Source organism: Pseudoxanthomonas suwonensis, assembly GCF_000972865.1.
Classification (GTDB): domain Bacteria; phylum Pseudomonadota; class Gammaproteobacteria; order Xanthomonadales; family Xanthomonadaceae; genus Pseudoxanthomonas; species Pseudoxanthomonas suwonensis_B.
The window spans coordinates 2,737,324-3,198,696 of sequence record NZ_CP011144.1 but is presented as its reverse complement, the minus strand read 5'-3'; the positions used below and the strand labels follow the sequence as shown (position 1 = coordinate 3,198,696).

Sequence of the window (461,373 nt, the reverse complement as noted above, 5' to 3'; positions counted from 1 at the left end):
CCCGGGCCAGTAGCATTGTCGCGAAGCAAGGGGTTGGCTTCAGTACGGGACACCGCTAGGCCTCGAGCGAAAGCGCCAGAGCAAGAGCGTCGGGGCAAAGGCGCCGAGCAAAAGCACTGAAGCGAAAGCGCTCGCGCTTCGGCCGGGGGCCGCCGTCCTCGGGCAACGTTGCGGTCGTAGCTTCGATCAGAAGAGCAACGACAAAGGCGAAAGCCACCCTCCCCAACCCTCCCCTTCACCTGCGGCGAAAGGGGGGCAAGGCCTGCGACGGCGCTGCCTTCTGTAGGAGCACAGCTTGCTGGCGACGTGGGCGTCGGAACCACAAGGGCGTCGCTTGTGCCGAAGGCGTCGGGTCGCCGGCTGAACCCGGCTCCTACAACAGCCACGGCGCGGCCGCTCTTGTGTAGGAGCTGACTTCAGTCGGCGACACGGGCGTCGGGATCACGAGGGTGTCGCCTGTGCCGACGGCGCCGGGTCGCGGGCAAGCCCGGCTCCTGCAGAACAGCGCGGCGGCGGCTGTTGCTTCTGGACGCCGGAACGGAGCCACGCCCCCGACGTTCCCGAAGACGTGGCAGTGCGGGTGTGTTGCGGCAGCGGCCAGGGATGGCCGCGTCGGCGAGTCGGCACACGGATGTGCCGTCGAGACGACCGCAACATACCCGCACTGCCGCGGCTCAGCCCGAAGCCGGCCAACCCCGGCGCTCTTGCCGCTGCCATCGCGCAACACGGCGACGACCTTCTGTGCAGGCGCGATGGCGATCGCATCCGGATGCGCGGTGGAACCCGTCAGGGCTCTCCCATCCATTTCGCCGGCTGTAAAAAAACCCCCTGACGGGGGTTTTTCGCAACTGGCGGAGTGAGAGGGATTCGAACCCTCGATAGAGCTTTTGACCCTATACTCCCTTAGCAGGGGAGCCCCTTCGGCCTCTCGGGCATCACTCCGTTGGACCCACGCGTCGCCTGGGCGCTCGCGGGCCGCGAAAGGATACCGTCTGGGCCGTTTCGCGGCAAACGTTTTCCCCGCTATTCGGCCGGATCGGCCTCGCCACCGCCGGTTCCGGGCGCCTCGCCGCGCTGGATCCGCTGGTAGATCTCCTCGCGATGCACGGCCACATCCTTGGGTGCGGTGATGCCGATGCGCACCTGGTTGCCCTTGACCCCGAGGACGGTGACGGTGATCGAATCGCCGATCATCAGGGTTTCGCCTACGCGGCGGGTCAGAATCAGCATTGTCTTTCTCCATGGCGCCGGCGCGCCTTCGCCGGCTGCGCAGGCCTGGTGAAGGCCTTGCGCTCCCACCCAGCAGCGTACGGTGTGAACTGAAGGATCGTACTGCCCCCGCCAGCAGGCGGGCAAGGGCCGTTGGGACAAGGGTTCCGGGGCCGTGGTTATGGTGGCCTGGTCACTGCAGCCGCTGGCTGACCCAGGCGGGGACCTCGTCGAGGGCAAGGGCAAGGGCGGGCCCGTCCTCGCCACCACCCTGGGCGAGGTCCGGGCGACCGCCGCCCTTGCCTCCGATACGACTGGCCACGTGGGCCAGAAGTTCGCCCGCCTTGATCCGTCCCGTTGCGCTGCCGTTCACGCCTGCAACCAGGGCGGCCTTGCCATCCTGGGCACCGGCCAGGACGATCACCGCGTCGCCCAGCTGCTGCTTGAGCCGGTCCACCGCCTCGCGCAGGCCCTTGGCGTCCACCCCTACCAGGCGCGCGGCCAGCACGCGGATGCCCTCGATCTCGACCGCCGCGGCGGCCAGGTCGGCGGCGGCGCTGCTGGCGGCCTTGGCCTTGAACGACTCGACCTCGCGCTCCAGGCGGCGGATGCGCTCGGCCAGCGCGCGCGCCTTGTCGGCGACGTCGCCACGGTTGCCGCCGAGCGCCGATGCGGCCTCGTCCAGGCTGCGTTCCTCGGCGGCGATGTAGTCCAGCGCGCCCTGCCCGGTCAGCGCCTCGATCCGGCGCACACCGGCCGAGACGCCGCCCTCGGCGGTGATCTTGAACACGCCGATGTCGCCGGTGCGGCCGACGTGGGTGCCGCCGCACAGCTCGGTGGAGGAATCGCCCATGCGCAGCACGCGCACGCGCTCGCCGTACTTCTCGCCGAACAGCGCCATCGCGCCGAAGTCCAGCGCTTCCTGCATGCCCATCTGGTGCACTTCGGCTTCGTGGTTGGCGCGCACCTCGGCGTTGACCCGGCGCTCGATCTCGGCCAGTTCGGTCGCGCTCATCGGCTGGAAGTGCGAGAAGTCGAAGCGCAGGCGGTCCGGCGCGACCAGCGAGCCCTTCTGCTGCACGTGGGTGCCCAGCACCTCGCGCAGCGCGGCGTGTAGCAGATGGGTGGCCGAATGGTTGAGCACGGTGGCGGCACGGCGCTGGCCGTCGACCAACGCCGACAGGCGGTCGCCCACCGCGATCCGGCCCTGCCCGACGCGGCCGACGTGGCCGTGGAACTGGCCGGCGAACTTCTGCGTGTCGGCCACGGCGAAGCGCGTCTCGGCCTCGGCCAGCACGCCGGTGTCGCCGACCTGGCCACCGGATTCGGCGTAGAACGGGGTGCGGTCGAGGAACACGATGCCCTCTTCGCCCGCTTCCAGCGCGCCGGCCGGGCGGCCCTCGCGCAGGATCGCCACCACCTGCAGGCCGTCGGCCTCCAGGCGGTCGTAGCCGAGGAAGCCGGTCGGCACCAGTTGCGCGACCAGCTCAGCCGGCAGCGAGGTGCCGCCGCCGAACTTGCCGGCCGCGCGCGCGGTCTCGCGCTGCTGCTCCATCGCCGCCTCGAAGCCCTGCATATCCACCGACATGCCGCGCTCGCGCGCCATGTCCGCGGTCAGGTCGACCGGGAAACCATAGGTGTCGTACAGGCGGAACACGTCCGCTCCCGGAATCAGGCCACCGGTGGCGCGCGCGGCGACGTCGTTGAAGATGCGCATGCCCGAATCGAGCGTTTCAGCGAAGCGCTCCTCCTCGGCCTTGAGCGCGCGCTCGACCAGGTCGCGCGCGGCCGGCAGCTCGGGATAGGCCTCGCCCATCAGCCCAGTCAGCGTGCCGACCAGCTGGTGGAAGAACGGCTGGCGCACGCCCAGCATCCAGCCGTGGCGCAGGGCGCGGCGGATGATCCGGCGCAGCACGTAGCCGCGGCCCTCATTGGACGGCAGCACGCCGTCGACGATCAGGAAGGAACTGGCGCGGATGTGGTCGGCAATCACGCGCAGCGACTTGTTCTCCAGGTCGGCGGTGCCGGTCAGTTCGGCCGCGTGGCGGATCAGCGCCTGGAACAGGTCGATCTCGTAGTTGCTGTGCACGTGCTGCAGGATCGCGGCCAGCCGCTCCAGGCCCATGCCGGTGTCCACGCACGGGGCCGGCAGCGGCACCAGGGTGCCGTCGGGCTGCCGGTCGAACTGCATGAACACCAGGTTCCAGATCTCGATGAAGCGGTCGCCGTCCTCGTCCGGCGAGCCGGGCGGGCCACCGGCGATGTGCGCGCCGTGGTCGAAGAAGATCTCGGTGCACGGGCCGCAGGGGCCGGTGTCGGCCATCTGCCAGAAGTTGTCCGAGGCGAACGGCGCGCCCTTGTTGTCGCCGATGCGGATGATGCGCTCTTCCGGCACGCCGACCATGTCGCGCCACAACGCATAGGCTTCGTCGTCGGTGTGGTAGACGGTGACCAGCAGGCGCTCGGCCGGCAGCTTCCACACGCCGGTCAGCAGTTCCCAGGCCCAGGCGATCGCGTCCTTCTTGAAGTAGTCGCCGAACGACCAGTTGCCCAGCATCTCGAAGAAGGTGTGGTGGCGGGCGGTATAGCCGACCGAATCGAGGTCGTTGTGCTTGCCGCCGGCGCGCAGGCAGCGCTGGACGTCGGCCGCGCGCACGTAGCTGCGCTTCTCCGCGCCCAGGAACACGTCCTTGAACTGGACCATGCCCGAGTTGGTGAACAGCAGGGTCGGATCGTTGCCCGGCACCAGCGGGGCCGAGGGGACGATGGTGTGGCCCTTGCCCTGGAAGAATTCGAGGAAGTCGCTGCGGATGCGGGCGGTGGAGTACGGAGTGGAGGTCATCTGGCTTCGGCTGGCGGACAGGGTCCGGGCCGGGAACACGCCAACGCGGCCCGGCGGGACGGGGAATCTCGAGCGCCAAAGGGTAGCAGAGGCCGGGGGTCCGACGCCCGGCGGGGGCTGCCGCCCAGGCCTTTGGCCCGTCTCGAATTGCCGGACTGTTCAGTCGTCCAGGTCCCAGCGGGTCGCGGCGCGGATGCTGTCGCCGTCGAAACCGCGCCGGGCCAGCAGGTCGGCGGCCTTGCGCCGCTGCGCCAGGTCGGTGGGTCCGGCCGGACCGAAGCGGCGGCGGACCAGGTCGCGGGCGATTCCGGTCCAGTCGCCCTCGAAGCCTTCCAGTGCGGCGGCGACGGCTTCGCCGCCCAGGCCATGGGTGCCCAGTTCGGCGCGGATGTAGAGCGGACCATAGCCGGCGCCGGCGCGGCTGCGGACCAGCGATTCGGCGAAGCGGGTGTCGTCCTGCCAGCCTTCGCCGGCCAGGCGTTCGACCGCGGCGGCGGCCTCGCCGGCTTCGACCCCGCGCGCGGCCAGCTTGCGGGTCAACTCCCTGCGCGAATGCTCGCGCCTTACCAGCAGGCCGAGGGCGCGCTGCACGGGAGTGGGTTGTGGACGCCGGCGGCGTCCTGGACCGGGTGGGTCGTCCGTGCCGGAAGCGGCGGCCGCCCCGTCCGGGCGGGCCGGATCGTCCTGGCCGGGGTCGCGGCCGGGAAGGGAGTCTTGGTCGCGGGAATCCTGGGTCATCGGTCCACCGGAAGATGTGCGCCGTCCCTGGCGCCTGCCCTCCTGGCCTTCAAGAACCGCTTCCCGCCGTCACGCCACTGACAGCGCTCCGGCGGGAAGCGGATACCGGTACCGCTTATTCGTCGTCGCCTTCCGCCTCGTTGCGCGAGGCTTCGGCCGGCTGGAACTTCTCGCGCAGCTCGGCTTCGAGCTTGGCCGCCACGGCCGGGTTCTCGCGCAGGTACTGGCGGGCGTTGTCCTTGCCCTGGCCGATGCGATCGCTGCCGTAGCCGTACCAGGCGCCGGACTTCTCGACCAGCTTGGCCTCCACGCCCATGTCGATCAGCTCGCCCTCGCGGCTGATGCCCTCGCCGTACAGGATCTCGGTGATGACCTGCTTGAACGGGGGCGCCAGCTTGTTCTTGACCACCTTGATCTTGGTCTGGTTGCCGATGATCTCGTCGCCCTTCTTGATCGCGCCGATGCGGCGGATGTCCAGGCGCACCGAGGCATAGAACTTCAGGGCGTTGCCGCCGGTGGTGGTCTCCGGGCTCTGGCCCGGCATCATCACGCCGATCTTCATGCGCAGCTGGTTGATGAAGATGACGGTGGTGTTGGACCGCTTGATGTTGCCGGTCAGCTTGCGCAGGGCCTGGCTCATCAGGCGCGCCTGCAGGCCCGGCAGCTGGTCGCCCATCTCGCCCTCGATCTCGGCCTTCGGGGTCAGCGCGGCGACCGAGTCGATCACGACGATGTCGACCGAGCCCGAGCGCACCAGCATATCGGCGATCTCCAGCGCCTGCTCGCCGGTATCCGGCTGCGACAGCAGCAGGTCGTCGACGTTGACGCCCAGCTTGGCCGCGTAGATCGGATCCAGCGCATGCTCGGCGTCGATGAAGGCCGCGGTACCGCCCTGCTTCTGGGACTGGGCGATGGCCTGCAGGGTCAGCGTGGTCTTGCCGGAGGACTCGGGCCCGTAGATTTCGACCACCCGGCCGCGCGGCAGGCCGCCGATGCCCAGCGCGATGTCCAGCATCAGCGAACCGGTCGGGATGATCTCCACCGGCTCGATCACGCGATCGCCCATGCGCATCACCGAGCCCTTGCCGAACTGCTTGTCGATCTGGCTCAGGGCCGCTGCAAGTGCGCGCTTCTTGTTCTCGTCCATCGGGGTGTCCTCGGGGTGTCAGTGGTGTGGTGCGAAGTCTGGGGTGGCCGGGTCGCACAGGCTGCGACCGCGGGCGATGGAATCGAAACTACTCGCGGCGATGCCGGCGGCCCATCGCCGCGCCGCGCGGCTGGCTGTCGGAAAACGCCGCGTTGCCGGCAAGAACACGGGCAGGAAAGCGGTCATCAGCGGTTGGGCCGGACCAGGCCGCAGTACAGGCCCTCGATGGCGAAGTCCTGGTCCGGCAGCACCTCGATCGGCGCGTAGTCCGGGTTGCGCGGCAGCAGGCGGATGCGGTCCTTGCCGATCTTCAGCAGCTTGACCGTGATCTCCTCGTCCACCCGCGCCACCACGATCTGGCCCGAGCGCGCCTCGCGGGTGCGGTGCACGCCGATCAGGTCGCCGTCGAAGATGCCCTCGTCGCGCATGGAGTCGCCCTGCACCTTGAGCAGGTAGTCCGGCGAGGGCGAGAACAGCACCCGGTCCAGCACCACGAAGCTCTCGGCCAGGTCGGCCGGCGCATCGGCGCCGATCGGCGACCCGGCGGCGACCCGGCCCAGCACCGGCAGGCGCAACGCGTCGTCGTTCACGGCCGGCGGCAGGGCCAGCTCGGCCTGCGGCGGCACCGGCGCCACCTTCACCCGGATGCCGCGGGCCCGGCCCGGCAGGCGTTCGATCGCCCCGGCCGCCTCCAGCGCCTCCAGGTGGTACTGCGCGCCGCGCACGCCCTTGAAACCGAAGGCCCGGGCGATCTCGGTCTGGGAGGGGGGCATGCCCTCGGCTTCGATCCGCTCGGCGATCAGGGCCAGGATGGCTTGCTGGGTATCGGTCAGGTCCATGGTTAGTAGTAATACTACTAACAGACGGTCAGCCGCAACCCCCTTCTCAGCGCCGCCCGCTGCGCCAGATCGACACCAGGATCCACAGCCCGGTCAGCGCCGCACCGACGAAGCCGAGCACGCCCAGCGCCAGCAGCCAGCGGCTGGGCACGCCGCCGCCGGCACTGTTCATCACGATCGACGAGCCGATCACCAGCGCGGCGGTGACCACGCCCATGGTCAGCCGGTTGGCGGCGCGGTCGACCTGGTCGCCGAAGGCCTTGAGCGAGGTCACCTCGATCTGCATGTTCAGGCGCCCGCGCCGGGCCGCGCGCAGCAGGCGGCGCAGCTCGCGCGGCAGGTCGCCGGCCAGTTCCAGCGCGTCGATCGCGCCGCGCCGGCCCCGGCGCAGCAGCGCGCGCGGCGACCAGCGGTCCAGCAGCACCTGTTCGAGGAACGGCCGCGCGGCGCTGGCCATGTCGAAATCCGGGTCGAGCTGGCGGCCGAAGCCCTCCAGGGTGAGGAAGGCCTTGATCATCAGCGCCAGGTCCGGCGGCAGGCTCAGGCCGTGCTCGCGCAGGATCGTGGTCACGTCGGTGAGCATCGTGCCCATCCGCAGGTCCTTCAGCGGCACGCCGCGGTACTGGTCGACGAAGGCGCCGATGTCGGCCTGCAACCGCGACTCGTCGGCCTCGCCACCGCCCTCGCCCCACTCCAGCAGCACGTCGGTCACCGCCTCGGCGTCGCGCTCGACCAGGCCGTGCAGCAGTTGCACGATCTGGAAGCGGCGCTGTTCGGATACGCGCCCGACCATGCCGAAGTCGATCACGCCGATGCGCTCGCCCGGCAGGTAGAAGATGTTCCCCGGGTGCGGGTCGGCGTGGAAGAAGCCGTCCTCCAGCACCATCTTCAGCACGATGCCGGCGCCGACCGCGGCCAACCGCTTGCGGTCCATGCCGGCGGCGTCCACCGCGGCCAGGTCCGGCCCCGGGATGCCGACCACGAAGTCCTGCACGTTGAGCCGTTCGCTGGTCCACTGCCAATGCACGCGCGGCACCAGGATCTCGTCGTGGCCGGCGAAGTTGCCGGCGATGCGTTCGGCATTGCGGCACTCGGCGGCGAAGTCCAGTTCGCGCCGCAGCGACAGCGCGAACTGCTGCACCACTTCGCGCGGGCGGTAGCGCTGCAGGTCCGGCGCCTGCGCCTCGACGATCTCGGCCAGCCGCGCCAGCAGGCGCAGGTCGGCCTCGACCGTGTCGCGGATGCCGGGGCGGCGGATCTTCAGCACCACCGCGATGCCGTCGGCCAGCCAGGCGCGGTGGGCCTGGGCCAGCGAGGCGGCGGCCAGCGGCACCGGATCCAGCTGCGCGAACACGGTTTCCGGCTCGGCGCCCAGGTCCTCCACTAGTTGCGGGCGCACGCGCTCGAACGGCAGCGCCGGCACCGCGTTCTGCAGCTTGCCCAGTTCGGCGATCCACTCCGGCGGGAACAGATCCACGCGCGTGGCCAGCACCTGGCCGAGCTTGACGAAGGTCGGGCCCAGGTCTTCCAGCGCGCGGCGCACCCGCTCGGGCGGGGCCATGTTCGCCATCGCCTGCGGGTCCTGCCAGTGCAGCAGGCGCCCGGCGCGCTCCAGCGCGCCGGCCAGGCCGATCCTGCGGACCATGTCGCCGAAGCCGTAGCGGATCAGGACCGAGGCGATCTCCTGCAGCCGGCCGAGGTCGCGGACGGTGCCCAGCGTCTCCCACATCACGCTGCCCTCCGCGGCCGGCGCGCGCCGCCCACGCTCATGCCAGCAGCTCCGCGATCCCGGCCAGCGCCTGGCCGACCGTCTGCCGGCGCACCGCCTCGCGGTCGCCGTCGAAATGGAACGCCTGCGCGCGGGCGTAGCCGCCGCGCCGCTTCCACGCGATCCAGACCGTGCCCACCGGCTTGTCCGCGCTGCCGCCGCCCGGGCCGGCGATGCCGGTCACCGCCACCGCCACGCTGGCACCGGAGTGGACCAGCGCGCCGGAGACCATCTCGATCGCGGTCTCGCGGCTGACCGCGCCGTGCTCCTCCAGGGTCTGCGGATGCACGCCGAGCAGGCCCTGCTTGGCCTCGTAGCTGTAGACCACCAGGCCGCAGTCGAACCAGTCCGAGGAGCCGGCGATGTCGGTCAGGCACTTGGCGATCCAGCCACCTGTGCAGCTCTCGGCGGTGACCAGGTGGTCGCGCGCGGCGCGCAGGCGCCCGCCCAGAGCCTGGGCCTGCTCGTGCAGCTGCGCATCGGTGGGAATGGGCATCGTCCGGGATCGCGTGCGGGGTCGCTGCCCGTTTTAGCCCAAACGCCGGCGCCTGTCTGCCCGCCAAAGGTGCTTGGTCTGGTGGAGGGGAGCGCAACGGCAAAGGCAACGGCAAAGGCAAAGGCAACGGCAACGGCAACGGCAAAGGCAACCGCAAGAGCGCCTGGGGTGGTGGGCTTCGGGCTGAGCCGCGGCAGTGCGGGTGTGTTGCGGTCGGCTCGACGGCACATCCCTGTGCCGACTCGCCGACGCGGCCATCCATGGCCGCTGCCGCAACACACCCGCACTGCCACGTCTTCGGGAACGTGGGGGGCGTGGCTCCGTTCCGGCGTCCAGAAGCAACAGCCGTCGTTGCGTCGCCCGCGCCGTTCTGTAGGAGCCGGGTTTGACCGCGACGCGATGCCGCCGGCACAGGCGACGCCCTCATGGTTCCGACGCCCGTGTCGCCGACTGAAGTCAGCTCCTACACAAGAGCGGCCGCGCCGTGGCGGTTGTAGGAGCCGGGTTCAGCCGGCGACACGACGACCTCGGCACAGGCGACGCCCTCATGGTCCCGACGCCCGGGTCGCCAGCAAGCTGGACTCCTACAGGAAGCCTGGAACCGTCAGATCGCGGTGTTTTTCGCCAAGCCATAGAAGCCACGACCGCAATGCCGCTCGAGGACGTCGTCCTGCCGGGGTATGGCGCAAGTGGCACAGGGAGGTGCCACGGCCCCGAGTTGAGGGCAGGATGCCCGACCGAGGGGTAAGCCATACCCCGGCAGGACGGCGGCCCCCGGCCGAAGCCAGCGCTTCTGCTCCAAGCGGCCGTAGCGATGGCGGCCCATCGAACCGACGCCTTTGGCTTTGCGACCCTGTCACTGACCCAGCATCCGAGCGACCCTCCCCGGAATTGGGAAAGAACCGGAAAAAAACAGGGGGCCGCCGAAGCGACCCCCTGCACCCATCCGTCACTGCCGCGCTCAGTAACGCACGCGGAAGGTCACCCCGTACATCCGCGGCGCGCCGAGGAAGGCGTTGTAGGTGTTGTTCGGATCGTTCGGGATCGAAGTGGGCGCCTGCAACGGCCCGTCGAAGCCCACCTGCACATACTCGGTATCGAACAGGTTGCTGCTCCACAGCTCCACCATCCAGCGCTGGTCACGCGCGCCGAAACCGATCCGGGCGTTGGCCACGGTGAAGGCGTCCTGCATCTTCTCCGGGTCCAGGTCCGAACCGGTGTTGTACTCGGACATGTACTTGGCGCCGATGTTGAAGCGGCCGACCAGGTCGCTGCCGAAGTCCCATTCGTAGGTCGCCGAGATCGAGCCGGACCACTTCGGCGCGAAGCTCATCTGCGCGCCCGGCAGCTTGTACAGCGCGCAGCAGCCCGTCGGTCCCGGCGGCGGCGTGAAGTCGCCGCCCGGGATGTCGTCGCCATACCGGGTGTCGGCGTACATCAGGCCGCCCTGCAGCATCAGCCCGTCCACCGCCTTGGGCTGCCACAGGATTTCGGTGTCCACGCCCTGGGACACGACTTCCGGGATCGAACGGACCACGAAGCTGGTGCCGAGGAAGCTGTTGAGCTGGAAGTCGGTGTACTTCTGGTAGAACAACGCCGCGTTCAGCAGCAGGTTGCCGTCGGCCCAGGTGGTCTTGGTGCCCAGCTCGTAGCTGTCGACGAACTCGCCCGGGAACGAGGTGTCGTCCGCCGGGAGGATGCCCGGCGCGCCGATCGAGGTGCCATCGGCCGACTGCACGCGGTCCAGGTTGAAGCCGCCGCCCTTGTAGCCGCGGGCGGCCGAGGCGTAGCCCATCACGCTGTCGTTCCAGCGGTAGGCCGCCTTGACCGTGCCGGACCACTCCTTCTCGTCCATCTCCTGGCGGGTGTTGCGGCCGTTGTGCAGCGCATTGGTCCAGGGCAGGCACATGCGGCCGACGATCGCCGGCACCGCCACCGGCAGCAGCTGGGCCAGGATCGCCTGCTGCGTGGGCGCCGGCAGCGAGGCGAAGCCGTTGATGCGCTGGGCGAGGGCACCGCCCACGCGGGCGGTGGGATTGGCCAGCGTGGCACCGCAGCCGATGCTGCCGTTGGGATTGGTGTAGGCCGAATCCAGCGTCTTCTTCTCGCGGGTGTAGCGCAGGCCCAGGGTCAGGTCGAGCGCGTCGGTGGCGTGCCAGGTGTTGTTGGTGAACAGCGCGCTGCTCTTGGCGTTCTGGCGGTGGCGATCGAGCGCGCCGAGGCCGGCGAAGTTGGTGCCGAACGGCTGGCCGGACACCTGCGAGAACAGCAGCGCCGGGTTGGCGGTGTTGACCGTCAGGCCCAGCGGCGCCAGCTGCGCCGCCATCTGCGCCAGCAGCTGCGAGCCGACCAGGGTCGACAGGAACGGCTCGTAGCCGGCGCCGACGCGGTAGGTCTCGGTGCGGTTGAGGTCCTCGTCGGAATAGAAGATGCCGACCATCCAGTCGACCCTGTCGGTCGCACCGGTCAGGCGCAACTCCTGGCTGAAGGTCTCGAAGCCGGTGAACGACTCGTCCGCGTTCGGGTTGCGGTAGATCAAATCGGCGGTGGTGAAGTCGTAGTCCAGGCCGTTGATCGCCTGCCAGTCGCGCGAAGCGGTGATCGAGGTCAGGGTGGCGCCGCCCAGCGCCTCCATGTCCCAGTTGATCTCCATCGACACGCCCTTGTCCTTGATGTCCTGGCTGGTCGAACGGTTGCTGTAGGCGACGCGGTCGAACGGATCGTCGCCCGGGGCGGCGATCGCCTTGCCGCCGCCGGCCACGCCGTTGATGATCGCCGAGGTGGCGCCGACGGTGGTCTGCACGGCGGTGCAGCAGTTCTCCTCGCGGCTGGTGTAGTCGGCGGTGAAGATGACCTCGACCGTGTCGCTGGGCTCGACCAGCAGCTTGCCGCGCAGGGTGTGGAAGTTCTGGTCGTAGTCGTCGGTCTCGCGGCGTGGGCCGTTGCCGGTGCGCACGTCCATCCAGCCGTCGCGCGTGCGCTTGGCGGCGTAGACGTTGAGCGCGGCGTTCTCCCCGAGCGCGTCGTTGTAGCTGCCGGCTACACCCCACGCGCCGTAGTTGCCCACGGTGATCTCGCCTTCGGCGCTCTGGGTGAAGCTGGGACGGCGGGTGACCACGTTGATCACGCCGGCGGAGGTGTTCTTGCCGAACACCGTGCCCTGCGGCCCCTTGAGCACCTCGATGCGCTCGAGCTGGCCGAGGTCGACGAAGCCGACGCTGTTGCGCGGCCGGTAGACGCCGTCGATGACGATGCCGACCGAGGACTCCAGGCCGACGTTGTCGCCGACGGTGCCGATGCCGCGGATGCGCGCGGTGGTGATCGCCTCGCTCTGGGTGCTGGTCACGGTCATGCCGGGGACCAGGACCTGCAGGTCCTTGATGTCGCGCACGCCGGTGTCCTGCAGCAGCTGTTCCGACAGGGCGGTCACCGAGATCGGCACGTCCTGCAGGGCTTCCTCGCGCTTCTGCGCGGTGACGGTCATGGTCGCCAGGGTCACCGGCTCTTCGGTCCTCTCCTCCTGTGCGTGCGCCGCCGGCGCGGCGGCCATGCAGGTCAGCGCCGCGACAACGGCGATCGCAAGTCCGGTGTGTTGCAGGGTTGCACGAGCCATGTTCCCTCCCCAAGAGTGTGTGATGGCGGTAATTCGTTATTTTTCTGCTTGCGCCCCGTGCCTCGCGGGGCGGCGGGTGACGGGTCCATTCGAACCCGTATCCACACCCGAACGTTAAACCCACTTCACATTTACCGCATTTTGCGCTGCGGCGATACGCAGGCCCGCGTTTCAGGATGGTGGGCGCGGCGCCCTACCCGGCCGGCCGGCAGCCGCCGCCGGCACAGTGTTCCTCGCCCGCGGCCTCCATCTGCAGGGTGACGTGGGCGATGCCGTGCCGCTGGCCGAGCACCCGGACCAGCTCGCGGCGGACGGCCGAGGGATCGGCGGCGGCGGCCACCACCACGTGGGCGGTCATCGCCGGCGTGCGCGACGCCAGCGCCCAGACGTGCAGGTCGTGGACGTCCTCCACCTGCGGATGCCCGTTCAGGTCCGCACGCACGGCCGCCAGGTCCACCCCGCGCGGCACGCCCTCCATCAGCACGTTCAGCGCCTCGCGCACCAGCACCCAGGTCCGCGGCAGCACCCACAGGCCGATCAGGACCGCCAGCAGCGGATCGACCCAGCGCCAGCCGGTCCCGTGGATCACCAGGGCGGCCACCACCACCGCCAGCGAACCAAGCATGTCGCTCCACACCTCCAGGTAGGCGCCCTTGAGGTTCAGGCTCTGCCCGCTGCCGGCGTGCAGCAGCCGCATCGCCACCAGGTTGCAGGCCAGGCCGACCAGGGCCACGCCGAGCATGCCCAGGCTGGCCACCGCCAGCGGTTCGCGGAAACGGTGCCAGGCCTCCCACAGGATGTAGCCGGCCAGCACGAACAGCAGCATGCCATTGGCCAGCGCGCCGAGCGCCTCGAAGCGGGCGTAGCCGTAGGTCCGGTGCGCGTCCGGGGGGCGGCGCGCCAGCCGCACCGCGACCAGGGCGATGGCCAGGGCCAGGGTATCGGTGGCCATGTGCGCCGCGTCGGACAGCAGCGCCAGGCTGTTGGTCCACCAGGCACCAACCGCCTCGAACACCAGCACCGTGGCGGTCAGCCCCAGCGCCCACCACAGCGGCCGCTCGAAGCGGATCTCGGACGGCACGTGGCTGTGGCCGCCCGGGCCGTGATGATGGCCGTGGCCGTGCGGGTGGTCGCGGTCGTGGTTGTGGTCGTGCCCATGGCCGTGGTCGCCATGGTCCCGATGGGAGTGCTGCCCGTCGTGGGCGCCGTGGTCGCGCGTCATGCCGGCACTATCCGGTCCGCTCCGGCCGGAGACTATTACATCCCTGCCCCATACAATCAGCGCCCCAGCCCCACCGCAGCACCAATGGCCAAGCCCGCCGAGCCGTCCGAACACACGCCGCTGATGAAGCAGTTCTTCGCGGCCAAGTCCGAATACCCGGACCTGCTGCTGTTCTTCCGCATGGGCGACTTCTACGAGCTGTTCTACGACGACGCGCGCAAGGCGGCGCGGCTGCTGGACATCACCCTGACCCAGCGCGGCAGCTCCGGCGGCGCGCCGATCCCGATGGCCGGGGTGCCGGTGCACGCCTACGAAGGCTATTTGGCGCGGCTGGTGGCGCTGGGCGAGTCGGTGGCGATCTGCGAGCAGATCGGTGATCCGGCGCTGGCCAAGGGCCTGGTCGAGCGCAAGGTGGTGCGCATCGTCACCCCGGGCACGGTGACCGACGAGGCGCTGCTGGACGAACGCCGCGACACCCTGCTGATGGCGGTGGCTCGCGGCAAGAGCGGCTACGGCCTGGCCTGGGCCGACCTGGCCGGCGGCCGCTTCCTGGTCAACCAGGTCGACAACGAGGACCAGCTGTTGGCCGAGCTGGCGCGGCTGGAGCCGGCCGAGCTGCTGGTACCCGACGAGGAAGGCTGGCCGGCGCTGGTCGCCGGCGCGCTGCGCCGGCGCGCGCCGTGGCTGTTCGATCCGGACAGCGGCCGCCGCCAGCTGCTGCGCTTCTTCGGCCTGCACGACCTCACCGGCTTCGGCATCGAGGACAAGCCGCTGGCGGTGGCCGCCGCCGGCGCCCTGCTCGGCTATGTCGAGGAGACCCAGAAGCAGCGCCTGCCGCACCTGACCTCCATCGCGGTCGAAACGGCCGGCGAGGCGATCGCGATGAACGCGGCCACCCGCCGCCACCTCGAACTCGACACGCGGGTGGACGGCGACACCCGCCACACCCTGCTCGGCGTGCTCGACTCCACCATCACTCCGATGGGCGGGCGCCTGCTGCGGCGCTGGCTGCACCGGCCGCTGCGCGACCGCCAGGTGCTGGGCCGGCGCCATCACGCGGTGGCCACGCTGGTCGACCAGGGCGCCGATGCCACCCTGCGCGAGCGCTTCCGCGGCCTAGGCGACATCGAACGCATCCTCACCCGCGTGGCCCTACGCTCGGCGCGGCCGCGCGACCTGTCGACCCTGCGCGACGGCCTGGCGATGCTGCCGGGGCTGCGCGAGGTGCTGACGCCGCTGGACTCGCCGCGGCTGGCGGCGTTGGCCGCCGAACTCGGCGGCGAACTCGACAGGATGGCCGAGACCGCCTACCTGCTCGCCTCCGCGGTGGCCCCGCAGCCGCCACTGAAGCTGGCCGACGGCGGCGTGATCGCCGAAGGCTACGACGCCGAGCTGGACGAGCTGCGCCGGCTGTCGACCCACGCCGACCAGTTCCTGGTCGACCTGGAGGCGCGCGAGCGCGAGAGCACCGGCATCGCCACGCTCAAGGTCGGCTACAACCGCGTCCACGGCTACTACATCGAGATCAGCAAGGGCCAGGCCGACAAGGCGCCGGTGCACTACACCCGCCGCCAGACCCTCACCGGCGCCGAGCGCTACATCACCGAGGAACTGAAGGCGTTCGAGGACAAGGTGCTGTCGGCGCGCGAGCGGGCGCTGGCGCGCGAGAAGTTCCTGTACGAGGCGCTGCTGGATTCGCTCAACGCGGTGCTCGAGCCGCTCAAGCGCTGCGCCGCCGCGCTGAGCGAGCTGGACGTGCTGGCCGGCTTCGCCGAACGCGCGCAGGCGCTGGACTGGTCGCGCCCGGAACTGGTCGACGCGCCGTGCCTGCGGATCGAGCGCGGCCGCCATCCGGTGGTCGAGGCGGTGCGCGAGGAGCCGTTCGAGCCCAACGACCTGGACCTGCACGCCGACACCGACGCCGCCGCACGGCGGATGCTGGTGGTCACCGGCCCGAACATGGGCGGCAAGAGCACCTACATGCGCCAGAACGCGCTGATCGTGCTGCTGGCCCACATCGGCAGCTTCGTGCCGGCCGCGCGCGCGCAGATCGGCCCGATCGACCGGATCCTCACCCGCATCGGCGCCGGCGACGACCTGGCCCGCGGCCAGTCGACCTTCATGGTCGAGATGGCCGAGACCAGCTACATCCTCCACCACGCCACCGCGCAGTCGCTGGTGCTGATGGACGAGATCGGCCGCGGCACTTCCACCTACGACGGCCTGGCGCTGGCCGACGCGGTCGCCCGCCACCTGGCCACGGTCAACCGCTGCTGGACCCTGTTTGCCACCCACTACTTCGAGCTGACCGCACTGGCCACGCCCGACAGCGGCATCGCCAACGTGCACCTGGACGCGGTCGAGCATGGTGAGGCGCTGGTGTTCATGCATGCGGTCAAGGACGGCGCTGCCGACCGCAGCTTCGGCCTGCAGGTGGCGGCGCTGGCCGGCCTGCCGAAGGCGACGCTGCAGCAGGCGCGGCGGCGCCTGGCCGAGCTCGAACAGCGCGGCCGCGAGACCCACGCCTCGCAGATGGCACCGCAGGCGCTGGATTCGCCGCAGCAGTTCGGCCTGTTCGCCGCCGCGCCGTCGGCAGCGCAGGAAGCACTCGCTGCGCTGGATCCGGACGAACTGACCCCGAAGCAGGCGCTGGAGGCGCTGTACCGGCTGAAGTCGCTGCTGTAGCCGGCGGCTGGGGCGGCGACAAGCCGCTGGCCGCGAGAGTGCTGCCCCGCCACGCGCCGCCCCCGAAGCAACGCGCCGCCTGCGCATATCGACCGCGCTCGCCGCCATGGCCATCCGGCCGGCCGGCGGCGGGCGCTTGATCGCGATCAATGCCTGCCATGCCGGCGCGCGGGATAACTGGCTTGTCCCTAGCCAGCCGCGAGGCCCGACATGAAGCTCCGCACGTCCGTCCTGGCCTGCGCCGTCGCGCTGGCCACTTCCGCCTCGCTCGCCCAGGCGCCCACCGCCGCCGCGCCCGATGCGGCCGAACTGCGCGGCGTGGCCCAGGCGCTGTTCGCGCCGGTGCCCACCGCGGTGGCCGAGGTACGCGGCGAGGCGATCACCGCCGAGCAGGTCGAACTGGGCAAGTGGCTATTCTTCGATCCGCGCCTGTCGCGCAGCCACGTGATCAGCTGCAACACCTGCCACAACGTCGCCACCGGCGGCGCCGACAACGTGCCGACCTCGATCGGCCACGGCTGGCAGAAGGGCCCGCGCAACTCACCGACCGTGCTCAACGCGGTGTTCAACATCGCCCAGTTCTGGGACGGCCGCGCCGCCGACCTGAAAGAACAGGCCAAGGGGCCGGTGCAGGCCAGCGTGGAGATGAACAACACGCCCGACCGGGTCGAGGCGACGCTGCGCAGCATGCCCGCCTACGTCGCTGCGTTCGGCCGCGCGTTCCCGCGCGAGCGCGACCCGGTGAACTTCGAGAACATGGCCCGCGCACTGGAGGCGTTCGAGACCACCCTGACCACGCCGGACTCGCGCTTCGACCGCTTCCTGGCCGGCGCCGACAGCCTGGACGCCGAGGAGCTGCGCGGCCTGTCGCTGTTCGTGGAGAAGGGCTGCATCGCCTGCCACGCCGGGGTCAATCTGGGCGGCCAGGCCTACTACCCGTTCGGCGTGGTCGAGCGCCCCGGCGCCGACGTGCTGCCGCCGGGCGACAAGGGTCGCTTCGCGGTCACCCAGACCGCCAGCGACGAATACGTGTTCCGCGCAGCGCCGCTGCGCAACGTGGCCCTGACCGCGCCCTACTTCCACAGTGGCCAGGTATGGGACCTGCGCCAGGCGGTGGCGATCATGGGCAGCGCCCAGCTCGGCCATGAGTTGAACGCGGCCGAGGTCGAATCGATCACGCGCTTCCTGCATACCCTGACGGGCAACCAGCCGCGGGTGGCCAACCCGGTACTGCCGGCGAGCACGGCGGCGACGCCGCGACCGGAATGATGAAAGACGCTGGGTCCCGGCGTTCGCCGGGACGACGGTGGAATGGCGTAGCGGGCGCGAAGCAGATCCATGCATCCCTGCAGGACATCAATCGTGCCGTGACCGCGGGACTTGGTGCTGTCGCACGCCAGGCGTAGGCTGCGGACATCCCCGGCGCGTGCTGCCGCACCGCAGCATTCATAGCCCCTCGCTATCGAAGTTTTTGCAATAAACGATTTTTATTGATCGCTGCTGCCACCTACGCTGTCTTCGACCCGCCGTCACCGGCCCACAGGAGGAGCCCGCCATGAGCAAGCCGTCCGATCCCCGGCACAGGATGCCGCCGTCCGCCGATTCCGGCGCCGCGGCCACGAACGACAACCGCGGCACGCCACCGGCACGCCGCCGCACCGTTCCTTGACACCGGACGCCCGGCACCACGCCGGCCCTTCCGTTCCGCAGCCACAGACCTTCCCTTCCATCGCCATTCGCCCCGGCTGGACCGGGCGTCGAGTGCGCGCGACCCGAGGCAGACGATCCATGTCGAACGAAAAGAAGTGCCCGATCAACCACGCCGCCGCCGGTGGCGGCACCGGCAACCGCGACTGGTGGCCCAACCAGCTGCGCCTGGACCTGCTCAACCAGCATTCCTCACGCTCCAACCCGCTGGGCGAGGACTTCGACTACGCCGAGGCATTCAAGAAGCTCGACTACCACGAGCTGAAGAAGGACCTGCGCGCGCTGATGACCGATTCGCAGGACTGGTGGCCGGCCGACTTCGGCCACTACGGCGGCCTGATGATCCGCATGGCCTGGCACAGCGCCGGCACCTACCGCATCGGCGACGGCCGCGGCGGCGGCGGCCGCGGCCAGCAGCGCTTCGCCCCGCTCAACAGCTGGCCGGACAACGTCAGCCTGGACAAGGCGCGGCGCCTGCTGTGGCCGGTCAAGCAGAAGTACGGCCAGCAGATCTCCTGGGCCGACCTGATGATCCTGGCCGGCAACGTCGCCCTGGAGACGATGGGCTTCCGCACCTTCGGCTTCGCCGGCGGCCGCGAGGACGTCTGGGAACCGGACCTGGACGTGTACTGGGGCCGCGAGACCACCTGGCTGGGCGGCGACGTGCGCTATGCGCACGGCTCGGAAGGCGTGGAGAAGCCGGCCGACGAGGGCGTGCTCGTCTCCGACGACGATGCCGACGGCAAGGTGCATTCGCGCAACCTGGAGAACCCGCTGGCCGCGGTGCAGATGGGCCTGATCTACGTGAACCCGGAAGGCCCGGACGGCAATCCCGACCCGCTGCTGGCCGCCAAGGACATCCGCGACACCTTCGGCCGCATGGCCATGGACGACGAGGAAACCGTCGCCCTGATCGCCGGCGGCCACAGCTTCGGCAAGACCCACGGCGCCGGCCCGGCCGACAACGTCGGCGTCGAGCCGGAAGCGGACGAACTCGAAGCGCAGGGCTTCGGCTGGCACAACAAGTTCGGCAGCGGCAAGGGCGGCGACACCATTACCTCGGGCATCGAGGTCACCTGGACCCAGACCCCGGCGCTGTGGAGCAACAAATTCTTCGAGAACCTGTTCGGCTTCGAATGGGAACTGGAGAAGTCGCCGGCCGGCGCGCACCAGTGGGTGGCCAAGAACGCCCCCGAAGACATCCCCGACGCCCACGATCCATCGAAGAAGCATCGCCCGAAGATGCTCACCACCGACCTGTCGCTGCGCTTCGACCCGATCTACGGGCCGATCTCCAAGCGCTTCCTGGAAAACCCGCAGGCCTTCGCCGACGCCTTCGCCCGCGCCTGGTTCAAGCTGACCCACCGCGACATGGGCCCGCGCGCGCGCTACCTCGGCCCGGAAGTGCCGAAGGAAGAGCTGATCTGGCAGGACCCGTTGCCTGCCGTCGACCATCCGCTGGTCGATGCGGCCGACATCGACGCACTGAAGAAGAAGATCGCCGACTCGGGCCTGTCGGTGGCCGAACTGGTGTCGACCGCCTGGGCCTCGGCCTCGACCTTCCGCGGCGGCGACAAGCGCGGCGGCGCCAACGGTGCACGCATCAGCCTGGCCCCGCAGAAGGACTGGGCGGTCAACCAGCCCGAGCAGTTGGCGAAGACGCTCAAGGCGCTGGAGCGCATCCAGCTGGAGTTCAACCTGGACGCGCCCGGCGGCAGGAAGATCTCGCTGGCCGACCTGATCGTGCTGGCCGGCGGCGTGGGCGTGGAGCAGGCGGCCAAGGCCGCGGGCGTCGAGCTCGTCGTGCCGTTCTCGCCGGGCCGCACCGATGCGCGCCAAGACCAGACCGACGTGGAGTCGTTCGCGGTGCTGGAGCCGTTCGCCGACGGTTTCCGCAACTACCTCAAGGCCGACTCGGCGGTGCCGGCCGAGCACCTGCTGGTGGACCGCGCGCAGCTGCTGACCCTGACCGCGCCGGAGACGACGGTACTGGTCGGCGGCCTGCGCGTGCTCGGCGCCAACCACGGCGGCAGCCAGCAGGGCGTGTTCACCGACCGGCCCGGCACGCTCAGCAACGACTTCTTCCGCAACCTGCTGGACATGGGCACGGAGTGGAAAGCGACCGGCCGCAACAGCTACGAGGGCAGCGACCGCAGGACCGGGCAGCTGAAGTGGACCGCCAGCCGCGTCGACCTGGCGTTCGGCTCCAACTCGGTGCTGCGCGCGCTGGCCGAGGTCTACGCCAGCGAGGACGGCAAGGAGAAGTTCGTGAAGGACTTCGCCGCGGCCTGGCACAAGGTGATGGAGCTGGACCGCTTCGACCTGCGCTGAACCGCATCCCCGCGGCGATGCGTCATCCGGCCTGGTGCGGCGTTCCGCACCAGGCCGTTCTTTTGATCCGTCCCGCGTCTTTCGCACCGGGGCCATTCTTGGCTTCGTCCGTGCGCCGAATTTCGCTGCCCGACGATGCCGTCGTTCGGCTTGATGAGGGCAAGGATTCGAGCCCTGCACACCGAGGCCGGCAGGCCTCCACTTATGCGTTGCCGGCCAGCCCGTCCCGCACGCCGCAGCGGTCGCGCCGGTCCGCTGCAACAGGCGTATCGTTGGCCTTCCCGGACGGGGAAAGGACACCGCCATGAACCAGCCCCTGCTGACCCAGGAACTGTTCGCCCAGCTGCAGGGCGCCCCATTGCAGCAGCTGTCCCGCCAGCTCGGCACCGATCCGGCGCAGACCGGACAGGCAGTCGCCGCCGCGCTGCCGTTGCTGCTCGGCGCGCTCGGACGCAATGCCGCGCAACCGCAAGGCGCCGAAGCGCTGTTCGGCGCATTGCGGCGCGACCACGGCGGCGGCATGGACATCGGCAGCGTGCTCGGCGCGGTGCTCGGCGGCAGCGCCTCGCGGCAGACCGACGGCGCGGCCATCCTCGGCCACATCCTCGGCGGCGGCCAGCCGCGCGCGGCGCAGGGCCTGGGCCAGGCCACCGGGCTGGGCAGCGGCCAGTCCGCGCAGCTGCTGGCCCTGCTCGCACCGATCGTGCTGTCGTTCCTCGCCAACCGCAGCGCGCGCCAGGGCCTGGATGCCGGCGGCCTCGGCCAGCTGCTCGGCCAGGAACGCGCGCAAGTCAGGCAGCAGGCCGGCGGCGGCGTGCTCGATGCCCTGCTCGACCAGGACGGCGACGGCGATGTGGACGCCAGCGACCTGCTGAGCCTGGGCGCAGGGCTGTTCGGCGGTCGCCGCTAAGAGCGAATCGCGCTGGGAACGCAGGTAGGCCGGCGCTTCAGCGCGCCGACCCACGAAGGTGTTTGCACACCGTCGACCATCCAGCCACCGTCGTCCCGGCGCAAGCCGGTACCCAGTGACTTTGGCTCTGCTTCAGGTAGCCGACGTGGCTAAAGTCGCTGGGTCCCGGCTTACGCCGGGACGACGGGGAGAAGGTTGCGCTGGATGCCGCCCCGCTCGCGGATACGGCCCATCAGGGCCAAGCCGATCCGGCCTAGAGCGCGTCGATATCCCCCAGCGCCCGGATCAAGCGCCGCGCGCGCTTGTCCGGCTTGTGCTCCGGCGCCCGGTAGCCGTCGCGCATGGCCGCGCGCTGCAGCCGCTGCTGCTCGCGGCGCGCCTTCGACGCCTCGCTTTCCTCGTACAGCGCCTGCGCCACCGGCGCCGGGCCGCGGACCTCGCTCAGCCCGCGCACGACCAGCTCGAAGGTCTCCTCGCCGCGGACCACCTGCAGCGCGTCGCCCACCCGGATGGCGCGCGAAGCCTTCGCGCGCTGGCCGGCGACGTCGACCTTGCCCGTCTCCACCGCCTGCTTGGCCAGGCTGCGGGTCCTGAAGAAGCGTGCGGCCCAGAGCCAGACGTCGAGTCGCACGTCTTCCGGCGGCGGGGCGGAATGCATCGGTTCGGATCGCGTCATGGTCGAGGCAACATGGGGCGTCATGGCTGAAGGTTCAACCGCAACACGTACATGGCGCATGCAGCGGGAGCGCCTGCATCGGCCGGCATTGCACCGGGCTCGGCCACGGCGCACAGGCATGGCTCGGTTGCACGGCCACGCCCCCAGCCATCGACCATACCCGTCAAGCCGAACACGTCGTCCCCGCGCAGGCGGGGACGACCGCGGATGAATCCACGATGCCTCACCCCCGGAAACGCAAACGGCCGCCCGAGGGCGGCCGTCGCGGATGCACCAGGAAGCGGCGATCAGCCGGCGGCCTTCTCGGCCTTGGCCTTGGCCACGGCGGCCAGGTCTTCCTTGATGCGGGCGGCCTTGCCTTCCAGGCCACGCAGGTAGTACAGCTTGCCGGCGCGGACCTTGCCGCGGCGCTTCACGTCGACCGAGTCGATGGTGGCGCTGTGGGTCTGGAACACGCGCTCGACGCCGTAGCCGTGCGAGATCTTGCGCACGGTGAACGAGGAGTTCAGGCCGGCGTTCTTGATCGCGATGACCACGCCCTCGTAGGCCTGCACGCGCTCGCGGTTGCCTTCCTTGACCTTGACGTTCACCACGACGGTGTCGCCCTGGCTGAACTTCGGCAGTTCGCGGGTGATCTGGGCGGACTCGAATTCCGCGACGATGGACTTGTTCAGCTTGCTCATGGTGACCGACTCAATGGGTTCGGATGGGCGTGTCGTGGTCGACAACTCGGGCCGATGCAGTCGCAGGATTGCGCCGCACGTGATTGTTATGGGGTCCAGTCCGGGCGGAGCCGCCCGCAGGAACCCGGCATTGTAGCCGCTTTCCCGGGCGCGTGGCTAGCTGCGCCCTACGGGCTGTTGTAGGAGCCGGGTTCAGCCGGCGACACGGGCGTCGGAATCATGAGGGCATCGCCTGTGCCGAGGTGGCGTGTCGCCGGCTGAACCCGGCTCCTACACGGCGTCCCCGGGCGCATCCCGACCCTGCTCCCGGCGCCATTCGTCCAGCAGGGCCTGGTCGGCCTTGGACAGGACCCGCCCGGCCAGCAGGTCCGGGCGCCGCTGCCAGGTCCGGCCCAGCGCCTGCTGCCGGCGCCAGCGGGCGATGGCGGCGTGGTTGCCCGAGCGCAGCACCTCCGGGACGGTGCCGTAGGCGTGCTCGACCGGGTGGCTGTAGTGCGGGCAGTCCAGCAGGCCGTCCTCGAAGCTGTCCTGGCTGGCCGAGCCGGCGTCGTTCAGGGCGCCCTCCTGCAACCTGGCCACCGCGTCCACGACCACCGCCGCGGCCAGCTCGCCGCCGGACAGTACGTAGTCGCCGATCGAGATTTCCTCGTCGACCTCGGCCTGGACCAGCCGCTCATCCACGCCCTCGTAGCGCCCGCACAGCAGCGCCAGCCGCGGCAGCGCGGCCAGCTCGCGGACCCTGGCCTGGTCCAGCGGCCGGCCCTGCGGGCTGAGGTAGACCACCCGCGGCGGCAGCGGGTCGGCCTGGCGCAGCGCCGCCAGGCAGCGGCGCAGCGGCTCGACCAGCATGACCATGCCCGGGCCGCCACCGAAGGTGCGATCGTCGACCTTGCGGTAGTTGCCCTCGGCCCAGTCGCGCGGGTTCCAGCCGTGCAGGTCGAGCAGGCCGCGCTCGCGGGCGCGACCGGTCACGCCGAAGCCGGCGCACTGCTCGACGAACTCGGGGAACAGGCTGACGATGTCGATGCGCATGGGGCGCCTAGAACTCGGGGTCCCAGTCGACCGTGATCGTGCCGGCCTCGAAGTCCACCGCCTTGACGTAGTCGGGCTGGACGAACGGCAGCATGCGCTCGCGCTCGCCGCGCACGACCATCACGTCGTTGGCGCCGGTGGACAGCAGGTGCGAGACCGTGCCGAGTTCCACGCCCTCGACGGTGAGCACGCGCAGGCCCTCCAGGTCGATCCAGTAGTACTCGCCCGGCGCCGGCGGCGGCAGCGCCTCGCGCGGCACCAGGATCTCGGTGCCGCGCAGGGCTTCGGCCGCGTCGCGGTCGTCCGTGCCCGGCAAGGTCGCGACCAGGTGCTTGCCGGTGTCGCGGCCGCGGGCGCCGCGCAGCTCACGCTCGCCGCCGTCGGCGGAACGCACGATCCACGGCTGGTAGCGGAAGATCTGCGCGCGCGGCTCGGTCCAGGACTCGATCTTGACGTCGCCGCGCACGCCGAACGCGCCCGTCACCCGGCCCAGCAGAATCAGCTTCTGCGGTGGAGTGGGACGCCCTGCGTCGTTCATGTCGCGGAGGTGGCCGCCGGAGGGCCGGCGGCCGGGCCGGATCAGGCGGCGGCCGCCTGGGCCTTGGTCGCTTCCTTGTACAGGCTGCGGACCTTCTCGGTCAGCTGCGCGCCGTGGCCGACCCAGTGGTCGACGCGGGCGATGTCCAGCACGATGCGCTGATCGTTGCCGGAGGCGACCGGGTTGTAGTAGCCGACGCGCTCGATGTTGCGGCCGTCGCGGGCGCTGCGCGAGTCGGTGACGATGATGTGGTAGAACGGACGCTTCTTCGCGCCGCCGCGGGTAAGACGGATCTTGACCATGGTGGTTTCTTCGGTGTTGCCCAGTCGCCAGGATGGCGAGGTAAGCCGCGCATTGTAAGTCGTTGAACCGGCGCGGACAACCCGGCCACCCCGGGCCCGGTCCCGGCTGTGGACCCTGCCCGGCGCTACCCGCGGCCACCGCCCGCGCCGTCCTCCCCGGACACTGCCGCCCCGGCAGCGGCGTCCCGCAGGGCGTTTGGCCGACCGACCATGACCAAAGTCATGTCCGTCCGCAGCGCGGTTCCCGTAGCATCGTGAAGGTACCGTGATATCCGCCCACGCACGCCGCTCCCGGTCCCGGGGCGCCGGCTGCGCAGACCCGCGGACGCGGCATCCCACGGCGCCGGCGGCGCCACTCCTCCTCCCCTCCGCGACGGGCCCGCGCCCGCCGACACATCCGGTCAGTCGATGAAAAAGCCCTTGCCGCGCCCGCTGAAGATCCTGCTCACCCTGGGGCTGCTGCTGGCCCTGGTCCTGCTGTGGCGGTCCTGCGGCGGGGACGGGGAAGCGCAGCAAGGCCCCGGCGGCGGCCGCTGGGGCAATGGCGAACGCCCGCCCACGCCGGTGCGCGTGGTCGCCGCCGAGCGCGGCCCGCTGGACGTGGAACTGAAGGCACTGGGCACGGTCACGCCGCTGCGCACGGTGACAGTTCGCTCGCGGGTGGAAGGCGAGCTGCAGCGGGTGGCCTTCGAGGAAGGCCAGCAAGTCCGCGCCGGCCAGCTGCTGGCGGAGATCGACCCGGCCCGGTTCCGGGTACAGGCGGCCCAGGCCGCGGGCCGGCAGAAGCAGAACCTGGCCGAGCTGGAGAACACCCGGATCCAGCTGCAGCGCTACCGCGACCTGGCCGGCGGCAAGTACGTCTCCGCGCAGGACGTGGCCAACCTGGAGGCTCAGGTGCGCCAGTTCGAGGGCCGGCGCGAGATCGACCAGGCCGCGGTCGACGAGGCCACGCTGCAACTGGATTACACCCGCATCACCGCGCCGATCGACGGCAGGGTCGGCCTGCGCAGCGTCGACGTCGGCAACCTGGTGCGCACCGGCGACGAGGGCGGCATCGCCACCCTGACCCAGACCCGCCCGATCAGCGTGGTGTTCGCGCTGCCCGAGACCGCGCTGGCCGCGGTCAACGCCGCCGTGCGCGGCGGCGACGCGCTGGCGGTGCAGGCCTGGGACCGCAACGAGCGCCAGCCGCTGGCCACCGGCACCCTGTCCAGCCTGGACAACCGCATCGACACCCAGACCGGCACCGTGCGCCTGCGCGCGCTGTTCGACAACGACGACGAATCGCTGTTCCCGAACCAGTCGGTCAACGTGCGCCTGCGCCTGGGCAGCGAGGACGTGGTCTCCATCCCCGATGCGGCGGTGCAGTTCGGCAGCCAGGGCACCTACGTGTACGTGGTGACCGACGAGGACACCGCGAGCGTGCGCCAGGTCCGGCTGGGCCCCGGCCACGAGGGCCGGGTGGCGGTGCTCGACGGTCTGGCCGCTGGCGAGCGCGTGGTCCTGGAGGGCCTGGACCGGCTGCGCGAGGGTGGCAAGGTCGAGGTGATCGAGGACGATACGCCGGCCGCTGCCGCGGCCGAAGCGGCCGCCGATACGGCGCAGGCCCGATGAACCTCTCGCGCCCGTTCATCCTGCGCCCGGTAGCGACTTCGCTGCTGATGCTGGCGCTGCTGCTGTCGGGCGTGTTCGCCTACCGCCTGCTGCCAGTGGCGGCGCTGCCGCAGGTCGACTACCCGATCATCCAGGTGCTGACGCTGTATCCCGGCGCCAGCCCGTCGGTGACCACCAGCGCGGTGACCGCGCCGCTGGAGCGGCGCCTGGGCCAGATCCCCGGCCTCAACCAGATGTCCTCGACCAGCTCCGGCGGGGCCTCGGTCATCACCCTGCAGTTCTCGCTGGGCGTGGACCTGGGCGTGGCCGAGCAGGAGGTGCAGGCGGCGATCAACTCGGCGTCCAACTTCCTGCCCAACGACCTGCCGATGCCGCCGGTGTACCGCAAGGTCAACCCGGCCGACACCCCGATCCTGACCCTGGCGGTGACCTCGCCGACCATGGCCCTGCCCGAGGTCTACGACCTGGTCGACACGCGCATGGCCCAGCGCCTGTCGCAGCTGCCGGGCGTGGGCCTGGTCAGCCTGGCCGGCGGGCAGCGCCCGGCGGTGCGGATCCAGGTCAACCCCAACGCGCTGGCCGCCGCCGGGCTGGGCATGGACGACATCCGCCGCGCGATCGCCTCGGCCAACGTCAACCTGCCCAAGGGCAGCTTCGACGGCCCGACCCGGGCGACCATGCTCGACGCCAACGACCAGATGCGCTCGGCGCAGGAATACCGCGACCTGGTCCTGGCCTGGAACGACGGCGCGCCGTTGCGCCTGGGCGACGTGGCCTCGGTCGAGCAGGGCCCGGAGAACCGCCACCTGGCCGCCTGGTCGGGCGACACCCCCGCGATCCTGGTCAACATCCAGCGCCAGCCCGGCGCCAACGTGATCGAGGTGGTGGACCGGATCCACGAACTGCTGCCGCAGCTGCGCGCCTCGATGCCGGCCTCGGTCGACGTGGCCGTGCTCAGCGACCGCACCGAATCGATCCGCGCCTCTATCGAGGGCGTGCAGCACGAGCTGCTGCTGGCGATCGGCCTGGTGGTGCTGGTGACCTTCGCGTTCCTGCGCACGATCCCGGCGACCATCATCCCGTCGATCGCCGTGCCGCTGTCGCTGGTAGCGACCTTCGGGGTGATGCTGCTGGCCGGCTACTCGCTCAACAACCTGACCCTGATGGCGCTGACCATCGCCACCGGCTTCGTGGTCGACGACGCGATCGTGATGCTGGAGAACATCGCCCGCCACCTGGAGGAAGGCGAGACGCCGATGCAGGCCGCGCTCAAGGGCGCGCGCCAGATCGGCTTCACCCTGGTCTCGCTGACCCTGTCGCTGATCGCGGTGCTGATCCCGCTGCTGTTCATGGGCGACGTGGTCGGCAAGCTGTTCCACGAGTTCGCGATCACCCTGGCGGTGGCGATCGGCATCTCGCTGGTGGTCTCGCTCACGCTCACGCCGATGCTGTGCGCGCGCTTCCTCAAGGCCGGCCACGGCCACGGCGAAGGCGACGACGGCGGCAAGCGCGGCGACATCTTCGACCGGGTCATCGCCTGGTACGACCGCGGCCTGCATTGGGTGCTGGAGCGGCAGCCGCTGATGCTCGGCCTGACCGTGGCCACCCTGGCGCTGACCGCGGTGCTGTACCTGCTGGTGCCCAAGGGCTTCTTCCCGGTGCAGGACGCCGGCCTGATCCAGGGCATCAGCGAGGCACCGCAGTCGGTCTCGTTCGAGGCGATGGCGCGGCGCCAGCAGGCGCTGGCCGCGGCGATCCTAGAGGACCCGGACGTGGCCACCCTGTCCTCGTTCATCGGCGTGGACGGCAGCAACGCCACCCTCAACAGCGGCCGCTTCCTGATCGAGCTCAAGCCGCATGCCGAGCGCGACGCCGGCGCGCCGGAGATCATCGAGCGGCTCAAGCGCCGCGCCGCGCAGGTCCCCGGCATCGACCTGTACCTGCAGCCGGTGCAGGAACTGAGCATCGAGGACCGGGTCAGCCGCACCCAGTACCAGTTCGCGCTGACCACGCCGGACCTGGCCGAGCTGGGCGAATGGACCGCCAAGCTGTTGCAGGAACTACGCCGCCAGCCATCGCTGGCCGACGTGGCCAGCGACCTGCAGGACCAGGGCCTGCAGGCCTGGGTGGACATCGACCGCGACGCGGCCGCGCGCCTGGGCGTGCCGGTGTCGGCGGTGGCCGACGCGCTGTACGACGCCTTCGGCCAGCGCCAGGTCTCGACCATCTTCACCCACGCCAACCAGTACCGGGTGGTGCTGGAGGCCGACCCGCGCTTCCAGCTCGGGCCCGACGCCATCGGCCGCATCCACGTGGCCACCGCAGATGGCGGGCAGACGCCGCTGTCGGGGATTGCCACTGTCGGCACCCGGCCGACCGCGCTGCAGATCAGCCACCTGGGCCAGTTCCCGGCGGTCACCTTCTCCTTCAACCTGGCCCCGGGCGCGTCGCTGGGCGAGGCGGTGGCGGCGATCGAACAGGCGCGCGAGACCATCGGCATGCCGCCTGGCGTCGAGCTGCGCCTGCAGGGCGCGGCGCAGGCGTTCCGCAACTCGCTGTCCAGCACGCTGTGGCTGATCCTGGCCGCGGTGCTGGTGATGTACATCGTGCTGGGCGTGCTCTACGAGAGCTTCATCCACCCGATCACCATCCTTTCCACCCTGCCCTCGGCCACGGTCGGCGCGCTGGCCGCGCTGCTGGTCACCGGCCGCGGCCTGGACCTGATCGCGGTGATCGGCATCATCCTGCTGATCGGCCTGGTCAAGAAGAACGCGATCATGATGATCGACTTCGCGCTGGAGGCCGAGCGCGAGCGCGGCCTGGACCCGCGCCGGGCGATCCACCAGGCCGCGCTGCTGCGCTTCCGGCCGATCCTGATGACCACCCTGGCAGCGCTGTTCGCGGCGATCCCGATGATGCTGGCCAGCGGCTCGGGCGCCGAGCTGCGCCAGCCGCTGGGCCTGGTGATGGTCGGCGGCCTGCTGGTGAGCCAGGTGCTGACCCTGTTCACCACGCCGGTGATCTACCTGTTCTTCGACCGCTTCGTGCGCCGCGGGCGCGCGCACGCGGCAGAGCAAGGCGATCAAGGCGATGCAGCGGCAGCCTGACATGTCCCCGCGCGCGGACGCCGACCGGGTCAACCTGTCGCGGGTGTTCATCGAACGCCCGGTGGCCACCGTGCTGCTGGCGATCGCCGTCGTGCTGTGCGGCCTGCTGGCGCTGCGGCAGCTGCCGGTGGCGCCGCTGCCGCAGGTCGACTACCCGGCGATCCAGGTCAACGCCAGCCTGCCCGGCGCCAGCCCCGAATCGATGGCCGCCACCGTGGCCACGCCGCTGGAGCGCGCGCTGGGCAGCATCCCGGGGATCACCCGGCTGACCTCGGCCAGCAACCAGGGCAACACCCGCATCGACCTGCAGTTCTCGCTGGACCGCAACGTGGACGAGGCCGCCCGCGAAGTGCAGGCGGCGATCAACGCCGCGCGCGCGCAGCTGCCCGCGGGCATGCCGGGCATGCCGTGGTACCGCAAGATCAATCCCTCGCAGGCGCCGATCATGGCCCTGGCGCTGAGCTCGGACACGTTCACCCCGGGCCAGGTGTTCGACGTGGCCTCCACCGTGATCGCGCAGAAGATCGCGCAGGTGCCGGGCGTGGGCCAGGTCGAGGCCGGCGGCAGTTCGCTGCCGGCGGTGCGGGTGTCGCTGAACCCGCACGCGCTCAACCAGTACGGCATCGCCCTGGACGACGTGGCCGGCTCGATCCGCAACGCGAACGCGCTGCGCCCGCTGGGCCAGGTCGCGCGCGACGACCGCCAGTGGCAGGTCGAGGCCGGACTGCAGCTGCGCACCGCCGAGGAGTACCGCGACCTGGTGGTGGCCTGGCGCGACGGGCGCCCGGTGCACCTGCGCGACGTGGCCCAGGTCGGCGAAGGCACCGAGAACCGCTACGCCACCGGCTTCCACAACGAGCGCAACGCGGTGCTGCTGATCGTCAGCCGCCAGCCCGGCGCCAACATCATCCAGACCGTGGACGCGATCCACGCGCAGATGGACACGCTGCAGGCGCTGCTGCCGGCAGGCGTGGACATGAAGGTGGTGATGGACCGCTCGCCGGTGATCCGCGCCACCCTGCGCGAGGCACAGACCACCCTGGTGCTGGCGGTGACGCTGGTGGTGCTGGTGGTGTTCGCCTTCCTCGGCAGCTGGCGCGCGGCGCTGGTGCCGACCCTGGCGATCCCGGTGTCGCTGTTCGGTGCGCTGGCGATCATCTGGCTGGCCGGGTTCTCGCTCAACACGCTGTCGCTGATGGCGCTGATCGTGGCCGCGGTGCTGGTGGTGGACGACGCGATCGTGGTGCTGGAGAACATCTCGCGCCACCTCGACGCCGGCCTGTCGCCGAAGCAGGCGGCGCTGCGCGGCGCCGGCGAGGTCGGCGCGACCCTGCTGTCGATGAACATCGCCCTGGCGGTGGTGTTCGTTTCGATCCTGTTCCTCGACGACTTCGTCGAGAAACTCTTCCGCGAATTCTCGCTGACCCTGGTCGCGGCGATGTCGGTGTCGCTGCTGGTGTCGCTGAGCCTGACCCCGGCGCTGTGCTCGCGCCTGCTCAGGCCGGTCGATCCCGGGCGCGTGGTGCCGCCCTGGGAACGGCTGGGCGAACTGCTGTTCGGCGGCCTGCGCCGCGCCTACCTGCGCAGCCTGGACCGCACCCTGGCCCACCTGCCGATCGCGCTGTGCGTGCTGCTGGCGACCATCGCGCTCAACGTGTTCCTGTTCGCCAAGGTGCCCAAGGGCACGGTGCCGCAGCAGGACACCGGCCAGCTGCGCGGCTTCGCCCGCGGCGACGACGGCCTGTCCTTCCAGGTGATGCAGCCGAAGATCCAGGCCTACCGCCAGTACCTGCTGGCCGACCCGGCGATCGCCGACATCGCTGGCTTCATCGGCGGCGGCACCGGCGTCAACAACGGCTTCATCATGATCCAGATGAAGCCGCTGGCCGAGCGCGGCGTGTCCAGCCGCGAGGTGATCGACCGCCTGCGCAAGGACCTGCCCCGGGTGCCCGGCGGCAACCTGTGGCTGTGGGTCGACCAGGACATCCGCATCGGCGGCGGCAACAACGACGGCAACCTCGACCTGCAGCTGCTGGCCGGCGACAGCGCCCCGCTGCGCGAATGGACGCCGAAGGTGCAGGAAGCGCTGGCGGCGCTGCCGCAGCTGGTGGACGTGGATTCCAGCGGCGACGAAGGCATGCGCCAGGTGCAGCTGGAGATCGACCGCGAGGCGGCGACCCGGCTGGGCGTGGACATGCGCCTGGTCGCCACCGTGCTCAACAACTCCTTCAGCCAGCGCCAGGTCGCCACCCTGTACGACAGCCTCAACCAGTACCGGGTGGTGATGGAACTGGAGCCGCGCTACACCCAGTCGCCGACCACGCTGGACCAGGTGTACGCGATCGGCCGCGGCGGCCAGCGCGTGCCGCTGTCCGCGTTCGCGCGCTGGGAATACGGGATGGCGCCGGACCGGATCCTGCACCGCGAGCAGTTCGTCTCCACCCGGGTCAGCTTCGCGCTGGCACCCGGGGTGACCCTGGGCGAGGCCACCGCCGCGATCGAGGAGGCGATGGCCCGGATCATGCTGCCGACCGAGGTACGGGCCAAGCTCGGCGAAGAAGCCGGCAGCCTGCAGGAACTGCGCGACCGCCAGCTGTGGCTGATCCTGGGCGCGGTGCTGGCGGTGTACCTGGTGCTGGGCGTGCTGTACGAGAGCTACGTGCAGCCGCTGGCGATCCTGTCGATCCTGCCTTCGGCCGGGATCGGTGCGCTGCTGGCGCTGCTGGCCTTCGACGGCGAGCTGAACCTGATCTCGCTGCTGGGGCTGTTCCTGCTGGTCGGGGTGGTGATGAAGAACACCATCCTGATGGTCGATTTCGCCCTGGCGGCGCAGCGCGAGCAGGCGCTGCCGGCGCGCGCGGCGATCCTGGAGGCGGCGCGGCTGCGCTTCCGCCCGATCCTGATGACCAGCGTGGCCGCGCTGCTGGGCATGCTGCCGCTGATGCTGGCCACCGGCGAGGGCTGGGAGATGCGTCGCCCGCTCGGCATCGCCATCGTCGGCGGCCTGCTGGTGAGCCAGCTGCTGACCCTGTACACCACCCCGGCGGTGTTCCTGGGGCTGGACCGGCTGCGCGCGCGGGTGCGGGGCAAGGCCCTGGCCAAGGTGGCGCGCCAATCCACGTGATGCGCCGTTCCGGTGCAGTGGAGCAGTGTCCGCGCTTTCCCTTGCAGGAGCCGGGCTTGCCCGCGACACGACGCCGTGGGCACAGGCGACGTTCTCGCAGTCCCGACGCCCGTGTCGCCCACTGAAGTGGGCTCCTACAGAAAGCGGCCGCGCCGCAGCTGTTGCAGGAGCCGGGTTCAGCCGGCGACACAACGCCGTCGGCACAGGCGACGCCCTCACGCTCCCGACGCCCGTGTCGCCCACTGAAGTGGGCTCCTGCAGAAAGCGGCCACGCCGCAGCTGTTGTAGGAGCCGGGTTCAGCCGGCGACACGACGCCGTCGGCACAGGCGACGCCCTCACGCTCCCGACGCCCGTGTCGCCCACTGAAGTGGGCTCCTACAGAAGGCGGCCACGCCGCAGCTGTTGTAGGAGCCGGGTTCAGCCGGCGACACGACGCCGTCGGCACAGGCGACGCCCTACGCTCCCGACGCCCGTGTCGCCCACTGAAGTGGGCTCCTACAGAAGGCGGCCGCGCCGCAGCTGTTGCAGGAGCCGGGTTCAGCCGGCGACACGACGCCGTCGGCACAGGCGACGCCCTCACGCTCCCGACGCCCGTGTCGCCCACTGAAGTGGGCTCCTACAAGGGATCCCAAGGCGCGTGCGCAGCCGCTGCAGCAAGCAGCCGCATCAGCTCCGGCGCATCGGCGTACTCGACGCTATCGATCGCGGCGATCGGCTGCACGCCGTTCGCATTGGTCGCGAACGCTGCCCGGAACCGCGGCAGTTCGGCCAGCGTCACCGGCCGCACCTGCTGCGCCAAGCCCTGCGCCTTGAGCCCATCCTGCAGCAGCCGCTCGGTGGTGCCGCGCAGCGCCGGCGCTTCCGGCCAGACGACGCCGGCGCCGTCCCAGAATCCAATGTTCCAGACCGAGCCCTCGGCGATGCGCGCATCCGCGCCCTCTCCGTCGACGAACAGGGCGTCGTCGTAGCCGGCCTTCAGCGCCTGGCGGCGATGGTGGAACAGCGGGAAGGTGCCGACGTGCTTGATCTGTGGCAGCGGGCGCAGGAACCGGCAGGTGCGCACGCGCAACGCGCGCGTCGACGGTGCGGCCGGCGCAGCGGCCGACACCAGCACGTCCAGGGCAACCTCGCGCAGCGGCTGGCGGTAGTCGAAGTGGCGCGAGAACACCGTCACCCGCATCGCGCAGTCGCCGCCGGCCGCGTCGGCCGCCTGGCGCATCCAGCCGCGCGCCGCGGCCTCGTCCAGCGCCGCGTCGAACAGTTCGGCATTGCCCTGGCGCAGGCGGGCGAAGTGCAGCTCCAGTCCCTGCGCCGCGCCGTCGCGCACCCGCAACGCGGTGAAGTGGCCGTAGTTGGTCTGGGCCAGCGCGCGCAGCGCGCCGGGCTCGGCGTCGGCCGGTGCGCCGTTGAGCAATGCGACCGGCGCGGCCGCGCTCATGCCGCGGCGCATCCCGGCGCCACGTGCCACCACGGGCGTGGACGGCGTCGCCGGGAAGAAATGGACACGGGCATGCGCAGGCGACCGTCCATCCGCTTTCCCGTCGCCGGTCTCAGCGGAACGGCAGGCCGCCGCGGCCGCCCATGCCGCCGCCCATCATGCCCTGCAGGCCGCGCATCATCCCCTTCATGCCGCCGCGGCCCAGCTTGCCCATCATCTTTTCCATCTGCTGGTACTGCTTGAGCAGCTTGTTGACGTCGGCGGGCGTGGTACCGGAGCCGCGGGCGATGCGCGCGCGGCGCGAGCCGTTGAGCAGGTCGGGGTTGCGCCGTTCCTTCGGCGTCATCGAGCCGATGATCGCCATCATCCGCGGCACCTCGCGGCTCTGCGACACCTGCGCCTTGAGGTGCTCGGGCACCTGGCCCAGGCCGGGCAGCTTGTCCATCAGGCCGGCGATGCCGCCCATGTTCTGCATCTGCTCGAGCTGGTCGCGCATGTCGTTGAGGTCGAACTTCTTGCCCTTGGCGACCTTGGCGGCGAGCTTGGCCGCCTTCTCCTGGTCCACGGTCTGCTCGACCTGCTCGACCAGCGACAGCACGTCGCCCATGTCGAGGATGCGTGCGGCCACGCGGTCGGGGTGGAACACGTCCAGGCCGTCGAGCTTCTCGCCGGTACCGGTGAACTTGACCGGCTTGCCGGTGATGTAGCGCACCGACAGCGCGGCGCCGCCGCGGGCGTCGCCGTCGGTCTTGGTCAGGACCACGCCGGTCAGCGGCAGCGCCTCGGCGAAGGCCTTGGCGGTGTTGGCCGCGTCCTGGCCGGTCATGGCGTCGACCACGAACAGGGTCTCGGTCGGGTTGACCGCGGCGTGCAGGACCTTGATCTCGGCCATCATCGCCTCGTCGATGGCGAGGCGGCCGGCGGTGTCGACGATCAGCACGTCGGCGAAGGACTTCTTCGCATCGGCAATCGCGGCACGGACGATGTCTTCGGGCTTCTGCCCGGCGTCGGACGGGAAGAACAGCACCCCGACCTGCTCGGCCAGGGTCTTCAGCTGCTCGATCGCGGCCGGACGGTAGACATCGGCGCTGACCACCATCACCTTCTTCTTGCGCTTCTCCTTCAGGTGCTTGGCAAGCTTGCCGACGGTGGTGGTCTTGCCGGCGCCCTGCAGGCCGGCCATCAGGATCACCGCCGGCGCGGGCACGTTCAGGTTCAGGTCGTTGGCGGTCGAGCCCATGACCGCGGCCAGCTCGTCGCGCACGATCTTGATCAGGGCCTGGCCCGGGGTCAGCGACTTGAGCACTTCCTGGCCGACCGCGCGCACCTTGATCCGCTGGACCAGGGCCTGCACCACCGGCAGGGCGACGTCGGCCTCGAGCAGGGCGATGCGCACCTCGCGCACGGCCTCGCTGATGTTGGATTCGGTCAGGCGGCCGCGGCCACGCAGGCGCTCGAGGGTGCCGGACAGGCGCTGGGTCAGGGATTCGAACATGCGGTCGGACCGAAGAGGCGGAAAAGCGGTTGGCGATTATAGCCCGCGGGGACTGCCGGCCCTGCGCAGTGGCGGGCGTTCCTGCTTTGCTGCCTCCTTTTCGCCGCAGGCGAAGGGGGGCTGGGGAGGGGTGCTCTTCGCGGGCGGGAAGCAAGAGGCAGGAGCCCCCTCCCGGCCTCCCCTGCGCTGCGCGCAAGGGGAGGAGACAAGCAGGACCCACCCTCCTCTCAACCCATTGTTGACGTCCGGCGCCGATGCCACACCACTCCTCCGCCTCCGGCGCCTGTGCGACACTCCGTCGATGACAATCGTTCTCATCGCCGTCGTCGCCTACCTGGCCGCCGCCCTGCTGCTGTTCCGCGCGGTCTCCGGCGACCGGGCCGTGCCGTCGCGCGCCTGGCTGGCGCCGGCGCTGGCGGGCGTGCTGCTGCACGGCGGCTACCACCTGGGCGTGGCCTGGCGCACCGCCGGCGGCCCGGACATGCATTTCTTCTCGGCGCTGTCGCTGGTCAGCCTGGGCATGGCCGCGATGACCACCGCGGTCGGCGCGCGCGGGCGGATGGCGGCGCTGGGCGTGTTCGCCTTCCCGCTCGCCGCCGCGCTGCTGGCGCTCTACCACTGGCGCGGCCACGCGCCGTCGCCGACGCTGGACTGGCGCCTGCAGTTGCATGCCTGGCTGGCGCTGCTGGCCTACGCCACCCTGGCCATCGCCGCCCTGCTGGCGGTGATGCTGTGGGTGCAGGAACGCGCCCTGCGCCGGCGCGAGTTCCATGCCTGGCTGCGGGCGCTGCCGCCGCTGACCGAGCTGGAGACGCTGCTGTTCCGCACGATCGCCGTGGGCTTCGCCCTGCTCACCCTGACCTTGCTGACCGGCGTGCTGTTCGTCGAGGACTTCCTGTCCCAGCACCTGGTCCACAAGAGCGTGCTCAGCGTGCTGTCCTGGCTGGTGTTCGGCGGCCTGCTGCTGGGCCGCTGGCGCTACGGCTGGCGCGGCATCCGTGCCGTGCACTGGACCCTGACCGCGATGGCGCTGCTGCTGCTGGCGTTCTTCGGCAGCAAGTTCGTGCTGGAACTGGTGCTGGGACACGCCTAGGCCGGCGGACGCACAGGAACCATCCATCCCCTGAACGATGGCGTTATGGCGACCAGAGAACGCCGCCCGGCCGGGTTGCCGGCGCCAGGTGGCGCAGGAACAATCGCGCTTTGCCTGCGGCCCGGTGGCCGATGACCTGCCCACGAACGGCGGGCGGCAACGTTCCGGACGGCAGACCGATCCACAGATGACTGGCCCGCAGCAGCGACGTTCCCTGCGCAAGGGGGTGCCTGTCCGCCTTCTGCGCGGGCTGGTCACCGGCGCGCTCGCCTGGGCCGGCGCCGCGTCGGCGCAGAGTCCGCCCGATGCCGGCCAGCTGCAGCGCCAGTCCGAACAGGCACTGGACCATGCCCCGCCTGCTCCCCCCCCGGCCACGGCCCTTCCGGCGCCGGCCGAGCCTGCGGCCGGTCCGGCGTTCACCGTCCGCCGCTTCTTGGTCCGTGGCGCCACGCTGGTCCCGGCCGGGGAACTGGAGCGCCAACTCGACGCCTGGCGCGACCGCCCGGTGCATCTGGCGGACCTGGAAGACGCATTGCGGACCTTGGTGGCCCACTACCGGGGGCTCGGCTGGTTCGCCCGCGCGCAGTTGCCCGAACAGGACATCACCGACGGCACCGTGGTCGTACAGGTGGTCGAAGGGCGCTTCGGGCAACTGCATGTCGAACATGGCGGCGGGCGCGCCCGCAGTGGTTTCGTCGCCGGCGTCGTCGCCCGGCAGCTGCAGCCCGGCGCGCCGTACTCGCTCGCGCAGCTCGAGCGCGGCCTGCTGCTGGCCAACGACCTGCCCGGCATCATGGCCGACGGCGTGCTGCGGGCAGGCGAAGCACCCGGCACCAGCGACCTGGTCCTGCAGGTGCAGGACCGGCCGCTGCTCAGCGGCAGCGCGTCGCTGGGCAACGACGGCAGCCGCTACACCGGGCGCGCACAGGCCATCGCCCGGCTCAACCTCGACGACCCAAGCGGCTGGGGTGACCAGATCGGCGCCACGCTCATGCGCGGCGTCGACCTGGAGTACCTGGGCGCGAGCTACGGCGTGCCGCTGGGCACCGGTGGCTGGCGCGGCAATGTCGGCTATGCCTCGCTCAGCTACCGGCTGGGCAAGGAGTTCGCCGCGCTGGATGCGTTCGGCAAGTCGCGCATCCGCCAGGCCAGCGTCGCCTACCCGTTGCGGCGCAGCGATGCGCTGAACGTGGAAGTGGAACTGGCCTGGACCGGCCGCCACCAATGGGACGAAAGCCTCGGCCTGGCCCTGCGCCGCCGCCACATCGGCAACCTGACCCTGGGCGTCTACGGCGACGCGCGCGACGAGTGGTTGCGCGGCGGCTGGACGGCGTGGATCGTCGACCTGGCCCACGGCCGCGCGCGCCTGGACCTGCCCGACGATCGGGCCCTCGACGCCTTCGGCGCGGGCATCCATGGCCCCTTCACCCTGGCCAGCCTCGAACTGCGCACGGACCGCTGGCTGTCGCCGGACTGGTACGCGCGATCGCGCATCACCGGTCAATGGACCGACGGCAACCTCGATTCTTCGTTGCAGTTCGTGCTCGGCGGCCCCTCCGGCGTGCGCGGCTATCCGGTCAACGAAGGCAGCGGGGACAGCGGCGCGGTCGTGCAGCTGGAGCTGCACCGCCTGCTGCCCGGGCCGCTCGGCAGCGAACTGGACGGTTTCGCCTTCGTCGACCATGGCGTCATCCGCCAGCGCCAGGACCCTTGGGACGACTGGCGCCTGCCCGGCGACGCGGACAACCAGTACGCGCTGTCGGCAGCCGGCATCGGCCTGGGCTGGACCCATCCGCGCGGCCTGCGGACGATACTGAGCCTGGCCTCGCCGCTGGGAACGAATCCCGGCGGCCTGGAAGACCGCAACCAGGACGGCACCCGGCGCGCGACCCAGTTCTGGTTCAACCTGCGGCAGCGCTTCTAGACCATGATCGAGCACCCGCCGCACCCCGACGAGGACACTTCCATGCGCAACGCCCACGCCGATGCCGCCACGCCGGTCCGCCTCCGGCACCGGACCGGCCTGCTGCTGCTCGCGCTGCTGCCGTTCGGCGCGGCGGCCGGGCAGGACCCACGCGCACTGCCGGAGGACGGGCGCGTGGTCGCAGGCAATGCCACCCTGTCCGCCTCCGGGCACACGCTCACGGTCGCCCAGCGGTCGAACCGCGCGATCCTGGAATGGCGGAGCTTCAACATCGGCCACGACGCGACCGTGCAGTTCGAGCAGCCTTCGGCTTCGGCCATCGCGCTGAACCGGGTGGTGGGCGGCGATGCGTCGCACATCGCCGGGCAACTGCTCGGCAACGGCCACGTGTACCTGGTGAACGCCGCCGGCGTGCTGTTCGGCCGCGACGCGCGCATCGATGTCGGCCACCTGGTGACCTCGACCCTGGACATCGGTAACCACGATTTCCTCGCCGGACGCAACGGATCCGCGAGCACGGCCGGCGCCGCGCTGTCCGCCACCGACCGTCCTGCATCGGCACCGGCTCAAGACCCACGCTCCGAGCCGCCATTCCGTCTCCCCGCACCGGCCGGCACCGCCAGCGCCACGGCGGACGCCGCTGGCGAGGAACCGCAGCCAGCGCCATCGCGCCTGCTGACGATGGATGCCGGCGCCGACGGACACCTGCGCCTCGGAGTGCAGCCCACCGAGGTACAGGCGTTGCTCGACAGCGGCAGCCTGCGGGAGGACGAAGACGGCCTGGTCCTGACCTCCAGCGGGGTCAATGCGCTGCGCGCGGCGGTGGTCGCGCACGAAGGCGCGCCGCAGGCGCGCGTCGCGGCCGTGCGCGAAGGTCGCCTGCTGCTGCTGGCCGACGGCGCTTCCGAGGCACGATCCGGCGAGGATGCGGGACAGGGCATCGTCGACTGACGCGACGGCGGCAAAGGACTACACGACCGACGGGCCGTCGGCAGGCGCGGCGGATCCGGCCGCCACGCGGCCGCCCTTGTCGCGCATCGCCAACACACCTGCTGGTTGACCACCCTGGCCAGCACCTCAGGCCAGCAGCAGGCCCCCGCCGACGAGCGCGCCGAGCAGCGCGCCGCCCAACACCTCCGGCAGCGTGTGCCGCGCCAGGCGCAGCCGCGACCAGGCCAATGACGGCGCCGCCAGCAGCAGCACCATCGCGCCCGGTGCCCACAGGCCGAGCAGCGCCGTTCCCGCGAACAGCAGGCTGGCCATGTGCAGCGACAGCTTGATCCAGCGGTTGGCCAGCCCGGCCACGCACAGCATCGCCACCGCCGCTGCCGCCCCGCTCGACAGCGGCGAAGCCCGCCCGCCCATCCACCACCACCAGCCGCCGGCCAGCAGCAGCGCCAGGCCGTAGAGCAGCGGCCGCTCGCGCGGGCGCGACGCGTCCACCGTGCTCCAGCGACCGCTGCGCCATCGCTGCAGAACGAAGGCCCAGACGATGGCGACCACCACCGCCATGCCGAGCAGCGCCTTCGGCAGCGCGGCCGGGTCCAGTTGCCAGGCGGCGACCAGCACCAGCGCGGTGAACACCGCGAACGGGTGCAGCAGCAGCGACAGCACGCGGGCCGCGCCCAGGCCCGGACTGGCGGCTGGCTCCGGCAGGCTCCGCTGCGGTTCGCTCACGCGTATTCCAGCGCGTCGGCCAGGCGCTCGACCGCGATCACTTCCAGGTCCTTGTGGCGCACCGCGCGCGGCACGTTCGCCTTGGGCACGATCGCACGCCTGAAGCCGTGGGTGGCGGCCTCGCGCAGCCGCTCCTCGCCGTTGGGCACCGGCCGGATCTCGCCGGACAGGCCGACCTCGCCGAAAGCCACGGTCTTGTCGGCCAGCGGCCGGTCGCGCAGCGAGGACAGCACCGCCAACAGCACCGGCAGATCGGCCGCGGTCTCCTGCACGCGGATGCCGCCCACGACATTCACGAACACGTCCTGGTCGCCGACCACCACCCCGCCATGCCGGTGCAATACGGCCAGCAGCATCGCCAGCCGGTTCTGCTCCAGGCCGACCGCGACCCGGCGCGGGTTGGACAGCGGCGAGGAATCCACCAGCGCCTGCACCTCGACCAGCAGCGGCCGGGTGCCCTCGCGGGTCACCATCACGCAGCTGCCCGGCTGCTGCGAGCTGCCGGACAGGAAGATCGCCGACGGGTTGGGCACTTCCTTCAGGCCCTTGTCGCCCATCGCGAACACGCCCAGCTCGTTGACCGCGCCGAAGCGGTTCTTGAACGCGCGCAGCACCCGGAAGCGGCTGCCGCTCTCGCCCTCGAAGTACAGCACCGCGTCGACCATGTGCTCGAGCACGCGCGGACCGGCGATGCCGCCCTCCTTGGTGACGTGGCCGACCAGGAACACCGCGGTGCCGGTCTCCTTGGCGTAGCGCACCAGCCGGGCGGCGCTCTCGCGCACCTGACTGACCGAGCCTGGCGCGGCGGTCAGCGATTCGGTCCACAGGGTCTGCACCGAGTCGGCCACGATCAGCTTCGGACGCGCCTGCGAGGCGTGCTGCAGGATCGACTCGACCCCGGTCTCGGCCAGCGCCTGCAGGTTGTCCAATGGCAGGTCCAGGCGCACCGCGCGCCCGGCGACCTGGGCCAGCGATTCCTCGCCGGTCACGTACAGCGCCGGCAACTGCGCGGCCATGCTGGCCAGCGCCTGCAGCAGCAGGGTCGACTTGCCGATGCCCGGGTCGCCGCCGACCAGCACCACCGCACCCTCGACCAGGCCGCCGCCGAGCACCCGGTCCAGCTCGCCGATACCGGTGGACACCCGCACCTCCGCGGTCTGGCTGACGTCCTTGAGCGCGGTGACCTTGGGCGGATCGACCTTGCCGGCCCAGCCGGAACGCCGCGACGCGCCGGGGCCGGCAGGGGCGCCGGCCGGCTCGAGCACCACCTGCGAGAGAGTGTTCCAGGCGCCGCATTCGCCGCACTGGCCCTGCCACTTGCTGTATTCGGCGCCGCATTCGCCGCAGACGTAGGCGGTGCGCGCGCTGGACTTGGTGGAGAGCTTGGCCACGGATGCGGGAGTGTTCCGGAACGGGAGGCCACTGTAGCCGCGGCCGGTCTCCGCTGGCGAGACGGCGGCCTCCGGAAACGACGAGGCCCCGCCGGAGCGGGGCCTGTCACGATCTGGTGCCGGAAACAGGAGTCGAACCTGCGACCTACGCATTACGAATGCGCCGCTCTACCAACTGAGCTATTCCGGCAATGGCCAGCCGCGCGGGCGCGTCCGGGGGCGGAATTCTAACGGTTCGGGGGCGGGCAGACCAGCGGCGGCGGTATGCCCTGCCTTCACCGGGCGCAGACGGAGCCGCGCGGCGACGGTGATAACTTAGCCCCCTGCCCAGAGCCCGCGTACCGCATGCGCCATCGCCTCCCGTTCCCGCGCTCCGTCCTCCTGGTCCTGTTCCTGGCCCTGCTGCCGGCATGGCCGGCGGCGGCGCAGGCACCGGCGCTGGAGCAGGCGCGCCAGCAGCTGGAAGAGATCGGCACAGCGCTCGACGGGCAGACGGACGATGCCGCGCTGCAGGCGTCGCGCGACGCGGTGCTGAAGATCCAGGCCGGCGCCGACCAGATCATCGCCGAGCGCACCCCGCAGCTGCAGAGCCTGGACGCGCGCCTGGCCGAACTGGGCGACGCTCCGGCCGGCGAGGACCAGGAAGCGGCCGAGGTCACCCGCGAGCGGCGCAGCCTGCAGCAGCAACGCAGCGAGGTGGACGCGGAGCTGCGCCAGGCCAAGCTGGCGTCGGTGGAAAGCGGCCAGCTGCTCGAACGGATCGCCGCCGAACGCCAGGCGACCTTCCGCCGGACCCTGTCCGAGCGCACCACCGCACCCTGGAGCCCGCGCTTCTGGCGCGAGCTGGGCGACAACCGCCAGCGCGATGACGCACGCCTGGCAGGCCTATGGCGGGACGCGCGCGATGCGGTGGTCGAACGCTGGCAATCCGGGCCGCTGCGCTCGTCGATGTACCTGCTGCTCGCGCTGCTGGTGGCGGTGGTGGTCGGCTGGTTCGGCGCGCGCAGCGTGCCGCGGCTGGTCGGCAAGCACATTCCCGCCGGTCCGCTGCGCCGCTCCGCGCCCGCGCTGGCGCGGGTGCTGCTGTCGACGCTGGCGGCGTGGTGGATCGTCGGGCTGCTCAACGCGGCGCTGCTGCCGGCGAGCCCGCCGCTTGCCGTCGGCCGGCTCGCCAACCTGGCCGGCAACCTGCTGGTGTTCGCCACCTTCGTGACCACGCTGGGGGCGGTGCTGCTCTCGGTTCGCCGCCCCTCCTGGCGCCTGCCTGCGATCTCCGACGAGGGCGCGGCCGCGCTGCGCCCGCTGCCCCTGGCCGCGGCGCTGGCGATCGTGCTCGCCACCTTCCCGCAGCGGCTGGGCGCGCTGGTCAATGCCAGCCTGCCGCTGGCGGTGGCGCTGACCGCGCTGGCCGCGCTGGTCTCCACCTCGGTGGTGCTGCTGGCGCTGCTGCGCGTGCACCGGTTGCAGGCCCGGACCGTCGAGGCCGCCGACGGGACCTGCAAGCCGCATTTCCGGCCCTGGATCAACGTCGCCACCGGCATCGGCTGGGTCGGCGCGGCGGTCTGCCTGCTGGGCCTGCTGACCGGGTACGTGGCCCTGTCCGGTTTCATCGCCCTGCAGCTGCTGTGGACGGCGGTGATGCTGGCCACGCTGTACCTGGGCATGCGCTTCATCGACGACTTGGTCTGTGCGGTGCTGGGCGCCAATGGCCTGGCCGGGCGCCGGATCAACAACCGCTTCGGCCTGGACCCGCGCCACGTCGAGCGGCTGGCGGTGGTGCTCTCGGCCGTGCTGCGCACCCTGCTGGCGCTGCTGGGCCTGATCGCGCTGGCGATGCCCTACGGCGCCAGCGGCGACGACCTGATCGACCGCGCCCTGGGCCTGGCCCGCGGCATCACCATCGGCGAACTGGTGCTGAGCCCGGCCAGCGTGGTCCGTGCGATGGCGGTGTTCCTGCTGGCCACCGGCGCGTTCCACCTGATCAAGCGCTGGCTGGCGCGGCGCTACCTGCCGACCACGCGCATGGACGAGGGCATGCGCGCCTCGGTGGTCGCCCTGTTCGGCTACGCCGGCATCGTGGCGGCGGTGGCGATGGCACTGGCCGCGATCGGCGTCGGCCTGGAGCGGATCGCCTGGATCGCCAGCGCGCTGTCGGTCGGTATCGGCTTCGGCCTGCAGGCGATCGTGCAGAACTTCATCTCCGGCCTGATCCTGCTGGCCGAGCGGCCGGTGAAGGTCGGCGACTGGGTGGTGGTCGGCGACGCCGAGGGCGACATCCGCCGGATCAACGTGCGCGCCACCGAGATCCAGACCGGCGACCGCACCACGGTGCTGGTGCCCAATTCGGAGCTGATCACCAAGACGGTGCGCAACCGCACCTATTCCAACGCCGAGGGGCTGGTGAAGATCGTGCTGCCGATGCCGTTGGCCACCGATGCCGACCTGGTCCGCGACCTGTTGCTGGAGACGTTCCGCCAACATCCGGGAATCCTCGACGCGCCGGCGCCGAACGTGCTGATCGACGGCATCAACGACAAGGGCCAGGTGCTGTTCAGCGCGACCGGCTTCGTCGCCACGCCGCGGCAGGCCTCGTCCACGCGCAGCGCGCTGCTGTTCGAGATCCTGCGCAAGTTGCGCCAGCTCAATATCCGGATGCTGTAGGAGCGGACTTCAGTCCGCGACACGGGCGTCGGGATCATGGGGACGTCGCCTGTGCCGACGGCGTCGTGTCGCGGTCATGCCCGCTCCTACGAGAGCCAAGGCCCCCAACCGGTCGGCCCTCAGGCACAGCCTTCGGGCGTTCATCGGGCTGCACGCCGGTGGCGCGCAAGCAGCCCTCTTCCTCCCTGGCCTGCGGCGAAAGGGATGGGGCGATTGCAGCAGACTCACCCGACCAGGCGCAGCCGCAGTTCCTTGGGCAGCGCGAAGACCATGTCCTCAGGTTCGCCGTCCAGTTCGCCGACGCCTTCGGCGCCCAGCTCGCGCAGGCGGGCGATGACCCCATCGACCAGCACCTGCGGCGCCGAGGCGCCGGCGGTGAGGCCGATGTGGCGCTTGCCCGCGACCCAGGCCGGGTCGATCTCGTGCGCGCCGTCGATCAGGTAGGACTCCACGCCCTCGCGCCGGGCCAGCTCGGCCAGGCGGTTGGAGTTGGAGCTGTTCGGCGAACCCACCACCAGTACCAGGTCGCAGCGGCCGGCCAGCTCGCGCACCGCGTCCTGGCGGTTCTGGGTGGCGTAGCAGATGTCGTCGTGGCGCGGGCCCTGGATCGCGGGGAAGCGCACCTTCAGCGCCTCGATGATCCCGCGGGTGTCGTCTACCGACAGCGTGGTCTGGGTGGTGTAAGCCAGGTTGTCCGGCTGGCCGACCTGCAGGGTGGCGACGCCGTCGATGTCCTCGACCAGATGTATCGAGCCCACCCCGCTCTCCCGGTTCCACTGCCCCATCGTGCCCTCGACCTCGGGATGCCCGGCGTGGCCGATCAGGACCACGTCGCGGCCGGCACGGCAGTGGCGGGCCACCTCGAAGTGGACCTTGGTCACCAGTGGGCAGGTCGCGTCGAACACCTTGAGCCCACGCCGCTCGGCCTCCTCGCGCACCGCGCGCGACACGCCGTGGGCGCTGAAGATCACCGTGGCGTTGTCCGGCACCTCGTCCAGCTCCTCGACGAACACCGCGCCGCGCGCCTTGAGGTCGTCGACCACGAAGCGGTTGTGCACGACCTCGTGGCGCACGTAGATCGGCGCGCCCAGGGTCTCGATCGCGCGCTTGACGATCTCGATGGCGCGGTCGACGCCGGCGCAGAAGCCGCGGGGATTGGCGAGGGTGACGTCCATAGGATTCAGTCTTGCGAAACGGGGGTGGACGGGCAACAGCCTGGCACGGACATCATGAACCCGTCTTCGCCTTCCTGCCATCGAATACCCCGAACACCGCGATGCCGATCGCCCCGCCGACGATGGCCGCATCCGCCAGGTTGAACGCCGGCCAGTAGTGCCCGCGCCAGTACCACTGGATGAAGTCCACCACGTGGCCGTGGACCAGGCGGTCGATCACGTTGCCCAGCGCGCCGCCGATCACCAGCGCGTACGGCAGCGCCTGGCGCCAGTCGCCGCGTGGCGTGCGCCACAGCCACCAGCCCAGCAGGCCGCAGATGGCGAAGGCCAGCACGGTGAAGAAGGTGGCCTGCCAGCCGCCGGCATCGGCCAGGAAGCTGAACGCCGCGCCGGTGTTGTAGGTGCGGTACCAGTTCCAGAAGCCGTCGATCACCGGCACGGCGGTGTACTCGGGCAGGCTGGACAGCACCCAGGCCTTGCTCCACTGGTCGAGGACGATGACCGCCGCCGACAGCAGCAGCCAGGGCATCGCGTTGGGCTTGGGACCGGACTTGCTCATGCTCAGAACCACCGCCGCTCCTCGCCGGGCCCGTCGACATTGCTGGCGCAGCGGCCGCACAGCTGCGGATGCGCCGGATCGGCGCCGACGTCGGCGCGGTGGTGCCAGCAGCGCACGCACTTGGCCTTGGCCGTCGGTTGCGCGCTGACGAAGATGTCGTCGGTCTGCGCGGCCACCACCGAGACGTCGCCGCTGATGAACAGGAAGCGCAGCTCCTCGGCCAGCGGCTGCAGGTGGGCGGCGGTGTCGGTGCCGGCGGTCACGGTGATTTCAGCCTCCAGGGCGGCGCCGATCTGGCCGTTGGCGCGCATCGGCTCGAGCACCTTGGCGACCTGCTCGCGCAGGGCCAGCAGGCGTTCGAAGTCGGCCGCGCCCAGCTCGGCGCCGGCCGGCAGCGGCGCCAGGCCGTCGTACCAGGTGGCGAACAGCACGTTGCCGGCGCGCTGCCCGCTTTCCGTGGACGCGGGGAGATAGCCCCACAGCTCGTCGGCGGTAAAGCTCAGCACCGGCGCGATCCAGCGCACGAACGCCTCGGCGATGCGGTACATCGCGCTCTGCGCGCTGCGCCGGCCGCGCGAGTCCTCGCGCATGGTGTACAGGCGGTCCTTGGTCACGTCCAGGTACAGCGAGCCCAGGTCCACGCTGCAGAAGTTCAGCAGCGCCTGCACGATCTCGGCGAAGTCGTAGCGCTCGTAGGCCGCCTTGATCTTCTCCTGCACCTCGAAGGCGCGGTGCACGATCCAGCGGTCCAGCGCGACCATGTCCTCCAGCGGACGCAGGTCGCGGCCCGGGTCGAACCCGTGCAGGTTGGCCAGCAGGAAGCGCGCGGTGTTGCGCAGGCGGCGGTAGGCGTCGGCGTTGCGCTTGAGGATCTCCTGCGACAGCGACATCTCGTTGCTGTAGTCGGCCGAGGCGATCCACAGGCGCAGGATGTCCGCGCCCAGCGTCTTCATGATGTCCTGCGGCTCGATGCCGTTGCCGAGCGACTTGGACATCTTGCGGCCGTGCTCGTCCACGGTGAAGCCGTGGGTCAGGCACTGCCGGTACGGCGCGGCCTTGTCGATCGCCACGCCGGTCAGCAGCGAGGACTGGAACCAGCCGCGGTGCTGGTCCGAGCCTTCCAGGTACAGGTCGGCCGGCTTGCCCAGGCCGCGCTCCAGCAGCACGCCCTCGTGGGTCACACCGGAGTCGAACCAGACGTCGAGGATGTCGGTGATCCGGTCGTAGTCGGCCGCCTCGGCGCCGAGCAGTTCGGCCGCGTCCAGCGTGTACCAGACGTCGACGCCGCCCTGCTCCACCCGCTCGGCGACCTGGCGCATCAGCTCGCTGCTGCGCGGATGCGGCTCGCCGGTCTCGCGGTGCACGAACAGCGCGATCGGCACGCCCCAGGTGCGCTGGCGCGAGATGGTCCAGTCCGGCCGGCCCTCGACCATGCCGGTGATGCGGGCCTTGCCCCACTCCGGGTACCACCTCACCGTGTCGATGGCGGCCAGCGCATCGGCGCGCAGGTTCGCCTGGTCCATCGAGATGAACCACTGCGGCGTGGCGCGGAACGCGATCGGGGTCTTGTGCCGCCAGCAGTGTGGATAGCTGTGTTCGAGCCGGGTCGCCGCCAGCAGCGCGCCGCTGGCGCGCAGCACTTCGACGATGGCGTCGTTGGCCTTCCAGATGTGCTGGCCGGCCAGTTCCACGCCATGCGCGGCCGGTGTCGACGGCAGGTACACGCCGCGGCCGTCGACCGGGTTGAGCTGGGCGGCGGTGTACTTGTCGATCAGGCCGTAGGCCTTGCCGACCACGTAGTCGTCCTGGCCATGGCCGGGCGCGGTGTGCACCGCGCCGGTGCCGTCCTCGGCCGAGACGTGGTCGCCGAGGATCGCCGGGATGTCGCGCTCGTCGTAGAACGGGTGCGCGAACAGCAGGTGTTCCAGCGCCGCACCCTTGGCCCGGCCGTGCACGGTCACGCCGGCCACGCCATAGCGCTGCAGCGAGCGCTCGGCCAGCGCGTCGGCCAGCACCAGCCAGCGGCGGCGGCCGTCGCGCGCAGGCCCTTCGACCAGCGCGTATTCCAGCTCCGGGCCGAGCGACACCGCCAGCGAGGCCGGCAGCGTCCACGGCGTGGTGGTCCAGATCGGCAGCGCGACCTCGACCTCGGCCGGGACGTCCACGCCGAACGCCAAGCCCACCGCCTGCGCGTCGCGCGCGGCGTAGGCCACGTCGATGGCCGGCGACGCCTTGTCCTGGTACTCGATCTCCGCCTCGGCCAGCGCCGAGCCGCAATCGAAGCACCAGTGCACCGGCTTGACCCCACGGGTCAGGTGGCCGTTGTCGACGATCTTGGCCAGCGCGCGGATCTCGTTGGCCTCGAAACGGAAGTCCAGGGTCTTGTACGGGTTGTCCCAGTCGCCGATCACGCCCAGGCGCTTGAAGTCCTTGCGCTGGATCTCGATCTGCGACTCGGCGTACTCGCGGCACTTCCGCCGGAACTCGGTGGCGTCGAGCTTGGTCCCGACCTTGCCGTACTTCTTCTCGATCGCGATCTCGATCGGCAGGCCGTGGCAGTCCCAGCCCGGCACGTACGGCGCGTCGAAGCCGGCCAGGTACCTGGACTTGACGATGACGTCCTTGAGGATCTTGTTGACCGCATGGCCCAGGTGGATCGCGCCGTTGGCGTACGGCGGGCCGTCATGCAGCACGAACAGCGGCCGGCCGGCGGCATTGGCGCGCAGCTGCGCGTACAGGCCGTCGGCTTCCCAGCGCGCCAGGGTGTCCGGCTCGCGCTTGGGCAGGTCGCCGCGCATCGGGAAATCCGTGGCCGGCAGGTGGAGGGTGGCTTTGTAGTCGTGGGTCACGGCATCTACCGTTGCGCGGCGGCTTGGTGATAGGCGGGATGCGGCTGGGGATCCGCATTTTTTTCATTGTCCGCACATGGATGTGCGGGCTGTTGCGAGGGATTCGCACCATCGCGTGCGGGCTCTTGCGACGGACCCGCACTGTCGAACTCTTGTGGAGGATTCGCACTGAGGATCGCGCGCGCCTGCCCGGCGTCGCGGTGCATCTGCGCGGTCAGCGCCGGCAGGTCGGGGAACTTCTCCTCGTCGCGCAGCTTGGCGACGAACTCGACCTCGAGATGACGCCCGTACAGGTCGCCCTCGAAGTCGAACAGGTGCGCCTCCAGCAGCGGCTCCACCCCGTCCACGGTCGGCCGGGTGCCGAAGCTGGCCACCGACGGCCACGGCTGCGGTCCCACGCCGTGCACACGGGTCGCATAGATGCCCGACAGTGCCGGCGTCTTCGGGAAACGCAGGTTCGCGGTGGGGTAGCCCAGCGTGCGTCCTAGCTGGCGGCCACGCACCACGCGCCCGCCGATCGCATAGGGACGACCCAGCAGCGCCGCCGCATGGGCGAAGTCGCCGCCACGCAACGCCTCGCGGATCCGCGTGCTCGACACCCGTTCGCCGTGGACGTGGACCGGATCGATTTCGCCGGCGGCAAACCCCAGTTCCTCGCCCATCGCCCGCAACAGCGCCAGGTCGCCGCCGCGGCGGTGGCCGAAGCGGAAGTCCGGGCCGATCCAGACCTCGCGCGCGCCCAATCGCCCGGCCAGCACGCGGCGCACGAAGTCCTGCGCCGGCATCGCCGCCAGCGCGGCGTTGAAGCGCAGCAGGCCCAGCTTCTCCACGCCCAGGGCGAGCAGGCCCTCGATCCGGTCGCGCGGCAGGGTCAGCCGCGGCGGCGGCGCATCCTTGGCGAAGAACTCGCGCGGCAACGGCTCGAAGCTCAGGGCGACGGCGGGCAGGCCGAACGCCTGCGCACGCGCCACCGCGTGGCGCACCAGCGCCCGGTGGCCCAGGTGGAGGCCGTCGAAGGCGCCGATGCAGACCACGCTGCCGCGCGGGCACAGGGACCCGCCATCGACGTCACGGAACAGCCTGCTCATCTATCTCGCTTGACCGGTTGCATCGCCCGTCGGCGCCGGCCGGCGCCGGCCCGGGGCCGAACGCCGAAGTATAGCGGGCGCGGCCGGGCCAGCGTCCCCGGCACACACCGCGCCGGACTTGGTTGGGTCAGTGCCGCAGGTGCCGGGGCCGCAGGCCGAGGGCGAACAGCATCAGCGCGTACGTGGCCGCGCCCGCGGAGATGGCCAGCAGCAGCCACCCGACCCGGGCCATGGGCCCGCCGAGCGCGGTCCATTCCCCCACCCAGGCGCGCGCGGCCAGGACCACGGCCGCCATCGCCACGCAGGCCGTGGCCAGGCGCAGGAGGAACCGCCCCCACCCCGGCTGCGGCAGGTACAGCCCGGAACTGCGCAACACCCGCCACAGCAGCCAGGCGTTGACCATGCCGGCCAGCGCCGTGGCCAGGGCGATCCCGGCATGGCTGCCTTCCACCCCGCCCCGCCAGAGCGGGGTGACGATGGCGACCGTCAGCACCACGTTGGCCACGACGGTCCAGATCGCGGCACGCATCGGCGTCCTGGTGTCCTGGCGCGAGAAGAACGCCGGGGCGAGCACCTTGCTGAGCATGAACGCCGGCACACCCAGGCTCATCGCGCCCAGGCTGACCGCCGCCATCCGGGTATCGAACGCGGTGAAGTGGCCGTAGTTGTAGACCGTGGCGGTGATCGGCTCGGCCAGCAGCAGCAGGCCCAGGCCGGCAGGCAGGCCGGCCAGCAGCGCCATGCGCAGGCCCCAGTCGAGCGAAGCGTTGTAGCCCTCGGCGTCGGCGGCGGCGTGCCGGCGCGACAGGTGCGGCAGGATCACCGTGCCCAGGGCGACCCCGAACAATCCCAGCGGGAACTCGATCAGGCGGTCGGAGTAGTACAGCCAGTCCACGCTGCCGGCCGCCAGCAGCGAGGCGAACGCGGTACCGACAATCAGGTTCACCTGCGCCACCGAGGACGCGAACAGGGTCGGCAGCATCAGCCGCGCGACCTTGCGCACCTCCGCATGCCGGAAATCCAGGCGCAGCCGCGGCCGCATGCCCAGCCGTCCGAGCACCGACCACAGCAAGGCCAGCTGCAGCACGCCGGCCACCAGCACGCCCCACGCCAGGCCCTGCGGCGGCACCTGGAAGCGAGGCGCCAGCCAGAACATCGCCGCGATCATGGTCAGGTTGTGCAGCACCGGGGTGAACGCCGGCAGCCCGAACCGGCCCATGCTGTTGAGGATCGACGCGGCCAGCGACATCATCGAGATGAACAGCAGGTACGGGAAGGTGATCCGCAGCATCTGCGCGGTCTGCGCCAGCAGCTCCGGCTGGTCGGCCCAGCCCGGGGCGAACAGGCGCGCGATCAGCGGAGCGGCCAGCATGCCGGCCGCGCAGACCACCATCACCACCGCGCACAGCGCGCCGGCCATGTGGTCGATGAACGATTTCAGCGCCGCCTTGTCGCCACGCTCCTTGATCTCGTTGAGCACCGGCACGAAGGCCATCGCCATCGAGCCTTCGGCGAACACCCGGCGCAGGAAGTTGGGGATCCGGTAGGCCACGATGAACGCACTCATCGCCCCGCCGGTCCCGAACAGGGTCGCCTGCAGCATGTCGCGGCCGAAGCCGGCGATCCGCGACAGCAGGGTCATGCCGCTGAAGACCGCGGTCGAACGCAGCAGACGGGGACCGCTCATCGGCCCGCCCCCCCCCGCCCGGCCCCGGCGTGGCCGGGGCAGTTGACCCAAGTCTTTGAATCCGCCATAATTTCGCGTTCGCTGTATCCCACCACACCGTTTTCGCAACAGTTTTTCAGGAATCCACCGCCGTGGCCAACATCAAGTCCGCCAAGAAGCGCGCCAAGCAGACGGTCGTGCGCAACGCGCGCAACACCGCCCAGCGTTCGCAGCTCCGCACCGCCGTCAAGAAGGTCCTCAAGGCCCTGGACGCCAACGACGCCGCCGGCGCCGAGGCCGCCTACGCCGTCGCCCAGCCGCTGCTGGACCGCTTCAGCTCGCGCGGCCTGATCCACAAGAACAAGGCCGCCCGCCACAAGAGCCGCCTGACCGCCCGCATCAAGGCGATCAAGGCCGCCTGACCCCGGCTTCGCGGCCGCCCGGCCGCGGACCAGGCGCGCAACGAAAAACCCGGCTCCGGCCGGGTTTTTCGTCGTCTGGCGCCCTGCCATCCGGGGCATCGCCTCAGGCCGCGCCATTGCGCGCTTCGGCCTCGGCCGCGCGCTGCCGGTCCAGGAACGCCATCACCTCGAGCATGATCGGCCAGGTGCCCTCGCGGCCCAGCGCCGAGACCAGGAACCAGGGCTGCTGCCAGCCCAGTTCGGCCACCACTTGCGCGGCGCGCTCGGCGGCCTCGTCCTCGAACATCAGGTCGGCCTTGTTGAGCACCAGCCAGCGCGGCTTGGCCAGCAGCTCCGGATCGTGCTTGCCCAGCTCGTGCTCGATCGCGCGTACCTGCTCGGTCGGCGACACGCCTTCGACGCCGCCCTCCATCGGCGCGATGTCGACCAGGTGCAGCAGCAGCCGGGTGCGCTGCAGGTGGCGCAGGAACTGCGCGCCCAGCCCGGCGCCCTCGGCCGCGCCCTCGATCAGGCCGGGAATGTCGGCGATCACGAAGCTGCGGTGCGCCTCGACGCTGACCACGCCCAGGTTCGGGTAGAGGGTGGTGAACGGGTAGTCGGCCACCTTCGGCGTGGCCGCCGAGACGGCACGGATGAAGGTGCTCTTGCCGGCGTTGGGGAAGCCCAGCAGGCCGACGTCGGCCAGCAGCTTCAGCTCCAGCTTCAGCAGGCGCTGCTCGCCCGGCTCGCCCGGCGTGGCCTGGCGCGGCGAGCGGTTGATCGAGCTCTTGAAGTGCATGTTGCCCAGCCCGCCCTTGCCGCCGCGGGCGACCAGCAGGCGGTCGCCGTGGCGGGTCAGGTCGCCGATCACCTCGTCGGTGTCGACGTTGGTGATCACGGTGCCGACCGGGACGGTGACGACCTTGTCCTCGCCGCCCTTGCCGTACATCTGCCGGCCCATGCCGTTCTCGCCGCGCTGCGCCTTGAAGGTGCGCTCGTGGCGGAAGTCGACCAGGGTGTTGAGGTTCTCGTCGGCCACCAGCCAGACGCTGCCGCCGCCGCCGCCGTCGCCGCCGTCCGGCCCGCCCAGCGGGATGAACTTCTCGCGGCGGAAGCCGACGCAACCGTTGCCGCCGTTGCCGGCGATGACTTCGATTTCAGCTTCGTCGACGAGTTTCATGGGAAAGGCAGGGATCAGGGAATGGGGAACGGGGAATGAGACGGTGCGGCGGGTGCAAGTCTAGCGGGCCACGGATACGGAGCAGGAAGGGAAACGGCAGCGTAGCCTCACTCCCCGTTCCCGCTGTCGCTCCACCAAACGAAAAGCCCCGCACACGGCGGGGCCCTTCGCTCGTCGTTGCGCTGGAAGCTTACGCTTCGGCGACGACGCTGACGGTGCGACGCTTGGCCGCGCCCTTGGTGCCGAACTCGACCTTGCCGTCGACCAGCGCGAACAGCGTGTGGTCGCGGCCCAGGCCGACGCCGGCGCCCGGATGGAACTGGGTGCCGCGCTGGCGGACGATGATGTTGCCCGCCTCGACGGCCTGGCCGCCGAAGATCTTGACGCCCAGGTACTTCGGGTTGGAATCGCGGCCGTTGCGCGAGGAGCCTACGCCCTTTTTATGTGCCATGACGGATTCTCCTTGCAGTTAGCCGGCGATGCCGGTGATTTCGATTTCGGTGTAGTGCTGGCGATGGCCCTGCCGCTTCATGTGGTGCTTGCGGCGGCGGAACTTGATGATCCGGATCTTGTCGGCGCGGCCGTGGCCGACGACCTTGGCGGTCACGCTGGCGCCCTTGAGCGCGTCGCCGACCTTGATCCCGTCGCTGTCGCCGAGCAGCAGGACGTTGTCGAACTTGATCTCGCTGCCGGCCTCGGCCTCGAGCTTCTCGACGCGGAGCGTTTCGCCCTGCGCCACGCGGTATTGCTTACCGCCGGTTACCAGTACTGCGTACATGACCAGGCATTCCTCTGTAGTTATTGTGGTCGCTCTGCCGTCATCGAGGACGGACAGGAGCGGGATTATAGGGAATTCAGTCGGTTACGCGCAACCAGCCGCCCCGACCGTTCAGCCGCTGCCGGGGGACGGCGGCGGGGCCACCGGCGGGGAACCCGGCCCTGGGTACCCTCGCGGGGCATCACGCGGCACTGGGCCCCACCGGCCACTTCGGAATCCCCTGACCAGTTTCCATTGCCCGTCGCTCCCGCGCAGGCGGGAGCCCAGCTCCTTTGCTGTCAGTGACTTAGAGTCAATGGCGACCGTCCGCGGCGGCTGTGAAGCCCGGCCTTGCGGGAATGTGCCCCGCATGAGCGCATGGTGCCGCGGGAACGGACGGCAGCCGGACCGGGAACACCACTCCTGGCCCCGCCCCTCCGTGTCTGGATCGGGGATTGGCGATCCGGTCCGTAGCGGCCAGTCCTCGGGTTCGGGCCGGCCCCCGGCAGAACCGATGCCGATGCCCCGCCCCCAGCGCCTGGCATCAATGCCTCCCTGGCACCGCCGCCCACCGAGCTGACCGCCCGCCAACGGCGAGCCGCACCGCTCCCGGCGGCGTCTGGCAATACGTCCGATTGCCCCCAAATCCGGAGGCCGGTAGGCTGATCGATTGGTCGTCCTACGGCCTCCCCCAGCCCTCCAACGGACCCCCTGCCCGATGGCGATGGACACGATCCGCATCCGCGGCGCCCGTACCCACAACCTCAAGAACATCGACCTCGACCTGCCGCGCGACAAGCTGATCGTGATCACCGGCCTGTCCGGCTCCGGCAAGTCGTCGCTGGCCTTCGACACGATCTACGCCGAGGGCCAGCGTCGCTATGTCGAGTCGTTGTCGGCCTATGCCCGGCAGTTCCTCAGCGTGATGGAGAAGCCGGACGTCGACCACATCGAGGGGTTGTCCCCGGCGATCTCGATCGAGCAGAAGTCGACCTCGCACAACCCACGGTCCACGGTCGGCACCATCACCGAGATCTACGACTACCTGCGCCTGCTCTACGCGCGGGTGGGCATGCCGCGCTGCCCGGACCACGGCTACCCGCTGGAGGCTCAGACCGTCGGCCAGATGGTCGACCAGGTGCTGGCGCTGGACCCCGAGCAGCGCTGGATGCTGCTGGCGCCGGTGGTGCGCGACCGCAAGGGCGAGCACGCCCAGGTGTTCGAGCAGCTGCGCGCGCAGGGCTACGTCCGCGTGCGGGTCAACGGCGAACTGCACGAGATCGACGCGGTACCGGCGCTGGCGCTGCGCCAGAAACACACCATCGAGGCGGTGATCGACCGCTTCCGCCCGCGCGAGGACATCAAGCAGCGGTTGGCCGAGTCGTTCGAGACCGCGCTCAAGCTCGGCGACGGCATGGCCATGGTGATGTCGCTGGACAACCCGGAGACGCCGCCACAGCTGTTCTCGTCCAAGTACTCGTGCCCGGTGTGCGACTACTCGCTGCCCGAGCTGGAACCGCGCCTGTTCTCGTTCAACGCGCCGATGGGTGCCTGCCCGTCCTGCGACGGCCTGGGCGTGGCCCAGTTCTTCGACCCGGCGCGGGTGGTCGCGCACCCGGAACTGTCGCTGGCCGCCGGCGCGGTCCGCGGCTGGGACCGGCGCAACGCCTACTACTTCCAGCTGGTCAACTCGCTGGCCCGGCACTATCGCTTCGAGGTCGACGTGCCGTGGCAGACCCTGCCGGAAACCGCGCGCCAGGCGGTGCTGTACGGCAGCGGCGATGAAACCATCACCTTCACCTACCTCACCGAAAGCGGCGGCCGCACCCAGCGCAAGCACCGCTTCGAGGGCATCGTCAACAACCTCGAGCGCCGCTACCGCGAGACCGAATCGCCGGCGGTGCGCGAGGAACTGGCCAAGTACATCAGCGAGCGCCCGTGCCCGGACTGCGGCGGCGCGCGCCTGAACCGCGCAGCGCGCAACGTCTTCGTCGCCGACAAGCCGCTGCCGGCGCTGGTGGTGCTGCCGGTGGACGAGGCGCTGGCCTTCTTCCAGGGGCTGAAGCTGGCGGGCTGGCGCGGCGAGATCGCGGCCAAGATCGTCAAGGAGATCAACGAGCGGCTCGGCTTCCTGGTGGACGTCGGCCTCGACTACCTCACCCTCGAGCGCAAGGCCGACACCCTGTCCGGCGGCGAGGCCCAGCGCATCCGCCTGGCCAGCCAGATCGGCGCCGGCCTGGTCGGGGTGATGTACGTGCTCGACGAGCCGTCGATCGGCCTGCACCAGCGCGACAACGAGCGCCTGCTCGGCACCCTCACCCGGCTGCGCGACCTGGGCAACACCGTGATCGTGGTCGAGCACGACGAGGACGCGATCCGCGCCGCGGACTACATCCTGGACATCGGCCCCGGCGCCGGCGTGCACGGCGGCGAGATCGTCGGCGAGGGCCAGCTGGCCGACATCCTCAAGGCGCCGCGCTCGATCACCGGCCAGTACCTGTCGGGCAAGCGCGAGATCGAGGTGCCGGCCAAGCGCCACAAGCCGAACCCGAAGATGACCCTGCACCTGCGCGGCGCCTCGGGCAACAACCTCAAGAACGTCGACCTGGAGATCGCCGCGGGGCTGATGACCTGCATCACCGGCGTGTCCGGCTCGGGCAAGTCCACGCTGATCAACGACACCCTGTACGCGCTGGCGGCCAACGAGATCAACGGCGCCTCGCACAAGCCGGCGCCGTACCGCGAGGTCGACGGCCTGGACCTGTTCGACAAGGTCGTGGACATCGACCAGTCGCCGATCGGGCGCACCCCGCGCTCCAACCCGGCTACCTACACCGGCCTGTTCACCCCGCTGCGCGAGCTGTACGCACAGGTGCCGGAGGCGCGCGCGCGCGGCTACTCGCCGGGCCGCTTCAGCTTCAACGTGCGCGGCGGCCGCTGCGAGGCCTGCCAGGGCGACGGCCTGATCAAGGTCGAGATGCACTTCCTGCCGGACGTGTACGTGCCCTGCGACGTCTGCCACGGCAAGCGCTACAACCGCGAGACGCTGGACATCCTGTACAAGGGCCACAGCGTCCACGACGTGCTGGAGATGACGGTCGAGGACGCGCTGAAGCTGTTCGAGCCGGTGCCGGCGATCGCGCGGAAACTCGAAACGCTGGTCGACGTCGGCCTGAGCTACGTCAAGCTCGGGCAGAGCGCGACTACCCTGTCCGGCGGCGAGGCGCAGCGGGTCAAGCTGTCCAAGGAGCTGTCGCGGCGCGACACCGGCCGCACCCTGTACATCCTCGACGAGCCGACCACCGGCCTGCACTTCCACGACATCGAGCACCTGCTCGGCGTGCTGCACCGGCTGCGCGACGAGGGCAACACGGTGGTGGTGATCGAGCACAACCTGGACGTGATCAAGACCGCCGACTGGGTCGTGGACCTCGGCCCGGAGGGCGGCCACCGCGGCGGCCAGATCATCGCCACCGGCACCCCGGAAGAGATCGCCGCCACCGCGGCCTCGCACACCGGCCGCTTCCTGGCCAAGCTGCTGCCGCAGTCGAAGGCGGCCAAGGGCAGCAAGCCGGCGGCCGTCGCCCGGCCCGAGGTGCTGCCGCCGCGCAAGTCCGCCAGCAAGAACACCCGCAAGAAGGCAACCCGATGAGCGAGACCCCGGCCGCGACAGCCCCGAAACAGCTGGCCCGCGTCCCGATGAGCGTGCGCTGGCGCGACATGGACGCGATGGGCCACGTCAACAACGCCAAGTACGTGTCCTACCTGGAGGAGGCGCGCGTGCGCTGGCTGCTGGGCGTGCCCGGCGTGTCGATGAGCGACCGCATCGCCCCGGTGGTCGCGGCGACCAACGTCAACTACCGCGCGCCGATCGTGTGGCCGAACGACATCGTGGTCGAACTGTTCGTCGAGCGGCTCGGCAACAGCAGCGTCACCATCGGCCACCGCATCGTCGACCAGCAGGACGAGCGCGTGCTGTACTCGGACGGCAACGTGGTCGTGGTCTGGATCGACACCCAGACCGGCCGCAGCGCACCCCTGCCCGAGCCCATCCGCAACGCCTCCCTGTAGGAGCCGGGTTCAGCCAGCGACACGGGCGTCGAAACCACGAGGGAGTCGCCTGCGCCGACGGCGTCGGGTCGCGGTCATGCCCGCTCCTACAACTGCAGGACACGCCGACTCTTCCTTGCAGGAGCGGACTTCAGTCCGCGACACGGCGTCGGAACCACGAGTGCGTCGCCTGCGCCGACATGGCGTGCAGCCGCGGCCCGGCGCCACGGGCAAACTCTCTCAGTCAGCACCCGCCCGCGGATCGCGCACCACCAGCGTATCCACCGGCGCAGCCTCCAGCAGGCGCCGGGCCACGCTGCCCAGGACGATGTCGTACAGCGCACTGCGGCCATGGGTACCGACCACCGCCAGGTCGACCGGGAACTGGCAGGCGTAGAGCGGCAACAGCACCGCCGGATCGCCGCGTTCCACCACCAGGCTGACGCTGCCGGCACCGCCGGGCAACCGCGCATCCTCCACGAACGCGCGCCCCTCGGCCAGCGCCTGCTCGCCCAGGCGCGCCACGGTCTCGTCGCGCGCGGTGTCGAGCAGCCCGGCCATCGGCACCTCGTAACCGTGCAGCACGCTCACCGCGGCCTCCGGGAACAGCCCCGCCGCGGCCTGCAGTGCGTAGCGCGCAGAGCCGGACCAGTCGCTGGCCACCACCATGCGCCGGTACGGCGCGTGCACGCGCCGCCGCACCGCCAGCACCGGCACCGTGGACCGCCGCGCCAGCCGGTCCACGGTCGAGCCGAGCACCATGCGGCCCAGGGCCTCGTAGCGCGCCACGCCGGTGACGACCAGGCCGCAGCCCTCCTCGTGCGCCACCGCCAGCAGGCTCTCGACCACGTCACCGCGCTTCACCCGCACTTTCACCCGCAGGTCGCGCGCCGACAGGTCCTCGAGCAGCTGCTTTTGCGCCAGGTCCGCGGGATCCTCCTCGCGATACCAGCCCGGAGGATCGCGCAGGGTCATCGCCCGCGCTTCCATCGCGTGTTCGTCCACCACCGTGGCCACCACCAGCCGCGCGTTCCACTGCCGCGCGAGCTGCACCGCGCGGTCCAGCGCGCGGTCGCTGCGCGCACCCAGGTCGGTCGCCAGCAGGATGCTGTCCGGTGCCGCGCTGTTCCAGTCCGGTCCGTTCATGCCCGTGTTCCCTCGTATGCCCGCGCGCCGCCGAGGGCCAGTTCCTCGAACCAGCCCAAGCGCCGCAGCAGGGCCTTCTCCAACTCCAGCACCACCATCAATACCACGCCGATGAGGACCACCACGACGCCATCCAGCAACGCGACCGGCCGGCTGTCGAACAGCCGTTGCATGAACGGCGCATAGGTGAACGCCAGCTGCGCCACCACCACGCCAGCGATCGCCCACAGCACCGCCGGCGTGCCGCGCGCGCCTCGCCAGGTGAACGAGGTCATGTGCAGGTAGCGCACGTTGAACAGGTAGAAGATCTCCATCACGCACAGCGTGTTCACCACCAGGGTGCGCGCGGTCGGCACGTCCAGGCCGCGGCCGATCGCCCAGATGAAGACACCGAGCGCGCCGGCGGTGAACAGCAGCGACACCAGCACGATGCGCCAGAGCATGAACGGCGACACCAGCGCCGCGGACGACGGCCGCGGCGGCCGCCGCATCACCCCCGGCTCGGCCGGCTCGAACGCCAGCACCAGGCCCAGGGTGACGGTCAGGACCATGTTGATCCACAGGATCTGCGCCGGCGTCATCGGCAGGGTCATGCCGAGCAGCAGCGCGATCACGATCGCCAGTATCTCGCCGCCGTTGGTCGGCAGGGTCCAGGCGACCACCTTGCGGATGTTGTCGTAGACGGTGCGCCCCTCGTGCACCGCGGCCACGATCGAGGCGAAGTTGTCGTCCGACAGCACCATCTCCGCGGCCTCCTTGGCCGCCTCGGTGCCCTTGCGGCCCATCGCGATGCCGACGTCGGCCTGCTTGAGCGAGGGCGCGTCGTTGACCCCGTCGCCGGTCATCGCCACCACCGCGCCGCGCGACTGCAGCGCGCGCACCACGCGCAGCTTGTGCTCGGGGCTGGCGCGGGCGAACACGTCCGCCCCGGCGGCCAGCGCCGGCAACTCGGCGTCGGCGACGCCGTCCAGCGACCGCCCTTCCACCACCACCGGCGCCTCGGCCAGGCCCAGCTGGCGGGCGATCGCCGCGGCAGTGGCGGCGTGGTCGCCGGTGATCATCTTCACCGCGATGCCGGCGCTGCGGCAGTCGGCCACCGCGGCCATCGCCTCCGCGCGCGGCGGGTCGATGAACCCGACCACGCCCAGGAACAGCAGCCCGGCGACCTGCTCCTGCTCCAGCCGCTCCGGCGCGTGCTCCAGGGTGCGCATCGCGAAGCCCAGCACGCGCTCGCCGCGCGATGCCGCTTCGGCGATCGCCGACTCCCAGAACGCCGCGCGCAACGGTTGCGGCTCGCCGTCGCCGTCGAGCTGCCGGGTCGACAGCGCCAGCAGCTGTTCGGGCGCGCCCTTGACGTAGAGCTCGGCGGTTTCGCCCGCCCCGCGGTGCAGGGTGGCCATGTAGCGATAGCTGGCGTCGAACGGGATCGCGTCCAGGCGCGGCCGGTCGGCCAGCGCCATGTCCGGCTCGAAGCCGGCCTTCAGCGCCAGCGCCAGCAGCGCGCCCTCCATCGGGTCGCCGTCCACCTGCCAGTGGCCGTCGCGCTGGCGCAGCTCGGCGTCGTTGCACAGCAGGCCGCACAGCACCAGCCGGCGCATGCCCGCGTCGGCCTCGCCGCCGCGCTCCAGCGCCAGCGCGCCTTCCGGCGAGTAGCCGCCGCCGCTGGCCACGGCGGTGCCGCCGGCGGTGACCAGGTGCCGCGCGGTCATCTCGTTGCGGGTCAGGGTGCCGGTCTTGTCCGAGCAGATCACCGAGGTCGCGCCCAGCGTCTCCACTGCCGGCAGCCGGCGCACGATGGCGTGGCGCGTCGCCATCCGCCGCACGCCGATCGCCAGGGTGATGGTGATCACCGCCGGCAGGCCCTCGGGGACCACGCCCACCGCCAGCGCCACCACCACCATCAGCGCATCCAGCCAGGCGTAATCCCGCGCGAACACCGCGAACACGAACAGCAGCGCCGCGGCGGCGATCGCCACCGCGGTGAAGCGACGCCCGAAGCGGTTGATCTGGCGCAGCAACGGCGTGGCCAGCACGTCGACCGAACCGATCAGGGTATTGATCCGGCCGATCTCGGTGGCGCTGGCGGTGGCCACGACCACGCCGCGGCCCTGGCCGGCGGCGACCAGCGTGCCCGAATAGGCCATGCCGGTGCGGTCGCCGAGCGACGCGTCCTCCGCCACCGGCACTTCGGTCTTTTCCGCCGCGACCGACTCGCCGGTGAGCGCGGCCTCGTCCACCAGCAGCCCGCGCGCGTGCAGCAGGCGCACGTCCGCCGGGACCCGGTCGCCGGCCTCCAGCAGCACGGTGTCGCCGGGCACCAGCCCGGCGACGTCGATCTCGCGGCGCACGCCGTCGCGCAGCACGCGCGCGGTCGGAGCCAGCATCGCCTGCAGCGCGGCCAGCGCCTGCTCGGCGCGTCCCTCCTGGACGAAGCCGACCACCGCGTTGACCAGCACCACCGCCACGATCACCGCCGCGTCGATCCTGTGCCCGAGCAGGCCGGCGAGCACCGCCGCCGAGAGCAGGAACAGGATCAGGGCGTTGTTGAACTGCTCCAGGAACCGGCGCAGCGGCGAGCGCGTCGGCGGCGCCGGCAACACGTTGCGGCCATGGATGACGAGCCGGTCGGCCGCCTCCTCGTCGGACAGTCCGCCGCTGCCGGCATGCAGCCGGCGCAGGACTTCGTCGGCATCGAGCGCGTGCCACGCCGCGGGCGGCTGCGGCGTCGACGGGTCGACGGACATGGGCAGGGGCTCCTGACGTCGTCGGGACGCCCCAACCTTAACCCGCAAACGCCGGCGATGGCATTGCGCCTGATCAATGCACGCCGGCGCACGATGCGCTCCGCCTAGCGACCGTGGCCGGGCGGCTCCTTGGCAACCACCAGTTCGACCGGCACTTCGGTGCCGTCGGCCAGCACCAGCACCAGCGGCACGCGCTCGCCCTCGGCCGGCGCGCGGTCGGGACGCATCAGCATCAGGTGCAACCCGCTGGGCCGCAGCAGCGCCTCGCCGCCGGCGGCGACCGGCAGACGCTCGACCTCACGCATGCGGCTGACGCCGTCGACCATGCGCGTCTCGTGCAGCGACACCTCACCGAAGCGCGGACTGCGCGCGCCCACTACGACCTGTTCGCCGGCACAGCCGTTGGCGATGCGGCCGAAGCCGGCCAGCATCGGCCGCGGCGCGGGCGGCTGGCGGATCCAGCCGTCCTGCATCGCCAGGCAACCCAGCGAGTCGATGGCGGGCCCGGCCGCCGGGGCGATGTCCGCGGCCAGCAGCAACGGGAGGGCGAGAAGGATCGGTCGCATGTGCATGCGCCTATGATAGCGGCCACGCTTCCGCCGGGACTGGACCAACCATGACTGCGCACGTGCAGACCTTCGACCACGGCCGCATCCGCGAGCTGCGCCTGGCGCGGCCGCCGGTCAACGCGCTCGACCCGGCGCTGTGCCGTGCGCTGATCGCCGCGCTCGACCACGCGGTGGCCGGCGATGCCGATGCGGTGGTGCTGTCCGGCGCGCCCGGCATCTTTTCCGCCGGGCTGGACGTGCCGCACCTGATGGCGCTGGGCGAGGACCGGCACGCGCTGCGCGCGGCCTGGGGCGCGTTCTTCGGCGCCGCGCGGGCGCTGGCGGAACTGCGCATCCCGGTGGTCGCCGCGATCACCGGGCACGCCCCGGCCGGCGGCTGCGTGCTGTCGCTGTGCTGCGACTACCGGGTGATGGCGCGTTCGCCGGATCCGGCCAAGCCCTTCGCGATCGGCATGAACGAGACCCAGGTCGGCCTGGCCGTGCCCGACGGCGCGCAACAGCTGATGCGGCGCGTGATCGGCCAGCACCGCGCCGAGCGGCTGCTGGTCGCCGGCCACATGGTGCCCGCGGAGGAAGCGCTGAAGATCGGCCTGGTCGACGAACTGGCCGAGGCCGACCACGTGCTGCCGCGCGCGGTCGCCTGGCTGGAGAACCTGCTGCGCCTGCCGCGCGCGCCGATGCTGCAGACCCGCGCGCTGGCCCGCGCCGACCTGGTCCAGGCGCTGGACCCGGACCGCCTGCACCTGGACCGCTTCGTCGAGGGCTGGTACGAGCCCGACACCCAGGCCGGCCTGCGCGCGCTGCTGGCGCGGCTGGGCAAGTAGGCCGCGTCGCGGCCGGCACAACGGGAGCACGCACATGCAACCGGAATTCACCATCAGCGGCCGGATCGCCAGGCCAGTCGAAGAAGTGTTCGAAGCCGTGGTCGACCCCGACCGGCTGTCGCAGTACTTCACCACCGGCGGCGCACGCGGGCGCCTGCAGCCAGGCACTGTCGTGACCTGGGATTTCCACGACTTCCCCGGCGCCTTCCCGGTCCACGTGACCGAGGTGGAACAGGACCGGCGCATCGTCCTGCGCTGGGACGCGGCCGACGGCTCGGTCGAGCCGGACGCGCAGGGCGAGCGCAGGACCACGGTGGTCATGGACTTCGAACCGCTGGAAGACGGGCGCACGCTGGTGCGCATCTCCGAACACGGCTGGTCGCAGACCGACGCGGGGTTGAAGGCTTCCTACGGCAACTGCGAAGGCTGGACCGGCATGCTGTGCGCGATGAAGGCCTGGCTCGAGCACGGGATCAACCTGCGGCAGGGCTACTACCGCTGATCCCGCGGCGGCGGACGGCTCCGCCTAGGCCGCGCCCGTGGCCACCGGCCGCGACGGATCGGCGATCCAGCCGCTCCACGAACCGGCGTAGACCCGCGCGCCCGGCAGGCCGGCGTGCTCCATCGCCAGCAGCAGGTGGCAGGCGGTGACGCCGGAGCCGCACATCAGCACCGTGTCCGACGGCGCGCGGCCGTGCAGCAGCGGCTCCAGTTCGGCGCGCAGCTCCGCAGCCGGACGGAAGCGGCCGTCGCGCAGGTTCTGTGCGAACGGGCGGTTGAGCGCGCCGGGCACATGCCCGGCCACCGGGTCGATCGGCTCGACCTCGCCGCGGAAGCGCTCGCCGCCGCGGGCATCCAGCAGCCAGCCCGGCGCCTCGCCCAACCGCGACAGCAGGTCGCCGGCGTCGGCGATGCGCGCGCGGTCGAAGCCGGTCGCCGGGTACGACGACAGCGGCGCTGGCGCGTCCGCCGCCGCGGTTTCTGCCAGGCCGGCCGCGCGCCAGGCGGCCAGGCCGCCGTCGAGCACCGCCACGCGGCGATGCCCGAGCAGCTTCAGCAGCCACCAGAAACGCGCGGCGGCCATGCTGCCGTCGCCGGCGTCGTAGACCACCACCGCGTGCTGCGGGCCGATGCCCCACTCGCCCAGGCGGCGCGCGAATGCGTCCGCGGACGGCAGCGGATGCCGGCCCTGCCCGGCCAGCGCATGCTCGGACAGGTCGCGGTCCAGGTCGGCGTGCACCGCGCCGGGCAGGTGCGACGCCACCCATGCCGCGCGGCCGGCGGCCGGATCGGTGAGCACCGCGCGCGCATCGACCAGGCGCAGCGACGGATCGCCCAGCGCCGCGGCCAGCGTGTCGACGGACACCAGCGTGTCCAGGTGGCCGATGCTCATGCGCCCTCCTCCAGCCTTCGCCGCAGGTTGTACAGAATCGCCGCGGTCGCGCCCCAGATGCGCTGGCCAGGCCAGTCGTATTCGAGCACGCTGCGGCGGCGGCCGCGGAACTCCATCTCGACCTGGTGCAGGTGCCCGGCCGACATCAGGAAGTCGAACGGCACCTCGAACACCTCGGCCACCTCGTCAGGATGCGGCCGCGGCACGTAGTCCGGGTCGATCGCCGCGACCACCGGCGTGACCCGGAAGCCGCTGATGGTCAGGAACGGATCGAGGTAGCCCAGCGGCGCGACCTGCGCGGCGGCCAACGCGATCTCCTCCTGGCTCTCGCGCAACGCCGCGCCGAGCACGCCGGCATCGTCGCGCTCGACCCGCCCGCCGGGGAAGCTGACCTGGCCGCCGTGGTGGCGCAGCGCGTCGGTGCGGCGGGTCAGCAGCACCTGGGTGCCCGCATCGCGCGGCACCAGGCCGACCAGCACCGCGGCCTCGGCCAGCGACGCCTCGCGCGGCAACAGGTCGTCAAGCTCGGAACGGTTCCAGCCATCGCCGCCGGGCGGATCGCGCAGCGGATGCAGCACGCCGCTGACCCGGTCGTGCTCACGCAGCTGCTCGAGGAAACGGAAACGTTCGCGCGCGCGGTCGGCCAATACGGTCTCCATCAGGCGCCGCCGCTCGCCTTCGTCCAGCCGCGACCACCGCGCGATCTCGTCGCCGGTGCGCAGGCAGCCGCGGCACAGGCCGTCGGCATCGATCCGGCACACCCGGATGCACGGGCTCGACGGCGAAGAGGTGGCGCTGGCAGGCGGGAAGAAGAGCGACAGCACGGGCGGGCGGACATCCGGAGCAAGCGTAGCGCGGTTCGCGCCCCGCAGAAACGACTGCGCCGGCATCAGCCGGCGCAGAAGGGAATGACTGGATGCGGACTTACTTGACCGCGACCAGCTTGATCTCGAACACCACCGCCACGTTCGGCGGGAACGGCGTGCGCGGATCGGCGCCGTAGGCCTTGTCCGGCGGCAGCGCCACTTCCCACTTGGAACCGGCCGGCATCTGCACCAGGACCTCGCGCATGGCGGCCATCTCCACGTCGCTGACCTTGATGCTCGGGATCTGCTGCGCCGGGCGCGCCTGCTCCGGACGCTGGCCGAACGGGAACGGACCGGCCACTTCCAGCTGCACGTTGCTGGCCTGGGTCGGCTTGGCGCCGTTGCCGACCTCGAGGATGCGGTACTGCACGCCGCTGGGCAGGGTCTGCACGCCGGCCTTGGCCCGGTTCTGGGCCAGGAACTGGTCGGACTGGGTCTTGTTGTCGGCGGCGGCCTTGTCGTACTGCGCCTTGGCCTGCTGGGCGCGGGCCTGCTCGCGCTTCTGGAAGGCCTCGAGCGCCGGCTGCAGCTGCTCGGCGGTGATCGCCGGCTGCTTCTTGCCCAGGGCATCCTGCACGCCCTTGACCACCGAATTCACGTCGATCGGCTCGCCGCGCTCGGCCAGCTCGGCCAGGTTGTTGCCGTAGTCGTAGCCGAAGTAGTAGCTCAGCTTGCCCTTCTCGGACGTGGTGTCCTGGGCGAAGGCACTGCCGGCCAGGGCCAGGGCCGCAATGGCGACAGCGATCGGACGCAACTTCATCTGGATCTTTCTCCGGAGAGGGGTGGTGCCGGGTGGGTCCCGGCAGTAGCGGACGCGCTAGGATAGCCGCCGCACTGGCGGCCCGCCAGCGCGGGTCGGGGCTTCGGACCGCCCTCGTGGCGGGAAGTTCCGGCCGCCGCCTTCACATTCCCGACCCAGGAGTCCACCCCATGACGGCCAGCCCCGTCCTCAGCCGCGACACCGACGGCGTCCGCGTCCTTACCGTCGACCGCCCGGACAAGCTGAATGCCCTGAACCGGCAGACCCTGGAGGCGCTGGATGCCGCGTTCGCCGCGGCCGCGGAGGATGCCGGCATACGCGCGCTGGTGTTGACCGGAAGCGGTTCCAAGGCGTTCGTCGCCGGCGCCGACATCGCCGAGATGAACGGCCTGACCGCGATCGAGGGACGCGAGTTCTCCCTGGTGGGGCAACGGCTGATGCGCCGGATCGAGCGCCTGCCCAAGCCGGTCGTCGCAATGGTGAACGGATACGCACTGGGCGGGGGCCTGGAACTGGCGATGGCCTGCCACCTGCGCGTGGCCGCCGACAGCGCCCGCCTGGGCCAGCCGGAGGTGGGCCTGGGCCTGATCCCGGGGTTCGGCGGCACCCAGCGCCTGCTGCGCCTGGCCGGCCGCGCCGCCGCGCTGGAGCTGTGCCTGCTCGGTGCCCCGGTCGACGCCGCACGCGCGCTGCAGCTGGGCCTGGTCAACCGGGTGGTGCCGGCAGCCGAACTGGAGGCCGAGACCATGAAGCTGGCCGCGCAGCTGGCCGCCGCCGCGCCGCTGGCGCTGCGCGGCGTGCTCGACGCGGTGGTGCTCGGCGGCGAATGCGGGATCGAGGAAGGGCTGCAGTTCGAGACCGCGCAGTTCGCCCTGCTGTTCGCCAGCGAAGACATGCGCGAGGGCACCGCCGCGTTCCTGGAAAAGCGCAAGCCGCAGTTCCGCAACCGCTGACCATGGCCCGTCCCACCGATCCCGCGCAGGAAACCCGCCAGCGGCTGCTGTCGCTGCTGCGCGCCGGCGACCTGGACGGCGCGCTGCAGGCCGGGCTGATGGACCACGCCGCCAGCGGCGATCCGGAAGACGCTCCGCTGCTGGCCGCGCAGCGGCAGCTGCGCACCGCCTGGGACGCACGCGAACGCCACCGCGCCCGCGCGGCGCGGCTGGCGCGACGGGCGGCCGAACGCGCCGCACGGCGCGCGTCCGCCGCGGCGGTCACGGAACCGCCGGTGGCCGCGGCCGGCGCTCCCGCAGCTTCCGCACCTGCACTTCCGCCGGCAGCGGCGGCCGCGCTGGCGCGCGCCCGGGCCAAGGCCGCCGGGCGGATATCCGGATGAGCCCGCCCGCCAGGCGCCGCCCGGCGGCCGCCCCGGCCGCTGCCGGAGCATCGGCCACCAAGCGCACCGGCGCGGGCAAGCCTGCGGCGCGTCGCAGCACCCTGATGACCCGCGACGAAGTGCAGGAGATGTTCACCCGCCTGCGCGAACTGGATCCGCACCCGACCACCGAACTGGAATACACGACCCCGTTCGAATTGCTGGTCGCGGTGATCCTCTCCGCGCAGGCCACCGACGTCGGCGTGAACAAGGCCACCCGCCGTCTGTACCCGGTGGCGAACACCCCGCAGGCGATCCTCGAGCTGGGCGAGGAAGGCCTGAAGAAATACATCTCCACCATCGGCCTGTTCAACGCCAAGGCCAGGAACGTCATCGCCGCCTGCCGGATCCTGGTCGAAGAGCACGGCGGCCAGGTGCCGCGCGAGCGCGCCGCGCTGGAGGCGCTGCCCGGGGTGGGCCGCAAGACCGCCAACGTGGTCCTCAACACCGCCTTCGGCGAGCCGACCATGGCGGTGGACACCCACATCTTCCGCGTCGCCAACCGCACCGGCCTGGCCCCGGGCAAGGACGTGCGCGCGGTCGAGGACGCGCTGCTGCGGCGCGTGCCCGCGGAGTTCCTGCAGGACGCGCACCACTGGCTGATCCTGCATGGCCGCTACGTGTGCAAGGCACGCAGGCCCGAGTGCCCGCGCTGCGTGGTCCGCGACCTGTGCCACTACCCCGACAAGACCCCCGGCGACCCGGCGTTGTAGGAGCCCAGCTTGCTGGCGACACGGGCGTCGGGATCACGAGGGCGTCGCCTGCGCCGGCGGCGTCGCGTCGCCGGCTGAACCCGGCTCCTACAACAGCACCGGCGCGGCCGCTCTCCTGTAGGAGCCGACTTCAGTCGGCGACACGGGCGTCGGGACCATGAGGGCGTCGCCTGGGCCGACGGCGTCGCGTCGCCGGCTGAACCCGGCTCCTACAACAGCATCGGCGCGGCCGCTCTCCTGTAGGAGCTGACTTCAGTCGGCGACACGGGCGTCGGGATCACGAGGGCGTCGCCTGGGCCGACGGCGTCGCGTCGCCGGCTGAACCCGGCTCCTACAACAGCACCGGCGCGGCCGCTCTCCTGTAGGAGCTGACTTCAGTCGGCGACACGGGCGTCGGAAACACGAGGGCGTCACCTGTGCCGACGGCGTCGCGTCGCCGGCTGAACCCGGCTCCTACAAGAGGACATCGCATCGTCGCGCGCAGCGGCGAGGCCCATCAGGTCGCGTCGCCCCCCCTAAAAAAGAACGCCCCGCACATGCGGGGCGCTCCTGCAACAACAACCGCCATCTCTTACCAGCTGAACTGCGTACGCAGCGCGTACTGCCCGGTTTCGTCGCCGTTGACCTGGTTGTCGCCCTGCGTGTAGTTGAACATGAAGCGCAGGTTGGCGTTGACGTAGTAGTTGACGCCCAGGATCACGCTGGTCGCCTCGCGGTCGGCGATGTCCTTGTTCTCGATGGTGTCGTAGCGCGCGGTCAACTCCCACAGGCCCTTGCTGTCGACCTTGGGCGAACCGAAGATGCCGGTGGCGGGCTTGTAGCCCTTGTGGCCGCCGTTGAGCAGCCAGCTGCCCTGCAGGTACCACGTGGTCACGTCCTGGTCGCGGCCCAGCGGCTGGCCGAACGTCGCGTTGACGTACTCGCCCTGGAAGAACAGCGGACCGAACGAGCCGGCCGCTTCCAGGCCGTAGGCCGTCACCTGGTTGCGGCTGGCGCCGGTGGTGGTGGCGATCGTCTGCGCCGGGCCGCGGCGGCCGGCGTAGTTGGCCACCGCCGACAGGTCGGCCGAGCCCTGGTTGTTGTTCTCCAGGCTGGCCCAGCCGCCGAAGTGCAGGGTCTCGTTGTCGTTGTTGATCGGCGCGAAGGTCACGCGGCCGGAGGCGCCCACGCCCTCGTTGCGCACGCCGGAAGCCCCGCGCAGGTTGAACACGGTGAAGCCGGCGGTGTAGTTCTCGCCGCCACGCTGGTAACCCACGCCCTGCTGGAACTGGCGGCCGCTGAACAGGCCGGTGGCCGATGCGAACGGACGCTCCATCATCAGGATCTCGTTGGAGCTGGTCAGTTCCTCCATCGAGCGGTACGGCTTGAAGTGGCCGATGGTGGCCTTGCCGCCCCACAGGCTGGTGGCGATGAAGGCGTCGCGCAGGCCGTCCAGGTTGGTGCCGGCGGCGAAGTCCTGCTCGACCTTGTAGTCCCAGCCCAGCGCCTTGCCCGCCAGGGTCAGGCGCGCGCGCCGGAATTCGGTGGTGCCGGTGGTCGCGGCGATGTCGCGGTCGAAGGCGTAGGCGTCGAAGTGGATGCGGCCACCGAGCGAGGCCTCGAACTTCTTGTCCGGCGAGGTGACCTTGATGCCGCCCTTGGTCTCGAGCTTGGGCGTGGTCGCGGCGATGCTCTCGATGCTCTGCTGGGTGCCGACGTTGATGTCCGACTGCGCGTCGGTGCGCGTCTCCAGTTCGGCGACGCGGGCCTGCAGGGCGCTCAGCTGGGCCTTCAGTTCGGCCAGCTCGGCGCTGTCGGCGGCGGTGGCGTCGAAGGTCGCGGTGCCCAGGGCCGCGGCGAGCGCGACGGCGAGGAAGGAATAACGCATGGGACTCTCCGGGTGGGTGGTGGTTTGCGTACGCGGATGCCGTCCTGCAGGAGGACGTGAAGCACCCGTTAAACGCCGCGCAGCTTGCGACCGGAATCTGACAGCCGCGCGTACCCACGATGACAAATGGATGACGGCGGGCCAGCGCTGCCGCGCGACCGCACCCGGTGCCGGATCGCAGCGGTTGTCACATGGCGGTCATCGGAACTACGCGCTGCTGTCATCGGCCGGTTATGCAATGGCCGGGATGGATGCAGCCCGCATCCCGCCACCACCCGATCCGCCCCTAGCCAGGAGCTTCCCCGTGAACGTCACGTTCAAGTCCCGCGTCGCCGCCGCGTTCATCGCGGCCGCCTCGTCCGTTTCCCTCGCCCACGCCAACGACGTGACCGGCGCCGGCGCGTCCTTCATCTATCCGGTCATGACCAAGTGGTCGGCCGATTACAAGGGCGCGACCAGCAAGCAGGTCAACTACCAGTCGATCGGCTCCGGCGGCGGCATCGCCCAGATCAAGGCCGGCACCGTCGACTTCGGCTCCACCGACGCCCCGCTCAAGCCCGAAGAACTGGCCAAGTACGGCCTGGCCCAGTTCCCGTCGGTGATCGGCGGCGTGGTGCCGATCCTCAACGTGGCCGGCATCGCCCCGGGCGCGCTCAAGCTCGACGGCGCCACCCTGGCCGACATCTTCCTCGGCAAGATCAGCAAGTGGAACGATCCGGCCATCGCCGCGCTCAACCCAGGCCTGGCCCTGCCCGACCAGAAGATCACCGTCGTGCACCGCTCCGACGGCTCGGGCACCACCTTCAACTTCGTCAATTACCTGTCCAAGGTCAGCCCGGAGTGGAAGACCAAGGTCGGCGAAGGCACGTCGGTGCAGTGGCCGGCCGGCATCGGCGGCAAGGGCAACGAGGGTGTGTCCGCCTACGTCAAGCAGATCAAGGGCGGCATCGGCTACGTCGAACTGTCCTACGCCCAGCAGAACAAGCTCTCGCACGCCTCGCTGAAGAACGCCGCCGGCAGGTTCGTGCAGCCGAGCGAGGAATCCTTCGCCGCGGCCGCCGCCAGCGCCGACTGGGCCAAGAGCAAGGACTTCTTCCTGGTGATGACCAACGCGCCGGGCGACAACTCCTGGCCGATCACCGCCACCAACTTCATCCTGGTGTACAAGCAGCCCAAGAACGTCGCCGGCGCCAAGAACACCAAGGACTTCTTCACCTGGGTCTACGCCAACGGCGACGACCAGGCCCGCCAGCTGGACTACGTGCCGCTGCCGGACGCCCTGGTCAACCAGATCAAGGCCTATTGGGCGCAGAACCTGAAGTACTGAGCGGCAAGCCTCTCTCCCCTTGCCGTTCACCCGGAGCGCGGGCCACTGGTCCGCGCTCTTTCTTTTTTAAATCAATGACTTGTGCGCGCCATCCTGCCGTCCGTCGGGGATCCGGGCACGGCGTCATACGGCTGTCACAAAAACATCATTTCATGTGTCCCATCCGCCGGCCTGTCCGGCCAGACCCGTAGCGAGCCCATGAAGCCCTCCCCGGTCCGACTCCTCGTCCTGTCCCTGGCCGCCAGCGTGGCCCTGGCCGCGTGCAAGCCCGGCGGCGATGCCAACACCGCTGCCGGTGCCGACGCCCCGCCCGCGGCCGGTGCGCCCGCCGCGGGCGACCAGGTCGCCGCGCAGATCTCCGGCGCGGGCGCCTCGTTCATCTATCCACTGGTGTCGAAGTGGTCGGCCGACTACAACGTGGCCACCGGCCACAAGGTCAACTACCAGTCGATCGGCTCCGGTGGCGGCATCGCCCAGATCAAGGCCGGCACCGTCGACTTCGGTTCGACCGACAAGCCGCTGCCCAGCGACGAGCTGGCCGCCGCGGGCCTGGGCCAGTTCCCGTCCGCGATCGGCGGCGTGGTCCCGGTGTTCAACCTGCAGGGCGTGGAGCCGGGCCAGCTGCGCCTGACCGGCCCGCTGCTGGCCGACATCTTCCTCGGCAAGATCGCGACCTGGAACGACCCGGCCATCGCCGCGGTCAACCCCGGCCTGGCGCTGCCGGCGGAGAAGATCACCATCGTCCACCGCTCCGACGGCTCGGGCACCACCTTCAACTTCAGCAACTACCTGGCCAAGGTCAGTCCGGAGTGGAAGCAGAAGGTCGGCGAAGGCACTTCGCTGCAGTGGCCGGTCGGCGTGGGCGGCAAGGGCAACGAGGGCGTGGCCGCCTACGTCAAGCAGATCAAGGGTGGCGTCGGCTACGTCGAACTGGCCTATGCGCTGCAGAACGGCATGCCGTACGCGTCGGTGCGCAACGCCGCCGGCCAGTGGGTGCAGCCGAACGCCGACAGCTTCGCCGCGGCCGCCGCCAGCGCCGACTGGGCCGGCGCACAGGACTTCAACCTGGTGATCACCGACGCGCCCGGCGAGCAGGCCTGGCCGATCACCGCCACCAACTTCATGCTGGTGCCCAAGCAGGCCAAGAACGCGGCGCGCAGCCAGGCCACCCTGGACTTCTTCAAGTGGGCCTTCGAGCAGGGCCAGCCGCAGGCGCAGGAGCTGCACTACGTGCCGCTGCCGCCGGAACTGGTGCAGCAGATCGAAGCGTACTGGGCGGCGGAGTTCAAGTGACGCAATGGCGCGGTCGTGCTCGCACGACCGCCTTTGCCATTGCGTCATCCCCGCGGAGGCGGGGATCCAGTGACTTGCGCTGTTGATGCTGCTGTTAACCGGTAAAGCGAAAGTCACTGGGTTCCCGCCTACGCGGGAATGACGGAATTTCAGCGCCCTCCGTAACGGACACGGAACTGCTGTTCACCGGGTTCCGGTTTAACCAGCCATCCGGCTGTTGAAAAGCACTTCGACCTCCGCCGGAACGACGGAATCACATGACCGCCACCACCCTCCCCTCAGCCCTTCCCTCCCACGACCTGCGCGACGCGCGCAACGACCGGCTGTTCCGCTACGCGCTGGTCGCCTGCGTGGTGTTCGTGCTGGTCGCGCTGGCCGGCGCGGCGCTGTCGATGCTGTGGGGCGGCCGCCATGCGCTGGAGGCGCAGGGCCTGAGCTTCTTCTATTCGTCCGAATGGAATCCGGTCGAGTACAAGTTCGGCGCGCTGGCGCCGATCTACGGCACCCTGGTCACCTCGCTGATCGCGATGCTGATCGCGGTGCCGGTCAGCTTCGGCATCGCCTTCTTCCTCACCGAGGTCGCGCCGCGCTGGCTGCGCGGGCCGGTCGGCACCGCGATCGAGCTGCTCGCCGGCATCCCCTCGATCATCTACGGCATGTGGGGCCTGTTCGTGCTGGTGCCGGTGATGACCGAATACGGCACCCCCTGGCTCAACGACCACCTCGGCACCCTGCCGCTGATCGGACCGCTGTTCCAGGGCCCGCCGCTGGGCATCGGCATGCTCACCGCCGGCTTCGTGCTGGCGATCATGGTCATCCCGTTCATCTCCTCGGTGATGCGCGAGGTGTTCCTGACCGTGCCGACGCGGCTGAAGGAATCGGCCTACGCGCTGGGCTCCACCCGCTGGGAAGTGAGCTGGGACATCGTCCTGCCCTACACCCGCTCGGCGGTGATCGGCGGCATCTTCCTCGGCCTGGGCCGTGCCCTGGGCGAGACCATGGCGGTGGCCTTCGTGATCGGCAACTCGGTGCGGCTGACGCCCTCGCTGCTGGAGCCGGGCACCACCATCGCCGCGCTGATCGCCAACGACTTCGGCGAGGCCACCGAAACCTACCGCTCGGCGCTGCTGCTGCTGGGCTTCGTCCTGTTCATCGTCACCTTCATCGTGCTGGCGATCGCCCGCTTCATGCTGATGCAGCTGTCGCGCAGGGAGGGCAACTGATGGCCGCCATTTCCGCTTCCAACCGGCTCTACGCCAAGCGCCGCATCGTCAACGCGATCGCCCTGCTGCTGGCCTGCGTCACCGCGGTGTTCGGCCTGTTCTTCCTCGGCTGGATCCTGTGGACGCTGGTCGTCAAGGGCATCGCCGGGATCAACTGGCAGCTGTTCACCCAGATGACCCCGCCGCCGATGCAGGAAGGCGGCCTGGCCAACGCCTTCTTCGGCAGCGCGGTGATGTGCGCGCTGGCGATCGCGATCGGCACCCCGCTGGGAGTCGCGGCCGGCACCTGGCTGGCCGAGTACGGCAACGCGCGCAAGGCCGGCATCGTGGTGCGCTTTGTCAACGACATCCTGCTGTCGGCGCCCTCGATCGTGCTGGGCCTGTTCGTCTACACCCTGTTCGTGATGCAGACCGGCGGCAACTTCTCCGCCTTCGCCGGCGCGCTGGCGCTGGCCTTCATCGTGCTGCCGGTGGTGGTGCGCACCACCGACGAGATGCTGCGCCTGGTGCCGGTGCAGATGCGCGAGGCCGCGCTGTCGCTGGGCATCCCGCAGTGGAAGGTGATCGTGCAGGTGCTGTACCGCAGCGCCCTGGCCGGCATCCTCACCGGCATCCTGCTGGCCCTGGCCCGCATCTCCGGCGAGACCGCGCCGCTGCTGTTCACCGCCTTCGGCAACCAGTACTGGAACACCAACGTCTTCCAGCCGATGGCCTCGGTGCCGGTGGTGATGAACCAGTTCGCCGCCAGCCCCTACGAATCCTGGCAGGTGCTGGCCTGGGCCGGCGCCCTGGTGCTGACCGTGTTCGTGCTGCTGGTCAGCCTGGCCGCGCGCGCCCTGCTCCTGCGCAACAAGATCGTCCACGACTGACTTTTCCCGGAACCCGGCCATGAATGACCTCCAATCCGCCGCCCACCCGCCCGAGATGCAGCGCATCGCGGTGGCGTCCCATGCCGATACCGGCGTCGCCTCGCCGATCAAGCTGGCCGCGCGCGGCCTGGACTTCTACTACGACAAGTTCCATGCGCTGAAGGACATCAACCTGGAGATACCGGAGAAGCGCGTGACCGCGCTGATCGGGCCCTCCGGCTGCGGCAAGTCGACCCTGCTGCGCATCTTCAATCGCATCTACGCGCTGTACCCCAAGCTCGAAGCGCGCGGCGAGGTGCTGCTGGACGGCGAGAACATCCTCTCGCCCAAGTACCCGATGAACCGGCTGCGCAGCAAGGTCGGCATGGTGTTCCAGAAGCCGGTGCCGTTCCCGATGACCATCTTCGAGAACGTGGCCTACGGCATCCGCCACCACGAGAGCCTGTCCAAGTCGAAGATGGCCGAGCGCGTCGAGCACGCGCTGCACCAGGCCGCGCTGTGGGACGAGGTCAAGGACAAGCTCGGCCAGAGCGCGCTGGGCCTGTCCGGCGGCCAGCAGCAGCGCCTGTGCATCGCCCGCGCCGTGGCCCTGCGCCCGGACGTGCTGCTGCTGGACGAGCCGACCTCGGCGCTGGACCCGATCTCGACCAGCCGGATCGAGCAGCTGGTCGCGGACCTCAAGCGCGACTACACCATCGTCATCGTCACCCACAACATGCAGCAGGCCGCGCGCGTGTCCGACTTCACCGCCTTCATGTACCTGGGCGACCTGATCGAGCACGACCGCACCCAGGTCATCTTCTCCAGCCCCTCGAAGCAGCAGACCGAGGACTACATCACCGGGAGGTTCGGCTGATGAGCACCACCCAGCCCCACGAACACATCGTCAAGAGCTACGACGAGGAGCAGCGCCACCTGGTCGAGGAGATCGTGCGCATGGGCCTGACCGCGGTGGCCCAGCTGGAGGCGGCGCTGGACGTGGTCGAGCGCCGCGACGACAGCGCCGCGCGCCGGATCGTGGCCAACGACGAATCCATCGACGAGGCCGAGCGCCGGATCAGCCATGACGTGATGCTGCTGGCCCTGCGCGGGCCGATGGCGCGCGACCTGCGCGAGATCCTCGCCGGCCTGCGCATCCCGGCCGACATCGAGCGCATAGGCGACTACGCGGCCAACGTGGCCAAGCGCTCGATCGCGCTCAACGCCGCCCCGCCGATGCCGCACACCACCGGCCTGCGCGCACTCGGCCTGCTGGCCGCCGGCCAGGTGCGGCAGGCACTGCGCGCCTACCGCGAGAACGACGGCGAGCTTGCGCTGCAGGTGCGCGAGAACGACGCGCGGCTGGACCAGCAGTACACCGCGCTGTTCCGCGAGCTGCTGACCTACATGATGGAAGATCCGCGCAACATCACCCCATGCACGCACCTGCTGTTCATGGCCAAGAACCTGGAGCGGATCGGCGACCACGCCACCAACATCGCCGAGAACGTCTGGTTCCTGATCCACGGCGAGCAGCCGCTGCCGCCCCGCGACAAGCGCGACGACACCAGCACCACCACCGGCGCGGTCTGACCGCGCCCACACCGGGATAACGGTCCGGGGGTAGACTTGGCCTCCCCCCGGCGGCCGGGCGCGCCGCGTCCCGCGCCTATCCACAGCATCCCGGAGCACATGCCATGTCCAAGCAGAAACCCGCCGCCCTCGCGCTCGGCACCGCCCTCGCCGGCCTGACCCTGACCGGCGCCGCCTTCGCCATGCAGCCGCTGGCGCAGGGCTACATGCTCGCGGCCGGCGACGCGGCCAAGGCCCAAGAGGGCAAGTGCGGCGAAGGCAAGTGCGGCATCGAGAAGGTCGACACCGACAAGGACGGCCGCGTCTCCCAGGCCGAGTTCGTCGCCGCCCATCCGGACAAGGCCGACCAGTTCGCGAAGATCGACGCCAACCAGGACGGCTTCATCGACGAGGCCGAGCGCAAGGCCCACCACGCCGCCAAGGGCACCGAGGGCAAGTGCGGCGAGCAGGCCGGCGACAAGAAGGCCGGCGAGGGCAAGTGCGGGGAAGGCAAGTGTGGCGAGGGCAAGTGCGGCGGGATGGCGTGAGGGTTTAGCGCGAATCCCTCGCAACAGCCCTCTTTGATGCGAATCCCTCGCAAAAGCCCGCACAGCGATGATGCGAATCCCTCGCAACAGCACCGCACATCCATGTGCGGGTAATCAAAGGATCGGATCCTGCAGGTGCGAAGAGATCCAGGCCGGCCACCGATGACACTGCCTGGCGCCAGCGCCGGTTTGGGACTGCGGCGCGCGATGCTCGACGAGCTGCGCGCCGCGCCCGCCGGCGCGTTCGATTTCCTCGAATGCGCGCCGGACAACTGGATCGGCGTGGGCGGGCGGCTGGGCGAGGCGCTGGACGAGCTGTCCGCGCGCCACCCGCTGACCTGCCATGGCCTGTCGCTGTCGCTGGGCGGCACCGAACCGCTGGACGAGACCTTCCTGCGCAAGACCCGCCGCTTCCTCGACCGCCACCGGGTGGCCCTGTACAGCGAACACCTGAGCAGCTGCACCGACGACGGCCATCTCTACGACCTGATGCCGGTCCCGTTCACCGACGAGGCCGTGCGCCACGTCGGCGCACGGATCCGGCGCGTGCAGGACCTGCTCGGCCGGCGCATCGCGGTGGAGAACGTCTCCTACTACGCCGCCCATCCGCCGCTGCAGGGCGCCCCGCCGCTGGACGAGGCCGGGTTCGTCGCCGCCGTGCTCGAGGAGGCCGACTGCGACCTGCTGCTCGACGTGAACAACGTCTACGTCAACGCCATCAACCACGGCTACGACGCGCACGCCTTCCTCGCGCGGATGCCCGGCGACCGCATCGCTTCCTATCACGTGGCCGGCCACTTCGACGAAGCCGAGGACCTGAAGGTCGACACCCACGGCGCGCCGGTGAAGGGCGACGTCTGGGACCTGCTGGCCGAGGCCTACCGCCTGCACGGCGTGCGCCCAACCCTGCTCGAGCGCGACTTCAACCTGCCGCCGCTGGCCGAACTGCTGGACGAGATCGCGCACGTCCGCCGATTGCAGGCGGTTGCGGCGCCCGCAGCCTCCGCCGGTGCCGCCCGTGCCTGACCTGCGCCAGCAGCAGGCGGCCTTCGCCGCGCACCTGCGCGACCCGGAGGCCAATCCGCCACCGCCCGGGATCGAGGCGCGGCGCATGGCGATCTACCGCGACCTGTTCTTCAACAACATCGCCGGCCTGCTCGGCGGCAACTTCCCGGTGATCCGCCGCACTCTCGGCGACCAGGCCTGGACCGCGCTGGTGCGGCGCTTCTACGCCGAGCACCGCAGCCGCACCCCGCTGTTCCCGGAACTGGCGCGCGAATTCATCCGCTACCTGGAGGACCGCACCGGCCAGCACGGCGGCGAGGCCGGCGACCCGCCCTGGCTGGTCGAACTGGCGCACTACGAATGGATCGAGCTGGCGGTGCAGATCGACGACAGCCCACTGCCGCCGCACGATCCGGCGGGCGACCTGCTGGACGGCATTCCGGTTGTCTCGCCCTACGTGCGCGCGCTGGCTTACCAATGGCCGGTGCACACGATCGGGCCGGAGCACCACCCCGCCGCGCCGCCGCAAGCGCCGACGCTGCTGCTGGTGCGCCGCGACACCCAGGGCCAGGCGCGTTTCGCCGCGATCTCGCCACTGGTCTACCGGCTGCTGGAACTGCTGGGTGAAGGTGGCCGCAGCGGCCGCGGCTCCCTGCAGGCGCTGGCGGCCGAGGCCGGCGTCGATGCCGACGCGGACTTCCTCGTCCAGGGCGCGACGATGCTGGAACGGATGCGCGCCGAGGGCACGCTGCTCGGCACCACGCCATGAACCGCCCCGGGCCCACGATTCGATAAGCGCTGCGCAGGCGAACGATCCACGCTTCGTCGCTTCTTGTAGGAGCTGACTTCAGTCGGCGACACGGGCGTCGGGAGCACGAGGGCGTCGCCTGTACCGACGGCGTCGGGTCGCCGGCTGAACCCGGCTCCTACAACAGCGGCTCCGGCTCCCCTGCTGCAGGCGAACACACGTGCCGTGTTCGATGCGGACCGCGTCCGCGCCGACGCAACACAACGCCAGCAAGACCACCCCCGCACACGCCGCGGGGCGGGCGCACATGACGCTCTGCTACCCTGTGCGCATGAGCGAAAGCGATCTTGATATCCCGTCCGACAACGAAGCCCCGGCCGCGCCGCCCGGCGCGATGGCGCGCCGTTTCCGCGGCTTCCTGCCGGTGGTGGTGGACGTGGAGACCGGCGGCTTCGACTGGAACCGGCACGCGCTGCTGGAGATGGCCGCGGTGCCGATCGAACTGGACGCGCAGGGCCTGTTCGTGCCGGGCCAGACCGCCAGCGCGCACTTCGTGCCCGCGCCGGGCACCGAGATCGACCCCAAGTCGCTTGAAATCACCGGCATCGACCTGGACCACCCGTTCCGCCTGGCCAAGCCCGAGCGCGACGCGCTGGGCCACGTGTTCAACCATGTCCGCACCGCGGTGCGCCGCCACGGCTGCCAGCGCGCGATCCTGGTCGGGCACAACGCCCACTTCGACCTGAACTTTCTCAACGCCGCGGTCGCGCGCAGCGGGCACAAGCGTAACCCGTTCCATCCGTTCAGCGTGTTCGACACGGTGACCCTGGCCGGGATCGCCTACGGCCAGACCGTGTTGGCCCGGGCGATGCAGGCGGCCGGGTTCGACTGGAACGCCGAGGACGCGCATTCGGCGGTGTACGACGCCGAGCAGACCGCGCGGCTGTTCTGCCGCATCGCCAACGCCTGGCCGTCGCCGCTGCCGGGCTGACGGCTTTCAGCCCAGCTCAAGCCGGTCGCGCCCCTCGTGCTTGGCCCGGTACAGGGCCGCATCGACGCGCTCGACCAGCGAGGCCGGCGTGTCGGTCGGCCGGCATGCGACCAGGCCCAGGCTGAAGGTCACCCGCAGCCCGTCGATCCCGGCCCAGCCCTCGCGCGCGCGGAAGTGCGCGTGCAGCCGCTCGCACACCCGCCGCGCCTCCTCCGGCATCGTGTCCGGCATCAGCAGTCCGAACTCCTCGCCACCCAGGCGCGCCAGCAGGTCGCAGGCGCGGACCTCGGCGGCCAGCACCTGCGCGGCCTCGCGCAGCACCTGGTCACCGACACCGTGCGACCAGCTGTCGTTGATCCGCTTGAAGTGGTCGATGTCCAGCATCGCCAGGCACAGCGGGTGGCCGCCGCGGCGGACCAGGGCCAGGTCGCGCGCCAGCACCTCGTCGAAATGGCGGCGGTTGGGCAGGCCGGTGAGCGCGTCCTCGCGCGCCTGGCGGCCGTAGGCCTCGGCCTGCTCGCGCAGGCGTTCCAGCAGTTCGGTGCGTTCGCGGTCGGCGGCGACCAGGCGCTCGGCCTGCGCCTGCAGGTCGGCGGTGCGCTCGCGCACCCGCCGTTCCAGCCTGCGGTTGCGGGCGTGGTAGCGGCGCAGGCGCCAGCGGTACGCCGTGAACAGTGCCAGGAGCACCGCCAGCGTCGCCACCAGCCGCACGTCGACGCGCTGCCACCACAGCGGCCGCACGCTGAAGCGCCAGCGTGCCGGCTGCGCGCTCCAGTCGCCGCCCGGATGCGCCGCGGCCACCTCGAGCGTGTACTCGCCCGGCGGCAGGCCGACGAACTCGACGTTGCGCTGGGTGCCGCGCTCGACCCAGTCGCCGTCCAGGCCGAGCAGGCGGGTGCGGTAGCGGATCCGTTCCGGCAGCAGATAGCTCAGGCCGGCGTAGGCGACGGTGATGCGGCCACCGCCGGCCAGCGCATGCTGCGCGGTCCAGTCCACCGCCTGCCCGTCGCGCTGCACCGACTCGATCACCGCCGGCGGCGGCGGGCGCTCCAGGTAGCGCGGCAGGCGCGCCGGATCGGCGCTGGCCACGCCGGCGGCGGTGGCCAGCCACAGCGTGCCGTCGCCGCGCAGGATCGCCGGCGGCGCGGAGCTGCCGTTGCCCTGCGCGCTCGGCAGGCCGTCGATCTCGGTATGCCGCCGCACCTGCGCCAGGCGCGAGGAGCGGCCGTCGGCCACCGCCCGCAGCGCCTCCAGCGCTACCCGCACCACGCCGCGGTTGCTGATGATCCAGGCTTCGCCCTGGCGGTCGGGCACCAGCTGGAATACCGCGTCCACCGGCAGGCCCTGCTCCAGGCCGACGCGCGAGACGCGCCCGTCGCGGTAGCGGTACAGGCCGCGGTCGGTGGCGATCCACACCGCGTCGCCCACCGGCTGGAAGCCGAACACGGTGCGCGCGCCGCCACCGGCCGCGTCCAGGTCGAGCCGTTCGACCCGGTCGCCGCGCAGCACGCTGGCGCCCTCGACCGAACCGATCCACAGGTCGTCGCCGATCCCGGCCAGCGCGGTGACCAGCCCCTGCGGCAGGCCCGGCACCGGCGGCGGCGGCTGCACGCCGTCGGCGACGATGCGGACCACGCCGCGCCGGCTGCTGATCCAGACCGTGCCGTCGGCGGTCACCCCGATCGCACGCACGTGTCCGCTCGGCACCCCGTCGGCCTGCGCGTAGTGCCGGCGCAGCACGCCGTCGCGCAGCCGGTACACACCGTCGGCGAAGGTGCCGACCCACAGGTCGCCGTCCGCGTCCTGGGCGATGCTGAGCACCGACGGCGCCTCGGCGCCCGCACCCGGCAACGGCACCGGCCGGAAGCGGCCATCGGCCTCGCGCCGGTCCAGGCCGCCGCCGTTGCCGACCCACAGCACGCCGTCGCGGTCCTCGAACACCGCGCGCACGTAGTCGCTGGCCAGGCCGTCGCGCCGGGTGTAGCCGGTGAACAGCGTCTCGCGCAGGCGGAACAGGCCACCGTTGGCACCAACCCACAGGCTGCCCTCGGCGTCCTCGAGCAGGCTGGCGATGCGCCCGCGCGGCAGCACCTCGCCCGGCGGCAGCCATTCGACGCCGCGTGGGCCGATGCGCGCGACGCCGCGGTTCTCGGTGCCGACCCAGAGCGCACCGCGGCGGTCGGCCAGCAGGGTGGTGATGTGGCCCGAGCCGGCCAGTGCGTGCGCCGCGACGATGCGTTCGCCGTCGACGCGGAACAGCTGCCCGTCGGCGGCCAGCCACACCGTGCCGTCGGGTGCCAGGTAGGGCCAGACCAGGCCCGGCGGCAGCGCCGACTCGGCGCCGAAGCGGTGCCAGGCGCCCTCCGCATCACGCATGACCAGGCCGTCGAGGGTGCCGATCCAGACCCGGTCGCGCGCATCCACGGCCATGTGCGGGAAGCTGGCCCGCAGCGGGATCCCGGCCGGCGGGTCGAAATATTCGAAGTGCCCGTCGGGGTGGACGCGACCCAGGCCGTGACCCTCGAACAGCAGCCACATCCGGCCCTGCCCATCCATCGCCATGTCGTGGACCAGCGCCTGCGGCCACTGCGGCGTGCGCTCGACGAACGCCCAGCGGCCGTCGGCCTCCAGCCGGCCGAGGTTGCCGCGCGAATCGCTCAGCCACAGCCGGCCGCGCGGGTCCACGTACAGCGCGCCGACGCCGTTGTCGCGCAGGCCCGGCTCGCTGCCGCGGTCGAACACGGTGAAGGCCACGCCGTTGTAGCGGACCACGCCCTCCCAGGTGGCGAACCACAGGTAGCCGTCGGGCGTCTGCGCGATATCGCGCAGCGAGTTGTGCGGCAGGCCGTTGCGCGTGGTCCAGGCGTCGATGGCGTAGTCGCGCAGCGGCGGCGCCTGCCCGGGGCCGTCGGCCGGCGGGCGGCCCTGCGTGCCCAGGGCCTGCGGCGCCTGCGCAACGGCCGGCGCGGCGCCCGCCGCCAGCGCCAGGACCAGCAGCAGGCCGGCCAGCGGCGCGCGGCCAGGATGCCGCCACGCATCCCGCCACCCCCGCCTGCGCGGTTCCGGTTCCGACATCGTCACGCCCCCTGCGTGTCCTGCATGCGCCGCGGCCTCAGGCCCGCTGGCGCACGGCCTCGAACAGGCATACGCCGGCGGCCACCGAGACGTTCAGGCTCTCGATGTCGCCCGGCATCGGGATCTGCACCAGCGCGTCGCAGTGCTCGCGGGTGAGCCGGCGCAGCCCCTCGGCCTCACCGCCGAGGACCAATGCAACATTCCCCTTCAGGTCCAGCGAGTACAGCGACGGATCGACCTCGCCGGCCAGGCCGTAGATCCACACGCCCAGCTTCTGCAGCTCGCGCAGGGTGCGCGAGAGGTTGGTCACCGACACCACCGGCAGCCGGTCGGCCGCGCCGGCCGAAGTCTTGCGCACCGTCGCGTTCACCGGCGCCGACTTGTCCTTGGGGATCACCACCGCGGTGGCGCCGGCAGCCGCGGCGCTGCGCAGGCAGGCGCCAAGGTTGTGCGGGTCCTGCACACCGTCGAGCACCAGCAGCAGCGCCTTGCCTTCGGCGGCCTCGACCAGCCCGGCCAGCTCGTGCTCGTCCCAGGTGCGCGCGGCGGCGTAGCGCGCGGCCACGCCCTGGTGGCGCACGCTGCCGCCGATGCCGTCCAGCGCCTGGGTGGCGACCTTGCGCACCTCGATCCCGCGCCGCCGCGCCTGCTCCTCGATCTCGACCAGGCGCGGATTGCGCGCACCGGACTCGACCAGCACCTCGCGCACGTGCTCGGCATCGTTCTCGACGGCCGAGGCCACCGCGTTGACGCCGACGATCCACTGGTTCTGCTTGCTGCTCATGCTGCGCGACTGCCGGAAGAAGGCCGGCATTATCGCATCGTGGGGCTGGGGGAGGCGGGGGCGTCGCCCGAGCCGGACTCCCCCTTCGTCCCGGCGAACGCCGGGACCCAGTGACTCTGGCTTTGCGACGGTGCAGCACCACCAGCGAAAGACGCTGGGTCCCGGCGTTCGCCGGGACGACGGTGACTGGGGAGACGACTCAGCCTTCCGGCGGCCAGCCGGTGGTGTCGCGGTCCGGATGCTGGAAGGAAACGATCCGGGCCAGGAACCCCGCGGCCGCCTCGTCCTCCTCGGTCCGCCGCGCCGGCAGGGCCGCCAGGCCGTCCACCCAGGGCAGCTTCCCCTCCACGCCGTACTGGATCCACGGCGCCAGCGCGGCCGGGTCGTCGAACGCACCGGCCGCCAGCGCCACCCCGTCCGGCGCCTCGTAGGTCAGCGGCGTACCGCAATCGGCGCAGAAGCCGCGCCGGACCAGGTTGGAGGACTGGAAGCGCTTCGGTTCGCCGCGGATCCATTCCAGGACCGCGCCGCGGGTGGAGACCAGCGGCGCGTAGTAGGCGCCGAACGCCTTCTGGCACATCCGGCAATGGCAGATCGAGGCGTCCTTCAGTTCGCCGGCGACGCGGAAGCGCACCGCGCCGCACTGGCAGCCGCCGGTATGCACCGGCACGGCCATCAGTAGGGCTGCTTCTTGCGCTTGGCCGGCTGGCCGCGCGGCGGCGGTGGCGGCGGCCCTCCGGCGCCGCCCTTGTCATCGACCAGGCGGAAATCGATCTTGCGGTCCTCCAGGCTGGCCTTGAGCACCACGATCCGGACCCGATCACCGAGCCGGAACTGCATGCCGCGCCGCTCGCCCGCCAGCGTCTTGCGCAGCGGATCGAAGTGGTAGTAATCGTGCGGCAGCTGGGTCACGTGGACCAGGCCGTTGACCTTGGACCCGTCCAGCTCGACGAACAGGCCGAAGCTGGTCACGCCGCTGATGACGCCGTCGAACTGGCCGCCTACGTGCTGTTCCATCCACGCCGCGCGGTAGCGCTCGTCGACCTCGCGCTCGGCCTCGTCGGCGCGGCGCTCGCGCTCGGAGCACTGCAGGGCCAGCGCCGCCATGTCGCGCGGCGCGTAGCGGAAGGCCTCCGGCTTCTGCTTCGACAGCCCGTGCTTGATCGCCCGGTGCACCAGCAGGTCCGGGTAGCGCCGGATCGGCGAGGTGAAGTGCGCGTAGGCGTCCAGCGCCAGGCCGAAGTGGCCGGCGTTGTCCGGCGAATACACCGCCAGGCTCTGGCTGCGCAGCAGCACCGACTCCAGCAGCGCCGCGTCGGGACGTTCGCGCACCTTCTTCAGCAGGCGGGTGTAGTCGCCAGGCTGGACCTTGTTCCAGGCCGGCATGCTCAGCTTGAACTCCTTGAGGAATTCCAGCAGGTCGGCGTACTTGGCCTCCGGCGGCTTCTCGTGGATGCGGTACGGCGCGGGGATGTGCGCCTTGAGCAGATACCGGGCCGCTTCCACGTTCGCCGCGATCATGCACTCCTCGATCAGCTTGTGCGCATCGTTGCGCACCAGCATCCCGGCCTGGGTGACCTCGCCGCGGTTGTCGAGCACGAAGCGGACCTCGGAGGTCTCGAACTCGATCGCGCCGCGCCGTGCGCGGGCCTTGGCCAGCACCTGGTACAGCTGGTGCAGGCGCTGCACATGCGGCAGCACCGGCCCGAGCAGCGCCCTGGCATCGGCATCGTCCTCGCCCACCGCCTGCCACACCTGGGTGTAGGTCAGGCGCGCGTGCGAATTCATCACCGCCTCGTAGAACTTCGAGCGGGTCACCTCGCCCTCGTGGTCCACCTGCATGTCGCAGACGAAGCACATGCGGTCGACCTTCGGGTTCAGCGAGCAGATGCCGTTGGACAGCGTCTCCGGCAGCATCGGCACCACGTAGCCGGGGAAATAGACCGAGGTGGCGCGCTTCTGCGCCTCCTCGTCCAGCGGCGTGCCCGGGCGCACGTAGTGCGACACGTCGGCGATGGCCACCACCAGACGGAAGCCATTGCGGTTGGCCTCGCAGTAGACCGCGTCGTCGAAGTCCTTGGCGTCCTCGCCGTCGATGGTCACCAGCGGCGTGGCGCGCAGATCGACGCGCTCGCCGATCATCGACGGCTCCACCGTCAGCGGCACCGCCGTGGCCTCGTCCAGCACCGCCGGCGGGAATTCGTGCGGCAGGTCGTGGCCATGGATCGCGGCCTCGACCACCAGCGACGGGGTCAGGCTGTCGCCCAGCACCGCGATCACCTTGCCGATCGGCGGGCGCCGAGCGTCCGGCGCCTGGACCAGCTCGCAGACCACCAGCTGGCCGTCGCGCGCCCCGCCGGTGCCGTCCGGCGGCACCTGCACGTTGCGCTGCAGGCGCTTGTCGTCCGGGACCACGAAGCTGATCCCGGCCTCGCTGCCGAAGCGGCCGATCAGCCGGTTCACCCTGCGCTCGAGCACGCGGGCGATGCTGCCCTCGCGACGGCCGCTGCGGTCGATGCCGGTGACGTTGGCCAGCACGCGGTCGCCGTGCATGGCCTTACGCATCTCGTACGGCGGCAGGAACAGGTCGTCGCCGCCGCCCGCGTCGGGACGCAGGAAGCCGAAACCGTTGGGATTGGCGATGACCGTGCCGGCGATCAGGTCGGTCGCCTCCACCGGGGCGAAGCCGCCGCGGCGGTTCTGCACCAGCTGGCCGTCGCGGACCATCGCGCCCAGGCGCTTGCCCAGCGCATCGAAGCGTTCCGGCTCGGTCAGACCCAGGATCCGCGCCAGATCCTCCGCATTCTGCGGCCCCTCGGCCGCCTCCAGCGCCGCCAGGATCGCCTCGCGGCTGGCGATGGGATTGGCGTAGCGGTCGGCCTCGCGCGCGGCGTGCGGATCGTGGAATCCGCCGCGCGGGCCGGCGGGACGCGAAGCCCGCGGCGGCGGCGATTTCGCTGCGCGGCCGGCGGCCGGTGGCGGCTCCGGCATCCAGGGCGGCAGCTTCGGCGCCGCCTGGCGCTGGCCTCCTGCCTTGCCGCTCCGCGCCGTGCCCGGCTTGCCGCCGGACCGTGCCTCGCCTTGACCCGGCTTGCCGCCGGGGGCGCCCTTGCGGCTGTCGCCGCCCGCGGCCTTCCCGCCGCGATTGCCTGGTTTTTTCATGCGCGGATGGTACACCCCACCCGCATCAGCACCGCGTGGAGCCGGCGGGCGTTGACAAGGTTTGGGCGAGCCCGCAAAATGCGCGGCCTCACCTGCCCAGGTGGCGGAATTGGTAGACGCACTAGTTTCAGGTACTAGCGGGTAAAACCGTGGAGGTTCGAGTCCTCTCCTGGGCACCACGACACGATTCCGAGGAGTTCCGACGAGCTCCGAGGAAACCGGAAAACCCCGCAGATCGCGGGGTTTTTTGTTGCCCGACTGGCCGCCGGCATCCGTCCGGAATCGCGTGCAGCCGGCCCGGATGCGAGTACGTCCGTGAGTAGATGCCCAAAGCCGAACCGGGCTCCTGCTCCCATGGCAGCTTGGCCCCTGCATGCCGGCCTGCCGATGATCTGCCCCGGAGCGTCGACCGGCCCTAGACCAGCAGCCGGTTCCAGTCGCCGTAGCGCTGGCGGATGGGGCCGCGCGGCAGGCTCAGCACGATCAGGGCCGCTCCGCAGACCAGGCTGGACCACAGCGAGGGCGCCGGCGCGTCGTAGACGAACGGCACGATCAGCAGCGCCACGCCGAAGCCGATGTTGAGCAGCCGCACCGGCCGCGCCACCTCGGCCAGCGCGATCACCGCCACCGTGATCACCAGCGAACCGATGAGGTGGTCGGCGTTCGCCATCGCGCCCTCCGCGCCGACGCTCAGCCGCGTCAGCATCAGCCACAGGCCGATCGCGATGCAGGCCAGCAGGGTCCACGGGGCGTTGACGTTGCCGCCTACCGTGTCGCGCAGCACCTGCACGGGACCGCGCTCGAACTCGTCGCGACCGCGGTCGGGCGCGCCCGCGTCCTCGTCGGTGTCGCCGGCGAAGAACACGTGCAGCAGGCTCTTGCCCGCGCGCTTGCGCCGGCGCAGGAACTGTCCGGTGGCGAGCAGTTCGTCCAGCGAATAGGGGATCTGCAGCAGCATCGCCGCCGCGCCGATCAGGCACAGCGTGCACCAGGTGCCGATGACGATCGGCTGGATCACGATGAAGGTGATCGACACCACGCCCAGCGGCACGATCATGAAGCCGAACGCCACCACCACCCACGGCATGGTGCGCCAGCGGTTCCTGGAGCCGACCAGGCCGGTGATGATCTCCAGCAGGTAGACCAGCGCGCCCAACCCGGCGTCGGGGACCGGCCAGGCCTCCGACACCTCCGATGTGATGATGGTCTCGGTGCCGTTCTTGCCGCCGGTCCCGGCGAAGAACGGCTCCCAGACCGAATCGACGTGCCCGAGCTGGTAGGCAGCCATGTAGCGCGCCATGATCAGGCCGACCACGGCCAGCACGATGATCGGCAGGCGCTGGCTCCAGTCCGAGGGCGAATAGTCCCAGCCGGGCGGCACCGTCGGTCCTGCGCGCGCGGCGACCGGGGAAATTCCGGGCGCCGGCGGCAGCGCCACCGCCAGTACCGTCACCAGGGCGCCGACCAGGGTCGCGTTGAGATAGACGGCGGCGTTCCCGGTCCAGAACACCAGTGGCGCGAACATCACCCAGATGCCGACCAGCGCGGTGAACCAGCGCAGCGGCGCCAGCCGCCACGACAGCGACAGCAATCCCAGCGCGAGCAGCGCGACGCCGGAAGCCACGTCGCTGGCGGCCATCGCCGCCTCCACCTCGCCGAAGGTCGGCGGCGAGGCGATCAGCCAGGCGCCCAGCCCCGCGATGGCGAACGGGCCCCACAGGTAACGCTGGTGGTCGCGGCGGAACTCCGCCTCGGCGCACCGGCGCAGGATCTCCACCCGCCCGCCTTCCTCCTCCGCAGTCTCCAGCCATGGCGGCGGCGTGACGCCGTTGGCCTCGTACCAGCCGGCGGGATCGCGCTTGAGCGCCTCCACCAGTCGCGGCAGCGTGTCCGCGATCCTGTGCTGCGGCGCCCAGCCCAGGAGGTCGCGCGCGCGGGCGATGTCCAGCGCGTAGTGATCGCTGGATATCTCGATCATGAAGGGACGGATGAACGGCTTCTTGCCGCGGTCGATCGCGTCGGGCACCACCGGCTCGGCCGCGCCCTGCAGCCACGCGCCGGCCTTGGCCAGCGGTCCGGGCACCCGCCGTGTGGCCCACTCCTCGCCGTGGATCAGCCCGCCCAACGCGTCCTGCAGCGCCTCGTAGCTCATCGCCTCGGGTTCGCCGACCAGGATCGTCGAGGCCTCCGGCAGTTCCGCGCGCCGGTCGATGCTGCGGCGGAAGGCGTCGATCATGTCCTCGCGATGGATCATCGACTGTCCGGCGCGCGGATCGCCGGCGTACAGATGGGCCTGGATGTTGCGCTCGTAGATGCGCGCGATCTGCTGCGCCAGCGTCGGCACCGCGGTGCGGTCGTCGTACAGGCCGGCCAGGTGCAGCAGCACATAGGGAATGCCCCCGTGCTCCTCGGCGACCACCTGTTCGGCCGCGGCCTTGGACTGCGGATAGGCCCAGCGCGGCCGGATCGGTGCGGCCTCGTCGATGCGCCCGCCGGGCTCGGTGGCCTCGTGCACCAGCATGGTCCCGGAATAGACGAACTGCTCCACCTCCAGTCCACGCAGCGCGCGCAGCAGCCGGCGCGTGCCCTCGATATTGACCTGGTCGTACAGCGGCTTGTATTCGCCGCTGAAATCGAAGTACGCCGCCAGGTGGACCACCGAGGCGATGCGATTGCCGTAGCGCTCGCGGAACTCGCGCATCGCCCGCTCGACCGATGCGTCCGAGGTCAGATCGATCTCGATCCCGTCCGCGCCGTCCTCCGGTTCGGACACGTCCATCCCGACCACCCGATAGGCCGGCCGCAGCGCCGCCGCCAGCGAGGTGCCGACGCTGCCCGCAGCCCCGGTGATCAGCACCACGGGTTGGCCATGCTCGCCGGATTGTGCGCGGGTGTCGGTCACGATGCGGACCTTCGGAACGGTTTGGGTGGCGACGGCGACGGGCGCCACGGTCGCTGTGCGCCGGTCCAGGCACGGCCGGCATGCGTGTTCGCCACCTTCGCGCAGGTGCGGTCAAACACCCGTGAATCCGGGCGCTCTACACCTGGCGTGCGAGGAACGCTGTCGCGCTTGAATTCGTCTCCCGCGCTGCGCTTGCTGGTAGCAGGGCGTCGTGGCGCTACGCGTAGAGACGGCTACCAGTAAGTCACGCCTCCAGGCGCGGGAAGCTTGTCTTGCGGGCATTCCAGGACCTACTCCGGCAAGGACCCGGCAGCAAAGGGCGGCTCCACAGCGGCGCCCGGCCTTCTCGCGGCGAAATGAGGCCGGAGCAGTGCGAGGCGGGATGCTCCCTTCCCGTTTGCTAGATAAATTAACGACTTCCGTTGGTGCCCGGGTTAGACCGAAGACCCAGGCCGAAGGCCGACTAGACCGCACCCCGTCATGGCGGGGTTCTTTCGTTGCGGGCTCCCGAAGTCAGTTCCGCTCCGGAATGGCCGGCGCAGCACCCTGCTCCGATACCCAACCCCTTGCGATCGATCCGGGATCGTCGGCGAACAACGCATCCACGCCAGCGGCGGCCAACGCCTCGGCCTCGATGGCGGCGCCTCGCAGGCAACGAACGCTGTCGCCCCCGTCGCAACGCAATGCTGGCGGCAGGAAAAGGTTCTCCGGCCGCAAGGTCCAGACGTGCACCGCCAGCCCGGCCGCGTGCGCAGCCTCCACGAACCCGGTGCCGGTCGTGGAGAGGTCCCCCTCGGCGGTCAGCGGCAACACGTAGCGCAGATGCGGCGCCACCACGTCGGCATACGTCGCGATTTGCGCCAGCCCCTGCGGCGATGCCATCTGCAGGTAAGTCATCGGTTCACCGGCGGTCGCCAGGTCGTAAGGCGATTCGTCCGGTGCGCCCAACAGTTGCACCAGGAACACGTTGTCCATCCTCGCGGCGTCCAGCAGCGTGCGCAGCCGCTCGAGATTGCCGACTTCGAACGACTGGATGCCCACCGGAGCCCGCCGCGTGTACTCGTGCGCGCGCAACGCGTCCAGCAGTGCGGCCTCCGGATCGTACCCAAAGGCATGGAAATGGCTGGAATGCTTGATTTCCGGAACCAGCCCGACGACCCGCCCGTGCCGCGCGGACGACTCCGCGGCGAAGCGGACGATCTCCTCGAACGTGGGCACGGCGTAGCGGCCGTCGAATGCGTCGCCGCGCAATGCGGGAAGGCGTTCGATCGCCCGCAACCGGCGCAGTTCGTCCAGGGTGAAGTCCTCGATGAACCAGCCCTCCACCGCGACACCGTCCACCTTCCGGGTGGTGCGATGGCCGGCGAACTCCGCATACCGTGCCACATCGGTGGTCGAGCCGATCTCGTTCTCATGGCGCGCCACCAGTACGCCGTCGCGCGTCATCACCAGGTCCGGCTCGATGAAGTCCGCTCCGTCCTCAATCGCCTTCGCATAGGCCTCCAGCGTGTGCTCAGGGCGCAGCGCGCTGGCACCACGGTGGCCGATGATGATCGGCCCGCCCGCGTCCGCGCGGATCGCGGCACGCGTGGCGGCGTCCAGCCGATCTGCCGCCGCCGCGGGCGTTAGCATTCCCATCAACAACCAGCCCATACACGTCTTCCGCATCGTCGGCAGCCTACACGCCATGCCCAGTCGAACCCGTAGGCGAAGCGCACACCATACAGGCGCGGCCCACCAGGGACGAACACCAAGGCGATTGCGCACGCAGATGCAATCCATCGCTACCGGGCTTCCCGATCCTGCAGGCATCCGGCCGACAGCTGGCAGTTCTTCCTCCACGCGCAGCCGAGGCGACCACCCATCCACCTACGACCCGCGACACGGGGGAGCAGCGATGCAGACCTTCCGCAGCAGAACCGCGTTCGTGACCTGTGCCAGCATCATCGCACCACCCCCTTTCGGCGCCAACGCGCCACGCTGCGGCCTGGAAGGAGCGGGGAATATCCTCGAATCCATTGGCATGCTCGGTCCTGCCGGCGCAGCCTCCAAAGCCGGAGTGTGGCAATGACCGCCTTGCCCTCGCAGAAACCGTCTCCTCAAGGCGCCGTCTGGAACCATGACGAGGTCGCCGTGCTGCTGATCGACTATCAGCAAGAGATGTTCGACAACATCCGGTCAGAGATCGGCCCGGAGTTGGTCGACCTGAACATCCGGTACCTGATCCGGATCGCGAAGGCCGTGGGCATTCCGGTGATCCTGAGCACGGTGGGCGTGGAGATGGGCGTGAACGGCCCGACCCGGGCCTCCATCACCGCGGAGCTCCCCGCCACGAAAATCATCGACCGCAGCACCATGAATGCGTGGGAGGACGCCCCGTTTCGCGCCGCAGTGCTGGCAACGGGGCGACGACGCCTGATCTTCGGTGCGCTTTATACGGAGATCTGTCTTGCCTATCCCGTCGTTGATGCGCTCAAGGAAGGCTTTGAAGCCATGTTCGTTGCCGATGCCGTGGGCGGTCAATCCCAGGTCGCGCATGCCGTGGCTCTGGATCGCATGATTCAGGCAGGGGCGATACCGAATACGGTGCTTGCCCTCAGCACGGAACTTTTTCGGGACTGGAAGACGACGGAGGCCGAGAAGCTGCGCCCGATCATTGTCTGGTACCTGGGTGAACTCACGAAGAGGGGACTGCGGTGAAGGCCGTGTGCCCCCAGTACGAGACTTCCGAACGGTTGGTGGAGTCGATCCACCGCAACTTCGGGGGTTTCTACCCCGGCTGTCGTGGCGTGCATGCGAATGGACGCTATTACGCGGCCACCTTCGTCGGTTCGCCGGCAGCTCCCCGGATAAGCCGGGCGCTCCACCTGCAGGGAGATGCCACTCCGGCTACGGTCCGGTTCTCGAACAGCCCTTCCGGAAATCCGATGGGACCCGCGCGATCGGTCTCGATGGCGACAAAGTTCTTCCTGCCCGATGGGACGGTGACCGATCTGGTCGCGCTGCCGCTTGCCGTCTTCATCACGCGCACGCCGGAAGAGACGCTCGCCTTCCTCGAAGTTGCCGGACCTGACCCTGGCACAGGGATTCGCGATGAGGTTCGTATCCAGGCCTTCGTCGCGGCACGTCCCTGGATCGGCCATGCGTTGCAACTGCTGCAGGCCGCTCCGGCGGCACTGAGCTTCGCCCGGACGCGGTTCAACGCGCTGCACGCCTTCCGCTTCGTCAACGCGGACGGAAACGCCTGCCATGCCCGCTATTCGTGGGAGCCGGAGGCTGGCGAGGCGGGACAGACATTGGAGGCCCTGCATCAGCACCCGCCAAGCCACTTGTACGAAGAGCTGGAGGCGCGGCTTCGGGATGGACCCGTCGGCTACCGACTCGCGCTGCAGATCGCCGGGCCCGAAGATCCTACCCACGACCCCACTGCCGCCTGGCCGGCCGACCGGCAGCGCGTCATCATCGGACGGCTTGAGCTCACCCGGCCGACGAGCCCCGAAGAAATCGGCGACCCGGTGATGCTGCACGACCCGACGCGCCTGACGGACGGCATCGAGATGTCGGACGATCCCATCCTTGCCGCCCGGCGCGGAATCTACGAGCTGTCCGCCGCGCACAGGACTGGCGGCTGGAAGGGCCGTTCGGCCGCGCTGGCAAGGGCGGGTGGGATGGGCTGTCCGTTCACCGCCCTGGCTTCGACATGAAGGACTTCGAAGGCAAGGTCGCGTTCGTCACTGGCGGGGCCAGTGGCATCGGCCTGGCGCTCGGCGAAGCGTTCGGACGCCTCGGGATGAAGGTGATGCTGGCCGATGTCGAGGCCGGCGCGCTCGATAAAGCAGTCGCTCGCCTCAAGGCGCAGGGCGTGGCCGCCGCGGGCGTGATCTGCGACGTCTCCAGACGTGACGCCGTGCAGGCGGCCGCCGACGCGACGCTTGCGGCCTTTGGAAAGATTCACATCGTTTGCAACAACGCCGGCGTCAGCGTCACCGGCAGGATCGGCGAGTTGCGTCCGCGCGACTGGGACTGGATCCTCGACATCAACCTGAAGGGCGTGATCCACGGCACCGAAGTCTTCACGCCGCTGATCGAACGGCACGGCGAAGGTGGCCATTTCGTCAACACCGCCTCCATGGGCGGGATGATCTCTGCGCCGACCCACGAGCCCTACACCGCGACGAAGTTCGCAGTGATAGGCATGAGCGAAGGCTGGGCCGGGCAGCTTTCCGCGCGAGGCATCGGGGTCACCGTGCTCTGCCCCGCGTTCGTGCGCACGCGGATCGCCGAGAGCCGGCGCAACCAGCCCGGCGCAGGCGCCGGGGAGCCCGTGAATGCAGCCGCGAAGGCTGCCGTCGAGGCCGGCATGGCACCGGAAGTCGTGGCCGGAATGGCAATAGAGGCAATCCGCGCCACGGAGCTCTACGTGTTCACGCACCCGGAGTTCGAAACCGTGGTCCGTGAGCGATTCGACCGAATTCTCGCGGCATTCGAGCGCGCCAGGCTCAGCCCCTTCCTGTCAGGTCCCGGGTCCGTCACATAGGCGCCGACGGAGGAGACGGGATCAGGGCGCCGCCGCGCGGTAGAATCGCGGTCTGTCCCCCGATGTGCCGCGCATGACCGACCCGACCGTCCGCCCGACCTTCCACGGCTTCGAACAGATCCCGCTGCGCGAGTACGCCGAGCGCGCCTACCTGGACTATTCGATGTACGTGGTGCTGGACCGCGCCCTGCCGTTCCTCGGCGACGGGCTGAAGCCGGTGCAGCGGCGCATCGTCTATTCGATGAGCGAGCTGGGCCTGGGCGCCGCCGCCAAGCCCAAGAAATCCGCGCGCACCGTCGGCGACGTGATCGGCAAGTACCACCCGCACGGCGATTCGGCCTGCTACGAGGCGCTGGTGCTGATGGCCCAGCCGTTCTCCTACCGCTATCCGCTGATCGAGGGCCAGGGCAACTTCGGCTCCACCGACGACCCCAAATCGTTCGCGGCCATGCGCTACACCGAGTCCAAGCTCACCCCGATCGCCGAGGTCCTGCTGGGCGAGCTGGGCCAGGGCACGGTCGACTGGGTGCCGAACTTCGACGGCACCCTGGAGGAACCGAGCTGGATGCCGGCGCGGCTGCCGCACCTGCTGCTCAACGGCACCACCGGCATTGCCGTCGGCATGGCCACCGACGTGCCGCCGCACAACCTCAACGAGATCGTCAGCGCCTGCGTGCGCCTGCTCGACGACCCGGAGGCGACCGTCGCCGACCTGTGCGAGCACGTGCGCGGCCCGGACTACCCGACCAGCGCCGAGATCATCACCGGCGCGGCCGAACTGCGCACGATGTACGAGACCGGCAATGGCAGCATCCGCGCCCGCGCCACCTGGCAGAAGGAAGGCACCGGCAACTTCGTGGTCACCGCCCTGCCCTACCAGGTCTCGCCGTCCAAGGTGATCGAGCAGATCGCCGCGCAGATGCGGGCCAAGAAGCTGCCGTGGCTGGAGGACATCCGCGACGAGTCCGACCACGCCAACCCGGTGCGGGTGGTGCTGGTGCCGCGCTCCAACCGCGTGGATGGCGAGCAACTGATGGGCCACCTGTTCGCCACCACCGACCTGGAGAGGAGCTACCGGGTCAACCTCAACGTCATCGGCCTGGACGGCAAGCCGGCGGTGAAGAACCTGCGCACGCTGCTGGAGGAGTGGCTGACCTTCCGCACCGACACCGTGGCCCGGCGCCTGAAGCACCGCCAGGAGAAGGTCGAGCGCCGATTGCACCTGCTGGAAGGCCTGCTGGTCGCCTTCCTCAACCTGGACGAGGTGATCCGCATCATCCGCACCGAGGACGAGCCCAAGGCCGCGCTGATCGCGCGCTTCGGCCTGTCCGAGGAACAGGCCGAGTACATCCTGGAGACCAAGCTCAAGCAGCTGGCGCGCCTGGAGGAGATGAAGATCCGCGGCGAGCAGGACGAGCTGGCCAAGGAACTGGAGCGCATCGTCGCCATCCTCGGCAGCCGCGCCAGGCTGAAGAAGCTGGTCAAGGACGAGTTGCTGGCCGACGCCAAGAAGTTCGGCGACGCGCGCCGCTCACCGCTGGTCCAGCGCGGCGCGGCGCAGGCCATCGACGAGATCGAGCTGGTGCCGAGCGAGCCGATGACCGTGGTGCTGTCGGAGAAGGGCTGGATCCGCGCGGCCAAGGGCCATGACGTGGACGCGGCCGGCCTGTCCTACCGCGACGGCGACGGCCTGCTGGCGGCGGTACGCAGCCGCAGCACCCAGCAGGTGGCGTTCCTGGACTCGCAGGGACGCAGTTATTCGACCGTGGTGCATACGCTGCCCTCGGCGCGCGGCAACGGCGAACCGCTGACCGGCCGCTTCTCGCCTGCGCAGGGCGCGTCGTTCCAGGCGCTGGCCAGCGGCGACAACGACACCCGCTTCGTGCTGGCGTCCTCGCACGGCTACGGCTTCGTCACCCGCTTCGAGAACCTGACCGGCCGCAACAAGGCCGGCAAGGCCATGCTTAACCTGACCCCGAATGCGCGGGTGCTGCAGCCGGCGGCGGTGGCCAACGTCGAGGCCGACCGGATCGTGGCGGTCACCAGCGCCGGCCACCTGCTGGCGATCCCCGCCACCGAACTGCCCGAACTGGACAAGGGCAAGGGCAACAAGCTGATCGACATCCCCAAGGCCAAGCTCGGCACCGAGCGCGTGGTCGCGGTGGCCGCGGTCGCGCCAAGCCAGACCCTGCAGGTGCGCAGCGGCCAGCGCACGATGTCGCTGTCGTTCCGCGAGCTGGAGGAGTACCTGGGGGCGCGGGCGACGCGCGGGGGGCTGCTGCCGCGGGGGTGGCAGAAGGTGGATGGCCTGAATGTCGAGTAGTCGATCATTGCCGCAGCGCGCGGCGGCGCGCCGGGCACTGTCGCAAGCCTGTCGCGCAGGGGCGCGGCAGAAGGTGGATGGCCAGCCGATCATTGCCGCAGCGCGCGGCGGCGCGCCGAGCACTGTCGCAAGCCTGTCGCGCAGGGGCGCGGCGGTGGAGTGAGTGTCTGGCGATGGAAGCGGATTTCTGGCTGCAGCGTTGGCATGAAGGCCGCATCGGCTTCCATCGCGGCGAGGTGATGCCGCTGCTGGAGAAGCACTGGCCGGCGCTGGATGTCCCCGCCGGCGGACGGGTGTTCGTGCCGCTGGCCGGCAAGACCCTGGACATGCACTGGCTGGCGGCACAGGGCCACGGGGTGCTGGGCGCCGAGCTTTCGCCGCTAGCGGTGGAGGCGTTCTTCGCCGAGGCCGGACTGGTACCGCGGGTGTCCCACGACGCCGACGGCATCCACCACCGCACCGGCCCGATCGACCTGGTCCAGGGCGACGTGTTCGCGCTGGCGGACGCCACGCTCGGCGCGATGTACGCCGTGTACGACCGCGCCGCCCTGATCGCGCTGCCACCGGCGATGCGCCGTCGCTACGTCGACGAGATCTACGGCAGGCTGCCCGCCGGCTGCCGCGGCCTGCTGATCACGCTGGAGTATCCGCAGACGGAAATGGACGGGCCACCGTTCCCGGTGGAAGAGGCCGAGGTACGCGTGTTGTTCGCGCCGGACTGGGACGTCGAACTGCTGGAGCGGCGCGACGTCCTCGCCCAGGAACCGCGCTTCCGCGAAGACGGCGTCACCGCGCTGTCGACCGCCGTCTACCGCCTGCGGAAGCGCTGAACGACCCGCGCCAGCCCGTTCTTGTAGGAGCCGGGTTCAGCCGGCGACACGACGCCGTCGGCACAGGCGACGTCCCCACGATTCCGACGCCCGTGTCGCCAGCAAGCTGGGCTCCTGCAGAAAGATGGCCACGCGTCCTGCCGTTGTAGGAGCCGGGCTTGCCCGCGACGCGACACCGTTGGCACAGGCGACGCCCTCGTCATCCCGACGCCCGTGTCGCCGTCATGCCGGCTCCTACAGAAGAGCGCCGAAGCCGGATGCTGTTGTAGGAGCCGGGTTCAGCCGGCGACGCGACGCCGCCGGCACAGGCGCCGTCCTCGTGGTTCCCGCGCCTGGCCGCCGCAGCAAACGCCCCGATCAACCGTGCGCAGGACCGCCGTCGCCGTCGATCTTCGACAGTTGGTAGTTCTCCAGGCCGATGCGCTTGATCAGCCCCAGCTGCTGCTCCAGCCACCAGGCGTGGTCTTCCTCGGTGTCCTTCAGCTGCGCCAGCAACATGTCGCGGCTGACATAGTCCTGCTTCTGCTCGCACAGCGTCATCGCCGCAGCGAGGTTGGCGCGCACCTTGTACTCGACCGCCAGGTCCGCCTCGAGCATCTCGACCACGGTCGTGCCGGGCGTGAACGCGTGCGGACGCATGTCCGGATCGCCCTCCAGGAACAGGATCCGGCGCAGGATCGCGTCCGCATGCTCGGTCTCCTCCTGCATCTCGTGGCTGATGCGCTCGTACAGCGCCTTCAGACCCTGGTCCTCGTAGCGGCGCGAATGCAGGAAATACTGGTCGCGCGCGGCCAGTTCGCCGCGCAGCAGTTCCTTCAGGCAGTCGATGACTTCGGGATGGCCTTTCATGGTCGGTGGCTCCGGCAACGCTTCGGGGCGCAGTGTGCCGCAAGCGCGGCGGCGATGTTCCAATCGGAATCACTCGCAATTGCGGCGCTACCCTTCACTTCGCCCGGCCACCGGAAGCCGCACGCGCGGGCCGTGGAATAATCCGTCCCAGCGGACCTGCCCGGACCGCCACTACCCAGGGGAAACGCATGCTCCGATGGATCCGACGCCTCGCGGTGCTGCTACTGCTGCTCGCCACCTGCGCGGCGCTGCTGGCCTGGTGGCTGCTGCGCGGCAGCCTGGCGACGCTCGACGGGGAGCTGTCCCCGGCCCTGTCGGGCCTGTCGGCACCGGTCACGGTGCAACGCGATGCCCTGGGCGTGGTGACCATCGAGGCAGCCAGCGAGGCGGACGCGATGCGCGCGCTGGGCTTCGTCCATGCGCAGGAGCGCTATTTCGAGATGGACCTGATGCGGCGCAATGCGGCTGGCGAGCTGTCGGAGCTGTTCGGCCCGGTGGCGCTCGACGTCGACCGCAAGCAGCGCGCGCACCGGATGCGCGCACGCGTGAACAGCCATCTGGACGTCTTCGCCGGCGACCGCATGCCGCAGCTGCAGGCCTACGCCGACGGCGTCAACGCCGGGCTCGATGCGCTGCGGGTGCGACCCTGGCCGTACCTGCTGTTGCGGCAGGCGCCGCGCCGCTGGGAGGTGGCCGATTCGGCGCTGACCGGCTACGCGATGTACTTCGACCTGCAGGACGCGGACAACGCGCGCGAACTGCGCCTGTGGAAGATCCGCCAGCATGTTCCGCCGGCGCTGTACGGGCTGCTCGCCCACGACGGCACCGAATGGGACGCGCCGCTGTTCGGCGACGCGCGCGGCAACGCGCCCCTGCCTACGGCCGACCAGGTCGACCTGCGCACGCTGCCGATGCCCGATACCGACCGGCCGAGCCGGCTGGCCGACAAGGGCACGCCGGGCAGCAACAACTGGGTGGTGGCCGGCGCGCTCACCGCCGATGGCCGCGCCATCGTCGCCGACGACATGCACCTGGGCCTGCGCGCGCCCAACATCTGGTTCCGCGTGCGCCTGCGCTACCCGGACAGCCACGCGCCCGGCGGCCGGGTGGACGTGGCCGGCTTCAGCCTGCCCGGCCTGCCGGCGGTGATCGTCGGCAGCAACGGGCATGTGGCCTGGGGCTTCACCAACAGCTATGCCGACACCGCGGACTGGTATCCGGTCCGCCCGTGCCTTCCCGACGATCCAAGTCCCGGCGATTGCAGCGGAGGCGAACGGTACGTGGAAACCATCCACGTCGCCGGTGGCGACCCGGTCTCCCTGGAGGTGCTGGAAACCGTACAGGGCCCGATCCTGCACGAGGCGCGCGGCGATGCGCCCGCGCTCGCATTGCGCTGGGTGGCGCATCTGCCCGGCGCGCTCGACGTGGGCCTGGCCGATATGGCACGGGCCGGCGACCTCCAGACCGCGCTGTCCATCGCCGGCAAGGCGAGGATGCCGGCGCAGAACCTGGTCGTAGGCGACAGCGCGGGACGGATCGCATGGCGCATCATCGGCCCGTTGCCCGGCCGCGGCCGCGGCTGCACGGGCGAGCTGCCCTGGCCTACCCGCCTGTCGCGCCCGTTCCGGCCAGTTCCGGGGCCGCCGCCGGATGCACAGGACGATGTCGATGCCGCATCCGGGCACTGCTATCCCTGGTTGATCTTCTCGGGTTACACGCCTGCCCTGGCTGACCCGGCCAACCATCGCTTGTGGACCGCCAACGCCCGCGTGCTCGACGGCGAAGCGCTGGCCCTGGCAGGCGACGGCGGCTACGCGCTCGGCGCGCGCGCGCGGCAGATCCGCGACGGCCTGCTGGCGAAGGACCGCTTCGACGAAGCCGACCTGCTGGCGATCCAGCTCGACGACCGTGCCCTGTTCCTGCAGCGCTGGTGGCAGCTGCTGCAGGACGAGGCGAAGGCCCGGCCGGCGGACTCGGCGCTGGCCGCCCTGGCCGGCGCCGGCGCGACCTGGGAAGGCCACGCCACGGTCGACTCGGTCAGCTACCGGCTGGTGCGCGCCTGGCGCCTGGCGGTGCACGCGCGCATCGCCGACGGCCTGACCGCGCCGGCGCAGGCCGCGCTCGGCGACGGTTTCGCCATGCCCGACCTGCCGCAACTGGAAGGCGTCGCCTGGCCGCTGCTGGAGCAGCGCCCGGCGCACCTGCTGTCGCGCCGCTACGACAGCTGGGACGCGCTGCTCGAGGACGCCGCGCGCGAGGTGCGCGACGACCTGACCGGGAAGGGGCCGCTGTCGGAACGCCGCTGGGGCGAGCGCAACACCGCGCGGATCTGCCATCCGCTGGCCAACGCCCTGCCCGGCTTCATCCGTCCGCGGCTGTGCATGCCGGCCGAACCGCTGCCGGGCGACGGTTCCATGCCGCGGGTGCAGGGACCGGCGTTCGGCGCGTCCCAGCGCATGGTCGTCGCGCCTGGCCACGAGGCCGACGGCATCGTGCACATGCCCGGCGGCCAGAGCGGCCATCCGCTCTCGCCGTTCTGGGGCGCCGGCCACGACGACTGGGTGCGGGGCCGGCCGACGCCATTCCTGCCCGGGCCGACGCGGCACAGCCTGACCCTGGCGCCGGCCGCGCAGTGAACCCGGCGCGGCAACGCCGCCGGGTTTGTCGCACAATCGCCCCGGGTCCATGGAGAACCGCCGCGATGCAACCGCACTCCGCCGTCCTGTCCCTCACTATATTCGCCGCCACGGTACAGCTGGCCGCGTGCAGTTCGGTCCAGCCCGATCCGGGCGCACCCGGCCGCAACGGCACCGCGGCCGGCGCCTGCAATGCCGAACCGGTGGCCTGGGCCGTCGGCCAGCAGGCCGAGCAGGAGGTGATGGGCCGGGTCTGGCGCGAAAGCGGCGCCGGCCTGATCCGCCCGATCGGCCCGGGCACGGCGGTGACCCGCGATTTCCGCCCCGACCGGGTCAACGTCGAGATCGACGGCAACAACACCATCACCCGGGTCACCTGCGGCTGAGGCGAAGCAACCGCTGCGCCTTCTTGCAGGAGCCCACTCCAGTGGGCGACATGGGCGTCGGAACCCGGAGGGCGCCGCCTGTGCCGCCGGCGTCGTGTCGCCGGCTGAAGCCAGCTCCTACAACAGCAGCGGCGCGGCTGTCCTTACTGTAGGAGCTGGCTTCAGTCGGCGACACGGGCGTCGGGATCATGAGGGCGTCGCCTGTGCCAATAGCGTCGCGTCGCCGGCTGAATCCGGCTCCTACAAAGCGTGCGCGGACTCGTGCACGCCTGCGACGGCGCGCCCGGACGGATCGGCCATCGTCGCGAAACTCGCGTCCCAGGCGATCGCCGCCGGCGAGGAGCAGGCGATCGACTTGCCACCCGGCACGGTCTCGGCCGCAGCCGGAGTCGGATAGAAGCGCTCGAAGATCGACCGGTAGAAGTACGCCTCCTTGGTCTGCGGCGGGTTCACCGGAAAACGCTTGTCGGCCGCGGCCAGCTCGCGGTCGCTCACCTGCGCCTCGGCCTGCGCCTTGAGCCCGTCGATCCAGCCGTAGCCGACGCCGTCGCTGAACTGCTCCTTCTGCCGCCACAGGATCTGCTGGGGCAGGTAGCCGTCGAAGGCCTGGCGCAGCACGCCCTTCTCCATCCGCTGCGGGCCGTCGCCGCCCTTGCGCACCATCTTGTGGCTGGCATCCATGCGCATGGCCACGTCGAGGAACTCGCGGTCCAGGAACGGCACCCGCGGCTCCACGCCCCAGGCCATCATCGACTTGTTGGCGCGCAGGCAGTCGTAGTTGTTGAGCGCGTCGAGCTTGCGGATCAGCTCCTCGTGGAACTCGCGCGCGTTCGGCGCCTTGTGGAAGTACAGGTAGCCGCCGAACACCTCGTCGCTGCCCTCGCCCGACAGCACCATCTTCACCCCCATCGCCTTGATCCGCCGCGCCAGCAGGAACATCGGCGTGGAGGCGCGGATGGTGGTGACGTCGTAGGTCTCGATGTGGCGGATCACCTCCGGCAGCGCGTCCAGGCCCTCCTCGAAGGTGTATTCGAAGCCGTGGTGCACGGTGCCCAGCGCCTCGGCGGCGACCTTGGCCGCGGCCAGGTCGGGGGAGCCCTTCAGGCCGATGGCGAAGGAATGCAGCCGCGGCCACCAGGCCTCGGTCCTGTCGCCGTCCTCGATGCGGTGGCGGGCGTAGCGCGCCGCGACCGCGGCCACCAGGGAGGAATCCAGGCCGCCGGACAGCAGCACGCCGTAGGGCACGTCGGTCATCAGCTGGCGGTGTACGGCCGCCTCGAAGGCCTCGCGCAGCTCCTGCGCAGATACGTCCACGCCTTCCACCGCGGCGTAGTCGCGCCAGGGACGCTCGTAGTACCTGGTCAGCGTGCCGGTGGCCGTGTCGTACCAGTGGCCGGGCGGGAACTGGGCCACGTCGGCGCACTCGTCCACCAGCGACTTCATCTCCGAGGCTACGCGCAGGCGGCCCTCGCGGTCATGGCCCCAGTACAGCGGGCAGACCCCGATCGGATCGCGGGCGATGATCGCCCGGCCCTGCGCCTTGTCCCACAGGGCGAAGGCGAATATGCCGTTGAGCCGGTTGAGGAACGAGGCCGGTTCATCGCCGAGCCCGTCTCCTTCGAGGTACAGCGCATTGATCACCTCGCAGTCCGAGGCGGTCTGGAACGCGTAGGGCTGCGCGAGCTCGCCCTTGAGCGCCCGGTGGTTGTAGATCTCGCCGTTGACCGCCAGCGCCAGCCGCCCGTCCTCCGACAGCAGCGGCTGCGAGCCGCCGGCCGGATCGACGATGGCCAGGCGCTCGTGCACCAGGATCGCCCCGTCGTCCAGGTACACCCCGCTCCAGTCCGGGCCGCGGTGGCGCTGCCGCTGCGACAGGTCCAGCGACTGCCGGCGCAGCGCCTGCAGGTCGTCGCCCGGTTGCAGCCCGAAGATGCCGAAGATCGAACACATGCGAAGACTCCTGGGTGTGGGTGGTGATACGTATCCGTGCATCGATCGCGGCCACGCGGCGCCTGCTCCGGGCACAAAAAAACCCGCATCGGCCGATGCGGGTTTCGTGGTGACCGGGCTGTCGCTGCTCTAGCCCCGCTCACGCTCCCGCATCGGCCGCGCACGGTTATTGACCGCATTGTTGTTGCGGTTGCGATTGACCGGATTGGCGCGGCGGGTGGAGAGCATGGGCCGACACTAACCCGGCCCGCGGCGGCCCCGCAACCGTTGCAGGGGCAACTGACAAGGCGCTCACATCCGCCGTCCAATACTCCCGACGACTGCATGCCGCCCACCGGGCGGGGACCTGTACAGGGAAAGCGCCGTGCCCGATACCACCCACCGCCTCGCCCGCACCGCCCAGGTCGTCGCCCGCCTGGCCCGGCACCGGCGGGTGCTGACCGGCCTGGACTGGAGCCACGCACCGCCGGTCGAGCCGACCATCGCCGACGCGTCGGGCATCGCCGAGGCGCAGGCCTTCGCCGCCGACCTGGAATCGCTGGGCCCGGCCTTCATCAAGCTCGGCCAGTCGCTGTCCACCCGCCCGGACCTGGTGCCGCCGGCCTACATCGACGCACTGGACCGGATCCAGGACGAGGTCGCGCCGGTGGACACCGCGGTGGTCGAGAAGATCGTCGAGGACGAGCTGGGCGCCAAGCTCAACCGGCTGTTCCTGTCCTTCGACCCGGTGCCGCTGGCCGCCGCCTCGCTGGCGCAGGTGCACCGCGCCACCCTGCGCGACGGCCGCGAGGTCGCGGTGAAGGTGCAGCGCCCGGGCATGGACGCGGCCATCCGCCTGGACCTGGAGGTGCTGTCAGGGTTGGCCGGCACCGCCGACGCGCTGACCGAGACTGGCCGGCGCATGCACTTCGCCGGCTGGATCGCCGAGTTCCGCAAGATCCTGCTGCTGGAGCTGGACTACCGGCGCGAGGCAGAGAACCTGGATCGCTTCCGCGAGCACCTGGCCGCCTACCCGAACCTGTACGTGCCGGCGCCGCTCTGGGGCCTGTGCACCTCGCGCGTGCTGACCATGGAACTGGTCCATGGCGTCAAGGTCACCACCATCTCCGGCCTGCGCCGCACCGAGCTGGACCTGGCCACGCCGGCGGCCGAACTGATGCATGCCTACCTGGACCAGGTGTTCGTGAACGGCGACATCCATGCCGACCCGCACCCGGGCAACGTGCTGCTGTGCGAGGACGGGCGCCTGGCGCTGATCGACCTGGGCATGGTCGCGCAGGTGCCGCCGCGCATGCGCGAGCGCCTGCTCAAGCTGCTGTTCGCGGCGGTGGACGCGCGCGGCGAGGACGTGGCGCGCGAGCTGGTCGCGATCGGCACGCGGCTGGAGCAGTTCGACGATGTCGCCTTCAACCGCGACACCGGCCAGCTGGTCGCGCGCTACGCCACCGGCGGCAAGCGCACCTCCGAGGGCCGGCTGCTGCTGGAGCTGGTCGGCTGCGCCGCCGAGCACGGCCTGCGCGTGCCGGCCGAGATCAGCCTGCTGGGCAAAACCCTGCTCAATCTGGAACGGGTCGCCGACGCGCTGAACCCGCAGATGGACGTGCGCACGCTGGTCGAGTCGCACCTGCAGTCGATCATGCGTGCGCAACTGCGCCGCTCCTTCACCAGCGCCAACCTGGCCAGCGAGGCGCTCGAGGTGCAGGGCCTGCTGCGCGACGCACCGCGCAAGATCTCCGACGTGCTGTCGCTGCTGGCCGAGAACCGGCTGCAGGTACGCCTCGAGGGCCTGGAGCACTCGCGGCTGATGGAGAACATGCAGAAGATCGCCAACCGCATCGCCGCCGCGGTGGTCACCGCCGCGCTGCTGATCTCGTCGGCGATGCTGATGCGGGTGGAGACCAAGGCGCAGCTGTTCGGCTATCCGGCGCTGGCGGTGGTGCTGTTCCTGATCGCGGCGGTACTGGGACTGACGATCGCCCTCAGCGCCCTGCTGCGCGACCGCAAGGCCAGGCCGAACGAGCAGCACGGGCCGCACTAGGCGCCTCGCCCAACCTGCTGTTGTAGGAGCCGGGTTCAGCCGGCGACACGACGCCGTCGGCACAGGCGACGCCCTCGCGATTCCGACGCCCGTGTCGCCGTCATGCCGGCTCCTACAACAACAGCAGGCGTTCGACCAGGCGGCCGTAGAGGGCGGGCAGCGCCTCCAGATCGGCGACTGATACGTGCTCGTCGACCTGGTGGATGCTGGCGTTGACCGGGCCGATCTCGATGCACTGCGCACCCAGCGGCGCGATGAAGCGGGCGTCGGAGGTTCCGCCGCCGGTGCTCTCCTCCGGCGGCTCGCCGGCAAACTGGCCCAGCACTTCGCGCGCGACCGCGCGCAGCCGGCCCTCGGGCGTGTAGAACGGCTCGCCGCTGCGGTGCCAGCGCAGTTCGTACTCCAGGCCGTGCCGGTCCAGCAGCGCGGCGATCTCCGCCTCCAGTGCCGGCGCATTCCAGTGCGGGTTGTAGCGCAGGTTGAACAGCACCTGCAGTTCGCCGGGGATGACGTTGTTGGCGCCGGTGCCGGCGTGGATATTGCTGATCTGCAGCGAGGTCGGCGGGAAGCTCTCATAGCCTCCATCCCAGACCTGCCCGACGAGTTCGGCCAGCGCCGGCGCGGCCTGGTGGATCGGGTTGCGCGCCTTGTGCGGATAGGCGACGTGGCCCTGCACACCCTTCACCGTCAGCGTGCCCGACAGGCTGCCACGGCGGCCCACGCGCAGCAGGTCGCCGAGCCTGGCGGTCGAGGACGGTTCGCCGGTAATGCACCAGTCGATGCGCTGGCCGCGCTCGCGGAACAGGTCGGCGACCCGTCGCACGCCGTCGATGGCGTCGCCTTCCTCGTCCGAGGTGAGCAGGATGGCCAGCGTGCCGGGATGCTCCGGATGCGCCGCCACGAACCGCTCGGCGGCGACCGCGAACGCGGCCACGCTGCCCTTCATGTCCGCCGCGCCACGGCCGTACAGCACGCCGTTGCGGATTTCCGGCGCGAACGGATCGCTGCTCCAGGCTTCGCGCGGGCCGGGCGGCACCACGTCGGTATGGCCGAGCAGGACCAGCACCGGCGCGCCGCTGCCGTGCGTGGCCCAGAGGTTGTCGACCTCGCCGAAGCGCAAGTGCTCGCAGGCGAAGCCGGCGCGCTGCAGGCGCGCGGCGAGCAGCGCCTGGCAGCCGGCGTCGTCGGGGGTGACGGAAGGACGCGCGATCAATTCGCGCGCCAGTTCAAGCACATCGCTCATCGGCGCTCGCCGGGTGGAAGGGCTGCGGCATTGTAGGCGAGGCCGGCCCGGCCGGCTCTTGCGGGAGCACCAGCCGCCGCAGCTTCTTGTAGGAGCCGGCATGACGGCGATACGGGCGTCGGGATGACGAGGGCGTCGCCTGTGCCGACGGTGTCGGGTCGCCGATGAATCGGCTCCTACAACAGTGGGAAACGGTAGCGGGATGGTTATCCGAACAACTTCTTGAAACCGTTGTCGGAGAAACCCTGGCTGAAGGCGCCATCGTCCTTGACCACCACCGGCCGCCGGACCAGCTGCGGATGCTCGCGCAGCAGCAGCTTCCATTCGGCCTCGCTGCCGGGCGACTTGCGGTTGTCCGGCAGCTGCCGCCAGGTGGTGGAGGACTTGTTGACCAGCGCGTCGAAGCCGCCGGCCCTGCCCGCCCATTCCACCAGCGTCTCCGGCGAGGGCTTGCTGTCGCGGTAGTCGACGAAGGTGTACGCCACGCCGAAGCGGTCCAGCCACTTGGTGGCCTTCTTGCAGGTGTCGCAGTTCTTCAGGCCGTAGATCGTGGTCATCGGGATTCCGGATTCTTGCTGTCAAAAGCCCCTCTCCCTCTGGGGCGAAGGGGACCGTTTGCGAACCGCAGGTTCGCGGTCCACTGAGCGCCCTCGCGTCCACGCGAGGGCCGGGGCGCGGAGCGGGGGTTGGGGTGAGGGTCGGGCGCCTGCGAACCGGAACCGGTGCTGGGAAACCGTACCCTCATCCGCCCCTTCGGGGCACCTTCTCCCGGAGGGAGAAGAAAAATGCCGGTCCGCCTTTCGGGCAATCCAAGGTATGTAAGGACAGGTTTTATCTTGGAGGGATAAGAAAAGAGCGATCAGCCGCGCAGCAGTTCGTTGATGCTGGTCTTGGCCCGCGTCTTGGCGTCGACCTGCTTGACGATCACCGCGCAGTACAGCGAGTGGCTGCCGTCGGCGGCCGGCAGCGAACCAGACACCACCACGCTGCCCGGCGGCACGTAGCCGTAGGAGATCTCGCCGGTGGCGCGGTTGTAGATGCGGGTCGACTGGCCGATGAACACGCCCATGCCGATCACGCTGTGGTGGCCGACCACCACGCCCTCGACCACTTCCGAGCGCGCGCCGATGAAGCAGTGGTCCTCGACGATGGTCGGGCTGGCCTGCAGCGGCTCGAGCACGCCGCCGATGCCGGCGCCGCCGGAGATGTGGCAGTGCTTGCCGACCTGGGCACAGGAGCCGACCGTGGCCCAGGTGTCGACCATGGTGCCCTCGCCCACGTGCGCGCCAATGTTGATGAAGCTGGGCATCAGCACCACGTCCTTGCCCAGGTGCGCGCCACGCCGGGCGATGGTGCCCGGCACCACGCGCACGCCGAGCTTGCGGAACTCGGCCTCGCCGTAGTTGCCGAAGCGCGCCGGCACCTTGTCCCAGAACGGCGCGGGCTGGCCTTCCATCACCACCATGTCATTGACCCGGAAGTACAGCAGCACCGCCTTCTTCAGCCATTCGTTGACCTGCCAGCCGCCCTTGCCGTCCGGCTCGGCGACGCGGAACTCGCTCGACTCCAGGCCGCCGATCACCCGCTCCACCAGCGGCCGGGTCGAACCGTCGATCTCGTCCAGGGTCAGCGCCGCGCGGCGCGCGAACGCGCTCTCGATGGAGAACTTCAGTTCTTCCAGGCCCGGGCCGGCGGGCACGGCGGGGCGCTTGCGCGCGGTCTTGCGGGCGGGGGACTTCTTCGGCGTCTGCGCGGCCATCAGCGGGGGGCTCCGGTCGTTGGGCTGTCGGGGTCCAGCCGCGCGCGCAGCTCGGCGCGCAGGGCATCCTGCGCGGCAGCGTCCAGCGGCTGGTCGTGTTCGTCGGTGATCTGGAACAGGTCCTCCACGCGCTCGCCGAAGGTGGCGATGCGCGCGTCGTGCACGCGCAGCCGGCGGGCGCGCAGTGCCTGGGCGACGTCGGCGAGCAGCCCGGGGCGATCCGGGCAGACCAGGCCGAACAGGCTGCGGCGGCCGTCGGTAGTGGTGCTGAACTCCACCTTCGGCGCGAAGCGGAAGTGGCGCAGCTGCCGCGGCGCGGCCCGGCGCGGCGCGCGCACGTTCTCCAGCGCGCCGGACAGGGCCTGACGCAGCGCCCGTTCCAGCTGCAGCGGATCGCCGCTGGCGAAGCTGTCGGCCGGCAACACCTCGAAGGTGTCGAACACGGTGCCGTGCGGGCCCATCAGGATCCGCGCCTGGTGCACGCCGTAGCCGTGGCGGTCGAGGGTGGCGACGATCGCGGCGAACAGGCCGTCGCGGTCGGGCGAATGCACGAACACCTCCAGCGCCCCACCCTGTGCGCCGGCCTGGCCACCGACGGGACGCACCGCCACCTGGGTATCGCCCATCCGCACATCGACCAGCGCGGCGGCCTGCCAGGCCAGCTGCTCGGGGCGGAAACGCAGGAAGCTCTCGTCGGGCATCTCGGCGAACTGGCGGCCAATGGTGCCGTCGTCGTAGCCCTGATCGCACATCAGTTCGCGGGTGGCCTCGCGCGCCTCGACCGCGCGCGCCTCGGCGGCCACCGGCATCTCCAGGCCCTCGCGCAGCGCCCGGCGGGTGGCCAGGTACAGGTCGGCCAGCAGCCGGTCCTTCCACGCGTTCCACAGCTTGGGGCTGGTGCCGGCGATGTCGGCGCAGGTCAGCAGGTACAGGTAGTCCAGCCGCTCGCGGTCGCCGACCAGGGTGGCGAAGGCACGGACCACGTCCGGATCGGAGATGTCCTGCTTCTGCGAGGTCATCGACATGCGCAGGTGCTGCTCGACCAGCCACACCACCAGGCCGGTGTCGGCCTCGCTGAGCCCGTGCGCGGCGCAGAACTCGCGCGCGTCGACCGCACCCAGTTCGGAGTGGTCGCCGCCGCGACCCTTGGCGATGTCGTGGAACAGGCCGGCCAGCAGCAGCAGTTCGGGCTTGCGCAGCCGCGGCCAGACCTCGTGCGCGATCGAGAAGCGCTCGTCCGCCATGCCACTGGCGAAACCGGCGATGTTCTTCAGCACCATCAGCGTGTGCTGGTCGACGGTGTAGACGTGGAACAGGTCGAACTGCATGCGCCCGGAGACCTGCGCAAACGCCGGCAGGTACTGGCCGAGCACGCCCAGCCGCGCCATCCGGGTCAGTGTCTCCACCGGTCGCGGCCCGCGCAGCAGGGCCATGAAGCGCGCGCGCGCGGCCGGGCCGGCCTCGTCGTAGGCCGGCAGCCGCTTCAGCGACTCGGCCAGTGCGCGCGCGGTCTGCGAGTGCAGGCCGCGCACTTCCGGGTGCGCGGCCCAGGTCGAGAACAGCGCCAGCACCTCGCGCAGGTCCGCTTCCGGCCAGTACGACGCGGCGGCGGCCAGGTAGCCGCGGCGCAGCACGAAGTCCGGGTTCAGCGACTCCGGCACGGCCTCGCCGTCGAAGGTCTCCTCGAAGCGCTGCAGCAGCCGGTCGCTGATCCGGCGCACGATCGCCGCGCTGCGGTAGAAGCCCTGCATCATCTTCTCGACGCCGAGGCTGTGCTCGTCGTCCTGGTAGCCCAGGCGCTCGGCCAGCGCCTTCTGGTAGTCGAAGCGCAGGCGCTCCTCCGGCCGCCCGGCGACCAGGTGCAGGCCGAAGCGCAGCCGCCCCAGTGAACGCCGCTCGCGCACCAGCGCCGCGGCCTCGTCCGGGCCGAGCTGGCCCAGGCTGACCAGCGCCTCCAGGTCGCGCACGCCGAACGCGCGCTGCGCCATCCAGCCCAGCGTGTGCAGGTCGCGCAGGCCGCCCGGGCCGTCCTTGATGTTCGGCTCGAGGTTGTCGGAGGTGTCACCGTAGCGGCGGTGGCGGGCCTGCAGCTCTTCGCGCTTGGCCAGGAAGAACTCGCGCGGCGGCCAGATCCGCTGCGGCGCGATCGCCTCGGCCAGCGCCGCCATGGCCTCCGGCCCGGCCGCCACCGGGCGCGCCTCGAGCAGCGCGGTCATCACCGTCTGGTCGGCGGCCGCGGCGGTGCATTCGGCAGCCGAGCGCACCGCGTGGCCGACCGGCAGGCCGGTGTCCCACAGCAGCGCGAAGAAGCGCGACAGCGCCGCCTGGTGCGCCTGCTGCGCCTCCGGTTCGGCCAGCACCAGCAGGTCGATGTCCGAGCGCGGGAACAGCTCGCCGCGGCCGTAGCCGCCGACCGCGATCAGCGACAGCGCCGCGTCGTCGGGCACGCAGTGGTGCCAGGCGCGCCGCAGCAGGTCGTCGACCAGCCGCGCGCGCAGCGCCAGCAGGCGGTCGATGTCGACCTCGCGGTCGTAGCGCTTGAGCAGGCGCGCGTCGCCGTGGTTGAGCAGTTCGCGGGCGCGGGCCGCCCAGCCGGCGTCGCCCGCCGGCGCCTGCCCGCCCGGGGCGTCGGCGGCCAACGGACCGGCGCCCATGCCTGCGCTCACGCCGGCGGCATCTGGCCAGCGGCCAGCAAGGACACGTCGCCGGGGGCCAGCGTCAGCACGTCCACGCCGTCCTCGGTCACCGCGACCATGTGTTCCCACTGCGCGGAGAGCTTGCGGTCCTTGGTCACCACGGTCCAGCCGTCGGGCAGGACCTTGGTGTAGCGGGTGCCCTCGTTGATCATCGGCTCGATGGTGAAGGTCATCCCCGGCCGCAGCAGCATGCCCTCGCCAGGGCGGCCGTAGTGCAGCACCTGAGGTTCGTCGTGGTAGACCTTGCCGATGCCGTGGCCGCAGTACTCACGCACCACGGTGAAACGCTCGGCTTCGGCGTAGCTCTGGATCGCGTGGCCGATGTCGCCGAGGGTCGCGCCTGGCTTCACGGCGCGGATGCCGCGCCACATCGCCTCGAAGGTGGTCTCGACCAGCCGCCTGGCCATCACCGACGGGGTGCCGACGTAGTACATGCGGCTGGTGTCGCCGTGCCAGCCGTCCTTGATGACGGTGACGTCGATGTTGAGGATGTCGCCGTCCTTGAGGACCTTGCCAGGGCTGGGGATGCCGTGGCAGATCACGTTGTTGACCGAGGTGCAGGTCGTCTTCGGGTAGCCCCGGTAGCCGACGTTGGCCGGGATCGCGCCCTGCACGTTGACGATGTGGTCGTGGCAGATCCGGTCCAGTTCCTCGGTGGTCACGCCCGGCTTCACGTGCGCGCCGACCATTTCCAGCACTTCGGCGGCCAGGCGGCCGGCGATGCGCATCTTCTCGATTTCCTCGGGGGTCTTCAGGTGCAGGGTCATGCCGGGATTATCGCCGATCCGGCGGGCTTCCTGAACGCGGGTGCCAGCGAACCCGCCAGACCCGGGAAATTGACGCTAATCAAGGCCCGGCCATCTGCCGCCTGCCAGAGTTGACCCAAGTCCCTGAACAATTAACGCCAGAAGACTGACGCGGCAGGTCACTTTTTGCTGAATAGGCCGCTCCACATGTGAGGATTGTGTCACCATATCCCTATTCAGGAATGTGGCGAAGACGTCAATTCCTGCTTCCAGGGACCGGGAGACTTGGCGTCAGAGAGTTGGCACGCTTCCTGCTCTGACCTTTGGCAAGCAACACAACCACCCAAAAAACAAAATCCCGGAGTCCCCGATGAACCTGTTCAAGAGCACCCTGATCGCCTCTGCCCTGGTTGCCGCCGGTATCGCCGGCAATGCCAGTGCCGCTACCGCCACTGGTAACTTCCAGGTGCGGATCAACATCACCGAGTCCTGCGCGTTCAGCACCACCGGCGCATCGGACGTCAACTTCGGCGACAAGGCCCGCTCCTCGTCCGGCAACGCCGACAATACCGGCACCCTGGTGGTCAACTGCACCCAGGGCACCCCGTTCAACATCGGTCTGAACGCGGGCACCTATACCGGCGCCACCGTCGCCACTCGCCGCATGAGTAACGGCGCCAACAGCATCCCGTACAGCCTGTACCGCGACAGCAACCGGACCCTGAACTGGGGCAACACCGTCTCCACCGACACCCACGCCGGCACCGGCACTGGTGCCAACCAAAGCATCTCCGTGTATGGCCGCGTGGCAGGCGGTGCGGCGGTGAACGTGCCGGCAGGCGTGTATACCGATACCATCCAGGCGACGATCACGTACTGATCGACTTGGTGAGGTCGGGAATGGCCCCGATGACACGACAGGACACGGCGCGCGCTCGGATGGGCCGCGCCCGGCACATCGCACGCTGGCTGTTCGTGGCTGCGATGGCGATGGCAGCAACTGTCGCGCAGGCGGCCGACCTGCAGGTGAATCCGATCATGATCGAATTCACCGCCGGCGAGCAGTCGCAGGCCATCTGGCTGACCAATACCGGCACCAAGCCGCTCAAGGCGCAGGTCCGGGTATCCAGCTGGACCCAGGTGGACGGCAGAGATCAGCTGACGCCGACCCGTGACCTAGTGGCCAGCCCGGCGATTCTAGAAGTCGCCGCCGGCGAGCAGCAGCTAGTGCGCCTGATCCGGCCTCGTTCCGATCCGTCGCAGTCCGAGGCCGCCTATCGTCTCACCATCGACGAGTTGCCTGCCGATGCGTCTGCGCCACGCGATCCAGGCCTGCAGTTCCTGCTGCAGTATTCGGTGCCGGTTTTCTTGCTCGCCGAGGGAACCGAGCCGCTAAGCCCCTCGCGTCGGACTGCGACCACCGCAGTCGGCAATTCTGACGGACTGGCCGTGCACCTCGAAGTTGCAGGTGATGCCAGTGTGCTGAGCATCGCCAATGCAGGACGGCAGCGGGTCAGGCTGAGCAATCTGGCTTGGGTGGACTCAGCCGGCAAGCGCATCGAGTTGGTACCCGGTCTATTTGGTTATGTGCTGGCGGGCCAGCGGATGCAGTGGACGATTCCGCTATCGCCGCAATTGCGTGCCAACGGAGGCAGCCTGAAGGTCAGGTTCAATGACGATCCGAACGATCAGACATTGCCGCTGGAAGATCCTCACGGCTAGCATCGCGGTGGCTTGCGCGCCCGGCGCGCTGTCAGCCACCCCCACTCCCGAGCCATCGCCCGCCGGCTTCGCCACCCCGGGCACGCTGAATCTGATAGCAACCAGCGAACCCGATGCTGACGCAGCCAGCGGTTTGCAGGAGCTGTACCTCGAAGTCTCCCTCAACGAGTTCGCCACCGGACGCCTGGCGCGTTTCGTCGTAATCGACGGACGCCTGCATGCCAGCATATCTACACTGCGTGAGCTCGGTCTGCAATGGCCCGGAAGCCAGGACGCCGATGGTCTCGTCGCGCTCGACACAATCCCGGGACTGCAGGCGCGCTACGACGCCGGCAACCAGCAACTAGCCCTCACCGCGCCACTCGAGAGGCTGTCCGGTGAACGCGAACATTTCAGCGAAACGGAACAGCCGATGCCGCGCATCGACCCGTCTACGCGCGCGCCCGGCCTGCTTCTCAACTACGACCTCTATGCGCAGGGCGACAGCGACTACCGTTCCCTCAGCGGTTGGACCGAGCTGCGCCTGTTCGGCGTGGGACCCGGCGTCTGGAGCAACAGCACCGTCAGCCGGCTCGACAGCCTTCCGGGTCTGGAAGACCGGCACGATATGGTCCGCCTGGACACCTCCTGGCAGCTCGACCTGCAAGACAGCATGGTTTCGGTGGTTGCAGGCGATACCTACAGCGGATCGCTCGGCTGGACCCGGACCACGCGCATCGGCGGCGTGCGCGCTTCGACCAACTTCGCCCTTCAACCCTATCGCGTGACCACGCCGCTGGCCTCCTTTGCCGGCGATGCGGTGCTCCCTTCGACCGTCGACCTGTTCATCAACGGCATCCGCCAGTCGAGCCAGCAGGTCCGGCCTGGCCAGTTCCAAATCGACAGCATCCCCACGGTCAACGGCGTCGGCCAGGCGCAGATGGTGATCACCGACATAAACGGTCAGAGCCGCGTGGTGAACTTCTCGCTGTACAACACTGCCCAGCTACTTCAGCAGGGGCTGACCGACTGGTCGGTGGAGGCTGGCAGGGTGCGCCGCGAGTACGGCCTACGCTCCTTCTCCTATGCCGGCGACACCATGGGCAGCGCCTCCGTCCGGCACGGCCTCAGCAACCGAACCACGCTGGAAGTCCATGCCGAAGCCACGTCCGGCCTGCAGATGGCCGGCGCGGGCGGCACGTGGCTGCTGGGGGATCGCGGCGGCGTCCTGGATGCATCCGTGGCCGGAAGCAACTATGCCGGCGAATCCGGCCACCAGTACGGCCTGGGCTACCAGTGGAACTCGTCACGGTTCAACTTGGGCCTGGCCACGCTGCGTCGCACCGAGGATTTCGCCGACGTCGCCAGCCTCGAGGAAGCGGCGCTGCCACGACGCATGGACAGCGCGTTCGTAGGCATCAACTGGGGGGTAGCGCAGGTCGGCGCCAGCTATGTGCGGCAGGATATCTTCGCCCAGCCCTCGGCGCGCTTCGCGAGTCTGACCTGGTCGCGACAGCTGCCTCGCAGCGGCTACCTGAGTCTCAGCGTGAGCCGCGACCTCGGGAACCGTGCCGCCGACAGCGCCTTCTTGTACTGGTCGATGCCGCTGGACCGCCGCACGTCTCTGTCCGCCTCGGCCCGCCATAGCCGGACTGCCGACAACCTCAGCGTGGAAGCCAACCGACCGGTGGACAGCGATCTGGGCGGACTGGGCTGGCGCCTGCAGACTACCGTCGGCGGCCGACCGGGCGCGCAGGGCCAGATCGCCGGACTCGGCCGGCATGGCGCGTGGAACGCAGGAGTGCTGTACCAGCGCGGCGAAGGCCCAGTGCCGGACAGCACCACCGGCTTCGCGTCCGCCAATGGCAGCATCCTGCTGATGGAGAAGCATTTGTTCGCCATGCGCCGGGTGGAGGACGCTTTCGCGCTGGTATCCACCGATGGCGTCGCCGACGTCCCGATCCTCCAGGAAAACCGCCTTGTCGGCCACACCAACGAGGATGGGCTGCTGCTGGTCAACCGGCTCAACGCGTGGCAGAGCAACCGGCTGTCGATCGACCCGCTGCAGGCGCCGACCGACGTACGCCTGGTCCGCACCGAGATGCATGCCGTTCCGGCCAGCCGCAGCGGCATGCTGGCGCGGTTCCCGATGCGGGCGGTGCTGTCGATTCAAGCCACCGTGACCGGCCAGGATGGCCAGCCCATCCCCGCCGGCAGCTCCGTCTGGCTGCGTGACGACGATCCGGCGACGACCCCGGCCCTGACCGTGGTCGGCTACGACGGCCTGCTCTACCTGCAGGAACTCCGGCCGGGAACGGGGCTCAAGATCCGCCACAATGGCGGCTACTGCGACGTGGTGCTGCCCGTGCTGGCGAAGCCGAGGGGCTTCGTCGAACTGGAAGGAGTCGTCTGCCGATGAACAGCATTTGCACTGTCACCATCCTTCGCTCCTGGTGGCGCGCGGCCTCCCTCGTCCTTGCGCTGGCCACCGCCTGGCTGCTGCCGGGCGAGGCGATGGCCGCCAACGAATGCAACATCGACGGCTCCAACCCGATCAGCTTCGGAACCGTCGGCGGCGGCGGCGCGACCACCACCGGCTCGATCCGGTTCTACTGCCAGAACGACGGACCGGCGGTGCGCAGCTTCCGCGTCTGCCTGTACATGAACCCGATCCTTCCGACTGGCCTGGATCCGCGGCAGATGATCCAATGGTGGCCACTCGACTACCTGGACTACCATCTCTATGCCGACCCGGCCATGACCCAGGTGATCGGCTCTACGACGAGCGGGCATGCCGTCTACAGCATCGCACTGACCATGACGGCCACTGGCAGGACCTACAGCTCCATGCCGGTGTACGGGCGCATCCCGGCGCAGACAGTGACGGCCGGCAACTACGTGTCCCAGATCACCGACTTCATGCGCAGTACCTCGCAGACCGGAACCACCGCACCCTCGGCCACGCAGTGCGCGACAGCGCCCATCACCGGCCAGAACTACACGGAAGTGAGCGCGACCTTCGCCAACACTTGCTACATCAGCACCGCGACGGACATGGATTTTGGCGCCGTGGTCAGCCTGGCCGGCAACCGCGATCAGACGTCCACCGTCAGCGTCCGCTGCCCCATCGGCACCAATTACCGGATCGCGCTGAACTATGGCGGCCACAGCACCGGCGGCACAGTCCGACGCATGCTCGGCCCCGGCGGCAACTACCTGACCTACCAGCTTTACCGGAACGCGGGACGCACTCAGATATGGGGAAACACTAACTCCAACGATGTGTCCGACACCGGCAACAACGCCATCCAGAGCTTCACTGTCTATGGCCGCGTACCCGCACAGGCTGCGGGCTCCGCCGGCGCTTATGCGGACACGATCACCGTCACCCTGACGTATTGAAGCCCCTGCCTGGCGTGCCGGACGGATGGCCGCTGGACGGCGTCGTTTGCGTGATCCAATCCACAAATCACGCTTTCGCGACACCTCCAGCCCCACGATGGGCTCAACTTTCAGCGGCATCCGCCGAAAGCGTGGCTGACAGCCGACATCCGGATCGGCAAGGAGCCGCCGATGCGCCCGTTCAAAGCCGTGGTCCTGCTCGCCTGTCTGGTGGCGATGGGTACCGTCCAGGCATCTAGCAAGAACACCGTGCTGCGCATCTCCCTGACCATCGTCGACCGCTGCGACATCCGCGACGGCCACGCCAGTCCCAGCGTCGACTGCTCGACCGGGGTGCCCTGGACGGTGGCTTCCCCAGCCGCCGCCGCCGCGGTCGCGCCTTCCCTGGTCGCCGACGGAACCCACGCCAGCCACCTCCCGGTCCCGCGCAGCGGCCCGATCGACGGCGCGCGCGTCACCACCATCGTGTTCTGATGCCGCGCGGCAGGGCCACGGCTTGGCTGTTCGCCCTGGCCGCAGGGCTGGTCGCCACGCCTGCGCATCCGGGCGACCTGCGCCTGGAGCCGGTCTCGGTGATCCTGCGCTCCGGCGAGGAGGCGTCCACCCTGTGGCTGAGCAATACCGGCAAGGTGCCGCTGCAGGCCCAGGTCCGTATCTTCTCCTGGAGCCAGGCCGATGGCGGCGAGGTGCTGGTGCCGACCCGCGAACTGGCGGTCAGCCCGCCCCTGCTGGAAGTACCGCCGATGGGCCGCCAGCGGGTACGGCTGGTCCGCCTCGCGCCGGCCGTGCCGGCGACCGAGACCGCCTACCGCCTGGTCGTCGACGAACTGCCCCCGGCCGGCGAACTGCCCGCCGACGGCACCCTGCTGCGCTATTCGATCCCGGTCTTCGCCCTGCCGACGGCACCGGCCACGGCCGGCCACCGGCTCAGCGCCCGGATCGAGGAGGACACCACCGGCCGGCGCCTGCTGCGCCTGGAGAACAGCGGCGACCGCCACGCCCGCATCGCCGGCCTGACCTTCGTCGGACCGGGCGGCCGCCGGCACGTCCTGGCGCCCAACCTGGCCGGCTACGTCCTGGCCGGCCGCTACAAGCACTGGCCGCTGCCCGAGGCCGCCGCCGGCCCACCCCACGGCCGCTTCGAGGCCGACGTGAACGGCAAGACGGTGGTGCTGGTCCCGGAGGCGGGCCTGCTCACCGGCCGCTGACCGGTTTGCCCGGAGCCACCCGCTCCGGCTATACTCCCGCGGCTTTCTTCCGCCCCAATGCCGATCCGGCCCCGGGGCCGCCCACGCCGGGCGGGAAGCGCCGGCCCGTCCGGCACCGGCGAATACACACCTGACGCCACCCTCCGTGCCGGGGTGCCCGCTTCGCGAAGCGGGTTCGGACACGGAAGCGCCAGGGAGGCCCAACCCCGGAATCGTTGCTGCGAGCCGCCATGGCCGCACGCCCCGCGCACCCGCCGAAACCACGGCCGCCCGGGCACGATTCCACTGCCAGGAGTCACAAGCAATGCCCCAGATCACCATGCGCCAGATGCTGGAAGCCGGCGTCCACTTCGGCCACCAGACCCGCTACTGGAACCCGAAGATGGCCCCGTACATCTTCGGCGCGCGCGGCAAGATCCACATCATCAACCTCGAGAAGACCGTTCCGCTGTTCTCCGACGCGATGAACTTCATCTCGGCCATCGCCCAGAAGCGCGGCACCATCCTGTTCGTCGGCACCAAGCGCAGCGCGCGCGAGGCGATCAAGGAAGAGGCCGAGCGTTGCGGCCAGCCGTACATGACCCAGCGCTGGCTGGGCGGCACCCTGACCAACTTCCGCACCGTCAAGCAGTCGGTGGCGCGCCTGAAGGAGCTGGAAGCCGGCGAGACCGACGGCACCTTCGAGAAGCTGGTCAAGCACGAAGTGCTGGGCCTGCGCCGCGAGCGCGAGAAGCTGCTGGCCTCGCTGGGCGGCATCAAGGACATGAACCGCCTGCCCGACGCCCTGTTCGTGATCGACATCGGCCACGAGGACATCGCGATCAAGGAAGCCAAGAAGCTCGGCATCCCGGTGATCGCGGTGGTCGACACCAACTACGATCCGGCCCTGGTCGACTACGCCATCCCGGGCAACGACGACGCCATCCGCGCCGTGCAGCTGTACGCCCGTGCCGCCGCCGACGCGGTGCTGGAAGGCAAGGCCGCCGCGCCGCACGCCGCCAACGTGAGCGAGAGCGACTTCGCCGAGGCCGAGGGCGAGGCCAAGGCCCCGCGCCGCGCGCCGGCCAAGAAGGGCACTGCCCGCAAGGACAAGGCCGAGGGCGGCGAAGCCGCCGCCGCGGCCGAGTGATCCACCCCGGCGGCCGCCGCAGCGCGGCCGCCACCCCGCCGGACGGCCGCGCTGCGCGCCGTCCGCGGTCCCGGGCCGGATGCCCGGTGCGCGCCGCAGGCGTGACCGCCGTCCGCCCTGCTCCGCCCCGCGGAGCCACATTCATCCCATAACGAGGTAATCCCGTGGAAATCACCGCTTCCCTGGTCAAGGAACTGCGCGAGCGCACCGGCGCCGGCATGATGGAGTGCAAGAAGGCACTGACCGAGAACAACGCCGACATCGACGCCGCGGCCGAGTGGCTGCGCAAGTCGGGCCTGGCCAAGGCCGACAAGAAGGCAGACCGCATCGCCGCCGACGGCCGCATCGCGGTCGCCCAGGACGGCGGCAAGGCCGTGCTGGTGGAGATCAACTCCGAGACCGATTTCGTGGCCAAGGACGCCAACTTCCTGGCCTTCGTCGACGCCGTCGCCCAGGCCGCGCTGGCCTCCGGCGCCGCCGACGTCGAGGCGCTGAAGGCGGCTAGGCTGCCGGGCGGCGAGACCATCGAGGAAGCCCGCGCCGCGGTCATCGCCAAGGTCGGCGAGAACGTGCAGGTCCGTCGCCTGGCCGGCATCGATAGCGCGAACAACGTCGCTGCGTACGTCCACGGCGGCCGCATCGGCGTGCTGGTCGAGGTCAAGGGCGGCGACGCCGACCTGGCCCGCGGTATCGCCATGCACGTGGCGGCGATGAACCCGCCGCACATCAAGGCGTCCGACGTGCCGGCCGAGTTCGTCGCCAAGGAGAAGGAAATCGAGCTGGCCAAGATGTCCGACAAGGACAAGAACAAGCCGGCCGACATCCTCGAGAAGATCATCAGCGGCAAGATCGCCAAGATCGTCAACGAGGTGACCCTGTACGGCCAGCCGTACGTGCTGGACACCAACCAGACCGTCGAAGCCGCGCTGAAGGCCGCCGGCGCCGAAGTCGTGCGCTTCGACCGCCTGGCCGTGGGCGAAGGCATCGAGAAGAAGGAAGACGACTTCGCCGCCGAAGTGATGAAGCAGGCCGGCCTGGCCTGATTCATCCCCGCCTCGCGGCGGGATGCTTCCCGGAAAAGCCGCGGCATGCCGCGGCTTTTCTTTTTTCCGGGCACGAACGCACGATTCCAGCGATGGAAATAAGGTAAAGATGCTTATCTCGTCGCAGTTTTGCCGGCATACTTCGGTTACTGCATTTTTGAACCGCACCTGAGCGATGCGCCCGGAACTCGAAGCCCACCTCCTGCACTGCCGCAACCTGCCGTCGCCGCCGGCAGTGGCGCTGCGCATCATCGAGCTGGCCCAGGACCCGGGTGCCGACCTGAACGCGACCGCGCGGGTGATCGGGATGGATCCGGCGCTCAGTGCGCGCATGCTGCGGGTGGCCAACTCGCCGCTGTACGCCGGCCGCCGCCGGGTGGACAACCTGGGCCAGGCGCTGACCCTGCTCGGCTTCAACGCGACCCTGAGCCTGGCCCTGGGCTTCTCGCTGGTGCAGGGCCTGCGCGGCAGCAACGGCACCGCCGCCGAGCAGGAACGGATCTGGCGGCGCAGCGCGCTGGCGGCGCTGGTCGCGCGGCTGCTCGGCGGCCATGCCGGCCTCGAGCGCCTGGAAGACCTGATGCTTGCCGGCCTGCTGCAGGACGTCGGCGCGCTGGCGCTGCTGCAGGCGCTGCCGGAGGAGTACGCTGCGCTGCGCGCCGGCGCGCCGGGCAACGCGGCGCTGCCGGAGCTGGAGCGCGCCGCCTTCGGCGCCGACCACGCCGAAGTGGGCGCCTGGCTGGCGCGGCACTGGCGGCTGCCGGTCTATCTGGTCGACGCGATCGGCGCCAGCGAGGACGACGGCACCGGCGACGCCTTCCAGGCCTGCGTGGTCGCCTCCGGCACCATCGCCGACCTGTGGCTGGCCGACGGCGACGTCGAAACGCTGCGCGCCTCGGCCGCCGCGCGGGTGGCAGCGTGCGCCACCGACGGCACCGGGCTGGACGACCTGCTGGTACAGGTCGCCGCCGCGCTGCCCGAGATCAGCGCCATGTTCGACCTGCACATTGCCCACCCCGCGCACCTGGACGCGATCACCGACCACGCCAAGGAACTGCTGATCCTGCGCAACCTGCGCGAGATCCAGGACGCGGCGCGCGCGCGCTCCGAGGCGCAGGCCTCCGAGGACCAGGTGCGCCGCCTCACCGAGCAGTCGCGCCGCGACCCGCTGACCGGGGTCTACAACCGGCTGCAGATGGAAGAGGTGCTGGAGCGCGAGTTCGCCACCGCGGTGGCGCTGCAGCATCCGCTGTCGATCGCCTTCATCGACCTGGACGATTTCAAGCACATCAACGACCGCTACGGCCACCTGGTCGGCGACCGGGTCCTGCACCAGTTCGCCCAGACCCTGCAGCGCCTGCTGCGCAGCACCGACCTGGTGGCACGCTACGGCGGCGAGGAGTTCCTGGTGGTGCTCAGCCACTCCAGCGAGGTGTCGGCCGCGCGCGTGCTCAAGCGCATCCTTGAGGAAACCGCGCGCGTGCCGATGGCCGAGGTCGAGGGCAAGCCGCTGTACGTCACCTTCTCGGCGGGCCTGGCCACGCACGGCACCACCCGCCAGTTCGCCGACGCGCGCAGCCTGCTGCAGGCCGCCGACGACGCGCTCTACGGCGCCAAGCGCGAAGGCCGCAACCGGGTCAGCCAGCACGGGCAGTGAACGCCGCCCGCGGCGAGCGAGCCGCACCGCGCGCGTTCCGCCGATGCGCGGCCATGCGGCCGCTGAAGAGCGCTTCCCGCGTGAGCAGATATAGGCCTGTGAAGAGCCGCGGGAACGAAGGAGTTGTAAGCGTCTGGCACGGATTTGCTCTAGAATTCGCGCGTTTGCCATTCCCCCAGAGGCCGCCATGTCCGAACTCGCCTACCGCCGCGTCCTGCTGAAGCTCTCGGGGGAGGCGCTGATGGGGGCGGAGGACTACGGCATCGATCCGGTGGTGATCGGTCGCATCGCGCGCGAGATCATCGAGGTGCGCGAGGCCGGCGCCGAGATCGGCCTGGTCATCGGCGGTGGCAACATCTTCCGCGGCGCCGGCCTGGCCGCCTCCGGCATGGACCGCGTCACCGGCGACCAGATGGGCATGCTGGCCACGGTGATCAACGCGCTGGCCATGCAGGACGCGCTGGAGAAGCTCGGCGGCAAGGTCCGGGTGATGAGCGCGCTCAAGATCAACGACGTGTGCGAGGACTACATCCGCCGCCGCGCCGTGCGCCATCTCGAGAAGGGCCGGATCGGCATCTTCGCCGCCGGCACCGGCAACCCGTTCTTCACCACCGACTCGGCCGCCGCCCTGCGCGCGATCGAGATCAACGCCGACCTGCTGCTGAAGGCGACCAAGGTCGACGGCGTCTACGACCGCGACCCGAAGAAGCATCCCGACGCGGTCCGCTTCGAGGAACTGGACCACGACGAGGTCATCGCCCGCGACCTGCAGGTGATGGACACCGCCGCCTTCGCCCTGTGCCGCGACCACGGCATCCCGCTGCGCGTCTACGACATCTCCGTCCCCGGCAACCTGATGCGGATCCTGCGCGGCGACCGCGTCGGCACCCTGGTCCGCTCCCGCCGCTGAGAAACGGGAGGCAAAAAGGGGTCCAAAAAAGGGGTCAGAGACATTTACCGCTTCAAACGGTAAATGTCTCTGATCCCTTTTTTTGGAGGCCCACGGCAGCCGGCCGGCGCGGGCGCCGCGGCCATCGCCAACCCCGTATAATCGGCCGATTCGGCTTTTTCGACGGAATACGGCGATGCTCAACGAGATCAAGCAAGACGCGCAGGCCCGCATGGCGAAGAGCATCGACGCCCTTCGCCACAACCTGGTCAAGGTCCGCACCGGGCGCGCCTCGACCGGCCTGGTCGACACCATCAAGGTCAGCGCCTACGGCAGCGACGTGCCGCTGTCGCAGGTCGCCGCGGTGTCCGTCTCCGACGCCCGCTCGCTGGTGATCACTCCGTGGGACAAGGGCATGGTCGGCGCGGTCGAGAAGGCGATCCTGGCCTCCGACCTGGGCCTGACCCCGAACACCGCCGGCACCACCATCCGCCTGAACCTGCCCGCCCTGACCGAGGAGCGCCGCCGCGAACTGACCAAGGTCGTGCACGGCGAGGGCGAGGACGCCAAGGTCGCGATCCGCAACATCCGCCGCGACGCCAACCAGCACGTCAAGGACCTGCTGAAGGAAAAGAAGGTCACCGAAGACGAGGTCCGCCGCGCCGAGGAGGAGATCCAGAAGATCACCGACAAGGCGATCAAGGACGTCGACGAGGTGGTCAAGGGCAAGGAACAGGAACTGATGGCGGTCTGAGCGGTCTGCATCCCGGCATGACTGCAGCTCCCGCCACCACCGCGCCGGTTCCCCGCCACCTGGCGATCATCATGGACGGCAACGGCCGCTGGGCCCAGCGCCGGCGCCGGCCGCGCGCGATCGGCCACCGCGCCGGCGCGCGCGCGGTCAACCTGGTGATCGACTTCTGCCTGGAACGCGGGATCGGCGCGCTGACCCTGTTCGCGTTCTCCAGCGAGAACTGGGGCCGGCCGGAGGACGAGGTCGGCGCGCTGATGAAGCTGTTCCTCGCCGCGCTCGAGCGCGAAGTCGACGAGCTCGACCGGCGCGGGGTGCGGGTGCGCTTCATCGGCGAACGCGCGCTGTTCGCCGCAGCGATCCGCGAGCGCATGGCCGCCGCCGAGGCGCAGACCGCCGGCAACGGGCGCCTGCAGCTGGTCATCGCCGCCAGCTACGGCGGCCGCCAGGACATCGCCACGGCCGCGCGTGCGCTGGCCGAGGACGTCGCGGCCGGGCGGCTGCGGTCCGCGGACATCGACGAGGCCGCGGTCGGCGCGCGCATGGCGCTGGCCGACCTGCCGCCGCCGGACCTGTTCATCCGCACCGGCGGCGACCAGCGGATCAGCAACTTCCTGCTCTGGCAGCTGGCGTACACCGAGCTGTGGTTCACCGAAACCCTGTGGCCGGACATGGACGCCGGCGTATTGCAGCAGGCCCTGGACGACTACGCCCGGCGCGAACGCCGCTTCGGGTTGACCAGCGCCCAACTCGGCGCGGAGGCCACACCATGACCCGCACCCGGGTGATCGCCGCATTGGTCATGGCGCCGGTCGCCATCGCCGCCATCCTGCTGCTGCCCACGCAGTGGCTCGCCGCCGTGGCCGCCCTGGTGCTGCTGGCCGGCCTGTGGGAATGGCTGAAGCTGGCCGGCGTGGACGACAGCCTGGCGCGCACCGTGCTGGTCGGGCTGAACCTGCTGCTGATGGTGCTGCTGGTCTGGGCTTCGCGCGGTACCGGCGGCTTCTCCCCGGTGCTGTTCCAGATCACCACCCTGGCCGGCACCCTGGGCTGGCTGCTCGCCCTGCTGTGGCTGTGGCGCCCGGGCTTCACCGCCAGCCACCGCCCCTGGACCACGGCCTTCAAGCTGGCCGCCGGCACCCTGGCGGTGGTCCCGGCCTGGTGCGCGCTGTGCCTGATCCATTCGGACAATTTCAGCGCGCTGAGCGCCTCGACCGCGCTCGACGCCAGCGGCCACCGCTGGCTGCTGGCCGCGCTGGCGCTGGTCTGGGCCGCCGACTCCGGCGCCTACTTCGCCGGCCGCCATTTCGGCCGGCACAAGCTGGCGCCGAGCATCAGCCCGAACAAGACCGTCGAGGGCGCCGTCGGCGGCCTGGTCGCGGGCGTGGCCGTGGCCCTGGCCTTCGGCGTGTTCGCCGGCGCCGCCACGGCGCAGCTGCCGGCCCTGGCGCTGGTGGCCGCCGCCGCGGTGCTGGCCTCGATCGTGGGCGACCTGGTCGAGAGCCTGCTCAAGCGCCAGGCCGGGGTGAAGGACTCGGGCACGCTGATCCCGGGCCATGGCGGGGTCCTGGACCGGATCGACGGCGTACTGGCGGCCCTGCCGGTGTTCGCGATCGGCAAGGACATCCTGGGCTTCTGAAGCGGACCACGGACATGCAGCCCGTTGCGGACATTCGCCAGGTCGCCGTACTCGGCGCCACCGGCTCGATCGGCGCTTCGGCGCTGGACGTGATCGCGCGCCATCCGCGGCGGCTGCGGGCCAGCGTGCTGGCCGCCGGCGGCAACGTGGATGCGCTGCTCGAGTTGTGCATCAGCCACCGCCCGGACCACGCGGTCATCGCCGACCCGGCCGCCTACCCCGCGCTGCGCGACGGCCTGCGCGCGGCCGGGCTGGACACCCAGGCGCACACCGGCGACCAGGCACTCGAAGCGCTGGTCGCCGGCACGGGCTGCGACACGGTGGTGGCCGCGATCGTCGGCGCCGCCGGACTCGGCTCGACCCTGGCCGCGGCGCACGCCGGCAAGCGCCTGCTGCTGGCCAACAAGGAGTCGCTGGTCCTGGCCGGCGAACTGGTGATCGCCGCCGCGCGTGCCTCCGGCGCGGAGATCGTGCCGGTCGACAGCGAGCACAGCGCGGTGTTCCAGTGCCTGCGCTCCTGCCAGGCTGAGGGCGTTAGCCGGATCATGCTGACCGCCTCCGGCGGCCCGTTCCGCGGCTGGGACCGCACCCGCCTGGCGCAGGTCACGCCGGCGCAGGCGGTGGCGCACCCGAAGTGGTCGATGGGCCCGAAGATCTCGGTCGATTCGGCCACCCTGATGAACAAGGGCCTGGAGGTGATCGAGGCCCACCACCTGTTCGGCCTGCCCGCCGGGCGCATCGGCGTGCTGGTCCATCCGCAGAGCCTGGTCCACGCCCTGGTCGAGTACGTCGACGGTTCGACCCTGGCCCAGCTCGGCCTGCCCGACATGCGCACCGCGCTGGCGGTCGGCCTGGGCTGGCCGGAGCGGATCGATTCGGGGGTCGGCGGGCTGGACCTGCTGGCGCAGGGACGGCTGGAGTTCGAGGCGCCGGACCTGGCTGCCTTCCCCTGCCTGCGCCTGGCGCAGGAGGCGATGGCCGCCGGCGGCACCGCCCCGGCGGTGCTCAATGCGGCCAACGAAGAAGCGGTTTCAGCCTTTCTTCAGGGCCGTATGGGTTTCCTAGGCATTCCCGCGCTGGTCGAGGACGCCCTCGCCGCATTGCCCGCGGCGCCGGCCGGTTCGCTCGAAGCGCTGCTGGCCGCCGACGCGGACGCGCGCCGCTTCGCCCGCCAACGGATCGACACGATGCACCCCGCCGGGATCCCCGCCGCATGAGCGCCACCCACCGTCCAGGCACCGCCCATGGGTGACTTCCTCGGCTCCGTCTGGTGGCTGGTGGTCAGCCTCGGCCTGCTGGTCACCTTCCACGAGTTCGGCCACTACTGGGTGGCCCGCCGTTGCGGCGTGGACGTGCTGCGCTTTTCGGTCGGCTTCGGTCGGCCGCTGTGGTCGCGCCGCAACCGCGCCGGCACCGAGTTCGCCATCGCCGCGATCCCGCTGGGCGGCTACGTCAAGATGCTCGACGAGCGCGAGGCGGACGTGCCGGTCCACCGCCAGGCCCATGCCTTCAACCGGCAGAGCGTCTGGCGCCGGATCGCGATCGTGGCCGCCGGGCCGGCCGCCAACCTGCTGCTGTGCGTGGCCCTGCTCTGGGTCATGTTCATGGTCGGGCGCCAGGACTACGCACCGGTGGTCGGCCAGACCACCGGCATCGCCGCCCAGGCCGGCTTCCAGCCGGGCGACCGCCTGACCGCGGTCGACGGGCGCGCCATCGGCACCTGGACCGAGATGGCGATGGCCCTGGCCACCCCGGCGCTGGACCGCCGCGACATCGAGGTGCGCGCCGAGACCCGCCACGGCGACCCGGTCGTGCGCACCCTGCGCCTGTCGCAGCTGCCGCAGGCGCTGGACGAACGCCGCATCGCCGAGCAGGCCGGCTTCACCTGGCGCTTCCTGCTGGCGCCGGCGCGGATCGACGCGGTCCGCGAGGACGGGGCCGCCTCCGGCGTGCTGCAGTCCGGCGATCTGGTCCTGGCCGTCGACGGCACCCGGGTCGAGTCGGCCGGCGACGTCTCGCCGCTGGTGCAGGCGCTGGGCGAACGCGGCGGCACCGGCATGGTCGAGGTCGAACGCGGCGGCGACCGGCTGGCGCTGGAGCTGGAACCGCGGCGCAGCGCCGACCCGCAGCGCGCCGGGCAGTGGGAGCTGGGCATCGCCCTGGCCGCGCCCCAGGCCCCGGCCTACGACGCCGTGCAACGCTACGGCCCGCTGTCGGCGATCCCGGCCGCGCTGCGCGAGACCGGCCGGCTGGCTTCCGATTCGGTGGGCATGATGAAGCGCATGCTGACCGGCCAGGCCTCGGTCCAGAACCTGTCCGGCCCGGTCACCATTGCCCGGGCGGCCAACGCCTCGGCCAAGCGCGGCGCCGACTGGTTCCTGTATTTCCTGGCCCTGCTCTCCCTGAGCCTGGCGATCATCAACCTGCTGCCGATCCCGATCTTGGACGGCGGTCACCTCCTGTACTACCTTATAGAGTTGGTCAAAGGCAGCCCATTGAGCGAACGCGCGATGGTTGCCGGCCAGTACCTGGGCCTGGCGCTGCTTGCCGGGCTGATGGGACTGGCCTTCTACAACGACATTCTGGGCCTGATGCCGCGATGACCCACCGTAGTCCCGGCCCTCCACCGCGGTTCCTGCCCAAACACCTGTTTTCCACCGGATGTGACATGACGCGATACCCCGTGCGCCGCCTGCTCGCCCTCACCCTCGCCTCTGCGCTGGCCTCCACCTATGGCCTGCCCGCGATGGCCCAGTCGGTCGAGCCGTTCACCGTGAGCGACATCCGCATCGACGGACTGCAGCGCATCGCAGCCGGCACCGTGTTCACCTACCTGCCGGTCGAGCGCGGCGAGACCCTGGACCAGGCCACGGCCGGCGACACCGTCCGCGCCCTGTACCGCACCGGCTTCTTCGAGGACGTGCGCCTGGACCGCCAGGGCGACATCCTGGTGATCACCGTCCAGGAACGCCCTGCGATCAACAAGCTCACCCTGCAGGGCAACAAGGACATCAAGACCGAGGACCTGACCCGCGGCCTGCAGGACATCGGCCTGGCAGAGGGCGAGACCTTCGACCGGCTGGCCCTGGACCGCGTCGTCCAGGAGCTGACCCGCCAGTACAACAACCGCGGCAAGTACAACGTGCAGATCACGCCGACGGTGGCCCAGCTGGACCGCAACCGCGTGGACGTGACCATCGACGTCAAGGAAGGCAAGGCGGCCAAGATCCGCCACGTCAACGTGATCGGCACCGAGGCCTTCGACAACGACGAGATCCTGGCCAACTGGGAGTCACGCGAGAGCAGCTGGCTGTCCTGGTACCGCCGCGACGACCAGTACTCGCGCGAGAAACTCTCCGGCGACATGGAGAAGCTCAACTCCTGGTACCTGGACCGCGGCTACATCGACTTCAGCATCGACTCCACCCAGGTGTCGATCAGCCCGGAAAAGCGCGACATGTACCTCACCGCCAGCGTCACCGAGGGCGAGGTCTACACGATTTCCGAGATCAAGGTCACCGGCGACACGATCCTGCCGCAGGAGCAGATCGAGCGGCTGGTGCTCTCCAGGGCCGGCGACACGTTCTCGCGCGCGCTGTTGGAAATCTCCTCCGACATGATCACCAACACCCTGAGCAACATCGGCTACGCCTTCGCCCGGGTGAACCCGGTGCCGACCACCAACCGCGAGGAGCGCACCGTCGCGATCAACCTGCAGGTGGTGCCGGGCCCGCGCGTGAACGTGCGCCGGGTGGTGTTCAAGGGCAACACCCGCACCTCCGACGAGGTCCTGCGCCGCGAGATGCGCCAGTTCGAGAACAGCTGGTACTCGCAGGCGGCGATCGACCGCTCCAAGATCCGCCTGCAGCGGCTGGGCTACTTCGAGACGGTCGAGGTCGAGACCCCGGCCGTTCCCGGCGCCGGCGACCAGGTCGACGTGGTGTTCAACGTCAAGGAGACCACCTCGGGCAGCTTCGTGTTCGGCCTGGGCTATTCGCAGCTGGCCGGCATGACCGCCTCGATCCAGCTGTCGCAGAACAACTTCCTCGGCGGCGGCAACCGGGTGTCGGTCGAAGCGCAGCGCAGCGACTACATGCAGCGCTACGCGTTCTCCTACCTCAACCCGTTCTTCACCGACGAGGGCCTGTCGCTCGGCTACAACCTGTGGTGGCGCGAACTGGACTACTCGAACTTCAACACCGCCCAGTACAACAGCACCAACGCGGCGGCGCAGGCGATCCTGGGCCTGCCGATCACCGAGCACAGCTCGGTCTCGCTGCTGTTCGGCATCGACAGCAACCAGATCCAGGCCTACCCCGGCTACACGCCGCAGTCGATCGTCGACTACATCGACGCGATCGGCCAGCGCACCTTCCACGCCTGGCGCAGCGAGCTCGGCTGGGCGCGCGACACCCGCAACGACTTCTTCATGCCGACCAACGGCATGTACCAGCGCGTGGGCCTGGAGACCACCCTGCCCGGCTCCACCGCCCAGTACTACAAGCTCAACTACGAGTTCTCCAAGTACTGGCGGCTCAGCCCGGCGTTCGTGCTGCGCACCGGCCTGGACCTGGGCTACGGCGACAGCTACGGCAGCGACACGGTGCGCAACCTCTGCTACACCGCAGGTTCCTACGTGGATACCGATGGCGATGGCACGTGGGACACCTACGTGCCCGGCCCGGATCCCAGCAACCCCTGCCTGCCGACCTCGCCGGACTACGACAAGACGGTCATCGCGACCGGCCTGCCGTTCTTCGAGAACTTCTACGCCGGCGGCACCCGCTCGGTGCGCGGCTTCCGCGACAACACCCTGGGCCCGCGCTCGGAGGTGATCGGCGGCTACCGCGGCCAGCCGCTGGGCGGCTCGCTGAAGACGGTCGGCCAGATCGAGATGGTGTTCCCGCGCCTGTTCGACAGCAAGGCCGCGCGCGTGTCCGCCTTCGTCGACTTCGGCAACGTGTACGACGGCATCGACAACTTCGACGCCAACGAACTGCGCGCCTCGGCCGGCGTGGCGCTGCTGTGGCGCGCACCTGTGGGCCCGATCTCGATCAGCTACGCCTATCCGTTCAAGAAGAAGGAAGGCGACGAGCTCGAGCGGCTGCAGTTCACCTTCGGCGGCGGCTTCTGAGTCGACGGCGCGCCTGCCGGGCGCGCCGCAGCGTCCAGGCACGACCGCGACGGCCCCAGATGGGGCCGTCGTTTTTTTGGCAGCCACGTGCGGCTTGTGTCGCCCGCCACGTGTGCAACCCCGCCTCCGTCGTCCCGGCGAAACGCTTCATAGCAGCCGAAGAGCCTCACAACAGCCGAATGGCTGATCATGGCTGATCACGCCGGGACAACGGGAGGTGGGGTGCCGAGAAGCCGGGTGCCGCTCCCGCCGTGCGCCGCGGCCATGCCGCCTCCACGCGTCTTAGGAATCCGCGCCCACGGCCGCGTCCTCGACCCTGCCCAGCTGCGCCAGCACGGCCGTGGCATAGCTGCCGGGCGGCAGCGAGAACGACAGGCGCAGGCTGGCCGCATCCGGCCAGTCCCAGGACAGGTCCTCCGCCCGCAGCCGCAACGCACGCCGCTCCTGCTCCAGGCCGGCGCGCTCCAGTCCCTCGCGCAGCGCCAGCGATTCGTGGTCCGACAGCGCCGCCAGTTCCAGCTCCCGGCACGCACCCTCGCTGCGCAACCCGCCACGCCCCCACAGCGGCCCGCTGGGGTGGATGTCGAACGCCGCCAGCCGCTGCGCCAGGGCCTCGCTACACGGTTCGGGCCCGAACACGCTGCGGCTGCCCGACAGCATCCAGACCTCGCCCTCCAACCCGGCATCCCAGCTGCCGGCGGCCACGCGCGCGGCCAGCACCCGGTTGAACAGCACCGAACGCGCCGCCGACAGCAGCAGCGAACGCTGCTCGCGGCCCACCCTGCGCCCGCCGAACATTGCCAGCGCCTTGCCGACGTTGCCACCGCCATGGCCGAAGCGCTGCTCGCCGAACGCGTTGGGCACGCCACGGGCGGTGACCTGGGCCAGCCGCGCCTCGATGGCATCGCGCGCACCGGCCACCTCGCGCAGCACCAGCACGAAGCAGTTGCCGGCCAGCGCGCCGCGCGGCAGTTTGCGCCGGTGGCGGTCCTGCGCCAGCACCCGCAGCCCGTCGTGCTCCAGCGCGGCCACCTCCGGCGCCTCACGACCGGGCAGGTGCACGCTGAAGCGCTGCAGGGTCACCGCATGCCGGTCCTTCAGTCCGGCGTAGCCGACCGCGTGCTCGGGCACGCCGGCCCAGCGCGCGATCTCGCGGGCGACGAAGCCGGTGTTCATGCCGCGCTTCTCGACGGTCAGCAGCAGGTGCTCGCCCTCGCCGCTGGCCTCGAAGCCATCCAGCTCCTCAACCCGGAAGTCCTCGGGCTGTGCGCGGATGCGCGCCGCCAGCACCGGCGCGCCGAACGCCGCGAGGGGATCGCTCATGCCTTCACCAGCAGCGCGACCGCCTGCGCGGCGATGCCCTCGCCGCGGCCGGTGAACCCCAGCTTCTCGCTGGTGGTCGCCTTGACGCTGACCGCGTCGACGCCCACGCCGCAGGCCCCGGCGATGCGTTCGCGCATCAGCGCCGCATGCGGGCCGACCTTCGGCCGCTCGCAGACCACGGTGATGTCGGCGTTGCCCAGCCGCCAGCCGCGGTCGACGGCCAAGCCGACGCAATGCCGCAGCAGGCCCAGGCTGTCGGCGCCACGCCAGCGCTCGTCCGAGGGCGGGAAGTGCACGCCGATGTCGCCCAGCGCCAGCGCGCCGAGGATCGCGTCGCACAGCGCGTGCAGCGCCACGTCGCCGTCGCTGTGCGCGACCACGCCGCGCTCGTGCGGCACGCGCACTCCGCCGAGCATCACGTGGTCGCCCTCGCCGAAGACGTGCACGTCGAAGCCCTGGCCGATGCGGATGGGGGGGATGTCTGCCATGGAGGTCCTTCCGCGGAAAGGTGATACGCCGCAACGGGCTATTGTAGGAGCCGGGTTCAGCCGGCGACACGCCACGTCGGCACAGGCGACTCCCTCATGTTCCCGACGCCCGTGTCGCCGGCTGAACCCGGCTCCTACAGGGAGCGGCGGGACAGTTCGAACTCGAAGCGGGCCAGGTCCGCCGGGGTGGTGACCTTGAAGTTGTCCTCGCGGCCCTCGACCAGCAGCGGGCGCAGGCCCTGCCGCTCCAGCGCCATCGCCTCGTCGGTCACTTCGATCCCGGCCGCGGCCGCGGCCTGCAAAGCGCGGGTCAGCTGCAGCCGGCGGAACAGCTGCGGGGTCAGTGCGCGCCACAGCCGCTCGCGCGGTTCGGTGGCGTCGATGCCGCCGTCGTCGCCGGCGCGCTTGAGGGTGTCGCGCACCGGCGCGGCCAGGATCGCGCCGACCGGGTCGGCGCGGCCCAGTTCCAGCAGCCGGTCCAGGTCCGCCAGCGCCAGGTTGGGCCGCGCGGCATCGTGGACCAGGACGAAGTCGTCGGCGCGCACCGATCCGGGCAGCGCCTCCACCGCGGCCAGGACCGAGGCGGCGCGGCTGTCGCCGCCGGTGCAGGCGAGCAGCGGCTTGCCGGCGTGCTCGCGCCAGCCCGGCCAGCGCGGATCGTCCGCGGACAGCGCCAGGATCGCGCCGGCCACCGCCGGATGGGCCAGCAGCGTATCCAGGGTATGGGCCAGCAGCGGCCGGCCGGCTGCCTCGAGGTACTGCTTGGGCACGTCCCCGCCGAAGCGGGTGCCGCGGCCCGCGGCGGGCACCACCGCCCAGACCGAGGCCATCAGTCACGCTCCCCGGCGTCCGCGCCCGCGGGTTCGTCGGCCTTGTCCGGGGTGCCGGCGCGCTGCGCCGGATCCTCCACCACGCGGTAGAACACCTCGCCGGGCTTGATCATGCCCAGTTCGCTGCGCGCGCGCTCCTCGACCGCGGCCACGCCCTCCTTGAGGTCGCGCACTTCGGCAGCCAGCGCCGCGTTGCGTTCCTCCAGGCCGCCGTTCTCGCGGCGCTGGTGCTCCACCTGGGCCTCCAGCGCCGCCACCTCGCCCGCGCTGCCGATGCCGAACCAGAGCCGGTACTGCAGCCATCCCAGCAGCAGCACCAGCCCCAGCAGCACCCAGCGCATGGCGCGCATCGCCGCGTCTTCGTCAGCGCTTGAGCGAGACGAAGGCGTCGCGGCCGGCGTAGCGCGCCGAGGCGCCGAGCTGCTCCTCGATGCGCAGCAGCTGGTTGTACTTGGCCACGCGGTCGCTGCGGCACAGCGAACCGGTCTTGATCTGGGTAGCGGTGGTGGCGACCGCGATATCGGAGATCGTGGTGTCCTCGGTCTCGCCGGAGCGGTGCGAGACGATCGCCGCGTACTTCGCATGGTGGGCCAGGGCGATGGCCTCCAGGGTCTCGGTCAGGGTGCCGATCTGGTTGACCTTGATCAGGATCGCGTTGGCGGTGCCCGACTCGATGCCCTGCTTGAGGATCTTCGGGTTGGTGACGAACAGGTCGTCGCCGACCAGCTGCACCTTGCTGCCGATGCGGTCGGTCAGCAGCTTCCAGCCGGCCCAGTCGTCCTCGGCCAGGCCGTCCTCGATGGTGATGATCGGGTACTGCGCGGCCCAGTCGGCGAGGAAGTCGACGAACTGCTCGGAAGACAGGCGCTTGTTCTCGCCGACCAGGTGGTACTTGCCGTTGTCGTAGAACTCGCTGGAAGCCACGTCCAGGCCCAGCAGCACGTCTTCGCCAGCGGTGTAACCGGCCTTGCCGATCGCCTCGAGGATGGTGTCCAGCGCCTCGACATTGCTGCGGAAGTCCGGGGCGAAGCCGCCCTCGTCGCCGACCGCCGTGCTCAGGCCATGGCCCTTCAGCACCGACTTGAGCGAATGGAAGATCTCGGTGCCGGTGCGCAGCGCCTCGGAGAACGAGGCCGAGCCGACCGGCAGCACCATGAACTCCTGGAAGTCGACGTTGTTGTCGGCGTGCGCGCCGCCGTTGATGATGTTCATCATCGGCACCGGCAGCGACACGTCCGACTCGGTGATGGTGGACAGGTACTGCCACAGCGGCTGCTTCTTCGAGGCGGCCACGGCGTGGGCGGCGGCCAGCGACACACCCAGCAGGGCGTTGGCGCCCAGGCGGCCCTTGTTCTCGGTGCCGTCCAGGTCGATCAGGCGGCGGTCCAGGCCCTGCTGGTCGGCGGCATCGAAGCCGGCCAGCGCATCGGCGATTGCGCCGTTGACGTTGGCAACCGCGCTCTTCACACCCTTGCCCAGGTAGCGGGTCTTGTCGCCGTCGCGCAACTCCACCGCTTCCTTGGTGCCGGTCGAGGCGCCCGATGGCACCGCGGCGCGTCCGAAGGAGCCGTCGGCCAGGGTGACCTCGGCTTCGAGGGTGGGATTGCCGCGGCTGTCGAGGATTTCTCGGGCGTGGATCTTGGCGATGCTGGTCATGGGTCGGGCATGCGTTCGGTGGGTGGAGTCGTGCGGGAGTTTAACGGAGCCCGGCCGGTCCTGCCGGGCTCTGGCCCGGATTCCCGCTGCTTGCGCCCGCCGTTTCGGTTGCCTGGGAAACAGCTGGGGAGGGGATCCCGGCCAGAGACATGTGCCGGGTGGCGGAACGCCCTTTCCGATTAAATGCAAGGGCGATCGCTGGATCATCCGGCGGGATCCACCGGCCCGTCGTCCCGGCGAAGGCCGGGACCCAGTGACTTTGCATCCCCGCAGTGCCGGCTGGGTGTCAAGGCGCTGGGTCCCGGCCTTCGCCGGGACGACGGATGCATGGTCTGTGACGGGATTGGGAGTGACCGGCCGTCGGGTGCAACGGCACCGGCACCAACTTGCACCGGTCGTTGCAGCGGCAGCCCTGCACCCGGCAGCTGCATCGAATGGATGGCATCGGGGCAAAGCCCCATCGCGACCTCGAAGATACGAAGCGCGCCCGTACCCTCATCCGGCGCTTCGCGCCACCTTCTCCCGGAGGGAGAAGCAACAGCTCAGGCCCGCGCTTCCTTCAGCAGCTTGCCGCCGGCCTGGCCTTCGTTGGCCTTGCGCTCGCGTGCGGCGCGGATGAAGCCGACGAACAGCGGGTGGCCGTCGCGCGGGGTGGACAGGAACTCCGGGTGCGCCTGGCAGGCCAGGAACCACGGGTGCACCGCGCGCGGCAGTTCGACCATCTCCACCAGCAGGTCGTCCATCGACTTGGCCGCGATGACCAGGCCGGCGTCCTCCAGCTGGGTGCGGTAGCGGTTGTTGAACTCGTAGCGGTGGCGGTGGCGCTCGGCGACCACGTCCTTGCCGTACAGCTCGCGCACCAGGGTGCCCGGCTTCAGGCGCTGCTCCTGCAGGCCCAGGCGCATGGTGCCGCCCAGGTCGGACTTCTCGTCGCGCTTCTCGATCTCGCCGGTGTTGGTGCGCCACTCGGTGATCAGGCCGATCACCGGGTGCAGGCACTGTTTGTCGTTCTCGGTGCTGTTGGCGCCCTCCAGGCCGGCCACGTGGCGGGCGTAGTCGACCACCGCGGCCTGCATGCCGTAGCAGATGCCGAAGTACGGCACGCCGTGCTCGCGCGCGTACTGCGCGGTCAGCACCTTGCCCTCGAAACCGCGGTCGCCAAAACCGCCCGGCACCAGGATGCCGTCGACGTCGCCCAGCAGCACGCCAGCGTCGGCCTCCACGTCCTGCGACTCCAGCCACTTCAGGTTGACCTTGGTGCGCTGGCGCAGGCCGCCGTGCTTGAGCGCCTCGCCGACCGACTTGTAGGCGTCCTTGTGGTCGACGTACTTGCCGACCACGGCGATGGTGACCTCGTCGACCGGATGCAGGGTCGCGTCGACCGCCGCCTCCCACTCGGACAGGTCGGCCGGGCGCGACACCGGCAGGCGCAGGCGGTCGGCGACCAGCGCGTCCAGGCCCTGGGCATGCAGTTCGATCGGCAGCTTGTACAGCACGTCGACGTCCTGCACCGAGATGACCGCGCGCTCGGGGACGTTGGTGAACAGGGCGATCTTGCGCCGCTCGCCGTCCGGCAGCGGCTGCTCGCTGCGGCACAGCAGCACGTCTGGCTGGATGCCGATCGAGCGCAGTTCCTTGACCGAGTGCTGGGTCGGCTTGGTCTTCAGCTCGCCGGCGGCGGCGATGTACGGCACCAGGGTCAGGTGCATGAACAGCGCCTTGTCCGGGCCGCGCTCGGCGCGAATCTGGCGGATCGCCTCCAGGAACGGCAGCGACTCGATGTCGCCGACCGTGCCGCCGATTTCGACCAGGGCCACGTCGAAACCTTCCGTGGCCTCGTCGATGCAGCGCTTGATCTCGTCGGTGATGTGCGGGATCACCTGCACGGTGGCGCCGAGGTAGTCGCCGCGGCGTTCCTTACGGATCACCGCCTCGTAGATCCGGCCGGTGGTCACCGAGTTCTTGCGGCTCAGGCGGGTGCGCACGAAGCGCTCGTAGTGGCCCAGGTCCAGGTCGGTCTCGGCGCCGTCGTCGGTGACGTACACCTCGCCGTGCTGGAACGGGCTCATGGTGCCCGGGTCGACGTTGATGTAGGGGTCCAGCTTCATCATCGTGACCTTCAGGCCACGCGCTTCGAGGATGGACGCAAGCGAAGCCGCGGCGATGCCCTTGCCAAGCGAGGACACGACGCCGCCGGTAACGAAAATGAGGGGAGTCATGGCGGGGCTCCGGAAAGCCATAGTCTACCGACTCGCCCGCGATCGCCCAAGCCGGCAGGGCGTGGATGCATTGTTCCGCGTGACCGGGCAGTAGCCGTATCCGCCGCGCCGGGTGGCGGCCGCAGGCGCAGCCGCCTGGCACCGTCCCGCCGCACCCGTCGTCCCGGCGCACGCCGGGACCCAGTGCCTTTCACGCCATATCAGCCCCGTTCCAGCGGCAACGGCCGGTGCACAGGGCAAAGTCGCTGGGTCCCGGCGTGCGCCGGGACGACGGCAGGCTCAGTGCACCTTCCGCGGAAGGTCGGCCACGCCGGCTCAGCCGCCTAGCGGGCCTCAGCGCGGATCGCGCTTCTGCTCCTCTTCCTCTTCCTTCTGCGGGCGGGCCTTGTCCCGGTTGTCCTGCCCGCTGCGGGCGGCTTCGCGGCGCTTGGCGCGCTCGGCGGCCTGCTCGCGCTCGCGCTGCTCCTGGGCCTTGTGTTCGGCCAGGGCCTGCTGGTCCTGCTGGGACTGGCCGCCCTGGCGGGTCTGCGCCAGCAGCGGCACCGCGGCCGACAGCGCTACCACGGCGGCCACGGCAGTCCAGAACAGTCGTCGGTTCATGCGTCGTCTCCTGCTGCATGGGCCGGCGGGGATCCACCGGGCCCTTCGTTCCAGGCATGGAACATGGAGGCGGATGCGGCGGTTTTCCAGCGTCCAGGCCCTCCATTCCAGACCTGCGCCCCTTATACCCCCCGGCCGCCTGCGCGGCCCTGAACAGGGGCGCAAGGACGCGGAAGGGGTGCAAAAACCGGGGCCAGGCCGCACACTTCCGAGTCGCTTCCGCAGCACCGCAACGAGTCCATGAGCAGCCGCTACAACGCCGCCGACATCGAAGTCCTCTCCGGCCTGGATCCGGTCAAGCGCCGCCCGGGCATGTATACCGACACCACCCGGCCCAACCACCTGGCGCAGGAAGTCATCGACAACGCGGTCGACGAGGCGCTGGCCGGCCACGCCCGCGAGATCGAGGTGGTTCTGTACAGGGACGGCAGCTGCGAGGTGGCCGACGACGGCCGCGGCATGCCGGTGGACATCCATCCCGAGGAGAAGATCCCGGGCGTGGAACTGATCCTCACCCGCCTGCACGCCGGCGGCAAGTTCAACAACAGGAACTACACCTTCAGCGGCGGCCTGCACGGCGTGGGCGTGAGCGTGGTCAACGCGCTGTCCAAGCTGGTCGAGGTGCACATCAAGCGCGAGGGCAGCGAGCACCGGATCACCTTCCGCGACGGCGACCGCGCCACCCCGCTGGAGGTGGTCGGCACGGTCGGGAAGAAGAACACCGGCACCCGCGTGCGCTTCTGGCCGGACCCGAAGTACTTCGACAGCCCGAAGATCAACCTGCGCGCCCTGCGCCACCTGCTGCGGGCCAAGGCGGTGCTCTGCCCCGGCCTGACCGTGACCCTGTTCGACGAGGCCAGCGGCGAGCGCGACAGCTGGCACTACGAGGATGGCCTGCGCGACTACCTCAAGGGCGAGCTGGCCGGGCGCGAGCTGCTGCCGGCCGAACTGTTCGCCGGCGCGCTGAAGAAGGACACCGAGGTAGTGGACTGGGCGGTGGCCTGGATCCCGGAAGGCGAGCTGGTGCAGGAGAGCTATGTCAACCTGATCCCGACCGCCCAGCACGGCACCCACGTCAACGGCCTGCGCAGCGGCCTGACCGACGCACTGCGCGAATTCTGCGACTTCCGCAACCTGCTGCCGCGCGGCGTGAAGCTGGCGCCTGAGGACGTGTGGGACCGCGTCGCCTTCGTGCTTTCGCTGAAGATGACCGACCCGCAGTTCAGCGGCCAGACCAAGGAGCGGCTGAGCTCGCGCCAGGCCGCCGGCTTCATCGAGGGCGCCGCGCACGACGCCTTCAGCCTGTGGCTGAACCAGCACGTGGAACTGGGCGAGAAGATCGCGCAGATCGCCATCGAGCGCGCCAGCGCGCGGCTGAAGACCGAGAAGCAGGTGGTGCGCAAGAAGGTCACCCAGGGCCCGGCGCTGCCGGGCAAGCTGGCCGATTGCATCAGCCAGGACCTGTCGCGCACCGAGCTGTTCCTGGTCGAGGGCGACTCGGCCGGCGGCAGCGCGCGGCAGGCGCGCGACAAGGACTTCCAGGCGATCCTGCCGCTGCGCGGCAAGATCCTCAACACCTGGGAAGTCGCCAGCACCACCGTGCTGGCTTCCGAGGAGGTGCACAACCTGGCCGTGGCCATCGGCTGCGACCCGGGCAAGGACGACATCACCGGCCTGCGCTACGGCAAGGTGATCATCCTGGCCGACGCCGACTCCGACGGCCTGCACATCGCCACCCTGCTGTCGGCGCTGTTCCTGCGCCACTTCCCGGCGCTGGTCGCGGCCGGCCACGTGTTCGTGGCGATGCCGCCGCTGTTCCGCGTGGACGTGGGCAAGCAGGTGTTCTACGCGCTGGACGAGGAGGAGAAGCGCCTGCTGCTGGAGAAGATCGCGCGGGAAAAGGCCGAGTCCAAGAAGGGCATGGGGGGGCAGGTCAACGTCACCCGCTTCAAGGGCCTGGGCGAGATGAACCCGGAGCAGCTGCGCGAGTCGGCGATCCACCCGGACACGCGCCGGCTGGTGCAGCTGACCGTGGACGAGGGCGACGAGACCCGTGCGCTGATGGACATGCTGCTGGCGAAGAAGCGGGCGTCGGACCGGAAGGCGTGGCTGGAGGCGAAGGGCGACTTGGCCTCCTTGGAAGTCTGAGCATCGCGCTTCGACACCGCAGGGCCGTGGCGACGGCACGAACCTCGTCGCCGCTCATCGCGCGCAGGGGCGCGGCTTCGCTGGAAGTCTGAGCGAAGCCTCGCGCTTCACCATCGCAGGGCCGTGGCGACGGCACGAACCTCATCGCCGCTCATCGCGCGCAGGGGCGCGGCTTCGCTGGAAGTCTGAGCGAAGCCTCGCGCTTCAACTCCGCAGGGCCGTGGCGACGGCATGACCTCAACGCTCTCATGGCACGCAGCGGCGCGGCCGTGGCGACGGCGCAGACCTCATCACCCCATCGCATGCAGGAGCGCGACCGACACGGGTGCCGGGATTGCAAGGGCGACATCCGTATCGACGGCGTCGGGTCGCCGGCTGAACCCGGCTCCTACAACAGCCGCGGCGCGCCCGCTGTTCTGTAGGAGCTGACTTCAGTCGGCGACACGGGCGTCGGAAACACGAGGGCGTCGCCTGGGCCAACGGTGTCGGGTCGCCGGCTGAACCCGGCTCCTACAACAGCCGCGCGCGGCCGCTCTTCTTGTAGGAGCTGACTTCAGTCGGCGACACGGGCGCCGGAAACACGAGGGCGTCGCCTGTGCCGACGGTGTCGGGTCGCCGGCTGAACCCGGCTCCTACACAAGAACCGCCGCCTCAGCCTGCTCCCAACACCGACTCCAGCCGCGCCATCCGCTGCGGCAGTTCCGAGCCGGGCAGCAACTGCTCGCGCAGCACCGGCGCGGCCTGGCGCAGCTGCTCGCGGGCCGGTCCGGGCTGGCCGGCGTCGAACAGCGACTCGGCCAGCGGTACGCGGTGGCGCGCGGTGGAGATGGTGTCCGTCCCGTACTGCTGCTCGGCCAGGGCCACTGCCTGCGACCACGCCGCCGCCGCATCGGCCGCGCGGCCTTCGCGCTGCAGCAGGTCGGCCACCAGGGCCTGGTGGCGCAAGGCGAGCTGCGGCGGCTTGCCCGCCAGCAGCGGCCGCAGCGCCTCCAGCGTGGCCCGCGCCGCGGCGTGGCGGCCGGCGCGGATCTCCCATTCGGCCCAACCCAGCCGCGTGATCAGCACGTCGGTCGCGTCCGCGGCCAGCCGCGCCGACCAGACCGCCAAGGCATGGGCAAGCAGCGGCTCGGCCTCGTCGACCCGCCCGCTGCGCATCAGCGCGCGCCCCAGGTTGGCCTCGGCACGCAGCGTGCTGGGGTTTTCCGCGCCCAGCTTGGCGTGGCGGAACTCGAACGAGCGCCGGTAGAGCTGCAGCGCGCGCTCGGAATCGCCGCGCGACTCCTCCAGGCTGGCGAGGTTGTTGAGCGTGACCACGTAGTCGACGCTGTCCTCGCCCGCTACCCGCGCCTTGATCTCCAGCGCATGGGCGTAATAGGCGCCCGCCGCCTGGTAGTCGCCCAGGTCCTGGTTGAGGCTGGCCAGTTCGTTGTAGACCGTGGCGGTGTGGTCGCTGTCGTCGCCGAACAGGGCCAGCGCCAGCGCCAGGTTCTCCTTCTGCAGCGCCTCGGCTTCGCGCAGCCGCCCCTGTTCGGCCACGGTCATCGCCAGCACGTGCCGGGTTATCCAGGTCGCGTAGGAGTTGGCCCCCTCCAGTTCGATCTTCATCGCCAGCGAGTCGCGCAGGATCGCTTCGGAGCGGCCCAGGTCGCCCCACTTCCGGTATAGCAGCCCGATGTTGTGGTTGACCCGGGCACGGTGGCGCTGCACGTCGGGCAGCGAGTCGCGCAGTTCGAGCGAATGTTCGAACGCATCCAACGCTTCCTGGAAACGCTCCTGGTTCATCAGCGCCAGGCCGAGCGAGTTCCATGCCCTGGCGCGCACGTCCTGGACTTCCTTCGCATCGGATCCGCCACGTTCCTCGACCAGTGCCAGCGCCTGCCGCGCGACCTGCTCGGCCTCGTCGCCGCGCCGGCCGTTGGCCAGCAGCACCGCCAGTTCATTGAGCGCATCGACCGCCTCCAGCGGCCGGTCGACCTCCGCCGACAGCAGCGACCCGGCCGCGGCACGCAGCAGTTCCTCGCCACGCTGCGACTGGCCGACATTCATGTAGGCCTGCCCGATCACGTGCTGCACGCGCGCACGGATGGCGGGCGAATCGGCCAGTTCCCGGTCGATCCGTTCGGCGCCGGCGTCCAGCACCTCGCGCGCGGAGGCCTCGGTCTCGCCCTTGCCGCGTTTGCGTGGGTCGGCCGCCTCGAACGCGGACAGCATGAAGCGGCCGACCTGTTCGGCCATTAGCGCCTCCTGCCGCGCCTGTTCGCGTTCCTCGCCCAGGCGCCAGACGAACGCGCCGCTGAGCGCCAGCACCATCGCCGCAACGCTGGCGCCGCGCCAGTGGCGGCGCAGGCCACGGCCGAGCCGGTACAGGCGCGAGCCCCGCCGCGCGGCCACTGCGCGGTGGTCCAGGTAGCGCTGCACGTCGTTGGCCAGCGCCTCGACCGAGGCGTAGCGCCACGCCGGCTCCAGCGCGCAGGCGCGGGCGGCGATCGCGTCCAGGTCGCCGCGCAGGCGCCGGCGCCAGGGACAGTCGGCACCGGCCCATTTGCTGGGTGCCGCGACCGGACGGTCGCGGTCGGCCGCGTCGCGCTCGACCCGGCGATCGGCGAGCAGTTCGACCAGGATCACGCCGAGGCTGAAGACGTCGCTGGCGACGCCGACGGGCTGGCCAGACAGCGTTTCCGGCGCGGCGTAGGCGGGCGTGCAGTAAGCGGTGCGTTCGCCCTGCCCGGCGCCGTCCAGCAGTCGGGCGATGCCGAAATCCAGCAGCACCGGCTCGCCGTCGGCCCGGACCAGCACGTTGCCGGGCTTGAGGTCGCAGTGCACGACCAGGTGCGCATGCGCCGCCTGCACCGCGCGGCAGACGCGCACGAACAGTGCCAGCCGCTGGCGCAGGTCCAGCGCCTGGTCGCGGCAGTACGCGTCCAGCGCCTGCCCGTCGACGAACTCCATGACTAGGTACGGCAGGCCGGCGGCGGTGGTGCCGCCGTCGTACAGGCGCGCGATGTTGGGATGCTGCAGGCCCGCCAGGATGCGGCGCTCCTCGGCCAGGCGCTCGGCCGTGCGCGGATCGGACAAGCCGCGCAGCAGCTTCACCGCCACGGTCTGCACGTAGAGCTCGTCGGCGCGTTCGGCGGCGAAGACCACGCCCATGCCGCCGGATGCCAGGCGCCCGGTCAGGCGCCAGGGCCCGAGCGTATCGCCCGGCTGCAGTTCCGGCGCCGCGATCCGCGACAGCAGGCCGTCCAGCGGCGCACGGGCGCGCTCCAGGGTCTGGGTCTGCGCGCGCAGCAGTTCGAGCGTCTCGCGCATGAGTCCAGGATCGGCGGTCAGCCGCTCCAGCTCGCCGCTCCAGGCCTCCGGCGGCAGGTCACAGACCGCGTCGAACAGTTCCCGCAGCTGCTGCCAGCGTTCGTTCCCGGTCATGCCCTTCCCCCTAGGATGCGGCGCTCAGCCGAGCTGCCGGTTGAGCCAGGCCCTGGCGAAGCGCAGGTCGCGGTCCACCGTCGGCACCGAGATCTCCAGCACCGTGGCGATCTCCTCGTGCGACATGCCGCCGAAGTACGCCAGTTCCACTGCGCGGCCGGCCCGCTCGTCGTGCCCACCTAACTGCTCCAGCGCCTGGTGCAGCGCCAGCACGTCGTAATCGCCGACGTCCTCGTTGTGCACGCCGCCCTGGTCGACGTGCGACAGGGTGACGTTGACCGCGCCGCCGCCGCGCTTGGCGGCGACGTTGGCACGGGCGTGGTCGACCAGCACCGCGCGCATCTTCAGCGCGGCCAGGGCGAAGAAGTGGGCGCGGTCGGCATAGCCGACGTCGCGGCCGAGCATGCGCAGCAGCGCCTCGTGGACCAGCGAGGTCGGGCGCAGGGTCATGTCGCCGTGCGCCGCGCCCAGGCGGGCCATGGCCATCTCGCGCAGCACTTCGTAGACCGCATCGAACAGGTACTCGCGCGCCTGCAGGTCGCCGGCGCGCCAGGACAGCAGCAGTCGGGTGATGTCGTCGGACAAGCCAGCTTCCCCATGGACGGACCGGTGCCGCGGCAACGGCGGCACACCCGGATTATAGGCATTGCCCGCCGGTGGCCGGGCGGATGCATCGTGGCGTTCGCCGCGGCCGGAAGCGGAACGAAGCGACATGCCCAGTGGTCGCCTGCACGCCAGCTGGCGCGCGCAAGGCAGAACCGGCCATGGGATCTGCCGGTGGCAGCGGCGTTCGTCGTCGTCAGCGCGTGACCGACCGGCTCCCTGGCCTTCGCACCGGCGCATTGCGCCGGCGGATGCCGCGGCCTCAGGCCGAGGTATAGGCCGTCTTGACCGTCGTGTAGAACTCCACCGCGTAGCGCCCCTGTTCGCGCGGGCCGTAGCTGGAAGCCTTGCGGCCGCCGAACGGCACGTGCGGATCCACGCCGGCGGTGGGCAGGTTGACCATCACCATGCCGGCCTGCGCGTTCCGCTTGAAGTGCGTGGCATGTTTCAGCGAGTTGGTGCAGATGCCCGCGCACAGGCCGAACTCGGTGTCATTGGCCAGCGCCAGCGCGTGCTCGTAGTCGTCGGCGCGCAGCAGCGCGGCGACCGGGCCGAAAATCTCCTCGCGGGCGATGCGGTCGGAGGGCTTGGCCGCGAACAGGGTCGGCGCGAGGAAGTGGCCCGGCGTCTTCCATTCCACCTGTTCGCCGCCGGCCAGCAGTTCGGCACCGTCGGCATGGCCGGCCTCGATGTAGGCCAGATCGGTATCCAGTTGCGCACCGCTGGCGACCGGGCCGATGTCGACGCCCGGCTCCAGCGGATCGCCGACCCTGACCTTGGCCAGCCGCGCCTGCATGCGCGCTGCGAACTCGTCGTATACCGCGTTCTCCACGATCAGCCGGCTCGAGGCGGTGCAGCGCTGGCCGGTGGAGAAGTAGGCGCCGTTGACCGCACACTCCACCGCCTTGTCCAGGTCGGCGTCGGCCAGGACCACCAGCGGGTTCTTGCCGCCCATCTCCATCTGCACCTTCAGCGCGCGCTCCGCCGCCTGGCGCAGCAGCGCGTGGCCGGTCGGCGCCGAGCCGGTGAAGGTCAGCGCGTCCAGCCGCGGGTGCGCGACCAGCGCCTGGCCGACCGTGCGGCCGCCGCCGAGCACAAGGTTGAACACGCCCTCCGGCAGGCCGGCGCGGGAGAGGATATCGGCCAGCGCCCAGGCACAGCCGGGCACGATCTCGGCCGGCTTGAACACCACCGTGTTGCCGTAGGCAAGCGCCGGCGCGATCTTCCAGGCCGGGATCGCCAGCGGGAAATTCCACGGCGCGATGATGCCGACCACGCCGACCGGCTCGCGGGTGATCTCCACATCCACGCCCGGGCGGGTCGACGCCAGCTTCTCGCCGGGGATGCGCAACGCCTCGCCGGCGAAGAACTTGAAGATCTGCCCGGCGCGGGCGGCTTCGCCGATGCTCTCCGGCAGGGTCTTGCCCTCTTCCATCGCCAGCAGGCGGCCCAGTTCCTCCTTGCGCGCCAGGATCTCGCTGCCGACGAAATCGAGGACGTCGGCCCGCTGCTGCGGCGTGGAGAACGCCCACTTCGGCAAGGCCGCCGCTGCCGCCTCGACCGCCTGCGCGGTATGCGCGGCGTCGACCACGCCGTACTCGCCGACCGGCGTGGCCAGGTCGGACGGGTTCTCGTCGGCGTGGCCGCCCTCGCCTTCGATCCACTGCCCGGCGATGTAGCTGCTGAAACGTCGACTCATGGAGATCCTCCTCTGTGCTCCCGGGTGCAGTATGCGGCTGCCGCGGCCGTGTGCGGCGGATTCCGGTGCGCATTTGTGCGTGGCCTTCAGCCGGAAACCTGACGCCTCGTTGCTTCCTGTAGGAGCGGGCATGACCGCGACCCGGGCGTCGGGATCACGAGGGCGTGGCCTGTACCGACGGCGTCGGGTCGCGGTCATGCCCGCTCCTACAGGAGCTGGGCGCAGCCACGACGGCCTGGCACCGTGCGCATCCCACTCCGGCCTGCGCGCCGCACGCGCGGGCCAGGGAACTCAGCTCCAGCCGGCGTCCACCACGAACTCCTGCGCGGTGATCGCGCGCGCCTGGTCCGAGGCCAGGAACAGCACCATCGCCGCGATGTCGTCCGGCTGGACCTTGTCGGGCAGGCACTGGTTGCGCTGGATCTCGCACTCGCCCGCCTCGTCCAGCCACAGCGTGACCTGGCGCTCGGTCATGACCCAGCCTGGCGTGACCACGTTGATGCGGATCCGCTGCGCGCCCAGTTCGCGGGCCAGGCCGCGGGTGAGCCCGTTCACCGAGGACTTGGCGGTGGCGTACACCGGGTAGCCGTCGTTCCGGATCCGCCAACCGTTGGACCCCAGGTTGACGATCGCACCGCTGCCGAGCCGGCGCATGCCGGGCAGCACCGCTTGGATGGCGAAGAAGGCCGGGCGCTGGTTGACCGCCACGCAACGGTCCCAGTACTCGGGCGTGACTTCGTCCAAAGCATGGCGGTCGTCGCTGCCGACGTTGTTGACCAGTACGTGGAAGTCGCCCAGTTCGGCAGCGGCCTCGGCGATGGCCTGCTGCAGCGCCGCCACGTCGGTGACGTCGCAGCGACGGTGCCACGGGCGCGGATGCCCCGCGGCGGCTAGCCGCTCCACCAGCGCGTCGCTGGCCTCGACGGCGACGTCGACAAAGGCGACCTGCGCCCGCTGGCGCGCGAACGCCTCCACCAGCGCCGCGCCGATGCCGCTGCCTCCCCCGGTGACGAATACCCTGCGGCCGGCCAGGTGCGGATAGGCCACCTGCTCCTGCAGCCGCTGTGTCGCGCCGCCTGTCGCAATCGTCATGTGGGTGTCCCGATCTGCGTTGGATGCCAGTGGATCGACGTGGTCACGCATCGATCCAAGTACGGTTGTCGCGTTGCCGCGCGAATATGCCCGGCCGGGGCGGAGCCGGTAAAGGGCAGACCCTGGCCAGTCGTGCCGGGCGGCACGCGCCCCCGCGGGCTGCCGCGAACGCCCGGGCATCCGCCCCTTGCACCGGAGCCAGCCACCCTGGCTTGTGTAGGAGCGGGCATGACCGCGACACGACGACGCCGGTACAGGCGACGCCCTCGTGATCCCGACGCCCGTGTCGCGGTCATGCCCGCTCCTACACAAGAGGGTGGGACCGGCACTTCCCGGTTGTGGGCCGCCCCGACCGCGGGGTAGAATGCGCGCCCCTGTCGCGGGCAATCCGCACGGGCCGCAATATCCGGGCGGTTAGCTCAGCGGTAGAGCACTACCTTGACATGGTAGGGGTCACAGGTTCGAACCCTGTACCGCCCACCACCTAAGGCCCTGATTCCAGGGCATTTTGTGGACAAACAACAAGCCGGCCGGCGTGCCGGCTTTTTTGTTGCCGGAAAGAAGCGTGGCGAAACCGCCAGCAAGCTGGACTCCTGCAAAAGCCGGTCCGGCTGCGATTGCAGGAGCCGGGCTTGTCCGCGGTGCGGCACTGTCGGCACAGGCGACGCCCTCGGAATTCCGATGCCGGTGTGGCCCATGAGCGGGCTCCTGCAAGAGGCGGTCAACCGGCCAGGCTGGCCTCCTTCAGCCGGCGGATCTGGTCGCGGACCCGGGCGGCGTCCTCGAACTCCAGGTCGCGGGCGTGCTGGTACATGCGCTGCTCCAGTTCCTGGATCTTCCGGGCGGCCTGGGCTGGATCCATGACCATCGCGTAGTCGGCCGCCGGTTCGGCCACCTGCCGCGCCTTGCCGCGCCCGGCCTTGCCCCTGGCTTCACCCGGTTCGGCGCGCGCACCCTCCATCACGTCCATGATCTGACGCACCACCTGCCTGGGCACGATCCCGTGCTCGGCGTTGTATTCCTCCTGCCTCTCGCGGCGGCGGTTGGTCTCGTCGATCGCCACTTTCATCGACCGGGTCACCGTGTCCGCATACAGGATCGCGGTGCCGCGCAGGTTGCGCGCGGCGCGGCCGATGGTCTGGATCAGCGAGCCGGCCGAGCGCAGGAAACCTTCCTTGTCCGCGTCCAGGATCGCCACCAGCGACACCTCCGGCATGTCCAGGCCCTCGCGCAGCAGGTTGATGCCCACCAGCACGTCGAACTTGCCCAGGCGCAGGTCGCGGATGATCTCCACCCGCTCGACCGTGTCCACGTCCGAGTGCAGGTAGCGGACCTTGATCCCGTGCTCGGACAGGTAGTCGGTCAGGTTCTCGGCCATGCGCTTGGTCAGGGTGGTGACCAGCACCCGGTCGCCCTGGGCCACGCGCTTGTTGATCTCGCCCATCAGATCGTCGACCTGGGTGCCGACCGGGCGCACTTCCACCTGCGGATCCACCAGGCCGGTCGGCCGCACCACCAGCTCCACGATCTGGTCGGCGGCCTCGCGCAACTCGTAAGGCCCGGGCGTCGCCGAGACGTAGACCGCGCGCGGTGCGCGCGCCTCCCACTCCTCGAACTTCAGCGGCCGGTTGTCCAGCGCCGACGGCAGGCGGAAACCGAACTCCACCAGCGTCTCCTTGCGCGAGCGGTCGCCCTTGTACATCGCGCCGATCTGCGGAATGGTCACGTGCGACTCGTCCACCACCAGCAGCGCGTCGGCGGGCAGGTAGTCGAACAGGGTCGGCGGCGGTTGGCCGGGCGCATGCCCGGTCAGGTGCCGCGAGTAGTTCTCGATGCCCGAGCAGTAGCCGACCTCGGCCATCATCTCCAGGTCGAACTGGGTGCGCTGGGCCAGGCGCTGCGCCTCGACCAGCTTGTTCTGAGCGTACAACTGCTCAAGCCGCTCCTTCAGCTCGAGCTTGATCGTCTCGATCGCGGTCAGCACCCGCTCGCGGGTGGTCGCGTAATGGGTCTTCGGGTAGATCGTGTAGCGTGGCAGCTTGCGCAGGACCTCGCCGGTGAGCGGGTCGAACAGCGCGATGTTCTCGATCTCGCCGTCGAACAGCTCGATCCGCACCGCCTCGGCGTCGCTTTCGGCCGGGTGCACGTCCACCACCTCGCCACGGACGCGGAAGGTGCCGCGCTGCAGCTCGTACTCGTTGCGGGTGTACTGCAGCTGGGTCAGGTGGCGCAGCAGTTCGCGCTGGTCGATGCGCTCGCCGCGCGAGAGGATCAGCCGCAGCGACAGGTAGTCCTCCGGCGCGCCCAGGCCGTAGATCGCCGAGACCGTGCCCACCACCAGCGCATCGGGCCGCGACAGCAGCGCCTTGGTCGCGGCCAGGCGCATCTGCTCGATGTGGTCGTTGATCGAGCTGTCCTTGTCGATGAAGGTGTCGGTCGAGGGGATATAGGCCTCGGGCTGGTAGTAGTCGTAGTAGCTGACGAAGTACTCGACCGCGTTGTGCGGGAAAAATGCCTTGAACTCGCCGTACAACTGTGCGGCCAGGGTCTTGTTCGGCGCCATCACCAGGGTCGGCTTCTGCACCGCCTGGACCACGTTGGCGATGGTGTAGGTCTTGCCGGAGCCGGTGACGCCGAGCAGCACCTGCTTGGCCAGGCCCGCCTCGAAGCCGGCGACCAGCTTGTCGATGGCCTGCGGCTGGTCGCCCGCCGGCGAATACGGAGAGACCAGCTCGAATCGCTCGCTCATGCGCGGATCGGCACCATTCCGGGGGACTGGCCAGTATAGACAGCGGGCGTGGGCACGCCGCGAGGGCTACGGGGCCGGTTCAGGGTGGCTGCTCCGACGCCGCGGCTCCCTATCGTCGCCAAGATGGCTCCGAAGGTTGTGCTGCCAGGGGCCAGTCCCGTGGAAGCCGCGCCACGCCCAGGCAACTGGCTGATGGTTCCTGCCCGTGTCGCCGGCAAGACCGGCTCCTACAGGAACGGGCGGGAATTCCTACAACCAGCCGCAATGCCACCCGATCCCGGCTCACGTGGGCCAAAGCCATCCTGACCGTCCCGAGCGAAAAGGATTTCGCCCATGCGCAAGGACGCGCCGGGACCCGCCCCCGGATTCACCCTGGCCGAGACCTCCGTGGTCGTGGCCGTTCTCGCCATCCTGATGGGCCTGGCCCTGCCCGGCTTCCAGGAAACGCTGAAGCGGCAACGCGCCGCCTCCGCCATGCACCAGTTGGGTGCCGAGCTGGCGCAGGCCCGGAATACCGCCATTGCGCGCCGCATCCCGGTCACGGCCTGCCCGTCACGGGGCGACGGCAGGTGCCGGACCGAGCCCGACTGGAGCACCGGCTGGCTGCTCTACCTCGATCCCGCGCGTAGCGACCAGCCAAGGCGGCCCGAGGACATACTCCGCGACGTCCGCCACCCCATTCACGAATCGGTCCGGGTGACCGCCAGCGCCGGTCGCCTGCGCGTCCGTTACCAGCCCGACGGACGCAGCGGCGGAAACAACCTGACCTTGAGGGTGTGCGCGGGTGCGGTGTTGCGGGGGGAGGTCATCGTCAACAACGTCGGTCGCGTCAGGACGCGGAAGAGCGTGGCACCCGCGCCCTGTCCGGCTTCCTGAATGCCCACAACCCCATCGAATGGCCAACAGGCGATCAATCGGCTCCCCGCTTGCCGCCCGGCGCGGCCTGCCTCTACAATGTGCGCCCCCGCCCGAATAGCTCAGCCGGTTAGAGCACTTGACTGTTAATCAGGGGGTCGTTGGTTCGAGTCCAACTTCGGGCGCCAAGAAATTCATGCACTTAGGCCGCGAGCGATCGCGGCCTTTGTCGTTTCTGAAAGTCCTGTACATGGGATCGCGCGCGCCTGAAAAGGAGAAGGCCGTCATGAGACGGCCTTCCCGATTCCATCCGCCCGCTACCAGCATTCGGCCAATGACGCCGGTCCGGTTGCGGTCTTCCGTCCTGTGTTGGTGATCGACAGGTCTCCACAACGATCGCCAGCCTGGGGACCGGAAGCTCGGGTTGCGGTCAATGTGAAGGTCGTGGCCCCGAGGTTCGCGGCCAGGTTGTAACGTGGGGTAGCTCCCGTTTCCCGCGGCGACACGGTGCTGGGAAGCGGAAACCCGACGTACGTGTTGTTGACCGAAAAGAAACGCTCCGCGGCCTGTGCATATTCCACCAGGTCCGCCTTGGCCTGGGCACGCCGCGCCTTCCTGACGTGCTCTTGGTAGGACGGGAACGCGATCGCAGCGAGGATGGCCAGTACCGCGACCACGATCATCAGCTCGATCAGGGTGAAACCACCGGTTTTCGAGGACATGGCACTGTGGTCTCTTGGCTGGGTGGATGGGGTCATCTCGATTTCCTTGCCGATCACCGGATCTGGCGCCACGACTGCCTGCCACATGCGCGCGGCATGTACAGCGGCGGCGCACCCGGAGCCTGTACCACCATCGAGCACTGCGCAGCCAGAGCCGCCGCCAGATCATCATCCGACGCCCCCGCCCCCAAGGGTGATATACGCGGCGTGGTCATCACGGCCACGTCCTTGGCGGGCGCACTGCCCCCCGTGTTCAGCGGGACGGCACCCGTGCCGGACGCGTACGGGTCCCCGGTCGGAGAGCCGACGCGCACGAACCCCAGACCGGCGGCGCCGTTCAGCGCGTTCAGGCCAAACAGCCGGTTGGATCCGTTGCCCGTGCACCCGGCGCCTGCTCGCGGATCGTAGGTCGGGTAGAACACGATGCCGTTGGCAATCTGCGGATAGCCCACGAACCTTTCGCTGGCGGGAAGGTCGATGCGCCACCCCGACTTGCCCGCCGTCATCGGCGTGCTGCTGACCTGCGCCACGCCGTCCGCGTCGGCCGTGATGGTCTGCACGTGCAGGTCGGCCCGGGTCAGCGTCGTCGTACCACCACGGTCGTTCACCGCGTAGAGCGACTGCACGTGGCTGTTGGCCGGGTCGCCGTCGTTGACGAAGGAGAAGCTGCCGGTCCCGAAGTAGACCATGAGGCCGCCGCCCGGTCCGAACGCAGCCGTCAAGCCGCCCATGATCGGCTGCCTGATGGAGGCGTTCGACGGATCCTGCGCGATGAACACCGGTGCAGCCGGGGACGCAGGGGTCGCGGCGCGCAGGTCGAACTTCCAGAGCGCTCCCTTCTGGTCGCCTGCGTATACCGTATCCGCGTAACCATCCCTGAAAGGAGTATTCAGCGTGCTCCCGCCCCAGCGGTCGATGACGACGATGTTGCCCAGGCCGTTGCTGCCGGCCGGTGCGCCGGTCTCGACGGCGGGAATCACCTGCACGGCTCCCGTGCCGATGTCCACCACGTAGAGCGCAGCCTGCCCGTTGATGCTGTTGTAGCCGTTGCCGAAGATCGCCTTCCAGCTGACCGCACCGGTGGTGTTCTTGACCGGCACGATCACCGGGCGGCCCAGGACATGGCCGATGTTGTTGCGGACCGTCGCGTTCGTGTGCTGGTCGGTGATCTCCCAGCGCCGGCTGGTAGCCGAGAAGGTCGTGGGGTTGGTGACGTCGATCGCGAACACGCTCCTGCCACCCGCCCCTGCCGTCCCCACCAGGGTCGTATGCCAGGCGCTGCCGTAGTAGGTGTCGGAGACCGTGATCGGACCGTCCACGTAGTAGCGGTGCTCGAAGATCTGGCCGACCTCGTCGTCCACATAGGGGAAGAGCAGGTTGCCCATGTGCCCACGGGCAGTGGCAGGCACGTAGGCGAACTGTTCCACGCCCGTCTCGCCGTGGAATGCGTGGAGCATGCCGTCGTTGGCACCGGCATACACCATCGCCGGTGGCCCGCTGGCGGCGGCCTTGGAGGTCAGGTAGCCGGCATAGTCGAGCCAGTCGTAGTTACCCGAGCCATCCTGCAGCACGCGGTAGCCGTAATCGTTCGCCGGCGAAACCACCACCGGCGTGGAGTTGATGATGTCGCCCAGCGGGCCGCTGCGGTCGCGCAGCGGTCCGCCGTTCGCCACCTCAAGGGTCGAATCGCCCAGGAGGTAAGACACCGCCTGGCTGATGTCGACGCCCAGCCTCGAGGTGATCAGCGGTGCGGTGCACAGGGACATGCCTGCCGCGGGGTTGTTGCACAGATCCGCGAGCGTAAGGTTGCCGGCGTTGAACAGGCGGACGCTGCCATCGCTCGCGCCATACCAGACCTTGGTGCTGCGGACCGCCGCGGACGGAAGCCTGTCGCTGGCTTCCCAGAGCGTCGTCAGCGAGACCTGGCCGGTCAGCGGATTGCTCGCCACCGATTGCGCCGTCAGGGTGCTGTACCAGTCCGTGCCCTCGTTGAGCGCCTCGTAGAAGGGCACGACGGTCAAGGAGCCGGCACCGATGCGGGAACCGGTCAGTCCGATGGTGCCCGAGGGCGAGCTGCCTTCGCCTACCGCGCGGAGAATCCGCCGGATCGCGTCGATGATGTCCACCGGCGTCCGCGCGTTGACCAGTTCGCCACGTGTATTGACCGCGGCGTGCCAGATGTCGTCGATGGTGCTGCGGTTGTCGTTCTGCCGCGTCGGCCAGTTGTTGTAGATGGACGAATCGGTATAGGGATCCTGGACGATGTCGGGATTGAACAGGTTCCCGCGCCCGTTCAGCGTTACACCATAGAAGTTGACGTGCAGGTTGCTCTGGCAATCCACCCTTGGATCCGTCGTGGGGCATACGCCTGGTACAGGCACGTTCCCCGGCGTCATATCAGGGCGGATCGGGGAATTCCCGCCGTCATTCACATAGTATTGGGTGGCGATATCGGCCAGGGTGTCGCTATGGAGATCCTGGAACGGCGCACCCATGGTGCCGTCCACATTGCCCACGGTCGGGCCGTTGTTGTTGCTGTATCCGTCGGTGAACAACATGATGGCGTTCTTCTGGCACGACAACTGCACCGGAGCGCCGGAATCGGTGCGCCTGAACTGGCGACCCGCAGCCTGGACAGCCTGGCGGTTGAAGGTACTACTCCAACTTGGCCGGGCCAGGATATCGGTGTACAGCGCATCCTTCTGCGCCTGCACGGCAAGCTCGCGCATCGCCACCCGTTGACCCGCGGTCGTCACCGGATCGGTCGTGTAGCCCCTGCTGTCATACTGGCTGATGCGGAAGTACCCGGCCCGCAGGTCGTTGACCGAAGCCATCGAATGGGTGAGGCCGGCGATCAGCGACTTGTGCCGGTTGCCGTAGTAGGAAAACCAGTTCGCGAAATTCTGCATCGCGGCCGTATTGGAGGCTGCGATGGTGTAGCGGTACATGTTGCAACCGGCGCCACAGGCGTTGTTGACCAGTTCGCGGGAAACCGACTCATACCCCACGGGCACCGCGGTGTCCTGTCGCAGGTAGAACGTGGGCAGGTAGTGGCGGATGAACACATCGCAAGCGGCATTCGTGGTGATGCCGCCGGCGGGCACCGTGTGCCAGACGTTGCCACCGGTAAGCGTGCTGGCGCCGGTGCCGCAGTCGTCGGCCAAGCGCAACTGGTAGACCGTGCCGGCAGGCAGGTGCATGCCGGTCAACAGGCGGAACTTCGAAGAGAGATTGCCGTTGCCATTGGCCATCTGGACGGATTCCACCGGAACGGTCAAATTGACCGTGGCCGTGGTGACATTGCCGGATGGATCGATACGGGCACTGGCCGGTGTGGCATTGGCATAGGAAACACCCAGGCTGTTGAGCCAGGGCTGATAGGTGACAGAAGGATTGAAATAGGCCGGATTGAATTCGTGCGAACGTGCGAACCCGAAGGTATCCACCGGCGGGATGCCTACCCAGGTGTTGGTGCCAGCATTGTCGTTGAGGCGATAGTGCGCGCCATACGAGTAGGCAAAATCGCAAGTCAGATTGACGCCCTGCTGGGCGCGGACCTGGCCGGCATTGGCCCCGCTCGTCACGAAGAAACTGTATGGCTGAGTGCTCGTGTCCCGTCCCCAGCAACCCTTGCCGTCGTTGCCGGGAAACTGGTTCTGGAACATCATCGAACCGGAATCATCGATGGCCATCATGAAGGCCGGCGTCACGCTGGACTGGATGTTCAGCGGGGCCTGCGCAAGCGTGCCCTGCCCCTGCACGGCGAAGGCCTGGTACAGGTAGTAGCCGCCGGCGCCCAGCGCCACAACAGCGGCGGCGACGGTCAGATGGAAGCGACGAGATGCCATGGCACTTACCTCAGGGCCTGAAGATGATGTCGATCGCCGCGTCCGCAGCCGGGTTCGCCGGCATGTCGGTAGCGTAGACCGTCACCTGGTAGATCGGATTGGGGTCTTCGTTGACCGGCGCACCCATGTCAACCGAAGTGTTTCCTGAAATGCAGGGGCCGATAAGGCGTGCGTTCGTCTGCGCGCCGCCGGCCATGCCGAACCCCTGTGCCCAGCCCGCGGGATCGAAGCCGTTGTCGCAGAACTGGTCCGGAGACACCGGCGGGCAACCCACCGTGCTGGTGCGGTTGACCAGGTCTTCCAGTGCGCACTCCTGGAGCCTGGCCTGCTCTTCGGCGTTCTGGAAGGCCAGGTTCGCGCTGCGGTAGTTGGCCGACATGCGCTCCTGCAGGCCGGCAACCTGCATGCCGACTATTCCGATCAGCGCCAGCAGCACCAGGATCATCAGCGCCATGTACAACACCGCACCTTCCTGCCTGGAGGGCGGAACAGGCGGCCTGGACCGGGACGGGAGGCAAGCGCTCAGGGTCATTGGGGGACCTCGTCTAGTTTCCATACAGCCGGTTGCGCAGCGCGACCGTCGTTTCGTAGCTGTCACGGAAGCGCCGGTCGGCGGCACCCGTGGGATCGAAAACCACCCCGAGGGCGGTTTTCCGGTTCACTTCTTCGGGGTCCGCGGAAGCGGCGGCGTCGGGGCTGCGGACCAGCAGTCCGACTTCGACCATGCCGACCCGCCGCCAATGGGGTTCGGTATTCGTGATCGCCGATGCGGGATTCTGGAACGCCATGAACCCGCTCGGCGCCGCCGCGCCGAGGTCGACCACCTGGTCCTGTCCGAACAGCAGCTGGAGGTTCTCGACGCCTTCGACCAACTCCTCAGGCACATAGGCGGCGCCGTTGAAGCGCGCGCGGAATAGGCTGGGACCGCCGCCCGCGCCCGTTCCCACGTAGTAGACCAGCGACTCGGCGCGATGAAGCATGGTCTGACCCGCGGGCTGGACCGTGTAACGTTCGATAAGCCCGACCGAGGGATCGAGCGTGACCGTACCGGAGCCGTTGGCGACACCTTGGAAGATGTCGACATGGCTGCAGTCGGCCACGCCGAACAACGTGGGATTGGCCACGCCGTCCTGGGTCAGCGCCCCCCAACGGGCGACCGGGACGCTGATCGAATCACCGCCCGCGCTCATCGCCGTCAGCGGAGCGCCCGAGCTGCTGAGGTAACGCAACACGACGATGTCGCTGCCGGGAAGCGGATTGAGGCCGGCAACGGCAGCCGGCAGCGCCGGCGTCCACGTCGTCGCTTCCGAACCCAGTTCCAGCACGTCCCCGGGAGCCGTTCCATCGGCGTCGTAGCCGACGACGGAGGTGCCGAAATCGAGGCCGAACGGCGGGGCTGCACCGAAATGCGTGACCAGGGCGCCGGGTACCTGCAGGTGCGACTGGTCGTTCACGCAACCATAGTGCCCCGCCATCCGCAAGTCGCGCTGCAGGTAGTCCATGGCAAAGCGCGCATTCTCCTGGACCCGCCCCATGCCTTCAGACAACTGGTAGGCGGCGCGCGAGGCATTGAACACCTGGACCAGGCCAATAAGCAGGATGGTCCCGATCAGCACCGCGATCATGAGCTCAAGCAGCGACATGCCCAGCATGCGCGAACGACTGGGGCGCTTCACAGGCGGCTCCTTACCTGGAAGGTGGTATTGGGATTGACTTCATCCCAGCGCTGGTCACCCCAGGTAATGGTGACCGTCGCAACCCCATTGGCGTACACGACATTGCCGGTCGCACCTGCTCCGAGGGCCGAACCCAGCCGGCACTGCCACACGGTTCGATAGCCGCCGGGGGTGATGGCCGCATCCGGATCGCATCCGGTAGTGGTTCCGGTGTAGTTGCCGCCGTACTGCGCCGCCGCCAGACGGTTGGAGCGCATCTGGTCGAGTATGTCGTAGGCCAGATTCGTCGCCTGCGTGCGGTCATTCGCGCTTTGCGAGAAGCGCACGCTCATGGTTTGCAGCAGGGCGAAACCCAACAGGCCGAAGGCCAGAATCAGGATCGCGATCATGACTTCGATCAGCGTGAAGCCCGATTGCCGGTGCTTGACGGGGCGAAAACGCCTGGACGCACTCATGAGCACACCCCCGGGGCCTGCTTGCGCACCTGTCCGGTCACGCCGATCGACAGGGTCCGCAGCATGGGGCTGCTGCCGCATTCGTGGGGCCGCACGGTGATGTCGACGGGCGCGTTGACCCGGCCGCGGGCATCGAACACGACCGGCGCGTCGGGACCGGTGACCACCATCCTCGGATTACCCTGCGTGAAACGCACGATCTCGTTTGCCTGGGGGGTGCCGTTCGCATTGCCGTCCCGCCAGACGATCCAGCCCAGGCTCCAGTCGTCGCCACAGGTCAGTCCGTCCTCGCTGGCGCATATGGCGCCGCCACGCGTATTGCGGATGGCCTCGCTGCGCGCCAGCGAGATCGCGGCGATCATGTCGTTCGTGGTCGTGGCCACCCGGTTGTTGCGCAGGCTCTGCTGGAAGTTGGGCAGACCTATGGCAAGCAGCACCGCCAGCACGGCGAGTGTGATCATGAGCTCCACGAGGGTGAAGCCAGCTTGGCGGTCGGACGGCATGCGGTCGCTCCCCAGCGTCTATAGCTTGGCAGCCTAGCCTGCCAGCGACGGGAGGCAAGCGGCCGGGGGACGAGCGGTCGGAATGGCGGGAGGGACGGAAGGCCAGGCGTGGACCGTCAGTACATCCTCAGGCCACCACCCGATAACAGGGCCGGTACTCGCCCGCGATCTTCATCCGCCGCTGCTCCACGAACGCCCGCAGCAGGCCATCCAGGGCCTGCATCATGTCCGGGGCGCCGTGGATCTCGAACGGGCCGTGCTCCTCGATCCGGCGCATGCCCTCCTCCTTGACGTTGCCGGCCACGATCCCGGAGAAGGCCCGGCGCAGATCGGCGGCCAGCGCCGACGGCGGCCGGCCGTGGTGCAGGTCCAGTGCGGCCATCGCCTCGTGGCTGGGCACGAATGGGCGCTGGAACTCCAGCGGGATGCCGATGCCCCAGTTGAAGTAGAACGAATCCCTGCTCGCGATCCGCGCCTCGCGCACCTTGCGGATGCCGGCGGCCATCTTCCTCGATACCGCATCCGGGTCGCCGATCACGATCTCGTAGCGCGAGGTCGCCGCCTCGCCCAGGGTCAGGCGCAGGAAGCGGTCGATCTGCTCGAAGTACGGCGCGGCGATGGTCGGGCCGGTCAGGATCAGCGGGAACGGCAGGTCCGCGTTCTCCTCGCGCAGCAGGATGCCGAGCAGGTACAGGATCTCCTCGGCGGTACCCACGCCACCGGGGAACACAATGATGCCGTGCGCCATGCGCACGAATGCCTCCAGCCGCTTCTCGATGTCCGGCATGATCACCAGCTCGTTGACGATCGGGTTGGGCGATTCGGCGGCGATGATCCCCGGCTCGGTGATGCCGATGTAGCGCGGGCGGCGCTGGCGCTGCTTGGCGTGGGCGATGGTGGCGCCCTTCATCGGCCCCTTCATCGCGCCCGGACCGCAGCCGGTGCAGATGTCCAGCCCGCGCAGGCCCAGCTCGTAGCCGACCTGCTTGGTGTAGAGGTATTCCTCGCGCGAGATCGAATGCCCGCCCCAGCACACCACCAGGTTGGGGTCGCCGGGCTTGAGGGTGCGCGCGTTGCGCAGCAGGCCGAACACCGAATCGGTGATGCCCGACGAGCTGTCCAGGTCGACGCCGCAGCCCTCGCCCAGCTCGATCGCGGTCCAGGCCAGGTCGCGCACGGTGGCGAACAGCAGCTCGGCCACGCCGCGGATGATCTGGCCGTCGACGAAGGCCATGCCCGGCGCGTCGACCAGGTCGATGCGCACGCCGCGGTCCTGCTGGGTGACCTGGATGTCGAAGTTCGGGTACAGGTCGCGCGCGGCGCGCGGGTCGTCGCTGGCGCTGCCGCTGGTCAGCACCGCCAGCGCGCAGCGGCGCAGCAGTTCGTGCATGCCGCCGCTGGAGGCGTCGCGCAGGCGCGCCACTTCCGTGCGCGACAGGATGTCCAGCCCGCCGCGCGGGTAGATGCGTGCGTCCTGCACGGGCAGCGTGCTCGAAACCGCTTCGTTCATGGGTCTTGCGATCCGTGGAAACCGGCCGCCGACTCTACTCCAGCCGCGCGCGCAAAGCACGGCGCGGCAGCCGAAAAGGAAACGGCCGGGTCGCCCCGGCCGTTTCCGACTTGCCGTTTCCGGATCGCCGATCAGAACGAATAGCGAACCGTCATCATCATCGACCAGCGCTGCGAGGGGTTCAGGAACTCGTTCACGCCCAGGTCGTTGGGCTGGTAGGTGCCGCCCTTGTTGTACTGGCTGCCGGAGATGTCATAGATGTACCTGCCGTCCGCGCTGACGCCGGCAACATTGGCGAACTGGCGGATCAACGGGAAGTCCGCGCGGTACTCCACGCCCCAATCCTTGTCGATCATGTTCAGCACGTTGAAGATGTCGAAGCGGATCTCGCCCTTGTGGCCCTTGGCGAAGCCCGGGATCTCCTGGCTGAAGCCCAGGTCGAGCTGGTTCACCCACGGCGCGCGGGCCGAGTTGCGCTCGAAGATCTGGCCGCGGTAGCGCGCCAGCTCCGGGCTGCTGGACACGTACTCCCAGAAGGACGCCGCCAGCTGCTGCGAGGTGGCGTTGGCCCAGACCACGTCGCTCGGACCGGCCGGGATGTAGGCCAGCGAGCGGTTGGAGAGCGCGATGCCCTGGGCGTCGTTGCCGAAGACCCAGCTGTACGGCGCGCCGCTGTGGCCGTCGTAGAAGGCCGAGATCCGGGTCGCATAGTCGCCGAAGAAGCTGCGCTGCCAGCTCAGCGAGGCGATGATGCGGTTCGGGATCGAGTAATTCGAGGTCGACTCGACATCCTCGCTCGGGTTGACCCACGCACGGTTCTGGTAGCTGCTGAAGGCCACGCTCGAGGTGCCCGGGTTGACGTCCGTGGCCCGGCTGTAGGTGTAGGCCAGGTTGCCGGCCCAGGTGCCGTCGAAGGGCTTCTTCAGCGACAGGGTCAGGTTGTCGGACACGCCCTTGTCGGTGTTCGTCAGGTAGATCACGTTGCCGAACGAGGGGTTCTTGTTCCAGTTGACCGTGTTGGCGCTGCCCGGGGCCTGGGTCGGGAAACGGGCGTAGGTCAGACGGCCGTCCGGCAGGGTGCCGGTCGGATCGCCGATGTTGAGGTCGTAGTAGCGGATGCCCTTGAGCGTGTCGACCCGCTCGAACTCCGCGCTCGCCACCAGGTTCCACCACGGCAGCTCATGGTCGAGGGCCAGGCTGTACTTGGCCACGGTCGGCATCTCGAAGTCGGGATCGACGACGTTGACCGTCATGGTCGAACTGCCCAGGCCCGGCGTGGTGCTGCTGCCCGGAATCTGCGGATTCTGCGGATTGAACGCCGGGTCGGTCGGCAGCCGCAGCCGGTTGACGTCGAAGGACGCCACCGCCACGCCGTTGTTGGAGTACGGATTGGCCACCCACACCGCCGGGGTGTTGGAGATGAACACGCCGGCGCCGCCGCGCAGCTGGGTCGGGCGATCGGTGTCCAGCGCGTAGTTGAACGAGAACCGCGGCTGGATCACGCCGTTGCCGTCGATGGTGCTGGCGTTGGTCATGCCGAATCCACCGACGTCGGCGTTCGGGTTGGTCGGGTTGTTGCGCAGGCCGCACACGCCCAGGTTGCCGAGGGTACCCGGCGCCGCGGCGAAGCACGGGTTGAAGGTCGGGTCCGGATCGACCTTCGGCACGTCGTAGCGCAGGCCGTACTGCACCGACAGCTTGTCGTTGACCTGCCAGGTGTCCTGGATGAACAGGCCGTACTGCTTCATCTTGAACTCGGCGGCGACGTTGCTCAGGTCGTAGCCGGCTGCCGGCTGGTTGAGCTGGTAGCGGCGATAGGTGCCGTTGACGAAGTCCTGGATCGAGTTGAACTGGTAGGTGCCGTAGTAACGCTGCAGGAACAGGTTGTAGTAGTCGTCGCTCTGGTAGTCGATGCCGCCCTTGATCAGGTGGTCGCCGAGGTACCAGCTGCCGGCGAAGTAGGCGTTCCAGGTCTCGACCGCCAGGACGTTGGCGTGGCTCGAGAACTCGGTGCCGAGCTGCACGGCCGAACCGCTGTCGGTGCCGCTGGTGCGGATCAGGACTTCGGGCTGGTAGCCGCCGACCAGCGGGCCGCGGGTCTGGTCGAACTTGTTGTAGCCCACCGACAGCTCGGTCGAGAAATTGGTGGTCCAGTCGTCGTACAGGCTCAGCGCGTAGCTGGTGTTCTCCTTGTCGAACACGTACCAGTTGCTCGACAGCCGCAGCAGCGAGGTGCTGCTGGTGGTGATGATCGGCTCGTCCTCCTCGGTACGGCTGAGGCGCAGGCTGGCACGGTGGTAGTCGTTGATGTTCCAGTCCAGCTTGACCAGGCCGCGCTTGGCGAGGATGTCCGAGCTGGCCGAGCCGGTGTCGCCCGGGGTCATGCCCCAGCCCTCGGCGGCGGCGATGATCGCGCTCACGTCGGCATTGGTGATGCCGTTGACGCGGTTGGCGGCGTTCGAATCCGAGGCGCCCCAGGTCGAGCCCGGGCTCTTCTTCTCGCTCTCCTCGTAGGACACGAAGAAGAACAGCTTGTCCTTGACGATCGGGCCGCCCAGCGTCGCGCCGATGGTGCTGTCCTTGGTGAAGCCGGTCCACCTGGCGTCGTTGACGCCCTTGCCGATCATGTTGTCCGCGTTCTGGTAGGCGTAGTACGCCGAACCGTGGAACTCGTTGGTGCCGCTCTTGGTGACCGCGTTGACCCACGCGCCGACGCCGCGGCGGGTGGCCACGTCGTAGTTGGCGGTGGAGATGTTGTAGCTCTCGATCGCGTCCTGGGAGATCGGCGTGCCCTTGGTCGGCAGGCCGTTGTCGTTCAGGCCGAACGGATCGCCGGCGCCGATGGTGTCGATGGTGATGCTGTTGAAGCGGTTGTTCTGGCCCATCGCCGAGAACGCGCCGCGGTCGCGGTCGGTGACGACGATGCGGGGATCAGCGCGGACGATGTTCTGGATCGAACGGTCCGGGGTGGGCATGCGGTCCATGTCGCCGCGCGACAGGTTGGTGCCGACGCCGCGGTTGTCCGGCTGGAACACGTCGCTGCCGCGGGTGCCGGTGACCGAGACCACGCCCAGGGTCGAGATGTCGCCGCCCAGCTGCGAGTTGACCGCGACCACCTGGTCCAGGCCGAGGAAGATGCCCTCCTGCCGGTCGGTCTGGCCGTCCTTGAGGAAGGTGACGGTGTACGGACCACCGACGCGCAGGCCGCGCGCGTTGAAGCGGCCGCTGGCGTCGGTCACGGCGCGGCTGACGGTACCCGACTCGACGTGGACGATGGTCACTTCGGCGCCGGCGACCGGCTGCCCGGAGGTGCTGGTGACCACGCCGCCGACACCGGCGGAGGTGCTCTGGGCGAAGGCGGGAGCGGCGGCGAGAGCGGCGACCAGACCCAGGGTGAGTTTGGACATCCGGAGTCGACGGGTATCAGTCATGAGAGGGCCTCGGATTGGATGGCGTTCAGGCGATTTGCCCGGTGCAAAGCGGCGAGATGGCTTCCCTGCGACCACCGTCACAGGGGTTAACATCAGATTAACATGCTAGAAAGGGCGTGTGACGGCGATATGACAAAAAACTATTGCGACGCAGCAATCCGTCATGAGCGTCCCGTCGGCGCCGTGCCGCGGACGCCCCCAGCTTCGTGATCAGCCGCCCAGCTTGAGGTAGGCCACCAGGCCGTCGAGCAGCATCTGCACCGAAATGGCGACCAGCAGCATGCCCATCAGCCGCTCGATGGCGGTCAGGGCGCGCCGGCCCAGCAGCCGGTACAGGAGCGGCGCGGCCAGCAGGATCGCCGCCGTGGCGGCCCAGGCCAGGAACAGGGCCAGACTCCATTCGCCCAGCCGGTCCGGCTCGCTGCTGCCCATCAGCATCACCGCGGCCATGCCCGAAGGGCCGGCGACCAGCGGGATGGCCAGGGGCACGATGAACGGCTCGCCGTCCGGGATCTCGCCCATCAACCCTTCCGGCCGCGGGAAGATCATGCGGATGCCGATCAGGAACAGGACGATGCCGCCGGCGATGGAGACCGACTCCTGGCGCAGGTGCATCAGCTCCAGGGCGTACTTGCCGCACCACAGGAACAGCATCAGCACCGCCAGGGCGATCAGTAGCTCGCGGATCAGCACCACCCGCTGCCGCTTGGGCGGCAGCGGCTTGAGCACGCTCAGGAACACCGGGACGTTGCCCAACGGGTCCAGGATCAGGAACAGCAGCAGCGCGGCCGACAGGATGGTCATGGCGCGGCGTTCCCGGCGGCGGCGTCCCAGACCGTGCCGCGGTGGGTCGCGCCGGCCGCCGACAGCAGGGTGACGCAGGCGCCGGCGTAGGCCTCGGGGTCGCGCAGGTCCTCGCCGAGGTCGTCGGCGTAGGCGCGGGCGCGCAGCGGGGTGCGCATCGGGCCCGGCTGCAGGCCGGCGACCCGCACCGGGGTGCCGGCCAGCTCGGCCGCCAGCATCCGGACCAGCGCATGCAGGCCGTGCTGGGCCACGCCGTAGCCGCCCCAGTAGGCCTGGCCGACCCGGGCCGGGTCGTCGACCGCCACCACCACCGCGGCGTCCGGCGCCTGCCGCAGCAGCGGCAGGCAGGCCTGGACCAGCCACCACGGCGCGGTCAGGTTGACGTGGATGGCGCGGGCGAAGGCAGCCGGGTCGAGGTGCTCGAGCGGGGTCAGGCCGCGGAACTCGGCGGCGCAATGCAGCAGCCCGTCCAGCCGTCCCAGTTCGGCCTGCAGGCGGTCGGCCAGCTCGGCGTAGTCGTCCGGGCCTGCGCCCTCCAGGTCCAGCGGGTACAGCAGCGGCTCGGGGCCGGCCTGGGCCACGGCATCGTAGACGCGGTTGAGCTTGGGCAGCCGGCGCCCGGCCAGGACCAGGGTCGCGCCGGCGGCGGCGCAGGCCCGGGCCGCGGCCGCGCCGAGGCCGCCATGGGCGCCGCTGAGCAGGACCACGCGGCCGGCCAGCGGCTGCGGCGCGGCGGAAGGCAGGTCGACCAGGCTCACTGCGACTGCGCTTCGCTGACCATGCGCTGCAGTTCGCCGGACTCCAGCAACTCCAGGGTGATGTCGCAGCCGCCGATCAGCTCGCCGTGCAGGAAAAGCTGCGGGAACGTCGGCCAGTTGGAATAGCGCGGCAGGTTGGCGCGGACCTCCGGCTCCTCCAGCACGTTGACCGTGTGCAGCTGCTCGGCGCCGGCCGCCTGCAGCGCCTGCACCGCGCGCGCGGAGAACCCGCACATCGGATAGGCCGGCGTGCCCTTCATGAACAGCACGATCGGATGGCTTTCCACCTCGGCCTGGATGCGCTCCATCACCGCCATTGCGAACTCTCCTGGACGCCGGGGGTGCGCCCCGCCGTCGGCTAAACTGAGGCCGCAATTGTAACCTTGCGCGCCACCGCGCCGGCCCCTCGAGGACGCATGCCGATCGAACTGCCCGCCCTGCCCTACGCCCGCGCCGCGCTGGAACCGCACATCTCCGCCGCGACCCTGGACCTGCACCACGGCGGCCACCACCGCGGCTACGTGGACGAGGCCAACCGCCTGCTCGAGGGCAGCGGGCTGGAGGGCCTGGCGCTGGAGGACGTCGTCCGCCGCGCGCGCGGGCGCCTGGCCGAACAGGCCGCGCAGGCCTGGAACCACGGCTTCTACTGGACCTGCCTGTCGCCGCGCGGCGGCGGCGAGCCCGGTGGCCGCCTGGGCGAGCTGCTGGCCCGCCAGTACGGCGACTTCGCCCGCTTCCGCGACGAGTTCAACCGGATGGCGCTGGGGCTGTTCGGCTCGGGCTGGGTCTGGCTGGTGCAGCGTCCGGACGGCAGTCCCGGCATCGTCGCCACCCGCGGCGCGGCCACCCCGCTGACCGGCGCCGATACGCCGCTGCTGGCCTGCGATGCGTGGGAGCACGCGTACTACCTCGACCGGCAGAACGCGCGTGGCGACTACCTGGAAGCGTTCTGGAAGGTGGTGGACTGGGAGGCGGTGGTCAGGCGCCTGCGTTGATGCAGGGCTGACGGATGGATGGCGGGTACGCCGGCCAGTTCGCCACCGCCGTTGTAGGAGCGGGCATGACCGCGACCCGACGCCATCGGCACAGGCGACGCCATCATGATTCCGACGCCCGTGTCGCGGTCATGCCCGCTCCTACAGGAAGCCGGCGCGGTCACTAGAACCAGCGGACCCGGCTGCGCCGCCCAGGCCTCAGCCGCCGCGCAGCGCCGCCACCGGCGGCGCGACCTGCGACTGCCGCCCCAGCGCCTGGCCCACCCGCTCCAGCGCATCGGCCAGCACCGATGGCGCGTCCGCGCGCAGTGTGGCATGGCCGACCTTGCGGCCCTCGCGCGGCTCCTTGCCGTAGTCGTGCCAGTGCCCGCCGGGCTCGGCCAGCACCGGGCCGGCCTCGGGCATCGCCCCGATCCAGTTGAGCATGCAGGCCCGGCCGCGCACATCGGTGGCGCCCAGCGGCAGGCCCAGCACCGCGCGCAGGTGGTTCTGGAACTGCGAGGTCTCGGCGCCTTCGATGGTCCAGTGCCCGGAGTTGTGCACCCGCGGCGCCAGTTCGTTGGCCAGCAGCGCGCCATCACGGCAGAACAGCTCCAGCGCGAACACGCCCACGTAGTCGAGCCGTTCGGCCAGGCGGCGGGCGTAGCCGGTGGCCGTGTCCGCCAGCGCCGGGTCGACCCGCGCCGGCGCCAGGCTGGCCGACAGCACGCCGTCGACGTGCCAGTTCTCGGTCAGCGGCCAGGTGCGGAACTCGCCGTCGCGGCCGCGCACGGCGACCACGCTCAGCTCGCGCTCGAACGGCACGAAGGCCTCGACGATCAGGCCGACCGTGCCGGCCTGCGCGCCCAGCGCCTGCCAGGCGGCATCGGCATCGGCCAGCGAGCGGATCCGGAACTGGCCCTTGCCGTCGTAGCCCAGGCGGCGGGTCTTGAGGATGCAGGGCACGCCGACCGTGGCCAGCGCCTGGTCCAGTTCCTGCCGGCTAGCGACCGCGGCGAACGCCGGCACCGGGATGTCCAGTTCGCGGAACAGGGTCTTCTCGGCCAGCCGGTCCTGGGCCACCGCCAGCGCGCGCGGGTTGGGGAATACCGGCACCCGCGCCGACAGCCACTCGGCGCTTTCGGCCGGCACGTTCTCGAAATCGAAGGTGGCCACGTCGACCTTGCCGGCGAACTCGGCCAGCGCGGCCTCGTCGCGATAGTCGCCGACCAGCAGCGGCGCGAACTGGCCGGCGCAGGCGTCGGCCACGGTGTCCATGACCAGGAAGCGCAGGCCCAGCGGCGCGCCGGAAAGCGCCATCATGCGGGCCAGCTGCCCGCCGCCGAGGATACCTACCGTGGTCATTGCCGCGGATCGTCGTGGGCGGTGACGTCGTCGGTCTGGCGCTGGCGGAATTCGTCCAGTGCCTGCGCGATCGCCGGATGCTCGGCGGCCAGCAGCGCGGCGGCGAACAGGCCGGCGTTGGCGGCGCCGGCATTGCCGATGGCGAAGGTCGCCACCGGGATGCCGGCCGGCATCTGCACGATCGACAGCAGCGAGTCCATGCCGTTGAGCGCCTTGCTCTGCACCGGCACGCCCAGCACCGGTACCGCGGTCTTGGAGGCGAGCATGCCCGGCAGGTGCGCCGCGCCGCCGGCGCCGGCGATGATCGCGCGCAGGCCGCGCGCCTTCGCGCTGGCCGCGTACTCGAACAACACGTCCGGGGTACGGTGGGCGGACACCACCTTGACCTCGTGCGGGACGCCCAGCGCGTCGAGCTTCTGGGCGGCGTGCTGCATCGTTTCCCAGTCGGAGCGCGATCCCATGACGAGACCGACAAGGGGCGTCGCTGGCAGGCTGTCGATCGTACTGCTGGGCTGGGCTGGCATGGCCGTCCTCGGTGACAAGGCCGTATTCTAGCCGCCTTCCACCCGACCGATCGGACCCATGGACCGCAAGCTGCTCGACCTGCTGTGCTCGCCCGATACCCGCCAGCCGCTGGCGCTGCTGGAGCCGCGCGGCCTGGACGCCCTGAACCGGGCGATCGCCGCCGGCCAGGTGCGGCGCGGCGACGGCAGCCCGCAGGCCGAGCCGCTGCGCGAGGCGCTGGTCACCCGCGACCGCCGGCAGGTGTTCCGGGTCGACGATGGCATCCCGGTGCTGCTGGTCGAGGAGGCGCTGGCCACCTCGCAGGTGGCCGACTTCCCGTCCGCCTGAGGCGCACCATGGCCCGGCCCATGCTCGTGCCGCCGGACGAAGCGACCGTGCTGGCCGACGTACGCCGCGCGCTCGAGGAGGACCTGGGCAGCGGCGACGTCACCGCCGCCTTGCTGCCCGACGTGCCCGAGCGCGCCTACCTGCTGTGCAAGGAGGACGCGGTCGTCGCCGGCCGGCCCTGGTTCGACGCCTGCCATCGTGCGCTGGATCCCCGGGTGCGGATCGAATGGAGTGTCGGGGAAGGCGACCGGATCGCCGCCGGCACCGTGCTGGCCCTGCTGGAGGGCCGCAGCCGCGCCCTGGTCAGCGCCGAGCGCACCGCGCTGAACTTCCTGCAGACGCTCTCGGGCACCGCCACCGCCACCGCCGCGCACGTGGAGGCGGTGCGCGGCACCGGTGCGACCATCCTGGACACGCGCAAGACCCTGCCCGGCCTGCGCCTGGCGCAGAAGTACGCGGTCCGCGCCGGTGGCGGCGCCAACCACCGCATCGGCCTGTACGACGCGGTGATGCTCAAGGAGAACCACATCCGCGTGGCCGGCTCGGTCACCGCCGCGATCGCCGCCGCGCGCGCCGCGCAGCCGGCGCTGCCGCTGATCGTGGAAGTGGAGACCCTGGACCAGCTGCGCGAGGCGCTGGCCGCCGGCTGCGACCGGATCCTGGTCGACGACTTCGCCGCGGAGGACCGCCGCGAAGCGGTGCGCATCGCCCGCTCGGCGCCGTTCGGCGGCCGCATCCCGCTGGAGGTCTCCGGCGGCGTGGACCTGGCCGGCCTGCGCGCGATCGCCGAGGACGGCGTGGACTTCATCTCCATCGGCGCGCTGACCAAGCACGTGCGCGCGATCGACCTGTCGATGAAGCTGGGCCCGCCGCCGTTGTAGGAGCCGGGCTTGCTCGCGACGCGATGGCGTCGGCACAGGCGACACCCTCGTGATCCTGACGCCCGTGTCGCCGACTGAAGTCAGCTCCTACAGAGAGCGGCCGCGTCGCGGCTGTTGTAGGAGCCGGGTTCAGCCGGCGACCCGACGCCGTCGGCACAGGCGACGCCCTCATGATCCCAACGCCCGTGTCGCCCACTGAAGTGGGCTCCTACAGAAGAGCGGCTGCGCTGCGGCTGTTGTAGGAGCCGGGTTCAGCCGGCGACGCGACGCCATCGGCACAGGCGACGCCCTCATGATCCCGACGCCCGTGTCGCCGACTGAAGTCAGCTCCTACAGAAAAGCGGCCGCGCCGCGGCTGCTGTAGGAGCCGGGTTCAGCCGGCGACCCGACGCCGTTGGCCCAGGCGACGCCTTCGTGGTTCCGACGCCCGTGTCGCCGACTGAAGTCAGCTCCTACAGGAGAGCGGCCGTGTCGCAGCTGTTGTAGGAGCCGGGTTCAGCCGGCGACCCGACGCCGTCGGCACAGGCGGCGCCTAATGATTCCGACGCCAGCGTCGCAGGCAAGCCCAACTCCTGCGCAGACGTGCGTGTCCTCGCACCCACGCCCTTCGCGTTGTCCCGACGGGGAGCGGCAGCATCCCGCCGTCCACGCCACATGCACGGACGGCGGCTAAGCTCGATCCCAGACGGGAAAGGACACGCCATGCGCCGCATCCGCAGCACGCCCCTGCTCCTGGCCTTGGCCCTGGCCTTGCCGGGCATGGCCGAGGCCGCCGCCGGCGTGGAGGCCTGCGACGTGCCGCCGCGCTTCGGCGTCGAGGCCACCGCCGCGGCCATCGTGCGCACCGCCTGCCAGGAGCACCGGCTGTGGTTGCGCCCCTTCATCGAGGCCGACGGGCGCCTGGCCGCGCTGGGCGTGACCGAGGCCGAGCGCGCGCGCCTGTACGACGAGGTCACCCCGGCCTGGCAGCGCGTGGCCCAGTACTGGCGCGAGAGCGGCACGCTGTCGTCGATGGCCGGCGGCGGCACCCCGGGCGCGGCCAGCTGCATGTACCCGGGCGCCAGCCGCGAGGTCGACAACGACTGCCGCGCGTTCCTGGTAGACAACCCGTGGTCGGCGGCCTTCATCTCCTGGGTCATGACCCGCGCGCCGCTGCCGGGTTTCGCCGGCTCGCCGCGGCACATGGACTACGTCGCCCGCGCCTGGCGCCATCCGGAAAGCAGCCCGTACCTCTATGCCGACCCGTTCTCCGGCAAGCCCGCGCCGGGCGACATGCTGTGCTTCCTGCGCGCCAACGACCACGGCCTCGGCGCCGCGGGGCTGCGCGAGGCACTGTCCGGCCGCGGCCGCATGCCGGCGCGCTCGCACTGCGAGATCGTGGTCGCGTCCAACCTCGGCGGCGACCAGACCCTGTACCTGATCGGCGGCAACGTGCTCAACGCGGTGGTGATGCGCAAGCTGCCGCTGGACCGCAGCGGCCGGCTGGTGCCCGGCGCGCTGGGGCCGGCCGTGGCCGGCGCGGGTGCGGCGGAGGCGCAAGCAGCAGCGGCCGACCTGGCACGGACAGCTGCACTCACGCCGCCGGCGATGCACGCCCAGGCCCCGGCCGGATCGGGCGGCGACACGGCGGAAGATTCCGCCACTCCGATCGGCGCCACCTGCAGGCCCGGCGACCCGGCGGCCTGCAGCTTCAACCGCCGCGACTGGGCGGTGCTGCTCAAGCTCAAGCCGCAGTCGCAACTGGGCGGTTTCGTGCCGGTGGCAGTGGAACCGGCGGCACCTGCTGCACCGGGTGATGCGGAAACGGTTCCCGAGGACGCGCCGGCACCAGAATCACCCGTGTAGGAGTGGCGGGAGCGGCGCCGGCCTGCCACGTCGGTACAGGCGACTCCATCCGGGGCTCCGACGCCCGTATCGCCAGCAAGCTGTGCTCCTACCAAGCTGTGCTCCTACAAGGTGCGCGGCTACTGTTGTAGGAGCCGGGTTCAGCCGGCGACACGACGCCCGGGCAGAGGCGACGCCCTCGTGTTCCCGACGCCCGTGTCGCCCACTGAAGTGGGCTCCTACAAGGAAGCGGCGGCGCAGCGGCAGTTGCAGGAGCCGGTTCAACCGGCATCACGCGCCCCGGGCACAGGCGACACCCTCGACACCCGCACCCCTGTAAGACAGCCTACCGTGGAAGATCCGCCAGGCAGGCGCCGCGCCGTGCTTCCAACGCCCGTTCACGGCAAGACCGGATCCCACGCGCCGGCAGCGGTTTTCGCTACAGTGCGCGCATGCCCAGCGTAATCCTGATCATGATCGCCGGTGCCGCCGCGTTCGCGTGGTGGAACGCCGCGCGCGCGGCCGCCGAACGCGCCGAGTCGCTCGGCCGCGACGCCTGCGCCGCCGCCGACGTGCAATGGCTGGACCAGAGCGTGCAGGCCGCCGGCCTCCGCCTGTACCGGCGCGAGGACGGCTGGCTCGGCCTGGAACGCAGCTTCCGCTTCGACTACTCGCACGACGGCATCGACCGCCACAGCGGTCGCCTGGTGCTGCGCGGCGACCGGCTGGTGTCCTTCGTCGGGCCGTCCTCGGGCGCGCGGGTGGTGCCGTTCGAATCCCGGATGGGCGGCGAGTAGCCCTTTCGCGCTGCTTGCCGTAGACGTTGGCTTGCCGGTCGCCGGCGCAGGCGACGCGTCGTGGTCGCGACGCCTGTGTCGTCCGTTGAAGCGGGCTCCTACGATGGCTGGTCATGGCCATTCGGCTGTTGGGAGGCACTTCGGCTGCCGTGAAGTGCTTCGCCGGGACGACGGCTGGAAGGGTGCTGCGGGTCTGCCGGAGCCGGGGCCCGGCCGGCGACAAGCCGGCTACTTCACCACGCGCAGGTGCGGGCGCTTGCCCGGCGTCGGATCCGCCGGTCCCTCGGGAGGCGTGTCGGGACCGTCGACGTCCGGATCGCGTTCGGCGTGCGCGTGGGAGCCGCCGGCGGCCTCCTCCGGCAGCACCATGCCCTGCCCGGTCTCGCGCGCGTACACCGCCAGCACCGCGGCCACCGGCACGCTCACCGGCTGGCTGACGCCGCCGAAGCGCGCGGCGAACTCGATCCACTCGTTGTCCATGCGCAGCCCGACCACGGCGCGGTCGGCGATGTTGAGCACCACCTTGCCCTCGCGCACCACGCCCGGCGGCACGCGCACGCCCGCCACGCCCGCGTCCACCAGGATGTGCGGGGTCATGCCGTTGTCGTTGATCCACTCGGTCAGCGCCCGCAGCAGGTACGGGCGGTAGCTGGTCATGCGCGGCGCGTCATCGCTCATGCGGGCAGTCTACGCCCTCGCCGGCGGCCGGTCAGGCCGGCAGCTCGCGCAGCTTCCTTTCCTGGTCGGTAAGACTGCGCATGAAGCCGGGGTTGCGGAAGATCCGGTTGCCGTAGTCCTCGATCGCCTTGCCGTCCTTGGGCAGCGGCACGTCCAGCGAATGCAGGCGCCAGATGATCGGCGCCATCGCGCAGTCGGCCAGGCTCATCTCCGGGTTGAGGAAGAACTTGCTGGCCTTGAACAGCGGCAGCGACTCGGTCAGCAGCTCCTTCAGCCGCTTGCGCCCGGCCTCGGCCTGCTGCTTGTTGCCCAGCTGGATCGCCTGCACCTGCGGCACCCAGTCGTGCTCGATGCGCAGCATCGCCAGGCGCAGGCGCGCGCGCGACAGCGGGTCCACCGGCATCAGCGGCGGGTGCGGGTAGCGCTCGTCCAGGTACTCGCTGACCACCGAGGCGGCGTACAGCACCAGCTCGCGCTCGACCAGGGTCGGCACCGAGTGGTAGGGATTGAGGTGGATCAGGTCCTCGGGTGGGTTCTGCGCGTCCACCGGGACCAGGTCGTAGGTCACGCCCTTGGCCGCCAGGACCAGGCGCACGCGATGACACAGCACGTCATCGACGGAGGAGAACAACGTCAGGGTATTGCGCATGCGCACGCTCGCTGCCATCTAGGCCTCCGACGACCGGAATCCGCCGGCCGTACCCGCGCTGCCAGGCCCCTCGCCGGCAGTCGCATATTGTCCCGAGTGTGCCGGGGAGCGCCGGAAAAGCGCAAGGCCGGGATGACCCGGCCCCGGCGTCGCGCGCACGCGCCCCCCAAGGGAGAGCGCGCGAGGCGTCAGTGCACGTCCGTCCAGTACTCCTGCTTGAGCAGGTAGGCCAGGAAGGTCAGCAACACCAGGAACAGGATCACCCACACCCCGATCGCCTGCCGCTTCAGCGCGGCCGGCTCGCCCGCGTACTCGAGGAAGTTGGTGATATCGCGCACCACCTGGTCGAACTCGACCGCCGACAGCCGGCCGGCCCCGGCGACCACCAGCCGCTCGGGGTGGCGCTCGCCGATCACGTCGGGCTCGCCGAACTCGGCGTGCTGCAGGCCCTGCAGCTCCCACAGCGGGTTGGGCATGGAGGCGTTCGGGAACAGCTGGTTGTTCCAGCCCAGCGGCCGCGACTCGTCCAGGTAGAACGACTTGAGGTAGGTGTAGATCCAGTCGCTGCCGCGCACGCGCGAGATCAGGCTCAGGTCCGGCGGCATCTTGCCGAACCAGGCCTCGCCATCGGCATTGCGCATGGTCACCTGGATGTGCTCGCCGAACTTGGCGCCGGTGAGGTTGAGGTTGCCCATCACCTCCTCCTCGCTCAGGCCGAGGTCGTCGGCCATGCGCGAGTAGCGCAGGAACTTCAGCGAGTGGCAGCTGGAGCAGTAGTTCATGTACAGCTGCGCGCCGCGCTGCAGCGAGGCCCTGTCGGACAGGTCGTTGCCGGCCTGCTGCACCGGGCCGCCGGCGGCGGCCAGCGCGGCGGCGGAGAACAGGAGCCCGGTGGCGGCAGCGGCTAGCAGGGCAATCCACTTCTTAGTCATGCGTCGTCACCCGTTCCGGCACCGGCTTGGTCTTGTCCAGCTTGGTCCACAGCGGCATGGTCAGGAAGAAAAGGAAGTAGTAGGCGGTCAGGAACCGGCCGACGATGGTCTCCACCGGGTCGGTACCCGGGCCGGCGCCGATCTTGCCCAGCCACAGGAAGCTGAAGGCGAAGCCCAGCAGCAGCGTCCACGACAGCCAGCCGCGGTAGCGGTACGACTTGACCTTGGCCCGGTCCAGCCACGGCAGGAAGAACAGGACGATGATCGCGCCGAACATCACCAGCACGCCGCCCAGCTTGTCCGGCACCACCCGCAACATCGCGTAGAACGGGGTGTAGTACCACACCGGCTTGATGTGCTCGGGCGTCACCAGGCGGTTGGCCTCGGTGAAGTTGTCATGCTCGAGGAACCAGCCGCCGAACGCCGGGGCGAAGAAGATGATGAAGGCGGCGATGATCAGCATCGCGAACACGTAGAACGTGTCCTTGACCGTGTAGTACGGGTGGAACGGGATGCCGTCGGCCGGCGCGGTCGGCGACCAGCGGTTGCCCTTCGGGCCCTTCTTGATCTCCACGCCGTCGGGGTTGTTGGAACCGACCTCGTGCAGTGCGCCCAGGTGCAGCACCACCAGCAGCAGCAGCACCAGCGGCAGGGCGATCACGTGCAGGGCGAAGAAGCGGCCCAGGGTGGCGTCGGACGGCAGGTAGTCGCCCATGATCCACTCGGTCAGGCCCGGACCGATCACCGGGATCGCGCCGAACAGCGAGATGATCACCTTGGCGCCCCAGAACGACATCTGGCCCCACGGCAGCACGTAGCCCATGAAGGCCTCGGCCATCAGCACCAGGTAGATCAGCATGCCCAGGATCCACACCAGCTCGCGCGGCTTCTGGTAGGAGCCGTACATCAGGCCGCGGAACATGTGCAGGTAGACGACGATGAAGAAAATCGAGGCGCCGGTGCTGTGCATGTACCGGATCAGCCAGCCCCATTCCACGTCGCGCATGATGTACTCGACCGAGGCGAAGGCTTCCGCCGCGCTCGGCTTGTAGTGCATCGTCAGGAAGATGCCGGTGACGATCTGGTTGACCAGCACCACCATCGACAGCACGCCGAAGATGTACCAGATGTTGAAGTTCTTCGGCGCGTAGTACTCGGACATGTGCTTCCGGTACATCGGCGCCAGCGCCGGCGCGCGCGCGTTGACCCAGTCCATCACGCCGGTGGCGGTGCGGGTGAAGATGTTCGCCATCGCTTACGCCCCCTGCGGATCGACGCCCACGACAATCGTGTTGTCATCGGCGTAATGGTGCGGCGGCACGACCAGGTTGGTCGGCGCCGGCACGCCCTGGAACACGCGCCCGGCCATGTCGAAGCGCGACTTGTGGCACGGGCAGAAGTAGCCGCCCTTCCATTCCGGATCGAACGGCTCGGGCCGGATCTCGGCGGCCATCTCCGGCGCGCAGCCCAGGTGGGTGCACAGGCCGACCAGGACCGAGATCTCGGGCTTGAGCGAACGCAGTTCCGGGTTGGCCGCCAGCACGTAGGCCGGCTGCTGGTCGGCGTTCCGGGACTGCGGATCGCGCAGGTGGCCGTCCAGGGTCGGCAGCGCCTCGAGCACGGCCCGGGAGCGCTTGACGATCCAGATCGGCTGGCCGCGCCACTCCAGGATCAGGCGCTGGCCCTCCTGCAGGGCGCTGATGTCGGCGATCACCGGGGCACCGGCCAGACGGGCGCGGGCGCTGGGGTTCCACGACTTGATGAACGGTACTGCGGCGAAACCGGCTCCGACGGCGCCCACTACTGCGGTGGTCGCGGTCAGGAACCGGCGTCGGCCCGTATTCACGGGCTGGTGGACCTCATCGTTGGCCATCCGGCACTCCGAAAATCTTCTGCTGGTAGCGTTGGCTGCCTGCGGCACGGCACCGGCCACGACAGGCACGGTCCGACCGCAAAAGACGGCGAAGTGTAACGGAAGGCTTAACAAGCCGACAATGGCGACGCACGGCCCGGACCCGGATCAGCGCGCCGCCAGCACGCCGCGGTATCGCTCGGCGAGCACCCCGACCCGCTGCACGTAGCGCTGGGTCTCGCTGTAGGGTGGCACGCCCTTGTGGCGGTCCACCGCGCCCTCGCCGGCGTTGTAGCCGGCCGCGGCCAGGGTCAGGTCGCCGTCGTAGCGGCGCAGCAGCCAGGCCAGGTACTGGACCCCGCCGCGGATGTTCTGGGAGGCGTCGTAGCTGTCGGTGACCCCGAACCGGCGCGCGGTCGGCGGCATCAGCTGCATCAGGCCCTGCGCCCCGGCATGCGACAGCGCGGCGGGGTTGAACGCCGATTCGGCGTGGATGATCGCCCGCACGATCGCCTCCTCGACCCCGAACTCGCGTGCCGCGGCGGCGATCTCGGCCTGGTAGGCGCTGGTGTTCAGGCGCACGGTGGCGAAGCTCACGCCCGGATTGACTCCGCAGGCGTAGCAGGTCTCGATGTAGCTGTAGGCGACCGTGCGCACTTCGCTGGCGCCGCCGCCACGCGCGGGTGGGCGGCTGCTGAAGTGGCGAACGCCATCCTTCATGTAGGAATAGACCTGGCCGCTGACCCGGCGCTGCGGCGGGGTGGTCCGCGCCGCCGGCAGGGCGGCCGGGACGATGGCGTCGGAACGGTTCGCTGCCGGGGTCATCACCGGGGCCGAGGCGTCGCCGGCCGCCGTCGCGGCCGCGGTCGCCACCGCGGCAGGCGCCGGGGCGGCCTTGGCCGGCCGAGGCTGGCTGCGGTCAGGGGTGTAGCGGGTGTGGACCCTGCACTCGGCGCCGGGGACGCGCTTGTTGACGTAGCTGGAAACGCCGTCGGCGCCGACGCACCGGTACAGCGTGCCGGCGCTGGCCGGCAAGGCGACCAGCGCGAGCAGCAGCACGCCCGCTTTCCCCAGCATCCCCTTCATCGCGCGGAGTATCCCGGCTTCCCTGGCGCTTGCCAAGCCATTGTCCGACAAGCGGAAAAACGTGCCGGACGGCACGGATCGGACGCCATGGCGGGCGCTCCCGGCTAAACTAGCGGCCCTGCCCGCCTGGATTAACCGCCATGACCGGGATGACCGCCACGCCGGACGCCCGTCCGGACGCCGCCATCGCGCCCGCTCCCCCGTCCGCCCCTGCCCTGGTCCCGTTGCCGGGCACCGCCCCGCGCCCCATCCCCGGCGGCGCGCGCGGCAAGCTCTACATCAAGACCCACGGCTGCCAGATGAACGAGTACGACTCGGCCAAGATGGCCGACGTGCTGGCCGAGCACGAGGGCCTGGAGCTGACCGACGACCCGGCCGAAGCCGACGTGGTCCTGGTCAACACCTGCTCGATCCGCGAGAAGGCGCAGGAGAAGGTGTTCAGCCAGCTCGGCCGCTGGCGCGTGCTCAAGGAAAGCAGGCTGAAGACCAACGGCCGCGAGGTGATCATCGGCGTCGGCGGCTGCGTGGCCTCGCAGGAGGGCGAGGCGATCGTCAAGCGCGCGCCGTATGTGGACCTGGTGTTCGGCCCGCAGACCCTGCACCGCCTGCCGGAACTGATCCGCGCCCGCCGCGAACAGAACCGGCCGCAGGTGGACATCAGCTTCCCGGAAATCGAGAAGTTCGACCGCCTGCCCGAGCCGCGCGCCGAGGGGCCGAGCGCGTTCGTCTCGATCATGGAGGGCTGCTCGAAGTACTGCTCGTTCTGCGTGGTGCCGTACACCCGCGGCACCGAGGTCAGCCGCCCGTTCGAGGACGTGCTGGTCGAGGTGGCGCAGCTGGCCGCGCAGGGTGTGCGCGAGATCAACCTGCTGGGGCAGAACGTCAACGCCTACCGCGGGCCCATGGGTGAACCGGGCAGCGAAGAGGTCGCGGACCTGGGCCTGCTGATCCGCACCATCGCCCAGATCGACGGCGTCGGCCGGATCCGCTTCACCACTTCGCACCCGCTGGAGTTCTCCGACTCGCTGGTGGAGGCCTACCGCGACGTGCCGCAGCTGGCCAACTACCTGCACCTGCCGGTGCAGGCCGGCAGCGACCGCGTGCTGAGCGCGATGAAGCGCGGCTACACCGCGCTGGAGTTCAAGCAGAAGATCCGCAAGCTGCGCGCGGTGCGCCCGGACATTTCCATCTCCTCGGACTTCATCGTCGGCTTCCCCGGCGAGACCGACGCCGACTTCGACAAGACCATGAAGCTGATCGAGGACGTGGGCTTCGACCAGAGCTTCTCCTTCATCTACTCGCGCCGCCCGGGCACGCCCGCCGCGGACCTGGAAGACGACATGCCGGAGGCGGTCAAGCACGCCCGCTTGGAACGGCTGCAGAAGCACATCAACGAATACGCCGCCGGCATCTCGCGGGGCATGGTCGGCAGCGTGCAGTCGGTGCTGGTGGAAGGTCCGTCGAAGAAGAACCCGCACGAGCTGACCGGCAAGACCGAGAACATGCGCTCGGTGAACTTCCCCGGGCACCCGCGCCTGGTCGGCCAGTTCGTCGACGTGGTGATCACCGAGGCGCTGACCAACTCGCTGCGCGGGCGGGTGGCGACGGCGGACTGATCGTCCGGTTCGTCTGTAGGAGCCGGGCTTGCCCGCGACATGACGTCGCAGGCACAGGCGACTCGCTCGTGGTTCCAACGCCCGTGTCGCGGGCAAGCCCGGCTCCTACAACGCAAGGTCCGGCCGCTGGCCGCGGCGACCGGTCCGCGCTACGCTTCCGTCCTCCGCCGCGACCGCGGCGACCCCGTGCCCGCGCCGTCCGGCGCCGCCCCCGATGACCGCCCCCACCCAGCGCGACTTCACCCTCGAGCCCGCCGACACCGAGCGCCTGGCCAACCTGGCCGGACCGTTCGATGAGCACCTGCGCCAGATCGAACTGCGCCTGGGCGTGGAGATCGCCAACCGCGGCAACGTGTTCCGCGTGACCGGGGAAGCGGACGCGACCGCCAGCGCCGAGCACCTGCTGCGCGCGCTGTACACCGAGGCCGCCGAGACCACGTTCGACAGCCACGGCATCCACCTGCGCCTGAACGAGGCCAACGTCGACCGGATCGACGACGCCGGCTACCAGCCGCAGGAAGTGGCGGTGAAAGTGCGCCGCGGCACCATCCGCGGCCGCGGCGCCAACCAGGCGCGCTACCTGCACGCCATCGCCAGCCACGACATCAATTTCGGCATCGGCCCGGCCGGCACCGGCAAGACCTTCCTGGCCGTGGCCATGGCGGTGGACGCGCTCAATGAATCGCGGGTGCAGCGGCTGGTGCTGGTGCGCCCGGCGGTGGAGGCCGGCGAGAAGCTCGGCTTCCTGCCCGGCGACCTGACCCAGAAGGTCGACCCCTACCTGCGGCCGCTGTACGACGCGCTGTACGAGATGCTGGGCGTGGAGAAGGTGGTCAAGCTGCTGGAGAAGAACGTGATCGAGATCGCGCCGCTGGCGTACATGCGCGGGCGCACCCTCAACGACGCGTTCGTGATCCTGGACGAGGCGCAGAACACCACCATCGAGCAGATGAAGATGTTCCTGACCCGGCTGGGCTTCGGCAGCACCGCGGTGGTCACCGGCGACATGACCCAGATCGACCTGCCGAAGCACGTCAAGTCCGGCCTCAAGGACGCGATCGACGTGCTGCACGGGGTGGAGGGCGTCAGCTTCACCTTCTTCGAGGCGCGCGACGTGGTCCGCCACCCGCTGGTCGCGCGCATCGTCAGCGCCTACGACCGGCGCGACGCCCAGGACCGGGAGACCGGCCCGGCATGAGCCCCGCGCCCACCCACCCCAGGAGTGCCCCATGACCCGTGGCCCGGTCCGGCTCGACGTGTCCGTCAACTACGCCGCACCCCGTGCCGGAGTGCCGGCGGCGGCGAGCTTCCGCAAGTGGGTCGCGGCCGCGCTCAAGGGCCGGATCCGCGAGGCCGACCTGGCGATCCGCATCGTCGACGCCAAGGAGGGCCGCGCGCTCAACCGCCACTACCGCGGCAAGGACTACGCGACCAACGTGCTCAGCTTCCCGGCCGAGCTGCCCGAGGGCGTGAAGCTGCCGTTGCTGGGCGACCTGGTGATCTGCGCACCGGTGGTCGCGCGCGAGGCCGCGGAACAGGGCAAGCCGGCGATCGCGCACTACGCCCACCTGACCGTGCACGGCGTCCTGCACCTGCTGGGCTGGGACCACAACAACGACAAGGACGCCGAGGCGATGGAGCAGCTGGAACGCGAGATCCTCGCCGGCCTCGGCCTGCCCGATCCCTATGCGGGGGAGTGAACCGACGATGCCACGCACCGCCCTGGCGCGCCTGCTCCTGCTGTCCCTGGGCCTACTGCCCGCCGCCGCGCAGGCGCAGGATGCGACCGGCGACGGTACGCTGCCCGACCTGTCGGCCCTGCTCGAGTGCCGGCTCGGCTACGAGGACTTCATGGCCTACGCGCCGGTGCTGCGCGATCCGTTGAAGGCCGTGGCGCTGGGCTGGCGCCCGCAGCCGCAGGTCAATCCGTTCATGGTCGAGTACCGCCTCAACACACCGGTGGCCGTGTTCGGGCGGCAGAGCGACCACATCGCCTTTGCCGGCGACGGCGTGGTCGCGGTGCTCGACCTGGCCGATCCGCGGGTGCTGGCCCGCGAGCTGCAGCTGGAGACGGGCGTGGACACGCCGCAGAAGGCGATCTTCGGTCGCGAGGCGCGCGCCGAGGAAATCGCCGGCCCCGACGGCAGCTCCGGCTGGATCGAGACGGCGGTGATCAACGTGTCCAACGTGGACTCGCACCCGGGCAAGACCCTGGCCGGCTGCAGCTACAGCCTCGACCCGCCGGAGCCGGAGGAGGAAGAGGCGCCGCCCCCCACGGTCGCCGCGCCCTCGCCCGCCGGCGCCCAACCGCGCTAGACTGCCGCCAACGCCCGGATCCCCGGGCGCCTGCTTCCTCCCGAATGTCCGAAGACGACAGTAGTCGCACCGCGCCGGAGCCGCACGAACGCCGGCGCTCCTGGCTGGAGCGGATCAGTTCCGCGTTCTCCGGCGAACCCGACACCCGCGAGGACCTCGTGGCGCTGCTGCGCGACGCGCAGGGCGATGGCCTGATCGACGCCGACACCCTGCGCATGATGGAAGGCGCGCTGTCGGTGTCCGAGCTGACCGTCGGCGACGTGATGGTCTCGCGCTCGCAGATGGTCTCGCTGCCGGCCAATGCGCGCTTCCTCGACCTGATGAAGCAGGTGGTCGAATCCGGCCACTCGCGCTTCCCGGTGCACGGCGAGGACCGCGACGAGATCCTCGGCATCCTGCTGGCCAAGGACCTGCTGCGCGGCGTGGTCGCCGACAACGGCCCCGGCGACATCCATTCGCTGCTGCGCCCGGCGGTGCTTATCCCCGAGTCGAAGAAGCTCAACCTGCTGCTCAAGGAGTTCCGGCTCTCGCGCAACCACATGGCGATCGTGGTCGACGAATACGGCGGCGTGGCCGGGCTGGTCACCATCGAGGACGTGCTCGAGCAGATCGTCGGCGAGATCGACGACGAGCACGACGAGGCCGAGGACGCCAGCGCGCTGATCGCCGCGCAGGCCGACGGCCAGTACGTGGTCGACGCGCTGACCCCGATCGGCGACTTCAACGAGCGCTTCGGCGCCGGCTTCCCCGACGACGAGTACGACACCATCGGCGGGCTGGTGACCGAGGCCATCGGCCACCTGCCCGAGGCCGGCGAAGAACTCACCCTGGACCGCTTCCAGTTCCGCGTGATCCGCGCCGACGCCCGCCGCGTGCGCGCCTTCCAGGTCGCGGTGCTGGCGCCGGACCCGCAGGACGCCGGCTGATGCGCGGACCGCTTCGCCGGCCGGCCTGGCCGGCCACGCTGCTGGCCTGCCTGCTCGCATGCGCCGCGCTGCTGCTACCCCGGGCTGTGCTGGCCGCCGACGCGCCGCGCATCGGGGTGATGACGATGCAGCCGGGCGAGGTGTTCTTCGAGCGCTTCGGCCACGACGCGATCGTGGTGGTCGACCCGCACAGCGGCGAGGCCGTCTCCTACAACTTCGGCTACTTCGATCCCACCGAGCCGGACTTCATCGCCCGCTTCGTCCGCGGCGAGATGATGTACCACCTGGTGGCGCTGCCGGCCGCGCACGATCTGGCCCAGTACCGCGACGCCGGCCGCGGCGTCGACATCCAGTGGCTGGACCTGGAGCCGGCGCAGGCACGCGCGCTGGCCGACGCGCTGGCCGAACGCGCCAGGCCGGAGAACTCGCGCTACCGCTACGACTACTTCACCGCCAACTGCGCCACCCAGGTGCGCGACGCGCTGGACGCGGCGATGGGCGGCGCGCTGAAGTCGCAGCTGGCCGGCCGCTCGCGCGGCAACACCTTCCGCAGCGAATCGGTGCGGCTGGCGCGGCCGGCGCCGTGGATGTGGCTGGGCTTCGACCTCGGCCTGGGGCCCTACGCCGACCGGCCGCTGTCGCGCTGGGACGAGGCGTTCATCCCGATGCGCCTGGCCGACAGCCTGCGCGAGGCGCGCAACAGCGCCGGGCGTCCGCTGGTCGCGTACGAGGAGCAGTTGCTACCGCACCGCATCGCCGCCGAACCGGCCGAATCGCCGCGCCGCTGGTGGCCATGGCTGCTGGCCGGCCTGGCCCTGGCGGCCGCGATCGCGGCACTGCGCCGGCGGCCGCGCACGATCGCCGCGTTCGCCCTGCCGCTGTGGCTGCTGTGCGGCCTGGCCGGCGCGCTGCTGGTTTACCTGTGGGGCTTCACCGTCCACCAGGCCGGCTGGGCCAACCGCAACCTGTTCCTGCTCAACCCGCTGTGCCTGCTGCTGCTGCCGGGTGCGGTGTCGCTGCTGCGCGGGCGCGTCCCGGGGCGCCTGTTCCGCCCGCTGCTGTGGACCGTGGCCGCCGTCGCCGCACTGGGCTGGGTACTGCAGTGGCTGAGCCTGCAGCCGCAGTACAACCTGCCGTGGATCGCCCTGCTGTTGCCGGTGCACGTGGCACTGGCCCTGGCGCTGGGCCGCCCGCCCCGCTCCTCGTAGGAGCCGATTCATCGGCGACCCGACATTGCGGGCGCAGGCGACGCCCTCGCCCAAATGGGGTCAGGTTCATTTTTTCGAGTGAATTGAACCTGACCCCATTGGGGCAGACCCCATTGAGCATCGGCACAGGCTACGCCTTCCTCGTTCGGACGCCCGTGTCGCCGACTGAAGTCGGCTCCTGCATGGCGGCCGGTGGCTTGCCGCCTGCGCCGCTGCGGCGCAGGATGCGCCGCATGGACAATCCCGCCCCGGCCACCAATCCCGCCTGTGTCGTCAACTGCGTCTGGTACGACGGCGAAGGCCGCCGCCACGACCTGCCGCTGGACCGGCTCGGCGAGATGCTGGCGAGCGACGCGCCCGGCTTCGCCTGGGTCGGGCTGTACGAGCCCGCCGACGCGGTGCTGCTGCAGCTGCAGGAAGAGCTGCACCTGCATCCGCTGGCGGTGGAGGACGCGCGCAACGCGCACCAGCGGCCCAAGGTGGAGGCCTACGGCGACACCCTGTTCCTGGCCGTGCACACCGCGCAGATGGTCGAGGGCCAGATACGCTACGGCGAAACCCACGCCTTCCTCGGCGATCGCTTCCTGCTGACCGTCCGCCACGGCGCCTCGCTGTCGTACGCACCCGCGCGCAGCCGGATGGAACGCGAACCGGACCTGCTGCGGTTCGGCCCGGCGATGGCGCTGTACGCGGTGCTCGACTTTATCGTCGACAACTACGTGCCGATCGTCGACGAGCACCGCGACAGCCTGCGCAAGCTGGAGCGCGACATCTTCTCCGACACCTACCGTCGCGCGATCGTGGTGCGGCTGTACGACCTCAAGCGCGACCTGACCTACATGCGCGTGGCCGTCTCGCCGCTGCAGGACGTGCTGGCGCAGCTGCTGCGCAGCCAGGCCGCGCAGGGCCTGCTGGTGCGCGAGGAGGTGCGCGTGTACCTGCGCGACGTGCACGACCACGTGCTGCGCATCAACGACACCATCGACACCCTGCGCGACATGCTCGGCACCGCGCTGAGCGTGAACCTGTCGATGGTCACCCTGGCCCAGGGCGAGACGGTCAAGCGCCTCGGCGCCTGGGCCGCGCTGCTGGCCGCGCCGACCCTGATCACCAGCTGGTACGGCATGAACTTCGCGCACATGCCGGAGCTGGAGCCGCGCTGGGCCTATCCGCTGCTGATCGTGGCGGTCGCGGCGATCTGCATCGGGCTGTACCGGCTGTTCAAGCGCGCGCGCTGGCTGTGAAGGCTGGCGCAACGGTGACCGCGTTCACGCCCGCCGCGATGCAGCGTCCATGCATGCGACCAAAGTCTTACCGGGCCCGCCGCATCGCGCATTGACCTGCACCGCGCGCGGGACGACCCTTGTCCGGTCCGATCCCGATCTCGATCTCGATCTCGATCTCGATTCCGATGGAGGTTCCCGTGAAAGCGTTCTCCAAGGTCGGCTGGGCCGCGCTCGCGCTGCTCGGTGCGTTCTGCCTGGGCACCGTGGCGCTGCGGCGCGGCGAACAGATCAGCGCGTTGTGGATCGTCGTGGCCGCGGTGTCGATCTACCTGGTCGCCTACCGCTACTACAGCCTGTACATCGCCAGGAACGTGATGGGGCTGGCCCCGCGCCGGGCCACGCCCGCGCACATCCACAACGACGGCCTGGACTACGTGCCCACCAACAAGCACGTGCTGTTCGGCCACCACTTCGCCGCCATCGCCGGCGCCGGCCCGCTGGTCGGCCCGGTGCTGGCCGCGCAGATGGGCTACCTGCCCGGCATGATCTGGCTGATCGCCGGCGTGGTCCTGGCCGGCGCGGTGCAGGACTTCATGGTCCTGTTCATCTCCAGCCGGCGCGACGGCCGCTCGCTGGGCGACCTGGTGCGCGAGGAGATGGGGCCGGTGGCCGGCACCATCGCCCTGTTCGGCGCGTTCCTGATCATGATCATCATCCTGGCGGTGCTGGCCATGATCGTGGTCAAGGCGCTGGCCGAGAGCCCCTGGGGCATGTTCACGGTGATCGCGACGATGCCGATCGCGATCTTCATGGGCGTGTACATGCGCTACATCCGCCCGGGGCGGATCGGCGAGATCTCGGTGGTCGGCATCGTCCTGCTGCTGCTGGCGATCTGGTTCGGCGGCCGGGTCGGCGCACACCCCACCTGGGGCCCGGCGTTCACCTTCACCGGCACCCAGATCACCTGGATGCTGATCGGCTACGGCTTCGTCGCCGCGGTGCTGCCGGTGTGGCTGCTGCTGGCCCCGCGCGACTACCTGTCGACCTTCCTCAAGATCGGCGTGATCGTGGCGCTGGCGATCGGCATCGTCATCGCCAGCCCGGAGGTGACCACGCTGAAGATGCCGGCGCTGACCCAGTTCGCCAGCAGTGGCGACGGTCCGGTGTGGAAGGGCGGGCTGTTCCCGTTCCTGTTCATCACCATCGCCTGCGGCGCGGTATCGGGCTTCCACGCGCTGATCGCCTCGGGCACCACCCCGAAACTGCTGGCCAACGAAGTCCACGCCCGCTACATCGGCTACGGCGGCATGCTGATGGAATCGTTCGTGGCGATCATGGCGCTGGTGGCCGCCTCGATCATCGAGCCGGGCGTGTACTTCGCCATGAACAGCCCGGCCGCCGCGATCGGCACCGAGGCGGCGGAGGTGGCCGCCACGGTCAGCAGCTGGGGCTTCGTGATCACGCCCGAGGTGCTGACCCAGACCGCCAAGGACATCGGCGAGCACACCATCATCTCGCGCGCCGGCGGCGCGCCGACCCTGGCGGTGGGCATCGCGGTGATCCTGCACGACGCCCTGCCCGGCGGCGACGCGATGATGGCGTTCTGGTACCACTTCGCGATCCTGTTCGAGGCGCTGTTCATCCTGACCGCGGTCGACGCCGGCACCCGCGCGGGCCGTTTCATGCTGCAGGACCTGCTCGGCAACTTCGTGCCGGCGCTGCGCCGGACCGAGTCCTGGGGCGCGAACGTGATCGGCACCGCCGGCTGCGTCGCGCTGTGGGGCTACTTCCTCTACCAGGGCGTGGTCGACCCGCTGGGCGGCATCAACACCCTGTGGCCGCTGTTCGGCATCGCCAACCAGATGCTGGCCGGCATCGCGCTGATGCTGTGCACGGTGGTCCTGTTCAAGATGAAGCGCGACCGCTATGCCTGGGTCACGATCGTGCCGACGCTGTGGCTGCTGATCTGCACCACCTACGCCGGCCTGATCAAGATCTTCGACAGCAACCCGGCGCTCGGCTTCGTCGCCCAGGCACGCAGGTACCAGCAGGCCATCGCCGACGGCCAGCTGCTGGGCACGGCCAAGAGCGTGGGCCAGATGCAGCAGGTGGTGGTCAACAGCTACATCAACGCCGGGTTGACCGTGCTGTTCCTGTTCGTGGTGGCCAGCGTGCTGGTCTATGCGGTCCGCGCGATCCTCAAGGCCCGCCGCAGCAGCCAGCGCACCGACCGCGAGACGCCGTTCGTCGCCCTCAGCGACGAGCAGGTCAAGGCCTGGCTGTAGGGAGGGAAGGACATGGGCACCCAACTCGTCCCGCTCGACCACTTCGCCACGCACAAGCGCGTGTGGCGCAGGCTGGTGCAGACCGCCCGGCTGTGCTGCGGCATCCCGGACTACGACAACTACGTCCGGCACATGCTGGAGAAACACCCGGACCGCGAACCGATGGACTACAAGACGTTCTTCCGCGAGCGCCAGGAGGCCCGCTTCGGCGGGCGCTCCGGGTTCCGCTGCTGTTAGCGGGTCCCAGCATCGATCGTCATTGGACGGGGAAGGGCGAAGCAATGGCTTCGTCCTTCTTCATTTTTGCGTTCTGCAGCTACAGGGGGAGGTGTTGTGCCGCGAAAGCAAGAGCACAAGCATCGGCTTCGGGCGGGACTCTCGTGCCGTGGAAGCAAGAGCACTAGCGTCGGCTTCGGAGCGGGCCGTCGTGCCCAGGGGGTATGGCGCATCGCTCCGCTCCGGCGTCCTGCCTCCGAGGAGCGAGCGCAGCACATCCATGTGCTGCTTGCGCCATACCCCCTGGGCACAACGACCTCGGGAGCTTTGGGGGCGTGGCTTCGATCGGAGGAGCAACAGCAAAGCCCCCTTCCCGCCCTTCCTTTAGCCTGCGGAGGAAGGGAAGCCCATGGCAGCACTTGCTTTCTGTAGGAGCCCAGCTTGCTGGCGACACGGGCGTCGGAACCATGAGGGCGTCGCCTGGGCAGACGGCGTCGGGTCGCGGTCATGCCCGCTCCTACAAAAGCCGGGCGCTGCTCATCGCCTGTGAACGGAGCCACGACCTGGAAGCTCCCGAAGACGTGGCGGGCCGGGAGTATTGCGGCAGCGGCCATGGATGGCCGCGTCGGCGAGTCGGCACAGGGATGTGCCGTCGAGACGACCGCAATACTCCCGGCCCGCCGCGGCTCAGACCGAAGCCGATCACGCCCGGCGCTTTTGACCTTGCAGTCGCGATTGCCGTTGCGAGGGTCTGGGCATGGAACGGTCTTCGGGAGAACCGGCGCCTGCAAAGGATGGGCTACTGTCCCGCCATCAGCCGCAGCACCTGGCCGAGGAAGTACGCAATCACCGTGCCCGTGGCGTAGCCGACGGTGCCCAGCAACACGCCGACCGGGGCCAGCGTGGGATGGAACGCCGCGGCGATGACCGGCGCCGAGGCCGCCGCGCCGATGTTGCCCATTGAGCCGACGCCGAAATAGAACAGCGGCGCCTTGACCAGCTTGGCGGCATACCAGATCGTCACCACGTGCACCGACATCCAGATCGTCCCGATCACCAGCAGTTCCGGGCGGTTGGCGAGCTTGAGGAAGTCCATCTGCATGCCGATGCAGGCGATCAGGAAATACAGGAAAACCGTGCCGACCTTCGATGCGCCCGCGTTCTCCAGCGAACGCACCCGGGTGAAGCTCAGCACCAGGCCGCCCAGCGTCGACAGCACCACGATCCAGACGAACGGCGCGTCGAGGCTGAACTGGCCGGCCCATGCCACGTTCGCCTTGAACCACCCGGAGGCGGGATTGGCGATGGCATGCGCCACGGCGACGATGCCGAAGGCCCAGCCGACGATCATCATCAGGTCGGACAGCGTCGGAATGCGCGCATTGGCGGCCTCGTAGGCGGCCACCCGCTCCTTCATCTCGTCCAGCGCGCGGGTATCGGCGCCGCTGCGCAGGTCGATCTGCTGCTGCCGGTTGGCGAGGAACAGCAGCGACGCCATCAGCAGGCTGGCCAGCGCCACGTCGACCACCGCGAACTGCCCGAACAGGGTGGCGTCGACGCCGTAGATCTCGCGGATCGCGACCATGTTCGCGCCGCCGCCGATCCAGCTGCCCGACAGCGCCGCCATGCCCTTCCAGGTGTCGCCCGCCACCGCCGCAGGCCAGAACCACTCCATCAGCTGGAACGCGATGATCGCCCCGAGCACCACGCCCAGCGTGCCCATGCAGAACACGAACAGCAGCTTCGGCCCGAGCTTGAGGATGCCCTTGAGGTCGATCGACAGCGTCAGCAACACCAGCGCCGCCGGCAGCAGCACGCGACTGGCCAGGTAATAGAGCTGGCTGCCTTCGCCATCGATCAGCCGGGTAGTGTTGTAGAGCGCGGGCACGAAGTAGCACAGCAGCAGCGCCGGCACCCAGGCGAAGAATTTCCTCCAGAACGGCGTCGGTCCGCTGGCGAGCCAGAAGATCATGCCCAGCGTGGCGGCAATCAGCCCGAACACGACGATGTCGTTCTGGATCAGCGCGCTGGACGGCGCGGTGGCTTCGATCGCCATCGGCGATGTCTCCCTTTAGAGCGAAAAAAGGCGATGGCCGGCAGATGCCGGCCATCGCGGGATTCACTGGCCGATGTGCTGCTTCAGCCAGGCGTTGACGGTGTCGTGCCAGAGCACGCTGTTGGCCGGCTTGAGCACCCAGTGGTTCTCGTCGGGGAAATACAGCAGCCTGGACTCGATCCCGGCGCGCTGCAGCGCGGTGAACGCCGACAGGCTCTGGTCGATCGGCACGCGGAAGTCGTTCTGGCCGGCCACCACCAGCATCGGCGTCTTCCACTTGTGGATGTGGCGGGCTGGGTTGTACTGCTCGTACGCCTCGGGATTGGCCGCCACCGTGCCGCCGAACTCCCACTCGGTGAACCACAGCTCCTCGGTCACCACGCCCATCGAGCGGGTGTCGAACACGCCGTTGTGGGTGACCAGGCACTTGAACGGCGCGCTGCCGTCGGCCTCGAACCAGTTGCCGGCGATCCAGTTGGTCATGTAGCCGCCGTAGCTGGCGCCCAGCGCACAGGCCTTGCCGCCGTCCAGGAACGGATACTGCTGCTGCGCCGCGGCCCAGCCCTTCTGCAGGTCGACCAGCGGCTTGCTGCCCCAGTGGCCGCTGATCGCGTCGGTGAAGGCCTGCCCGTAGCCGGTCGAACCGTGGAAGTCGATCATCACCACCGCGTAGCCCTGGCCGGCGTAGGTCTGCGGGTTCCAGCGGTAGCTCCAGCCGTCGCCGAAGCTGCCCTGCGGGCCGCCGTGGATCAGGAACGCGACCGGGTACTTCCTGCCCTCCTCGTAGTTCCATGGCTTGACCACGTAGCCGTGCACGGTCGCGCCGTCCCAGCCGGCGAAGCTGAACTGCTCGTAGTCACCGAAGGCCACGTCTGGCAGCGCCTCGCCAGCGCTGGGCGTTATCGCGCGCTGCGCCGCCGGGCTGGCCAGCGAGGCGGTGAACACCTGGTCGCCGCTGCGCAGCGTATTGCGGGTGAAGGCCAGGGTGTCGCCGGCGATGTCGAACGAAGTGACGGTGCCGTCGCCGACCAGCTTTTGCACCTGGCCGGTGGCGATGTCGACCGCGAACAGCGGGTGCTGGCCCATGTCCTGCGCGGTGGTGTAGAGGGTCTTGCCGTCGGCCGACAGGACGATGCCGTCGGCGCTGCGGTCCCAGTCCGGGGCGATCTCGCGGATGGCGCCGGTGGCCAGGTCGCGCTCCATCAGGCCGAAGCGGTCGGCCTCGAAGCCCGCTCGCTTCATCGCGCGGTAGTACAGCTTGCCGCCGTCGGCGCTGAACACCGGGCCGGTATCCCAGGCGGGGTTGCCTTCGGTCAGGTTGCGCAGCGGCTGGCCTTCGCTGAACTGGTATAGGTCGAAGTTGGTCGACCAGGCCTCCTGGCGGTCGGCACGGCGCATCGCGAACACGATCGATTTGCCGTCGGGCGACCAGGCGTACTCGCTGTCGTCGCCGAACGGCCTGGACGGCACGTTGCCGGGCACGCCACCGTCGCCGACCAGCACGCTCGCCGGCTGCGCCTTGCCGGTCGCCGGCGCGGTCACGAACAGGCGGTTGTGGCGCCCGTCCTGCCAGGTGTCCCAGTGGCGCACGAGCAGCTGGTCGTGGATCACGCCGCTGGCCTTGGCCTGCGTGCGCTCCTCCAGCCGCTTGACCGTGCAGCCCAGGTCGGCGCCGCAGTCGGGGAACACCGCCAGGCTCACCGCCAGGCGCCGGCCACCCGGCGAAACCTTGAAACTGCCCACGTCCAGCGGGAAGCGGGTGGCCTGCTGCGGCACGCCGCCGGTGGCCGGCATCGCGTACACCTGCTGGCTGCCCGACTGCGCGCTGAGGAAGTACAGGGTCTTGCCGTCGTCGGAGAAGGCCGGCGAGTTGACGTTCCAGCCCACCGGGGTGAGCCGCTTAGGCGGCGCCAGGTCGCGGGTGCGCAGGTCGCGGATCCATAGCGCGGTCGCGGCCTTGCCCGGGTCGTCCGCACCGCTCGCGCCTTGCATCTCGCGCCTGGCGAAGACGACGAAGGCGCCGTCGGGCGAGAGTACGGGCGAGGACACCCGGTCGAGCTTCTGCAGGTCGCGCACGTCCAGGCCGCGGGCGGCTTCGGCCGGGCTGGCGGCCAGCAGGCCCAGGGTCGCGGCCAGGGCGAGCGGCAGGATCGGGGACGTGGACAGGAAGGCGGGCTTCATCCGGGGCTCCAGCGAGGCAAACCCCGGATGGTAGGCGCTGGCCCGGGGCCGGCGCAAAGGCCCTAAGTCACGCACCGGCCTGCCCGGAAGCCGGCCGCTATACTCGCCCATCGTCTACCCAGGGGGCCTTTCGTGTCTGCAACCCATCTGCCCGCGCCCGCGGCCGCCGACCAGTTCCTCGGCCATCCCAAGGGCCTCTACGTCTGCTTCCTGACCGAGATGTGGGAACGCTTCGCCTTCTACGGCATGAAGGCGCTGCTGCTGCTCTACCTCACCAAGCACCACCTGTTCAGCGACACCGACGGCTACCTGCTGCTGGGCACCTACGCCGGCCTGGCCTACGCGCTGCCGCTGCTGGGCGGCCTGCTGGCCGACCGCTACCTGGGCATGCGCAAGGCGGTGGTGTTCGGCGGCATGCTGCTGGTCCTGGGCCAGCTGGGCATGGCCTACACCGGCCACGCCGCCACCGGCGTGCAGGGCGCGGGCGTGCCGGACGCGTCGGCGGTACAGGTCATGTACTTCTCGCTGGCGCTGATCGGCGTGGGCGTGGGCTTCCTCAAGCCGAACATCTCCACGATCGTCGGCCGCCTGTATCCGGACAACGATCCCCGGCGCGACTCGGGCTTCACCATCTTCTACATGGGCATCAACGTCGGCGCCTTCATGTCGTCGCTGATCGTGGCCTACGTCGGCGAGAAGATCGGCTGGGGCTACGGCTTCGCCCTGGCCGGCGTGATGATGGCGCTGGGCCTGGTCCAGTTCGTGGTCGGCCGCCGCCACCTGCAGGGACGCGCCGAACCGGCCGACCCGGCGCTGCTGCGTGCCCCGGTGTTCGCCGGCCTCTCGCGCGAGGCGCTGATCTACGCCGGTGGCCTGCTGCTCACGGTGGTGGTCTGGCAGGTGCTGCAGACGCGGATCAACTTCGGCCCGCTGTCGTCGCTGGTCGGCGGCCACGAGGTCACCCTGACCGAACTGGTGGCGGTGGTGCTGGGCCTGGGCCTCTACGCGTGGTTCATCCGCCTGCTGTTCTCGGGCATCAGCCGGGCGGAAAAGGGCCGGATGGTGATGCTGATGGTGCTGATCACGGTCAGCGCGCTGTTCTGGGGCCTGTACGAGCAGACCTACGGCCCGTGGGTGGCGATGGCCGACCGGGCCATGGACCGCACCACCTTCGGCATCGAATGGACCGCCGGCCAGACCACCGCGATCGGCGCGCTGGCGGTGATCGCGATGAGCCCGCTGTTCGCCTGGCTGTGGCCGCGCCTGGACAAGCGTGGACTCAATCCCAGCTACCCGGCCAAGTTCGCCTGGGGCCTGGTGTTCTGCGGCCTGGCCTTCGGCGTGCTGGCGTTCGCCGCCGCCAACCCCGGCCCGGACATGCTGGTGAGCCTGTGGTGGATGATCCTGGCCTACTTCGTGCTGGTGCTCGGCGAGATGGTGCTGTCGCCGGTCGGCCTGGCCGCGGTCACCGCGCTGTCGATCCCGCGCGCAGTGGGCTTGATGATGGGCGCCTGGTTCCTGTTCTCGGCCTTCGGCGAAATCATCGCCGGCCGCCTCGGCACCTGGGCGGCGATCCCGCCCTACGCCACCCGCGAATACGCGCTGGCGGTCTATTCGGGCGTGTTCACCCAGATGATGTGGATCGGCCTGGTCGCCGGCGCGCTGCTGTTCCTGGCCACGCCGCTGCTCAAGCGGTTGACCCGCGGGTGAGCGGAACGCGTGGGCCCCGCCTGTGCGGCGGGGCCCGCGCGCTCAGGGTCGCGAGGCCACCGGCGCGTTGCCGCCGATGTGCCGATCGAGGAAGGCGAGCAGGCGCGTGTAGTACTCGCGCAGGTGCGGCTGGGTGTAGAAGCCGTGGCCTTCGTTGTCGTAGTACAGCGACTCGACCGGCACCCCGGCCTTGCGCAACGCGGTTTCCATGGCCCGGGTATGGGCGACGGGCGTGACCTGGTCCTCGCCGCCCGCAGCCATGAACACCGGCACCCGCATCCGCTCGGCCAAGCGGGTGGGCGACACCGCCGTCAGTGCCGCCGGATCCGTGCCGATCCAGTCCTCCGACCAGGTTTCCAGCGAGCGGGCGCCCCTGGCCAGGGCGCGGCTGCGCATGACCAGGTCGTAGACGCCGACGTAGCCTGCGGCGCAGCGGTACAGCGACGGCTCCTTTGCCACGCCCATCAGCGCGGCGTAGGCGCCGTAGCTGGCCCCGTAGATGCATATCCGCGCCGGATCGGCGATGCCCTGCGCGATCGCCCAGCGCGTCGCGTCGGTCAGGTCGTCCTGCATCGCCAGTCCCCACTGGCGGGCACCGGCCTGCTTGAAAGCCTGGCCGTAGCCGCCGGAACCGCGATAGTTGACCTGCAGCACGGCATAGCCGGCCGCGGCCAGCAACTGCGGCTCCTCGGCAAACTCCCACGTGTCCTGGACGCCGTACGGCCCTCCGTGCGGCAGCACCACCAGCGGCAGCCCCCGGCCATCGCTCCCCCTGGGCACGGTCAGGTAGCCGTGCAGGCCGGTGCCGTCACGCGCCTCCAGCGCGACCGGCCGGACCTCGGCCATTTCCAGCGGGTCCAGCCAGGCGCGCCGGCTGATCAGGTGCTCGGCGCTGTTGGCGACCGTGTCGAAGCGGAAGAAATCGCCACTGTTGCGGTCCGACGTGGTCAGGACCAGCGCCACCCGGCCATCGGCCGTACGCGAGGTGATCCGCACCAGTTCGCCCTCGAAGGCCTGTTCCAGCCTGCGCTGCAGCCGCGCATCGGGATGCTCCGGATTGAAGAACGCGGTGCGCGGCCTGCCGTCCATGAACAACGCACCGATCGGCTCGCGCGGGCCGCTGCTGGCGTAGATGATCTCGTAGGGATCGACCGCGTCGTCGCGCAGCACCTCGCGGCGCTGGCCGCTGGCCACATCCCAGGCGACGATCGAATCCGGCCCGTGCGGATGGTCGCTGCGCAGGTAGGCGGTGGACCCGTCCGCGGAGAAGCCCAGGGGCGTCTCGCGGCGCTTGCTGGCGCCCTCGTCGTTGATGAGCACCCACTCGCCCGCCTCGCCCGCACGGTGGTAGAGGCGGCTGAGGTTGTCGCCGTCGGCGCCCACCGCCATCCGCACTACGCCCTGGTGGTCGGTGGTGAACGTCGCGTTGCGCACCGGCACTCTCGCCAGCGTGATGCGGCGGCCGCTGCGCACGTCCATGCGCTCGGCGCGGGTGTACGCATCGTCGCTGAAATTGCCGACGGTGACGACGACGTGGCGATCGTCGGCCGGCAAGGCGTCGGTGAGATGCGCCCAGACCTGCTCTGGCTTCTTGGGCTGGATGCGCGTCCCGCCCCCGGCGTCCGCCACGCGCTGGCCGACCAGCATTTCGGCCGCCGCGCCGCTGGCATTGACGCCGAAAATCTCGCCGGTGAATTTCGGCCGCGCCTGCATGCCGAGCTTCTCCGCCACGCCCAGCAGCACGCGCCCGTCATTGGCCCACTGGAACCAGGCGATGTCGGTATTGCGGCCCAGCGAGAAACTGGTGGTGACCTTCATGTCGGACAGGCGCAGGATCACCACGCCGGTACGGTCCTCCATCGGCAGCGTCGCGGCCAGGTACGTGCCACCCGGCGAGAGCTGCACGTCGCGGAACTCCTCGCGGCGCACGAACTGAGCCACATCCACCGGCATCGCCACCTGTGCGGCCACCTCGCCGCACGCAAGCGCCGCACACAGCGCCAACGCGGCGCCCTTCCCCCTGTTCGTGGACATCGTCTCCCCTGTCTGCACACGGCCGCGGTCGCGGCTCCCCGGCGCAGATTATCGGAGATCAGATCCCGCGATCCATGCCGGCGATCACACTGTGCAGCCCGTCGCGCCAGTGCGGCGGATCGATGCCGAAGTCGTTCCGGAGGCGCGTGGTATCCAGCTGCGAATAGGCCGGTCGCCGCGCGGGCGTGGGGTAATCGGCCGTGGCGATGGGCAGCACCCGCGGTGCGCGCGGCAGCAGGCCGGCGGCCACCGCTTCGGCGAAGATCGCCTCGGCGAAGCCGTGCCAGCTGGTATCGCCGGTGGCGACCAGGTGCCAGGTGCCGCTGGTCCGCGCTTCCGGCCCCAGTGCCTGCGACAGCGCAGCGGTGGTGACGTCGGCGATCAGCGCCGCCGGCGTCGGCGTGCCGGTCTGGTCGGCCACCACGCGCAGTTCCTCGCGTTCGGCACCGAGCCGCAGCATGGTCCGCAGGAAGTTGTGCCCGTGCGCGGCATAGACCCAGGCGGTGCGGAAGATCAGGTGACGCCCACCGGCCGCGCGAACCGCCTCCTCGCCGGCCAGCTTGCTGGCGCCGTACACGCCCAGCGGCGCGGTCGGATCGTCCTCGCGGTAGGGACGGGTTCCCTGGCCGTCGAAGACGTAGTCGGTGGAGTAGTGGACGAAAGGAATCCCCGCCGCGGCGCAGGCTCCGGCCAGGGCGGCAGGCGCTTCGGCGTTGATCCGGAAAGCCGCCTCGACGTCGCTTTCGGCCTTGTCCACTGCGGTGTAGGCGGCGGCGTTGACCACGGCCGACGGCGCCACGTCGCGGACCAGCGCCACGAGCGACTGCGGCCCGGACAGGTCGGCAACGGCACAGGCGCGGCCATCGTCGAGCCGTCCGTCGCGGGTGGCGGCGACCACTTCGCCGAGCGGCTGCAGGCTGCGGCGCAGTTCGCGGCCGATCTGGCCGTTGGCGCCGACGACGAGCAGCCGCGTCATGCGACGTAGACCGGCAGGCGATCCTCGGCGATGTCGGCCAGCAGCGGCGCAGCGCTGTCCTTGGGCGACAGCTGCGGGTCGGACACCGGCCAGTCGACGCCGATGTCACCATCGTTCCAGCGCACGCCGGCATCGGCTTCCTTCACGTACACGTCGGTGCACAGGTAGCTGAACACCGCGCGCTCGGAAAGCACGGCGAAACCGTGGGCGAACCCCTCCGGTATCCAGAACTGGCGCCGGTTCTCCGCGCTGAGGATCACCGCCTCCCAGCGGCCGAAGGTCGGCGAGCCGCGGCGGATGTCCACCGCCACGTCGTAGACCTCGCCTTCCAGCACGCTGACCAGCTTGCCCTGCGGGCGCGGCCACTGGTAGTGCAGCCCGCGCAGCACGCCCTTGACCGAGGTCGACACGTTGCTCTGGACGAACTTCGTCGGCAGTCCATGCTGGCCGAAGCGCGCGGCGTTCCAGGTTTCGAAGAACACGCCGCGCTCATCACCGAATACGGCCGGCTCGATCACCACGCAACCCGGCAGGCCGGTCTCGATCAGCTTCACCGCACCACCTCGCCGCGCCGCGCCAGGTCGAGCAGGTACTGGCCATAGCCGTTCTTGGCCAGCGGCGCGGCCAGCCGCTCCAGCTGCGCCACGTCGATCCAGCCGTTGCCGAACGCCACCTCCTCCGGGCAGCACACGCGCAGTCCCTGTCGCGCCTCGATCGTTTCGATGAAAGTCGAGGCTTCCAGCAGCGACTGGTGGGTGCCGGTATCGAGCCAGGCGTAGCCGCGGCCCAGCTGTTCCATATACAGCTGCCCGTCTTCGAGGTAGCGCTTGTTGAGGTCGGTGATTTCCAGCTCGCCGCGCGGCGACGGCTTCAGTTCGGCGGCGTAGTCGCTGGCCCTGCCGTCGTAGAAGTAGAGCCCCGTCACCGCATAGTTGGAACGCGGCTGCGCCGGCTTCTCTTCGATGCCGACCACCCGGCCCGCGCCGTCGAACTCGGCCACGCCGTAGCGGCCGGGATCATGCACCCAGTAACCGAACACGGTCGCACCCTCGTTCCGCGCATCGGCGTGCTTGAGCAGCGCTGTGAGGCCATGGCCGTGGAAGATGTTGTCGCCCAGCACCAGGCAGCTGGGCTGGCCGGCGACGAAGTCGCGGCCGATCAGGTAGGCCTGGGCCAGGCCATCCGGACTGGGCTGGGCCGCGTATTCGATGCGCATGCCCCACTGCGAACCGTCGCCGAGCAACGCCTGGAACAGCGCCTGCTCCTGCGGGGTGTTGATGACCAGGACTTCGCGGATGCCCGCCAGCATCAGCACGCTGAGCGGGTAGTAGATCATCGGCTTGTCGTAGACGGGCAACAGCTGCTTGCTGACCGCACGGGTGATCGGATAGAGCCGGGTGCCGGAACCGCCGGCCAGGATGATGCCCTTGCGTTGCGTCATACCGCCACCCCGAAGCGTTCGAGCCGGTAGCTGCCATCCAGCGCGCGCTTCACCCAGTCCTGGTGCTCCAGGTACCAGTCGACCGTGCACGCGATGCCCTGCTCGAAGGTGTGTTTCGGCTCCCAGCCCAACTCGTCCTTCAGCTTGGAGGCATCGATCGCATAGCGGCGGTCGTGGCCTGGCCGGTCGGCGACATGGATGATCTGGCTGCTGCGCGGCCGGCCGTCCTCGCGCGGGCGGCGCTCATCCAGCAGCGCGCAGATCGCCTCCACGACCTCGATGTTCTGCTTCTCGGAGTTGCCGCCAACGTTGTAGGTCTCGCCCACCCGGCCCTTGGCCAGCACGGTGCGGATCGCCTCACAGTGGTCGGCCACGAACAGCCAGTCGCGCACCTGCTTGCCGTCGCCATAGACCGGCAGCGGTTCGCCGGCCAGGGCCTTGGCGATCACCAGCGGGATGAGCTTCTCCGGGAAGTGGTACGGACCGTAGTTGTTGGAGCAGTTGGTGGTCAGCACCGGCAGCCCGTAGGTGTGGTGGAAGGCGCGGACCAGGTGGTCGGAGGCGGCCTTCGACGCCGAGTATGGGGAATTGGGAGCGTAGGGCGTGGTCTCGGTGAACCTGCCGGTCTCGCCCAGGGTGCCGTAGACCTCGTCGGTGGACACGTGCAGGAAGCGGAACGCGTCCTTCGCCGGACCCTCCAGACCCCTCCAGTAGTCACGCACCGCCTCCAGCAGGCCCAGGGTGCCGACCACGTTGGTCCGGATGAAGGCGGCCGGATGGTCGATCGAGCGGTCCACGTGGCTTTCGGCGGCGAAGTTCAGTACCGCATCGGGACGGTATTCGGCCAGCAGCCGCACGACCAGCGCGCGGTCGCCAATGTCCCCGTGCACGAACAGGTGGTCAGGGTTGCCTTCCAGCGACGACAGCGTGTCCAGGTTGCCGGCATAGGTCAGTGCATCGAGGTTGACCACGCGCACGCCGCGCGCAACCGCATCCAGCACGAAGTTTCCGCCGATGAAACCGGCGCCGCCGGTCACTAGCCAAGTTGCCACGGGCTATTCCTTGGTACGGAAGACGCGCTTCACTCAATGCCGCTCGCCTAGGGCCCGGCCGCGTTTCAGCCAGTCAAACCCGCGACGCTCAGAACGGAATATCGTCGTCGGCGAAGTCGTCGTTGAAGCCGCCGGCCTGCGGCGCGGCCGCGGCGGCCGGCGCGGCGCGCTGGGCGGATTCGCGGCGCGGCGGCGCGCTGCGCTGCGGGCGCTCGCCGCGGTCGGCGTAACCGCCACCCTCGCCGCCACCCGGGCGGCCGCCGAGCATCTGCATCTCGTCGGCGACGATCTCGGTGATGTAGCGATCCTGCCCGTCCTGGCCGGTGAACTTGTCGTAGCGGATGCTGCCCTCGACGTAGCACTGCGAGCCCTTGCGCAGGTACTCGCCGGCGATCTCGCCGAGCTTGCCGAAGAATTTCACCCGGTGCCATTCGGTGCGTTCCTGGGTGTTGCCGTCGCGGTCCTTGCGCACGCTGGTGGTGGCCAGGCGAACGATGGTCACGGCCATGCCGGACTGGGTGTACTTGGTTTCGGGATCGTCGCCGAGGTTGCCGACCAGGATCACCTTGTTGATGCCACGCGCCATAGTCTTGGGTCCGTCTGTCATGCCCGGGGACCCGGGCAGGGGAAGCATTGGAGTATACCGGCGCACCCCGCGCCAGCGCTGAACCCCGCGGCCCGGGGTAGGGTTTCTCCGCGGGCGCCCCTTATAATTCAGGCACTTTCCCTGGCGGCCTTGCATGGCAGACCACCCCAGCCCCCTCCCCCACGCCACCCTGCCCCGGATCCAGGCCCTGGCCGCCGGCGACATGGCCGCGGTCGACGCGCTGATCCGCACCCGGCTGGCGTCGGACGTGGTCCTGATCAACCAGGTCGCCGAGCACATCGTCTCGGCCGGCGGCAAGCGCCTGCGGCCGATGCTGGTGGTGCTGGCTGGCCAGGCTACAGCGGAGACCGGCCGCACCGGTGCCGACCACCATCAGCTGGCGGCGATCATCGAGTTCATCCACACCTCCACCCTGCTCCACGACGACGTGGTCGACGAGTCCGACCTGCGCCGCGGCCGCAGCACCGCCAACGCGATCTGGGGCAACGCCGCCAGCGTGCTGGTCGGCGACTTCCTCTACTCGCGCAGCTTCCAGCTGATGGTGGAACTGGACCGGATGGAGGTGATGCGGGTGCTGGCCGACACCACCAACCGGATCGCCGAGGGCGAGGTGCTGCAGCTGCTGCACGTGCGCAACCCGGACACCGACGAGGCCGCCTACCTGCGGGTGATCGAGCGCAAGACCGCGGTGCTGTTCGCCGCTGGCACGCAGCTGGGCGCGCTCGCTTCGGGCGCCGACGCGGCCGTGCAGCAGGTCCTGTACGACTACGGCATGGCCCTGGGCTACGCCTTCCAGATCGCCGACGACGTGCTCGACTACACCGCGGATGCTGCCGACCTGGGCAAGAACCTGGGCGACGATCTGGCCGAGGGCAAGGCCACCCTGCCGCTGATCCACGCCATCGCACACTCGGACGAGGCCGTCCGCCAGCGCCTGCGCAGGATCGTGCAGGCGGGCGACAGCGCCGCCATGCCCGAGGTGCTGGCCGCGATCCACGCCACCGGCGGGCTGGAGTACAGCCGCCGCCGGGCGATGGACTATGCCGCCGCGGCCGAGGCCGCGCTGGCCGGCATGCCCGGGTCCGAGGCCATGGACGCGTTGCGTGGGCTGGCACGGTACGCGGTGGAGCGCAGCCATTGACCGTCCCGCCGCGGCAGGGCCACGGGAAGCATCATAGGGCTGCTTGTCACTCGATCTTGCTGTAGGTGAAGCTCACCTTGTCGGCGGCGCAAGCGCTCACCGTCGCATCGTGCAGCTTCAGCGACTCGCCCGTGCCGCGGTCGCCCATTTCCACCGTGCTGTACACGGTCCCGACCCGGCAATCGGGCAGGCTCGCCTCCACCGTCACCGATCCGGCACTCGTGTCGGCCGGCCCGACGAAAATCATCGGCTTGTGCTGGCGCTTGCCGGTGGGAAGGCCGGAAGCGGCATCGCGCGGCGCGGGCGCGCGCGCGCCCGAGCTTGCGCTCGGATTGGACGCACCCCAGCTGAAGGAATGGATCTCGATCTCGCCCTTGTGGTCCTGGTGGGCACGGCCCGGCGCAGCGGCGGCGCGCGAGCCCTGTACGGCTTCCCCCTTGATATCGCCGAGCTTCAGGTAGGCGGCGGCCTGCGCGGCGACCGGAAGCGCGAAGGCGACGAGCCCTGCGATGAGCATGGTGCGTCCCGGGAAAACGCGCATGTCACTCTCCCCTTTTGGCTGCCTTGCAGCCCGCGAACTTACGCGCCTGCGCGGATGAACGCAGGCTGACTGAAAGGGCCGCCATTCCGAACACTCCGCCGGGCATGCCTGCTTCCGCTTGCATACAGGGCCAGCGGGCGCCCAGGCGCTACTGGATCCCCAGCCCCGGGATAGTGCTGATCGCATCCGGGTCGAAGCCGGCCAGCGCGGCGAAGTGGCGCCCGCGCTCGGTGTAGTCGCGGTAGGCGCCGAAGCTGGGGGCGCCCGGGGAAAGCAGCACGACGCCCTCGCCGCCGAGCAGGCGCCGCGCGCGCGCCACCGCGTCGGGCAGGTCGGCTGCAGCCTCCAGCGCGAAACCGCCGCCAGCCGCCAGCGGCGCAAGCAATTCATGGATGCGCCGGCCATTGCCGCCCATCGTCACCACCGCCGCCGGCGCGACCTCGTGCATGCGCGCGGCGAACGCCGACCAGTCCAGGCCGCGGTCGTGGCCGCCCAGCAGGATCGCCACGCGCCGGTCGCGGTGGCAATCCAGCGCCGCCAGGCTGGCGTGCGGGGTGGTGCTGATCGAATCGTTGACGTACCCGATCCCGTCGCGCTCGCCCAGCCACTGCAACCGGTGCGGCAGCGGGCGGAAATCCAGCGCCGCACCGGCCAGCGGCGCGGCGTCCACGTCCAGCGCCTCGATCGCGGCCAGCACCGCGCACAGGTTGCCGCGGTTGTGCCGGCCCGGCAGCGGCACCGCCGCGGTGTCGAACACGAAGGCGTCACCGCGGTACAGCGCGTCGCCGCGCAGGTGCCAGCCGTCTTCCCGGTTGAACCAGAGCACGCGGCTGTCGGGCAACTGCAGCCCGGCCAGGCGCGGATCGGCGGCGTTGAGCACCGCCGTGCGCGGACGCGCGGCGGTGACCAGCGCCAGCTTGTCGGCGACGTAGCGCGCCTCGCTGCCGTGCCAGTCCAGGTGTTCGGGAAACAGGTTGAGCACCACCGCCACTTCCGGGCGCACGCCGCTGGCGGCGACGTCGCCGGTCTGGTAGCTGGACAGTTCGATCGCCCAGAACTCCGGCAACCGTCCATCGGGCGCGGCATCGGGCACGTCCAGCAATGGCAGGCCGATGTTGCCGGCCAGCGCGGTGCGGTGGCCGCCGGCGCGCAGCAGGTGCGCCAGCAACGAGGTGGTCGTGCTCTTGCCCTTGGTCCCGGTCACGCAGACCGTGCGCGCATCCGCGTGCGCGGCGAACCACAGCGCGGTACCGCCGACGAAGCGGGTGCCGCGTGCGGCCGCGGCCTGCGCCTCGGCCCGGTACGGGCTGATCCCCGGCGACTTCACCACCACGTCGAACGCCGACAACGCTTCGGCGTCGGCCCGGGTGGAGGTCGTCAGCAGTGCGTCGCCGAGCGAGGCCGCCTCCGCCACCTCGGCCTCGCTGCAGAACAGGGTCAGCGGCAGCGCCGGCAGCCGCGCACGGATCGCGCGCCAGGCGGCACGACCTTCGCGCCCCCAGCCCCACAGGGCAACGCGGCTGCCCTCAAGCTGCGAAATGCGCACGCACCCGCTCCCACACCGGCGCCGGCACGCGGTGCTCGCCGGCGACCTCGAGCAGGGATTCGACCGCCAGTTCCGCCGGGTCGAGCTGCGGCTGGATCTCGCGGGCGAAGCGCGCCACCAGCGCGTCCTCGCGCCAGTCCGCGCGCGCGGCCAGCGCCGCCATCGCCGCGCGCGACTCGCGGCCCTCGCCCACGCATTCGAACGGCTTGTGCTCCTGGTACTCCAGCAGCGCGTCGAAACCAGGCGCCTGCAAGGCGTCGTCGAGCAGGTTGCGGCCGAAGATCCGCACCAGCCGGGTCTTGGGCATGAACGGCGCCAGCGCCAGGAACACGAAGTGGCACTTGGGACACAGCCCGCACCAGCGCTGCGCCGGCTTCTCGCCGAGGATGTGGAAGTTGCGGTTGCAGCTGGAAAAGTGCGCGTCGTAGTGGTCGTTCTTCGCGAACTGCCGTGCCACCGCCAGCTCCGACAGTGGCCGCAGCAGCGAGTAGTAGTGCAGGTCGGCGGCCACGGCGCGCTCGACATGTCCGCCGAACGCCTGTTCGAAGGCCCAGCCCTTGGACCACTGGTGGTTGACTTCGTTGGTGACCGTGCCGTCGGCGGATACGATCAGGCTCCCGTAGCTCGCCGAGCGCTCGTTGGAGAACACCACCTGGCCGGCTCCGGTGAGCAGCGCGGCCAGCACCAGGATCGCCGAGTTCACCGCGGTCACCGGGATGTGGCCGTTGTACGCACCCTGGCGGTTGATCTCGAACAGCTGCGGCGCCAGCGCGCGGCCGATGTTGAGCGTGGGCAGGCCGGTGCGCTCGGCGCAGGTGCGGATCAGCTGCGAGCCGCCGATCCAGGTCACGGTCTGTTCGATACCGGCCGCGCGCAGCGCCTCGATGCTGACCAGCGAATCCTTGCCGCCGCCGATCGCCACCAGCGCGCGCGGCGCCAGCCCCAGCGCCGGGGCGGGATCGCCCGGGAGGCTGTCCGCCGGGAAACGGATGCGCCCGTGCAGGTCCAGCCCGTTGCGGTAGGCGAACTCGCCCAGGCCGTTGAGGTAGACCTGCTCCAGCAGCGACGCGGTGGCCGCGTCGATGGCGTAGCCGTCGATGCGGATCTCGCCCGGCACCGCGGCCTTGTAGTAGCTGACCCCCGCGACCAGGTGCAGCAGGCGCAGCGCGCGCTCCACCGCCTCCGCGCGCGCGCCGTCCAGGACGAACGGCGCGCCCGGCACGGTGACGGTCTCCACCAGTTCCGGGCCGTCGTCGAAGGCGTAGGCCAGTTCGGCCACGCCGGTGGCGGCGTCGAAACCGCAGCGCACGAAGCGGAAAACCCGGATGGCGTCTCTGTCGAAAGTGGTCATGCAAAGTCCGTGGTGGAGCGTGCCTGCCGGCGCAGGTAGCGCCGGCAGAGCAGGAAAGCGATGGCCAGCGCCGGCAGCGTGCCGATCAGCAGGGCCGCGAGGGTAGCGCCGAACACGATGGATGGCACCCAGTTCGCCAGTTCGCGCAGCGGCATGGCCGCTGCGGCGAAGCGCTGGTCGAGCAGGCCGGTGAACAGCACCCAGCAGGCGACCATCGCCGGATACAGCAGCAGCGCGGTGGCGGTCGCACGGACCGCCATGCCGATCGCACTCCAGCGCCGCCCCGCCTGTGCCGAGCGGCGCTGCCAGCCGCCGACCGACACCGCGGCCACCAGCGCCGCCAGCGCGCCGGTGGGGCTCCACTGGGCGGCGATGCGCAGCGCCTGCCCGGGCGGCAGCTCGAACACCAGCGCCGACGCGACCAGGTAGCCGAGCACGGTCAGCGCCGCGCCGGACAGCGTCGCCAGCAGCACGAGCTCAGTCCGCGGCCCCATCGATCACGTCCTCGTCCGGCAGCGCGCGCTGGTTGTAGGTGCTGGCCATCGCGTGGCCGTAGGCGCCGGCGTCGGCGATCAGCATCACCTCGCCCGGCGCGGTGGCCGCCGGCAGGTGCCGGTGCCGGCCGAACACGTCGCTGGATTCGCAGATCGGGCCGACCACGTCGAACACGCCGTCGGCCGCCTCGTCCAGCCGCTCCAGGTTGGCGACGTCGTGCCAGGCGTCGTACAGCGCTGGGCGCGCCAGCGCATTCATGCCGGCATCCAGGCCTACCCGGCGCACGCCGTCCTTCTCGATCACCTGGGTGGCCCGCGCCAGCAGCACGCCGGCCTCGGCCACCAGGTAGCGGCCGGGCTCGATCACCAACTCGAACGCCGGATGCACCGCGCGCACTTCGGCCAGGCCCGCGGCCCAGGCCGCGACGTCGAACGGCTCGTCGTCGGCGCTGTACGGGATCGGCAGGCCGCCGCCGATGTCGAGCGTGGACACCGTGCCGATGCGGCGGGCGAAGCCGGCCAGCTCGTCGCACATCTGCCGCCAGTGGCCCATGTTCTCCACGCCGCTGCCCAGATGCGCGTGCAGGCCGGTGATCGTCGTCCCCAGCGCGCGCGCCGCGTCCACGAACTCGTCCACGCGCTGCGCCGACAGGCCGAACTTGGAGTCCTTGCCGCCGGTGTTGACCTTCTGGTGGTGGCCGTCGCCGTGGCCCAGGTCGATCCGCAGCCAGAGCTGGCGGCCGCGGAACACCTCCGGCCAGCGCCGCAGCGCCTCGACGTTGTCCAGGGTCACGGTGACGCCGAGCGCGAACGCCTGCGCGTACTCGTCCACCGGGGCGAAGCTGGGGGTGAACAGCACCCGCTTCGGATCCAGCTGCGGCAGCGCCGCGAACACGTGGTGCAGCTCGCCCAGCGACACGCATTCCAGGCCGAAGCCCTCCTCCACCAGCGCGCGCAGGACCGCCGGGTGCGGGTTGGCCTTGATCGCGTAGTAACGGTGGTCGACCGCGGCCACCGACTTCAGCGCACGGGCGCGCTCGCGCACGGTGGGCAGGTGGTAGACGTAGCGCGGCGTGCCCGCCTGCGCCATCCGCAGCAGCCGCCCGCGCTCGCCGTGCCACCACGGCAGCGGCCGCGGCCGCACCGCGCCGTCGAGCTCGCGCCAGCGCGGCCCGAACACGTCCTTCTCCAGCACCGGCATCGCGCCGCTGTCGATCAGCGCCGCGTGCAGCTCCGGCAGCAGGCCGTCGGCGTCGGCCTCGTCGATGACGAAGGTCAGGTTCAGGTCGTTGGACGACTGCGAGATCATGTGCACGCGTTCGTGGCCGAAGCTCGAAAACACGTCCGACAGCCGGTGCAGCAGCGAGCGCATGCCGCGCCCGACCAGGGTGATCGCCGCGCACGGCACGATCACCTTGACCCGGCCGATCTTCTCCAGGTCGGCGGCCAGCGCCGCCAGCACGTTCTCGCTGAGCAGGTTCTCGCTCGGGTCCAGCGACACGGTGACGTTGGTCTGCGAGGTGCCGATCATGTCCACCGACAGGCCGTGCCTGCGGAACAGCGCGAACACCTCGGCCAGGTAGCCGACCTGCTGCCACATGCCGATGTCCTCGACCGACACCAGCACCACCCCGTTGCGGCGGCTGATCGCCTTGACCCCGGGCACGGTCGCCGCGCTGCGGTCGATGCTGGTGCCGGGCAGCTCGGGCCGCTCGGTGTCGAGGATCGCCATCGGCACGCCCGAATCGCGGCACGGCTTGATCGAACGCGGGTGCAGCACCTTGGCGCCGGTGGTAGTGATCTCCTGCGCCTCGGCATAGCCGAGCCGGTTGAGCAGGCGCGCGTCGGGCACCTCGCGCGGGTTGGCGCTGAACATGCCGGGCACGTCGGTCCAGATCTCCACCCGGCCAGCGCCGAGCAGCGCGCCGAAATAGGCGGCCGAGGTGTCCGAACCGCCGCGGCCGAGGATCGCGGTGCCGCCCTCGGTGTGGCGGGCGATGAAGCCCTGGGTGATGAGCAGGCGCGTGGGCTGGGCCGCGAAGCGCGCGCGCCAGGCGTCGTCGGCCTGCCACTGGCAGTTCACCGACAGCCGCCGCGACCACTCGCTCTGGTTGGGCTGCGGCGGCAGCGCGTCCAGCCAGTCGCGCGCGTCGGTCCAGCCCATATCCAGGCCCTGCGCGCGCAGGTAGGCGGCACCGAGCGTGGACGACAGCAGCTCGCCCTGGCCGAGCACCTCGGCCTGCCAGTCCAGCGGGCGGGTGGCCGCGCGCGGATCGTCGAGCAGCCCGCGCAGCGCGGCCAGGCGTTCGCCCAGCACCGCGTCGGCATCCAGCTCGAGGTCTGCGAGGAAGTCGCGATGGCGCTGTTCCAGCGCCGCCACGCGCGCGGCGCCGTCGGCGGCTCCCTCGGCGATGGCGGTCAGTTCGTTGGTCACGCCCGACAGCGCCGACACCACCACCAGCACGCGCGAGCCGGTCTGCTCGGCGCGCTGTTTCGCCAGTTTTCCGATCGTGTCCCAGCGGTGGCGACGCGACACCGAGGTGCCGCCGAACTTGAGGACGATCCAGCCGCCGGGGGCGGCGTCTTGCATGGGCGAAACTGCGGACATGGAGTGTGTTGTGGGGACCACCCGACCACCGGGCATGAACCGCCGATTCTAAGCCGAATCGCCGGCCGGAATGGTCGCGGACGAGAGCGTCCGCCCCCATCGCCGTCGACCCGGCGAAAGCCGGGACCCAGTGACTTTGCCCCGGGCCCAGCGCAAACCGAAACGCAAGTCGCCGGGTCCCGGCTTTCGCCGGGACGACGGCAGGGGAAATCCCTGCGCTAGTCTTGAACGCGAACGCCGCCTCCCGGACCACCTCCGATGCCCACTCGCCGCTACACCCAGCTCGACGTATTCGCCCCCCGCCCCGGCGCCGGCAATCCGCTGGCGGTGGTGTACGACGCCGCCGGCATGGACGAGGCGGCGATGCAGGCCTTCGCGGCCTGGACCAACCTGTCGGAGACGGTGTTCTTCCTGCCGCCGACGGTGCCGGAGGCCGACTACCGGATCCGCATCTTCACCCCGCGCATGGAACTGCCCTTCGCCGGCCATCCCAGCGTCGGCGCCGCCTGGGCGGCGCTGGACGCCGGCCTGGCCCGCGAGCGCGACGGCCGCCTGCTGCAGGAATGCGCGGCCGGACTGCTGCCGGTCCGGATCGGACGCCACGACGGCGGCATCGTGCCGGCGGTGCGCAGCCCGCCGGCGCAACTTCGCGCCACCGCCGCCCCGTACTGGTTGTGCGCCGGACGCGTGTGGGGCGCTGCGCGCGGCGCAATGGAACCGCAGCTGTGGAACAACGGCCCGGACTGGTGGCTGCTGGAACTGGCCGACGCGGCGGCGGTGCGCGACCTGCAGCCGGACCAGGCCGACATCGCCGCGCTGCCGGTCAGCGGCAAGCTGGCCGTGTTCGCACAGGCGGACGCGGGCAGCGAGGCGCAGCTGGTGGTACGCGCCTTCGCGCCGGCGGTGGGCATCGCCGAGGATCCGGCGACCGGCAGCGTCAACGCCAGCATCGCCGCCCTGCTGCACCGGCACGGCCGCCTGCCCGGCACGGATGGCCGCTACGTCGCCAGCCAGGGCCGCGAAATCGGCCGCGACGCACGCCTGGAGCTGGAAGTGGATGCCGACGGCGAAGCGTGGGTTGGCGGCCCGGTGCATGCGGTGATCCGTGGCACGGTGGACTGGTAACCTCGGCCGCCTCCCCCGACCAGGACCGTTGCCATGGCCCCCCGCCCGTTCGTCCAGGTGGACGTGTTCGCCGACCGCCCCGGCGCCGGCAACCCGCTGGCGGTGGTCCTGGACGCCGGCGGACTGGACGAGGCCGCCATGCAGGCCATCGCCCGCTGGACCCGGCTGCCGGAGACCACCTTCGTCCTGCCGCCGACGCGACCTGGCGCCAGCTACGGCATCCGCATGTTCAGTCCCAAGCGCGAGGTGCCGTTCGCCGGCCATCCCAGCGTCGGCACCGCGCACGTGGTCCTCGAGGCGGGACTGGCGCAGCCGCACGACGGCCTGCTGGTGCAGGAGGGGATCGCCGGCCTGCTGCCGTTGCGGGTGGACGCGGACGGCGGCGTGCGCCGGATCGCGATCCGCACCCCGCGCTCGCGGCTGGTCGAGACCGCCGACGCGCGCGGCTCGCGCATGGCCGAAGCGCTGGACTGGCTGCCGCCGGGCGAACTGCCGCCGGCGCTGATGGACGGCGGCCGCCGCTGGTGGCTGGCCGAGGCGCGCGACGAGGCCAGCCTGCGCAACGCGAGGCCGGACTGGGACGCGATCGCCTCGCTGGCGCACGCCACCGAGAGCATGGGCGTGCTGGCCTTCGCCCGCTGCCAGGGCGAGGACTACCAGGTCGCCGCGCGCGCCCTGGTCGGCGGCCCGGCGGTGTTCGAGGACGCCGCCTCGGGCGCGGCCAACGCGACGCTGGCGGCCTGGCTGGCGCTACGCGACGCGCTGCCGGGCCGCGACGGCCGCTACCGCGTCAGCCAGGGCCGCGAGGTCGGCTACGACGCGCGCCTGGACATGCAGGTGGATGCCGAGGGCGAGGTCTGGTCCGGCGGCCAGGTGGTCAGCGTGGTGCGCGGCACGATCGACTGGGCGTAGCGCCGGTGCTCCGCATGGCCGCCCCGACCGCGGCCCCTCGCCGTTTGTAGGAGCCGGGTTCAGCCGGCGACACGACGTCCTCGGCACGACGACGCCTTCCGGCTCCATTCGTCCCAGACGGCAACAACGCCGTTGCTGATGCGGAGCAACCGGGACCTGGCCGATGACAAGGCGACCCCGACACAGGTGACGCCCTCATGGTCCAGACGCCCGTGTCGCCGGCTGAACCCGGCTCCTACAAGCAGGAAGCCCTCAGCCGTACCGCAACAGCCACAGCGAGACCAGGCCGGCGGCCAGCACCGCCGCGCCCAGCCGGCGCAGCATCGCGTCCGGGCGGGTGAGCAGCTGTTCCATCGTCCGCCGCCACAGCCCCGGCGCGGCGAACAGGAACAGCCCCTCGATCACCGCGACCAGGCACAGCGCCTGGAGCAGCGCGGCCGCCATCAGCGTTCGTTCTTGAAGTACTGCAGGAACGGATCGTTCCGGTCGAGCACGATCACGCCCTGACCGTCGGCGAACGCGTTGCGGTAGGCCTCCAGGCTGCGGTGGAACGAGAAAAAGGCCGGGTCGGTGTTGGCCACGTCGGCGAACAGCCGCGCCGCCTGCGCATCGCCCTGGCCGCGCAGCATCTGCGCGTCGCGCTCGGCCTCGGCCACGATCACCGCCTGGTCGCGGTCGGCCTGGGCACGGATGGTGCGCGCCTGCTCCTCGCCCTCGGCGCGCAGCGCGCTGGCCACCTGCTTGCGCTCGGCGCGCATGCGGTCGTAGACCTGTTTGATCACGTCGCTGTCGGTCGGCAGGTCGATCTGCTTGAGGCGGATGTCGACGATGCGCATGCCCAGCGTCTCGGCGCCCTTGTTGATGCCTTCCAGCTGCTTGGCGATCACCTCGCTGCGGTCGCCCGACACCAGCTGGGTCAGCGTGCGCGAGTTGATCTCGTTGCGCAGCGAGTCCTTGATGATCGGCGCCAGGCGGTCGGCGGCGGCCGATTCGTCGCCGCCGGTGGCGCGGTAGAACGCGCGCGCGTCGTTGATGTAGCCGATCGCCACGAAGTCGACGCTGACGTCCTTGCGCTCGGAGGTCAGGTAGCGCTCGGGCGAGAAGTCGACCAGGGCGAAGCGGCTGTCGAAGGCGCGCACGGTCTCGACCAGCGGCCACTTGAAGTGCAGGCCGGGGCCGATGTCGGTGCGGGCCACGCGGCCCAGGTTCAGCACCAGGGCGACCTGGCCTTCGCGGACCACGTAGACCGAGCCGAGCAGGCCCAGCAGGGCGGCGACCGCCAGGGCGATCCAGAGGGAGTATTTCATCGGACGGGCTCCTCGCGGCCGGTGCGCGCAGGGTCGCGGACGCCGCTGCGTACCTGATCGGGGGTACTTTCGATCGCCGGCAGCAGCGCCTCGGCGGTGACCGCAGGGCCCAGCGGCGCGGCCGTGGACGCGGCACCGGCCGGCATCGGCACGTAGATCAGCTGGCGGCCGTCGCCGCCGACCACCTTGCGGTTGCGCGACAGCACGTCCTGCACGGTTTCCAGCCATAGGCGCTTGCGGGTGACCTCCGGCGCGTTGCGGTATTCGTCGCGCAGCAGGCTGAAGCGGGCCACGTCGCCCTCGGCGTGGGCGATCTTGGCCGCCTTGTAGCCCTCGGCCACGGTGCGCCGGCGCGCCGCTTCGCCGCGCGCCTCGGGCACGACCTTGGCCGCGTAGGCGCGCGCCTCGTTGATCAGCTGGTCCTTGATCTGCTGGGCGCTGTTGACCTCGTCGAAGGCCGGCTTGACCTCCTCCGGCGGACGCGCGTCCTGCAGGTTCAGCTCGGTCACCACCAGGCCGGTGCGGTAGGCGTCCATCGAGGCCTGCAGCTGCTGCGACGCGCTGACCGACAGCGGGCCACGCGCGCCGAGCACGGTGTCCAGGTCGGCGCGGCCGACCTGCTCGCGGACCACGCTCTGCGCCACCTGCTCGAGCATCCGCTGCGGGTCGCGCGAACCGAACAGGAACAGGCGCGGGTCGCCGACCCGGTACTGCACGTTCATGGCCACGTTGACGATGTTCTCGTCGCGGGTCAGCACCGGCACGGTGTTGCTGAAGGTCTTGATCTGGGTCGCGTTGACCTTGATCACCCGCTCCACCGGCCACGGCCACTTCAGGTTCGGGCCGGGCTGCATCACCCGCGCGAACTGGCCGAAGCGCAGGACCACGCCGCGCTGCTGCTCGCCAACCAGCTGGAAGCTGCTCAGCAGCACCAGCAGGGCCGCGCCCAGCAGGAGCCAGCGGCCGATGCCGCCGCCGTCGCCGCCGAAGACTTCGCGCAGCTTGGCCAGGACGCCGTCCAGCCCGCCGCCGCCGTTGCCGGAAGGGCGGCGCGGCGGCCAGGGGTTGCGGGGCGGGGTGTCGGGCGAGTCGCCACCCTTGCCGGGGCCGCCTTTGCCAGGGGTGTTCCAGACCATGAAAACTCCGTATCGGTGGGTCCCGTCCGCCGCGGAGCCGCGGACGGGGCATGACTGGATTCTAGCAAGACCGCGCCACCAGCCGGCCGCGCGCGCTGTCGACACGCCTGTAGGAGCCGGGTTCAGCCGGCGACACGCCAAGTCGGCACAGGCGACTCCCTCGTAATTCCGACGCCCGTGTCGCCGGCTGAACCCGGCTCCTACACATGGAAAGCGCGGCGGAATCAGTCTTCCTGGCGCGGTGGCAGCAGCGCGCGCAGCGCCTGACCGTCGGCGCGCGCGGCCAGGCGCTCGGCCTCACCGCGCGGCAGGTCGACCTGCAGCAGCCAGCCGTGCTCGTCGGCCTGCTCGGCGCGGACCGCGTCGAGCTGGTGCAGGCGCGCGCGCAGGCGCCCGGCCTGCGGCGGCAGGCGCAGCTCGCCGAAGGCCCGCTGCAGGTCCAGTCGCCGCGCCAGCGCCGCCTGCAGCAGTTCCATGCCGCGGCCGTCGCGGGCCGACAGCCACACCCGCTCGCGGTGGCCCGGGTCGTCGCCCTCGCCGCCGCTGTGGTCGTGGCGCGGCTCGGCGCCCTCGATCCGGTCGATCTTGTTGAACACCAGCAGCTGCGGCAGGTCGCCGGCGCCGACCTCGGCCAGCACCGCGTCGACCTGGGCGATGCGGTCGTCGCGCTGCGGATCGGCCGCGTCGATCACGTGCAGCAGCAGGTCGGCCTCGCGTGCTTCCGACAGGGTCGAGCGGAACGCGGCCACCAGTTCGTGCGGCAGGTCGCGGACGAAACCCACCGTGTCGGCCAGGACCACACTCCCGCCCGGCAGCGACACTCGGCGCACGGTCGGGTCCAGGGTTGCGAACAACTGGTCGGCCGCGTAGGCGTCGGCACCGGTGAGCGCATTGAACAGCGTGGACTTGCCGGCGTTGGTGTAGCCGACCAGCGCCACCCGCGGCAGTTCGCTGCGCACGCGCGCACGGCGCATCTGCGTGTGCTGGACCTCGACCTTGTCCAGGCGGCGCTGCAGCTGCTCCAGGCGCTTCTGCAGCAGGCGGCGGTCGGTTTCCAGCTGGGTCTCGCCGGGGCCGCGCAGGCCGATCGCGCCGCCGCGCTGGCGCTCCAGGTGGGTCCAGCCGCGGACCAGGCGGGTGGCCATGTGCCGCAGCTGGGCCAGTTCGACCTGCAGCTTGCCCTCGTGGCTGCGCGCGCGCTGGGCGAAGATGTCCAGGATCAGGCCGGTGCGGTCGACCACGCGCCGCTGCAGCGCCTTTTCCAGGTTGCGTTCCTGGCCCGGGCTGAGCGGATGGTTGACCAGGATCAGGTCGGCGCCGGTGGCGTCGGCCGCGGCCTTGACCTCTTCCAGCTTGCCGCTGCCGATCAGGGTCGCCGGGTTGGGCCGGTCGATGCGCGCGGTCAGGGTGGCGGCCACGCTGGCCCCGGCCGAGCGGGCCAGGTCGGCGAACTCCTCGAGCACGTCCTCGGGTACGGCCCCACCGGCGTGGGGCTGGATCAGCAACGCGTGTTCACCCTTGCGGGAACGTTCGAACAATCAATACTCCGGGGGTCACTCGGCCTCGTCGCCGCCTTCCCCGGATTCGCCCGGCTGCTGCACGTAGCCGCCGCCCGGGCCGACCCGGACATTGCGCGACGGCACGACGGTGGAAATGGCGTGCTTGTAGACCATCTGGCTGACGGTGCTGCGCAGCAGCACCACGAACTGGTCGAAGGATTCGATCGTACCCTGCAACTTGATGCCGTTCACCAGGTAGACCGACACCGGCACGCGTTCGCGGCGCAGTGCGTTCAGGAAAGGATCCTGCAGCGATTGTCCCTTGGACATCGGTTTTTCCCCTTGTTCTTCTTATGGGCCGTGCGCGGGCCTCCCCGGCCCGTGCCAGGCATGTTACACAAGCCCGCGCCCGGGAACCGGGGCCGGCGCGGCCAGGAAGCGGGAAACCGCCTGCCGGAGTTGACCGCCGTCACGTTCCGGATCGAACCAGCGCGCGTCGAGCTCGCCGCGCAGCCAGGTCAGCTGGCGCTTGGCCAGCTGGCGGGTGGCGAAGATGCCGCGGTCGCGGAACTCCGCGGCGGAGGTCGCGCCATCGAGGTGCTCCCAGGCCTGGCGGTAGCCGACCGCGCGCAGCGCCGGCAGGTCCGGCGGCCGTGGATGGTCGTGCAGCGGCGGCAGCGCGCGCAGCCGCCGCACCTCGTCGAGGAAGCCGGCTTCCAGCATCGCGTCGAAGCGGCGCGCGATGCGCGCATGCAGCAACGCGCGCTCGGCCGGCGCCAGCACCAGCCGGAGCACCCGCAGCGGCAGCCGTGGCGGCGACGGATCGCGCTGCCATGCGCTGATCGGGCGGCCGCTGAGCCGGTATACCTCCAGCGCGCGCTGGATGCGCTGGGCATCGCCCGGACGGATGCGCGCGGCGGCGGCCGGATCGACGCCGGCCAGCTCGGCGTGCAGCGCGGCCCAGCCGCGATCCTGCGCCTCGGCTGCAATCGCCGCACGCAGCGCCGGATCGGCCTGCGGCATCGGCGCCAGACCGCGCAGCAGCGCCTGGAAGTACAGCCCGGTGCCGCCGGCCAGCACCGGCAGCCGGCCGCGGGCGACGATGCCGTCGATCGCCGCGCGCGCATCGGCGGCGAACTCGGCCGCCGAATACGGCTGCCACGGCTCGCGCACGTCCAGCAGGTGGTGCGGCACGCCGGCGCGCTCGGCCGCGTCCGGCTTGGCCGCGCCGATGTCCAGTCCGCGGTAGACCAGCGCCGAATCGACGCTGACGATCTCGCCGCCGTGGCGCTGCGCCAGTTCGATGGCGAAGGCGGTCTTGCCCGACGCGGTCGGGCCCATCACCGCGATGGCCAGCGGCCGCGCGTCCTCGCCCATTCCGGCCCGGCCTCAGTCGTCGGGCCAGCGGATCGCCGGCGCCGCATCGCGCCGCGGCGCGGGTACCGCGGCGACCGCCTCCCACACCTTCAGCGCGTCGACCGTGGCGGCCACGTCGTGCACGCGCACAATCCGCGCGCCGCGCTGGGCGGCGAGCAGGTGCGCGGCCACCGAGCCGGCGACGCGCTCGGCCGGCGCCTGGCGCCCGGTCCACTCGCCGATGCTGCGCTTGCGCGACAGGCCGGCCAGCACCGGCACGCCCAGCTCGGTGAAACGTTCCAGCCCGGCCAGCAGCGCGAGGTTGTGGGCGGTGGTCTTGCCGAAGCCGAAGCCGGGGTCGGCGACCAGGTGCTTCTTAGGGATGCCGGCCAGCTCGGCGGCGAAGATCCGCTCGGCGAGGAAGCGGTGGACCTCGGCGACCACGTCGTCGTAGCGCGGATCGTCCTGCATCGAACGCGGCTCGCCCAGCATGTGCATCAGCACCACCGGCACACCCTGCGCCGCGGCCGCCTCCAGCGCGCCGTCGCGGCGCAGCGCGCAGACGTCGTTGATCATGCCGGCGCCGGCCGCCACCGCCGCGCGCATCACCTCCGGCTTGCAGGTGTCGACGCTGACGGGCAGCGCGGTCCCGCGCACCAGCCGCTCGACCACCGGGATGACGCGGCGCAGTTCCTCTTCCAGCGGCACCTCGCCGGCGCCGGGACGGGTCGACTCGCCGCCGACGTCGAGGATGTCCGCGCCCTCCTCCGCCAGCCGCAATCCGTGCGCGACCGCCGCCTCGGTGGTGGCGTGGGCGCCGCTGTCGGAGAACGAATCGGGGGTGACGTTGACGATGCCCATCACCCGGGTGCGGTCCAGCTTCAGCACGCGGCCGGCGCAGTCCAGGCTGGGGGAGACGTCGAACATCGGCATTGGCCCGGGTGGGAGTGCACGCAAGTCTGGCCCTTGGGGATGCCGCAAACAATCCCGGCGGGCCGCGCGCGGTCATGGACCGGTGCGATCCGGGCACACATCGCCCCGTCGTCCCGGCGCAAGCCGGGACCCGGTGTCTCCAGCACGTGCCGTGCCGGTGATGGGTGCGAGGAAAGTCGCTGGGTCCCGGCTTGCGCCGGGACGACGGGAGATGGGCGAAGTCGCGCCCGGTGGCGGTTCAGTCCCCGCCGATCTCCGCATCGAAGCGCGCGGCGCGGTACCGCGCATAAAGGCCGAAGACGAACGCCGCGGCGGCCACCAGCACGCTGATCCCCACCAGCGCCAGCGGCAGCCGGCCCAGCGCGTAGAACAGCGTGGTCACGGTGAGCACCGTCGAGGCGCCGCCGAAAGCGCCCGACGCCCACGGGCGCCAGGGGTTGCGGACGTAGTAGCTTTGCCGCGGATCGCGTTCCTGCTGCGGATCGGCCATGGGCGGCGGCCCGTCAGGTCTGCGTGGCCGGCCCGCCCACCGGCGGCAACGGGCGCGTGTCGCCCTTGTCGTCACCCTTGCCCGACTTGTCCCAGCCCATCGGCGGCGGCGGCTCGCGGCCTTCCATGATCGCGTCGATCTGCGGTGCGTCGATGGTCTCGTACTGCAGCAGCAGCTGGGACATCGTGTGCAGCTTGTCGATGTTCTCGGTCAGCAGGGTCTTGGTGCGCGCGTAGGCCTTGTCCAGGATCGAGCGCACCACCTCGTCGATCCGCCGCGCGGTGTCGTCGGAGACGTTCTTGTGCTGGGTCACCGAGCGGCCGAGGAACACCTCGTCCTCCTCCTCGCCGTAGGCGATCGGCCCCATCTCGTCGCTCAGGCCCCACTTGGTGACCATGTTGCGCGCCATCTTGGTCGCGCGCTCGATGTCGTTGGAGGCGCCGGTGGTGACCTTGTCCTCGCCGAAGATCAGTTCCTCGGCCACGCGGCCGCCGTACAGCGCGCACAGCCGCGACTCGATCGCCACCCGGTTCATCGAGTAGCGGTCGCCCTCGGGCAGGTACATGGTCACGCCCAGGGCGCGGCCGCGGGGGATGATCGTGACCTTGTAGACCGGGTCGTGCTCGGGCACCAGGCGGCCGACGATGGCGTGGCCGGCCTCGTGGTAGGCGGTGAGGGTCTTCTCCTCCTCGCTCATCGCCATCGAGCGGCGCTCGGCGCCCATCAGGATCTTGTCGCGGGCGCGGTCGAAGTGGTCCATGCGGACTTCCTTCGCGTTCTCGCGCGCGGCGAACAGCGCCGCCTCGTTGGCCAGGTTGGCCAGGTCGGCGCCGGAGAAGCCGGGGGTGCCGCGCGCGATCACCAGCGGCTCGACGTCGTCGGCCAGCGGCAGCTTGCGCATGTGCACCTTGAGGATCTGCTCGCGGCCCTTCACGTCGGGCAGGCCGACCACCACCTGGCGGTCGAAGCGGCCGGGGCGCAGCAGTGCCGGGTCGAGCACGTCGGGACGGTTGGTCGCGGCGATCACGATCACGCCCTCGCCGCCCTCGAAGCCGTCCATCTCCACCAGCAGCTGGTTGAGAGTCTGCTCGCGCTCGTCGTGGCCGCCGCCCAGGCCGGCGCCGCGATGGCGGCCGACCGCGTCGATCTCGTCGATGAAGATGATGCAGGGAGCGTGCTTCTTGGCCTGCTCGAACATGTCGCGCACGCGGCTGGCGCCGACGCCGACGAACATCTCGACGAAGTCCGAGCCGGAGATCGAGAAGAACGGCACCTTGGCCTCGCCGGCGATGGCGCGCGCCAGCAGGGTCTTGCCGGTGCCCGGCGGGCCGACCATCAGCACGCCGCGCGGGATCTTGCCGCCGAGCTTGGTGAACTTGGAGGGGTCGCGCAGGAAGTCGACCAGTTCGCCGACCTCCTCCTTGGCCTCGTCGCAGCCGGCCACGTCGGCGAAGGTGACCTTGACCTGGTCCTCGCCCTGCAGCTTGGCCCGCGACTTGCCGAACGACATCGCGCCCTTGGCGCCGCCGCCGCCGCCCTGCATCTGGCGCATGATGAACAGCCAGAAGCCGATGATCAGCAGCACCGGCAGGAAGTTCAGGACGATGCCCCAGAAGCCCGGGCCGGTCTTGGGCTTCTCGCGGGTCACGTCGACGTTCTTGCTCACCAGCTGGTCGATCAGCTTGGCGTCCATCGGGCCGACCACCTGGCCCTCGGTGCCGTCGCTGCGGCGATAGCGGATCGCGTTGGCGGTGAAGGTGCTCTCGTCGGTGAACACCACCGTGCGGATGCGGCCGGCGTCCACGTCCTGCAGGAAGCGGGTATAGCTCGGCGACTCGCCGACCGTGGTGCCGGGGGCGCCGTCGCGCGGGGAGAAACTCTGGAACACGACCATCAGCACGATGGCGACGACCACCCAGAGCAGCAGATTCTTGGTCAAGTCGTTCATCCTCATCGGCTCCGCGGTTCCCTGTACATGGCGTGTCGCACTGGCTGGTTGGGGTGGTTCTGGGGTCGAGCTTGCTGGGTCGAGCTTACTTGATAAGGGCGCGTTTGCCCTGCGCCAAGGCATAGACTTCCGGCGAACGCTTGCGCGAGGCCGCCGGCTTGCGGATCGCCACCTTGTCGTAGCGGCGGCGCAATTCGCGCACGTAGTCGTCGAAGCCCACCCCCTGGAACAGCTTGATCAGGAAGGCCCCGCCGGGGCGCAGGTGGCTGTCGGCGAACTCCATCGCCAGTTCGGCCAGGTGCATCGCCCGCGCCTGGTCGACCACGTCCACACCACTCATGTTGGGGGCCATGTCCGACAGCACAAGGTCGACGCGCTGGCCGTCCAGCAGCGTCTCCAACTGCGATAAGACGGCGTCTTCCCTGAAGTCGCCATGAAGGAACTCGACCCCGGCCAGCGGCGGCATCTCGAGGATGTCCAGGGCCACCACCCGGCCGCCGTCGCCCAGCGCCTGGCGCACGTACTGCGACCAGCCGCCCGGGGCGGCGCCCAGATCGACCACGACCATGCCCGGCTTGAGCAGGCGGTCGCGCTCGATCAGCTCCTCGAGCTTGTACGCCGCGCGCGAACGCAGGCCCTCGGCCTGGGCCTTCTTCACGTACGGATCGGCGAAGTGCTCGCGGAGCCAGCGGTGGCTGCTCTTGCTGCGGGAGCTGCGGGGCATGCGGGAGAGGCCGGGCGGAAACGCCCGTGGCGGTATGGGCCGCCATGATACCCTGATCCGCCTCCTGCCCCGCCCGGTACCCTCGATGTCAGTTGTCCTGACCGCCGCCCAGAACCGCTTCCTCCGCGGCCAGGCCCACGGCCTCAAGGCCCTGATGCAGGTCGGCGGCAAGGGCGTCACCCCGGCGCTGCTGGCCGAGCTGGACGCGGTGCTGGAGCGGCACGAGCTGGTCAAGGTCAAGGTCGCCGCCGAGGACCGCGAAGCCCGCGACGCGATGATCACCGACCTGGCCGGCCAGACCGGCGCGGCGCTGGTGCAGCGGATCGGCCACACCGCCACCCTGTACCGTCCGGCCCGGGAAAAGCCCGCGATCGTGCTGCCCCGGCCCTGAGCCGGAAGGCGTCGCGCCGATGCAGCTGAGCCACGAACGTCCCGACTATGCCTGGGTCCTGCGCGGCGCCGACGGCCGCCGCGCGCGGGTCAACGAGCGGGTGCTGGAACGCAGCTTCGCCCTGGCGCCAGACCAGCTGCTCGAGGACTGGCCGGCACCGGCCGCGCCCGGCGCGCTGGAACCTGCGCACCTGGAGCCCCTGCTGGCGCTCGCGCCGGAGCTGGTGGTGCTGGGCACCGGCGAGCGGCAGGTGTTCCCGCCGCCGGCGGTCCTGGCGGCCTGCCTGACCCGCGGGATCGGCATCGAGGTCATGGACAACGCCGCCGCCGCGCGCACCTACAACGTCCTGGCCGGCGAAGGCCGGCGGGTGGTGGTGGCGCTGCTGCTGGGCTGAGAGCATTTCATTGCCGTCGTTCCCGCGCGGGCGGGAACCCAGTGACTTTGATCGACGGACTGGACCGGAAAGCGCAAGTCGCTGGGTCCCCGCCTGCGCGGGGACGACGGTCCAGGTTGTGAAGGGGCTCGGGATCCCGTCGTGGCGACGAAGCGCCGTCCCTACCGCTTCGGCAGATACAGCAGCGGATCGACCGGCTTGCCGTTGTAGTGGGCTCGGCGCGCTGCGCCGGGCCGGGGATCCGCCCCCCAGCGCGGCGACCGCCTTCTTAGCGCTTAGGCAGGTAAAGCAGCGGATCGACCGGCTTGCCGTTGTAGCGGATCTCGAAATGCAGCTTTTCCCGGTCCGTGCCGGTACGCCCCATCTCGGCGATCTGCTGGCCGGCCTTCACGCTCTGGCCCTCGGCGACCAGCCGCTTGCGGTTGTGGCCGTAGGCCGACAGCCATTGTTCGTTGTGCTTGACGATGATCAGCTCGCCGTAGCCGACCAGGCCAGCGCCGGAATACACCACCACCCCATCGGCCGCGGCGGCCACCGGCTGGCCGCTGCTGCCGCCGATGTCGATGCCCTGGCGGGTGTTGTCGCCAGCGACGTAGGTCGCCAGCAGCACGCCCTGCGCCGGCCAGCGCCAGCTGAAGCCGCTGCTGGCCGGCGCGGTGGGCGGCGGCGGCGGCCGCGACGGCGCAGTGCCCTCACCGGGCTTGGGCGCCACCACGGTGCGGGTCGGCGCGGTGGCCGTGCCGCGGGTCGCGCCGGCCTGCCCCAGCGCCAGACGCTGGCCCGGATAGATCGTGTACGGCGGCTTCAGGCCGTTCCAGCGGGCCATGTCGTCGACCGACACCCCGTTGCGGCGCGCGATCGAATAAAGGGTGTCGCCCTGCTGCACCACCACCGTGGCGCCGCTGCGCCCGGCCGACGCCGCCGGACCCGCGCCGTCCTGCGGCGTGCGCACCACGGTGCTGCTGCAGGCGGCCAGCAGCAGGACCAGGGCGCCCGCCAGGCACCATCGCATCCGCTCGCGTACGCTCGTTCCGGTCATCGGTTCTCCATCGCTCCCGGCATCGGGCCGTCCGGCGCCCGCCTGCCTGTCATCCGGTGAAATGCCGCAGCAGCCCTTGCGCGGCCAGGCCGCCGCCGCCGATCAGGATACCGAAGTAGACGATCGTGCCGATGTTGGCCAGGTGACCGAGCAGGATCGCGGTGCCGTCGCGCTGGATCATGCCGATGGCGTAGAACAGCAGCGCCAGCCCCGGCAGGGTGTTGCTGAAGGGGATGAACCCGAACGGCGCCATCAGCAACAGTGCGGCAAGGATGAAGGCCAGGTTGTTGAAGATGTCCTGGGCACGGCCGTCGACCAGCCCGCGTAGCCGGTACGGCCGGCTGATCTTCTCCAGCCGGCGCACCCAGTGCAGGCCGCCGGTCAGCGCCGGGCGCAGGCGCGCGGCCGGCAGCGCGCGCTCGCGCAGCTTCGCCGGCAGCCACAGCGGCCGCCGGAACAGCCGGCTGACGCCGACCAGCAGGATCGCCGCGCCGAACACCGTGCTCACGCCGGGGATCGACACCGGGATCAGGAACACCAGGGTCAGCAGGATGGTCAGCAGCAGCAGGCCTTCGTCGCCGAACACCTGCAGCAACTCACCCAGGGTCAGCTGGTCTTCGGGCAGCTCGGCGATGATCGCCTCGAGCTGGTCGCCCAGCGAGCCTGCGTCGTTGATGTCGGAAAGGATCGGACCGGCCATGGCGCTCAGTCGACCGTGCCCGACAGCAGCGGCACGAACGTCACCGCCGCCAGCCGGGTCTCGTCGACGCCGCCGTCCTCGCGCCGGACCAGCTTGACCAGCGCCTGCGAGCCGCTGCCACCGACCGGCGCGACCAGCACCCCGCCGGTGCGCAGCTGCTCCACCAGCGCCGGCACCAGCGCCGGCGCGGCGGCGGTGACGATGATCGCGTCGTACGGACCGTGCTCGGGCCAGCCGATGCGGCCGTCGTCGTGCTTGCTGCGAACGTTCATGCCCAGCGTGCGGAAGCGCTTGCGCGCCTGGCGCAACAGCTCGCCGATGCGCTCGACGGTGTAGACCTCCAGCCCCAGCGCCGCCAGCACCGCGGCCTGGTAGCCGGAGCCGGTGCCCACTTCCAGCACCTTGGCCGGCGCGTTCTCCAGCAGCACTTCGGTCATCCGCGCCACCACCCACGGCTGCGAGATGGTCTGGCCGTGGCCGATCGGCAGCGCGGTGTCCTCGTAGGCGCGACTGGCCAGCACTTCGTCGACGAACAGGTGCCGAGGCAGGGTGCGGATCACGTTGAGCACGCGCTCGTCGGAAATTCCCGCCTCGCGCAGGCGTTCGACCAGGCGGTCGCGCACGCGCTGCGAGGTCATGCCCAGGCCCACCGCCTCCGGCTGCAGGCGCAGGCGCGGGGTCATGCGACCGCTCCGGAGGCGTCGCCATCCGGCGACGCCAGCGCGGCGGTCAGCCCGCCGACCCAGCCGGCCACCTTCTCCAGCGCCTGGTAGCGGGTCAGGTCGACGTGGATCGGGGTGATCGAGATGTGGCCGGTACGCACCGCGTGGAAGTCGGTGCCGGGGCCGGCGTCCTGCTCGGGGCCGGCCGGGCCGATCCAGTACACCGTGCGGCCGCGCGGGTCCGGCTGCGGCACGCAGGGCTCGGAGCGGTGGCGGTTGCCCAGCCGGGTCACTTCGAAGCCACGCACCTCGCCCCAGGCCAGGTCAGGCACGTTGACATTGAGGATGGTGTCGGCCGGCAGCGGGTCGGTGAGCAGGCGCGCCACGATCTCCACCGCCGCGCGCGCGGCGGTCTCGTAGTGCTTGGCGTCGTGGTTGCGGGTGGCCAGCGACATCGCCACCGCCGGCAGGCCGAGGAAACGCCCCTCCATCGCCGCCGACACCGTGCCCGAATAGATCACGTCGTCGCCCAGGTTGGCGGTGTTGTTGATGCCCGACACCACGATGTCCGGCTCGAACTCGAACATGCCGGTCAGGGCCAGGTGCACGCAGTCGGTGGGCGTGCCGGCGACCGAACAGGTGTAATGGTCCAGGCGCTTGATCCGGATCGGCAGGTCCAGGGTCAGCGAGTTGCTGGCGCCGGAACGGTCGCGGTCGGGAGCCACCACGTAGACCTCGTGGCCGGCGTCGCGCAGGCCCTGGGCCAGCGCATGGATGCCGGGTGCATCCACGCCATCGTCGTTGCTTACCAGTACGCGCATGGGGGTCCTCGAAAACGCCCTGCATGATAACCGGAAGCGTCGCGCACGGTCGTGGCGCGCGTGGCGTCGCCGGAACCGCGTGCGCGCGTGCGCTACCCTGTGCCCATGCACGAGGACGAGGACGAGGACGCCCGCCTGTTCCGCGCCGCGATCGGCAAGGTCGCGCCGCTGCGCGCTTCGGCCGCGGCGCCGCCCGCGCGGCCGAAGCCGCGGCCGGCGGCACGGCCGCACGCGGACCCCGGACCGCGCGACGCCGGCGGGCGCATCGCCGACGACCCGGCCTCGGCCCTGCTGCGCGGCGACCCCAGCGCGTTCCGGCGCGAGCGCGTCCCGGCGCGCGCCTGGCAGCGCCTGCGCCGCGGCGAGTTCGCGGTGCAGGACGAACTGGACCTGCACGGCGCCAACGCACTGCAGGCCGAGACCCTGCTGGCCCGGTTCCTGGCCGAGGCCGGCGACGCCGGCTTCGGCTGCGTGCGCATCGTCCACGGCAAGGGCGGCGGCGACGGCGTGCCGGTGCTGAAGAACCTGGTCGACCGCCTGCTGCGCCAGCGCGGCGATGTGCTCGCCTTCCATTCGGCCCCGCCCGCGCAGGGCGGCACCGGCGCGCTGCTGGTCCTGCTGGCCCGCCGCTGACCCGTACGCACGGGTCCGGAACCGGCGGGACGTAAGGCTAGAATGCGCGCCATGGACACGCCCGCCTTCACCGCCGCCGAGCTGGCCGAGCGCTTTTCCCTGCAATTGCAGGGCGAAGGCGGCACCCGCGTGCGCGGCGTGGCCACGCTGGCCAGCGCCGGCCCGGACCAGCTGGCGTTCCTGGCCAACCCGCGCTACCGCCCGCAGCTGGCCGCCTCCGGCGCCGGCGTGGTGGTCCTGCGCGCGGACGATGCCGCCAGCGCCTCCGGCACCGCGCTGGTGGCCAAGGATCCGTACGTGGCCTTCGCCCGCATCTCTGCCCTGTTCGAGCGGGTGCCGGCGCGCGATCCCGGCCTCCATCCCAGCGCCGTGGTCGATCCCACGGCCGAGGTCTCGCCCGACGCCCACGTCGGCCCGTTCGTCAGCATCGGCGCGCGCTCGAAGGTCGGCCCCGGCTGCGTGATCGGGCCCGGCTGCACGATCGGCGAGGACTGCGAGCTGGACGCCGGCTGCGAACTGCAGGCGCGGGTGACCCTGGTCGCCCGGGTGCGGCTGGGCAAGCGCGTGCGGATCCTGCCAGGCGCGGTGCTCGGCGCGGCCGGTTTCGGCCTGGCGATGGACGCCGGCCGCTGGGTCAACGTGCCGCAGCTGGGCGGGGTGGTGGTCGGCGACGACTGCGAGATCGGCGCCAACACCTGCATCGACCGCGGCGCGCTGGACGACACCGTGCTGGAAGAGGACGTGCGCATCGACAACCTGGTGCAGATCGGCCACAACGTCCGCATCGGCGCGCATACCGCCATGGCCGGCTGCTCGGCCGCGGCCGGCAGCGCCAGGATCGGCCGCTACTGCCTGATCGGCGGCGGCGCCGGCGTGCTCGGCCACCTGGAGGTCGCCGACAAGGTCCTGGTCACCGCGATGTCGCTGGTGACCCATTCGATCCGCGAACCCGGCGAATATTCGTCCGGCACGCCCCTCACCGACAACCGTACCTGGCGGAAGAACGCCGCCCGGTTCAAGCAACTGGACGCGCTGGCGCGTCGCGTCAACGCCTCCACCCAGGAAAGTACCGAATGAACGACACCGTGCAGCTCCCCGTCGACGTCAACACCATCCGCGGCCTGATCCCGCACCGCTACCCGTTCCTGCTGGTCGACAAGATCGTCGACCTGGACATCGCGGCCAAGCGCATCGTCGGCGTGAAGAACGTGACGTTCAACGAGCCGTTCTTCCAGGGCCATTTCCCCACCCAGCCGATCATGCCCGGGGTGCTGATCATCGAGGCGCTGGCCCAGGCCGGCGGCGTGCTGACCCAGCTCTCGCTCGGCCGCGACGCGCAGTCCAAGCTGTTCTACATGGTCAAGGTCGACAACGCCCGCTTCAGCAAGCAGGTCGTGCCCGGCGACGTGCTGGAACTGCACGTGCAGATCAAGCGCGTGATCCGCAACATGGCCGTGTACTACGGCGAGGCCAAGGTCGACGGCGAGATCGTCGCCTGCGCCGAAGTGCTGTGCGCCGGCACCCGCGAATGACGCCGGCCTGACCCCCGACAGGACTTCCCCGACGATGAGCGACACCGCCCGCATCCACCCCACCGCCGTCGTCGACCCGGCCGCGCGCCTGGGCGAGGGCGTGAGCGTGGGCGCCTTCACCTGGATCGGCGCCGAGGTGGAGATCGGCGACGGCTGCGAGATCGGGCCGCACTGCAGCTTCCACGGTCCGACCCGGATCGGTCGCGACAACCGCTTCGTCGGCCACGCCGCGGTCGGCGGCGAGCCGCAGGACAAGAAGTTCGCCGGCGAGCGCACCGAGCTGGTGATCGGCGACCGCAACGTGTTCCGCGAGTTCGTCACCCTCAACCGCGGCACCGGCGGCGGCGGCGGGATCACCCGCATCGGCGACGACAACTGGCTGCTGGCCTACACCCACGTGGCCCACGACTGCATCGTCGGCAACCACTGCATCTTCTCCAACAACACCACCCTGGCCGGCCACGTCACCGTTGGCGACTGGGTGATCATCAGCGGCTTCGCCGGCGCCCACCAGTTCTGCCGGATCGGCGACCACGCCTTCCTGGCGATGGGCGCGCTGGCCAACGGCGACGTGACCCCGTTCACCATGATCGGCGGCAACTCGCTGGGGCGGCCGCGCGGGATCAACAGCGAAGGCCTCAAGCGCCGCGGCTTCAGCCCCGAGCGGATCGCCGCGATCAAGCGCGCCTACCGCACCCTGTTCGTCGCCGGCCTGCCGCTGGCCGAGGCGCGCGAGCAGCTGGCGCAGCAGGCGCAGGACAGCGAGGACGTGCGCCTGCTGCTGGACTTCATCGACGGCGGCGAACGGCCGCTGCTGCGCTGACGCGCGGCGAAGGGGCATGCGGCCGGTGAACGAGCGGATCCGGGGAAGCGAGGCGGCGCGGCGCGAGGGCCAGGGGCCGCGCTTCGTGCTGATCGCCGGGGAGACCTCCGGCGACGCGCTTGGCGCCGGGCTGGTCGAGGAACTGCGCAAGCGCTTCCCCGACGCGCGCTTCGCCGGGATCGGCGGCGACGCGATGCGCGCGGCCGGGGTGGAGACCTGGCACGACGCCAGCGAACTGGCGGTGATGGGCCTGTTCGAGGTGCTGCGCCACCTGCCGCGGCTGCTGCGGCTGCGCCGCGAGTTCCGCGCGCGCGCGCTGGCCTGGCGGCCGGACGTGGTGGTCGGCATCGATGCGCCGGACTTCAACCTCGGCGTGGAGCGCTGGTTCAAGCAGCGCGGCGTGCCGACCGTGCACTACGTCAGCCCCTCGGTGTGGGCCTGGCGCGAGAAGCGCGCCGAGAAGATCGGCGCCAGCGCCGACCGCGTGCTGTGCCTGTTCCCGATGGAACCGGCGATCTACGCCCGCCACGGCGTGGACGCCCGCTTCGTCGGCCACCCGATGGCCGACGCGATGCCGCTGCAGCCCGACCGCGACGCCGCGCGCGCGCAACTGGGGCTGCCGTCCGGCGCGCCGGTGCTGGCGGTCCTGCCCGGCAGCCGCCTGGGCGAGATCGAACGGCTCGGCGAGGCGTTCTTCGAGGCGGCCTGGCGGGTGTCGGAGGCGCTGCCGGCGCTGCACGTGGTGGTACCGGCGGCCAACGCCCGCTGCCGCGCGCTGCTGCAGGCGCAGATGTCGCACTCGGCGCTGCCGGTGCTGCATTCGCACCTGCTCGACGGCCAGGCGCGCACCGCGCTGGCCGCCGCCGACGTGGTCCTGCTCGCCTCGGGCACCGCGACCCTGGAAGCCATGCTCTCCAAGCGGCCGATGGTGGTGGGCTACCGCGTCTCGCCGTTGACCTACCGCATCGTGCGCGCGCTGGGCCTGATCAAGGTCGACCGCTACGCACTGCCCAACGTCCTGGCCGGCCGCGACCTGGCGCCGGAACTGATGCAGGACGAGTGCACGCCCGAACGGCTGGCCGCGGCGGTACTGCACTGGTTCCGGTCGCCGGAAGCGGTGGCCGGACTGCAGCCCGTGTACCTCGATCTGCACGACCAGCTGCGCCGCGACGCCTCCGCTTCCGCGGCCGAGGCGATCGCCACCCTGCCCGGCCTGGCGTTCGCACGCGAGGCGAAGGCGTGAGCCGGCGCGCGGCGCGGGCCGTGGCGGGCGACGCCGGCATCGGCCTGTTCGCGATCGACCGCGCAATGCTGCGCGTGGCCGGCGTCGACGAGGCCGGCCGCGGCCCGCTGGCCGGACCGGTGGCGGTGGCCGCGGTGATCCTCGACCCGGTCCGCCCGGTCGACGGCCTGGACGATTCCAAGAAGCTCAGCGCCGCCCAGCGCGAAGCGCTGTACCCGCTGATCGTGGAGCGCGCGCTGGCCTGGCACATCGAGATGGTCGCGGTCGAGGAGATCGACCGGCTCAACATCCTGCACGCCACCCTGGAGGGGATGCGCCGCGCCATCGCCGCCCTGGGGCCGCCGGCGGAGCTGGTGCGGATCGACGGCAACACCCTGCCGCGCGCGCTGCCCTGCATGGCCGAGGCCATCGTCGGCGGCGATGCGCTGGAGCCGGCGATCATGGCCGCCTCGATCCTGGCCAAGGTCGCCCGCGACCGGCTGATGTGCCGGCTGCACGAGGAGCACCCGCATTACGGCTTCGATGCGCACAAGGGCTATCCGACCCCGGCGCACCTGGCCGCGCTGGCGCGGCACGGCCCCTGCCCGCACCACCGGCGCAGCTTCGCCCCGGTGCGCGAGGCGGCCGCGCGCCTGCGCGAACCGGTTCCCTTGTAGGAGCCCAGCTTGCTGGCGACACGGGCGTCGGAATCACGAGGGCGTCGCCTGGGCCGGCGGCGTCGGGTCGCCGGCTGAACCCGGCTCCTACAACAGCCACGGCGCGGCCGCTCTTCTGTAGGAGCTGACTTCAGTCGGCGACACGGGCGTCGGAACCACGAGAGCGTCGCCTGKGCCSGCGRCRTCGGGTCGCCGGCTGAACCCGGCTCCTACAACAGCCATGGCGCGGCCGCTCTTCTGTAGGAGCYGACTTCAGTCGGCGACACGGGCGTCGGAACCACRAGRGCGTCGCCTGTGCCSRCGRCRTCGGGTCGCSGGCTRARCCCGGCTCCTACAACRGCGCATCGGCGATCAGGCYGACTCGYYCKGTCAGGTAGCKGACTKCAGYMGCGCGAAGSACGGCCGCCACGCCAACCGATGCGCTGCCGACATCCAGCGTCGCTTGCCGCACCCCGGAAACGCGAACGGCCCGCCGAAGCGGGCCGTTCCTGCATCGACCGGGATCGACGGCTTCAGTGCTGGTGGCCGCCGTCGCCATGCACGTGGCCGTGCTCGATCTCCTCGGCGCTGGCCTCGCGGACCTCGACGATCTCCACGTCGAAGTGCAGGTCCTTGCCGGCCATCGGATGGTTCAGGTCCACGTCGACCACGCTGTGGCCGACCTTCTCCACCGTCACCGCGCGCGGACCGAAGTTGGTCTGCAGCACCACCTGCATGCCCGGCTGCAGCTTCGTATTGCCGAAGTGCTTCTTCGGGATGCGCTGACCCAGGCCCTCGCGGCGCTCGCCGTAGGCCTCGGCGGCCGGCACGTCGACGCCAAAGCTCTCGCCCTCGGCCTTGTCCTGCATCGCCGCCTCCAGGCCCGGGATGATGTTGCCGTGGCCGATCAGGATCGCGATCGGCTCGCGCTCCTTCGAACTCTCCAGCGGCTCCTGCCCGACCTCGGACACGGTGTAGTGGAAACGGACGACGCGGTCTTTTTCGATCTTCATGCGCAACTCGGTGTGGCTGCCAGGGAGCCGGCAGCGGGTGGGCGGCTTGTCGGCCGCGAGGGAGTGCGGCCATGATGGCCGCCGTGAGGAAAGACCCGCATTATCCCGCCCCGCTCCCGCCGGTGCCAGTTCCGGCCCGGCTGGCGCTGCTCGCGCTGGCGCTGCTGCTGGCCGCCTGCGGGCGCGACGCGGTCCGCGCCGACCTCCCGGCCGGCGGCCACTGGCCGCAGGTCGCCCCGGCCGACCCGGCCGACCCGGCCGCAGCCAACGCTGTCACCCTGCGCGCGCTGAGCCTGGTCGGCACTCCCTACCGCTATGGCGGCAACACCCCGGAATCGGGCTTCGACTGCAGCGGCCTGGTCAACTACGTCTATCGCGACATGCTAGACCTGCGCCTGCCGCGCAGCTCGCGCGACCTGGCCGCGGTGCAGGGTCCGCGGCTGGAGCCGCGCCGCCTGGCCAGCGGCGACCTGGTGTTCTTCGGCAGCAGCGGCAACGTCAGCCATGTCGGCATCTACGTCGGCGAAGGCCGCTTCGTGCACGCCCCCAGCAGCGGCGGCACGGTCCGCCTGGACCGGCTGGACGGTCCGTACTGGCGCGACAACTACAGCGGCGCGAAACGTGTTCTGCGGTGAAATGGGACACGCATCACGTCGTTATTTACGAAAATTTAACTTATTGTGAACATCAAGGGACGGTGAAAACGGCATGATCGTGCAATTGCCGTAAAGTGATCCGCGCGTGACGACCGACGACCTGCGCCCAGGCCAGCCTGCCGCCACCCCTGCCGCCCGCTCCCGCCGGGTGTTGCCTCCCCTACTCTCCCTGCTGCTGGCCCTCCCGGCCACGCCCCTGCTGGCGGCCCCGGAGCCGGCTCAGATCGTGCCCGAACCCCTGGCTCCGGCCGCGGTCGACGTGACCGTCCCGGCCGAACTGGAACTGCCGGCACCGCCGGTCGCCGCCGCGCCGGCTCCGGTGGCGCCCACTGCGGCCGCCGCCGAAGCCCCGGCCGCCTCCGGCCTGCGCCAGAAGGCCGATGCCGCGGCCAACGCCACCCTGGCCGCGCTGCTGCCGCACCTGGCCGGCAACGACAGCATCCCGCTGCTGGACCGCTCGGCGATGTTCGCCGGCGACGTCAGCCGCCTGCTGGCCGCCTACGACCTGACCCTGGGCGTGCCCGCCCAGGCGTCCCATGCGCAGGAAGGCCCCGTGCAGCAGGTGCTGAAGGCGGCGATGTCGCTGATCGGCACGCCCTACCGCTGGGGCGGCTCCTCGACCGAAGGCTTCGACTGCAGCGGCCTGGTCGGCTATGTGTTCCGCAGCGCGCTCGGGGTCGAGCTGCCGCGCGTGTCGCGCGAGATGGCCGCCACCGCTGACGGCGAGCTGATCCGCGACCGCAGCCTGCTCAACCCGGGCGACCTGGTTTTCTTCGGCCTGCGCGGCCGGATCAACCACGTTGGTATCTACGTCGGCGACGGCCAGTTCCTGCACGCACCCAGCCGCGGCAAGGACGTGCGCGTGGACCGCATGGATTCGGGCTACTGGGGCAACCGCTTCATGCAGGCCCGCCGCGTCGAGATCTGATCCGGACGCAGGCCGCACTCCCACCCCGAAGGCCGCCGCGAGGCGGCCTTCGTCTTTACCGGGGGACGTGGCGACCGGCACCGCCCGCGCGTCCATGCCGCGCAGCAGCGTGACCGCGGGGCCACGCCTCGGCGATCTTCACCGCAACCGGACGAGAGGGGGATCGCGATGCAGGCGACGCTGCTGACCAGCCTGATGCTGCCGCTGGCGCTGGGCGTGATCATGTTCGGCCTCGGCCTGGGGCTGGGCGTCGACGACTTCCGCCGGGTGGCGCGCTACCCGCGCGCGGTGCTGATCGGGCTGGCGCTGCAGACCCTGCTACTGCCCTGGGTCGCGTTCGGCCTGGCGCTGGCCTTGCGCCTGCCGCCGGAACTGGCGGTCGGCCTGATGCTGCTGGCCGCTTCGCCCGGCGGCGCCACCGCCAACATCTACAGCCACCTGGCGCGCGGCGACGTGGCCCTGAACATCACCCTGACCGCGATCAACAGTGCGCTGTGCCTGCTGACCCTGCCGGTAATCCTCAACCTGTCCCTCGAGTACTTCATGGGCGCCGGCCAGTACGTGCCGCCGCCGACCCGCAAGATCGTCGAGGTCGCGGTGATCATCCTGCTGCCGGTGCTCGCCGGCATGACCGTGCGCGCGCTGGCGCCGGCGGCGGCCGCGCGGGCGGAACGGCCGCTGCGGCTGCTGGCGGTGCTGGTGCTGGGCCTGCTGATCGTGGCCTCGCTGTCGCAGTCCTGGCGGATCCTGGTGCAGTACCTGGCTGCGGTCGGCGCCGCCTGCCTGCTGTTCAACCTGGCCAGCATGGCCGCCGGCTACCTGGCGCCGCGCGCGTTGCGGCTGCCGCACGCGCAGGCGGTCGCGATCTCGATGGAGATCGGCATCCATAACGGCACCCTGGCGATCTACGTCGCGCTGAACGTGCTGGAGAACAGCGCCATCGCCGTGCCGCCGGCGATCTACAGCGTGCTGATGTTCTTCACCGCCGCCGCGTTCGCCTGGTGGGCGACGCGCGGCCCGCGCCGCCAGCAGGCGGACGGCGTCGCCTGACCGGCGTGCCGGCGGCGTCGGCGCGGCGGAAACCGCGCCGGCGCACACCGCTCATTCGCGCGAGCCTTCGTGTTCCAGGCCGACATTGCTCGAGGCCAGTTCGTAGGTGTCCCGGTCCAGCAGCCCGGTCTCCTTGGCCACCAGCACCGGCACCAGCATCTGCCCGGTGACGTTGGTCATGGTCCGCATCATGTCGAGGATGCGGTCGATCGCCACCAGCAGGGCGATGCCCTCCAGCGGCAGCTTCGCCGCGCTCAGCACCAGGGTCACCATCACGATCGCCGTACCCGGCACCCCGGCGGTGCCGAAGCTGCCCAGCACCGAGGCCAGCAGGATCACGAAGTACTGGTTCAGCGACAGGTCGATCCCGAAGTACTGGGCCACGAACACGGCGGTCAGCGCCGGGTAGATCGCGCCGCAACCGTCCATCTTGATGCTCGCGCCCAGCGGCACGGCGAACGCGGCGTAGTCGCGGTCCACGCCCAGGTTGTGGGTAACGCTGCGCAGGGCCACCGGCATCGAGGCGAAGCTCGACGAGCTGACGAAGGCCACCTGCATGCCGGGCGCGGCGCCGCGGAAGAACCGCAGCGGGTTCAGCCCGTGCGCCAGCAGCAGGCCGCCGTAGACGACCACGATGTGCAGCGCGCAGGCCAGGTACAGGGCGAAGACGAAGTTGCCCAGCGGCAGCAGCTTCTCGAAGCCGTAGCTGCCGACCAGCCCGGCGATCAGGCCGAAGGTGCCCAGCGGGGTCATCTCGAGCACGAAGCGGGTGACCTGGATCATGGTCTCGCTGGCCTCGCCGGCCAGCGCGCGCAGCCGCGCGGTGCGCTCGCCGAGCTTGACCAGGGCGAAGCCGACCAGCCCGGCGAAGAAGATCACCTGCAGGATCTTGCCGTCGGCCAGCGCCCGGAACGGATTGGCCGGGACCACGTCCAGCAGCACCTGCACCGGCGTGGGCACCTCGCGCGGGGTGTAGTCGGCGGCCATCTCCAGCCCGGTCACGCCATGCCCGGGCTTGAGCACCAGGCCGACCGCCAGCCCGACGCACACCGCCAGCGCGGCAGTGGCGGCGAACCAGAGGAAGGTGCGCCCGCCGAGCGCGGCCACCGACTTCTGCCCGTGCAGCGAGGCCACCGCGTTGATCACCGCGAACAGCACCAGCGGCACCGCGATCATCCTGATCAGGGTCACGTAGACCGTGCCCAGCGGCCCGAACCAGGTCTGCGCCGCCGGCCCCATCAGCCAGCCGGCCAGCGCGCCGAGGACGAAGCCGGCCAGCACGCGCTGCCAGAACGGAATGGCCAGCCAGGCCGACACCAGTCTCATCGTCGAGGGCAATCCGGGAATCCGTGGAGCCGGCACGATAGCCCATGGCACCGGCACTGGCGATGGCGGCGATGGAACGCCGGGATGTCATCGGCACGACATTGCGGCGGCGGCATAATACGGGCCTCCACCCACCGCGCCGCCGGCGTCAGGGCACGGCGCCGCGGCAGCGGTGCGTAGCCGCAGCCCTGACGCATGCGCCAACGCCGAGCCGCGATGCACCCCTCCAGGCTGTTGCTGCCCCTGTCCGCCTTCTGCGCAACCCTGCTCGGCGCCTGTGCCGCCACGGGCGGCAGCCCGCGGGAGGTTTCCGCGGTCGCAGTGTCCGTGCCGGCGGTCGCCCATCCCGGTGGCGAGACCGCGGCGTGGTGGTACCGCAGCGGCGCGGCGCAGGCCGCGAGCCGCGGCGCGATGTCGGGCCGGGCGAAGAACGTGATCGTGTTCCTCGGCGACGGCATGAGCCTGACCACGGTGGCGGCCGCGCGCATCCTCGACGGCCAGCGCCAGGGCCGACCCGGCGAGGAGAACCTGCTGAGCTGGGAGCGCTTCCCGCATACCGCCTTCAGCAAGACCTACAACACCGACTCGCAGACCCCGGACTCGGCCGGGACCATGAGCGCGATCACCACCGGGGTGAAGACCCACATGGGCGCGATCGCCGTGTCCGCCGGCGACCGCCACGACTGCGCCGACAGCCTGGGCAAGCACCGCCTGACCTGGCTGCAGCTGGCCGACAGCGCCGGCATGGCCACCGGCATCGTCTCCACCGCGCGGCTGACCCACGCCACCCCGGCGGCGACCTGGGCGCATTCGCCCAACCGCGACTGGGAGAACGACACCGACCTGCCGGCCGCGGCCGTGGCCCAGGGCTGCGTCGACATCGCCCGGCAGCTGGTCGCCACGCCCTACGGCCGCGGCCCGACCGTGCTGCTGGGCGGCGGCCGTGCCGAGTTCCTGCCCGCCGAGCAGCGCGACCCGGAGTACGACGACAAGGTCGGCCTCCGCCTGGACGGGCGCGACCTGGTCGCCGAGTGGAAGAACGCGCATCCGCAGGGCGCCTACGTGTGGAACCGCGCGCAGCTGCAGGCCGCGGCCGATGCGCCGGCGGTGCTGGGCCTGTTCGAGCCGGACCACATGCAGTTCGACCACGACCGTGACCGTGCCGCCGAGCCCTCGCTGGCCGAGCTGACCGCCGAGGCGATCCGGCGCCTGTCGCGCGGGCCGAACGGCTACGTGCTGATGGTCGAGGGCGCGCGCATCGACCACGCCAACCACTACGGCAACGCCTTCCGCGCACTGGACGAGACCATCGCCATGTCCGAGGCGGTGCGCATCGCGGCGGAGATGACCTCGGCCGACGATACCCTGATCCTGGTCACCGCCGACCACTCGCACACCCTCAACTTCGTCGGCTACCCGGTGCGCGGCAACCCGATCCTGGGCAAGGTGCGCGGTGCCAGCGGCGAGGACGACGGCAACGGCGGCTACGCGCGCGACGCCACCGGCCTGCCCTACACCACGCTCTCCTACGCCAACGGGCCCGGCAACACCGGCGAGAGCAACCGCCAGCCGGCCGGGCCCAAGCGGTTCCTGCACGCGCCCAGCAGGTTCGAGCCGGTGCAGGGCCGTCCCGACCTGTCGCGGGTCGACACCGCCGACCCCGACTACCTGCAGGAAGCGCTGGTGCCGCTGAAGGCCGAATCGCACGGCGGCGAGGACGTGGGCATCTGGGCACGCGGACCGGGCAGCGGGGCGGTCCGCGGCACGCTCGAGCAGAACGCGATCTACCACGTCATCGTGCAGGCGACCCCGCGCCTGCGCGAGCGCCTGTGCCAGGCCGGCACCTGCGACGGCAACGGCGTGCCGGTGGAACTGCCGCAGCCGGCGGAGTTCATGCGGAAGCGCTGAGCCACCACGCCCTCGCTCCTTCGTTGTTGTAGGAACCGGGCTTGCCCGCGACCCGACGCCGTCGGCACAGACGACGCCTTCAGGCCCCCTGCCGCCACGCGCTCAAATGGGGTCAGGTTCAATTATTTCCGGGAAAAATGAACCTGACCCATTTGTGGACCCCATTTGTGACGTGTTGCCGTCGACACAGGCTACGCCCCTGTGACACCGACGCCCGGGTCGCCAGCAAGCTGGGCTCCTACACAAAACCGCGTCGCCGCGGTCTCAGAACGGCTTGGCCAGCACCAGCCAGATCACGACCAGCAGCGCCAGCACCGGCAGTTCGTTGAACAGCCGCAGCGTCCGTGACGCGGGCAGCGCGCGCCCCTGGTCGACGCCCTTGAGCCAGCGCCCGGCCACGATGTAGTGCGCCAGCATCAGCGCGACCAGTGCGAGCTTGGCGTGCAGCCAGCCGGCGGGCGAGCCGACCATGGTCGGGAACCCGTCGACCACGCGATAGCCCAGCCACAACACCACGCCGAGCAGCGCCGCCAAGCCGAACATGTGGTGGCCGAAGCGGTACAGCCGCCGCCCCATCAGCAACAGCCGCGCCTGCACCTCCGGCTGGCCCGCCGTTTCGGCCAGGTTGACCAGGATCCTGGGCAGGTAGAACACGGTCGCCATCCAGGCGACCACGAACAGCAGGTGGAACGACTTCACCCAGAGATACGTGGCGTACATGCGCGGCGGCCTGCGGCTAGGATGTGCCGATTCTCGGCGATGGCCCGCACGCTGTCGAACCGGCGAAGTCCCATCCACGTTCCCAACGACCTCGCACGCCACGATGACCAAGCTCTACGACCAGCGCTATTTCGACCACTGGTACCGCCGCGAAGGCGTGCAGGACCCGCGGCGCCTGGCGCGCAAAGTCGCGCTGGCGGTGTCGGTGGCCGAGCATTACCTGGAACGCCCGCTGCGCAGCGTGCTCGACATCGGCTGCGGCGAGGGCGCCTGGCGCGCGCCGCTGCTGAAATTGCGGCCAAAGCTGCGCTACCTGGGCTTCGACGCCAGCGAGTATGCGATCGCCCGGCATGGCACGCGGCGCAACCTGCACCTGGCGCGGTTCGGCGACTTCGCCTGGCTGCGGCCGTGCGCGCCGGTCGACCTGCTGGTCTGCGCCGACGTGCTGCACTACCTGCCCGCGCGCGAACTGGCGCAGGGACTGCCGGGCCTGGCCGAGCTGTGCGGTGGCGTCGCCTTCCTCGAGGCCTTCACCGCCGAGGACGAATTCGAGGGCGACACCGACGGCTTCCAGGCGCGTCCGGCGCGCTGGTACCGGCGACGGCTGCAGGCGCAGGGCTTCACCGCGGTCGGCTCGCATTGCTGGCTGGGGCCGGCGCTGGCCGGCAGCGCCTCGGCGCTGGAGCGTTTGTAGGAGCTGACTTCAGTCGGCGACACGACGACGTCGGCACAGGCGACGTACTCGTGACTCCGACGTCGTCGTGTCGCCGACTGAAGTCAGCTCCTACAAGAAGCCGCCGCCACTATGCGGGCCGCTACCGCCGGCGCGCGGACCAGTCCTGCACGATCCGCGCAATCGCAGCCACGCCATCGGTCAACGCCGCCGGCCCCGGCTGCAGGATCAGCGGCGACTTGATCTCGTGCAGTTCGCCGTTGCGCACCGCCGGGATCGCGTCCCAGCCCGGACGCGCGGCGACCTGCTCCGGCCGGAACTTCTTGCCGCACCACGAGCCGAGGATGATGTCCGGCGCGCGCGCGACCACCGGGTCGCCGCTGGCCAGGATCCGCGCCTTCGCCAGCGGTTCGGCGGACAGGTCCGGGAACACGTCGTCGCCGCCGGCGATGCGCACCAGCTCGGCCACCCAGCGGATGCCGGTGATGATCGGCTCGTCCCATTCCTCGAAGTACACCTTCGGCCGCACCGGCAGCGACGCCGCCTCGCGTTCGATGGCGTCGAGCCCGCGCCGCAGCGAATCGGCGTAGGCGGCCGCGCGGTCGCCCGCCCCCACCAGCGTACCCAGCCGGCGCACGTAGTCGAGGATGCCCTCGACGCTGCGGTGGTTGGCGATCCACACCTCGACCCCGCGCCGGACCAGCTCGGCGGCAATGTCGGCCTGGATGTCGGAGAAGCCGATCGCCAGGTCCGGGCGCAGCGCAAGGATCGCCTCGGTCTTCGCGCTGGTGAACGCGCTGACCTTCGGTTTCTCGCGCCGCGCCTGCGGCGGGCGCACGGTGAAGCCGCTGATGCCGACGATGCGGTCCTGCTCGCCGAGCGCGTACAGCGTCTCGGTCGGTTCCTCGGTCAGGCAGACGATGCGTTGCGGCCCCATCAGCGCACCGGCTTGCGGAAATAGACCACGCGCTCGGTCTGCTCGAAGCCGCAGGCCGCGTGCGCGGCCAGACTGGCGCGGTTGTCGGCCAGCGCGTCGGAGGCCAGCTCGCCGCAGCCCTGCGCACGCGTCCATTCCTCGACCGCCGCCACCAGCGCACGCCCGACCCCGCGCCCGCGCCAGGCCGGCACCACGTACCAGCCTTCGAGGAAGCCGACCGGCGAGGAGCCGGTGCCGTTGACGTATTCGCGCCGCAAGCTCGCCTCGGCCATGCCGACGACGCCGCCGCCGGCCTCGGCGACGAACGCCGCCGCGTCGCCGTCGCCCTCGAGCATCGCGTGCGCCTCGGCATCCAGTTCCACGGCGTCGGCATCGGGCCACAACGCGCTGCGCATGGCCACCCATGGTCCCAGGTCGGCGGCGACTGCCGCGCGCACCCGCACGCGGCTCACGGATACCGCATCCGCTTGGACCAGTGGCCCTCGATCTCGTGCTGGTAGCACCAGCGCTCGTGCAGGCGGTAGCCGGCGCCGTACCAGAACTCGAACGACACCGGCACCACCCGGAACCCGCCCCAGCCCGGCGGGCGCGGCACCTCGCGGCCGTCGAACTCGGCCTCGACATCGGCCAGGCGCGCGTCGAACTCCTCGCGCGAGACCAGCGTGGCCGACTGCTTCGAGGCCCAGGCGCCGAGCTGGCTCATCCGCGGGCGGCTGGCGAAGTAGGCGTCGGCCTCGGCGTCGTCGACCTGCTCCACCCCGCCCTCGATCCGCACCTGCACCCCGGCCTCGCGCAGGTGCCGCCACAGGAACAGCAGCGCCGCATGCGGGTTGGCCCGCAGGTCGCGTCCCTTCGGGCTGTCGAGGTGGGTGAAGAACACGAAACCGTTCGCGTCGAACGACTTCAGCAGCACGGTGCGCGCGGACGGCCGCCCGTCCGCGCCCACGGTGGCCACGGCCATCGCGTTGGGATCGGCGATGCCGCTGGCCACGGCCTCGTCGAGCAGCCGGCCGAAGGTGGCGAGCGCCTCGGCGTACAGCAGGTCGGTCATGGCGGCCTCCACTTGCGCGACAGGGGCACGTATTGTGGACCCATGCCCGGGACGACGCACGCCGGCTTTCCCGAATCGCTGGCGCGCGAGGCGCTGGCCGCCAGCGGCGCGCGCCGCGGCGACGGCCTGCGCGTGCTCGGCATCGGCGGCCTGCAGGGCAGCGGCAAGAGCACGCTGGCGGCACAGGTGGTGGCCGCCGCGCAGGCGGCGGGCCTGTCGGCAGCGACCGTGTCGCTGGACGACTTCTATCTCACCGCTGCGCAACGTCGCGCGCTGGCGCACGAGGTGCATCCGCTGCTGGCCACCCGCGGCCCGCCGGGCACGCACGACGTCGGGCTGGCGCTGGCGACGATCGACGCGCTGCGCGCCGGCGGCACCCCGCCGCTGCCGCGCTTCGACAAGCTCGGCGACGACCGCGCGCCGGCATCGCGGTGGCCACGCCCGTCGCGGCCGCTGGACCTGCTGGTGTTCGAGGGCTGGTGCCTAGCGGTGCCGGCCGAAGCAGCGCAGGCGCTGCGCGATCCGCTCAACGCGCTGGAACGCGACGAGGATGCGGACGGCCGCTGGCGCCGCTGGTGCAACCGGGCGCTGGCGGACCACTACCCGGCGCTGTGGTCGCGGATCGACCTGCTGTGGTTCCTGCAGCCGCCGGATTTCGACACCGTGTACGCCTGGCGCTGGCAGCAGGAGCAGGCGCTGCAGGCGGCCGACCCCGGCCGCGCCGGCATGGATCGCGCCCGCCTGGAACGCTTCGTCCAGCACTACGAACGGGTCAGCCGGCAAGCGCTGCACACGCTGCCGGGCATCGCCGACACCTGCGTGCCGCTGGATGCACGGCGCCGCCCCGGTACGCCCGTGCATGCACCGCGCCATGAGCGGAACGGACCCGGATTTTTCAGACAAGTCTGATTGGCACCGGTGCGCGGCAGCGTCAGATTTCGCTGCATGGGGGGAATCGGAACCGCCGCGAAGCAGCCGGGGCCCGGCTGCACGCTGATGTGCCGGACACCGGCGCCGACGCGGTTCCGGCACCTGTCCAGGCCGCGCCATGCCGTTTCGCCCCGTCCCCCGGGGGGTCGGCACCCCAGCGGCCCGTCCGGGTCCCCACGGGCCCGGACGTCCTTTTTCCTTCCTTTCCCTCACGGTTCGCCGTCCTCCCGGTTGGCGCGATGCTTGCGTCTGCTTTTCCGGGCCGGATCCGTTTGCCGTGCCGGATCCGGCCTCACCGCCCCGCCTTCGGAGCCGCCGATGGAACGCCGTCCCTCCCTGGCACCACCGCCCGCCAGCGCTCCACGGCGCCGTGCGGCCGCCGCATGGGCGCTGCTGCTGCCGCTGCTGCTGGCGCCGCCGGCGGCGCTGGCCGCCGCCGCGGCGGGCGGCGCCATGCCGGCGGGTTGGCTGCTGCTGGCCGGCGCCGGCGCCGGGGCGCTGCTGGCCGCGGCCGCCACGGCGCTGCGGCGACGGATGCGCCGCGCCGCCCTGGCCAACATGGCGGTCGACACGCATACCGGGGCGATGCTGGAAGCGCTGCCCTGCGCGGCGTTCGTGAAGGACGCCCGCGGACGCTACGTGGCGGTGAACCGGGCGTTCGCCACCCTCTACGACTGCCAGCGGAGCGACGTGCTGGGGCGGACGCTGGCGCAGACCCGGCACGTCCACGGTCCCGACAGCGAGCCCCTGCAGCAGGCCGACGATGAACTCGAACTCACCGGCGCGCGGGTGGTCCGCGAGATCGAACGCCCGGCCGGGGACGGCAGCGCGCGGCTGGTGCCGCAACTGCTGTCGCTGCAGCTGCAGCCGCTGGCGACCGCCAGCGGCTTCCCGTGCGCGAGCATCGGCACCCTGTGCGACGTGACCGCACTGCGCGAGGCACGGCAGGCCGGCGAGGCAGCCGCGCGCACCACCGACACCTTCCTGTCGATGATGGGCCACGAGATCCGCACCCCGGTCGCCGGCGCGCTGGAGCTGGTGGAACTGCTGGCGCAGACGCCGCTGGACCAGGAACAGGCGCACCTGCTGGGCATGCTCGAGGATTCGGTCGAGACCCTGCTGCACATCGTCGGCGACATCGTCGACTTCTCGCGCATCGAGGCCGGCGAATCGACCCTGGAGCCGGGCCCGTGCGACGTACGTGCGCTGGCCGACGGCGTACTCGCGCTGTTCGCGCCGCAGGCGATGGACAAGGGCCTGCGCCTGTACGCGGGCATGGACTGGCGCCTGGCGGCCGAATACCGCTGCGACGCCGCGCGCCTGCGCCAGGTGCTGGCCAACCTGGTCGGCAACGCGATCCGCTTCACCGAGGCCGGGCACGTGGAACTGCGGGTCGAGCTGGCCGGCCACACGCCCGATGGCCAGCGCCTGCGCTTCACCGTCTCCGACACCGGCATCGGCATGTCGGCCGAACACCTGCAGCGGGTGATGCAGCCGTTCGCCGGCGACGGCGAACCGGACCGGCACCGCACCGGCCTGGGACTGGCCCTGTGCCGCCGGATCGCGCGCCTGATGGACGGTACGCTGGACCTGTCCAGCCTCCAGGACGAGGGCACCGTCGCCCGCCTGGAGGTGGTCCTGCCCGTGGTCCGCCAGCTGCAACCGCAGGCGGACATGGCCGGCCGGATCGCGCTGCTGTGCACCCGCGACCGGCGCCTGGGCTACGGCCTGGCCAACGCGCTGTCGGCCCTGGGCTTCAACCTGATCGAGGCCACCCCCGCCGACCTGGCCGACATCGGCGCCGATGACGCGCACCTGTTCGTGGTCGACGCGGCGCTGGCCGCCGCGGGCAGCCTGCCGCCCGGCGCACGCCTGCTCCGCATCGTCGACCTGCGCGCACCGGAAGCGGCGCGCCTGCCGGCCGACGGCGCGGTGAACCTGGCGGGCATGCCGCTGCTGTGGCGGGCGACGGTCAAGGCCTGCCATGCGGCGCTGGACCTGGCCCCGCCCGAAGCGCCGGCCGACCCCGCCGCCGCGTCCGCCGCCGCGCCCGGCGCGCGGATCCTCGTGGCCGAGGACCATCCGATCAACCGCGCGGTGATCTCGCGCCAGCTGCAGCGCCTGGGCTACCGGCACGAACTGGTGGAGAACGGCGAACAGGCGCTGCAGGCGCTCGCCCGCGAGCGCTTCGACCTGCTCGTCACCGACTGCCGCATGCCGGTGCTGGACGGCTACGCGCTGGCCCGCCGGATCCGCGCGTCCGAGCGCGGCGGTACCGCGCGCCTGCCGATCATCGCGCTGTCGGCGAGCATGCCGCCCGACCAGGCCCGGTCCTGCGCCGATGCCGGCATGGACGGCTTCATCGCCAAGCCCGTGCAGTTGCACGAACTGGAAACCGTGCTCGCCGCGCACCTGCCGCGGACGGTACCGACGAAAGCCGTGGAGGCGCCTGCACGGCCCACGCCGGCCGACGCTTCCAGCCAGCGCCAGCTGGCCGAGCTGATGGACGCGTTCGGCTCGCCGCGGCAGGTGCGCGACGTGCTGCAGCGGCTGCTGGAAGCCGGCCGCCAGGACATGCAGGCGCTGGACCGCGCGCTGCGCGACGGCGACGTGCAGGAACAGCGCGAACTGCTGCACCGCATCGGCGGCTCGCTGCGCCTGCTCGGCGACGCCTGCGGCGCCGGCCAGCCGCTGCCGGCCGGCCACCGCCAGCGACGCGATGCGCTGGTACGGCGCCTGGACGCGCTCGCCGGGCTGCTGGCCGGCCTGGATCCACCGGCGGTGGTCGAGGACGGCGGGTGATGCCGCAGCGGGATGCGCCCCCGTCGGCCAAGGCAGCCACGGACGGCGGCGTCCCGCGAACCCTGCGCATCATCCTGGCCGACGACCACCCGGTCGTCCGCAGCGGTGTGCGCATGCTGCTCGAGCACAACGCCGGCGCCGCGGTGGTGGCCGAGGCCGGCACCCCCGAGGAACTGTTCGCCGCGCTGGCGCGGGTGCCGGCCGACCTGGTGCTGACCGACTTCAGCATGCCCGGCGGCGGCGCGGCCGACGGCCTGAGCATGCTCGGCCGCCTGCAGCGGCGCTGGCCGGAGGTGCCGGTGATCGTGCTGACCATGGCCGGCAACGCGAGCGTGCTGCAGGCGATCCTCGACACCGGCGTGCGCGGCCTGCTCAACAAGTCCGACGCGCTGACCGAACTGACTCTGGCGGTGCAGGCGGTCTCGCACCGGCGCCTGTACCTCGGCGCGGGCATCCGCCGCCTGCTGGAGGCCGCGGGCGTGGAAGGCGATGGCCCGCGCGGCACGCTGTCGCGGCGCGAGACCGAGGTGCTGCGCCTGTTCTCCTCCGGGCTGACCGTGTCGGAGATCGCGCGCCGCCTCGAGCGCAGCGTGAAGACGGTGAGCCGGCAGAAGATGGACGCGATGGCCAAGCTCGGCCTGCGCAGCGACCTGGAACTCTACGCCTACGCGCGCGAGCACGGCCTGCAATCCTGAGCACTGCTTCCGCGGCGCATGTGGCGCGCGTCGAGGATCGACGCTTTTCAGACGAATCTGATGGTCCGCACGCCGCCGCGCGGCAACCATCGACCCATGGACACGACGTTGACTCTCCCGCATCCGGGGCACGCGTCTTCTTTCATGGACGAACGCGGCGGCTGGGATCCGCACGACCACGGTGGCAAGGGCTGGCACCAGCTCACCCACGCCGCGGTGGTGATGGCCTGGCGGCGCGACCCGGAGGTGATGTGCGACCTGGTCGCGACGCTCATGGACATCCACCTGCACCACTGCAGGCGTTCGGCCGAGCGCACGCTCGACGAACTACACCTGATGATCTCGCTGGAACTGCAGCAGCTCAGCGGCGAGCCGGACTAGGCTATGGCGTCAGCCGGCGCACTTCGCATAGGGCGAGCCCGCGAGCCAGGGCTGGTAGCGCGCCGGCATCGGCGGGCCGCCCTTCCAGCCGTAGTCGTGCCCTTCGACCACCAACGTGCCGGGTTTCTGGCCGGGGTCGACGGTCAGCATGAACGGGGCTGCGCCGCTGGCGTCGTCCCAGTACGGGAAGAACGCATGGGCGCTGCCCTCGTACTGCGCCCCGAAGTAGCTGACCGCGTATTCGGGCCGGTTGGCGCGCTCGACCCGGCCCTTGCCTTGGTCCAGGGCGAAGCCGGCGGCGTCGACCACCACCTGCGGATACTTCGCGCAGTCGCGCTTGGGGCCATAGCGGCCGTACAGCGATTCCAACCCCTTCATGTCCTGCAGCGGAACCGCGCCGACGGGAACCACGCCCGCGATCGAAGCGACTCCTGCCAGCGCCAGTGTTGCGGCCCACCTGTGCATGGCTGCCTCCCGGGAAACGCGGCAATCGCCGCGGGACGACGAGGGGTGGGAACCCGCCCGGATTCCGCACCCGCCATCCGATGACCGGGACAACGCCGGACAGCCGCCTGAGCGGCCAACATGCGCTACTGCACGATGAAGGTCACCCGCAGGTTGACCCGCCACTCGACGATGTTGCCCTCGCCGTCGGTCTCGACCTTGGTCTCGCTGATCCAGGCGCCCTGGATGCCCTGCACCGTTTCGGAGACCTTCTTCAGGCCGCTGCGCACGGCATCCTCGGCGCTGGTCTTGGACGCGGCGCTGATTTCGATGACTTTGGCGATCGACATGGACCCAGCTCCTGCTGCGGGCGCTCGCGCGCCGGGACCGGCAGTCTGGGCGCGGCGTCGTTAACGCCACGGCACGGCGCCGTGAGTCCCGCGGGTGCGTCACCGTTGCAACAGTGACGGTCGTCCGCGCACAGGCGCGGTGCTAGCATCGCCGTCCATGAATCCCGCCCCCAACCTCGTGCTCGTCGGCCCGATGGGCGCCGGCAAGACCTCGATCGGACGGCGCCTGGCCGAGCGCTTCGGGCTGCAGTTCGTCGACGCCGACCACTACATCGAGCAGCGCACCGGCGCCAGCATCAACACGATCTTCGAGCACGTGGGCGAGGCCGGGTTCCGCGAACGCGAACGCTGCGCGCTGTCCGAACTGCTGGCCGGCGAAGGCCAGCTGGTCGCCACCGGCGGCGGCGCGGTGCTGGACGCCGACAACCGCCGGCACATGCGCGAGCGCGGTTTCGTCGTCTACCTGGCCGCCGGCCTGGACGCGCAGCTCAAGCGCCTGCAGCGCGACCGCACCCGTCCGCTGCTGCAGCGCGCCGACCGCGAGCAGGTGCTGCGCGACCTGGCGCACGTGCGCGAACCGCTGTACCGCGAGGTCGCCGACCTGGTGATGGACACCGACGGGCTGACCGCGGCCGAGGCGTCCACCCGCCTGTGCCTGCAGCTGGCCAGCCGCTGGAGCACCGGCGGGGTCGCCGCATGAGCGCGGCGCGCACGGTCGCCGTCGGCGGCGCGGTTCCCTATTCGATCGAGATCGGCCCAGGCCTGCTCGACGACGGCGCGCGGCTGGCCGCCCACGCGCGAGGCCGCCATGCGCTGCTGCTCAGCGACAGCCATGTCGCACCGCTTTACGCGGCCCGGGTCGAGGCCGCGCTGCGCGCCGCCCGCCCGGACCTGCGCATCGCCGCCCACGTCATGCCCGCCGGCGAGTCGCACAAGACCCTGGCCAGCTTCGCCGCGGCGATCGACGCACTGGCCGCGCTCGGCGCCACCCGCGACGCCACCGTGTACGCGCTCGGCGGCGGCGTGGTCGGCGACCTGGCCGGCTTCGCCGCGGCCTGCTGGATGCGCGGGGTGGACTGCGTGCAGCTGCCGACCACGCTGCTGGCGATGGTCGACTCCTCGGTCGGCGGCAAGACCGCGGTGGACATCCCGCAGGGCAAGAACCTGGTCGGTGCCTTCCACCCGCCGCGCGCGGTGTTCGCCGACACCGGCGCGCTGCGCACCCTGCCCGCGCGCGAGCTGCGCGCCGGCCTGGCCGAGGTGGCCAAATACGGCGCGATCCGCGACCCGCTGTTCTTCCAGTGGCTGGAAGCCGAACGCGAGGCCCTGCTCGCCGGCGACGACCGCGTCCTGGCCGAGGCCATCGCCCGCAGCTGCGAGCACAAGGCCGGGATCGTCGAGCGCGATCCTTTGGAGAAGGGCGAGCGCGCCCTGCTCAACCTGGGCCATACCTTCGGCCACGCGATCGAGGCCGAGCAGGGCTACGCCGGCGTCGGCAGCGATGCGCTCAACCACGGCGAAGCGGTGGCGGTGGGCATGGTCCTGGCCGCGCGCCTGTCGGCGGCGCTGGGCATGGCCCCTGACGAGGACACCGTGCGCCTGGGCCGCCTGCTGCACGCCCTCGGCCTGCCGATCCGGCTGCCGGCCGGGCTGGCGCCAGAAGCGCTGCTGGCGCGCATGCGCCTGGACAAGAAGAACCTCGCCGGCCGCCTGCGCCTGGTCCTGTGGCGCGGCATCGGCCGCGCCGAGGTGGTGCCGGACGTGGACGAGGCGCGAGTGCTGGAGTTGCTGGCGGACTAAAGCAAAGCAAGGAAGGCCGCGCCACTGGCCGTGCTTTTCGGCTTCGGCTTCGGCTTCGGCTTCGGCTTCGGCTTCGGCTTCGGCTTCGGCTTCGGCTCGGCAAGACAACTGCAACGGCGGAAGCAAGGCGGCGGGGTGGTCGGCTTCGGACGGGGCCGCCGTGCCGTGAAAGCAAAAGCGCAAGCGCTGGCTTCGGAGGGGGCCGCCGTGCCCAGGGGGTCTGGCGCATCGCTCCGCTGCGGCGTCCTGCCTCCGAGTCGCGAACGCAGCACATCCCTGTGCTGCTTGCGCCAGACCCCCTGGGCACGACGGCCTCGGGAGCTTTGAGGGCGTGGCTTCGATCTGGGAGCAACAGCGACAGCAAGGGCAAAAAGCCACGGCGCCGCTTTTTTGTAGGAGCGGGCATGACCGCGACACGGGCGTCGGAACTACGAGGGCGTCGCCTGGGCCGACGGCGTCGGGTCGCCGGCTAAACCCGGCTCCTACAACAGCCACGGCGCGACCGCTCTTCTGTAGGAGCTGACTTCAGTTGGCGACACGGGCGTCGGAAACACGAGGGCGTCGCCTGGGCCGACGGCGTCGGGTCGCGGTCATGCCCGCTCCTACAAAAGCCGTGCGCTGCTCATCGCCTGCAAACTGAGCCACGACCGCAATACTCCCGACCCGCCGCGGCTCAGCCCGAAGCCGACCACGCCCGGCGCTGTTGACGTTGCGGTTACGGTGCCGAGCGCGGCGCCGGGCCCGCCGGCGCAGGCAGGGGCGCAGCTACAATGCGCGCCATGCGCATCCTCCTGCAGCAGCCCCCGGCCCCGGGCGAAGCACCCCGCTACCTGCAGCTGACCCTGCAGCCGGACCTGTTCGGCGGCTGGGAACTGCTGCGCGAGAGCGGCCAGATCGGCGGCCGCGCCCAGCTGCGGCGCGAGCAGTACCTGCTCCAGGGCGAGGCCACCGCCGCCTTCGAGAAGGCCCGCGACAGCCAGCTCAAGCGCGGCTACCGGATGGTGTTCGTCAGCGGCGCCGAACCGCCGAAGTAGCCTTCCGGCCGCGCTCCCCCTTCCCTTCCGCTACAGGCTTCCCGTGTCCGACACCCCCGCCAACGACCGCCTGCTGCGCGCCCTGCGCCGGCAACCCGTGGACCGCACCCCCGTCTGGCTGATGCGCCAGGCCGGCCGCTACCTGCCCGAGTACCGCGCCAGCCGCGCCGCCGCCGGCAGCTTCCTGGCCATGGCCAAGAACCCCGAACTGGCCTGCGAGGTCACCCTGCAGCCGCTGCGCCGGTTCCCGCTGGACGCGGCGATCCTGTTCTCCGACATCCTCACCGTGCCCGACGCGATGGGCCTGGGCCTGTACTTCGCCGACGGCGAAGGCCCGAAGTTCGAGCGCCCGGTGCGCGACGAGGCCGACGTGGCCAGGCTGGCCGTGCCGGACATGGAAACCGAACTGCGCTACGTGATGGACGCGGTGCGCACCATCCGCCGCGAGCTCGGCGACTCGGTCCCGCTGATCGGCTTCTCCGGCAGCCCGTGGACCCTGGCCTGCTACATGGTCGAAGGCGGCGGTAGCGACAACTACGGCCGGATCAAGGCGATGGCCTTCAGCCGGCCCGAGCTGCTGCACCGCATGCTGGGCGTGGTCACCGACGCGGTGATCGCCTACCTGGCCGCGCAGCGTGCCGCCGGCGCGCAGGCGCTGCAGGTGTTCGACACCTGGGGCGGGGTGCTGTCGCCGTCGCTGTACCGCGAGTTCTCGCTGCCGTACCTGGAACGCATCGCCCGCGAACTGGAACGCGGCGAGGGCGACGACCGCACCCCGCTGATCCTGTTCGGCAAGGGCAACGCGCCGTACCTGGAGGAATTGGCCGCCAGCGGCACCGACGCGGTCGGCGTGGACTGGCTGGTCGGCCTGGGCGAGGCCGCGCGCCGCACCGGCGGCCGCGTCGCCGTGCAGGGCAACCTGGACCCGGCCACGCTGTACGCCAGCCCGCAGGCGATCGCCCGCGAGGCCGCGCGCGTGCTCGACGACTACGCCGCCGGCAATGGCGGCTCGCGCGAGGGCCACGTGTTCAACCTCGGCCACGGCATGTCGCCGGACATGGACCCCGAGCACGTCGCCGCGCTGGTCGAGGCGGTGCACGCGCACAGCGCGCGCTGAGGTGCACGCGCACAGCGCGCGCCGGTTTCAGCCGGTGCCGCGCGAAGGCGCGCGCAGGCTGCCGGCGCGCGGCGTCCGCACGTCAGGCGCATCGCCGGCCGCGCGCCGGTATTCGATCCGGATCTCGCGCAGCGGCCGCGGCACCTCCGGCTCGATCAGCTCCGGCGCCACGCACCCCGGGTACAGCGCCTGGGTCAACTGCACGGCCAGCTGTGGCGCGCGTTCGGCCTCGGCCTCGGCGACCAGCACGCGGTCGCCGACCACCACCGCCGACACCTCCCGGCCCGGATCGCGGTAGCTGGCCAGCACCTGGTCTTCGCCGGGCAGGGCGGCGGCAATACCGGTGCGCGCCGGCAACCAGCACGCCCCGGTGCTGGCGATCCGCAGCTGCGCGGCGACCGACTCCATGAACACCTGCAGTTCTCGCTGCAACGACGCGACCGACGCCGGCGGCTGCGCGGCGCTGGCCCGCGCCTTGACCAGATACATCTCCTGGGTGAACAGCAGCATCGCCGAGGCCAGGCGTTCGTCCGGGTAGGACAGGCCCAGCCGCCAGCCCGGCACGGGGCCGCCGGCGGCCGCGCCGCGCTCGAGCGCGACCGGCTCCAGTGCGCCCAGGTCCGTCGCGCGCCCGCCCTGGCGCGCGGCCTCGGCGATGCCGTCGCGCTCGCTGGCGGCCACCAGCGCCAGCGCCTCCGGCGTCTGCAGGCCCGCGGGATAGAAGTACAGGTCGATCCAGCGCTGCTTGCGGTTGTCGATGTAGCGGACCGACACGCCCAGGTACTGCTCGGGATAGCGGTGCTCGGCGACCGCCATCCAGCTGCCGACCTGCAGCGGATACAGGACGCGGCTTTCGGTCAGCAGGCCGCCGAGCAGGCCCGGGGACGCGGTCCCCTGGACCGGCGCGTCGTGCGGCCCGGCGGCGCCCGCGGAAAACGCCAGCGCCGCGGCCAGGCCGGCCAGGGCCAGCCGGCCGGCGCACATCAACGCGCGACGCCGGCGCTTCATGCGGCCACCGCCTCGGGCAGCACCGACTCGATCGCCGCGGCCAGCATCTCGCCGGTCACAGGCTTGCGCAGGAAGCCGTCGAAGCCGGCGGCGCGCGCCTGCTGCTCGGCGTCGGCATCGGCGCGGGCGGTGACCGCCAGCAGCGGCGGCGCGAAGCCCTGCAGGCGCAGCTGCCGGGCCAGCGCCAGGCCGTCCATGCCGGGCAGGTCGAGATCGAGCAGGGCCAGGTCGAAGCGCGCCACCGACACGTCCGCCAGCGCGGCCAACCCGTGCGGCGCGTGCGCCACCCGGTGGCCCTGCGCGCGCAGCAGGCTGGCGATGACCTCGGCCACCGTCGGATCGTCCTCGACCAGCAGCAGGTCGAGCTGGCGCGTGGCGGAGGTGGAGGTGCGCGCCGGCGGCGTTGCCGGGCTCGCCACCGGCAACGGCAGTTGCACGCTGAAGGCAGTGCCCTGCCCCGGTTCGCTCTCAACCCCGATCCGGCCGCCCATCGCCACCGCCAGCTCCTGGCAGATCGCCAGGCCCAGGCCGCTGCCGCCGTAGCGCGCGGCGGTGCGCGCGCCGTCGGCCTGCTCGAAGCGGCGGAACAGGCGCTGCTTCTGCTCCTCGTTCAGGCCCGGCCCGGTGTCGCGGACGACGAAGCCGATGCCGCCGTCCGCGCCGGGCAACACATCCAGCGCGACCTCGCCACGGTCGGTGAACTTGACCGCGTTGCCGAGCAGGTTGAGCAGGATCTGCCGCACCCGCCCCGGATCGCCGCGCAGGCCGCGCGGCGCGTCGTCGGCGAGGTTGACCCGGAACGCCAGGCCGCGCTGTTCGGCGCCGGGCGCCATCAGCGCGGCGACCTCGGCGACCAGCGCGCGCAGGTCGAAGTCCTGCACGTCCAGCTCCAGCTTGCCGGCCTCGATCCGGGCCAGGTCCAGCGCGTCGTTGACCAGCCGCATCAGGTGCTCGCCGGCGCGGCGGATGGATTCGATGTAGCCGCGCTGGCGCGGGTCCAGCGGCGTGGCCAGCAGCAGCTCGCTCATGCCCAGCACCCCGGTCATCGGCGTGCGCACCTCGTGGCCGAGCGTGGCCAGGAACCGGCTCTTGGCCAGCGAGGCCTGCTCGGCCAGTTCGCGCTTGTGCACGTCCAGCTGCCACTGGTTGCGGCGGCGCAGGCGGTTGCGGTACAGCCAGCCGAACCACAGCACCGCCAGCACCGCCAGCAGCGCCAGCGCCGCCACGCCCCACGTGCTGCGCCACCACGGCGGCGGCACGCGGAAGGCCAAGGTATGCACCGGCGACCATTCGCCCTCGGCACCGGCGGCCGCCTGCACTTCGAGGCGGTAGCTGCCCGGAGGCAACTGCGAGAACACGCGCTCGCCGCGGCCCTGCACGCCGATCCAGTCCTGGTCGAAGCCGGCCAGGCGGAAGCGGTAGCGGTTGGATTCGGGATCGTCGAACGACGGCAACCGGACCATCACCTGCAGGTCGTGGTCGTCCGGCCGCAGCTCGAAATCGCCCACCACCGGCAGTTCGACCAGTGCCTCGCCGCGGCGCACGCGCACCGCGTCGACGACCAGTGCCGGCGACGGATGCAGCGGGTCGGACTGGGTGGTATCCAGCAACAGCAGCGAACCGTCGTCGGTGCTGGCCACCAGCACGCCGGACGCGTCCAGGGTCAGCGCGCGCTCGGTGAACTCCTGGCTGGGCAGGCCTTCGCGCACGCCGAAGCGGCGCACCGAGGGGGTGCCGTCGCCACGGTCCGGGTCGACCCGGAACAGGCCGCGCCGGGTCGCCAGCCACGCACGGCGCTGCCCGTCCACCACCAGGCCGGTGGCCTCGGTCGCCGGAATGCCCTGGCCGATGCCCATGTGCAGCCGGCGCTGCCAGCGCCCGTCGCTGTGGTCCCATGTCTCCAGCCCGTTCAGCCGCTGCAGCCACAGCCGCTCCGGGCCGTCGAAGGCGAACGCCAGGACCGGCTGCGGATCCATGCCGGGCAACTCGGCGAAGGTGCGCGTGGCCGGATTCCAGCGCCGCAACCCGGCGTCGGCCGCGACCCAGGGAACGCCGTCCGGACCGAGCTGGACCGCCGACAGGTCGGCGGTGGCCAGGCCGGGCGTTCCCACCGGCACCGTCTCGAGCACGCGCCCGGTCTCGCCATCGCGCCGCTGCAGTCCGGCGCCGGGAGCGGCCAGCCACAGGCTGCCGTCCGGGGCGGGCAGCAGCCAGTCGACTGATCCGCCGGCCGGCGTCGCGTCCTCTTCGCCGGCGACGTTCAACCAGAGCCTCGCACTGTCGCTGGACGGATCGATGCGCAGCAAGCCGCTGCTGAGGCCGATCCACAGGCGTCCGCGGCTGTCCTCCTGCACCGAGCGCGGACGGCCGGAGAGCTTGTGCGGCAGCCGCTGCAATACCTGGCCGCTGGCCGTGTCCAGCCGCTTGACGTGGCCGGCGCTGCCCGCCAGCCAGACACCGCCCTGCCGGGCCGCGGCGACGCCACGGTACAGGCCGCCATCGAGACCGTGGTTCTCATCCAGCACCGCGGTCCGGCGCCAGTCCGAGCGCAGGTAGCCGAGGCCACGCGACGGCAGCGCCACCCACAGCGCGCCATCCTCCTGCCGCAGCAGCGCCTGCACCTGGCTGTTGATGCCCAATGCCTTGGATTCGTGCATGACCGGAACCGGCGCGTCATCGCTGCCGACCCGCCAGGCGCCGTCGCGGGTCGCCAGCCAGTAACCGCCTTCGCCGTCGTCGCTCATCGCGGTGACGGTGCGCGCGCCGGTGAAGGACGCCGCCCAGTCCGGGGTTCGCCACTGGCTGTCGTCGCCCAGCCGGAACAGGCCGCGCGGCGTGCCGATCCAGGTCGAATCGCCTTGGCGCCACAGCGACACCACCGGCGCCCAGGGATAGTCGCCCGGCAACGCCAGGCGATCGACGTGCTTCTCCGAGCAGCGCACCAGCCCCTGCAGCGTGCCGACCAGGATGCCTTCGCGGTCGTCGAAGGCCAGCGCCATGATCGCCCGGTCCAGCACCGCGTTGACTTCCGGGTCGGACGAACGCAGGCGCTTGACCTGGTCCTGCGCGTCGATCCGGTACAGGCCGCCGCCGTAGGTGCCCAGCCAGATCTCGTCGCCGCGGCCGGCCACGGCGAAGACCTCGTCGCTCTCCAATTGCGGATGCTGCGCCTTGCGGAAATGGCGGAAGCCACTGCGGTCGGCGTCCATCACGCTCACGCCGCCGCCTTCGCTGGCGACCCAGATCCGGTTGCGCGCGTCCACGTACAGCACCTGCAGCACGTTGCCAGGCAGCGAGGCCGGATCGTCCGGGTCGTGGCGCCAGACCCGGAAGCCGACGCCGTCGTAGCGCGCCAGGCCGTCCCAGGTCGCCGCCCACAGGAAACCGTCGTGGTCGCGCGCCAGCGCCGGGATCGTGGTCGCCGGCAGGCCGTCGGCCGGCCCCAGCACCCGGAACCGGGGAACTTCGGGCACGGCGGCGCCGGCGGTCGCGACGACCACCAGCAGGACGCCCATCACCCACGCGCGCAGCATCGACATCCGGTTTCCCCGCTCCCCCGCGTGAATCGTCGCAACGCATCGTTGCAGGCGCAAGCCGCGGCCCGCCCGCGGGCGGCCTAGAATGCGGGGCCATGACGTGTCCGCGCCCGCAAACGGCTCCACCGCGCCCGCTTCGCCGCTTCGCCGTGGTGCTGGCGCTGCTGGCCACCTTGGCGTGCGCGGGCGCATCAGCTGCGACCGTACGCTACGAACTGGACCCGGTACACACCCGGGTCCAGTTCGCCGTGTCCCACGCCGGGTTCTCGCAGGCGCTGGGCACGGTCTCCGGCAGCACCGGCACGCTCGAATTCGATCCCGCCGACTGGAGCAGCGCACGCCTGGACGTGAGCGTGCCGCTGCAGCGGCTGGACCTGGGCGATGCCGAGTGGAACCGCGCCACGCTCGCCCGCAACCTGCTCGATGCGCAGCGCTGGCCCGAGGCCCGCTTCGTCTCCACCCGGGTCGAACCGCTGGCGCCGGACCGCTTCATCGTCCACGGCCAGCTGACCCTGCGCGGGGTCACTCATGAGGTGCCGCTGGAGGTGACCTTCAACGCACTCAAGCGCCACCCGCTGCCGCCGTTCCGCCGCACCGCCGGCTTCTCGGCCACGGCCACGCTCAGCCGCGCCGCGTTCGGCATCGACGCCTGGCCGTCGACGATCGGCGACCGCGTCGAGCTGCGGATCGAGGTCGAGGCCACTCGCGCCGGCCGCGGCGACGGCACGCAGGACGACTCCCGCGCGCCCACCGCCGTCGATCCCGATCCCGCCGATCCCACCGATTCGACCGATCCCGCCGATTCTCGGGACGACGACGCCATCGACGACGCCGTTCCCGCCTCCGAGCCCGTCCGCCAGGAACCCACGCCCGCATGAGCCTGAAGAACACCGCCGAGCGCTGGGGCAGCGTCAGCCAGCTGCTGCACTGGACCATCGCCGTGCTGATCCTGGCGATCGGCACGGTCGGGCTGGTGATGGGCGAACTGCCGCGCTCGCCGAAGTGGTTCTGGGTCTACACCCTGCACAAGTCGCTGGGCCTGACCGTGCTGGCGCTGGTGCTGGTGCGCATCGCCTGGCGCCTGTACGCCGGCGCGTGCCCACCGGTGCCGGGCACGCCGCGCTGGCAGGCCCGGCTGGCGTCGCTGACCCACGCCGCGATCTACGGGCTGATCCTGGCCATGCCGCTGTCGGGCTGGCTGTACGACTCGGCCAGCGGCCTGCGTCCCTTCCGCTGGTTCGGCCTGGCCGAGGTGCCCAAGCTGAGCCCGCCGAACGAGGCCCTCGCCGGGGCGATGCACTCCACGCACGAACTCCTGTTCTGGGTGCTGCTGGCGCTGGTCGCCGGCCATGCCGGCGCCGCGCTGTACCACCATTTCATCCGGCGCGACGCGACCCTGGCGCGGATGCTGCCGCGCGGCTGGATCGCCACGCCCACACGCTCTCCCCCCGAGGATTCCGCATGACCATCAAGCTCACCACGCCGGCCGCCGTGGCCGCGGCGCTGGCCGCCATGCTCGCCACCGCGCCGGCCGCGGCCGCCGACTACGTGCAGGCGCCCGGCTCGACCCTGGCCTTCGCCAGCCGCTACGACGGCGAGCTGTTCACCGGCCGCTTCGGCGACTTCCAGACCCGGCTGAGCTTCGATCCGGCCCGGCCCGAGGCCGGCAAGCTGGACGTGACCATCGCCCTGACCAGTGCCAACACCGGCAACGCCGACCGCGATTCGACGCTCAAGACCGCCGACTTCTTCGACATCGGTCGCTTCGCCCAGGCCCGCTACAGCGCCAGCGGCTTCCGCCGGCTGGACGACGGCCGCTACGCCGCCGACGGCACCCTGGAACTGCGCGGCGTGCGCAAGCCGGTGACCCTGACCTTCACCTGGCAGGACGGCGCGCAGCCGGTGCTGGACGGCAAGGCGGTGGTCCGGCGCCTGGACTTCGGCGTCGGCGGCGGCGACTGGGCCGACACGTCGGCCATCCCGGACGAGGTCGCCATCAGCACGAAGGTGCTGTTCAAGGCGCAGTAGCCGGCGCGCCGCATCCGCCTTCTGCGTCTTGCCTTTTGTAGGAGCCGGGTTCAGCCGGCGACACGTGCGTCGGAACCATGAGGGAGTCGCCTGTGCCAGCGTGGCGTGTCGCCGGCTGAACCCGGCTCCTACAAGAGCGACAAGAGCGGAAGCGGCACCGTCAGGCCAGCCAGGCCCGCACCCCTGCCTCGTCGAACGGCCAGTCCAGCTCAGCCCCGGTGGCGCCGTTGCGCAGCACCGGCACCCGGATGCCGTAGCGGGCCTCCAGTTCCGCGTCCCCATCGATGAACACGCTTTCCGGCTCCGGCAGGCGTGCGGCAGCCAGCACCTCCAACGCCAGGTCGCACAGGTGGCAGTCGTCGCGCTGGTAGAGGAGGTAACGCGGCATCGGTCGGTCCTGGCGGCGGGGGCGCCAAGGTAGCCCAGCCGGCGCCGGCCCGCACCGCTTCATCCCGGTTGCACCTGCAACCAATACAATGCCGTTCCCGCCCCAGCCCGCCCGCCATGGCCGTCAGCACCTTCGACCTGTTCAAGATCGGCATCGGTCCCAGCTCCTCGCATACGGTCGGGCCGATGCGCGCGGCCGCGCGCTTCGTCCAGCGCTGGCTGGCCGAGCCCGGCCACCTGGACCAGGTCGCCCGGATCCGCGCCGAGGTGTTCGGCTCGCTGGCCCTGACCGGCCGCGGCCACGGCACCGACAAGGCGCTGCTGCTGGGGCTGGAGGGCCACCAGCCCAACACCATCGACCCGGACGTCATCCCGGCCACGCTGGCGCGGATCCGCGCGGAGAAGTCGCTGCGCCTGCCCGGCGGCCGCGCCATCGCCTTCGACGAGAAGCGCGACCTGGTGATGAACAAGCGCCAGAAACTGCCGTTCCACACCAACGGCATGCGCTTCACCGCCTACGACGCGGCCGGCACTGAAATCGCCACGCGCGACTACTACTCGGTCGGCGGCGGCTTCGTGGTCAACCAGGACGAGGCCGCCGAGGACCGCATCGTCGCCGACGACACGGTGCTGCCGCATCCGTTCGCCAGCGGCGACGAGTTGCTGGCGCGCTGCCGCGAGACCGGGCTGCCGATCGCCCGGCTGATGTTCGAGAACGAGCTGGCCTGGCGCGGCGATGCGCAGATCCGCGAGGGCCTGCGCGAGATCTGGCAGGCGATGCAGGCCTGCGTGGCCCGCGGGATCCGCTCCGACGGCACCCTGCCCGGCGGCCTGCACGTGGTCCGCCGCGCGCCGGCGCTGTACCGCGAGCTGTCGTCCAAGCCCGAGGCGGCCATGCGCGACCCGCTGACCACCCTGGACTGGGTCAACCTGTATGCACTGGCGGTCAACGAGGAAAACGCCGCCGGCGGCCGGGTGGTCACCGCCCCGACCAACGGCGCGGCCGGGATCATCCCGGCGGTGCTGCACTACTACGACCGCTTCTGCCCCGGCGCGACCGAGCAGGGCGTGTTCGACTTCCTGCTCACCGCCGCGGCGATCGGCATCCTCTACAAGGAGAACGCCTCGATCTCCGGCGCCGAGGTCGGCTGCCAGGGCGAGGTCGGGGTGGCCTGCTCGATGGCCGCCGCCGGGCTGGCCGCGGCGCTGGGCGGCGATCCGGGCCGGGTCGAGAACGCCGCCGAGATCGGCATGGAGCACAACCTGGGGCTGACCTGCGACCCGATCGGCGGGCTGGTGCAGATCCCGTGCATCGAGCGCAACGCGATGGGCGCGGTCAAGGCGATCAACGCCGTGCGCATGGCCATGCGCGGTGACGGCCAGCACAAGGTCAGCCTGGACAAGGTGATCAAGACCATGCGCGACACCGGCCGCGACATGCAGGACAAGTACAAGGAGACCTCGCGCGGGGGCCTGGCGGTCAACGTCATCGAGTGCTGATCCGCCCCGGGTACAGTTCCCGGTGCCCCGGCCGCTAGTGAAGTTCGGGGAAAAGCCTTACAACATGCCTACGGGAACCGGGGGGATCTCGATCAACGGCCTGACCGCCAGTCTTCGCCGGCCACGCCCATCGGGCGGGCCACCAGGCTCAGTGCGCCGGCTGGCGGCGCGGTGGGCGCGCGCGATCGTGGCCGGCGGCCTGCTCGGCCTGGCCTGCCCGGCCGCCGCGCTGCAGCCGGACAAGCCCTTCCGCGACTACGTCGGCGACACCTGGGGCGTGGAGCACGGCCTGCCGCAGATCAGCGTGCTGGCGATCGCCCAGGACCGCGGCGGCTACCTCTGGCTGGGCTCTCAGGGCGGCCTGGCCCGCTACGACGGCAGCCGCTTCGTCCAGTTCGGCCAGGAGGACGCCCCGGAACTGGCCAGCCACGTGCTGGCCCTGCACAGCGACGGCGAGGGCCGGCTGTGGATCGGCACCTCGCAGGGCCTGCTGCTGCACCGCGACGGCCGTTTCCAGGCGATCCCGGTCGTCGCCGGCCCCGACCAGGCGCAGGGCAGCTTCCCGATCCGCGCCTTCGCCGAGGGCGACGACGGCCTGCGGATCGCCGGCCCGGACGGGGTCTACGCCACCGACGGCGCGCGCCTGGTCCTGCACCACCCGCTGGACGGACCGGCGCTGAGCCTGCTGCCGGGCGCCGATGGCCTGTGGGTCGGCAGCACCGGCCGGGTGTTCCGGATCGGCGCCGACGGCGTCCAGGCCCACCCGCTGCCCGCCGGCGCCGCGCTGGCCCAGGTCTCGAGCCTGGCCGAGGACGCCGGCGGCGACCTGTGGGCCGGGACCGCACAGGGCCTGTACCGGTACCGCCAGGGCGCCTGGCAGCGGATGGACGACGGCCCGGTCGATGCCCTGCTCGGCGACCGCGACGGCAACCTCTGGGTCGCCGGCACCCAGGCCCTGCTGCGCTTCCGCGACGGCCGGCTGGTGGAGCGGATCCACGACCTTCCTGGCAGCCGCTCGATCCGCTCGCTCCACGAGGACCGCGACGGCAACCTGTGGCTGGGCAGCCTCACCGACGGCGTCACCCGGCTGTGGGACGGCTGGACCACGCGCCTGGGCCGCGAGCAGGGCCTGCGCAATCCGCTGCTGTGGGCGATCGCGCGCGGCCGCGACGGCGAGGTCTGGGTCGGCGGCAGCGACGGCGTCGACGTCTACCGCGACGGCCGCTTCCATGCGCGCGTGGCCGGCGCGCGCCTGCCGCACCCGGAGGCCTACAGCCTGCTGGTCGAGGACGGACAGGCCTGGATCGGCACCCGCAGCGGCGCGGCGGTGCTGCGCGGCGACCGCGTCGAAGTCCCCCCGGCGCTGGCGCCGCTGCGCGGCGCGCAGGTCAACGGCATCGTCCGCGACCGCGGCGGGCGGCTGTGGTTCGCCACCACCAACGGCCTGTTCGTGCTCCACCCGGATGGCCGCGTCGAGCACTACACCGAGGAACAGGGCCTGGGCGACCGCCGGGTGCGGGTGCTGCACGAGACCCGCGACGGCCGCCTGCTGGTGGGCACCTACCGCGGCCTGTACGAATGGCGCGACGGCCGCATCCTGGCGACCGGGGAGCGCACCGGGCTGGACGGCGCGACCATGGTCACCGCCTTCCACGAACTGGAGGACGGTCGCTGGGTGATCGGCAGCACCAGCGGCGAGGACCTGCGGGTCTATGACGGACAGCGCTGGATCGCGCTGGGGCGCGAGCAGGGGATTCCCGCCAACATCGCCTTCCACATCGCCAGCGCGAACGGGCACCTGTGGGTGGCGGGCATGCGCGGCGTCTACCGGGTGCCGCTGGCCGAACTGGAGCGCGCCATCGCCGGACGCGGGCCGGCCGCGGCCGAGATCGTGATCAACTCCGGCGCCGACCGCGCCGGCGGCCAGCCGGACAAGTGCTGCAACGGCGCCGGCAACGGCCGCGGACTGCTGGTCGGCGACACCCTGTGGCTGCCCACTCGCGAAGGCGCGCTGCTGCTCGACACCGGCAAGGTCCAGGCCCGCGGCGTCGAGCCGCGGGCGCTGATCGAACGCCTGCGGGTGCGCGACGAATGGCGCTATCCCGGGCCGGGCGCCGCGCTGGAACTGCCGCTGGGCGTGCGTGACCTGAAGTTCGAGTTCACCGTGCCCTCGTTCCGGCCGATGCACCCGGTGCAGTTGCGCTACCGGCTGGCCGGCTACGACGAGGACTGGCGCGACCTGGACGCCCCGCACCTGCGCAACGCGACCTACACCAACCTGCCCCCCGGCCAGTACCAGTTCGAGGTCGCCGACTTCGGCCTGGCCGATCCGGCCGCGCAGGCGGCGCGACTGACGCTGTCGGTGCCGCCGCGCTGGCACGAGACCCTGGTGTTCCGCCTGCTGCTGCCACTGATGCTGGGCGGCGCGGTGTACCTGGCCTACGTCGGCCTGCAGCGCCGCCACGCCCGCCAGCGCGCGGCGCTGGAACAGCTGGTGCAGGAGCGCACCCGCGACCTGCAGGCGGCCAACGCGCGGCTGGAGGCGCTCAGCTTCACCGATCCGTTGACCGGACTGCACAACCGCCGCTACCTGTCCCGGCAGATCCCGGCCGACCTGTCGTTCTACGAGCGCGACGCGGCCTACCAGGCCGGCACCGAGGTGGTGGTGTTCGCGCTGCTGGACGTGGACCACTTCAAGGCGATCAACGACACCCACGGCCATGCCGCCGGCGACCGCGTGCTGGAGCAGTTGGGTGCGCTGCTGACCGCGCTGGTGCGCAAGGGCGACTACGTGGCGCGCTGGGGCGGCGAGGAGTTCCTGCTGGTGTTCCGCCCGCTGCCGCGCGGCAGCGTTGCGCAGATCGGCACGCGGCTGTGCGCCGAGATCGCCGCGCACGTGTTCGAACTTGACGATGGCGGCTCGCACCGGCTGACCGCCTCGGTCGGCCTGATCGAGTCCCCGCTGTTCCCGGAGGTGCCGCGGCTGCTGGGCTGGGAGCAGATGGTGACGCTGGCCGACCGCGCGCTGTACCGGGCCAAGTCGGCCGGCCGCCACACCTGGGCCGCGTTCCGGCCGCGCGCCGGCGCGCAGCCGCCGCAGGGCATGACCGCGTTCGAAGGCGATCCGTCCTGGCTGGTGGAGGCCGGACTGGTGGAACTGTTCGGGCCGGACGGTCCGCTCGCTCTGCGCCAGGACTAGCCTTCTAGTTCGTCATCCCCGGGAATGACGAGCGGAAAGGCGAATTGCCCAGACCTTCTAGGCCGCACCGATCCGCAGCACGTCGTCCAGCAGCGCCGCGGCGGTGACCTCAGCGCCCGCGCCCGGTCCCTGGATGACCAGCGGCTGCAACGGATAACGGTCGCTGGTCACGGCCACGCGGTTGTCGGTGCCGCGGCCGCTGCACAGCGGATGCGCGGCCGGCAGCGCACGCAGGCCCACCGACGCGCCCTCGGCGTCGAAGCGACCGACGAAGCGCAGCCGCGCGCCGTCGGTTTCGGCCTCGCGCAGGCGCGCGGCCAGCGGCCCGTCCAACAGCGCCAGCAGCGCGTCGGCCGCGTCGGCGGAGGCGCCGGCCAGTTCCACCGGCAGCAGCGACTCCACCCGCACCTGCGACGCTTCCAATGGCAGGCCCGCCGCACGGGCCAGGATCAGCAGCTTGCGCCGCACGTCTTCGCCGGAAAGATCGATGCGCGGATCCGGCTCGGTGTAGCCGGCCGCCGCCGCCTCGCGCACGAAGTCGGAGAACGGCCGCGAACCGTCGTAGCGGTCGAACAGCCAGGCCAGCGAGCCGGACAGCACGCCTTCGACCGCGTGGATGCGGTCGCCGCCGGCCACCAGCGCACGCAGGCTGCCCAGCAACGGCAGGCCGGCGCCGACGGTGGCGCTGTCGCCGTAGCGCGCGCCGGTCTCGCACTGCGCGTCGACGATCGCCTGCGAGCGCGCCAGCAGCGAGCCATGGCCGAGCTTGTTGGCGGTGACCACGCTCACCCCGCGCGCCAGCCATTCGGCGTGCCAGTCGGCGACCAGCTCGCTGGCGGTGGCGTCGACCACGATGTCGCCGGCGTGCAGCGCCTCGGCCTCGGCCCAGCCCTGCAGCAGCACCTCGCGGCGAGGCGCGGCATTGGCCCGCTGCAGCGCCGGCGCCAGGCCGTCGGCGCAGGCCTGCACGCTGCGCGAGTTGGCCAGCCAGGCCGCCCGCGGCAGGTCCAGCCCGCGCGCCTGCAGGCGCTGGTAGCGCTCGACGAAGGCCGCGCCCACCGTGCCGGTGCCGAGCAGCGCCAGGCGCCGCTGCGCGACCGCGCGTTCGGGCGTGCCGCGCACGCGCCTCGGCACCAGGGGGGCGACGGCACTCATGCGTCCACCCGTTTCTGCACGACGCCGGTCTGCGCGGAGCCGGCAGCGGCTGCCTGCTGCGCCGCCTGCAGCGCGGCGGCCACGTCGGCCACCAGGTCCTCGCAGGCCTCGATGCCGATCGACAGGCGCAGCAGCCCGTCGGAAATGCCGGCCTTGGCCCGCGCCTCCGGGCTCATCGCCGCGTGGGTCATGCTCGCCGGGTGCGCGACCAGGCTCTCGACGCCGCCCAGCGACTCGGCCAGGGTGAACCAGCGCAGCGAGTCGACGAAGGCGCGCACCGCGCGCTCCTGATCGCCATCGGCGCCGCCGGCCAGCTCGAAGCTGAGCATCGCGCCGAAACCGCTCTGCTGGCGCGCGGCCAGGGCGTGGCCCGGATGCGATTCCAGGCCGGGGAAATAGACCTGCTCCACCGCCGCATGGCCGTCCAGCAGCGCCGCGATCGCCGCCGCGTTCTCCTGGTGCACGCGCATCCGCGCATCCAGCGTGCGCAGTCCACGCAGGGTCAGGAAGCTGTCGAACGGCGAGCCGGTCAGGCCCAGCGCGTTGGCCCACCACGCCAGCTGCTGGTGCAGTTCCGGATCGCGCGCTACCACCGCGCCGCCGACCACGTCGCTGTGGCCGTTGACGTACTTGGTGGTCGAGTGGATCACCAGGTCGGCGCCGAACTCGATCGGCCGCTGCAGCGCCGGCGACAGGAAGGTGTTGTCGACCACCGCCAGCGCGCCGGCGCGGTGCGCGGCCTCGATCACGAAGCGCAGGTCGGTGATCCGCAGCAGCGGGTTGGACGGGGTCTCCACCAGCACCAGCTTCGGCGACTGCCCCAGCGCGTCGGCCAGCGAGCGCGGGTCGGTCAGGTCGGCGGTGATCAGTTCGAAGTGGCCCTTGGCCGCCAGCGCGTTGAACAGGCGCCAGCTGCCGCCGTACGCGTCATGCGGCACCACCAGGCGGTCGCCCGGCTGCAGCAACGCGTTGAGCACCAGGGTGATCGCGCCCATGCCGGTGGCGGTGACCACGCCGCCGGCGCCGCCTTCCAGTTCGGCCAGCGCCTCGCCGAGCAGGTCGCGGGTCGGGTTGCCGCTGCGGGTGTAGTCGTACTGGCGCTTGTTGCCGAAGCCGTCGAAGCTGAAGTTGCTCGACAGCACGATCGGCGGGGTGACCGCGCCGTAGGCGGTGTCGCGGTCGATGCCGGCGCGCACCGCGGCGGTGGCCGGGCGACAGCCGGCGGTGTCGTTGGCGGGGGAGGTGGTCTGGCTCACTGGGCGGCTCCGTTGCCGCGCAGCACGGCGGCGAGAATGAGGTCGATGCGGTCGGTTTCTTTCAGGAAGGCGTCGTGGCCGTACGGCGAGCGCAGCACGCGCAGCTGGCCGCGGCCGTGCAGGCCCTCGACCAGGTTCACCGAGTCGGCCAGCGGCACCAAGCGGTCGCCTTCCACCGCGACCACGCTCACCGGCACGGCCACGGCGGCCGGGTCGAGCCGGTGCAGGTCGATCGATTCGGACAGGCGCAGGTAGGCGGTGACCGGGGTGCGCGCGACGTACTGCGCGCCGGCGGCGTCCAGGTAGTCCTCGGCGGCGCAGCGCACGCGGCCGTTGACGATCTCCGGCGCGCTGTCGAAGCGCTCGCCGAATTCCTCCGGGGTGCGGTAGCTGAGCATGGCGAACTGCCGCGCCAGGGCCAGGCCCTGCGCGTCGGCGCACTGCAGCTGGCCCAGCGCCACCGCGCGGCGCTGCAGCGCGCGCCAGGCCGAGGCGTAGGGATGCGGCTTGTGCGCGCCGCTGACCGCGACCAGCCGCCGCAGCCGCGCCGGATGGCGGGCGGCGAACTGCAGCCCGACCATGGCGCCGTAGGAGTAGCCGACGAAGGCCTGCAGCCGGTCGATCTCCAGCGCGTCCAGCAGCAGGGCGATGGCGTCGGCCTGGTCGGTGGTGTCGATCGGCGCGTCGAGGCGGCCGTCGGCGCCGACGTAGTCGAAGGCGAGGATGCGGTGGCGGGCCGGGTCCAGGGTGCGACCGGCGGCGACCAGCGCGTTGGCCCAGCCCTGCTCGGGGAACGCCCCGCTGGCCGAAACATGGCGGTGCGCGGAAATGCCGCCGGCGACGAACACCACCGGCGCACCGGCCGGGCCCTGTACCTCGTAACGCAGCAGCACCTGGCGCACGCCGGCATGGCGCATCGACAGCGCCACCGCCAGTTCGCCGCGCACGGCGGACGGCGCGGCGTCGCAGATCGCGGCGGCGACGGAATCGGTCGGGGAATCGGGCTGCAGGGCGGTGTTCACGAGGCTCATGGCGATGTCCGGAGGGAACTCGCCATCGAGCTCTTTCGGGAGCCCGCGTTCGCCGTGCGGAGAGCACGGTACGAACCATCTTTCGGCGGACGCGAAGGTCCCCGCAGGATTTGGCACCTACACGGCCGCTTGCGCGTCCGCTGGCTGCCCCGGCATCAAAGGGCCTGTCCCTCCGCCGGTCTCGATGGCGCGGCCAGACTGCCACCGTGCCGGCGGCCTGTCAATCGTTTCATCCGGATGGAGCGATGACTGCCCCTTCACGTTTTGCCCCCGACCTGCCGATAATCCACCCATGCAGGCCTTCCCCCGATTCCTGCGGACCGCCGCGCTCCTGGCCGCTGCGTGCTTCGCCCAGTCCCTCCCCGCGCCCGCCGCTGCCGCCGGCGCCTCCCTCCCGGCCATCCGCGAAGCCTGGATCTCGAGCCCCGTCGAGGGCGAGGAGATGGATTCTCTCGCCGCCTGGCGCGCCGGCGACGGCCGTGCCTGGCTGATCGCCTCGGCCAAGCGCAGCGAGCGCCTGCTGCTGTTCGACGGCGACAGCGGCGTGCGCATCGGCGCCTCCGGCGGGCCGGGCGACGGCCCGGGCCAGTTCCGCCGCCCCAACGGGGTGGCCGTGTCCGGCGACCTGCTGTTCGTGGTCGAGCGCGACGCCCGCCGGGTCCAGGTGCTGCGCCTGCCCGGCTTCGCCGTGCTGGGCGATTTCGGCACCGGCGAACTGCAGTTGCCCTACGGCATCTGGATCGACGACTCCGTCCCCGGCGCGCTCACCGCCTACGTGACCGACAGCTTCATGGCCGACTTCGCCGCCGCGGTGCTGCCGCCGCGCGAACGCCTGGCCGAGCGGATCAAGCGCTACCGGGTATCGGTGGACGCCGGCGGCCGGCTGCAGGCCGGCTACCTGGGCGCGTTCGGCGACACCGGCGACGCCGGCGCGCTGCGCATGGTCGAGTCGATCGCCGGCGATCCGGCCCATGGCCGCCTGATGATCGCCGAAGAGGACAACCGGGTCGGCGCGACCGTACGCGAGTACTCGCTCGACGGCCGCTTCCTCGGCCGCAACCTGCCGCCGTTCGAGGACGACGCCGAGGGCATCGTGCTGTGGGCATGCGGCGCCGAGGCCGGCTACTGGATCGCGGTGGACCAGCTGCGGCCGACCCGCTTCCACCTGTTCGAGCGCACCACCCTGGCGCCGGCCGGCAGTTTCACCGGCGCGCGCACCGCGCTGACCGACGGCCTGGCCCTGCACGCCGAAGCCACGCCACGCTTCCCGCACGGCGCGCTGTATGCCCTGCACGAGGACCGCGCGGTGTCCGCGTTCGATCTCGGCACCATCGCCCGCCGCCTGCGGCTGGCGCCGGCCTGCCAGGGATGAGACCGGGCCGCGCCAGCGCGATCGGCTGGCTGGCCGTCGCCGCGCTGGCGGTGGCGGTGCCGGCCGACGCCGCGCGCTTCTGGCGCTGGAAGGACGGCCAGGGCACCACCGTCTACGGCGACCGGCCGCCGGAGGGCGAGGCCGAGGACGTGCGCACCGCCTCGTTCCGGCGCACGCCTGCCGATCCGGTCGGGCTGCGCCTGCAGGACCGCGGCAGCCACTACGAGGTCGTGGCCGACAACCGCGCGCCCGGGCCGGTGGAGGTGCAGCTGTCGCTGGCGCGCGCCGACAACGTCAAGCCGGTCCCGGCGCTGCCGGCCAGCCGCGTGGTGCCCGCCGCCGGCAGCCGGGTGCTGGCGCGGGTCTACCCGGTCGACCCGCGCCTGCCCAACGCCTTCGAGGCGATCCTGGACCAGCTGCCGGGTGATCCGCAGGCGCTGCCGCTGGATTTCGAGTACCGCGTGCCGTTCGAGTACGGACGGATCCGCGTCGACCAGGGTTTCGGCGGCCGCTTCAGCCACAACGACCCGCAGAGCCTGTACGCGGTCGACTTCGCCCTGCCCGAGGGCACGCCGATCCTGGCCGCGCGCGGCGGGGTGGTCATGCTGGTGGAATCGGATTTCGAACGCGCCGGCCTGGACCGCGAGCGCTACGGCGGCCGCGCCAACTACATCCGCATCCTGCACGACGACGGCAGCATGGCCCTGTACGCGCACCTCAAGCCGGAGGGCGTGCAGGTCCGGGTCGGGCAGCGGGTACGGCAGGGCCAGCGCATCGCCCTGTCCGGCAATACCGGCTTCAGCACCGCGCCGCACCTGCATTTCGTGGTCCAGGTCAACCGCGGCATGCGCCTGGAGGCGATCCCGTTCCGCATGTTCGGGGCGCTGGGCGAGCTGAAGTTCGCCCGCGACGAGACCACCGGCCAGCGCTGACCGGCCGGGCCGGGACCCCGGCTCCCGTATAATTGCCGGCCTCCGAACGCACCCCCGCGCCGACCCGGCGCCCGCCCCCATGTCCGAAGTCTCCACCGAAGCCGCGCGCCGGCGCACCTTCGCGATCATCTCGCACCCCGACGCCGGCAAGACCACGCTCACCGAGAAGCTGCTGCTGTTCGGCGGGGCGATCCAGATGGCCGGCTCGGTCAAGGGCCGCAAGGCGGCGCGCCACGCCACCTCGGACTGGATGGCGCTGGAAAAGGAACGCGGCATCTCGGTGACCTCCTCGGTGATGCAGTTCCCCTACGAGGGGCGCATCGTCAACCTGCTCGACACCCCCGGCCACGCCGACTTCGGCGAGGACACCTACCGCGTGCTCACCGCGGTGGACTCGGCGCTGATGGTGATCGACGTGGCCAAGGGCGTGGAGGAGCGCACGATCAAACTGATGGAGGTGTGCCGCCTGCGCGCGACCCCGATCATGACCTTCGTCAACAAGCTCGACCGCGAGGGCAAGGATCCGGTCGAGCTGCTGGACGAGGTCGAGACCGTGCTCGGGATCCAGTGCGCGCCGGTGACCTGGCCGATCGGCATGGGCCAGCGCCTGAAGGGCGTCGTGCACCTGGTGACCGGCGAGGTCCACCTGTACGAGCCGGGCCGCAACTTCACCCGCCAGGACTCGACCATCTTCCCCTCGCTCGACGCACCGGGGCTGGCCGGGAAGATCGGCGCGGAGCTGCTGGCCCAACTGCGCGAGGAACTGGAACTGGTGCAGGGCGCCAGCCATCCGTTCGACAAGGACGCCTACCTGCGCGGCGAGCAGACCCCGGTGTTCTTCGGCTCGGGCGTGAACAACTTCGGCGTGCAGCCGCTGCTGGACTTCTTCGTCGAGCACGCGCCGCCGCCGCAGCCGCGCGCCACCACCGGCCGCGAGGTCGCGCCGCAGGAACCGAAGCTGACTGGCTTCGTGTTCAAGATCCAGGCCAACATGGACCCGCAGCACCGCGACCGGGTCGCCTTCATGCGTGTGTGCTCGGGCAGGTTCAGCGCCGGGATGAAGGCCTTCCACGTGCGCAGCGGCAAGGAACAGAAGCTGGCCAACGCGCTGACCTTCATGGCTTCCGACCGCGAGATCGCCGCCGAGGCGTTCCCCGGCGACGTGATCGGCATCCACAACCACGGCACCATCTCGATCGGCGACACCTTCACCGAGGGCGAGGCGCTGAGCTTCACCGGCATCCCCAACTTCGCCCCGGAATTGTTCCGCCGCGCGCGCCTGCGCGACCCGCTCAAGCTCAAGCAGCTGCAGAAGGGCCTGGCCCAGCTGTCGGAGGAAGGCGCCACCCAGTTCTTCCGCCCGCTGATGAGCAACGACCTGATCCTGGGCGCGGTAGGCGTGCTGCAGTTCGACGTGGTCGCCTACCGGCTCAAGGACGAGTACGGCGTGGACGCCAGCTTCGAGCCGGTCGGCGTGGCCACCGCGCGCTGGATCCAGTGCGCCGACGCGAAGAAGCTGGAGGAGTTCCGCGAGAAGAACGCGATGAACCTGGCGATCGACGCGGCCGGCGAACTGGTCTACCTGGCGCCGACCCGGGTCAACCTGCAGCTGGCGCAGGAACGCGCACCGGACGTCGCCTTCCGCGCCACCCGCGAGCACGCGCACAGCGTCGGCGTCGACTGACGCCGCGCGCGGCCGCCGCCGGGCGGCCGTGCTTCCATTCCAGATCGGGGCGCTGCGTACAGATGCATGCGCCCCAGGCATGCAGTAACGTGCGGCGCATGCCGGCCGCCCCGTCCCCCACCCGAGACGCCGCGCACCACCTGCGCGACGAGATCGCCAACGCCCTGACCCACGGCCTCGGCGCCGCCGCCGCGCTCGCCGGCGGCGCGGTGCTGATCACCCTGGCCGCAATCTACGGCGACGGCTGGCAGCTGGCCGGGGCGATCGTGTTCGGCGTGGCACTGCTACTGCTGTACACCGCCTCCACGCTCTACCACGCAATCCAGCACCCGGTCGCCAAGGGCCGGCTGAAGGTGTTCGACCACTGCGCGATCTACCTGCTGATCGCCGGCACCTACACCCCGTTCACCCTGGTCGGCCTGCGCGGGCCATGGGGCTGGAGCCTGTTCGCCGCGATCTGGACGCTGGCGCTGGCCGGGGTCGTGTTCAAGCTGTTCTACACCGGCCGCTTCAAGCGCCTGTCCACCGCCATCTACATCGGCATGGGCTGGCTGGTGGTGGTGGCGATGAAGCCGATGATGGATTCGATCGACGGGTGGACCCTGGGCTGGCTGCTGGCCGGTGGCGTGTTCTACACCCTGGGCACGTACTTCTACCACCGTGAATCGATCCCCTACTCGCACGCGATCTGGCACCTGTTCGTGATCGCCGGCAGCGTGTGCCACTTCGTGGCGGTGGGCGCACAGGTGGTCTAGGCGCAGCTGCAGCGCGCCTGAACGCGAACGCAAAAACCATGTGAATCCCGGCGTGCGTTCGCATGCCGTCCACGCCGGCTGCCGATACTGGTCGCATGAATGCGTCCGCGCCCGCTTCGACACCCATGCAGCGCCTGCGCCGCTGGCGTCCCTCGCGGCGTGCTGGCATCGTCCTCGGCGCGATCGTCGCGTTCCTGGTCGCGCTGTGGCTGCTGTGGGACTGGAACTGGTTCAAGGGACCGCTGGAACGCACGGCGAGCGCGGCCACCGGCCGCGAGTTCCGCATCGACGGCGACCTGGACGTGGACCTGGGCCGCACCATCACCGTCTCCGCCGACCGCCTGCGCCTGGCCAACGCCGAGTGGTCCGAGCACCCGCAGATGGGCACGGCCGAGCGCGTGGAGATCGACATCGCACCCTGGCCGCTGCTCGCGCTGCGGCTGCGGATGAAGGAACTGCGGGCGGTGCGCCCGGATATCCGGCTGGAGACGGCAACCGCGGGCGAAGGCGGCAACTGGGTGTTCGGCGACGGCGAGTCCGAGCCGGACACGCGTGAGCCGCGCTGGCGCCTGGACCGGCTGTGGATCGAGGACGGCCGCCTGCGCTTCACCGACGCGACCGAGAAGACCGACCTCGACATCACCCTGGCCAGCGTCGCGCCCGCCGCCGGCCAGGCGCGCGACGCCGGCGCGCCGGTGGCGGTGGCCGGCAAGGGCCACTGGCGCGGCGCGGCGTTCCGGCTGGAAGGCCAGGCCGCCTCGCCACTGGAGCTGGCCGATACCGACACGCCCTACCGCATCGAAATGGACGCGCGCGCCGGCGCTACCCGCGCCAGCGCCAGCGGCACCCTGACCAACCCGTTCCGCTTCCAGACCTTCGACCTGCGCATGAAGCTGTCCGGCCAGGACCTGGAGGACCTGTATCCGCTGCTCGGCCTGGCCCTGCCGCCATCGCCGCCGTACAGCCTGGACGGACAGCTGCGCCGCAACGGCGACCTGTGGCGTTACGAGGGCTTCAACGGCAAGGTCGGCGACAGCGACCTGTCCGGCGACGTGCAGGTCGATGTCTCCGGCCAGCGCCCGATGTTCACCGCGCAGCTGCTTTCGCGCCAGCTGGACTTCGACGACCTCGCCGGCTTCCTCGGCGCGCCACCGTCCACCGGCGCCGACGAGACCGCCAACCCGCGGCAGAAGGCCGAGTCGGCACGCCGTGCCGCCAGCCCGCGGCTGCTTCCGGACACGCCGTACGACCTGTCCAAGCTCAACGCGATGGACGCCGACGTGCGCTGGCGCGCGCAGAAGATCAACGCGCCGAAGCTGCCGATGATCGAGGACATGGACGCGCACCTGCTGCTGCAGGACGGCCAGCTGCGGCTGGACCCGCTGAACTTCGGCGTGGCCGGTGGCGACGTGCGCTCGACCATCCGCATGGACGCACGCCGCGAGCCGATCGACACCCGCGCGCAGATCGCGGTGCGCGGACTGGAACTGCCCAAGCTGCTGGCGCAGGCGGAACTGGCCCAGGGCGCGGCCGGGCGCATCGGCGGCGACATTACCCTGCACGGCCGCGGCAACTCGGTGGCCACGATCCTCGCCAGCGCCAACGGCGAGGTCGGCCTAGGCATGGGCCGCGGCCGGATCAGCAACCTGATCATGGAACTGGCCGGCCTGGACATCGCCGAGTCGCTGAAATTCCTGCTGACCCAGGACCGCCAGGTGCCGATCCGCTGCGCGTTCGCCGACTTCGGCGTGGAGGATGGGCTGATGACCTCACGCGCACTGGCGTTCGACAGCACCGACACGATCATCGTCGGCGAAGGCACGATCAACCTGAAGGACGAAAGCCTGGACCTGCTGCTGCGGCCACGGCCCAAGGACCGCAGCATCCTGAGCCTGCGCTCGCCGCTGCGCGTGGGCGGCACCTTCAAGGACCCCTCGTTCCGCCCGGATTTCGCCGCACTTGGCCTGCGTGGCGCGGTGGCCCTGGCGTTGGGCAGCATCACCCCGCCGGCGGCGCTGCTGGCGACGTTCGAGACCGGCCCGGGCGAGGATAGCGACTGCGGCGGACAGTACGCGCGCTGAGGGATCCCTGCCTGCCACCGCAAGCAGGGCAGCGGCGTGGGACTGCCTTCCTGTGAGGCGTAAGCCTCGCTTCGGCCGGCGCTGCCGTCCTCGAGCGGCTTCCAGGTCGTGGCTTCATTGGCTGGAGTCGGTCGCGAAAGGCCCCTTCATTCCCGCGACAGGAGCCCGTCGTGCGGGCGTCGAACAGCGGAGGACGCTGCCTGTGCCGATGGCGTCGGGTCGCCGGCTGAACCCGGCTCCTACAACAGCCCCGACGCCGCCGCTCTTCTGTAGGAGCTGACTTCAGTCGGCGACACGGGCGTCGGAATCATGAGGGCGTCGCCTGTGCCGGCAGCGTCGCGGGCAAGCCGGGCTACACAAGAGCAGGTCGTCGGGCGACGAACGGGACCGGGCAGGCCTTGGCGATGACGAAGCCACGACCCCAAAGCCCCCCGAAGACGTGGCAGGCAGGGTGTGTTGCGGCAGCGGCCAGGGATGGCCGCGTCGGCGAGTCGGCACACGGATGTGCCGCCGAGACGACCGCAACACACCCTGCCTGCCGCGGCTCAGCCCGAAGCCGGCCACCCAAACGCTCTTGCCGTGGCTTTTGTCGTAGCCCTCGGCCTTGCCGCAGTTGTTGCCGTCTCCATCAACCGTCGCGGCCAGGATCGGCGAAGAACCACAAAAGGCCGCGTCAGCTGGCGATGTAGCGCTGCAGCTGCTCCAGCTCGAGCTGCTGGTCGGCGATCACCGCCTTGACCAGGTCGCCGATGGAAATCACGCCGACCACGCGCCCGTCCTCGACCACCGGCAGGTGGCGGATGCGGCGCTCGGTCACCAGCTGCATGCACGCCGGCACCGAGGTGCCGGGCTCCACGGTCACCACCTTCGCGGTCATGATCGCGCTGGCCGGGGTGTCGGCCGAGGAACGCCCCTGCAGCACCACCTTCCGCGCATAGTCGCGCTCGGACAGGATGCCGGCCAGTTCGTCCCCGCGCAGCACCAGCACCGCACCGATCGACTTCTCGGCCATCAGCCGGATCGCCTCGACCACCGGCGCCTCCGGCGCGACCGCGAAGATCTCAGCCGGCTTGTCCGCCAGCAGTTGACGTACCGTGCGCATGGGCGCCTCCGTCGGCAGGTTGCTCCTGCGCGAAGGATACTCCTGCCGCCGCCGGTTGCCACGTGTCCACCAGATACAGCGGCCGCTGCTTGGCCTCGTCGTACAGGCGGCCCAGGTATTCGCCGATCAGGCCCAGCGCGATCAGCTGCACGCCGCCCAGGAACAGGATCACCACCATCATCGTCGGCCAGCCGGCGACCCGGTCGCCCCACAGCAGGGTCTTGGCCATGATCGCCAGCCCGCCGACGAACGCGGCCAGCGCGGTCAGCAGGCCGACGTAGGTGGCCACCCGCAGCGGCGCGGTGGAAAAGCTGGTGATGCCCTCCAGGGCGAAGTTCCACAGTCGCCACAAGCCGAACTTGCTGTGCCCGGCCAGCCGCGGCGATCGCCGGTAGGGCAGCGCGGTGCTGCGGAACCCGATCCAGCCGAACAGCCCCTTCATGAAGCGGTGCCGCTCGCGCAGCTGGCGCAGCGCGGCCAGCGCGCGCGGCGACAGCAACCGGTAGTCGCCGGTGTCGGCCGGCACCGGCGTGTGCGACAGCCGGCCGATCAGCCGGTAGAACACGGCCGCTGCGCCACGCCGGGCCCAGCCGTCGCCCTCGCGCTCGATGCGGGTGCCGTAGACGTCGTCCCAGCCCTCGTGCCAGCGCGCGACGAATTCGGGGATCAGTTCCGGCGGATCCTGGCCGTCGGCGTCCAGGATCATCGCCGCACCGTCCTCGACCAGGTCCAGGCCGGCGGTCAACGCCGCCTCCTTGCCGAAGTTGCGCGACAGCCGCAGCAGCGCGACCTGCGGATCGGCGGCGGCGATGTCCTGCAGCACCGGCCAGGTGCCGTCGCGGCTGCCGTCGTCGACGTACAGCACGCGCGCACGCAGTCCGTCCAGGCCGGCCAGCGCCGAGCGGATGCGCGGGTGCAGCAACGGCAGCGCCTCGGCCTCGTTGTGGGCGGCGACCACCACGGTCAGCAGTTCGTGTCGCGGGTTGTCCATGGCAGGCATGGTAAGGAGCGTGCACCGGGGCGGCCAGCCCGGCGTGGGCTCAGTCGAGCCGTTCCAGGTAGTCGCGGCCGCCGAGCTGGCGCATCTGCCGCTGGATCCAGGCCGACCGGCGCTGGACATAAGGACCCGGGTGGGTGGCGCTGTAGCGTCGTGGCGACGGCAGCACCGCCGCCAGGCGCGCGCTCTGCTCGGGCGTCAGGTCGGCGGCGTCCTTGCGCCAGTAGCTGTGCGCGGCGGCCTGCGCGCCGTAGATGCCGTCGCCGAACTCGGCGACGTTGACGTAGACCTCCAGGATCCGCTGCTTCGGCCACATCAGCTCGATCAGCAGCGTGTACCAGGCCTCCAGGCCCTTGCGCAGCCAGCTGCGGCCCTGCCACAGGAACAGGTTCTTGGCCACCTGCTGGCTGATGGTGCTGCCGCCGCGCACGCGCTTGCCGCGGGCGTTGTGGTCGATCGCTTTCTCGATCGCCTCCAGGTCGAAGCCGGCGTGGCTGGCGAAGTTCTGGTCCTCGGCCGCGATCACCGCCAGCGGCAGCCAGGGCGAGATCCGGTCCAGGTCGCGCCAGTCGTAGGCGACCCGGAAGTCCCAGTCGCCGGCCCGCCACGCCTCGCCCTGGCGGGCGAGCATGAACACCGAGACCGGCGGATCGACGAACCGCAGCACCGCCACCTGCAGCGTGGTGACCACGACGAACAGCAGCGGCAGCCACAGCAGCCATGCCAGCCACCTGCGCAGGCGACGCCCACCGCGCTTGCCGTCCCCGCTTTCGATGGCCCGCCCCCTGTCTGTCCGCGCCTGCGCGAATGATAATGCGCCTGCCCACCCGCCTGGCCCGCCATGAACAGCCGTCCGCCACCGCAGCTCGCCAGCCTGGTCGCCGAAGCCGAGGCGCTCACCCGCAGCGGGCGGCCGCAGGAGGCGCGGGAACTGTGGGAGCGGGTCCTCGCCCTGGACTCCGGGCACTCCACCGCGCTCAACCAGCTGGGCGCGGTGGCACTGGCCCACGGCGACCTCGACCTGGCCGAGTCCCACCTGGAGCGCGCCGTGGCGATCTCGCCGCGGATGGCCACGGCCCATGCCAGCCTGTCGCGCCTGCATGCGATCCGCGGCGACCGCCAGCGCGCCCTGGCGGCGATCGACGTCGCCATCCAGATCGACCCGACCGCCTGGGTGCCGCAGGTGCAAAAGGCGCGCCTGCTCGAGGAACTGGGCCAGTCCCGCGCCGCCGGCCTGCACTGGGGCAACGCGCTCAACTACATGCCCGAGACGGTGAAGCGCCAGCAGCACATGCTGCAGACGGTGATGCATGCGCAGGCGGCGGTGCAGCGCAACCAGGACGAACTGGCCAGTCACCTGGACGACAGCCTGGCGCCGCTGCTGCACGGACACGGCCCACGCGAGGTCGAACGCATCCGCCACAGCCTCGACATCCTCGCCGGCCGCCGCAGCTTCACCACCGCGCGCCCCCTGACCCTGCCCATCCCACGCCTGCCGGCTATCCCGATCTTCCATCGCGAGGACTTCGACTGGGCGCCGGAGGTCGAGGCGGCATTCCCCGACATCCTCGAGGAACTGCACGCACTGCTGGATCGCGACGCCGAGTTCGAGCCCTACGTGCAGACCCCGGACGGCCAGCCCAAGGGCCAGTTCGCAGCGCTGGACCGCAACGTCGACTGGGGCGCCTACTTCCTGTGGAAGCACGGGCAACGGATCCACGACCAGGCCGACCGCTGCCCGCGCACCGAAGCGGCGATCGCACGCGCGCCGCAGATGAAGGTGCCGGGCCGCGCACCGGTGGCGTTCTTCTCCGCACTCAAGCCCGGCGTGCACATCCCGCCGCACAACGGCGCGACCAACGCCCGCCTCACCGTGCACCTGCCGCTGGTCATCCCGCCCGATTGCGCGCTGCGGGTCGGCGACGAGACCCACGTGTGGGAGCCCGGCCGGCTGGTGATGTTCGACGACACCATCCGCCACGAAGCCTGGAACCGCAGCGAGCGGCTGCGCGTGGTCCTGATCTTCGACGTCTGGCATCCGTTGCTCACGCCGCTGGAACGCGAACTGGTGGCGGCGATGACTGGCGGCCTGATGAGCTTCTACGGCCACGACGCCGACCTGGGGGAACTGTGAACACCGACGACGCGGCCGCCGGCGACCGCCTGACCCGCTTCCTGCTGCCGCAGGCGGGCGTGCGCGGCGTCCATGTCCAGCTGCACCGCAGCTGGCTGGACCTGCTCTCGCACGCGGCCTATCCGCCTGCGGCGCGGCGCCTGCTCGGCGAAGCCTGCGCCGCGGCGGCGATGCTGACCGCGCACGCCAAGATCGACGGCCGCCTGTCGCTGCAGCTGCGCGCCGACGCCGGCCTGCGGCTGCTGTTCGCCGAGTGCACCGCCGCCGGCACCCTGCGCGGGATCGCCCAGCTCGACGAGGGGGCCGATGCGCCGCCGGACCTGCGGCGGCTGGAGCGGCCGGTGCTGGCCATCACCATCGAGAATCCCGGCCTGGACCCGCGCGAACCGCTGCGCTACCAGAGCCTGGTCGAGCTGTCCTCGCCGACCCTGGACGAGGTGCTGGAGGACTATTTCCGCCAGTCCGAACAGCTGCCCAGCCGCCTGCTGCTGGCCGCCGCCGACGGCCATGCCTGCGGACTGATGCTGCAGAAGTTGCCCGGGGACGAGGGCGATGACGACGGCTGGGCGCGGGCGGGGGCGCTGTTCGACACCCTGGCCGCGGACGAACTGGCCTCCACCCCCGGCCCGGTGCTGCTGCACCGGCTGTTCCACGAGGAGGCGCCACAGGTACTGGCCACCCGCGAGCTGGCCTTCGGCTGCTCCTGCTCGCGCGAGCGGGTCGCGGCGATGCTGCAGTCGCTGGGCGAGGAGGAGGCGCGGGCCGCGGCACAGGATGGCCAAACCGAGATCCAGTGCGGCTTTTGCGGCCGGCGCTACGTCTTCCCTTTGGCCGAAATCGGCGTATTGTTCGAACAGCCGTCGGCAAACGCGCCGACGCCGGACCGGTTGCAATAGCCGGGCCGAGCTGTTCCGGGGAGGGCGGCGCTTGTTAACGAAACGTAAATCGCATAGGATCCAGCTCCCACCCATCCGGGAACTGTCGTGCCGGACGTGGGTCTGAAGAATTCGCCATGTCCCTGCGCCGCCTGCCACTGCTGGCCGTCCTGCTGACCGCGCTCTGCGCGGCGCCGGCCCTGCACGCGCAGAGCCGGCCGGCCAGTCCGGCCACCGACAAGCAGACGGTCCTGCCGGTCTGGAACAAGGGCAGCGGCAAGGTCGAAGCGGTCCTGCTGCTGGAGCCGGCGGGTGATACCAGCCCCGGCGCGCGCTGGCGCTTCGGCAACAACTCGCTGGACGCCGCCTTCGGCCTGGGCGCCGGCGATTCGCTGGGCCTGCTCTGCAACGGCCCGGGCAGCTCCAGCATCAGCAGCCTGGCCAGCCATTGCATGCTCGCCAGCCTCGGCGCGGACCACCACGACGGCAACGCCCGCCGCCTGTCCGCCACCACCGCGCTCAACCGTCCGGGCGGCCGCTTCGGGCTGTCGGCCGGCGTCGCCCAGAGTGCCGGCCTGCCGGCCTGGCTGAGTGCGGACAGCGCCAGCATGGCCGACGCCGACCGCATCGAGCAGAACGACCTGCAGGTTTTCGGCCAGAGGAACCTGGGCGCCGAAGCCTACGTCTCCATTGCCGGCACCTATGCGCGCGCGCGGCTGATCCCGCTGGCCGACGCGGCGCCCGGCCTGGTCGACCAGTGGGACAGCAAGAGCCTGAGCGTCGGCGGCGGCTATGGCTCCTTCGGCGCCAGCATCATCGGCCGCGTGGTCGACGTGCCCGGGCAGCCCGGCAAGTGGGAAGGCCTGGGCCTGGGCCTGACCTGGCGCACGCCCTGGAGCGGGCAGCTCACCGTTGGCGCGGAGAACGTGGTCACCCGCGGCAAGAATCCGTTCTCGCCGTCGAACGGCGATGCCGACGAAGGCACCGTGCCTTACGTCCGGTACGAACAGGGCCTCTGAGCGGGCGTCCCTGCCGGCCTTGGGGCTGCCAGCCGGACCACCATGTCCCGTGACGCATGCCGGGCGATAATGCGCGTCCCCAGCGACGGCTTTCCTGATCGATGACCGCTTCCGGGCCGCTTGCCGGCATCCTGCAGCAGGCCTTTCTCCTCGAACGCAACGGCGACACTGCCAGCGCCCTGGAACTGTTGCGGCAGGCGGCAGCGCAGGCCGGCGGCGATGCCGCGGTGCACGGCGCGGTCGCCCAGGCCGCCATGCGTCTCGGCAACCCTGCCCTGGCGCTGGCCTGCATGCGCCAGGCAACGGAGCTGGCACCGGGCGATGCCTCGGTGCGCTTCCAGTACGCCTGCCTGCTTGCCCACGAAGGCGAAAACGCCCAGGCGCTCGCCCACTTCCAGGCCATCGCCCCGCAGCAACCCGACAACATGCAGCTTTGGCTCCTGCTCGGGCTTGCCCTGCAGCGCCTGGGACGCCACGGCGAGGCACTGCAGGCGCTGCGCAGGGCACGCACGCTGGCACCGGACCATCCGCGCATCCTGGAAGCCCTTGCCGAGTCGGAATTCCACGCCGGCTATCCCGACGATGCCCTGCCCATGTGGCAGGCCCTGCTGCAGCTGCGCCCGGACGACACGGGAGTGGTGCTGCGCAGCGCCGAGACCCTCAACCGGCTCGGCCGGCACCGCGAGGCGCTGGAGCTGCTGCAACGCGCGTCCGCCAAGGCGCCACGCGCCGGCGACCTGTGGATGGCACTGGCCCAGACCGCGGAGGACCTGGGCGACCGCGATGCGGCACGCGCAGCCTACCGCGCGGCGCTCGCACAACGGCCGGACTGGGCGTTCCCGGTCAGCGGCCTGCTCGGGCTGGACCGTGCACGCGCCGACGAGACGCTCGTCGCCCAGGCACGAAGCCTGATGGCGCGCGACGACCTGCCCGATCCGGACCGTGCGCTGGTCGGCTACGAACTGGGCAAGGTGTTCGACGGCCGCGGCCAGCATGCCGACGCCATGGCCAGCTGGCACCAGGCCAATGCCGCACGCCGGCGCATGACCGGTGCGGGCGACATCCCGACCTTCGAGCGCCAGATCCAGCGCTCGCTCGAGGCACTCACGCGCCCACGCCTGGCTGCGCGCAGCGCGCGCTGGCCCGGCAGCCCGGATCCGCGACCACTGTTCATCGTCGGCATGCCGCGCAGCGGCACCACCCTGACCGAACAGATCCTGGCGGCCCACCCCTCCGGCCACGGCGGCGGCGAATTGCCGGACATCGCCCTGATCGCGCGCCGCCTGCCTGCCAGCGCCGGACCGGGCCAGTCATGGCCTGATTGCATCGATGCGATCGCGGACGAAGCACTGGAGTCGGCGGCGGAACGCTACCTGCGCGCGGCCACCCGCAATGCACCGGCCGGCGCCTTGCGCCTGGTCGACAAGGCGCCGTTGAACTTCTTCCACCTGGGCCTGATCGCCCTGCTCTTCCCGCGCGCGCGCGTGGTCTGGTGCCGGCGCGATCCGCGCGACATCGCGGTCTCCATCTATGGCGAGAACTTCTCGCTCGAGGAGAAGCTCGCCACCCGGCTGGACGATATCGGCCACTACATCAACCTGCAGACCCGGCTGATGCGGCACTGGCAGGCGGTGCTGGCACTGCCGATCCTCGAGCTGCACTACGAGGAACTGGCCACCCGGCCCGAGCCGCAGGCGCGCCGGTTGATCGAGTTCGCCGGGCTGCCGTGGGATCCCGCCTGCCTCGAATTCCACCGCAGCGAGCGCGGCGTGCAGACGCCAAGCCGCTGGCAGGTCAAGCAGCCGATCTACACCCGCTCGATCGGCCGCTGGCGCCACTACGCGGACCACCTCGCCCCGCTGCTGGAAGTATTGGAGGCGGATGCCTATCCCGCCGCCGGCGCAGCGACCAGCGACCAGGCAAGCACGCCCTCGCGCTGACCCAGTTCCGCGGTCCGCACTTCGATGCCGGGCCGCGCCTCGCGCAGCCGCTGCGCGATCTCCTCCACCTGCTCCGGCTGCAGCGCGTGCCGGACCATCTCGGCGGTGCGCAGGCGCGCGCCTTCCAGTTCGTCGGCATAGGCGTCGAGCGCCACCAGCGCATCGTCGGCGCTGCCGGCATGCACGCCCGCGAGCAGGCGGTGCACCTGCTCGCGCGCCTCGAGCAGGAGGTCCGGAGTGGGCGAAGCCTGCGCCGCGCCGGCCAGTGCCTGCATGGCGCGGTTGTAGCGCTCGCGCGCCGCCGCGGCGGCCGGATCGCCGGCCGCCACGCCCGCCCGCGCGCGCGCGATCCATGGCAGCACGGCGCGCGCGGCCGGCAGCAGACCATCGTCGGCCAGCAGCCGCGCGTGGTGCGCCAGTTCCTCGCGCCCGACCCGCACCAGCACCGAACCGGCGTGGTGCATCACCAACGCCAGCCGCGCGTGCGGCCGCGAAACGCGCAGGCACTCGGCCAGCGCGCGCGGCCTGTCCGCGTACTCGAAACCGAACTGGCTGGCCACGCAATCGAACGATGCGTCGCCGAATGGCAGCACTTCCATCTGCACGCCGGAATGGAAATGCACGCCGCGGTGCACGGCCGGCTGATACCAGGCCGGTGCCAGCGCCGCCAGGTCGACCGCGTCGACCGCGAGCGCGTCGCCGCGCAGTTCCCACAGCAGCAGCGGCAACGGCCCGTTGCCGGTGGCCAGGTCGAGGACCCGCGCCCGCTCCGGCAATTCCCCCGCCAGGCCGCGCCAGAACGCACCGATCGCGCCTTCGTAGTTGCCCGCGTAGCTACCGGCGCAGGAATGCAGGCGGCCGCTGGACCAGTAGCGGGTCCAGGCCCTGCGTCGCTCGTCGTCGCCTTCGCTCATCCGTCCTCCCGTCTGTGGCACAGCATGGAGGCGAAATCCCGCACTGCCAAGCGCGGCTGCCCGCGCACCGAAACCGCTTCGCGCAAAAAAGAAGGCCCCGTTTCCGGGGCCTTCCAGGTACCGCAAGTGGAGCGTTATCAGAACGTCTGCGTGTAGCGCAGGTACACGGTACGGCCGTAAGCGTCGTACAGGTAGAAGTTCCACGGACGGCCGTCGAACGCGACCAGCTCCGGATAGCGGTTGCCGGCGTTCATCGCACCAACGGCGACCTTGCCGTTCCACGGCGCCTGCCAGGCCACCTGCAGGTCGTTGGTGGCGTAGCCGCCCACCGACGAACCCGGGGCACCGCTGGCGGTCGGCGGGTTCTGCTGGCCTTCGATGTAGTTGACGTTCCAGGTGAAGGTCCAGTCGCCAAAGCTCCAGTCGTTCGCCAGGTTCGCGCGCAGGTCAGGGTAGCCGAGGCGGCCGGCGTACTCGACCACTTCGCCGTTGATCGTGGTCACGTCGTACTTGTTGATCCACGACACGGTCAGGCGGTTCTGCAGGCGACCCGCACCACCGAAGTCGAAGTCGGTATTGGCACGGAAGTCGATGCCGTCGGTCTCCAGGTCACCCTCGTTGGCGTAGCCGGCCACGATCTCGGTGATGCGGCCGTTCGGCAGGCGGGTGATGCTCAGGCCCGCCGGAATCTCACCCCACTCGGCCGGGTTGAGGTTCATGTTGATGATGTCCTGGGCGCTGATCTCCGAGATCGTGTCCTTGACCCGGATGTTGTAGTAATCGACGCTCAGGTCCAGCCAGTCGACCGGGTCGTACACCAGGCCGAATGCGAACTGGTCGGACTGCTCCGAGGCCAGCTGCGGATTGGCGATGAAGTAGGTGTCGACCTGCAGCTGGCAGGTGGTCGGCTGGCCCAGCGCGGCGCAGGACTGCGGATCGTTGACCGGCTCGGCCGAGAAGGTGCGGGCCTGGGTCAGGATGTCCAGGCCGGGGGCGCGGAAGCCCTGGCCCCACGATCCGCGGACGGTCAGGTTCTCCAGCGGCTGCCAGCGCGCGGCGACCTTCGGCGAGAAGTCGCTGCCGTAGTCGCTGTAGTCGTCGTAGCGGCCGGCCAGGGTGATGTCGAAGGTGCTGCTGAACGGCAGCAGCCACTCGAAGTAGACCGACGCGACTTCGCGACCGCCGCCCGAGGAGCCGCCCGAGGAACCCAGCACCACGCCCGCCTGCGACAGCGAGTCGTAGACGTCGGCGAAGCGGTCTTCGCGGTACTCGGCGCCGACCACGGCGTTGGAGATGCCGCCGCCCATTTCGAACAGGTCGAAGTTGACGTTGCCGAACCACTCAGAGCTCTTGTAGAACGAGTTGCGGCCGATGGTCGCGGTGAAGCCGTTCAGCACGTCCGGATCCGCACCGAACGGATCGGTCAGGATGTAGTCGCCGGCGTTGGCCGCCAGTTCGGCCAGGCTGGAGATCACGTAGCCACGGCCGGTCTCGATGAACTTGTACGAGGTGCGGCGGGCGCCGAAATCGACCGAAACCGTGTCGGTCAGCTGGCCCTGGAAGCCGAGCAGGAAGTCGTTGTTGGTGGTGTCGGTGAAGTTGTCGCGGTTACCGGCCGCGGCGAAGCGGTGGTAGAAGTAGGTCGGCAGGTCGTCGCCCTGGACCACGTCGTTCGGGGTACCGTCCTCGACCCGGATCACGCCCGGCACCGGCGCGTAGCGGCCGAAGGTCTCGACCTTGGTGGTGGTGGCGGTCAGGTAGACCGTCCAGTCGTCGTTGATCTGGTAGTCGCCGCGGACGAACACCGAGGTGTTGTCGACCGAGGCCTCGTTGGCCGCCACCGAGTTGAAGTCGAACGAGCACAGGCCGTTCGACAGGGTCCAGAAGCCGTTCGAGTCGCAGGAGAAGCCCGGAACCGGGGCCGGACCTTCCGTATCCCAGTCGTAGTAGTTGTTGCCGTAGGTCGACACGCCCAGGACGTTGCCGCCGATCTGGTCGCGGGTGAACACCATGCCGCGGCTGGAGTGCGAGGCGCCGCCGATCAGGCGGCCGCGGTCGCTGGAGGTGCCGAAGACCGCCGAGACGTCTTCCAGGTCACCGCCCTGCACCGCGGTCTGGCCGTAGCCATAGCGCAGCTCGGCGCCGTTGAAGTCCTTGCGCAGGATGATGTTGACCACGCCGCCGATCGCGTCGGAACCGTACACGGCCGAAGCGCCGTCGGACAGGATCTCGATGCGCTCGACAGCAGCCAGCGGGATGGCGTTGAGGTCGGCGCCCGACGAGGCGGACATCGGGTTGGTCGGGGCGCGGCGGCCGTCGACCAGCACCAGGGTGCGGCCCGAACCCAGGCCGCGCAGGTCGACGGTGGCCAGCGACTGGGCGGAACTGCCGGACTGCGGGCGGAAGTTGCCGAAGGAAGCGAAGGTGCTGTCGCGCAGCACGTCGGCGACCGAGACGTCGCCGGTGGCGTCGATCGAGGCGCGGTCGATCACGATGACCGGCACGGCGCCCTCGATGTCGGCGCGCTTCAGGCGCGAACCGGTGACCTCGATGCGGTCGAGGGTCCTCGTCTCGGCGTCCTCGGCTTCCTGCGCGAACGCGGCGGGGGCCGCGACGACGCCGGCGAGGCCGGCCAACAGGCCGTAGCGCACCGCGTCGCTGAGCAGATTGCGGTTGAACTTCATCATTACTCTCTCCAGCTTTAAAGGGGCTTCCCGATGCATTGGCAGCGCATCAGGAAATGGGGCGCCGGACGGGGAGGGAGCCCGAACCGGCTGCACCGGAAGTTAGCAATTCCTTAATGTTGTCGCAAGACAAGTAGTCGACCCATGTGAAATCTTCTTCACGGAAAAGATCGGGAAAAAGCATCGAACATGTCGACATCGTGCCAAGCGGGAAAAATAAATCGATTCCGATTGATGTTCTATTCAGGAATATCACGGGCAAGTGCCTCCTGCAGCGGCACGAGGTGGCGGGCGTAGCGCCGCCACTGTCCCAGATACCGCCCGTGGATCGGCTCGCGCACCTGCACGGTGCTGGCGGTGCCGACCATGCCCTTGCGCGCCCGGTCACCCAGTACCTCGGGCGTCCACTGCAGGCCGCAGAATCCGAGCACCCGCCTGGCCTCCGCCTCCGGATCGGCGACCAGCGCCTCGTAGCGCACTTCGAGTATCCGGCCAGGGAACGCCCGCTCCCAGTGCGCCATCAGGCCGCGGTATCGCAGGTAGTGGCGGGCCATTTCCTCCTGCGAGTAACTGTGCGGGTAGGCGTCGGCAAACAGGGCCTTGAGATTGGAGAAACAGCTGTCCATCGGGTCGCGGACCATGTGGATGATGCGCGCCTGCGGGAGCGCGGCCGCGATCGGCCCGGTGACCAGGAAATTCGAAGGCAGCTTGTCGATGAAACAGGCGCGGCCATCGGCGCGCCATGCGGCATGCTCCATGTAGCGGCGCCCCAGCAGCGCGGGATCGATGCCTTCCGAGGCCGCCATCAACCCGGCGTCCGGGTGCGGGCCACCCGCCCGGTCGCAACACCAGCGCAGCTGGCAGACGAAGTCGCGCAGCTCGCCGGCGTCGGCCACCTGCGGATGCGCTGCCAGCAGGCGTTCGAGCAGGGTCGTGCCCGAACGCGGCATGCCGACCACGAATATCGGCACGGGACCGGCGGCCTCGCCGACGGCCTCCGCCGCGGCCGCGCCACGCCACCGCCGCAGCGCGGCGAACAGTGCCCGCTCGGCGTCCTCGCCGTGGCCGATCTGCGCCCGGCGCGTCGCCATGCCGCGCGCCAGGTGCACCCAGGCGGCCTCGGCGTCGCCGAGGTCGTCCAGCTCCTTGAACAGCGCGTAGTGCACCAGCGGCGCGAAGGCATGCGCATCGCCCAGGCGCCGCTGCGCGGCGCGCAGGCGGTCGACATGGTTGTGTTCCGGGGTCTGCCGCCGAAGTGTGGACAGCAGGCGCGCCGCGGGCATGAAGTCGGGATCCAGGTGCAGGCACGCCTCGAACGCGTCCTCGGCGGCATCGATCGCGCCGCAATACATCCGCGCCATTCCGCCCAGATAGGCAAGCCGCGGCGTGCGCAGCCCCAGGCGCTGGGCCTGCTCCAGCCGCTCCCGGGCCAGGTCGTAGAAGGACAGCTCGCACAGCATCCTGCCCGCGTCGGCATGCACGCCCGGAGCGGTCGCGGCGGCGATCGCCGGCGAGCGCAGGCATTGCAGGCCGGCTGCGACCTCGCCGAGGCCGAACAGCCTTCGCGCCAGCTCGAGCAGCAGCATCGGGTCGGACTCGGGCACGCGGAAGCCGGCAAGCGCCTGCGCCGTGGCGGCGCGTACCGCACCGCATTCGAGTTCCAGGTCGGTCAGGCGCAGGCGCGCCGGCACCACCAGCTCGGGCTGGTCCAGCACTCCTTCGTAGGCGGCGCGGGCGGCCTCCGCGCCGCTCCTCGCGGCCGCTTCGGCGCGACGCCACGCCTCGATCGACCTCGGATGCATGCATGCTCCGGCTGGAACCGGCGGGCATTATGTCAGCCCGCCACCGGCTACTGCCGCAACGCCTCGATCGGATCCAGCTGCGAGGCCTTGCGTGCCGGGTAGTAGCCGAAGAACAGGCCGGTGGCCACCGAGAACGCGGCCGCCAGGGTGATGACCCGGCCGTTGAGCTGGATCGGCAGCTCGGTGTTGTACTGGCCGACCAGCAGCGCGCCGGCGACGCCGAACACGATCCCCAGCACGCCACCGCCCAGCGACAGCAGCATCGCCTCGGCCAGGAACTGCCGGCGCACGTCCGTCGGCCCGGCGCCCACCGCCAGGCGCAGGCCGATCTCGCGGATCCGCTCGGTCACCGAGACCAGCATGATGTTCATGATGCCGATGCCGCCGACGATCAGCGAGATCGTCGCCACCGCGCCCAGCAGCCAGGACATCTGCCGGGTGGTCTGGGTGCGGGTGGCCACCAGCTGGGAGACGTTGCGGACCTGGAAGTCGTCGGCGTTGCCCGGCTCGATCCGGTGGCGCTGGCGCAGCAGCGACTCGACTTCGCCCTGCACGTAGGACAGGTCGCGCGCGTCGGCCACCGCCAGCGAGATGTCCATCACCGCGCCCGGGGGCAGGCCCATCGCGCCCATCAGCCGGCGCCGCGCGGTGTCCAGCGGCACCATCACCACGTCGTCCTGGTCGCGGCCGAAGCCGCTCATGCCCTTCGGCGCCAGGGTGCCGACCACGGTGAAGTTGGTGCGGCCGATGCGCACGGTCTCGCCGATCCCGGTGCCGCTGCCGAACAGTTCGCGGCGCACCGTCTCGCCGATGATCGCGACCTTCTCGCCGTTGAAATGCTGCGCTTCGAACGCAGCGCCGTTGGCGATCTGCCAGCCGTTGATCTGCAGGAAATCCGGCTGGATGCCCTGCCAGCTGGTCGACCAGTTGGTCTCGGCATAGACGATCTGGTTGCTGCCGCGCAGCGAGCCGGATACGTACTGGACCTCGGGGATGTCCTCGCGGATCGCCGCCGCGTCGCCCTCGGTCAGGGTGAAGAAGCTGCTCGCGCTCATCCGCACGCCGCCCATGCTGCGCTGCGCCTGCGGGCCGATGTCCAGCTTCTGCGCGCCCAGCCCGGCCAGCTGCCGGTCGATCTCGGCCTGGGTGCCCTGCCCCACCGAGACCATGACGATCACGGCCGCGATGCCGATGATCACGCCGAGCGAGGTCAGCGCGCTGCGCATCCAGTTGCCGCGCAGGGCGAAGATCGCGGTGCGCAGGACGTCCAGGAAACTCATGTGGCCACCTCCCCGCGTGCGGCTTCGTGCAGTTCGCCGTCGCTCATCTCGCAGATGCGGTCGGCGTGGGCGGCGACATGGGCGTCGTGGGTGATCAGCACCACGGTGTGGCCATCGTCGCGCAGGCGCTTGAACAGGGCCAGGATCTCCTCGCCGGTGCGGCTGTCCAGCGCGCCGGTGGGCTCGTCGGCCAGCAGGATCGACGGATGGTTGATCAGCGCGCGCGCGATCGCCACCCGCTGCTGCTGGCCGCCGGACAGTTCGTTCGGCCGATGGTCCACGCGTGCGCCCAGGCCCACCGCCTCCAGCGCCGCGCGCGCCCGCTCGCGCCGCTCGGCCGGCGGCACCCGGGCATAGCCCAGCGGCATGGCCACGTTGTCCAGCGCGCTCATCCGCGGCAGCAGGTGGAAGCCCTGGAACACGAAGCCGATCTTGTCGCGGCGCAGCGCCGCCAGTTCCTCGGCGTCCAACGTCGACACGTCCACGCCGTCGCACAGGTAGCGGCCGGCGCTGGGCGTGTCCAGGCAGCCGATCAGGTTCATCAGGGTCGACTTGCCCGAACCGGACGGGCCCATGATCGCGATGAACTCGCCGGCGGCCACGCTCAGGTCGACGTTCCTCAGCGCCACCACCTCGGCCTCGCTTCCGGGCGAATAGACCTTGCCCAGGCCGATGGTGTGGATGACCGGGGTGACGGCTTCGGCGCCGGGGATCATCGCGTGGCCGCCCGCTCGCCGGTGACCAGCAGGTCGCCTTCCTTCACCCCGCCGGAAATCTCGGTGCTGCTGCCGTCGCTGACGCCGACCCGCACCTGCACCGGCACCGCCTTGCCGTTTTCCAGCCGGTGGACCATCACCCGGCGCGCGCCGGCCAGGGCCGCGATCTCGCGCTCGAACGCCTGCCGCTGCGATTCGTCGAGCGTGCCGAGGAAGCCGGCGAAGTTCTGCTGGAAGCGCTCGAGGGTGCGCTGGCGCATCTGGCCGCTGGCCGCGCCCTGCGCCGGCCCGCCGCGCATGACGACCATGCCGGGCGGCATGCCGCCACCGGACGCGCCCGTCGCGCCAGACCGCTGCGCGTTCTGGATCGCCGCTTCCATCGCCTTGCGCATCTCCTCCTGGCGCGCACGCGCGGTGGCGGCGTCGCTGTCGAACGCCGCCCGCTGGGCCGGCGTGAGTTCCAGGGTGGCCACGAACCCGGCGAGGTCGTCGAGCATGCCCGCGCCACCGCGCATGCCGCCGGCCATCGCCGCCGGGCCCGCCGCGGCCTGGTCGGCCGGCTTGAAGCGCAGCGCCGCGTTGGACACCTTCAGCACGTCGTCGCGGCGGCTGACCTCGATCTCGGCGTTGACGGTCAGGCCCGGCAGCAGGGTGCCGTCGCTGTTGTCCACCGCCACCACCACCGGATAGGTCACCACGTTGTTGCTGGTGGTCGCCGCCAGCCGCACCTGCTGCACCTGGCCGCGGAACTGGCGATCGGGGAAGGCGTCGACGGTGAAGGCCACGCCCTGCCCGGGCTGGACCTGGCCGATGTCTGCCTCGTCCACCGCCAGCTCGATCTTCATCTGCGCCAGGTCCTCGGCGATGGTGAACAGTTCCGGCGCCTGCAGGCTGGCGGCCACGGTCTGGCCCGGCTCGATGCTGCGGGTCAGGACCACGCCGTCGACCGGCGAGCGGATCACGGTGCGCTCGAGGTTGACCCGGGTGGCCTGGGTGGAGGCGGTCTGCTGCCCGATCTGGGCGCGGGCGGAGGCGACCTGGGCGTTGGCCTGGTCGAGCGCGGCCCGCGCCAGGTCGACGTCGCTGCGCGCGACCAGCTGGCGTTGCACCAGCTCGGACTTGCGCCGGTAATCCAGCTCGGCGTTGCGCTGGGTCGCCAGCGCCTGCTCGAGGCTGGCACGCGCGCTGGCGACCTGGGCGTTGCCCTGCTCGATCTGGGCCTCGTAGGTCTTCGGGTCGATCCGCGCCAGCACCTGGTCCTTGCTCACCCGGTCGTTGAAGTCGGCCAGCACCTCGGTCACCTGGCCGGAGATCTGGCTGCCGACGATGACGGTGGAGGTCGCGCTGAGCGTGCCGGTCGAGGAGATCGACACCCGGATGTTGCCGCGTTCGACCGGCGCGGTGCGGAAGGCACCCTCGGCGCCGGCGGCCTGGTGCTGCCGCCAGAACCAGATTCCGGCGCCCAGCAGGATCAGTACGGCGATGGCGGTCCCGGCGCGGAACAGCAGGGAGCGGGAACGGTTGGCCTGCGGACGGGAGGATCGGCTCATGCGCGCATTCTTGAGGGGGGCGCACACTCTAACGCGCAGGCGGGCGCCGGGTTGACGCGGCGCGCGCTACTTCGCGGCGCCGCCGGGCTGCGCCGCGAAGCGCACCCGGGCGACCGTGCCGGTATCCAAAGTGCTTTCCAGCTCCACCATCCAGCCGAACCGCTCGCACAGGCGCCGCACGATCGACAGGCCCAGGCCGGTCCCCATCGGCCGTTCCGGGGCGGCGCGGTAGAACGGCTCGAACGCCCGGGCCAGGGCGTCCGGAGCCATGCCGATGCCGGTGTCGCGCACGGTGACGCTGTCCGCATCCACGGTCACCTCCACCGTACCGCGGTCGGTGTAGCTGCAGGCGTTGCGCAGCAGGTTGCCGATCACCACGTGCAGCACCCGCGGCGGCGCGTACAGCTGGGGCTTGGCGTTGCAGTGCACTTCCAGCACGACCGGCTTGTCGCCGAGCAGGGTGCGGGCACTGTCGGCCTCCTCCAGGACGACCTCGCAGACCTGGAACCAGTCGCTCTGCGGCTCGATGTCCGATTCGCGCGCCAGGATCAGGAAGGCGTCGATCACCGCCTCCATGTCGCGGCCGGAACGCTGGATGCGCTGCAGGCTGCGGACCATCCGCTGCGACAGCTCCGGCTCCTCCAGCGCCATGTCGCTGGCGACGCGGATCACGGTCAGCGGCGTGCGCAGCTCGTGGCTGGCGTCGCGGGTGAAGTTGCGTTCGCGCTCGAGCTGCGCCTCGACCCGCCCGCCGAGCACGTGCAGCGCGCGCGCCAGCTGCCGCGCCTCGCCCTCCATGTCGGCCGGCAGCCGGTCCGGCGCGAGCGCGCCGATGTCGGGATGGCGCGGGTCCCAGCGCGAGACCAGGCGCGCCAGCCAGGCCACCGGCGAGACCATGCGCTTGGAGGCCTTGTAGGTCAGCCAGGTCGCGCCGTAGATCGCGAACAGCGCCAGCATCGCCGGCAGCACCGCGAACCAGAGCGCGACCCGGGTGGCCTGTTCGCGCAGGTAGACCAGGTAGAGCGTGCCGGCGTCGCGCCGGTCGACCCAGACCAGCTGGCCGTCATCGGCCAGGTCGTGGAAGCCCGGTTCCAGCATCCTCAGTCCCGCCGGCAGGGAAAGATTGGAGTAGCCGGCCTCGACCAGGTAGCCGCGCAGGGCGAAGTTGTTGGGCGGTGGCTGCGCGGGCGAGGCCTGGTACAGCTGCCAGTAGTGGCTGGCCTCGTCGCGGAGCGTGGCCTGGATGAAGCCGAACTTGAACAGTATGGCGACCACGTAAAAAGCGACCAGGATCGCCAGGCTCGCCATCACCATTTGCACGATGAAGGCGATCCGGATTTTCCTGGGCAGGCCGTGGGGCATGGGAAGGCGTGTGGAGCGAGGCTGCCGAGTGTAGGCAGGGAGGGATCGACCTGGCGTGATTTTCCACTGCGCTGCGGCCATCGCGGCATCACCCCAGGTACACCCCTACCCCCTCCATCAAGCCACCGGGACCACTGGCTCAGTTGGCCGCCACCGGCTGGGCGATGTCCGCCACACGGTAGCCCGCACTCTGTACGGTGTGCAGCAGCGGCCGGTCGAACGGCTTGTCGATCACCTTGCGCAGGTTGTAGAGGTGGCTGCGCAGGGTGTCCGAATCCGGCAGGCTGTTGCCCCAGATCTCGCGCTCGATCTCCTGGCGGCTGACCACGCGCGGCGATTCGCGCATCAGGATGGTCAGCAGCTTCAGCCCGATCGGCGAGAGCTGCAGTTCGGCGTCGCCGCGGGTGACGCGCATGCTCACCGGGTCGAGCACCAGATCGGCCACGGTCAGCACCTCCGAGCCCACCTGGCGACGCTCGCGGCGGATCAGCGCGCGCAGCCGGGCTTCCAGCTCCTGGATCGCGAACGGCTTGGTCAGGTAGTCGTCGGCGCCGTGGCTCAGGCCGGTGAGTTTGTCGTCCAGGGTGTCGCGGGCAGTGAGCATCAGCACCGGGGTGGACTTGCGAGCGTCGCTGCGCAGGCGCCGGCAGACCTCGATCCCGTCCAGGCGCGGCAGCATCAGGTCCAGCACGACTGCGTCGTAGCTGTTTTCGGCGGCCAGACGGTAGCCGTCCAGGCCATCGGCGGCGTAGTCCACTTCGAAGCCGCGGCTCTCGAGGTATTCGCCGATCATCTCGGAGATGTTGCGATTGTCCTCGACGACCAGCACCAGCCCCGAGGTCTCTTTGCCCTGACGCATGTGACCGCTCCGTGTTTTCAGCTTTGTGAACCCTGCCCGAGGCGGGGTGGATGGCGTGTGAAGGCTATAGGTTGGGAGGGCCGGGTGGTTGCCTCTTTCTTGACCGCGTCGATTGGAACAGAGCCTGAAGAAAGGCAAAGGCGCGAGCTTCGGAGGCCAAAGGCAAGGGCGTCGGCTTCGGGGGGACTGGCTCCTGCCGGCCTGAAGCGAAAAGCGTCGGCTTCGGATGGGGCCGCCGTGCCCAGGGGTCTGGCGCAAGCAGCACAGGGATGTGCTGCGTTCGCGACTCGGAGGCAGCACGCCGGAGCGGAGCGATGCGCCAGACCCCTGGGCACGGCGGCCTCGGGAGCTTTCAGGTCGTAGCTTCGATCTGGGGGGCAACAGCAACGGCACCCCTCCCCGGCCCTCCCCTTCGCCTGCGGCACGACGCTGCCTTTTTGTAGGAGCGGGCATGACCGCGACACGGGCGTCGGAATCACGGGGGCGTCGCCTGGGCCGACGGCGTCGGGTCGCGGTCATGCCCGCTCCTACAAAAGCGGTGCGCTGGTCATTGCCTGTGAACGGAGCCACGCGCCCAAAGCTGCCGAAGACGTGGCGGGCCGGGGGTATTGCGGCAGTGGCCAGGGATGGCCACGTCGGCGAGTCGGCACAGGGATGTGCCGTCGAGACGACCGCAATACCGCGCCCCCCCGAACCTCACCCGTTGCGAGAAGGTCCGGGCCGTCGCCACGGCCACGCCAAAATAGGAGGCTGGCGGCTTTGGCTTTGCCTGCCACGGCTCAGCACGAAGCCGACCACGCCCGGCGCTTTTGACTTTGCGGTTGCGGTGCGGTTGACCTACAGCAACGGCTGCAGCGCCGGCCAGACGTTGTCGAGCAGGCGCTGTTGCGCCTTGGCGGTCGGGTGCAGGCCGTCGCCCTGCATCAGGCCCGGCTGCAGCGCCACGCCCTCCAGGAAGAACGGCACCAGGCCGGCCCCGTGCTTCTGCGCCAGCTCGGCGTAGGCCTGGCGCAGCCGCTCGCGGTAGGCAGGACCGTAGTTGGGCGGCACGTCGATGCCCAGCAGCAGCACCCGCGCACCCGCATCGCGGCCGAGCACGATCATCCGCTCCAGGTTGGCGCGCAACTGCGCCGGGGTCAGGCCGCGCAGCGCGTCGTTGCCGCCCAGCTCGATCACCAGTACCGAAGGCCGGTGCTTCTCCAGCAGCGCCGGCAGCCGCGCCAGCGCGCCGGCCGTGGTCTCGCCGCTGATGCTGGCGTTGACCACCTGCGGCGGCGAAGCGACCTGCGCCGCGATCCGGCGCTCGAGCAGGCTGACCCAGCCCGAGCCTGCGGGTATGTTGTGCTCGGCGCTGAGGCTGTCGCCCAGCACCAGCACCGGGCCGCCAACCGGACCTCTGGCACAGGCCAGCGCCGGCGCCAGCAGCGATCCTGCCAGCAGCAGCCAGCAGGCCAGCCATCGCCAGCCCGTCCCCCGACCCATCGTCCGCATTCCGGAGCCTCCCATCGATACCTCGTCCACGACCGCCTCCAGCATAGCCACCGCCATCGCCGTGCACGGCGTCGGCAAGTCCGTGACCGGGCCCGAGGGCGAAGTCCGGATTCTCGACGGTGTGGACTTGACCGTCGATGAAGGCGGCACCGTCGCTATCGTCGGCGCCTCCGGCTCGGGCAAGACCACCCTGCTCGGCCTGCTCGCCGGACTGGACCTGCCCAGCCGCGGCAGCATCGCCCTGGCCGGGCAACGCCTGGATGCGCTGGACGAGGAGCAACGCGCGGCACTGCGCGCGCGCGAGGTCGGCTTCGTGTTCCAGAGCTTCCACCTGCTGCCCTCGCTGACCGCCGAGGAGAACGTGTCGCTGCCGCTGGAACTGGCCGGGCACGAGGATCCGGTGCGGGTCCGCGAGGTGCTGGAGTCGGTGGGGCTGGAGAAACGCCGCCGGCACTATCCGCGTCAGCTGTCCGGCGGCGAGCAGCAGCGCGTGGCCCTGGCCCGCGCCTTCGTCGGCCGGCCGCGGATCCTGTTCGCCGACGAGCCCACTGGCAACCTCGACCAGGCCACCGGCCAGCACGTCAGCGACCTGCTGTTCGAGCTCAACCACCACCACGGCACCACCCTGGTGCTGGTGACCCATGACCTGGCGCTGGCGCGGCGCTGCCGGCACGTGCATCGCCTCGACGGTGGCCGCCTGCAGCCACTCGACGGGCCCGCCGACGATGGAAGCGCCGCATGAACGTGCTGCGGCACGCGGCGCGCTCGCTGCGCCGCGAGTTCCTCGCCGGCGACCTGCTGACCGTGTTCGCGGCGCTGGCCCTGGGCGTGGCGGCGATGACCGCGGTCGGCACCCTGGTCGACCGGGTGACGCTGGCGCTGACCGCCAGCGCCGCCGAAGTGGTCGGCGGCGACCTGGGCGTGCGCGGCCGCGAAGACCCGCCCGAGGAACTGGCCGAAGAAGCCCGTCAGCGGGGGCTGCGCAGCGTGCGCATGGTCGCCTTCCCCAGCGTGCTGTTCCACGGCGAGGCCAGCCAGATGGCCACGGTCAAGGGCGTGGGCGAAGGCTATCCGCTGCGCGGGCAGCTGCTGGCCGGGCGCGATGCCAGCGGGCTGCAGGGCGAGCCGGCCGGTGCGCCGGCGCCGGGCGAGGCCTATGCCGACCCGCGCCTGCTCGATGCGCTCGGCGTGTCGGTGGGCGACGCGATCGAGTTCGGCAGCGGCCAAGTGCGCATCGCCCGCGTGCTGCTGGCCGAACCCGACGCCTCCGGTGAACTGCTGCAGATGGCACCGCCGCTGCTGGTCAACCGCGCCGACGTCGACCGGGTCGGCCTGCTCGGCCCCGGCAGCCGCGCCTCCTACCGGCTGATGTTCGCCGGCGAGGCCGACGACATCGCCGCGTTCCGCGCATGGCTGCAGCCGCAACTCGATGGCCGCATGCGGCTGGTGACGCTTGAGGACGCGCAGCAGGGCCTGCGCAACTCGTTCGACCGCGCCGGCCGGTTCCTGGCGCTGTCGGCGCTGCTGGCGGTGCTGCTGGCCGGCGTGGCCACCGCGCTGGCCGCCAACCGCTTCGCCCTGCGCCGGATCGACACGGTGGCGGTGCTGCGCTGCCTGGGCGCGCGCCAGCGCGACGTCCTGGCCGCGCTGGCGCTGCAGCTGCTGATGCTGGCGATCCCGGCCTGCGCGCTCGGGATCGGCGTGGGCATGCTCGCGCAGATGGCCCTGGTCGAAGTGCTGGGCAGCCTGATCCCGGCGCGGCTGCCGCTGCCGCAGGCGATGCCGATGCTCAGCGGCGCCGGCATCGGCCTGCTGCTGCTGCTCGGCTTCGGCCTGCCGCCGTTGCTGCGCCTGCGCGGCGTGCCACCGATGCGGGTGCTCAACCGCAGCTTCGCCGCGCTGCCACCGGCCTCGCTGCTGGCCTACCTGGCCGCACTGGCGGCGACGGTGGCGCTGGCCGTGTACGCCACCGGCGACCTGCAGCTGGCGCTGTGGATCCTGGGCGGGCTGGGCGCGCTGGCGGTGCTGGCGGCACTGGCCGGCGCCACGCTGCTGTGGGGGCTGCGCCGGCTGCAGCGCCACGTGCGCGGCGCGTGGAAACTGGGCCTGGCCGCGCTGACCCGGCGCCGGGCGCTGGCGGTGGTGCAGCTGGTCGGGCTGTCGCTGTCGCTGTGCGCGCTGCTGCTGCTGGCGGTGATCGGCCCCGGGCTGCTGGGCCAGTGGCGCGAGCGCCTGCCGCCGGACACGCCCAACCACTTCCTGCTCAACGTGCAACGCGACCAGGCCGGCGCGGTGGACGCCACCCTGCGCGGCATCGGCGTGGCCGATCCGGACCTGCAGCCGTTCGGCACCGGCCGGCTGGTGGCGATCAACGGCCAGCCGCCGCGGCACGAACAGCGGGAGGCCGACGGCGATGACGACGATTCCAACCGCCCGGTCAACTTCTCCTGGCGCGACACCTTCCCGCCGGCCAACACGCTGACCGCCGGCCGCTTCTGGGAGCCCGGCAGCAGTACCGAGGAAGCCTCGATCGAGGAGGGCTGGGCGCAACGCTACGGACTGGCGCTGGGCGACACCGTCACCCTGCTGCTGGGCGAGCAGGAACGCACCTTCACCGTGACCAGCCTGCGCAAGGCCGACTGGGATTCGTTCCGGGTCAACTTCTTCCTGCTGCTCAACGCCGGCGCGGTCGGCGACGCGCCGTACAGCCTGATCTCCAGCTTCCACCTGCCGTCCGGGCGCACCGCCGCGCTGGCGCCGGTGGCGCGCGAATTCCCCAACGTCTCGGTGCTGGAAATCGACGCGATCCTGCAGCGCGTGCGCGAAGTGATCGAGCGGGTGTCGCAGGCGGTGCAGCTGGTGATGGGCTTCAGCCTGGCCGCCGGCGTGCTGGTGCTGCTGGCGGCGCTGCAGGCCACCGCCGGCGAGCGCCGCTACGACAGCGCGGTGCTGCGCACGCTGGGCGCGCGCCACGGCCAGCTGCGCGGCGCGGTGCTGGTGGAGTTCGGCGCGCTGGGGCTGCTCGCGGCGATCCTGGCGGTCGGCGCGGCCGCGGTCATCGGCACGCTGGTGTCGCGGCAGCTGTTCGAGCTGGCGCTGTCGCCGCCGTGGGGCTCGCTGCTGGCCGGCGGCGCCGGTGGCGTGCTGCTCAGCCTGCTGGCCGGCTGGTCGGGTACGCGCCGGATCCTGCGCACGCCGCCGGCGCTGGCGCTGCGCGAGTCCTGACGGCTCGTTGGCAAAGGGGAGCCTGTGCCGCCAACGGTCGAAATGCAGTTTTTTCCTTCTCCCTCCGGGACTAGGTGCCCTCGGGGTAGAAGGTGCCCGCAGGGCGGATGAGGGTACGGCGAAACGAGAACGTCTGAACTTCCGCAGCTTCGCCGTACCCTCTCCCCAACCCCTCTCCCGGAGGGAGAGGGGCTTCTAAAAGGCTGCCGCACCCAGGCTGGACAGGTGGCCGTCTCCGGCAGCACCGGGGCCGCGTACCAGCGTAATGATCGAAGCGAGGCGCTGCCCTATGCTGCGCGCGACCCTTCCCACGGCACCGTCGCCATGCCTTCCCTCCCCTTCAACGCCTTCGTCGTCCCGGTCGTGCTGCTGCTCGGCAGCAACGTGTTCATGACCTTCGCCTGGTACGGGCACCTGAAGTACAAGCACGCGCCGCTGCTGACCGTGATCCTGGTCAGCTGGGGCATCGCCTTCTTCGAATACCTGCTGATGGTGCCGGCCAACCGCATGGGCAGCGCGGTCTACTCGGTGGTCCAGCTCAAGACCATCCAGGAGATCATCACCCTGGTGGTGTTCGCCGGCTTCTCGGCCTGGTACCTGGGCCAGCCGCTGAAGTGGAACCACTACGCGGCCTTCGTGCTGATCGTCGGCGCCGCGTTCCTGATGTTCTACGAGGGGCCCGGGGCGGCGACCTGAGCCGCGGCGCTCAGAAGCGGATCCTGCCGGTCAGGATGTCCTTGAACATCACCCAGTCGCCGGCGAAGGAATAGAACGGATGGCGGAAGGTCGCCGGCCGGTTCTTCTCGAAGAAGAAGTGCCCGACCCAGGCGAAGCCGTAGCCACAGACCAGCCCGGCCAGCAGCCACCACGGGTTGCGGTCGACGAGCGCGGCGGCGGCGAATGCCAGCGCGCCGCAGCTGCCGACGAAATGCAGCCGCCGCGAGGTGCGGTTGCCGTGCTCGGACAGGTAGTACGGATAGAACTCGCGGAAACTGGCGAACCGGGCCATCGCCTCCCCTCCCAAGGACCGCCGCGCCCTACGCGTTGCGCGGCGCGAACATGATGACCGCCATGCCGGCCAGGCACAACGCCGCGCCGAACAGGTCCCAGCGGGTCGGGCGCACGCCGTCGACCCACCACAGCCAGAAGATCGCCAGGCTGACGTACACGCCGCCGTAGGCGGCGTAGACGCGCCCGGTCGCGGTCGGGTGCAGGGTCAGCAGCCAGGCGAACACGGCCAGGCTCACGGTAGCCGGCAGCAGCAGCCAGGCGCTGCCGCCGTTGCGCAGCCACGACCACACCAGCCAGCAGCCGAGGATCTCGGCCAGCGCGGTGACGGCGAACAGCAGGAAGGTGACCATGCGCGCCTTACCGGTCCGCCTGGCCGCGCTCGATCCGCTTGGCGCGGTCCCAGTACGCGTCCTGCTGCTCGAGCGTCAGCGTCGGCAGCGGCGTGCCGTCGGCCTCGGCGAGCACTTCCATCGCACGGAAGCGGCGCTCGAACTTGAGGTTGGCCTGGCGCAGCGCGGCGCCGACGTCGACCTTCGCGTGCCGGGCCAGGTTGGCGGCCACGAACAGCAGGTCGCCGATCTCGTCCTGCAGGCGCTCGCGGTTGGCTTCCACCTCGCCCCGTGCGAACTCGGCGCGGACCTCCTCGATCTCCTCGTGCAGCTTGGCGATCACCGGCTCCGGCCCGGGCCAGTCGAAGCCGGTGCGCGCGGCGCGCGACTGCAGCTTCACCGCGCGCTGCCATTCCGGCAGGCCGCGCGAGATGCCGGCCAGCGCCGAAGGGTCTTCCTCGCCGGCGGCGGCGCGCTCGGCGCGCTTGATCGCCTCCCAGCTGGCGGTCTGCTCCTCGGCGTCGGCGAAGCTGGCGTCGCCGAACACGTGCGGATGCCGGCGCACCATCTTCCCGCCGATCGCGGCGGCCACGTCGTCGAAGCCGAACGCGCCCTGCTCGCTGGCCATCTGCGCATGGAACACCACCTGCAGCAGCAGGTCGCCCAGTTCGTCCTTGAGCGCGCCCAGGTCGTTGCGGTCGATCGCATCGGCGACCTCGTAGGCCTCCTCGATCGTGTACGGCGCGATGGTCGAGAAGTCCTGCTCCAGGTCCCAGGGGCAACCGCCCTGCGGATCGCGCAGGCGGGCCATGATCGAGAGCAGGCGGTCGATGGGGCGGGTCGGATCATCCATGCGGCGACTCTAGCGTGGCATGACGGGCAAGGCGATGGCGCCCGGGCGCGCCCCTCTGTAGGAGCACAGCTTGCTGGCGACACGGGCGTCGGAACCACGAGGGCGTCGCCCGTGCCGACGGCGCCGCGTCGCCGGCTGAACCCGGCTCCTACAACAGCCGCAGCGCGGCCGCTCTCCTGTAGGAGCTGACTTCAGTCGGCGACACGGGCGTCGGGACCACGAGGGCGTCGCCTGGGCCGACGGCGCCGCGTCGCCGGCTGAACCCGGCTCCTACAACAGCCGCAGCGCGGCCGCTCTATCTGTAGGAGCTGACTTCAGTCGGCGACACGGGCGTCGGAATCATGAGGGCGTCGCCTGGGCCGACGGCGTCGGGTCGCCGGCTGAACCCGGCTCCTACAACAGCCGCGGCGCGGCCGCTCTCCTGTAGGAGCTGACTTCAGTCGGCGACACGGGCGTCGGGACCACGAGGGCGTCGCCTGGGCCGACGGCGCCGCGTCGCGGGCAAGCCCGGCTCCTACAACCAGTCGCGCCAGGGCAGGTCGGGGTCGCCCAGGGCGATGAAGTCGCCGTTGAGCAGCGACTCGCGCCGGTTGTAGCGGAACGGCTTGCCGGTGTCGGCCGCCAGCAGCGCGCCGCCGGCCGCATGCAGCACGCACTGCGCCGCGGCGGTGTCCCATTCGGAGGTCGGTCCGAAGCGCGGGTACACGTCCAGCCCGCCCTCGGCGATCCGGCAGAACTTCAGCGATGAGCCCAGCGCCACCTCCTCGATCGGCCCCATCCGGTCCAGCACCGCCTGGGTGCGGGCGTCGCGGTGCGAGCGGCTGGCCGCCACCCGCAACGGCGCGGTCGCCGGCGCGCGCGCGCGCAGCACCGTGTCGCGGTGGCCGTCGCGCCTGTAAGCCAGTTCGCCGCGCACCGCATGCCAGACTTGGCCACCGACCGGCGCCTGGACCACGCCCATCGCCGGCGCGCCCTGATGGACGAGGGCGATGTTGACGGTGAACTCGCCGTTGCGCTTGACGAACTCGCGGGTACCGTCGAGCGGATCGACCAGCCAGTAACTGGACCAGTGCCGGCGCGTCTGCCACGGCACGTCGACCGACTCCTCCGACAGCACCGGCAGGTCCGGGGTCAGCCGCTCGAGTCCTTCGACGATGATCCGGTGCGCGGCCAGGTCGGCGGCGGTGAGCGGGCTGGCGTCGTCCTTGTGGGCGACGTCGAAGCCGCCGGCGTAGACCTCCATGATCGCCGCGCCGGCCTGGCGGGCGATGGCGATGACCGTTTCCCGCAGGTCGGCGGTGATCCGGATCATCGGGCCGCCAGCCAGGCGCGGGCGATGAACAGCGCGGCCAGCGACCGGCCTTCGGAAAAATCGTCTCGCAGCATCAGTTTTTCCAGTTCCTGCAGTTTCCAGGGAATGACTTCGAGCTCCTCCGGCTCGTCGCCGGGCAGCTTCTCGGGATACAGGTCGCGCGCCAGCACCAGCCACGAGACATGGTTCATGTAGGTCGGCGCCAGGGTCATGCCGCGCAGCACGTCGATGCGGCGCGCGCCGTAGCCGGCTTCCTCCTTGAGTTCGCGGTCGGCCGCCTGTCCGGGGCTTTCGCCCGCGTCGATCCGGCCCTTGACCAGGCCCAGCTCGTAGCGGTGCACGCCGGCGGCGTATTCGCGTACCAGCAGCACCGTTTCGTCGTCCAGCATCGGCACCACCACCACTGCGCCGTGGCCGCGGCTGACCATCCGCTCGAAACGGCGGCGTTCGCCGTTGGCGAACTCCAGGTCCAGCCGTTCCAGCCGGTACGGGCCGGCGTCCTGCACGGTGGTGCCATGGACGATGGGCAGGTGGCGGCTCATCGCAGGCTCCCGCGGCGCGGCCGGGATGCGGCCGATATCATGGCGGGATGCACGAACGTACTCATGGACCGCGAATGCTAACAGACCCGGCGTCCACGCATGGTGCGGCGGGATGGCGCGACCGCGACCTCGCGGTGCTGTGGCACCCCTGCACGCAGATGCGCGAGCACCCGGACGTGCTGCCGCTGGTGCCGGTGGAACGCGGCGACGGCGCCTGGCTGGTCGGCTACGACGGCCGCCGCATCCTGGACGGGATCAGCAGCTGGTGGACCAACCTGCACGGGCACGCCGAACCGCGCATCGCCGGGGCCATCGCCCGCCAGGCGCGCACGCTGGAACAGGTCATCCTGGCCGGCTTCTCGCACGCGCCGGCGGTGGAACTGGCCGAGCGGCTGCTGGCCATCGCGCCGCGCCAGGCCGGGCGGGCGCCGCTGGCGAAGGTGTTCTACGCCGACAACGGCTCGGCCGGGGTGGAGGTGGCACTGAAGATGGCGTTCCACTGGTTCCGCAACCGCGGCGAACCGGCGCGCACGAAATTCGTTGCACTGGAAAACGGCTACCACGGCGAGACCCTCGGCGCGCTGGCGGTGGGCGACATCCCGCTGTACCGGCGCATCTATGCGCCGCTGCTGGCCGAGGCGCTGTTCGCGCCCTCGCCCGACGCCTGGCTGGCCGCGCCCGGCGAAACCGCCGCGCAGCCGGCCGCGCGCGCCGCCGATGCGCTGGCCGACCTGTTCGACCGCCACCCCGGCGAGGTCTGCGCGGTGATCGTGGAACCGCGCCTGCAATGCGCCGGCGGCATGCGCATGCACGACCCGGCCTACCTGCGCCGGGTGCGCGAGCTGTGCGACGCCAACGGCGCGCTGCTGATCGCCGACGAGATCGCCACCGGCTTCGGCCGCACCGGCACGATGTTCGCCTGCGAGCAGGCAGGCATCGCCCCGGACCTGCTGTGCCTGTCCAAGGGCCTGACCGGCGGCTTCCTGCCACTGGCCGCGGTGCTGGCCACGCAGGCGATCTACGACGGCTTCCTCGACGATTCGCGTGAGCGCGCCTTCCTCCACTCGCACAGCTACACCGGCAACCCGCTGGCCTGCGCCGCCGCGCTCGCCTCGCTGGACATCTTCGACAGCGACGGCGTGCTGGAACGCAACCGCGGCACCGCCGCGAGGATGGCGGCGCTGGCCGCGCCGCTGGCCGCGCACCTGCACGTGGCCGACGTGCGCCAGGCGGGGATGGTGGTGGCCTTCGAGCTGACCCGCGACGGTGACCGCGGCACCCCATTCCCGGCGGCGGCGCGCGTGGGCCTGCGCGCCTACCGGGCCGCGCTGGAGCGCGGCGTGCTGCTGCGTCCGCTCGGCGACGTGCTGTACTGGATGCCGCCCTACTGCGTCGACGACGCGCAGTTGGAGCTGCTGGCGACCGTCACCGCAGAGGCGATCGAGGAGGCCACCGCATGCGCCTGACCCGCTGCCACGTCGAGCTGCCACTGCAGCCCGGCGCCGAGCTGGCCCTGCCCGAGCGCGCCGCCGCCCACCTGGTGCGGGTGCTGCGCCTGCGCGAGGGCGACGCCTGCGTGCTGTTCAACGGCGACGGCCACGACTACCCGGCGCGGCTGGCGGCCGTCGGCAAGCGCGAAGTGCGGGTCGAAGTGCTCGACCGGCAGCCGGTGGACAACGAGTCGCCGCTGCGGATCGTGCTGCTGCAGGGCATCGCGCGCGGCGAGAAGATGGACCTGATCCTGCAGAAGGCCACCGAGCTGGGCGTGGCCGCGATCGTGCCGGTCTCGGGCGAACGCACCGAAGTGCGCCTGGACGCCGAACGCGCGGAGAAGCGGCTGGCGCACTGGCGCAGCGTGGTCGAGTCGGCCTGCGAGCAGTCCGGGCGGGCGCGGGTGCCGGCCCTGTCCGCGCCGGCCGCGCTCGACGCGGCTGCGCGCACGCTGCAGGGCGACGGCCTGCGCCTGGTGCTCGATCCGCAGGGCGAACACCGGCTGGACAGCCTGGCAAGCCCGGCGGACGCCCAGGTCTGGATCGCGATCGGGCCGGAGGGCGGCTGGTCGCCACGCGACCGCGACATCCTCCAGGCCGCCGGCTTCACCGGCCTGCGCCTGGGACCGCGCGTGCTGCGCACCGAGACCGCGGGACTGGCGGCGATCGCCGCGCTGCAGGCGCGCTTCGGCGACCTGTGAAGCCCTAAATGGGGTCAGGTTCATTTTCTTCGGGCACCCAAGGCGGTGTTGTCCGATCGGGAAAATGAACCTGACCCCATTTAGGGCGGGGGTGCCCGAAGAAAATGAACCTGACCCCATTTAGTCAGGCGGTGGCGGCCAGTGCCTCGCCGATCATGCGCTCTACCCCTTCCAGGTCCGGCAGCAGCGCGCTCTGCTCGCCGAGCAGTACGCGCATCTGTATGCCGCGCGGCAGGTCTTCCTCCGAGGCGTCCGCCAGCAGGCTGTCGCGCGGAACCGAGACCAGCTGCGGGAACGAGGCGGTCAGCAGCGCGAAGTACGGCAGGGTCTCGTCCTTGCCCAGGCCCTTGAGCACGATCACGCGGTTGTTGCGCATCGCCGGTTCCTGGCCGAGCCCGGCCAGGCGCGAGAACGCCACCAGCGGCACGTTCCAGCCATGCCACACGATCTGGCCCGCCAGCCACTCCGGCGTGCCTTCCACCGGCTCGATCGCCACGCGCGCGAGCACCTCGGCCACGGTGGCGTTGGGCAGCAGCAGCCGCTCCTCGCCGACCTGGATCAGTACCCCGCGGATTTCGTCGCTGTTGTAGCCCATCTGTCCTTCTTCCTCGAAAGGCCCGCGCCGGATCAGGGCCAGCGCAGGGCCAGCTGTTCGGCCAGTTGCGCCGGCGTGCCCAGTTCGGCGCCGCCGGCAGCCATCAGTTTCACCGCGGTCGCGTCGTAGCAGCCTTCCAGCGACTGGCCGGCGATGTGGCCGCCGCGGGTGGCCAACGCCAGCACCGCGTCGACCCGCGCCGGATCGGCGCCGCTAAGCACGACCACCGCGCTCTCGGCCGGCGGCAGGGAGGCAACCAGTTCCCCGGCGCCGTCGACGAAGGCCATGCCCTCGTCCTTCATCTCGATGCCGACGCCTTCGGGCAGCACATAGACCGTCGCGGCGGCGACCGCGTCGCCCGGCATCGCCATCGTCACCGGCAGCGCCGACACGCGCGCCAGCTGCTTGACCAGGTTGTCGTAACGGCCGCCGTCGAGCTTGAGCTGGACCAGCAGCGGCCGGTTGAACTCGGCGGGCAGGGCCGCCATCAGCTTGCGCACCGCGTCGGGACCGCCGATCCCGGCGATCACCAGCACCGCACCCTTGACCCCCGACTCGTTCTCGGGCTCCAGCGCGACCAGTTCCAGGCGCGAGAAGTCGGGCAGCGGCGGCGGCTCCTTGCCGGCCCGCTCGAACGCCGGCACCTGCACCTCGGCGGCCAGCGACCAGTCCTGCACGGCAGGCGCCGCGGCGGCCGGTTCGGGCAGAGGTTCGCCGGGGCGGTCCTGCGGCAGCTCGACCGCCAGCACCGCCGCCTCGGCCAGGTGCGTCTCGAACGGATCCTCGGCATGCAGCTGCTGCGGCGTGGCCGGATGGCCCGGCTGCAGGTCGATGAGCACGTCCTGCTCGCAGCCCGGTGGCAGTACGTCGCCATGCCCGTGCAGCTTGGCCGCCAGGTGGCGGATCCAGCGCTGCGCTTCCCAGCCGTCGCGGCGCGCGGCCAGGTCGGCCTCGTCGAAGATCACCAGCAGGCCGGGGGCCTCCAGCGCCGGCTCCAGTGCCACCAGCGCGTCCTCCACCGCCGGCTCCAGCGCCACCAGCGCCGCCTGTGGCGCGGCCGCGGCGAAGGTGGCGGCGTCGACCGCGGAAGGATCCTCCTCCAGCACGATCCGCGCGCCGGCCGCGTCCAGCGCTTCGCGCAGGCGGTCGCGCGCGGCGCCGGCACGTGCCAGCAGGGCCACCGGCTTGCGGCCGTCAGCCGCGCGCACGCGCGATCCCCAGCAGGTCGTAGACGTTGCGCATCAGGTCCAGCTCCTGGTACGGCTTGCCGAGGTAGCGCTGCACGCCGATCTCGAACGCGCGCTGGCGGTGCTTCTCGCCGGTACGCGAGGTGATCATCACGATCGGCACGCCGCGGAAACGTTCGTCGGCGCGCATCGCGGTAGCCAGCTCGTAGCCGTCCATGCGCGGCATCTCGATGTCGAGCAGCATCAGGTCCGGCACGCGCTCCTCGAGCCGTTCCAGCGCCTCGACGCCGTCGCGGGCCACCACCACTTCGAAGTTGTGGCGCTCCAGCACGCGGCCGGTGACCTTGCGCATGGTCAGCGAGTCGTCGACCACCATCACCAGCGGCACGTGGCGCGCCTGCAGCGGCTCGACCGCGGCCGGGCGCTCGGGCTGGGCCAGATGGCGGCGCACCAGCGGGGCGACGTCCAGGATCACCACCACGCGGCCGTCGCCGGTGATCGTGGCGCCGTAGATGCCCGGGACCGAGGCGATCTGCAGGCCGACCGGCTTGACCACGATCTCGCGGTTGCCGACCACCTGGTCGATCGCCACCGCCGCGCGCAGGTCGCCGGCGCGCACCAGCAGCAGCGGCACCTGGGCCTGGCCTTCGGCCTTGGCCGCGCCCTGCCCGACCAGCAGGCCCAGGTCGTGCAGCGCGTACTCCTCGCCGGCGTAGCGGTAGACGCCGCCACCGGCCTCGAAGCGCTCGCGCGAGATCCGGCCGATGCCGCTGACCGAGGCCACCGGCACCGCGTAGGTGGTGTCGCCGATCTGCACGAACACCGCCTGGGTGACCGCCAGGGTCTGCGGCAGGCGCAGGGTGAAGACCGCGCCCTGGCCGGCGGTCGATTCGATCTCGACCGTGCCGCCGAGCTGGCGCACCTCGTTGCGGACCACGTCCATGCCCACGCCGCGGCCGGCCAGCTGGCTGACCTTCTCCGAGGTGCTGAAGCCGGACTCGAAGATCACCGAATCCAGTTCGGCGTCGCTGAGCTCGGCCTCGGGCTTGATCAGCCCGCGCTGCTCGGCGCGGCGGCGGATCGCGGCACGGTCCAGGCCGCGGCCGTCGTCGACCACCTGCAGCACGATTTCCGAGCCTTCGCGGCGCAGCGCGATGGTGATCGTGCCTTCCTCGTCCTTGCCGGCGCCGCGGCGGTCCTTCGGCGATTCCAGGCCGTGGGCGACCGAGTTGCGCAGCATGTGCTCCAGCGGCGCGACCATGCGGTCGAGCACATTGCGGTCGAGCTCGCCGTGGGTGCCGTCGAGCCTGAGCTGGACCTGCTTGCGGGTGTCGTGCGCGGCCTGGCGGACCACCCGGCGCAGGCGCGGGACGATGCTGTCGAACGGCACCATGCGCGCGCTCATCAGCCCGTCTTGCAGCTCCGAGCTGACGCGCGACTGCTGCTGCAGCAGCACGTCGTACTGGCGGGCCAGGTCGTCGAGCACGCCCTGCAGGCCGGTCAAGTCGGCCGCCGACTCGTTCAGCGCGCGGCTGAGCTGCTGCAGGGTGGAGAAGCGGTCCAGCTCCAGCGGGTCGAAGGTCGGGTCGGCGCTGTCCTGCTCGCGCTGGTAGCGGGCGACGATCTGCGCCTCGGTCTCCAGGTCCAGGCGGCGCAGCTGGTCGCGCAGGCGCGCGTTGGTGCGGTCGAGCTCGGCCATGGCGCTGCGGAACGCGCCCAGCTGCTGCTCCAGGCGCGAGCGGTAGATCGCCACTTCGCCGGCATGGTTGACCAGGTTGTCGAGCAGGTCGGCACGCACGCGCACCTGTTCCTGCGGCGTGCGCGGCACACCCTCCTCGGTGGCCGCGGGCGCCTCGTCCTCCACCGGCGCCGACAGTGGCACCGGCGCCTGCGGCTGTTGCGGCTCGGGCGCCGGCACCGCGGCAGTGGCAGCGGCGACCGCCACGACGGCGGGCACCTCGGCTTCCGGCACTGCCGGCTCCACCGCCGGCGGGGTGGCCAGCGCGGCCACGTAGCTGGCCTCGGCCGAGTCGGCGGGCGCGGCCGCCGCCTGGCCGCGGATCCGCGCCTCGAACTCGTCGATCAGTGCCTGCGGGATCTCGGTGACGCGGTGCGCGCGGGTGTGCTGCAGCAGGCGGTGCAGGGTGTCGAAACCGCGTTCGAGCAGGTGGATGTCGCCACGCTGCAGCTCGGTGCGCTGTTCGGCGGCCGCCTCCAGCAGCGACTCGATCACGTGGCCGAGGTCGCCGATGGAGGCGATGCCGGCCATGCGCGCGCCGCCCTTGAGCGTGTGCAGGTCGCGCTGCAGGCCGATGACCGGCTCGCGCGCCGTCGGATCCTGGCGCAGTTCCTGGATCAGCCCGTCGACGTGGTCGAGGATGTCGACGCCTTCCTCGACGAAGATGTCGACCAGGTCGCGATCCAGTTCGGTGAAATCGAGCATCGGACCGTCTGGCACGATTTCCTCCTCGGTGCTGGCCTCCGGCAACGGGGCACCCAGCGCCGGCAATTCGACGACGGCGACCGCCGCGGTGGCGGTTTCCGCTTCGATCGGCGCGGCTTTGGCCTCGCTGGTTTCGACGGACTCCACGGCCTCGGCCGTTTCTGCGGTCTCGACAGCCTCGATGGTCTCTTCAGCCTCGATGGTCTCTTCAGCCTCGATGGCCTCGATGGCCTCGATGGCCTCGATGGCCTCGATGGTCTCGATGGCCTCTTCAGCTTCGGCGGCCTCGACGGTTTCGAGTTCAATGGACTCGATGGCCTCGTCGACGTCGATGGGTTCGGCGGTTTCGGCAAGCTCGGCGGTTTCGACAGCTTCCGCCGCTTCGGCCACGTCGTCCGCTGCCGCAGCTTCGACGAACTCGAAGGCTTCGACTGCCCCGGCGACTTCCAAGACCTCGCCAGCCTCGGAAGCCTCGCCAGCTTCGGCGGTCCCGACGGCTTCGGTGACATCGGCTGCGACGGCTTCGGCCTCGCCCGCATCCGAAGCAGCCGCACCGGCACGGTCGAAAGGCGTCGCCTCGGCGATGCCTGCCGCCAATGCACCGGCCGCGACGACTCCCGCCGCGGCGGCAGCAGTACGGTCCTCGTCCGCCCCCGCACCGGCGGTGGCCTCCGGGCTCTCCGTCGCCTCGGCGGGCGCGTCGAGGTAGGCCCTCAGGTCCTCGACGGTGGTCAGTTCTTCCGCCGCGCCGTCCACTACCGGTTCCACCTCGGCCTCCGTCGGCTGCGGCCAGCGCGCCTCGGGCAGGGTGTCGGCCAGTGCGCGCAGGCGCTCGGCCAGCGCGGTGAAACGGGGAATCCGCGGCGACTCGGTCTGCAGCGCGAGGACGCAGGCGCGGACCGCGTCGGCCATCGTCGCCAGCGCGTCCACCGCCGCGGCGTCGGGCACCTGCGAAGCGGCGAGCGAGCGCTTGATGAAGGTCTCGGCCGGGTCGGTGACCGTGGTGATCTCCGGCACGTCGGTCATCGCGAACGCGCCGTTCATGGTATGGATCGCGCGCAGCAGCGCGTCGCTCGCCGGTTCCGGCGCCAGGCGCGCGGCCGCGATCCAGGTGTCCACCGTCTCCAGGTGCGAGGCCACTTCCGCCTCGAGGATCTCCAGCAGCACGCTGTCGACCGAGGCCGGCGTGCCCTCCTCCTCGACGGCAGGCACCGGGACCGGCGCCTGTTCCGCGGGCGCGGGCGCGACCGGGGCCACGGCGGCGGGCGGCGCGTAGACCGCGTCCTCGCCAGCGGCGATGCGGTCGGCCACCGCCTCCATCGCGTACAGGTCGGCGCTGACGCTGCCTGCGCCGCGCAGGGCCGCATCGAACTGCGGCAGCACGTCGCAGGCCTGCTGGACCATCGCCAGCACCGCCGGGCTCGGCGGGCGCGTGCCGTCGAGCACGCGGTTGAGCATGCCCTCGATCTTCCAGCTGAACTCGCCCAGCGCGCTGGCCCCGACCAGGCGGCCGCTGCCCTTGAGCGTGTGGAACACGCGGCGGATCGGGCGCAGCCGCTCCATTTCTCCGGGCGCCTGCCCCCAGTGCGGCACCATGCGCGCGAGGTTGGCGCGCTCCTCGTCGAACTCCTCGAGGAACACTTCGCGGATGTCGGCGTCGATGTCCTGGGTGTCGTCGAAGCCGCCGATGACGTCCGCGGTTTCGGCCGCCAGCTCGGCGGCTTCGGTCGCCGCTTCGGCTTCGGTCGAAGGCGAGATCGCCGCTCCTGCCACCGCGGCCGCGGTCGCAACGGCGGTGGCGTCATCCAGGCCGGCCGCGGCCGCCGAGATCTCGGCGATCAGCGAGGTCGATTCGGCATCCAGTTCGATGTGGCTGACCCGGCTCTCGTACACCTGCGCCGCGCGCAGGTCCGGTTCGACCTTCATGCTCAGGTCCAGCCACTGCCCGCTATCGCCGACCGGCATGGCCTGCAGGCCGTCGCCGGCCGGTGCGGCTTCGGCTTCGGCTTCGGCTTCGGCTTCGGCTTCGGCTTCGGCTTCGGCTTCGGCTTCGGCTTCGGCTTCGGCTTCGGCTTCGGGAGCAGCGTCTCCGGCTTCGTCCACCAGCGCACCGGCGGTTTCATCGACGGAAGCCGTGGCCGGGGTTTCGTGGTCGGCCTCCGCGGCCACCGGATCGAAGCTGAGCCACTGCCCGGCGACGAGTGCCGGCGGCGCCGGCGCTTCGGCCGGCTCGATGGCCGGCAGCTCGACCTCCAACGCCGGAGCTTCCAGCGGTTCCGGCTCGATCGCGGCAGCGGCGGCCGCGACCGCTTCATCCGGCGCGGCGGGAAGTTCCTGTTCGGCGACGACCGGGTCCCATTGCGAGGCGGCCACGGCCGCCGGTGCGGCCAGCGCCACGGCCGCCACCGGGACCGGCGGCGGCGCGTCGGCTTCCGCCGGCTCGGCCGCGGCCGGCTCGGGCAGCGGCCAGTAGCTCAGGCTTTCCAGGCTGGTGCGGGCGATCTCCAGGATCTCGTCGCGGTTGGGCCGGCGGTCGCGCAGCGCCTCGAGGTAGTACTCCAGGCTGGCCATCGCGTCGGCAAGGGTGTCGAGCTGGCGGCCGCTGGGCACGCGCCGGCGCTGCAGCAGCTCGGTGTCGATGTAGCGGCGCACGCCTTCCAGGTAGTCGGCCGGCTGCGGCAGGTCGAGGATGCGCAGCGCGCCGGACACCTCCGACAGCAGCTGCGGCACGTCCTGCAGGCGGGCATGGTCCCAGTTGGTCTCGATGAAGGCGACGAAGTGCTCGCGCGCGGCGGCGAAGTTGGCGATCGCCTCGTGCGCCAGGACTTCCACCGTGCGCCGCGCCTCGGCGGCACTGGCGTCCTCGCCGGTTTCCTCGCCGGCGCCCAGGCGCGCGACCTGGTCGTCCAGCGAGGCGTCGACGTAGAGCAGCGCGCCGGCGATGTCCAGCAGCGCGCTCTCGCTGGCCGGCTTGTCGCCGCGTGCGATCGCGTCCAGCGCCTCGCGCTGCTGCAGGACCACGTCGCGGGCCACGCCCAGGCCGAGCATGCCCAAAGTGTCGGCGACGTTGGCCAGCTCGGCCGCCTGCGGCTGCAGCGCGGCGGCATCGCTGCCGGTGCGCAGGTGCAGGTCCAGAGCGTCCTTGACCCGCAGCAGTTCTTCCTTGACCACGCCGCCGACGGTGTTGAGCAGGTCGCGGTTGCGGCCGGCCAGGCTGCCGCGCGCATGGTCGAGCTCGGCCTCGCTGGGCGCGTGCGCGTCCAGGTCGAAGGCTTCGCGCAGCGCTTCCAGTGCCGGGTGCGGCGCGCGCGTCTGGGCCACCAGATACAGCAGCTGGCGGGTCGGTTCCTGGCTGGCCACGCCCTGGGCGGCGGCCGGCACGGACTCGTCCTCGTGCGCCTGGCGCACCGCGCGGACGACGCCGGTGAAGGCGCCGCGCAACGCGTCGGTCGGGGCCAGCGCACCGTCGCGCAGCGCGTCGGCGGCCGAAGACGACACCCACAGCATGCGCCGGGTGGTGTCGTGGCGGGCGTTCTCCAGCAGTTCGGCCGCGGCCGCGGCGAGCGCGTCCGGGTCCGCTGGCGCAGCGTTTTCCGGCCAGGCGGCCAGTGCCTGTTCGAACCGGGCCTGGGCGGAGGCCACCTTGTCCTGGCGCTGGGTCCACGGCAGCGGCGAGGCGTCCGGCACCTGCTCGGGCAGCGGGCCGCTCAGGTCCGGCGCGAACAGCACGCTCTCGCTCAGGCCGGCGGCGCCGCGCGCGGCGCGGATGTCGTTGAGCAGCGGCAGCAGCACGATCGGGATGTCGCGGTGGCCGTTCTGCAGGCGCTCCAGGTAGTCGGGCAGCAGCACGGTGCCGCGCATCAGGGTGGCACAGGCCTCGTCGCGGTCGTTGGCCGCGCCCTGCTGCACCGCCTGGGCCAGCAGCTCCATCTCCTCGGCGACCATCGCCGGGGCGTACAGCTCGACCATGCGCAGTGTGCCCTGCACCTGGTGCAGGTAACCGGCGCAGAAGCGCATGCGGCTGCTGTCGGCCGGGTTCTCGACGAAAGCCTCGATCTCGCTGCGCGCCTGGCGCAGGGTCTCGTCCAGCTCCGGTTTGACCCAGCCCAGAACCGCGTGGCTCATGGCGTCGCGCAGGGCGCTCATCGGCGGCTCCCGGCGTGGCCATTGCCCCGCATGCGCGTGTTGCTGACCATCGTCATCGACTCGTTCCCCCGTCGCACGCGGCTCAGGCCGGCAGCTTGAAGTCGGCCACCGAGCGGCGCAGGTCCGCCGCCAGCTGCGCCAGGTGTCCGATCGAGTCGGCGGTCTGTCCCGCGCCGCGCGAGGTCTGTCCGGAGATCTGCTGGACCACGCCCATCGTCTTGGTGATGTCGGCGGCCGCGCCGGCCTGCTGCTGCGCGGCGACGGAGATGTTCTTGATGAGGTCGTTCAGCGCGTTGGACACGCGCTCGATCTCGGTCAGCGCGGTGCCCGCGTCCTCGGCCAGGCGCGCGCCGGACACCACCTCGGCGGTGGTCTGCTCCATCGAGTTGACCGCCTCGTTGGTGTCGGCCTGGATCGCCTGGACCAGGCCCTCGATGCGGCGGGTCGCGTTGGAGGTGCGTTCCGCCAGCCGCTGCACTTCGTCGGCCACCACCGCGAAGCCGCGGCCGGTCTCGCCCGCCGCGGCGGCCTGCACCGCCGCGTTGAGCGCCAGGATGTTGGTCTGCTCGGAAATGTCGTTGATCAGTTCCACGATCGAGCCGATCTCCTGCGAGGACTCGCCCAGGCGCTTGATGCGCTTGGAGGTCTCCTGGATCTGGTCGCGGATCTGGTCCATGCCCTGGATCGTCTCGCGCACCACGCCAGCTCCTTCAGCAGCAATAACCACCGAGCGCTGCGCCACTTCCGCCGACTCGGTGGAATTGCGCGACACCTGCTCGATGCTGGCCGCGATCTCGTGGATGCGCGCGGAGGCGGCGGTGATCTGCTCGGCCTGGTGGTTGGAGGCCTCGGCCAGCTGCAGCGCGGTGGCCTGCGTCTCCTGCGAGGAGGCGGCCACCTGCACCGAGGTCTCGGTGATCGTGGTCACCAGGTGGCGCAGCTCGTCGACGGCGTAGTTGATCGCGTCGGCGATCGCGCCGGTCATGTCCTCGGTCACCGAGGCCTTCACCGTCAGGTCGCCTTCGCCGAGCGAACTGATCTCGTCCAGCAGCCGCATGATCGCCTGCTGGTTGCGGCTGTTGAATTCCACCTGCGCCTGGTAGCGGATCTCCTGCTCGCGCTGGCGGCTGCGCACCGAGCTCCAGAGGAAGAACACCAGCGACAGCAGCGCGATCACGCCCGACACGATGCCGAGCCAGAAGTTCGGGAACACGCGCGTGTCGCGCACCGAACCGAACGCGGAGAACGCGTCGAACAGCTTCTTGCTGGCCTCGAGCATGTCGTCGGAACCGGCCACCAGGCTGGCCGCCGCGCCCTGCGCGGCGAACAGGTTCCTGGAACTGCCCAGGATCGCGTCCAGGTCCTTGACCATCTCGGTCCACAGCGCCTGCGACTGCTCCAGCGCGGCCAGTGCGGCGGCGTTGCGGACCGGCGCCACGCCCAGTTCCTCGTTGCCCTTGGCCAGGCCTTCGAGCACCTGGCCGAACACCACCGCGTCGCGCGCCAGCGCGTCGCCCGCGGCAGCGGCACCGGGGCCGCCGGCGCGGATCTCGGTCACGCGCCGGGCCATGGTGCCCGCCACCACGACCTGCTGCAGCGCGCTGAACACCTGCGAGGCGGGCGCGCCGCCGGCGGTCATCGAGCGCACCACCTCGTTGAGCTGCGCCTGCAGCTGCGGCACCCGGCCGGCGAAGCGGTCGGCGTTGCCGGCCAGGGCCAGCACCGCCGGCTCGCTGGCCACGATCTGCTCCGCACTGGCACCCAGCGGGGTCCACACCCGGACCAGCTGCTCCAGCGGGCCGTACACGCCCGGCTCCTGGCCGAAGCGGCCCTGCAGGTCGGCCACGGTGGTCTCGATCTGCGCCTTGGTCCCGCGGAAGGACTTGAATGCCTCGGCGTTGCCCGCCACCGCGTCGCGGCCCTGGTTGGCCAACTGCTGCGACAGCACCTGCAGGTCGGCCGCACCGGTGCTGGCGCCGGCCAGGCGGCTGCCCTGCCAGGTCGCCACGCCCGTGTTCAGGCCGAACACGATCACCGACAGCGCCAGCAGGACGAGCCAGAAGCCGGTGCTGACGCCACCCAGGCGGCTGGTCTTGGGAGTGTCCGGTGTGGTGCTCATGCGGTGTAGACCTCGGTGTCGGTGCGGGCCGGCCGGCTCAGGCGGCGGCTTGGCGGAATTCGGGGGTGCGGGCCAGGCGCGCGAGCGAGAACACGCCCCAGTCGGCGCCGTCGCTGTGGAAGGCGCGCTCGACGAAGTGGGCGTAGCGGCCCTGCGCCAGCGGCGCCGGGTCGATCCCCTGTTCTTCGCCGAAACTGCGCTGGCCGTACAGTTCGTCGATGGTCAGGGCCACGTCGCCGCCGTGCTGGCGCATCACCAGCACGCGCTGGCCCTCGTGCAGCACGGTGCGTTCGCCCTCGAGGAACAGCTTGAGGTCGACCACCGGGAACAGGTTGCCGCGCAGGTTGCCGATGCCCAGCAGCCAGGGCTGCGCGCCCGGCACCGGGGTGACCGGCGGCATCGACAGGATCTCGACCACCTCGCCGAACTGCGAGACCAGGCGGTGCTCGCCGATGCGGTAGCCGACGCCGCGCCAGGTCTCCGGACCCAGTTCGCGCGCCGGCAGCTGCACCGCGTGGGCCAGGCTGCGCTGCTCGTAGTCGGCGAGGATGTCGAAGGGGGTGCGCATGTCAGGTGGTTACCAGCTGGTTGATGCGCTCGAGGAGGTCTTCCTCGCGCGGCGGCTTGACCACGTAGTCGACGGCGCCCTGGCGCATGCCCCAGGCGCGGTCGGTCTCCATGCTCTTGGTGCTCACGATCAGCACCGGGATCTTGCTGGTGGCTGCGTCGCGGGTCAGCGCGCGGGTGGCCTGGAAACCGCTCATTCCGGGCAGGACCACGTCCATCAGCACCAGGTCCGGCAGCTGCTTGCGCGCGATGTCGATGCCGTCCTCGGCATTGGTGGCGAGGATGACCTGGTGGCCGCCACGCTGCAGCCACTGGGTGAAGACCGCGCGGTCGGTCGGCGAGTCTTCGATCAGCAGGATTCGAGCCATGTTGTTGCCTGCCCCCCGGTCAGGCGTTGACGTATGTGCGGATGGCGCCCAGCAGCTCTTCGCGAGTGAATGGCTTGGTCAGGTACTGCTCGGAGCCGACGATGCGGCCGCGGGCCTTGTCGAACAGGCCGTCCTTGGACGAGAGCATGATCACCGGCGTGGACTTGAATTTCTGGTTGCCCTTGATCAGCGCGCAGGTCTGATAGCCGTCCAGGCGCGGCATCATGATGTCGACGAAGATGATCTGCGGCTGCTGGTCGGCGATCTTGGCCAGCGCCTCGAACCCGTCGCTGGCGGTGACCACCTCGCACCCCTCGCGCTTGAGCAGGGTCTCGGCGGTACGGCGGATGGTCTTGGAGTCATCGATCACCATGACCCGCAAGCCGCCCAGTGCCCCGGTCGGGGCCGTGTTTTCTGTCATTACCCTAATTCCCCATGCGCGCGGCGCTTCTGGTGGCGCCACTGCGAAGCTGTCTATATCCCAGTACGGCCAAGGACTGTCAAGCCCGCCGTCGCCGCCGGAGGCCGCCTGGACCGCCGTGCTGCGAACGCCGTCTCATTCCGTGCCGCAGTTCGCATTTCCGCGGCGGCGGCGGGGACGGCCGGATCGGCTAACATCGCCGGTCCACGCCCCTGCACTGGCCGTTCGCGCACATGCCCGCCCCCCTGGACCTCATCGTGGTGATGGACCCGATCGGGTCGATCAAGATCGCCAAGGACACCACCTTCGCGATGCTGCTGGAGGCGCAACGGCGCGGCCACCGGCTGCACTACGTGCGCCCGGGCGGGCTGTCGGTGCGCGACGGCCGCGCGCTGGCGCGGGTGGCGCCGCTGTCGGTGCGCGACGACCCGGCCGGCTGGTTCGAACTGGGCGACTGGTCCGACCTGCCGTTCGGCCCGGGCCAGCTGGTGCTGATGCGCAAGGACCCGCCGGTCGACGCCGAGTACCTGTACGACACCCAGGTCCTGGACCTGGCGCGCCTGGCCGGCGCGCAGGTGGTCAACGACCCGCGCGGCCTGCGCGACTTCAACGAGAAGCTGGCGGCGATGCTGTTCCCGCAGTGCTGCCCGCCCACCCGGATCAGCCGCGATGCGGCCGAGCTGAAGGCCTTCGTCGCCGAACAGGGCAAGGCCGTGCTCAAGCCGCTGGACGGCATGGGCGGGCGCTCGATCTTCCTCAGCCAGGCCGGCGACCCCAACCTCAACGTGATCCTGGAGACGCTGACCGAGGGCGGCCGCAAGCTGGCCCTGGCCCAGCGCTGGCTGCCCGAGATCGCGGAAGGCGACAAGCGCATCCTGCTGGTCGACGGCGAGCCGGTGGACTATTGCCTGGCGCGGATCCCGCAGGGCGACGAGTTCCGCGGCAACCTGGCCGCCGGCGGCCGCGGCGAGGGCCGCCCGCTGGGCGAGCGCGACCGCTGGATCGCCGCCCAGGTCGGCCCGGAAATGCGCCGCCGCGGCATGCGCTTCGTCGGCCTGGACGTGATCGGCGACTGGCTGACCGAGGTCAACGTCACCAGCCCGACCTGCGTGCGCGAGCTGGACGCGCAGTTCGGGATCAACATCGCCGGCCTGCTGTTCGACGCGATCGAGGCCGGCCCCGTCCCGCCAGACGGCCACGCATGAGCGCCGCGGCCGTCGCCCCGCCGCCGATCGGTGCCCGCCAGCGGCTGAACGCCACCGTGGTGCTGTCGCTGCTGGTCCACGGGGTCCTGATCCTGGGCCTGGGCTTCGCGTTCAGGGACGAGGCGCCGCTGGTGCCGACCCTGGACGTGATCTTCAGCCAGACCCGGACCGAACTGACCCCCGAGCAGGCCGACTTCCTGGCCCAGGCCAGCAACCGCGGCGGCGGCGAACACGACCAGGCGCAGCGGCCCCGCGACCTGCAGGCCGGGGCGATCCCGCTGGCCGAGCCCGGCCAGGCGCCGCTGCCGGAGCAGCAGAGTGCGGCGGTCGAGGCGCCGCCGCCGCAGGCACGGGTGGTGGCCACCCGCCACGGCGAGGACACGGTGGTCGAGGCGCAGCCGCGCGAACCGCTGGAGTCCCCGCTGCCGCCGGTCAGCGAGGCCAGGGCCGCGCGCGACGCCGAAATGGCGCGGCTGGCGGCCGAGGTCTACCTGCGCTCGGAGCTGTACGCCAAGCGGCCGACGCGCAAGTTCGTCTCGGCCAGCACCCGCGAGTACGCCTACGCCAACTACCTGCGCGCCTGGGTCGACCGCGCCGAGCGCATCGGCAACCTGAACTACCCCGACGAGGCGCGCCAGCGGCGGCTCGGCGGCCAGGTCGTGGTCAGCGTCGGCGTGCGCCGCGACGGCACGGTCGAGAGCACCCGGATCCTGCGCTCCAGCGGCACCCCGCTGCTGGACGAGGGCGTGCTGCGGATCGTGCGCCTGGCCGAACCGTTCCCGCCGTTGCCGGACACCAGCGACAAGGTCGATATCCTGCACGTGACCCGCACCTGGGTGTTCGTGCCGGGCGGGCACATGCGTACCGAGTAGGCGGCGGTGGACCGTGGCCGTGTGCGTCGGGACCCGGTTGCCGGCGATCCCCTGCGTCGTCGGCACAGGCGACGCCGTCGTAGTCCCGACGCCCGTGTCGCCGACTGAAGTCGGCTCCTACAGAAGAGCGGCCGCGCCGGGGCTGTTGTTAGGAGCCGGGTTCAGCCGGCGACACGACGCCATCGCACAGGCGACATCCTCATGGTCCCGGCGCCCGCACGCCCATGAACGGGCTCCAGCAACAGACAAGGAAACGCCGGCGCGGGGGCCGGCGTTTCTTTCACGGCTTGGCGACGGCGCGGCTCAGTCCGCACCCTGCCACTGCCCCAGCGCGGCCAGGCCGTTGTCGCGGGCGCGGGCGAACACGATGTCCTGCGCCTTCCTGAAGTTGCCGGCCGTGTCCCTGGCCCACAGCGTCAGCGCGGCCTGCTGCATGGCGCGACCGTAGGAGAAGCTCAGCGGCCACGGGTTCGGGCCGAGTCGGTTCATCGCGTCCAGGTGCGCGGTGGCGTCCTCGTCGCCCTGGCCGCCGGACAGGAACACGATGCCCGGCAGGATCGCCGGCACCGTGCTCTTCAGGCACATCAGGGTGGACTCGGCGACCTCCTGGGCGTCGGCCTGCTCGGCGGAGTCCTTGCCGGAGACGACCATCGAGGCCTTGAGGATCGTGCCTTCCAGCAGCACGTTCTGCTCGTACAGGGCGGCGAACAGCGAGCGCAGCACCGCCTCGGTGACCTCGTAGCAGGTCTCGATGTCGTGGTCGCCGTCCATCAGCACCTCCGGCTCGACCATCGGCACCAGCCCCTGCTCCTGGCACAGCGCGGCGTAGCGCGCCAGCGCGTGCGCGTTGGCTTCGATGCAGGTGCCGGTCGGGATGTCCTCGCCGATGTTGATCACCGCGCGCCACTTGGCGAAGCGCGCGCCGAGCCGGTAGTACTCCTCCAGGCGCGCACGCAGGCCGTCCAGGCCCTCGGTCACCAGCTCGCCCGGGAAGCCCGCGAGCGGGGTGGTGCCCTTGTCGACCTTGATCCCGGGGAGGATGCCCTGTTCGGCCATGTACTTCGCGAACGGCACGCCGGCCTGGGTGGACTGGCGCAGCGTCTCGTCGTACAGGATCGCGCCGGAGATGTGCGACGAGAGCTTGGGCGTGGTCAGCAGCAGCTCGCGGTAGGCGCGGCGGTTCCCCTCGCTGTTCTCGATGCCCACGGCGGCGAAGCGCTTGCCGATCGTGGCCGTGGACTCGTCGATGGCGATGATGCCCTTGCCCGGGGCGACCATGGCCTGGGCGGTCTCGGCAAGCTGTTCGATGCTCATGCGGGATTCCTGCCGCGGACGGCGTGGATGGGGAGCCGGCGATTATAGCCGTGCGCGCAGCGGCGCCCTGGCCCGCCTGTTCACGCCTACGGTCCCGGCACCCCTGCATCGCAGCGGCGCAGCCCTTGCAGGAGCCCAGCTTGCCGGCAACACGCGCGCCGGGACCACAAGCGCGTCGCCTGTGCAACGGTGTCGGGTCGCCGGCTGAACCCGGCTCCTACAACAGCAGCGGCGCGACCGCTCTCTGTAGCAGCCGACTTCAGTCGGCGACACGGGCGTCGGAACCATGGGGTCGTCGCCTGCGCCGACGGTGCGGGGGTCGCGTATAGGCCTGGCGCTCCCCACGGGCAGATGCGACCCATGCAGGACACCGCGACCGCACCAACGGAAAGGGGCGCCTTGCGGCGCCCCTTGCAGTCATCCTGCGCGACAACCGTCAGAGGTCGCCCAGCCCGCTGGCGCGGCCGTCGGGGCCGACCTCGAGCAGGCGCAGGGTGTTGGTCGCGCCGTGGGTCTCCATGTGCTCGCCGCTGGTGAACACCACCCGGTCGCCCGCCGCCAGCAGGCCGGTATCGGCCAGCAGGCGGATGCTGCCGCGCGCGGCCTCGCGCGGGGTCAGGCCGCGGCTGTCGAAGTTGATCGGGAACACGTCGCGCATCAGCGCCATGCGCCGGCGCGCGCCGTCGTGGCGGGTGATCGCGTAGATCGGCGCCTTGGTCCGGAAGCGCGACAGGAAGCGCGGGGTGCCGCCAGACTCGGTCATGGCCACGATCGCGCGCACGCCGATGTGCTCGGACAGGAACATGGTGGCCATGGCGATGGCCTGGTCGGCACGCTCCAGGCCACGCTGGGCCTTGCCGAAGTCGGTCTCGTTCTGGAACTGGCGCTCGGCGCCCAGGCAGATCCGGGCCATCGCCTCCACCGCGCGCACCGGGTAGGCGCCAGCGGCGGTCTCGGCCGAAAGCATCACCGCGTCGGTGCCGTCGATCACCGCGTTGGCCACGTCCAGCACCTCGGCGCGGGTCGGGATCGGGCTCTCGACCATCGACTGCAGCATCTGGGTGGCGGTGATCACCACCTTGTTCTGCTTCAGCGACTCGCGAATGATCTTCTTCTGCAGGCCCGGCAGCTCGGCATCGCCGATCTCCACGCCCAGGTCGCCGCGGGCGACCATCACCACGTCGGAGGCCTCGACGATCTCGACCAGGTTCTCGATCGCCTCGGTGCGCTCGATCTTGGAGACCAGCGCGGCGTCGCAGCCATGCGAGCGGGCAATGGCACGGGCGTCGTTCATGTCCTGCGCGTTGCGGCAGAACGACACGGCGATGAAGTCCACGCCGATCTTCGCCACGATCGCGATCAGTTCCTTGTCGCGCTCGGTCAGCGCACCCAGCGACAGGCCTCCGCCTTGCTTGTTCAGGCCCTTGCGGTCGGACAGCACGCCGTCGTTGAGCACGGTGTTGACGATGCGCTCGCCCTGCACCTCCTCGACCTTCAGCTGCATCAGGCCGTCGTCGAGCAGCAGCACGTCGCCCGCCGCCACGTCGCCGGGCAGGCCCAGGTAGCTGACCCCGACCTGGGTGGTGTCGCCGGCCGGCGCGTTCGGATCGGCGACCAGGTCGAAGCGGTCACCGGCCTTGAGCGCGATCTTGCCCGCGGCGAAGCGCTCGATGCGGATCTTCGGGCCGGGCAGGTCGGCGAGGATGCCGACCTCGACGCCAACTCGCTGCGCGGCGGCGCGCACGTCGGCCGCGCGCTTGGCCTGGCCGGACGGATCGCCGTGGGAGAAGTTGAGGCGGACCACGTTGACGCCGGCACGGAACAGCGCCTCCAGCACGCCCGGCGCATCGGTGGCCGGTCCGAGGGTGGCGAGGATCTTGGTGCGGCGCAGGCTGTCGGTCATGTGGGGTCCCCAAAAGGCAGGGAAAACTACCACATCCGCGCATCGCCCGGCAGCGCTGTCATCAGCGTCCGCTGCGGTACCGGGCCACGGTCCACGCATACGCCCGCGCACGGGGGGCGCACGGGAAGAAGGTTGCAACGACAACCGATTTCGTCGGTCACGGGCCGTGCGCGACGCGCCCGCCCGCGCAGGCTACGATGTGCAGTTCCTCCCCACGCATCCCGCCCGCCTACGATGAGCGCCGTCGCCGATTCCACCCCCGCCCCCACCCGCCTGCAGCAGCTGCGCGAACTGTCCGTGGTCGTCGCCGACACCGGCGACTACGACGCCATCGTCCGCCTGCGCCCGGTCGACTGCACCACCAACCCGACCCTGGTGAAGAAGGCGTTGGGCCTGCCGGTGTATGCGGAACTGATCGAGCGCGAGCTGGCCTGGGCGCGCGGCCAGGGCGCGGACAAGGCGGCTGTCGAAAAGGCGATAGTCGACGAGGTCGCCGACCGGCTGACTGTCGGCGTCGGTGCGATGCTCAGCGGCCTGGTCCCCGGCCGCGTCTCCACCGAAGTCGACGCCGACCTGGCCCACGACACCGCCGCCACGGTGGCCAAGGCGCGCAAGTTCGTGGCCATGTACGCCGAGCGCGGCATCGGCCGCGACAAGATCCTGATCAAGGTCGCCGCCACCTGGGAAGGCGTGGAAGCCGCGCGCCAGCTGCAGGCCGAGGGCATCGACTGCAACCTGACCCTGATCTTCAACCCGACCCAGGCGATCGCCTGTGCCGAGGCCGGCGCGTTCCTGATCTCGCCGTTCGTCGGCCGCATCCTCGACTGGTACAAGGCCCACGGCCAGGCGCCGGCGAGCATCGACGAGGACCCGGGCGTGGTGTTCGTGCGCGGCGTCTACGACGAGTTCAAGCGCCGCGGCGCGGCCACGGTGGTGATGGGCGCCTCGTTCCGTTCGGTCGAGCAGGTGCTGGCCCTGGCCGGCTGCGACCGCCTGACCATCTCGCCGGACCTGCTGGAGCAGCTGGACGCTTCCACCGGCAAGGTCGAGCGCCGGCTGTCGCCGGTGCCGCGCGAGGACCGGGTCATCGCCCCGGTCGACCAGGCGCGCTTCGACGCCGACCTGGCTGCCGACGCCATGGCCAGCGAGAAGCTGGCCGAGGGCATCGCCGCCTTTGCCAAGGACCTGGACGCGCTGCGGGCGGACATCGCCCAGCGGTTGGCGTGAGCCGCGGCGCCGGCGCGACCCTCGCCGGCTCCAACGCCCTTCACCCAAACGACGCTCCCCCCCTCCTTCGCCCCGGGCGAAGAGAGGGCCAGGAAGTGGTGCCGTTGATTCTGGGCTCTTCGCCGATCCGAGGGGGATGGGCCTGCATTGCTACGGCTAGGCTACGGCAAGAGCGCCGGACGTGGTCGGCTTCGGGCTGAGCCGCGGCAGGCCGGGTGTGTTGCGGTCGTCTCGGCGGCACATCCGTGTGCCGACTCGCCGACGCGGCCATCCATGGCCGCTGCCGCAACACACCCGGCCTGCCACGTCTTCGGGAGCTTCCAGGTCGTGGCTTCGTCATCGCCAAGGCCTGCCCGATCTCGTTCGTCGCCCGACGACCTGCTCTTGTAGGAGCCGGGCTTGCTCCCGACGCGACGCCGTCGGCACAGGCGACGCCCTCATGATTCCGACGCCCGTGTCGCCGACTGAAGTCGGCTCCTACAGAAGAGCGGCGGCCAGAAGAGCGGCGGCGGGCTGTTGTAGGAGCCGGGTTCAGCCGGCGACCCGACGTCGCCGGCACAGTCCCCTCGGCAAAGGCGGAAGAACCCTCTCCCGCGATGCACGCGAAGGTGAGGAAGCGGAAAGCTAGATCGCGCAGGAAACGCCGGTGCCGCCCAGGCCGCAGTAGCCGTTCGGGTTCTTCGACAGGTACTGCTGGTGGTAGTCCTCGGCGTAGTAGAACGGCGGCGCCGGGTACGCGACCTCGGTGGTGATCGGCGGATAGCCGGCTTCGCGCAGCTGGCGCTGGTAGGCCTCGCGGCTGGCCAGCGCCGCCTCGCATTGCGCTTGGGTATGGCAGTAGATCGCGGACCGGTACTGGGTGCCCACGTCGTTGCCCTGGCGCATGCCCTGGGTCGGATCGTGGCTTTCCCAGAAGGTCCTGAGCAGGGTGGCGAAGTCCACCTGCGCCGGGTCGTAGACCACGCGCACCGCCTCGGTGTGCCCGGTCAGGCCCGAGCAGACTTCCTCGTAGGTCGGGTTCGGCGTGCCGCCGCCGGCGTAGCCCACCGCGGTGGTGTACACACCGGGCAGCTGCCAGAACTTGCGTTCGGCGCCCCAGAAGCAGCCCAGGCCGAGGTCGACCACTTCCATCCCCGGGAATTCGCCGCGCAGCGGGCGTCCATGGACATAGTGGACGTCGTGCAGCGGCAACGGCTGGTCGCGGCCGGGCAGCAGGTCCTGGCCGCGCGGCAGCCGCTGCTTCCAGGCGCCCACGCCGAGGCTCGGGCCGAGGGTCATGGGAGAGCTCCTTCAGGCCGGCAGCAGGCCGGGGTCGTCCTCCAAAATGGGGTCCGGGTCCTCGCCAGGCAAGCCTGCGCCCAGCAGCCCCGCCGCCTGCAGCGCCGATTCGGCATCCGCCAGGCAGGGATCGGGCACGCAGACCCGCAATATCCCAAACAGCGGCAGCTCCCCGCCCGCGCCCAGCAGGTTCTCGCCGAACACGAACGCCGGGATGCCCGCATCCTCCAGCACGTGCCGGGCCAGGTGGGCGTCGAACAGGTTGTGGGCGCGGTAGGCGACCTGCATGGCGGGATCCTCCTGGCCGGCGGAGCGACCGTCCGCGTGGTCCCGAGCATACGCCCGGCCCGGGATCCGCGGCCAAACCGCGGCGGGCGCCGGTTCAGGCCGGCCAGGCCGAATCCCGCTCCGCCGCCGCCGGTCCACGGCGCCTCGGCTAAACTTGCGGTTTGCCTTCGCAGCCCCGCGCCATGTCCCCCACCGACACGCCTGCCCCGCCCGCCGACGCCGCCCCGGAAATCCGCGCCACCGACGCCCCGGCATCGGCGAAGAAAGATTTCATCCGCCAGATCGTCCGCGAGGACCTGGCCAGCGGCAAGCACAGTGCCATCCGCACCCGCTTCCCGCCCGAGCCCAACGGCTACCTGCACATCGGCCATGCCAAGGCGATCTGCCTGAACTTCGGCGTGGCCACCGAGTTCGGCGGGTTGTGCAACCTGCGCTTCGACGACACCAATCCGGCCAAGGAGGACCCCGAGTTCGTCCGGGCGATCGAGGACGACGTGCGCTGGCTGGGCTTCGACTGGGCCAGCCTGCGCCACGCCTCGGACTACTTCGGCGTCTACTACCTGGCCGCGCAAAAGCTCGTTCGCGACGGCAAGGCCTTCGTCTGCGACCTGTCGGCCGAGGAGGTGCGCCAGTACCGCGGCAGCCTGACCGAGCCCGGCCGCAATTCGCCGTACCGCGAGCGCAGCGTCGAGGAGAACCTGGACCTGTTCGCGCGCATGCGCGCCGGCGAGTTCGCCGACGGCGCCCGCACCCTGCGCGCGAAGATCGACATGGCCTCGGGCAACATCAACCTGCGCGACCCGGCGCTGTACCGGATCAAGCACGTCGAGCACCAGAACACCGGCGCCGAGTGGCCGATCTACCCGATGTACGACTTCGCCCATGCCCTGGGCGATGCGGTCGAGGGCATCACCCACTCGCTGTGCACCTTGGAGTTCGAGGACCACCGCCCGCTGTACGACTGGTGCGTGGACAACGTCGACCTGGCCGGCAACCCCGACCTGCTCGAGCCGCTGCTCGCCAAGGGCCTGCCGAAGGAAGCGGCCAAGCCGCGCCAGATCGAGTTCTCGCGCCTGAACATCAACTACACGGTGATGAGCAAGCGCAAGCTGACCCAGCTGGTCGGCGAGGGCCTGGTCGACGGCTGGGACGACCCGCGCATGTACACCCTGCAGGGCCTGCGCCGGCGCGGCTACACGCCGGCCTCGCTGCGCCTGCTGGTCGACCGGGTCGGGATCAGCAAGCAGAACTCGGTGATCGACTTCTCGGTGCTGGAAGGCTGCCTGCGCGAGGATCTGGACGCGACCGCGTCGCGGCGCATGGCGGTGGTCGATCCGCTCAAGCTGGTGCTGGCCAACCTGGCCGAAGGCCACGAGGAATCGCTCACCTTCCCCAACCATCCCAAGGACGAGTCGCAGGGCGAACGCCAGGTGCCGTTCTCGCGCGAGCTGTGGATCGAGCGCGAGGACTTCGCCGAGGTCCCGCCGAAGGGCTGGAAGCGGCTGGTGCCCGGCGGCGAAGTGCGCCTGCGCGGCGCCGGCATCGTCCGCATCGACGAAGTGCTGAAGGACGAAGCCGGCAACATCACCGAACTGCGCGGCTGGCTGGACCCGGAGTCGCGCCCGGGCATGGAAGGCGCCAACCGCAAGGTCAAGGGCACCATCCACTGGGTCAGCGCGAAGCACGCGGTGGCCGCCGAGATCCGCCTGTACGACCGCCTGTTCTCGGTGGAAAAGCCCGACGACGAATCCGACGGCAAGACCTACCGCGACCACCTCAATCCGGACTCGAAGCGGACCGTGCAGGGCTGGGTCGAGCCGGCCGCGGCGCTGGCCGCGGTGGAGCAGTCGTTCCAGTTCGAGCGCACCGGCTACTTCGTCGCCGACCGCTACGACCACACTGCAGAGCGGCCGGTGTTCAACCGCAGCGTGACCCTGCGCGACACCTGGTCGGCGGGCTGAGCGAGGCGCGGCGGCATGCTCTACGCCCAGGTCCACCTCACCCTGCCCGCCTGGATCCACGACGCGTTCGACCAGGCGGCGACCTTCGTCTCCGACGAGGACAAGGTCGCGCTGGCGATCGAGCTGTCGCGCCGCAACGTGGAGGCGGATACCGGTGGGCCGTTCGGCGCGGTCGTGTTCGGCCCCGACCACCGCGTGGTCGCCGCCGGCGTCAACCGGGTGCTGCCGCATACCACCTCGCTGGCGCACGCGGAAAACATGGCCTACATGCTGGCCCAGCAGCGCCTGCAGAACCCGCGCCTGAACGAGGCGCTGTCGCCGGTGACCCTGGCCAGTTCCTCGCAGCCGTGCTGCCAGTGCTACGGCGCCACGATCTGGGCCGGGATCGACCGGCTGCTGATCGGCGCGCGCGCCGAGGACGTGATGGAACTGACCGAGTTCGACGAGGGCCCGCTGCCGGCGGACTGGATCGGCGAGCTCGAGCGCCGCGGCATCGCCGTGGTCCGCGACCTCCTGCGCAGCGACGCACGCGCGGTGCTGCGCGCCTACGGCGAAAGCGGCGGCGAGCGCTACTGATGCGCGGCCGGACGGGGCGCATGCCGGCGGCCATCTCCACTCCGCATCGCTGTCGCGGCGGCGGTCGCCTACGCGCCACGCGTGTGTATCCGGCCGCGGCCTGCGCGCAGCGGACGTGCCGGGCCCGGGTTGCGGGAGCTGCGGCCTCGGTGGCCTCGGCTGGCATGTGCGGAGGAAGCACCCTGGCCCTGATGGACGACGTGCCGTTGCACGTCACGCTGCAATCGGGCGCAGGGCGCTGCGCATGAACGGCCTGCTCGGCTACTGCCGCCAGGGTTTCGAACCGGAGCTGGCCGCCGAGCTCGGCGAGCGCGCCGCGGCGGCCGGCATCGCCGGCTATGCGCGCGCCAGCCGCGACGATGGCTATGTGCTGTTCGTCACCGGCGACGACGCCGACGCGCAGGCACTGGCCCGCGCGCTGCCCTTCCGGGAGCTGGTCTTCGCCCGGCAGAAGCTGCGCCTGCTGGCCGAACTGCGCGGACTGGACCCGAAGGACCGCCTGGCGCCGCTGCTGGCCGCGTTGCCGGCCGGGCTGCGCGCGGGCGACGTGTGGGTCGAGCATCCGGATTCGGACGCCGGCAAGCCGCTGTCGGCGCTGGCGCGCAGCTTCGGCAACGCGCTGCGCCCGGCGCTGCGCAAGGCCGGCTTGCTGTCGGCGAAGGAAGATCCGCGGCTGCCGCGGCTGCACGTGTGCTTCCTCGCCGGCGACCATGCCCTGCTCGCCCTGGCCGATCCGCGCGACGCTTCGCCCTGGCCGCTGGGCATCCCGCGGCTGAAGCTGCACCCCGAGGCGCCCTCGCGCTCGGCGCTGAAGCTGGAGGAGGCCTTCCTGGTCCTGCTTGACGCCGACCAGCGCGAACACCTGCTGCGCCCGGGCATGACCGCCGCCGACCTCGGCGCCGCGCCCGGCGGCTGGACCTGGGTGCTGGCCCGGCAGCACCTGCGGGTGACCGCGGTCGACAACGGCCCGCTGCGGCAGCACGTGCTCGACACCGGACTGGTCGAGCACCTGCGCGCCGACGGCTTCCACTGGCATCCGTCGCGGCCGCTGGACTGGATGGTCTGCGACATGGTCGAACAGCCGAGCAAGGTCGCCACGCGCATGGCGCAGTGGTTCCGCGAGGGCTGGTGCCGGCACGCGGTGTTCAACCTCAAGCTGCCGATGAAGAAGCGCTGGCAGGAGACCCGGCTATGCCTGGACCTGTTCGCCGCGCAGGCCGGACGGCCGCTGGAGATCCGCGCACGCCAGCTCTACCACGACCGCGAGGAGATCACCGTCTTCGCCACCCCGTTGTAGGAGCCGGGTTTGCCCGCGACGCGACGCCGTCGGCACAGGCGACGCCCTCGTGGTCCCGACGCCCGTGTCGCCGACTGAAGTCAGCTCCTACAGAAGAGCGGCCGACGCTGCTGCTGTTGTAGGAGCCGGGTTCAGCCGGCGACACGACGCCATCGGCACAGGCGACGCCCTCGTGATCCCGACGCCCATGTCGCCGACTGAAGTCAGCTCCTACAGAAGAGCGGCCGCGCTGCTGCTGTTGTAGGAGCCGGGTTCAGCCGGCGACACGACGCCATCGGCACAAGCGACGCCCTCGTGATCCCGACGCCCGTGTCGCCGACTGAAGTCAGCTCCTACAGAAAGAGCGGCCACGCCGTAGCTGTTGTAGGAGCCGGGTTCAGCCGGCGACACGACGCCATCGGCACAGGCGACGCCCTCATCCCGACGCCCCGGTCGTCGTCGCGCCGGGGCCCGCAGGAAGTAACCGAAGTGCCAGCGCCGGCTTCACCAAGCCGGGGGCAGCAGGCTCAGGGCAGGAACGGAAACACCAGCTTCAGCAGCGCCTTCACCCCGCCCTCCGCGCTGCTCGACACGGCCTTGGCGCCGAGGCTGTTGAGCGCGTTGCGCGCGTCCTCCCAGCGCAGCCTGGCCACGTCCTTCTTCAGCAGGTCGGCCAGTTCCTCCGACGCCGGCGCCAGCTTGCGCAGCTCCTTCACCACCGCCTCGGTGTCCGGCTGCAGGAAGCCACTGCGCTCGGCCAGCGCCACCAAAGTGTCGAAACGCACCGCCAGCACCTCGCGGTTGCGCTCGTAGACCGGCAGCGCGCCGGCGTCGAGGATCGCCTGCTCGAACTGCAGGCGGTCGTCGGGATGCTCCACGCGCACGGCCAGGAAACCATCCTTGCGGCTGCGCTCGCTGACGTGGCGGCTGCCGGCGCGCAGGTTGGCCTCGGTGAGCACGTGGCCGAGGATGCGGCGCAGGGTCGCGTCCGCCGGCTCGGCCACCAGTTGGCGCCAGCGCGCGTAGCCGTCGCGGCGCAGTGCGCGCAGCTTCGACGGGGTCACCCGCAGCTGCGCGGCGGCGGCGTGGTTGCTGGCATTGCGGTCGATCGCACCGTCGCGCTCGAGCAGCACGAACACCAGCAGCTCCAGGTCGCGCTTGCTCAGCGCGCCGAAACCCTGCAGCTGGGTCTGGCGCAGGAACTCGGCGGCGAAGGCCGTCGGATCGTTCAGTTGCAGCTGCTGCATGGGTGGTGCCTCCTCCGGTGGACCAGTATCGGCAATCGCCGTCGCAAGGGCTGGGACCGGCCTGGCGGCTCAGGCAAGGCCTGGACGGCTCATCCCTAGTGCCCGTACTCGCGCCCCGGCCGCTCGCTGCGGAAGGTCTCGATCGCGCCGCGGTCCTGCAGGGTCACGTACACGTCGCGGCCATCGGCGCCGCCGAAGGCGACGTTGGTCGGCTTCTGCCCGCGCAGCGCCACCTCGCGCAGGACCTTCCCTTCCGGCGACACCACCGCCACCACCCCGGCGCCGTAGCGGGCGATGTACAGGTTGCCGTCGGCGTCGCTGCGCATGCCGTCCAGGCCGTGGTCGGGGAATTCGAGCAGCAGGCGCTTGCCGGACACACCGCCGTCGGCACCGATGTCGTAGACCCAGACCGTGCGCTGCACGCTCTCGTTCACGTACAGGCGCTTGCCGTCGGGACTGACCTCGATGCCGTTGGTCGTGCCCATGCCGGTCTCCAGCCGCCGCACGGCGCCGTCGCGGCCGATCCGCCACAGCTGGCCGCTTCCGGTCTTCCAGTCCGGGTCGCTGGCGTAGAGCGTGCCGTCCGGCGCCAGGGCGATGTCGTTGGGCTGGTGCGCACCGTCCAGGTGCGCGAACACACGCACCTGGCGCGTGCCCATGTCGATGGCCAGCACGTTGTGGCCGGTGTAGTCGGCCACGTACAAGGTGCCGTCGGCGCCGAAGCGCAGACCGTTGCCGGTGCTGCCCAGCGGCAACTCCACGAACAGCAGGGCGCGGCCGCTGCCGTCGGCCTGCGGCTCGACCCGGCCGATGGTGCCGTCGCGGCCGAAGCTGACCGCATAGAGGATCCCGCCGGGCCCGGTCGCCGGCCCTTCGATGCCGCTGCCAAACACGCCGTCGCCGACGAAGTCACGGGCCACGAAGACCGCGGCGGCGTTTCCGGCCGCTGCCGGCTGATCCGCGGCGAACGCGGGGACGGTGGACAGCAGTGCGGCCAGGGCCGCGGTACGGATCGTGGTCGAGCGGGCGATGGCGACGTCCTTCCTGTGATGCGATGCGCGCGCCAGTGTGCCAGAGCGCGGCGACGTATTCGTCCATGGCATGCCCGCATGCCCGCGCCGGGGTGGCGGCGCGGCGCCTCGCGTCCTATGGTGCAGGGCCAGCCTGCGCCACCGGCGCGCCCTGACGGAGCGAACCGCATGCCCCTGGACCTCACCCGCCGCCAGCTGCTCGCCGCCTTGGCCGGCGCCGGCATCGGCGCCACCCTTCCCCTCCGCGCGGAACAACCCATGGACAAGAACCGCAGCGCCGCCCGGCGCAAGGACTCGGTCGGCGTGGCCCTGATCGGCCTCGGTGGCTACGCCACCCACCAGCTCGCGCCTGGATTGCAGCTGGCCGAGCATTGCCACCTGGCCGGAATCGTCACCGGCTCGCCGCACAAGATCCCGGTCTGGCAGGAGAAGCACGGCATCCCCGACCGCAACGTCTACAGCTACGACGACTTCGACCGGATCGCCGACAACCCGGATATCCAGGCGGTCTACATCGTCACCCCGAACGACCTGCACATGCCGCTGACCCTGCGCGCCGCGAACGCCGGCAAGCACGTGTGGTGCGAGAAGCCGATGGCGATGGATGCGGCCGAGGGCCAGGCGATGGTCGACGCCTGCCGCCGCAACAAGGTGCAGCTGACCATCGGCTACCGCCTGCAGCACGAGCCCAACACCCAGCGGCTGGTGGCGATGGCGCGCGAGAAGCCCTACGGCAAGATCCTCAAGGTGCGCGCCGACGCCGGCTTCCACGCCTACGACGACGTCGATCCGGCCGACAAGCCCTGGCGCCTGCTGCCGCAGCACGGCGGCGGGGCGATGTACGACATGGGCGTGTATTCGCTCAACGCGGCGCGCTACACCAGCGGCCAGGAACCGGTGGCGGTGACCGCGCGGCAGGAGAACCGCCGCCCGCAGCTGTTCGAGGGCGTGGACGAGACCATGTACTTCACCCTCGAGTTCGCCGACGGCGCGGTGGCCGAATGCGCGACCAGCTTCGGCCAGAACATGAACACCCTGCGCGCCGACTGCGAGAACGGCTGGTACGAGCTGTCGCCGTTCCAGACCTACAGCGGGCTGAAGGGCCGCACCAGCGACGGCCAGCTCTTCGCCGACGGCGTGCCGCACCAGCAGGCCAAGCAGATGGACGACGACGCGCTGGCGATCCTCAACGGCACCGCGCCACTGGTGCCGGGCGAGGAAGGCGTGCGCGACATGCGCGTGGTCGATGCGGTCTACGCCTCGGCGCGCGACGGCGGGCGTCGCATCGTGCTGTAGGAGCGCAGCTTGCTGGCGACATGGGCGTCGGAATCACGGGGGGCGTCGCCTGTGCCGACGGCGTCGGGTCGCCGGCTGGACCCGGCTCCTACAACGGCGTGCGGCGCCGGTGCTTTCTGTAGGAGCCGGCATGACGGCGACACGGGCGTCGGGATCATGAGGGCGTCGCCTGTGCCGACGGCGTCGGGTCGCCGGCTGAACCCGGCTCCTACAACGGCGTGCGGCGCCGGTGCTTTCTGTAGGAGCCGGCATGACGGCGACACGGGCGTCGGGATGGTGGGGGCATCGCCCGGGCCGACGGCGTCGCGTCGCGGGCAAGCCCGGCTCCTACGAGAGCCGCCGGTTCAACGCCGCTTCACTCGCCGACTTCTAGCTTTGCGCTCACGGCCATTCCACTTTCCCCTCGACGCCATGAAGCGCTACCTCGCCACCCTCTGCCTGCCGCTCCTGCTGGCCGCCGGCCACGCCACGGCCAAGGGCCCGCCGGCCACCACCCTGCCGCTGCCGCCAGCCACCGCAACACCGGCCGACCAGCCGCTGCAGCGGCAGACCGGCATGGTCGTGATCGAGGGCGAACATGGCCAGCGCATCATCATCCGTTCGGTCGAACCGGCCAGCCTGATCGGCGGCGACCGGCTCGACTTCGCGGCGCTGGACGCCGATGGCGACGGCCTGGTCGACCGGCGCGAGGCCGCGGCCGATGCGAGCCTGCGCGCCGAATTCGACCGGGTCGACGCCAACCGCGACGGCAAGCTGGACCGCGAGGAACTGGCCGGCTGGATCCTGTAGGAGCACAGCTTGCTGGTGACACGGGCGTCGGGATCACGAAGACATCGCCTGTGCCGACGGCGTCGTGTCGCCGGCTGAACCCGGCTCCTACAACAGCCACGGCGCGGCCGCTCTCCTGTAGGAGCTGACTTCAGTCGGCGACACAGGCGTCGGAACTACAAGGGCGCCGCCTGTGCCGATGGCGCCGGGTCGCCGATGAGTCGGCGCCTACACCCCGGCCGCGTGACGCCACAGCGCGCGCTGCAGCGGCGGCAGCTTCCCGGCCAGGCCCAGCAACGGCCCGCGGGCCAGCACCGCGGCCGGGTTCGCGTTCGAGAACAGCCGGTTGATGCCTTCGAAGGCGTAGGCCGACACCGTGTTGTCACTGCGCCGCGTGCGCGCCCAGCGCTGCAGGCGGTGCGGCGCGGTCCAGTCGGCGCGGTGCGCGCGCGCCGATTCGATCTCCTGCAGCAGCGCGGCCACGTCGCGCAGGCCGAGGTTCACGCCCTGCCCGGCCAGCGGATGCACCACGTGCGCCGCGTCGCCCAGCACCAGCACGCGCCCGGCGGCCTGCTGCCGCACCAGCTGCCGGCGCAGCGGGAAGGCCACGCGCGGCGAGACCGGACGCGCATGGCCCAGGCGCGCGGCCGCGGCGTCGGTCAGCTCGACCGCGAAGGCGTCGTCGTCCAGCGTCAGCACGCGCGCGGCCTCCGCGTCCGGCAGCGTCCACACGATCGAGCTGCGCCCGTCCGCGAACGGCAGCAATGCCAGCGGCCCGGTTGGCAGGAACCGCTGCCAGGCGGTGTCCTCGTGCGGCTGCCCGGTCTCGATGAAAGCGACTACGCCGCGCTGGTGGTAGTCGTGCGCATCGACCTCGAGCCCGGCCAAACGGCGCACCGCGGAGCCGGCGCCGTCGGCGGCGATGGCGATCCGCGCGTCCAGCCGGGTGCCGTCGTCCAGGCGCAGGCGCGCGCCGGCCGCGTCCTGCTCCAGCGCCTCGACCCGCGCCGGGCAATGCAGCCGCACGCCGGCGGCGGCCAGCGCCGCCCACAGCCGGTCGACCAGCAGGTCGTTCTCCACGATCCAGCCGAGTTCGGCGCGGGCCATGGCCGCCGCGTCGAACATCAGTTCGCCGCCGCCAGCAGCATCCCACACCCGCATCCGCCGGTACGGCTGCGCGCGCGCGGCCCGCACCTGCGGCCACACCCCGAGGCGGTCGAGCAGGCCGGCGTTGTCCGGCGCCAGCGCATACACGCGCAGGTCGGGCCGTTCGGCCAGCCAGCGCGGCGCCGGGCGCGGCTCGACCAGCGCCACCTCCAGGCCGGCGCGGGCCAGGGCCAGCGCGCAGGCCGCGCCGACCACGCCGCCGCCGGCCACCGCCACGTCCAGGCGCGCGCGGCTCACCGGCACAGCTCCGGTACGTCGCCGCGGAAGCCCATCGCCCCGCCGACCAGCCACGACTGCAGCCAGCCGCCGCGGTCGGCGGCGAGCAGGCCCAGGCTGCGCAGCGGCCGCAGCAGCGGCGAGGGATTGCCGGTCATCCGCGCCAGGCCATCGGAGAAGGCCAGGGTGCGCTCGCGGTCCTCGCTGCGGCGCTGCGCGTGGCGCGCCAGCAGTGCGTCTTCGCCCGGGTCGCCGGCATGCGCGCGCAGCAGCTCGGCCAGGGTCAGCGCGTCGCGCAGGCCGAGGTTGAAGCCCTGCGCGCCGACCGGATGGATCGTCTGCGCGGCGTTGCCCAGGAGCACCGCGCGCGGCGCGACCAGCGCTTCGGCGATGACCGAAGCGATCGGATAGGCACTGCGCTCGCCGGCGCCGAGGAAGCGCCCGGCGCGCCAGCCGAACGCCTGCTGGATCCGCGCCAGCCAGCCGGCCTCGTCCAACGCGGCCACCGCCGCCGCCTGCGCGGCCGGCACCCCGTGGACCACGCCCCAGGCACGGTCGCCGCGCGGCAGCAGCGCGGTCGGGCCGCTGTCGGTGAAGCGCTCCCAGGCGGTGCCGTCGGGCGCGCGTTCGGCGCGCATCCGGGCCACGAACAGGGTCTGGCCGTAGTCGTGGCTGCGGGCGCCGATGCGCAGCGCTTCGCGCAGCGCGCTGCGGGTACCGTCGGCGGCGACCAGCAGGCGCGCGCCCAATTGCAGTTCGCCGTCGGCGGTGGCCAGGCGCACGCCGCGCGCCTCGCCGTCGCCGTCGTCTAGGCCGACGAAGCGCGCCGGGCGGTAGCGGGTCAGGCGCGGCAACCGCGCCAGCCGCGCCTCCAGCGCCTCGCCGAAGTCGCGCGCCACCACCACCTGGCCGAAGGTCTCGCGACCGTAGTCGGCCGCCTCCAGCCGCACCGCGCCGAAGTCGCCGGCGCGGCTGACGTGGATGCGCCGGATCGGCCCGGCCGGCGCGCGCAGTTCGCGCATCACGCCCAGCGCCTCGAGCGCGTTGACCGAGGCCGCGGCCAGGCTCAGGTTGCGCTGGTCGAACACTGCCGGCAGGTTGCCGGGCGGGGTGGCCTCCACCAGCGCCACGTCCAGTGGCAGCCCGTCCAGGGCGATCGCCAGGCTGGCGCCGACCAGGCCGCCGCCGACGATGAGCACGTCGTGTGTTCGGATCATCGGCACATGATACGCGGCGGCCTGCGCGGTATTGCCGAGCGCGGAAGCCTGCAATCCATGCCCCCGTCGTCCCGGCGAACGCCGGACCCAGCGACTTTGCGCGCGCGTACCGCGGCCTGCAGCCCGGGAAAAACGGAAGACACTGGGTCCCGGCGTTCACCGGAACGATGGGGCGTTGCTGCGGAGCCGACGCCGGTTTCCCGGTGCCCATCGCGGCCCGCCGCGCCGGCCCCGCCCGGGCATGGGCTAGAATGCCGGCCTAGTCTTCACCACCCGCGCGCCATGACCGCCAACACGTCCCGCCTGTTCATCCTGTCCGTCCTGGCCCTGTTGATGGCCGCCTCGCGCGCGCACGTGTTCGACCACTTCTCGCCGCCGGACGCGACCTGGGCGGTGTTCTTCATCGCCGGCTTCCACCTGCGCGGCTGGGGCCGCTGGGCCTTCCCGCTGCTGATGGCGCTGGCGGTGGCGGTGGACTGGTGGGTGATCAGCGGCCAGGGCATCGACTTCTGGAGCCACTACTGCGTCTCGCCGGGCTACTGGTTCCTGCTGCCGGCCTACGGTGCGATGTGGCTCGGCGGCGCCTGGCTGCGCCGCCACTACCGCGGCGCCAGCTGGGATGCGCTGGGCCGTCTGGCCCTGGCGTTCGTCGTCTCGGTGCTGGCCTGCCACCTGTTCGCCCAGGGCGGCTTCTACTGGCTCAGCGCCTCGGTGGCCGATCCGACCCTGGCCGGCTGGTGGAAGAACTACACCGACTGGCTGCCGCCGTACCTGGTGACCGCGGCGGTGTACGTGGGCATCGCCGCGGCGCTGCAGCTGGCGGCCGAGCGCATCGCCCCGACCGTGGGCCGCGGCAGCGACCGCACCGCGCACTGACCGCCGCGGCCCGGCCATGGGCAACCGCCTCTCGAAGATCTACACCCGCACCGGCGACGACGGCAGCACCGGCCTGGGCGACGGCAGCCGCACCGGCAAGGACTCGCTGCGGGTGGCCGCCTACGGCACCGTGGACGAGGCCAATTCGGCGATCGGCGTGGTCCTGGCCGCACCGCACGTGCCGGACGAGGTGCGCGAGCTGCTGACCGCGGTGCAGCACCAGCTGTTCGACCTCGGCGGCGAACTGTGCATCCCCGGCCACGCGGCGGTCCATGGCACGGACATCGACGCGCTGGAGCGCCACCTGGACCGCTGGAACGCCGACCTGCCGCCGCTGAAGGACTTCATCCTGCCGGCCGGCGGCGAGGCCGCCGCCCGCTGCCACCTGGCCCGCACCATCGTGCGCCGCGCCGAACGCGAGACGGTGGCGCTTGCGCGCGAGGAAACCGTGCGCGGCGAGGCGATCCGCTACCTCAACCGCCTGTCCGACCTGCTGTTCGTGCTGGCCCGGGTGCTGGCCCGCGCCGACGGCCAGGGCGAGGTGCTGTGGCGACACGAGCGGCGCAACGCAGCGCCGTAGGAACAGGGCTTGCCCGCGACGCGGCGGCGTCGGTCCAGGCGACGCCCTCATCGTTCCGACGCCCGTGTCGCCGACTGAAGTCGGCTCCTACAGAAGAGCGTGAAGGGCGGCCGCGCCAGGGCTGTTGTAGGAGCCGGGTTCAGCCGGCGACGCGACGACCTCGGCACAGGCGACGTCCTCATGATTCCGACGCCCGTGTCGCCAGCAAGCTGTGCTCCTACACCGCCACCCGTTGTCCCGACGCCGTCGGCGCAGGCCACGTGCATGGTTCCGATGCCCGGGTCGCCGGCAAGCCTGGCTCCTGCGTGCGTCGCCGCTCCGACCAAAAGCGGATGGCGCCGGTCGCGGTTGCGCGCTAGGTTGGCCGCATGCTGGCCTGGACCCACCCCGCCTGCCTCGACCACGATCCCGGCCCGGAGCATCCGGAACAGCCGGCGCGACTGCGCGTGGTGCTCGACGCGCTGCGCGCGGCCTATCCCGGCCTGCCCTGGCGGCAGGCGCCGATGGCCCAGCGCGGCGACCTGCTGCGGGTCCACACCGCCGAGCTGGTGGACGAGGTACTGGCGCCGGTCGCCGACGGCCTGCAGCGCCTGGATCCGGATACCGTGCTGTGCCCGGCCTCGGGCCGCGCCGCCCTGTACGCCGCCGGCGCCGGCGCGGCGGCGATCGACGCGGTGATGGCCGGCGAGGCCGAGACCGCCTTCTGCGCCGTGCGCCCGCCCGGCCACCACGCCACCGCCGACGCGGCGATGGGTTTCTGCCTGTTCAACAACATCGCCGTGGCCGCCGCCCATGCGCGCGAGCGCCACGGCCTGGAACGCATCGCGATCGTCGACTTCGACGTGCACCACGGCAACGGCACCCAGGCGATCTTCCAGCGCCAGCCGGCGGTGGCCTACTTCAGCAGCCACCAGTCCGGGCTCTACCCGCACACCGGCAGCGTGCACGAACGCGGCGCCGGCAACCTGCACAACGCGCTGTTGCCGCCGGGCAGCGGCGGCTTCCGCTTCCGCAACACCTGGCTGGATTCGCTGCTGCCGGCGCTGGACGACTTCCGGCCGCAGCTGCTGCTGGTATCGGCCGGCTTCGACGCGCACCTGGCCGACCCGCTGGCCGACCTGATGCTCGAGGCCGAGGACTTCGCCTGGATCACCGCCGAACTGCGCGCGATCGCCGCCCGCCACGGCGGCGGCCGGTTGGTGTCCATGCTCGAGGGCGGCTACAACCTCGACGCGCTGGCCGAGTGCGCGGTGGCGCACGTCGGCGCCCTGCAGGACTGACCCGCCCGGTGCCGGCGGCGCCGGATGAACCTCGCCTGCGCCGCGGGCCGGCTTTCATTGCCCGCATGCACCCGCATCCGGCAAGCTACCGGCGATTTTCCGGCCTGGATGCCCCCCGCCCGTGCGTTCCCCCCTGCGCCTGCTCCCGCTGTCCCTGAGCATCGCCGTCTGCCTGCCGGCGATGGCGGATGAAAAACCGCTGAGCTGGGCGCTGTGTCCGATCGGCGACATCATCCCGCCGTTCGAGGGGGCGCCACCGGCGGCCCAGCCCGGCGACCCGGCGCGCGAGAACCAGCCCACGGTGATCGAGGGCGACGAGCAGAGCGGCACCCGCGCCACCCCGCAGATCCAGGGAAACGTCGCCCTGATCCGCGGCGACCAGTTCCTGGGCACCGACAGCCTCAACTTCGACACCGAGGCCGGCACCTACGTGGCCGAAGGCAACGTCCGCTACCAGGACTCGGGCATCCGCATCGTCGCCGACCGCGCCGAGGGCAACCAGAACACCGACACCCACACCATCACCAACATCCGCTACCAGCTGGTGGACCGGCGCGGCAACGGCGGCGCCGACTCGATCGCGCTGACCGGCCCGCTCGGGCAGATGCACCACTCCACCTACAGCACCTGCGATCCCTCGCAGCGCATGTGGGACCTGCGCGCGCAGCGGATCGACGTGGACAGCGACGAGGGCTTCGGCGTGGCCCGCAACGCGGTGCTGCGGATGGGCAGGTTCCCGGTGCTGTACGTGCCCTGGTTCAAGTTCCCGGTCGACGACCGCCGCCAGACCGGCCTGCTCTACCCGTCGGTGAGCATGTCCGGGCGCAACGGCTTCGACTACCGCCAGCCGATCTACCTGAACCTGGCGCCGAACTACGACATGACCCTGATGCCGCGCTGGATGAGCAAGCGCGGGCTGCTGCTGGACAGCGAGTTCCGCTACCTCTATTCGGGCGGCCGCGGCATCTTCAATGCAGCGTACATGCCCAACGACAGCCTGCGCGATCGCGACCGCGGGCGCTTCCAGTTCAGCGGCTACCACAACCTCAGCGGCACCTGGCAGGCACGTGCGAACCTGGGCTGGGTCAGCGACGAACGCTACATCGAGGACTTCGCCAACCGCCTCGCCGGCATTTCCGCGTCCTACCTGCAGAGCACGGCGGGCGTCTACGGCGTCGGCCAGTACTGGAACGCCGGCGCGATGGCCGAGCACTTCCAGCTCACCGACTACACCCTCACCGACGCCAACCTTCCCTACAGCCGGCTGCCGCGCGTCTACGTCAACTGGGAGCAGCCGCTGGGCCAGTGGCTCGACGCCGGCGTGTGGGCCGAGGCAGTGCACTTCGACCACAGTGAACGCCCCGGCGGCAGCCGCCTGGACGTGAAGCCCTACGTCTCGGCGCGGCTGGCCGGGCCGGCCTGGTACATCACCCCGACCCTGGCCTGGCGCTACACCGCCTACCAGCTGGAAAGCGGCCTGGCGGAACAGCTCGGCGGCGATGCCTCGCCCTCCCGCAACCTGCCGATCACCACGCTCGACGCGGGCGTGTACTTCGACCGCCACACCACCATCGGCGACGAAGCCTACCTGCACACACTGGAACCGCGGCTGTTCTACCTCAACGCCCCGTACCGCGAGCAGGACGGGCTGCCGCTGTTCGACACCCGGCCGTTCACCTTCAGCTGGGGCCAGCTGTTCCGCGACAACCGCTATTCCGGCGCCGACCGCCAGACCGACGCCAACCAGCTGACCGTGGCCCTGAGCACACGCCTGATCCGCGAAGCCGACGGCCGCGAGAAGCTGTCGGCCAGCCTGGGCCAGATCCGCTACTTCGAGGATTCGCGGGTGGTGGCCCCGGGCGAGCTGCCGGTGCAGGAAGGCAAGTCGGCCTGGGTGGCCGACGGCAACTACGTGATCAACGACCGCTGGACCCTCGGCGCCTCCTACCAGTGGGACCCGAAGTTCCGCCGCGAGGACCTGGCCAGCGTGCGCGCCCGCTACCTGTGGCCCGGCGACGGCGTGGCCAACCTGAGCTACCGCTACCGCCGCGACCTGCTCGAGCAGGCGGACTTCTCCTTCCTGTACCCGATCAACCCCACCTGGAGCGTGGTCGGCCGCTACTACCACTCGCTGGCCGACGACAAGCTGCTGGAGGCCATCGGCGGCGTGCAGTGGGACAGCTGCTGCCTGGCGGTGCGGGTGGTGGCCCGGCGCTACGTGCGCAACCGCGCCGGCGAGCTCGACAACGCCGTTCAGGTGGAATTCGTGCTAAAGGGCCTAGGGTCGGCTGGCCAGGACACGGAGCGCACCCTGCGCCGTGCTATTCTCGGCTACCACCGCGACGACCTGTATCTGGTCCCGCCCAGCAACACCACGCCCGATCCGGACGACTACGATCCGAACCTCATTCCGTGAGTCCATGAGCCTTCGCCTTTCCGCGACCTTCCTGGCCGCAGCCGCCCTCTTCTCGCTTCCCTTCGCCGCACCGGCCCAGCAACTGCAGCCGATCGAACGCATCGCCGCGGTCGTGGACGAGGACGTGGTGCTGCAGAGCGAACTGGACCTGGCGATGCAGAACATCATCGCCCAGTACGCCGGCCGCGAGGACCAGCTGCCGCCGCGCGCGGTGCTGGAGCGGCAGGTGCTCGAGCGGCTGGTGCTGACCCGCCTGCAGGTGGAGCGCGCCAAGGCCCAGGGCGTCCGCATCAGCGACCAGGAACTCAACCAGTCGGTGGCCGCCATCGCCCAGCAGAACGGGCTGACGCTCGACGGCCTGCGCCAGCGGCTGGCCGAGGACGGCCTGGCCTTCGACGATTTCCGCCGTTCGCTGGCCGACGAGATCATGATCCAGCGCCTGCGCCAGGGCTTCGCCCAGAGCCGGATCAACGTCAGCGAGAGCGAGGTCGACTCGGCGCTGGCCCAGCAGGCCTCGGGTGGCCGCCAGTTCCACCTGGCCCACATCCTGGTCGCCCTGCCCGAGGGCGCCACCGCCGAACAGATCGCCACCGGCCAGCGCAAGATCGAAGGCATCAAGAACGTGCTCGACCGCGGCGAACTGACCTTCCCCGCCGCCGCGGTGCGCTATTCCGACAGCCCCAACGCGCTGGAAGGCGGCGACCTGGGCTGGCGCAGCCAGGACGAGATCCCGACCGCGTTCTCGCGGATGATCGCCGACCTGTCGCCCGGCCAGATCATCGGCCCGATCCGCGGTCCCAGCGGCTTCCAGCTGCTGCAGCTGGTGGACGTGCGCGACGCCTCGGCCGGCGGCGGCCCCTCGCAGACGGTCACCGAATACCACGTGCGCCACGTCCTGGTCCGGATCAACGACCGCCAGGACGCCGCCGCCGCCAAGGCCAAGATCGACACCATGCATGCGCGGATCGCCGGCGGCGCCGACTTCCAGGCGGTGGCGCGCGAATCGTCCGAGGACAACAACACCCGCGGCCAGGGCGGCGACCTGGGCTGGTTCCCGGCCGACGCCTTCGGCGCGGACTTCGGCAACCAGATCACCGCGCTGAGCGACGGCGGCGTGTCCCAGCCGTTCCGTTCCGAGGCCGGCTGGCACGTGATCCAGCGGGTGGGCGTGCGGCAGACCGACGTCACCGACAACAACCGCCGCGCCCAGGTCCGCGAGACCATCGGCCGGCGCAAGCTGGAAGAGGACTTCAACCGCTACCTGCAGGAACTGCGCGGCGAAGCCTACGTCGTGTTCCGCACCGGCGATCGCGCCGAGGACGGCGGCACCACCGCGGCGCCGGCACCGCCCGCCGGCGGCTGAGATGGCGCTGCCCCGGCTGGCGCTGGTTCCCGGGGAACCGGCGGGAGTCGGCCCGGAGTTGTGTGTACGCCTGGCCCAGCGGCCACGCAGCGACTGCGCACTGGTCGCCTTCGCCGATCCGGCCACGCTGCGCGCGGCGGCCGACGCGCTCGGCCTGCCACTGAACCTGCTGCATGAGGACGAACCGGCGCGCGGCGCCGGCGACTTGCCGCTGCGCATGTTCCCCAACGACAACGCCGTGGCCTTCGGCCATCCGGACCCGCGCAACGCGGGCGCGGTGATCGGCGCCCTGCTCGACGCCGCCGACGGCTGCATCCGCGGCGACTTCGCCGGCATGGTCACCGGCCCGGTGCACAAGGCGGCGATCAACGAGGGCGGCATCCCGTACACCGGTACCACCGAACTGCTCGCCGGCCACGCCGGCCGCGAGGTGGTGATGATGTTGGCCAACGAGGTCATGCGCGTGGCCCTGGCCACCACCCACCTGCCCCTGCGCCGGGTCGCCGACGCCATCGACGCCGACCTGCTGCGCCGCGTGCTGCGCACCACCGAGGCGGCGCTGCGCGAGGATTTCGGGATCGCCGAACCGGTGATCGCGGTGCTCGGCCTGAACCCGCATGCCGGCGAAGCGGGACACCTGGGCCACGAGGAGATCGACACGATCGTCCCGCTGCTGGCCGAGCTGCACAGCGGCGGGATGCGCGTGGTCGGCCCGCTGCCCGCCGACACCGCCTTCCTGCCGCAGAAGCTGGCCGGCTTCGACGCGGTGCTGGCCATGTACCACGACCAGGGCCTGCCGGTGCTCAAGTACAGCGGTTTCGAGCGCGCGGTGAACCTGACCCTGGGCCTGCCCTACCCGCGCGTGGCGGTCGACCACGGCACCGCGCTGGACCTGGCTGGGCGTGGCGTGGCCGATCCGTCCAGCCTGGAGGCGGCGGTGGCCACCTGTGCGCGGATGGCGGCGCGGCGGCAGGCGCGGTAGCTCGCGGGCTGCGGGCGGCGCTTCTCGGAGCAAGAGCCGAAGCAGAAGCAGATGCATCGGCTTCGGACGGGGCCGCCGTGCCCTGGGGGTCTGGCGCATCGCTCCACTCCGGCGTCCTGCCTCCGAGTCGCGAGCGCAGCACATCCCTGTGCTGCTTGCGCCAGACCCCCAGGGCACGACGGCCTCGGGTGGCTTCGAGGTCGCAGCTTCGATCAGACGAGCAACAGCAACAGCAACGGCACCCCTCCCCGACCCGCCCGGCCCTCAGGCACCACCTTCGAGCGTTCATCGGTCTGCACGCCAGTGCTTGCAGGCCCTCTTCACCCCCCTTCGCCTGCGGCGAATGGGAGGGGGCAAACCTGCGACGGAACTGCTTTCTGTAGGAGCGGGCATGACCGCGACCCGACGCCGTCGGCCCAAGCGACGACYTCGTAGTTCCGACGGCGTCGGGTCGCGGTCATGCCCGCTCCTACAAGAGCCGAGCGCTGCTCATCGCCTGAACGGAGCCATGACGCCAAAGCTCCCGGAGACGTGGCGGGCCGGGAGTATTGCGGCAGCGGCCAGGGATGGCCGCGTCGGTGAGTCGGCACAGGGATGTGCCGTCGAGACGACCGCAATACTCCCGGCCTGCCGCGGCTCAGCCCGAAGCCGACCACACCCGGTGCTTTTGACTTTGCGGTTGCGGTTGCGGTTGCCGGGCCAAGCAAGGCTGGCAAACAGGTCGCCGACAAGACTGATCTTGCACCAGTGCACAGCGGGCAACGCCGCGGCGACCCGGCTCAGAACAGTTCGCCCGCCTCGCGCGCCGGCGCCTTCAGGCCCAGGTGGCGGTAGGCCTTGGACGTGGCCATGCGGCCGCGCGCGGTGCGGACCAGGAAGCCCTGCTGGATCAGGTACGGCTCGATCACGTCCTCCAGCGTGCCACGCTCCTCCGACAGCGAGGCGGCCAATGACTCCACACCCACCGGCCCACCATCGAAATGCTCGACGATGGTGCGCAGCATGCGCCGGTCGAGTTCGTCGAAGCCCTCCGGGTCGACCTTGAGCATCGTCATCGCCGCCTCGGCCACCGCCGCGTTGACGTGGCCGGCGGCCCTGACCTGGGCATAGTCGCGCACCCGCCGCAGCAGGCGGTTGGCGATGCGCGGCGTGCCGCGCGCGCGGCGCGCGATCTCGCCGGCACCCCCGGCCTCGCAGTCGATCCCCAGGATCGCCGCCGAGCGGCGCACGATCAGGGTCAGCTCCTCCGGCGAATAGAATTCCAGCCGCTGGACGATGCCGAAGCGGTCGCGCAGCGGCGCGGTCAGCAGGCCGGCGCGGGTGGTCGCGCCGATCAGGGTGAACGGCGGCAGGTCCAGCTTGATCGAGCGCGCGGCCGGACCCTCGCCGATCATGATGTCGATCTGGAAGTCCTCCATCGCCGGATACAGGACCTCCTCGACTACCGGCGAGAGGCGGTGGATCTCGTCGATGAACAGCACGTCGTGCGGCTGCAGGTTGGTCAGCAGCGCGGCCAGGTCGCCCGCCTTCTCGATCACCGGGCCGGAGGTGACCCGCAGGTTCACCCCCAGCTCGTTGGCGATGACGTGGCTGAGCGTGGTCTTGCCCAGCCCGGGCGGCCCGAAGATCAGGACATGGTCCAGCGCCTCGCCGCGGCCCTTGGCCGCCTCGATGTAGATGCCCAGCTGCTCGCGCACCGGCTGCTGGCCCAGGTATTCGTCCAGGCGCTTGGGCCGGATCGAGGCCTCGATGGCCTCGTCCTCGCGGGTGGAGGCGGAAGCGATGATGCGGTCGTCGGTCATGCGGGGATTATGGCCGCTGCGCGCGCGCTTTGCTGCCCGCTTTTCCCCCTCCCTTTGCGCGCAGCGCAAAGGGAGGGTCGGGGAGGGGTGCTCTTGCTGTTGCTTTCGCGATCACTGCCAAAGCAGAGCAACAGCCAAAGCCAAAGCACCCCTTCGCCAGCCCGTCCGGCCCTCAGGCACAGCCTTCGGGCGTTCATCGGGCTGCACGCCAGTGGCGTGCAAGCAGCCCTCTTCACCCCCTTCGCCTGCGGCGAAAGGGAGGGAGCCAAGGGCACGCGACTGGAGGTGACGCTAGATCTCCACCTGCGAACCCAGTTCGACCAGCCGGTTGCCCGGGATCCGGAAGAACCCCGTCGCCGGCGCCGCGTTGCGGTGCATGACCGTGAACAGCCGGTCGCGCCAGATCGGCATGCCGCGGCGGGCGCTGGCCACCACCGTCTCGCGGCTGGCGAAATAGGTCGTGTCCATCGGGTCGAACGACAGCCCGCCCACGTCGCAGGCACGCATCAGCGCCAGCGGCACGTCCGGCGTCTCCATGAAGCCGAAACGCACGATGACCCGGTAGAAGTCGTCGCCGATCTGGTCCATCCGCAGCCGCTTGTCCGCCGGCGCGTGCGGCACCGGCAGCGTCTCCACGGTCAGGAACACGTTGCGTTCATGCAGCACCTTGTTGTGCTTGAGGTTGTGCAGCAACGCGTGCGGCACCACCGTGCCATCGGTGGTCAGGAACACCGCCGTGCCGGGCACGCGTGCCGGTGGCGCCAGCATCAGTCCCGGCAGGAAGGTGTCGACGCGGATGCCGTCCTTCCTCAGTTCCTCGCGCATCAGCTCGCGGCCGCGGCGCCAGGTGCGCATCAGGGTGAACAGGACGATGCCCAGCACCACCGGGAACCAGGCGCCCTGCATCAGCTTGGCGCCGTTGGCCACCACGAAGGCCAGGTCGATCAGGAAGAACACCACGCACAGCGGCAGCACCCAGTTGCGCCAGCGTGGCCACAGCGCGCGCGCCACCAGCGCCAGCAGCAGGGTGTCGATCAGCATGGTCGCCGACACCGAGATGCCGTAGGCCACCGCCAGGTTGCTCGAGCTGCGGAACACCAGCACCAGCCCGATCACCATCACCATCAGCAGCCAGTTGATGCCGGGGATGTAGATCTGGCCGATGGTGTCGTGCGAGGTGTGCTTGATCCGCATCCGCGGGATGTAGCCCAGCTGCATGGCCTGGCGCGACACCGAGAACGCGCCGGTGATCACCGCCTGCGAGGCGATCACCGCGGCCAGGGTGGCCAGCACGATCATCGGGTACAGCGCCCACCCGGGCACCGACTCGTAGAACGGGTTGCGCACCAGCTCCGGGTGTTCCAGCACCAGCGCGCCCTGCCCCAGGTAGTTCAGCACCAGGCACGGCAGCACGAAGAAGTACCAGCCGTGCCGGATCGGCGGCGCGCCGAAGTGGCCCATGTCGGCGTACAGCGCCTCGCCGCCGGTCACCGCCAGCACCACTGCGCCGAGGATGAACACTCCGTGCCAGCCGTGCTCCACGAAGAACAGCGCGCCCCAGTACGGGTTGAACGCCTTGAGCACCTCCGGCGCCAAAACGATGTTCCAGATGCCGATCGCCGCCAACGCCACGAACCACAGGCAGGTGATCGGGCCGAACACCCTGCCGACCTTCTCGGTGCCGAAGCGCTGGGCCATGAACACCAGCAGCAGCACCGCCACGGTGATCGGCACGACGAAGTTGTGCAGCGCCGGCGCGGCGATCTCCAGGCCCTCGACCGCGCCGAGCACCGAGATCGCCGGGGTGATCACCCCGTCGCCGAAGAACAGCGAGGCGCCGAAGATGCCGAGGATGCCCACCACATAGGCCGAGCGCGAGCCGTTCTTCAGGGTGCGCTGGGCCAGCGCCATCAGCGCCATGATGCCGCCCTCGCCCTCGTTGTCGGCGCGCATGATGATGGTCACGTACTTCAGCGTCACCACCACCATCAGCGCCCAGAACGCTAGCGACAGCACGCCCAGCACCGTGTCGTGGTCGCTGTCCAGGCCGTAGTGCGGCGAGAACGCCTCCTTCAGCGTGTACAGCGGGCTGGTGCCGATGTCGCCGAAGACCACGCCGATCGCGCCGACGACCAGTGCCAGGTGACCGGCGCCGACACCGTGCGAAGGCGCACCGTGCGGGCCGGAGGCAGGCGTGGGGGTATGCGCTGCGGACATGGCGGCCCTAGGTTAGCGCGGTCGCGCGGGTAGCGCGTGCGGCGGCCTGCGCCTCAGCGCAGCGCCGACTGCAGGGCCTTGCGGATGATCGCGGCCGCGTCGTCGCCGGCCGCGGCCGCGTCGCGGGCCATGCGCACGGCCTCGGCCGGCTTGTAGCCGAGCTGCTGCAGGGCGTTGACCGCATCGGCCACCGGATCGCCGGCCGCGGTCGGCACGCCCGCTGGCGCGCCGCCGGCCAGGTCGGCGGCGCGGTCGCGCAGCTCCACCACCATGCGCTCGGCGGTCTTCTTGCCGATCCCGGGAATGCGGGTCAGCGCGGTCACGTCGCCGGCCTGCACCAGCCGCGCGAACTCGTCCACGCTCACCCCCGACAGCACCGCCAGGGCGATCTTCGCGCCGATGCCGCTGACCTTCTGCACGTCGCGGAACAGGCGCCGTTCGCTTTCGCGCAGGAAGCCGTACAGCGACACGCTGTCTTCCTTCTGCGCGTAGTGGGTGAACAGCGCCACCTCGCGCCCGACCTCGGGCAGGTCGTAGAAGGTGCTCATCGGCGCCTCGAGCTCGTAGCCGACGCCATTGACGTCGACCACCAGCCACGGCGGCTGCTTCAGGGCGAGGATGCCGCGCAGGCGTCCGATCATGTTGCCGCTCCGGAACGGATGGTGTGTGGGGTCACTTGCGGCTCCAGGCCAGGCGCGCATCGACGCCCAGCCGTTGCGCGGTGGCGCGCACGTGGGCATGTGTCAGGGCGATGGCCAGCGCGTCGGCGGCGTCGGCCTGCACCTTGCCGGTCAGGCCGAGCATGGCCGCCACCATGTGCTGGATCTGGGCCTTGTCCGCGCCCCCGGTTCCGACCACGGCCAGCTTGACCTCGCGCGCGGCGTACTCGCTGACCGGCAGGTCGCGCAGGACCACCGCGCTGATCGCCGCGCCGCGCGCCTGGCCGAGCTTGAGTGCCGAATCGGCGCTGCGGCCGACGAAGACCTGCTCGATGGCCGCTTCCTGCGGCCGGTATTCGTCGATCAGCGCCGCCAGCCCGTGCAACAGCCGCTTCAGGCGCGCGGCGAAGTCGCCTTCGCCGAGCAGCACCAGCGGCTGGTGGTGGACATGGCGGACGCGACCGGCCGCGTCGACGTCGATGATGCCGATGCCAGTGCGCTGCGAGCCCGGATCGATGCCGAGGATGCGCACCGTGGCCTGCGGCGCCGGCGGACGGGCGGCGGTCACGCGGCTACCTCCGGAACGGGATCCCGGGCCGCAACCGCCACCGCTTGGCCCGCGGCCGGGTGCATGTTCAGCCGGCGTCGCCCAGGTCGGCGTTGGAATAGACGTTCTGCACGTCGTCCAGGTCCTCGAGCATGCCCAGCAGCTTGACCACCTGCTGGGCGGTGTCGCCGGACACGGCGATGTCGTTGTCGGCGCGGAAGGTCACCTCGGCATAGCCCGGCGCCAGGCCGGCCGCCTCCATCGCCTGCTTCACCGCCTCGAAGTTCTCGGGCGCGGTGACCACGTCGATCGCGCCGTCCTCCGGATAGGCCACCACGTCGTCGGCGCCGGCCTCGATCGCCGCTTCGGTGATCCGGTCCTCGTCGCCGCCCTCGTAGCTGAGCACGCCCAGGCGCCTGAACATGAAGGCCACCGAGCCCTCGGTACCCATGTTGCCGCCGCTCTTGGAGAAGGCGTGGCGCACGTCGGCCACGGTGCGCACCCGGTTGTCGGTCAGGCAGTCGACGATCACCGCCACGCCGCCCGGCGCGTAGCCCTCGTAGCGGATCTCCTCGTACTCGACCCCTTCCAGCTCGCCGGTGGCCTTCTTGATCGCGCGCTCGATCACGTCCTTGGACATGTTGGCGGCCAGCGCCTTGTCCATCGCCGCGCGCAGCCGCGGGTTGTTGGCCGGCTCGCCGCCGCCGGCGCGGGCGGCCACGCCGATCTCGCGGATCAGCTTGGTGAACACCTTGCCGCGCTTGGCGTCGGTGGCGTTCTTGCGGGCTTCGATCGAGGGGCCACGACCCATGGAGCTCACGCTGCGTATCCGGACAGGAACGCGATTATACCGGCCCCTGCAAGGCGTCCTCCGCTGCCGGACCGGTGAACGCGCCCGTGCGCAGGAACGCGACCGCCTGCCGCGCCGCCTCGGCCGAGAACACCAGCCCGGTATGGCTGGCATGCACCTGGCAGCGGGCCGCCAGGCCGGGCAGGCAGGTCTCGGCCACCGCCACCGTGCCGTCCGACGGCCCGTCGAACCGCGCGAACAGGCGGCCGATGCCACGCGCGACGTCGCCGGCGACCATGCCCACCGGCACGCGCCCGTCCCACGAGGCGCAACCGGCCTGCAGCAGGGCGCTGCTGCGACCCAGCGCCCAGGCCAGGCGCGGATGCCCGGCCAGCGCATGCGCGGCGGCGCTGCCGCGCAACGGCGAACCCAGGCAGACCATGCGCGGCACCGGCAGGTCCGGCGCCCGCCGCAACGCCTCGAGTGCGACGAGCCCGCCCAGGCTGTGTCCGACCAGATATTGCGGCGGGCCGCCGCGCAGCCGTGCGATGAGCGCCTCGATCGCCGGCTCCGGCCCGCCGACGATGCTCGGGTAGCCGAACGTCCGCACCCGGAACCCGGCGCGATGCAGCCGCCACGCCAGCGGCACCAGCCACCATTTCGCATTCCAGATGCCATGGACCAGCACGACTCGGTCCGTGACCGGCAAGGCCACCGTTTCGTCGGCGCCGGAGCGGTCGTCCGAAGCACTCATGGCGCCGCACCGCCGTCCTGCTGTTTCCATGCCCGCGGCGACAGCCCGCTGTGCGCCTTGAACGCACGCGACAACGCCGCCTCGCTGCCGTAACCGACCTCGGCCGCCACTACCTTCAACGGCCGTCCCCGGCGCAGCGCCTGCTGGGCCAGGCCCACCCGCCAGCCCTGCAGGTACTGGCCCGGGGTGGTGCCCAGCGCCTCGCGGAAGGCGGCGGCGAACACGCTGCGCGACATCCCGGCCACCGCGGCCAGATCCTCCAGCGTCCACTCCCGGGCCGGCGATTCGTGCATGGCGACGATGGCATTGCGCAGGCGCGGATGCGACAGCCCCGACAGCAGGCCGCCGCGCACCTCGCCGCTCTCCATCAGGTGCCGCAGCAGCTGGATCATCACCACCTCGAACAGCCGGTCGACCATCGCCTGGCGGCCGCAGCGCCGCTCGAATGCCTCCTCGAACAGCAGCGCCAGGACCGGTTCGGCGCCCTGCAGCGCCGCCAGCGGCATGCAGGCGAACGCCGGCAGCGCGGCGGCGACCGGATTCTGCACGCCGCCCTCGAAGCGCAGGTTGGCGCAGGCCATGTCCGCGCCGCGCTCCGGGTCGGTGCTGAACCGGTGCGCCAGCGGGCGCGGGTACAGCAGCAGGCTCGGCTCCCCGACCTGCACCGTGCTCCCGGCATGCGAGACCTCCACCGGCCCGCGCTGGACCAGGTGCAGCTGGCCGAACCCGTCATCGCCATCCAGGGCGTTGATCCCGCACAGCGGGCCGGCGTGGAACACCTGCGCACTGACCGGGAACCGTTCCAGCAGCACCGCGAGCCGATCGACCATCTCGTACTCCAGATCAAGTTTTCAGGATTTCATGTAACAAATCGTAGCAGCGGCCGGCGCAAAGTACCCCTGCCCGAACGGCATCGACCCCCGACCCCAGGAATCCCGCCATGTCCATCGAAAAGGTTCTCTACACCGCCACTGCCACCGCCACCGGCGGCCGCGAAGGCCAGGCCACCTCCTCCGACGGCCTGCTGGCCGTGAAGCTGTCCACCCCGCGTGAGCTGGGCGGTGCCGGCGGCGACGGCACCAATCCGGAACAGTTGTTCGCCGCCGGCTACTCGGCCTGCTTCCTCGGCGCGCTGAAGTTCGTCGCCGGCAGGCAGAAGCTGGCCCTGCCCGCCGACACCTCGATCACCGGCAAGGTCGGCATCGGCCAGATCCCCACCGGCTTCGGCATCGAGGTCGAACTGACCATCGCCGTGCCCGGCCTGCCGCGCGAGCAGGTGCAGGCCCTGGTCGAACAGGCCCACATCGTCTGCCCGTACTCCAACGCCACCCGCGGCAACATCGACGTCTCGCTCGTCGTCGCCTGAGTTCCCTTCCCCCACCCTCGCTCAAGGAAGAAAGACCATGAACGCCATCACTCGCACCTTCGCCGCCAGCCTGCTGGCCATCGCCACCCAGGCCGGCACCGACGCCCAGGCCGCTCCGGCCAACGCCGCCGCCCAGGCCGCCCGTGCCAGCGCCCAGGGCAGCTACGTCACCACCGCCGACGGCGTGCAGCTCTACTACAAGGACTGGGGTCCGAAGGACGGTCCGGTCGTCACCTTCAGCCACGGCTGGCCGCTGAACTCGGACAGCTGGGAATCGCAGATGCTGTTCCTGGCCGACAAGGGCTACCGCGTGGTCGCCCATGACCGCCGCGGCCACGGCCGCTCCAGCCAGCCCTGGGAAGGCAACGACATGGACCACTACGCCGACGACCTGGCCGCGGTGATCCAGGCGCTGGACCTGAAGGACGTGACCCTGGTGGGCTTCTCCACCGGCGGCGGCGAAGTGGCGCGCTACATCGGCCGCCACGGCACCGCGCGGGTGAAGAAGGCCGTGCTGGTCGCCGCGGTGCCGCCGTTGATGCTCAAGACCGCCGACAACCCCGGCGGCCTGCCGCTCGAGGTGTTCGACGGCCTGCGCAAGGCCTCGCTGGACAACCGCTCGCAGCTGTACCTGGACATCGCCTCGGGACCGTTCTTCGGCTTCAACCGGCCCGGTGCCCAGCCCTCGCAGGGCCTGATCCAGTCCTTCTGGGTGCAGGGCATGCAGGCCGGGCACAAGAACACCTACGACTCCATCGCCGCGTTCTCGGCCACCGACTTCCGCCAGGACCTGGCCAGGTTCGACGTGCCGACCCTGGTCGTCCACGGCGACGACGACCAGATCGTGCCGATCGACGCCTCGGCACGCGCCTCGGCCGCGCTGGTGAAGGACGCGAAACTGATCGTCTACCCCGGTGCGCCCCATGGCTTGGCCGACACCCACAAGGACCGGCTCAACCAGGACCTGCTGGACTTCCTGCAGGAGTGAAGCGGACACGGGCACGGCCGCAGGCTGTGCCGGGAACGGAGAACGGCCGCTGCAACGCGGCCGTTCTCCTGTTTCCTTGTGGCCGGCCCCGATGAGCGGCGGCGCCTGTGCAGCACTGTGGATCCGGAGTCCGCGTCATGCACACACTCCGGTCCTCGTCATCGTCGGAAGTTTCGTCGGGTTATCCACCTCTCTGCTCCTGTCCATGCGCGGCATCGCACATGGGCTTGTCGAGCAGCAAGCCCGCAGTGCGTCCCATCCGCGGGCGATGGTTGCACGAATGACCGGGGCACGGCGGCGATGGCATGCTGCGCAGCCCCTTCATGGACGAATCCATGCCCATATCTTCTGCCCTCTTCCTGCTGCTCCTGGCGGCCTCGCCCGTACAGGTGGATGCCGCTCCCGGACGACCTTCCGATCCCGTCGAGGCTTGCCGTGGGTGGATCGAAGGCCGGGCCTGGACCAGCCAGGAAGACGATCCGCAGACCCGGATACTTTCCCCGGAGGTGGCCTGCTTCGATGGAGTGGTCGCGACCGGTTCGCTGGATGTCCTCCATGGCTGGATCGATGCGACCGGGACGGCAGCGCCGCCAGTGCTGGTCGTGCGTTCGCGGGGCGGGGATTCGGAGATTGCGTTGGGCCTGGCCGAGAAGCTGCAGGCACGGGACGCCAGCGTGCACGTGGTCGGGGTCTGCGCATCGGCGTGCGCCAATTACTTCTATGCCGGCGTGCGCGATCGCCATGTCCAGGATGCGTCGCTGGTGCTCTTCCATGGCGGCTTTTCCGACGGCAACCGGGCGCGGGCGCGGGCCACGCTGGAGGCCTACCTGAGCGGACCGCAGGGTGGGACCGTGCCGGATCCCGAAGCCAACCGCCAGGCGATCCGTCGGTCGCTGGATGCGTTGCAGGCGCACCAGGATGCGCTCTATCGGCGGGTCGAGGTCGATCCGCGCATCGTGCACGGGTTCGACGAACTCGATGCGGCCGCACTCGATGAACCGCGATGCGGTGGACCCTCCCAGGCGCCACGCCATTTCCTCTACTTCGACGATGCGCAGATGGGGCGGCTGGGCATCGCCCCGGTGTCCGGGCGAACGGAGCAGGATCCGCAGCGGGTCAATGCGTCCATCGCCGCCCTGGGTGCCGGGTTCATCGCCTGTCTCGCGCCGGAAGCCGAATTCGCCGGGACCGGACCGCAGAAGGAGGGGTGATCCCGCCGGGCGATGGCGGGGTACGGCGCCAGGCGGGCGCCAGGGCGGGACCCAAACGCGACGCAGGACGAAAGGTCATGTTTTCAGGATTATTCGATCCATTTCGTCCTGAGCGGGACCGTATCGTGGTCACCACTGGCCGACCGGCCAGCTACCCCCAGACCGGAAGGAGATCCGCCATGAAGTCGTTCAAGTCCCTCGCCCTGGCCTCTGCCGTTGCCACCGCCACTGCCACCGGCGCCTTCGCTGCCGACGCCCCGGCGGCCGAGGCCGCCGGCCGGAACACCACCGTCATCCTGGTCCACGGCGCCTTCGCCGAATCCGCCAGCTGGAACGGCGTCGTGCCGCGCCTGGCCGCCCGCGGCTACACCGTGGTCGCCGCGGCCAATCCCCTGCGCAGCGTGGCCGGCGATGCCGAGGTGGTCGATGGCCTGGTCGAACGCGCGCCCGGTCCGGTGGTGCTGGTCGGCCACTCCTACGGCGGCGCGGTGATCTCCAACGTCCAGGCCAATCCGAAGATCAAGGCGCTGGTCTACGTGGCGGCCTTCGCCCCCGAGCAGGGCGAAACGGTGCTGGACCTGACCGGCCGCTTCCCGGGCAGCACCCTGCCCGGCACCCTGGCCGAGCCGGTGCAGCGCGCCGGGGGCGGCGAAGACCTGTACATCCGCCAGGACGCGTTCTGGCAACAGTTCGCAAGCGACGTCCCCGAGGCCGAGGCGGCGGTGATGGCTTCGACCCAGCGCCCGGTCGCCAAGGCCGCGCTGACCGAAGCCAGCGGCCAGCCGCGCTGGAAGGACATCCCGTCGTGGTTCGTCTACGGCGACGCCGACAGGAACATCCCGGCCGAGGCGCTGCAGTACATGGCCGACCGCGCCGGCTCGCGCGGCACGGTGGTGATCCCGGGCGCCTCGCACGTGGTGATGACCTCGCAGCCGCAGGAAGTGGCCGCACTGATCGACCAGGCCGCGCAGGCGACCACGCGATAAGCGGCGACAGCATGTCGCGACGCGGACGCGGCGGGCCGGAAGGTCCGCCGCGTCCATCCATTGGGCTTGGGACCAGGCGATGCGATGTCCCGGCATCCCCTGCTCCGGGTCATTGGGGGCAGGACACTGTCACCGGCGAGGTTGGCACCACCGGCTGAAGATCTCAGGCCGCTGCCGCCTGGCGGCGCAGGATGAATTCCAGATCGCGCACCCGGCCGACCGGAAATTCGTAGGTGCCGACCTTTCCGAACCCGTGCCGCGCATAGAACCGCTGCGCCCCGAGGTTCTCCGACCACACCCCGACCCACAGCGTGCGCGGGCCGTCGCGCAGCAGCCAGCGTTCGGCCGCGTCGAACAGGCGCCCGCCCCAACCGCCGTTCTGATGCGAGGCCAGCACGTACAGGCGCTTCAGTTCGCCATCGCCCGGCCGCACGTCGGCGTGCGGCAAGCCGCACGGCCCGGCCGCGGCGTGACCCACGACCAGGCCATCGTCCTCCAGCAGCCACACCGCATAGCCCGGGTGCGACAGGATCACCGCCTGCTTCTCTACCGCATAGGCATCGCGCAGGAAGAGCGCCAGGTCCTCCGCCGGATACAGGTGGCCAAAGGTCTCGGTGAAGGTGCGCGCGGCCAGCTGCGAAAGTGTGGCGGCGTCATCTGCGGTAGCGCGGCGGATGGCGAGGGTCATGGGGGAGAAGGTGCCGTGCACGGATCGGCTCCGGTGACCGGGGACGAGAACCGATGGCCGCGGCGGCTTCAGCTCTTGCTTTCCGCCCTCACCTGGACATGCACCTCGGCCAGTTGCCCGTCCGGGATCGGCGAGGGCGCGCCGGTCATCAGGCACTGGGCGGTGGTGGTCTTCGGGAACGGAATCACGTCGCGGATCGACTCGGTGCCGGCCATCAGCGCGGCGATGCGGTCGATGCCGAAGGCGATGCCGCCGTGCGGCGGCGCGCCGTAGTTCAGCGCGTCGAGCAGGAAGCCGAACTTGGCCCGCGCTTCCTCCTCGCCGATGCCGAGCAGCTCGAACACCGCGCTCTGCATCTCCGGGCGGTGGATGCGGATCGAGCCGCCACCGATTTCATTCCCGTTGAGCACCATGTCGTAGCCGCGCGACACCGCGGTGCGCGCATTGGCGCGCAGGTCGGCGATGTCGTCCACCGCCGGCGCGGTGAACGGATGGTGCAGGGCCACGTAGCGCTGCGCCTCCTCGTCCCACTCGAACATCGGGAAGTCGGTGACCCAGAGCGGCTTCCAGCCGTCCTGCACCAGGCCGAAGTCCTTGCCGGCCTTCAGCCGCAGCGCGCCCATGAAGTCGGAGACCTTGTTGTAGCCGCCGGCGCCGAAGAACACGATGTCGCCGTTGCCGGCGCCCACGTGGGCGATGAGCGCGGCGAACGCGGCCTCGTCGAAGAACTTGGCAATCGGCGAACTGACCGCGCCGGCCTCGTCGATCTTGATGTAGGCCAGGCCCTTGGCGCCGTACTTGGCCGCGTGCGCGGCGTACTCGTCGATCTGCTTGCGCGACAGCGATGCACCACCGGGGATGCGCAGCGCGGCCACGCGGCCGTCCGGGTCGCCGGCGGCGGCGGAGAACACGGCGAAGCCGCTGTCCTTGACCAGGTCGGCCACGTCGACCAGTTCCAGGCCGATGCGCAGGTCCGGCTTGTCCGAGCCGTAGCGGCGCATCGCCTCGGCCCAGGTCATGCGCGGGAACTGCGCGTCCAGATCCACGTCCACCACTTCCCTGAACACCGCGCGGACCATCGCCTCCACGTAGTCCTGCACGTCGCGCTCGCGCACGAACGCGAACTCCATGTCCAGCTGGGTGAACTCCAGCTGGCGGTCGGCGCGCAGGGCCTCGTCGCGGAAGCAGCGCGCGATCTGGTAGTAGCGGTCGAAGCCGGCCACCATCAGGATCTGCTTGAACAGCTGCGGGCTCTGCGGCAGCGCGTAGAACTCGCCGGCGTGCATGCGCGCCGGGACCAGGAAGTCGCGCGCGCCCTCGGGCGTGGCCTTGGTCAGGATCGGGGTCTCGATGTCCTGGAAGCCGTCCGCGTCCAGGTGCCGGCGCAACGCCTGCACCAGCCGGATCCGGGTGCGCTGCATGCGCTGCATCTCCGGGCGGCGCAAGTCGAGATACCGGTACCTCAGGCGGGTTTCCTCGCCCGGGTTCTCGTGCGCGTGGAACGGCAGCGGCGCGGCCTTGCTGAGCACGGTGATGCGGGTGGCGATCACCTCGACCTTGCCGGTCGGGATCTTCTCGTTGACCGCCTGGCGCGCGCGGACCACGCCCTCGACCTGCAGCACGTCCTCGTAACCCAGCGATGCGGCCACCGCGAACACCTCGGCATTCGTGCTTCCCGGAGAGCCGGGCTCGACCGTGACCTGGACGATGCCCTCGTGGTCGCGCAGGTCGACGAAGCAGACGCCGCCGAGATTGCGGGCCACGTCGGTCCAGCCGGCGAGGGTGATGGTCTGGCCGATCAGGGTCTCGTCGACCAGGCCGCAGTAGTGGGTACGCATGGAAACTCCGCAAGGATCGCACCGCCCGGGGCCCGGGCGGACAGCCGCGAATTTTAACCCGCTGCCACCGCGCTGCGGCGCGGCGACGGCACCCTGCGACCCTCCCGCCGCGCCCCTCGCGGCGGTCGCGCGAACATCCCGTTCAGGAAGGAAAAGGCAGGTTTGCGCCCGGACCCACGACGGCGGAGGCGGCTCTTGATGGCGGATCGGCGGCAGGAAGGCACCCGCACGGCGGGACTCGACCACGCGCGCGGAAGCGGCACGGCATGAGCCTGCCCGCGCTGCTGCTCCCGCCCAGCCTGCTCCTGCTGCTGGCGCTGCTGCTGGCCTCCCGGCGCTGGGCATGGGCCAAGGCCGCGCTGCTGAGCGCGCTGCTGCTGGCGCTGAGCGCCTGGTGGCTGATCGACCAGCTCAGCGGCGACGGCTTCAACGCCGCCACCGTCTACCACCTGCGCAGCGGCATGGACGGCGCCGGGATCGGCGACTTCGCCCGGCCGATCCTGGGGTTCCTCGTCCTCGCCCTGCTCTCGCTGTCGCCGTTGCTGCTGGTGCGCCGGTGCCGCGAACACCGGCGCGGCGGCGTGGCGTTCGCCGGCTTCATGGCCGCATTCGCCGCCGCGGTGCTGAGCAGTCCGCTGACCGGCGACGCGCTGCGCCTGTACCAGCAATCGCGCCCGGTCGACAGCGACCAGGTCGCGTCCGAATACACGGTGCCGGACAAGCCGCTGCGGCAGCGCAGGAACATCGTCTGGATCTACGGCGAGAGCCTGGAGCGCACCTACCTGGACCCGCGGGCCTTCCCCGGCCTGATGCCGAACCTGGCGCGGCTGGCCGGCGAGGGCCTGGACTTCCGCGGCGTCGCCTCGGCCGAAGGCAGCGGCTGGACCATCGCCGGGCTGGTGTCTTCGCTATGCGGCGTGCCGCTGACCACCGCGCGCGGCGACGAGAACAGCATGGGCCGGATGGACGACTTCCTGCCCGGCGCGCACTGCCTGAGCGACTACCTCAAGCAGCAGGGCTACGCGCTGCATTTCAGCGGCGGTGCCGACGCCGCTTTCGCCGCCAAGGGCAAATTCCTCGCCAGCCACGGCTTCGACACGGTCAAGGAACAGCGCTACTACCGCGAACGCGGCGTGGCCAGGAAGCATTTCTCCAACTGGGGCCTGCACGACGACGTGCTGCTCGACGACGTGTTCGACGACTTCATGCAACTGTCCGCCGCCGGGCGGCCGTTCATGCTGACTGCGCTGACGATGGACACCCACCACCCGGCCGGGCACCTGCCGGTGGCCTGCCGCGGCATCCGCTACGACAGCGAGTACGGCGACATCGGCCTGCTGCGCGCGCTGGCCTGCAGCGACCGGCTGATCTCGCGCCTGGTAGAGCGGATCCGCGCCAGCCCGCATGCCGACGACACGCTGATCGTGGTCGCCTCCGACCACCTGGCCATGCCCAACGACCTCAACCACGTGCTGGCCCGCCTGCCGCGCGAGAACCTGCTGCTGTACCTCGGCAGCGGCCTGCCGCCGCAGCAGGTGGCCAGCGCCGGCACCACCCTGGATTCGGGCGCGACCCTGCTGCAGCTGCTCGACCCCGACCTGGGCGAGCTCGGCTTCGGCCGCTCGCTGCTGGCGCCGCCGCCGCGGCCCTCGGCCAGCGCCGCACTGGCCGGGGACGGCACGCGCTTTCCACTGTACCTGGGCTTCGCCCGGCAACTGTGGACCGGCACCGAGACCCGCACCCTGCGCATCGACGACGACCGGGTCGTGGCCGGTGTGCAGCGGATCCGGCCGCCGGTGATGCTCGAGTACGACAGCGGCTGGAACATCACCTCGATCGTGCTGGAGGACGCGCCGCGCCAGTTCGCCAACCGCGACCCGGACAACATCCTGGCCTACGTCGACCGCTGCACCGCGTTCATCGACGATCCGTCCAACGGCGAGTGGTGCGCGCTGGTGGTGGACCGCAGCAACGGCGTCAAGCTGTACCCGGACTGGCAGCTGCAGCAGGGCATCCAGGTCGACGCGCCGCTGGAAGCCAGCGCCGACGCGCGGCCGCGGCCGCGCCGCGCGCTGACCCTCAGCCGGCAGACGCGGCCGATCGCCCCGGGCCAGTACCAGGTGCGGCTGCGCACCCGCGGCCTGCCCGGCCAGTCGTTCTGGGTGGACGCAGTCTCCGACGACGGCAAGGTGGTCCGCGCCCGCGAATGGGTCCAGGTCGGACCGGGCGGGCAGATCCGCCTGCCGCTGTGGCTGGATTCGCCGGTGGATCAGCTGGTGATCCGCGCCTGGCTGGACTACACCGAGGTGATGGAAGTGGAGCGGATCGCGCTGGTGCCCGCGCCGGAAGACATCCCCTCCTGAGGCCGGCCGCACCGGCGAACGCCACGCACGGGGCATCGGCACCCGGCGGACGCGGAGGGCTGGCGCCGGCGGCGGCGAACGCGGGAAGCGGTGTGCGGCGGCGGTGGGTCGGCATTAAGCCCGCCCGTGGATAAATTCGCCCAACCACTACGATCCGCGTGGCGCCTGCCAAGGAGATGGTCATGATCCGTTCCCTGTCCGCCGCGTGCCTGGCCCTGGGCCTGGCGTTCGTGGCCGCCGCCCTGCCCATCCCCGCCGCCGCCCAGTCCGCCGCCGCGTACGCGCCGGAGAACCTGCGCCAGCTGTCGCTGCCGGACCGGGTCCGGGTGATCGAGCGCGAGTACGCCGACCAGTCCCGCGGCCGCCCGATCCCGGATGACCAGCTGGAGTTCTACCTGGCCCAGATCGACTCCGGCTGGGGCTTCAGCCGGATCAGGCAGGACATCGCGACCTCGCTGCGCAGCGGCGGCGGCCTGCGGCCCGGGGGCGGCGGCTGGACCGGCTCGAACTGGAGCGGCCAGACCCTGATCTGCTCCAGCAACGACCGCCGCCGGCGCGAATGCCGCACCCCGTTCAATGGCCGCCCGGTGCTGGTGGAGAACATCTCAGGCACCCGCTGCGTGGAGGGCGTCAACTTCGGCGGCGGTGGCGGGGCGATGTGGGTGGACCAGGGCTGCCGCGGGCGCTTCGCGGAGGGTCGCGGCGGCTGGCAGGGCGGCAGCGGCCAGACCGTGCGCTGCGAGAGCCAGAACAACCGCGAGCGGACCTGCGGCACGAATTTCCGCGGTCGCATCGTGCTGGTCCGGCAGCTGTCCAGCAGCCGCTGTGTCGAAGGCCAGAGCTGGGGCCAGCGCGGCAGCTCGATCTGGGTGCGCAACGGCTGCCGCGGCGAGTTCGCCGAGGGTCGCGGCGGCGGCTGGGGCGGATCGAACCCGGGCTATACGGTGACCTGCAGCAGCGAGAACAACCGCCACCGCAACTGCGCCTGGGACCGCCGCCAGGGCCGCCCGGTGGTGGTCGAGAACCTCTCCGGCACCCGCTGCCAGGAAGGCCGCAACTGGGGCTGGGACGGTGGCAACACGATCTGGGTCAACGGCGGCTGCCGCGCCCGCTTCGGCGCGCGCTGACGCCCCTTGTAGGAGCTGACTTCAGTCGGCGACACGGGCGTCAGAATCATGAGGGTGTCGCCTGGGCCGACGGCGCCGCGTCGCCGGCTGAACCCGGCTCCTACACAGGAGCAACCGCGCGACCCTGGCGCTCCCCGGCGCCCCTGCCCTCCTTGTAGGAGCTGACTTCAGTCGGCGACACGAGCGTCGGAATCACGAGGGCGTCGCCTGGGCCGACGACGTCGCGTCGCCGGCTGAACCCGGCTCCTACACAGGAGCAACCGCGCGACCCTGGCGCTCCCTGGCGCCTCTGCTCTCCTTGTAGGAGCTGACTTCAGTCGGCGACACGAGCGTCGAAATCATGAGGGTGTCGCCTGGGCCAACAGCGTCGCGTCGCCGGCTGAACCCGGCTCCTACACAGGAGCAACCGCGCAACCCTCGCGCTCCCCGGCGCCCCTGCTCTCCTTGTAGGAGCTGACTTCAGTCGGCGACACGGGCGTCGGAATCAAGGGGGCGTCGCCTGGGCCGACAGCGCCGCGTCGCCGGCTGAACCCGGCTCCTACACAGGAGCAACCGCGCAACCCTGGCGCTCCCCGGCGCCCCTGCTCTCCTTGTAGGAGCTGACTTCAGTCGGCGACACGGGCGTCGGAATCACGAGGGCGTCGCCTGGGCCGACGGCGCCGCGTCGCCGGCTGAACCCGGCTCCTACACAGGAGCAACCGCGCGACCCTTGCGCTCCCCGGCGCCCCTGCTCTCCTTGTAGGAGCTGACTTCAGTCGGCGACACGGGCGTCGGGATCACGGGGGCGTCGCCTGGGCCGACGGCGTCGAGTCGCGGGCAAGCCCGGCTCCTACAGAGCGCGAGGCGGCTCAGCCGCCTTCCGCGCCCCACGGCGCCGGCGGCAGCGGTACCGGCGTGGCCAGGTCGAACTCGACCTGGAACAGCCGCCCGTCCGGGCGCGCCAGTTCGTACAGGAAGCGCTGGCCCGGCTCGATCTCCATCGCCCAGGTGTTGACCACCGAGGCATTCAGCCCCTCGCGCTCGAACGTCGCCACCGACTCGGCATCCACCGGGAATTCCTGGCGCTGCGCGGTGCCGGCGGCGGCCGTGTCGCCGCCATACATCGTCACCGCATCGGGACTGCCGTCCTCGTGGCGGTGGTCGTGCTTCAGGCGCAGGCCGGTAGCGGTGCGGGTCAGCACCCAGGTGCGCGAATGGTCGTCGCCGACGTGGAACGGGATGCGGATCTCGTCCGCCGGCGTATCGCAGCCGCGCACGTGCATGACCAGCGCCTTGCCCTCGAACGGGTCCGGGGTGGTGGAGGCGGGACGGTTGGCGAGGATGCGCCCGGCGTAGGCCTGCCCGCAGTGGCCGGCGATGGCGGCCAGGAAGGCATCGGCCGGCGCCGGTGCGGCGGCGGGATCGGGGTCGGTGGTGACGGGGACCGGGTCGCCGGCGGGCGTGCAGGCGGCCAGGAACAGGAGGGGGATCAGGCGCAGGGCATGGATAGTCATGCCTGCACCGTACCCGCCGCACGCGGCGGACGGCAAGCGCCCGCGGTCGGCGCGACCTGCGGTTTCAGGCCGCGGGCGTGGCCGGCTTGGCTGCCGGCGTACTGGTTTCGGACTTGGCTTCGCTCTTGGCCGGGGCGGCGGCCGGGGCAGCGGCCGGAGTCGCGCCCGCGTCCGGAGCAGCCTTGGCCGCGCCCTCGCCGCCGTCGGCCAGGTTGCGCTTGCGGTCGCCGTCCTTCTTGAAGTCGGTCTCGTACCAGCCGCTGCCGGCCAGGCGGAACGACGGCGCGGTCAGCTGGCGGCGGACGCCGCCGGCCGCCCCGCACGACGGGCAGGTCTCGGGGTCGGCATCGGAGAGCTTCTGCAGGCGGTCGAAACTGTGGCCGCAGTCGGCGCACTGGAAGGCGTAGATCGGCATGGCAGGGTGGGGTCGTTGGCAATCGGAGGGCCGCGACGGCGGCCGCGGATGAAGGCAAAGGCAGGGCAGGAGCAACCGCAGGAGCACTCCTCCCCACCCTCCCCTGCGCCTGCGGCGAAAGGGAGGGAGCGAAAAACACGAGAAGCCCGAGGGCTTCGTCGCGAATTTTAGGGCATCGCCCGCCGATTCAAGCCCAGGCGGCGTGCGGGCGCCTTGGTTGGCGGGCAAGGCGCGGACGGTTCAGTCCGCCTCCTCCAGCAGCCCCAGCCAGGCCTGTTCGGCCTGTTCCAGGCGCTGCGCGGCGGCCTCGCGCTCGCGGCCTAGCGTGGCCAGGCGACCGGGATCGGCCACGTGCCCGGAGTCGGCCAACCGGCGGTCCAGTTCGGCGACCTCGGCTTCCAGCTCGGCCACCCGCTTCTCGGCCGCGACCAGTTTCATCGGGTTGACGGGCTTTCTCGCTGTGGCCGGCTTCGCGGGCTCAGCCACCGCCGCGGCCACCGGCGTCGGCGCCGCCTCGGCCATGCGCTGCTTCGTCCCCTGCGCGGCCGGACGGCTGCGCAGCCAGGCCGCGTACTGGTCCAGGTCGCCGTCGAACGGCTCGACCGCGCCATCGGCCACGCGCCAGAAGCTGTCGCAGACCAGGCCGATCAGGTGGCGGTCGTGGCTGACCATCACGATCGCGCCGTCGAAGTCGGCCAGCGCCTCGGCCAGCGCCTCGCGCATCTCCAGGTCCAGGTGGTTGGTCGGCTCGTCCAGCAGCAGCACGTTGGGCTGCTGCCAGGCGATCAGCGCCAGTGCCAGGCGCGCGCGCTCGCCGCCGGAGAAGCCGTCGACGATCTCGAAGGCGCGGTCGCCCGGGAAGTTCCACTTGCCGAGGAAGTCGCGGAACGCCTGGGTGGGCGAATCCGGCGACAGTTCGCGGAAATGGTCGATCGGCGACTGGCCCTCGTGCAGCGATTCGACCGTGTGCTGGGCGAAGTAGCCGATGCGCAGGTCCGGGTGCGCACTGCGCTCGCCGGCCAGCACCGGCAGATCGCCGACCAGGGTCCGCACCAGGGTGGTCTTGCCGGCGCCGTTGGGACCGAGCAGGCCGATGCGGTCGCCGGCCTCCAGGCCGAAACCGACCTCATGCAGGATCACCGCGTCCTGGCCGTAGCCGGCCTCGACGTGGTTGAGCCGGATCAGCGAATGCGGCAGCCGCTGCGGCGGCGCGAACTCGATCCGGAACTCGCGCTCGGCGCGCACCGCCTCGGTGCCCGACAGCTTGGCCAGCCGCTTCATCCGCGACTGCGCCTGCTTGGCCTTGGACGCCTTGGCCTTGAAGCGGTCGATGAAGCTCTGCAGGTGGGCGCGCTCGGCCTGCTCCTTCTCGTGCGCGATCTGCTGCTGGCGCAGCTGCTCGGCGCGCTGGCGCTCGAAGTCGGTGTAGCCGCCCACATACAGCTTCGCGTTGCCGCCATGCAGGTGCAGGGTGTGGGTGGCGACGTTGTCCAGGAACTCGCGGTCGTGCGAGATCAGCAGCAGCGTGCCGGGGTACTTGAGCAGCCACTGCTCCAGCCAGTAGACCGCGTCCAGGTCCAGGTGGTTGGTCGGCTCGTCCAGCAGCAGCAGGTCCGAGGGCATCATCAGCGCGCGGGCCAGGTTCAGGCGCACGCGCCAGCCGCCGGAGAACGACGACACCGGCCGCGAGTGGGTCTCGGCCGGGAAGCCCAGGCCGTGCAGCAGGCGCCCGGCGCGGGCCTCGGCGTCGTAGCCGTTGAGCTCGGCCAGCTGCTGGTGGGCCGCGGCCACCGCCTCCCAGTCCTCGCGCGCGTTGGCCGCCGCTTCCTCGCGCAGCACCGTGGCGATCGCCTCGTCGCCGCCGAGCACGAAGTCCAGGGCCGGGTCCGGCAACGAGGGGGTTTCCTGCGCGACCGAGGCGATCCGCACCCTGCCGGGCAGGTCGACATCGCCCTTGTCAGCCTCCAGTTCACCGCGGATGGCGGCGAACAGGCTGGACTTGCCGGTGCCGTTGCGGCCGACCACGCCCACCCGGTAGCCGGCGTGCAGGGCCAGGTCGACATTGGACAGCAGCAGCCGCTCGCCGCGGCGCAGGGCGAAATTACGCAGGGAAATCATGGGGAAGGACACAGAAGGAGCGGTTATCAGCAGATGCCGATGCATGCTGCGACGCCATTCTACTGTTAACGAATACTTGACACTGCCCGTCGCACGATTCCTAACGGAAATTTGACAAATGACCGTCCCCGGGGTATCCCCGGGGTTGCTGCGACGCAACACCCACCTATGCCCGGCCCGATGCCGACCCCCGTCCACCCAGGAGTCGCTCCATGATCGCCAAGCCCCACCTGCTCGCCGTCGCCGTTTCCGCCGCACTGACCGCCACCCTGGCCGCGCCCGCCCAGGCGCAGACCGTCCCGCCCACCCCGACCGCCACGGTGCTCGATACGGTGATCGTCACCGGCACCCGGGTCACCGACCGGACCGTGGCCGAATCGGCCTCGCCGATCGACATCATCACCGGCGAGGCGCTGCAGGCCACCGGCACCACCGAGCTGGCGACGGCGCTGGCGCGGGCGATCCCCTCGCTGAACTTCCCGCGCCCGGCGATCAACGACGGCACCGACGCGGCGCGCCCGGCGCAGCTGCGCGGCCTGGCCCCGGACCACACCCTGGTGCTGGTCAACGGCAAGCGCTACCACCCCGGCGCCCTGGTCAACGTCAACGGCAGCCAGGGCCGCAGCTCCTCGCCGGTGGACCTGAACTCGATCCCGGTCGCGGCGATCGAGCGGGTGGAAGTGCTGCGCGATGGCGCCTCGGCACAGTACGGCTCCGACGCCATCGCCGGCGTGGTCAACATCGTGCTCAAGGGCGCCGACAGCGGCGGCCGGCTCAGCGCCAACTACGGCCAGTTCAGCGCCGGCGACGGCGCCCAGTACCAGCTGCAGGGCGATGTCGGGCTCAGGCTCGGCGCCGAAGGCAGCCTGCACCTGGCAGCGCAGACCGGCCACCAGGACCAGAGCGACCGCGCCCGCCCCTACATCGGCACGCCCAGTGCGACCAGCCCGCCGCTGGGCCGGGTGGTGCAGCGCCTGGGCGACCCGGAGATCGACAACCACTCGCTGGCCTACAACGCCGAATACCCGGTCGAGGACTACCTGAGCTTCTATTCCTTCGGCGTGTACACCAAGCGCGAGACGCTCTCCAACGGCTTCTTCCGCCCGGGCGGCGACAGCCGCAACATCCCGGCGATCTATCCGGACGGCTTCCTGCCGCAGATCTTCAACACCGCCGACGACATCAGCGTCACCGCCGGTTTCCACGCCACCACCGCCGGCGAGACCGACGTCGACTTCAGCTACACCTACGGCTCCAGCGAGCTGGCCTTCGACATCCGCAACACGCTCAACCGCAGCCTCGGCCCGACCTCGCCCACCGCGTTCTACGCCGGCCAGCTCGAGCTGGTCCAGCACGTGCTCAACCTGGACTTCAACAAGGCGCTGGACTGGGGCCTGGCCTACCCGGTCACCCTGTCCTACGGCGCGGAATGGCGTGGCGAGGAGTACACCATCAGCCCCGGCGAGCCCGGCTCCTGGATCAACGGCGGCGTGCTGCTGCCCGACGGCGCCCCGGCCCCCTCCGGCGCGCAGGTGTTCCCCGGCTTCCGCCCGTCCGACAGCGGCAGCTTCGACCGCCATTCGCTCTCCTACTACGTCGGCCTGGAGGGTGACGTCACCGAGCGGCTGAGCCTGGGCGTGGCCGCGCGCTACGAGGACTACAGCGACTTCGGCAGCGAGACCACCGGCAAGCTCAGCGCGCGCTACGCCTTCAGCGACGCGGTCGCGCTGCGCGCCACCGCTTCCACCGGCTTCCACGCGCCCTCGCTGCAGCAGCAGTACTACCAGACCACCTCGACCAACTTCATCGGCGGCATCCCGTTCGACCTGGTCACCTTCCGGGTGACCAACCCGGCCGGCATCGCCCTGGGCGCCGAGCCGCTGAAGGCCGAGACCTCCGAGAACTTCTCGCTGGGCCTGGTGCTGACCCCGGTCGAGAACCTGTACGTGACCATCGACGGCTACCACATCAAGGTCAAGGACCGGATCACCCTGTCGGAGAACCTGACCAGCACCGCGGTGCGGACCTGGCTCAACAACAACGGCTTCCCGGACGTGGCCGGCGGCCGCTACTTCACCAACGCGCTGGACACCACCACCCGCGGCGTGGACCTGGTCGGCACCTATACCTGGCAGCTGGCCGCCAGCAAGCTCGACTTCACCCTGGGCTACAACTACAACAAGACCGAGATCGACCGGGTCGCGCCGAACCCGCCGGCACTGGAGGCGATCGACCCGACCGCGCTGCGCTTCGGGCGGGTCGAGCTGGGCCGCTTCGAGGTCGGCTACCCGCGCGACAAGTTCCTGCTCAGCGGCGCTTGGGAGAACGACGCCTGGCGCCTGAGCGCGACCACCTCGCGCTACGGCGAGTTCACGATCCGCAACGCCAACCCCGCGCTCGACCAGACCTTCGATCCGAAGTGGCTGCTCGACCTGTCGGCGAGCTTCAGGACCGGCAGCTGGGAGTTCACCCTGGGCGGCGACAACGTGCTCAACGAGTACCCGGACGAGCTGATCTTCGCCAACTCCAACGCCGGCCAGTTGCCGTTCCCGACCCAGAACCCGTTCGGCTTCAACGGCGCCTACGTCTACCTGCGGGCCGACTACCGCTGGTGACGGCGGCGGCACAGGCGACACCCTCGTGGTCCCGACGCCCGTGTCGCCGACTGAAGTCAGCTCCTACAGGAGAGCGGCCGCGCTGCGGCTGTTGTAGGAGCCGGGTTCAGCCGGCGACCCGACGCCGTCGGCCCAGGCGACGCCCTCGTGGTCCCGACGCCCCTGTCGCCGACTGAAGTCAGCTCCTACAGGAGAGCGGCCGCGCCGTGGCTGTTGTAGGAGCCGGGTTCAGCCGGCGACCCGACGCCGCTGGCCCAGGCGACGCCCTCGTGGTCCAGACGCCCGTGTCGCCGACTGAAGTCAGCTCCTACAGGAGAGCGGCCGCGCTGCGGCTGTTGTAGGAGCCGGGTTCAGCCGGCGACCCGGCGCCGTCGGCCCAGGCGACGCCCCGTATTCCCGACGCCCGTGTCGCCAGCAAGCTGGGCTCCTGCAGGAGAGACGGAGCGAGGCTGCCACGGGACCCCGCGCCATCGCGCGCGCGGATGGCGCATCGCACCGCCGCGGCCCGTTTGCCGAAAACGCACCGTGTCGGTGAAACTGGCGGTTCCCCCGCCACCGCCGCCCCGATGCCCCACGACACCAGCCTGATCGACATCGTCGCGGTTGGCTTCGGCCTGGCCTTCGTGCTGGGCGCGATCGCCAACAAGCTGCGCCTGTCGCCGCTGGTGGGCTACCTGCTGGCCGGCGTGGCGGTCGGCCCGTTCACCCCCGGCTTCGTCGCCGACCAGGAGATCGCCAACCAGCTGTCCGAGATCGGCGTGATGCTGCTGATGTTCGGCGTCGGCCTGCACTTCTCGCTGGACGACCTGCTGGAGGTGAAGTGGATCGCCATCCCCGGCGCGGTGGTGCAGATCGCGGTGGCCACGCTGCTGGGCATGAGCCTGGCCTGGGCGATGGGCTGGCCGGCGCTGCACGGCTTCGTGTTCGGCCTGGCGCTGTCGGTGGCCAGTACCGTGGTGCTGCTGCGGGCGATGGAGGAACGGCGCCTGATCGACACCCAGCGCGGCCGCATCGCGGTGGGCTGGCTGATCGTCGAGGACCTGGTGATGGTGCTGGCGCTGGTGCTGCTGCCGGCGCTGGGCGGGATGCTGGCCGAAGGCGGCGCGCGCCCGGCCGATACCGGCGTCGGCGCGATCCTGGCCGAACTGGGCTGGACCCTGCTCAAGGTCAGCCTGTTCGTGGCGGTGATGCTGGTGGTCGGCCGCCGGGTGATCCCGTGGACCCTGGAGAAGGTCGCCGGGACCGGCTCGCGCGAGCTGTTCACCCTGTCGGTGCTGGCGATCGCGCTGGGCGTGGCGTTCGGCTCGGCGATGCTGTTCGGCGTGTCGTTCGCGCTGGGCGCGTTCTTCGCCGGCATGCTGCTCAACGAGTCCGAGCTCAGCCACAAGGCCGCCAACGACTCGCTGCCGCTGCGCGACGCGTTCGCGGTGCTGTTCTTCGTCTCGGTCGGCATGCTGTTCGACCCGCGCATCCTGATCCAGCAGCCCTGGCAGGTGCTGGCCACCCTGGCGATCATCCTGGTCGGCAAGTCGGTGGCGGCCTACTGGATCGTGCGCGCGTTCCGCCACCCGACCGACACCGCGCTGACCATCTCGGTGAGCCTGGCGCAGATCGGCGAGTTCTCCTTCATCCTGGCCGGGCTGGGCGTGGCGCTGCAGATCCTGCCGCCGGCCGGGCGCGACCTGATCCTGGCCGGCGCGCTGCTGTCGATCATCGCCAACCCGCTGCTGTTCGCCTGGCTCGACCGCCGCCAGGCGCGCCAGCAGGCGCAGGCGGCGGCGCCGGCGCCGCCGGAACCGCCGCCGGGCCCGGTGCTGGTGCCGGACAACCACGCCATCGTCATCGGCTACGGCCGGGTCGGCAGCGAGCTGGCCGGGGTGCTGCGCGAGCGCGGGGTCAACGTGCTGGTGATCGACAACGACAAGGACCACATCGAGCGCGCGCACGCCGCCGGCTTCCCCGGCATCCGCGGCAACGCCGCGGCCGACCGGGTGCTGGCCGAGGCGCACCCGGAGACGGCCAGCATCGCGATCCTGGCGATCCCGCAGCCGCTGGAGGCCGGCGAGGCGATCGCCAAGCTGCGCGTGCTCAACCCGGCGCTGCCGGTGCTGGCCCGCGCGCACAGCGACGCCGAGGTGCGCCACCTGCTCGCCCACGGCGCCGACGGCGCGGTGATGGCCGAGCGCGAACTGGCCTACTCGCTGGCCGAGATGGTGATGGCGACTCCGGCGTTCCGCTATGCGGGGCGCGAGTTGGCGGTGCCGCCGGTGTAGGAGCCGGGTTCAGCCGGCTGCACGACGCCGTCGGCACAGGCGACGCCCTCGTGGTTCCGATGCCCCTGTCGCCGACTGAAGTCAGCTCCTACAGAAAAGCGGCCGCGTGGCGGCTGTTGTAGGAGCCGGGTTCAGCCGGCGACACAACGCCATCGGCACAGGCGACGCCCTCGTGTTTCCGACGCCCCTGTCGCCGACTGAAGTCAGCTCCTACAGAAGAGCGGCCGCGCGGCGGCTGTTGTAGGAGCCGGGTTCAGCCGGCGACACGACGCCGTCGGCCCAGGCGACGCCCTCATGGTCCCGACGCTCGTGTCGCCGACTGAAGTCAGCTCCTACAGAAGGCGGGCGCGCCGTGGCTGTTGTAGGAGCCGGGTTCAGCCGGCGACACGACGCCGTCGGCACAGGCGACGCCCTCGTGGTTCCGACGCCCGTGTCGCCGGCTGAACCCGGCTCCTGCAGGAAGCACCCGCGTCCTTCACGGTGTCGTGCGCCGGTGGCGGCTTGACTGGCCGGCATGGACCTGAAAAGCGGCTATCCCTTCTGGGCGATCCGGGGCGGCCTGTCGGCGCCGCTGCCGCCATTGGCAGCCGACCTGGACTGCGACGTGGCCGTGATCGGCGGCGGCATCACCGGCGCGCTGATCGCCGACGAGCTGGCCGCGCACGGCCACGCGGTCGCGGTGCTGGAACAGCGCGACATTGGCTGGGGCAGCACCTCGGCCAGCACCGCGCTGCTGCAGTACGAGATCGACACCCACCTGGTCGACCTGGCCAAGCGCTACGGCGAGGCCGACGCGTCGCTGGCCTACCGCGCCTGCGTGGACGCGATCGACTGGCTGCGCGAGCGCGCGGACGGTCTCGACGGCGTGGCGTTCACGCCCTGCCGCAGCCTGTACTACGCCAGCCGCCGCTGGCACGTGCGCGGCATGCGCGAGGAGTTCGAGGCGCGCGCGCGCCACGGCATCGAAGTGGAGTGGTGGGAGCCGGACGACATCGAGGCCGGCTACGGCTTCCGCGCGCCGGCGGCGATCCTCAGCCGCCAGGCCGCCCAGGTCGATCCCTACCGCATGGCGCAGCGGCTGCTGCGCCGCCTGTACCGCAGCGGCGCGGCGGTCCACGACCACGAGCAGGTCGTCGACCTGCGGACGACCTCGCGGCGCGCGCTGCTGCGCACCGCCTCCGGGTTCCAGGTCCGCGCCGGGCACGTGGTGATCGCCTGCGGCTACGAGAGCCAGCGCTGGCTGCGCCAACGGGTCGCCCGCAACCGCAGCAGCTACGCGGTGGTCAGCGATCCGCTGCCGGCACAGGTGCTGGGCGAACTGCTCGGCAGCCTGGCCTGGGAGAGCGCGCGCCCGTACCTGTACCTGCGCACCACGCCGGACCGGCGCCTGCTGGTCGGCGGCGAGGACGACGATATCGACATCCCGGCGCGGCGCGACGCCAAGGTCATGTCCAAGGCGGTGAAGCTGCTGAAGCGGGCGCGCAAGCTGCTGCCGGAACTGCCGCTGCAACCGGCGTTCGCCTGGGCCGGCACCTTCGCCGAGACCGAGGACGGCCTGCCGTGGTTCGGCGCGCATCCGCAGTGGGGGCCGCGGGTGCTGTTCGCGATGGCCTACGGCGGCAACGGCATCACCTACTCGGCGCTGGGCGCGGACCTGCTGCGGGCGACGGTGGAGCGGCGCCTGCATCCGCTGGGGACGCTGTTCTCGTTCGCCCGCCTGTAGGAGCCGGGCTTGCCCGCGACCCGGCGTCGTTGGCCCAGGCGACGCCCTCGTGGTCCCGACGCCCGTGTCGCCGACTGAAGTCAGCTCCTACAGAAGGCGGACGCGCCGCGGCTGTTGTAGGAGCCGGGTTCAGCCGGCGACCCGACGCCGCTGGCCCAGGCGACGCCCTCGCATTCCCGACGCCCGTGTCGCCAGCAAGCTGGGGTCCTACAGAAGAGCCGACGCGGCGGTTGTAGGAGCCGGGCTTGCCCGCGACCCGACGCTACCGGCACAGGCGACACCCTCGTGGTTCCGACGCCCGTGTCGCCGACTGAAGTCAGCTCCTACAGAGAGCGTTAACGGCGCGGCTGTTGTAGGAGCCGGGTTCAGCCGGCGACACGACGCCGCTGGCCCAGGCAACGCCCTCATGATCCCGACGCCCGGGTCGCCAGCAAGCTGGGGTCCTACAGGGGAGGTGCGGGTCGCGGCACGTTCCGTGGGCAATGCACGTGGCAGTGCGCCTACAACGGATCACGGCGGATTCCTACCCGGGCTGACGCAGGCGGTTCAGCGCCATGCGCGGGCGCGACCGCTATCCTTGTCGCATGCAGCAACTCTCCGACCCGCCGCCGCGCATCGCCGATGCCCCGCACGACACCGCGCCGGCGGTGCTGCGCCGGGTGTTCGGCTACGACGCCTTCCGCGGCCAGCAGCAGGCCATCGTCGAACACGTGGCCGGCGGTGGCGACGCGCTGGTGCTGATGCCCACCGGCGGCGGCAAGTCGCTGTGCTACCAGATCCCCTCGCTGCTGCGCGCAGGCACCGGGCTGGTGGTCTCGCCGCTGATCGCGCTGATGCAGGACCAGGTCGAGGCGCTGCGCCAGCTAGGCGTGCGCGCGGCCTACCTCAACTCGACCCTGGATGCCGACGAAGCGCGCCAGGTCGAGCAGAGCCTGCTCGACGGCACCCTCGACCTGCTCTACGTCGCCCCCGAACGCCTGCTCACCCCGCGCTTCCTGTCGCTGCTGGACCGCAGCCGCATCGCCCTGTTCGCGATCGACGAGGCCCATTGCGTCTCGCAGTGGGGCCACGACTTCCGCCCCGAATACCGCGAACTGACCGTGCTGCACGAGCGCTGGCCGGAGGTGCCGCGGGTGGCCCTGACCGCCACCGCCGACCCGCCCACCCGGCGCGAGATCGCCGAGCGGCTGGCGCTGGAGGAGGCCGAATGCTTCCTCAGCTCGTTCGACCGGCCCAACATCCGCTACAGCGTCGCGCACAAGGACAACCCGCGCCGGCAGCTGCTCGACTTCCTCGCCGGGCACGCCGGCGAGTCGGGCATCGTCTACTGCCTGTCGCGGCGCAAGGTCGAGGAGACCGCCGAGTTCCTCGCCGGCCGCGGCATCGCCGCCCTGCCCTACCACGCCGGCCTGCCGGCGGACACGCGCGCGGAGAACCAGCGCCGCTTCCTGCGCGAGGACGGCATCGTGATGTGCGCGACCATCGCCTTCGGCATGGGCATCGACAAGCCCGACGTGCGCTTCGTCGCCCACCTGGACCTGCCCAAGTCGATCGAGGGCTACTACCAGGAGACCGGCCGCGCCGGCCGCGACGGCGAGCCGGCCGAAGCCTGGATGGGCTACGGCCTGGGCGACGTGGTCCTGCTGCGGCAGATGATCGAGCAGGGCGAAGCGGGCGAGGAACGCAAGCGGCTGGAGCGGCGCAAGCTCGACCAGCTGCTGGGCTACTGCGAGTCGGCGCAGTGCCGGCGGCAGGCGCTGCTGGCCGCGTTCGGCGAGCAGTACGTGCCTGTCGGCGCGGCGGACGCCTCGCCGGGGCAGGCCTGCGGCAACTGCGACAACTGCCTGCAGCCGGTACGCACCTGGGACGCGACCGAGGCCGTGCGCAAGGCGCTGAGCTGTGCCTACCGCACCGGCCAGCGCTTCGGCGCCGCGCACCTGATCGACGTGCTGCGTGGCGCCGACACCGAGAAGGTGCGCCAGTTCCGCCACCACGAGTTGTCCACCTACGGCATCGGTGCCGACCTGGACGCCGGTACCTGGCGCAGCGTGTTCCGCCAGCTGGTGGTGGCCGGGCTGCTGGAGGTGGATGCGGAAGGCCACGGCAGCCTGCGCCTGGGCACCGCCGCCCGGCCGGTGCTGCGCGGCGAACAGACCGTGCACCTGCGCGAGGAGCCGGCGCGCAAGGCCGGGCGCGGCCGTGGCGGCGAGCCGGGCGAGCGCCGCAGCGAGAGCACCCTGCACGTGGACGCCGGCGACCGCCCGCTGTTCGACGGCCTGCGCGCCTGGCGCGCGCGGGTGGCGCGCGAGCAGAACGTGCCGGCCTACGTGATCTTCCACGACCGCACCCTGCGCGACATCGCCCAGCTGCGCCCGGGCTCGGTCTCGGAACTGGCCCGGGTCGGCGGCGTGGGCGGCAGCAAGCTGGGCCGCTACGGCGAGGCGGTGCTCGAGGTCGTGCGCGAACAGGGATGAGTTGCCCGACCGGCCGCCCCCTCGGCCGGCCGGGCACCCCACCGCCCGGTCAGTGCCGTTTCGCCTCGCCGGCCTCGGCGTCGGCCGCGCCCGCGGACGGCTTCCCGGCCAGGTGCCGCTCGAACAGTTCGTTGGCGTTGCCCAGCGACATCAGGTGCGCATAGACCCAGCCCAGGTAGCCGGCCTTGTTGAGCGCCAGCACTTTCTTGTCGGCCAGCTTCAGGAACTTCTCCTCGTCGACCGCGACGAAGTCGCTGAGCACGAAGCTCTCGCCGCCGCTGTGGGCCAGGCGCAGGCTGCGCGGTGCCAGCAGGTCGAACTCGGCCAGCTTGGCCACGAACTGGCGGGTGCGTTCCATCTCGGCGGTGAAGCCGTGCAGGAAGCGGATCATCTCGTCCAGGTAGGCGCTGTTCTTGCCCTCGTCATCGAACAGGGCCTGGCCTTCCTGCTCGTTCCAGCCGGGGAACTCGCGGTCGAAGCAGACGGTGAAGTTCTCCTCGTCGCCCTGCGCCAGCACGAACGGATAGCGGCGCACGAACGCCGGCACGTAGGCGTTGCGCTGCCACTGCCCGGACTCGCCGACGAAGCCGTTGTGGCCGGCGGCCAGGCCGAGCAGCGCGATCGGCGAGGCGTTGGCGCCCTCGCCCACGAACAGGATCGGGTAGTGGCGCGCGGCCTGGAAGAACTCCACCCCGGCCAGCGGCACCAGGTGGGTCGAGGCGGCGAAGCGCGCGTCCTCGGCCTGGCGCAGCCGCAGCTGGCGGTGGGTGTCGCGGTTGAGCGCGGTGATCTGCCGGTACAGCAACAACTGGTTGGACATGGCGTGCGGTCTCCGTGTTTCCGATGGGGCGTGGTGCTCAGCGCAGGATGATCTGCAGCAGCACCTGGTTGTTGTCCTGGTCCGGGACCACGTCGTTCAGCGCATTGGCCGCGACCAGGCTGGCGCTGAAATGCCGGTTCCAGTCCAGGTTCAGGCCCACGCCCGCGCCCTGCAGATCGACGTCGCGGGTGCCCAGTTCGGTGGCCAGGCCGTAATCGTAGAAGACGAAGGCCTGCCAGCGCTCGCCGAAGCGGCGCGAGAACTCCAGGTTGGCGGCCACACCGCGCGGCGCGGAAATCACGCCCGGGTCGTAGCCGCGCACGCTGGCGATGCCGCCGAGCTGGAAGTACAGCGAGGCCGGCAGCTTGCCCGGATCGCTGGCGTACTGCCAGGCGAGGCGGCCGTTGACGGCATACAGGTCGCCGATCGCGCGCTGGAGCATGCCGGTGCCGTTGAGCAGGGTGTAGCCGCCGCTCTCGCCGCTGATGTCGTTGTCGGCCGAGGCGCGGCGCACGCGCTGGTCGTAGCGCGCGTACCAGGGCGCGCCGCGGTATTCGGCGGTGCCGGTGACGAAGAACTCGCCGATGTCGGTGTCGCTCAGCGGCAGGCCCTCGACCGTGGTCTCGGCGGCCTGCCGCTGGTAGCCGGTACCGGCGCGCAGCAGCCACTTCGGCCCCAGCCACCACGGATGCTCGTAGCCGGCCGAATAGACCTGCGAGTCACCCTCGATGTCCAGGTCCGCGTACGGACCCTCGGTGATCTTCATCGTGTTGGCGCCGGCCTCGACCCAGGCCATGCCGTTGTGGCGGTTGACCGGGCGGGCGTAGCGCAGGCTGCCGAAGGTCGAATCGGAGGTCCCGACCACCAGCGCAGTGAGGCTGTCGGCCGCGCCGCTGGGCGAGAACCAGGTCAGGCTGCCACCGAGCTGCTCGCGGCCGCTGCCCTGGTTGCCGTAGTTGTTGGCGAACGCCAGCCACTGCAGGCGCGCGGGCTCGTGCGCCTGCAGGGTGACCCGGGAGGTGCCGAAAGTACGACCCGGCGACAGCCCCGCGCTGACCTGCGGCCCCGGCGAGGTCGCATTGAAGCGCTGGATGTCGGCCATCAGTTGCGGACTGTCCAGCATCTGGCCCTGTTCCAGCCGGATACGGCGGTCGTAGAACGCCGGGTCGACCCACTGCCGGCCCTGCCAGTCCACCTCGTCCACCTTGGCCTCGACCAGCACCACCCGCAGCTCGCCATCCTCGATCGCCTGCGGCGGGATGATCGCCCGCGCGGTGAGCTGGCCAGCCTGCTCGTACAGCGCGTTGATCTGGGCCAGCAGGCCGTTGAGGTCGGCGAAGCGCAGCTCGCGGCCCAGGTAGGGCCGGGCCAGCTCCTCCAGCTCCGGCGCCTGCAGGAACGCCGAGGAACTGAAGCGGATGCGCTGCAGGACGAAGACCACGTCCTGGTCCGGCAACGCCTGGGTTTCGATCGCCTCGCCCCTCAGCGCCGGCACCTGCACCTGGCGCGCGCGCTCCTCCATCTCGCGCTGGCGCTGCTGCTGCTCCAGCTGCTCGCGCTGCAGCACCGGGCTGACCTGCCCCGGCAGCGTCGGCGCGACCTGGGCCAGCGCCAGCCCGCCCATGCACCACAGCGCGGCCGCGATGGCCAGGCGCGATCCGTATCCCGTCGAATTCACCACAGCATCGCTCCCAGGTTGCGTTCTTCTTCCGTTGCATTGCCTTCGGATCCGTCGCCGTCCAGGTGCATGCGCTCCCCGGCGGGCGTGGCGCCCCACGACAGCTCCCAACCTTCCGGCGCTTCACCGCCCAGGAACAGCAGCGACTCCAGCCCGCCCAGGCGCTGCTCGGTGAACGCCGCCGACAGGTGCTGCTCGCTGTAGCCGGCGCCGCTGCTGCGCTGGAACTCCAGCGGCGTGTCCAGGTGCGGCGCATGGAAGTTCGGTACCAGCACCTGGTGGGTGTAGCGGCGGTGCACGACGTAGGCGTTGGTGGTCGACACCAGGCCCTCCTGGCGCAGCTGGAAGGCCTTGTCCAGCTCGTACAGCTGCACGTCGGCGCCGGGCTGGTGGAGCGGCGTGGTGTTGTCCATCAGCACGTTGGCGTTGGCGGTGTGCAGGCGCAGGTAGTCGACGTGCTGCGCGTCCTCGATCACCACCAGGTCGGCGGTGGTGCGCAGGGTGGCGTCGACCGCGAACAGCCGCGGCAGCAGGATCGCACCGGCGTCGATCACCGCGTCGAAGCGGTCGGCCGCCGGCGAGTCGATGCCCTCGACCCACAGGTTCAGGCTGCCGCTGCCGGTATGCCGCCCGTACAGCTCGATGTCGCGGCCGTGCAGGTCCGCGGCCTGGCCGAGGTTGGCGTCGCCGACGTGGATCCGGTTGCCCGAGTGCACGCTGAGGGTCGGGGCGAAGACCTGGTCGAACCACACCGTCGCCTCGCTGGCCTGGCCGTTGCGCCAGCCGGCGTTGACCACCGCGCCGCCAGCGGCCGACAGCAGCCGGCCGCGCGTGTCGAGCAGGCTGTCCAGGTAGGCCTGGGCGCCGGCCAGCAGTTCGTCGAAGGCGATGTCGCCGTCCGCACGCCAGTCCTGGCTGCCGCCGCTGCGGCTGCTGCCGACGTGGATGAAGCCGCGGCCGAGCAGGTCGATGTCGCCGCTGGCCAGCAGCGAGCCGATGCTCAGGCTGCGCCCGTCGACGGCGATGTCGCCGGCATCGGCCTGCAGCGCCGCCACGTCCACGTCGCCGCTGGCCAGCAGGCGGATCTGCCCGCTGGTCGGCTGGCCCTCGTGCTGGCCGCTGGAGCGGATCACGCCGCCGCTGCTGATGTCGCCGCCGCGCGCGACCAGGTCGACATTGCCGCCGGCGTCCACGCCCTCGTCCAGGTGGATGCCGCCGCCGGCGTCGACCAGCACGTTGCGTCCGGCCTTGACCGCTGCCAGGTCGACATTGCCGCCGACGTTGAAGGTCAGGTCGCGCCCGGCCTCGGCGACACCGCGCACGTTCAGGTCGCCGCCGATGCCGACGGTCAGGTCGCGCCCGGCCTTGAGCGAATAGGTGCCGCCGAAGCGCACGTCGGGCATGTCCAGGTTGCCGCCGGCGACGATGCCGACGTCGCCCCTGGCTTCCACGCGCAGGCCCCAGATGTCCTGCTCCGCCTGCAGGAACACGTCGCCCTGCAGGCTCTCCACCCGGCCCAGCCGCATGTTGCGGCCGATCAGGGTGACCAGGCCTTCGGCCTCGGCGTTGCCGCCGTACAGGTCGCCGTCGGTGCGCACCAGGATGTCGGCGCCCGACTTCAGGTGCGCGGTGGCCAGCCCGTCGGCCGCGTCCGGATCGGCCGGCGTGCCGAAGTGGATCTCGGCCAGCGAACCGGGTTCGGCGGTCAGGGTCAGGTTGCCGCCGCTGTGGCCGTGCAGGATCCGCAGCGGACCGCCGGTGACGTGCACGTCCAGCGTCCCGGCCGCGTCGGCGGCATCGATCGTCGCGTTGCCGGCGACCAGGTCGATGCGGCCGCTGGGCGTGGCCAGCGCGCCGGCGACGAACTGGCGCTGCGCCGCCAGCAGCAGGTCGCCGCCGAGGCTTTCCAGTCGCTGCAGATCGGCGCTGCCGACGTCGAAGCGCACGTCCGAGCCGGCGGTCGCGGTGCCGCCGGTCCAGTCGCCCGCACCGGCGACGTCCAGCGTGTTGCCCACGACCAGTTCACCGTACGCGAGCTGGCCGGCCGCGCCGGTGTGGCGCAGCACCGCGTCGTGGCTGACGCTGGCGCGTCCCAGGACCAGGTTGTTCACGACCGCCAGCGACAGGTCGCCGTCGATTCCCAGCCGGCCGATGCGCGAGGCGTTGCCGGCCGCGATCCTGGTGGAGCGCGCATCGAGCGTGCCCAGCGACAGGTCGCCGGCCAGCGCGACATCGACTTCGCCGGCGACCGTGGCCTGCTCGACCACCGCATCGCCACCGGTCAGTTGCCAGTTGCCGCCCACCGTCAGCGTGTCCATGCCGAGGCGGCCGGCCTGCTGGCGGACGTCGCCCTGCACCGCCGCCCGCACGATGTCGGCTTCGCTGGCATCGAGCGTCCAGTCGCCACCGACGGTCAACTGCTGCTGGGCCAGCGCGCCCACCGTCTGGCGTGCATCGCCGGCCACGTCGGCCGTACCGATGTCGGCCGTGGTCGCGTCCAGCGTCCAATCACCGCCCACCGCCAGGTCGCCCAGCTGCAGCGTATCCACGTCCTGCGTCGCCGAACCGCCAACGTCGGCCGTGGCGATCACCGCATCGCCACCGGCCAGCTGCCAGTTGCCGCCGACCGCCAGCGTGTCCATGCCGAGGCGACCGGCCTGCTGGCGGACATCGCCCTGCACCGTGGCCCGCACGATGTCGGCCTCACCGGCATCGAGCGTCCAGTCGCCACCGACGGTCAGCTGCTGCTGGGTCAACACGCCCACGGTCTGGTGGGCATCACCGGCCGCATCCGCCGTGCCGATGTCGGCCGTTGCCGCGCCCAGCGTCCAGTCGCCACCGACCGCCAGGTCGCCCAGGCGCAGGTCGCCCACCCGCAGGTCTGCATCGCGGGCGATGTCGGCGCCGCCGATGTCGGCCGTTGCCGCGTCCAGCGTCCAGTCGCGGCCGGAGCGCAGCGCGCCGGCGATGAAGCTGCCGGAGACGTCGACCAGCAGGTCGCCGGTGCGGCTCTCGCCGCTGCCCAGCACAAGGTCCTGGCCCTGCAGGTCGAGCCGGCCGTGCGCGCCGAGGGTGTCGATCGACACCACGCCGGTGCCGCGCAGGGTCACGTCGCCGCCACCACTGTCGACTTCGGCCAGCGACACGTCGCCCAGGCTGGTCAGCCACTGGCTGCCGGCGCTGCGCAGCGAGCCGTCGAGGATCCCGCCAAGCAGGTGCAGGTACAGCTGGCCGGTGGCGCTGGCCACGTCCAGGCGCTCGGCGCCCAGGGTGACCGGGCGCGAGGCCTGGCCGATGTCGCCGCCGGCGGCGCGCAGCCGCAGCAGGCCGTCGGCGCGCCACTGCGCGCCGTCGTGCGACGCCAGCAGGCGGTAGGCCTCGATGTCGATCGAGGCGCCGTCGCCGCCGGCTTCCACCTCCGCCAGCTCGGCGTCGCCGTCGACGCGGGCGAAGATGCCGTGCTCCGCCTGCAGCGAGGTACCGGCCATCATCCGCCACAGGTTGTTGAGGTCCAGCACCAGGCCGCCGACCTGCCAGTGGCCGTACTGCCACAGGTCGGTGGTCTGGCCGATGTCGAGCATGCCGCCGACATTGGCGCTGCCGATGCGCAGCACGCCGGGTTGCGACCCCGCGCCCTGCAGGCCGCCGATCCAGGCATCGCCGCCGATGTCCAGGTTGATGCGGTCGGCCAGGCCGCCGGTGCCGATCTGGATGCGCGAGGCCGCGCTGCCGGCCCTGCCGGTCACCGCCAGGTCGACGCTGCCGCCGAGCAGGTTCTCGCCCAGCTGGGTGGCAGCGGACAGGTTGCCCAGCACGCGCAGCCGCAGCGCATCGGTGCCGGTGAGGCGCTGGATGCTCAGGTCGCCGTGGTTGACCAGGTCCAGCACGCGGGCACGCGCGGTCAGGTCGCCGGTCACCTGCGTGTGCAGGGCGCCGTCGCCGGTGGCGCCGCCGCCGATCGTGCCGCCGGCCGCCTCCAGCACCACGTCGTGGCCGCGCAGCACCACGTTGTCGCCGTTGGAGCTGGTGATGCTGCCATCGGTCTTGATCTGGACGGTGCGGCCGTTGACGTCGTAGATGTTGAAATCGCGGTCGCCGCCCAGGTAGATGTCGCCGTTGGCGGTGGCGCGCAGGTCGCGGCTGGCGCGGACGTTGACGTCGTCGCGCTGGACGATCCGGATCAGGGTCGGGTTGGTATCGTCGTCGAAGTAGATGTCGTCGTATTCGGCCCGGGCCAGCGCGGCGCGCTGCTCGGTGGTCATGCCGGCCGGGCCCAGGCGCAGGTCGATGATCACGTCGTCGTCGAGCAGGCGGCCGATCCGGTTCGCCTCCAGGGTGACGTCGCGGCCCTCGATGTTGATGCTTTCGATCACCGACGAACCGCCGTGGCCGCGGTTGAGCAGGCTGGCGGAGATCGAATAGCGCAGCTCGTCCTCGGTCCAGTGCGAGGTGGACTCCAGCGCCAGCAGGTCGGAAGCCGACAGCGCGTAGGCGTAGCCCGAGTCGTAGGCCGAGCCGCCGAACTCGGCGTGCAGGTTGCGGAACTCGGCGGTGCGTTCGGCCTGCCGGGCGGCGATCGTCGCGTCGTCCCAGCCCAGCGCGCGCATTCCGGCGACCTGGTCGGCGCTGAACTGCGCCTGGTTCTCGTCGAACGCGTCGAACACCCAGTTGCCGCCGACATTGCGCAGGTTGCGCATCTGCCAGTAGCGGGCGTAGCGCTGCTGGCCGGCCCGCTCCAGGGTTTGCTTCTGCTCGGCCAGGGCCGCGTCGGCGTCCGCGCCGGTCAGGCCCATGCTCGACCACAGCGCGCGCAGCTCGTCGAGCGAGCGCTCCTCGAACGCGACCTGGGTGTTGCCGTCGAGCAGGTCGCCGTTGCGCACCTTGACGTGCACGTCGCCGCCGGCACGGATGCGGTCCACCCACAGGTCGCCGTTGGTCTCCTGCACGAACACGCCGCCGACCGCATCGGCGCTGAACAGCGACTGCGCGTTGCTGCCGGTGTCCAGGTTCAGCAGCGCAGCGGCGCTGCCGATGCTGCCATGGGTGGAGGTCAGGCCGATCGAGCGCCCGATGACCGTGGCGCCGTTGCTGCTGGTGATGTCGCCCTGCGCGAGCAGGGTGACGTCGCCACGGTCGGCCTGCAGCCGCTGCAGGTTGACCCCGCCGTTGACCGCCTGCAGGTCGATGTCGCCGTGCGAGCTGTACGCCGACAGCGCGTTCTCGGCCTGCACGCGCAGCGCCTGGGCGGCGTCGCCGATGCCGTCGCGGGCGGCGATGTCCAGCACCTTGGCGGTGCTGACGATGTTGTCGCCGGCCTGGGTCAGGCTGCCCTGGTTGACCCGCACCGTGGTGTTGCCGCTGTCGTTGAACATCGAGCCGAGCAGGGTGACATTGCCGTTCGAGGTCAGGTCGATGCGGCCGGCGTCGTAGCCGATGAAGTTGATCGCGATCGGCGAGTCGGCCAGCGTGGTGTAGCGGTTGATCTCCTTCAGGCCGGTCTGGGTGACGGTGGTGCGGGTGGTGCGGTAGACCTGGCACCAGATGAAGTGCTTGAGGCAGTAGCCGCCGTTGTAGCGGTCGATGACCTCGGGCGCGGAAGTCTGGAAGGCCGGCTCGTTGACCTGCGACATCACCGCGCCGGGACTGTTCAGCCACACCAGGTACGGCGCCAGCAGCGGCGAGGAGGCGTTGCCGGTGGCGTGCGCCTGGTTGGCGGCGTTCAACAGCGCGATCGCATCGCCGAACCTGTCCAGGCCGAGCAGCCGGAGGAACTCGTTCTGCACCGCGGTGAAGTCGATGCGGTACGCGTTGGATGCCGAGCCCATGTACTCGGCGCCGGGGATGGGCGTGCTCTCGCCGCGCACGGTCCTGTTGCTCAGCTCGGTGCCGTCGCCGGTGGGGATGAAGCCCCAGAACTCGTCCCAGTACTCGACCCGGGTGTTGGTGTCGGTGCGGTCGTTGCCCTGCAGCCAGACATAGGTGCGGCCGTCGGTCACGTCGTACTGGGCGCTGCGGCCGTTGGTTTCCGAGACCAGGCCCAGCGCCTGCCCGTGCGCGCCCTCGTAGCGTTGCACCTTGCCGTTGTTGTAGGTGTACATGGTCGTCCACACGCGGTCGTCGCCCATGCGGCCCATGTCGTTGATCTTGAGCTGGCCCTCGACCCCGTTGCCCAGGTCGATGCCGCTGATGCTCAGGTCGCGGATGGTGTTGTTGACCACCCGGACCTGGCTGTAGCCGTCGAGCACCCGCAGCTGGCCGTTGCCGGTGCTGAGGATGTGGCCGGTCAACTCCATGTAGCCGCCGCCGATCTCCACCTGGTCCAGCACCAGGCTTTCGCTGCGGAAGTCGTAGCTGTAGCCGATCCGGCCGGTGCGCGCGTCGGTGGTCACCAGTTGCACCACCGCCGGTCCGCCGAGCTTCCAGGCCAAGCGCCGGGCATCCAGGCTGGCCAGGTCGGACTCGTTGATGGTGATGGACCAGTCGGCCACGCCGCTCTGCACCAGCCCGTTGATGTTCAGGTACAGCGCGCTGATGACCACGTTGTGTCCGGCCACCGTGGCCGAGTTCGGCGCGGTCAGCTGGCCACCGCTGTTGTTGGACGACGGATCGCCGCCGATGTGGGTGAAGCCTTCCATGTTGGTCAGGATGAAATCCTGACCGGCGCTGATGTTCACGCTCTGGCCGCGGATGTCGGCCTCGGCGCGGATGCTGCCGTAGGCGGCGGTGAGGTCGATGCTGCCGCGCCGGTTGAAGATCCGGCCGCTGACCAGGATGTCCGGGGCCGGCGCCTTGAGCCCGGAACTGTCCGCGATGCCGGTGGCCGGGTTGTAGGTGTTCTCGACGGTGATCGCCGGGGCCGGCGAGGTCAGCGCGGTCTGGATCGAGGAGAAGCCGGCGCCCAGGCCGAAGCGGTTGGCCGCGGTGATCTCGGCGTTGCTGGCCACCCGCGCGTCGTTGAACAGCAGCTGCCCGCCCTCGCGGTCCGGGATCTCCAGGCCCTTGAGGTCGAGGAACAGCTGGCTCTGGTTGAGGATGTCGATGCGCGCGTCGCCCGGCGCGCTCAGGGTGCCGCTGCCGGTCAGCGCATCGGCCTTGACGATGATGTTGCCGGGCCGGGCCTGGATCGGGTCGACTTCCAGGATCCAGATCTTCAGTTCGTTCGGCAGCGAGACGCCGTTGCTCGGGTCGCCGCCCAGCTTGGCGTAGATGTTGGCCAGGGTACGCTCGAGCAGGCCCAGCTCGGCCTGGAATGCGGCTTTCTCGATCGGCGACAGGCCGTAGTTGGCGATCCGCGTGCGCAACTCGGCGATGCGCGCGCTGATCAGCTGCGAGTACTCGCCGCTCTTGACCCGGTAGGTCACGCCCTCGGTGATGTCGGTGACGATCGGCTCCACGGTCAGGGTGCCGGTGGTGCCGGCGTTGACCGTGCTGAAGTCGGTGACTTCGACCCCGTCGATGAAGTAGCGCAGGCCGGTGACGGTCAGCTTCTGCTTGTGGTAGATGCCCGAGTCCAGGATGCCGTCGGCGCGGACCAGGGCCAGGCCGCCGTTGTTGGTGTCGCCGCTGCGGATGTCCAGCGACAGGCCCAGCGCCGCGCCGATGCCTTCGCGGTACAGGTCCTTGCCGGTGCCCTCGGCGGTCAGCACCGAGTAGCCGCGGCCGGCCCAGGCGTGCACGTCGCCCACCGCGCGGCCGTTGCTGCCGCTGGCCAGGATCAGGTTCGAGTCGCGGATGTACTCGGCCACCGCGACCGGATCGTTGACCACCGGGAAGGCGGTGTTGTTCCACAGGTCGGTGCGGGCGGTGAGGATCGCCTTGTTCATCACCCCGGCCGCGTCGAAGCCCGAGTAGAGCTTCAGGTCGCCGTAGGCGAACAGCTGGCTGTTGCCGCCGGCCACGCGCACGTCGTGGTTGGCGTCCACCCGCGACAGGCTCTCGCCCATCGCCGCGCCAGCCAGGCCCCAGGTCTTGGCGTTGGCGCTGGTGTCGATGTCGTAGTGGCCGCTGGCCGACAGCACCAGGTCGCCGATGCTGTACAGGTCGGCGCCGCTGCCGATCGAGACGGTGGCGTCGGCCTGCTTCACGTCGATCTTGGATTCGGCGTCGGCGATGGCGATCGCGCCGCCGCTGTCGAGCTTGGTCCGGTCGCGCGCATGGACCTTGTTGAAGGCCTGCACGACCAGCTTCTCCGGCGCGCGCCAGTCGCCGGACAGCGCCAGCCTGGCGCCGTCGCCGATCGTGCTCTGCGCATCCAGGTACAGCTCGCTGCTGCTGCTGGCCGCGGCCGCGTCGAACACGCCGCCCGAGCCGGACTGGACGTTGTACTTCGAACTGGCCACCTTGGTCGCCTCGTTGCGGGCGCTCTGGTCGTAGCGCGTGGCCACGACGTCCGAACCGCCGAGCAGCCGTGCATAGGTGTCCAGGTCGACGGTGTTCTTCGCCCAGGCGCCGCTCATGCCCAGCACCGCCGCGCTGGTGCTGTCGACGAAAGCGTTGAAGGCGGAGCGGTGCAGCGCCGACAGCCTCAGGTCGCCGAGGGCGGCCGCGCCGCCGCCGAACCCGCGCGCGTACAGCTCGGCGCGGGTGGTGCTGTCGTCGCGGGTGCTGGCGCTGGAGGCGGCGCCGCTGACCAGGCCGCCCTGGCCGGCGGAAGCCTCGGCCTGGTTGTCGACCGAGGCGCTGGCGCTGACGCCCATGCCGCCGAAGTTTCCGGTGAACAGCCCGTTCACCAGCGCCTCGGTGGTGGCGTAGGCGGTGGCGTCGGCCACGTGCGCACCCAGCGTGATCAGGCCACCGGCACGTCCGGTGGTGTATGCGCGCTGGCGCGTATCGGTCGAGGCGACCAGGTCCCATTGGCCGCCCCGGCCCTCGAACACCACGTTGCCGGCGCTGGTCAGGCGGCTGCTGCTCTGGTTTCTGGCGGTGGCGACCACCGCATTCACCGCCACGCCGGCACCGCCGCTGACGCCATAGCCCTCGACCCGGGCGCTGTCGCGGCCGGCGTTCAGGCCGATGCGGCTGGCGAGGCTGGCGTCGCGTGCGGCCAGGCGCGCGCCACTGCGCAGGTCGAGCGCGGCATCGGAGGTGACGTCGGCCACGGCAATGGTGCCGCCGGCCGAGAGCAGGCCACCGATGGCCACGCCCTCGCTGTAGAGATCCACGTGCGGCCGCGCCTCGGCGGCCAGCGACAGCGCGCCGTCGGCCGAGACCTGGGCGCGCTCGCCCACGGTCAGGCGCGAATCGCTGTCGTCGCGCGCGACCAGGATGGTCGCGTTGACGCCGGCCAGGATGCCGCCGGAGCCGCCGCGCCCGACCAGGCTCACCGCCGATTCCGACACGCTGGCCAGGTCGATGTTGCCTGCTTCGAGCACCGCATCCGGCGCCACGTCCAGGCGCACCCGGCTGTCGTGCTTGGCCACGCCGATCACCACGCCGGCACCGGCGGCGCCGCCGACATTGGCGCCGAGCGCGTCGACGCGGATGTCCTGCGCGTCACGCGCGCGACCGGTCAAGGTGCCGGCGGCGTCGATGTGGCCGCCCAGGGTGGTGTTGACGCGGTTGTCCACGACCGCCACGCCGACCGCGGCGCCTGCGCCGACGAAGCCGCCGGCCGCGCCGCTCTCGGCCTTCACCGTGACCGCCGGCGCCGTGCCGAGGTCGAGCGACTGCGCGCTCACGGTCACGTCGTCGGCGCGCAGGCTTCCGCCCAGCACCTCGGCCTTGACCTGGGCGTTGGAGAAGGTCAGGCCCATGCCGATGCCGACGCCGGCCAGGCCGCCCACGGCCACGTTGCCGGCCAGGTTGCTCGACTGCAGCCGGTCGGCGGCGGTCACGCCGGCATCGCCGCCGGCCACCACCGTGCTGTCGACCACCCGGGCGACGGTCTCGTGCCGGTAGCTGGCCGGCGCGGAGGCCTGCAGGCGGTCGCCCGCGGTGGCCTTGCTGCTGGCGTTGAGCTTGTTCTTCGATGCCGCATCGGTGCGCTCGACCCGCTCGTACTGCTGGGTCACGGAGTTGTAGACGTAATCCTCGTAGGTGATGTCCTCGACCCGGTTGCCGCTGCCGATGCCATCCAGCGTGGACAGGGTGCCGTTGCCGCCGCTGTTGAGCTCGCCCATCGGGTCGAACGATTCGCCTTCCTCGCTGACCTGGGTCGAGGCGCCGGAGCCGAGCACGAGCAGGCCGATGCTGCCGCCCAGCGCGACGCCTGCGCCGCCGGAACCGGTGACGGTGTTCATCGTGATGTCGGTGGTGCGCTGCGCGTCGATGCCGACGTCGCCGTTGGCATGCACGCTGCTGCGGTCCAGCAGCGCGCGGGTGGCACTGTTGGCCACCAGCACGTTGGCGCTGGCGCCGACCGACAGCCCGCCGACCGCCGCCGAGCCGACCGTGGTGCTGGCCTGCAGGCGGTCACTGGCGGAGATGTCCAGGGAATCGATCCGGTTGCCGGCCGAACCGAAGTCGGCCTGGCTGGCGCCGGCCTCGGTCACGGTCTCGACGATGGCGATCGTCGCGGTGCCGGCCACCGCCGCGCCGCCGCCGGCGATGCCCAGCGCCAGCATCTGCAGGCGCGTGGTGTTCTCGGCCGAGATGTCCACGGCGCCGGCGTCGATCGTGGTATTGAGTGCCGAGCCCGGCGCGGAAAGCGGCTCGCCGACCCAGGCGCGGGTCGTGCTCTGGTTGTAGACCATGCCGAAGCCGGCACCGAGCGCGCCGGCACCGCCGGCCAGGGTGGCCACGTTCGGCGCGATGACCTGCAGCGCCGATGCATCGACCGACAGCGAGCCCACGTCCAGGCGGCTGCCGCCGCCGACGACGGCTTCGGTCGTGCCCTTGAGGATGCTGAGTTGCGCCGCCGCCGCCGCGCCGACCACGCCGCCGCCGGCGGCCGCGACCACGCTGCTGGCGTACTGGGTCGATTCCGCCTCGACCGTGGTGGCGCCCACGCTGTCCAGGGTGGCGCCGTTCACGCGCGCGCGCGTTTCGCGCTGGTTGACCAGCACGTCGACGGCCGCGCCGATGCCGGCCCAGCCCGCCGAGACGCCCAGGCTGGCCTCGTAGCTGGCGCTGAAACCATGGCTGGCCGCGCCCACGTGCACGTCCTGCGCGCCGCCGGCGCCGGCGGCCTGGTTGATCCGCGCCGAATCGATGTAGGCCTCGGTCGAACCGCCCAGCACGCTGGTGTTGAACAAGCCGGCCACCGAGGCACCGCCCAGCGGCACCACCGAGACCGCCGCGGCCAGCGACAGCTGGCCCACCTGCTGCACGCTGCTGGCCTGCACCGCCAGGCCGGTGAAGCTGCGCTGGCCGATCGCCAGGCCCGGGGCCGGGTTGAACAGGTCGCCGCCGATCCACTCTTCGTCGTCGCCGTGGCTGGCCTCGACCCTGGACTGGTCGAACCAGTCATGGCCGTCGCCCGGCGCGCCGAGCAGCGCGCCGCTGTCGATGGTCATCCGGTCGCTGGTGCTCCTGCCCAGCGCGCTGACCTCGGTGGCGCTGCCGGCGATGTAGGCGCTGGTCTGGCTCTCGATCAGGTTGACCGTGACCGAGGCACCGACCGCGGCGCTGCCGGCGCCGGCGATGCCGGCGCCGATGCCGAGGATGCTGTCGTGGTTGCTCGCGCTGATGCCGATGTTGTGCTGCGCGACCACCTTGGCCCCGTCGCTGGCGTGCGCCTTGCTGCGGGTGGTGACCAGGTTGGTGGCCACCGCCGCGCCCACGCCGGCGACACCGCCACCGCCGCCGCCCACGGCCACCGACAGGATGTCGCTGGAGGAGTCGGCGTCGATCGCCAGGTTGGTCACGTTCCAGCCGGCACCGCGGGTACCGGTCAATGCGGCTTCGATCTCGCTGTCGATGCGGTTGATCGCCGTGCCCACGCCGGCGCCGGCGACGCCGGCCACGGCCACGCCGCCGGAGATCGCGTTGATCTCGGAATCGTCGCTGGCGCGGACGCTGACGTTGCCCGCGTCGCCGCCGCTGTTCTGGACCAGCGCCTGGGTACGCGCCGCGATGTTGTTGCTGGTGTTGGAGAACGCGCCGGCGCCGGTGCCCGCACCGGCACCGGACACCGCCAGGGTGTCGATGCGCGCATGGGTCGCGGCGAGCACGTCGACCGCCCCGCTGCCCACGTCCAGGGTGGTGCCGCTGATCCGGGCCTCGCGCTTCTGGCCGATGGTGCTGATCGCCACCGCACCGGCGCCCGCGCCGGCACCGGCGCCCTGGACGTTGCCGGCCAGGGTCTTGATGTCCGCCTCGCCGCGGGTGACGTCGACCTTGACCGAAGCGGCCGAATGCACGGTGCTGTCGGCCAGCACCGCCGATTCCTCGCCCTCGATCACGTTGATCGCGACCGAGGCGCCGGCCGCCACGCTGCCGGCACCGCCGCCGCCGACCGCCGCCGAGCGGATGTGCGCGTCGCCACCGCTTTCCAGTTCCAGCGCCCCGTCCAGGGTCAGCGCCGCACCGCGCACTTCGGCCTGGCGCTTGGCCAGGATGATGTTGTTGGCGTTGGCCACGCCCACCGCGACGCTGCCGGCGCCGCTGACCGCGCCGCCCAGGCTCCAGATGGTGCGGTCGCCTTCGGCCGCCGACACCCGCAGCGAACCGGCCTCGATGCTGCCGCCTTCCACCGCCGCGCGCTCGGTGCCCTCCAGGATGTTGCTGGTGGAAGAACCGTTCACCGCCACGTTGCCGGCACCGCCGCCGGCGACCGCGATCGCGTAGATGTCCTGCTGCGCACCGGCCAGCAGCGACACGTCGCCGAAGCCGGAGATCGTGTTAGACGCGCCGTTGCGGACCAGCGCGCTGCGGTTGGCGCCGATCCGGTTGACCGAGATCGCACCGCCGACCGCGTTGCTGCCGCCGCCCTTGATCGAGCCGGTGAGCGAGGCGATCATCAGGCCGTTGCCGGCGGCCGCGTCCAGCCGCAGCTCGCCGTCGGCCGCGGTGGTGGTGATGTTGCTGTTCTCGACCAGCACGGTGTCGCTGCCGTCGATGTTGTTGACCACGATCGAGCCGCCGACGCCGTTGCCGCTGCCGCCGGCCACATCGACCGCGAAACCCCAGATCTCGCCGTCCAGTGAGGACGCCAGGGTGGCGTCGCCGCTGAGGTTGACCGTGCTGCCGCTGACCTTGGCGGTGCGCTCGGCGTCGATCAGGTTTATTGCTACTGCGCCGCCCACGCCGCTGCCGCCGCCGCTGGCGGCCAGGTTGAAGGCCAGCGACCAGATCTGCGCGCCCAGGCCAGGCTGGCTGGCGGTCACCGACAAGTTGCGCGCGTCCAGCATGGCATTGCTCAGCGCCGCGGTGGTGGTGTCGGCGATGCGGTTGAAGGTGCCGGCGCCGCCGATGGCCAGGTCGCTGAGCGAGACGCTGCCGGACAGGGCCGCGGTGATGACATGGCTTTGCTGGGCCGCGCCGATCGTGGCGTCGCCGCCGAGCTGGTAGCTGCCGCCCCTGACCTCGGCGTGGGTGCCCTGCTCCAGGTCGTTGACGCTGAACGCACCGCCCATCGACTTGGCGCCGGCACTGCCGGTGATGTTGCCGGCCAGCGAGTAGGCGCCGCCGCCCTTGGTCGCGGTGACCCGCAGGTCGTCGGCTTCCAGCGGCGCGCGCCCGCCCATGTCGACGGTCGCGTTGACCGTGCCGCGGGCGATGATCGCGGCGATCGAGCCGGAGATGGCGTTGTCGCCGTTGCCCAGCGCGCCGGACACCGCGGCGGCCAGCGCCTCGGTGCTGTTGCGCGCGTGCACGTCCAGGTCGCCGGACAGCTTGACGTCGGTGTTGGCCACCGAGGCGGTGTAGTCGCTGCCGGTGTAGATGCCGCCGGCCGAGATGCCCACGGCCTTGCCGTTGGACAGCGAGAGGCTGCCGGCGATGCCGAGGATGGCCTCGCCCGCCGGGACGCCGTCGAACAGGCTGTGGGTGGTGCTGGTGTCGTCGGCGCCGCCGAACAGGCTGTCGTCGGTGGACTGCTCCACCTCGATCCCGGCGACCGTGCTGCCGCCGTCCAGGTCCAGGCCGCTGGCGGACAGCGTCGCGGCCGCGGCGCTGTCGAACTGCGCGTCCAGCGCGCCCATGCCGGCCACGCTGCTGGCGCGCACCTCCACGTCGCCGCCCTCGAGCGAGGAGTGGTCAGTGGCGTCGCTGCGGTCGACCTTGGCGGTGACCTCGTTGTCGACGATCAGCACGAACATCGAGCCGGCGCCGGCGGTGCTGTCGCTGCCGGCCGACACCGCGCCGGCGATCGCGCCGGCCAGGATCCGGGTGGCGCTGAAGGCGCCGACGTCGAAGCTGTCGAAGCCGGTGGCCCGGCTGCCCAGCCATTCGGCCTGCAGCTGGTTGCCGAAGTAGCCGATCACCAGCGAGCCGCCGGCGCTGGTGCCGCTGCCGGAGGTGCCGGCGAACGCGCCGCCGCCGAGCAGCGCGCGGGTGCGGTCGTAGGCCGATACCTCGATGGTCTGCGCGCTGCCGGCGTCGTCGCGCTGGTTGACCTGGCTGTCGACCACGGCCGCGCGGGTGGTGTTGGTGATCGCACCGCCGGAGGCGGAGAAACCGACCGCGGTGTTGTCGTTGCCGCCGGTGGACACGGCCAGGCCCAGGCCCAGCGCGATCTGGTCGCCGCCGCTGGCCGCCTGCACGGTCAGCGAGTCGCTGTCGTTGAAGGTGACGCCGTCGACCAGCGCCTCGGTGGTGTTGAACAGGTGGTTGTAGGCGATCGCCCCGGCCACCGCCGAGCTGCGGTCGGATTTCGGGCCACTGGCCAGGGTCAGCGCGCCGGCACCGGCGCCGCTGAACTGGTTGGTCTGGTTCAGTGCCAGCACGGTGACGTCGCTGCCGGCGCCCGCGGTGCGCGGATCGATGGTGATGCCGCTGACGGTGGCGCGGGTGTTCTGCCCGGAGACGTTGATCGAGGCCGAGCCGGCGCCGGCGATCTGGTTCTCGGGCTTGTCGGCCGCCGAACCGGCGCCGTCGAGCGGGCCCTTGACCTTGTCGGTGGTCTCGGTCAGCGCATCCTTGATCTTGCCGCCGTATTCGACCGCGGTGGCCAGGCCGTCGTACAGCCCGAGCTTGGCCAGCGCGAACTTGCCCAGCAGCTTCACGCCCTCGCCGCTGAGCAGGTCGGTGCCGCCCTTGCCGGCGCCGCCGTCGTTGCTGGTGGCCTCGTCCTGCTTCTCCTGCTCCTGTTCGCTGCGCGACAGCGCGCCTGCGACGCCGAAGGCGCCGCTCTGGCCCGAGCTCTTGGCGTCGACCAGCACCTCGTCGACGTTCCAGCCGGCGTTCCCGCTGCCCGCCGCGCCGGCACCCAGCGCGTCCGGACGCCAGCGGTTGTCGCCGTCGCCATCGGTGGCGTTGTTGTTCCCGACCAGCGCCTGCACGTCGGTGGTCAGCACGTTGACCGCCACGCCAATACCGATACTGGTCTCCTGCGACACCGCCAGCGCGCCGGCCGCGCTCCACAGGCCGATGTCGTGGCTGGCCGATACACCGACCTGGCCGGCCGTCACCGCCGTGCTCTGGTGGATCGAGGCATTGACGTTGGAACCGACCACGCCGACCACCACCGCGCCGTTGCCGGCCACGCTGGTGCCCGAGCCCGCCGACGGGCTGATGCCGATGATCAGTTCGTCCTGGCGCGCCGAGACGTCGACCGCCTCGGATTCCACGCTGCCGTTGGCGCCGATGCCGGCTACGCTGCGGTTGGTCACCACCTGCACGTTGACGCCGCCACCCACCGCTTTGCCGTCGTCGCCGTCGGCGCCGACGTTGAACAGCGTCCACCACAGGTTGCCGGCGATCGACAGCTGCTCGACCAGGGTGTCGGCCTGGACCGCCAGCGAGGCGTCCCAGTCCCATTGCAGGTTGCGCAGTGCCTCGCGGTCCTCGTCCGGGTCACCCTGGTCGTCGTAGAACGGCTTGAGCCCCAGCAGCGGCTTGCTGCTCCAGGCACCGCCGTCGGTGGCCGTGCTGGTCAGGCTCACCCCGTCGCCGACCCAGGCGGTGGCGTCGAGCGCGTGGTAGCTGACCGCGACCGAGCCGGCCAGGCCGAAGTCCTCGCTCTCGCTGGTCGAGTTGGCGTACGAGGTGGAGATCTCGCCCGGGATGTCCGGCAGGCTGCCGGCGATCGTCTTCAGGTTGCCGAAGATGTCCGACATCGAGCTCCACTTGGTGATGTCGCCCAGGTCCAGCAGCTGCTCGTTGCGTGCGCCGACGCCGATCCGCGCGGCGGTCAGGCGGCTGCCGTCGCCGACGATCGCCCGGGTCTGCTGGCTGGTCTGGTCGTAGGCAGCGGCAATACTGATCGAGACCTTGGAACCGTCGTCCTTGTCGGCATCGGCATTGACCGTGCTGTCGGCGCTGTTGTGCATCGAGGCCTGGCGCTGCAACGCCTGCACGCTCAGGTTGCCGGTGACGTCGATGACCGGCGCGGTGTTGCCGCTGCCGATCACCGCTTCGGCCTGGTGGTCGGAGATGCCGATCGCCAGCGCCGAGGCCAGCCGGAACTTGCTGTCGGTCGAGGTGGTGTCCTTGTCCGTGCTGGGCTTCATGCCGAACAACGACTTGACCTTGTTGGTCAGCGCGTCGGTGACGCCCTTGACCTGCGAGCTGCCCATCACCTGCTTCTTGAGGTGGTCGAGCGCGCTCTTGCCGACCTGCACGGACGAGCTGTTGCTCTGGCCGTGGACCAGGTTGGTCGCCGACACCGACAGGTCGGTCGCGCCGGACAGGTCGGCGTCGAACACCGCGCGGGTCTTGCTGTTGAACAGGGTCAGTGCGATCGCCGGGCCGCCGGTGGCGCCGTCGCCGATCGCCTTGAACTCGGCGCTGTTGGACAGCTCCTGCTCGGTCAGCGCGGCCACGGTGACGTCGCCGTCCACGTCCAGCAGCGCGCCCTTGGCCACCGTCGCCTCGGTGGTGATGTCGCTGTGCGCCATGCTGAAGGCGATGCCCATGGTGGTGAGCGTGTTGCCGTTGGCGTCGTGGTTGTTGACCGAGGTGGCGGTGACCTCGAGCGTGTCGTTGCTCAGCGCCCGGATGTCCAGGTCGCCGCCGGCGATCAGTTCGGCGCCGCTGCGCACGTCGACCTTGGTGGTGCCGTCGATGCGGCCGTAGGCCAGGCCGAAATTGAACGGCATCTTCTTGTTGACGAACGGCAGCGAGAAGGTCGAGGCCTGCACCAGGCGGGTGCTGTCGGCCTGCAGGTCGATGTTGCGCGAGGCGTCCAGCACCGCGCCGGCACCGATGGTGACGTCGGCGTTGGCCTTGGCGATGATGAACGACACGTACGGCAGCAGGACGCTCAGCTCGCTGTAGTTCTCCGGGTTCAGCGAGAGGTTCTCGGCAGTGATGCCCGACTCGCCGTAGTCGAACGACTCGCCCAGGGTCTGGAACACCTTCGCCCACGCGTCCGCCTCGCCCAGATCCTGTACCAGCGCGGCCAGGTCCGAGGCCAGGCCACCGGTGTTGAGCAGGTTGTTGAGCAGGTCGCTGGAGACGTAGGCGTCGCTGGCCGCGCGCAGGGTGATATCGCGGCCGGTGATGCGGCCGTCGACCTTGATCGAGCTGGTCGCCTCGGCGTAGCCGGCCAGCTGCCGGTCGAAGGCGAACGCCTGCACGGTCACGTCGCCGGCCTGGCCGCTGCCGCCGTCATGGCCGGCGTCCAGCGCCGCGCCGGCGGCGATCACCACTTCGGCCTTGCCGTTCTTGGCCTGCAGCAGCGGGCTGGCCTGGGTCTTCAGGCCGTCGGCCAGGTCGTCGATGGTCTGCGTGTCGCCGGCGTCGCCGCCGCAGAACGTGCAGCTGACGTCGCTATAGGCGTTGAGGACGATGTCGCCGGCGTTGCCGGCGCCACCGGCCCGGGTCACCACCTTCGATGTGTCGGACAGCTTGATCGAGCGCGCCTCCAGGGTCACGTCGCCGCCGTCGCGCCCGGCCAGCGCCGCGCCGGTGTCGATACTGGCGCTGCCCTTGAGTTCGATCGCCTTGCCGGCGACCTCGACCACCGCGCCTCCGTCGTCGGCCATCAGCGCGCGCAGCACGCCGCTGACTTCGACCGAGTCGTTGGCGACGATGCGGATGCCGCCGTCCTGGCGCACCGCGGCGCTCACGTCGAGGCTGCCGTCGGTGTTGACCGTGGCGTCGAACACCCGCGCGCCAGCGTTGACCGCGCCGGTGGAGGCGACCGTGGCCGAGGCCGCGAACAGGTCGACGCGGCCGGCGCTGTTGACGATGCCGTCGATGGTCGCCGCGCCGCTGCCTCCGTCGTACTTGCCGGCGAGCAGGTCGAGCACCAGCTGGTTGTTGTCGACCGTGTCGGTGCCGTTGGCGACCCGCAGCAGCTCCTGCATCCTGCTGCTGCTGGGCGTGGTCACCAGCAGCCCGCCGACGTTGACCACGCCGGTGCCGCCGACCACGAAGCCGTGCGAACTGGCGAAGAAGATGTTGCCGCCGACCTTGCCGCTGGACTCGAGCAGGCCGTTGAGGGTGCCGTTGATGGTCGGCGCGCTCAGGTGGACCAGGTTGACCAGGTTGTTGGCGCCACCGGGCACGTAGAGGTTGACCGTGTTGCCGTCGCCGACGGTGAAGTGGCCGAACGAGTTGAAGCCGGAGTTGCCGCGGACCGTGGTGGTCCTGATGTCGGTGACGTTGGGATTGCCGCCGCGCGGGGTGATCGTGGTGGCGGTGTCGGTGACCCCCGGGCTGCGCTCGGTCAGGGTGATGTTGTTGGCGGCCAGCGCCGCGGCCGGCAACGCGCCCCAGGTTGCCAGCAGGGCCATCGTCAGGCGGTTCGGCTTCAGCGCCTGCGCGCTGCGGTTGCCGTTGCGGGACGTCCGGGAATGGCCGTTGCTGTTCATGGCGGGTCCTGTGGCCAGGCGCGAGCGCCTGTCGATGGGGCGCGGCCAGTCCGGGCCGCTCGGGAGATGCGGGGTGTCTGGCTCAGTTCAGGCGCGCGCCGCAGGCCGCAACCGGCCACGGCAGCGTCGTGCCCCCGCCTCCCCGGCGGACGGCACGGCGTGTTCCCGCCGGGCATGGGCCGGCAGGCGAGATGGATCACAGAGAGTGGCCGCGCCATCCCCAGCGCGGCGGTCCGGCGCAGGGCGCCGGCGGTTGCGATGCAACAGTTCCATGGTTTCCCCCTGGGCAGTGGGGGCACGACCGGGATCGTGCCCTATTCCACAAACCGCGAAACACGTCGCAAAACTATCACGCGCCCGATCACCGGCTGCCGCTGCTCCCGAAAGCCATCGCTGGGGCGCAGCCCTGCCGCTTCAACGGGTTACGAAGGTTTCCTCTGCATCCACCCGGGTAACGCCAGCAGGCGCAGATGCCACAGGCCCCGGGTGACCGACAGGCGGTCGCCCAGGGCCGACAAACGGCAGACAATCAGCCCCTCTGCAATCAGGGCAGCGCCTCCCTGCAGGAGCTGACTTCAGTCGGCGACACGAGCGTCGGAACCACGAGGGCGTCGCCTGGGCCGATGGCATCGGGTCGCCGGCTGAACCCGGCTCCTACAACAGCCATGGCGCGGCCGCTCTTCTGTAGGAGCTGACTTCAGTCGGCGACACGGGCGTCGGGACCACGAGGGCGTCGCCTGGGCCGACGGCGTCGGGTCGCCGGCTGAACCCGGCTCCTACAACAGCCACGGCGCGGCCGCTCTTCTGTAGGAGCCGACTTCAGTCGGCGACACGGGCGTCAGGACCATGAGGGCGTCGCCTGTGCCGACGGCGTCGGGTCGCCGGCTGAACCCGGCTCCTACAACAGCCGCGGCGCGTCCGCCTTCTGTAGGAGCTGACTTCAGTCGGCGACACGGGCGTCGGGACCACGAAGGCGTCGCCTGGGCCGACAGCGTCGGGTCGCCGGCTGAACCCGGCTCCTACAACAGCCACGGCGCGGCCGCCTTCTGTAGGAGCTGACTTCAGTCGGCGACACGGGCGTCGGGACCACGAAGGCGTAGCCTGCGCCGACGGCGTCGGGTCGCGCGGGCAAGCCCGGCTCCTACAACGGCGGCGCACCGGCATGCAATTGCGCCAGCAGGGCGTCGGCGGTGGAGGCCGGCTCGCGCAGCAGTGCCTTGCGTGCAGCGGCGGCGACTTCCGGCGCCATCTCCTGCACGGCCCGGATTTCCCCGGCCACCAGCGCGGCCACCGGCATGCCGTCGCGGTACAGCAGGCGCGCGCCGGCGATGCGCGGCACCTTGTCGCCGGCGACCACGGTGCCGGCCAGGTTGAGCGGATCCAGCGCGCTGACGCAGACCAGTGTGCCGTCGTCCGGCTTCTGCCGGGCCTTGCGCAGCAGGCCGATGGCTTCGGGCAGGGCGAACTGTTCGCCCGACAGGCCGGCGATGAAGCGGCCGCCGCGCACCTCGCCGCGCGCTTCCAGGCGATGGTAGATGCGCAGCAGTTCGCGCCACGGCGGCAGCCAGGCCGCCTCGCGCTCAAGCACCCGCCAGCAGACCACGCCATAGCGGCGCAGCAGCACGCGGGCGACGTGCTCGACCGCCTCTGGGTCGGGTTTCGGTGGCCGCGCCGGGTGCGCAGCCGTCGCACCGCCGGCCGCACCGCGCGCCGCAGCGGCTGCGGCAACGGCGCGATCGTCGGCAGCGTCCACGCCGTCGTCCCCGTCCAGCGCCGGCAGCGCGCGCCGCACCAGTGCCCAGCGGCCGGCGTCCTCGATTCCCAGCATCATCGCGCGGCGGCGGCCGTAACCCGGCGTGGGCCGCTTCGACGCCGGCACCAGCAGCGCGCGCAGGCCGGCATAGCTGTCGCAATGCGCGCGGCCGCGTGCCACCAGTTCGGCCAGCGCGTCCTCCAGTTCGGTCTGCAGCAGGCGGGTGCCGGCCACCATCTCGTCGAAGAACGATGCGCCGTGCGCGGCGAGGAAGTCGGCGAGCTTCTGCGCCCGCGAGGACAGCGCCGCGTCGTCGGCCTGCGCCGGGGCCAAGGCGTTCCAGTGCGGCGCGCTGCGCCGCGGCAGCAGCAGGATCGGCGTGGACCGCAGCGATACATTGCCGCGCGCGCCCGGCTCGGCCTCGGCGGCGCGCAGCCGCGTCCACAGGGTGCGGCCGGCGGTGCACAGGTCGTCCAGCCAGCCGATCGAGTAGTCGCGCACGCGCGCCGGCAGCAGCTCGCCTTCCCAGGCCGCGGCCGGCGCCTCGTAGCCTTCCAGCTGCGCCAGCACGCCGGCCAGCGCCTCCGGGCCGCTGGCCTGCGCGTCCTTGGCCACGCGCTGCCAGTCGAACAGGAAGCGCATGAAGTCGCGCGGCGCCACCGGTTCGATCTCGCGGCGCAGGCGCTTGAGCGTGTAGCGGTGGATGCGCGCGAGCAGGTGGCGCTCGCACCATTCCTCGGCCGCCGCGCCCGGCGAGAACCGTCCCTGCATCGCGTAGCCCTGCGACTGCAGCTTCAGCAGCGCCATGTCGGCGGCCAGCGGGGCGATGCCGAGGCTGTCGGCCAGCGTCGCCGCACTCACCGGTCCCAAACCGGTCAGGCGCGAGCGCAGCAGCGCGACCGCGGCGTCCTCGGCGTTCCACGCCACCTGCGCGAACTCCGCCGGTATGGCGATCCCCGGCTGCTGCAGCGCCGAGGGATGCAGCGCCAGCAGTTGCGGCAGGCGTTCGGCCGCCACCCACCACTGCTTCCCGGCCGCGGTGAGCCGGGTCACGCGCGCATCGCGCAGCAGCTGTTGCAGCCACGGCGCCCAGGCCGGCTCGCGTTCGGCCTCGGCGACGGTGACGAAGCCCAGCCCGGTCAACACCTCGTGCATCTCGTCGGCGTTGCGCGCACGTGGCCAGGCCTCGGCGCGCACCTGTTCGACCGCCGCGCCGTCGAGCCGGCCCAGGTCGGTGGCCGCTTGCGGGTCGGCGTAGCGCCGGGTCTGCACCGCCTGGGTGCGGCGCTCCTCCAGCGGCGCATCGTCGAGGAAGGCGTAGGGCCGCGCGTTGAGCGCCTCGGCGGCCAGCGGCGACGGCGCGGCCAGGTCGCGCGCCTCCACCGCGATGGCGCCGGACTCCAGCCCACGCAGCACCTCCAGCCAGCCCTCGGTGTCCATCGCCTCGTGCAGGCAGTCGTCCAGGGTCTGCGCGACCAGCGGGTGGTCGGGCACCTGGCGCTCGCCGACGATGTTCTCCAGGCAGGCGACCTGGTCGGGGAACACGGTGGCCAGCAGGTCCTCGGACTTCATCCGCTGCAGCTGCGGCGGCACCTTCTTGCCGCCGATGAAGCGCGGCAGCGCCAGCGCGGTGGTCGCGTTCCAGCGCCAGCGCACCGGGAACAGCGGCGCATCCAGCAGCGCCTGCACCAGCACGTCCTCGGCCGACGAGGAGTGCAAGTACTTGGATACCTCGATCAGCGGGAAGCTGTGGCTGGTCGACAGCGACAGCACGATCGCGTCCTCGGTCGCGGCGGCCTGCAGTTCGAAGTTGAACTGGCGGCAGAAGCGCTTGCGCAGGGCCAGGCCCCAGGCGCGGTTGAGGCGGCTGCCGTAGGGGCTGTGGATCACCAGGTGGGTCGAGCCGGTCTCGTCGAAGAAGCGCTCCAGCACGATCCGCCGCTGGGTCGGCATCGCGCCCCCGAGGGCAAGCGCGGTGGAGCCCAGGTAGTCGACCAGCTGGCGTGCGGCGTCGGCGCCAAGACCGGTTTCGCCGATCAACCAGGCGATGGCCCGTTCCGTGCCGTAGCGCGCGACTTGCTCCGCCATGCCGTTGCTCCCCTCTCCCTCCGAGAGAGGGGCTGGGGGTGAGGGTTCGGGAGCAGCGCCAGGCTGCAAGCTGTCGCCTCGCTGGGCACCCGCACCCTCTCCCCAACCCCCGCTCCGCGCCCCGGCCCTCGCGCCAGCGCGAGGGCGCTCAGTGGACTGCGAACCGGTGGTTCGCAAGCAGTCCACTTCGCCCCGGAGGGAGAGGGGCTCAAGCTGGAGGTGCGCGGCGATTTCCTCGCGCAGCCGCGACACGCCGAACGAGAGCTCGTCGGTGCGGCCCGGCGCTTCGCCCAGCCAGAACGGGATGCTCGGTGGCATTCCCTGCGCGTCTTCGACCCGCACCCGGCCGGGCTCGATCCGCAGGATGCGATAGCTGGCGTTGCCCAGCTGGAACACGTCGCCGGCCATGCTTTCGACGGCGAAGTCCTCGTTGACGCTGCCGATGAAAGTGGACTGTGGCTCCAGCACCACGGCGTAGTCGCCGGTGTCGGGAATGGTACCGCCTGACATGGTCGCGACCATCCGCGCGCCCTGGCGGCCGCGCAGGCGGCGGTTGACCGCGTCGCGATGCAGCCAGCCCGCACGCGGGCCGCGGCGGTCGCTGAAACCGTCGGCCAGCATCTTCACCACTTCGTCGAACCGGGCCCGCTCCAGCCGCGCATACGGCCAGGCGCGGCGGCACCAGTCGTACAGCGCGTCCTCGTCCCACTCGGTGGCGGCCACTTCGGCGACGATCTGCTGCGCCAGCACGTCCAGCGGCGCCGGCGGGATCCGCAGCGCGTCCAGCTCGCCGCGGCGCACGCAGTCCAGCAGCGCGGCGCATTCGACCAGTTCGTCGCGGGTCTGCGGGAACAGCCGCGCCTTGGGCACGCCGCCGACATGGTGGCCCGAGCGCCCGGCGCGCTGCAGGAACGCGGCGATCGAGCGCGGCGAGCCGAGCTGGCAGACCAGGTCGACATCGCCGATGTCCAGGCCCAGCTCCAGCGAGGCGGTGGCCACCAGCACCTGCAGCTGCCCGCGCTTGAGTTTCTGCTCGGCCTCCAGCCGCAGTTCCTTGGACAGGCTGCCGTGGTGGGTGGCGACCTGCTCGCGGCCGAGCAGTTCGCCCAGGTGGAACGCGGCGCGCTCGGCCATGCGCCGGGTGTTGACGAACACCAGCGTGGTCCGGTGCGCGCGCACCAGCTCGACCAGGCGCGCGTAGGCCTGCTCCCACTGCTCGTTGGACATCACCGCCGACAGCGGCGTCGGCGGCAGCTCCAGCGCCAGGTCGCGCTGCTTGGCGTAGCCGATGTCGACCACCGCGCAGTCGGGCACCTCGCGGGTGGCGGTGCCGCCGAGCACGGCAGCGGTGCCGGCCAGCGGATCGGGACCGCTCCAGCCCGGCAGGTCGCCGCGCGCGGGATAGACGTTGGCGCCGCCGACCAGGAAGCGCGCCACCTCCTCCACCGGCTTCTGCGTGGCCGACAGGCCGATCCGCACCAGCGGCCGCCCGCACAGCGCCTCCAGCCGCTCCAGCGACAGCGCCAGGTGGCTGCCGCGCTTGTCGTCGGCCAGGGCATGGATCTCGTCGACGATCACGCTGCGCACCGTGCCCAGCATCGCCCGGCCCGAGGCCGAACCGAGCAGCACGTACAGCGACTCGGGCGTGGTGACCAGGATGTGCGGCGGCTTCCTGCGCGCCTGCGCGCGCTCGGCCTGCGGGGTGTCGCCGGTGCGCACCGCGGTGCGGATCTCCACGTCCGGCAGGCCCAGTTCGGCCAGCGCGTCGCGGATGCCGGCCAGCGGCGCCTCCAGGTTCAGGCGGATGTCGTTGGACAGCGCCTTCAGCGGCGAGACGTAGACCACGCTGGTGCGGTCGGCCAGTTCGCCGCCGTGGGCCAGGCCCTCGCGCACCAGCGCGTCGATCGCCGCCAGGAACGCGGTGAGGGTCTTGCCCGAGCCGGTCGGCGCGGCCACCAGCGTGTTGCGCCCGGCCATGATCGCCGGCCACGCCGCCGCCTGGGCCGCGGTGGGACCGGGGAAGGCGCGGTCGAACCAGCGGGCGACGGCGGGATGGAAGGCGGAAGTGGACATCGGCTCGGTACGCGCGAGGAGACCCCAGCCTGCGCCGCGTGGGTCGCAGCGGGTGAGACGCGCCACTGGCGCATCGCGGTGGGGATGGACCGAATATGCGCCCGCCGCCAAGACGCTTCAACCGCCGCCTTGCACGCCCGGGACAACATGTTCAGGCATCCGCCGGGCACAGGCGGCGACGCTCGGTCCTGCATTGAACATCGCCTTCACCGCCGTTCGACCGGGGTCGAATACACCGGCGCCCATGCTGCCTCCCCCCAGGAAGAGCACAGCACCGACCGGCACATGCCGCGCCGGCTTCCCCGGGGGATCACCCGCTGCCCACCCCAAGAAAAAGAAGGAACCGCTCCATGAGCGTCAAGACCATCGAAGACCTCTTCATCCATGAACTGTCCGACATCTACAGCGCCGAGAAGCAGCTGACCAAGGCCTTGCCGAAACTGGCCCGGGCGGCGGACGACGCCGCGCTGTCCGATGCCTTCCATACCCACCTGGAGGAAACCCAGGGCCAGATCGAACGCATCGACCGCGTGGTCGAGGTGCTGGGCATCCGCCTGAAGCGGATCAAGTGCGCGGCGATGGAAGGCCTGGTCGAGGAAGGCAAGGAAATCATCGATTCGATCGACCAGGGCGCGCTGCGCGACGCCGCCCTGATCGGCGGTGCGCAGAAGGTCGAGCACTACGAGATCGCCGCCTACGGCACCTTGGCCGCGCTGGCCAGGCAGCTGGGCTACAAGGACGCCCTGCCGCTGCTGCTGGAAACGCTGGAGGAGGAGAAGGCCACCGACCAGAAGCTGACGATGCTGGCCGAACAGGGCGGCAACCAGCGCGCGGCGCAGGAGGGCCGCAAGGCGGCCTGAGCGGCGATGCGCCGCAGGCGGAGGGACGCCATCGGTGTCCCTCGGTCGCGGGGTGGTTCGGGAATCGGGACCGGCGATCCGGTCGTGTTTGGTGGGCCGTGATGGATTCGAACCATCGACCAGCGGATTAAAAGTCCGATGCTCTACCGACTGAGCTAACGGCCCACGGGATCCCGGCTCTCGGCCGGGCGGGCATTTTACCCGATCGCGCGCGCCTTCTTGTAGGAGCCGGGTTCAGCCGGCGACCCGACGCCGCCGGCACAGGCGACGCCCTCGTGGTCCCGACGCCCGTGTCGCCGACTGAAGTCAGCTCCTACAGGAGAGCGCCGCGTCGCGGCTGTTGTAGGAGCCGGGTTCAGCCGGCGACCCGACGCCGTCGGCCCAGGCGACGCCCTCGTAGTTCCGACGCCCGTGTCGCGACTGAAGTCAGCTCCTACAGAAGGCCATCTCGGTTGTCTCAGACAAGCTAAGGTGGTGCCTACACGTACCGCGTGGGATCGGCCACGCCAGCTGCGGCGAAGCCGGCCGCGCGCAGGCGGCAGGCGTCGCAGTGGCCGCAGGCGCGGCCCTCGGCGTCGGCGCGGTAGCACGACACCGTCTGCGCGAAATCTACCCCCAGGCGCAGGCCTTCGCGCACGATCTCGTCCTTGCCCATGCGGATCAGCGGCGCGTGCACGCGGATGCCGGCGCCTTCCACCCCGGCCTTGGTGGCCAGGTTGGCCAGCCGCTCGAAGGCCTCGATGAACTCCGGGCGGCAGTCCGGGTAGCCGGAATAGTCCACCGCGTTGACCCCGCAGAAGATGTCGGCCGCGCCCAGCACCTCGGCCCAGCCCAGCGCCACCGACAGCATGATCGTGTTGCGCGCCGGCACGTAGGTGACCGGGATCCCCTCGCCGCCGGCGTCGGGCACCTCGATGTCGTCGGTCAGGGCCGAGCCGCCGATGCTGCGCAGGTCCACGACCACGGTCTTGTGCGCCGCCGCGCCCAGCGCGCGGGCGACGCGGTCGGCGGCGTCGAGTTCGGAGGTGTGGCGCTGGCCGTAGCGCACGCTCAGCGCATGCACGGCGTAACCCTGCTCGCGGGCGATGGCCAGGACCACGGCCGAATCCATGCCACCGGAAACCAGGACGACGGCGTTCTTCATGGGGAGAAACAGCGCATATGGGGTGGGCCATTGTAGGCCGCGACACTCGCCCCTGTAGGAGCTGACTTCAGCCGGCGACACGGGCGTCGGGATCATGAGGGCGTCGCCTGGGCCGGCGGCGTCGGGTCGCCGGCTGAACCCGGCTCCTACAACAACCGCAGCGCGGCCGCTCTTCTGTAGGAGCTGACTTCAGTCGGTGACACGGGCGTCGGGATCATGAGGGCGTCGCCTGGGCCGACGGCGTCGGGTCGCCGGCTGAACCCGGCTCCTACAACAACCACAGCGCGGCCGCTCTTCTGTAGGAGCTGACTTCAGTCGGCGACACGGGCGTCGGGACCACGAGGGCGTCGCCTGTGCCGAGGGCGTCGAGTCGCCGGCTGAACCCGGCTCCTACAACAACCACAGCGCGCCCGCTCTTCTGTAGGAGCTGACTTCAGTCGGCGACACGGGCGTCGGGATCACGAGGGCGTCGCCTGTGCCGGCGGCGTCGGGTCGCGGTCATGCCCGCTCCTACACCCGCAAACGAGCCGCGGCGATCAGCGGCCGGGTTCGTCGTTCCAGAGCAGCTTGTGCAGCTGCATCTGGAAGCGCACCGGCAGGCGGTCGGCGACGATCCAGTCGGCCAGTTCGCGCGGGGCCAGCTCACTCTTGCTCGGCGAGAACAGCACGTCGCAGCGCTCGGCCAGCCGGTGCTCGGCGAGCATGTCGCGGGCCCACTCGTAGTCGCCACGGCCGCACAGCACGAACTTGACCTGGTCGCGCGCGGTCAGCAGCGGCAGGTTCTCCAGCCGGTTGCGCGCCATCTCGGCCGAACCGGGGGTCTTCAGGTCCACCACCCGCGACACCCGCGGGTCGACGCCGGCGATGTCCAGCGCACCCGAGGTCTCCAGCGAGACGTCGTAGCCGGCGTCGCACAGCCGCCGCAGCAGGTCCAGGCAGCGCTTCTGCGCCAACGGCTCGCCGCCGGTCACGCAGACGTGGCGCACGCCGTGGCGGGCGACCTCGGCCAGGATGTCGTCGATCTCCCACCACTGCCCGCCGTGGAAGGCATAGGCGGTGTCGCAGTACTGGCAGCGCAGCGGGCAACCGGTCAGGCGCACGAACACCGTCGGCCAGCCGGCGGCGTTGGCCTCGCCCTGCAGCGACAGGAAGATCTCGGTGAGCCGCAGACGGTTCTGCGGAGCGGCGGTGTCCATGGTGCGGATCGTGGCTTTCAAGCGGGCTGACCCGCGGGGTTCTTGTGTAGGAGCGGGCATGACCGCGACACGGGCGTCGGAATCGCGAGGGCGTCGCCTGGGCCAACGGCGTCGGGGTCGCGGTCATGCCCGCTCCTACACACGGGCACAGGCTCCAGACATTTTCCTGCAGGAGCGGACTTCAGTCCGCGACCGGAGCGTCAGGATCATGAGGGCGTGGCCTGGGGCCGACGGCGCCGGGTCGCGGTCATGCCCGCTCCTACAAGGCCGCGCGCCTCAGCGCAGCTGGCCGATCTGGATCGAATGCAGGCGGTCGCCGGCGATGCGCGCGGCGTCGGTGCCCGGGTAGCGGGCGACGACCTGCTGCAGCGTCGCCTCGGCCTGCGGGACCTGGCCCTCGCCGAACTGCGACAGGCCGAGCTTGAGCAGGGCGCCGGGCGCCTTGTCGTGGGTCGGGTAGCGACCGATCAGCGCTTCGAACTGCTGTCCGGCCAGCGCGAAATTCTTGGTGGCGTAGTAGCTCTCGCCGAGCCAGTACAGCGCGTTGGGCGCGTAGATGCCGGCCGGCCAGGTGTCGATGAAGGCCTGGAACAGCTGCGCCGACTCGTCGTAGCGGCCGGCCTTGAGCGCGTCGAAGGCGATGTTGTAGGCCTCGCGCTCGTCGCCGGACTGGGCCAGCGAGCCGGGATCGCCGTGCACGCGCGGCGCGGCATCGGCCGCCGCCGGTGCCGCGAGCCTTGCGGGCGGCGAAGCCGCCGCCGGAGCGCCGCTCACCGGGGGTGCCGGCAGGGCCCCGCCTTCCAGCCGGTTGAGCCGGCCGTCCAGGTCCAGGTACTGGTCGCGGCTGCGCTGCTGCAGCTGCCGGTTCTGGTCCTGCAGCAGCTCGACCGTCTCGCGCAGCGACTGCACTTCGACGCGCAGCTGCTCGAGCTGGTGGAGCAGGTCCTGGTTGGCCTGGGTGTTGTTGGCCTGGATCTCCAGCCGGGTGACCCGGTCGGCCAGGCTCAGCTTCTGCGCATACGCGGGCGTGGCGGCCACCAGGGCCGCCACGACCAACATCCGCAGGGGATGCTTCATCCGCATGGATCAGCGCGCGCTGTAGACGATCTCGACGCGACGGTTCTGCGCCCAGCAGGCCTCGGTCGACTCGGTGCACAGCGGACGCTCCTCACCGAAGCTGACCACGGTCAGCTGGCTGGCCGAGGCGCCGGCGGCCTGCAGCGCGGAGGACACGGCGTTGCCGCGGCGCTCGCCCAGGCCCATGTTGTATTCGCGGCTGCCGCGCTCGTCGGTGTGGCCTTCCAGGGTCTGGCGCGAGGACGGACGGTCGCGCAGGTACTTGGCGTGGCAGGCGATGACGGCCTGGTACTCCGGCTTGACCGTGTACTGGTCGAAGTCGAAGTGGATCACGCGCTGGCGCAGGCAGGGATCGGTGTCCAGGTCTTCCGGACCGTAGGCGCCGGTACCCGGGCCCACCGGGGTGGTCGGGGTGACCGGGGTGGTGTCGGCGGCGGTGTCCTTGGTCTGCTTGGACTTACAGCCGGCCAGCGCAACCACGGACAGCAGCGAAACCAGCAGGACTCGGGTGGTGGTGTTCATGATCTTTTCCTTGTGATGCATGGTGTGGTGACAGAGGGCTAACGCAACCGCGGCATATTACAACCGATTTTTAACGCGCGCTGCGGTATGGCGACCACGCCGGCTCGCGCACGTCGCCGTCGGCCAGGACCAGGCGCTGGCGCACCCGGCCGTCGGCCGAAACGGCGTACAGCACCCCCCGCCCACCCTCGCGCGCGGCATACAGCAGCATGCTGGCGTTGGGGGCGAAGCTGGGGGATTCGTCCAGGGAGCCGGTGGACACGGTGCTCCAGCGCGGCGAGCCGAGGCTGGAGTCCATGATCGCGATCCGGTAGGTGTTGCCGGCGCCCTGCGCCACCGCGATCTTCTTGCCGTCGTAGGAGACCGACGGGGTGGCGTTGTAGTTGCCCTGGAAGGTCACCCGGGTGGCGCCGCCGCCGCTGGCCGGCACCTGGTAGATCTGCGGGCGGCCGCCGCGGTCGGAGGTGAAGTAGATGGTGCCGCCGTCGGCGCTCCAGGTCGGCTCGGTGTCGATGCCGAAGTGGTTGGTCAGCTGGGTCAACTGCTTGCTGGCCAGGTCCATCACGTAGATCTCGGGGTTGCCGCTGCGCGAGAGCGACATGGCCAGCCGGCGGCCGTCCGGCGAGAACGACGGGGCGCCGTTGATGCCGCGGAAACTGGAGACCAGCTCACGCGCGCCGCTGGCGATGTCCTGCACGTAGATCGAGGAGTTGCCGCGCTCGAAGCTGACATAGGCCAGCTTGCGCCCGTCCGGGCTCCAGGCCGGCGACAGCAGCGGCTCGGCCGAACGGACCACCACCTGCGGGTTCCAGCCGTCGGCGTCGGCCACGTTGAGCGCGTAGCGCGTATCCCGGCCGACGCCGTTGGCGGTCACGTAGGCGACCCGGGTCCAGAACGCGCCGCGCACGCCGGTGATCTTCTCGTAGATCGCGTCGGCGATCTGGTGGGCGGCGTCGCGGGTGGCGTTGGGCCGGGCGGTGATGGCCAGGCCCAGCAGGCGCTCGGCCTTGGCCACGTCGAACAGTTCGTACTCGATCCGGTGGCCGCCGTCGCCGGCGTCCAGGACCCGGCCGACCACGATGTAGTCCTGCCGCAGCTGCTTCCAGGTCGGGTAGTTGATCTCCCCGCCGCGGGTCGGGCGTTCGACGATCTGCCCCTCGGGCAGGGTGCGGAACACGCCGGAGCGGGCCAGGTCGTCGCGGACCACTTTCGCGATGTCGGTCTGCGGCGGCGTGCCGCTGCCCTGGTAGGGCATAGGCACCACCGTGATCGGCAGGGCCGAGGCGTTGCCGCCGATGATGTCGATCTCCAGGCCCTGCTGCTGGGCCGAGGCCATGAACGGCAGCAACAGGAAAGCGATCAGGGCGAACCAGCGCAGGGGAGTCTTCATGGGCAGGCGTTCGGATATCCGGTACGGGGACAGGCAGTCCAAAGAGATAGCAGCGTATGCGTGAACATTTTCGCAATCATGAACGAAAACGGCGTGAACGTCGGGTCGGGATGGCCGCCGGCGTGCCGGTCCCCGCCGGTGCCTGTGTGTAGGAGCGGGCATGACCGCGACACGGGCGTCGGAACCACGAAGGCGTCGCCTGTGCCGCCGGCGTCGGGTCGCGGTCATGCCCGCTCCTACAGAAAAGCAGGAGCGCGGCGGGGTCAGCGGTCCTGGGCCTCGAAGGTCAGGGTCAGGTTGCGCTGGAACACCGACTCGAAGCCGCGGTACGGCAGCGGCTTGGCGCGCAGCACGGCGGCCTCCAGCGAGCGGCGCCCCGCCTCGTCGAACGGACAGCCCGGCTGGACGTCCACATCGATCACCTCGCCACCGGGGATCTGCCGGATCTGCACCCGGCAGCGCTGGCCCAGCGGCACAGTGTCCGGCCGGATCCACTGGTTCAGCACCGCCTGCTGGATCGCCGCCGCGTACTGGGCGGTCAGGTCCTCGCTGGTGCCGCCCTGCCCTGGCGTGCCCTGGCTGGGCGTGGCCGCCGGGGTGGCCTGCCGCTGCTGGGCCTGCTGCAGCTGGCGCAGGCGCTGCTCGGCCAGTTCGGCCTGGCGCGCGGCCTGCTCGCGCTGGCGTCGGATATCGGCCAGCCGCTTCTGGCGCTCGGCCTCCTCGGCCTGGGCCGCCAGCCGGCGCTGGTTCTCGGCGGCCCGCTGCCGCTCGCGTTCCTCGGTCAGGTCGACCTGCTCCTGGCGGCGGCGCTCTTCCTGCTCGCGCTCGGCACGTTCGCGGGCGATGGCGTCGCGGCGCGCCGCTTCCTGATCGACCGTGTCCGGCTGGGGAATGAAGTCCTGCGCCTTCTGCTGCGGCGCCACCGGCGCGTCCTGCGGGCGCGGCTCGGGCAGCGGCTGCGGCGGCGGCACCGTTTCCTCCGGCGCCGGCTCCACCACCGGCTGCGGCGGCTCGGGCAGCGGCTTGGGCGCGTCCTCGGCCCGCTCCTGCGCGGCGCGCACGTCGGCCGGCGACATCACCAGCGAGGCCTCGATCACCGGCGAACCGGCCGCCGGCTCCACCTGCCGCTGCGGCGACCACCACCACGCCACCCAGAACAGCAGCGCGACGAGGATGTGCAGGGCCACGGCCAGCGCGAACGGACCGGCCAGCCCGCCCTCGCGGTCGTCGGGATTGCGGTAGAAGGCGTCAGCGTGCATTGCCACCCGGCTGGCTCATCAGGCTGACCCGCGGCACGCCGGCGGCCTGCACCAGCACCATGGTGTCCATGACCTTCTGGTACTCGGTGCCGCCCGGCGCGGCGACGAACACCGGCACGTCCTTGTTCTGGGCGACGAAGGCGGACAGGCGCGCGCTCAGCTCGGTGGCGTCGATGCCCTCGGGCTTGCCGCCCTGCAGGGTCAGGAAATAGCGCCCGTCGGCGTCGACGGTGACGATCACCGGGTCCTTCTTGCTGTCCACCGCGCGGGCGTCGGACTTGGGCAGGTCCACGTCCACGCTCAGGCTCAGCAGCGGCGCGGTGACCATGAAAATGATCAGCAGCACCAGCATCACGTCGATGTACGGCACGACGTTGATCTCGGACTTGAGCTTGCGCCGCTTGTGGTGGGTGAAGGTCGTGGTCATGTCGGGCTCCTGCGCCTGGCCGCGTCGCAGCTCACTCGTCCGCGCCGGCCTGGCGCTGCAGGATCGAGCTGAACTCGTCGGCGAAGCTCTCGTAGCGCTGCGCCAGCCGGTCCACGCGCGTGGTGTAGCGGTTGAAGGCCCATACCGCCGGGATCGCCACGAACAGGCCGATGGCGGTGGCGAACAGCGCCTCGGAGATGCCCGGCGCGACCGAGGCGATGCCGACCTGCGCGCCCTGGTTGAGCATGTCGTGCATGGTCACCATGATCCCGAACACGGTGCCGACCAGGCCCACATAGGGCGCGGTCGAGCCGATGTTGGCCAGCAGTTCGAGATTGCGCTCCAGGTGGCCGACCTCGCGGGTGTAGGCCACGCGCATGGCGCGCTGGGCGCCCTCCAACTGGGCGCGGCCGTCATGGCGGCGCTTGTCGCGCAGGCGGGTGAACTCGCGGAAGCCGGCCTCGAAGATCGCCTCCAGCCCGCCGACCACGCGATTGCGGTCGGTGGCCGACGCGTACAGCTTGCCCAGCTCGGCGCCGGACCAGAACCGGTTTTCGAAGTCGTCGGCCTCCTGGTCGGCGGCCTTGAAGGTGCGCAGCTTGCGGAAAATGATCACCCAGCTGATCAGCGACCCGGCCAGCAGCAGCAGCACGATCAGCTTGACCGGCAGGCTGGCGCGCAGCATCAGGTCCAGGTAGTTGATGCCGCCGTGCGCCGCGGTGGCGGCGGCAGCGGCGGCCGCCTCTTGCGGCAGCACCTCCACCGCAGTGGCCACCAGGGCCAGGATCGATCCGGTCATCCTTCCGTTTCCTCTTTACTAATGTAATGACTGTCTGTGGGAGGCAGGCCGGTCCCGGGCTTCCGGGGGTGGCGGGTCACGCCTTGGGACCGTCCTGCAGCGATTTCAGTTCCTGGTACAGCGACTCCTCGACCGGGCATGGCCGGAAATCGGCCGCGCGCAGAGCGGCGACCTTGACCTCGGCGGTCAGCAGCAGTTCCTCGCCGCGCAGGATGCGCTGGGCGAAGACCACGCTGGCCCGGCCGACCCGGGACACCTCCGCGGTCACCTGCAGCAGGTCGTCCAGCCGCGCCGGGCGCAGGAACTCCAGCCGCATCGAGTGCACCGCGAACACCAGCCCGGCCTGCTGCAGCGCCTGCTGGCCCCGGCCCAGCGCCCGCAACGCATCGCTGCGGGCCCGTTCCAGGAAGGCCACGTACCGGGCGTGGTAGACCACGCCACCGGCGTCGGTATCTTCCCAGTAGACCCGTATCGGAATGCTGAACATCGGCTGGCCGCAGGCGGAGGACGCGGCAAAGCATGACGGCAGTCCGCGTCCGCGGCCAGCCCTGCCCCCCGGTAGTGCCTTCCTGGCGGGTACCGGCGTGACGCCGACATGATCGCGACATGGGGGCCGGGAATCTGAGGGGAGCTCCTGTGCCAGCGGCGTCGCGTCGCCGGCTGAAGCCAGCTCCTACAACAGCCACGATGCCGCCGCTTTCTGTAGGAGCCGGGTTCAGCCGGCGACACGGGCGTCGGAACCATGAGGAAGTCGCTTGTGCCGACAGCGCCGCGTCGCCGGCTGAAGCCAGCTCCTACAACAGCCACTGTGCCGCCGCCTTCTGTAGGAGCCGGGTTCAGCCGGCGACACGGGCGTCGGGACCATGAGGGAGTCGCCTGTGCCGACGCGGCGTCGCGTCGCCGGCTCAAGCCAGCTCCTACAAGGAGAAGGATGGGAGCCAGACGCAATCCCAGAACGGGTAACCCCCGATATGCTCGGCCAAACCCGCCCGCAGCGGATTGGCGATGATGTACCGTGCCACCGCACGCAGGTCGTCCTCCTGGCGCAGCGCCCGGTCATGGAAGGCCGGGCACCACAACGGGCCGGCACGGGCCAGCATCCGGTTGGCTTGCACGCCGCTGGTCGCCTTCATCCGCGACACCACCATTTCAAGCGGCACCCGCGGGCCCAGTTCAAGCAGCCAGTGCACATGGTCCGGCATCAGCACCCAGGCCAGCAGCGTCGCATCGGCCAGCGCAACCGGCCGGTGGAATGCGCGTGCCGCCTCGCACGCCACATGGAAATCCGCGAACCAGGGCCGCCGGTCACGGGTCACGACGGTGACGTGATAGACCTGCCCCGGCAAAGAGACCCGGCCGCGCCGCAGTGCGCGATGCCCACGGAATCGATCTTCGACGTGCATGTCCATGGGCACAGGTTGCCGGGGACGACGTGCCCGACCCAGCAGGGCATACCGCGGACCGATGTAGGAATTCGCCACGGCAGAACGTTGCCGCTGAAACAGGCCCCGACTCCGACTGTAGGAGCTGGCTTCAGCCGGCGACACGGGCGTCGGGACCATGAGGGCGTCGCCTGTGCCGACGGCGTCGTGTCGCCGGCTGAAGCCAGCTCCTACAACAGCCACAGCGCTACCGCCTTCTGTAGGAGCCGGGTTCAGCCGGCGACACGGGCGTCGGGACCATGAGGGAGTCGCCTGTGCCGGCGGCGTCGTGTCGCCGGCTGAAGCCAGCTCCTACAACAGCCACAGCGCCGCCGCCTTCTGTAGGAGCCGGCTTCAGCCGGCGACAGGGGCGTCGCAACCACGAGGGAGTCGCCTGTGCCGACGCGACGTATCGCCCCCCAGCACCCGGGCCCTCCAGTACGCCCTCAATCCTTGGTGACGCGATTGATCTCGGCCAGGCTGGTAATCCCGTTGCGGCACTTCATCAGCGCCGACTGCCGCAGGTCGCGGATGCCGGCCTTCTGCGCCACCTCGGCGATCTGCATGGCGTTGCCGCCCTCCAGCACGATCGCCTGCACCTCTTCGCTCATCGGCATCACCTGGTAGATGCCGGTACGGCCCTTGTAGCCCTCGGTGCACTCGTCGCAGCCCACCGCCTCGTAGATGGTGACGCCCGCCTTGATCTCGGCCTCGGTGAAGCCCTCGGCCAGCAGCGCGTTCTCGGGCAGATCCACCGGCTTTCTGCATTTGGAGCACAGCCGCCGTGCCAAGCGCTGGGCGATCACCAGGGTCACCGACGAGGTGATGTTGTACGGCGCGATGCCCATGTTCATCAGGCGCGCGATGGTCTGCGGCGCATCGTTGGTATGCAGCGTCGACAGCACCATGTGGCCAGTCTGCGCCGCCTTAATCGCAATCTCCGCCGTCTCCAGGTCGCGGATTTCGCCGACCATGATGATGTCCGGGTCCTGGCGCAGGAAGCTGCGCAGCGCCGCGGCGAAGGTCATGCCGCGCTTGACGTTCTGCTGCACCTGGTTCACACCCGGCAGGCGGATTTCCACCGGGTCCTCGACCGTGGAGATGTTGCGCAGGTCGTCGTTGAGGATGCCCAGCGCGGTGTACAGCGACACCGTCTTGCCCGAGCCGGTCGGGCCGGTCACCAGGACCATGCCGTACGGCTTCTGGATCGCCTCCAGGAACAGCTTCTGCTGGTCCGCCTCGTAGCCCAGCTTGTCGATGCCCAGCTTGGCCGCACTGGCGTCCAGGATACGCAGCACCACTTTCTCGCCGAACAGGGTCGGCAGGGTGCTGACGCGGAAGTCGATCTGCTTGGTCTTGGACAGGTTGAGCTTGATGCGTCCGTCCTGCGGCACCCGCTTCTCGGCGATGTCCAGCTGCGCCATCACCTTCAGGCGCGCGGCGATGCGCGGATTGAGCTTGACCGGCGCGCGGGCCACGGTCTTGAGCAGGCCGTCGACGCGCAGGCGCACCCGATAGTCGGTCTCGTAGGGCTCGAAATGGATGTCCGAGGCGCCGCGGCGGATCGCGTCGATCAGCACCTTGTTGACGAACTTGACCACGGGAGTGTCGTCGCCCTTGGCGTCGACGCCGGAGTCGGAGGCCTCCTCGTCACCACCCGTCACATCCAGGCTGTCGAGCCCCTCGTCGTCGCCCTCGCCCAGGTCGCCGCTGATCTGCCCACCCAGGTTCTGCCACTGCTCCAGGGTCCGGCGGATCTGGTCCTCGTCGACCAGGATGGCTTCCACCACCAGGTTGGTATGGAACTGCAGCTCGGCCAGGGCCGCGGTCTGGGTCGGGTTGCTGGTCCCGACGAACAACTTGTTGCCGCGCTTGAACAGCGGCAGCACGTGATGCTTCTGCACCAGCTCCTCGCTGACCAGCTTCAGCGCGTTCTGCGACGGGTCGAAGGCCGAGACGTCCAGCAGCGGCATGCCGAACTCGACCGCGTTGGCCGCGGCCAGCTGCGCCGGCGCGACCAGCTTCTTCTCGGCGATCCATTGCGCCAGCGGCACCTTGGCCTCGGTGGCCTTGGCCATGGCCGCGCGGGCGGCCGCCTCGTCCATGGCCCCGTCCTGCACCAGGCGACGGGCGATGCCGGTGATGCCGACGAGGTTGGCGGAAACTACGGCGCTCATACTTGCGACTCCCCTGACCAGGTGGAAAAGATAACGCAAAGTGCGTGCCATGCGGGGCGCCGCCCTGACCGGCGGCGGCGGCCGAACGGCGCCCCCGGGGGCCGTGCCTGGTTTGCCATCGGTCACATAACCACCGGCCAGCCCGTCGGGCCCGGCGCATTCGGCTACCATGCCCGTCAGCGAGGCCCGGGGAGCCCCTTTTGACGCGCATCAGCATCATCCTGCCTGCCAAGAACGAGGCCGACGGCCTGCGCAAGACCCTCCCGGCCCTGCAGCGAACGGCCCCTGGCGCCGAGTTGATCGTGGTCGACGACGGCTCCACCGACGCCACCGCCCAGGTGGCGGCCGAGCACGGCGCCACCGTCCTGAGCAGCCCCTATTCGATGGGCAACGGCGCGGCCATCAAGCGCGGCGCCCGCCATGCCAGCGGCGAGATCCTGGTGTTCATGGATGCCGACGGCCAGCACGACCCGGCCTGCATCCCGCGGCTGCTGGAACGGCTGGAACACGGCTACGACATGGTGGTCGGCGCCCGCGACTGGGCCGGCCAGGCCGGCGTCCACCGCGGCGCGGCCAACGCCTTCTACAACTGGCTGGCCAGCCGGATGACCGGATTCGACGTCAAGGATCTGACCTCCGGCTTCCGCGTGGTCCGCGCCGGCAAGTTCCGCGAATTCCTGCACCTGCTGCCGAACGGATTCTCCTACCCCACCACCAGCACCATGGCCTTCTTCCGCAGCGCCTACGCGGTGGCGTACGAGCCGATCCCGGTGGCCAGGCGGATCGGCAAGAGCCACATCAGGCCGCTGCGCGACGGGGTGCGGTTCCTGCTGATCATCTTCAAGATCGCGACGCTGTATTCGCCACTCAAGCTGTTTGCGCCGGTGGCGATGGCGTTCTTCTTCACCGGCCTGGGCTACTACCTGTTCACCTACCTCACCCAGAACAGGTTCACCAACATGAGCCTGCTGCTTTTCAGCGCCTCGGTCATCGTGTTCCTGATCGGGCTGATATCGGAGCAGATCACTTCGCTGACGTATCGCCGTGACGACTAGCCCTCCGATTCTTGTAATCCTCGGCACAAAAGCCCAATTCATAAAGACGGCACCCATCCTGCGCGAGATGGATGCAAGGCAATTGCCATATCGGCTCGTCTACACCGGACAACACAGCGAAACTTTCAACGAGCTCGAAAAAGCCTTCGGCACGCGCGACGCCGACGAAGTGCTTGTCCCGAACTTCGAGGCAGCCACCAAAAAACGTTTCGCAGCATGGCTGATCGGCTTCTCGACCCAGGCCGCTAAGCGGATGATCGGCGGATCATGGAGGGGAACGAAGCTGGGCGTTGTACACGGCGACACAGCATCTACCCTGTTGGGCGCACTGGTAATTCGCCTTATTGGGGCACGCGTTTGCCACGTGGAAGCGGGTCTCAGATCCGAAAAGCTCCTGGACCCATTCCCGGAAGAGATCATAAGAAGACTCACCTCGATCCTGTCTTCGATCCACTTCGCCCCGGATCGAGCTTCTGTAGACAACCTGTCGAGGACGAAAGGACAGGTCATCGAAACTTCGGGGAACACCCTTAGGGACTCGCTATCGCTCGCACTCGCGTCGATCGGCACCTTGCCGACGAAAGGTGGCAGTGGCGGATACGCAGTGATATCGATCCACCGCAACGAGAACCTGTCCAGCACCAGCGATTTCGACTTCCTCATGAATCTGGTGCTGAGGGTCTCCGACGTCCTACCCGTCAAATTCGTGTTGCACCCGGCTACGCGCGAGAAAATCATGGCTACCGGCTGGCTCGATCAGCTGCAGCGCAAGCCGTCACTCGAGCTCATGGACCGCATGGACTACATGGAATTCGTGTCTCTGCTCATCCACAGCAACATGCTGCTCACCGATGGAGGGAGCAACCAGGAAGAGGCCGCGATGCTTGGCCTGCCGACTTTGCTGCTCAGGCGAACCACCGAGCGTGGCGACGGCCTCGGCGACAATATCGTGCTGTCCAACCTAGAGCACGGGATAACCGACACGTTCGTTCGCATGAACGCGTACGCATCCTGGGATCTCAGGGAGCCCAGCGACACATCCCCAAGCAAGCTGATCGTCGACACCCTTCAGGCCACAGTTTTCGGATGCAGGGGCGACACTCACTCCAAGCCATCGAAGTGAGAGCCTACGGAACCCCAATGGGTTGGACTGCAATTCGATATGGGAGCGGATACCACAAAGATGGCTGAGCCCCAATCGTCCAACAGGCAAAGACACGCCCATGTCATCCAGTATCTGCAATATGCGGCTCTCTGGATCGGCCTTGGCCTTTGTTTGTTCGCCGTCTGGAAACTCGCACCGAACCTGCCCCAGCAAGTCGGCTTCCCGAGCGCGGGCAGTGCGGCAGCGATCCTCACGCTGTTGCTGACCGCTTGGTTGTGCGGCGTAGCGGCTTGGCGGCAGCTATTCCATGCCTTCATGGGTGGCATGCTGGGTTGGCGGCTCGCCTTAAGGCAATCCGGGCTCCTGCTTGTCGGCAAGTACATCCCCGGCGGCATATTCGGGCTCTTGGCGCGGGCCAGTGATTCCAGAAATGGAGAATCCCGCACGCAATTGCTCGGCATCGGCATCTACGAACAGATCGGCACGATCACCGTGGTGTTCGCAACCGGGCTCGCCCTGATGGCAGCTGCACTCTTACATCCGATCTGGCTGGGACTTGTCCCGGCCGCACCATGGGCAGGGTTGTCAGCGATCCTGTCAATACATTGGCTTCTGAAGAAGCTCCCATTGCGCGGCGTGTTGCGTGCCGCCATCGACGTCAAGGCCCTGACGCCGTCGCTCCGCCCGCTTCTGGCATCGCTGTACATCACCCTGGCATCCGCACTGGCCTGGTCGGGCGTGGTCGCTTGGCTGGCGAGCGACATCTTCATGCTTCCTAAGATGGAAGCGATCGGTCTCGCCGGCGCCTTCGGCGTAGCAGTGACTGCCGGCGTGTTGGCGTTCTTCGCGCCCGGCGGGATCGGCATACGGGAATTTTCCATGTTCGGACTGGCGAGCCTGTGGCTACCGGCCCCACAAGCCATGGCCCTCACAGCCATCCTGCGCCTGCTCGCCGCCCTGTTGGACCTGATGGCCGGACTTACGGCAGCGGCATTGTCACCGCACACCCCAGGCAGACCCGCATGACCATCAAACAGATCCTTAGCAGATGGCTTCCGTCGATGTTTTTCCGGAATTCTCCGGAGTATTGGGAGAGGCGTTACGCGCTGGGCGGCGATTCCGGAGCCGGCTCCTATGGCGAATCCGCCGCATACAAGGCCACCGCCCTGAATGCCTTCGTAGAGGCGCACGCGATCCAAAGTGTCATCGAATTCGGTTGCGGCGATGGGAACCAACTGACGCTGACACGGTATCCCCGCTATCTGGGCGTGGACGTGAGCTGCAGCGCGGTCGAGCGTTGCCGCTCGATGTTCGAAAGAGACCCGACGAAGTCATTCATCACGACCCGGGAGTACGCCGGCGAGACGGCTCAACTTGCACTGTCGTTGGACGTGCTCTACCACTTGGTGGAAGATTCCATCTATGAAGACTACTTGCGCACATTGTTCGCTGCCGGCCGGGAGTACGTCATCATCTACTCGTCTTCGACCGACCAGCCACATCATACGATGCGGCATGTGATGCATCGCCCCGTCGAGAGAGACGTGGCGCAGCGATTCCCAGACTTCAAGCGCATGCACGAAGCCGAGCCGGCACCCCTGCAAGTGGGGGATAGCGGTTTCGATGCCCGCTTCTTCATGTATCGGAAGACGCCCGTTCTGCTCTCATAGAAGTCACCAAGTGGGGACCTTGCGGCTTACGGCGCGTCACCCGCCCGTTGCACCTTGGCCGCCGCCTCGCTTGCTTCGCCCGGCGTGGCACCAACATCGCCCATGCCGATATCGTTCAGCAGCCCAATGCTGTGCGCATGGGCCAATGCGGCACGGGCCTGCCGAAGATGCCCGTCGCGCCGCAGGGTTTCAACCACCTGCCGGGCGTACTCCGGATAATCCCGGCTGCGGTCGATGGCCATCACGAATGCCTGGTCCGCCAGATCCGGGTCACCGACTTTGAGCAGCGCGTAGTCCCCGAATTGCGCATAGCTGTACGGTGGCAGACTCGCTCGCTCGAACAGGGCGAGGAACGCATCGACTAGCTTGTCATCGTCCAGTGCGATGCCCTTGTATCGGTTCTGGAGCAGGCTGAACAATGCGCCGGTCGTTTCCGGCCTCAGGGTACCGTGCCGGACCTTGCCGATTAGCCGGTCCCACCAGGCCGGATCGATCGCACGGCCGGCCTGTGCGGCGGCAAGGATCAGGCCTTGGTCGCTGATGATGGACGCGCCCGGGATCAGCGAGCCGCGCTCGAACTCGCGGATCGCGAAGTCGTTAAACGGTGAATTCGGATAACCGTCGGACATTTCCAGATAGATGGCCGCCAAGTCGGCACTCGCCCGCGCCGAGCCAGGGTTGCTGCTGGCAAGCTCGGTGGCCAGCAGGAACGGGTCGCCCCAGGTACTGGCGCGGATGAAGGCCAGCAGGCCGAAGCCGGCCACCACCACGCCGATTGCGAACCGCTTCATGGCCGGACCATCGCGCATCGGGATGCGCCGGACCAGGTCGGCCGCCGCCAGCAACACGCCCAGAAGAGCGAAATAGTTGCGATGCTCGAACGCCAGTTCCAACGCGATGATGTTGCTGGTCATGAAATGCGCGGCGAAGAACCACAGGATGCCCAGCGAGAAGAGCGGCATCCGCCGCCGCAGCACGAGCGCGGCGGCGAACAAGGCCGCCACCAGTAGGCCACCCAGCAGGGTCGTGGCCGGGCTCAGTAAGCCGCGTGACGGGCTGATCTGGTCGTAATAGAACGGCATGTTGCCGGGTACCGGCAGCAGGATCTGGCCCAAGTACATCGGCAGGACGCGCATCTGGGTCAACAGTCGTTCCGCGGCGCTGTAGTCCCGCAGCAGGTAGCCTTCTGACCAGTACCGCGGCACCAGCCAGCCGAAATAGACCAGCGCCCCGGCCGCCGCCGCCGCCGCGTAGGTCCAGCGCCACGCGCGCGCGCAGCGCGGATCGGCTGCACCGAAGCGCAGGATAGTCAGCTCCAGCAGCAGGGTGAATGCTGGGAACATCACCGCCGATTCCTTCGCCGTCATGCCCAGCACGACCAGCGGCAGGCACACCAACAGCCAAGGCCAGCCACGCAGCCCCTGCTGCTGCCGGATACGGCCGTGCAGGTAAGCCAGCAACGCCAGCAGCACGAAGGTGTATGACAGGGTTTCCATCCGCTGCACCACGTACAGGACGGAAGACACCTGCAATGGGTGGATGGCCCAGAGCAAGGCAATGGTGCCGCTAGCGGGCAGCGCCCAACGGTCGCCACCGATGGCGGGGTGGCTTAGGATGCGGCGCACCATCAGGAAAATCAGCAGTGCGTTAAGCATGTGCACCAGCAGGCCGACCAGCTTATAGCCCCACGGATCAAGCCCACCAACGGCATGGTTGGCGCCGAAGCTGGCCATCGCCAGCGGGCGTGAACCCAGGGTGCCCCCGGGCTCGAACGATCGTGCCGCACGTGCCAACGAACCGGCATCCAGATGCTCGGCGTGCACACGCTGATTGTCGACGATGGTGGCTATATCATCGAAGATAAAGCCGCCGCCGAGGCCCGGCCAGTACACCACCGCGGTGCAGGCGAGCAGGATCGCGGCCCATAGCCAGGCATAGGAGCGGTTTTTCATTCGCGGCATGGATCAAGCCTGGCTGCGCATCCACCCCGCTGCGGGGTAGCCATCCTCGGAATCAGGATCACGGGTGATCAGCTGCAGTGGTTGGGCTTGTATACGCCGGGCGTGCCAGACGCGGTGCTACAGGCCCAGGCGCCAGACGCATCGCGGGTGATGCGCAACGCGCTGCCATTGATCTGCGGGGCGCCGCGTACGATGCATTCGATATGACCTGTCTCACCCGAGACCAGGTTGATCGCGCTGCAGCGCGGCGTGCTGGCGGCAAGGCCGACATCCGCCGGATTGAAGCTGCTGACGTTATCCGCAATCAGCACCGCCTCGAACATGCTGCGACCAGCATTGATGTCGGCAAGTGCGGTCGTGAGCTGGCTTTTGATGGTGTAGTTCTGATAAGCGGGCAACGCGATTGCGGCAAGAATCGCGATGATCGCTACGACGATCATTAACTCGATGAGGGTAAATCCCCTAGCGTGCTGCATGGGCGGTCTCCCCGTGTGACCGGTGCAAACGAATGGGCAGTCCGGAAGCAACGGACCCCGCCGAAGCGGGGCCCGTTACGCCTCGGTACGATAGGGGTGGACCCCCTACGCACTACTAGCCGCTAATCAACCGCAGTTGTTCGGACGGTGACGGGTGTTGGTAGCAGTAGCCGCGCAGTTCCACTGGCCACTCGTATCGCGGGTCAGGGTCACCGTGCTGCCATTGACGCTCGGGTTGCCGCTCACGGTGCACTGGATGGACTGATTGTTAGGATCCTCCCAGTTACCGGCAACCGTGATCGTGCTGCAGCGTGCCGTGCTGTTAGCCAGGCCGATATCCGCATTACCCGCGCCACCGGTGACGGTGCCCGCCTGGATGCCTTCCTCGAAGGCCGTCACGCCACCACGGATGTCCGCCAGGCCCGCGGTGGTCTGCGACTTGGCGATGTAGTTCTGGTACGCCGGCAGCGCGATGGCGGCCAGGATGGCGATGATCGCCACGACGATCATCAGTTCGATCAGGGTAAAGCCTTGCTGCTTCTTCATGGTGTTTCCCCTAGAGCGGTTGGTGGTTAGGACACTTGCCTTTCGGGCCCGTGTCCTTTCCGGAACGCGGGCGGTGCGCGACGGGTCGCCACGTGCCGGGAGGCACGCACGTTGTATGCCAAGTTCCAGCACCCCGACGAGCGCGGTCATCCTACCAGTCATCCACGGGAAATGACCGGCTGGCCGGCACGTTCGCGGTGTGATCGGGGGCACAGGGGCGGGCCTGACCTTTTGCGTCAAAAAGTGACGCAAAAGGTCAGACGTAGGTGCGTGTACCAGACGGACAGGGGAGCTTTGGATCGGGCGGCAGCCATCAGGCCGCCGAAACAAATCGGGTGAGGCGACAGGGGGCTAGCCGGCCAGACTCGCTCAGGAGCTATCGGCGCGGATACGCATTTCTGTAGCGGCCGGTCTCGCCTGCGATTCGGCCGCTTTGGCACGGGCGACGGTCCCCCGTGGCCCGACGCCCGGGTCGCCAGCAAGCCGGGCTCCTACAGGGGGTGGGGCAAAGCGTGATGGGGGTGGCGTGTCAGGCGCGGGTTTAACGGCTACCATGCGGCCATCAGTCCGGCGTGGGGATGCCGGCGGGGAGACCTGAGCATGTCCGCGACCCGCAGTGCCGTGAAGAAGACCGTGCCCGTCGACCGGGCCACCAGCCAGCTGGTGCCCTTCGTCTGGGAGGGCACCGACAAGCGCGGCGTCAAGATGAAGGGCGAGCAGCCGGCCAAGAACGCCAACCTGCTCAAGGCCGAACTGCGCCGCCAGGGCATCACCCCCAGCGTGGTCAAGCCCAAGGCCAAGCCGCTGTTCGGCGCGGCCGGCCGCACTATCTCGGCCAAGGACATCGCCTTTTTCAGCCGGCAGATGGCCACGATGATGAAGTCCGGCGTGCCGATCGTGTCGGCTCTCGAGATCATCGGCGGCGGCCAGAAGAACCCGCGGATGAAGTCGATGATCGACGACATCCGCACCAACATCGAGGGCGGCTCCTCGATGCACGAAGCGATCAGCCGCCACCCTGTGCAGTTCGACGAACTGTTCCGCAACCTGGTCCGCGCCGGCGAGGGAGCCGGCGTGCTGGAAACGGTGCTGGACACCATCGCCAGCTACAAGGAGAACATCGAGTCGCTCAAGGGCAAGATCAAGAAGGCCCTGTTCTACCCGGCCATGACGATCGCGGTGGCGATCATCGTCAGCGCGATCCTGCTGATCTACGTGGTGCCGCAGTTCGAGGCGGTATTTGCCGGTTTCGGCGCCGAACTGCCGGCGTTCACCAAACTGATCGTCGCCGCCTCGGACTTCATGGTGTCCTACTGGTGGATGATGCTGCTGATCGTGGGCGGCGGCCTGTTCGCCTCGGTGTTCTTCTACAAGCGCTCGCCCGCGTTCCAGCACTTCCTGGACCGGGTGATCCTCAAGGTGCCGGTGCTGGGCCAGATCATGCACCAGAGCGCCATTGCCCGCTTTGCCCGCACCACCGCGGTGACCTTCAAGGCCGGCGTGCCGCTGGTGGAGGCGCTGGAATCGGTGGCCGGCGCCACCGGCAATACCGTGTACGAGAAGGCGGTTTACCGCATCCGCGACGACGTCGCGGTCGGTTACCCGGTCAATCTGGCGATGAAACAGACCAATCTCTTTCCGAACATGGTCATCCAGATGACCGCCATCGGCGAGGAGGCCGGCGCGCTGGATACCATGCTGTTCAAGGTCGCCGAGTACTACGAGCAGGAAGTGAACAATGCGGTCGATGCGCTGGCCAGCCTGATCGAACCGCTGATCATGGTGGTGCTGGGCGTCCTCGTCGGCGGCATGGTGGTCGGCATGTACCTGCCCATCTTCAAGCTGGCCGCGACAATCGGATAACAAGAAGAACAATCAAGCATGGCGTTCCTCGACCAGCAGCCCTTGCTGGGCTACCCGCTCGCGGCCGCCGTCGGCCTGGCCGTCGGCAGCTTCCTCAACGTGGTCATCCTGCGCCTGCCCAGGCGGCTGGAATGGGAGTGGAAGCGCGACGCGCGCGAGATCCTGGAACTGCCGGAGATCTACGACCCGCCCCCGCCCGGGGTGGTGGTCGAGCCCTCGCACGACCCGGTCACCGGTGATCGGCTGAAGTGGTGGGAGAACATCCCGGTCTTCAGCTGGCTGGCGCTGCGCGGCCGCTCGCGTTACAGCGGCCAACGCATCTCGGCGCAGTACCCGCTGGTGGAGCTGCTGACCGGCGTGCTGACGGTGGTATGCGCCTGGCGCTTCGGCTTCGGCTGGCAGGGCTTCGGCGCGATGGTGCTGACCTGGTTCCTGATCGCGGCGTCGGGCATCGACCTGCGCACGCGGCTGCTGCCGGACAACCTGACCCTGCCGCTGATGTGGCTGGGCCTGATCGCCAGCCTGGACAACCTGTTCATCCCGGCCAAGCCGGCGCTGCTGGGCGCGATCGCCGGCTACGTGTCGCTGTGGAGCGTGTGGTGGCTGTTCAAGCAGATCACCGGCAAGGAAGGCATGGGCCACGGCGATTTCAAGCTGCTGGCCGCGCTGGGCGCCTGGGTCGGGCTGAAGGGGATCCTGCCGATCATCCTGCTGTCGTCGGTGGTGGGCGCGGTGGTCGGCTCGCTATGGCTGGCCTATAAGGGCCGCGACCGGGCCACGCCGATTCCGTTCGGGCCGTACCTGGCCATCGCCGGGTGGATCGTGTTCTTCTGGGGCGATCCGATGATCGACGCGTACATGCGCTACGCCCGGCTGGGCTGAGGCCCCGCTCTTGTAGGAGCCGGGTTCAGCCGGCGACACGACGGCGGCGGCACAGGCGACGCCCTCGTGATTCCGACGCCGGGGGTCGCGGCATGCCCGCTCCTACACAGGGGAAGGCGGCGCCACGCGCACCGTTGCGCGCGGACGGCATTGCGATCAGAAGAACACGGCCGGACTGACCCCGAAGCGTTCGCTCAATGCGGCAATATGGTCGCGGGTGAGATTCCGGCCACGACCGTTGAGTATCCGGGACACCAATGACTTGCTGCCGATCTCCGGCAGGTCGGCCACACCCAGGTCATGCTGCTCCATCAGCAGCTTCAATGCATCGACGCCACCGAGCCCGGCGATGCGCGCATTGAATTCGGCGAACGCACCCGACTCGTCCTCCCAGCGTTCGATCGCATTGGACAGGATGCCGATCAAGGGACGCTGGGCTTCATAGTCCTCGACCAGTTCATCCATCAGCGCCAGCGCACGAGCGTAATCGGCCTCGTCGGCGATTCGGCTGATGAAGCCGGCCTCGTCGAACAGCGCATGGGCCTTCTTCTTGATGGCGGCAAATCCCATGGTCGCGGCCTCCTCTACTCCGCATGTTTGCGATAGTGCCCGCACAGCCTGTCGTACTCGGCGTGGGACACGATATGCCTGACGTACATCCTCTTGTCCCGGAACTCGATGAAGGCGATCAGGCGAAGGTTGTTGCCGCCGATGTCCAGGACCCACCACTTGTCCCGGTACCTGAAGTTGTCCAGCGAGGGGAAGACGTTCCGCAACTGGTCCGGAGTCGTGAAATCGCAATTGCGCAGCACCCGGTACGTACGGTCGATGGCGGCGGCATCGTTCGGATGGTCCTTGGCTGCATCCAGGAACGGCTTCCGGGAAATGACATGCATGTCGCTGTAGCTCCTTGGCCTCTGGATGCTCCCTAAAAGTTGACAATTTGTCAACTTTTAGGGACACAGGGGACGGAGGCAGTCAATCAAAAATCAGTTGCCCCCCCTTTAAGCACGCCGACGACCGCACCCGTCGCATCGCCCATGAACGGGCTGCAGAAGATCCAGCCGATGCGCGCGGCATGAGGGACGCTTGAAAGGGGGCGGCCCCTTCGAGCATTTCATTGACAATGTAAATACACGCCAGCAGACTGGCGCCGATGGCCGACGTCACTTACGTGCGTAGCGGCACATCGTTCGTCTGGGACGATGGCAAGGATGCCGCCAACCAGCACCGCCACGGGATCGCATTCCGGGTGGCGGCGGAAGCGTTTTTCGATCCGTTTGCCCGCGTGGTCGATGCCAGCCGTCACCAGCAGGATCGCGACAAGCTGATCGGCTACCTGGATGACAAACGGTTGGTTGCCGTCGTACATCTGGAACTGGACGGCGATGCATATCGCATCATTTCCGCATGGCCAGCCACTACAGAAGAGCGTGCCTACTATGATTCCTGACGTACTCAAGCAACGCCTCACCAAGGACCGCGCGATGACCACCGTCACCGTGCGCATGCCGGTCGACGTGGTGGAATCGATGAAGGCCATTGCCCCCCTGAAGGGAATGAGCGGCTACCAGGCCCTCCTCAAGGCCTATGTCAGTGCTGGACTGAGGCAGGACGAAGCCGAATTCCTGTTCGGACCTGCTCATCGCATGGCCGAGGCACTGCGCAGGCGCGGTGTCGATCCCCGCCTGATCGAGGAAGCAGAACGCGAGGCACGCGTCGCTTAAGAGTCGGGACTATCACTGATGGCCATGCACAACCCTCTCCACCCCGGCGAGTTCATCATTGCGGTCTATCTCGAGCCCAACGGCATCAGCGGCCGCGAGCTTGCCGACAAGCTGGATGTAGCGCCCTCCACTCTCAGCCGCGTCCTCAAGGGTTCCAGCCGCATTTCCCCCGAGATGGCGCTTCGCTTGTCCAAGGCGATCGGTCGTTCACCCGAAAGCTGGCTCGCGATGCAGGATGCTCACGACCTTTGGGTTGCGCGGCAGCACGTCGACCTGGAACGGGTGGGCAAGCTTGCGCTGGCCGCGGCCTGACACGGCGTGAGCGATTTCATCATCGGCCTGACCGGCGGGGTGGCCTCGGGCAAGAGCGAGGTCACCCGGCGCTTCGAGGCACTGGGCGTGCACGTGGCCGATGCGGACGTGATCGCGCGGGCGGTGGTCGAGCCGGGGCAGCCGGCGCTGGCGGGGATCGTGGAGCGGTTCGGCGCGGGGATGCTGCTGGCCGATGGGCGCCTGGACCGGCGCCGGTTGCGCGAACTGGTGTTCGCCGATGCGCAGGCGCGGCGGGAGTTGGAGGCGATCACCCATCCGGCGATCCGCGCGGCGCTGCAGGCCGAGTGCCGGGCCGCGCCCGGGCCCTACGCGATCGCCGCGATCCCGCTGCTGGCCGAGGCCGGCGGGCGGGCGGTTTATCCGTGGCTGGACCGCATCCTGGTCATCGATACGCCGGCCGAGGTGCAGCACGCGCGGCTGATGCGCCGCGACGGCGTGGACGAGGCGCTGGCAGCGAGCATGATTGCCGCGCAGGTGCCGCGCGAGGCGCGGCTGGCGATCGCCGACGACGTGCTGGTCAACGACGGCCATCCGGAGCACCTGGATGCGCCGGTGGCGGACCTGGATGCGCGCTATCGCACCCTGGCGGGCGCATCGTTGTTGTAGGAGCCGGGTTCAGCCGGCGACCCGACGCCGTCGGCACAGGCGACGCCCTCACTGCCCGACGCCCGTGTCGCCGACTGAAGTCAGCTCCTACAGAAGAGCGGCGGCGGCGCGGCTGTTGTAGGAGCCGGGTTCAGCCGGCGACACGACGCCATCGGCACAGGCGATGCCCGCACGATTCCAACGCCCTTGTCGCCGTCATGCCAGCTCCTACAAACACCCTGGTTACGACGGCCAGAGGCTGCGGATGGCGGCGATGCCCTGGGCGCCGTGGCCGCGGGCGGTGGGCAGGTCGTCCAGGGCCAGGCCGCCGATGGCGTAGATCGGCAGGGCGACCTGTTCGCGCAACGCGACGAAGCCGTCCCAGCCCAGGGTCGGCGCACCGGGATGGGTGGCAGTCTCGCGCACCGGGCCCAGCACGGCGAAGTCGCAGCCCAGCGCCTGCGCCCGGCGCAGGCCGTCGAGGTCATGGCAAGAGGCGCCCACCGGCAGGGCGGCCGGCAGCGGACGCGCCGGCAACCCGGCCAGCTGCTCGCCGCCCAGTTGCACGCCCACGCCCAGTTCGGCGGCCAGAGCGATGTCGCGGTTGAGCAGCAGTTCGACCTTGGCCTGGCGGCAATCGTCGGCGACCGCGCGCGCCAGGGCGGCGTAGGCGTCCGGCGGCAGGCTGCGGGCGCGCAGCTGCAGGCGCTCGATGCCAGCGTCCAGGGCGCGCTGCAGGGAGTCGCGCCATGCATGGGGGTCGTCGCCGGGCTCGGGCGTGACCAGGTAGCGGTCGGGCTGGCGCAGGGCGCCGACCACCGGCACGTCGGCCGACGGCATCGAATAGCGGGCCAGCCGCTCGGGCGCGACCCAGGTCAGGGCCTGGCCCTCGCGGCCGCGTGGGGTGCCTTTCCAACGGCGGATGGCGCGCACTTCCAGGCGCAGGCGCTTGCCGGGGTATTCCTGCGGGACCTCGATCAGCGGGTCGCCGACTTCGGCTTCGATGCCCAGTTCTTCGTGCAGTTCGCGAACCAGGGCGGCCTCGGAGGTCTCGCCGGGCTCGCGCTTGCCGCCGGGGAATTCCCACAGGCCGGCCAGGTCGCTGTCCTCGCCGCGCCGGGCCAGCAGCACGCGGCCGCGGACGTCGGTGATGACGCCGGCCACGACGTGGATCGAGCGCAGGGGGGTGTCCATGGGGGGAGCTTACCGGGATGGCGGGGATAACCGGAATCGCGTGTCATGCCCTTTCCTTTGTAGGAGCGGACTTCAGTCGGCGACACGGGCGTCGGAAACATGAGGGCGTCGCCTGGGCCAGCGGCGTCGGGTCGCCGGCTGAACCCGGCTCCTACATTGGGAGCCAAAGGCCCTCCAACCCGACGGATGAGGACAAGGAAACGCGACGGCGGCCAGGGGCGGCGTCGCTTCTCCGACCCTCTCCCCAACCCCGCTCCCGGAGGGAGAGGGGCTCAAGCGGCTCAGCTCAGCTGGCCGTGGCAGTGCTTGTACTTCTTGCCGCTGCCGCAGGGGCACGGGTCGTTGCGGCCGACCTTGGGGGTGTCGCGCACGACGGTGCCGGTGGCGGCGGCGCCCATCACGTTGGCGCGGCGCTCGCGTTCGATCGCGGCGACCTCGTCCTCGGTGTCGTAGCCGACGGCGGCGGCGTGCTGGAACTGCGCCTGGCGCAGCCGGGCCTCGGCCTGGGCGCGCTCCTGCGCCTCCAGTTCGGCGATCTCCTCTTCGGTGCGCACGCGCACCCGCGCCAGCAGGGTCACCACCTGGCGCTTGACGTTCTCCAGCATCTCCGAGAACAGCTGGAAGGCTTCCTTCTTGTACTCCTGCTTGGGCTGCTTCTGCGCGTAGCCGCGCAGGTGGATGCCCTGGCGCAGGTAGTCCATGCGCGCCAGGTGCTCCTTCCAGCCCTGGTCGAGCACGGTCAGCATGATGTGCTTCTCCAGCGCGCGCGCGGTCTCCGGACCCAGCTGGGACTCCTTCTGCCCGAACATCGCCGCCACCGCGTCCTGCACGTGCTGCTCGATGCGCTCGGCATCCAGTTCCTCGCTGGTCCTGGACAGGCCCTGCAGGTCCAGGCGCAGGCCCAGCTCGCCCTCCAGCTCGGCCTCCAGGCCCGGCAGGTCCCACTGCTCGTCGACCGACTCGGCCGGCACGTGGCGCGCCACCAGCTCGGCGATCACGTCGCCGCGGATGCCGTCGATGTTGTCCTTGACCGACTCGGCGTCCAGCAGCTCGTCGCGCTGGGCGTAGATCACCTTGCGCTGGTCGTTGTTGACGTCGTCGAAGTCGAGCAGGTTCTTGCGGATGTCGAAGTTGTGCGCCTCGACCTTGCGCTGCGCCTTCTCGATCTGCCGGCTGACCAGCTTGTCCTCGATGACGTCGTCTTCCTTCATGCCCATCATCCGCATCGCCTTCTGCACCCAGTCGGAGGCGAAGATGCGCATCAGGTTGTCTTCCAGCGACAGGTAGAACCGGGACGAGCCCGGGTCGCCCTGGCGGCCGGAGCGGCCGCGCAGCTGGTTGTCGATGCGGCGGCTCTCGTGGCGCTCGGTGCCGATGATGTGCAGGCCGCCGGCGGCCTTGACCGCGTCGTGGCGCTTCTGCCACTCGCGCCTGGCCTTGGTCTTGTCCAGCGCGCTGGCCTCTTCGCCCAGCTCGTGCAGTTCGGTTTCCAGCGAGCCGCCGAGCACGATGTCGGTGCCGCGGCCGGCCATGTTGGTGGCGATGGTCACCGCGCCGGGGCGGCCGGCGTTGGCGACGATCTGCGCCTCGCGCTCGTGCTGCTTGGCGTTGAGCACCTCGTGCGCCACGCCGGCCTTGTTCAGGTACTCGGAGAGCATCTCCGAGGTCTCGATCGAAGTGGTACCCACCAGCACCGGCTGGCCGCGCTCGTGGCAGTCCTCGATGTCGGCCAGCACCGCCTTGAACTTGCCTTCGCGGGTGAGGAACACCTGGTCGGCGTGGTCCTTGCGCTGCACCGGCTTGTGGGTCGGGATCACCGCCACTTCCAGGCCGTAGATGCTCTGGAATTCATAGGCCTCGGTGTCCGCCGTACCGGTCATGCCGGCCAGCTTCTTGTACATGCGGAACAGGTTCTGGAAGGTGATGCTGGCCAGCGTCTGGTTCTCGCGCTGGACCGGCACGCCTTCCTTGGCCTCCACCGCCTGGTGCAGGCCGTCGGACCAGCGGCGCCCGGCCAGGGTGCGGCCGGTGAACTCGTCGACGATCACCACCTCGCCGTCGCGGACGATGTAGTCCACGTCGCGCTGGAACAGCGCGTGCGCGCGCATCGCCGCGTTGAGGTGGTGGACCACCGCCAGGTTGTTGGCGCCGTACAGGGCATCTTCCTCGGCGAGGATGCCGGCGCGGCGCAGCAGCGACTCGGCGTGCTCCATGCCGGACTCGGACAGGTGCACCTGCTTGCCCTTCTCGTCGACCCAGTAGTCGCCATCGCCTTCCTCGGACTCCTGGCGCTTGAGCTGGGGCACGATGCGGTTGACGCGGATGTACAGCTCCGGCGACTCGTCGGCCGGGCCGGAGATGATCAGCGGGGTACGCGCCTCGTCGATCAGGATCGAGTCGACCTCGTCGACGATGGCGTAGTGCTGGCCGCGCTGGAAGCGGTCGGCGCGCGACAGCGCCATGTTGTCGCGCAGGTAGTCGAAGCCGAATTCGTTGTTGGTGCCGTAGGTGATGTCGGCGGCGTAGGCGGCCTTCTTGTCCGAATGCGGCATGCCCGGATAGACCACGCCCACGCTCAGGCCCAGCCACTCGTAGACCTTGCCCATCCAGGCCGCGTCGCGGCGGGCCAGGTAGTCGTTCACGGTGATCACGTGCACGCCCTTGCCTTCCAGGGCGTTGAGGTACACCGGCAGGGTGGCGACCAGGGTCTTGCCCTCGCCGGTGCGCATCTCGGCGATCTTGCCCAGGTGCAGGACCATGCCGCCGATCAGCTGCACGTCGTAGTGGCGCATGCCCATCACGCGGTGGCTGGCCTCGCGGCAGACGGCGAAGGCCTCGGGCAGGATCTTGTCGAGCGGTTCGCCGCCGGCGATGCGCTGCTGGAACTCCGGGGTCTTGGCTTTCAGGGCCTCGTCGGAGAGCTGCTGCATCTCCGCTTCGAGGGCGTTGATCTTGGCGACGATGCGGTCCAGCTGGCGCAGGAGCCGTTCGTTGCGGCTGCCGAAGACACGGGTAAGCAGTTTGTTGATCATCGATGGGGCCGGTTGGGAATGAACGCCCGGGTCCGCCGCCAGCGGGGCGGACCATACGGACAGCGCGCAATCGGCCCTGCCCGGGGCAACATGGCATTGTAGCTTGGGACGCCGGGCGACGATCTCAAGGCACCGTGCCGACGGTCATGCACCCGGCAGGAGGCCCGCTCTCCTGTAGGAGCTGACTTCAGTCGGCGACACGGGCGTCGGGACCATGAGGGCGTCGCCTGGGCCGACGGCGTCGGGTCGCCGGCTGAACCCGGCTCCTACAACAGCGCCGGCGCGGCCGCTCTCCTGTAGGAGCTGACTTCAGTCGGCGACACGGGCGTCGGAACCACGGGGGCGTCGCCTGGGCCGACGGCGTCGGGTCGCCGGCTGAACCCGGCTCCTGCAACAGCCACGGCGCAGCCGCTCTCTGTAGGAGCTGACTTCAGTCGGCGACACGGGCGTCGCAACCACGAGGGCGTCGCCTGGGCCGACGGCGTCGGGTCGCCGGCTGAACCCGGCTCCTACAACAGCCACCGCGCGGCCGCTCTTCTGTAGGAGCTGACTTCAGTCGGCGACACGGGCGTCGGGATCATGGGGGCGTCGCCTGGGCCGATGGCGTCGCGTCGAGGGCAAACCCGGCCCGTACATCAACATCCAAAAGCCCCCCTCCCCGACCCTCCCCTTCGCCTGCGGCGAAAGGGAGGAAGCAGAAAGCGAAAGGCCCGCCCCCTCGCGGGGACGGGCCTTATATGCGGACGCGGTGCGGGCTCAGCCGCGGCCGCGCTTGGCCACCGGCGCGCGACCGTCGGTCAGGAACTTGCGCGGGTTGACCACCTTGCCGTTCTCCCACACCTCGAAGTGCACGTGGGCGCCGGTGGAGCGGCCGCTGGAACCGGCCTTGGCCACCTGCTGGCCGGCGCGGACCAGGTCGCCGGCCTTCACGGTCAGGCGCGAGTTGTGCGCGTAGCGGGTGACGTAGCCGTTGCCGTGGTCGACCTCGATGGTGTGGCCGTAGCCGCTGCGGGTGCCGGAGAAGCTGACCACGCCGTCGGCCACCGACATGACCGGGTCGCCGACGTTGGCATCGAAGTCGATGCCCTTGTGGAACTGGCGGCCGCGGCCGAACGGATCGGCGCGGTTGCCGAAGCTGGAGGTGATGTAGCTGCGGCGCACCGGCGAGCGCACCGGCAGTGCGTTGTTCTCGAGCTGGCGGTCGAACAGCAGCGACTCCATCACTCCCAGCTGGCGGCCGGAGTGTTCGAACTGCTGCTGGACCTCGTCCAGGCCGGAGACCAGGTCGTCCAGCGGCATGTCGCGGGCGACGCCGGCGCCACCCTGGCCGGGCGTGCCCTGGAAGTCGAATTCGCCGTCCTCAAGCTGGCCGGCTTCGGTCAGGCGCTCGCCAAGGGCGTTGAGGCGGTTGGCCTGGGCCTGCAGTTCGCCCAGGCGCGCGGCCAGCGCGTTGATTTCCTGCTGGGACTGGCGCTTGACCTGCTCCAGTTCCTCTTGCTGCTCGGCCAAGCGCGACTCGGTGTTCTGCGCGTTGGCCATCCCGATCGCGACGCCAGCGCCGGTCCCGACCAGGACACCGGTGGCAAGCACCGCCGCCAGTGCCAGCCCGGGACGCTGCGAGGCCAGCCCGTGGAGGCGGCCGGCCCATCCGTCTGCGCGGCTGTCACGCGGGTTTCTTACGATGAATTTATAGCTCATGCTTTGGGTATGCCTGATATGAAGCCCAACGCCCGCAAGGCGGCCGTCCCACGTCCCGCAGCCGAAGCCGCGATGGCGGATGAAACTGGCACCACCTTGCGCCGAGCCCTCTGGCTCGATGCGCTGGACCAGCAGTTGCGTCCCCTGCTGCCGCCGGGGCTGGCACCCCATTGCAGGTTGGCCAACGTTTCCGGCGGACAGCTCGTTTTTGTGACCGATTCGCCGGTCTGGCGGGCGCGGCTGCGCCTGGCAGAAGCCGAACTCCTCGATGCGGCCCGCTCCGTCGGGCTGAACCCCACTGCAGTCATCGTCAAAACGACTACCGTCCCGTTTCAACCGCCGGTACCGGCCAGTGCCACGGTCCCCCTGGTTTCAGCGACCGCCCGGCAAGCCGTGAGCGACGCATTGGCATCCCTGCGGGAATCCGATCCGTCGGACTCCCCGGATTCCGGGGCTCCTGCCCCGGGGTCTGGAACCGGTCCTGCAACGTAGAGTTTCGCTGCCACCGGCCAACCTGCGGGGCATCCTATCGTCACATCCCTCTCACGTCGTTAGCGATTGGTTAAAAAGTCGTTACGAAGGCAACGGATCGCTGATGAGGTTCACGGTTCGTGAAAGTCCCTGAAGGCATGAGTCAGGGACCAGACTGAATAGCCTGTTCAGGTTTGGAGACGGGTGGGAAGCGAAAAGCAAGAAGTCACGGGGTTCCCGCCTTCGCGGGAATGACGGAGTGCGGGTAGAGCCCACGGCCCCACCACCCGTCATTCCCGCGAAGGCGGGAACCCAGTGACTTTGCTTGGATGACCGGCTCAGCCGGCCCAGACCTGGCCCGACAAAAGCCGCCCGATCAGGCCAGCGCGGGCGTGCCGTAGGCCAAGGGCGCGGGAGCGCCGACTTCCTCGAAGCTGACCTTTTCCCAGGCGCCGGCATCGGCCAGCAGGGCGCGGGCGAGCTTGTTGTTGAGCGCATGGCCGGACTTGTAGCCCTCGTAGGCGCCCAGGATCGGGCCGCCGACCAGGTACAGGTCGCCGATCGCGTCGAGGATCTTGTGGCGCACGAACTCGTCGGCGTAGCGCAGGCCGTCCTCGTTGAGCACGCGGAACTCGTCGAGCACGATGGCGTTGTCCATCGAGCCGCCCAGGCCCAGGTTGAGCTCGCGCATGTATTCCAGGTCGCGCATGAAGCCGAAGGTGCGGGCGCGGGAGATTTCCTGGATGTACGACGCGGTGGAGAACTCCAGCCGGTGCTGCGACTGCTTGGCCGGGATCATCGGGTGGTCGAACTGGATGGTGAAGTCCAGCCGGTAGCCATCGTACGGAGTGAAGCGGGCGACCTTGTCGCCGTCGCGCACCTCGACCTCGCGCAGGATGCGGATGAAGCGCTTGGGCGCGTCCTGCTCGGCGATGCCGGCCGACTGCAGCAGGAACACGAACGGACCGGAAGAGCCGTCCATGATCGGCAGCTCGGCCGAGGACAGCTCGACGATCATGTTGTCGACGCCCAGGCCGGCGGCGGCCGACATCAGGTGCTCGACGGTCTGGATCTTGGCCTCGCCGCAGGTCAGGCCGGTGCACAGGGTGGTCTCGGTGACCAGGCCGGCGGACGCGGGCACTTCCACCACCGGCTCCAGGTCGGTGCGGCGGAACACGATGCCGTGGTCGGCCGGCGCCGGGCGCAGGGTCATGTAGACCTTGTTGCCGCTGTGCAGGCCCACGCCGGTGGCGCGGATCGTGTTCTTGAGGGTGCGCTGCCGGGTCATGGGGTCACCGATGCGACGAGGACTTCCGTGAGGATGTCGCGTGAAGGCGCTGAGAATATCACGCGTTTAGCTGAATCTTAACGGACTGCCGGGCGGTTTCCGGCCGGTCGGTGCGGCACTTTCCCGCGGGTGGGGCCGGTTGCCAAGGGCCCGCGACGCGCGACGGTTGTAGGAGCCGGGTTCAGCCGGCGACCCGACAACCTCGGCACAGGTGACGCCCTCGTGATCCCGACTCCCGTGTCGCCGACTGAAGTCAGCTCCTACAGGAGAGCGCCGAGCCGTGGCTGGTGTAGGAGCCGGGTTTAGCCGGCGACCCGACGCCGCCGGCACAGGCGACGTCCTCATGGTTCCGACGCCCGTGTCGCCCACTGAAGTGGGCTCCTACAGAAAGCGGCGGCGGGAAGGAAAACCTGCCGGGCCTGTTCGGCCCGGCAGCAAGGGACCACGGACACCGGGGCTGCAGCGCGCCTGGCGGGCGCGCTCCCGGGGTGTTGCCTCCGTCGCGGGCGATGGCGCACCCGCGGCGGTATTTCCACTTCCATCGCTGGCCGCGGCGGCCGGCCCTGGGGCCGGCCGGCGTGGCTCAGTCCGCCTGGCGGCGCAGGAACGCCGGGATGTCCAGGTAGTCGCTGGGCAGGTCGGCGGCGGCCGGTGCCGAGGGCACGGCCGGAGCCGTCGCGCCGGTGGTGCCGCCGCGGCGCAGGCCGAGGCCGCCGGTGGCCGCGGCGACCGGGTCGGCGGCGAAGCCGTCGTCGATCGGCAGGCCGGTGGTGGCGTCGCGGACCAGGCGCACCGGCGCGCGCATCGGCTCGCGCGCGGTGAACTCGGCGCGATTGCCGCCGAACTCGCGGTCGCGCACCGGCTGCCGCGCCACGGCGCGGTTCAGGCCGGTGGCCACCACGGTCACCCGCACCTCGTCCTGCATGTCCGGATCGAGCACGGTGCCGACCACCACGGTCGCGTCCTCCGAGGCGAAGCCCTCGACGGTGCGGCCGATCTCGTCGAACTCGGCCATGGTGAAGTCCGGGCCGGCGGTGATGTTGACCAGGATGCCGTTGGCGCCGTTGAGGTTGACGTCGTCCAGCAGCGGGTTCTGGATCGCCGCCTCGGCCGCGGCCTGGGCGCGGTCGTCGCCGCGCGCGGTGCCGGTGCCCATCATCGCCAGGCCCATCTCGCTCATCACCGTACGCACGTCGGCGAAGTCGACGTTGATCAGGCCGGGGCGCACGATCAGGTCGGCGATGCCCTGCACCGCACCCTGCAGCACGTCGTTGGCGGCGCGGAACGCCTGCACCATGGTCGCGTTGCGGCCGAGCACGGTGATCAGCTTCTCGTTGGGGATGGTGATCAGCGAGTCGCAATGCGCCGACAGTTCCTCGATGCCCTTCAGCGCGACCTGCATGCGCCGGCGGCCTTCGAACGGGAACGGCTTGGTGACCACGGCCACGGTCAGCACGCCCATCTCCTTGGCCAGCTGCGCCACCACCGGCGCCGCGCCGGTGCCGGTGCCGCCGCCCATGCCGGCGGTGATGAACACCATGTCGGCGCCGTCCAGCGCGGCGATGATCTGCTCGCGGTCCTCCAGCGCGGCCTGGCGGCCGACCTCCGGGTTGGCGCCGGCGCCCAGGCCCTTGGTGACGTTGCCGCCGAGCTGCAGCTGCAGCTTGGCGCCGCAGTTCTTGATCGCCTGCGAATCGGTGTTGGCGGTGATGAATTCCACGCCGTCGACGCTGCTGTTGACCATGTGCGCCACGGCATTACCGCCGCCGCCGCCCACGCCGATGACCTTGATCACCGCGTTCGGAGCCATCTTCTCGATCAGTTCGAAATGTGCCATGTCCGTTGTCCTCGTTTATAAGTGCCGGCTTTCTGTGCTCCGGCGTTTGTCGGGTACTGCGTTGTCGCCTTTCGTTCCTCGGGTGTTGCCTGTTTGCCGCAATCGGTTGCGCCTTCCCTTTCGCCTGTCGCGGTCATGCCCGCTCCTACAACAGCCGCGGCGTTCCATGTGCCGCGGGGTAGATCGAACAAAGCCGCGGCGTTGCATGCGCCGCGGGGTGCATCGTCAGAACTCGCCGCGGTACCAGTTGCGCAGCTTCTTGAAGAAATTCCCGGCGCGGCCGCTGGGCAGCGACGGCCGGCGCGGGTGCTCGATCTGGCTGCCCATCAGCAGCAGGCCCACGCCGCTGGCATGGACCGGGTTGCCGACCACTTCGCCCAGGCCGCTGACGTGCTGCGGGATGCCGATGCGCACCGGCATCTGCAGCATTTCCTCGGCCAGTTCGATCACCCCTTCCATCTTCGAGGCGCCGCCGGTCAGGACCATGCCCGCGCGCACCAGCTCCTCGAAGCCGGAACGGCGCAGTTCGGCCTGGACCATCTCGAAGATCTCCTCGTAGCGGCCCTGCACCGCCTGCGCCAGCGAGGCGCGCGGCATCCGCCGCGGCGGCCGGTCGCCGACGCTGGGCACCTGGATGCTTTCCTCGGCGGTGGCCAGCTGCGCCAGCGCGCAGGCGTAGCGGACCTTGATCTGCTCGGCCTCGGGCGTGGGCGTGCGCAGCATGTGCGCGATGTCGTTGGTGACGTGGTCGCCGGCGATCGGCAGCGAGGCGGTGTGGCAGATCGCGCCCTGGATGAACACCGCGATGTCGGTGGTGCCGGCACCCATGTCGACCAGGACCACGCCCAGTTCGCGCTCGTCGGCGGTCAGCACCGCCACCGAGGAGGCCAGCGAGGACAGGATCAGGTCGTCGACCTGCAGGCCGCAGCGCTGCACGCACTTGGTGATGTTCTGCGCCGCCGACTGCGCGCAGGTGACCAGGTGCGCGTGCACCTCCAGGCGCACGCCGGTCATGCCGACCGGGTTGCGGATGCCTTCCTGCGAATCGTCGAGCACGTACTCGCGCGGGATCGCGTGCAGGATGCGCTGGTCGGCGGGGATCGCCACTGCCTTGGCCGCGTCCAGCACCCGGTCCAGGTCGGCCCAGGTCACCTCGCCGTCGCGGATCGGGACGATGCCCGGCGAGTTCTTGCACTGCACGTGGTTGCCGGAGATCGAGGCGTAGACCGAGCGGATCTCGCAGCCGGCCATCAGCTCGGCCTCCTCGACCGCGCGCTGGATCGACTGCACGGTCGACTCGATGTCCACCACCACGCCGCGCTTGAGCCCGCGCGACTCGTGCGAGCCGATGCCGATCACCTCGATCGGGTTGCCCGGCGAATACTCGCCGACCAGCGCCACCACCTTGGAGGTGCCGATGTCGAGTCCGACGATGAGGGACTTGTCGCCTTTGCGGTTCATGTACTGCTCGCCTGCTGGGGTTGCGTCCGCGCGGCGCCGGCCGGCGCCTGCGGTGGGGGGGAAGAAGTGGCGGCCTTGGCCTCGGGCGTGCCCCAGGCCAGGGTGAATCCGTTGGTGTAGCGCAGGTCGGCGCGCGCGATCGGGCGCGCCTGGCGGACCAGCAGCTGCGGCAGCACGCGGGCGAAGCGCTGCATGCGTGCGCGCGCGTCGTCGCGGCCGACCACCACCTCCAGGCCGTTGTCCAGGGTCATCGACCAGCTGCCGCGCGCGTCCATGCCCAACTGCGCCACGCCGTAGCCCAGCGGCGCGAACATCGCGCGCGCCTCGTTGTACAGGCCGACCACCTCGGCGGTGCGCGCCTCGGGGCCGTCCAGCCGCGGCAGCCGCTCGTCGGCCAGGTCCTTCGGCAGCGGGAACAGCTGGCCGCGCTCGGACAGCAGCCGGTCCTGGCCCCAGAACGCGAACGGCCGGTGCTCGACCACGTGGATCTCCAGCACGTCGGGCCATTGCTTGCGCACCCGCGCGTGCTCGACCCAGGGCAGCCCTTCCACCGCCTGCTGCGCCGCGTCCAGGTCGACCGCGAAGAACCCGCGCGCAGCATATGGCGCCACCGCCGCGCGCAGCTGCTCGGCCTGGACCCGCTCGAACTCGCCGGTCGCGCGCAGGCGCGACAGCGGCCAGCGCTCGGCGCCGACCCAGCCGTTGAGCACGGCCACCACCGGCAGCGCGACCAGCGCCACCGCGAGCAGCCAGGCCAGGATGCGCAGCAGTGCGTTCACGCGGCGGCACCTCCGTCATCGTCCTGCGGCAGGGAGTGTTCGCCGACCGTGCCTTCCAGGATCCGCCAGCACAGTTCTTCGAACCCGATGCCGAGCTGGGCGGCGGCCTTGGGCACCAGCGAGTGGCTGGTCATGCCCGGCGCGGTGTTCACCTCGAGCAGGTAGGGCGCGCCGGTGACGCGCGAGCGCATCACGTCCACCCGGCCCCAGCCGCTGCAGCCGGCGGCGCGGAACGCGGCCAGCGCCAGCTCGCCGAGCCGGGCTTCGTCCTCGCCCTCCATGCCGGGGCACAGGTACTGGGTGTCCTCGGCGATGTACTTGGCGTCGTAGTCGTACCACTCGCCCTTGGGCACGATCCGGATCGACGGCAGCGCCACGTCGCCGAGGATGCCGACGGTCAGTTCGTCGCCGACCACCATCTGCTCCATCAGCAGTTCGCCGGGATAGCGCGCGGCCAGTTCCACCGCGCCTTCGAGGTCGGCCTCGGCCAGCACCCGCGATACGCCGACGCTGGAACCTTCCGAGGCCGGCTTGACGATCACCGGCAGGCCCAGGCCGCGCGCGGCCGCGCGCAGCGCCGCCGCGTCCGCGCCGCGCTCCAGGCGCGCGTAGCGCGGCGTCGGCAGGCTCAGCGACAGCCACACCTGCTTGGTCCGGATCTTGTCCATCGCCAGCGCCGAGCCGAGCACGCCCGAACCGGTGTACGGCACGCCCAGCGCCTCCATCAGGCCCTGGACCACGCCGTCCTCGCCGCCGCCGCGCTGGCCGTGGAGGATGTTGAACACGCGGTCGTACTTGTTCTCGAGCAGCGCGGCGGCCAGCGCCGGGATCCCGTCGACCGGATGCGCGTCCACGCCATGCGCGCGCAGCGCCTCGAGCACGTTGCGGCCCGAGTCCAGCGAGACCTCGCGCTCGGAACTGGTGCCGCCGAGCAGCACCGCGACCCGGCCGAACACGGTCGGGTCGGTGAAGCGCGGCGGCGGCAGCGCGGCCAGGCTCATGCCTGCGCCCCGCTGGCGAAACCGTCGGTGGCGATCTGGTGGGCGACGTAGCCGATGTCGCCGGCGCCCATCATCAGCAGCAGGTCGCCGTCGTGCAGCACGTCGGGCAGCACGTGGACCAGGTCGGCGACCTGTCCCACCACCACCGGCTCGCTGCGGCCGCGGGCGCGGATCGCGCGGGCCAGCGCGCGCGCGTCGGCACCGGGGATTGGCGCCTCGCCGGCCGGGTAGACCTCGCTGAGCACCAGCGCGTCGGCCTCCGACAGCACCGCGGCGAAGGCGTCGAACTGGTCGCGGGTGCGGCTGTAGCGGTGCGGCTGGAACGCCACCACCAGGCGCCGGTCGGGCCAGCCGCCGCGCGCGGCGGCGAACACTGCCGCCAGTTCCTTCGGGTGGTGGCCGTAGTCGTCGACCACCCGCACCTTCGCGCCGGCGGCGGTGGCGACCTCGCCCAGGTCGTTGAAGCGGCGGCCGATGCCGGCGAACTTCTCCAGCGCCGCGGCGATGTTCTGCGGCGATACGCCCAATTGCCAGGCCACCGCGGCGGCGGCCAGCGCGTTGAGCACGTTGTGCCGGCCCGGCAGGGCCAGGGTCACCGGCACGGTCGCGCCCTCGGGCAGGCGCAGGGTGAAGCGCATGCGCGGGCCGTCCTGGACGACGTCGTCGGCGCGCACGTCGGCGTTCTCGGCGGTGCCGTAGGTCATCACGTGGCGCGGGGTGTGCGCGGCCAGCGCGGCGACTTCCGGGTCGTCGATGCACAGCACCGCCAGGCCGTAGAACGGCAGGCGCTGCAGGAACTCGGCGAAGGCCGACTGCAGGCGGGCGAAATCGTTGCCGTAGTTCTCCAGGTGGTCGGAGTCGATATTGGTGATGACCGCGATCAGCGGGCTCAGGCGCAGGAAGCTGCCGTCGCTCTCGTCGGCCTCGGCCACCAGCCACTGGCCGCCGCCGAGCTTGGCGTTGGCGCCGGCAGCCAGCAGCTGGCCGCCGATGACGAAGGTCGGATCCAGCCCACCCTCGCTGAGCACCGCCGCGGCCAGGCTGGTGGTGGTGGTCTTGCCGTGGGTGCCGGCCACCGCTATCCCGCGGCGGAAGCGCATCAGCTCGGCCAGCATCGCCGCGCGCGGCACGATCGGGATGCGCTGGCTGCGCGCCTCCATCAGCTCGGGGTTGTCCTCGCGGATCGCGCTGGACACCACCACGCAGTCGGTGCCGAGCACGTTGGCCGCCGAGTGGCCGCGGACGATGCGCGCGCCCAGCCGCGCCAGGCGGCGGGTGGCAGCATTGTCGGCGGTATCCGAGCCGGACACTTCATAGCCGAGGGTGAGCATCACCTCGGCGATGCCGCTCATGCCGGTGCCGCCAATGCCGACGAAGTGCACGCGGGGGAAGGCGCGTACCAGGTCGTCGGTGTCGTGCAGGCGGCGGATCATGCGGAAACTCCAGGAGATTGAATGGATTCTTCGAGGACGATCGCGGCGATGCGCTCGGCCGCGTCGGGCCGGGCCAGCGCGCGCGCGGCGCGGGCCATCGCCAGCCGGCGCGCCGGGTCGGCGGCCAGCGCGAGCAGCAGCGGCTGCAGGCGCGCGGCCAGCTGCGGGTCCTGCTTGAGCAGCACGGCCGCGCCGTGCTCGACCAGGTAGTCGGCGTTGCGGGTCTGGTGGTCGTCGACCGCGGCGGCGAACGGCACCAGCACGCTGCCGACGCCGGCCGCGCACAGTTCGGCCAGGGTCGAGGCGCCGGCGCGGCATACCACCAGGTCCGCCCAGGCGTAGGCGGCGGCCATGTCGTCGATGAAAGCCTCCACCCGCGCCGGCACGCCGGCTTCGGCGTAGGCGCGCTCGGCCTCGGCGCGCAGCTTCTCGCCGCACTGGTGGAGCACCTCGACCGCCACTGAGCCGAGCGCGGCCAGCGCCACGGGCAGCGCATCGTTGAGCACGCGCGCGCCCTGGCTGCCGCCCAGCACCAGCAGGCGCAGCGGCCCTTCGCGGCCGGCCAGGCGCTGCTCCGGCGGCGGCAGCGCGGCGATCGCCTCGCGCACCGGATTGCCGGCCACTTCCTCGCGGGCGAAGCTGCCCGGGAATCCGCTGAGCGTGCGCCGCGCGATCTTCGCCAGCACCCGGTTGGTCATGCCGGGCTCGCGGTTCTGCTCGTGCACCAGCAGCGGCAGGCCGGACAGCCACGCGGCCAGGCCACCGGGACCGGAGGCGAAGCCGCCGAAGCCGACCACCGCGCGCGGCCGCCGCCGGCGCAGCACCGCGCGCGCGGCGTTGACCGCCTTGAGCAGCTTGAACGGCGCGCCCAGCAGGGTCAGCTTGCCCTTGCCGCGCACCCCGGCCACCGGCAGGGTGTCAATCTCGATGCCGTGCTGCGGCACCAGCCGCGTTTCCATCGCCCCGGCCGCACCCAGCCACACCACCGGCACGCCGCGGCCGCGCAATACCTGCGCCACCGCCAGCGCCGGGAAGATGTGGCCGCCCGTGCCGCCGGCCATCACCATCACCGGCCGGTCGGTTTCGCGTGAATGCGTGGACGCATTCATGCGAAACCTCCGAACGTGGGCTCGATCCGCGAGGTGCCGCGGCCGCGCAGGCCGATCGCTGCGCCATGCACGTTCGCGGCCGCGCTCACCGGATTGCCCGCCGGAGCGCTTGCCTGGGCACTCACGGGCGCCTTGGCCGGACGCGGCGCGTTGCGCGCCGGCGGTGCGCTGGTGGCCCCGGCATCGGCGGCCGGCGCGGCTGCCGGTGCCGCTTCCTGGCGAACCGCGCGCTGGCGCTCGGCGCGCTCCAGCTCGTAGGACACGCGCAGCAGCAGGCCGATCGCCACGCAGGTCATCATCACGCTGGAACCGCCGGAGGACACCAGCGGCAGGGTCAGGCCCTTGGTCGGCAGCATGCCCAGGTTCACGCCGATCGAGACGAAGCTCTGCATGCCGATCCACAGCGCCACGCCGAAGGCGATGTAGCCGGGGAAGTGGCGGCGCATCTCCACGCACTTCAGGCCCAGGTACAGCGCGCGGCCGACCAGGAGCGCGTACAGGCCGATCACCATGCATACGCCGACGAAACCCAGCTCTTCGGCGATCACCGAGAAGATGAAGTCGGTGTGCGCCTCGGGCAGGTAGTTGAGCTTCTGCACCGACGCGCCCAGGCCCACCCCGAACCATTCGCCGCGGCCGACCGCCATCAGCGCGTTGCTGAGCTGGTAGCCGGAGCCGAGCTGGTCGGCCCACGGGTCCAGGAACGAGGTGATGCGGCGCATCCGGTACGGCTCGAAGATCGCCAGCGCCGCCAGCGCCGGCAGGCCGACCACGATCGGCAGCGACATCCGCGGCAGGTTGACCCCGCCCAGCACCAGCATGCCGGCGGTGATCGCCAGCAGCAGCGTGGCCGAGCCGAAGTCGGGCTGCGCCAGCAGCATGCCCACCAGCAGCACCGCCACGCCCAGCGGCTTGAGCATCGCCACCCAGGTGGCGGTGACGTCGTCGCGGAAGCGGACCAGGTAGCTGGCCAGCCACACGATGTAGATCACCTTCACCGCCTCCACCACCTGGAAGCGCGACAGGCCCAGGTTGATCCAGCGGCGTGCGCCATTGACGCTCACGCCCAGGCCCGGCAGCCACGGCAGCAGCAGCAGGACGAAGCAGCCCAGCAGCAGCAGCTGGTTGTACTTCTCCACCGTCTTGAGCTCGGTGCGCATCACCACCACGGCCAGGACGATGCCCACGCCGAGGAACAGCACGTGCCGCACCAGGTAGTGGAACGGGCCCACGCCCAGGTTCTCGCCGATCGCCACCGAGGCCGAGCCGACCATGACCACGCCCAGGCAGGCCAGCGCCAGCGCGGCGCCGGTCAGCCACGGGTCGTAGCGGCCGCCGATGGCCTCCAGCCGGGTCGCCTGGCGCGAGAGGTCGTTCATCAGCGCACCTTCAACGTGGCCAGGCCGACCAGCACCAGGATCACCGAGATGATCCAGAAGCGGACGATCACCCGCGGCTCCGGCCAGCCCTTCAGCTCGAAGTGGTGGTGGATCGGCGCCATCCGGAACACGCGCTTGCCGGTGAGCTTGAACGAGGCTACCTGGATCATCACCGACAGGGTCTCGATCACGAAGATGCCGCCCATGACCACCAGCACCAGTTCCTGGCGCACGATCACCGCGATCGTGCCCAGCACCGCGCCCAGCGCCAGCGCGCCGATGTCGCCCATGAACACCATCGCCGGGTAGGTGTTGAACCACAGGAAGCCCAGGCCGGCGCCGGCGATCGCCGCGCAGATGATGATCAGCTCGCCGGCGCCGGGCACCGGCGGGATCTGCAGGTAGTTGGAGAACACCGCGTTGCCCGAGGCGTAGGCGAACACGCCCAGCGCGCAGGCCACCAGCACGGTCGGCATGATCGCCAGGCCGTCCAGGCCGTCGGTCAGGTTGACCGCGTTGGAGAAGCCGACGATCCAGAAGTAGGCGATGGCCACGAAACCGATCCCGGCCAGCGGCAGGGCGACCGACTTGAAGAACGGCACGTAGAAAGTCGTGGCCGCCGGCACGTCGGCGTACAGGTACAGGTACAGGCCGGCGGCCAGGCCGAAGATCGACTGCAGCAGGTACTTCCAGCGCGACTTCAGGCCGTTGGGGTCGCGCTTGACGATCTTGATCCAGTCGTCGTACCAGCCGATCGCGCCGAACGCCACCATCACCAGCAGCACCGTCCACACGTACTTGTTACGCAGGTCGCCCCACAGCAGCACCGAGGCCAGCACCGTGATCAGGATCAACGCCCCGCCCATGGTCGGGGTGCCGGCCTTGGAGAAGTGCGACTGCGGGCCGTCCTTGCGGATCGGCTGGCCGCCCTTGAGCTGGCCGAGGCGGCGGATCACCGCCGGGCCCCACCACAGCGACAGGAACAGCGCCGTCAGCGCGGCGAGGATGCCGCGGAAGGTCAGGTAGCCGAACAGGCCGAAGAAGTTCTCCAGCCCCTGCAGCCAGCGCGCCAGTTCAAGCAACATCGGTGGCATCCCCCTGCGCCAGCAGCGCGGTCACGATCCGGTCCATCGCGCTGCCGCGCGATCCTTTCACCAGCACCCGCAGTGCGTGCCCCGCCGTCCCGGCCACCGACACCGGCGCACGCGCGCGCAGGTCGGCGCGCAGCGCGGTGGCCAGCGCTTCGTGGCTGTCGAAGTGGCGGCCGCCGTCGCCGAAGGTGCGCGCGGCCGCGGCACTGAGCGGGCCCAGCGCATACAGGCGGGCGATGCGCGCCTCGCGCGCCCGCACGCCGGCGTCGGCGTGCAGCGTCTCGGCCTCCGGGCCCAGCTCGCGCATGTCGCCCAGCACCAGCCAGGCCTCGTCGCCGGAGGCGGCCAGCGCGTCGATCGCCACGGCCAGCGAACCGGGATTGGCGTTGTAGCTGTCGTCGATGAGAAGCGCGCCGCTCGGCAGCGCATGCGCCACCTGCCGCCCCGGCACCGGCCGCGCCTCGGCCAGGCCAGCGGCGATGTCCGCCAGCGGCACCTCGCAGGCCAGTGCGATCGCGGCGGCGGCCAGCGCGTTGCGCACGTTGTGCAGGCCCGGCAGCGGCAGCGACACCTCGGCCTCGCCGGCAGGAGTGACCAGCACGAAGCGGCTGCCCTCGCCGCCGGCACGGATGTCGCGCGCGGTGACCTCGGCGCTGGCCTCCAGGCCGAAGCGCAGCACGCGCCGGCCACTGTCGGCGGCGCGGATCACCTGCTGCTCGAACCAGGTGCCGAAGGCGTCATCGGCGTTGACCACCGCCACCCCGCCGTCGCCCAGCGCAGCGTAGATAGCGCCCTTGGTCTGGGCCACGCCCAGCAGGCTGCCCATGCGCTCCAGGTGCGCGGCGGCGATGTTGTTGACCAGGGCCACGTCCGGCACCGCGATCGCGGTCAGGTAGGCGATGTCGCCGGGCTTGCCGGCGCCCATCTCGTAGATGGCGAAGTCGGCATCTTCGGGCGCGTCGATCACCGCCAGCGGCAGGCCGATCTCGTTGTTGCGGTTGCCCGGGTTGGCGTAGGCCTGGCCGGCGCGCTGCAGGATCGCCAGCGCCAGCGTCTTCACGCTGGTCTTGCCGTTGCTGCCGGTGATCGCCACCACCTTCGCCCGGCGGTCGCGCTGGATGCCGGACGCGATCCGCGCCAGCGCACGCTCGCCATCCTCGACCACGACCTGCGGCAGGGCCACGTCCAGCAGGTGCTCGACCAGCAGCGCGGCCGCACCGCGCATGGCCGCGTCGGTGGCGAAGTCGTGGCCGTCGTAGCGCTCGCCGCGCAGGGCCACGTACAGGCTGCCCGGGCCGAGCTGGCGGGTGTCGTGGCTCACCGCCTCGATCACGGTGTCGTCGCCGTGCAGTTCGCCGCCGGCCCAGTGCGCGATCAGCGACAGCGGAAGCCGGTTCATGGTTGCTCCTCCGCATCCTGCGGCCGCACCACTTGTGCATCCGTGCACGGCGTGCCGCGGGCCTCCAGTGCGCGACGCGCGACCTCGGTGTCGTCGAACGGGTGGCGCACGCCGGCCACCTCCTGGTAGGGCTCGTGGCCCTTGCCGGCGACCAGCACGATGTCGTCCGCGCCGGCCTGGCCGATGGCGCGGGCGATGGCCGCGGCGCGGTCGCGCTCGACGGTGATCGCCTGCGGCGCGGCGAAGCCGGCGACGATGTCGGCGACGATGGCGTCGCCGTCCTCGCCGCGCGGGTTGTCGTCGGTGACGATCACCAGGTCGGCCTCGGCCTCGGCGATCTGCGCCATCTGCGGGCGCTTGCCGCGGTCGCGCTCGCCGCCGCAGCCGAACACGCAGACCAGCCTGGCCGCCGCGTGCGCGCGCAGGCTGGTCAGGGCCTGGGCCAGGGCGTCGGGGGTATGCGCGTAGTCGACCACCACCAGCGGCTGCGCGCCGTCGCCGCCGAGCCGGTTCATGCGCCCGGCCACCGGCTGCAGCCGCGACAGGATCGCGGCGATCGCCGAGGGCGCCTCGCCCAGGGCGTACAGCACGCCTGCCACCGCCATCAGGTTGTCGACGTTGAAGCGGCCCAGCAGCGGCGAGCGCACCGGATAGGCGGCGTCTCCCGCGACCAGGTCGAACGCCAGCCCGCGGTTGTCGAACTGCAGCGACTCGGCGCGCAGCGCCGCGTCGGCCTGGCCGCGCGAGCTGACCCCGAACGCGCGCACGTCCCCGGGCAGGCTGTGGCTCAGCGTGCGGCCAAAGGCGTCGTCCAGGTTGAGCACCGCCGCCTTCAGCCCGGCGCGGCCGAACAGGCGCGCTTTGGCCGCGCCGTAGCTAGCCATGTCGCCGTGGTAGTCGAGGTGGTCGCGGGTGAGGTTGGTGAACACGGCCACGTCGTAGTGCACGCCGTCGACGCGGCCCTGGTCCAGCGCGTGCGAACTCACCTCCATCGCCACCGCCTGCACGCCGTCGTCGCGCAGCTCGCCCAGCAGTGCATGCATGCGCAGCACCAGCGGCGTGGTGAAGCCGGTCGGCTGGACCTGGCCGTAGGCGCCGGCGCCGAGCGTGCCGACGCTGCCGCTGCGCAGGCCCTGCAGGTGCCAGGCCTGGGCCAGCAGCTGCACGGTGGAGGTCTTGCCGTTGGTGCCGGTGACCCCGACCATCGTCATCGCGTGCGACGGGTGGCGGTGGAACAGGTCGCCCATCGCGCCCAGCCGCGAGCGCAGGCCGGGCACGGCGATGGCGCCGTCCGGCGCGGGGTACTCGTCCGGCGCCGGCGGTTCGAACAGGATCGCCGAGGCGCCGGCCGCTTCGGCCTGGCGGGCGAAGGCCAGGCCGTGGGTGCCGAAGCCGGCGATGGCGACGAAGGCGTCGCCGCGCTGGAGTTCGCGGCTGTCCATCACCAGCCCGGAAACGTCGATGTCGCGCGGTAGCGCGACGTCGGGGAGCAGGCGCGAGAGCGGCATCGTGCGGCCCGTCATCGGTCGCCTCCGCCCTCGGCCATGGCCGGCGGGATGGTCAGGTCGTCGTAGGTCTCGTCGAGCGCGACCGGCAACTTCGGCAGCGCCGCCTGGCGCCGGGCCTCGCCCCTGGCCTGCGCCGCCAGCCAGGTCTCGATGTCATCCGGCGGCACGTCCATCAGCCGCAGCGCGTCCTCCATCACGCTACGGAACACCGGCGCCGACACCAGGCCGGCGAAGTAGGAGCCGGCCTGCGGGTCGTTGATCACCACCACGGTGGCGAAACGCGGATGGGTCGACGGCACCAGCCCGGCGAAGGTGGTGGTGTAGCGGCGCGCGTAGCCGCCGCCCGACGCCTGGCGCGCGGTGCCGGTCTTGCCGGCCACGTGGTAGCCGAGGATCGCGGCCTGTTTCGCGGTGCCGCCGGGTTCGGTCACGGTCTGCATCATCGCCAGCACCTGGTCGGCGATCTCCGGGGCCACCGCCTGGCGCGGTTCGTTGATCTGGCCCTTGACGAAGGTCGGGGCGATGACCCGGCCGTGGTTGCCCAGCGCCGCGTAGGCCTGCGCGATCTGCAGCGGCGTGGCCGACAGGCCATAGCCGTAGGCCATGGTCGACTTGGTCAGGCCGTTCCAGCGCGCCGGCGGCATCAGCACGCCGGCGGCCTCGCCGGGGAAGCCGCTCTGCGGCGCGCTGCCGTAGCCGAAGCCACGGATGAAGTCGTAGAAGTACTGGTTCGGCAGCGGCTCGGCCAGCTTCACCGCGCCCAGGTTCGAGCTCTTGGTGACGATGCCGGTGACGTCCAGCACGCCGTAGTTGTGGTGGTCGCGGATCGTATAGCGGCCCAGCGCCATGGTGCCGGGATTGGTGTCGAAGCGCGTGGCCGCGGTGATCTTGCCGGCGTTGAGCGCGGCGGCCACGGTGATCGGCTTCATCGTCGAGCCCGGCTCGACTAGGTCGGTCACCGCGCGGTTGCGCTGGGTGTCCTGGGCCGTGCCGGTGACCGCGTTGGGGTTGTAGCTGGGCAGGTTGACCATGGCCAGCACTTCGCCGGTGGCCACGTCCAGCACCACCACCGAACCGCTGCTGGCCTTGTGCGCGGTCAGCGCGTTGCGCAGTTCGCGGTAGGCCAGGAACTGGATCCGGCGGTCGATGCTCAGGGTCAGGTCCTTGCCCGGCTCGGCGGCGCGGACCAGGTCGATGTTCTCGACGATGCGGCCGTGGCGGTCGCGGATCACCCGCTTGCTGCCGGGCTTGCCGCGCAGCCACTCGTCGAACGCCAGCTCCAGGCCCTCCTGGCCGCGGTCGTCGATGTTGGTGAAGCCCAGCACGTGTGCCATCGCCTCGCCCTGCGGGTAGAAGCGGCGGAACTCGCGCTGCGAGAACACGCCCGGCACGTTGTGGGCGAGGATCGCCTTGGCCTGGTCGGGGTTGATCCGGCGCTTGAGGTAGACGAACTCCTTGTCGGCGCGCTGCGACAGGCGCGTGGTCAGCTGGTCCAGCGGCACGCCCAGCGCGCGCGCCAGTTCCGGCAGGCGGTCGGGATGGCGCAGCAGTTCCTGCGGGTTGCCCCACACCGATTCCACCGGGGTGGACACCGCCACCGGCTCGCCGTTGCGGTCGGTGATCATGCCGCGCGAGGTCGGGATCGGGATCTCGCGCACGAACCGCGCCTCGCCCTGGCGCTGGTAGAAGTCGGCGTTGACCAGCTGCACGTAGGCCGCGCGCCCGACCAGCGCCACCGAGCACAGGCCCAGGGCCACGCCGACCAGCAGCATGCGGCCGCGCAGGTTGAACGCGCTGCGGTTGCGGTTGGGGCGCGCCGGGCCGGTCATGGCCGCACCACCACGATGTCCTCGGCCTCGGGGAACTTCATCCCCAGGCGCTGGCGCGCGACCTGGTCGATGCGGTTGGCCTGCGCCCAGGTGGCCTGCTCCAGCTGCAGGCGGCCGAACTCGATGTTGAGCTCGTCGCGCTCGCGCTCCAGGCGGGTCAGCTCGACGAACAGCTGGCGATGGCGGTAGCGCTCGTAGACCACGGCGATGGCGGTGCCGACGTTGGCCAGCAGCAGTACGGCGAGCAGGAAGCGGCTCATGCGGCGAGCCTCCCGTCAGCGTCCAGCTTCTCGGCCACCCTCAGCACCGCGCTGCGCGCGCGCGGGTTGGCGGCCAGCTCGTCCGCTTCGGCGCGGATCGCGCCGCCGCCCACGTCGGCCAGCACCGGCACGAACGCCTGCGCCTGCGGCAGCCGGCGGTTGGCCGGCGGCGCCTTGGCGTGGCGGGCGATGAACTGCTTGACCATGCGGTCTTCCAGCGAGTGGAAGCTGATCACCGCCAGCCGCCCGCCGGGCTTGAGCGCGGCCAGGGCCGCATCGAGCCCGGCCTCCAGGTCGGCCAGCTCGCGGTTGATGTGGATGCGGATGGCCTGGAAGCTGCGCGTGGCCGGATGGCTCTTGTCCTTGCCGCGCGGGACGACCGAGCCGATCAGGTCGGCCAGTTCGGCGGTGCGGGCCAGCGGCTGCTGCGCGCGGCGGGCGACGATCGCTCGGGCGATGCGCCGGCTCTGCCGTTCCTCGCCATAGCGCCAGAGCACGTCGGCGATCTCCGCATCATCGGCGCGCGCCAGCCACTGCGCCGCGCTCTCGCCGGACTCCGGATCCATGCGCATGTCCAGCGGGCCGTCCTTGCCGAACGAGAAGCCGCGCGCGGCCACGTCCAGCTGCGGCGAGGACACGCCCAGGTCGAACAGGATCCCGTCGAGGCCGCGGGCCTGTTCCCAGTCGCCGAGCGAGGCGAAGCTGTCGCGACGGATCGACACGCGCGCATCGCCGCCGAAACTCCGTTCGGCTTCCGCGATCGCTTCCGGGTCCTTGTCCATCAGCAGCAGCCGGCCTCCCGGGCCGAGTTTTTCCAGCACTCCGCGCGCATGCCCGCCGCGCCCGAAGGTGCCGTCCAGGTAGCGTCCGTCCTCGACCACACGCAGCCCGTCCATGACCTGCGCGTACAGCACCGGCAGGTGCGCCGCCGGCGCCGACGGGTCCGCGGGGTGGCCGGGCTGCGCGGTGGGGCGCATCCGGTCCCCCGCCATCACAACTTCAGGTCGAGCATGTGCTCGCTCAGATCCTCGTCGGACAACGTCCGCTGGATCTGCGCGTGATGCGCCTGCTCGCTCCACAACTCGAACTTTTCGCCCATGCCCAGCAGCACGGCCTTGCGCTCGATGCCCACCGCGCTGCGGTGGCTGGCCGGGATGCCGATGCGGCCGTTGCCATCCAGCTCCACCGGCACCGCCGCGCCGACCAGCTTCAGCTGCAGGCTGCGGTGGGCGGCGCGGGTCTTGGGCAGCGCGTTGACCTGGTCGCGCACCCGCTCCCACTCCTTGAACGGGTACAGGTACAGCGAGCCGGCCTCGAACGGGTTGTAGGCGATCACCAGGCGGTTGCCGCACTCGCGCGCGACCAGGTCGCGGTAGGCCGTCGGAATGGCCACGCGTCCCTTGTCGTCCACTGTGATGGCGGTCTCGCCCTGGAACACGTTCGCTGCTACCCGACCCCGGCTGGGATGTCATTCAAACACGGAAAACCACAGAAATCCCGGTTCCCCCACGAATGTCCACCTTAGGAGTCACCAACAGGGTTGTCAACAGGATTCGAAGGAAAAAATCGCCTGTTGCGTCAATGGCTTGCAGCAATGTTCAGAGACAAGTTCAAGGGTTTTCCACAAGTCGCTGTTTAGTCTCAAATTTTGAGATTCGGCGATTGTGAAGGCCGTGTGAGATGCGCGGAAATCGCCTCCGGCGACGGCATGCGGCGGTGCGGCAAACGGCGTTGCCGTACTGCGGTGCTGGCAGGCCGCTCTTCCCGACCGGGCGCCCCTTTGTAGGAGCCGGGTTCAGCCGGCGACCGGGCGTCGGGATCATGAAGGCGTCGCCTGGGCCGACGACGTCGGGTCGCCGGCTGAACCCGGCTCCTACAACAGCCACGGCGCGCCCGCTTTTCTGTAGGAGCTGACTTCAGTCGGCGACACGGGCATCGGGATCATGAAGGCGTCGCCTGGGCCGACGGCGTCGGGTCGCCGGCTAAACCCGGCTCCTACAACAGCCACGGCGCGCCCGCTTTTCTGTAGGAGCTGACTTCAGTCGGCGACACGGGCGTCGGGATCATGAAGGCGTCGCCTGGGCCGACGGCGTCGGGTCGCCGGCTGAACCCGGCTCCTACAACAGCCACGGCGCGCCCGCCTTCTGTAGGAGCTGACTTCAGTCGGCGACACGAGCGTCGGGACCATGAGGGCGTCGCCTGGGCCGACGGCGTCGGGTCGCCGGCTGAACCCGGCTCCTACAACGGCGGGACATCCCTTGCCGGCGGGACGTCGGGCCGACGACCTGCCCCCCTGACAAGAACGCGCCCGCCCGTAGCGGGCGGCGGGAAGAATGAGGTGGCGGAGCCGGCCGGTAAGCCGGGTTCTGTCGTGGACAGTCATTCCTCTAGGCGCAACGTCACCGTTACGCTCGAGCAGCCTACCCGGACCCGACGCGGGCAACGTCATGGGGTCCCTATTTGGCCTTGCTCCCGGTGGGGTTTGCCGTGCCGGTCCGTTGCCGGACTCGCGGTGCGCTCTTACCGCACCATTTCACCCTTGCCACGCACATCTCGCGATGCCGTTCGGCGGTATCTTTCTGTTGCACTTTCCGTCGGCTCGCGCCGCCCAGGCGTTACCTGGCACCGTGCCCTGTGGAGCCCGGACTTTCCTCGGCATTGTTTCCAATGACGCGACTGTCTGGCCGGCTCCGCCGGGGACGTATTCTACGGGTTCGCCGTATGAATACCCCAAGGTTCGCTGAAGCGAACCTTGGGCCCCGCTCGTTTACCTCCGATCCCCTGCCGCTGCCGCGGCGCCCCCCCCTTTACCAAGGGGGGCTGTGGCGAACCGGTCGGTTGCTGACTTCTGGATGATCGAAGCAACAGCAAATGCAGTCCTCCCCGGCCCGCCCGGCCCTCAGGCACAGCCTTCGGGCGTTCATTGGGGGGCTGCGTGCAAGCAGCCTCCACCCCCTGAAGGGAGGGGGCAAGCCCACCACGGCGCTGCTTTCTGTAGGAGCGGGCATGACCGCGACACGGGCGTCGGAATCACGAAGGCGTCGCCTGGGCCGACGGCGTCGGGTCGCGGTCATGCCCGCTCCTACAAGAGCCGTGCGCTGCTCATCGCCTGTGAACGGAGCCATGACCTGGAAGCTCCCGGAGACATGGCGGGCCGGGGGTATTGCGGCAGTGGCCAGGGATGGCCACGTCGGCGAGTCGGCACACGTGCCGTCGAGACGACCGCAATACCCCCGGCCTGCTGCGGCTCAGCCCGAAGCCAACCACATCCGGCGCTTTTGACCTTGCAGTTACGGTTGCCGTTGCAGCGGACGGGTCAGTCGTCGGGGGCCGGCGCCCCGTATAGGGCCTTGCGCGGGGCGCCGGTGATCTCGGCCGCCAACTTGGCCGCGGCCGAGGGCGGCAACTGCTTGGCCAGGATCGCATGCACGCGGCGGCCTTCGGCCAAGGTCGCATCCGCGTCCTCGGCCACGCCCTGCACCACCAGCACGAACTCGCCCTTTCTCTGGTCGGCGTCGGCAACCACCCGCGCATGCAGGTCTGCCACGGTGCCGTCGAGCACCGTCTCGAACAGCTTGGTCAGCTCGCGCGCCAGCACCGCCGGGCGCTCGTCGCCGAAGGCCGCACGCAGGTCGGCCAGCGACTCTTCTATACGGTGCGCCGATTCGTAGAACACCAGCGTGCGCGGCTCGCCGGCCAGCGCCGCCAGCCGCTCGCGCCGCGCCGAGGCCTTGGCCGGCAGGAAGCCCTCGAACGCGAAGCGGTCGCTCGGCAACCCGGCCACGCTCAGCGCGGCGATCAGCGCCGACGGCCCCGGCACCGGGCTGACCTTCACCCCGGCCGCGCGCGCGGCGCGGACCAGGCGGTAGCCCGGATCGCTGACCAGCGGCGTGCCGGCATCGCTGACCAGGGCCAGCGACTCGCCGGCCAGCAGCCGCGCCACCAGCCGCTCGGCCAGCTGCTGCTCGTTGTGCTCGTGCAGGGCCAGCAGCGGCGTGGCGATCCCGAAGTGGGCCAGCAGCTGGCCGCTGCGGCGGGTGTCCTCGGCGCAGACCGCGGCCACCTCGCGCAGCACCTGCTGGGCGCGCGGCGACAGGTCGCCGAGGTTGCCGATGGGCGTGGCGACGACGTGGAGGATGGCGGCGGGCATGAAGGTCCAGCGTGCGGGCGGAAAGGTAGAATCCTAAGCCCTTTCCCCGACAGGCCCGGCCCGACGGATGGATATGCCGAACCACGCGCTGCCAGCGACGCCCTCCCACCGCCTGCGCTGGCTGGCCCCGTGCCTGGTGGCACTGCTGGCCGCCGGCTGCGCCAGCGTGTCCACCGCACCGACCGCCGCGCCCGAGCACGCCGCCGCGCTGGCGCAGCTGGAGCAGGGCCAGGCGCGCGAGGCGGCGCAGCGGCTGGAAGCGCTGGCCAGCGCCGCCAAGGGCAGCCAGCGCTACGCGCTGCTGGCCGATGCCGCCTTCGCCTGGCACGACGCCGGCGACGATGCGCGCGCGCGCAGCCTCGCCGCGCAGGTCGACGCGCGCCGCACCGGCGGCGCCAGCCGGGCACGGCTGGCCCTGCTGCAGGCCGAACTGGCCCTGGCCGCGCAGCAACCCGGCGGGGTGCAGGCCGCCCTGGCCGGCAGCGATCCGGCCGTCCTGCCGGCGCCGCAGCAGGCGCGCTGGTACCTGGCCCAGGCCCGCGGCCTGGAATCCGGCGGCGACATCGTCGGCGCCGCGGCGGCGCGGGCCCGCGCCGATGCCGGGCTGCAAGGCAGCGGGCGCGACGAGAACCGCCGCGAGATCGAACGCCTGCTGTCCTCGCTCGACGACGCCACCCTGTCGTCGCGCGCGGCGGCGCTGCCGGCCGGCGACCCGCTGTACAACTTCGCCGGGCGCGCCCTGGTGCGCCGCGGCCTGCCGCTGCCGCGCCCGTTCGACCGCGGCGAAGGCTGGGATTTCTCGCAGCGCGCGCCGGCCGCCGCCGACGGCTACCGGCCGCCGCGCAAGCTGGCGGTGCTGCTGCCGCTGTCGGGGCAGCTCGCCACCGCCTCCGGCCCGGTCCGCGACGGGCTGCTCGCCGGCTATTACGCCGAGCGGCGCGAGCGGCCGCCGATCACCTTCTACGACACCACCGGCACGCCCACCGGCGCGGTCGCCGCCTATGCCCAGGCGGTGGCCGACGGCAACGACTTCGTGGTCGGCCCGCTGAGCCGCGAAGAAGTCGGCGCGGTGTTCGCCCAACCGGATGCGCGCGTCTCCAGCCTGGCGCTCAACCGCGGCAACGTCGCCCCGCCGCCCGGCCACCTGGCGTTCTCGCTGGCGCCGGAGGACGACGGCATCGCCGCGGCCGACTACCTGCTGGCGCGCGAGCACCGCAACGTACTGGTGATCGGCGGCAGCGACGAGAACGGCCGCCGCGCGGTCGACGCGTTCCGCGAGCGGCTGGGCGAGCGCGGCGGCCGGGTCACCGGCGTGGTCAGCGTCGGCGAGCAGCCGGGCGACGTGTCGGCGCAGCTGGTGCAGGCCGCCGCGGCCGGCGCCGACAGCGTGTTCCTGGCCGTGCGCGGATCGCAGGCGCGGGCGCTGGTGCCGCAGCTGGCCATGGCCGGTTTCGCCTCGCGTACCCGGGTGGCCACCTCGCAGCTGGTGTCCGGCACCGGCAAGGCCGAGGAGGACGTGGTCCTGGACGGCATCGTGTTCCCGGGCGAGGCCTGGCAGGCGCGCGGCGTCGCCGGGCTGCCGCCCTACAGCCAGGTCTCGGAACTACTGCCGACCGCGCGCGGCGGCGCCGCGCGCCTGTTCGCCTTCGGCCACGACGCCTGGCTGATCAGCGCCTTCCTGGAGCGGCTGGTCACCCGCAACGACGGCGAACTGGCCGGTGCCACCGGCAGCCTGCGCCTGGACGGGTTCGGCGGCGTGGTGCGGCAGCCGCAGTGGTCGATCTTCAGCGGCGGCGTGCCGGTGCCGCTGGCCGCCGGTGGCCGCTGACGACGCGACGACGGACCGGCGCGCGCGCGGCGCGCTGGTCGAGGCGGCCGCGCGCGCAGAGCTCGAACGCGCCGGCCTGCGCACGCTGGCGGCCAACGTCGGCTACCGCGGCGGCGAACTGGACCTGGTGATGCTCGAGCCCGGCGACGCCGGCGGCACGCTGGTGTTCGTGGAGGTGCGCTATCGCGCCGGTTCGGCCTTCGGCGGCGGCTTCGCCTCGGTCGACGCCGGCAAGCGCCGCAAGCTGGTGCGCGCCGCGCAGCTGTACCTGGGCTCGCACGCCCGGATGGCGCAGCTGCCGTGCCGCTTTGACGTGGTCGAGGCCAGCGGCGACCCGGCCCGGCCGCGGATCCGCTGGGTGAAGGACGCGTTCCGCCTGGACGACCTGTAGGAGCCGGGCCTGCCCGCGACATGGCGCCGTTGGTACACCCTGATCCCGACGCCCCGCCGTTGTAGGAGCCAGGTTCAGCCGGCGACACAGCGCCGTCGGCCCAGGCGACATCCTCGCTATTCCGACGCCCGTGTCGCCCACTGAAGTGGGCTCCTACAGAAGGCGCGGCACGACGCCAGCTTTTTGTAGGAGCCGGGTTCAGCCAGCGACGCGACGCCATCGGCGCAGGCGACGCCCTCATGATCCCGACGCCCGTGTCGCTCACTGAAGTGGGCTCCTACAGAAGGCGCGGCACGGGGCTGCTTTTTTGTAGGAGCCGGGTTCAGCCGGCGACGCGACGCCGGCGGCACAGGCGACGCCCTCATTGTCCCGACGCCCGTGTCGCCGTCATGCCGGCTCCTACAGAAAAGCGCAACACAAAGCGCCAGGTCGGCGGCGGCCCCACCGGCTTCGCGCCCGCGCGTCCGCGCCCCGCCTACAATCGCGCGATGGCCACCTCCCTGCCCCCCACCCTCGATGCCGAACTGGCCACCCTGCTCGGCGCCGACGGCTGGCTCACCGGCGAGCAGATGCGCCGCGCCCACGGCGAGGACGATTCGCGCATGTCGGCACTGCCCGACGCGGTGGCGGTGCCGCGCGACCGCGCGCAGGTCGCCGCGATCGTGCGCGCTTGCCGCGCGCACCGGGTGCCGATCGTCGCCCGCGGCGCGGGCACCGGCACTACCGGCGCGGCGGTGCCGTTCGCCGGTGGCGTGGTGGTGTCGTTCGCGCGGATGGACCGGATAGTCGAGATCCGTCCCGGCGACCGCTGCGTCGTGGTTGAACCCGGCGTGCTCAACGGCGACCTGCAGCAGGCGCTGCAGCCGCACGGCCTGTTCTGGCCGCCGGACCCGACCAGCTTCGAGCGCTGCACCATCGGCGGCAACCTGGCCTGCAACGCCGGCGGGCCGCGCGCGGTGAAGTACGGCGCCAGCCGCGACAACGTGCTCGGGCTGGTGGCGGTGACCGGCACCGGCGAGACCATCCGCTGCGGCGGCCCCTGGACCAAGGATGCCACCGGCTACGACCTGACCCACCTGCTGGTCGGCAGCGAGGGCACGCTGGCGCTGATCGTCGAGGCCACGCTGAAGCTGGCACCGCGGCCGCGCGCGCAGGCGGGGCTGCGCGCGTTCTACCGCGACGCCGCCGGCGCCGCCGCGGCGGTGGCGCGGTTGATGGCGCAGCCGCAGGTGCCGGCGATGCTGGAGTTCATGGACGGCAGCGCGATCGCCCTGCTCCGCCGCCACGGCATCGACGTGCCCGACGCCGGCGCGATGCTGCTGGTCGAGGCCGACGGCGACGACGACACCCTGCCCGCGGCACTGCAGGCGCTGGCCGACGCCGCCGACGGCGAGGACCTGCTCTCGCTGGACGTGGCCACCGACGGCAGCGCCCGCGACCGGCTGTGGGCGGCGCGGCGCGCGCTGTCGCCGGCGCTGCGCACGATCGCGCCGGGCAAGATCAACGAGGACGTGGTGGTGCCGGTGTCGCGCATTCCCGGGCTGGTGGCCGGAGTGGAGGCGCTGGCCGCTGAATTCGTCCTGCCGATCGTGGTCTTCGGCCACGCCGGCAACGGCAACCTGCACGTCAACATCCTGTACCACCCCGACGACGACGCCGAGACCGCGCGCGCGCAGGCTGCACTGCCGCGCCTGTTCGAACTGGTGCTGGCGCTGGGCGGCACGCTGTCGGGCGAGCACGGCATCGGCGTGGCCAAGCGCGACTGGATGGACCGCGCGTTCGACGCGCCGACCCTGGCGGCAATGCGCGCGGTCAAGGCGGCGTTCGACCCCGACGGCATCCTCAACCCCGGCAAGGTCCTGCCGTTGTAGGAGCCGGGTTCAGTCGGCGACGCGACGACGCCGGCGCAGGCGACGCCCTCGTGATCCCGACGCCCGTGTCGCCCACTGAAGTGGGCTCCTACAGAAGGCGCGACACGACGCTGCTTTTTGTAGGAGCCGGGTTCAGCCGGCGACACGACGACGCCGGCACAGGCGATGCCCTCATGATCCCGACGCCCGTGTCGCCAGCAAGCTGCGCTCCTGCAAGGCCTGCGTCGCCGCGGTTGTAGGAGCCGGGTTCAGCCGGCGACCCGACGCCGTCGGCACAGGCGACGCCCTCATGATCCCGACGCCCGTGTCGCCGTCATGCCGGCTCCTACAGAAAAGCGCGCGGCGCTGCCGTTGCAGGAGCCGGGCTTGCCCGCGACGCGACGACGCCGGCACAGGCGACGCCCTCGTGGTCCCGGCGCCCGTGTCGCCGGCTGAGCCCGGCTCCTACAATGGGCGGCGCACGGACGGAGAGCGGCCCTGGATACCTCGGCATTCGACGCGATCACCCTGGAACAGCTGCGCGCCGGCGGCGGGCTGAAGTGGCGCGCGTTCCCGGACTGCATCGGCGCCTTCGTCGCCGAGATGGACTTCGGCCTCGCCCCGGCGATCCGACAGGCGCTGCACGAGGCGGTGGACCGCGGCCAGGTGGGCTACCTCTCCGCCGCGCCGCTGCGGGCGATGGCCGAGGCCTGCGCGCAGTGGCTGCGGCGCCACCATGGCTGGGACGTGCCGGCCGACGCGATCCGTGCCGTGCCCGACGTGCTCGGCGCGCTGGAGGTGGTCTGCCGCCATTACCTGCCCGCCGGGGCGACCGTCGCCGTGCCGGTGCCCTGCTACATGCCGTTCCTGCCACTGCTGGCGCTGCTCGGCCATCCGGTGGCGCAGGTGCCGATGCGGCGCGGCGATGGCGGCTGGGAACTCGACGAGGCCGCGCTCGAGGCCGCCTTCGCCGGCGGCGCGCGGATGCTGCTGCTGTGCAATCCGCACAACCCGATCGGCAAGGTCTATGCGCGCGCGGAACTGCAGCGCATCGCCGCGATCGCCGCGCGCCACGACGCGCGCGTATTCGCCGACGAGATCCACGCGCCGCTGGTCTACGACGGCCGCCGCCACGTGCCCTACGCCACCGTGTCCGACGAGGCCGCGCGGCAGGCGATCACCTCCGTCTCCGCCTCCAAGGCCTGGAACCTGGCCGGGCTCAAGTGCGCGCAGCTGGTATTCACCCGCACCGACGACCTGCAGCGCTGGCGCGCGATCGGCCACTTCGCCGGCAACAGCACGTCGACCCTGGGCGTGGTTGCGCACACCGCCGCCTGGCGTGATGGCGACGCCTGGCTGCAGCCGGTGCTGGGCTACCTGCAGGGCAACCGCGACCTGCTCGGCCGGCTGCTGCGTGAGCGCCTGCCACAGGTCGGCTATGTCGAGCCGCAAGGCACCTACCTGGCCTGGCTGGACTGCCGCGCGCTGCCGCTGGACACCGCCCCGCACCTGTTCTTCCGCCGCGAGGCCCGTGTCGCGCTCACCGACGGCGGCGAATGCGGCCAGGGCGGCGAAGGCCACGTCCGCCTGAACTTCGCAATGCCGCGCCCGCTGCTGGTCGAGGCCGTGGAGCGCATGGCCGACGCGGTCGCGTCTTTGTAGGAACCAGGTTCAACCGGCGCGACGCAGCGCCGTCGGCACAGGCGACCTCCTCGTGATTCCGACGCCCGTGTCGCCCACTGAAGTGGGCTCCTACAGAAAGCGCGACACGACGCTGCTTCTTGTAGGAGCCGGGTTCAGCCGGCGACACGACGACGCCGGCACAAGCGACGCCCTCATGGTCCCGACGCTCGTGTCGCCGGCTGAACCCGGCTCCTACGGAAAGCGGGCGCACGGGTGCCTTCGGATCAGCCGAAATGCTCGTAGCCGGCGTGCGTCGACTGCCACGGCGCACCCTGAGCATCGACGGCACGCACGCCGGCGCCGGCGACGATGCGGCCGATGCGGGTGCCGTCCACGCCGGCCTGCTCCAGCGCCAGCGCCACCGCCTCGCGCAGCATCGGCGGCGCGGTGAAGCACAGTTCGTAGTCGTCGCCGCCGGCGGCCTGCAGCGCGTGGCGCTGTTCGCCGAATGCGGCCCGCAGCGCGGCCGACGCCGGCAGCGCGTCGATCGCGACCTCCGCGCCCACGCCACTGCGCCGGCAGACGTGGCCGAGGTCGGCGAGCAGACCGTCGGATACATCGACGCAGGCATGGGCCAAACCCAGCAGCGCGCGGCCGGCCTCGACCCGCGGCGTCGGCCGCCGCAGGCGATCGGCGAGCTGCGCGGCGATGGCGGCAGCGACCGCCGGCGGCGCTGCTCCCGAAGGCGGTGGTACGTGCCCGCCAAGCACCAGCGCCGCCGCGGCATCGCCCAGCGTACCGGTCACCCAGACGTCGTCGCCGACGCGGGCGCGGTCGCGGCGCAGGGCCGCGCCTGTTTCCACCAGGCCCATCGCGGTCACCGCCACCGACAGCGGCCCGCGCGTGGTGTCGCCGCCGGCAAGGGCGATACCGTGCGCTTCGGCCAGCCCGAGGAATCCGTCGAGGAAGCCGTCCAGCCAGCCCGCATCAGCCTGTGGCAGCGAAAGCGACAGCGTGCACCAGGCCGGGCGCGCGCCCATCGAGGCCAGGTCCGACAGGTTCGCCGCCAGCGCCTTCCAGCCCACGTCGGCCGGCGCGGTGTCGCCGGGGAAATGCACGCCCGCGTTGAGCGTGTCGGCGGTGACCACCAGTTCGTGTCCGGCGGGCACGTGCAGCAGCGCCGCATCGTCGCCGATGCCCAGCACGACGTCGTTGCGGGTGGCGGCGCGGTTGCGGATGAGTTCGATCAGGTCGAATTCGGCCATGGCGGCATCTTGCCCGGATTCGTTGCGGCGCCGCCATCCATGGGCAGCCGGTCGTGCCAGGTGGCCCGCTGCGGCGGGACGAAGTCGCCGGATTCCGTCCTGCGCTGGAACGACGGGCGGGAACAGGCCGCGGGCCGGGATGGTCGCCTCATGGCCGAGCTGGCCGTTGCAGCAAGACCGAGTCACTGGGTCCCGGCGTGCGCCGGGGCGACGGGTGGGGAGACAGGCGGGCGACGCGCGGGTGCGGTATCGCGCGACTGCTTCGCGAATGGGGTGCCGGGTGCAGTCGATGCGGCCCAGCTATCCGCCGTGGGGCTGCGGCAAGCCCCGGTGGCGGACGCTCAGTGGCGGCCGTTGCCCCGCGCCGCCTGCACCTCGACCGCACGCCACTCGCCGCTGGCGCGGTCGAGCACGCCGTTGACGTAGGTGTGGCCGTGCTCGGAACCGAAGCGCTTGGCGATCTCGATCGCCTCGTTGAGCACCACCCGGTACGGCACGTCGGGGCGGTGCAGCAGTTCGTAGGCGGCCAGGCGCAGCACCGCGCGCTCGATCGCGTCGACCTCCTCCACGCCGCGGTCCAGGTGCGGCGCCAGCGCCGCGTCCAAGCCGGTGCGCTCGGCCAGCACGCCGCGGACCAGGTCCTCGAAGTACTCCAGGTCGGCGACCTCGTGGGCCTGCTCGTGGGCGAACTGGGCGATCACCTGCTGCGCGTTGCCGCCGGAGATCTGCCAGGCGTAGAGCGCCTGCAGCGCGCGGCGGCGCGCGCGCGCGCGCAGCACCGGATCGACGCCCGGGCGTGGACGGTGCGGACGGCTCATCGCAGGCGCTCCAGCAGGTTGACCATTTCCAGCGCGGCCAGCGCCGCCTCCTCGCCCTTGTTGCCGTGGCTGCCGCCGGCACGGGCCTCGGCATCCTCGACCTTCTCCACCGCCAGCACGCCGTTGAGCACCGGCACGCCGGTGTCCAGCGCCACCCGCATCAGGCCTTCTGCGCACAGGTCGGCGACGTGTTCGTAGTGGCGGGTGTCGCCGCGGACCACGCAACCCAGCACGATCAGGGCCTGGTGGCCGCCGCCGCTGGCCAGCCGCTGCGCGGCCACCGGCAGTTCCCACGCGCCCGGCAGGCGGACCACGTCGACCGCGTCCTCGGCCACGCCGTTCTCGGCCAGGCAGCGGCGCGCGCCGGCGACCAGGGCGTCGGTGATGCGCGCGTTCCAGCGGCTGGCCAGGATCGCGAAGCGGGCGTCGGCCGGCACGCGCAGGTCGCCTTCGTAGAGGGTCATGGGAAGTGGGTCCTCGGGGGTCGGACAGTTTAGTGCATGGGGGGCGGGACCGGCGGGGGGCCGGTGAGTACATCCCACGGCCACCCGGCTGTTCCTGTAGGAGCCCACTTCTAGTGGGCGACACGGGCGTCGGAACCACGAGGGCGTCGCCTGGGCCAACGGCGTCGGGTCGCCGGCTGAACCCGGCTCCTACAACAGCCACAGCGCTGCCGCTCTCCTGTATGAGCTGGCTTCAGCCGGCGACACGGGCGTCGGAACCACGAGGGCGTCGCCTGGGCCGACGGCGTCGGGTCGCCGGCTGAACCCGGCTCCTACAACAGCCGCGCTGCCGCTCTTCTGTAGGAGCTGGCTTCAGCCGGCGACACGGGCGTCGGAACCACGAGGGCGTCGCCTGGGCCAACGGCGTCGGGTCGCCGGCTGAACCCGGCTCCTACAAAGGCGGCGGGGACAGGTATTCGACGACTTCCAGGCCGTAGCCGGCCAGGCCGACCTGGCGGCGCGGGGTGCCCAGCACGCGCAACCGGCCCAGGCCCAGGTCGGCCAGGATCTGCGCGCCGGCACCGTTGCGCCGCCACTGGCCCACGTCCTTGGTGTTGGCCTTCACTTCCGGCTGCTTGCGCAGCCGCGCCAGCAACGCTTCGGCGTTGCGCGGCTCGGACAGGACCACCATCACTCCCTGCCCTTCGGCGGCGATCGCGCGCAGGGCGTCGGTGGCGGCCACGCCGAAGTCGTCGCGGCGCCAGTGCAGCAGGTCGCTCAGCGGGTTCTCCACCTGGACCCGGACCAGGGTCGGGGTGGCCTTGTCGGGCGTGCCGCGGACCAGGGCGAAGTGCAGTTCGTGGGCGATGCGGTCGCGGTAGGTCAGCAACCGGAATGGACCGAACTCGGTATCGATGTCGCGCTCGTCGATGCGCTCGACGGTGTGCTCGGTCGCCAGTCGCCAGGCGATCAGGTCGGCGATCGAGCCCATCTTCAGCCCGTGCTCGCGCGCGAACATCTCCAGTTCCGGGCGCCGGGCCATGCTGCCGTCGGCGTTCATCACCTCCACCAGCACGCCGGCCGGCTCCAGCCCGGCCAGCATCGGCAGGTCGCTGGCCGCCTCGGTGTGGCCGGCGCGGGTCAGCACGCCGCCGGGCTGGGCGGTGAGCGGGAAGATGTGCCCGGGCTGGCTCAGGTCGGCCGGCTTGGCGTCCGGGCGCACCGCGGTGCGGATGGTGTGGGCGCGGTCGTAGGCGGAGATGCCGGTGGTCACGCCCTCGGCCGCCTCGATGCTGACGGTGAAGTTGGTCTGGAACTGGGCGGTGTTGGTCTGCACCATGGGCGCCAGGCCCAGTTGCGCGCAGCGCTCGCGGGTCAGCGACAGGCACACCAGGCCGCGGGCGTGGGTGACCATGAAGTTGATGTCGGCCGGCCGCACCAGCTCGGCGGCCATGATCAGGTCGCCCTCGTTCTCGCGGTCCTCGTCGTCGACGATCACGACCATGCGGCCGGCGCGGATCTCCTCCAGCAGCTCGGGGACGGGGGCGAAGTTCATGCGCCGGCTCCTTCGCCGCCGCGCGCGCCCAGCAGGCGCTCGACGTAGCGGGCGACCAGGTCGATCTCCAGGTTCACCGCCTCGCCCACCGCGGTTTCGGCGAAGCGGGTGTGGGCCACGGTGTGCGGGATCAATGCGACCTCGAAGCCTTCCGCATCGACTTCGTTGACGGTGAGGCTGACGCCGTCCACGCAGATCGAGCCCTTCTTCGCGATGTACTTCAGCAGCGGGGCCGGTGCGGCGAAGCGCCAGCGCTGCGCGCGCGCATCGTCGTGGACCGACAGCACCCGGCCGATGCCGTCGACGTGGCCGCTGACCAGGTGCCCGCCGAGGCGATCGGACGGCCGCATCGCCCGCTCCAGGTTCAGTGCCGCGCCGACCGGCAGCGCACCGAGCGTGGTCAACGCCAGGGTTTCGTTGGAGGCATCGGCCTGGAAGGACGCGGCGTCGAAGGCGACCACGGTCAGGCACACGCCGTTGACCGCGATGCTCTCGCCCAGGCGCACGTCCTCGAAGGGCAGCGTGCCGGCGGCGAAGGTGAAGCGCACGTCGCCGCCCTGCGGCTCGCGCGCGGCCAGGCGGCCGACGCCCTCGATGATCCCGGTGAACATCAGCGCGCCTCCCCTGCGGGGGCGGGACGCGGCGTATGCGTGACCCTCGCGATGGCCGCGGCGTGGAGGAACAGGACTTGGATATCGGACGGCATATGCGTTTTCCGCGGAATGGCTGCGAAAAACGTCCCGGGGCGCGCGGGCAACGCCCGGCACGGGCCGGGCGGCTGCGTCTTCTTTCATCCGGACTCTAGGGCGCGGCCTGGGCCACGCCTCAACCGTCGGCTCCGGCATTGGACCGGATCTGCTGACCTCCCGGCGGCCGCGACGGATCGCGTGGCCGGGAGCGCTCGCGGGCTCGCGCCGTCCCCTGTGGGGAATAGCGCCTACCGCCGGTGGGGAATTCCACCCCGCCCTGAAGACGTTCGTTTCTGATTTGGGTGCCGGCGGACCGGCGCGGGCATTCTACCCCAGCCGGGGGAACCGGCTGCCGGCACGCGGGCAGCCGGCATCGGAACGCTGCGTTTTTCCTGGCAGGAGCCGGGGGGTCGGCCGGGGCGCCATGCCGTCGGCACAGGCGACGCCCTCGCGACCCCGACGCCCGTGTCGCGGTCATGCCCGCTCCTACAGAAGAGCGCGCGGCGCTGCCGTTGTAGGAGCCGGGTTCAGCCGGCGACCCGACGCCGTGGGTACAGGCGACGTCCTCATGATCCCGACGCCCGGGTCGCCAGCAAGCTGGGCTCCTACAGCAAAGCCATCGTGGTTGTAGGAGCCGGGCTTGCCCGCGACCCGACACCTCCGGCACAGGCGACGCCCTCACGCCCCGACGCCCGTGTCGCGGTCATGCCCGCTCCTACAGAAGAGCGGTTGCGCCGCGGCGGTTGCAGGAGCCGGGCTTGCCGGCGACCCGACGCCGCCGGCACAGGCGACGCCTTCGTGGTCCCGACGCCCGTGTCGCCGGCTGAACCCGGCTCCTGCAGGGAAAAGCGCGGCGCTGCCTGCAAGGCGGGCCTACGGAAGCGGGCGCAGCAGGAGGCGCAGGTCTTCGCCGAGCCGGGCTTCCTCGACCAGCCGCAGCGATCTGCGCTCGGCCATCGCCGCGATCCCCAGGCCCGCGAACAGCGGGCGCGCGGCGTCGCCCAGCAACAGCGGCGCCTGGTACAGCAGCAGCTCGTCGACCAGGCCGGCGCGCAGCAGCGCGCCGCACAGCGCCGGGCCGGCCTCGACCTGGACCTCGTTGAGGCCACGCTCGCCGAGCAGCCGCAGCGCGGCGTCGAGGTCGACGCGGCCGTCGCGCAGCGGCACTGCGGCGAACTCCGCCGCCAGGCCCGCCGGCGGCACCGCGTCGGGCGCGTGCAGGTACAGGGTCGGCGCCGCGCCGTCGCGCACCCGGCCGCGCTCCAGGCTGCGCAGCCGCGTGTCGACCACCACCCGCAGCGGCGGCACGAATGCGGTCTCGTCGCCCAGGCGTACGGTCAGCGCCGGGTCGTCGGCCAGTACCGTGTCGGCACCGGTGAGGATCGCCGCGCTGCGCGCGCGCCAGCGCTGCACGTCGGCGCGAGCGGCCTCGCCGGTGATCCACTTCGATTCGCCGCTGGCCATCGCCGTGCGCCCGTCCAGGCTGGCGGCCAGCTTGACCCGCAGCCATGGCCGTCCGCGCTCGATCCGCGACAGGAAGCCGCGGTTGAGCTCGCGCGCCTGCCCTTCCAGCAGTCCCGAGGCGACCGCGATTCCGGCCGCCTGCAGACGGGCGAAACCGGCGCCGTCCACCCGCGGGAACGGGTCGCGCATCGCCGCCACCACCCGCGCCACTCCGGCCTCGACCAGCGCGTCGGCGCAGGGTGGCGTGCGCCCGTGGTGCGCGCACGGCTCCAGGGTCACGTAGGCGGTGGCGCCGCGCGCGCGCTCCCCTGCCTGGCGCAGCGCGAACACCTCCGCGTGCGGCTCGCCGGTGCGCGGGTGCCAACCCTCGCCCACCACCTCGCCATCGCGCACGATCACGCAGCCCACCATCGGGTTGGGCCGCGCCGTGTACAGGCCGCGCTCGGCCAGGCGCAACGCATGCGCCATCGCCTCGTGCTCGAAACGGTCGAAGCCGCTCACGGCAACCGTCCCATGCGGCCGACCGCCGACCATGCGGCCACCCGTGCATCCGACCCGTTCATCACACCGTTTCCGCGCATTCGATCGCCATGACCTGCACCTGCAGCGGGCCGAGCGCGACCTGTGCATGCTCGCGCCACCCCAGTACGGCGTAGTAGCCGGCCAGCGCGGCGGTGCAATACAGGTGCAGGCGGCGCACGCCGAGCGCGGCGGCCTCGGCCACGCAGCGCGCCACCAGCGCCGCGCCGACGCCGCGGCCGCGCGCCTGCGGACGCACGTACAGGCTGGCCAGCCAGGGCGAGTACTGGCGGATGCGCTGGTGGTCCTCCTGCAGCAGGCTGACCGAACCGAGCCAGTCGCCGGCCTCGTCCAGCGCCAGCAGGGTGGTCGGGATCGCCCGGGCCCGGGTATGCGAGCGCAGTTCCTGCACCGCCTGTTGCACGGTCCAGTCCGGGATCAGCGCGCCGAAGGCCTCGACGTGGGCGGCGGCCAGCGCGTCCACGTGCCAGGGATGGTCGCGCAGCCAGGCGATGCGCATGGCCGCGCTCAGCGTTTCTTCTGCCGGTCGGCGTGCTTGTCGATGGGAACGACCTCGGCGCCCTGCAGCAGCGGCAGCTGGCCGCTGGCCGGCGGCATCTCGCGCTCGAGCTTCTCGATCTCCTCGCGGAAGTCGGCCACGTCCTCGAAGCTGCGGTAGACCGAGGCGAAGCGCACGTAGCCGACGTGGTCGAGCTTGCGCAGCTCGTCCATCACGAATTCGCCGATCCGCCGCGACGGCAACTCGCGCTCGCCGCTCATGCGCACGCCGTGCACCACCGCGCGCACCGCCGCCTCGATCTGCTCCTCGGACACCGGCCGCTTCTGCAGCGCGCGGTCGAAGCCCAGGCGCAGCTTCTTGGCGTCGAACTGCTCGCGGCGGCCATCGCTCTTGATGATCGCCGGCAGCTTCAGCTCCACCGTCTCCAGGGTGCTGAAACGCTCGCCGCAGGCCTCGCACTCGCGCCGGCGCCGGATGGTGGCGCCGTCCTCGGACACGCGCGAGTCGATCACGCGGGTGTCGGTGTGCTGGCAGTACGGGCAGTGCATGCGTCGCCCCCGGTTCGCCGGTCAGCCGTAGACCGGATACTTCCCGCACTGCGCGGTGACCTTCCCGCGCACCGCGGCGATCACGGACTCGTCGCCCGGCGCGTCGAGCACGTCGGCGATCCAGTTGGCGAGGTCCACGCAGTCCTGTTCGGTGTAGCCGCGGGTGGTCACCGCCGGGGTGCCCAGGCGCAGGCCCGAGGTCACGAACGGCGAGCGCGGATCGTTGGGCACCGAGTTCTTGTTGACGGTGATATGGGCCTTGCCCAGCGCGGCCTCCGCATCCTTGCCGGACACGTCCTTGCCGATCATGTCCACCAGCATCAGGTGGTTCTGGGTGCCGCCGGAGACGATCTTGTAGCCGCGCGCGATCAGGGTGTCGGCCATCGCCTGGGCGTTCTTCACCACCTGCTGCTGGTAGGCCTTGAACTCCGGCTCCAGTGCTTCCTTGAACGCCACCGCCTTGGCCGCGATCACGTGCATCAGCGGGCCACCCTGGATGCCGGGGAACACGATCGACTGCAGCTTCTTGACCAGGTCCTCGCCGGCGCCCTGGGCCAGGATGATGCCGCCGCGCGGGCCGCGCAGGGTCTTGTGGGTGGTCGAGGTGACCACGTGCGCGTGCGGCAGCGGGTTCGGGTAGACGCCGGCGGCCACGAGGCCGGCGACGTGGGCCATGTCCACGAAGAAGATCGCACCGACCTTGTCGGCGATGGCGCGGAAGCGCGCCCAGTCGATCTGCTGGGAGTAGGCCGAGAAACCGGCCACGACCATCTTCGGCTTGTGCTCGACCGCCAGGCGCTCGACCTCGTCGTAGTCGATCAGGCCCTGGTCGTTCACGCCGTACTGGACCGCGTTGAACAGCTTGCCGGAGGCGTTGACCTTGGCGCCGTGGGTCAGGTGGCCGCCGTGGGCCAGCGACATGCCCAGGATGGTGTCGCCCGGCTGCAGCAGGGCGAAGTACACGGCCTGGTTGGCCTGCGAGCCGGAGTGCGGCTGCACGTTGGCGTAATCGGCGCCGAACAGTTGCTTGACCCGGTCGATCGCCAGCTGCTCGGCGATGTCCACGTACTCGCAGCCGCCGTAGTAGCGCTTGTGCGGGTAGCCTTCGGCGTACTTGTTGGTCAGCACGCTGCCCTGGGCCTCCAGCACGCGCGGGCTGGCGTAGTTCTCGCTGGCGATCAGCTCGACGTGGTCCTCCTGGCGGCGGGCCTCGTCGGCGATGGCCTGGGCCAGTTCAGGATCGTAACCTTCGATACGGGCGTCGCGCGGGAACATCGGGGCTCCGGGAAAGGGGACGGGGGCCGTCGATTGTAGCCCGTCCGCCCCCGCCAGGCCCGGCCGCCGGCCGGTCGCGCCGGACTGGTGATTTGGCGCCCCGCCCCCATATCCGGGATAATCGGCCGGTCCCGATCACCCCCACGGGCACCCCCCAAACATCCCCTTAGCGCGGCCCCTGCCCGGCAGGCCGCCGCTGTCCGTCCGCGGAGTCGAAAGTCCCATGTCGCAGTACATCTACACCATGAACCGCGTGTCCAAGGTGGTCCCGCCCAAGCGGCAGATCATCAAGGACATCTCGCTGAGCTTCTTCCCGGGCGCCAAGATCGGCCTGCTCGGCCTGAACGGCGCCGGCAAGTCCACCGTGCTGCGGATCATGGCCGGCGTGGACAAGGACTTCGAGGGCGAGGCCCGCCCGCAGGCCGGGATCAAGGTCGGCTACCTGGAGCAGGAGCCGCAGCTGGATCCCAACCAGACCGTGCGCGAAGCGGTCGAGGAGGGCGTGGGCGAGGTGCTGCAGGCCCAGGCCGCGCTGGAGAAGGTCTACGCGGCCTACGCCGAGGACGGCGCCGACTTCGACGCGCTGGCCAAGGAACAGGAACGCCTGGAGGCGATCCTGGCCAGCGGCGACGCCAGCACCCTGGAACAGCAGCTGGAGATCGCCGCCGACGCGCTGCGCCTGCCGCCGTGGGACGCGGTGGTCGGCAAGCTGTCCGGCGGCGAGAAGCGCCGCGTGGCGCTGTGCCGCCTGCTGCTGCAGAAGCCTGACATGCTGCTGCTGGACGAACCGACCAACCACCTGGACGCCGAGTCGGTGGAGTGGCTGGAACAGTTCCTGGCCCGCTACACCGGCACCGTGGTGGCCGTCACCCACGACCGCTACTTCCTCGACAACGCCGCCGAGTGGATCCTCGAACTGGACCGCGGCCGCGGTATCCCGTGGAAGGGCAACTACACCGACTGGCTGGTGCAGAAGGACGAGCGCCTGAAGCAGGAAGAGAACCAGGAGAAGGCACGCCAGAAGGCCATCCAGAAGGAACTGGAGTGGTCGCGGCAGAACGCCAAGGGCGGCCGCTCCAAGGGCAAGGCGCGCCTGGGCCGCCTCGAGGAGCTGCAGTCGGTCGACTACCAGAAGCGCCAGGAGACCAACGAGATCTTCATCCCGCCGGGCGAGCGCCTGGGCAACAAGGTGATCGAGTTCAAGAACGTCTCCAAGAAGTTCGGCGATCGCCTGCTGATCGACGACCTGAGCTTCTCGGTGCCGCCGGGTGCGATCGTCGGCATCATCGGCCCCAACGGCGCCGGCAAGTCGACCCTGTTCAAGATGATCACCGGCGCCGAGAAGCCGGACTCCGGCTCGATCGAGACCGGCCCGACCGTGAACCTGGCCTACGTGGACCAGAGCCGCGGCGCGCTGGAAGGCAACCACAACGTGTTCCAGGAAGTCTCCGGCGGCCTGGACATCCTCAACATCAACGGCATCGAGATCCAGTCGCGCGCCTACATCGGCCGCTTCAACTTCAAGGGCCAGGACCAGCAGAAGCTGGTGGGCACCCTGTCGGGCGGCGAGCGCGGCCGCCTGCACATGGCCAAGACCCTGCTGCAGGGCGGCAACGTGCTGCTGCTGGACGAACCGTCCAACGACCTGGACATCGAGACCCTGCGCGCGCTGGAAGACGCGCTGCTGGAGTTCCCGGGCAACACCTTCGTGATCTCGCACGACCGCTGGTTCCTGGACCGCATCGCCACCCACATCCTCGCCTTCGAGGGCGACTCGCACGTGGAGTTCTTCCAGGGCAACTACCGCGAGTACGAGGAAGACAAGAAGCGCCGCATGGGCGACGAGGCGGCCCGGCCGCACCGGCTGAGGTTCAAGGCGTTGAAGTGACGTTCCGGCGCGCCCGCACGCAGTGCGGGCGCCTTTGCCGGAACGTCATCCCCGCGTAGGCGGGGATCCCGTGACTTGGCTCCTGCTGTT

The 461,373-nt window shown here is 70.8% G+C and carries 361 protein-coding genes, 6 tRNA genes, 1 other RNA gene, 7 pseudogenes and 2 riboswitches; of the genes and pseudogenes, 158 read left to right on the top strand and 217 right to left on the bottom strand.

Translation table 11 applies throughout. The features are described 5' to 3' along the window. Positions 1–849: 849 nt before the first annotated feature. From WQ53_RS13170 to WQ53_RS13125, 10 genes are all read right to left on the bottom strand, one after another. Positions 850–942: transfer RNA gene (locus tag WQ53_RS13170), tRNA-Ser, on the bottom strand. Positions 943–1,023: 81 nt separating this feature from the next. Continuing rightward, positions 1,024–1,230, bottom strand: a complete 207-nt coding sequence (csrA, locus tag WQ53_RS13165; protein WP_052633109.1) for a carbon storage regulator CsrA — start codon at positions 1,228–1,230, stop codon at positions 1,024–1,026. A 172-nt stretch (positions 1,231–1,402) separates the two neighbouring features. Continuing rightward, positions 1,403–4,051 carry an alanine--tRNA ligase gene (alaS, locus tag WQ53_RS13160; protein WP_052633107.1) on the bottom strand — a complete coding sequence of 883 codons (2,649 nt, stop codon included), beginning with the start codon at positions 4,049–4,051 and terminating at the stop codon, positions 1,403–1,405. 159 nt (positions 4,052–4,210) lie between these two features. Continuing rightward, positions 4,211–4,789 (bottom strand): recombination regulator RecX, encoded by a 579-nt coding sequence (gene recX / locus WQ53_RS13155; protein ID WP_082113034.1) that lies wholly within the window; start codon positions 4,787–4,789, stop codon positions 4,211–4,213. Between the two features lie 115 nt (positions 4,790–4,904). Continuing rightward, on the bottom strand, positions 4,905–5,936 hold the full coding sequence (gene recA / locus WQ53_RS13150; protein ID WP_052633100.1) for a recombinase RecA: 1,032 nt from the start codon (positions 5,934–5,936) through the stop codon (positions 4,905–4,907). Between the two features lie 185 nt (positions 5,937–6,121). Beyond that, entirely contained in the window at positions 6,122–6,775 is a 654-nt protein-coding gene (gene lexA, locus WQ53_RS13145) for a transcriptional repressor LexA (protein WP_052633097.1), read from the bottom strand. Positions 6,776–6,821: 46 nt separating this feature from the next. Then, positions 6,822–8,504, bottom strand: coding sequence for a 2-polyprenylphenol 6-hydroxylase (ubiB, locus tag WQ53_RS13140; RefSeq protein WP_052633094.1), 1,683 nt, complete (start codon positions 8,502–8,504; stop codon positions 6,822–6,824). A 37-nt stretch (positions 8,505–8,541) separates the two neighbouring features. Further along, the gene (locus tag WQ53_RS13135) at positions 8,542–9,039 is read right to left on the bottom strand and encodes a CinA family protein (protein WP_052633091.1); all 498 of its coding nucleotides are present in this window, start codon (positions 9,037–9,039) and stop codon (positions 8,542–8,544) included. 961 nt (positions 9,040–10,000) lie between these two features. Then, positions 10,001–12,652: a TonB-dependent receptor gene (locus tag WQ53_RS13130; protein ID WP_052633088.1), complete on the bottom strand. Its 2,652-nt coding sequence runs from the start codon at positions 12,650–12,652 to the stop codon at positions 10,001–10,003. Between the two features lie 193 nt (positions 12,653–12,845). After that, a complete protein-coding gene (locus WQ53_RS13125) occupies positions 12,846–13,874 on the bottom strand; it encodes a cation diffusion facilitator family transporter (protein WP_082113033.1) in 1,029 nt (342 codons plus the stop codon). Between the two features lie 84 nt (positions 13,875–13,958). On the opposite strand from WQ53_RS13125, the gene mutS reads away from it, so the two are divergent. From mutS to WQ53_RS13105, 4 genes are all read left to right on the top strand, one after another. Beyond that, positions 13,959–16,559 (top strand): DNA mismatch repair protein MutS, encoded by a 2,601-nt coding sequence (gene mutS / locus WQ53_RS13120; protein ID WP_052633085.1) that lies wholly within the window; start codon positions 13,959–13,961, stop codon positions 16,557–16,559. Between the two features lie 210 nt (positions 16,560–16,769). Beyond that, entirely contained in the window at positions 16,770–17,828 is a 1,059-nt protein-coding gene (locus WQ53_RS13115) for a cytochrome-c peroxidase (RefSeq protein ID WP_082113032.1), read from the top strand. Between the two features lie 519 nt (positions 17,829–18,347). Next, the gene (gene katG / locus WQ53_RS13110) at positions 18,348–20,597 is read left to right on the top strand and encodes a catalase/peroxidase HPI (RefSeq protein WP_052633082.1); all 2,250 of its coding nucleotides are present in this window, start codon (positions 18,348–18,350) and stop codon (positions 20,595–20,597) included. 304 nt (positions 20,598–20,901) lie between these two features. Next, positions 20,902–21,507, top strand: a complete 606-nt coding sequence (locus tag WQ53_RS13105; protein WP_052633079.1) for a DUF937 domain-containing protein — start codon at positions 20,902–20,904, stop codon at positions 21,505–21,507. A gap of 253 nt (positions 21,508–21,760) precedes the next feature. Here WQ53_RS13105 and WQ53_RS13100 read toward each other — a convergent pair whose 3' ends face one another. From WQ53_RS13100 to rpsP, 5 genes are all read right to left on the bottom strand, one after another. Further along, the gene (locus WQ53_RS13100; protein ID WP_082113031.1) at positions 21,761–22,165 is read right to left on the bottom strand and encodes an RNA-binding S4 domain-containing protein; all 405 of its coding nucleotides are present in this window, start codon (positions 22,163–22,165) and stop codon (positions 21,761–21,763) included. 305 nt (positions 22,166–22,470) lie between these two features. After that, the gene (gene rplS, locus WQ53_RS13095; protein WP_052633073.1) at positions 22,471–22,866 is read right to left on the bottom strand and encodes a 50S ribosomal protein L19; all 396 of its coding nucleotides are present in this window, start codon (positions 22,864–22,866) and stop codon (positions 22,471–22,473) included. Positions 22,867–23,136: 270 nt separating this feature from the next. Further along, positions 23,137–23,898, bottom strand: coding sequence for a tRNA (guanosine(37)-N1)-methyltransferase TrmD (gene trmD / locus WQ53_RS13090; RefSeq protein WP_052633070.1), 762 nt, complete (start codon positions 23,896–23,898; stop codon positions 23,137–23,139). A gap of 7 nt (positions 23,899–23,905) precedes the next feature. Continuing rightward, positions 23,906–24,436, bottom strand: coding sequence for a ribosome maturation factor RimM (gene rimM / locus WQ53_RS13085; protein ID WP_052633067.1), 531 nt, complete (start codon positions 24,434–24,436; stop codon positions 23,906–23,908). 41 nt (positions 24,437–24,477) lie between these two features. Then, entirely contained in the window at positions 24,478–24,738 is a 261-nt protein-coding gene (gene rpsP / locus WQ53_RS13080; RefSeq protein ID WP_052633065.1) for a 30S ribosomal protein S16, read from the bottom strand. A 408-nt stretch (positions 24,739–25,146) separates the two neighbouring features. Between rpsP and WQ53_RS13075 the strand changes: the two genes are divergently transcribed. From WQ53_RS13075 to WQ53_RS13065, 3 genes are read left to right on the top strand one after another with little or no spacing between them, the layout of a single operon-like run. Beyond that, a complete protein-coding gene (locus tag WQ53_RS13075) occupies positions 25,147–26,352 on the top strand; it encodes an MdtA/MuxA family multidrug efflux RND transporter periplasmic adaptor subunit (RefSeq protein ID WP_052633063.1) in 1,206 nt (401 codons plus the stop codon). Further along, positions 26,349–29,459 carry a multidrug efflux RND transporter permease subunit gene (locus WQ53_RS13070; RefSeq protein WP_052633061.1) on the top strand — a complete coding sequence of 1,037 codons (3,111 nt, stop codon included), beginning with the start codon at positions 26,349–26,351 and terminating at the stop codon, positions 29,457–29,459. The genes WQ53_RS13075 and WQ53_RS13070 overlap by 4 nt, the downstream gene beginning before the upstream one ends. A 1-nt stretch (position 29,460) precedes the next feature. After that, positions 29,461–32,583 carry an efflux RND transporter permease subunit gene (locus WQ53_RS13065; RefSeq protein ID WP_052633059.1) on the top strand — a complete coding sequence of 1,041 codons (3,123 nt, stop codon included), beginning with the start codon at positions 29,461–29,463 and terminating at the stop codon, positions 32,581–32,583. A gap of 617 nt (positions 32,584–33,200) precedes the next feature. Here WQ53_RS13065 and WQ53_RS13060 read toward each other — a convergent pair. Both WQ53_RS13060 and ffh read right to left on the bottom strand, forming a co-directional pair. Then, positions 33,201–34,022, bottom strand: a complete 822-nt coding sequence (locus WQ53_RS13060) for an aminotransferase class IV (protein ID WP_052633057.1) — start codon at positions 34,020–34,022, stop codon at positions 33,201–33,203. Positions 34,023–34,134: 112 nt separating this feature from the next. Further along, positions 34,135–35,517, bottom strand: a complete 1,383-nt coding sequence (gene ffh, locus WQ53_RS13055) for a signal recognition particle protein (protein WP_052633056.1) — start codon at positions 35,515–35,517, stop codon at positions 34,135–34,137. Positions 35,518–35,818: 301 nt separating this feature from the next. Here ffh and WQ53_RS13050 point away from each other — a divergent pair, with 301 nt between their 5' ends. From WQ53_RS13050 to WQ53_RS13040, 3 genes are all read left to right on the top strand, one after another. After that, on the top strand, positions 35,819–36,610 hold the full coding sequence (locus WQ53_RS13050; protein ID WP_052633054.1) for a cytochrome C assembly family protein: 792 nt from the start codon (positions 35,819–35,821) through the stop codon (positions 36,608–36,610). A gap of 226 nt (positions 36,611–36,836) precedes the next feature. After that, positions 36,837–38,534: a ShlB/FhaC/HecB family hemolysin secretion/activation protein gene (locus tag WQ53_RS13045; protein ID WP_236685863.1), complete on the top strand. Its 1,698-nt coding sequence runs from the start codon at positions 36,837–36,839 to the stop codon at positions 38,532–38,534. Positions 38,535–38,576: 42 nt separating this feature from the next. Next, positions 38,577–39,485 (top strand): filamentous hemagglutinin N-terminal domain-containing protein, encoded by a 909-nt coding sequence (locus tag WQ53_RS13040; protein ID WP_158497846.1) that lies wholly within the window; start codon positions 38,577–38,579, stop codon positions 39,483–39,485. A 126-nt stretch (positions 39,486–39,611) separates the two neighbouring features. On the opposite strand, the gene WQ53_RS13035 is transcribed toward WQ53_RS13040, so the two are convergent. The 3 genes from WQ53_RS13035 to WQ53_RS13025 form a co-directional block, all read right to left on the bottom strand. Beyond that, positions 39,612–40,211 carry a hypothetical protein gene (locus WQ53_RS13035; protein WP_052633048.1) on the bottom strand — a complete coding sequence of 200 codons (600 nt, stop codon included), beginning with the start codon at positions 40,209–40,211 and terminating at the stop codon, positions 39,612–39,614. After that, a complete protein-coding gene (gene radA / locus WQ53_RS13030) occupies positions 40,208–41,602 on the bottom strand; it encodes a DNA repair protein RadA (RefSeq protein ID WP_052633046.1) in 1,395 nt (464 codons plus the stop codon). Before radA ends, WQ53_RS13035 begins: the two co-directional genes overlap by 4 nt. A gap of 114 nt (positions 41,603–41,716) precedes the next feature. Then, positions 41,717–41,792 (bottom strand) — tRNA-Thr (locus WQ53_RS13025). Between the two features lie 155 nt (positions 41,793–41,947). On the opposite strand from WQ53_RS13025, the gene WQ53_RS13020 reads away from it, so the two are divergent. Then, a complete protein-coding gene (locus WQ53_RS13020) occupies positions 41,948–44,263 on the top strand; it encodes a DUF3772 domain-containing protein (protein WP_052633044.1) in 2,316 nt (771 codons plus the stop codon). A 224-nt stretch (positions 44,264–44,487) separates the two neighbouring features. On the opposite strand, the gene ispH is transcribed toward WQ53_RS13020, so the two are convergent. The 5 genes from ispH to murJ form a co-directional block, all read right to left on the bottom strand. Beyond that, positions 44,488–45,438 carry a 4-hydroxy-3-methylbut-2-enyl diphosphate reductase gene (gene ispH, locus WQ53_RS13015; RefSeq protein WP_052633042.1) on the bottom strand — a complete coding sequence of 317 codons (951 nt, stop codon included), beginning with the start codon at positions 45,436–45,438 and terminating at the stop codon, positions 44,488–44,490. 52 nt (positions 45,439–45,490) lie between these two features. After that, on the bottom strand, positions 45,491–45,997 hold the full coding sequence (gene lspA, locus WQ53_RS13010) for a signal peptidase II (RefSeq protein WP_052633040.1): 507 nt from the start codon (positions 45,995–45,997) through the stop codon (positions 45,491–45,493). Between the two features lie 2 nt (positions 45,998–45,999). Beyond that, positions 46,000–48,846 carry an isoleucine--tRNA ligase gene (ileS, locus tag WQ53_RS13005; RefSeq protein WP_052633038.1) on the bottom strand — a complete coding sequence of 949 codons (2,847 nt, stop codon included), beginning with the start codon at positions 48,844–48,846 and terminating at the stop codon, positions 46,000–46,002. Positions 48,847–48,851: 5 nt separating this feature from the next. After that, the gene (locus WQ53_RS13000) at positions 48,852–49,934 is read right to left on the bottom strand and encodes a bifunctional riboflavin kinase/FAD synthetase (protein ID WP_052633037.1); all 1,083 of its coding nucleotides are present in this window, start codon (positions 49,932–49,934) and stop codon (positions 48,852–48,854) included. A 127-nt stretch (positions 49,935–50,061) separates the two neighbouring features. Beyond that, positions 50,062–51,621, bottom strand: coding sequence for a murein biosynthesis integral membrane protein MurJ (gene murJ / locus WQ53_RS12995; RefSeq protein ID WP_052633035.1), 1,560 nt, complete (start codon positions 51,619–51,621; stop codon positions 50,062–50,064). Between the two features lie 131 nt (positions 51,622–51,752). On the opposite strand from murJ, the gene rpsT reads away from it, so the two are divergent. Further along, entirely contained in the window at positions 51,753–52,022 is a 270-nt protein-coding gene (gene rpsT, locus WQ53_RS12990; RefSeq protein WP_052633033.1) for a 30S ribosomal protein S20, read from the top strand. A 103-nt stretch (positions 52,023–52,125) separates the two neighbouring features. Here the strand turns inward: rpsT and obgE are convergent, their stop codons facing one another. From obgE to rplU, 3 genes are all read right to left on the bottom strand, one after another. Continuing rightward, positions 52,126–53,181 carry a GTPase ObgE gene (obgE, locus tag WQ53_RS12985; RefSeq protein WP_052633030.1) on the bottom strand — a complete coding sequence of 352 codons (1,056 nt, stop codon included), beginning with the start codon at positions 53,179–53,181 and terminating at the stop codon, positions 52,126–52,128. Positions 53,182–53,371: 190 nt separating this feature from the next. Then, positions 53,372–53,632 carry a 50S ribosomal protein L27 gene (rpmA, locus tag WQ53_RS12980; protein WP_052633028.1) on the bottom strand — a complete coding sequence of 87 codons (261 nt, stop codon included), beginning with the start codon at positions 53,630–53,632 and terminating at the stop codon, positions 53,372–53,374. A gap of 18 nt (positions 53,633–53,650) precedes the next feature. Beyond that, positions 53,651–53,959 carry a 50S ribosomal protein L21 gene (gene rplU / locus WQ53_RS12975; protein WP_052633026.1) on the bottom strand — a complete coding sequence of 103 codons (309 nt, stop codon included), beginning with the start codon at positions 53,957–53,959 and terminating at the stop codon, positions 53,651–53,653. Between the two features lie 697 nt (positions 53,960–54,656). Here rplU and uvrA point away from each other — a divergent pair. Next, on the top strand, positions 54,657–57,590 hold the full coding sequence (uvrA, locus tag WQ53_RS12970) for an excinuclease ABC subunit UvrA (RefSeq protein ID WP_052633024.1): 2,934 nt from the start codon (positions 54,657–54,659) through the stop codon (positions 57,588–57,590). Next, on the top strand, positions 57,587–58,009 hold the full coding sequence (locus tag WQ53_RS12965; RefSeq protein ID WP_052633022.1) for an acyl-CoA thioesterase: 423 nt from the start codon (positions 57,587–57,589) through the stop codon (positions 58,007–58,009). Before uvrA ends, WQ53_RS12965 begins: the two co-directional genes overlap by 4 nt. 219 nt (positions 58,010–58,228) lie before the next feature. On the opposite strand, the gene WQ53_RS12960 is transcribed toward WQ53_RS12965, so the two are convergent. From WQ53_RS12960 to WQ53_RS12950, 3 genes are all read right to left on the bottom strand, one after another. Next, on the bottom strand, positions 58,229–59,134 hold the full coding sequence (locus tag WQ53_RS12960) for a universal stress protein (protein WP_052633020.1): 906 nt from the start codon (positions 59,132–59,134) through the stop codon (positions 58,229–58,231). Further along, positions 59,131–61,878 (bottom strand): HAD-IC family P-type ATPase, encoded by a 2,748-nt coding sequence (locus WQ53_RS12955; protein ID WP_052633018.1) that lies wholly within the window; start codon positions 61,876–61,878, stop codon positions 59,131–59,133. Before WQ53_RS12955 ends, WQ53_RS12960 begins: the two co-directional genes overlap by 4 nt. A 104-nt stretch (positions 61,879–61,982) precedes the next feature. Continuing rightward, positions 61,983–62,450 (bottom strand): copper chaperone PCu(A)C, encoded by a 468-nt coding sequence (locus tag WQ53_RS12950; RefSeq protein WP_052633016.1) that lies wholly within the window; start codon positions 62,448–62,450, stop codon positions 61,983–61,985. A gap of 44 nt (positions 62,451–62,494) precedes the next feature. Here WQ53_RS12950 and WQ53_RS12945 point away from each other — a divergent pair, with 44 nt between their 5' ends. Continuing rightward, on the top strand, positions 62,495–63,271 hold the full coding sequence (locus WQ53_RS12945) for an enoyl-CoA hydratase/isomerase family protein (RefSeq protein ID WP_052633014.1): 777 nt from the start codon (positions 62,495–62,497) through the stop codon (positions 63,269–63,271). A gap of 34 nt (positions 63,272–63,305) precedes the next feature. Then, the gene (locus tag WQ53_RS12940) at positions 63,306–63,773 is read left to right on the top strand and encodes an SRPBCC family protein (RefSeq protein WP_052633012.1); all 468 of its coding nucleotides are present in this window, start codon (positions 63,306–63,308) and stop codon (positions 63,771–63,773) included. 24 nt (positions 63,774–63,797) lie between these two features. On the opposite strand, the gene WQ53_RS12935 is transcribed toward WQ53_RS12940, so the two are convergent. The 3 genes from WQ53_RS12935 to WQ53_RS12925 all read right to left on the bottom strand — a co-directional run bounded on the left by WQ53_RS12935 (position 63,798) and on the right by WQ53_RS12925 (position 66,290). Further along, positions 63,798–64,664, bottom strand: a complete 867-nt coding sequence (locus WQ53_RS12935) for a sulfurtransferase (protein WP_052633010.1) — start codon at positions 64,662–64,664, stop codon at positions 63,798–63,800. Further along, positions 64,661–65,485, bottom strand: coding sequence for a CoA pyrophosphatase (locus tag WQ53_RS12930; protein WP_052634085.1), 825 nt, complete (start codon positions 65,483–65,485; stop codon positions 64,661–64,663). The genes WQ53_RS12935 and WQ53_RS12930 overlap by 4 nt, the downstream gene beginning before the upstream one ends. A 103-nt stretch (positions 65,486–65,588) precedes the next feature. After that, the gene (locus WQ53_RS12925; RefSeq protein WP_052633008.1) at positions 65,589–66,290 is read right to left on the bottom strand and encodes an FKBP-type peptidyl-prolyl cis-trans isomerase N-terminal domain-containing protein; all 702 of its coding nucleotides are present in this window, start codon (positions 66,288–66,290) and stop codon (positions 65,589–65,591) included. Between the two features lie 170 nt (positions 66,291–66,460). On the opposite strand from WQ53_RS12925, the gene WQ53_RS12920 reads away from it, so the two are divergent. The 3 genes from WQ53_RS12920 (at position 66,461) to nth (ending at position 68,378) form a co-directional block, all read left to right on the top strand. Further along, positions 66,461–67,243, top strand: coding sequence for an enoyl-CoA hydratase/isomerase family protein (locus WQ53_RS12920; protein ID WP_052633006.1), 783 nt, complete (start codon positions 66,461–66,463; stop codon positions 67,241–67,243). Positions 67,244–67,245: 2 nt separating this feature from the next. After that, positions 67,246–67,626 (top strand): hypothetical protein, encoded by a 381-nt coding sequence (locus WQ53_RS12915; RefSeq protein ID WP_052633003.1) that lies wholly within the window; start codon positions 67,246–67,248, stop codon positions 67,624–67,626. 104 nt (positions 67,627–67,730) lie between these two features. Further along, positions 67,731–68,378, top strand: a complete 648-nt coding sequence (nth, locus tag WQ53_RS12910) for an endonuclease III (protein WP_052634084.1) — start codon at positions 67,731–67,733, stop codon at positions 68,376–68,378. Positions 68,379–68,949: 571 nt separating this feature from the next. On the opposite strand, the gene WQ53_RS12905 is transcribed toward nth, so the two are convergent. Beyond that, entirely contained in the window at positions 68,950–70,245 is a 1,296-nt protein-coding gene (locus WQ53_RS12905) for an OprO/OprP family phosphate-selective porin (RefSeq protein WP_052633000.1), read from the bottom strand. Between the two features lie 304 nt (positions 70,246–70,549). On the opposite strand from WQ53_RS12905, the gene pstS (WQ53_RS12900) reads away from it, so the two are divergent. The 10 genes from pstS (WQ53_RS12900) (at position 70,550) to rnt (ending at position 79,800) form a co-directional block, all read left to right on the top strand. Further along, complete coding sequence (gene pstS / locus WQ53_RS12900; protein WP_052632998.1) at positions 70,550–71,572, top strand: phosphate ABC transporter substrate-binding protein PstS; 1,023 nt, start codon at positions 70,550–70,552, stop codon at positions 71,570–71,572. Positions 71,573–71,770: 198 nt separating this feature from the next. Then, positions 71,771–72,865: a phosphate ABC transporter substrate-binding protein PstS gene (gene pstS, locus WQ53_RS12895; protein WP_052632996.1), complete on the top strand. Its 1,095-nt coding sequence runs from the start codon at positions 71,771–71,773 to the stop codon at positions 72,863–72,865. A gap of 257 nt (positions 72,866–73,122) precedes the next feature. Then, the gene (pstC, locus tag WQ53_RS12890; RefSeq protein WP_052632994.1) at positions 73,123–74,088 is read left to right on the top strand and encodes a phosphate ABC transporter permease subunit PstC; all 966 of its coding nucleotides are present in this window, start codon (positions 73,123–73,125) and stop codon (positions 74,086–74,088) included. Next, positions 74,088–74,957: a phosphate ABC transporter permease PstA gene (pstA, locus tag WQ53_RS12885; RefSeq protein WP_052632992.1), complete on the top strand. Its 870-nt coding sequence runs from the start codon at positions 74,088–74,090 to the stop codon at positions 74,955–74,957. The genes pstC and pstA overlap by 1 nt, the downstream gene beginning before the upstream one ends. Before the next feature lie 19 nt (positions 74,958–74,976). Beyond that, positions 74,977–75,813 (top strand): phosphate ABC transporter ATP-binding protein PstB, encoded by an 837-nt coding sequence (gene pstB / locus WQ53_RS12880; RefSeq protein ID WP_052632990.1) that lies wholly within the window; start codon positions 74,977–74,979, stop codon positions 75,811–75,813. Continuing rightward, entirely contained in the window at positions 75,813–76,529 is a 717-nt protein-coding gene (phoU, locus tag WQ53_RS12875; protein WP_052632987.1) for a phosphate signaling complex protein PhoU, read from the top strand. Before pstB ends, phoU begins: the two co-directional genes overlap by 1 nt. 104 nt (positions 76,530–76,633) lie before the next feature. Then, on the top strand, positions 76,634–77,056 hold the full coding sequence (locus WQ53_RS12870; protein ID WP_082113026.1) for an HvfA family oxazolone/thioamide-modified RiPP metallophore: 423 nt from the start codon (positions 76,634–76,636) through the stop codon (positions 77,054–77,056). 162 nt (positions 77,057–77,218) lie between these two features. After that, positions 77,219–78,082 carry an HvfB family MNIO-type RiPP peptide maturase gene (locus tag WQ53_RS12865; RefSeq protein ID WP_052632985.1) on the top strand — a complete coding sequence of 288 codons (864 nt, stop codon included), beginning with the start codon at positions 77,219–77,221 and terminating at the stop codon, positions 78,080–78,082. Continuing rightward, positions 78,075–78,830 carry an HvfC family RiPP maturation protein gene (locus tag WQ53_RS12860; RefSeq protein WP_052634083.1) on the top strand — a complete coding sequence of 252 codons (756 nt, stop codon included), beginning with the start codon at positions 78,075–78,077 and terminating at the stop codon, positions 78,828–78,830. Before WQ53_RS12865 ends, WQ53_RS12860 begins: the two co-directional genes overlap by 8 nt. A gap of 304 nt (positions 78,831–79,134) precedes the next feature. Next, on the top strand, positions 79,135–79,800 hold the full coding sequence (gene rnt / locus WQ53_RS12855) for a ribonuclease T (protein ID WP_428992292.1): 666 nt from the start codon (positions 79,135–79,137) through the stop codon (positions 79,798–79,800). A 6-nt stretch (positions 79,801–79,806) separates the two neighbouring features. Here rnt and WQ53_RS12850 read toward each other — a convergent pair whose 3' ends face one another. The 4 genes from WQ53_RS12850 to rnr form a co-directional block, all read right to left on the bottom strand. Beyond that, on the bottom strand, positions 79,807–82,875 hold the full coding sequence (locus WQ53_RS12850; protein WP_082113025.1) for a ligand-binding sensor domain-containing diguanylate cyclase: 3,069 nt from the start codon (positions 82,873–82,875) through the stop codon (positions 79,807–79,809). Positions 82,876–82,912: 37 nt separating this feature from the next. Then, positions 82,913–83,659 carry a 23S rRNA (guanosine(2251)-2'-O)-methyltransferase RlmB gene (gene rlmB, locus WQ53_RS12845; RefSeq protein WP_052634081.1) on the bottom strand — a complete coding sequence of 249 codons (747 nt, stop codon included), beginning with the start codon at positions 83,657–83,659 and terminating at the stop codon, positions 82,913–82,915. Positions 83,660–83,858: 199 nt separating this feature from the next. Continuing rightward, positions 83,859–84,335 carry a GFA family protein gene (locus WQ53_RS12840; protein WP_052632981.1) on the bottom strand — a complete coding sequence of 159 codons (477 nt, stop codon included), beginning with the start codon at positions 84,333–84,335 and terminating at the stop codon, positions 83,859–83,861. After that, positions 84,335–86,821: a ribonuclease R gene (gene rnr / locus WQ53_RS12835; RefSeq protein ID WP_052632979.1), complete on the bottom strand. Its 2,487-nt coding sequence runs from the start codon at positions 86,819–86,821 to the stop codon at positions 84,335–84,337. Before rnr ends, WQ53_RS12840 begins: the two co-directional genes overlap by 1 nt. Positions 86,822–86,915: 94 nt before the next feature. On the opposite strand from rnr, the gene WQ53_RS12830 reads away from it, so the two are divergent. Then, positions 86,916–87,000 (top strand) — tRNA-Leu (locus tag WQ53_RS12830). Between the two features lie 236 nt (positions 87,001–87,236). Here the strand turns inward: WQ53_RS12830 and WQ53_RS12825 are convergent. Further along, a complete protein-coding gene (locus WQ53_RS12825) occupies positions 87,237–89,723 on the bottom strand; it encodes a vitamin K epoxide reductase family protein (protein ID WP_052634080.1) in 2,487 nt (828 codons plus the stop codon). A gap of 513 nt (positions 89,724–90,236) precedes the next feature. Next, positions 90,237–91,376: a glycerophosphodiester phosphodiesterase family protein gene (locus WQ53_RS12820; protein ID WP_236685861.1), complete on the bottom strand. Its 1,140-nt coding sequence runs from the start codon at positions 91,374–91,376 to the stop codon at positions 90,237–90,239. A 414-nt stretch (positions 91,377–91,790) separates the two neighbouring features. Between WQ53_RS12820 and WQ53_RS12815 the strand changes: the two genes are divergently transcribed. The 5 genes from WQ53_RS12815 (at position 91,791) to WQ53_RS12795 (ending at position 97,413) form a co-directional block, all read left to right on the top strand. Next, a complete protein-coding gene (locus WQ53_RS12815; protein WP_052632975.1) occupies positions 91,791–92,423 on the top strand; it encodes an isochorismatase family protein in 633 nt (210 codons plus the stop codon). Between the two features lie 38 nt (positions 92,424–92,461). Continuing rightward, complete coding sequence (locus tag WQ53_RS12810; RefSeq protein WP_158497845.1) at positions 92,462–93,427, top strand: catalase; 966 nt, start codon at positions 92,462–92,464, stop codon at positions 93,425–93,427. Then, the gene (locus WQ53_RS12805; RefSeq protein ID WP_052632972.1) at positions 93,424–94,260 is read left to right on the top strand and encodes an SDR family NAD(P)-dependent oxidoreductase; all 837 of its coding nucleotides are present in this window, start codon (positions 93,424–93,426) and stop codon (positions 94,258–94,260) included. The genes WQ53_RS12810 and WQ53_RS12805 overlap by 4 nt, the downstream gene beginning before the upstream one ends. A 73-nt stretch (positions 94,261–94,333) precedes the next feature. Beyond that, positions 94,334–96,583, top strand: a complete 2,250-nt coding sequence (gene parC, locus WQ53_RS12800) for a DNA topoisomerase IV subunit A (RefSeq protein ID WP_052632971.1) — start codon at positions 94,334–94,336, stop codon at positions 96,581–96,583. A 173-nt stretch (positions 96,584–96,756) separates the two neighbouring features. Beyond that, entirely contained in the window at positions 96,757–97,413 is a 657-nt protein-coding gene (locus WQ53_RS12795) for a thiopurine S-methyltransferase (RefSeq protein WP_052632969.1), read from the top strand. A gap of 357 nt (positions 97,414–97,770) precedes the next feature. Here WQ53_RS12795 and bfr read toward each other — a convergent pair whose 3' ends face one another. Continuing rightward, positions 97,771–98,262, bottom strand: coding sequence for a bacterioferritin (gene bfr, locus WQ53_RS12790; protein ID WP_052632967.1), 492 nt, complete (start codon positions 98,260–98,262; stop codon positions 97,771–97,773). Between the two features lie 188 nt (positions 98,263–98,450). On the opposite strand from bfr, the gene WQ53_RS12785 reads away from it, so the two are divergent. Both WQ53_RS12785 and WQ53_RS12780 read left to right on the top strand, forming a co-directional pair. Next, positions 98,451–100,898 (top strand): penicillin acylase family protein, encoded by a 2,448-nt coding sequence (locus WQ53_RS12785; RefSeq protein WP_052632965.1) that lies wholly within the window; start codon positions 98,451–98,453, stop codon positions 100,896–100,898. Between the two features lie 65 nt (positions 100,899–100,963). Beyond that, positions 100,964–101,284 (top strand): I78 family peptidase inhibitor, encoded by a 321-nt coding sequence (locus WQ53_RS12780; RefSeq protein WP_052632963.1) that lies wholly within the window; start codon positions 100,964–100,966, stop codon positions 101,282–101,284. A 240-nt stretch (positions 101,285–101,524) separates the two neighbouring features. On the opposite strand, the gene asnB is transcribed toward WQ53_RS12780, so the two are convergent. Further along, positions 101,525–103,234, bottom strand: coding sequence for an asparagine synthase B (gene asnB, locus WQ53_RS12775; protein ID WP_052632962.1), 1,710 nt, complete (start codon positions 103,232–103,234; stop codon positions 101,525–101,527). Positions 103,235–103,598: 364 nt separating this feature from the next. Here asnB and WQ53_RS12770 point away from each other — a divergent pair, with 364 nt between their 5' ends. Further along, positions 103,599–105,272 carry an ABC1 kinase family protein gene (locus WQ53_RS12770; RefSeq protein WP_082113022.1) on the top strand — a complete coding sequence of 558 codons (1,674 nt, stop codon included), beginning with the start codon at positions 103,599–103,601 and terminating at the stop codon, positions 105,270–105,272. Positions 105,273–105,384: 112 nt separating this feature from the next. Here the strand turns inward: WQ53_RS12770 and dapE are convergent, their stop codons facing one another. From dapE to map, 5 genes are all read right to left on the bottom strand, one after another. Beyond that, positions 105,385–106,515 (bottom strand): succinyl-diaminopimelate desuccinylase, encoded by a 1,131-nt coding sequence (dapE, locus tag WQ53_RS12765; RefSeq protein WP_052632958.1) that lies wholly within the window; start codon positions 106,513–106,515, stop codon positions 105,385–105,387. 206 nt (positions 106,516–106,721) lie between these two features. Next, positions 106,722–107,072 (bottom strand): arsenate reductase, encoded by a 351-nt coding sequence (locus WQ53_RS12760; RefSeq protein ID WP_052632956.1) that lies wholly within the window; start codon positions 107,070–107,072, stop codon positions 106,722–106,724. Positions 107,073–107,374: 302 nt separating this feature from the next. Then, on the bottom strand, positions 107,375–108,274 hold the full coding sequence (gene dapD / locus WQ53_RS12755) for a 2,3,4,5-tetrahydropyridine-2,6-dicarboxylate N-succinyltransferase (RefSeq protein WP_052632954.1): 900 nt from the start codon (positions 108,272–108,274) through the stop codon (positions 107,375–107,377). Then, positions 108,274–110,928, bottom strand: coding sequence for a [protein-PII] uridylyltransferase (glnD, locus tag WQ53_RS12750; protein WP_052632952.1), 2,655 nt, complete (start codon positions 110,926–110,928; stop codon positions 108,274–108,276). Before glnD ends, dapD begins: the two co-directional genes overlap by 1 nt. An 8-nt stretch (positions 110,929–110,936) precedes the next feature. Beyond that, positions 110,937–111,737: a type I methionyl aminopeptidase gene (map, locus tag WQ53_RS12745; RefSeq protein WP_052632950.1), complete on the bottom strand. Its 801-nt coding sequence runs from the start codon at positions 111,735–111,737 to the stop codon at positions 110,937–110,939. Between the two features lie 349 nt (positions 111,738–112,086). Between map and WQ53_RS12740 the strand changes: the two genes are divergently transcribed. From WQ53_RS12740 to bamA, 16 genes are all read left to right on the top strand, one after another. Further along, positions 112,087–112,596, top strand: coding sequence for a Csu type fimbrial protein (locus WQ53_RS12740; RefSeq protein ID WP_052632948.1), 510 nt, complete (start codon positions 112,087–112,089; stop codon positions 112,594–112,596). A gap of 29 nt (positions 112,597–112,625) precedes the next feature. After that, positions 112,626–113,438, top strand: coding sequence for a fimbrial biogenesis chaperone (locus WQ53_RS12735; protein WP_158497844.1), 813 nt, complete (start codon positions 112,626–112,628; stop codon positions 113,436–113,438). Beyond that, positions 113,389–115,836 (top strand): fimbria/pilus outer membrane usher protein, encoded by a 2,448-nt coding sequence (locus WQ53_RS12730; RefSeq protein ID WP_082113021.1) that lies wholly within the window; start codon positions 113,389–113,391, stop codon positions 115,834–115,836. Before WQ53_RS12735 ends, WQ53_RS12730 begins: the two co-directional genes overlap by 50 nt. Beyond that, on the top strand, positions 115,833–116,819 hold the full coding sequence (locus WQ53_RS12725) for a Csu type fimbrial protein (RefSeq protein WP_052632943.1): 987 nt from the start codon (positions 115,833–115,835) through the stop codon (positions 116,817–116,819). The genes WQ53_RS12730 and WQ53_RS12725 overlap by 4 nt, the downstream gene beginning before the upstream one ends. Positions 116,820–116,990: 171 nt before the next feature. Then, a complete protein-coding gene (locus WQ53_RS12720) occupies positions 116,991–117,293 on the top strand; it encodes a hypothetical protein (RefSeq protein WP_052632941.1) in 303 nt (100 codons plus the stop codon). Next, a complete protein-coding gene (locus tag WQ53_RS12715; RefSeq protein WP_052632939.1) occupies positions 117,293–118,027 on the top strand; it encodes a fimbrial biogenesis chaperone in 735 nt (244 codons plus the stop codon). Before WQ53_RS12720 ends, WQ53_RS12715 begins: the two co-directional genes overlap by 1 nt. A 304-nt stretch (positions 118,028–118,331) precedes the next feature. Further along, positions 118,332–119,156 carry a 30S ribosomal protein S2 gene (rpsB, locus tag WQ53_RS12710; protein ID WP_052632938.1) on the top strand — a complete coding sequence of 275 codons (825 nt, stop codon included), beginning with the start codon at positions 118,332–118,334 and terminating at the stop codon, positions 119,154–119,156. A 164-nt stretch (positions 119,157–119,320) separates the two neighbouring features. Next, the gene (tsf, locus tag WQ53_RS12705; RefSeq protein WP_052632937.1) at positions 119,321–120,199 is read left to right on the top strand and encodes a translation elongation factor Ts; all 879 of its coding nucleotides are present in this window, start codon (positions 119,321–119,323) and stop codon (positions 120,197–120,199) included. A 175-nt stretch (positions 120,200–120,374) separates the two neighbouring features. Beyond that, complete coding sequence (locus WQ53_RS12700; protein WP_052632935.1) at positions 120,375–121,856, top strand: GGDEF domain-containing protein; 1,482 nt, start codon at positions 120,375–120,377, stop codon at positions 121,854–121,856. A 187-nt stretch (positions 121,857–122,043) separates the two neighbouring features. Then, the gene (gene pyrH / locus WQ53_RS12695; protein ID WP_052632933.1) at positions 122,044–122,766 is read left to right on the top strand and encodes a UMP kinase; all 723 of its coding nucleotides are present in this window, start codon (positions 122,044–122,046) and stop codon (positions 122,764–122,766) included. Positions 122,767–122,941: 175 nt separating this feature from the next. Beyond that, complete coding sequence (gene frr, locus WQ53_RS12690) at positions 122,942–123,499, top strand: ribosome recycling factor (protein ID WP_052632932.1); 558 nt, start codon at positions 122,942–122,944, stop codon at positions 123,497–123,499. 17 nt (positions 123,500–123,516) lie between these two features. After that, the gene (gene uppS, locus WQ53_RS12685; RefSeq protein WP_052632930.1) at positions 123,517–124,269 is read left to right on the top strand and encodes a polyprenyl diphosphate synthase; all 753 of its coding nucleotides are present in this window, start codon (positions 123,517–123,519) and stop codon (positions 124,267–124,269) included. Continuing rightward, positions 124,266–125,135: a phosphatidate cytidylyltransferase gene (locus tag WQ53_RS12680; protein WP_052632928.1), complete on the top strand. Its 870-nt coding sequence runs from the start codon at positions 124,266–124,268 to the stop codon at positions 125,133–125,135. Before uppS ends, WQ53_RS12680 begins: the two co-directional genes overlap by 4 nt. A 14-nt stretch (positions 125,136–125,149) precedes the next feature. Then, on the top strand, positions 125,150–126,352 hold the full coding sequence (gene dxr / locus WQ53_RS12675; RefSeq protein ID WP_052632926.1) for a 1-deoxy-D-xylulose-5-phosphate reductoisomerase: 1,203 nt from the start codon (positions 125,150–125,152) through the stop codon (positions 126,350–126,352). A 27-nt stretch (positions 126,353–126,379) separates the two neighbouring features. Then, positions 126,380–127,738 carry an RIP metalloprotease RseP gene (gene rseP / locus WQ53_RS12670; RefSeq protein ID WP_052632924.1) on the top strand — a complete coding sequence of 453 codons (1,359 nt, stop codon included), beginning with the start codon at positions 126,380–126,382 and terminating at the stop codon, positions 127,736–127,738. Between the two features lie 65 nt (positions 127,739–127,803). After that, complete coding sequence (gene bamA / locus WQ53_RS12665) at positions 127,804–130,269, top strand: outer membrane protein assembly factor BamA (protein ID WP_052632920.1); 2,466 nt, start codon at positions 127,804–127,806, stop codon at positions 130,267–130,269. A 282-nt stretch (positions 130,270–130,551) separates the two neighbouring features. On the opposite strand, the gene truD is transcribed toward bamA, so the two are convergent. The 7 genes from truD to WQ53_RS12630 form a co-directional block, all read right to left on the bottom strand. After that, complete coding sequence (gene truD / locus WQ53_RS12660; RefSeq protein ID WP_052632919.1) at positions 130,552–131,592, bottom strand: tRNA pseudouridine(13) synthase TruD; 1,041 nt, start codon at positions 131,590–131,592, stop codon at positions 130,552–130,554. Continuing rightward, complete coding sequence (ispF, locus tag WQ53_RS12655; protein WP_052632917.1) at positions 131,589–132,080, bottom strand: 2-C-methyl-D-erythritol 2,4-cyclodiphosphate synthase; 492 nt, start codon at positions 132,078–132,080, stop codon at positions 131,589–131,591. Before ispF ends, truD begins: the two co-directional genes overlap by 4 nt. A gap of 134 nt (positions 132,081–132,214) precedes the next feature. Next, positions 132,215–132,910, bottom strand: a complete 696-nt coding sequence (ispD, locus tag WQ53_RS12650) for a 2-C-methyl-D-erythritol 4-phosphate cytidylyltransferase (RefSeq protein ID WP_052632915.1) — start codon at positions 132,908–132,910, stop codon at positions 132,215–132,217. Then, positions 132,910–133,260: a cell division protein FtsB gene (gene ftsB, locus WQ53_RS12645; protein WP_052632913.1), complete on the bottom strand. Its 351-nt coding sequence runs from the start codon at positions 133,258–133,260 to the stop codon at positions 132,910–132,912. Before ftsB ends, ispD begins: the two co-directional genes overlap by 1 nt. Positions 133,261–133,273: 13 nt before the next feature. After that, positions 133,274–134,566 carry a phosphopyruvate hydratase gene (gene eno / locus WQ53_RS12640; protein ID WP_052632911.1) on the bottom strand — a complete coding sequence of 431 codons (1,293 nt, stop codon included), beginning with the start codon at positions 134,564–134,566 and terminating at the stop codon, positions 133,274–133,276. 542 nt (positions 134,567–135,108) lie between these two features. Continuing rightward, positions 135,109–136,785 (bottom strand): CTP synthase, encoded by a 1,677-nt coding sequence (locus WQ53_RS12635; protein ID WP_052632909.1) that lies wholly within the window; start codon positions 136,783–136,785, stop codon positions 135,109–135,111. Positions 136,786–137,118: 333 nt separating this feature from the next. Then, positions 137,119–137,385 carry a hypothetical protein gene (locus WQ53_RS12630; RefSeq protein ID WP_052632907.1) on the bottom strand — a complete coding sequence of 89 codons (267 nt, stop codon included), beginning with the start codon at positions 137,383–137,385 and terminating at the stop codon, positions 137,119–137,121. Between the two features lie 240 nt (positions 137,386–137,625). On the opposite strand from WQ53_RS12630, the gene parE reads away from it, so the two are divergent. Then, positions 137,626–139,533, top strand: coding sequence for a DNA topoisomerase IV subunit B (gene parE / locus WQ53_RS12625; protein WP_052632905.1), 1,908 nt, complete (start codon positions 137,626–137,628; stop codon positions 139,531–139,533). Between the two features lie 651 nt (positions 139,534–140,184). Here the strand turns inward: parE and WQ53_RS12620 are convergent. From WQ53_RS12620 to WQ53_RS12605, 4 genes are all read right to left on the bottom strand, one after another. Then, on the bottom strand, positions 140,185–142,956 hold the full coding sequence (locus WQ53_RS12620) for a serine/threonine-protein kinase (RefSeq protein ID WP_052632902.1): 2,772 nt from the start codon (positions 142,954–142,956) through the stop codon (positions 140,185–140,187). A gap of 24 nt (positions 142,957–142,980) precedes the next feature. Continuing rightward, positions 142,981–143,541 (bottom strand): ECF-type sigma factor, encoded by a 561-nt coding sequence (locus tag WQ53_RS12615; RefSeq protein ID WP_052632900.1) that lies wholly within the window; start codon positions 143,539–143,541, stop codon positions 142,981–142,983. Between the two features lie 280 nt (positions 143,542–143,821). Next, positions 143,822–145,258, bottom strand: coding sequence for an aldehyde dehydrogenase family protein (locus WQ53_RS12610; protein ID WP_052632898.1), 1,437 nt, complete (start codon positions 145,256–145,258; stop codon positions 143,822–143,824). Positions 145,259–145,549: 291 nt separating this feature from the next. Further along, positions 145,550–146,350 carry an SDR family NAD(P)-dependent oxidoreductase gene (locus WQ53_RS12605; RefSeq protein ID WP_052632895.1) on the bottom strand — a complete coding sequence of 267 codons (801 nt, stop codon included), beginning with the start codon at positions 146,348–146,350 and terminating at the stop codon, positions 145,550–145,552. Between the two features lie 408 nt (positions 146,351–146,758). Between WQ53_RS12605 and WQ53_RS12600 the strand changes: the two genes are divergently transcribed. Beyond that, positions 146,759–146,833, top strand: a tRNA-Val gene (locus WQ53_RS12600). Positions 146,834–147,071: 238 nt separating this feature from the next. On the opposite strand, the gene uvrB is transcribed toward WQ53_RS12600, so the two are convergent. Continuing rightward, on the bottom strand, positions 147,072–149,099 hold the full coding sequence (uvrB, locus tag WQ53_RS12595; protein WP_052632894.1) for an excinuclease ABC subunit UvrB: 2,028 nt from the start codon (positions 149,097–149,099) through the stop codon (positions 147,072–147,074). 333 nt (positions 149,100–149,432) lie between these two features. On the opposite strand from uvrB, the gene WQ53_RS12590 reads away from it, so the two are divergent. Both WQ53_RS12590 and WQ53_RS12585 read left to right on the top strand, forming a co-directional pair. Continuing rightward, positions 149,433–149,975 carry a GspH/FimT family pseudopilin gene (locus tag WQ53_RS12590; RefSeq protein WP_052632892.1) on the top strand — a complete coding sequence of 181 codons (543 nt, stop codon included), beginning with the start codon at positions 149,433–149,435 and terminating at the stop codon, positions 149,973–149,975. 90 nt (positions 149,976–150,065) lie between these two features. Then, positions 150,066–150,142, top strand: a tRNA-Asn gene (locus WQ53_RS12585). A gap of 129 nt (positions 150,143–150,271) precedes the next feature. Here WQ53_RS12585 and WQ53_RS12580 read toward each other — a convergent pair. The 11 genes from WQ53_RS12580 to grxD all read right to left on the bottom strand — a co-directional run bounded on the left by WQ53_RS12580 (position 150,272) and on the right by grxD (position 163,978). Continuing rightward, positions 150,272–150,712: a type IV pilin protein gene (locus tag WQ53_RS12580; RefSeq protein WP_052634079.1), complete on the bottom strand. Its 441-nt coding sequence runs from the start codon at positions 150,710–150,712 to the stop codon at positions 150,272–150,274. 17 nt (positions 150,713–150,729) lie between these two features. After that, positions 150,730–154,524: a pilus assembly protein gene (locus WQ53_RS12575; protein WP_082113019.1), complete on the bottom strand. Its 3,795-nt coding sequence runs from the start codon at positions 154,522–154,524 to the stop codon at positions 150,730–150,732. Positions 154,525–154,534: 10 nt separating this feature from the next. Further along, positions 154,535–154,978 (bottom strand): pilus assembly PilX family protein, encoded by a 444-nt coding sequence (locus tag WQ53_RS12570; RefSeq protein ID WP_052632887.1) that lies wholly within the window; start codon positions 154,976–154,978, stop codon positions 154,535–154,537. 91 nt (positions 154,979–155,069) lie between these two features. Next, the gene (locus tag WQ53_RS12565; protein ID WP_428992250.1) at positions 155,070–156,200 is read right to left on the bottom strand and encodes a PilW family protein; all 1,131 of its coding nucleotides are present in this window, start codon (positions 156,198–156,200) and stop codon (positions 155,070–155,072) included. Further along, entirely contained in the window at positions 156,197–156,655 is a 459-nt protein-coding gene (gene pilV, locus WQ53_RS12560; protein WP_082113017.1) for a type IV pilus modification protein PilV, read from the bottom strand. The genes WQ53_RS12565 and pilV overlap by 4 nt, the downstream gene beginning before the upstream one ends. Further along, the gene (locus WQ53_RS12555; protein WP_052632881.1) at positions 156,652–157,158 is read right to left on the bottom strand and encodes a GspH/FimT family pseudopilin; all 507 of its coding nucleotides are present in this window, start codon (positions 157,156–157,158) and stop codon (positions 156,652–156,654) included. Before WQ53_RS12555 ends, pilV begins: the two co-directional genes overlap by 4 nt. A gap of 127 nt (positions 157,159–157,285) precedes the next feature. Beyond that, the gene (gene ppnN / locus WQ53_RS12550) at positions 157,286–158,668 is read right to left on the bottom strand and encodes a nucleotide 5'-monophosphate nucleosidase PpnN (protein ID WP_052632879.1); all 1,383 of its coding nucleotides are present in this window, start codon (positions 158,666–158,668) and stop codon (positions 157,286–157,288) included. 131 nt (positions 158,669–158,799) lie between these two features. Then, on the bottom strand, positions 158,800–162,075 hold the full coding sequence (locus tag WQ53_RS12545) for a TonB-dependent receptor (protein ID WP_236685860.1): 3,276 nt from the start codon (positions 162,073–162,075) through the stop codon (positions 158,800–158,802). A gap of 234 nt (positions 162,076–162,309) precedes the next feature. Then, on the bottom strand, positions 162,310–162,903 hold the full coding sequence (locus tag WQ53_RS12540; RefSeq protein WP_052632871.1) for a YhgN family NAAT transporter: 594 nt from the start codon (positions 162,901–162,903) through the stop codon (positions 162,310–162,312). Continuing rightward, the gene (locus WQ53_RS12535; protein ID WP_082113016.1) at positions 162,900–163,661 is read right to left on the bottom strand and encodes an SDR family oxidoreductase; all 762 of its coding nucleotides are present in this window, start codon (positions 163,659–163,661) and stop codon (positions 162,900–162,902) included. The genes WQ53_RS12540 and WQ53_RS12535 overlap by 4 nt, the downstream gene beginning before the upstream one ends. Then, on the bottom strand, positions 163,658–163,978 hold the full coding sequence (grxD, locus tag WQ53_RS12530; RefSeq protein WP_052632869.1) for a Grx4 family monothiol glutaredoxin: 321 nt from the start codon (positions 163,976–163,978) through the stop codon (positions 163,658–163,660). The genes WQ53_RS12535 and grxD overlap by 4 nt, the downstream gene beginning before the upstream one ends. Before the next feature lie 99 nt (positions 163,979–164,077). Here grxD and WQ53_RS12525 point away from each other — a divergent pair, with 99 nt between their 5' ends. Further along, on the top strand, positions 164,078–164,656 hold the full coding sequence (locus WQ53_RS12525) for a superoxide dismutase (protein ID WP_052632867.1): 579 nt from the start codon (positions 164,078–164,080) through the stop codon (positions 164,654–164,656). Positions 164,657–164,854: 198 nt separating this feature from the next. On the opposite strand, the gene WQ53_RS12520 is transcribed toward WQ53_RS12525, so the two are convergent. Together WQ53_RS12520 and purE are read right to left on the bottom strand one after the other, a co-directional pair. Beyond that, positions 164,855–166,000, bottom strand: a complete 1,146-nt coding sequence (locus tag WQ53_RS12520; RefSeq protein WP_052632865.1) for a 5-(carboxyamino)imidazole ribonucleotide synthase — start codon at positions 165,998–166,000, stop codon at positions 164,855–164,857. Next, on the bottom strand, positions 165,997–166,524 hold the full coding sequence (gene purE, locus WQ53_RS12515) for a 5-(carboxyamino)imidazole ribonucleotide mutase (protein WP_052632863.1): 528 nt from the start codon (positions 166,522–166,524) through the stop codon (positions 165,997–165,999). The genes WQ53_RS12520 and purE overlap by 4 nt, the downstream gene beginning before the upstream one ends. Positions 166,525–166,582: 58 nt before the next feature. On the opposite strand from purE, the gene WQ53_RS12510 reads away from it, so the two are divergent. The 4 genes from WQ53_RS12510 (at position 166,583) to WQ53_RS12495 (ending at position 170,354) form a co-directional block, all read left to right on the top strand. Beyond that, positions 166,583–166,852 carry a Trm112 family protein gene (locus WQ53_RS12510; RefSeq protein WP_052632861.1) on the top strand — a complete coding sequence of 90 codons (270 nt, stop codon included), beginning with the start codon at positions 166,583–166,585 and terminating at the stop codon, positions 166,850–166,852. 8 nt (positions 166,853–166,860) lie between these two features. Continuing rightward, positions 166,861–167,733 carry a carboxylating nicotinate-nucleotide diphosphorylase gene (gene nadC / locus WQ53_RS12505; protein WP_052632859.1) on the top strand — a complete coding sequence of 291 codons (873 nt, stop codon included), beginning with the start codon at positions 166,861–166,863 and terminating at the stop codon, positions 167,731–167,733. A 702-nt stretch (positions 167,734–168,435) separates the two neighbouring features. Continuing rightward, a complete protein-coding gene (locus WQ53_RS12500) occupies positions 168,436–169,578 on the top strand; it encodes a DUF2272 domain-containing protein (protein WP_144409327.1) in 1,143 nt (380 codons plus the stop codon). A 431-nt stretch (positions 169,579–170,009) separates the two neighbouring features. After that, positions 170,010–170,354 (top strand): DUF3301 domain-containing protein, encoded by a 345-nt coding sequence (locus WQ53_RS12495; RefSeq protein WP_052632858.1) that lies wholly within the window; start codon positions 170,010–170,012, stop codon positions 170,352–170,354. A gap of 228 nt (positions 170,355–170,582) precedes the next feature. Here WQ53_RS12495 and WQ53_RS12490 read toward each other — a convergent pair whose 3' ends face one another. The 6 genes from WQ53_RS12490 to WQ53_RS12465 form a co-directional block, all read right to left on the bottom strand. After that, on the bottom strand, positions 170,583–171,032 hold the full coding sequence (locus WQ53_RS12490; protein ID WP_052632856.1) for a ClpXP protease specificity-enhancing factor: 450 nt from the start codon (positions 171,030–171,032) through the stop codon (positions 170,583–170,585). A 31-nt stretch (positions 171,033–171,063) separates the two neighbouring features. Beyond that, positions 171,064–171,699, bottom strand: a complete 636-nt coding sequence (locus WQ53_RS12485; RefSeq protein WP_052632854.1) for a glutathione S-transferase N-terminal domain-containing protein — start codon at positions 171,697–171,699, stop codon at positions 171,064–171,066. A gap of 170 nt (positions 171,700–171,869) precedes the next feature. Then, the gene (locus WQ53_RS12480; RefSeq protein ID WP_052632852.1) at positions 171,870–172,613 is read right to left on the bottom strand and encodes a cytochrome c1; all 744 of its coding nucleotides are present in this window, start codon (positions 172,611–172,613) and stop codon (positions 171,870–171,872) included. Continuing rightward, positions 172,606–173,865 (bottom strand): cytochrome b, encoded by a 1,260-nt coding sequence (locus WQ53_RS12475; RefSeq protein WP_052632851.1) that lies wholly within the window; start codon positions 173,863–173,865, stop codon positions 172,606–172,608. The genes WQ53_RS12480 and WQ53_RS12475 overlap by 8 nt, the downstream gene beginning before the upstream one ends. A gap of 3 nt (positions 173,866–173,868) precedes the next feature. After that, positions 173,869–174,486 carry a ubiquinol-cytochrome c reductase iron-sulfur subunit gene (petA, locus tag WQ53_RS12470; protein ID WP_052632849.1) on the bottom strand — a complete coding sequence of 206 codons (618 nt, stop codon included), beginning with the start codon at positions 174,484–174,486 and terminating at the stop codon, positions 173,869–173,871. Between the two features lie 147 nt (positions 174,487–174,633). After that, entirely contained in the window at positions 174,634–175,551 is a 918-nt protein-coding gene (locus WQ53_RS12465) for a lytic transglycosylase domain-containing protein (RefSeq protein WP_052632847.1), read from the bottom strand. Positions 175,552–175,700: 149 nt separating this feature from the next. On the opposite strand from WQ53_RS12465, the gene miaB reads away from it, so the two are divergent. The 9 genes from miaB to WQ53_RS12420 all read left to right on the top strand — a co-directional run bounded on the left by miaB (position 175,701) and on the right by WQ53_RS12420 (position 185,365). After that, a complete protein-coding gene (gene miaB, locus WQ53_RS12460) occupies positions 175,701–177,167 on the top strand; it encodes a tRNA (N6-isopentenyl adenosine(37)-C2)-methylthiotransferase MiaB (protein WP_082113015.1) in 1,467 nt (488 codons plus the stop codon). Positions 177,168–177,381: 214 nt separating this feature from the next. After that, positions 177,382–178,365 carry a PhoH family protein gene (locus WQ53_RS12455; protein WP_052632846.1) on the top strand — a complete coding sequence of 328 codons (984 nt, stop codon included), beginning with the start codon at positions 177,382–177,384 and terminating at the stop codon, positions 178,363–178,365. Between the two features lie 31 nt (positions 178,366–178,396). Beyond that, positions 178,397–178,867, top strand: coding sequence for an rRNA maturation RNase YbeY (gene ybeY / locus WQ53_RS12450; RefSeq protein WP_052632844.1), 471 nt, complete (start codon positions 178,397–178,399; stop codon positions 178,865–178,867). Between the two features lie 7 nt (positions 178,868–178,874). Continuing rightward, positions 178,875–179,483 carry a hypothetical protein gene (locus WQ53_RS12445; RefSeq protein WP_052632843.1) on the top strand — a complete coding sequence of 203 codons (609 nt, stop codon included), beginning with the start codon at positions 178,875–178,877 and terminating at the stop codon, positions 179,481–179,483. Positions 179,484–179,527: 44 nt separating this feature from the next. Further along, positions 179,528–180,409 (top strand): HlyC/CorC family transporter, encoded by an 882-nt coding sequence (locus WQ53_RS12440; RefSeq protein WP_052632842.1) that lies wholly within the window; start codon positions 179,528–179,530, stop codon positions 180,407–180,409. Continuing rightward, positions 180,409–181,617, top strand: a complete 1,209-nt coding sequence (locus WQ53_RS12435) for a DUF4105 domain-containing protein (RefSeq protein ID WP_052632841.1) — start codon at positions 180,409–180,411, stop codon at positions 181,615–181,617. Before WQ53_RS12440 ends, WQ53_RS12435 begins: the two co-directional genes overlap by 1 nt. Before the next feature lie 233 nt (positions 181,618–181,850). Next, the gene (locus WQ53_RS12430) at positions 181,851–182,861 is read left to right on the top strand and encodes a magnesium and cobalt transport protein CorA (RefSeq protein ID WP_144409325.1); all 1,011 of its coding nucleotides are present in this window, start codon (positions 181,851–181,853) and stop codon (positions 182,859–182,861) included. 179 nt (positions 182,862–183,040) lie between these two features. After that, positions 183,041–185,128, top strand: a complete 2,088-nt coding sequence (locus tag WQ53_RS12425; RefSeq protein WP_052634076.1) for a carbon starvation CstA family protein — start codon at positions 183,041–183,043, stop codon at positions 185,126–185,128. A gap of 12 nt (positions 185,129–185,140) precedes the next feature. Next, positions 185,141–185,365, top strand: a complete 225-nt coding sequence (locus tag WQ53_RS12420; RefSeq protein WP_052632837.1) for a YbdD/YjiX family protein — start codon at positions 185,141–185,143, stop codon at positions 185,363–185,365. 778 nt (positions 185,366–186,143) lie between these two features. Here the strand turns inward: WQ53_RS12420 and WQ53_RS12415 are convergent. Together WQ53_RS12415 and WQ53_RS12410 are read right to left on the bottom strand one after the other, a co-directional pair. Further along, positions 186,144–187,400: a DUF819 domain-containing protein gene (locus WQ53_RS12415; RefSeq protein ID WP_052632835.1), complete on the bottom strand. Its 1,257-nt coding sequence runs from the start codon at positions 187,398–187,400 to the stop codon at positions 186,144–186,146. Positions 187,401–187,463: 63 nt separating this feature from the next. Then, positions 187,464–189,581: an alpha/beta hydrolase family protein gene (locus WQ53_RS12410; RefSeq protein ID WP_052632833.1), complete on the bottom strand. Its 2,118-nt coding sequence runs from the start codon at positions 189,579–189,581 to the stop codon at positions 187,464–187,466. A 132-nt stretch (positions 189,582–189,713) separates the two neighbouring features. Between WQ53_RS12410 and WQ53_RS12405 the strand changes: the two genes are divergently transcribed. Further along, positions 189,714–191,291 carry a peptide MFS transporter gene (locus tag WQ53_RS12405; RefSeq protein ID WP_052632831.1) on the top strand — a complete coding sequence of 526 codons (1,578 nt, stop codon included), beginning with the start codon at positions 189,714–189,716 and terminating at the stop codon, positions 191,289–191,291. A 42-nt stretch (positions 191,292–191,333) separates the two neighbouring features. Here WQ53_RS12405 and WQ53_RS12400 read toward each other — a convergent pair whose 3' ends face one another. The 6 genes from WQ53_RS12400 to ssb form a co-directional block, all read right to left on the bottom strand. Beyond that, positions 191,334–193,325 (bottom strand): alpha/beta hydrolase family protein, encoded by a 1,992-nt coding sequence (locus WQ53_RS12400; protein ID WP_082113014.1) that lies wholly within the window; start codon positions 193,323–193,325, stop codon positions 191,334–191,336. A 58-nt stretch (positions 193,326–193,383) separates the two neighbouring features. Beyond that, positions 193,384–194,301 carry a dTDP-4-dehydrorhamnose reductase gene (gene rfbD / locus WQ53_RS12395; protein ID WP_052632829.1) on the bottom strand — a complete coding sequence of 306 codons (918 nt, stop codon included), beginning with the start codon at positions 194,299–194,301 and terminating at the stop codon, positions 193,384–193,386. Beyond that, a complete protein-coding gene (rfbC, locus tag WQ53_RS12390) occupies positions 194,298–194,855 on the bottom strand; it encodes a dTDP-4-dehydrorhamnose 3,5-epimerase (RefSeq protein ID WP_052632827.1) in 558 nt (185 codons plus the stop codon). The genes rfbD and rfbC overlap by 4 nt, the downstream gene beginning before the upstream one ends. Beyond that, positions 194,852–195,742 carry a glucose-1-phosphate thymidylyltransferase RfbA gene (gene rfbA / locus WQ53_RS12385; RefSeq protein WP_052632825.1) on the bottom strand — a complete coding sequence of 297 codons (891 nt, stop codon included), beginning with the start codon at positions 195,740–195,742 and terminating at the stop codon, positions 194,852–194,854. Before rfbA ends, rfbC begins: the two co-directional genes overlap by 4 nt. Continuing rightward, a complete protein-coding gene (rfbB, locus tag WQ53_RS12380; RefSeq protein WP_052632824.1) occupies positions 195,739–196,794 on the bottom strand; it encodes a dTDP-glucose 4,6-dehydratase in 1,056 nt (351 codons plus the stop codon). The genes rfbA and rfbB overlap by 4 nt, the downstream gene beginning before the upstream one ends. A gap of 88 nt (positions 196,795–196,882) precedes the next feature. Then, entirely contained in the window at positions 196,883–197,380 is a 498-nt protein-coding gene (gene ssb / locus WQ53_RS12375) for a single-stranded DNA-binding protein (RefSeq protein ID WP_052632822.1), read from the bottom strand. A gap of 154 nt (positions 197,381–197,534) precedes the next feature. Between ssb and WQ53_RS12370 the strand changes: the two genes are divergently transcribed. Next, a complete protein-coding gene (locus WQ53_RS12370) occupies positions 197,535–198,542 on the top strand; it encodes a polyprenyl synthetase family protein (protein WP_052632820.1) in 1,008 nt (335 codons plus the stop codon). Positions 198,543–198,588: 46 nt separating this feature from the next. Here the strand turns inward: WQ53_RS12370 and WQ53_RS12365 are convergent, their stop codons facing one another. From WQ53_RS12365 to WQ53_RS12345, 5 genes are all read right to left on the bottom strand, one after another. Further along, positions 198,589–199,083, bottom strand: a complete 495-nt coding sequence (locus WQ53_RS12365; RefSeq protein ID WP_158497843.1) for a type VI secretion system tube protein Hcp — start codon at positions 199,081–199,083, stop codon at positions 198,589–198,591. 148 nt (positions 199,084–199,231) lie between these two features. Continuing rightward, the gene (gene murD / locus WQ53_RS12360) at positions 199,232–200,629 is read right to left on the bottom strand and encodes a UDP-N-acetylmuramoyl-L-alanine--D-glutamate ligase (RefSeq protein ID WP_052632816.1); all 1,398 of its coding nucleotides are present in this window, start codon (positions 200,627–200,629) and stop codon (positions 199,232–199,234) included. Further along, positions 200,610–201,980 carry a UDP-N-acetyl-alpha-D-muramoyl-L-alanyl-L-glutamate epimerase gene (murL, locus tag WQ53_RS12355; RefSeq protein WP_052632814.1) on the bottom strand — a complete coding sequence of 457 codons (1,371 nt, stop codon included), beginning with the start codon at positions 201,978–201,980 and terminating at the stop codon, positions 200,610–200,612. Before murL ends, murD begins: the two co-directional genes overlap by 20 nt. Then, positions 201,977–202,474, bottom strand: a complete 498-nt coding sequence (locus WQ53_RS12350) for a hypothetical protein (protein WP_144409324.1) — start codon at positions 202,472–202,474, stop codon at positions 201,977–201,979. The genes murL and WQ53_RS12350 overlap by 4 nt, the downstream gene beginning before the upstream one ends. Continuing rightward, the gene (locus WQ53_RS12345) at positions 202,458–205,064 is read right to left on the bottom strand and encodes a bifunctional aspartate kinase/diaminopimelate decarboxylase (protein WP_144409323.1); all 2,607 of its coding nucleotides are present in this window, start codon (positions 205,062–205,064) and stop codon (positions 202,458–202,460) included. The genes WQ53_RS12350 and WQ53_RS12345 overlap by 17 nt, the downstream gene beginning before the upstream one ends. A 276-nt stretch (positions 205,065–205,340) precedes the next feature. Between WQ53_RS12345 and WQ53_RS12340 the strand changes: the two genes are divergently transcribed. Both WQ53_RS12340 and WQ53_RS12335 read left to right on the top strand, forming a co-directional pair. After that, a complete protein-coding gene (locus WQ53_RS12340) occupies positions 205,341–206,207 on the top strand; it encodes a PhzF family phenazine biosynthesis protein (protein WP_052632807.1) in 867 nt (288 codons plus the stop codon). Positions 206,208–206,240: 33 nt separating this feature from the next. Continuing rightward, the gene (locus WQ53_RS12335) at positions 206,241–207,119 is read left to right on the top strand and encodes a PhzF family phenazine biosynthesis protein (protein WP_052632804.1); all 879 of its coding nucleotides are present in this window, start codon (positions 206,241–206,243) and stop codon (positions 207,117–207,119) included. 252 nt (positions 207,120–207,371) lie between these two features. On the opposite strand, the gene WQ53_RS12330 is transcribed toward WQ53_RS12335, so the two are convergent. The 10 genes from WQ53_RS12330 to rlmE form a co-directional block, all read right to left on the bottom strand. After that, positions 207,372–207,563: a DUF2065 domain-containing protein gene (locus WQ53_RS12330; RefSeq protein ID WP_052632802.1), complete on the bottom strand. Its 192-nt coding sequence runs from the start codon at positions 207,561–207,563 to the stop codon at positions 207,372–207,374. Then, entirely contained in the window at positions 207,563–208,426 is an 864-nt protein-coding gene (gene hflC / locus WQ53_RS12325) for a protease modulator HflC (RefSeq protein ID WP_052632799.1), read from the bottom strand. The genes WQ53_RS12330 and hflC overlap by 1 nt, the downstream gene beginning before the upstream one ends. Next, a complete protein-coding gene (gene hflK / locus WQ53_RS12320; protein ID WP_052632797.1) occupies positions 208,423–209,562 on the bottom strand; it encodes an FtsH protease activity modulator HflK in 1,140 nt (379 codons plus the stop codon). Before hflK ends, hflC begins: the two co-directional genes overlap by 4 nt. 224 nt (positions 209,563–209,786) lie before the next feature. Then, complete coding sequence (gene hflX, locus WQ53_RS12315) at positions 209,787–211,100, bottom strand: ribosome rescue GTPase HflX (protein WP_052632795.1); 1,314 nt, start codon at positions 211,098–211,100, stop codon at positions 209,787–209,789. Between the two features lie 15 nt (positions 211,101–211,115). Continuing rightward, positions 211,116–211,391: an RNA chaperone Hfq gene (gene hfq, locus WQ53_RS12310; protein ID WP_052632793.1), complete on the bottom strand. Its 276-nt coding sequence runs from the start codon at positions 211,389–211,391 to the stop codon at positions 211,116–211,118. A gap of 63 nt (positions 211,392–211,454) precedes the next feature. Then, positions 211,455–212,438, bottom strand: a complete 984-nt coding sequence (miaA, locus tag WQ53_RS12305) for a tRNA (adenosine(37)-N6)-dimethylallyltransferase MiaA (protein ID WP_052632792.1) — start codon at positions 212,436–212,438, stop codon at positions 211,455–211,457. 12 nt (positions 212,439–212,450) lie between these two features. Next, positions 212,451–213,344 (bottom strand): dihydropteroate synthase, encoded by an 894-nt coding sequence (folP, locus tag WQ53_RS12300; RefSeq protein ID WP_052632790.1) that lies wholly within the window; start codon positions 213,342–213,344, stop codon positions 212,451–212,453. A gap of 244 nt (positions 213,345–213,588) precedes the next feature. Continuing rightward, complete coding sequence (locus WQ53_RS12295; RefSeq protein ID WP_052632788.1) at positions 213,589–213,840, bottom strand: hypothetical protein; 252 nt, start codon at positions 213,838–213,840, stop codon at positions 213,589–213,591. 13 nt (positions 213,841–213,853) lie between these two features. After that, complete coding sequence (ftsH, locus tag WQ53_RS12290; RefSeq protein WP_052632786.1) at positions 213,854–215,788, bottom strand: ATP-dependent zinc metalloprotease FtsH; 1,935 nt, start codon at positions 215,786–215,788, stop codon at positions 213,854–213,856. An 85-nt stretch (positions 215,789–215,873) separates the two neighbouring features. Beyond that, the gene (gene rlmE, locus WQ53_RS12285; protein WP_052632784.1) at positions 215,874–216,512 is read right to left on the bottom strand and encodes a 23S rRNA (uridine(2552)-2'-O)-methyltransferase RlmE; all 639 of its coding nucleotides are present in this window, start codon (positions 216,510–216,512) and stop codon (positions 215,874–215,876) included. Positions 216,513–216,597: 85 nt separating this feature from the next. Here rlmE and yhbY point away from each other — a divergent pair, with 85 nt between their 5' ends. Together yhbY and WQ53_RS12275 are read left to right on the top strand one after the other, a co-directional pair. After that, positions 216,598–216,903: a ribosome assembly RNA-binding protein YhbY gene (yhbY, locus tag WQ53_RS12280; protein WP_052634074.1), complete on the top strand. Its 306-nt coding sequence runs from the start codon at positions 216,598–216,600 to the stop codon at positions 216,901–216,903. Between the two features lie 19 nt (positions 216,904–216,922). After that, positions 216,923–217,297 (top strand): Mth938-like domain-containing protein, encoded by a 375-nt coding sequence (locus WQ53_RS12275; protein WP_052632782.1) that lies wholly within the window; start codon positions 216,923–216,925, stop codon positions 217,295–217,297. Between the two features lie 268 nt (positions 217,298–217,565). Here the strand turns inward: WQ53_RS12275 and WQ53_RS12270 are convergent, their stop codons facing one another. From WQ53_RS12270 to surE, 4 genes are read right to left on the bottom strand one after another with little or no spacing between them, the layout of a single operon-like run. After that, the gene (locus WQ53_RS12270) at positions 217,566–218,336 is read right to left on the bottom strand and encodes a peptidoglycan DD-metalloendopeptidase family protein (RefSeq protein ID WP_052632780.1); all 771 of its coding nucleotides are present in this window, start codon (positions 218,334–218,336) and stop codon (positions 217,566–217,568) included. A 49-nt stretch (positions 218,337–218,385) separates the two neighbouring features. Next, complete coding sequence (locus WQ53_RS12265) at positions 218,386–219,036, bottom strand: exopolysaccharide biosynthesis protein (RefSeq protein ID WP_052632778.1); 651 nt, start codon at positions 219,034–219,036, stop codon at positions 218,386–218,388. 5 nt (positions 219,037–219,041) lie between these two features. Further along, entirely contained in the window at positions 219,042–219,719 is a 678-nt protein-coding gene (locus WQ53_RS12260; RefSeq protein WP_052632776.1) for a protein-L-isoaspartate(D-aspartate) O-methyltransferase, read from the bottom strand. Continuing rightward, positions 219,716–220,519 carry a 5'/3'-nucleotidase SurE gene (surE, locus tag WQ53_RS12255; protein ID WP_052632774.1) on the bottom strand — a complete coding sequence of 268 codons (804 nt, stop codon included), beginning with the start codon at positions 220,517–220,519 and terminating at the stop codon, positions 219,716–219,718. The genes WQ53_RS12260 and surE overlap by 4 nt, the downstream gene beginning before the upstream one ends. A 105-nt stretch (positions 220,520–220,624) precedes the next feature. Between surE and WQ53_RS12250 the strand changes: the two genes are divergently transcribed. From WQ53_RS12250 to rnhB, 6 genes are read left to right on the top strand one after another with little or no spacing between them, the layout of a single operon-like run. Beyond that, entirely contained in the window at positions 220,625–221,152 is a 528-nt protein-coding gene (locus WQ53_RS12250) for a Smr/MutS family protein (protein ID WP_052634073.1), read from the top strand. 51 nt (positions 221,153–221,203) lie between these two features. Beyond that, positions 221,204–222,229, top strand: coding sequence for a UDP-3-O-(3-hydroxymyristoyl)glucosamine N-acyltransferase (gene lpxD, locus WQ53_RS12245; protein ID WP_173427215.1), 1,026 nt, complete (start codon positions 221,204–221,206; stop codon positions 222,227–222,229). Continuing rightward, a complete protein-coding gene (gene fabZ, locus WQ53_RS12240) occupies positions 222,226–222,684 on the top strand; it encodes a 3-hydroxyacyl-ACP dehydratase FabZ (RefSeq protein WP_052632770.1) in 459 nt (152 codons plus the stop codon). Before lpxD ends, fabZ begins: the two co-directional genes overlap by 4 nt. Before the next feature lie 34 nt (positions 222,685–222,718). Beyond that, the gene (gene lpxA / locus WQ53_RS12235) at positions 222,719–223,507 is read left to right on the top strand and encodes an acyl-ACP--UDP-N-acetylglucosamine O-acyltransferase (RefSeq protein ID WP_052632768.1); all 789 of its coding nucleotides are present in this window, start codon (positions 222,719–222,721) and stop codon (positions 223,505–223,507) included. Between the two features lie 25 nt (positions 223,508–223,532). Further along, positions 223,533–224,750, top strand: coding sequence for a lipid-A-disaccharide synthase (gene lpxB / locus WQ53_RS12230; RefSeq protein ID WP_428992249.1), 1,218 nt, complete (start codon positions 223,533–223,535; stop codon positions 224,748–224,750). Then, the gene (gene rnhB, locus WQ53_RS12225; RefSeq protein ID WP_428992248.1) at positions 224,747–225,406 is read left to right on the top strand and encodes a ribonuclease HII; all 660 of its coding nucleotides are present in this window, start codon (positions 224,747–224,749) and stop codon (positions 225,404–225,406) included. Before lpxB ends, rnhB begins: the two co-directional genes overlap by 4 nt. Before the next feature lie 512 nt (positions 225,407–225,918). Here rnhB and WQ53_RS12220 read toward each other — a convergent pair. After that, the gene (locus WQ53_RS12220; protein ID WP_052632764.1) at positions 225,919–226,398 is read right to left on the bottom strand and encodes an FKBP-type peptidyl-prolyl cis-trans isomerase; all 480 of its coding nucleotides are present in this window, start codon (positions 226,396–226,398) and stop codon (positions 225,919–225,921) included. Positions 226,399–226,472: 74 nt separating this feature from the next. Here WQ53_RS12220 and WQ53_RS12215 point away from each other — a divergent pair, with 74 nt between their 5' ends. From WQ53_RS12215 to WQ53_RS12205, 3 genes are all read left to right on the top strand, one after another. Next, the gene (locus tag WQ53_RS12215) at positions 226,473–227,033 is read left to right on the top strand and encodes a C40 family peptidase (protein WP_082113141.1); all 561 of its coding nucleotides are present in this window, start codon (positions 226,473–226,475) and stop codon (positions 227,031–227,033) included. Between the two features lie 193 nt (positions 227,034–227,226). Further along, entirely contained in the window at positions 227,227–227,982 is a 756-nt protein-coding gene (locus tag WQ53_RS12210) for a C40 family peptidase (RefSeq protein ID WP_428992291.1), read from the top strand. 168 nt (positions 227,983–228,150) lie between these two features. Continuing rightward, positions 228,151–229,032: a bile acid:sodium symporter family protein gene (locus tag WQ53_RS12205; protein ID WP_052632759.1), complete on the top strand. Its 882-nt coding sequence runs from the start codon at positions 228,151–228,153 to the stop codon at positions 229,030–229,032. Between the two features lie 51 nt (positions 229,033–229,083). Here the strand turns inward: WQ53_RS12205 and WQ53_RS12200 are convergent, their stop codons facing one another. Then, positions 229,084–230,358, bottom strand: coding sequence for a dicarboxylate/amino acid:cation symporter (locus WQ53_RS12200; protein WP_052632757.1), 1,275 nt, complete (start codon positions 230,356–230,358; stop codon positions 229,084–229,086). Positions 230,359–230,574: 216 nt separating this feature from the next. Here WQ53_RS12200 and WQ53_RS12195 point away from each other — a divergent pair, with 216 nt between their 5' ends. Beyond that, a complete protein-coding gene (locus WQ53_RS12195; RefSeq protein ID WP_052632755.1) occupies positions 230,575–232,266 on the top strand; it encodes an alkaline phosphatase in 1,692 nt (563 codons plus the stop codon). 264 nt (positions 232,267–232,530) lie between these two features. Here WQ53_RS12195 and WQ53_RS12190 read toward each other — a convergent pair whose 3' ends face one another. Next, positions 232,531–232,986, bottom strand: a complete 456-nt coding sequence (locus WQ53_RS12190; RefSeq protein WP_052632753.1) for a CopD family protein — start codon at positions 232,984–232,986, stop codon at positions 232,531–232,533. Between the two features lie 103 nt (positions 232,987–233,089). On the opposite strand from WQ53_RS12190, the gene WQ53_RS12185 reads away from it, so the two are divergent. Continuing rightward, complete coding sequence (locus tag WQ53_RS12185; RefSeq protein WP_052632751.1) at positions 233,090–233,680, top strand: class I SAM-dependent DNA methyltransferase; 591 nt, start codon at positions 233,090–233,092, stop codon at positions 233,678–233,680. A gap of 121 nt (positions 233,681–233,801) precedes the next feature. Here the strand turns inward: WQ53_RS12185 and WQ53_RS12180 are convergent, their stop codons facing one another. From WQ53_RS12180 to pdxH, 3 genes are read right to left on the bottom strand one after another with little or no spacing between them, the layout of a single operon-like run. Further along, positions 233,802–234,596, bottom strand: coding sequence for a cobalamin-binding protein (locus WQ53_RS12180; protein ID WP_052632749.1), 795 nt, complete (start codon positions 234,594–234,596; stop codon positions 233,802–233,804). Further along, the gene (aac(6'), locus tag WQ53_RS12175; RefSeq protein WP_052634071.1) at positions 234,596–234,991 is read right to left on the bottom strand and encodes an aminoglycoside 6'-N-acetyltransferase; all 396 of its coding nucleotides are present in this window, start codon (positions 234,989–234,991) and stop codon (positions 234,596–234,598) included. The genes WQ53_RS12180 and aac(6') overlap by 1 nt, the downstream gene beginning before the upstream one ends. Positions 234,992–235,044: 53 nt before the next feature. Continuing rightward, positions 235,045–235,647, bottom strand: a complete 603-nt coding sequence (gene pdxH, locus WQ53_RS12170; protein WP_052634070.1) for a pyridoxamine 5'-phosphate oxidase — start codon at positions 235,645–235,647, stop codon at positions 235,045–235,047. A gap of 42 nt (positions 235,648–235,689) precedes the next feature. Here pdxH and WQ53_RS12165 point away from each other — a divergent pair, with 42 nt between their 5' ends. The 4 genes from WQ53_RS12165 (at position 235,690) to WQ53_RS12150 (ending at position 240,455) form a co-directional block, all read left to right on the top strand. Further along, entirely contained in the window at positions 235,690–236,556 is an 867-nt protein-coding gene (locus WQ53_RS12165; RefSeq protein WP_236685859.1) for a kinase, read from the top strand. Positions 236,557–236,895: 339 nt separating this feature from the next. Continuing rightward, the gene (locus WQ53_RS12160; protein WP_082113012.1) at positions 236,896–239,379 is read left to right on the top strand and encodes an ATP-binding protein; all 2,484 of its coding nucleotides are present in this window, start codon (positions 236,896–236,898) and stop codon (positions 239,377–239,379) included. Further along, positions 239,379–240,074 carry a response regulator transcription factor gene (locus WQ53_RS12155; RefSeq protein WP_082113011.1) on the top strand — a complete coding sequence of 232 codons (696 nt, stop codon included), beginning with the start codon at positions 239,379–239,381 and terminating at the stop codon, positions 240,072–240,074. Before WQ53_RS12160 ends, WQ53_RS12155 begins: the two co-directional genes overlap by 1 nt. Positions 240,075–240,218: 144 nt before the next feature. Beyond that, positions 240,219–240,455 carry a hypothetical protein gene (locus WQ53_RS12150; RefSeq protein WP_052632748.1) on the top strand — a complete coding sequence of 79 codons (237 nt, stop codon included), beginning with the start codon at positions 240,219–240,221 and terminating at the stop codon, positions 240,453–240,455. 9 nt (positions 240,456–240,464) lie between these two features. Here the strand turns inward: WQ53_RS12150 and WQ53_RS12145 are convergent, their stop codons facing one another. Next, entirely contained in the window at positions 240,465–240,920 is a 456-nt protein-coding gene (locus WQ53_RS12145; RefSeq protein ID WP_144409320.1) for a hypothetical protein, read from the bottom strand. A 125-nt stretch (positions 240,921–241,045) separates the two neighbouring features. Continuing rightward, positions 241,046–241,249, bottom strand: a complete 204-nt coding sequence (locus tag WQ53_RS12140) for a dodecin family protein (RefSeq protein ID WP_052632744.1) — start codon at positions 241,247–241,249, stop codon at positions 241,046–241,048. A 157-nt stretch (positions 241,250–241,406) separates the two neighbouring features. On the opposite strand from WQ53_RS12140, the gene WQ53_RS12135 reads away from it, so the two are divergent. The 4 genes from WQ53_RS12135 to hemE all read left to right on the top strand — a co-directional run bounded on the left by WQ53_RS12135 (position 241,407) and on the right by hemE (position 245,200). Further along, positions 241,407–241,949, top strand: coding sequence for a shikimate kinase (locus WQ53_RS12135; RefSeq protein WP_052632742.1), 543 nt, complete (start codon positions 241,407–241,409; stop codon positions 241,947–241,949). Continuing rightward, entirely contained in the window at positions 241,946–243,049 is a 1,104-nt protein-coding gene (gene aroB, locus WQ53_RS12130) for a 3-dehydroquinate synthase (protein WP_052632739.1), read from the top strand. Before WQ53_RS12135 ends, aroB begins: the two co-directional genes overlap by 4 nt. Before the next feature lie 779 nt (positions 243,050–243,828). Continuing rightward, entirely contained in the window at positions 243,829–244,083 is a 255-nt protein-coding gene (locus tag WQ53_RS12125) for a WGR domain-containing protein (protein WP_052632737.1), read from the top strand. A 43-nt stretch (positions 244,084–244,126) separates the two neighbouring features. Continuing rightward, the gene (hemE, locus tag WQ53_RS12120; RefSeq protein ID WP_052632735.1) at positions 244,127–245,200 is read left to right on the top strand and encodes a uroporphyrinogen decarboxylase; all 1,074 of its coding nucleotides are present in this window, start codon (positions 244,127–244,129) and stop codon (positions 245,198–245,200) included. A gap of 27 nt (positions 245,201–245,227) precedes the next feature. On the opposite strand, the gene WQ53_RS12115 is transcribed toward hemE, so the two are convergent. Both WQ53_RS12115 and WQ53_RS12110 read right to left on the bottom strand, forming a co-directional pair. After that, entirely contained in the window at positions 245,228–246,208 is a 981-nt protein-coding gene (locus WQ53_RS12115) for a hypothetical protein (protein ID WP_052632733.1), read from the bottom strand. Beyond that, entirely contained in the window at positions 246,205–249,747 is a 3,543-nt protein-coding gene (locus WQ53_RS12110) for a hybrid sensor histidine kinase/response regulator (RefSeq protein ID WP_236685858.1), read from the bottom strand. Before WQ53_RS12110 ends, WQ53_RS12115 begins: the two co-directional genes overlap by 4 nt. A 92-nt stretch (positions 249,748–249,839) precedes the next feature. On the opposite strand from WQ53_RS12110, the gene WQ53_RS12105 reads away from it, so the two are divergent. The 3 genes from WQ53_RS12105 to WQ53_RS12095 are packed head-to-tail and all read left to right on the top strand — an operon-like array spanning position 249,840 to position 251,772. Next, complete coding sequence (locus WQ53_RS12105) at positions 249,840–250,622, top strand: YceI family protein (RefSeq protein WP_082113009.1); 783 nt, start codon at positions 249,840–249,842, stop codon at positions 250,620–250,622. Next, positions 250,619–251,209, top strand: a complete 591-nt coding sequence (locus WQ53_RS12100; RefSeq protein WP_052632731.1) for a cytochrome b — start codon at positions 250,619–250,621, stop codon at positions 251,207–251,209. The genes WQ53_RS12105 and WQ53_RS12100 overlap by 4 nt, the downstream gene beginning before the upstream one ends. Further along, entirely contained in the window at positions 251,206–251,772 is a 567-nt protein-coding gene (locus tag WQ53_RS12095) for a YceI family protein (protein ID WP_052632729.1), read from the top strand. Before WQ53_RS12100 ends, WQ53_RS12095 begins: the two co-directional genes overlap by 4 nt. Positions 251,773–251,932: 160 nt before the next feature. Here WQ53_RS12095 and WQ53_RS12090 read toward each other — a convergent pair whose 3' ends face one another. Then, complete coding sequence (locus WQ53_RS12090) at positions 251,933–252,160, bottom strand: glutaredoxin family protein (RefSeq protein ID WP_052632727.1); 228 nt, start codon at positions 252,158–252,160, stop codon at positions 251,933–251,935. 116 nt (positions 252,161–252,276) lie between these two features. Between WQ53_RS12090 and WQ53_RS12085 the strand changes: the two genes are divergently transcribed. Beyond that, entirely contained in the window at positions 252,277–253,659 is a 1,383-nt protein-coding gene (locus WQ53_RS12085) for an L-serine ammonia-lyase (RefSeq protein WP_052632725.1), read from the top strand. A gap of 151 nt (positions 253,660–253,810) precedes the next feature. After that, the gene (locus WQ53_RS12080; protein WP_052632723.1) at positions 253,811–256,858 is read left to right on the top strand and encodes a ligand-binding sensor domain-containing diguanylate cyclase; all 3,048 of its coding nucleotides are present in this window, start codon (positions 253,811–253,813) and stop codon (positions 256,856–256,858) included. A 57-nt stretch (positions 256,859–256,915) separates the two neighbouring features. On the opposite strand, the gene WQ53_RS12075 is transcribed toward WQ53_RS12080, so the two are convergent. Genes WQ53_RS12075 through metX form a run of 3 tightly spaced genes read right to left on the bottom strand, consistent with a single transcriptional unit; the run spans position 256,916 to position 260,300 of the window. Continuing rightward, entirely contained in the window at positions 256,916–258,013 is a 1,098-nt protein-coding gene (locus WQ53_RS12075) for a homoserine dehydrogenase (protein WP_052632721.1), read from the bottom strand. Then, complete coding sequence (locus tag WQ53_RS12070) at positions 258,010–259,269, bottom strand: O-succinylhomoserine (thiol)-lyase (RefSeq protein ID WP_052632719.1); 1,260 nt, start codon at positions 259,267–259,269, stop codon at positions 258,010–258,012. The genes WQ53_RS12075 and WQ53_RS12070 overlap by 4 nt, the downstream gene beginning before the upstream one ends. Then, a complete protein-coding gene (gene metX / locus WQ53_RS12065; RefSeq protein WP_082113008.1) occupies positions 259,266–260,300 on the bottom strand; it encodes a homoserine O-succinyltransferase MetX in 1,035 nt (344 codons plus the stop codon). The genes WQ53_RS12070 and metX overlap by 4 nt, the downstream gene beginning before the upstream one ends. Before the next feature lie 72 nt (positions 260,301–260,372). Beyond that, positions 260,373–260,491, bottom strand: a riboswitch (SAM riboswitch). 251 nt (positions 260,492–260,742) lie between these two features. Between metX and WQ53_RS12060 the strand changes: the two genes are divergently transcribed. The 5 genes from WQ53_RS12060 to WQ53_RS12040 all read left to right on the top strand — a co-directional run bounded on the left by WQ53_RS12060 (position 260,743) and on the right by WQ53_RS12040 (position 267,124). After that, entirely contained in the window at positions 260,743–261,672 is a 930-nt protein-coding gene (locus tag WQ53_RS12060; RefSeq protein ID WP_144409319.1) for a phytase, read from the top strand. Next, complete coding sequence (locus WQ53_RS12055) at positions 261,669–262,604, top strand: M23 family metallopeptidase (RefSeq protein WP_052632716.1); 936 nt, start codon at positions 261,669–261,671, stop codon at positions 262,602–262,604. The genes WQ53_RS12060 and WQ53_RS12055 overlap by 4 nt, the downstream gene beginning before the upstream one ends. A gap of 79 nt (positions 262,605–262,683) precedes the next feature. Next, positions 262,684–264,288 carry a peptide chain release factor 3 gene (locus WQ53_RS12050; protein ID WP_052632714.1) on the top strand — a complete coding sequence of 535 codons (1,605 nt, stop codon included), beginning with the start codon at positions 262,684–262,686 and terminating at the stop codon, positions 264,286–264,288. Positions 264,289–264,386: 98 nt separating this feature from the next. After that, the gene (trhA, locus tag WQ53_RS12045; RefSeq protein WP_052632712.1) at positions 264,387–265,043 is read left to right on the top strand and encodes a PAQR family membrane homeostasis protein TrhA; all 657 of its coding nucleotides are present in this window, start codon (positions 264,387–264,389) and stop codon (positions 265,041–265,043) included. A gap of 95 nt (positions 265,044–265,138) precedes the next feature. Beyond that, positions 265,139–267,124: an AsmA family protein gene (locus tag WQ53_RS12040; RefSeq protein WP_052632710.1), complete on the top strand. Its 1,986-nt coding sequence runs from the start codon at positions 265,139–265,141 to the stop codon at positions 267,122–267,124. 673 nt (positions 267,125–267,797) lie between these two features. Here WQ53_RS12040 and WQ53_RS12035 read toward each other — a convergent pair. The 3 genes from WQ53_RS12035 to mtgA are packed head-to-tail and all read right to left on the bottom strand — an operon-like array spanning position 267,798 to position 269,998. Beyond that, positions 267,798–268,226 carry a CBS domain-containing protein gene (locus tag WQ53_RS12035; RefSeq protein WP_052632708.1) on the bottom strand — a complete coding sequence of 143 codons (429 nt, stop codon included), beginning with the start codon at positions 268,224–268,226 and terminating at the stop codon, positions 267,798–267,800. Next, on the bottom strand, positions 268,186–269,217 hold the full coding sequence (locus WQ53_RS12030; protein ID WP_052632706.1) for a glycosyltransferase family 2 protein: 1,032 nt from the start codon (positions 269,215–269,217) through the stop codon (positions 268,186–268,188). The genes WQ53_RS12035 and WQ53_RS12030 overlap by 41 nt, the downstream gene beginning before the upstream one ends. Positions 269,218–269,266: 49 nt before the next feature. After that, positions 269,267–269,998, bottom strand: coding sequence for a monofunctional biosynthetic peptidoglycan transglycosylase (mtgA, locus tag WQ53_RS12025; RefSeq protein WP_052634065.1), 732 nt, complete (start codon positions 269,996–269,998; stop codon positions 269,267–269,269). Between the two features lie 66 nt (positions 269,999–270,064). Between mtgA and WQ53_RS12020 the strand changes: the two genes are divergently transcribed. The 4 genes from WQ53_RS12020 (at position 270,065) to WQ53_RS12005 (ending at position 275,191) form a co-directional block, all read left to right on the top strand. Beyond that, positions 270,065–271,357 (top strand): aspartyl/asparaginyl beta-hydroxylase domain-containing protein, encoded by a 1,293-nt coding sequence (locus WQ53_RS12020; RefSeq protein WP_082113007.1) that lies wholly within the window; start codon positions 270,065–270,067, stop codon positions 271,355–271,357. Then, positions 271,354–272,253: an Hsp33 family molecular chaperone HslO gene (locus tag WQ53_RS12015; RefSeq protein WP_052632702.1), complete on the top strand. Its 900-nt coding sequence runs from the start codon at positions 271,354–271,356 to the stop codon at positions 272,251–272,253. Before WQ53_RS12020 ends, WQ53_RS12015 begins: the two co-directional genes overlap by 4 nt. A 152-nt stretch (positions 272,254–272,405) precedes the next feature. Further along, entirely contained in the window at positions 272,406–273,251 is an 846-nt protein-coding gene (locus WQ53_RS12010; RefSeq protein ID WP_173427244.1) for a hypothetical protein, read from the top strand. Positions 273,252–273,352: 101 nt separating this feature from the next. After that, on the top strand, positions 273,353–275,191 hold the full coding sequence (locus tag WQ53_RS12005) for a tetratricopeptide repeat-containing sulfotransferase family protein (RefSeq protein WP_052632698.1): 1,839 nt from the start codon (positions 273,353–273,355) through the stop codon (positions 275,189–275,191). On the opposite strand, the gene WQ53_RS12000 is transcribed toward WQ53_RS12005, so the two are convergent. The 9 genes from WQ53_RS12000 to WQ53_RS11960 form a co-directional block, all read right to left on the bottom strand. Beyond that, a complete protein-coding gene (locus WQ53_RS12000) occupies positions 275,137–276,105 on the bottom strand; it encodes a class I SAM-dependent methyltransferase (protein WP_052632696.1) in 969 nt (322 codons plus the stop codon). The two genes, WQ53_RS12005 and WQ53_RS12000, sit on opposite strands and share 55 nt — an antisense overlap. A 137-nt stretch (positions 276,106–276,242) precedes the next feature. Further along, positions 276,243–278,792 carry a TonB-dependent receptor plug domain-containing protein gene (locus WQ53_RS11995; protein ID WP_052632695.1) on the bottom strand — a complete coding sequence of 850 codons (2,550 nt, stop codon included), beginning with the start codon at positions 278,790–278,792 and terminating at the stop codon, positions 276,243–276,245. Between the two features lie 236 nt (positions 278,793–279,028). Beyond that, positions 279,029–280,591, bottom strand: a complete 1,563-nt coding sequence (locus WQ53_RS11990; RefSeq protein WP_052632693.1) for a tetratricopeptide repeat-containing sulfotransferase family protein — start codon at positions 280,589–280,591, stop codon at positions 279,029–279,031. Positions 280,592–280,638: 47 nt separating this feature from the next. Continuing rightward, entirely contained in the window at positions 280,639–281,871 is a 1,233-nt protein-coding gene (locus WQ53_RS11985) for an ABC transporter permease (protein ID WP_052632691.1), read from the bottom strand. Continuing rightward, positions 281,868–282,587 carry an ABC transporter ATP-binding protein gene (locus WQ53_RS11980; RefSeq protein WP_052632689.1) on the bottom strand — a complete coding sequence of 240 codons (720 nt, stop codon included), beginning with the start codon at positions 282,585–282,587 and terminating at the stop codon, positions 281,868–281,870. The genes WQ53_RS11985 and WQ53_RS11980 overlap by 4 nt, the downstream gene beginning before the upstream one ends. Further along, the gene (locus tag WQ53_RS11975; RefSeq protein ID WP_052632687.1) at positions 282,584–284,137 is read right to left on the bottom strand and encodes an efflux RND transporter periplasmic adaptor subunit; all 1,554 of its coding nucleotides are present in this window, start codon (positions 284,135–284,137) and stop codon (positions 282,584–282,586) included. The genes WQ53_RS11980 and WQ53_RS11975 overlap by 4 nt, the downstream gene beginning before the upstream one ends. 66 nt (positions 284,138–284,203) lie before the next feature. Continuing rightward, complete coding sequence (locus WQ53_RS11970) at positions 284,204–285,499, bottom strand: sensor histidine kinase (RefSeq protein WP_052632686.1); 1,296 nt, start codon at positions 285,497–285,499, stop codon at positions 284,204–284,206. Between the two features lie 139 nt (positions 285,500–285,638). After that, a complete protein-coding gene (locus tag WQ53_RS11965; RefSeq protein WP_052632684.1) occupies positions 285,639–286,358 on the bottom strand; it encodes a response regulator transcription factor in 720 nt (239 codons plus the stop codon). Between the two features lie 837 nt (positions 286,359–287,195). Continuing rightward, on the bottom strand, positions 287,196–287,906 hold the full coding sequence (locus tag WQ53_RS11960; protein ID WP_052632682.1) for an arylesterase: 711 nt from the start codon (positions 287,904–287,906) through the stop codon (positions 287,196–287,198). 4 nt (positions 287,907–287,910) lie between these two features. On the opposite strand from WQ53_RS11960, the gene WQ53_RS11955 reads away from it, so the two are divergent. The 3 genes from WQ53_RS11955 (at position 287,911) to WQ53_RS11945 (ending at position 291,770) form a co-directional block, all read left to right on the top strand. Then, positions 287,911–288,591: an ABC transporter ATP-binding protein gene (locus WQ53_RS11955; protein WP_428992247.1), complete on the top strand. Its 681-nt coding sequence runs from the start codon at positions 287,911–287,913 to the stop codon at positions 288,589–288,591. After that, on the top strand, positions 288,588–291,074 hold the full coding sequence (locus WQ53_RS11950) for an ABC transporter permease (RefSeq protein ID WP_052632680.1): 2,487 nt from the start codon (positions 288,588–288,590) through the stop codon (positions 291,072–291,074). The genes WQ53_RS11955 and WQ53_RS11950 overlap by 4 nt, the downstream gene beginning before the upstream one ends. Positions 291,075–291,398: 324 nt before the next feature. Further along, positions 291,399–291,770 (top strand): DMT family protein, encoded by a 372-nt coding sequence (locus WQ53_RS11945; protein ID WP_052632678.1) that lies wholly within the window; start codon positions 291,399–291,401, stop codon positions 291,768–291,770. A 10-nt stretch (positions 291,771–291,780) separates the two neighbouring features. On the opposite strand, the gene WQ53_RS11940 is transcribed toward WQ53_RS11945, so the two are convergent. The 5 genes from WQ53_RS11940 to nudE all read right to left on the bottom strand — a co-directional run bounded on the left by WQ53_RS11940 (position 291,781) and on the right by nudE (position 295,121). Continuing rightward, a complete protein-coding gene (locus tag WQ53_RS11940; RefSeq protein WP_052632676.1) occupies positions 291,781–292,083 on the bottom strand; it encodes a DUF962 domain-containing protein in 303 nt (100 codons plus the stop codon). A gap of 28 nt (positions 292,084–292,111) precedes the next feature. Next, positions 292,112–292,435, bottom strand: a complete 324-nt coding sequence (locus WQ53_RS11935) for a YnfA family protein (RefSeq protein WP_052632674.1) — start codon at positions 292,433–292,435, stop codon at positions 292,112–292,114. A 7-nt stretch (positions 292,436–292,442) separates the two neighbouring features. Next, positions 292,443–293,267 carry a nucleoside triphosphate pyrophosphohydrolase gene (mazG, locus tag WQ53_RS11930; RefSeq protein ID WP_052632672.1) on the bottom strand — a complete coding sequence of 275 codons (825 nt, stop codon included), beginning with the start codon at positions 293,265–293,267 and terminating at the stop codon, positions 292,443–292,445. Positions 293,268–293,781: 514 nt separating this feature from the next. Next, on the bottom strand, positions 293,782–294,579 hold the full coding sequence (gene cysQ / locus WQ53_RS11925; protein WP_052632670.1) for a 3'(2'),5'-bisphosphate nucleotidase CysQ: 798 nt from the start codon (positions 294,577–294,579) through the stop codon (positions 293,782–293,784). Next, positions 294,576–295,121: an ADP compounds hydrolase NudE gene (gene nudE, locus WQ53_RS11920; RefSeq protein WP_052632668.1), complete on the bottom strand. Its 546-nt coding sequence runs from the start codon at positions 295,119–295,121 to the stop codon at positions 294,576–294,578. Before nudE ends, cysQ begins: the two co-directional genes overlap by 4 nt. 74 nt (positions 295,122–295,195) lie before the next feature. Here nudE and bioA point away from each other — a divergent pair, with 74 nt between their 5' ends. Together bioA and WQ53_RS11910 are read left to right on the top strand one after the other, a co-directional pair. Next, positions 295,196–296,587 (top strand): adenosylmethionine--8-amino-7-oxononanoate transaminase, encoded by a 1,392-nt coding sequence (bioA, locus tag WQ53_RS11915; protein ID WP_052632666.1) that lies wholly within the window; start codon positions 295,196–295,198, stop codon positions 296,585–296,587. Next, on the top strand, positions 296,578–297,312 hold the full coding sequence (locus WQ53_RS11910) for a 16S rRNA (uracil(1498)-N(3))-methyltransferase (RefSeq protein ID WP_052632664.1): 735 nt from the start codon (positions 296,578–296,580) through the stop codon (positions 297,310–297,312). The genes bioA and WQ53_RS11910 overlap by 10 nt, the downstream gene beginning before the upstream one ends. 124 nt (positions 297,313–297,436) lie before the next feature. On the opposite strand, the gene WQ53_RS11905 is transcribed toward WQ53_RS11910, so the two are convergent. The 9 genes and pseudogenes from WQ53_RS11905 to pilG form a co-directional block, all read right to left on the bottom strand. Next, entirely contained in the window at positions 297,437–297,907 is a 471-nt protein-coding gene (locus WQ53_RS11905) for a chemotaxis protein CheW (RefSeq protein ID WP_052632662.1), read from the bottom strand. A 32-nt stretch (positions 297,908–297,939) separates the two neighbouring features. After that, a complete protein-coding gene (locus WQ53_RS11900) occupies positions 297,940–299,115 on the bottom strand; it encodes a chemotaxis protein CheB (protein ID WP_052632660.1) in 1,176 nt (391 codons plus the stop codon). Further along, positions 299,102–301,966 (bottom strand): annotated as a pseudogene (locus WQ53_RS17455) (hybrid sensor histidine kinase/response regulator); the annotation flags it as partial. The pseudogene WQ53_RS17455 and the gene WQ53_RS11900, both read right to left, overlap by 14 nt. 522 nt (positions 301,967–302,488) lie before the next feature. Then, positions 302,489–303,133: pseudogene (locus WQ53_RS17450) on the bottom strand (Hpt domain-containing protein); the annotation flags it as partial. 822 nt (positions 303,134–303,955) lie between these two features. Then, positions 303,956–305,683, bottom strand: a pseudogene (locus WQ53_RS17445) (Hpt domain-containing protein); the annotation flags it as partial. Between the two features lie 82 nt (positions 305,684–305,765). Next, on the bottom strand, positions 305,766–307,802 hold the full coding sequence (locus tag WQ53_RS11890) for a methyl-accepting chemotaxis protein (RefSeq protein ID WP_052632655.1): 2,037 nt from the start codon (positions 307,800–307,802) through the stop codon (positions 305,766–305,768). 37 nt (positions 307,803–307,839) lie between these two features. Next, complete coding sequence (locus WQ53_RS11885; protein WP_052632653.1) at positions 307,840–308,370, bottom strand: chemotaxis protein CheW; 531 nt, start codon at positions 308,368–308,370, stop codon at positions 307,840–307,842. 1 nt (position 308,371) lies between these two features. Next, complete coding sequence (locus WQ53_RS11880) at positions 308,372–308,737, bottom strand: response regulator (RefSeq protein WP_052632651.1); 366 nt, start codon at positions 308,735–308,737, stop codon at positions 308,372–308,374. A 19-nt stretch (positions 308,738–308,756) separates the two neighbouring features. After that, positions 308,757–309,158, bottom strand: coding sequence for a twitching motility response regulator PilG (pilG, locus tag WQ53_RS11875; RefSeq protein WP_052632649.1), 402 nt, complete (start codon positions 309,156–309,158; stop codon positions 308,757–308,759). A gap of 233 nt (positions 309,159–309,391) precedes the next feature. Between pilG and gshB the strand changes: the two genes are divergently transcribed. After that, on the top strand, positions 309,392–310,363 hold the full coding sequence (gene gshB / locus WQ53_RS11870; RefSeq protein WP_052632647.1) for a glutathione synthase: 972 nt from the start codon (positions 309,392–309,394) through the stop codon (positions 310,361–310,363). Beyond that, positions 310,360–311,235, top strand: coding sequence for a TonB family protein (locus WQ53_RS11865; RefSeq protein WP_052632645.1), 876 nt, complete (start codon positions 310,360–310,362; stop codon positions 311,233–311,235). Before gshB ends, WQ53_RS11865 begins: the two co-directional genes overlap by 4 nt. A 303-nt stretch (positions 311,236–311,538) precedes the next feature. Here the strand turns inward: WQ53_RS11865 and WQ53_RS11860 are convergent, their stop codons facing one another. Both WQ53_RS11860 and pyk read right to left on the bottom strand, forming a co-directional pair. Beyond that, positions 311,539–312,549 (bottom strand): class I fructose-bisphosphate aldolase, encoded by a 1,011-nt coding sequence (locus WQ53_RS11860; RefSeq protein ID WP_052632644.1) that lies wholly within the window; start codon positions 312,547–312,549, stop codon positions 311,539–311,541. A gap of 436 nt (positions 312,550–312,985) precedes the next feature. Next, a complete protein-coding gene (pyk, locus tag WQ53_RS11855; protein ID WP_052632642.1) occupies positions 312,986–314,452 on the bottom strand; it encodes a pyruvate kinase in 1,467 nt (488 codons plus the stop codon). Between the two features lie 234 nt (positions 314,453–314,686). Here pyk and WQ53_RS11850 point away from each other — a divergent pair, with 234 nt between their 5' ends. Then, positions 314,687–315,679: a transaldolase gene (locus tag WQ53_RS11850; protein WP_052632640.1), complete on the top strand. Its 993-nt coding sequence runs from the start codon at positions 314,687–314,689 to the stop codon at positions 315,677–315,679. A gap of 624 nt (positions 315,680–316,303) precedes the next feature. On the opposite strand, the gene msrA is transcribed toward WQ53_RS11850, so the two are convergent. Together msrA and WQ53_RS11840 are read right to left on the bottom strand one after the other, a co-directional pair. Continuing rightward, complete coding sequence (gene msrA / locus WQ53_RS11845; protein WP_052632638.1) at positions 316,304–316,957, bottom strand: peptide-methionine (S)-S-oxide reductase MsrA; 654 nt, start codon at positions 316,955–316,957, stop codon at positions 316,304–316,306. Between the two features lie 12 nt (positions 316,958–316,969). Next, a complete protein-coding gene (locus WQ53_RS11840) occupies positions 316,970–317,245 on the bottom strand; it encodes a DUF2007 domain-containing protein (RefSeq protein WP_052632637.1) in 276 nt (91 codons plus the stop codon). Between the two features lie 182 nt (positions 317,246–317,427). Here WQ53_RS11840 and WQ53_RS11835 point away from each other — a divergent pair, with 182 nt between their 5' ends. From WQ53_RS11835 to rlmM, 3 genes are all read left to right on the top strand, one after another. Next, positions 317,428–319,206: a glutamine--tRNA ligase/YqeY domain fusion protein gene (locus tag WQ53_RS11835; protein WP_052632635.1), complete on the top strand. Its 1,779-nt coding sequence runs from the start codon at positions 317,428–317,430 to the stop codon at positions 319,204–319,206. Positions 319,207–319,221: 15 nt separating this feature from the next. After that, positions 319,222–319,782: a nucleoside deaminase gene (locus WQ53_RS11830; RefSeq protein ID WP_052632633.1), complete on the top strand. Its 561-nt coding sequence runs from the start codon at positions 319,222–319,224 to the stop codon at positions 319,780–319,782. Positions 319,783–320,026: 244 nt separating this feature from the next. Further along, positions 320,027–321,079: a 23S rRNA (cytidine(2498)-2'-O)-methyltransferase RlmM gene (gene rlmM, locus WQ53_RS11825; protein WP_052632631.1), complete on the top strand. Its 1,053-nt coding sequence runs from the start codon at positions 320,027–320,029 to the stop codon at positions 321,077–321,079. A 506-nt stretch (positions 321,080–321,585) separates the two neighbouring features. Here the strand turns inward: rlmM and WQ53_RS11820 are convergent. Further along, the gene (locus WQ53_RS11820) at positions 321,586–322,305 is read right to left on the bottom strand and encodes a hypothetical protein (protein WP_052632629.1); all 720 of its coding nucleotides are present in this window, start codon (positions 322,303–322,305) and stop codon (positions 321,586–321,588) included. 95 nt (positions 322,306–322,400) lie between these two features. Beyond that, a complete protein-coding gene (locus WQ53_RS11815; RefSeq protein WP_082113004.1) occupies positions 322,401–323,408 on the bottom strand; it encodes an SMP-30/gluconolactonase/LRE family protein in 1,008 nt (335 codons plus the stop codon). Between the two features lie 96 nt (positions 323,409–323,504). On the opposite strand from WQ53_RS11815, the gene WQ53_RS11810 reads away from it, so the two are divergent. Further along, complete coding sequence (locus tag WQ53_RS11810; protein WP_052634062.1) at positions 323,505–324,632, top strand: Gfo/Idh/MocA family protein; 1,128 nt, start codon at positions 323,505–323,507, stop codon at positions 324,630–324,632. 411 nt (positions 324,633–325,043) lie between these two features. Further along, positions 325,044–325,421 carry a hypothetical protein gene (locus WQ53_RS11805; RefSeq protein WP_052632628.1) on the top strand — a complete coding sequence of 126 codons (378 nt, stop codon included), beginning with the start codon at positions 325,044–325,046 and terminating at the stop codon, positions 325,419–325,421. Between the two features lie 207 nt (positions 325,422–325,628). Here the strand turns inward: WQ53_RS11805 and WQ53_RS11800 are convergent, their stop codons facing one another. Both WQ53_RS11800 and ubiH read right to left on the bottom strand, forming a co-directional pair. Continuing rightward, the gene (locus WQ53_RS11800) at positions 325,629–326,804 is read right to left on the bottom strand and encodes a UbiH/UbiF family hydroxylase (RefSeq protein WP_052634061.1); all 1,176 of its coding nucleotides are present in this window, start codon (positions 326,802–326,804) and stop codon (positions 325,629–325,631) included. Continuing rightward, positions 326,801–328,000 carry a 2-octaprenyl-6-methoxyphenyl hydroxylase gene (gene ubiH / locus WQ53_RS11795; protein WP_052634060.1) on the bottom strand — a complete coding sequence of 400 codons (1,200 nt, stop codon included), beginning with the start codon at positions 327,998–328,000 and terminating at the stop codon, positions 326,801–326,803. Before ubiH ends, WQ53_RS11800 begins: the two co-directional genes overlap by 4 nt. Positions 328,001–328,282: 282 nt before the next feature. Here ubiH and WQ53_RS11790 point away from each other — a divergent pair, with 282 nt between their 5' ends. The 6 genes from WQ53_RS11790 (at position 328,283) to pdxA (ending at position 335,497) form a co-directional block, all read left to right on the top strand. Beyond that, positions 328,283–328,876: a hypothetical protein gene (locus WQ53_RS11790; protein ID WP_052632626.1), complete on the top strand. Its 594-nt coding sequence runs from the start codon at positions 328,283–328,285 to the stop codon at positions 328,874–328,876. Between the two features lie 16 nt (positions 328,877–328,892). Continuing rightward, positions 328,893–329,456 (top strand): cob(I)yrinic acid a,c-diamide adenosyltransferase, encoded by a 564-nt coding sequence (locus tag WQ53_RS11785; RefSeq protein WP_052632624.1) that lies wholly within the window; start codon positions 328,893–328,895, stop codon positions 329,454–329,456. Positions 329,457–329,824: 368 nt separating this feature from the next. Beyond that, complete coding sequence (locus WQ53_RS11780) at positions 329,825–330,736, top strand: histone deacetylase family protein (RefSeq protein ID WP_052632622.1); 912 nt, start codon at positions 329,825–329,827, stop codon at positions 330,734–330,736. A gap of 121 nt (positions 330,737–330,857) precedes the next feature. Further along, positions 330,858–333,152 (top strand): LPS assembly protein LptD, encoded by a 2,295-nt coding sequence (gene lptD / locus WQ53_RS11775; protein ID WP_052632620.1) that lies wholly within the window; start codon positions 330,858–330,860, stop codon positions 333,150–333,152. A gap of 4 nt (positions 333,153–333,156) precedes the next feature. After that, complete coding sequence (locus WQ53_RS11770) at positions 333,157–334,515, top strand: peptidylprolyl isomerase (RefSeq protein WP_052632617.1); 1,359 nt, start codon at positions 333,157–333,159, stop codon at positions 334,513–334,515. Between the two features lies 1 nt (position 334,516). Next, positions 334,517–335,497 carry a 4-hydroxythreonine-4-phosphate dehydrogenase PdxA gene (gene pdxA / locus WQ53_RS11765; RefSeq protein WP_052632615.1) on the top strand — a complete coding sequence of 327 codons (981 nt, stop codon included), beginning with the start codon at positions 334,517–334,519 and terminating at the stop codon, positions 335,495–335,497. 779 nt (positions 335,498–336,276) lie between these two features. Here the strand turns inward: pdxA and ruvB are convergent. The 7 genes from ruvB to WQ53_RS11730 form a co-directional block, all read right to left on the bottom strand. Next, positions 336,277–337,299: a Holliday junction branch migration DNA helicase RuvB gene (gene ruvB / locus WQ53_RS11760; protein ID WP_052632613.1), complete on the bottom strand. Its 1,023-nt coding sequence runs from the start codon at positions 337,297–337,299 to the stop codon at positions 336,277–336,279. A 291-nt stretch (positions 337,300–337,590) separates the two neighbouring features. Then, positions 337,591–339,516 (bottom strand): potassium transporter Kup, encoded by a 1,926-nt coding sequence (locus WQ53_RS11755; RefSeq protein ID WP_052632611.1) that lies wholly within the window; start codon positions 339,514–339,516, stop codon positions 337,591–337,593. A gap of 53 nt (positions 339,517–339,569) precedes the next feature. Continuing rightward, on the bottom strand, positions 339,570–340,157 hold the full coding sequence (gene ruvA, locus WQ53_RS11750; RefSeq protein ID WP_052632610.1) for a Holliday junction branch migration protein RuvA: 588 nt from the start codon (positions 340,155–340,157) through the stop codon (positions 339,570–339,572). A gap of 31 nt (positions 340,158–340,188) precedes the next feature. Then, the gene (ruvC, locus tag WQ53_RS11745) at positions 340,189–340,707 is read right to left on the bottom strand and encodes a crossover junction endodeoxyribonuclease RuvC (RefSeq protein ID WP_052634059.1); all 519 of its coding nucleotides are present in this window, start codon (positions 340,705–340,707) and stop codon (positions 340,189–340,191) included. Between the two features lie 103 nt (positions 340,708–340,810). Continuing rightward, positions 340,811–341,533, bottom strand: coding sequence for a YebC/PmpR family DNA-binding transcriptional regulator (locus WQ53_RS11740; RefSeq protein ID WP_052632608.1), 723 nt, complete (start codon positions 341,531–341,533; stop codon positions 340,811–340,813). Positions 341,534–341,567: 34 nt separating this feature from the next. Then, positions 341,568–342,266, bottom strand: a complete 699-nt coding sequence (locus tag WQ53_RS11735; protein ID WP_052632606.1) for an esterase/lipase family protein — start codon at positions 342,264–342,266, stop codon at positions 341,568–341,570. Then, entirely contained in the window at positions 342,263–343,096 is an 834-nt protein-coding gene (locus WQ53_RS11730) for an AraC family transcriptional regulator (protein ID WP_052632604.1), read from the bottom strand. Before WQ53_RS11730 ends, WQ53_RS11735 begins: the two co-directional genes overlap by 4 nt. A 110-nt stretch (positions 343,097–343,206) precedes the next feature. On the opposite strand from WQ53_RS11730, the gene WQ53_RS11725 reads away from it, so the two are divergent. The 5 genes and pseudogenes from WQ53_RS11725 to WQ53_RS11710 all read left to right on the top strand — a co-directional run bounded on the left by WQ53_RS11725 (position 343,207) and on the right by WQ53_RS11710 (position 346,817). Then, the gene (locus WQ53_RS11725; protein ID WP_052632602.1) at positions 343,207–343,632 is read left to right on the top strand and encodes an organic hydroperoxide resistance protein; all 426 of its coding nucleotides are present in this window, start codon (positions 343,207–343,209) and stop codon (positions 343,630–343,632) included. Between the two features lie 37 nt (positions 343,633–343,669). Beyond that, the gene (locus WQ53_RS11720) at positions 343,670–344,620 is read left to right on the top strand and encodes an alpha/beta fold hydrolase (RefSeq protein ID WP_052632600.1); all 951 of its coding nucleotides are present in this window, start codon (positions 343,670–343,672) and stop codon (positions 344,618–344,620) included. After that, positions 344,556–344,834: pseudogene (locus WQ53_RS17440) on the top strand (hypothetical protein); the annotation flags it as partial. The gene WQ53_RS11720 and the pseudogene WQ53_RS17440, both read left to right, overlap by 65 nt. Before the next feature lie 91 nt (positions 344,835–344,925). Then, on the top strand, positions 344,926–345,831 hold the full coding sequence (locus tag WQ53_RS16860; protein ID WP_236685855.1) for a hypothetical protein: 906 nt from the start codon (positions 344,926–344,928) through the stop codon (positions 345,829–345,831). 179 nt (positions 345,832–346,010) lie between these two features. Further along, the gene (locus WQ53_RS11710; RefSeq protein WP_052632596.1) at positions 346,011–346,817 is read left to right on the top strand and encodes an alpha/beta fold hydrolase; all 807 of its coding nucleotides are present in this window, start codon (positions 346,011–346,013) and stop codon (positions 346,815–346,817) included. A gap of 163 nt (positions 346,818–346,980) precedes the next feature. Here the strand turns inward: WQ53_RS11710 and WQ53_RS11705 are convergent, their stop codons facing one another. Next, positions 346,981–347,505, bottom strand: a complete 525-nt coding sequence (locus tag WQ53_RS11705) for a GNAT family N-acetyltransferase (protein ID WP_052632594.1) — start codon at positions 347,503–347,505, stop codon at positions 346,981–346,983. A 68-nt stretch (positions 347,506–347,573) separates the two neighbouring features. Further along, positions 347,574–349,343, bottom strand: a complete 1,770-nt coding sequence (gene aspS, locus WQ53_RS11700; RefSeq protein WP_052632592.1) for an aspartate--tRNA ligase — start codon at positions 349,341–349,343, stop codon at positions 347,574–347,576. Between the two features lie 266 nt (positions 349,344–349,609). Between aspS and WQ53_RS11695 the strand changes: the two genes are divergently transcribed. Beyond that, positions 349,610–351,706 carry a phosphoglycerol transferase I gene (locus WQ53_RS11695; protein ID WP_052632589.1) on the top strand — a complete coding sequence of 699 codons (2,097 nt, stop codon included), beginning with the start codon at positions 349,610–349,612 and terminating at the stop codon, positions 351,704–351,706. Between the two features lie 509 nt (positions 351,707–352,215). Then, a pseudogene (locus WQ53_RS11690) lies at positions 352,216–352,833 on the top strand (DUF3011 domain-containing protein); the annotation flags it as partial. Positions 352,834–353,681: 848 nt separating this feature from the next. Here WQ53_RS11690 and WQ53_RS11685 read toward each other — a convergent pair. The 3 genes from WQ53_RS11685 to WQ53_RS11675 all read right to left on the bottom strand — a co-directional run bounded on the left by WQ53_RS11685 (position 353,682) and on the right by WQ53_RS11675 (position 356,859). Next, a complete protein-coding gene (locus WQ53_RS11685) occupies positions 353,682–354,326 on the bottom strand; it encodes a hypothetical protein (protein ID WP_052632586.1) in 645 nt (214 codons plus the stop codon). 64 nt (positions 354,327–354,390) lie between these two features. After that, positions 354,391–354,741 carry an FmdB family zinc ribbon protein gene (locus tag WQ53_RS11680; RefSeq protein ID WP_052632584.1) on the bottom strand — a complete coding sequence of 117 codons (351 nt, stop codon included), beginning with the start codon at positions 354,739–354,741 and terminating at the stop codon, positions 354,391–354,393. Between the two features lie 240 nt (positions 354,742–354,981). Next, complete coding sequence (locus WQ53_RS11675) at positions 354,982–356,859, bottom strand: ABC-F family ATP-binding cassette domain-containing protein (protein ID WP_052632582.1); 1,878 nt, start codon at positions 356,857–356,859, stop codon at positions 354,982–354,984. A 212-nt stretch (positions 356,860–357,071) separates the two neighbouring features. On the opposite strand from WQ53_RS11675, the gene WQ53_RS11670 reads away from it, so the two are divergent. The 4 genes from WQ53_RS11670 to recQ all read left to right on the top strand — a co-directional run bounded on the left by WQ53_RS11670 (position 357,072) and on the right by recQ (position 365,944). Then, on the top strand, positions 357,072–359,474 hold the full coding sequence (locus WQ53_RS11670; RefSeq protein WP_052632580.1) for a TonB-dependent receptor plug domain-containing protein: 2,403 nt from the start codon (positions 357,072–357,074) through the stop codon (positions 359,472–359,474). Positions 359,475–360,040: 566 nt separating this feature from the next. Beyond that, entirely contained in the window at positions 360,041–361,747 is a 1,707-nt protein-coding gene (gene ybaL / locus WQ53_RS11665; RefSeq protein ID WP_052632578.1) for a YbaL family putative K(+) efflux transporter, read from the top strand. A 514-nt stretch (positions 361,748–362,261) separates the two neighbouring features. Next, positions 362,262–363,470: an NAD(P)/FAD-dependent oxidoreductase gene (locus tag WQ53_RS11660; RefSeq protein WP_052632577.1), complete on the top strand. Its 1,209-nt coding sequence runs from the start codon at positions 362,262–362,264 to the stop codon at positions 363,468–363,470. 614 nt (positions 363,471–364,084) lie between these two features. Next, positions 364,085–365,944 (top strand): DNA helicase RecQ, encoded by a 1,860-nt coding sequence (recQ, locus tag WQ53_RS11655; protein WP_052634057.1) that lies wholly within the window; start codon positions 364,085–364,087, stop codon positions 365,942–365,944. A gap of 49 nt (positions 365,945–365,993) precedes the next feature. On the opposite strand, the gene WQ53_RS11650 is transcribed toward recQ, so the two are convergent. From WQ53_RS11650 to WQ53_RS17360, 5 genes and pseudogenes are all read right to left on the bottom strand, one after another. Then, on the bottom strand, positions 365,994–366,764 hold the full coding sequence (locus WQ53_RS11650) for a SapC family protein (protein ID WP_052632575.1): 771 nt from the start codon (positions 366,762–366,764) through the stop codon (positions 365,994–365,996). Between the two features lie 37 nt (positions 366,765–366,801). Beyond that, complete coding sequence (locus tag WQ53_RS11645) at positions 366,802–368,442, bottom strand: ShlB/FhaC/HecB family hemolysin secretion/activation protein (protein WP_144409316.1); 1,641 nt, start codon at positions 368,440–368,442, stop codon at positions 366,802–366,804. Beyond that, positions 368,439–387,299 (bottom strand): leukotoxin LktA family filamentous adhesin, encoded by an 18,861-nt coding sequence (locus WQ53_RS11640; protein ID WP_052632571.1) that lies wholly within the window; start codon positions 387,297–387,299, stop codon positions 368,439–368,441. The genes WQ53_RS11645 and WQ53_RS11640 overlap by 4 nt, the downstream gene beginning before the upstream one ends. 1,141 nt (positions 387,300–388,440) lie before the next feature. Continuing rightward, positions 388,441–391,134, bottom strand: a pseudogene (locus WQ53_RS17365) (Lhr family helicase); the annotation flags it as partial. Positions 391,135–391,344: 210 nt separating this feature from the next. Further along, positions 391,345–393,213 (bottom strand): annotated as a pseudogene (locus WQ53_RS17360) (DEAD/DEAH box helicase); the annotation flags it as partial. 350 nt (positions 393,214–393,563) lie between these two features. Here WQ53_RS17360 and WQ53_RS11630 point away from each other — a divergent pair. Then, a complete protein-coding gene (locus WQ53_RS11630; protein ID WP_052632569.1) occupies positions 393,564–394,073 on the top strand; it encodes a ferritin-like domain-containing protein in 510 nt (169 codons plus the stop codon). An 89-nt stretch (positions 394,074–394,162) separates the two neighbouring features. On the opposite strand, the gene WQ53_RS11625 is transcribed toward WQ53_RS11630, so the two are convergent. The 12 genes from WQ53_RS11625 to pilB all read right to left on the bottom strand — a co-directional run bounded on the left by WQ53_RS11625 (position 394,163) and on the right by pilB (position 405,485). Then, a tRNA-Lys gene (locus WQ53_RS11625) sits at positions 394,163–394,238 on the bottom strand. A 313-nt stretch (positions 394,239–394,551) separates the two neighbouring features. Continuing rightward, complete coding sequence (gene queC / locus WQ53_RS11620; RefSeq protein ID WP_052632567.1) at positions 394,552–395,217, bottom strand: 7-cyano-7-deazaguanine synthase QueC; 666 nt, start codon at positions 395,215–395,217, stop codon at positions 394,552–394,554. A gap of 536 nt (positions 395,218–395,753) precedes the next feature. Then, entirely contained in the window at positions 395,754–396,413 is a 660-nt protein-coding gene (gene queE, locus WQ53_RS11615; protein WP_052632565.1) for a 7-carboxy-7-deazaguanine synthase QueE, read from the bottom strand. A 276-nt stretch (positions 396,414–396,689) separates the two neighbouring features. Next, on the bottom strand, positions 396,690–397,496 hold the full coding sequence (gene ybgF / locus WQ53_RS11610; RefSeq protein ID WP_173427214.1) for a tol-pal system protein YbgF: 807 nt from the start codon (positions 397,494–397,496) through the stop codon (positions 396,690–396,692). Between the two features lie 3 nt (positions 397,497–397,499). Then, positions 397,500–398,012: a peptidoglycan-associated lipoprotein Pal gene (gene pal / locus WQ53_RS11605; RefSeq protein ID WP_052634055.1), complete on the bottom strand. Its 513-nt coding sequence runs from the start codon at positions 398,010–398,012 to the stop codon at positions 397,500–397,502. Between the two features lie 70 nt (positions 398,013–398,082). After that, complete coding sequence (gene tolB, locus WQ53_RS11600; protein WP_052632563.1) at positions 398,083–399,402, bottom strand: Tol-Pal system beta propeller repeat protein TolB; 1,320 nt, start codon at positions 399,400–399,402, stop codon at positions 398,083–398,085. A 263-nt stretch (positions 399,403–399,665) separates the two neighbouring features. Continuing rightward, positions 399,666–400,661: a cell envelope integrity protein TolA gene (gene tolA, locus WQ53_RS11595; RefSeq protein WP_052632561.1), complete on the bottom strand. Its 996-nt coding sequence runs from the start codon at positions 400,659–400,661 to the stop codon at positions 399,666–399,668. Then, the gene (gene tolR, locus WQ53_RS11590) at positions 400,651–401,088 is read right to left on the bottom strand and encodes a protein TolR (protein WP_052632559.1); all 438 of its coding nucleotides are present in this window, start codon (positions 401,086–401,088) and stop codon (positions 400,651–400,653) included. Before tolR ends, tolA begins: the two co-directional genes overlap by 11 nt. A gap of 31 nt (positions 401,089–401,119) precedes the next feature. Further along, a complete protein-coding gene (gene tolQ, locus WQ53_RS11585) occupies positions 401,120–401,887 on the bottom strand; it encodes a protein TolQ (RefSeq protein ID WP_052632557.1) in 768 nt (255 codons plus the stop codon). A 76-nt stretch (positions 401,888–401,963) separates the two neighbouring features. Then, the gene (gene ybgC, locus WQ53_RS11580; protein WP_052632555.1) at positions 401,964–402,374 is read right to left on the bottom strand and encodes a tol-pal system-associated acyl-CoA thioesterase; all 411 of its coding nucleotides are present in this window, start codon (positions 402,372–402,374) and stop codon (positions 401,964–401,966) included. 430 nt (positions 402,375–402,804) lie between these two features. Further along, positions 402,805–403,296 (bottom strand): REP-associated tyrosine transposase, encoded by a 492-nt coding sequence (locus tag WQ53_RS11575; protein ID WP_052634054.1) that lies wholly within the window; start codon positions 403,294–403,296, stop codon positions 402,805–402,807. 458 nt (positions 403,297–403,754) lie between these two features. Then, the gene (gene pilB, locus WQ53_RS11570) at positions 403,755–405,485 is read right to left on the bottom strand and encodes a type IV-A pilus assembly ATPase PilB (RefSeq protein ID WP_052632553.1); all 1,731 of its coding nucleotides are present in this window, start codon (positions 405,483–405,485) and stop codon (positions 403,755–403,757) included. A 200-nt stretch (positions 405,486–405,685) separates the two neighbouring features. Here pilB and WQ53_RS11565 point away from each other — a divergent pair, with 200 nt between their 5' ends. The 4 genes from WQ53_RS11565 (at position 405,686) to WQ53_RS11550 (ending at position 409,315) form a co-directional block, all read left to right on the top strand. Next, positions 405,686–406,540 (top strand): glycosyltransferase family 2 protein, encoded by an 855-nt coding sequence (locus tag WQ53_RS11565; RefSeq protein ID WP_052632551.1) that lies wholly within the window; start codon positions 405,686–405,688, stop codon positions 406,538–406,540. Positions 406,541–406,607: 67 nt separating this feature from the next. After that, positions 406,608–407,663, top strand: coding sequence for a UDP-N-acetylglucosamine 2-epimerase (locus tag WQ53_RS16435; RefSeq protein ID WP_082113001.1), 1,056 nt, complete (start codon positions 406,608–406,610; stop codon positions 407,661–407,663). A gap of 60 nt (positions 407,664–407,723) precedes the next feature. Continuing rightward, positions 407,724–408,671, top strand: a complete 948-nt coding sequence (locus tag WQ53_RS11555; protein ID WP_052632547.1) for a hypothetical protein — start codon at positions 407,724–407,726, stop codon at positions 408,669–408,671. After that, positions 408,668–409,315: a hypothetical protein gene (locus WQ53_RS11550; protein ID WP_052632545.1), complete on the top strand. Its 648-nt coding sequence runs from the start codon at positions 408,668–408,670 to the stop codon at positions 409,313–409,315. Before WQ53_RS11555 ends, WQ53_RS11550 begins: the two co-directional genes overlap by 4 nt. A gap of 26 nt (positions 409,316–409,341) precedes the next feature. Here WQ53_RS11550 and WQ53_RS11545 read toward each other — a convergent pair whose 3' ends face one another. The 3 genes from WQ53_RS11545 to WQ53_RS11535 form a co-directional block, all read right to left on the bottom strand. Further along, on the bottom strand, positions 409,342–411,276 hold the full coding sequence (locus WQ53_RS11545) for a hypothetical protein (RefSeq protein ID WP_144409315.1): 1,935 nt from the start codon (positions 411,274–411,276) through the stop codon (positions 409,342–409,344). Between the two features lie 68 nt (positions 411,277–411,344). Further along, complete coding sequence (locus WQ53_RS11540) at positions 411,345–411,752, bottom strand: pilin (RefSeq protein WP_052632541.1); 408 nt, start codon at positions 411,750–411,752, stop codon at positions 411,345–411,347. A gap of 126 nt (positions 411,753–411,878) precedes the next feature. Next, positions 411,879–412,298 carry a pilin gene (locus tag WQ53_RS11535; protein WP_052632539.1) on the bottom strand — a complete coding sequence of 140 codons (420 nt, stop codon included), beginning with the start codon at positions 412,296–412,298 and terminating at the stop codon, positions 411,879–411,881. A gap of 600 nt (positions 412,299–412,898) precedes the next feature. Between WQ53_RS11535 and WQ53_RS11530 the strand changes: the two genes are divergently transcribed. After that, entirely contained in the window at positions 412,899–414,161 is a 1,263-nt protein-coding gene (locus tag WQ53_RS11530; RefSeq protein ID WP_052632537.1) for a type II secretion system F family protein, read from the top strand. Between the two features lie 18 nt (positions 414,162–414,179). Then, positions 414,180–415,043, top strand: coding sequence for a prepilin peptidase (locus WQ53_RS11525; RefSeq protein ID WP_052632535.1), 864 nt, complete (start codon positions 414,180–414,182; stop codon positions 415,041–415,043). A gap of 156 nt (positions 415,044–415,199) precedes the next feature. Here the strand turns inward: WQ53_RS11525 and WQ53_RS11520 are convergent, their stop codons facing one another. Both WQ53_RS11520 and WQ53_RS11515 read right to left on the bottom strand, forming a co-directional pair. Next, a complete protein-coding gene (locus WQ53_RS11520) occupies positions 415,200–415,613 on the bottom strand; it encodes a helix-turn-helix domain-containing protein (protein WP_052632533.1) in 414 nt (137 codons plus the stop codon). A 14-nt stretch (positions 415,614–415,627) separates the two neighbouring features. Further along, positions 415,628–415,939, bottom strand: a complete 312-nt coding sequence (locus WQ53_RS11515) for a type II toxin-antitoxin system HigB family toxin (RefSeq protein ID WP_052632531.1) — start codon at positions 415,937–415,939, stop codon at positions 415,628–415,630. Between the two features lie 260 nt (positions 415,940–416,199). Between WQ53_RS11515 and WQ53_RS11510 the strand changes: the two genes are divergently transcribed. From WQ53_RS11510 to coaE, 4 genes are read left to right on the top strand one after another with little or no spacing between them, the layout of a single operon-like run. Next, a complete protein-coding gene (locus WQ53_RS11510; protein ID WP_052632529.1) occupies positions 416,200–416,496 on the top strand; it encodes a BrnT family toxin in 297 nt (98 codons plus the stop codon). Between the two features lie 34 nt (positions 416,497–416,530). Beyond that, the gene (locus tag WQ53_RS11505) at positions 416,531–416,770 is read left to right on the top strand and encodes a hypothetical protein (protein ID WP_201774012.1); all 240 of its coding nucleotides are present in this window, start codon (positions 416,531–416,533) and stop codon (positions 416,768–416,770) included. 18 nt (positions 416,771–416,788) lie between these two features. Further along, positions 416,789–417,082: a HigA family addiction module antitoxin gene (locus tag WQ53_RS11500; protein ID WP_052632525.1), complete on the top strand. Its 294-nt coding sequence runs from the start codon at positions 416,789–416,791 to the stop codon at positions 417,080–417,082. A gap of 6 nt (positions 417,083–417,088) precedes the next feature. Further along, positions 417,089–417,709 (top strand): dephospho-CoA kinase, encoded by a 621-nt coding sequence (coaE, locus tag WQ53_RS11495; protein ID WP_052632523.1) that lies wholly within the window; start codon positions 417,089–417,091, stop codon positions 417,707–417,709. A gap of 222 nt (positions 417,710–417,931) precedes the next feature. Here coaE and WQ53_RS11490 read toward each other — a convergent pair whose 3' ends face one another. The 3 genes from WQ53_RS11490 to WQ53_RS11480 form a co-directional block, all read right to left on the bottom strand. Next, positions 417,932–418,882: a Nudix family hydrolase gene (locus WQ53_RS11490; protein WP_052632522.1), complete on the bottom strand. Its 951-nt coding sequence runs from the start codon at positions 418,880–418,882 to the stop codon at positions 417,932–417,934. A gap of 281 nt (positions 418,883–419,163) precedes the next feature. Beyond that, complete coding sequence (gene secA, locus WQ53_RS11485; protein ID WP_052632520.1) at positions 419,164–421,914, bottom strand: preprotein translocase subunit SecA; 2,751 nt, start codon at positions 421,912–421,914, stop codon at positions 419,164–419,166. A 756-nt stretch (positions 421,915–422,670) separates the two neighbouring features. Next, positions 422,671–423,612 carry a M23 family metallopeptidase gene (locus WQ53_RS11480; RefSeq protein WP_052632519.1) on the bottom strand — a complete coding sequence of 314 codons (942 nt, stop codon included), beginning with the start codon at positions 423,610–423,612 and terminating at the stop codon, positions 422,671–422,673. Between the two features lie 9 nt (positions 423,613–423,621). Here WQ53_RS11480 and WQ53_RS16430 point away from each other — a divergent pair, with 9 nt between their 5' ends. Then, positions 423,622–424,104 carry a DUF721 domain-containing protein gene (locus WQ53_RS16430; protein WP_082113000.1) on the top strand — a complete coding sequence of 161 codons (483 nt, stop codon included), beginning with the start codon at positions 423,622–423,624 and terminating at the stop codon, positions 424,102–424,104. Between the two features lie 355 nt (positions 424,105–424,459). On the opposite strand, the gene lpxC is transcribed toward WQ53_RS16430, so the two are convergent. The 17 genes from lpxC to rsmI form a co-directional block, all read right to left on the bottom strand. Next, entirely contained in the window at positions 424,460–425,371 is a 912-nt protein-coding gene (gene lpxC / locus WQ53_RS11475) for a UDP-3-O-acyl-N-acetylglucosamine deacetylase (protein ID WP_052632517.1), read from the bottom strand. A gap of 583 nt (positions 425,372–425,954) precedes the next feature. Further along, on the bottom strand, positions 425,955–427,208 hold the full coding sequence (ftsZ, locus tag WQ53_RS11470; RefSeq protein WP_052632516.1) for a cell division protein FtsZ: 1,254 nt from the start codon (positions 427,206–427,208) through the stop codon (positions 425,955–425,957). A gap of 225 nt (positions 427,209–427,433) precedes the next feature. Then, complete coding sequence (gene ftsA / locus WQ53_RS11465) at positions 427,434–428,669, bottom strand: cell division protein FtsA (RefSeq protein WP_052632514.1); 1,236 nt, start codon at positions 428,667–428,669, stop codon at positions 427,434–427,436. After that, entirely contained in the window at positions 428,666–429,448 is a 783-nt protein-coding gene (locus tag WQ53_RS11460) for a cell division protein FtsQ/DivIB (protein ID WP_052632512.1), read from the bottom strand. The genes ftsA and WQ53_RS11460 overlap by 4 nt, the downstream gene beginning before the upstream one ends. Further along, positions 429,445–430,449 carry a D-alanine--D-alanine ligase gene (locus tag WQ53_RS11455; protein ID WP_052632510.1) on the bottom strand — a complete coding sequence of 335 codons (1,005 nt, stop codon included), beginning with the start codon at positions 430,447–430,449 and terminating at the stop codon, positions 429,445–429,447. Before WQ53_RS11455 ends, WQ53_RS11460 begins: the two co-directional genes overlap by 4 nt. Then, positions 430,446–431,882, bottom strand: coding sequence for a UDP-N-acetylmuramate--L-alanine ligase (gene murC / locus WQ53_RS11450; RefSeq protein ID WP_052632508.1), 1,437 nt, complete (start codon positions 431,880–431,882; stop codon positions 430,446–430,448). The genes WQ53_RS11455 and murC overlap by 4 nt, the downstream gene beginning before the upstream one ends. Next, a complete protein-coding gene (gene murG, locus WQ53_RS11445; RefSeq protein ID WP_052632506.1) occupies positions 431,879–432,991 on the bottom strand; it encodes an undecaprenyldiphospho-muramoylpentapeptide beta-N-acetylglucosaminyltransferase in 1,113 nt (370 codons plus the stop codon). The genes murC and murG overlap by 4 nt, the downstream gene beginning before the upstream one ends. Then, complete coding sequence (gene ftsW, locus WQ53_RS11440) at positions 432,988–434,370, bottom strand: putative lipid II flippase FtsW (RefSeq protein ID WP_052632504.1); 1,383 nt, start codon at positions 434,368–434,370, stop codon at positions 432,988–432,990. The genes murG and ftsW overlap by 4 nt, the downstream gene beginning before the upstream one ends. Beyond that, positions 434,370–435,455: a phospho-N-acetylmuramoyl-pentapeptide-transferase gene (mraY, locus tag WQ53_RS11435; RefSeq protein WP_052632503.1), complete on the bottom strand. Its 1,086-nt coding sequence runs from the start codon at positions 435,453–435,455 to the stop codon at positions 434,370–434,372. The genes ftsW and mraY overlap by 1 nt, the downstream gene beginning before the upstream one ends. Beyond that, a complete protein-coding gene (locus tag WQ53_RS11430; protein ID WP_052632501.1) occupies positions 435,445–436,860 on the bottom strand; it encodes a UDP-N-acetylmuramoyl-tripeptide--D-alanyl-D-alanine ligase in 1,416 nt (471 codons plus the stop codon). The genes mraY and WQ53_RS11430 overlap by 11 nt, the downstream gene beginning before the upstream one ends. After that, positions 436,857–438,383 carry a UDP-N-acetylmuramoyl-L-alanyl-D-glutamate--2,6-diaminopimelate ligase gene (locus WQ53_RS11425; protein ID WP_052632499.1) on the bottom strand — a complete coding sequence of 509 codons (1,527 nt, stop codon included), beginning with the start codon at positions 438,381–438,383 and terminating at the stop codon, positions 436,857–436,859. Before WQ53_RS11425 ends, WQ53_RS11430 begins: the two co-directional genes overlap by 4 nt. After that, positions 438,380–440,197 carry a peptidoglycan D,D-transpeptidase FtsI family protein gene (locus WQ53_RS11420; protein ID WP_052632497.1) on the bottom strand — a complete coding sequence of 606 codons (1,818 nt, stop codon included), beginning with the start codon at positions 440,195–440,197 and terminating at the stop codon, positions 438,380–438,382. Before WQ53_RS11420 ends, WQ53_RS11425 begins: the two co-directional genes overlap by 4 nt. Further along, on the bottom strand, positions 440,194–440,457 hold the full coding sequence (gene ftsL, locus WQ53_RS11415) for a cell division protein FtsL (protein WP_052632495.1): 264 nt from the start codon (positions 440,455–440,457) through the stop codon (positions 440,194–440,196). The genes WQ53_RS11420 and ftsL overlap by 4 nt, the downstream gene beginning before the upstream one ends. Continuing rightward, positions 440,454–441,434 carry a 16S rRNA (cytosine(1402)-N(4))-methyltransferase RsmH gene (rsmH, locus tag WQ53_RS11410; protein ID WP_052632494.1) on the bottom strand — a complete coding sequence of 327 codons (981 nt, stop codon included), beginning with the start codon at positions 441,432–441,434 and terminating at the stop codon, positions 440,454–440,456. Before rsmH ends, ftsL begins: the two co-directional genes overlap by 4 nt. 14 nt (positions 441,435–441,448) lie before the next feature. Then, positions 441,449–441,895: a division/cell wall cluster transcriptional repressor MraZ gene (mraZ, locus tag WQ53_RS11405; protein WP_052632492.1), complete on the bottom strand. Its 447-nt coding sequence runs from the start codon at positions 441,893–441,895 to the stop codon at positions 441,449–441,451. Positions 441,896–442,796: 901 nt separating this feature from the next. Next, positions 442,797–443,149: RNase P RNA component class A (rnpB, locus tag WQ53_RS16110), an RNA gene on the bottom strand. A gap of 624 nt (positions 443,150–443,773) precedes the next feature. Then, positions 443,774–444,607 (bottom strand): 16S rRNA (cytidine(1402)-2'-O)-methyltransferase, encoded by an 834-nt coding sequence (gene rsmI / locus WQ53_RS11400; RefSeq protein ID WP_052632490.1) that lies wholly within the window; start codon positions 444,605–444,607, stop codon positions 443,774–443,776. A 136-nt stretch (positions 444,608–444,743) separates the two neighbouring features. On the opposite strand from rsmI, the gene WQ53_RS11395 reads away from it, so the two are divergent. The 4 genes from WQ53_RS11395 to WQ53_RS11380 all read left to right on the top strand — a co-directional run bounded on the left by WQ53_RS11395 (position 444,744) and on the right by WQ53_RS11380 (position 450,338). After that, entirely contained in the window at positions 444,744–446,435 is a 1,692-nt protein-coding gene (locus tag WQ53_RS11395) for a penicillin-binding protein activator (protein WP_236685958.1), read from the top strand. Next, entirely contained in the window at positions 446,425–446,826 is a 402-nt protein-coding gene (locus WQ53_RS11390; protein ID WP_052632484.1) for a YraN family protein, read from the top strand. The genes WQ53_RS11395 and WQ53_RS11390 overlap by 11 nt, the downstream gene beginning before the upstream one ends. A gap of 488 nt (positions 446,827–447,314) precedes the next feature. Continuing rightward, on the top strand, positions 447,315–448,697 hold the full coding sequence (locus WQ53_RS11385; protein ID WP_052632482.1) for an FAD-binding oxidoreductase: 1,383 nt from the start codon (positions 447,315–447,317) through the stop codon (positions 448,695–448,697). Between the two features lie 582 nt (positions 448,698–449,279). Further along, positions 449,280–450,338 carry a MalY/PatB family protein gene (locus tag WQ53_RS11380; protein ID WP_236685854.1) on the top strand — a complete coding sequence of 353 codons (1,059 nt, stop codon included), beginning with the start codon at positions 449,280–449,282 and terminating at the stop codon, positions 450,336–450,338. Positions 450,339–450,583: 245 nt separating this feature from the next. On the opposite strand, the gene thiL is transcribed toward WQ53_RS11380, so the two are convergent. From thiL to glyA, 9 genes are all read right to left on the bottom strand, one after another. After that, positions 450,584–451,564 (bottom strand): thiamine-phosphate kinase, encoded by a 981-nt coding sequence (thiL, locus tag WQ53_RS11375; protein ID WP_052632478.1) that lies wholly within the window; start codon positions 451,562–451,564, stop codon positions 450,584–450,586. Positions 451,565–451,905: 341 nt separating this feature from the next. Continuing rightward, on the bottom strand, positions 451,906–452,382 hold the full coding sequence (gene nusB / locus WQ53_RS11370; RefSeq protein WP_052632477.1) for a transcription antitermination factor NusB: 477 nt from the start codon (positions 452,380–452,382) through the stop codon (positions 451,906–451,908). Next, entirely contained in the window at positions 452,379–452,846 is a 468-nt protein-coding gene (gene ribH, locus WQ53_RS11365) for a 6,7-dimethyl-8-ribityllumazine synthase (RefSeq protein ID WP_052632475.1), read from the bottom strand. Before ribH ends, nusB begins: the two co-directional genes overlap by 4 nt. A gap of 430 nt (positions 452,847–453,276) precedes the next feature. Next, positions 453,277–454,380: a 3,4-dihydroxy-2-butanone-4-phosphate synthase gene (gene ribB / locus WQ53_RS11360; protein ID WP_052632474.1), complete on the bottom strand. Its 1,104-nt coding sequence runs from the start codon at positions 454,378–454,380 to the stop codon at positions 453,277–453,279. Further along, positions 454,377–454,991, bottom strand: coding sequence for a riboflavin synthase (locus tag WQ53_RS11355; protein ID WP_052632472.1), 615 nt, complete (start codon positions 454,989–454,991; stop codon positions 454,377–454,379). The genes ribB and WQ53_RS11355 overlap by 4 nt, the downstream gene beginning before the upstream one ends. A gap of 167 nt (positions 454,992–455,158) precedes the next feature. Next, a riboswitch (FMN riboswitch) is annotated at positions 455,159–455,358 on the bottom strand. A 584-nt stretch (positions 455,359–455,942) separates the two neighbouring features. Further along, positions 455,943–457,067 carry a bifunctional diaminohydroxyphosphoribosylaminopyrimidine deaminase/5-amino-6-(5-phosphoribosylamino)uracil reductase RibD gene (gene ribD / locus WQ53_RS11350; RefSeq protein ID WP_082112998.1) on the bottom strand — a complete coding sequence of 375 codons (1,125 nt, stop codon included), beginning with the start codon at positions 457,065–457,067 and terminating at the stop codon, positions 455,943–455,945. A gap of 28 nt (positions 457,068–457,095) precedes the next feature. Beyond that, on the bottom strand, positions 457,096–457,572 hold the full coding sequence (locus WQ53_RS11345; RefSeq protein WP_052632468.1) for a GNAT family N-acetyltransferase: 477 nt from the start codon (positions 457,570–457,572) through the stop codon (positions 457,096–457,098). Between the two features lie 8 nt (positions 457,573–457,580). After that, complete coding sequence (nrdR, locus tag WQ53_RS11340; protein WP_052632466.1) at positions 457,581–458,120, bottom strand: transcriptional regulator NrdR; 540 nt, start codon at positions 458,118–458,120, stop codon at positions 457,581–457,583. A gap of 21 nt (positions 458,121–458,141) precedes the next feature. Continuing rightward, entirely contained in the window at positions 458,142–459,395 is a 1,254-nt protein-coding gene (gene glyA, locus WQ53_RS11335; RefSeq protein WP_052632464.1) for a serine hydroxymethyltransferase, read from the bottom strand. Positions 459,396–459,618: 223 nt separating this feature from the next. On the opposite strand from glyA, the gene ettA reads away from it, so the two are divergent. Next, entirely contained in the window at positions 459,619–461,283 is a 1,665-nt protein-coding gene (gene ettA, locus WQ53_RS11330; protein WP_052632463.1) for an energy-dependent translational throttle protein EttA, read from the top strand. Positions 461,284–461,373: the final 90 nt, after the last annotated feature.

Excerpts from the sequence above, each read along its gene's own strand:
- WQ53_RS12100 (WP_052632731.1), top strand. The coding sequence starts at position 250,619 with ATGAGCCTGAAGAACACCGCCGAGCGCTGGGGCAGCGTCAGCCAGCTG.
- WQ53_RS12030 (WP_052632706.1), bottom strand. The coding sequence starts at position 269,217 with ATGGACAACCCGCGACACGAACTGCTGACCGTGGTGGTCGCCGCCCAC.
- WQ53_RS11865 (WP_052632645.1), top strand. The coding sequence starts at position 310,360 with ATGAGCGCCGCGGCCGTCGCCCCGCCGCCGATCGGTGCCCGCCAGCGG.
- ssb (WP_052632822.1), bottom strand. The coding sequence starts at position 197,380 with ATGGCGCGTGGCATCAACAAGGTGATCCTGGTCGGCAACCTCGGCGAC.
- msrA (WP_052632638.1), bottom strand. The coding sequence starts at position 316,957 with ATGACCCTCGGCCCGAGCCTCGGCGTGGGCGCCTGGAAGCAGCGGCTG.
- WQ53_RS12635 (WP_052632909.1), bottom strand. The coding sequence starts at position 136,785 with ATGACTCCCCTCATTTTCGTTACCGGCGGCGTCGTGTCCTCGCTTGGC.
- rfbA (WP_052632825.1), bottom strand. The coding sequence starts at position 195,742 with ATGACGCAACGCAAGGGCATCATCCTGGCCGGCGGTTCCGGCACCCGG.
- ybgC (WP_052632555.1), bottom strand. The coding sequence starts at position 402,374 with ATGTTCAGCATTCCGATACGGGTCTACTGGGAAGATACCGACGCCGGT.
- WQ53_RS11820 (WP_052632629.1), bottom strand. The coding sequence starts at position 322,305 with ATGCAGCAGCTGCAACTGAACGATCCGACGGCCTTCGCCGCCGAGTTC.
- ubiH (WP_052634060.1), bottom strand. The coding sequence starts at position 328,000 with ATGATCCGAACACACGACGTGCTCATCGTCGGCGGCGGCCTGGTCGGC.
- cysQ (WP_052632670.1), bottom strand. The coding sequence starts at position 294,579 with ATGATCCGGATCACCGCCGACCTGCGGGAAACGGTCATCGCCATCGCC.
- rlmE (WP_052632784.1), bottom strand. The coding sequence starts at position 216,512 with ATGCCCCGCAGCTCCCGCAGCAAGAGCAGCCACCGCTGGCTCCGCGAG.
- WQ53_RS11755 (WP_052632611.1), bottom strand. The coding sequence starts at position 339,516 with ATGTCCGCAGCGCATACCCCCACGCCTGCCTCCGGCCCGCACGGTGCG.
- WQ53_RS12040 (WP_052632710.1), top strand. The coding sequence starts at position 265,139 with ATGAATGCGTCCGCGCCCGCTTCGACACCCATGCAGCGCCTGCGCCGC.
- pilV (WP_082113017.1), bottom strand. The coding sequence starts at position 156,655 with ATGAGTGCGTCCAGGCGTTTTCGCCCCGTCAAGCACCGGCAATCGGGC.
- asnB (WP_052632962.1), bottom strand. The coding sequence starts at position 103,234 with ATGTGTTCGATCTTCGGCATCTTCGGGCTGCAACCGGGCGACGACCTG.
- WQ53_RS11810 (WP_052634062.1), top strand. The coding sequence starts at position 323,505 with ATGCCCCTGGACCTCACCCGCCGCCAGCTGCTCGCCGCCTTGGCCGGC.
- WQ53_RS13105 (WP_052633079.1), top strand. The coding sequence starts at position 20,902 with ATGAACCAGCCCCTGCTGACCCAGGAACTGTTCGCCCAGCTGCAGGGC.
- WQ53_RS12220 (WP_052632764.1), bottom strand. The coding sequence starts at position 226,398 with ATGAAGATCGAAAAAGACCGCGTCGTCCGTTTCCACTACACCGTGTCC.
- WQ53_RS11770 (WP_052632617.1), top strand. The coding sequence starts at position 333,157 with ATGAGCCTTCGCCTTTCCGCGACCTTCCTGGCCGCAGCCGCCCTCTTC.
- WQ53_RS12905 (WP_052633000.1), bottom strand. The coding sequence starts at position 70,245 with ATGCGTTATTCCTTCCTCGCCGTCGCGCTCGCCGCGGCCCTGGGCACC.
- WQ53_RS11675 (WP_052632582.1), bottom strand. The coding sequence starts at position 356,859 with ATGATTTCCCTGCGTAATTTCGCCCTGCGCCGCGGCGAGCGGCTGCTG.
- WQ53_RS12295 (WP_052632788.1), bottom strand. The coding sequence starts at position 213,840 with ATGGCCGATCCGCAGCAGGAACGCGATCCGCGGCAAAGCTACTACGTC.
- pdxH (WP_052634070.1), bottom strand. The coding sequence starts at position 235,647 with ATGACCGACCTGCTGTACGCCGAGGCGCTCGCCACCTTCGGCCGGCTG.
- WQ53_RS11995 (WP_052632695.1), bottom strand. The coding sequence starts at position 278,792 with ATGATGAAGTTCAACCGCAATCTGCTCAGCGACGCGGTGCGCTACGGC.
- murL (WP_052632814.1), bottom strand. The coding sequence starts at position 201,980 with ATGACCACTTTCGACAGAGACGCCATCCGGGTTTTCCGCTTCGTGCGC.
- WQ53_RS12945 (WP_052633014.1), top strand. The coding sequence starts at position 62,495 with ATGACTGCGCACGTGCAGACCTTCGACCACGGCCGCATCCGCGAGCTG.
- ffh (WP_052633056.1), bottom strand. The coding sequence starts at position 35,517 with ATGTTCGAATCCCTGACCCAGCGCCTGTCCGGCACCCTCGAGCGCCTG.
- queC (WP_052632567.1), bottom strand. The coding sequence starts at position 395,217 with ATGAAGAACGCCGTCGTCCTGGTTTCCGGTGGCATGGATTCGGCCGTG.
- WQ53_RS11805 (WP_052632628.1), top strand. The coding sequence starts at position 325,044 with ATGAAGCGCTACCTCGCCACCCTCTGCCTGCCGCTCCTGCTGGCCGCC.
- csrA (WP_052633109.1), bottom strand. The coding sequence starts at position 1,230 with ATGCTGATTCTGACCCGCCGCGTAGGCGAAACCCTGATGATCGGCGAT.
- pilG (WP_052632649.1), bottom strand. The coding sequence starts at position 309,158 with ATGACAGAAAACACGGCCCCGACCGGGGCACTGGGCGGCTTGCGGGTC.
- WQ53_RS12000 (WP_052632696.1), bottom strand. The coding sequence starts at position 276,105 with ATGAGCGAAGGCGACGACGAGCGACGCAGGGCCTGGACCCGCTACTGG.
- yhbY (WP_052634074.1), top strand. The coding sequence starts at position 216,598 with ATGTCAGTTGTCCTGACCGCCGCCCAGAACCGCTTCCTCCGCGGCCAG.
- WQ53_RS12870 (WP_082113026.1), top strand. The coding sequence starts at position 76,634 with ATGTCCAAGCAGAAACCCGCCGCCCTCGCGCTCGGCACCGCCCTCGCC.
- WQ53_RS11680 (WP_052632584.1), bottom strand. The coding sequence starts at position 354,741 with ATGCCGATCTACGCCTTCCAGTGCGCCGACTGCGGCCACAGTTTCGAC.
- WQ53_RS11385 (WP_052632482.1), top strand. The coding sequence starts at position 447,315 with ATGGCCACCTCCCTGCCCCCCACCCTCGATGCCGAACTGGCCACCCTG.
- nth (WP_052634084.1), top strand. The coding sequence starts at position 67,731 with ATGACCCGCGACGAAGTGCAGGAGATGTTCACCCGCCTGCGCGAACTG.
- nudE (WP_052632668.1), bottom strand. The coding sequence starts at position 295,121 with ATGAGCCGCCACCTGCCCATCGTCCATGGCACCACCGTGCAGGACGCC.
- WQ53_RS12940 (WP_052633012.1), top strand. The coding sequence starts at position 63,306 with ATGCAACCGGAATTCACCATCAGCGGCCGGATCGCCAGGCCAGTCGAA.
- WQ53_RS12960 (WP_052633020.1), bottom strand. The coding sequence starts at position 59,134 with ATGAACGGACCGGACTGGAACAGCGCGGCACCGGACAGCATCCTGCTG.
- WQ53_RS13125 (WP_082113033.1), bottom strand. The coding sequence starts at position 13,874 with ATGACGCGCGACCACGGCGCCCACGACGGGCAGCACTCCCATCGGGAC.
- gshB (WP_052632647.1), top strand. The coding sequence starts at position 309,392 with ATGCCCGCCCCCCTGGACCTCATCGTGGTGATGGACCCGATCGGGTCG.
- WQ53_RS12820 (WP_236685861.1), bottom strand. The coding sequence starts at position 91,376 with ATGGGCTGGTTGTTGATGGGAATGCTAACGCCCGCGGCGGCGGCAGAT.
- WQ53_RS11630 (WP_052632569.1), top strand. The coding sequence starts at position 393,564 with ATGAGCGTCAAGACCATCGAAGACCTCTTCATCCATGAACTGTCCGAC.
- WQ53_RS12110 (WP_236685858.1), bottom strand. The coding sequence starts at position 249,747 with ATGTCGATGCTGCGCGCGTGGGTGATGGGCGTCCTGCTGGTGGTCGTC.
- WQ53_RS11685 (WP_052632586.1), bottom strand. The coding sequence starts at position 354,326 with ATGACTATCCATGCCCTGCGCCTGATCCCCCTCCTGTTCCTGGCCGCC.
- WQ53_RS11975 (WP_052632687.1), bottom strand. The coding sequence starts at position 284,137 with ATGAGCCGATCCTCCCGTCCGCAGGCCAACCGTTCCCGCTCCCTGCTG.
- WQ53_RS12925 (WP_052633008.1), bottom strand. The coding sequence starts at position 66,290 with ATGAAGTTGCGTCCGATCGCTGTCGCCATTGCGGCCCTGGCCCTGGCC.
- pstC (WP_052632994.1), top strand. The coding sequence starts at position 73,123 with ATGACCGCCACCACCCTCCCCTCAGCCCTTCCCTCCCACGACCTGCGC.
- eno (WP_052632911.1), bottom strand. The coding sequence starts at position 134,566 with ATGACCAGCATCGCCAAGATCCACGCCCGAGAAATCCTCGACAGCCGC.
- WQ53_RS13135 (WP_052633091.1), bottom strand. The coding sequence starts at position 9,039 with ATGCCCATTCCCACCGATGCGCAGCTGCACGAGCAGGCCCAGGCTCTG.
- WQ53_RS12135 (WP_052632742.1), top strand. The coding sequence starts at position 241,407 with ATGAATCCCGCCCCCAACCTCGTGCTCGTCGGCCCGATGGGCGCCGGC.
- ispF (WP_052632917.1), bottom strand. The coding sequence starts at position 132,080 with ATGGCAGACATCCCCCCCATCCGCATCGGCCAGGGCTTCGACGTGCAC.
- WQ53_RS12060 (WP_144409319.1), top strand. The coding sequence starts at position 260,743 with ATGGATTCTCTCGCCGCCTGGCGCGCCGGCGACGGCCGTGCCTGGCTG.
- ppnN (WP_052632879.1), bottom strand. The coding sequence starts at position 158,668 with ATGAACGAAGCGGTTTCGAGCACGCTGCCCGTGCAGGACGCACGCATC.
- WQ53_RS11730 (WP_052632604.1), bottom strand. The coding sequence starts at position 343,096 with ATGGTCGATCGGCTCGCGGTGCTGCTGGAACGGTTCCCGGTCAGTGCG.
- WQ53_RS11575 (WP_052634054.1), bottom strand. The coding sequence starts at position 403,296 with ATGGACATGCACGTCGAAGATCGATTCCGTGGGCATCGCGCACTGCGG.
- glyA (WP_052632464.1), bottom strand. The coding sequence starts at position 459,395 with ATGTTCCCGCGCGACGCCCGTATCGAAGGTTACGATCCTGAACTGGCC.
- tolB (WP_052632563.1), bottom strand. The coding sequence starts at position 399,402 with ATGAAGACTCCCCTGCGCTGGTTCGCCCTGATCGCTTTCCTGTTGCTG.
- WQ53_RS12105 (WP_082113009.1), top strand. The coding sequence starts at position 249,840 with ATGACGTGTCCGCGCCCGCAAACGGCTCCACCGCGCCCGCTTCGCCGC.
- WQ53_RS12480 (WP_052632852.1), bottom strand. The coding sequence starts at position 172,613 with ATGACTAAGAAGTGGATTGCCCTGCTAGCCGCTGCCGCCACCGGGCTC.
- lspA (WP_052633040.1), bottom strand. The coding sequence starts at position 45,997 with ATGAGCAAGTCCGGTCCCAAGCCCAACGCGATGCCCTGGCTGCTGCTG.
- rnr (WP_052632979.1), bottom strand. The coding sequence starts at position 86,821 with ATGAAAAAACCAGGCAATCGCGGCGGGAAGGCCGCGGGCGGCGACAGC.
- WQ53_RS11380 (WP_236685854.1), top strand. The coding sequence starts at position 449,280 with ATGGACTTCGGCCTCGCCCCGGCGATCCGACAGGCGCTGCACGAGGCG.
- WQ53_RS12125 (WP_052632737.1), top strand. The coding sequence starts at position 243,829 with ATGCGCATCCTCCTGCAGCAGCCCCCGGCCCCGGGCGAAGCACCCCGC.
- pdxA (WP_052632615.1), top strand. The coding sequence starts at position 334,517 with ATGGCGCTGCCCCGGCTGGCGCTGGTTCCCGGGGAACCGGCGGGAGTC.
- WQ53_RS11650 (WP_052632575.1), bottom strand. The coding sequence starts at position 366,764 with ATGTCCAACCAGTTGTTGCTGTACCGGCAGATCACCGCGCTCAACCGC.
- WQ53_RS11535 (WP_052632539.1), bottom strand. The coding sequence starts at position 412,298 with ATGAAGAAGCAGCAAGGCTTTACCCTGATCGAACTGATGATCGTCGTG.
- WQ53_RS11735 (WP_052632606.1), bottom strand. The coding sequence starts at position 342,266 with ATGAGTGCTTCGGACGACCGCTCCGGCGCCGACGAAACGGTGGCCTTG.
- ribB (WP_052632474.1), bottom strand. The coding sequence starts at position 454,380 with ATGAACTTCGCCCCCGTCCCCGAGCTGCTGGAGGAGATCCGCGCCGGC.
- mraY (WP_052632503.1), bottom strand. The coding sequence starts at position 435,455 with ATGTTGCTTGAACTGGCGCGCTGGCTGCAGGGGCTGGAGAACTTCTTC.
- WQ53_RS11835 (WP_052632635.1), top strand. The coding sequence starts at position 317,428 with ATGTCCCCCACCGACACGCCTGCCCCGCCCGCCGACGCCGCCCCGGAA.
- truD (WP_052632919.1), bottom strand. The coding sequence starts at position 131,592 with ATGAGCGATCCCCTCGCGGCGTTCGGCGCGCCGGTGCTGGCGGCGCGC.
- WQ53_RS12720 (WP_052632941.1), top strand. The coding sequence starts at position 116,991 with ATGCGCCCGTTCAAAGCCGTGGTCCTGCTCGCCTGTCTGGTGGCGATG.
- rplS (WP_052633073.1), bottom strand. The coding sequence starts at position 22,866 with ATGAGCAAGCTGAACAAGTCCATCGTCGCGGAATTCGAGTCCGCCCAG.
- WQ53_RS12935 (WP_052633010.1), bottom strand. The coding sequence starts at position 64,664 with ATGAGCATCGGCCACCTGGACACGCTGGTGTCCGTCGACACGCTGGCC.
- WQ53_RS12510 (WP_052632861.1), top strand. The coding sequence starts at position 166,583 with ATGGACCGCAAGCTGCTCGACCTGCTGTGCTCGCCCGATACCCGCCAG.
- recX (WP_082113034.1), bottom strand. The coding sequence starts at position 4,789 with ATGACCCAGGATTCCCGCGACCAAGACTCCCTTCCCGGCCGCGACCCC.
- bamA (WP_052632920.1), top strand. The coding sequence starts at position 127,804 with ATGACGCGATACCCCGTGCGCCGCCTGCTCGCCCTCACCCTCGCCTCT.
- WQ53_RS12920 (WP_052633006.1), top strand. The coding sequence starts at position 66,461 with ATGACGGCCAGCCCCGTCCTCAGCCGCGACACCGACGGCGTCCGCGTC.
- ftsA (WP_052632514.1), bottom strand. The coding sequence starts at position 428,669 with ATGAACCGCAAAGGCGACAAGTCCCTCATCGTCGGACTCGACATCGGC.
- rimM (WP_052633067.1), bottom strand. The coding sequence starts at position 24,436 with ATGAACGACGCAGGGCGTCCCACTCCACCGCAGAAGCTGATTCTGCTG.
- WQ53_RS12680 (WP_052632928.1), top strand. The coding sequence starts at position 124,266 with ATGACCCGCACCCGGGTGATCGCCGCATTGGTCATGGCGCCGGTCGCC.
- WQ53_RS13075 (WP_052633063.1), top strand. The coding sequence starts at position 25,147 with ATGAAAAAGCCCTTGCCGCGCCCGCTGAAGATCCTGCTCACCCTGGGG.
- WQ53_RS11780 (WP_052632622.1), top strand. The coding sequence starts at position 329,825 with ATGCTGGCCTGGACCCACCCCGCCTGCCTCGACCACGATCCCGGCCCG.
- pyrH (WP_052632933.1), top strand. The coding sequence starts at position 122,044 with ATGTCCGAACTCGCCTACCGCCGCGTCCTGCTGAAGCTCTCGGGGGAG.
- WQ53_RS11990 (WP_052632693.1), bottom strand. The coding sequence starts at position 280,591 with ATGCATCCGAGGTCGATCGAGGCGTGGCGTCGCGCCGAAGCGGCCGCG.
- ettA (WP_052632463.1), top strand. The coding sequence starts at position 459,619 with ATGTCGCAGTACATCTACACCATGAACCGCGTGTCCAAGGTGGTCCCG.
- WQ53_RS12440 (WP_052632842.1), top strand. The coding sequence starts at position 179,528 with ATGTCCGAAGACGACAGTAGTCGCACCGCGCCGGAGCCGCACGAACGC.
- mutS (WP_052633085.1), top strand. The coding sequence starts at position 13,959 with ATGGCCAAGCCCGCCGAGCCGTCCGAACACACGCCGCTGATGAAGCAG.
- WQ53_RS12260 (WP_052632776.1), bottom strand. The coding sequence starts at position 219,719 with ATGACCCCGCGCCTGCGCCTGCAGCCGGAGGCGGTGGGCCTGGGCATG.
- WQ53_RS16430 (WP_082113000.1), top strand. The coding sequence starts at position 423,622 with ATGCCTGATATGAAGCCCAACGCCCGCAAGGCGGCCGTCCCACGTCCC.
- parE (WP_052632905.1), top strand. The coding sequence starts at position 137,626 with ATGAGCAGCCGCTACAACGCCGCCGACATCGAAGTCCTCTCCGGCCTG.
- mazG (WP_052632672.1), bottom strand. The coding sequence starts at position 293,267 with ATGGATGATCCGACCCGCCCCATCGACCGCCTGCTCTCGATCATGGCC.
- WQ53_RS13040 (WP_158497846.1), top strand. The coding sequence starts at position 38,577 with ATGCGCAACGCCCACGCCGATGCCGCCACGCCGGTCCGCCTCCGGCAC.
- WQ53_RS12095 (WP_052632729.1), top strand. The coding sequence starts at position 251,206 with ATGACCATCAAGCTCACCACGCCGGCCGCCGTGGCCGCGGCGCTGGCC.
- WQ53_RS12490 (WP_052632856.1), bottom strand. The coding sequence starts at position 171,032 with ATGAGCGATGACGCGCCGCGCATGACCAGCTACCGCCCGTACCTGCTG.
- WQ53_RS12055 (WP_052632716.1), top strand. The coding sequence starts at position 261,669 with ATGAGACCGGGCCGCGCCAGCGCGATCGGCTGGCTGGCCGTCGCCGCG.
- WQ53_RS11790 (WP_052632626.1), top strand. The coding sequence starts at position 328,283 with ATGACCGCCAACACGTCCCGCCTGTTCATCCTGTCCGTCCTGGCCCTG.
- ispH (WP_052633042.1), bottom strand. The coding sequence starts at position 45,438 with ATGGACGTCACCCTCGCCAATCCCCGCGGCTTCTGCGCCGGCGTCGAC.
- WQ53_RS11355 (WP_052632472.1), bottom strand. The coding sequence starts at position 454,991 with ATGTTCACCGGGATCATCGAGGGCGTCGGCCGCCTGGCCGCGCGCGAG.
- WQ53_RS11720 (WP_052632600.1), top strand. The coding sequence starts at position 343,670 with ATGAACGCCATCACTCGCACCTTCGCCGCCAGCCTGCTGGCCATCGCC.
- bioA (WP_052632666.1), top strand. The coding sequence starts at position 295,196 with ATGCTAACAGACCCGGCGTCCACGCATGGTGCGGCGGGATGGCGCGAC.
- WQ53_RS11910 (WP_052632664.1), top strand. The coding sequence starts at position 296,578 with ATGCGCCTGACCCGCTGCCACGTCGAGCTGCCACTGCAGCCCGGCGCC.
- lpxD (WP_173427215.1), top strand. The coding sequence starts at position 221,204 with ATGGACACGCCCGCCTTCACCGCCGCCGAGCTGGCCGAGCGCTTTTCC.
- WQ53_RS12075 (WP_052632721.1), bottom strand. The coding sequence starts at position 258,013 with ATGAGTGCCGTCGCCCCCCTGGTGCCGAGGCGCGTGCGCGGCACGCCC.
- dapE (WP_052632958.1), bottom strand. The coding sequence starts at position 106,515 with ATGAGCGATGTGCTTGAACTGGCGCGCGAATTGATCGCGCGTCCTTCC.
- WQ53_RS12500 (WP_144409327.1), top strand. The coding sequence starts at position 168,436 with ATGCGCCGCATCCGCAGCACGCCCCTGCTCCTGGCCTTGGCCCTGGCC.
- pilB (WP_052632553.1), bottom strand. The coding sequence starts at position 405,485 with ATGAGCGCCGTAGTTTCCGCCAACCTCGTCGGCATCACCGGCATCGCC.
- ftsH (WP_052632786.1), bottom strand. The coding sequence starts at position 215,788 with ATGAACGACTTGACCAAGAATCTGCTGCTCTGGGTGGTCGTCGCCATC.
- pyk (WP_052632642.1), bottom strand. The coding sequence starts at position 314,452 with ATGACCGACAGCCTGCGCCGCACCAAGATCCTCGCCACCCTCGGACCG.
- WQ53_RS11950 (WP_052632680.1), top strand. The coding sequence starts at position 288,588 with ATGAACGTGCTGCGGCACGCGGCGCGCTCGCTGCGCCGCGAGTTCCTC.
- fabZ (WP_052632770.1), top strand. The coding sequence starts at position 222,226 with ATGAACGACACCGTGCAGCTCCCCGTCGACGTCAACACCATCCGCGGC.
- WQ53_RS12760 (WP_052632956.1), bottom strand. The coding sequence starts at position 107,072 with ATGACCACGATCTACGGCCTGAAGAACTGCGACACCTGCAAGAAGGCC.
- WQ53_RS12740 (WP_052632948.1), top strand. The coding sequence starts at position 112,087 with ATGAACCTGTTCAAGAGCACCCTGATCGCCTCTGCCCTGGTTGCCGCC.
- WQ53_RS12840 (WP_052632981.1), bottom strand. The coding sequence starts at position 84,335 with ATGGCCGTGCCGGTGCATACCGGCGGCTGCCAGTGCGGCGCGGTGCGC.
- lpxC (WP_052632517.1), bottom strand. The coding sequence starts at position 425,371 with ATGACCCGGCAGCGCACCCTCAAGAACACGATCCGCGCCACCGGCGTG.
- WQ53_RS12335 (WP_052632804.1), top strand. The coding sequence starts at position 206,241 with ATGGCCCCCCGCCCGTTCGTCCAGGTGGACGTGTTCGCCGACCGCCCC.
- tolQ (WP_052632557.1), bottom strand. The coding sequence starts at position 401,887 with ATGACCGGATCGATCCTGGCCCTGGTGGCCACTGCGGTGGAGGTGCTG.
- WQ53_RS11670 (WP_052632580.1), top strand. The coding sequence starts at position 357,072 with ATGATCGCCAAGCCCCACCTGCTCGCCGTCGCCGTTTCCGCCGCACTG.
- WQ53_RS11740 (WP_052632608.1), bottom strand. The coding sequence starts at position 341,533 with ATGGGTCGTGGCCCCTCGATCGAAGCCCGCAAGAACGCCACCGACGCC.
- WQ53_RS12410 (WP_052632833.1), bottom strand. The coding sequence starts at position 189,581 with ATGAAGCCCGCCTTCCTGTCCACGTCCCCGATCCTGCCGCTCGCCCTG.
- WQ53_RS12165 (WP_236685859.1), top strand. The coding sequence starts at position 235,690 with ATGCCCGGGACGACGCACGCCGGCTTTCCCGAATCGCTGGCGCGCGAG.
- WQ53_RS12520 (WP_052632865.1), bottom strand. The coding sequence starts at position 166,000 with ATGACCACGGTAGGTATCCTCGGCGGCGGGCAGCTGGCCCGCATGATG.
- rlmB (WP_052634081.1), bottom strand. The coding sequence starts at position 83,659 with ATGAGCAGCAAGCAGAACCAGTGGATCGTCGGCGTCAACGCGGTGGCC.
- WQ53_RS12590 (WP_052632892.1), top strand. The coding sequence starts at position 149,433 with ATGCGCAAGGACGCGCCGGGACCCGCCCCCGGATTCACCCTGGCCGAG.
- secA (WP_052632520.1), bottom strand. The coding sequence starts at position 421,914 with ATGATCAACAAACTGCTTACCCGTGTCTTCGGCAGCCGCAACGAACGG.
- dapD (WP_052632954.1), bottom strand. The coding sequence starts at position 108,274 with ATGGCCGCGCAGACGCCGAAGAAGTCCCCCGCCCGCAAGACCGCGCGC.
- WQ53_RS12850 (WP_082113025.1), bottom strand. The coding sequence starts at position 82,875 with ATGTCGGAACCGGAACCGCGCAGGCGGGGGTGGCGGGATGCGTGGCGG.
- WQ53_RS11550 (WP_052632545.1), top strand. The coding sequence starts at position 408,668 with ATGACCATCAAACAGATCCTTAGCAGATGGCTTCCGTCGATGTTTTTC.
- pstB (WP_052632990.1), top strand. The coding sequence starts at position 74,977 with ATGAATGACCTCCAATCCGCCGCCCACCCGCCCGAGATGCAGCGCATC.
- parC (WP_052632971.1), top strand. The coding sequence starts at position 94,334 with ATGACCGACCCGACCGTCCGCCCGACCTTCCACGGCTTCGAACAGATC.
- uvrA (WP_052633024.1), top strand. The coding sequence starts at position 54,657 with ATGGCGATGGACACGATCCGCATCCGCGGCGCCCGTACCCACAACCTC.
- WQ53_RS11965 (WP_052632684.1), bottom strand. The coding sequence starts at position 286,358 with ATGCGTCAGGGCAAAGAGACCTCGGGGCTGGTGCTGGTCGTCGAGGAC.
- ribD (WP_082112998.1), bottom strand. The coding sequence starts at position 457,067 with ATGGTCGGCGGTCGGCCGCATGGGACGGTTGCCGTGAGCGGCTTCGAC.
- WQ53_RS12330 (WP_052632802.1), bottom strand. The coding sequence starts at position 207,563 with ATGGCGGCCGCGCTGCTCCAGGCGCTGTGCCTGGTCGCGGTGATCGAG.
- WQ53_RS16435 (WP_082113001.1), top strand. The coding sequence starts at position 406,608 with ATGGATGCAAGGCAATTGCCATATCGGCTCGTCTACACCGGACAACAC.
- WQ53_RS12865 (WP_052632985.1), top strand. The coding sequence starts at position 77,219 with ATGACACTGCCTGGCGCCAGCGCCGGTTTGGGACTGCGGCGCGCGATG.
- WQ53_RS11430 (WP_052632501.1), bottom strand. The coding sequence starts at position 436,860 with ATGAACCGGCTTCCGCTGTCGCTGATCGCGCACTGGGCCGGCGGCGAA.
- WQ53_RS11425 (WP_052632499.1), bottom strand. The coding sequence starts at position 438,383 with ATGACGGGCCGCACGATGCCGCTCTCGCGCCTGCTCCCCGACGTCGCG.
- lexA (WP_052633097.1), bottom strand. The coding sequence starts at position 6,775 with ATGGACCTGACCGATACCCAGCAAGCCATCCTGGCCCTGATCGCCGAG.
- WQ53_RS12150 (WP_052632748.1), top strand. The coding sequence starts at position 240,219 with ATGGACGAACGCGGCGGCTGGGATCCGCACGACCACGGTGGCAAGGGC.
- WQ53_RS12090 (WP_052632727.1), bottom strand. The coding sequence starts at position 252,160 with ATGCCGCGTTACCTCCTCTACCAGCGCGACGACTGCCACCTGTGCGAC.
- WQ53_RS12525 (WP_052632867.1), top strand. The coding sequence starts at position 164,078 with ATGCCGATCGAACTGCCCGCCCTGCCCTACGCCCGCGCCGCGCTGGAA.
- WQ53_RS12200 (WP_052632757.1), bottom strand. The coding sequence starts at position 230,358 with ATGAGACTGGTGTCGGCCTGGCTGGCCATTCCGTTCTGGCAGCGCGTG.
- WQ53_RS12205 (WP_052632759.1), top strand. The coding sequence starts at position 228,151 with ATGCAGGCGACGCTGCTGACCAGCCTGATGCTGCCGCTGGCGCTGGGC.
- hfq (WP_052632793.1), bottom strand. The coding sequence starts at position 211,391 with ATGTCCAAGGGACAATCGCTGCAGGATCCTTTCCTGAACGCACTGCGC.
- WQ53_RS11640 (WP_052632571.1), bottom strand. The coding sequence starts at position 387,299 with ATGAACAGCAACGGCCATTCCCGGACGTCCCGCAACGGCAACCGCAGC.
- WQ53_RS13100 (WP_082113031.1), bottom strand. The coding sequence starts at position 22,165 with ATGCATTCCGCCCCGCCGCCGGAAGACGTGCGACTCGACGTCTGGCTC.
- WQ53_RS12140 (WP_052632744.1), bottom strand. The coding sequence starts at position 241,249 with ATGTCGATCGCCAAAGTCATCGAAATCAGCGCCGCGTCCAAGACCAGC.
- WQ53_RS11660 (WP_052632577.1), top strand. The coding sequence starts at position 362,262 with ATGGACCTGAAAAGCGGCTATCCCTTCTGGGCGATCCGGGGCGGCCTG.
- lpxA (WP_052632768.1), top strand. The coding sequence starts at position 222,719 with ATGAGCGACACCGCCCGCATCCACCCCACCGCCGTCGTCGACCCGGCC.
- miaA (WP_052632792.1), bottom strand. The coding sequence starts at position 212,438 with ATGGGCGAGGACGCGCGGCCGCTGGCCATCGCGGTGATGGGCCCGACC.
- WQ53_RS12475 (WP_052632851.1), bottom strand. The coding sequence starts at position 173,865 with ATGGCGAACATCTTCACCCGCACCGCCACCGGCGTGATGGACTGGGTC.
- nrdR (WP_052632466.1), bottom strand. The coding sequence starts at position 458,120 with ATGCACTGCCCGTACTGCCAGCACACCGACACCCGCGTGATCGACTCG.
- aspS (WP_052632592.1), bottom strand. The coding sequence starts at position 349,343 with ATGCGTACCCACTACTGCGGCCTGGTCGACGAGACCCTGATCGGCCAG.
- WQ53_RS12630 (WP_052632907.1), bottom strand. The coding sequence starts at position 137,385 with ATGAACCGACGACTGTTCTGGACTGCCGTGGCCGCCGTGGTAGCGCTG.
- ftsW (WP_052632504.1), bottom strand. The coding sequence starts at position 434,370 with ATGAACGACCTCTCGCGCCAGGCGACCCGGCTGGAGGCCATCGGCGGC.
- WQ53_RS12455 (WP_052632846.1), top strand. The coding sequence starts at position 177,382 with ATGACCGCCCCCACCCAGCGCGACTTCACCCTCGAGCCCGCCGACACC.
- bfr (WP_052632967.1), bottom strand. The coding sequence starts at position 98,262 with ATGAAAGGCCATCCCGAAGTCATCGACTGCCTGAAGGAACTGCTGCGC.
- WQ53_RS11555 (WP_052632547.1), top strand. The coding sequence starts at position 407,724 with ATGGCTGAGCCCCAATCGTCCAACAGGCAAAGACACGCCCATGTCATC.
- WQ53_RS11885 (WP_052632653.1), bottom strand. The coding sequence starts at position 308,370 with ATGCGCACCCCCTTCGACATCCTCGCCGACTACGAGCAGCGCAGCCTG.
- WQ53_RS11345 (WP_052632468.1), bottom strand. The coding sequence starts at position 457,572 with ATGCGCATCGCCTGGCTGCGCGACCATCCCTGGCACGTGGACGCGCTG.
- WQ53_RS12265 (WP_052632778.1), bottom strand. The coding sequence starts at position 219,036 with ATGGCCGGTCCGATCCTTTCCGACATCAACGACGCAGGCTCGCTGGGC.
- WQ53_RS11725 (WP_052632602.1), top strand. The coding sequence starts at position 343,207 with ATGTCCATCGAAAAGGTTCTCTACACCGCCACTGCCACCGCCACCGGC.
- ispD (WP_052632915.1), bottom strand. The coding sequence starts at position 132,910 with ATGGCCTCGGTCTGGGCGGTGGTGCCCGCCGCGGGCCGCGGCACCCGC.
- miaB (WP_082113015.1), top strand. The coding sequence starts at position 175,701 with ATGACCGCCACGCCGGACGCCCGTCCGGACGCCGCCATCGCGCCCGCT.
- WQ53_RS11860 (WP_052632644.1), bottom strand. The coding sequence starts at position 312,549 with ATGAGCATCGAACAGCTTGCCGAGACCGCCCAGGCCATGGTCGCCCCG.
- ftsL (WP_052632495.1), bottom strand. The coding sequence starts at position 440,457 with ATGAGCCGCTTCCTGCTCGCCGTACTGCTGCTGGCCAACGTCGGCACC.
- WQ53_RS11850 (WP_052632640.1), top strand. The coding sequence starts at position 314,687 with ATGAGCGCCGTCGCCGATTCCACCCCCGCCCCCACCCGCCTGCAGCAG.
- WQ53_RS11970 (WP_052632686.1), bottom strand. The coding sequence starts at position 285,499 with ATGCCCCACGGCCTGCCCAGGAAAATCCGGATCGCCTTCATCGTGCAA.
- folP (WP_052632790.1), bottom strand. The coding sequence starts at position 213,344 with ATGTTCGACGTCTCCCCCAGCCTGGACTGCGCCGGCCGCGTGCTGAAG.
- WQ53_RS13020 (WP_052633044.1), top strand. The coding sequence starts at position 41,948 with ATGCGCCATCGCCTCCCGTTCCCGCGCTCCGTCCTCCTGGTCCTGTTC.
- WQ53_RS12035 (WP_052632708.1), bottom strand. The coding sequence starts at position 268,226 with ATGCGCACGGTACGTCAACTGCTGGCGGACAAGCCGGCTGAGATCTTC.
- WQ53_RS11520 (WP_052632533.1), bottom strand. The coding sequence starts at position 415,613 with ATGGGATTTGCCGCCATCAAGAAGAAGGCCCATGCGCTGTTCGACGAG.
- metX (WP_082113008.1), bottom strand. The coding sequence starts at position 260,300 with ATGAGCCTCGTGAACACCGCCCTGCAGCCCGATTCCCCGACCGATTCC.
- WQ53_RS12020 (WP_082113007.1), top strand. The coding sequence starts at position 270,065 with ATGAACAGCCGTCCGCCACCGCAGCTCGCCAGCCTGGTCGCCGAAGCC.
- WQ53_RS11840 (WP_052632637.1), bottom strand. The coding sequence starts at position 317,245 with ATGCAGGTCGCCTACCGCGCCCACAACCTGTTCGACGCCCACCTGGCC.
- hflK (WP_052632797.1), bottom strand. The coding sequence starts at position 209,562 with ATGGTCTGGAACACCCCTGGCAAAGGCGGCCCCGGCAAGGGTGGCGAC.
- trmD (WP_052633070.1), bottom strand. The coding sequence starts at position 23,898 with ATGCGCATCGACATCGTCAGCCTGTTCCCCGAGTTCGTCGAGCAGTGC.
- WQ53_RS12575 (WP_082113019.1), bottom strand. The coding sequence starts at position 154,524 with ATGGCATCTCGTCGCTTCCATCTGACCGTCGCCGCCGCTGTTGTGGCG.
- map (WP_052632950.1), bottom strand. The coding sequence starts at position 111,737 with ATGACCCTGCACCTGAAGACCCCCGAGGAAATCGAGAAGATGCGCATC.
- WQ53_RS13050 (WP_052633054.1), top strand. The coding sequence starts at position 35,819 with ATGACAATCGTTCTCATCGCCGTCGTCGCCTACCTGGCCGCCGCCCTG.
- WQ53_RS12190 (WP_052632753.1), bottom strand. The coding sequence starts at position 232,986 with ATGTACGCCACGTATCTCTGGGTGAAGTCGTTCCACCTGCTGTTCGTG.
- obgE (WP_052633030.1), bottom strand. The coding sequence starts at position 53,181 with ATGAAACTCGTCGACGAAGCTGAAATCGAAGTCATCGCCGGCAACGGC.
- WQ53_RS11515 (WP_052632531.1), bottom strand. The coding sequence starts at position 415,939 with ATGCATGTCATTTCCCGGAAGCCGTTCCTGGATGCAGCCAAGGACCAT.
- WQ53_RS11505 (WP_201774012.1), top strand. The coding sequence starts at position 416,531 with ATGACCACCGTCACCGTGCGCATGCCGGTCGACGTGGTGGAATCGATG.
- murC (WP_052632508.1), bottom strand. The coding sequence starts at position 431,882 with ATGATCCGCCGCCTGCACGACACCGACGACCTGGTACGCGCCTTCCCC.
- WQ53_RS12430 (WP_144409325.1), top strand. The coding sequence starts at position 181,851 with ATGGACAATCCCGCCCCGGCCACCAATCCCGCCTGTGTCGTCAACTGC.
- WQ53_RS11455 (WP_052632510.1), bottom strand. The coding sequence starts at position 430,449 with ATGAGCCTGGCCGCGCTGCCGCCGCCGCGCTTCACCGACCCGACCGTG.
- katG (WP_052633082.1), top strand. The coding sequence starts at position 18,348 with ATGTCGAACGAAAAGAAGTGCCCGATCAACCACGCCGCCGCCGGTGGC.
- WQ53_RS12370 (WP_052632820.1), top strand. The coding sequence starts at position 197,535 with ATGGCAGACCACCCCAGCCCCCTCCCCCACGCCACCCTGCCCCGGATC.
- WQ53_RS12735 (WP_158497844.1), top strand. The coding sequence starts at position 112,626 with ATGACACGACAGGACACGGCGCGCGCTCGGATGGGCCGCGCCCGGCAC.
- WQ53_RS12415 (WP_052632835.1), bottom strand. The coding sequence starts at position 187,400 with ATGGCGATCGAAGCCACCGCGCCGTCCAGCGCGCTGATCCAGAACGAC.
- WQ53_RS13065 (WP_052633059.1), top strand. The coding sequence starts at position 29,461 with ATGTCCCCGCGCGCGGACGCCGACCGGGTCAACCTGTCGCGGGTGTTC.
- WQ53_RS11830 (WP_052632633.1), top strand. The coding sequence starts at position 319,222 with ATGCTCTACGCCCAGGTCCACCTCACCCTGCCCGCCTGGATCCACGAC.
- WQ53_RS12715 (WP_052632939.1), top strand. The coding sequence starts at position 117,293 with ATGCCGCGCGGCAGGGCCACGGCTTGGCTGTTCGCCCTGGCCGCAGGG.
- hflC (WP_052632799.1), bottom strand. The coding sequence starts at position 208,426 with ATGAAATACTCCCTCTGGATCGCCCTGGCGGTCGCCGCCCTGCTGGGC.
- WQ53_RS11940 (WP_052632676.1), bottom strand. The coding sequence starts at position 292,083 with ATGGCCCGGTTCGCCAGTTTCCGCGAGTTCTATCCGTACTACCTGTCC.
- WQ53_RS11890 (WP_052632655.1), bottom strand. The coding sequence starts at position 307,802 with ATGAGCACCACACCGGACACTCCCAAGACCAGCCGCCTGGGTGGCGTC.
- WQ53_RS12180 (WP_052632749.1), bottom strand. The coding sequence starts at position 234,596 with ATGGGGCCGCAACGCATCGTCTGCCTGACCGAGGAACCGACCGAGACG.
- WQ53_RS12215 (WP_082113141.1), top strand. The coding sequence starts at position 226,473 with ATGGCCGCCGTGAGGAAAGACCCGCATTATCCCGCCCCGCTCCCGCCG.
- WQ53_RS12005 (WP_052632698.1), top strand. The coding sequence starts at position 273,353 with ATGACCGCTTCCGGGCCGCTTGCCGGCATCCTGCAGCAGGCCTTTCTC.
- WQ53_RS12145 (WP_144409320.1), bottom strand. The coding sequence starts at position 240,920 with ATGCACAGGTGGGCCGCAACACTGGCGCTGGCAGGAGTCGCTTCGATC.
- rpsP (WP_052633065.1), bottom strand. The coding sequence starts at position 24,738 with ATGGTCAAGATCCGTCTTACCCGCGGCGGCGCGAAGAAGCGTCCGTTC.
- pstS (WP_052632996.1), top strand. The coding sequence starts at position 71,771 with ATGAAGCCCTCCCCGGTCCGACTCCTCGTCCTGTCCCTGGCCGCCAGC.
- WQ53_RS12965 (WP_052633022.1), top strand. The coding sequence starts at position 57,587 with ATGAGCGAGACCCCGGCCGCGACAGCCCCGAAACAGCTGGCCCGCGTC.
- WQ53_RS11710 (WP_052632596.1), top strand. The coding sequence starts at position 346,011 with ATGAAGTCGTTCAAGTCCCTCGCCCTGGCCTCTGCCGTTGCCACCGCC.
- petA (WP_052632849.1), bottom strand. The coding sequence starts at position 174,486 with ATGGCCAACGATGAGGTCCACCAGCCCGTGAATACGGGCCGACGCCGG.
- ruvB (WP_052632613.1), bottom strand. The coding sequence starts at position 337,299 with ATGACCGACGACCGCATCATCGCTTCCGCCTCCACCCGCGAGGACGAG.
- WQ53_RS12445 (WP_052632843.1), top strand. The coding sequence starts at position 178,875 with ATGCCACGCACCGCCCTGGCGCGCCTGCTCCTGCTGTCCCTGGGCCTA.
- WQ53_RS11905 (WP_052632662.1), bottom strand. The coding sequence starts at position 297,907 with ATGGGCTACAACAGCGACGAAATCCGCGGGGTACTGATCCAGGTCGGC.
- WQ53_RS11540 (WP_052632541.1), bottom strand. The coding sequence starts at position 411,752 with ATGCAGCACGCTAGGGGATTTACCCTCATCGAGTTAATGATCGTCGTA.
- rlmM (WP_052632631.1), top strand. The coding sequence starts at position 320,027 with ATGAACGGCCTGCTCGGCTACTGCCGCCAGGGTTTCGAACCGGAGCTG.
- WQ53_RS12580 (WP_052634079.1), bottom strand. The coding sequence starts at position 150,712 with ATGACCCCATCCACCCAGCCAAGAGACCACAGTGCCATGTCCTCGAAA.
- WQ53_RS11980 (WP_052632689.1), bottom strand. The coding sequence starts at position 282,587 with ATGATCCCCGGCGCCGAAGCCGTCACCCCGGTCATCCACACCATCGGC.
- WQ53_RS11935 (WP_052632674.1), bottom strand. The coding sequence starts at position 292,435 with ATGGTCACCTTCCTGCTGTTCGCCGTCACCGCGCTGGCCGAGATCCTC.
- WQ53_RS12085 (WP_052632725.1), top strand. The coding sequence starts at position 252,277 with ATGGCCGTCAGCACCTTCGACCTGTTCAAGATCGGCATCGGTCCCAGC.
- WQ53_RS11785 (WP_052632624.1), top strand. The coding sequence starts at position 328,893 with ATGGGCAACCGCCTCTCGAAGATCTACACCCGCACCGGCGACGACGGC.
- frr (WP_052632932.1), top strand. The coding sequence starts at position 122,942 with ATGCTCAACGAGATCAAGCAAGACGCGCAGGCCCGCATGGCGAAGAGC.
- glnD (WP_052632952.1), bottom strand. The coding sequence starts at position 110,928 with ATGGGCGCCGGTCCGTTGGCCGCCGACGCCCCGGGCGGGCAGGCGCCG.
- WQ53_RS12250 (WP_052634073.1), top strand. The coding sequence starts at position 220,625 with ATGCACGAGGACGAGGACGAGGACGCCCGCCTGTTCCGCGCCGCGATC.
- WQ53_RS11705 (WP_052632594.1), bottom strand. The coding sequence starts at position 347,505 with ATGACCCTCGCCATCCGCCGCGCTACCGCAGATGACGCCGCCACACTT.
- WQ53_RS12555 (WP_052632881.1), bottom strand. The coding sequence starts at position 157,158 with ATGCCGTCCGACCGCCAAGCTGGCTTCACCCTCGTGGAGCTCATGATC.
- WQ53_RS11480 (WP_052632519.1), bottom strand. The coding sequence starts at position 423,612 with ATGAGCTATAAATTCATCGTAAGAAACCCGCGTGACAGCCGCGCAGAC.
- queE (WP_052632565.1), bottom strand. The coding sequence starts at position 396,413 with ATGGACACCGCCGCTCCGCAGAACCGTCTGCGGCTCACCGAGATCTTC.
- phoU (WP_052632987.1), top strand. The coding sequence starts at position 75,813 with ATGAGCACCACCCAGCCCCACGAACACATCGTCAAGAGCTACGACGAG.
- WQ53_RS12185 (WP_052632751.1), top strand. The coding sequence starts at position 233,090 with ATGACCAAGCTCTACGACCAGCGCTATTTCGACCACTGGTACCGCCGC.
- rfbD (WP_052632829.1), bottom strand. The coding sequence starts at position 194,301 with ATGACGCGGCTGCTCGTCGTCGGCGCCAACGGCCAGATCGGCCGCGAA.
- recA (WP_052633100.1), bottom strand. The coding sequence starts at position 5,936 with ATGGACGAGAACAAGAAGCGCGCACTTGCAGCGGCCCTGAGCCAGATC.
- WQ53_RS13115 (WP_082113032.1), top strand. The coding sequence starts at position 16,770 with ATGAAGCTCCGCACGTCCGTCCTGGCCTGCGCCGTCGCGCTGGCCACT.
- WQ53_RS12725 (WP_052632943.1), top strand. The coding sequence starts at position 115,833 with ATGAACAGCATTTGCACTGTCACCATCCTTCGCTCCTGGTGGCGCGCG.
- dxr (WP_052632926.1), top strand. The coding sequence starts at position 125,150 with ATGCAGCCCGTTGCGGACATTCGCCAGGTCGCCGTACTCGGCGCCACC.
- WQ53_RS12795 (WP_052632969.1), top strand. The coding sequence starts at position 96,757 with ATGGAAGCGGATTTCTGGCTGCAGCGTTGGCATGAAGGCCGCATCGGC.
- WQ53_RS12700 (WP_052632935.1), top strand. The coding sequence starts at position 120,375 with ATGCGCCCGGAACTCGAAGCCCACCTCCTGCACTGCCGCAACCTGCCG.
- WQ53_RS11695 (WP_052632589.1), top strand. The coding sequence starts at position 349,610 with ATGAGCCTGCCCGCGCTGCTGCTCCCGCCCAGCCTGCTCCTGCTGCTG.
- WQ53_RS12435 (WP_052632841.1), top strand. The coding sequence starts at position 180,409 with ATGCGCGGACCGCTTCGCCGGCCGGCCTGGCCGGCCACGCTGCTGGCC.
- WQ53_RS12485 (WP_052632854.1), bottom strand. The coding sequence starts at position 171,699 with ATGGCAGCGAGCGTGCGCATGCGCAATACCCTGACGTTGTTCTCCTCC.
- WQ53_RS11525 (WP_052632535.1), top strand. The coding sequence starts at position 414,180 with ATGGCGTTCCTCGACCAGCAGCCCTTGCTGGGCTACCCGCTCGCGGCC.
- WQ53_RS12955 (WP_052633018.1), bottom strand. The coding sequence starts at position 61,878 with ATGTCCGTCGACCCGTCGACGCCGCAGCCGCCCGCGGCGTGGCACGCG.
- tolR (WP_052632559.1), bottom strand. The coding sequence starts at position 401,088 with ATGACCACGACCTTCACCCACCACAAGCGGCGCAAGCTCAAGTCCGAG.
- rsmI (WP_052632490.1), bottom strand. The coding sequence starts at position 444,607 with ATGCCCGCCGCCATCCTCCACGTCGTCGCCACGCCCATCGGCAACCTC.
- WQ53_RS12950 (WP_052633016.1), bottom strand. The coding sequence starts at position 62,450 with ATGCACATGCGACCGATCCTTCTCGCCCTCCCGTTGCTGCTGGCCGCG.
- WQ53_RS11880 (WP_052632651.1), bottom strand. The coding sequence starts at position 308,737 with ATGGCTCGAATCCTGCTGATCGAAGACTCGCCGACCGACCGCGCGGTC.
- WQ53_RS12275 (WP_052632782.1), top strand. The coding sequence starts at position 216,923 with ATGCAGCTGAGCCACGAACGTCCCGACTATGCCTGGGTCCTGCGCGGC.
- murJ (WP_052633035.1), bottom strand. The coding sequence starts at position 51,621 with ATGAGCGGTCCCCGTCTGCTGCGTTCGACCGCGGTCTTCAGCGGCATG.
- surE (WP_052632774.1), bottom strand. The coding sequence starts at position 220,519 with ATGCGCGTACTGGTAAGCAACGACGATGGCGTGGATGCACCCGGCATC.
- WQ53_RS12545 (WP_236685860.1), bottom strand. The coding sequence starts at position 162,075 with ATGTCCAAACTCACCCTGGGTCTGGTCGCCGCTCTCGCCGCCGCTCCC.
- alaS (WP_052633107.1), bottom strand. The coding sequence starts at position 4,051 with ATGACCTCCACTCCGTACTCCACCGCCCGCATCCGCAGCGACTTCCTC.
- rseP (WP_052632924.1), top strand. The coding sequence starts at position 126,380 with ATGGGTGACTTCCTCGGCTCCGTCTGGTGGCTGGTGGTCAGCCTCGGC.
- pal (WP_052634055.1), bottom strand. The coding sequence starts at position 398,012 with ATGAACACCACCACCCGAGTCCTGCTGGTTTCGCTGCTGTCCGTGGTT.
- ribH (WP_052632475.1), bottom strand. The coding sequence starts at position 452,846 with ATGACCCTCTACGAAGGCGACCTGCGCGTGCCGGCCGACGCCCGCTTC.
- ubiB (WP_052633094.1), bottom strand. The coding sequence starts at position 8,504 with ATGTGGGAGACGCTGGGCACCGTCCGCGACCTCGGCCGGCTGCAGGAG.
- WQ53_RS12605 (WP_052632895.1), bottom strand. The coding sequence starts at position 146,350 with ATGACGATTGCGACAGGCGGCGCGACACAGCGGCTGCAGGAGCAGGTG.
- WQ53_RS12160 (WP_082113012.1), top strand. The coding sequence starts at position 236,896 with ATGGAACGCCGTCCCTCCCTGGCACCACCGCCCGCCAGCGCTCCACGG.
- WQ53_RS12620 (WP_052632902.1), bottom strand. The coding sequence starts at position 142,956 with ATGACCGGGAACGAACGCTGGCAGCAGCTGCGGGAACTGTTCGACGCG.
- WQ53_RS11960 (WP_052632682.1), bottom strand. The coding sequence starts at position 287,906 with ATGGCGGTGGCTATGCTGGAGGCGGTCGTGGACGAGGTATCGATGGGA.
- WQ53_RS12465 (WP_052632847.1), bottom strand. The coding sequence starts at position 175,551 with ATGAAGGGGATGCTGGGGAAAGCGGGCGTGCTGCTGCTCGCGCTGGTC.
- WQ53_RS12115 (WP_052632733.1), bottom strand. The coding sequence starts at position 246,208 with ATGAAGCGCCGGCGTCGCGCGTTGATGTGCGCCGGCCGGCTGGCCCTG.
- WQ53_RS11530 (WP_052632537.1), top strand. The coding sequence starts at position 412,899 with ATGTCCGCGACCCGCAGTGCCGTGAAGAAGACCGTGCCCGTCGACCGG.
- ybgF (WP_173427214.1), bottom strand. The coding sequence starts at position 397,496 with ATGCGGATGAAGCATCCCCTGCGGATGTTGGTCGTGGCGGCCCTGGTG.
- WQ53_RS12785 (WP_052632965.1), top strand. The coding sequence starts at position 98,451 with ATGCTCCGATGGATCCGACGCCTCGCGGTGCTGCTACTGCTGCTCGCC.
- trhA (WP_052632712.1), top strand. The coding sequence starts at position 264,387 with ATGCCGGCCGCCCCGTCCCCCACCCGAGACGCCGCGCACCACCTGCGC.
- rpsB (WP_052632938.1), top strand. The coding sequence starts at position 118,332 with ATGCCCCAGATCACCATGCGCCAGATGCTGGAAGCCGGCGTCCACTTC.
- uvrB (WP_052632894.1), bottom strand. The coding sequence starts at position 149,099 with ATGAGCGAGCGATTCGAGCTGGTCTCTCCGTATTCGCCGGCGGGCGAC.
- rplU (WP_052633026.1), bottom strand. The coding sequence starts at position 53,959 with ATGTACGCAGTACTGGTAACCGGCGGTAAGCAATACCGCGTGGCGCAG.
- aroB (WP_052632739.1), top strand. The coding sequence starts at position 241,946 with ATGAGCGCGGCGCGCACGGTCGCCGTCGGCGGCGCGGTTCCCTATTCG.
- WQ53_RS12400 (WP_082113014.1), bottom strand. The coding sequence starts at position 193,325 with ATGTCCACGAACAGGGGGAAGGGCGCCGCGTTGGCGCTGTGTGCGGCG.
- grxD (WP_052632869.1), bottom strand. The coding sequence starts at position 163,978 with ATGGCGGTGATGGAGCGCATCCAGGCCGAGGTGGAAAGCCATCCGATC.
- tolA (WP_052632561.1), bottom strand. The coding sequence starts at position 400,661 with ATGCACGCTGACGCCTTCTACCGCAATCCCGACGACCGCGAGGGCGGG.
- purE (WP_052632863.1), bottom strand. The coding sequence starts at position 166,524 with ATGCCAGCCCAGCCCAGCAGTACGATCGACAGCCTGCCAGCGACGCCC.
- WQ53_RS11545 (WP_144409315.1), bottom strand. The coding sequence starts at position 411,276 with ATGCCGCGAATGAAAAACCGCTCCTATGCCTGGCTATGGGCCGCGATC.
- WQ53_RS12340 (WP_052632807.1), top strand. The coding sequence starts at position 205,341 with ATGCCCACTCGCCGCTACACCCAGCTCGACGTATTCGCCCCCCGCCCC.
- WQ53_RS12780 (WP_052632963.1), top strand. The coding sequence starts at position 100,964 with ATGCAACCGCACTCCGCCGTCCTGTCCCTCACTATATTCGCCGCCACG.
- WQ53_RS12570 (WP_052632887.1), bottom strand. The coding sequence starts at position 154,978 with ATGGCGCTGATGATCCTGGTGCTGCTGGCGCTGATCGGAATAGTCGGC.
- ftsB (WP_052632913.1), bottom strand. The coding sequence starts at position 133,260 with ATGCGCGCCATGCGCTGGGTGCTGCTGGGGCTGGTGCTGCTGCTGGGA.
- WQ53_RS13060 (WP_052633057.1), bottom strand. The coding sequence starts at position 34,022 with ATGAGCGCGGCCGCGCCGGTCGCATTGCTCAACGGCGCACCGGCCGAC.
- WQ53_RS12050 (WP_052632714.1), top strand. The coding sequence starts at position 262,684 with ATGTCCGAAGTCTCCACCGAAGCCGCGCGCCGGCGCACCTTCGCGATC.
- uppS (WP_052632930.1), top strand. The coding sequence starts at position 123,517 with ATGACTGCAGCTCCCGCCACCACCGCGCCGGTTCCCCGCCACCTGGCG.
- WQ53_RS16860 (WP_236685855.1), top strand. The coding sequence starts at position 344,926 with ATGCTGCGCAGCCCCTTCATGGACGAATCCATGCCCATATCTTCTGCC.
- WQ53_RS13000 (WP_052633037.1), bottom strand. The coding sequence starts at position 49,934 with ATGAGCAGGCTGTTCCGTGACGTCGATGGCGGGTCCCTGTGCCCGCGC.
- WQ53_RS12610 (WP_052632898.1), bottom strand. The coding sequence starts at position 145,258 with ATGAGTCGACGTTTCAGCAGCTACATCGCCGGGCAGTGGATCGAAGGC.
- WQ53_RS12495 (WP_052632858.1), top strand. The coding sequence starts at position 170,010 with ATGCCCAGCGTAATCCTGATCATGATCGCCGGTGCCGCCGCGTTCGCG.
- WQ53_RS12540 (WP_052632871.1), bottom strand. The coding sequence starts at position 162,903 with ATGACCATCCTGTCGGCCGCGCTGCTGCTGTTCCTGATCCTGGACCCG.
- WQ53_RS12350 (WP_144409324.1), bottom strand. The coding sequence starts at position 202,474 with ATGGGGCCGCGGACTGAGCTCGTGCTGCTGGCGACGCTGTCCGGCGCG.
- WQ53_RS11500 (WP_052632525.1), top strand. The coding sequence starts at position 416,789 with ATGGCCATGCACAACCCTCTCCACCCCGGCGAGTTCATCATTGCGGTC.
- WQ53_RS12420 (WP_052632837.1), top strand. The coding sequence starts at position 185,141 with ATGGGCACCCAACTCGTCCCGCTCGACCACTTCGCCACGCACAAGCGC.
- rpmA (WP_052633028.1), bottom strand. The coding sequence starts at position 53,632 with ATGGCACATAAAAAGGGCGTAGGCTCCTCGCGCAACGGCCGCGATTCC.
- ybeY (WP_052632844.1), top strand. The coding sequence starts at position 178,397 with ATGACCCGTGGCCCGGTCCGGCTCGACGTGTCCGTCAACTACGCCGCA.
- WQ53_RS13130 (WP_052633088.1), bottom strand. The coding sequence starts at position 12,652 with ATGGCTCGTGCAACCCTGCAACACACCGGACTTGCGATCGCCGTTGTC.
- WQ53_RS12270 (WP_052632780.1), bottom strand. The coding sequence starts at position 218,336 with ATGACCGGAACGAGCGTACGCGAGCGGATGCGATGGTGCCTGGCGGGC.
- WQ53_RS11510 (WP_052632529.1), top strand. The coding sequence starts at position 416,200 with ATGGCCGACGTCACTTACGTGCGTAGCGGCACATCGTTCGTCTGGGAC.
- rsmH (WP_052632494.1), bottom strand. The coding sequence starts at position 441,434 with ATGCGCCCCACCGCGCAGCCCGGCCACCCCGCGGACCCGTCGGCGCCG.
- nusB (WP_052632477.1), bottom strand. The coding sequence starts at position 452,382 with ATGAGCCGTCCGCACCGTCCACGCCCGGGCGTCGATCCGGTGCTGCGC.
- murG (WP_052632506.1), bottom strand. The coding sequence starts at position 432,991 with ATGAATGCGTCCACGCATTCACGCGAAACCGACCGGCCGGTGATGGTG.
- ybaL (WP_052632578.1), top strand. The coding sequence starts at position 360,041 with ATGCCCCACGACACCAGCCTGATCGACATCGTCGCGGTTGGCTTCGGC.
- WQ53_RS11815 (WP_082113004.1), bottom strand. The coding sequence starts at position 323,408 with ATGCCATGGACGAATACGTCGCCGCGCTCTGGCACACTGGCGCGCGCA.
- thiL (WP_052632478.1), bottom strand. The coding sequence starts at position 451,564 with ATGGCCGAATTCGACCTGATCGAACTCATCCGCAACCGCGCCGCCACC.
- ftsZ (WP_052632516.1), bottom strand. The coding sequence starts at position 427,208 with ATGGCACATTTCGAACTGATCGAGAAGATGGCTCCGAACGCGGTGATC.
- WQ53_RS12155 (WP_082113011.1), top strand. The coding sequence starts at position 239,379 with ATGCCGCAGCGGGATGCGCCCCCGTCGGCCAAGGCAGCCACGGACGGC.
- WQ53_RS13070 (WP_052633061.1), top strand. The coding sequence starts at position 26,349 with ATGAACCTCTCGCGCCCGTTCATCCTGCGCCCGGTAGCGACTTCGCTG.
- WQ53_RS11490 (WP_052632522.1), bottom strand. The coding sequence starts at position 418,882 with ATGGACACCCCCCTGCGCTCGATCCACGTCGTGGCCGGCGTCATCACC.
- WQ53_RS12915 (WP_052633003.1), top strand. The coding sequence starts at position 67,246 with ATGGCCCGTCCCACCGATCCCGCGCAGGAAACCCGCCAGCGGCTGCTG.
- WQ53_RS12365 (WP_158497843.1), bottom strand. The coding sequence starts at position 199,083 with ATGCGCGTTTTCCCGGGACGCACCATGCTCATCGCAGGGCTCGTCGCC.
- WQ53_RS11945 (WP_052632678.1), top strand. The coding sequence starts at position 291,399 with ATGCCTTCCCTCCCCTTCAACGCCTTCGTCGTCCCGGTCGTGCTGCTG.
- ruvA (WP_052632610.1), bottom strand. The coding sequence starts at position 340,157 with ATGATCGGACGCCTGCGCGGCATCCTCGCCCTGAAGCAGCCGCCGTGG.
- WQ53_RS12195 (WP_052632755.1), top strand. The coding sequence starts at position 230,575 with ATGCACCCCTCCAGGCTGTTGCTGCCCCTGTCCGCCTTCTGCGCAACC.
- WQ53_RS12815 (WP_052632975.1), top strand. The coding sequence starts at position 91,791 with ATGACCGCCTTGCCCTCGCAGAAACCGTCTCCTCAAGGCGCCGTCTGG.
- WQ53_RS12345 (WP_144409323.1), bottom strand. The coding sequence starts at position 205,064 with ATGCAAGACGCCGCCCCCGGCGGCTGGATCGTCCTCAAGTTCGGCGGC.
- pstA (WP_052632992.1), top strand. The coding sequence starts at position 74,088 with ATGGCCGCCATTTCCGCTTCCAACCGGCTCTACGCCAAGCGCCGCATC.
- WQ53_RS12730 (WP_082113021.1), top strand. The coding sequence starts at position 113,389 with ATGACGATCCGAACGATCAGACATTGCCGCTGGAAGATCCTCACGGCT.
- WQ53_RS11420 (WP_052632497.1), bottom strand. The coding sequence starts at position 440,197 with ATGACCGGCCCGGCGCGCCCCAACCGCAACCGCAGCGCGTTCAACCTG.
- WQ53_RS11985 (WP_052632691.1), bottom strand. The coding sequence starts at position 281,871 with ATGAGTTTCCTGGACGTCCTGCGCACCGCGATCTTCGCCCTGCGCGGC.
- WQ53_RS12805 (WP_052632972.1), top strand. The coding sequence starts at position 93,424 with ATGAAGGACTTCGAAGGCAAGGTCGCGTTCGTCACTGGCGGGGCCAGT.
- nadC (WP_052632859.1), top strand. The coding sequence starts at position 166,861 with ATGGCCCGGCCCATGCTCGTGCCGCCGGACGAAGCGACCGTGCTGGCC.